The organism is Streptomyces sp. NPDC005722, from assembly GCF_040630935.1.
GTDB lineage: Bacteria > Actinomycetota > Actinomycetes > Streptomycetales > Streptomycetaceae > Actinacidiphila.
The window spans coordinates 1-434,996 of record NZ_JBEXYN010000002.1; the positions used below are offsets into that span (position 1 = coordinate 1).

382 protein-coding genes, 1 tRNA gene, 5 pseudogenes and 2 riboswitches are annotated in these 434,996 nt (G+C 72.8%); of the genes and pseudogenes, 160 read left to right on the top strand and 228 right to left on the bottom strand.

Annotated features, from left to right (window positions below; all coding sequences use genetic code 11):
• Positions 1-157 precede the first annotated feature (157 nt).
• Positions 158-1,462 carry an MFS transporter gene (locus ABZ479_RS02120; protein ID WP_500459728.1) on the top strand — a complete coding sequence of 435 codons (1,305 nt, stop codon included), beginning with the start codon at positions 158-160 and terminating at the stop codon, positions 1,460-1,462.
• Positions 1,463-1,473: 11 nt separating this feature from the next.
• On the opposite strand, the gene ABZ479_RS02125 is transcribed toward ABZ479_RS02120, so the two are convergent.
• From ABZ479_RS02125 to ABZ479_RS02150, 6 genes are all read right to left on the bottom strand, one after another.
• Entirely contained in the window at positions 1,474-2,454 is a 981-nt protein-coding gene (locus ABZ479_RS02125; protein WP_500459408.1) for a TerC family protein, read from the bottom strand.
• 249 nt (positions 2,455-2,703) lie between these two features.
• Positions 2,704-4,476, bottom strand: a complete 1,773-nt coding sequence (locus ABZ479_RS02130) for a TerD family protein (RefSeq protein WP_500459409.1) — start codon at positions 4,474-4,476, stop codon at positions 2,704-2,706.
• A 22-nt stretch (positions 4,477-4,498) separates the two neighbouring features.
• Positions 4,499-5,077, bottom strand: a complete 579-nt coding sequence (locus ABZ479_RS02135; RefSeq protein WP_499606107.1) for a TerD family protein — start codon at positions 5,075-5,077, stop codon at positions 4,499-4,501.
• Positions 5,078-5,186: 109 nt separating this feature from the next.
• Positions 5,187-7,283: an excinuclease ABC subunit UvrB gene (gene uvrB / locus ABZ479_RS02140; RefSeq protein ID WP_500459410.1), complete on the bottom strand. Its 2,097-nt coding sequence runs from the start codon at positions 7,281-7,283 to the stop codon at positions 5,187-5,189.
• An 85-nt stretch (positions 7,284-7,368) separates the two neighbouring features.
• Positions 7,369-9,543, bottom strand: coding sequence for a bifunctional polysaccharide deacetylase/glycosyltransferase family 2 protein (locus tag ABZ479_RS02145; protein ID WP_500459412.1), 2,175 nt, complete (start codon positions 9,541-9,543; stop codon positions 7,369-7,371).
• Between the two features lie 6 nt (positions 9,544-9,549).
• Positions 9,550-10,089, bottom strand: coding sequence for a hypothetical protein (locus ABZ479_RS02150; protein WP_500459413.1), 540 nt, complete (start codon positions 10,087-10,089; stop codon positions 9,550-9,552).
• Between the two features lie 198 nt (positions 10,090-10,287).
• Here ABZ479_RS02150 and ABZ479_RS02155 point away from each other — a divergent pair, with 198 nt between their 5' ends.
• Positions 10,288-11,325, top strand: a complete 1,038-nt coding sequence (locus ABZ479_RS02155) for a chitinase (protein ID WP_500459414.1) — start codon at positions 10,288-10,290, stop codon at positions 11,323-11,325.
• On the opposite strand, the gene ABZ479_RS02160 is transcribed toward ABZ479_RS02155, so the two are convergent.
• Positions 11,290-12,087 carry an MHYT domain-containing protein gene (locus ABZ479_RS02160; RefSeq protein ID WP_500459729.1) on the bottom strand — a complete coding sequence of 266 codons (798 nt, stop codon included), beginning with the start codon at positions 12,085-12,087 and terminating at the stop codon, positions 11,290-11,292. The two genes, ABZ479_RS02155 and ABZ479_RS02160, sit on opposite strands and share 36 nt — an antisense overlap.
• Positions 12,088-12,263: 176 nt before the next feature.
• Positions 12,264-13,202, bottom strand: a complete 939-nt coding sequence (locus tag ABZ479_RS02165) for a hypothetical protein (protein WP_500459416.1) — start codon at positions 13,200-13,202, stop codon at positions 12,264-12,266.
• Positions 13,203-13,403: 201 nt separating this feature from the next.
• On the opposite strand from ABZ479_RS02165, the gene ABZ479_RS02170 reads away from it, so the two are divergent.
• Together ABZ479_RS02170 and ABZ479_RS02175 are read left to right on the top strand one after the other, a co-directional pair.
• Positions 13,404-13,982, top strand: a complete 579-nt coding sequence (locus tag ABZ479_RS02170) for a methylated-DNA--[protein]-cysteine S-methyltransferase (protein WP_500459417.1) — start codon at positions 13,404-13,406, stop codon at positions 13,980-13,982.
• 78 nt (positions 13,983-14,060) lie between these two features.
• Positions 14,061-14,864 carry an N-formylglutamate amidohydrolase gene (locus ABZ479_RS02175; RefSeq protein WP_500459418.1) on the top strand — a complete coding sequence of 268 codons (804 nt, stop codon included), beginning with the start codon at positions 14,061-14,063 and terminating at the stop codon, positions 14,862-14,864.
• A 21-nt stretch (positions 14,865-14,885) separates the two neighbouring features.
• On the opposite strand, the gene ABZ479_RS02180 is transcribed toward ABZ479_RS02175, so the two are convergent.
• The 6 genes from ABZ479_RS02180 to rpsA form a co-directional block, all read right to left on the bottom strand.
• The gene (locus tag ABZ479_RS02180) at positions 14,886-18,017 is read right to left on the bottom strand and encodes an alpha-N-acetylglucosaminidase (protein WP_500459419.1); all 3,132 of its coding nucleotides are present in this window, start codon (positions 18,015-18,017) and stop codon (positions 14,886-14,888) included.
• A gap of 124 nt (positions 18,018-18,141) precedes the next feature.
• Positions 18,142-18,510: a tetratricopeptide repeat protein gene (locus tag ABZ479_RS02185; protein ID WP_499606090.1), complete on the bottom strand. Its 369-nt coding sequence runs from the start codon at positions 18,508-18,510 to the stop codon at positions 18,142-18,144.
• A gap of 93 nt (positions 18,511-18,603) precedes the next feature.
• On the bottom strand, positions 18,604-19,560 hold the full coding sequence (locus ABZ479_RS02190) for a slipin family protein (protein WP_500459420.1): 957 nt from the start codon (positions 19,558-19,560) through the stop codon (positions 18,604-18,606).
• Between the two features lie 70 nt (positions 19,561-19,630).
• Positions 19,631-20,233, bottom strand: a complete 603-nt coding sequence (gene coaE / locus ABZ479_RS02195) for a dephospho-CoA kinase (RefSeq protein ID WP_500459421.1) — start codon at positions 20,231-20,233, stop codon at positions 19,631-19,633.
• A 41-nt stretch (positions 20,234-20,274) separates the two neighbouring features.
• Positions 20,275-21,210, bottom strand: coding sequence for a PAC2 family protein (locus ABZ479_RS02200; RefSeq protein WP_499606084.1), 936 nt, complete (start codon positions 21,208-21,210; stop codon positions 20,275-20,277).
• A gap of 151 nt (positions 21,211-21,361) precedes the next feature.
• Positions 21,362-22,858: a 30S ribosomal protein S1 gene (gene rpsA / locus ABZ479_RS02205; protein ID WP_354795880.1), complete on the bottom strand. Its 1,497-nt coding sequence runs from the start codon at positions 22,856-22,858 to the stop codon at positions 21,362-21,364.
• Positions 22,859-23,162: 304 nt separating this feature from the next.
• Between rpsA and ABZ479_RS02210 the strand changes: the two genes are divergently transcribed.
• Both ABZ479_RS02210 and hrpB read left to right on the top strand, forming a co-directional pair.
• On the top strand, positions 23,163-24,023 hold the full coding sequence (locus ABZ479_RS02210; RefSeq protein ID WP_500459422.1) for a class I SAM-dependent methyltransferase: 861 nt from the start codon (positions 23,163-23,165) through the stop codon (positions 24,021-24,023).
• On the top strand, positions 23,951-26,587 hold the full coding sequence (hrpB, locus tag ABZ479_RS02215) for an ATP-dependent helicase HrpB (RefSeq protein ID WP_500459423.1): 2,637 nt from the start codon (positions 23,951-23,953) through the stop codon (positions 26,585-26,587). Before ABZ479_RS02210 ends, hrpB begins: the two co-directional genes overlap by 73 nt.
• Here the strand turns inward: hrpB and ABZ479_RS02220 are convergent.
• Entirely contained in the window at positions 26,568-27,305 is a 738-nt protein-coding gene (locus tag ABZ479_RS02220) for a helix-turn-helix domain-containing protein (protein ID WP_500459424.1), read from the bottom strand. The genes hrpB and ABZ479_RS02220 overlap by 20 nt on opposite strands.
• A gap of 111 nt (positions 27,306-27,416) precedes the next feature.
• Positions 27,417-27,489: transfer RNA gene (locus ABZ479_RS02225), tRNA-Leu, on the bottom strand.
• Between the two features lie 99 nt (positions 27,490-27,588).
• Between ABZ479_RS02225 and ABZ479_RS02230 the strand changes: the two genes are divergently transcribed.
• Positions 27,589-28,215 (top strand): ANTAR domain-containing response regulator, encoded by a 627-nt coding sequence (locus tag ABZ479_RS02230; RefSeq protein WP_500459425.1) that lies wholly within the window; start codon positions 27,589-27,591, stop codon positions 28,213-28,215.
• Positions 28,216-28,233: 18 nt separating this feature from the next.
• On the opposite strand, the gene ABZ479_RS02235 is transcribed toward ABZ479_RS02230, so the two are convergent.
• A complete protein-coding gene (locus tag ABZ479_RS02235) occupies positions 28,234-28,821 on the bottom strand; it encodes a hypothetical protein (protein ID WP_500459426.1) in 588 nt (195 codons plus the stop codon).
• Positions 28,822-29,074: 253 nt separating this feature from the next.
• On the opposite strand from ABZ479_RS02235, the gene ABZ479_RS02240 reads away from it, so the two are divergent.
• The 5 genes from ABZ479_RS02240 (at position 29,075) to ABZ479_RS02260 (ending at position 34,334) form a co-directional block, all read left to right on the top strand.
• On the top strand, positions 29,075-30,214 hold the full coding sequence (locus tag ABZ479_RS02240) for a branched-chain amino acid ABC transporter substrate-binding protein (RefSeq protein WP_500459427.1): 1,140 nt from the start codon (positions 29,075-29,077) through the stop codon (positions 30,212-30,214).
• A gap of 133 nt (positions 30,215-30,347) precedes the next feature.
• Positions 30,348-31,277, top strand: a complete 930-nt coding sequence (locus tag ABZ479_RS02245) for a branched-chain amino acid ABC transporter permease (RefSeq protein WP_499606072.1) — start codon at positions 30,348-30,350, stop codon at positions 31,275-31,277.
• The gene (locus ABZ479_RS02250) at positions 31,274-32,641 is read left to right on the top strand and encodes a branched-chain amino acid ABC transporter permease (RefSeq protein ID WP_500459428.1); all 1,368 of its coding nucleotides are present in this window, start codon (positions 31,274-31,276) and stop codon (positions 32,639-32,641) included. The genes ABZ479_RS02245 and ABZ479_RS02250 overlap by 4 nt, the downstream gene beginning before the upstream one ends.
• Positions 32,638-33,570: an ABC transporter ATP-binding protein gene (locus ABZ479_RS02255; RefSeq protein ID WP_500459429.1), complete on the top strand. Its 933-nt coding sequence runs from the start codon at positions 32,638-32,640 to the stop codon at positions 33,568-33,570. The genes ABZ479_RS02250 and ABZ479_RS02255 overlap by 4 nt, the downstream gene beginning before the upstream one ends.
• Positions 33,567-34,334 (top strand): ABC transporter ATP-binding protein, encoded by a 768-nt coding sequence (locus ABZ479_RS02260; protein ID WP_500459430.1) that lies wholly within the window; start codon positions 33,567-33,569, stop codon positions 34,332-34,334. The genes ABZ479_RS02255 and ABZ479_RS02260 overlap by 4 nt, the downstream gene beginning before the upstream one ends.
• A 104-nt stretch (positions 34,335-34,438) precedes the next feature.
• Here the strand turns inward: ABZ479_RS02260 and ABZ479_RS02265 are convergent, their stop codons facing one another.
• Together ABZ479_RS02265 and ABZ479_RS02270 are read right to left on the bottom strand one after the other, a co-directional pair.
• Positions 34,439-34,924 (bottom strand): PaaI family thioesterase, encoded by a 486-nt coding sequence (locus ABZ479_RS02265; RefSeq protein ID WP_500459431.1) that lies wholly within the window; start codon positions 34,922-34,924, stop codon positions 34,439-34,441.
• Between the two features lie 56 nt (positions 34,925-34,980).
• Positions 34,981-37,290, bottom strand: a complete 2,310-nt coding sequence (locus ABZ479_RS02270; protein WP_500459432.1) for an FdhF/YdeP family oxidoreductase — start codon at positions 37,288-37,290, stop codon at positions 34,981-34,983.
• 67 nt (positions 37,291-37,357) lie between these two features.
• Here ABZ479_RS02270 and polA point away from each other — a divergent pair, with 67 nt between their 5' ends.
• Positions 37,358-40,093 carry a DNA polymerase I gene (polA, locus tag ABZ479_RS02275; protein WP_500459433.1) on the top strand — a complete coding sequence of 912 codons (2,736 nt, stop codon included), beginning with the start codon at positions 37,358-37,360 and terminating at the stop codon, positions 40,091-40,093.
• Here the strand turns inward: polA and ABZ479_RS02280 are convergent.
• Positions 40,024-40,929: a DUF4184 family protein gene (locus ABZ479_RS02280; protein WP_500459434.1), complete on the bottom strand. Its 906-nt coding sequence runs from the start codon at positions 40,927-40,929 to the stop codon at positions 40,024-40,026. The genes polA and ABZ479_RS02280 overlap by 70 nt on opposite strands.
• Positions 40,930-41,067: 138 nt before the next feature.
• On the opposite strand from ABZ479_RS02280, the gene ABZ479_RS02285 reads away from it, so the two are divergent.
• The 3 genes from ABZ479_RS02285 to pgfA all read left to right on the top strand — a co-directional run bounded on the left by ABZ479_RS02285 (position 41,068) and on the right by pgfA (position 43,606).
• A complete protein-coding gene (locus tag ABZ479_RS02285) occupies positions 41,068-42,303 on the top strand; it encodes a lytic transglycosylase domain-containing protein (protein ID WP_500459435.1) in 1,236 nt (411 codons plus the stop codon).
• A gap of 88 nt (positions 42,304-42,391) precedes the next feature.
• The gene (locus tag ABZ479_RS02290) at positions 42,392-42,526 is read left to right on the top strand and encodes an SPW_0924 family protein (RefSeq protein WP_107418524.1); all 135 of its coding nucleotides are present in this window, start codon (positions 42,392-42,394) and stop codon (positions 42,524-42,526) included.
• 12 nt (positions 42,527-42,538) lie between these two features.
• On the top strand, positions 42,539-43,606 hold the full coding sequence (pgfA, locus tag ABZ479_RS02295; RefSeq protein WP_500459436.1) for a cell envelope lipid trafficking protein PgfA: 1,068 nt from the start codon (positions 42,539-42,541) through the stop codon (positions 43,604-43,606).
• Here pgfA and pyk read toward each other — a convergent pair.
• Positions 43,515-44,954 carry a pyruvate kinase gene (gene pyk, locus ABZ479_RS02300; protein ID WP_500459437.1) on the bottom strand — a complete coding sequence of 480 codons (1,440 nt, stop codon included), beginning with the start codon at positions 44,952-44,954 and terminating at the stop codon, positions 43,515-43,517. The two genes, pgfA and pyk, sit on opposite strands and share 92 nt — an antisense overlap.
• A gap of 139 nt (positions 44,955-45,093) precedes the next feature.
• Complete coding sequence (locus ABZ479_RS02305) at positions 45,094-45,801, bottom strand: SIMPL domain-containing protein (RefSeq protein WP_500459438.1); 708 nt, start codon at positions 45,799-45,801, stop codon at positions 45,094-45,096.
• A 174-nt stretch (positions 45,802-45,975) separates the two neighbouring features.
• On the opposite strand from ABZ479_RS02305, the gene ABZ479_RS02310 reads away from it, so the two are divergent.
• Positions 45,976-47,805, top strand: a complete 1,830-nt coding sequence (locus ABZ479_RS02310) for a bifunctional metallophosphatase/5'-nucleotidase (RefSeq protein ID WP_500459439.1) — start codon at positions 45,976-45,978, stop codon at positions 47,803-47,805.
• A gap of 77 nt (positions 47,806-47,882) precedes the next feature.
• Here ABZ479_RS02310 and ABZ479_RS02315 read toward each other — a convergent pair whose 3' ends face one another.
• Entirely contained in the window at positions 47,883-48,770 is an 888-nt protein-coding gene (locus ABZ479_RS02315; RefSeq protein WP_500459440.1) for a LysR family transcriptional regulator, read from the bottom strand.
• Positions 48,771-48,861: 91 nt separating this feature from the next.
• Here ABZ479_RS02315 and ABZ479_RS02320 point away from each other — a divergent pair, with 91 nt between their 5' ends.
• The 3 genes from ABZ479_RS02320 to ABZ479_RS02330 are packed head-to-tail and all read left to right on the top strand — an operon-like array spanning position 48,862 to position 52,279.
• Positions 48,862-49,587, top strand: a complete 726-nt coding sequence (locus ABZ479_RS02320; protein ID WP_500459441.1) for a succinate dehydrogenase cytochrome b subunit — start codon at positions 48,862-48,864, stop codon at positions 49,585-49,587.
• A 2-nt stretch (positions 49,588-49,589) separates the two neighbouring features.
• Positions 49,590-51,524: a fumarate reductase/succinate dehydrogenase flavoprotein subunit gene (locus ABZ479_RS02325; RefSeq protein ID WP_500459442.1), complete on the top strand. Its 1,935-nt coding sequence runs from the start codon at positions 49,590-49,592 to the stop codon at positions 51,522-51,524.
• Positions 51,521-52,279 (top strand): succinate dehydrogenase/fumarate reductase iron-sulfur subunit, encoded by a 759-nt coding sequence (locus tag ABZ479_RS02330; protein WP_499606046.1) that lies wholly within the window; start codon positions 51,521-51,523, stop codon positions 52,277-52,279. Before ABZ479_RS02325 ends, ABZ479_RS02330 begins: the two co-directional genes overlap by 4 nt.
• Here ABZ479_RS02330 and ABZ479_RS02335 read toward each other — a convergent pair.
• The 5 genes from ABZ479_RS02335 to ABZ479_RS02355 all read right to left on the bottom strand — a co-directional run bounded on the left by ABZ479_RS02335 (position 52,221) and on the right by ABZ479_RS02355 (position 58,783).
• On the bottom strand, positions 52,221-53,654 hold the full coding sequence (locus tag ABZ479_RS02335; RefSeq protein ID WP_500459443.1) for a lysine N(6)-hydroxylase/L-ornithine N(5)-oxygenase family protein: 1,434 nt from the start codon (positions 53,652-53,654) through the stop codon (positions 52,221-52,223). The genes ABZ479_RS02330 and ABZ479_RS02335 overlap by 59 nt on opposite strands.
• Positions 53,651-55,036 carry a pyridoxal phosphate-dependent decarboxylase family protein gene (locus tag ABZ479_RS02340; RefSeq protein WP_500459444.1) on the bottom strand — a complete coding sequence of 462 codons (1,386 nt, stop codon included), beginning with the start codon at positions 55,034-55,036 and terminating at the stop codon, positions 53,651-53,653. The genes ABZ479_RS02335 and ABZ479_RS02340 overlap by 4 nt, the downstream gene beginning before the upstream one ends.
• A 264-nt stretch (positions 55,037-55,300) precedes the next feature.
• Positions 55,301-55,441 carry a hypothetical protein gene (locus ABZ479_RS02345; RefSeq protein ID WP_500459445.1) on the bottom strand — a complete coding sequence of 47 codons (141 nt, stop codon included), beginning with the start codon at positions 55,439-55,441 and terminating at the stop codon, positions 55,301-55,303.
• 117 nt (positions 55,442-55,558) lie between these two features.
• On the bottom strand, positions 55,559-58,069 hold the full coding sequence (gene pepN / locus ABZ479_RS02350) for an aminopeptidase N (RefSeq protein ID WP_500459446.1): 2,511 nt from the start codon (positions 58,067-58,069) through the stop codon (positions 55,559-55,561).
• 111 nt (positions 58,070-58,180) lie between these two features.
• Positions 58,181-58,783, bottom strand: coding sequence for a CGNR zinc finger domain-containing protein (locus tag ABZ479_RS02355; RefSeq protein WP_500459447.1), 603 nt, complete (start codon positions 58,781-58,783; stop codon positions 58,181-58,183).
• Between the two features lie 76 nt (positions 58,784-58,859).
• Here ABZ479_RS02355 and ABZ479_RS02360 point away from each other — a divergent pair, with 76 nt between their 5' ends.
• Together ABZ479_RS02360 and ABZ479_RS02365 are read left to right on the top strand one after the other, a co-directional pair.
• The gene (locus tag ABZ479_RS02360) at positions 58,860-59,651 is read left to right on the top strand and encodes an MBL fold metallo-hydrolase (protein ID WP_500459448.1); all 792 of its coding nucleotides are present in this window, start codon (positions 58,860-58,862) and stop codon (positions 59,649-59,651) included.
• 73 nt (positions 59,652-59,724) lie between these two features.
• Positions 59,725-60,540 (top strand): class I SAM-dependent methyltransferase, encoded by an 816-nt coding sequence (locus tag ABZ479_RS02365; RefSeq protein WP_500459730.1) that lies wholly within the window; start codon positions 59,725-59,727, stop codon positions 60,538-60,540.
• A 37-nt stretch (positions 60,541-60,577) separates the two neighbouring features.
• On the opposite strand, the gene ABZ479_RS02370 is transcribed toward ABZ479_RS02365, so the two are convergent.
• The gene (locus tag ABZ479_RS02370; protein ID WP_500459449.1) at positions 60,578-61,183 is read right to left on the bottom strand and encodes a sortase domain-containing protein; all 606 of its coding nucleotides are present in this window, start codon (positions 61,181-61,183) and stop codon (positions 60,578-60,580) included.
• Between the two features lie 7 nt (positions 61,184-61,190).
• Positions 61,191-61,427 carry a hypothetical protein gene (locus ABZ479_RS02375; protein ID WP_500459451.1) on the bottom strand — a complete coding sequence of 79 codons (237 nt, stop codon included), beginning with the start codon at positions 61,425-61,427 and terminating at the stop codon, positions 61,191-61,193.
• A gap of 205 nt (positions 61,428-61,632) precedes the next feature.
• On the opposite strand from ABZ479_RS02375, the gene ABZ479_RS02380 reads away from it, so the two are divergent.
• From ABZ479_RS02380 to ABZ479_RS02390, 3 genes are read left to right on the top strand one after another with little or no spacing between them, the layout of a single operon-like run.
• Positions 61,633-62,031 carry a VOC family protein gene (locus ABZ479_RS02380; RefSeq protein WP_500459452.1) on the top strand — a complete coding sequence of 133 codons (399 nt, stop codon included), beginning with the start codon at positions 61,633-61,635 and terminating at the stop codon, positions 62,029-62,031.
• 40 nt (positions 62,032-62,071) lie between these two features.
• Complete coding sequence (locus ABZ479_RS02385) at positions 62,072-63,136, top strand: class I SAM-dependent methyltransferase (RefSeq protein ID WP_500459453.1); 1,065 nt, start codon at positions 62,072-62,074, stop codon at positions 63,134-63,136.
• A 33-nt stretch (positions 63,137-63,169) separates the two neighbouring features.
• Positions 63,170-64,072, top strand: a complete 903-nt coding sequence (locus ABZ479_RS02390) for a hypothetical protein (RefSeq protein ID WP_500459454.1) — start codon at positions 63,170-63,172, stop codon at positions 64,070-64,072.
• A gap of 73 nt (positions 64,073-64,145) precedes the next feature.
• Here ABZ479_RS02390 and ABZ479_RS02395 read toward each other — a convergent pair whose 3' ends face one another.
• From ABZ479_RS02395 to ABZ479_RS02405, 3 genes are read right to left on the bottom strand one after another with little or no spacing between them, the layout of a single operon-like run.
• Complete coding sequence (locus tag ABZ479_RS02395; RefSeq protein ID WP_500459455.1) at positions 64,146-65,975, bottom strand: alkyl/aryl-sulfatase; 1,830 nt, start codon at positions 65,973-65,975, stop codon at positions 64,146-64,148.
• Positions 65,976-66,013: 38 nt separating this feature from the next.
• On the bottom strand, positions 66,014-67,078 hold the full coding sequence (locus tag ABZ479_RS02400; RefSeq protein ID WP_500459456.1) for a glycoside hydrolase family 113: 1,065 nt from the start codon (positions 67,076-67,078) through the stop codon (positions 66,014-66,016).
• Positions 67,075-68,946, bottom strand: a complete 1,872-nt coding sequence (locus ABZ479_RS02405; protein ID WP_500459457.1) for a DUF2334 domain-containing protein — start codon at positions 68,944-68,946, stop codon at positions 67,075-67,077. Before ABZ479_RS02405 ends, ABZ479_RS02400 begins: the two co-directional genes overlap by 4 nt.
• Before the next feature lie 527 nt (positions 68,947-69,473).
• On the opposite strand from ABZ479_RS02405, the gene ABZ479_RS02410 reads away from it, so the two are divergent.
• Genes ABZ479_RS02410 through ABZ479_RS02420 form a run of 3 tightly spaced genes read left to right on the top strand, consistent with a single transcriptional unit; the run spans position 69,474 to position 72,684 of the window.
• Positions 69,474-70,718 carry a glycosyltransferase family 2 protein gene (locus tag ABZ479_RS02410; protein ID WP_500459458.1) on the top strand — a complete coding sequence of 415 codons (1,245 nt, stop codon included), beginning with the start codon at positions 69,474-69,476 and terminating at the stop codon, positions 70,716-70,718.
• 56 nt (positions 70,719-70,774) lie between these two features.
• Positions 70,775-71,977, top strand: a complete 1,203-nt coding sequence (wecB, locus tag ABZ479_RS02415; protein WP_500459459.1) for a non-hydrolyzing UDP-N-acetylglucosamine 2-epimerase — start codon at positions 70,775-70,777, stop codon at positions 71,975-71,977.
• Positions 71,974-72,684 (top strand): calcium-binding protein, encoded by a 711-nt coding sequence (locus ABZ479_RS02420; protein ID WP_500459460.1) that lies wholly within the window; start codon positions 71,974-71,976, stop codon positions 72,682-72,684. Before wecB ends, ABZ479_RS02420 begins: the two co-directional genes overlap by 4 nt.
• 62 nt (positions 72,685-72,746) lie before the next feature.
• On the opposite strand, the gene ABZ479_RS02425 is transcribed toward ABZ479_RS02420, so the two are convergent.
• The 14 genes from ABZ479_RS02425 to hisI all read right to left on the bottom strand — a co-directional run bounded on the left by ABZ479_RS02425 (position 72,747) and on the right by hisI (position 88,972).
• Entirely contained in the window at positions 72,747-74,207 is a 1,461-nt protein-coding gene (locus ABZ479_RS02425) for a glutamate synthase subunit beta (RefSeq protein ID WP_500459461.1), read from the bottom strand.
• On the bottom strand, positions 74,200-78,792 hold the full coding sequence (gene gltB / locus ABZ479_RS02430) for a glutamate synthase large subunit (protein WP_500459731.1): 4,593 nt from the start codon (positions 78,790-78,792) through the stop codon (positions 74,200-74,202). The genes ABZ479_RS02425 and gltB overlap by 8 nt, the downstream gene beginning before the upstream one ends.
• 275 nt (positions 78,793-79,067) lie before the next feature.
• Entirely contained in the window at positions 79,068-79,841 is a 774-nt protein-coding gene (locus tag ABZ479_RS02435) for a VIT1/CCC1 transporter family protein (RefSeq protein ID WP_499607996.1), read from the bottom strand.
• A gap of 179 nt (positions 79,842-80,020) precedes the next feature.
• Positions 80,021-81,049 (bottom strand): prolipoprotein diacylglyceryl transferase, encoded by a 1,029-nt coding sequence (gene lgt, locus ABZ479_RS02440; protein WP_500459462.1) that lies wholly within the window; start codon positions 81,047-81,049, stop codon positions 80,021-80,023.
• Between the two features lie 76 nt (positions 81,050-81,125).
• Entirely contained in the window at positions 81,126-82,028 is a 903-nt protein-coding gene (locus ABZ479_RS02445) for a DsbA family protein (RefSeq protein WP_499607947.1), read from the bottom strand.
• 75 nt (positions 82,029-82,103) lie between these two features.
• Positions 82,104-82,913 carry a tryptophan synthase subunit alpha gene (trpA, locus tag ABZ479_RS02450; protein ID WP_500459463.1) on the bottom strand — a complete coding sequence of 270 codons (810 nt, stop codon included), beginning with the start codon at positions 82,911-82,913 and terminating at the stop codon, positions 82,104-82,106.
• Positions 82,910-84,154, bottom strand: a complete 1,245-nt coding sequence (gene trpB, locus ABZ479_RS02455) for a tryptophan synthase subunit beta (RefSeq protein ID WP_500459464.1) — start codon at positions 84,152-84,154, stop codon at positions 82,910-82,912. The genes trpA and trpB overlap by 4 nt, the downstream gene beginning before the upstream one ends.
• Before the next feature lie 201 nt (positions 84,155-84,355).
• A complete protein-coding gene (trpM, locus tag ABZ479_RS02460; RefSeq protein ID WP_375818389.1) occupies positions 84,356-84,493 on the bottom strand; it encodes a tryptophan biosynthesis modulator TrpM in 138 nt (45 codons plus the stop codon).
• A gap of 8 nt (positions 84,494-84,501) precedes the next feature.
• Positions 84,502-85,311, bottom strand: a complete 810-nt coding sequence (trpC, locus tag ABZ479_RS02465; RefSeq protein ID WP_500459465.1) for an indole-3-glycerol phosphate synthase TrpC — start codon at positions 85,309-85,311, stop codon at positions 84,502-84,504.
• Positions 85,312-85,459: 148 nt separating this feature from the next.
• The gene (locus ABZ479_RS02470; protein ID WP_500459466.1) at positions 85,460-85,876 is read right to left on the bottom strand and encodes a DUF2752 domain-containing protein; all 417 of its coding nucleotides are present in this window, start codon (positions 85,874-85,876) and stop codon (positions 85,460-85,462) included.
• A gap of 108 nt (positions 85,877-85,984) precedes the next feature.
• A complete protein-coding gene (locus ABZ479_RS02475) occupies positions 85,985-86,197 on the bottom strand; it encodes an HGxxPAAW family protein (protein WP_500459467.1) in 213 nt (70 codons plus the stop codon).
• A gap of 123 nt (positions 86,198-86,320) precedes the next feature.
• On the bottom strand, positions 86,321-87,013 hold the full coding sequence (locus ABZ479_RS02480) for a TIGR02234 family membrane protein (protein ID WP_500459468.1): 693 nt from the start codon (positions 87,011-87,013) through the stop codon (positions 86,321-86,323).
• A gap of 58 nt (positions 87,014-87,071) precedes the next feature.
• Positions 87,072-88,592 carry an anthranilate synthase component I gene (locus ABZ479_RS02485; RefSeq protein ID WP_500459469.1) on the bottom strand — a complete coding sequence of 507 codons (1,521 nt, stop codon included), beginning with the start codon at positions 88,590-88,592 and terminating at the stop codon, positions 87,072-87,074.
• Between the two features lie 32 nt (positions 88,593-88,624).
• Positions 88,625-88,972, bottom strand: coding sequence for a phosphoribosyl-AMP cyclohydrolase (gene hisI, locus ABZ479_RS02490; protein WP_499607927.1), 348 nt, complete (start codon positions 88,970-88,972; stop codon positions 88,625-88,627).
• Between the two features lie 81 nt (positions 88,973-89,053).
• On the opposite strand from hisI, the gene ABZ479_RS02495 reads away from it, so the two are divergent.
• Both ABZ479_RS02495 and ABZ479_RS02500 read left to right on the top strand, forming a co-directional pair.
• Entirely contained in the window at positions 89,054-89,839 is a 786-nt protein-coding gene (locus ABZ479_RS02495; RefSeq protein WP_500459470.1) for a hypothetical protein, read from the top strand.
• Between the two features lie 39 nt (positions 89,840-89,878).
• Entirely contained in the window at positions 89,879-90,517 is a 639-nt protein-coding gene (locus ABZ479_RS02500; RefSeq protein WP_500459471.1) for a TIGR03085 family metal-binding protein, read from the top strand.
• Positions 90,518-90,523: 6 nt separating this feature from the next.
• On the opposite strand, the gene ABZ479_RS02505 is transcribed toward ABZ479_RS02500, so the two are convergent.
• Both ABZ479_RS02505 and ABZ479_RS02510 read right to left on the bottom strand, forming a co-directional pair.
• Positions 90,524-91,789: an MFS transporter gene (locus ABZ479_RS02505; protein WP_500459472.1), complete on the bottom strand. Its 1,266-nt coding sequence runs from the start codon at positions 91,787-91,789 to the stop codon at positions 90,524-90,526.
• A gap of 22 nt (positions 91,790-91,811) precedes the next feature.
• Positions 91,812-92,423, bottom strand: coding sequence for a winged helix-turn-helix domain-containing protein (locus tag ABZ479_RS02510; RefSeq protein ID WP_500459473.1), 612 nt, complete (start codon positions 92,421-92,423; stop codon positions 91,812-91,814).
• 115 nt (positions 92,424-92,538) lie between these two features.
• Here ABZ479_RS02510 and ABZ479_RS02515 point away from each other — a divergent pair, with 115 nt between their 5' ends.
• Complete coding sequence (locus tag ABZ479_RS02515) at positions 92,539-92,682, top strand: hypothetical protein (protein WP_500459474.1); 144 nt, start codon at positions 92,539-92,541, stop codon at positions 92,680-92,682.
• 3 nt (positions 92,683-92,685) lie between these two features.
• Entirely contained in the window at positions 92,686-93,879 is a 1,194-nt protein-coding gene (locus tag ABZ479_RS02520) for an MFS transporter (protein WP_500459475.1), read from the top strand.
• Positions 93,880-93,927: 48 nt separating this feature from the next.
• On the opposite strand, the gene hisF is transcribed toward ABZ479_RS02520, so the two are convergent.
• The 8 genes from hisF to hisD are packed head-to-tail and all read right to left on the bottom strand — an operon-like array spanning position 93,928 to position 99,662.
• Positions 93,928-94,692, bottom strand: coding sequence for an imidazole glycerol phosphate synthase subunit HisF (gene hisF / locus ABZ479_RS02525; RefSeq protein ID WP_500459476.1), 765 nt, complete (start codon positions 94,690-94,692; stop codon positions 93,928-93,930).
• A 4-nt stretch (positions 94,693-94,696) separates the two neighbouring features.
• Entirely contained in the window at positions 94,697-95,095 is a 399-nt protein-coding gene (locus tag ABZ479_RS02530; protein ID WP_500459477.1) for a RidA family protein, read from the bottom strand.
• Positions 95,092-95,826 (bottom strand): bifunctional 1-(5-phosphoribosyl)-5-((5-phosphoribosylamino)methylideneamino)imidazole-4-carboxamide isomerase/phosphoribosylanthranilate isomerase PriA, encoded by a 735-nt coding sequence (gene priA, locus ABZ479_RS02535; RefSeq protein WP_499607902.1) that lies wholly within the window; start codon positions 95,824-95,826, stop codon positions 95,092-95,094. The genes ABZ479_RS02530 and priA overlap by 4 nt, the downstream gene beginning before the upstream one ends.
• Before the next feature lie 13 nt (positions 95,827-95,839).
• The gene (hisH, locus tag ABZ479_RS02540) at positions 95,840-96,484 is read right to left on the bottom strand and encodes an imidazole glycerol phosphate synthase subunit HisH (RefSeq protein WP_500459478.1); all 645 of its coding nucleotides are present in this window, start codon (positions 96,482-96,484) and stop codon (positions 95,840-95,842) included.
• An 11-nt stretch (positions 96,485-96,495) separates the two neighbouring features.
• The gene (locus tag ABZ479_RS02545; RefSeq protein WP_406263956.1) at positions 96,496-96,648 is read right to left on the bottom strand and encodes a CG2302 family histidine operon protein; all 153 of its coding nucleotides are present in this window, start codon (positions 96,646-96,648) and stop codon (positions 96,496-96,498) included.
• Complete coding sequence (gene hisB / locus ABZ479_RS02550; protein WP_319661088.1) at positions 96,645-97,238, bottom strand: imidazoleglycerol-phosphate dehydratase HisB; 594 nt, start codon at positions 97,236-97,238, stop codon at positions 96,645-96,647. The genes ABZ479_RS02545 and hisB overlap by 4 nt, the downstream gene beginning before the upstream one ends.
• Positions 97,239-97,242: 4 nt before the next feature.
• Positions 97,243-98,343, bottom strand: coding sequence for a histidinol-phosphate transaminase (locus ABZ479_RS02555; protein WP_500459479.1), 1,101 nt, complete (start codon positions 98,341-98,343; stop codon positions 97,243-97,245).
• Positions 98,340-99,662, bottom strand: coding sequence for a histidinol dehydrogenase (hisD, locus tag ABZ479_RS02560; RefSeq protein WP_500459480.1), 1,323 nt, complete (start codon positions 99,660-99,662; stop codon positions 98,340-98,342). Before hisD ends, ABZ479_RS02555 begins: the two co-directional genes overlap by 4 nt.
• A gap of 130 nt (positions 99,663-99,792) precedes the next feature.
• On the opposite strand from hisD, the gene ABZ479_RS02565 reads away from it, so the two are divergent.
• The 4 genes from ABZ479_RS02565 (at position 99,793) to ABZ479_RS02580 (ending at position 103,754) form a co-directional block, all read left to right on the top strand.
• Positions 99,793-101,364, top strand: a complete 1,572-nt coding sequence (locus ABZ479_RS02565) for an oxidoreductase (RefSeq protein ID WP_500459481.1) — start codon at positions 99,793-99,795, stop codon at positions 101,362-101,364.
• A gap of 1,014 nt (positions 101,365-102,378) precedes the next feature.
• Complete coding sequence (locus tag ABZ479_RS02570; RefSeq protein WP_500459482.1) at positions 102,379-103,095, top strand: LON peptidase substrate-binding domain-containing protein; 717 nt, start codon at positions 102,379-102,381, stop codon at positions 103,093-103,095.
• 17 nt (positions 103,096-103,112) lie between these two features.
• Positions 103,113-103,613 (top strand): Cys-tRNA(Pro) deacylase, encoded by a 501-nt coding sequence (gene ybaK, locus ABZ479_RS02575; protein WP_500459483.1) that lies wholly within the window; start codon positions 103,113-103,115, stop codon positions 103,611-103,613.
• A 66-nt stretch (positions 103,614-103,679) separates the two neighbouring features.
• Positions 103,680-103,754: a 50S ribosomal protein bL37 gene (locus ABZ479_RS02580; protein ID WP_488180945.1), complete on the top strand. Its 75-nt coding sequence runs from the start codon at positions 103,680-103,682 to the stop codon at positions 103,752-103,754.
• A 15-nt stretch (positions 103,755-103,769) separates the two neighbouring features.
• Here the strand turns inward: ABZ479_RS02580 and ABZ479_RS02585 are convergent, their stop codons facing one another.
• From ABZ479_RS02585 to ABZ479_RS02600, 4 genes are all read right to left on the bottom strand, one after another.
• Positions 103,770-104,378 carry an ABC transporter permease gene (locus tag ABZ479_RS02585; RefSeq protein ID WP_500459484.1) on the bottom strand — a complete coding sequence of 203 codons (609 nt, stop codon included), beginning with the start codon at positions 104,376-104,378 and terminating at the stop codon, positions 103,770-103,772.
• Positions 104,379-104,445: 67 nt separating this feature from the next.
• Complete coding sequence (locus ABZ479_RS02590; protein WP_500459732.1) at positions 104,446-105,207, bottom strand: ABC transporter permease; 762 nt, start codon at positions 105,205-105,207, stop codon at positions 104,446-104,448.
• A gap of 160 nt (positions 105,208-105,367) precedes the next feature.
• A complete protein-coding gene (locus ABZ479_RS02595) occupies positions 105,368-106,339 on the bottom strand; it encodes an ABC transporter ATP-binding protein (RefSeq protein ID WP_500459733.1) in 972 nt (323 codons plus the stop codon).
• A gap of 103 nt (positions 106,340-106,442) precedes the next feature.
• Complete coding sequence (locus ABZ479_RS02600) at positions 106,443-107,687, bottom strand: NYN domain-containing protein (RefSeq protein ID WP_500459485.1); 1,245 nt, start codon at positions 107,685-107,687, stop codon at positions 106,443-106,445.
• A 204-nt stretch (positions 107,688-107,891) separates the two neighbouring features.
• Between ABZ479_RS02600 and ABZ479_RS02605 the strand changes: the two genes are divergently transcribed.
• On the top strand, positions 107,892-108,065 hold the full coding sequence (locus ABZ479_RS02605; RefSeq protein ID WP_500459486.1) for a hypothetical protein: 174 nt from the start codon (positions 107,892-107,894) through the stop codon (positions 108,063-108,065).
• Positions 108,066-108,156: 91 nt separating this feature from the next.
• Here ABZ479_RS02605 and dnaE read toward each other — a convergent pair whose 3' ends face one another.
• The 6 genes from dnaE to ABZ479_RS02635 all read right to left on the bottom strand — a co-directional run bounded on the left by dnaE (position 108,157) and on the right by ABZ479_RS02635 (position 117,800).
• Positions 108,157-111,735: a DNA polymerase III subunit alpha gene (dnaE, locus tag ABZ479_RS02610; RefSeq protein ID WP_500459487.1), complete on the bottom strand. Its 3,579-nt coding sequence runs from the start codon at positions 111,733-111,735 to the stop codon at positions 108,157-108,159.
• Between the two features lie 125 nt (positions 111,736-111,860).
• The gene (locus tag ABZ479_RS02615) at positions 111,861-112,835 is read right to left on the bottom strand and encodes a zinc metalloprotease (RefSeq protein ID WP_499607871.1); all 975 of its coding nucleotides are present in this window, start codon (positions 112,833-112,835) and stop codon (positions 111,861-111,863) included.
• Positions 112,836-113,124: 289 nt separating this feature from the next.
• Positions 113,125-114,789 carry an alkaline phosphatase D family protein gene (locus ABZ479_RS02620; RefSeq protein ID WP_500459488.1) on the bottom strand — a complete coding sequence of 555 codons (1,665 nt, stop codon included), beginning with the start codon at positions 114,787-114,789 and terminating at the stop codon, positions 113,125-113,127.
• A gap of 128 nt (positions 114,790-114,917) precedes the next feature.
• The gene (locus ABZ479_RS02625) at positions 114,918-115,724 is read right to left on the bottom strand and encodes a DsbA family protein (protein WP_500459490.1); all 807 of its coding nucleotides are present in this window, start codon (positions 115,722-115,724) and stop codon (positions 114,918-114,920) included.
• Between the two features lie 53 nt (positions 115,725-115,777).
• Positions 115,778-116,422, bottom strand: coding sequence for a hypothetical protein (locus ABZ479_RS02630; protein ID WP_500459491.1), 645 nt, complete (start codon positions 116,420-116,422; stop codon positions 115,778-115,780).
• A 61-nt stretch (positions 116,423-116,483) separates the two neighbouring features.
• Complete coding sequence (locus ABZ479_RS02635; RefSeq protein ID WP_500459492.1) at positions 116,484-117,800, bottom strand: DUF2252 domain-containing protein; 1,317 nt, start codon at positions 117,798-117,800, stop codon at positions 116,484-116,486.
• A gap of 158 nt (positions 117,801-117,958) precedes the next feature.
• Here ABZ479_RS02635 and ABZ479_RS02640 point away from each other — a divergent pair, with 158 nt between their 5' ends.
• Positions 117,959-118,495 carry a VldE C-terminal domain-containing protein gene (locus tag ABZ479_RS02640; RefSeq protein WP_500459493.1) on the top strand — a complete coding sequence of 179 codons (537 nt, stop codon included), beginning with the start codon at positions 117,959-117,961 and terminating at the stop codon, positions 118,493-118,495.
• Between the two features lie 302 nt (positions 118,496-118,797).
• On the opposite strand, the gene ABZ479_RS02645 is transcribed toward ABZ479_RS02640, so the two are convergent.
• From ABZ479_RS02645 to ABZ479_RS02665, 5 genes are all read right to left on the bottom strand, one after another.
• Positions 118,798-119,286, bottom strand: coding sequence for a hypothetical protein (locus tag ABZ479_RS02645; protein WP_500459494.1), 489 nt, complete (start codon positions 119,284-119,286; stop codon positions 118,798-118,800).
• A 341-nt stretch (positions 119,287-119,627) separates the two neighbouring features.
• On the bottom strand, positions 119,628-120,704 hold the full coding sequence (locus ABZ479_RS02650; RefSeq protein WP_500459495.1) for an HNH endonuclease: 1,077 nt from the start codon (positions 120,702-120,704) through the stop codon (positions 119,628-119,630).
• Complete coding sequence (locus tag ABZ479_RS02655; RefSeq protein WP_500459496.1) at positions 120,607-121,368, bottom strand: hypothetical protein; 762 nt, start codon at positions 121,366-121,368, stop codon at positions 120,607-120,609. Before ABZ479_RS02655 ends, ABZ479_RS02650 begins: the two co-directional genes overlap by 98 nt.
• Before the next feature lie 1,023 nt (positions 121,369-122,391).
• Complete coding sequence (locus tag ABZ479_RS02660; protein ID WP_500459497.1) at positions 122,392-123,240, bottom strand: toll/interleukin-1 receptor domain-containing protein; 849 nt, start codon at positions 123,238-123,240, stop codon at positions 122,392-122,394.
• A gap of 144 nt (positions 123,241-123,384) precedes the next feature.
• Positions 123,385-123,912, bottom strand: coding sequence for a hypothetical protein (locus ABZ479_RS02665; protein ID WP_500459498.1), 528 nt, complete (start codon positions 123,910-123,912; stop codon positions 123,385-123,387).
• Positions 123,913-124,031: 119 nt separating this feature from the next.
• Here ABZ479_RS02665 and fxsT point away from each other — a divergent pair, with 119 nt between their 5' ends.
• Positions 124,032-126,926 carry an FxSxx-COOH system tetratricopeptide repeat protein gene (gene fxsT, locus ABZ479_RS02670; protein WP_500459499.1) on the top strand — a complete coding sequence of 965 codons (2,895 nt, stop codon included), beginning with the start codon at positions 124,032-124,034 and terminating at the stop codon, positions 126,924-126,926.
• Between the two features lie 399 nt (positions 126,927-127,325).
• Here fxsT and ABZ479_RS02675 read toward each other — a convergent pair.
• Positions 127,326-128,020: pseudogene (locus tag ABZ479_RS02675) on the bottom strand (transposase); the annotation flags it as partial.
• 109 nt (positions 128,021-128,129) lie between these two features.
• On the bottom strand, positions 128,130-128,546 hold the full coding sequence (locus ABZ479_RS02680) for an RDD family protein (RefSeq protein ID WP_018564122.1): 417 nt from the start codon (positions 128,544-128,546) through the stop codon (positions 128,130-128,132).
• A gap of 170 nt (positions 128,547-128,716) precedes the next feature.
• On the opposite strand from ABZ479_RS02680, the pseudogene ABZ479_RS02685 reads away from it, so the two are divergent.
• Positions 128,717-129,124: pseudogene (locus ABZ479_RS02685) on the top strand (tyrosine-type recombinase/integrase); the annotation flags it as partial.
• Positions 129,125-129,525: 401 nt separating this feature from the next.
• On the opposite strand, the gene ABZ479_RS02690 reads toward ABZ479_RS02685, so the two are convergent.
• The 4 genes from ABZ479_RS02690 to ABZ479_RS02705 all read right to left on the bottom strand — a co-directional run bounded on the left by ABZ479_RS02690 (position 129,526) and on the right by ABZ479_RS02705 (position 131,638).
• On the bottom strand, positions 129,526-129,771 hold the full coding sequence (locus tag ABZ479_RS02690; protein ID WP_500459500.1) for a hypothetical protein: 246 nt from the start codon (positions 129,769-129,771) through the stop codon (positions 129,526-129,528).
• A 265-nt stretch (positions 129,772-130,036) separates the two neighbouring features.
• Positions 130,037-130,291, bottom strand: a complete 255-nt coding sequence (locus tag ABZ479_RS02695; RefSeq protein WP_500459501.1) for an Imm51 family immunity protein — start codon at positions 130,289-130,291, stop codon at positions 130,037-130,039.
• 90 nt (positions 130,292-130,381) lie between these two features.
• Positions 130,382-130,789: a hypothetical protein gene (locus ABZ479_RS02700; protein ID WP_500459502.1), complete on the bottom strand. Its 408-nt coding sequence runs from the start codon at positions 130,787-130,789 to the stop codon at positions 130,382-130,384.
• Positions 130,790-131,014: 225 nt separating this feature from the next.
• Positions 131,015-131,638 carry a helix-turn-helix domain-containing protein gene (locus ABZ479_RS02705; RefSeq protein WP_500459503.1) on the bottom strand — a complete coding sequence of 208 codons (624 nt, stop codon included), beginning with the start codon at positions 131,636-131,638 and terminating at the stop codon, positions 131,015-131,017.
• Between the two features lie 141 nt (positions 131,639-131,779).
• Here ABZ479_RS02705 and ABZ479_RS02710 point away from each other — a divergent pair, with 141 nt between their 5' ends.
• Together ABZ479_RS02710 and ABZ479_RS02715 are read left to right on the top strand one after the other, a co-directional pair.
• Positions 131,780-132,397 carry a hypothetical protein gene (locus ABZ479_RS02710; RefSeq protein ID WP_500459504.1) on the top strand — a complete coding sequence of 206 codons (618 nt, stop codon included), beginning with the start codon at positions 131,780-131,782 and terminating at the stop codon, positions 132,395-132,397.
• 65 nt (positions 132,398-132,462) lie between these two features.
• Positions 132,463-132,819, top strand: coding sequence for a hypothetical protein (locus ABZ479_RS02715; RefSeq protein WP_500459505.1), 357 nt, complete (start codon positions 132,463-132,465; stop codon positions 132,817-132,819).
• On the opposite strand, the gene ABZ479_RS02720 is transcribed toward ABZ479_RS02715, so the two are convergent.
• Both ABZ479_RS02720 and ABZ479_RS02725 read right to left on the bottom strand, forming a co-directional pair.
• A complete protein-coding gene (locus tag ABZ479_RS02720) occupies positions 132,798-133,250 on the bottom strand; it encodes a hypothetical protein (protein WP_499607834.1) in 453 nt (150 codons plus the stop codon). The genes ABZ479_RS02715 and ABZ479_RS02720 overlap by 22 nt on opposite strands.
• A gap of 51 nt (positions 133,251-133,301) precedes the next feature.
• On the bottom strand, positions 133,302-133,955 hold the full coding sequence (locus ABZ479_RS02725) for a dienelactone hydrolase family protein (protein WP_500459734.1): 654 nt from the start codon (positions 133,953-133,955) through the stop codon (positions 133,302-133,304).
• Between the two features lie 80 nt (positions 133,956-134,035).
• Here ABZ479_RS02725 and ABZ479_RS02730 point away from each other — a divergent pair, with 80 nt between their 5' ends.
• Positions 134,036-135,139 (top strand): mechanosensitive ion channel family protein, encoded by a 1,104-nt coding sequence (locus ABZ479_RS02730; RefSeq protein WP_499607832.1) that lies wholly within the window; start codon positions 134,036-134,038, stop codon positions 135,137-135,139.
• A 17-nt stretch (positions 135,140-135,156) separates the two neighbouring features.
• Here ABZ479_RS02730 and ABZ479_RS02735 read toward each other — a convergent pair whose 3' ends face one another.
• The 5 genes from ABZ479_RS02735 to ABZ479_RS02755 all read right to left on the bottom strand — a co-directional run bounded on the left by ABZ479_RS02735 (position 135,157) and on the right by ABZ479_RS02755 (position 140,074).
• Positions 135,157-136,752 carry a Na+/H+ antiporter gene (locus ABZ479_RS02735; protein ID WP_499607829.1) on the bottom strand — a complete coding sequence of 532 codons (1,596 nt, stop codon included), beginning with the start codon at positions 136,750-136,752 and terminating at the stop codon, positions 135,157-135,159.
• Between the two features lie 37 nt (positions 136,753-136,789).
• Entirely contained in the window at positions 136,790-137,227 is a 438-nt protein-coding gene (locus ABZ479_RS02740) for a GNAT family N-acetyltransferase (RefSeq protein ID WP_500459506.1), read from the bottom strand.
• On the bottom strand, positions 137,220-138,155 hold the full coding sequence (locus tag ABZ479_RS02745) for an RluA family pseudouridine synthase (protein ID WP_500459735.1): 936 nt from the start codon (positions 138,153-138,155) through the stop codon (positions 137,220-137,222). Before ABZ479_RS02745 ends, ABZ479_RS02740 begins: the two co-directional genes overlap by 8 nt.
• 58 nt (positions 138,156-138,213) lie before the next feature.
• Positions 138,214-138,774: a signal peptidase II gene (gene lspA, locus ABZ479_RS02750; protein ID WP_499607822.1), complete on the bottom strand. Its 561-nt coding sequence runs from the start codon at positions 138,772-138,774 to the stop codon at positions 138,214-138,216.
• A gap of 142 nt (positions 138,775-138,916) precedes the next feature.
• Positions 138,917-140,074 carry a TraR/DksA family transcriptional regulator gene (locus ABZ479_RS02755; protein ID WP_500459507.1) on the bottom strand — a complete coding sequence of 386 codons (1,158 nt, stop codon included), beginning with the start codon at positions 140,072-140,074 and terminating at the stop codon, positions 138,917-138,919.
• A gap of 555 nt (positions 140,075-140,629) precedes the next feature.
• Here ABZ479_RS02755 and ileS point away from each other — a divergent pair.
• The gene (ileS, locus tag ABZ479_RS02760; RefSeq protein WP_500459508.1) at positions 140,630-143,758 is read left to right on the top strand and encodes an isoleucine--tRNA ligase; all 3,129 of its coding nucleotides are present in this window, start codon (positions 140,630-140,632) and stop codon (positions 143,756-143,758) included.
• 968 nt (positions 143,759-144,726) lie between these two features.
• Here the strand turns inward: ileS and ABZ479_RS02765 are convergent.
• From ABZ479_RS02765 to mraZ, 17 genes are all read right to left on the bottom strand, one after another.
• The gene (locus ABZ479_RS02765) at positions 144,727-145,956 is read right to left on the bottom strand and encodes a DivIVA domain-containing protein (protein ID WP_500459509.1); all 1,230 of its coding nucleotides are present in this window, start codon (positions 145,954-145,956) and stop codon (positions 144,727-144,729) included.
• 46 nt (positions 145,957-146,002) lie between these two features.
• Positions 146,003-146,293: a YggT family protein gene (locus ABZ479_RS02770; RefSeq protein ID WP_018557120.1), complete on the bottom strand. Its 291-nt coding sequence runs from the start codon at positions 146,291-146,293 to the stop codon at positions 146,003-146,005.
• Between the two features lie 63 nt (positions 146,294-146,356).
• The gene (locus tag ABZ479_RS02775) at positions 146,357-146,938 is read right to left on the bottom strand and encodes a cell division protein SepF (RefSeq protein WP_499607807.1); all 582 of its coding nucleotides are present in this window, start codon (positions 146,936-146,938) and stop codon (positions 146,357-146,359) included.
• A 63-nt stretch (positions 146,939-147,001) separates the two neighbouring features.
• Entirely contained in the window at positions 147,002-147,742 is a 741-nt protein-coding gene (locus ABZ479_RS02780; RefSeq protein WP_500459510.1) for a YggS family pyridoxal phosphate-dependent enzyme, read from the bottom strand.
• On the bottom strand, positions 147,735-148,475 hold the full coding sequence (gene pgeF, locus ABZ479_RS02785) for a peptidoglycan editing factor PgeF (RefSeq protein ID WP_499607985.1): 741 nt from the start codon (positions 148,473-148,475) through the stop codon (positions 147,735-147,737). The genes ABZ479_RS02780 and pgeF overlap by 8 nt, the downstream gene beginning before the upstream one ends.
• A gap of 15 nt (positions 148,476-148,490) precedes the next feature.
• Positions 148,491-149,717 carry a cell division protein FtsZ gene (gene ftsZ / locus ABZ479_RS02790; protein WP_499607801.1) on the bottom strand — a complete coding sequence of 409 codons (1,227 nt, stop codon included), beginning with the start codon at positions 149,715-149,717 and terminating at the stop codon, positions 148,491-148,493.
• A gap of 246 nt (positions 149,718-149,963) precedes the next feature.
• Positions 149,964-150,737 carry a cell division protein FtsQ/DivIB gene (locus tag ABZ479_RS02795; RefSeq protein ID WP_500459511.1) on the bottom strand — a complete coding sequence of 258 codons (774 nt, stop codon included), beginning with the start codon at positions 150,735-150,737 and terminating at the stop codon, positions 149,964-149,966.
• A gap of 183 nt (positions 150,738-150,920) precedes the next feature.
• Positions 150,921-152,012: an undecaprenyldiphospho-muramoylpentapeptide beta-N-acetylglucosaminyltransferase gene (gene murG / locus ABZ479_RS02800; RefSeq protein WP_500459512.1), complete on the bottom strand. Its 1,092-nt coding sequence runs from the start codon at positions 152,010-152,012 to the stop codon at positions 150,921-150,923.
• 6 nt (positions 152,013-152,018) lie between these two features.
• Positions 152,019-153,419: a putative lipid II flippase FtsW gene (gene ftsW / locus ABZ479_RS02805; RefSeq protein ID WP_500459513.1), complete on the bottom strand. Its 1,401-nt coding sequence runs from the start codon at positions 153,417-153,419 to the stop codon at positions 152,019-152,021.
• Positions 153,420-153,459: 40 nt separating this feature from the next.
• Entirely contained in the window at positions 153,460-154,875 is a 1,416-nt protein-coding gene (gene murD, locus ABZ479_RS02810) for a UDP-N-acetylmuramoyl-L-alanine--D-glutamate ligase (RefSeq protein WP_500459736.1), read from the bottom strand.
• 74 nt (positions 154,876-154,949) lie between these two features.
• Positions 154,950-156,014 carry a phospho-N-acetylmuramoyl-pentapeptide-transferase gene (gene mraY / locus ABZ479_RS02815; RefSeq protein ID WP_018557111.1) on the bottom strand — a complete coding sequence of 355 codons (1,065 nt, stop codon included), beginning with the start codon at positions 156,012-156,014 and terminating at the stop codon, positions 154,950-154,952.
• Positions 156,014-157,438: a UDP-N-acetylmuramoyl-tripeptide--D-alanyl-D-alanine ligase gene (locus tag ABZ479_RS02820; protein ID WP_499607789.1), complete on the bottom strand. Its 1,425-nt coding sequence runs from the start codon at positions 157,436-157,438 to the stop codon at positions 156,014-156,016. The genes mraY and ABZ479_RS02820 overlap by 1 nt, the downstream gene beginning before the upstream one ends.
• On the bottom strand, positions 157,435-159,030 hold the full coding sequence (locus ABZ479_RS02825) for a UDP-N-acetylmuramoyl-L-alanyl-D-glutamate--2,6-diaminopimelate ligase (protein WP_500459514.1): 1,596 nt from the start codon (positions 159,028-159,030) through the stop codon (positions 157,435-157,437). The genes ABZ479_RS02820 and ABZ479_RS02825 overlap by 4 nt, the downstream gene beginning before the upstream one ends.
• Positions 159,031-159,199: 169 nt before the next feature.
• Positions 159,200-161,545, bottom strand: a complete 2,346-nt coding sequence (locus ABZ479_RS02830; protein WP_500459515.1) for a peptidoglycan D,D-transpeptidase FtsI family protein — start codon at positions 161,543-161,545, stop codon at positions 159,200-159,202.
• A gap of 70 nt (positions 161,546-161,615) precedes the next feature.
• Complete coding sequence (gene ftsL, locus ABZ479_RS02835) at positions 161,616-162,047, bottom strand: cell division protein FtsL (RefSeq protein WP_500459516.1); 432 nt, start codon at positions 162,045-162,047, stop codon at positions 161,616-161,618.
• The gene (gene rsmH, locus ABZ479_RS02840) at positions 162,044-163,012 is read right to left on the bottom strand and encodes a 16S rRNA (cytosine(1402)-N(4))-methyltransferase RsmH (protein WP_499607777.1); all 969 of its coding nucleotides are present in this window, start codon (positions 163,010-163,012) and stop codon (positions 162,044-162,046) included. Before rsmH ends, ftsL begins: the two co-directional genes overlap by 4 nt.
• A 156-nt stretch (positions 163,013-163,168) precedes the next feature.
• Positions 163,169-163,600 (bottom strand): division/cell wall cluster transcriptional repressor MraZ, encoded by a 432-nt coding sequence (gene mraZ / locus ABZ479_RS02845; protein WP_499607774.1) that lies wholly within the window; start codon positions 163,598-163,600, stop codon positions 163,169-163,171.
• Between the two features lie 235 nt (positions 163,601-163,835).
• Here mraZ and ABZ479_RS02850 point away from each other — a divergent pair, with 235 nt between their 5' ends.
• From ABZ479_RS02850 to ABZ479_RS02865, 4 genes are all read left to right on the top strand, one after another.
• Positions 163,836-164,378 carry a beta-class carbonic anhydrase gene (locus tag ABZ479_RS02850; protein ID WP_499607771.1) on the top strand — a complete coding sequence of 181 codons (543 nt, stop codon included), beginning with the start codon at positions 163,836-163,838 and terminating at the stop codon, positions 164,376-164,378.
• Positions 164,379-164,486: 108 nt separating this feature from the next.
• Complete coding sequence (locus tag ABZ479_RS02855; protein ID WP_500459517.1) at positions 164,487-165,464, top strand: AAA family ATPase; 978 nt, start codon at positions 164,487-164,489, stop codon at positions 165,462-165,464.
• 34 nt (positions 165,465-165,498) lie between these two features.
• Positions 165,499-166,842 (top strand): DUF58 domain-containing protein, encoded by a 1,344-nt coding sequence (locus ABZ479_RS02860; protein WP_500459518.1) that lies wholly within the window; start codon positions 165,499-165,501, stop codon positions 166,840-166,842.
• Positions 166,842-169,382 (top strand): transglutaminase TgpA family protein, encoded by a 2,541-nt coding sequence (locus ABZ479_RS02865; RefSeq protein ID WP_500459738.1) that lies wholly within the window; start codon positions 166,842-166,844, stop codon positions 169,380-169,382. The genes ABZ479_RS02860 and ABZ479_RS02865 overlap by 1 nt, the downstream gene beginning before the upstream one ends.
• Positions 169,383-169,497: 115 nt before the next feature.
• Here the strand turns inward: ABZ479_RS02865 and ABZ479_RS02870 are convergent, their stop codons facing one another.
• The 3 genes from ABZ479_RS02870 to ABZ479_RS02880 all read right to left on the bottom strand — a co-directional run bounded on the left by ABZ479_RS02870 (position 169,498) and on the right by ABZ479_RS02880 (position 171,492).
• Positions 169,498-169,908 (bottom strand): SCO2097 family morphological protein, encoded by a 411-nt coding sequence (locus ABZ479_RS02870; RefSeq protein ID WP_499607762.1) that lies wholly within the window; start codon positions 169,906-169,908, stop codon positions 169,498-169,500.
• A gap of 234 nt (positions 169,909-170,142) precedes the next feature.
• Positions 170,143-170,913 carry a methyltransferase gene (locus ABZ479_RS02875; RefSeq protein WP_499607759.1) on the bottom strand — a complete coding sequence of 257 codons (771 nt, stop codon included), beginning with the start codon at positions 170,911-170,913 and terminating at the stop codon, positions 170,143-170,145.
• Between the two features lie 87 nt (positions 170,914-171,000).
• The gene (locus tag ABZ479_RS02880; protein WP_500459519.1) at positions 171,001-171,492 is read right to left on the bottom strand and encodes an SAV_6107 family HEPN domain-containing protein; all 492 of its coding nucleotides are present in this window, start codon (positions 171,490-171,492) and stop codon (positions 171,001-171,003) included.
• Positions 171,493-171,690: 198 nt separating this feature from the next.
• Between ABZ479_RS02880 and ABZ479_RS02885 the strand changes: the two genes are divergently transcribed.
• The 5 genes from ABZ479_RS02885 to ABZ479_RS02905 all read left to right on the top strand — a co-directional run bounded on the left by ABZ479_RS02885 (position 171,691) and on the right by ABZ479_RS02905 (position 177,684).
• On the top strand, positions 171,691-172,494 hold the full coding sequence (locus ABZ479_RS02885; protein ID WP_500459520.1) for an ATP-binding cassette domain-containing protein: 804 nt from the start codon (positions 171,691-171,693) through the stop codon (positions 172,492-172,494).
• Positions 172,466-174,580, top strand: coding sequence for a YhgE/Pip family protein (locus tag ABZ479_RS02890; RefSeq protein WP_500459521.1), 2,115 nt, complete (start codon positions 172,466-172,468; stop codon positions 174,578-174,580). Before ABZ479_RS02885 ends, ABZ479_RS02890 begins: the two co-directional genes overlap by 29 nt.
• 43 nt (positions 174,581-174,623) lie before the next feature.
• Positions 174,624-175,235: a TetR/AcrR family transcriptional regulator gene (locus ABZ479_RS02895; RefSeq protein ID WP_499607749.1), complete on the top strand. Its 612-nt coding sequence runs from the start codon at positions 174,624-174,626 to the stop codon at positions 175,233-175,235.
• 294 nt (positions 175,236-175,529) lie between these two features.
• Complete coding sequence (locus tag ABZ479_RS02900; RefSeq protein WP_500459522.1) at positions 175,530-176,144, top strand: DUF4126 domain-containing protein; 615 nt, start codon at positions 175,530-175,532, stop codon at positions 176,142-176,144.
• 10 nt (positions 176,145-176,154) lie between these two features.
• On the top strand, positions 176,155-177,684 hold the full coding sequence (locus ABZ479_RS02905) for a phytoene desaturase family protein (RefSeq protein WP_500459524.1): 1,530 nt from the start codon (positions 176,155-176,157) through the stop codon (positions 177,682-177,684).
• A 301-nt stretch (positions 177,685-177,985) separates the two neighbouring features.
• Here the strand turns inward: ABZ479_RS02905 and ABZ479_RS02910 are convergent, their stop codons facing one another.
• The 5 genes from ABZ479_RS02910 to ABZ479_RS02930 form a co-directional block, all read right to left on the bottom strand.
• A complete protein-coding gene (locus ABZ479_RS02910) occupies positions 177,986-178,963 on the bottom strand; it encodes a hypothetical protein (protein ID WP_500459525.1) in 978 nt (325 codons plus the stop codon).
• A gap of 56 nt (positions 178,964-179,019) precedes the next feature.
• Positions 179,020-179,937: a methylenetetrahydrofolate reductase [NAD(P)H] gene (metF, locus tag ABZ479_RS02915; protein WP_500459526.1), complete on the bottom strand. Its 918-nt coding sequence runs from the start codon at positions 179,935-179,937 to the stop codon at positions 179,020-179,022.
• 135 nt (positions 179,938-180,072) lie between these two features.
• Entirely contained in the window at positions 180,073-180,777 is a 705-nt protein-coding gene (thiE, locus tag ABZ479_RS02920; protein WP_500459527.1) for a thiamine phosphate synthase, read from the bottom strand.
• 65 nt (positions 180,778-180,842) lie between these two features.
• On the bottom strand, positions 180,843-181,208 hold the full coding sequence (locus ABZ479_RS02925) for an Rv2175c family DNA-binding protein (protein ID WP_500459528.1): 366 nt from the start codon (positions 181,206-181,208) through the stop codon (positions 180,843-180,845).
• A 120-nt stretch (positions 181,209-181,328) separates the two neighbouring features.
• Positions 181,329-182,534 (bottom strand): NAD(P)/FAD-dependent oxidoreductase, encoded by a 1,206-nt coding sequence (locus tag ABZ479_RS02930; protein WP_500459529.1) that lies wholly within the window; start codon positions 182,532-182,534, stop codon positions 181,329-181,331.
• A gap of 82 nt (positions 182,535-182,616) precedes the next feature.
• Positions 182,617-182,730, top strand: a riboswitch (TPP riboswitch).
• Here ABZ479_RS02930 and thiO point away from each other — a divergent pair.
• The 6 genes from thiO (at position 182,726) to ABZ479_RS02960 (ending at position 188,457) form a co-directional block, all read left to right on the top strand.
• Positions 182,726-183,874, top strand: coding sequence for a glycine oxidase ThiO (thiO, locus tag ABZ479_RS02935; RefSeq protein ID WP_500459531.1), 1,149 nt, complete (start codon positions 182,726-182,728; stop codon positions 183,872-183,874). Its footprint overlaps the riboswitch before it by 5 nt.
• Entirely contained in the window at positions 183,871-184,089 is a 219-nt protein-coding gene (thiS, locus tag ABZ479_RS02940) for a sulfur carrier protein ThiS (protein ID WP_018557085.1), read from the top strand. Before thiO ends, thiS begins: the two co-directional genes overlap by 4 nt.
• A 4-nt stretch (positions 184,090-184,093) precedes the next feature.
• Positions 184,094-184,897: a thiazole synthase gene (locus ABZ479_RS02945; protein WP_500459532.1), complete on the top strand. Its 804-nt coding sequence runs from the start codon at positions 184,094-184,096 to the stop codon at positions 184,895-184,897.
• A 187-nt stretch (positions 184,898-185,084) separates the two neighbouring features.
• Positions 185,085-186,974, top strand: coding sequence for a Stk1 family PASTA domain-containing Ser/Thr kinase (gene pknB, locus ABZ479_RS02950; protein ID WP_500459533.1), 1,890 nt, complete (start codon positions 185,085-185,087; stop codon positions 186,972-186,974).
• On the top strand, positions 186,962-187,861 hold the full coding sequence (locus ABZ479_RS02955) for a deoxyribonuclease IV (protein WP_500459534.1): 900 nt from the start codon (positions 186,962-186,964) through the stop codon (positions 187,859-187,861). Before pknB ends, ABZ479_RS02955 begins: the two co-directional genes overlap by 13 nt.
• 89 nt (positions 187,862-187,950) lie before the next feature.
• Entirely contained in the window at positions 187,951-188,457 is a 507-nt protein-coding gene (locus ABZ479_RS02960) for a DUF4396 domain-containing protein (protein WP_500459535.1), read from the top strand.
• Between the two features lie 22 nt (positions 188,458-188,479).
• On the opposite strand, the gene ABZ479_RS02965 is transcribed toward ABZ479_RS02960, so the two are convergent.
• Positions 188,480-189,094, bottom strand: coding sequence for a sulfite oxidase-like oxidoreductase (locus ABZ479_RS02965; protein WP_499607715.1), 615 nt, complete (start codon positions 189,092-189,094; stop codon positions 188,480-188,482).
• 161 nt (positions 189,095-189,255) lie between these two features.
• Here ABZ479_RS02965 and bfr point away from each other — a divergent pair, with 161 nt between their 5' ends.
• On the top strand, positions 189,256-189,735 hold the full coding sequence (gene bfr, locus ABZ479_RS02970) for a bacterioferritin (RefSeq protein WP_500459536.1): 480 nt from the start codon (positions 189,256-189,258) through the stop codon (positions 189,733-189,735).
• Positions 189,736-189,782: 47 nt separating this feature from the next.
• Here bfr and ABZ479_RS02975 read toward each other — a convergent pair whose 3' ends face one another.
• Together ABZ479_RS02975 and ABZ479_RS02980 are read right to left on the bottom strand one after the other, a co-directional pair.
• The gene (locus ABZ479_RS02975; protein ID WP_500459537.1) at positions 189,783-190,094 is read right to left on the bottom strand and encodes a (2Fe-2S)-binding protein; all 312 of its coding nucleotides are present in this window, start codon (positions 190,092-190,094) and stop codon (positions 189,783-189,785) included.
• A 149-nt stretch (positions 190,095-190,243) separates the two neighbouring features.
• Entirely contained in the window at positions 190,244-191,593 is a 1,350-nt protein-coding gene (locus ABZ479_RS02980) for a class II 3-deoxy-7-phosphoheptulonate synthase (RefSeq protein WP_500459538.1), read from the bottom strand.
• Positions 191,594-191,888: 295 nt separating this feature from the next.
• Here ABZ479_RS02980 and ABZ479_RS02985 point away from each other — a divergent pair, with 295 nt between their 5' ends.
• Entirely contained in the window at positions 191,889-192,407 is a 519-nt protein-coding gene (locus ABZ479_RS02985; protein ID WP_500459539.1) for a hypothetical protein, read from the top strand.
• On the opposite strand, the gene ABZ479_RS02990 is transcribed toward ABZ479_RS02985, so the two are convergent.
• Positions 192,385-192,882, bottom strand: a complete 498-nt coding sequence (locus ABZ479_RS02990) for an anthrone oxygenase family protein (RefSeq protein WP_500459540.1) — start codon at positions 192,880-192,882, stop codon at positions 192,385-192,387. The genes ABZ479_RS02985 and ABZ479_RS02990 overlap by 23 nt on opposite strands.
• A gap of 254 nt (positions 192,883-193,136) precedes the next feature.
• Between ABZ479_RS02990 and erm the strand changes: the two genes are divergently transcribed.
• Positions 193,137-193,889: a 23S ribosomal RNA methyltransferase Erm gene (gene erm, locus ABZ479_RS02995; RefSeq protein WP_500459541.1), complete on the top strand. Its 753-nt coding sequence runs from the start codon at positions 193,137-193,139 to the stop codon at positions 193,887-193,889.
• Positions 193,890-194,075: 186 nt separating this feature from the next.
• Positions 194,076-194,213, top strand: coding sequence for a hypothetical protein (locus ABZ479_RS03000; protein ID WP_500459542.1), 138 nt, complete (start codon positions 194,076-194,078; stop codon positions 194,211-194,213).
• 254 nt (positions 194,214-194,467) lie between these two features.
• On the opposite strand, the gene ABZ479_RS03005 is transcribed toward ABZ479_RS03000, so the two are convergent.
• Entirely contained in the window at positions 194,468-195,052 is a 585-nt protein-coding gene (locus ABZ479_RS03005; protein WP_500459543.1) for a Uma2 family endonuclease, read from the bottom strand.
• 126 nt (positions 195,053-195,178) lie between these two features.
• On the opposite strand from ABZ479_RS03005, the gene ABZ479_RS03010 reads away from it, so the two are divergent.
• The 3 genes from ABZ479_RS03010 (at position 195,179) to ABZ479_RS03020 (ending at position 197,878) form a co-directional block, all read left to right on the top strand.
• The gene (locus ABZ479_RS03010; RefSeq protein ID WP_494400582.1) at positions 195,179-195,238 is read left to right on the top strand and encodes a trp operon leader peptide; all 60 of its coding nucleotides are present in this window, start codon (positions 195,179-195,181) and stop codon (positions 195,236-195,238) included.
• A gap of 99 nt (positions 195,239-195,337) precedes the next feature.
• Positions 195,338-197,281: an anthranilate synthase family protein gene (locus tag ABZ479_RS03015; protein WP_500459544.1), complete on the top strand. Its 1,944-nt coding sequence runs from the start codon at positions 195,338-195,340 to the stop codon at positions 197,279-197,281.
• 135 nt (positions 197,282-197,416) lie between these two features.
• Complete coding sequence (locus tag ABZ479_RS03020) at positions 197,417-197,878, top strand: hypothetical protein (protein ID WP_500459545.1); 462 nt, start codon at positions 197,417-197,419, stop codon at positions 197,876-197,878.
• Between the two features lie 45 nt (positions 197,879-197,923).
• On the opposite strand, the gene ABZ479_RS03025 is transcribed toward ABZ479_RS03020, so the two are convergent.
• The 5 genes from ABZ479_RS03025 to ABZ479_RS03045 all read right to left on the bottom strand — a co-directional run bounded on the left by ABZ479_RS03025 (position 197,924) and on the right by ABZ479_RS03045 (position 202,582).
• Positions 197,924-198,586, bottom strand: a complete 663-nt coding sequence (locus ABZ479_RS03025; RefSeq protein WP_500459546.1) for a uridine kinase family protein — start codon at positions 198,584-198,586, stop codon at positions 197,924-197,926.
• Between the two features lie 131 nt (positions 198,587-198,717).
• On the bottom strand, positions 198,718-199,746 hold the full coding sequence (locus ABZ479_RS03030; RefSeq protein ID WP_500459547.1) for a 6-phosphofructokinase: 1,029 nt from the start codon (positions 199,744-199,746) through the stop codon (positions 198,718-198,720).
• A 179-nt stretch (positions 199,747-199,925) separates the two neighbouring features.
• Entirely contained in the window at positions 199,926-200,585 is a 660-nt protein-coding gene (locus tag ABZ479_RS03035; protein WP_500459548.1) for a response regulator, read from the bottom strand.
• A gap of 17 nt (positions 200,586-200,602) precedes the next feature.
• On the bottom strand, positions 200,603-201,757 hold the full coding sequence (gene macS, locus ABZ479_RS03040; protein ID WP_500459549.1) for a MacS family sensor histidine kinase: 1,155 nt from the start codon (positions 201,755-201,757) through the stop codon (positions 200,603-200,605).
• A gap of 111 nt (positions 201,758-201,868) precedes the next feature.
• Positions 201,869-202,582 carry a lysophospholipid acyltransferase family protein gene (locus ABZ479_RS03045; RefSeq protein WP_499607979.1) on the bottom strand — a complete coding sequence of 238 codons (714 nt, stop codon included), beginning with the start codon at positions 202,580-202,582 and terminating at the stop codon, positions 201,869-201,871.
• A 130-nt stretch (positions 202,583-202,712) separates the two neighbouring features.
• On the opposite strand from ABZ479_RS03045, the gene ABZ479_RS03050 reads away from it, so the two are divergent.
• Entirely contained in the window at positions 202,713-203,498 is a 786-nt protein-coding gene (locus tag ABZ479_RS03050; RefSeq protein ID WP_500459550.1) for an alpha/beta hydrolase, read from the top strand.
• Entirely contained in the window at positions 203,491-204,078 is a 588-nt protein-coding gene (locus tag ABZ479_RS03055; protein ID WP_500459551.1) for a hypothetical protein, read from the top strand. Before ABZ479_RS03050 ends, ABZ479_RS03055 begins: the two co-directional genes overlap by 8 nt.
• A gap of 66 nt (positions 204,079-204,144) precedes the next feature.
• On the opposite strand, the gene ABZ479_RS03060 is transcribed toward ABZ479_RS03055, so the two are convergent.
• The 6 genes from ABZ479_RS03060 to ABZ479_RS03085 form a co-directional block, all read right to left on the bottom strand.
• Positions 204,145-204,909, bottom strand: coding sequence for an endonuclease/exonuclease/phosphatase family protein (locus ABZ479_RS03060; RefSeq protein ID WP_500459552.1), 765 nt, complete (start codon positions 204,907-204,909; stop codon positions 204,145-204,147).
• 359 nt (positions 204,910-205,268) lie between these two features.
• Complete coding sequence (locus tag ABZ479_RS03065; RefSeq protein ID WP_500459553.1) at positions 205,269-206,210, bottom strand: ROK family glucokinase; 942 nt, start codon at positions 206,208-206,210, stop codon at positions 205,269-205,271.
• A 105-nt stretch (positions 206,211-206,315) separates the two neighbouring features.
• Positions 206,316-206,717 carry a DUF5304 family protein gene (locus ABZ479_RS03070; protein WP_499607671.1) on the bottom strand — a complete coding sequence of 134 codons (402 nt, stop codon included), beginning with the start codon at positions 206,715-206,717 and terminating at the stop codon, positions 206,316-206,318.
• A 67-nt stretch (positions 206,718-206,784) separates the two neighbouring features.
• Complete coding sequence (locus tag ABZ479_RS03075) at positions 206,785-208,014, bottom strand: ArsA family ATPase (protein ID WP_500459554.1); 1,230 nt, start codon at positions 208,012-208,014, stop codon at positions 206,785-206,787.
• Between the two features lie 10 nt (positions 208,015-208,024).
• Complete coding sequence (locus ABZ479_RS03080; RefSeq protein ID WP_499607665.1) at positions 208,025-208,468, bottom strand: SRPBCC family protein; 444 nt, start codon at positions 208,466-208,468, stop codon at positions 208,025-208,027.
• Between the two features lie 96 nt (positions 208,469-208,564).
• Positions 208,565-209,332, bottom strand: a complete 768-nt coding sequence (locus tag ABZ479_RS03085; protein WP_500459555.1) for a metallophosphoesterase family protein — start codon at positions 209,330-209,332, stop codon at positions 208,565-208,567.
• Between the two features lie 284 nt (positions 209,333-209,616).
• On the opposite strand from ABZ479_RS03085, the gene ABZ479_RS03090 reads away from it, so the two are divergent.
• The gene (locus ABZ479_RS03090; protein ID WP_500459556.1) at positions 209,617-211,413 is read left to right on the top strand and encodes an AMP-dependent synthetase/ligase; all 1,797 of its coding nucleotides are present in this window, start codon (positions 209,617-209,619) and stop codon (positions 211,411-211,413) included.
• Positions 211,414-211,494: 81 nt separating this feature from the next.
• Here ABZ479_RS03090 and ABZ479_RS03095 read toward each other — a convergent pair whose 3' ends face one another.
• Complete coding sequence (locus ABZ479_RS03095; protein ID WP_500459557.1) at positions 211,495-213,117, bottom strand: GMC oxidoreductase; 1,623 nt, start codon at positions 213,115-213,117, stop codon at positions 211,495-211,497.
• A gap of 76 nt (positions 213,118-213,193) precedes the next feature.
• Positions 213,194-214,324: a glycosyltransferase family 4 protein gene (locus ABZ479_RS03100; protein WP_500459558.1), complete on the bottom strand. Its 1,131-nt coding sequence runs from the start codon at positions 214,322-214,324 to the stop codon at positions 213,194-213,196.
• 134 nt (positions 214,325-214,458) lie between these two features.
• Here ABZ479_RS03100 and ABZ479_RS03105 point away from each other — a divergent pair, with 134 nt between their 5' ends.
• Positions 214,459-215,709 (top strand): glycosyltransferase 87 family protein, encoded by a 1,251-nt coding sequence (locus tag ABZ479_RS03105; RefSeq protein WP_500459559.1) that lies wholly within the window; start codon positions 214,459-214,461, stop codon positions 215,707-215,709.
• Here the strand turns inward: ABZ479_RS03105 and ABZ479_RS03110 are convergent.
• A complete protein-coding gene (locus ABZ479_RS03110) occupies positions 215,591-216,013 on the bottom strand; it encodes an MATE family efflux transporter (protein ID WP_500459740.1) in 423 nt (140 codons plus the stop codon). The two genes, ABZ479_RS03105 and ABZ479_RS03110, sit on opposite strands and share 119 nt — an antisense overlap.
• 149 nt (positions 216,014-216,162) lie before the next feature.
• Between ABZ479_RS03110 and ABZ479_RS03115 the strand changes: the two genes are divergently transcribed.
• Positions 216,163-216,687: a PadR family transcriptional regulator gene (locus ABZ479_RS03115; protein ID WP_500459561.1), complete on the top strand. Its 525-nt coding sequence runs from the start codon at positions 216,163-216,165 to the stop codon at positions 216,685-216,687.
• A gap of 265 nt (positions 216,688-216,952) precedes the next feature.
• Here the strand turns inward: ABZ479_RS03115 and ABZ479_RS03120 are convergent, their stop codons facing one another.
• The 6 genes from ABZ479_RS03120 to ABZ479_RS03145 all read right to left on the bottom strand — a co-directional run bounded on the left by ABZ479_RS03120 (position 216,953) and on the right by ABZ479_RS03145 (position 223,546).
• Positions 216,953-218,041 (bottom strand): M48 family metallopeptidase, encoded by a 1,089-nt coding sequence (locus tag ABZ479_RS03120; protein WP_500459562.1) that lies wholly within the window; start codon positions 218,039-218,041, stop codon positions 216,953-216,955.
• On the bottom strand, positions 218,038-219,213 hold the full coding sequence (locus ABZ479_RS03125) for a hypothetical protein (RefSeq protein ID WP_500459563.1): 1,176 nt from the start codon (positions 219,211-219,213) through the stop codon (positions 218,038-218,040). The genes ABZ479_RS03120 and ABZ479_RS03125 overlap by 4 nt, the downstream gene beginning before the upstream one ends.
• Positions 219,214-219,244: 31 nt before the next feature.
• On the bottom strand, positions 219,245-220,300 hold the full coding sequence (locus tag ABZ479_RS03130; protein ID WP_500459564.1) for a C40 family peptidase: 1,056 nt from the start codon (positions 220,298-220,300) through the stop codon (positions 219,245-219,247).
• Between the two features lie 154 nt (positions 220,301-220,454).
• Positions 220,455-221,480: a C40 family peptidase gene (locus ABZ479_RS03135; protein WP_500459565.1), complete on the bottom strand. Its 1,026-nt coding sequence runs from the start codon at positions 221,478-221,480 to the stop codon at positions 220,455-220,457.
• 315 nt (positions 221,481-221,795) lie between these two features.
• Positions 221,796-223,205: an NYN domain-containing protein gene (locus ABZ479_RS03140; RefSeq protein WP_500459566.1), complete on the bottom strand. Its 1,410-nt coding sequence runs from the start codon at positions 223,203-223,205 to the stop codon at positions 221,796-221,798.
• Between the two features lie 89 nt (positions 223,206-223,294).
• On the bottom strand, positions 223,295-223,546 hold the full coding sequence (locus ABZ479_RS03145) for a hypothetical protein (protein WP_499598022.1): 252 nt from the start codon (positions 223,544-223,546) through the stop codon (positions 223,295-223,297).
• 115 nt (positions 223,547-223,661) lie between these two features.
• Here ABZ479_RS03145 and ABZ479_RS03150 point away from each other — a divergent pair, with 115 nt between their 5' ends.
• Together ABZ479_RS03150 and ABZ479_RS03155 are read left to right on the top strand one after the other, a co-directional pair.
• The gene (locus tag ABZ479_RS03150) at positions 223,662-224,441 is read left to right on the top strand and encodes a rhomboid family intramembrane serine protease (RefSeq protein WP_500459567.1); all 780 of its coding nucleotides are present in this window, start codon (positions 223,662-223,664) and stop codon (positions 224,439-224,441) included.
• Positions 224,438-224,719 carry an Lrp/AsnC family transcriptional regulator gene (locus ABZ479_RS03155; protein WP_499598028.1) on the top strand — a complete coding sequence of 94 codons (282 nt, stop codon included), beginning with the start codon at positions 224,438-224,440 and terminating at the stop codon, positions 224,717-224,719. Before ABZ479_RS03150 ends, ABZ479_RS03155 begins: the two co-directional genes overlap by 4 nt.
• Positions 224,720-224,746: 27 nt before the next feature.
• Here ABZ479_RS03155 and ABZ479_RS03160 read toward each other — a convergent pair whose 3' ends face one another.
• From ABZ479_RS03160 to ctaE, 6 genes are all read right to left on the bottom strand, one after another.
• A complete protein-coding gene (locus ABZ479_RS03160; protein WP_500459569.1) occupies positions 224,747-226,120 on the bottom strand; it encodes an aminotransferase class V-fold PLP-dependent enzyme in 1,374 nt (457 codons plus the stop codon).
• Positions 226,121-226,272: 152 nt separating this feature from the next.
• A riboswitch (SAM riboswitch) is annotated at positions 226,273-226,389 on the bottom strand.
• Between the two features lie 160 nt (positions 226,390-226,549).
• Positions 226,550-227,614 (bottom strand): anthranilate phosphoribosyltransferase, encoded by a 1,065-nt coding sequence (gene trpD, locus ABZ479_RS03165; RefSeq protein ID WP_500459570.1) that lies wholly within the window; start codon positions 227,612-227,614, stop codon positions 226,550-226,552.
• A 127-nt stretch (positions 227,615-227,741) separates the two neighbouring features.
• Positions 227,742-229,379 carry a cytochrome bc1 complex cytochrome b subunit gene (gene qcrB, locus ABZ479_RS03170; protein WP_499598035.1) on the bottom strand — a complete coding sequence of 546 codons (1,638 nt, stop codon included), beginning with the start codon at positions 229,377-229,379 and terminating at the stop codon, positions 227,742-227,744.
• Positions 229,376-230,416, bottom strand: a complete 1,041-nt coding sequence (qcrA, locus tag ABZ479_RS03175) for a cytochrome bc1 complex Rieske iron-sulfur subunit (protein WP_500459571.1) — start codon at positions 230,414-230,416, stop codon at positions 229,376-229,378. The genes qcrB and qcrA overlap by 4 nt, the downstream gene beginning before the upstream one ends.
• Positions 230,417-230,424: 8 nt before the next feature.
• Positions 230,425-231,234: a cytochrome bc1 complex diheme cytochrome c subunit gene (gene qcrC, locus ABZ479_RS03180; RefSeq protein ID WP_500459572.1), complete on the bottom strand. Its 810-nt coding sequence runs from the start codon at positions 231,232-231,234 to the stop codon at positions 230,425-230,427.
• An 81-nt stretch (positions 231,235-231,315) separates the two neighbouring features.
• A complete protein-coding gene (ctaE, locus tag ABZ479_RS03185; protein WP_319163544.1) occupies positions 231,316-231,936 on the bottom strand; it encodes an aa3-type cytochrome oxidase subunit III in 621 nt (206 codons plus the stop codon).
• 169 nt (positions 231,937-232,105) lie between these two features.
• Here ctaE and ABZ479_RS03190 point away from each other — a divergent pair, with 169 nt between their 5' ends.
• The gene (locus tag ABZ479_RS03190; protein ID WP_499598043.1) at positions 232,106-232,507 is read left to right on the top strand and encodes a hypothetical protein; all 402 of its coding nucleotides are present in this window, start codon (positions 232,106-232,108) and stop codon (positions 232,505-232,507) included.
• A gap of 2 nt (positions 232,508-232,509) precedes the next feature.
• On the opposite strand, the gene ABZ479_RS03195 is transcribed toward ABZ479_RS03190, so the two are convergent.
• From ABZ479_RS03195 to ctaC, 4 genes are all read right to left on the bottom strand, one after another.
• Positions 232,510-233,775 carry a L,D-transpeptidase gene (locus tag ABZ479_RS03195; RefSeq protein WP_500459573.1) on the bottom strand — a complete coding sequence of 422 codons (1,266 nt, stop codon included), beginning with the start codon at positions 233,773-233,775 and terminating at the stop codon, positions 232,510-232,512.
• Between the two features lie 123 nt (positions 233,776-233,898).
• A complete protein-coding gene (locus ABZ479_RS03200) occupies positions 233,899-234,297 on the bottom strand; it encodes a cytochrome c oxidase subunit 4 (RefSeq protein WP_018557033.1) in 399 nt (132 codons plus the stop codon).
• A complete protein-coding gene (ctaD, locus tag ABZ479_RS03205; protein WP_500459574.1) occupies positions 234,294-236,036 on the bottom strand; it encodes an aa3-type cytochrome oxidase subunit I in 1,743 nt (580 codons plus the stop codon). Before ctaD ends, ABZ479_RS03200 begins: the two co-directional genes overlap by 4 nt.
• Positions 236,033-236,998: an aa3-type cytochrome oxidase subunit II gene (gene ctaC, locus ABZ479_RS03210; protein ID WP_500459575.1), complete on the bottom strand. Its 966-nt coding sequence runs from the start codon at positions 236,996-236,998 to the stop codon at positions 236,033-236,035. Before ctaC ends, ctaD begins: the two co-directional genes overlap by 4 nt.
• A gap of 268 nt (positions 236,999-237,266) precedes the next feature.
• On the opposite strand from ctaC, the gene ABZ479_RS03215 reads away from it, so the two are divergent.
• Positions 237,267-238,688: a cysteine desulfurase/sulfurtransferase TusA family protein gene (locus ABZ479_RS03215; RefSeq protein ID WP_500459576.1), complete on the top strand. Its 1,422-nt coding sequence runs from the start codon at positions 237,267-237,269 to the stop codon at positions 238,686-238,688.
• A gap of 507 nt (positions 238,689-239,195) precedes the next feature.
• On the opposite strand, the gene ABZ479_RS03220 is transcribed toward ABZ479_RS03215, so the two are convergent.
• On the bottom strand, positions 239,196-240,170 hold the full coding sequence (locus ABZ479_RS03220; RefSeq protein WP_500459577.1) for a carbohydrate kinase family protein: 975 nt from the start codon (positions 240,168-240,170) through the stop codon (positions 239,196-239,198).
• 137 nt (positions 240,171-240,307) lie between these two features.
• Between ABZ479_RS03220 and ABZ479_RS03225 the strand changes: the two genes are divergently transcribed.
• A complete protein-coding gene (locus tag ABZ479_RS03225) occupies positions 240,308-240,511 on the top strand; it encodes a hypothetical protein (protein WP_499598061.1) in 204 nt (67 codons plus the stop codon).
• 102 nt (positions 240,512-240,613) lie between these two features.
• Entirely contained in the window at positions 240,614-241,966 is a 1,353-nt protein-coding gene (locus tag ABZ479_RS03230) for a hypothetical protein (RefSeq protein ID WP_500459579.1), read from the top strand.
• Positions 241,967-242,046: 80 nt separating this feature from the next.
• Here ABZ479_RS03230 and ABZ479_RS03235 read toward each other — a convergent pair whose 3' ends face one another.
• Positions 242,047-242,400, bottom strand: coding sequence for an iron-sulfur cluster assembly accessory protein (locus ABZ479_RS03235; RefSeq protein ID WP_319134051.1), 354 nt, complete (start codon positions 242,398-242,400; stop codon positions 242,047-242,049).
• 242 nt (positions 242,401-242,642) lie between these two features.
• Between ABZ479_RS03235 and nadA the strand changes: the two genes are divergently transcribed.
• Together nadA and ABZ479_RS03245 are read left to right on the top strand one after the other, a co-directional pair.
• Complete coding sequence (gene nadA, locus ABZ479_RS03240; protein ID WP_500459580.1) at positions 242,643-243,818, top strand: quinolinate synthase NadA; 1,176 nt, start codon at positions 242,643-242,645, stop codon at positions 243,816-243,818.
• A gap of 15 nt (positions 243,819-243,833) precedes the next feature.
• The gene (locus tag ABZ479_RS03245; protein ID WP_500459581.1) at positions 243,834-244,718 is read left to right on the top strand and encodes a GNAT family N-acetyltransferase; all 885 of its coding nucleotides are present in this window, start codon (positions 243,834-243,836) and stop codon (positions 244,716-244,718) included.
• Positions 244,719-244,800: 82 nt separating this feature from the next.
• On the opposite strand, the gene ABZ479_RS03250 is transcribed toward ABZ479_RS03245, so the two are convergent.
• From ABZ479_RS03250 to ABZ479_RS03270, 5 genes are all read right to left on the bottom strand, one after another.
• The gene (locus ABZ479_RS03250) at positions 244,801-247,941 is read right to left on the bottom strand and encodes an efflux RND transporter permease subunit (RefSeq protein ID WP_500459582.1); all 3,141 of its coding nucleotides are present in this window, start codon (positions 247,939-247,941) and stop codon (positions 244,801-244,803) included.
• 164 nt (positions 247,942-248,105) lie between these two features.
• On the bottom strand, positions 248,106-248,792 hold the full coding sequence (locus ABZ479_RS03255; protein WP_500459584.1) for a response regulator transcription factor: 687 nt from the start codon (positions 248,790-248,792) through the stop codon (positions 248,106-248,108).
• Complete coding sequence (locus ABZ479_RS03260) at positions 248,789-250,006, bottom strand: sensor histidine kinase (RefSeq protein ID WP_500459585.1); 1,218 nt, start codon at positions 250,004-250,006, stop codon at positions 248,789-248,791. Before ABZ479_RS03260 ends, ABZ479_RS03255 begins: the two co-directional genes overlap by 4 nt.
• A 108-nt stretch (positions 250,007-250,114) precedes the next feature.
• The gene (gene pspAA / locus ABZ479_RS03265) at positions 250,115-250,393 is read right to left on the bottom strand and encodes a PspA-associated protein PspAA (protein WP_500459586.1); all 279 of its coding nucleotides are present in this window, start codon (positions 250,391-250,393) and stop codon (positions 250,115-250,117) included.
• Between the two features lie 20 nt (positions 250,394-250,413).
• Positions 250,414-251,205, bottom strand: a complete 792-nt coding sequence (locus ABZ479_RS03270; protein WP_018557019.1) for a PspA/IM30 family protein — start codon at positions 251,203-251,205, stop codon at positions 250,414-250,416.
• Positions 251,206-251,400: 195 nt separating this feature from the next.
• Here ABZ479_RS03270 and ABZ479_RS03275 point away from each other — a divergent pair, with 195 nt between their 5' ends.
• From ABZ479_RS03275 to ABZ479_RS03285, 3 genes are all read left to right on the top strand, one after another.
• Positions 251,401-251,991 (top strand): DUF3043 domain-containing protein, encoded by a 591-nt coding sequence (locus tag ABZ479_RS03275; RefSeq protein ID WP_500459587.1) that lies wholly within the window; start codon positions 251,401-251,403, stop codon positions 251,989-251,991.
• Positions 251,992-252,059: 68 nt separating this feature from the next.
• Complete coding sequence (locus tag ABZ479_RS03280) at positions 252,060-252,770, top strand: class I SAM-dependent methyltransferase (protein WP_500459588.1); 711 nt, start codon at positions 252,060-252,062, stop codon at positions 252,768-252,770.
• A 49-nt stretch (positions 252,771-252,819) separates the two neighbouring features.
• Positions 252,820-253,923 carry a S1C family serine protease gene (locus ABZ479_RS03285; protein ID WP_500459589.1) on the top strand — a complete coding sequence of 368 codons (1,104 nt, stop codon included), beginning with the start codon at positions 252,820-252,822 and terminating at the stop codon, positions 253,921-253,923.
• A 118-nt stretch (positions 253,924-254,041) separates the two neighbouring features.
• Here ABZ479_RS03285 and ABZ479_RS03290 read toward each other — a convergent pair whose 3' ends face one another.
• Positions 254,042-254,248, bottom strand: coding sequence for a hypothetical protein (locus ABZ479_RS03290; RefSeq protein ID WP_499598089.1), 207 nt, complete (start codon positions 254,246-254,248; stop codon positions 254,042-254,044).
• 69 nt (positions 254,249-254,317) lie between these two features.
• On the opposite strand from ABZ479_RS03290, the gene ABZ479_RS03295 reads away from it, so the two are divergent.
• Positions 254,318-255,520, top strand: a complete 1,203-nt coding sequence (locus ABZ479_RS03295) for a bifunctional adenosylcobinamide kinase/adenosylcobinamide-phosphate guanylyltransferase (RefSeq protein WP_500459590.1) — start codon at positions 254,318-254,320, stop codon at positions 255,518-255,520.
• 40 nt (positions 255,521-255,560) lie between these two features.
• Positions 255,561-256,604: a nicotinate-nucleotide--dimethylbenzimidazole phosphoribosyltransferase gene (gene cobT / locus ABZ479_RS03300; protein ID WP_500459591.1), complete on the top strand. Its 1,044-nt coding sequence runs from the start codon at positions 255,561-255,563 to the stop codon at positions 256,602-256,604.
• A 152-nt stretch (positions 256,605-256,756) separates the two neighbouring features.
• On the opposite strand, the gene ABZ479_RS03305 is transcribed toward cobT, so the two are convergent.
• Positions 256,757-257,494, bottom strand: a complete 738-nt coding sequence (locus ABZ479_RS03305) for a hypothetical protein (protein WP_500459592.1) — start codon at positions 257,492-257,494, stop codon at positions 256,757-256,759.
• Positions 257,495-257,563: 69 nt separating this feature from the next.
• Between ABZ479_RS03305 and ABZ479_RS03310 the strand changes: the two genes are divergently transcribed.
• From ABZ479_RS03310 to ABZ479_RS03335, 6 genes are all read left to right on the top strand, one after another.
• Positions 257,564-258,424, top strand: a complete 861-nt coding sequence (locus ABZ479_RS03310) for an adenosylcobinamide-GDP ribazoletransferase (protein WP_500459593.1) — start codon at positions 257,564-257,566, stop codon at positions 258,422-258,424.
• A 288-nt stretch (positions 258,425-258,712) separates the two neighbouring features.
• Positions 258,713-260,224, top strand: coding sequence for a leucyl aminopeptidase (locus tag ABZ479_RS03315; protein WP_500459594.1), 1,512 nt, complete (start codon positions 258,713-258,715; stop codon positions 260,222-260,224).
• A 303-nt stretch (positions 260,225-260,527) separates the two neighbouring features.
• On the top strand, positions 260,528-261,916 hold the full coding sequence (gene lpdA / locus ABZ479_RS03320; protein WP_500459595.1) for a dihydrolipoyl dehydrogenase: 1,389 nt from the start codon (positions 260,528-260,530) through the stop codon (positions 261,914-261,916).
• A 51-nt stretch (positions 261,917-261,967) separates the two neighbouring features.
• Positions 261,968-263,752 carry a 2-oxoglutarate dehydrogenase, E2 component, dihydrolipoamide succinyltransferase gene (sucB, locus tag ABZ479_RS03325; protein WP_500459596.1) on the top strand — a complete coding sequence of 595 codons (1,785 nt, stop codon included), beginning with the start codon at positions 261,968-261,970 and terminating at the stop codon, positions 263,750-263,752.
• A 432-nt stretch (positions 263,753-264,184) separates the two neighbouring features.
• On the top strand, positions 264,185-265,150 hold the full coding sequence (locus ABZ479_RS03330) for a helix-turn-helix transcriptional regulator (RefSeq protein ID WP_500459597.1): 966 nt from the start codon (positions 264,185-264,187) through the stop codon (positions 265,148-265,150).
• Positions 265,151-265,211: 61 nt separating this feature from the next.
• Positions 265,212-265,727, top strand: coding sequence for a DUF4240 domain-containing protein (locus ABZ479_RS03335; protein WP_499598110.1), 516 nt, complete (start codon positions 265,212-265,214; stop codon positions 265,725-265,727).
• Positions 265,728-265,822: 95 nt separating this feature from the next.
• Here the strand turns inward: ABZ479_RS03335 and ABZ479_RS03340 are convergent, their stop codons facing one another.
• On the bottom strand, positions 265,823-266,308 hold the full coding sequence (locus ABZ479_RS03340; protein ID WP_499598113.1) for a GNAT family N-acetyltransferase: 486 nt from the start codon (positions 266,306-266,308) through the stop codon (positions 265,823-265,825).
• Positions 266,309-266,358: 50 nt separating this feature from the next.
• Here ABZ479_RS03340 and ABZ479_RS03345 point away from each other — a divergent pair, with 50 nt between their 5' ends.
• Complete coding sequence (locus tag ABZ479_RS03345; RefSeq protein ID WP_500459598.1) at positions 266,359-267,261, top strand: TIGR01777 family oxidoreductase; 903 nt, start codon at positions 266,359-266,361, stop codon at positions 267,259-267,261.
• Positions 267,262-267,415: 154 nt separating this feature from the next.
• The gene (locus ABZ479_RS03350; protein ID WP_500459599.1) at positions 267,416-268,657 is read left to right on the top strand and encodes an NAD(P)/FAD-dependent oxidoreductase; all 1,242 of its coding nucleotides are present in this window, start codon (positions 267,416-267,418) and stop codon (positions 268,655-268,657) included.
• 70 nt (positions 268,658-268,727) lie between these two features.
• Here the strand turns inward: ABZ479_RS03350 and ABZ479_RS03355 are convergent, their stop codons facing one another.
• On the bottom strand, positions 268,728-270,254 hold the full coding sequence (locus ABZ479_RS03355; RefSeq protein WP_500459600.1) for an NsdA family TPR-like regulatory protein: 1,527 nt from the start codon (positions 270,252-270,254) through the stop codon (positions 268,728-268,730).
• Positions 270,255-270,608: 354 nt separating this feature from the next.
• Here ABZ479_RS03355 and lipB point away from each other — a divergent pair, with 354 nt between their 5' ends.
• The 4 genes from lipB (at position 270,609) to ABZ479_RS03375 (ending at position 273,669) form a co-directional block, all read left to right on the top strand.
• Positions 270,609-271,415, top strand: a complete 807-nt coding sequence (lipB, locus tag ABZ479_RS03360) for a lipoyl(octanoyl) transferase LipB (protein WP_500459601.1) — start codon at positions 270,609-270,611, stop codon at positions 271,413-271,415.
• 39 nt (positions 271,416-271,454) lie between these two features.
• On the top strand, positions 271,455-272,429 hold the full coding sequence (gene lipA, locus ABZ479_RS03365) for a lipoyl synthase (protein WP_500459602.1): 975 nt from the start codon (positions 271,455-271,457) through the stop codon (positions 272,427-272,429).
• 237 nt (positions 272,430-272,666) lie between these two features.
• The gene (locus ABZ479_RS03370) at positions 272,667-272,891 is read left to right on the top strand and encodes an SCO2195 family GlnR-regulated protein (RefSeq protein ID WP_499598125.1); all 225 of its coding nucleotides are present in this window, start codon (positions 272,667-272,669) and stop codon (positions 272,889-272,891) included.
• Positions 272,892-272,988: 97 nt separating this feature from the next.
• Positions 272,989-273,669, top strand: coding sequence for a DUF4191 domain-containing protein (locus tag ABZ479_RS03375; protein WP_500459603.1), 681 nt, complete (start codon positions 272,989-272,991; stop codon positions 273,667-273,669).
• Positions 273,670-273,745: 76 nt separating this feature from the next.
• Here the strand turns inward: ABZ479_RS03375 and ABZ479_RS03380 are convergent, their stop codons facing one another.
• Positions 273,746-274,213 carry an RDD family protein gene (locus ABZ479_RS03380; RefSeq protein WP_499598129.1) on the bottom strand — a complete coding sequence of 156 codons (468 nt, stop codon included), beginning with the start codon at positions 274,211-274,213 and terminating at the stop codon, positions 273,746-273,748.
• A 199-nt stretch (positions 274,214-274,412) separates the two neighbouring features.
• Between ABZ479_RS03380 and glnA the strand changes: the two genes are divergently transcribed.
• A complete protein-coding gene (gene glnA / locus ABZ479_RS03385) occupies positions 274,413-275,825 on the top strand; it encodes a type I glutamate--ammonia ligase (RefSeq protein ID WP_500459604.1) in 1,413 nt (470 codons plus the stop codon).
• Positions 275,826-276,001: 176 nt separating this feature from the next.
• The gene (locus ABZ479_RS03390; RefSeq protein ID WP_500459605.1) at positions 276,002-276,460 is read left to right on the top strand and encodes an SRPBCC family protein; all 459 of its coding nucleotides are present in this window, start codon (positions 276,002-276,004) and stop codon (positions 276,458-276,460) included.
• 18 nt (positions 276,461-276,478) lie between these two features.
• On the opposite strand, the gene ABZ479_RS03395 is transcribed toward ABZ479_RS03390, so the two are convergent.
• The 9 genes from ABZ479_RS03395 to ABZ479_RS03435 form a co-directional block, all read right to left on the bottom strand.
• Entirely contained in the window at positions 276,479-277,270 is a 792-nt protein-coding gene (locus tag ABZ479_RS03395; RefSeq protein ID WP_499599307.1) for an SAM-dependent methyltransferase, read from the bottom strand.
• 144 nt (positions 277,271-277,414) lie between these two features.
• The gene (locus ABZ479_RS03400; protein WP_500459606.1) at positions 277,415-278,071 is read right to left on the bottom strand and encodes a (2Fe-2S)-binding protein; all 657 of its coding nucleotides are present in this window, start codon (positions 278,069-278,071) and stop codon (positions 277,415-277,417) included.
• Between the two features lie 32 nt (positions 278,072-278,103).
• Positions 278,104-278,775, bottom strand: a complete 672-nt coding sequence (locus tag ABZ479_RS03405) for a GntR family transcriptional regulator (protein ID WP_499598149.1) — start codon at positions 278,773-278,775, stop codon at positions 278,104-278,106.
• Between the two features lie 58 nt (positions 278,776-278,833).
• Positions 278,834-279,835: a proline racemase family protein gene (locus tag ABZ479_RS03410; RefSeq protein WP_499598151.1), complete on the bottom strand. Its 1,002-nt coding sequence runs from the start codon at positions 279,833-279,835 to the stop codon at positions 278,834-278,836.
• A gap of 302 nt (positions 279,836-280,137) precedes the next feature.
• Positions 280,138-281,037, bottom strand: coding sequence for a dihydrodipicolinate synthase family protein (locus tag ABZ479_RS03415; RefSeq protein WP_499598154.1), 900 nt, complete (start codon positions 281,035-281,037; stop codon positions 280,138-280,140).
• Positions 281,034-282,368: an FAD-dependent oxidoreductase gene (locus tag ABZ479_RS03420; RefSeq protein WP_500459607.1), complete on the bottom strand. Its 1,335-nt coding sequence runs from the start codon at positions 282,366-282,368 to the stop codon at positions 281,034-281,036. The genes ABZ479_RS03415 and ABZ479_RS03420 overlap by 4 nt, the downstream gene beginning before the upstream one ends.
• A gap of 352 nt (positions 282,369-282,720) precedes the next feature.
• Positions 282,721-283,029 carry a (2Fe-2S)-binding protein gene (locus ABZ479_RS03425; RefSeq protein ID WP_500459609.1) on the bottom strand — a complete coding sequence of 103 codons (309 nt, stop codon included), beginning with the start codon at positions 283,027-283,029 and terminating at the stop codon, positions 282,721-282,723.
• On the bottom strand, positions 283,026-284,201 hold the full coding sequence (locus ABZ479_RS03430) for an NAD(P)/FAD-dependent oxidoreductase (RefSeq protein WP_500459610.1): 1,176 nt from the start codon (positions 284,199-284,201) through the stop codon (positions 283,026-283,028). Before ABZ479_RS03430 ends, ABZ479_RS03425 begins: the two co-directional genes overlap by 4 nt.
• Positions 284,202-284,227: 26 nt before the next feature.
• Complete coding sequence (locus ABZ479_RS03435) at positions 284,228-285,322, bottom strand: magnesium and cobalt transport protein CorA (RefSeq protein ID WP_500459611.1); 1,095 nt, start codon at positions 285,320-285,322, stop codon at positions 284,228-284,230.
• Between the two features lie 426 nt (positions 285,323-285,748).
• Here ABZ479_RS03435 and ABZ479_RS03440 point away from each other — a divergent pair, with 426 nt between their 5' ends.
• Positions 285,749-286,585, top strand: a complete 837-nt coding sequence (locus ABZ479_RS03440; RefSeq protein ID WP_500459612.1) for an undecaprenyl-diphosphate phosphatase — start codon at positions 285,749-285,751, stop codon at positions 286,583-286,585.
• 43 nt (positions 286,586-286,628) lie between these two features.
• Here ABZ479_RS03440 and ABZ479_RS03445 read toward each other — a convergent pair whose 3' ends face one another.
• Both ABZ479_RS03445 and ABZ479_RS03450 read right to left on the bottom strand, forming a co-directional pair.
• Positions 286,629-287,231, bottom strand: a complete 603-nt coding sequence (locus tag ABZ479_RS03445) for a TIGR03086 family metal-binding protein (RefSeq protein WP_500459613.1) — start codon at positions 287,229-287,231, stop codon at positions 286,629-286,631.
• 77 nt (positions 287,232-287,308) lie between these two features.
• Positions 287,309-288,331, bottom strand: a complete 1,023-nt coding sequence (locus ABZ479_RS03450; RefSeq protein ID WP_500459614.1) for an NADPH:quinone reductase — start codon at positions 288,329-288,331, stop codon at positions 287,309-287,311.
• Between the two features lie 72 nt (positions 288,332-288,403).
• On the opposite strand from ABZ479_RS03450, the gene ABZ479_RS03455 reads away from it, so the two are divergent.
• On the top strand, positions 288,404-289,021 hold the full coding sequence (locus tag ABZ479_RS03455) for a hypothetical protein (protein ID WP_500459615.1): 618 nt from the start codon (positions 288,404-288,406) through the stop codon (positions 289,019-289,021).
• A gap of 5 nt (positions 289,022-289,026) precedes the next feature.
• Here the strand turns inward: ABZ479_RS03455 and ABZ479_RS03460 are convergent, their stop codons facing one another.
• The 3 genes from ABZ479_RS03460 to ABZ479_RS03470 are packed head-to-tail and all read right to left on the bottom strand — an operon-like array spanning position 289,027 to position 290,733.
• On the bottom strand, positions 289,027-289,428 hold the full coding sequence (locus ABZ479_RS03460) for a hypothetical protein (RefSeq protein WP_500459616.1): 402 nt from the start codon (positions 289,426-289,428) through the stop codon (positions 289,027-289,029).
• Between the two features lie 58 nt (positions 289,429-289,486).
• Positions 289,487-290,356, bottom strand: coding sequence for a Gfo/Idh/MocA family protein (locus ABZ479_RS03465; protein ID WP_500459617.1), 870 nt, complete (start codon positions 290,354-290,356; stop codon positions 289,487-289,489).
• Between the two features lie 2 nt (positions 290,357-290,358).
• Positions 290,359-290,733: a 5-carboxymethyl-2-hydroxymuconate Delta-isomerase gene (locus ABZ479_RS03470; RefSeq protein ID WP_500459618.1), complete on the bottom strand. Its 375-nt coding sequence runs from the start codon at positions 290,731-290,733 to the stop codon at positions 290,359-290,361.
• Between the two features lie 299 nt (positions 290,734-291,032).
• On the opposite strand from ABZ479_RS03470, the gene glnII reads away from it, so the two are divergent.
• Complete coding sequence (glnII, locus tag ABZ479_RS03475) at positions 291,033-292,052, top strand: glutamine synthetase (protein WP_500459619.1); 1,020 nt, start codon at positions 291,033-291,035, stop codon at positions 292,050-292,052.
• A gap of 65 nt (positions 292,053-292,117) precedes the next feature.
• Here glnII and ABZ479_RS03480 read toward each other — a convergent pair whose 3' ends face one another.
• Positions 292,118-292,642: a DUF1203 domain-containing protein gene (locus ABZ479_RS03480; protein WP_500459620.1), complete on the bottom strand. Its 525-nt coding sequence runs from the start codon at positions 292,640-292,642 to the stop codon at positions 292,118-292,120.
• A gap of 23 nt (positions 292,643-292,665) precedes the next feature.
• On the bottom strand, positions 292,666-293,829 hold the full coding sequence (locus ABZ479_RS03485; protein ID WP_500459622.1) for a hypothetical protein: 1,164 nt from the start codon (positions 293,827-293,829) through the stop codon (positions 292,666-292,668).
• A gap of 288 nt (positions 293,830-294,117) precedes the next feature.
• Here ABZ479_RS03485 and ABZ479_RS03490 point away from each other — a divergent pair, with 288 nt between their 5' ends.
• Together ABZ479_RS03490 and ABZ479_RS03495 are read left to right on the top strand one after the other, a co-directional pair.
• Positions 294,118-296,085, top strand: a complete 1,968-nt coding sequence (locus tag ABZ479_RS03490) for a hypothetical protein (protein ID WP_500459623.1) — start codon at positions 294,118-294,120, stop codon at positions 296,083-296,085.
• 491 nt (positions 296,086-296,576) lie between these two features.
• Positions 296,577-297,083 carry a GNAT family N-acetyltransferase gene (locus ABZ479_RS03495; protein ID WP_500459624.1) on the top strand — a complete coding sequence of 169 codons (507 nt, stop codon included), beginning with the start codon at positions 296,577-296,579 and terminating at the stop codon, positions 297,081-297,083.
• A gap of 82 nt (positions 297,084-297,165) precedes the next feature.
• Here the strand turns inward: ABZ479_RS03495 and ABZ479_RS03500 are convergent, their stop codons facing one another.
• The 3 genes from ABZ479_RS03500 to pulA form a co-directional block, all read right to left on the bottom strand.
• On the bottom strand, positions 297,166-297,516 hold the full coding sequence (locus tag ABZ479_RS03500; RefSeq protein WP_499598199.1) for a hypothetical protein: 351 nt from the start codon (positions 297,514-297,516) through the stop codon (positions 297,166-297,168).
• An 11-nt stretch (positions 297,517-297,527) separates the two neighbouring features.
• Positions 297,528-298,268 (bottom strand): TNT domain-containing protein, encoded by a 741-nt coding sequence (locus tag ABZ479_RS03505; protein ID WP_500459625.1) that lies wholly within the window; start codon positions 298,266-298,268, stop codon positions 297,528-297,530.
• 215 nt (positions 298,269-298,483) lie between these two features.
• Positions 298,484-303,913 (bottom strand): pullulanase-type alpha-1,6-glucosidase, encoded by a 5,430-nt coding sequence (pulA, locus tag ABZ479_RS03510; RefSeq protein WP_500459626.1) that lies wholly within the window; start codon positions 303,911-303,913, stop codon positions 298,484-298,486.
• A gap of 327 nt (positions 303,914-304,240) precedes the next feature.
• Here pulA and ABZ479_RS03515 point away from each other — a divergent pair, with 327 nt between their 5' ends.
• The gene (locus tag ABZ479_RS03515) at positions 304,241-305,701 is read left to right on the top strand and encodes an alpha/beta fold hydrolase (protein WP_500459627.1); all 1,461 of its coding nucleotides are present in this window, start codon (positions 304,241-304,243) and stop codon (positions 305,699-305,701) included.
• Positions 305,702-306,042: 341 nt separating this feature from the next.
• Here the strand turns inward: ABZ479_RS03515 and ABZ479_RS03520 are convergent, their stop codons facing one another.
• From ABZ479_RS03520 to ABZ479_RS03540, 5 genes are all read right to left on the bottom strand, one after another.
• Positions 306,043-307,080 carry a LacI family DNA-binding transcriptional regulator gene (locus tag ABZ479_RS03520; protein WP_500459628.1) on the bottom strand — a complete coding sequence of 346 codons (1,038 nt, stop codon included), beginning with the start codon at positions 307,078-307,080 and terminating at the stop codon, positions 306,043-306,045.
• Between the two features lie 31 nt (positions 307,081-307,111).
• On the bottom strand, positions 307,112-308,743 hold the full coding sequence (locus tag ABZ479_RS03525; protein ID WP_500459629.1) for a glycoside hydrolase family 13 protein: 1,632 nt from the start codon (positions 308,741-308,743) through the stop codon (positions 307,112-307,114).
• An 89-nt stretch (positions 308,744-308,832) separates the two neighbouring features.
• The gene (locus tag ABZ479_RS03530) at positions 308,833-309,759 is read right to left on the bottom strand and encodes a sugar ABC transporter permease (RefSeq protein WP_500459630.1); all 927 of its coding nucleotides are present in this window, start codon (positions 309,757-309,759) and stop codon (positions 308,833-308,835) included.
• A 53-nt stretch (positions 309,760-309,812) separates the two neighbouring features.
• On the bottom strand, positions 309,813-310,814 hold the full coding sequence (locus tag ABZ479_RS03535) for a carbohydrate ABC transporter permease (protein WP_500459631.1): 1,002 nt from the start codon (positions 310,812-310,814) through the stop codon (positions 309,813-309,815).
• Between the two features lie 136 nt (positions 310,815-310,950).
• Positions 310,951-312,225: an extracellular solute-binding protein gene (locus ABZ479_RS03540; protein ID WP_500459632.1), complete on the bottom strand. Its 1,275-nt coding sequence runs from the start codon at positions 312,223-312,225 to the stop codon at positions 310,951-310,953.
• 325 nt (positions 312,226-312,550) lie between these two features.
• Between ABZ479_RS03540 and ABZ479_RS03545 the strand changes: the two genes are divergently transcribed.
• Genes ABZ479_RS03545 through ABZ479_RS03555 form a run of 3 tightly spaced genes read left to right on the top strand, consistent with a single transcriptional unit; the run spans position 312,551 to position 316,212 of the window.
• Positions 312,551-314,218: a glycoside hydrolase family 13 protein gene (locus ABZ479_RS03545; protein WP_500459633.1), complete on the top strand. Its 1,668-nt coding sequence runs from the start codon at positions 312,551-312,553 to the stop codon at positions 314,216-314,218.
• Between the two features lie 25 nt (positions 314,219-314,243).
• On the top strand, positions 314,244-315,332 hold the full coding sequence (locus ABZ479_RS03550) for a LacI family DNA-binding transcriptional regulator (protein ID WP_499598221.1): 1,089 nt from the start codon (positions 314,244-314,246) through the stop codon (positions 315,330-315,332).
• A gap of 37 nt (positions 315,333-315,369) precedes the next feature.
• Positions 315,370-316,212 carry a phosphatase PAP2 family protein gene (locus tag ABZ479_RS03555; protein WP_500459634.1) on the top strand — a complete coding sequence of 281 codons (843 nt, stop codon included), beginning with the start codon at positions 315,370-315,372 and terminating at the stop codon, positions 316,210-316,212.
• Positions 316,213-316,234: 22 nt separating this feature from the next.
• On the opposite strand, the gene ABZ479_RS03560 is transcribed toward ABZ479_RS03555, so the two are convergent.
• Positions 316,235-319,195 (bottom strand): bifunctional [glutamine synthetase] adenylyltransferase/[glutamine synthetase]-adenylyl-L-tyrosine phosphorylase, encoded by a 2,961-nt coding sequence (locus ABZ479_RS03560; protein WP_500459635.1) that lies wholly within the window; start codon positions 319,193-319,195, stop codon positions 316,235-316,237.
• A gap of 227 nt (positions 319,196-319,422) precedes the next feature.
• Between ABZ479_RS03560 and ABZ479_RS03565 the strand changes: the two genes are divergently transcribed.
• From ABZ479_RS03565 to ABZ479_RS03580, 4 genes are all read left to right on the top strand, one after another.
• Positions 319,423-321,690 (top strand): N-acetylmuramoyl-L-alanine amidase, encoded by a 2,268-nt coding sequence (locus ABZ479_RS03565; protein WP_500459636.1) that lies wholly within the window; start codon positions 319,423-319,425, stop codon positions 321,688-321,690.
• A 192-nt stretch (positions 321,691-321,882) separates the two neighbouring features.
• Positions 321,883-322,782, top strand: a complete 900-nt coding sequence (locus ABZ479_RS03570) for an alkaline phosphatase family protein (protein WP_500459637.1) — start codon at positions 321,883-321,885, stop codon at positions 322,780-322,782.
• Positions 322,783-322,787: 5 nt separating this feature from the next.
• A complete protein-coding gene (locus tag ABZ479_RS03575) occupies positions 322,788-324,047 on the top strand; it encodes an MFS transporter (RefSeq protein WP_500459638.1) in 1,260 nt (419 codons plus the stop codon).
• Positions 324,048-324,069: 22 nt separating this feature from the next.
• On the top strand, positions 324,070-325,089 hold the full coding sequence (locus tag ABZ479_RS03580; RefSeq protein ID WP_500459639.1) for a TolB family protein: 1,020 nt from the start codon (positions 324,070-324,072) through the stop codon (positions 325,087-325,089).
• 38 nt (positions 325,090-325,127) lie between these two features.
• On the opposite strand, the gene ABZ479_RS03585 is transcribed toward ABZ479_RS03580, so the two are convergent.
• The gene (locus tag ABZ479_RS03585) at positions 325,128-325,550 is read right to left on the bottom strand and encodes a TOBE domain-containing protein (protein ID WP_500459640.1); all 423 of its coding nucleotides are present in this window, start codon (positions 325,548-325,550) and stop codon (positions 325,128-325,130) included.
• Between the two features lie 94 nt (positions 325,551-325,644).
• Positions 325,645-326,070 (bottom strand): ATP-binding protein, encoded by a 426-nt coding sequence (locus ABZ479_RS03590; RefSeq protein ID WP_500459641.1) that lies wholly within the window; start codon positions 326,068-326,070, stop codon positions 325,645-325,647.
• Positions 326,071-326,252: 182 nt separating this feature from the next.
• Between ABZ479_RS03590 and ABZ479_RS03595 the strand changes: the two genes are divergently transcribed.
• The gene (locus ABZ479_RS03595; RefSeq protein ID WP_500459642.1) at positions 326,253-327,020 is read left to right on the top strand and encodes an IclR family transcriptional regulator; all 768 of its coding nucleotides are present in this window, start codon (positions 326,253-326,255) and stop codon (positions 327,018-327,020) included.
• Positions 327,021-327,112: 92 nt separating this feature from the next.
• Positions 327,113-328,627: a glycerol kinase GlpK gene (glpK, locus tag ABZ479_RS03600; protein WP_500459643.1), complete on the top strand. Its 1,515-nt coding sequence runs from the start codon at positions 327,113-327,115 to the stop codon at positions 328,625-328,627.
• On the opposite strand, the pseudogene ABZ479_RS03605 reads toward glpK, so the two are convergent.
• Positions 328,605-329,515: pseudogene (locus ABZ479_RS03605) on the bottom strand (PhzF family phenazine biosynthesis isomerase). The gene glpK and the pseudogene ABZ479_RS03605 sit on opposite strands and share 23 nt — an antisense overlap.
• Positions 329,516-329,610: 95 nt before the next feature.
• Between ABZ479_RS03605 and ABZ479_RS03610 the strand changes: the two are divergent.
• From ABZ479_RS03610 to ABZ479_RS03620, 3 genes are all read left to right on the top strand, one after another.
• Positions 329,611-330,510, top strand: coding sequence for a LysR family transcriptional regulator (locus ABZ479_RS03610; protein ID WP_500459644.1), 900 nt, complete (start codon positions 329,611-329,613; stop codon positions 330,508-330,510).
• 111 nt (positions 330,511-330,621) lie between these two features.
• Positions 330,622-331,401 carry a hypothetical protein gene (locus ABZ479_RS03615; protein ID WP_500459645.1) on the top strand — a complete coding sequence of 260 codons (780 nt, stop codon included), beginning with the start codon at positions 330,622-330,624 and terminating at the stop codon, positions 331,399-331,401.
• Between the two features lie 16 nt (positions 331,402-331,417).
• Positions 331,418-331,666 (top strand): hypothetical protein, encoded by a 249-nt coding sequence (locus ABZ479_RS03620; RefSeq protein ID WP_500459646.1) that lies wholly within the window; start codon positions 331,418-331,420, stop codon positions 331,664-331,666.
• A 115-nt stretch (positions 331,667-331,781) separates the two neighbouring features.
• On the opposite strand, the gene ABZ479_RS03625 is transcribed toward ABZ479_RS03620, so the two are convergent.
• Positions 331,782-331,931 carry a hypothetical protein gene (locus tag ABZ479_RS03625; protein WP_500459647.1) on the bottom strand — a complete coding sequence of 50 codons (150 nt, stop codon included), beginning with the start codon at positions 331,929-331,931 and terminating at the stop codon, positions 331,782-331,784.
• 775 nt (positions 331,932-332,706) lie between these two features.
• Between ABZ479_RS03625 and ABZ479_RS03630 the strand changes: the two genes are divergently transcribed.
• Complete coding sequence (locus ABZ479_RS03630) at positions 332,707-333,297, top strand: DUF4240 domain-containing protein (protein WP_500459648.1); 591 nt, start codon at positions 332,707-332,709, stop codon at positions 333,295-333,297.
• Between the two features lie 192 nt (positions 333,298-333,489).
• Here ABZ479_RS03630 and ABZ479_RS03635 read toward each other — a convergent pair whose 3' ends face one another.
• Together ABZ479_RS03635 and ABZ479_RS03640 are read right to left on the bottom strand one after the other, a co-directional pair.
• On the bottom strand, positions 333,490-333,702 hold the full coding sequence (locus tag ABZ479_RS03635) for a hypothetical protein (protein WP_500459649.1): 213 nt from the start codon (positions 333,700-333,702) through the stop codon (positions 333,490-333,492).
• A gap of 295 nt (positions 333,703-333,997) precedes the next feature.
• Positions 333,998-334,084: pseudogene (locus tag ABZ479_RS03640) on the bottom strand (glutamine synthetase); the annotation flags it as partial.
• A 305-nt stretch (positions 334,085-334,389) separates the two neighbouring features.
• Here ABZ479_RS03640 and ABZ479_RS03645 point away from each other — a divergent pair.
• The 3 genes from ABZ479_RS03645 to ABZ479_RS03655 all read left to right on the top strand — a co-directional run bounded on the left by ABZ479_RS03645 (position 334,390) and on the right by ABZ479_RS03655 (position 336,767).
• Positions 334,390-334,689 (top strand): hypothetical protein, encoded by a 300-nt coding sequence (locus ABZ479_RS03645; protein WP_500459650.1) that lies wholly within the window; start codon positions 334,390-334,392, stop codon positions 334,687-334,689.
• Between the two features lie 767 nt (positions 334,690-335,456).
• Positions 335,457-336,326, top strand: a complete 870-nt coding sequence (locus ABZ479_RS03650) for a hypothetical protein (RefSeq protein ID WP_500459651.1) — start codon at positions 335,457-335,459, stop codon at positions 336,324-336,326.
• Between the two features lie 18 nt (positions 336,327-336,344).
• Positions 336,345-336,767 (top strand): hypothetical protein, encoded by a 423-nt coding sequence (locus tag ABZ479_RS03655; RefSeq protein WP_500459652.1) that lies wholly within the window; start codon positions 336,345-336,347, stop codon positions 336,765-336,767.
• Positions 336,768-336,873: 106 nt separating this feature from the next.
• Here ABZ479_RS03655 and ABZ479_RS03660 read toward each other — a convergent pair whose 3' ends face one another.
• The 3 genes from ABZ479_RS03660 to glnA2 all read right to left on the bottom strand — a co-directional run bounded on the left by ABZ479_RS03660 (position 336,874) and on the right by glnA2 (position 339,356).
• The gene (locus ABZ479_RS03660; protein ID WP_500459653.1) at positions 336,874-337,233 is read right to left on the bottom strand and encodes a MafI family immunity protein; all 360 of its coding nucleotides are present in this window, start codon (positions 337,231-337,233) and stop codon (positions 336,874-336,876) included.
• A gap of 56 nt (positions 337,234-337,289) precedes the next feature.
• Complete coding sequence (locus ABZ479_RS03665; protein ID WP_500459654.1) at positions 337,290-337,895, bottom strand: DUF6228 family protein; 606 nt, start codon at positions 337,893-337,895, stop codon at positions 337,290-337,292.
• Positions 337,896-337,994: 99 nt separating this feature from the next.
• Positions 337,995-339,356, bottom strand: a complete 1,362-nt coding sequence (gene glnA2, locus ABZ479_RS03670) for a glutamine synthetase family protein (protein WP_499598257.1) — start codon at positions 339,354-339,356, stop codon at positions 337,995-337,997.
• A gap of 270 nt (positions 339,357-339,626) precedes the next feature.
• On the opposite strand from glnA2, the gene ABZ479_RS03675 reads away from it, so the two are divergent.
• Complete coding sequence (locus ABZ479_RS03675) at positions 339,627-341,384, top strand: NAD+ synthase (protein WP_500459655.1); 1,758 nt, start codon at positions 339,627-339,629, stop codon at positions 341,382-341,384.
• Positions 341,385-342,106: 722 nt separating this feature from the next.
• Here ABZ479_RS03675 and ABZ479_RS03680 read toward each other — a convergent pair.
• The 4 genes from ABZ479_RS03680 to ABZ479_RS03695 form a co-directional block, all read right to left on the bottom strand.
• Positions 342,107-343,336, bottom strand: coding sequence for an MFS transporter (locus tag ABZ479_RS03680; protein ID WP_499598260.1), 1,230 nt, complete (start codon positions 343,334-343,336; stop codon positions 342,107-342,109).
• A 94-nt stretch (positions 343,337-343,430) separates the two neighbouring features.
• Positions 343,431-344,351 carry an endonuclease/exonuclease/phosphatase family protein gene (locus ABZ479_RS03685; protein WP_499599310.1) on the bottom strand — a complete coding sequence of 307 codons (921 nt, stop codon included), beginning with the start codon at positions 344,349-344,351 and terminating at the stop codon, positions 343,431-343,433.
• Positions 344,352-344,619: 268 nt separating this feature from the next.
• Positions 344,620-345,264, bottom strand: a complete 645-nt coding sequence (locus ABZ479_RS03690) for a TetR/AcrR family transcriptional regulator (RefSeq protein WP_500459656.1) — start codon at positions 345,262-345,264, stop codon at positions 344,620-344,622.
• Positions 345,261-346,865 carry a DHA2 family efflux MFS transporter permease subunit gene (locus ABZ479_RS03695; protein WP_500459657.1) on the bottom strand — a complete coding sequence of 535 codons (1,605 nt, stop codon included), beginning with the start codon at positions 346,863-346,865 and terminating at the stop codon, positions 345,261-345,263. Before ABZ479_RS03695 ends, ABZ479_RS03690 begins: the two co-directional genes overlap by 4 nt.
• Positions 346,866-347,034: 169 nt before the next feature.
• Here ABZ479_RS03695 and panB point away from each other — a divergent pair, with 169 nt between their 5' ends.
• The 7 genes from panB (at position 347,035) to ABZ479_RS03730 (ending at position 353,068) form a co-directional block, all read left to right on the top strand.
• The gene (panB, locus tag ABZ479_RS03700; RefSeq protein ID WP_500459658.1) at positions 347,035-347,925 is read left to right on the top strand and encodes a 3-methyl-2-oxobutanoate hydroxymethyltransferase; all 891 of its coding nucleotides are present in this window, start codon (positions 347,035-347,037) and stop codon (positions 347,923-347,925) included.
• A gap of 200 nt (positions 347,926-348,125) precedes the next feature.
• A complete protein-coding gene (locus ABZ479_RS03705; protein ID WP_500459659.1) occupies positions 348,126-348,671 on the top strand; it encodes a hypothetical protein in 546 nt (181 codons plus the stop codon).
• Positions 348,671-349,264, top strand: coding sequence for a sigma-70 family RNA polymerase sigma factor (locus ABZ479_RS03710; protein WP_384290942.1), 594 nt, complete (start codon positions 348,671-348,673; stop codon positions 349,262-349,264). Before ABZ479_RS03705 ends, ABZ479_RS03710 begins: the two co-directional genes overlap by 1 nt.
• The gene (locus ABZ479_RS03715; RefSeq protein ID WP_499598271.1) at positions 349,261-349,971 is read left to right on the top strand and encodes an anti-sigma factor family protein; all 711 of its coding nucleotides are present in this window, start codon (positions 349,261-349,263) and stop codon (positions 349,969-349,971) included. Before ABZ479_RS03710 ends, ABZ479_RS03715 begins: the two co-directional genes overlap by 4 nt.
• A gap of 235 nt (positions 349,972-350,206) precedes the next feature.
• Entirely contained in the window at positions 350,207-351,187 is a 981-nt protein-coding gene (locus ABZ479_RS03720) for an ATP-binding cassette domain-containing protein (RefSeq protein WP_499598274.1), read from the top strand.
• Positions 351,184-352,005: an ABC transporter permease gene (locus ABZ479_RS03725; RefSeq protein ID WP_499598277.1), complete on the top strand. Its 822-nt coding sequence runs from the start codon at positions 351,184-351,186 to the stop codon at positions 352,003-352,005. The genes ABZ479_RS03720 and ABZ479_RS03725 overlap by 4 nt, the downstream gene beginning before the upstream one ends.
• A gap of 10 nt (positions 352,006-352,015) precedes the next feature.
• On the top strand, positions 352,016-353,068 hold the full coding sequence (locus ABZ479_RS03730) for a PHP domain-containing protein (RefSeq protein ID WP_500459660.1): 1,053 nt from the start codon (positions 352,016-352,018) through the stop codon (positions 353,066-353,068).
• On the opposite strand, the gene ABZ479_RS03735 is transcribed toward ABZ479_RS03730, so the two are convergent.
• The 3 genes from ABZ479_RS03735 to ligD all read right to left on the bottom strand — a co-directional run bounded on the left by ABZ479_RS03735 (position 353,059) and on the right by ligD (position 356,535).
• Positions 353,059-354,621: a M48 family metallopeptidase gene (locus tag ABZ479_RS03735; RefSeq protein ID WP_500459661.1), complete on the bottom strand. Its 1,563-nt coding sequence runs from the start codon at positions 354,619-354,621 to the stop codon at positions 353,059-353,061. The genes ABZ479_RS03730 and ABZ479_RS03735 overlap by 10 nt on opposite strands.
• 128 nt (positions 354,622-354,749) lie before the next feature.
• Positions 354,750-355,622: an ATP-dependent DNA ligase gene (locus ABZ479_RS03740; protein ID WP_500459662.1), complete on the bottom strand. Its 873-nt coding sequence runs from the start codon at positions 355,620-355,622 to the stop codon at positions 354,750-354,752.
• A gap of 13 nt (positions 355,623-355,635) precedes the next feature.
• Positions 355,636-356,535 (bottom strand): non-homologous end-joining DNA ligase, encoded by a 900-nt coding sequence (gene ligD, locus ABZ479_RS03745; protein ID WP_500459663.1) that lies wholly within the window; start codon positions 356,533-356,535, stop codon positions 355,636-355,638.
• Between the two features lie 41 nt (positions 356,536-356,576).
• On the opposite strand from ligD, the gene ku reads away from it, so the two are divergent.
• On the top strand, positions 356,577-357,476 hold the full coding sequence (ku, locus tag ABZ479_RS03750) for a non-homologous end joining protein Ku (RefSeq protein WP_500459665.1): 900 nt from the start codon (positions 356,577-356,579) through the stop codon (positions 357,474-357,476).
• Between the two features lie 14 nt (positions 357,477-357,490).
• Here ku and ABZ479_RS03755 read toward each other — a convergent pair whose 3' ends face one another.
• The gene (locus ABZ479_RS03755; protein ID WP_500459666.1) at positions 357,491-360,826 is read right to left on the bottom strand and encodes an ATP-binding protein; all 3,336 of its coding nucleotides are present in this window, start codon (positions 360,824-360,826) and stop codon (positions 357,491-357,493) included.
• Positions 360,827-361,953: 1,127 nt separating this feature from the next.
• Positions 361,954-362,511, bottom strand: a complete 558-nt coding sequence (locus ABZ479_RS03760; RefSeq protein ID WP_500459667.1) for a hypothetical protein — start codon at positions 362,509-362,511, stop codon at positions 361,954-361,956.
• A gap of 264 nt (positions 362,512-362,775) precedes the next feature.
• Between ABZ479_RS03760 and ABZ479_RS03765 the strand changes: the two genes are divergently transcribed.
• A complete protein-coding gene (locus ABZ479_RS03765; RefSeq protein ID WP_500459669.1) occupies positions 362,776-363,552 on the top strand; it encodes a site-2 protease family protein in 777 nt (258 codons plus the stop codon).
• A 6-nt stretch (positions 363,553-363,558) separates the two neighbouring features.
• Here the strand turns inward: ABZ479_RS03765 and ABZ479_RS03770 are convergent, their stop codons facing one another.
• Together ABZ479_RS03770 and npdG are read right to left on the bottom strand one after the other, a co-directional pair.
• A complete protein-coding gene (locus tag ABZ479_RS03770) occupies positions 363,559-363,753 on the bottom strand; it encodes a hypothetical protein (protein WP_500459670.1) in 195 nt (64 codons plus the stop codon).
• A 62-nt stretch (positions 363,754-363,815) separates the two neighbouring features.
• Positions 363,816-364,532 (bottom strand): NADPH-dependent F420 reductase, encoded by a 717-nt coding sequence (gene npdG / locus ABZ479_RS03775; protein WP_499598296.1) that lies wholly within the window; start codon positions 364,530-364,532, stop codon positions 363,816-363,818.
• Between the two features lie 266 nt (positions 364,533-364,798).
• Here npdG and ABZ479_RS03780 point away from each other — a divergent pair, with 266 nt between their 5' ends.
• From ABZ479_RS03780 to ABZ479_RS03795, 4 genes are all read left to right on the top strand, one after another.
• On the top strand, positions 364,799-365,482 hold the full coding sequence (locus ABZ479_RS03780; RefSeq protein WP_500459671.1) for a FadR/GntR family transcriptional regulator: 684 nt from the start codon (positions 364,799-364,801) through the stop codon (positions 365,480-365,482).
• A gap of 64 nt (positions 365,483-365,546) precedes the next feature.
• Complete coding sequence (locus ABZ479_RS03785; protein WP_500459673.1) at positions 365,547-366,140, top strand: hypothetical protein; 594 nt, start codon at positions 365,547-365,549, stop codon at positions 366,138-366,140.
• 9 nt (positions 366,141-366,149) lie between these two features.
• Positions 366,150-367,109 carry a dihydrodipicolinate synthase family protein gene (locus tag ABZ479_RS03790; RefSeq protein ID WP_500459674.1) on the top strand — a complete coding sequence of 320 codons (960 nt, stop codon included), beginning with the start codon at positions 366,150-366,152 and terminating at the stop codon, positions 367,107-367,109.
• 144 nt (positions 367,110-367,253) lie between these two features.
• Positions 367,254-368,528 (top strand): MFS transporter, encoded by a 1,275-nt coding sequence (locus ABZ479_RS03795; RefSeq protein WP_500459675.1) that lies wholly within the window; start codon positions 367,254-367,256, stop codon positions 368,526-368,528.
• 22 nt (positions 368,529-368,550) lie between these two features.
• Here the strand turns inward: ABZ479_RS03795 and ABZ479_RS03800 are convergent, their stop codons facing one another.
• The 4 genes from ABZ479_RS03800 to ABZ479_RS03815 all read right to left on the bottom strand — a co-directional run bounded on the left by ABZ479_RS03800 (position 368,551) and on the right by ABZ479_RS03815 (position 372,460).
• A complete protein-coding gene (locus ABZ479_RS03800; protein WP_500459677.1) occupies positions 368,551-370,248 on the bottom strand; it encodes a carbohydrate binding domain-containing protein in 1,698 nt (565 codons plus the stop codon).
• 166 nt (positions 370,249-370,414) lie between these two features.
• On the bottom strand, positions 370,415-371,083 hold the full coding sequence (locus ABZ479_RS03805; protein ID WP_500459678.1) for an SCO2207 family protein: 669 nt from the start codon (positions 371,081-371,083) through the stop codon (positions 370,415-370,417).
• A 120-nt stretch (positions 371,084-371,203) separates the two neighbouring features.
• Entirely contained in the window at positions 371,204-372,193 is a 990-nt protein-coding gene (locus ABZ479_RS03810) for a CapA family protein (protein ID WP_500459679.1), read from the bottom strand.
• 33 nt (positions 372,194-372,226) lie between these two features.
• Positions 372,227-372,460, bottom strand: coding sequence for a hypothetical protein (locus ABZ479_RS03815; RefSeq protein WP_500459680.1), 234 nt, complete (start codon positions 372,458-372,460; stop codon positions 372,227-372,229).
• A gap of 64 nt (positions 372,461-372,524) precedes the next feature.
• On the opposite strand from ABZ479_RS03815, the gene map reads away from it, so the two are divergent.
• The 5 genes from map (at position 372,525) to ABZ479_RS03840 (ending at position 377,771) form a co-directional block, all read left to right on the top strand.
• The gene (map, locus tag ABZ479_RS03820) at positions 372,525-373,373 is read left to right on the top strand and encodes a type I methionyl aminopeptidase (protein ID WP_500459681.1); all 849 of its coding nucleotides are present in this window, start codon (positions 372,525-372,527) and stop codon (positions 373,371-373,373) included.
• Positions 373,374-373,496: 123 nt separating this feature from the next.
• A complete protein-coding gene (gene efeO, locus ABZ479_RS03825; protein WP_500459682.1) occupies positions 373,497-374,633 on the top strand; it encodes an iron uptake system protein EfeO in 1,137 nt (378 codons plus the stop codon).
• A 19-nt stretch (positions 374,634-374,652) separates the two neighbouring features.
• The gene (gene efeB, locus ABZ479_RS03830) at positions 374,653-375,906 is read left to right on the top strand and encodes an iron uptake transporter deferrochelatase/peroxidase subunit (protein WP_500459683.1); all 1,254 of its coding nucleotides are present in this window, start codon (positions 374,653-374,655) and stop codon (positions 375,904-375,906) included.
• Positions 375,907-375,922: 16 nt separating this feature from the next.
• Positions 375,923-376,894 carry an iron uptake transporter permease EfeU gene (efeU, locus tag ABZ479_RS03835; protein WP_500459685.1) on the top strand — a complete coding sequence of 324 codons (972 nt, stop codon included), beginning with the start codon at positions 375,923-375,925 and terminating at the stop codon, positions 376,892-376,894.
• Positions 376,818-377,771 (top strand): SCO2278 family lipoprotein, encoded by a 954-nt coding sequence (locus tag ABZ479_RS03840; RefSeq protein WP_500459742.1) that lies wholly within the window; start codon positions 376,818-376,820, stop codon positions 377,769-377,771. The genes efeU and ABZ479_RS03840 overlap by 77 nt, the downstream gene beginning before the upstream one ends.
• A gap of 25 nt (positions 377,772-377,796) precedes the next feature.
• Here the strand turns inward: ABZ479_RS03840 and ABZ479_RS03845 are convergent, their stop codons facing one another.
• Positions 377,797-378,543 carry a bifunctional DNA primase/polymerase gene (locus ABZ479_RS03845; protein WP_500459686.1) on the bottom strand — a complete coding sequence of 249 codons (747 nt, stop codon included), beginning with the start codon at positions 378,541-378,543 and terminating at the stop codon, positions 377,797-377,799.
• Between the two features lie 428 nt (positions 378,544-378,971).
• Between ABZ479_RS03845 and ABZ479_RS03850 the strand changes: the two genes are divergently transcribed.
• Positions 378,972-379,643: a biliverdin-producing heme oxygenase gene (locus tag ABZ479_RS03850; RefSeq protein WP_500459687.1), complete on the top strand. Its 672-nt coding sequence runs from the start codon at positions 378,972-378,974 to the stop codon at positions 379,641-379,643.
• Positions 379,644-379,645: 2 nt separating this feature from the next.
• Here ABZ479_RS03850 and ABZ479_RS03855 read toward each other — a convergent pair whose 3' ends face one another.
• The 4 genes from ABZ479_RS03855 to ABZ479_RS03870 form a co-directional block, all read right to left on the bottom strand.
• The gene (locus tag ABZ479_RS03855) at positions 379,646-381,028 is read right to left on the bottom strand and encodes a serine hydrolase domain-containing protein (RefSeq protein ID WP_500459688.1); all 1,383 of its coding nucleotides are present in this window, start codon (positions 381,026-381,028) and stop codon (positions 379,646-379,648) included.
• 76 nt (positions 381,029-381,104) lie between these two features.
• A complete protein-coding gene (locus ABZ479_RS03860) occupies positions 381,105-382,253 on the bottom strand; it encodes a YeiH family protein (protein ID WP_500459690.1) in 1,149 nt (382 codons plus the stop codon).
• Entirely contained in the window at positions 382,250-382,813 is a 564-nt protein-coding gene (locus ABZ479_RS03865) for a cysteine dioxygenase family protein (RefSeq protein WP_500459691.1), read from the bottom strand. The genes ABZ479_RS03860 and ABZ479_RS03865 overlap by 4 nt, the downstream gene beginning before the upstream one ends.
• A 108-nt stretch (positions 382,814-382,921) precedes the next feature.
• Positions 382,922-383,827 (bottom strand): LysR family transcriptional regulator, encoded by a 906-nt coding sequence (locus tag ABZ479_RS03870; protein ID WP_499598334.1) that lies wholly within the window; start codon positions 383,825-383,827, stop codon positions 382,922-382,924.
• A gap of 171 nt (positions 383,828-383,998) precedes the next feature.
• Here ABZ479_RS03870 and ddaH point away from each other — a divergent pair, with 171 nt between their 5' ends.
• Together ddaH and ABZ479_RS03880 are read left to right on the top strand one after the other, a co-directional pair.
• On the top strand, positions 383,999-384,814 hold the full coding sequence (gene ddaH / locus ABZ479_RS03875) for a dimethylargininase (RefSeq protein WP_500459693.1): 816 nt from the start codon (positions 383,999-384,001) through the stop codon (positions 384,812-384,814).
• Positions 384,815-384,833: 19 nt separating this feature from the next.
• Positions 384,834-386,375, top strand: coding sequence for a phytoene desaturase family protein (locus ABZ479_RS03880; protein WP_500459694.1), 1,542 nt, complete (start codon positions 384,834-384,836; stop codon positions 386,373-386,375).
• A gap of 16 nt (positions 386,376-386,391) precedes the next feature.
• Here ABZ479_RS03880 and ABZ479_RS03885 read toward each other — a convergent pair whose 3' ends face one another.
• Positions 386,392-387,387, bottom strand: a complete 996-nt coding sequence (locus ABZ479_RS03885) for a small ribosomal subunit Rsm22 family protein (protein ID WP_500459696.1) — start codon at positions 387,385-387,387, stop codon at positions 386,392-386,394.
• 706 nt (positions 387,388-388,093) lie between these two features.
• Here ABZ479_RS03885 and ABZ479_RS03890 point away from each other — a divergent pair.
• Complete coding sequence (locus ABZ479_RS03890; protein ID WP_500459697.1) at positions 388,094-389,380, top strand: MFS transporter; 1,287 nt, start codon at positions 388,094-388,096, stop codon at positions 389,378-389,380.
• Positions 389,381-389,410: 30 nt separating this feature from the next.
• On the opposite strand, the gene ABZ479_RS03895 is transcribed toward ABZ479_RS03890, so the two are convergent.
• Positions 389,411-390,286, bottom strand: coding sequence for an aminoglycoside phosphotransferase family protein (locus tag ABZ479_RS03895; RefSeq protein ID WP_500459743.1), 876 nt, complete (start codon positions 390,284-390,286; stop codon positions 389,411-389,413).
• 185 nt (positions 390,287-390,471) lie between these two features.
• Here ABZ479_RS03895 and ABZ479_RS03900 point away from each other — a divergent pair, with 185 nt between their 5' ends.
• A complete protein-coding gene (locus ABZ479_RS03900) occupies positions 390,472-391,401 on the top strand; it encodes a DUF6891 domain-containing protein (protein WP_500459698.1) in 930 nt (309 codons plus the stop codon).
• Between the two features lie 15 nt (positions 391,402-391,416).
• On the opposite strand, the gene ABZ479_RS03905 is transcribed toward ABZ479_RS03900, so the two are convergent.
• A complete protein-coding gene (locus ABZ479_RS03905; RefSeq protein WP_500459699.1) occupies positions 391,417-392,370 on the bottom strand; it encodes an SDR family oxidoreductase in 954 nt (317 codons plus the stop codon).
• A 207-nt stretch (positions 392,371-392,577) separates the two neighbouring features.
• Between ABZ479_RS03905 and ABZ479_RS03910 the strand changes: the two genes are divergently transcribed.
• Positions 392,578-393,420 (top strand): helix-turn-helix transcriptional regulator, encoded by an 843-nt coding sequence (locus ABZ479_RS03910; protein ID WP_500459700.1) that lies wholly within the window; start codon positions 392,578-392,580, stop codon positions 393,418-393,420.
• 6 nt (positions 393,421-393,426) lie between these two features.
• On the opposite strand, the gene ABZ479_RS03915 is transcribed toward ABZ479_RS03910, so the two are convergent.
• The gene (locus ABZ479_RS03915; RefSeq protein WP_500459701.1) at positions 393,427-395,253 is read right to left on the bottom strand and encodes an ABC transporter ATP-binding protein; all 1,827 of its coding nucleotides are present in this window, start codon (positions 395,251-395,253) and stop codon (positions 393,427-393,429) included.
• Entirely contained in the window at positions 395,253-396,968 is a 1,716-nt protein-coding gene (locus tag ABZ479_RS03920) for an ABC transporter transmembrane domain-containing protein (RefSeq protein ID WP_500459702.1), read from the bottom strand. Before ABZ479_RS03920 ends, ABZ479_RS03915 begins: the two co-directional genes overlap by 1 nt.
• Before the next feature lie 401 nt (positions 396,969-397,369).
• Between ABZ479_RS03920 and ABZ479_RS03925 the strand changes: the two genes are divergently transcribed.
• Entirely contained in the window at positions 397,370-398,851 is a 1,482-nt protein-coding gene (locus ABZ479_RS03925) for a sugar transferase (RefSeq protein ID WP_500459703.1), read from the top strand.
• A gap of 3 nt (positions 398,852-398,854) precedes the next feature.
• Here ABZ479_RS03925 and ABZ479_RS03930 read toward each other — a convergent pair whose 3' ends face one another.
• Entirely contained in the window at positions 398,855-399,805 is a 951-nt protein-coding gene (locus ABZ479_RS03930; protein ID WP_500459704.1) for a GDP-L-fucose synthase family protein, read from the bottom strand.
• A gap of 95 nt (positions 399,806-399,900) precedes the next feature.
• Between ABZ479_RS03930 and gmd the strand changes: the two genes are divergently transcribed.
• The 6 genes from gmd to ABZ479_RS03960 all read left to right on the top strand — a co-directional run bounded on the left by gmd (position 399,901) and on the right by ABZ479_RS03960 (position 410,587).
• Positions 399,901-400,914, top strand: coding sequence for a GDP-mannose 4,6-dehydratase (gene gmd / locus ABZ479_RS03935; RefSeq protein ID WP_500459705.1), 1,014 nt, complete (start codon positions 399,901-399,903; stop codon positions 400,912-400,914).
• A gap of 183 nt (positions 400,915-401,097) precedes the next feature.
• Positions 401,098-403,806, top strand: coding sequence for a CBM96 family carbohydrate-binding protein (locus ABZ479_RS03940; protein ID WP_500459706.1), 2,709 nt, complete (start codon positions 401,098-401,100; stop codon positions 403,804-403,806).
• Between the two features lie 194 nt (positions 403,807-404,000).
• Entirely contained in the window at positions 404,001-406,736 is a 2,736-nt protein-coding gene (locus ABZ479_RS03945; RefSeq protein WP_500459707.1) for a CBM96 family carbohydrate-binding protein, read from the top strand.
• Positions 406,737-406,845: 109 nt separating this feature from the next.
• Positions 406,846-409,074: a LamG domain-containing protein gene (locus ABZ479_RS03950; RefSeq protein ID WP_500459708.1), complete on the top strand. Its 2,229-nt coding sequence runs from the start codon at positions 406,846-406,848 to the stop codon at positions 409,072-409,074.
• Positions 409,071-409,751: a hypothetical protein gene (locus ABZ479_RS03955; RefSeq protein ID WP_500459709.1), complete on the top strand. Its 681-nt coding sequence runs from the start codon at positions 409,071-409,073 to the stop codon at positions 409,749-409,751. Before ABZ479_RS03950 ends, ABZ479_RS03955 begins: the two co-directional genes overlap by 4 nt.
• The gene (locus tag ABZ479_RS03960) at positions 409,748-410,587 is read left to right on the top strand and encodes a glycosyltransferase family 2 protein (RefSeq protein ID WP_500459710.1); all 840 of its coding nucleotides are present in this window, start codon (positions 409,748-409,750) and stop codon (positions 410,585-410,587) included. The genes ABZ479_RS03955 and ABZ479_RS03960 overlap by 4 nt, the downstream gene beginning before the upstream one ends.
• On the opposite strand, the gene ABZ479_RS03965 is transcribed toward ABZ479_RS03960, so the two are convergent.
• Both ABZ479_RS03965 and ABZ479_RS03970 read right to left on the bottom strand, forming a co-directional pair.
• Entirely contained in the window at positions 410,532-411,695 is a 1,164-nt protein-coding gene (locus tag ABZ479_RS03965; RefSeq protein ID WP_500459711.1) for a glycosyltransferase, read from the bottom strand. The two genes, ABZ479_RS03960 and ABZ479_RS03965, sit on opposite strands and share 56 nt — an antisense overlap.
• A 112-nt stretch (positions 411,696-411,807) precedes the next feature.
• Positions 411,808-412,353 carry a WcaF family extracellular polysaccharide biosynthesis acetyltransferase gene (locus ABZ479_RS03970; protein WP_500459712.1) on the bottom strand — a complete coding sequence of 182 codons (546 nt, stop codon included), beginning with the start codon at positions 412,351-412,353 and terminating at the stop codon, positions 411,808-411,810.
• A 129-nt stretch (positions 412,354-412,482) separates the two neighbouring features.
• Here ABZ479_RS03970 and ABZ479_RS03975 point away from each other — a divergent pair, with 129 nt between their 5' ends.
• A complete protein-coding gene (locus ABZ479_RS03975) occupies positions 412,483-414,039 on the top strand; it encodes a hypothetical protein (protein WP_500459714.1) in 1,557 nt (518 codons plus the stop codon).
• Between the two features lie 28 nt (positions 414,040-414,067).
• Here the strand turns inward: ABZ479_RS03975 and ABZ479_RS03980 are convergent, their stop codons facing one another.
• Positions 414,068-414,511: an FAD synthase family protein gene (locus ABZ479_RS03980; RefSeq protein WP_499598384.1), complete on the bottom strand. Its 444-nt coding sequence runs from the start codon at positions 414,509-414,511 to the stop codon at positions 414,068-414,070.
• A gap of 135 nt (positions 414,512-414,646) precedes the next feature.
• Here ABZ479_RS03980 and ABZ479_RS03985 point away from each other — a divergent pair, with 135 nt between their 5' ends.
• The 3 genes from ABZ479_RS03985 to ABZ479_RS03995 are packed head-to-tail and all read left to right on the top strand — an operon-like array spanning position 414,647 to position 418,949.
• Complete coding sequence (locus ABZ479_RS03985) at positions 414,647-415,933, top strand: glycosyltransferase family 4 protein (protein ID WP_500459715.1); 1,287 nt, start codon at positions 414,647-414,649, stop codon at positions 415,931-415,933.
• Between the two features lie 23 nt (positions 415,934-415,956).
• On the top strand, positions 415,957-417,693 hold the full coding sequence (locus ABZ479_RS03990; protein WP_500459716.1) for a tyrosine-protein kinase domain-containing protein: 1,737 nt from the start codon (positions 415,957-415,959) through the stop codon (positions 417,691-417,693).
• Positions 417,690-418,949: an MATE family efflux transporter gene (locus ABZ479_RS03995; RefSeq protein WP_500459717.1), complete on the top strand. Its 1,260-nt coding sequence runs from the start codon at positions 417,690-417,692 to the stop codon at positions 418,947-418,949. The genes ABZ479_RS03990 and ABZ479_RS03995 overlap by 4 nt, the downstream gene beginning before the upstream one ends.
• A gap of 604 nt (positions 418,950-419,553) precedes the next feature.
• Here ABZ479_RS03995 and ABZ479_RS04000 read toward each other — a convergent pair.
• The 6 genes and pseudogenes from ABZ479_RS04000 to ABZ479_RS04025 all read right to left on the bottom strand — a co-directional run bounded on the left by ABZ479_RS04000 (position 419,554) and on the right by ABZ479_RS04025 (position 427,085).
• Entirely contained in the window at positions 419,554-421,125 is a 1,572-nt protein-coding gene (locus ABZ479_RS04000) for a methionine--tRNA ligase (RefSeq protein WP_500459718.1), read from the bottom strand.
• Positions 421,126-421,267: 142 nt separating this feature from the next.
• On the bottom strand, positions 421,268-422,038 hold the full coding sequence (locus ABZ479_RS04005; RefSeq protein WP_500459719.1) for a CDP-alcohol phosphatidyltransferase family protein: 771 nt from the start codon (positions 422,036-422,038) through the stop codon (positions 421,268-421,270).
• A gap of 70 nt (positions 422,039-422,108) precedes the next feature.
• Positions 422,109-424,256 carry a SpoIIE family protein phosphatase gene (locus ABZ479_RS04010; protein ID WP_500459720.1) on the bottom strand — a complete coding sequence of 716 codons (2,148 nt, stop codon included), beginning with the start codon at positions 424,254-424,256 and terminating at the stop codon, positions 422,109-422,111.
• A gap of 252 nt (positions 424,257-424,508) precedes the next feature.
• Positions 424,509-425,591, bottom strand: a pseudogene (locus ABZ479_RS04015) (serine hydrolase domain-containing protein); the annotation flags it as partial.
• Entirely contained in the window at positions 425,557-425,754 is a 198-nt protein-coding gene (locus tag ABZ479_RS04020; protein WP_499598406.1) for a hypothetical protein, read from the bottom strand. The gene ABZ479_RS04020 and the pseudogene ABZ479_RS04015, both read right to left, overlap by 35 nt.
• A gap of 38 nt (positions 425,755-425,792) precedes the next feature.
• Positions 425,793-427,085: a multidrug effflux MFS transporter gene (locus ABZ479_RS04025; protein ID WP_500459721.1), complete on the bottom strand. Its 1,293-nt coding sequence runs from the start codon at positions 427,083-427,085 to the stop codon at positions 425,793-425,795.
• 81 nt (positions 427,086-427,166) lie between these two features.
• Here ABZ479_RS04025 and ABZ479_RS04030 point away from each other — a divergent pair, with 81 nt between their 5' ends.
• Positions 427,167-428,177, top strand: coding sequence for a Gfo/Idh/MocA family protein (locus ABZ479_RS04030; protein ID WP_500459722.1), 1,011 nt, complete (start codon positions 427,167-427,169; stop codon positions 428,175-428,177).
• Between the two features lie 5 nt (positions 428,178-428,182).
• Here the strand turns inward: ABZ479_RS04030 and ABZ479_RS04035 are convergent, their stop codons facing one another.
• Positions 428,183-429,829 carry an alkaline phosphatase D family protein gene (locus ABZ479_RS04035; protein ID WP_500459723.1) on the bottom strand — a complete coding sequence of 549 codons (1,647 nt, stop codon included), beginning with the start codon at positions 429,827-429,829 and terminating at the stop codon, positions 428,183-428,185.
• 981 nt (positions 429,830-430,810) lie between these two features.
• On the bottom strand, positions 430,811-431,125 hold the full coding sequence (locus tag ABZ479_RS04040) for a 4a-hydroxytetrahydrobiopterin dehydratase (protein ID WP_500459724.1): 315 nt from the start codon (positions 431,123-431,125) through the stop codon (positions 430,811-430,813).
• A 34-nt stretch (positions 431,126-431,159) separates the two neighbouring features.
• Between ABZ479_RS04040 and ABZ479_RS04045 the strand changes: the two genes are divergently transcribed.
• From ABZ479_RS04045 to ABZ479_RS04055, 3 genes are all read left to right on the top strand, one after another.
• Entirely contained in the window at positions 431,160-431,936 is a 777-nt protein-coding gene (locus ABZ479_RS04045; protein ID WP_500459725.1) for an SDR family oxidoreductase, read from the top strand.
• Positions 431,937-432,106: 170 nt separating this feature from the next.
• A complete protein-coding gene (locus ABZ479_RS04050) occupies positions 432,107-432,751 on the top strand; it encodes a hypothetical protein (RefSeq protein ID WP_500459726.1) in 645 nt (214 codons plus the stop codon).
• Positions 432,748-434,865 (top strand): bifunctional polysaccharide deacetylase/glycosyltransferase family 2 protein, encoded by a 2,118-nt coding sequence (locus ABZ479_RS04055; RefSeq protein ID WP_500459727.1) that lies wholly within the window; start codon positions 432,748-432,750, stop codon positions 434,863-434,865. The genes ABZ479_RS04050 and ABZ479_RS04055 overlap by 4 nt, the downstream gene beginning before the upstream one ends.
• Positions 434,866-434,996: the final 131 nt, after the last annotated feature.

Below are 434,996 nucleotides of genomic sequence, written 5' to 3' on the forward strand. Positions count from 1 at the left end.
TAAGTTTTTGTTTGTTTTTGTTTTTTTTTTCAATTGGTGTCTTGTGCGTTGCGGGGGGGCCGGGGGGGGGCGGGGGGGGGGGGGGGCGCCCCCCCGGGGGCCCCCCCCCACCCCCGCGCACCGGGGTCGTTGGACCCATGTGCGCACCTCACCCTCCATGGCCCGGATCGCCGCCGCGTCGGCGGCCGGGACCGCGATCGAGTTCTACGACTTCTTCGCCTACGGCACCGCGGCCGCCCTCGTCCTCGGACCGCTGTTCTTCCCCGACGCCTCGGCGCTCGCCGGCACCCTTGCCGCGTTCGGCACCTTCGCGGTGGGCTTCGTCGCCCGGCCGCTCGGCTCGGTCCTCTTCGGCCACATCGGCGACCGCGTCGGGCGCCGCCCGGTGCTGGTCGGCTCCCTGCTGCTGACCGGGCTGGCGACCACCGCCGTCGGCTGCGTCCCCGGGTACGCCGCGATCGGCCCGGCCGCGCCCGTCCTGCTGGTGGCGCTGCGCTTCCTGCAGGGGCTGGGGCTCGGCGGCGAGTGGGGCGGGGCGGTGCTGCTCGTCGCGGAGCACGCGCCGCAGCGGCGGCGCGGACTGTGGGCGAGCCTGCCGCAGACCGGTCCCGCCGTGGGCTTCCTGCTGGCGAACGGGATCGTCCTCGCGCTCTCCGCGGGGCTGAGCGACGACGCCTTCCGTTCCTGGGGCTGGCGGGTGCCGTTCTGGGTGGCGGGCGTGCTCGCGCTGGCGGGCCTGGCCCTGCGCGCCGCGCTGCCGGAGACCCCCGCGTTCGCCGCGGCCGCGCGGCGCGGGGAGCTGTCGCGGGTGCCCGTCTCGGAGCTGCTGCGCGGGCACGGGCGCTTGGTGCTGCTCACGGCGGGCGCCATGGCGTGCGGCTACGCCGTCTTCTACACGGTGACGACCTGGTCGCTGGCGTACACCACGGAGCACCTCGGCATGGACCGTACGGTCGTGCTGGGCTGCGTCCTGGTGGCCGTCCTGCTCAAGGGGGCGCTGACGCCGGTGGTGGGCCTGCTGGGCGACCGCTTCGGGCGCCGGCGGATGGCGCTGGCGGGTACGGCGGCGATGGGCGTGGTGGTCTTTCCTTACGCCGCCCTGCTCGCGAGCGCCTCGCCCGTGGCGATCGCCGTGGGGTCCGCCGCGGAGCTGCTGGCCTTCATCTCGGTCTTCGCCGTGGTGAGCGCCTATCTGCCGGAGCTGTACCCGCCCCGCGTGCGCTGCACCGGCGCCGCCCTCGGCTACAACCTCGGCGGCGTCCTGGGCGGCGCCCTGACACCCATCGTGGCGACCCGGCTGGCGGCGGGCTCCGGCACGCCGTGGCCCGTGGCGGTGTACGTCGCGGCGGTGGCGCTGCTCAGCCTGGGGTGCTTCGCGGCGCTGCCGGAGACCCGGGGCGCCGCCGCGCCGGACGTGACGACGGGGCGCGCGGCGGACCGCCGCGCACCCCGTCCGGGCTGAGGGGCCCCGGGTCAGACGTCCACGTGCTCCTCGTCGCGCTTCTCCTCGGCCGCCTGCTTCTTCGACGCCATGAGGCTGGTGACCGTGGTGACGGCGAGGACCACGACGATGAAGCCGAGGGAGAACGGGATGCTGATCTCGGGGACGTGGACCCCCGCCTCGTGCAGGGCGTGGAGCACGAGCTTCACGCCGATGAAGCCGAGGATGATCGACAGCCCGTAGGAGAGGTGGACCAGCTTCTTCAGCAGACCGCCGATGAGGAAGTACAGCTGCCGCAGGCCCATCAGCGCGAAGGCGTTGGCGGTGAAGACGATGTACGGGTCCTGGGTCAGGCCGAAGATCGCCGGGATGGAGTCCAGCGCGAACAGGACGTCGGTGGTGCCGATCGCCAGCATGACCACCAGCATCGGGGTCATGATCCGCTTGCCGTTCTGCTGGATGAAGAGCTTGGTGCCGTGGTAGCGGTCGGCGACGCCGAAGCGGCGTTCGGCGGCCTTGAGCAGCCGGTTCTCCTCGAACTCCTCGTCGTGCTCCTCGGCCCGGGCCTCCTGGACCAGCTTCCACGCGGTCCAGATGAGGAAGGCGCCGAAGATGAAGAAGACCCAGGAGAAGCTGGCGATGATGGCGGCGCCGGCGGCGATGAAGGCCGCTCGCAGGACGAGCGCGATGAGCACGCCGAAGAGCAGCACGCGCTGCTGGTACTGGGACGGCACCGCGAACTTCGCCATGATCAGGACGAAGACGAAGAGGTTGTCGACGCTGAGCGACTTCTCGGTGATGTAGCCGGCGAAGAACTCGCCCGCGGGCTGCCCGCCGGCGAAGAACAGCAGTCCGAGCCCGAAGATGGCGGCCAGGACGATCCAGACGACGGTCCAGGCGCCGGCTTCCTTGACCGACACGTCATGGGGCTTGCGCCCGATGAAGAAGTCGGCGGCGATCAGGGCGCACAGACCGGCGATGGTCAGCACCCAGAGGGTCAGGGATACATCCACGCGATGCCTCCGGCAGATGGGCTGGCAATTGTCAGCGTTGTCGCTGCCGGAGGTCTCTTCCACCCGGGCCCGTGGGCCGGGGCCGGTGTCCCGGGGCCGTTCCGGCCCGTGATGACGGGTGCACCGCACTGCAGGGAGTACTCCCCTCCGCGTAAAGAAGAGTACATGAAATCCCAAGGAAAGGTAAAGAGAGTAAAGTGATGGTCAATCAGGACGGTGCACCGGTCCCCGGAGGGCCGGTCGGCGGGGTCAGTGGCGGCCCGGGTCGTAGGTCCGGCGCGCGGCGGCCACCTGACGCAGCACCTGGAACAGCACCGCGCTGCCGGCCGGGGCGAGCAGCGGTTCGTACGTCCAGGCGTGGCCGACCCAGGGGTCGGCGAGGTGGTCGTCCGGCTGCGGGGTCAGCCGCATCATCGAGCGCCACAGCGGGTCGAGGAGCGGGCCGTACTCGCGGGCGTCCTCCCGGTCGGCGACCAGCACCAGGTGGACACCGACCTGCGGGCCCTCGTCGGCGAGGTAGCGCAGCTGGTGGATCGTCCGGTCGTCGAAGCCGTACGGGAAGTCGTTGACGACCAGCACCTGGCGGGCCGGGTCGACGCCCGGGGGCACGTCGAAGGGCACGTCGGCGCGCAGCGCCATCTGCACCAGGTCGACCCGCTGGGTGAGCCGGGCCAGCAGGGCCGCCACCCCCGCGGCACCCGTGGCGGGCGGCTCGCGCAGCGCGCCGGAGTCCGTGAACGGGGCCAGCGCGGTCGCGGCGGAACCCGCCGGGTCGACGACGTGGACGGCGCACTCCCCCGCCGGGTGGGCGGCCAGCAGACGGGCGGCGAGCGCCACGGCCACGTCCACGGCGCGGCGGCGGTCCTGGGCGCTGTCCACCCACAGCCCGCGCTCCAGCGGCAGCCGTACCAGCAGGGGGACGCGCAGCTCCGGGCGCTCGGGCAGGTGGAGGTCGCCGAGCCGGACGGCCATGGGCGGCTCGGTGGGGACGCGGTAGCCGTGCCATACCGGGCTCTCCCAGCCCGCGTAGGGCGGCGGCAGGGCGGGCTCGACCACCTCGGCCTCGGCGGTCAGCTGGGCGAGGTCGCGGTCGAGCACGATGCGGGCCCGGTCCACCAGCTCGGCCTGGCGCGCCCTGGCCTGGTCGCGGGCGGCCTCGGCGGCGGGGCCGACGCGCAGGCGCGGGTCGGCGAGGACCGTGTCGAGTTCCTGGTCGAGCCGGGACTCGGCGAACTCGACGGCGCTGCGGTAGGCCGCGATGGTGCGGGCCAGGTCCTCGAAGACGCCCCAGACCTGGTTGTAGAGCCGTTCCTCCATGCTCCAGCCCGCGGCGTCGCCGGCGACGGGTGAGGACGCGGCGGCCACCGTGTGCGGGACGGAGTCGGCGGGGGCCCCCGCCGGGGGCGCGGCAGGCGGGGTGGGTGGCGGTGCGGAGGCGGCCGGCGGCGGCGCGGTGGGCGCCGGGGGCGCGGGACGTACGGCGTCCGCCACGCGGGCGGCCACGGCGTCCGCGTCGGGACGGGCCAGCCCCTGGTCGCGCAGCAGCTCGGCGAGCCCGCCCGGGTAGCCCTGGCCCAGCGCCCGCACCTTCCAGGCGCCCTGGCGGCGGTAGAGCTCCAGGGCGACGATCGCCGCCTCGGTGCTCAGCCCGGTCACGGTGAAGCTCACGACCGGCGCCCCGTCGGGCCCGGCCACGGTCAGGTGGGGCGCGGGGCAGGCCCCGAAGCGGGTCGGCGCCCCCGCGACCGGCGGCAGCGCCAGCAGGACGTGGACGCGGTCCACGTCCGCCGGGACGGCCGCCAGGTCGGCGGTGAGGCGCTGCTCGGCGGCGAGGCGCACGGGCACCTCGATGCCGGGCAGCCGCGACGCCCCGGGGTGGGCGACGGAACCGGGGCCGCTGACGCGCCCCTGCCCGTCGCCCAGCGAGACGCCGGCCACCACCGGGGTACCGGCCGACACCCGGACCTCCAGGGAGGTGCCGGGAAGCGGATGGTTCTGCCCGTGGACCAGCTCGATGGTCATGCCCGCGCCCCCCTGTGCCCGGTCAGAGCGCCGGCAGGATCGCCGGCATGAGGTCCTGGAAGGTACGGCCGTTGGCCGCGGAGCCGATCGCGGTCATCGACCAGCCGTCACCGCTGCGCTGCACCTTCGCCATGATCTGGGCGGTGTAGCCGCCGCCCCCGGTGAGGGTGTAGCGGGCCAGCTCCTGCCCGTTGGTCTCGTCGACCAGCCGGCAGAAGGCGTTCTGCACCTCCTGGAAGGTCTGGCCCGTGAAGGAGTTGACGGTGAAGACGATCTGGTCGATGTGCACCGGCACCCGCTGCAGGTCGACCAGGATCGACTCGTCGTCGCCGCCCTGCCCGGCACCGCCGACCAGGTTGTCGCCGGTGTGCCGGACCGAGCCGTCGTCGCTGACGAGGTGCCGGAAGAACACCACGTCCACGGGCTGCTTGTCGGCGAAGAGGACCGCGGAGGCGTCGAGGTCGATCTCCCGGGTGCGGGAACCGAAGAGACCGCGACGCGGGGCGGCCTGCCAGCCGAGCCCCATCCGGACCGCCGTGAGGGTCCCCCCGTCCGACTTCTGCAGGCTGATCTTCTGACCCTTGGTCATGTTGACCGTCACGCGCTGTCCCCTCTCAACCGTTTTGCCGTCGTGCGGTTGCTCCGCACCCTATGGGGAGACGCACGGGTAGGGCACCGTGGTTCGGCAAGAGATTCGACAGCGGGTGCGGTCAGGCCACCCCAGCCTCACGCATCTGCCGCAGTTCCTTCTTGAGTTCGCCCACCTCGTCGCGCAGCCGGGCCGCCACCTCGAACTGCAGGTCCGCGGCGGCCGTGTGCATCTGGTCGGTCAGCTCGCCGATGAGGTCGGCCAGTTCGGCCGCGGGCAGGCTCTTGGCGGCGCGCTTCTCCCCGGCCTTGGCGGACAGCCCCGGCACGGGCGCCTTGCCGCGCGAGCGCTGCCGGCCCGTGCCCAGCAGTTCCTCGGTGTCGGCGTCCTCGCGGGCGAAGGAGTCCAGGATGCCGGCGATCTTCTTCCGCAGCGGCTGCGGGTCGATGCCCCGTTCCTCGTTGTAGGCGATCTGCTTGGCCCGGCGCCGGTTGGTCTCGTCGATGGCCTTCTCCATCGCCGGGGTGATCTTGTCGGCGTACATGTGGACCTCGCCGGAGACGTTGCGCGCCGCGCGGCCGATGGTCTGGATCAGGGAGGTGCCGGAGCGCAGGAAGCCCTCCTTGTCGGCGTCGAGGATGGCGACCAGCGACACCTCGGGCAGGTCCAGGCCCTCGCGGAGCAGGTTGATGCCGACCAGCACGTCGAACTCGCCGGCCCGCAGCTCGCGCAGCAGCTCCACCCGGCGCAGGGTGTCGATGTCGCTGTGCAGGTACCGCACCTGGATGCCGAGCTCCAGCATGTAGTCGGTGAGGTCCTCGGACATCTTCTTGGTGAGCGTGGTGACCAGGACCCGCTCGTCGCGCTCGGCGCGCACCCGGATCTCGTGGACGAGGTCGTCGATCTGCCCCTTGGTGGGCTTGACGATCACCTCGGGGTCGACCAGGCCGGTCGGGCGGATGATCTGCTCGACGACGCCGTCGCCGCGGGAGAGCTCGTACTTGCCCGGGGTGGCCGACAGGTAGACCGTCTGGCCGACCCGCTCCAGGAACTCCTCCCACTTCAGCGGGCGGTTGTCGAGGGCGGAGGGCAGCCGGAAGCCGTGGTCGACAAGGGTCCGCTTGCGGGAGGCGTCGCCTTCGTACATGGCGCCGATCTGGGGCACCGTGACGTGCGACTCGTCGATGACGAGGACGAAGTCCTCCGGGAAGTAGTCGATCAGGGTGGAGGGCGCGGAGCCCGCCTCGCGGCCGTCGATGTGCCGCGAGTAGTTCTCGATGCCGGAGCAGGTGCCGATCTGCCGCATCATCTCGATGTCGTACGTGGTGCGCATCCGCAGCCGCTGCGCCTCCAGCAGCTTGCCCTGCTTCTCCATGACGGCGAGCTGCTCGCCGAGCTCCTTCTCGATGCCCGCGATGGCCCGCTCCATGCGCTCGGGGCCGGCGACGTAGTGGGTGGCGGGGAAGACGTACAGCTGCTGGTCGTCGGTGATGATCTCGCCGGTGAGCGGGTGCAGCGTGTACAGGGCCTCGATCTCGTCGCCGAACATCTCGATGCGGACGGCGAGCTCCTCGTAGACCGGGAAGATCTCGATGGTGTCGCCGCGCACCCGGAAGGTGCCGCGGGAGAACGCCACGTCGTTGCGCGCGTACTGGATGTCGACGAACTTGCGCAGCAGGGCGTCCCGGTCGATCTCGTCGCCGACCCGGAGCCGGACCATGCGGTCGACGTACTCCTGGGGCGTGCCGAGGCCGTAGATGCAGGACACCGAGGCGACGACGACCACGTCGCGGCGGGTGAGCAGCGAGTTGGTGGTGGAGTGGCGCAGCCGCTCGACCTCCTCGTTGATCGAGGAGTCCTTCTCGATGTAGGTGTCCGTCTGCGGGACGTACGCCTCGGGCTGGTAGTAGTCGTAGTACGACACGAAGTACTCGACCGCGTTGTTCGGCAGCAGCTCGCGGAACTCGTTCGCGAGCTGGGCGGCCAGGGTCTTGTTGGGCGCCATGACCAGGGTCGGGCGCTGCAGCCGTTCGATCATCCAGGCGGTGGTCGCCGACTTGCCGGTACCCGTGGCGCCGAGCAGGACGACGTCGTTCTCGCCCGCGCGGACGCGGCGCTCGAGGTCGGCGATGGCGGTCGGCTGGTCGCCGCTGGGCTGGTAGGGGCTGACGACCTCGAAGGGCGCCACACTGCGTTCGATGTCTGATACGGGCCGCATGGGTCAACGGTACGACCCTCCACCGACAACCGGCTCCGACCTGCCCTGATCGGGGCAGGGGCGGGGGAGGGAGGCCCGGATGCGGTCACCGGGCGGCTCCCGCGGGGGCCTGCGGGGAGCCGACCTCGCCGGTGCGCTCGAGCTTCTGCCAGCGCAGCCGGCCCCCGGTCATGGCCGTGACGCAGGAGTGGATCAGCACGAGGTACATCAGCTGCCGGTAGACGATCTGCTGCAGCGGCAGCATCAGCAGGTGGCGGTAGCGCTCGCGGTCGAGGCGGAAGGCGTACGCGGCGCAGAGCACCTGGACGGACATCAGGCCGGCCCAGGCGAGGAGCGACCTGGCCGGGTCGACGAAGACGGCGCCGTAGACGGTCAGGAGGTCGATGAGCGGCGCGAACAGGGGCGTGACGATCTGGAAGAGCACGACCAGCGGCATGCCGACGCGCCCGAAGCGTCCCGAGGGCCCCCGGTCCACCAGGGAGCGCCGGTGCTTCCACAGCGCCTGCATGGTGCCGTAGCTCCAGCGGTAGCGCTGCCGCCACAGCTGGCCGATCGTGCCCGGGGCCTCGGTCCAGGCACGGGCGTGCTCGGCGTACACCACCCGCCAGCCGGCGCGGAGCAGCGCGATGGTGACGTCGGTGTCCTCGGCGAGGGTGTCGCCGCTCATGCCGCCTGCCTCGAGCAGCGCGGAGCGGCGGAAGCCTCCGGCGGCGCCCGGCACCGTGGGCATGCAGCCGAGCAGGTCGTACATGCGGCGGTCGAGGTTGAAGCCCATCACGTACTCGATGTGCTGCCAGGCGCCGATCACCGTGGCGCGGTTGCCGACCTTGGCGTTGCCGGCGACGGCGCCGACCCGGGGGTCGGCGAAGGGCTGGACGAGCCGGTGCACGGTGCCGGGCTCGAAGACGGTGTCGCCGTCCATCATCACGACGAGGCCGTGACGGGCGTGCTCCAGGCCGCGGTTGAGCGCCGCGGGCTTGCCCGCGTTCTCCTGGCGCACGACGCGCACCTGGGGCAGGCCCATGGCCTCGACGATGCCCGCGGTGCCGTCGGTCGAGCCGTCGTCCACGACGATGATCTCCACCGGGTGGGTGCTCGCGGCGAGTGAGCCGACGGTGTTGGCGATGCACTCCTTCTCGTTGTACGCGGGCACGATGACGCTGACCGGTTCCGTGACCGGCGGCCCCCATCTGAAGCGGCGGCGGCCGCGGATCCTGGCGTGCCGGCGGGCGAGGACCAGCATGAGGGCGAAGCGGGCCAGGACGGCGGCGCCGACGACGACGAGCAGCCAGAACAGGACGGGCATGGTGAACTCGGCCAGGGCCACGACGCCGATGAGGGCGCGGCCCTGCCACAGCTCCGCGCCGCCGGAGGGGTGGTTGGCGGTCGTGGCCCCCAGGCTCGCGGTCAGCGTGGTGAAGGTGTAGCCCTTCGCCTTCATGGTGTCGATGTACGTGCCGAGCGCCTCGACGGTCTGGGAGCGATCGCCCCCGGCGTCGTGGAAGAGCACCGAGGCGCCCTTGCCGTTCCGCGGGGTGGCGTCGCGGACGATGCGGGCGACACCAGGGCGCCGCCAGTCCTCGCTGTCGGTGTCGACGAAGGCGCTGATGTACCCCTTGGTGCCGAGGTAGCGGTAGACGGGCCAGGTGGTGTCGTCGACGGCGTCGGGCTCGGACGAGTACGGGGCGCGGAAGAGCGAGGTCGTGATGCCCGCGGCGCCGGCGAGGGCCAGCTGCGTCTGGGCGAGTTCGCGGTCGATCCTGGCCCTGCTCCGGTACGCCAGGTCGACGTGGGAGAAGGTGTGGACGCCGATCTCGCCGCCGGAGTCGACGATGTCGCGGATGAGCCCCGGGTACCGGGCGGCCATCTGGCCCACGACGAAGAAGGTGCCGGGGACGCGGTGTTCGCGCAGTACCGCGAGCACCTTCGGGGTCCACCGGGGGTCGGGGCCGTCGTCGAAGGTGAGCGCGACCGTCTTGGGCGGCAGGGTGTGGCTGACGGGCTCGCCGTCGGCGCCGAAGGTCAGGACGGGGCCGCCCTCGAGGACGGAGGCGGGCACCCGGTCCGCGCTCCCGGACTCGTGGACGCGGCGGTCGTTGCCGATCTCCGAGTGGAGGTACCCGTCCAGCAGCATCACGCACACCAGCGCGCACAGGCCCAGCACCGCCATGACGAGGCGGGGCCGGGGCACGGCCTGCCGGCCGGCGGACGCCACCTTGGTGATCGCACCGGGTGCCGCGTGCCGGGCCGTCCGCGCCATGCCCGCTCAGTCGTCCCAGCCGTCACCGGGCACCGGGTCGCCGCCCGCGTCACCCGGGGGGAAGGCGGGGGTGTCCGGCCCGGGCGTCGCGGGGACGGAGGCGGACGGGGAGGCGCCGGCCGTGGGGGTGCGCGGCAGCGTGGGGCGCGGGGATGCGCTCGGCGTCGCAATGGTGCCCGTCCTGCCAGGAGCGGCTGAGGGGGTCGACGATGCCGTGGGGCGGCCCCTGGTGGCGGAGGGGGTGACTCCGGCGGCCGCGGACACCGTGGGCGCGGCCGCGGCGCGGGCCACGGGCGCGGGGGCGTGGGGGGCGTCCGGGGCGCGCGGGGCGCGTTCCCGTACGGCCTCGTCCCTTCCACCCGCCTCGGCCTGCACCGAAGCGCCCCCGGGAACCTCCGCGCCGGGAATCAGGGTCTCGGGCGCGAAAGGAGTGCCTCCCGCCAAAGCCACGCCGAGCAGCACGGCATATCCCGCGCAGGCGGCCCCGACGGCCGTTCCGGCGCGCCGGATGATGCGCGCCCGGCGGCCCGACGCGTCGACGAACACGGGCCCTTCCTCCGTGGACCGTCCACGGGGACACGCCCGCCGGGAGGGGGAATGCATGGCCGGAATGCTAGCAGCAAATTCCCTCCATGAATTCCCGAGATTCACCTCCGAATTAATCTCACGAATGAGCCGTGGACCTTTTCTCCAATTCCTGGGAATGCGGGGTCCTGAATTCCCGGGGCGGATAGTCTCTCCGTCATGAAGAGCCGCACGGCACAGCTGATCACCGGACTCGTGGCGGTCGCCGTCGCCGCCACGACCGCCTCCCTCCTCACCGGCCGGGAACCCGCCGGCGCACCGGCTCCCCGCGCGCACCAGGGGCGGGAGCCGGCGGCCGAGGTGGCCTTCACCCCGTACGTGGACGCCTCGCGCTCGACCGCCTACGACCTGGCGGGCGCGGCCCGCAGGACCGAGGCCGACGGCTTCACCCTCGGCTTCGTCACCGCCGGCGAGGGCTGCGCCGCGACCTGGGACGGGCGCGACGGCATCGCCCACGACGACCTGGCGGACCGGATCGCCGCCCTGCGGGCCACCGGGCGCGACGTGCGCGTCTCGTTCGGCGGAGCCGACGGCACGGAACTCGCCGGGGCCTGCGACGACGTGACCCGACTCGGCGCCGTCTACGCCGAGGTGATCGCCCGTTACCGGCTGACCGGGGTCGACTTCGACGTCGAGGGGGACGACCTCGCGGACACCGCCGCCAACACCCGGCGGGCGCGGGCCGTCGCCCGCCTCCAGGCGCAGGCGCGGCGCGAGGGACGGACCTTGTCGGTCTCCTTCACGCTGCCCGTGATGCCGTCCGGGCTGACCGCCGAGGCCTCGGCGCTGCTCGCGGACGCACGGCGCCAGGGGGTGCGGGTCGACGGCGTCAACATCATGGCGATGGACTACGGGGAGGCGTACACGGGCGACATGGGCCGGTACGCGATCCAGGCGGCCACCGCGGCGCAACGGCAGCTCAAGACGCTGCTGGGCCGCCAGGAAGCGGCGGCCTGGCGGACCCTCACCGTGACGCCGATGATCGGGGTGAACGACATCGAGGGCGAGGTCTTCACCCTGCGGGACGCGGCACGTCTGGCGGCGTTCGCCCGCGACAAGGGGCTGGGCGGCCTGTCCATGTGGTCGGCCGACCGGGACCGGCCCTGCGAGGACGGCACCATGGAGACGGCTCCGACCCGGTGCAGCGGGGTCGACCAGCCGTCACTGGCGTTCGCGCGGGCGCTCGCGGACGCGTGAGGGACGGGCCGCGGACGAGGAGCGGGCGGCGGAAGAGGGGCGTGCCGCACGCGAGGAGCGCCGGCCGCGCGCGGGGGCGGGCTCGGGGACGACGTCGCCGTCGGGCGGGTCGAGCGCCACGACGACCCCGGCGAGGAAGAGGAAGACGACCGGGCCGATCAGCACCGGGGCCAGGAACGCCACGGGCCCCGCCCCGCTCGCCCCCTGCCGGGCGTCGCTGTGCAGGTGGACCGTCAGCGCGGCCATGCCGGTGTAGTGCATCACGGTGACGGCGAGGCCCAGGACGAGGGCGGCGACGACACCGGCGAACACGCGCCGGGCGAAGAGCGCCACCCACAGGGCGACGGTGGCGGCCAGTACGGCGACGCCGACCGACAGCGCCACCGTGGACTGCGTGTACTCCAGGTCACCGCGCAGCCGCAGGGCCCGCATGCCCGTGTAGTGCATGGCGGCGATGCCGAGCCCGGTGAGGCATCCGCCGCCCAGTACGGCGAGCGGCGTGCGGCCCGCGAAGCCGACGAGGAACACCCCGAGCCCGACGACCACGACGGCGACCAGCAGGCTCTCGAAGGTGACGGGCGTGTCATAGGTGATCCGCACCTGGCCGACGCTGAAGCCCATCATGGCGACGAAGTGCATGGTCCAGATGCCGGAGCCGATGGCCGCGGAACCCAGCGCGAGCCAGCCGGCCCGTCGCGAAGGCTGCATGGCCAGGGCCCGGGTGATGCAGCGCAGCCCGAGGGCGGCGCCTAAGCAGGCCATCAGGAACCCCACCAGTGGGGTCGCCCATCCGTAGGTGAATCCGTTGACCGTTCCGTATGTGCCGTTCACGGCACCCTCCCCTGGCCGCGCCGGTCCCCGCACTGTCAGAAACTAGGCTCGCCGCCGCGCCCCGCGCCGCCGCCTCACGACGACTTCATCGCGCGTGCACCCGTACGTCACCTCGCCCCGGGCAGCGCCGTGATCCGTTCCAGCGGCCCGTACGGTCCCTCCGCCAGGGCGGTGCGCAGGGCGGCGACGACCTCGGCGGGGCTGCGGGTGAGCGCGGCGGGCGCGACCCGCAGCACACGAAGTCCCAGCGACTCCAGGCGACCGCGCCCGGCCCCCGGGCCGAGGTCCAGCACGAGGCCGTCGCGCACCCAGTAGGCGTCGGGCGAGCCCAGGAAGGCGCCGTCGAGCTGGAGCACGGGACGCCACAGCGGTTGCCGCAGCCCGGACCGGGCCACCAGGGCGCGGGCCATCGGCTCGGCGGGGGCGGCAGGCGCGCCGGGGTCCATGGCCTCCAGCAGCGCCGCCACGGCGGGGCGCCGCGCCAGCACCGCGCCGCCCAGTTCCGCGGCGAGCGCGGGAGCGGGCACGCCGAGCCCGGTGACCAGTTCGCGGACCACCTCCAGGGCCCACTCGGGGTCGATCGACTCCCGTACGCCGTCGGCCGCCGCCCGGACCACCGGCGCCACGGGCACACCGTCCACGCTGTCGGGCAGGGGGAGCCCGCGGCCGTGGTGGACCCGTACCCAGGTGTGGGTGCGGATGCGGCGCTCGCTCGGGACGAGGACGTCCACCACCGGGAGCCCGCAAGGCGGCGCGGCCACGCCGACGCCGTGCAGGGCGAGCCCCGCCACACCGGTGATCATCGCCGGAACCTGCGGGTACCCGGCGAACGCCAGTGCGGCTCTGGACCGCTGCGCGGCGGTGAGCGGACCGGTCTGGAGGACGACCACCCGGGGCAGCGGCCGCTGCCACCGGCCGCCGGGCCGGCACCACTCGCGCAGCCTGCTCTGCGGCACGCCCACCGCGGCGAGCTGGGCGACGGTGGCCACCCGGTCCTGTTCGCGGGCGAGCCGGCGGACGGCGGGGATGAAGTCGTTTCGCGTCATGCGCGCCCCATCCCCCTCGTAACCGATCAACTACCGCTTGTGACACACCTGTCGAGAACGGCCACCCTCCCGGGTGGCCGGGCGTGCGGCCGGTTGCCGCCACTGCCCCGGGGCTGCCCGGACCGGGCCGCGCCCCCGGTCGTGCCCCTCCGTGCCCCCGTCCGGGACCCGTTGTCGGTGCCCCGTCCTAGGCTGGGGACCGTGACGCAACCGCAGACCCCCACCGCCGAGGTCGCCTGGACGGTGCTGGAGGCACCGATCGGGCCCCTGCTGCTCGCCGCGACCGGGCAGGGCCTGGTCCACGTCGCCTTCCGGACCGGGGAGAAGGAGGCGCCCGCCGTGCTGGAGCGGATCTGCTCCCGGCTGGGCGCCGTGCCCGCGCGCAGGCCCGGGCCCACGACCCCCGCCAGGGCCCGGCTCGACGAGGCGATACCCCAGGTGGAGGCGTACTTCGCCGGGACGCGGCACACCTTCGACCTCGCCCTGGACTGGTCGCTGACGACGGGCTTCAACCGCCGTGTGCTGCGCGAGCTGTCGGGCAACGTCGCGTTCGGCAGCGTCGTCGGCTACCAGGACCTGGCGAACCGGGTCGGCGAACCGGGCGCGGCCCGCGCCGTGGGCACGGCCATGGGCTCCAACCCGCTGCCCGTCGTCGTGCCGTGCCACCGGGTCCTGGAGAGCGACGGGGGCATCGGCGGCTTCGGCGGGGGCGCGCGCATGCTCGACATCAAGCGCTCGCTGCTGGCCCTGGAGGGGGTCCTGCCGGAGCCGCTGTTCTGACGGGCCGCCGGCCGCCGCTGCGGCCACCGGCCGTCGCTGCGGCGGAAGGGCCCGCAACGGGCCGGGAGGGGTGGAGACATGGACGGACCGGCTTTCCGCATCACCGAGGGCGCACCGGACTCACCGGTGCTCCTCCACGTACCGCACAGCGCCCGCGCCGTGCCACGGCACGTCCGCGAGCGCATCCTCCTGGACGACGCCGCGCTGACGGCTGAACTCGACCGCATGACGGACGCCCACACCGACCTCGTCGCCGGGCGCGCCGCCGCGCGGACGGGGGCCTGGCAGTTCACCAACCTCCTGTCACGGCTGGTCGTCGACCCCGAGCGGTTCCCCGACGAGCGGGAGGAGATGCGCGCCGTCGGCATGGGCGCCGTCTACACCCGCACCTCGCACGGCGCGCCGCTGCGCGCGGACGACCCCCGGCACGAACGGGCCCTGCTGGACGCCTACTTCGAGCCGTACGCGGCCGCCATGACCGCCGCCGTCCAGGACCGGCTGGCGGCCACCGGGCGGGCGGTCGTCATCGACGTGCACTCCTACCCGGGCACGCCGCTCCCCTATGAGCTGCACGGCGACGGCCCCCGCCCCGCCGTCTGCCTGGGCACCGACGCCTTCCACACGCCGTCCTGGCTGCTGGACGCCGCCCGCGAGGCCTTCGCGCCGTGCGGCGACGTCGGTCTCGACTCTCCGTTCGCCGGCACCTATGTGCCGTTGACGTTCTACGGCCGGACCCGCGAAGTGTCGGCGCTGATGGTCGAGATACGCCGGGACGGGTACATGACCGAGCCCGCGGGTGACCCCGGCGCGGGCCTCGACCGGCTCGGTGACGCCCTGGCCGCACTCGTCTCCGCCGTGGCCGCGGGCGGCCGCACCGGCTGACGCCGAGGGGGCCCGCCGGCCTCAGCCGAGGCGGAAGCCGGTGAACTCCACCAGTCCGCGGTCCCCCGTGCCGCCGTTGCCCGCGGTCATGAAGAGCCCCACGTCCTGCTGCGGCGCCGCCGAGGGGACGGTCACGGTCGCCACCTTCCGCCACGTCGTCCCGTCGTCGGTGCTGCACTCCCCCGTGTACGCGCGGCCCCGGCGGCGCAGCCTCAGCAGCACGGGGGCCCGCACACCGGCGAGCCGCCGGTAGCGGTTCACCTGCCCGCCGCCGTCGGAGTCGTACGACAGCGTCACCCCGTGGCCTGGGCTCACCGCCAGGTTCAGGAAGCCCGGCGCGGCCGGGTCCTCGAGGTCGTCGCGGACGACGATGCCCGCCCGCGCCCACGCGGCCGTCTCGGCCTGGCTGTCGACGCGGGTGGTGACCGTCCCGCCGTCCCGCAGCGCGCCGCGCCGCAGGAGCGCCGCGAACTCGGCGGTGCCCTTCCACAGGTCGCGCCCGGCGCCGTCGATGGCGAAGCGGTCGCCGAGCTGCCCGAAGACGGCACCGGCGCCGTCCACGGTGCGGAACGCGCGGTCCAGCGGGCCCGCGACGTACAGGTCCCCGGTGGCGACCGCGGGCACCCGCGCCCCGCCCGGCACCGGCTCGTACGCGGCGCGCGCCTCGTACCGCAGCGGCGACAGCGGCCGCTGCGGATGCGCCTCGGGCGCGGTGACGTGCCACGTCGCGCGGCCGGTGCCGCCGGCCGCCACGCGCGGCAGCGACAGCGACCCCCGCGCGGCGGCCCGCACTCCGTCCGTGGTCAGGGAGAAGCCCACCGTGCCCGTGGGGGCGAGCCCGTTGGTGTTGGTGAACTCCGCGGTGACCAGGGTCCGGCCGCCCGGCCGCAGCGTCGCCGGCTGCGCCGTCACCGTCAGGGTGCCCTGGTAGGGGGCGGCGGCGAGCACCTCGTAGGCCCGCCGGGCGAGCGTGTGCGCGTCGCCGGTGGGGCGGGTGGGATAGCTCCCGGCGCGCTTCGTCCAGGGCTCCTCGGTCCGGTACCAGTCGACGTCCCGCGGTGTGCGGCGGGTGGTGAGGGCCGTCGCGCACTCGTCCAGGAAGGTCCGCCAGCGCGGCAGGTAGAAGTCCGCGACGAGGCCGTTCCAGTCCCGGTTGGCGTACTCGTGCAGCGACGCCGAGGTCGCCCGGCCGCCCCAGGTGGTGGCCAGCACGCGCGCGGTGCGCTCGAGTCCGGCGCGCTGCGCGTCCGCCCCGCCCCAGGCCCGGGCCTCCGCGAGCCAGGGGCCCAGCAGGAAGGCCCGGTGGCCGCCGGCGACCTCGTCGGCCAGCCGCATCAGCCGCAGCCACAGTTCGGACAGCTGGCGGAAGACCGCCGCGTCACCGCGCACGAACGCGGCGCGCAGCTGCGGCAGGAGCTGCCGGCTGCGGTTGGCGACGGCCTGCCGGGCGACGTCGACCAGGTCGTAGCGGTAGGCGTCCCTGGCGCGCACCCCGGCGGACACCCCCAGGAGCGCGGCGAGCGCCGTGTCGAAGGCGGCGGGATCGTAGGTGAGGGCGTTCGGCGCGTACACGCTGCCCGAGTCGGCGGTCAGCGAGGGGCGGGCGGTGAACAGGCTGTCGTGGGCGTCGGCGCGCTCCAGTGCCTCGTGCCGGTAGGCGGTGCGGCGCAGTGCCTGCCAGGCGACGCGGGCCTGCCCGTCGGCGGTGCCGTAGCGGGTCCGCGCGTAGGTGTCGAACCAGGTCGGCAGGTCCACCCGCCGCTCGTGCCAGGGCAGTTCGCAGAAGAGCTCGAAGGCGGCCGGGTCGCGCTCGGCGGCCTCCGGCAGGTAGCAGGTGCCGGCCAGGGCGCTGCCGGGCCTGTCCCGCCAGGTGAAGAAGCGGTCCGCCCACACGTGGGTCTTGGCGCCGATCGTCGTGCGGCCGCCGAAGTTGGGGATGGAACCGAAGGCGTACGGGGTGCCCGCCCAGTCCCGCTCGCGGTCGGTGACCGACGTGTACCGGTCGGAGACGCCGTCCACGACGAGCATCCGCTCCTTGTCGACGGCCCCCAGCAGGTCGGCCCGGGGGTTCTTCTCCCAGCCGAGGATCACCCAGGTCGCACGGGGGTGCGCCGCGAGCAGCGCCGCCTGGACACCCCGGGCGGCCGCGGGCACGGGCACGCCGCCGGCGGTGCCGCCCTCGTGGAGCAGGTCCATCTTGAAGTGGTCGGCCTTGCCGAACAGCTCCTTCTGGTGGCGGTAGTAGGAGGCGGCCACGGCGGCGAAGGCGCCGGTGCGCGGGTCGAGCCAGTCCGGGCGGGCGAAGCCGTGCCAGGTGCCCTGGGGGACGACGCGCGCCCCCGCGTTGCGCCCGGCGAACCCGTCCGGGACCGTGCCGAAGTAGCCCGGCAGCACCGGGGCCATGCCCAGTTCCCTCAGCCGCGCGGTGATCCTGCGGCCCAGCGTGGCACGGGCGTCGACGATGCCGGACGTCAGCGGGCCGCCGTAGCCGGAGAGGTTCTGCAGCAGCCACCACGGCTGGTGGGACGGCGCGGGCAGCCAGGCCAGGGCCTCCCGGTCGGAGTAGCCGAACTCGCGCAGCACACGCCGGTACACGGCCTCGGCGCCCGCCACCACCAGCACCTCGTTGCAGCCGTGCAGGGCCAGGACGTCGATGAAGCGCTCCCAGCGCGACCAGTCGGCGTAGGGGGCGGTGTAACCGTCGTTGGTGTCGTTGAGGACGAAGCGGTGCGGCACGGTCGCGCGCCGGGCGATGCCGCCCGGGGGCGGGGCGGGGAGCGTGGCGGGCAGGGCGTCCAGACTGTCGCCCGTCCAGGAGACGCCCACGCCGCACACGTGCTTGAGGTACCAGCGCACGCCGCACAGCAGTGTGGCCGGGGACGTACCCGCCACCTCGACCCGCCCGCGAGTGCCCGCGATCCGGAAGCGGTCGGACCGTTCGCCGTCCTTGCCCCCGTGCCCCCGGTCCAGGGCGAGCAGCCGGAACTGGCCCGCGTGCCGCGGCAGCAGCCGCCACAGGGCGGCCTGCGCGGGAGCGGTGTCGAAGGAGGTGTCGAGGGGGGAGGCGGCGGCCGCGGCCCCCACCGGGAGGACCGCACCCGCCGCGGTCGCGGCGGCGGAACCCAGCAGCGTCCGCCTGGTCACTCGAGTCACGGCCGGCTCCCCACAATTGAGGCTGCGTCAGAACGCGTGCCGGAACCGTAACGGGAGTGACGATGCGGATCAATGTGACGCGAGGGGCGTTCGCCGTAAAACCGGGCGAACTACCCAGCCTGGCTCACGTCGGGTCGGGGAAGCGGGCCGCCTGCAGGTAGTCGGGCTTGGGGTCGAGCGCCGCCGCCAGCCGGAAGTGCCGCAGCGCCTCGCCGGAACGCCCCGAGCGCTCCAGGGTGCGGCCCAGCGCGAAGTGCGCGTACGCGTTGTCCGGCTCGCGCTCCAGGACGACCTGGAACTCCAGCTCGGCCGGGCGCAGCTGCGCGGCCAGGAAGAAGGCCCGGGCGCGCAGCAGCCGTGCGGCGGTGTTCTCCGGGTGGGCGGCGATGACCGAGTCCAGCAGCTTCACCGCCCCGCGGGCGTCGCGGGCCGCGAGCAGCTGCTCCGCCGCACGGAAGTCGATCACGTGGTTCTCGGGGCTCTGCTCGGGCACAGCCGCCTCCTTCCCCGGGCACTCAACAGCTCACAACTACCCAACATCACCGTCCGCATATGCATTCCCCGGAGGAACACCGCGCCGGACGGCTCACGCCTCCTCGTCCGCCGGACGCGGTTCCGCCGGCACCGCGGGCTCCGTACGGCCCTTCGGCGCCTCCAGCGCCACCGCAGGCGTGCCGTCGACCTCGGCGACGGGCCGCGGCGATTCCTCGAGCGGGGCCGGCGCCGCAGCAGGATCCGGGGCAGAGGCAGGAACGGGAGCGGAGGCAGGAGCGGGGCGTTCGCCCCCGGACGCGCGCTCGAAGAAGCGCAGCATCTCCACCGGGAACGGCATGACCAGCGTCGAGTTCTTCTCCGCGGCCACCTCCACCACGGTCTGCAGCAGACGCAGCTGCATCGCCGCCGGAGTGCCGTCCATCGCCGACGCGGCCTGCGCGAGCTTCTGCGAGGCCTGCAGCTCGCCGTCGGCGGTGATGATGCGCGCCCGGCGCTCACGGTCCGCCTCGGCCTGCCGCGCCATCGACCGCTTCATCGACTCCGGCAGGGCCACGTCCTTGATCTCCACCCGGTCGATGTGGATGCCCCACTCGACGGCCGGCGTGGCGAGCATCAGCTCCAGGCCCTCGTTCATGGCCTCGCGCCCCGACAGCAGGTCGTCCAGCTCGCTCTTGCCGATCACCGACCGCAGCGAGGTCTGAGCCACCTGCACCATGGCGAACTGGTAGTTCTGCACGTCCACGGTGGCCTTGATCGGGTCGATGACCCGGAAGTACAGCACGGCGTCCACCCGCACCGAGACGTTGTCCCGGGTGATGCCCTCCTGTGAGGGCACCGGCATGGTCACCACCTGCATGTTGACCTTGGTCATCCGGTCCACGAACGGCACCAGCAGACGCGGCCCGGGCTGCTTGGCCTGCGGCCGCACCCGTCCGAGGCGGTAGACCACACCCCGCTCGTACTGCCTGATCACCCGGAAACTGCTCTTGAGACCACCGAGGCCCAGCACCACGACGGCGATCCCGATCACGGCCGACACGGCTTCCATCCCCATCCCCCTCCTGTCCGCGAGGCAGCGACGCTACTGCCCCCAGGACGTCCCCGGAGAGGGTTCCGGATCAGCTCTTGACGATCTTTTGACGCAACTGCTCCCAGACCTGCCGGACCCGGGGCTCCAGCGCCTCCAGCGGCCCGTCGTTGTCGATCACGACGTCGGCGACCGCCAGCCGCTGCTCCCGGGTCGCCTGGGCCGCCATCCGGGCACGGGCGTCCTCCTCGGTCATGCCGCGCAGCCGCACCAGCCGGTCGAGCTGGGTCTCCGGGGCGGCGTCCACCACCACGACCACGTCGTAGAGCGGCGCCAAGGCGTTCTCCGTCAGCAGCGGCACGTCGTGCACGACCACGGCGTCCGGGGCCGCGGCCTGCTCCAGCGCGGCCGAACGGTCCCGGACCAGGGGGTGGACGATCGCGTTCAGCGCCCGCAGCCGCCCGGGGTCGGAGAAGACGATCGCACCCAGCTTCGGCCGGTCCAGGGAACCGTCGGCCGCCAGCACCCCCTCGCCGAACTCGGCGACCACGGCCGCCAGCCCGGGTGTGCCCGGCTCCACCACCTCACGGGCGATCCGGTCGGCGTCGACCAGCACCGCCCCGTAGGAGGCCAGCAGCCGCGACACCTCGCTCTTGCCCGCCCCGATCCCGCCCGTCAGCCCCACTTTGACCATGGCGTGAGACTACCGGGGCCCCCGTACCCCCACGAGCCCGGTCAGGAGCCGTCGTCCTCGCGGTCGGCCAGGAAGCGCTCGAACTCCGCCGCCAGGTCGTCCGCCGACGGCAGTTCGACCGGCTCGGCGATCAGGTTCTGCCGGCTGCTGCCGCCCGCCAGCGCGTCGTACTGGTTCTCCAGGCCCTGCACCACCGCGACCAGTTCCGCGTCGCCGTCGGCGACCTGCCGGTCGATCTCGGCGCGCACCGTGTGCGACTCCATCCGCAGCGCGTGCGCCACCTGCGGCAGCACCAGGCCGGTGGCGGCCGTCAGCGTCTCCACCACGGCCAGCGCCGAGTCCGGGTAGCCCGAACGCGCCAGGTAGTGCGGTACGTGGGCGGCGACCCCCAGCACGTCACGGCCGGCCTCCGCCAGCCGGTACTCGATCAGTGACTCCGCGCTGCCCGGCACCTGCGCCTCGTCGAACCACGTGCGGTGGGCCGGCACCAGGTCCAGCCGGTTGCCGTGCGGCGTCAGCCCCACCGGGCGGGTGTGCGGCACGCCCATGGGGATGCCGTGGAAGTTGAACGCCAGCCGCACGCCCAGCCGCTCCACGACCTGCACGACCGCGGCGGCGAAACGCTCCCACTCGATGTCCGGCTCCTGGCCCGACAGCAGCAGGAACGGCGAGCCCGTGCTGTCACGCACCAGCCGCAGCGCGATCTCCGGCGCCTCGTACCCCGTCCAGCTGTCCCGCTTGAAGGTCATCAGCGGTCGGCGCGCCCGGTAGTCCACCAGGCGGTCCGCGTCGAAACGCGCCACGACCCGGTGCTCCTGCCGTTCCAGCAGCTCCTCGACGACCTGCGCGCCGGTCTCCCCGGCGTCGATGTACCCGTCGAAGTGGTACAGCAGTACGGGTCCGGTCTCGCCGAACGCCTCGTCGACCGCCTCTGCCCCGCCCGGCTCGTATGCGTACAGCCCCTGCGGATCCAGCACTGCGCACCCTTCCCTCGGTCTTCGTCAACTCTCGGTGCAACGGACCGTACAGCCCGCGCATTCCCACCCGGACCCGGCGAACGCGGAAGGACCCGCCCTCCAGGGGAGAGCGGGTCCTTCCGTGCTGCTGCGGTGGGCGCGAGCCCTGCGATCAGCTCTGGCCGCCGGCCAGCTTCTCGCGGAGCGCGGCCAGCGCCTCGTCCGACGCCAGGGCGCCGGACTGGTCACCGGACTCCGAGGAGTACGAGCCACCGGTCGGGCCGGCCGGAGCCGCCTCGCCGGCCGCGGCCGCCGCCTCGGCGTCCGCCTCGCGGGACTTGATGACCTGCGCCTGGTGCTGCTCGAAGCGGGTCTGCGCCTCGGCGTACTGGTGCTCCCACGCCTCCCGCTGGGTCTCGTAGCCCTCGAGCCAGTCGTTGGCCTCGGGGTCGAAGCCCTCGGGGTAGATGTAGTTGCCCTGGTCGTCGTAGGACGCGGCCATGCCGTACAGGGTCGGGTCGAACTCGACCGAGGCCGGGTCGGCACCGAAGGACTCGTTGGCCTGCTTCAGCGAGAGGCTGATGCGACGGCGCTCGAGGTCGATGTCGATGACCTTGACGAAGATCTCGTCGTTGACCTGGACGACCTGCTCCGGGATCTCCACGTGGCGCTCGGCCAGCTCGGAGATGTGGACCAGACCCTCGATGCCCTCGTCCACGCGGACGAACGCACCGAACGGAACCAGCTTGGTGACCTTGCCGGGGACGACCTGGCCGATCTGGTGCGTACGGGCGAACTGCTGCCACGGGTCTTCCTGGGTCGCCTTCAGCGACAGGGAGACACGCTCGCGGTCCATGTCGACGTCCAGGACCTCGACCGTGACCTCCTGGCCGACCTCGACGACCTCGGAGGGGTGGTCGATGTGCTTCCAGGACAGCTCGGACACGTGCACGAGGCCGTCCACGCCACCCAGGTCCACGAAGGCACCGAAGTTGACGATGGAGGAGACGACGCCGGAGCGCACCTGACCCTTCTGGAGGGTGGTGAGGAAGGTCTGGCGGACCTCGCTCTGGGTCTGCTCCAGCCACGCGCGACGGGACAGGACCACGTTGTTGCGGTTCTTGTCCAGCTCGATGATCTTGGCCTCGAGCTCCTTGCCGACGTACGGCTGGAGGTCGCGGACACGGCGCATCTCGACCAGGGAGGCGGGGAGGAAGCCGCGGAGGCCGATGTCGAGGATGAGACCACCCTTGACGACCTCGATGACGGTACCGGTGACGATGCCGTCCTCTTCCTTGATCTTCTCGATCGTGCCCCAGGCGCGCTCGTACTGGGCGCGCTTCTTGGACAGGATCAGACGACCCTCCTTGTCCTCCTTCTGGAGGACCAGGGCCTCGATCTCGTCACCCACGGCGACGACCTCGTTGGGGTCGACGTCGTGCTTGATCGAAAGCTCGCGCGAGGGGATGACACCCTCGGTCTTGTAACCGATGTCGAGCAGGACCTCGTCCCGGTCGACCTTCACGATGACGCCGTCGACGATGTCGCCGTCGTTGAAGTACTTGATCGTCTCGTCGATCGCGGCGAGGAAGGCTTCCTCGGAACCGATGTCGTTGACCGCCACCTGCGGGGTGGTACGAGGGGCCTGGGCCTCGGTGCTGCTCGTCATTAGGAAAAGGGCTCCGGTACGGACATGAAGTCGTAGGTACTGCTACGCCGTAAGCCCGTTTCGCTCCTGCCGATTCCGGACAGCCCACAAGGCCGAGAGGTTTACAACAGATGTGAGCGCAGCCTGCTCCGTCCGAGGCGCGCAGGCTCGCAGCGCAACTTGTAGCATACGGGGGCAGCCGGGCACGGTCAATGCACGAAGAGCACACCACGGGCGTAACACCCCGTACCGGGCACTGGTACATGGACGTGCAGCGGCGGCTCCGCAGCCACAGGTCACCACAGAGGGTACGACGACCAGCGCAATGATCCAAGCACCGGCCCCCCGGCCCGTCCCCGAAGAACCCGAGGCCACGCGACGTGTCGCAGGCGCCACGGAGAGCAGCCGAGCCAACCGCGGATGGTGGGACCGCAACGCAGACGAGTACCAGAGCGACCACGGGGAGTTCCTCGGCGACGCGGACTTCGTCTGGGGCCCGGAAGGAGCAACCGAGGACGAGCTCCACCTCCTCGGACCCACCGCCGCCCTGAAGGACGCGGCCGTCCTGGAGATCGGCGCCGGCGCCGCCCAGTGCTCCCGCTGGCTCGCCGCGCACGGCGCCCGGCCCGTCGCACTCGACCTCTCCCACCGCCAACTCCAGCACGCCCGCCGCATCGACGACGCACGCGCCGCCGGCTCAACCGGGAGCGGCGCCCCCGCGTTCCCGCTCGTCCAGGCCGACGCCGGCGCACTCCCCTTCGCCGACGCCTCCTTCGACCACGCCTGCTCCGCCTACGGCGCCCTCCCCTTCATCGCCGACACCGCCCACGTCATGCGCGAGGTCCGGCGCGTGCTGCGCCCCGGCGGCCGCTGGGTCTTCTCCGTCACCCACCCCCTCCGCTGGGCCTTCCCCGACGAACCCGGCCCCGAAGGACTCACCGCCACCGCCTCCTACTTCGACCGCACCCCCTACGTCGAACAGGACGAGACCGGGCACGCCGTCTACGTCGAGCACCACCGCACCCTCGGCGACCGCGTCCGCGAACTCAGCACCGCCGGCTTCCGCCTCGTCGACCTCGTCGAACCCGAGTGGCCCGCCTGGAACACCGCGGAATGGGGCGGCTGGTCCCCGCTGCGCGGCCGGCTCCTCCCCGGCACCGCGGTCTTCGTCTGCGTCGCCGCGTGACCCCCCGCCCCGCACGACTGCGGGAGGACGCCCTCGCCGCCCTCCCGGTGCGCACCGCCGTGCCCGCCCTCCACGACGCCCTCGACGGGCACGGCTGCGCCGTGCTCGCCGCCCCTCCCGGCACCGGGAAGACCACCCTCGTCCCGCTCGCCCTCGCCGGGCTCCTCGACGACCGGCCCACCCGGACCGTCATCGTCGCCGAACCCCGCCGCATGGCCGCCAAGGCCGCCGCCCGCCGCATGGCCTGGCTCCTCGGCGAGGAACCGGGCGGCCGCGTCGGCCACACCGTGCGCGGCGACCGCAAGGTCTCCCCGCGCACCGTCGTCGAGGTCGTCACCACCGGCGTCCTCCTCCAGCGGCTCCAGCGCGACCAGGAACTCCCCGGCACCACCACCGTCCTGCTCGACGAGTGCCACGAACGCCACCTCGACGCCGACACGGCCATGGCCTTCCTGCTCGACGTACGCGCCGCGCTCCGCCCCGACCTGCGCGTCGTCGCCGCCTCCGCCACCACCGACGCCGACGCCTGGTCCCGGCTGCTGGGCGGCGCACCCGTCGTCCGGGCCCAGGGACACATGCACCCCGTGGCCGTCACCCACGCGCCCCCGCCCCACGGCATCCGCCCGCCGCACGGCACGCGCGTCGACCCCGCGTTCCTCGACCACGTCGCCGCCACCGTCCGCGCCGCGCTGCGCACCGCGGACGGCGACGTCCTGTGCTTCCTCCCCGGCACCGGCGAGATCGCCCGCGTCGCCCGCCTCCTCGACGGCACCGGCGCCGAGGTCCTCCAACTCCACGGCCAGGCACCCGCCGCCGTCCAGGACGCCGTGCTCCGCGGCGGCGACGGCACCCGCCGCCGCGTCGTCCTGTCCACCTCCGTCGCCGAATCCAGCCTCACCGTCCCCGGCGTACGCGTCGTCGTCGACTCCGGGCTCGCCCGCGAGCCCCGCACCGACCACGCCCGCGGACTCGGCTCCCTGACCACCGTCCGGGCCTCCCTCGCCACCGCCGCCCAGCGCGCGGGACGCGCCGGACGCGAGGCACCCGGCACCGCCTACCGCTGCTGGAACGAGGCCGAGGACACCGGCCGGCCCCGCTTCCCCTCCCCCGAGATCGCCGTCGCCGACCTCACCCCCTTCGCCCTCCAGGCAGCCGCCTGGGGCGACCCCGACGCCACCGGACTCGCCCTCCTCGACCCGCCGCCGCCCGGCGCCCTCGCCGCCGCACACGACGTCCTCACCGCCATCGGCGCCCTCCGCCCCGACGGCCGCACCACCGACCGCGGCAACCGCATGGCCCGCATCGGCCTCCACCCCCGGCTCGCCCGCGCCCTCCTCGACGGCGCCCCCCGCACCGGCACCCGCCGCGCCGCCGACATCGTCGCCCTGCTGTCCGAGCAACCCCCGCGCGACCACGGCGACGACCTCGCCGCCGCCTGGCGCACCGCCCGCCGCGCCCACGACGCCCACGCCGACCGCTGGCGCCGCGAAGCCCGCCGCCTGGCCGCGGCGGCCCCCGAGCACCCCGACACGGCCCTCACCGACGACAGCGCCGCCGGGCTCCTCACCGCACTCGCCTTCCCCGAACGCGTCGCCCGCCGCCGGACCGGCACAGGGACTGGGGCGGGGGCGGGGGCCGGCTCGGGCTCCGGCTACCTGATGGCCTCCGGCACCGCCGCCGACCTCGCCGACGGCACACGCCTGGGCACCCCCCAATGGCTCGCCGTCGCCGTCGCCGACCGCCCCGCCGGCTCCCCCTCCGCCCGCGTACGCCTCGCCGCCGTCATCGACGAGGACACCGCACGCACCGCCGCCGCGCCCCTGCTCACCGAAGCCGACGAGGTCACCTGGACCGACGGCGACGTCACCGCCCACCACGCCGCCCGCCTCGGCGCGATCACCCTCACCACCCGCCCCCTCCCCCGCCCCGACCCGGAACACCTGCGCACCGCGCTCCTCGACGGACTCCGCCGCGAAGGACCCCGCCTGCTCAAGTGGACCCGCGACGCCGACACCCTGCGCCGGCGCCTCGCCTTCCTCCACCGCGAGATCGGCGCCCCCTGGCCCGACGTCTCCGACGAGGCCCTGCTCTCCCGCGCGGAGGAGTGGCTGGCCCCCGAACTCGCCACCGCCCGCCGCCGCGCCGACCTCGCCCGCGTCGACGCCGCCACCACCCTGGGCCGCCTCCTGCCCTGGGCCACCGGCGACGCCGCCCGCCTCGACGAACTCGCCCCGGAACGCCTGGAGATCCCCTCCGGCTCCAAGGTCCGCGTCTCCTACGACGACGACCGCCCCGTCCTCGCCGCCAAGCTCCAGGAGCTCTTCGGCTGGACCACCACCCCCCGCCTCGCCGGCGGCCGCGTCCCCCTCCTCGTCCACCTGCTCTCCCCCGCGGGCCGCCCCGCCGCCGTCACCGCCGACCTCGCCTCCTTCTGGCGCGACGGCTACCGGGCGGTGCGCGCAGAACTCCGCGGCCGCTACCCCAAGCACCCCTGGCCCGAGGACCCCACGACGGCGGTCGCCACCCGGCACACCAAGGCGCGGCTCAATGCTTCGGACCGATGAAGCGGTCCATCAGCGCGACGGCCTCCCGGCGGGCGACGGAGACGTTGCAGGCGCCGGCCTGCCGCCAGGCGACGCCGAGGGCGTCGAGGGTGTCGGTGCACAGCCGCCGGATGTCCTCGGACCGGTTGGTGAAGAAGTAGCGTGGGTACTCGTAGCGCCTGGTCACACCGGCCACGGTCCGCGTGGTCCGGTTCACGACCCGACTCCCGTCGGAATGGATCAGCCCGCGCAGGAAGTCCCAGGGGCACTCGTCCACGACGTCCTGCTGCCAGGGCTCGAGAGCGATCCGGCGCTCGTGTTTCCTGCCGGGTCCGTGCTGGGGGAAGAGGCAGGGCCAGTGGTCGCTGTACGACGTCACCATGGTGCAACCCTGGGAGTGGACGCGGCACACGGAGTTCCCGGGCCGGACGGCCCGGACGGCCTCCTCGCAGGCGTCGATCAGGCCCGGCCAGGCGTCCGCGCAGGCGATGCGCAGGGCGTGACCGCCGCGCGGCTGGGGGCTGATGCAGCCGTCGCCGAGGTAGAGGCCGAGCAGATAGGCGTAGGCGGGCCCCGACGCGCGACCGGTGCACTCGGTGCCGCTCCGTCTGGGTTCGACGCGGGTGCGCCACTCCCGGATGGCCGAACGGGATATTCCGGTCGCCCGGCTCACGGAGTTGAGGCTCCGGCCCTCGGCGAGGAGCGCGAGGGCACGACGGCGGGTTTTCATGTCGTACACGTGCACGACTTTGGCGGGATTCCGGCCACGCGTGGCCGGGAATCCACCGTCTCTCACTCGACCCAGTGAAGATCACCCTGAGTGATAAACGCCTTTAAATTGAAGGCGGAGTACCCCGGGTGGGATTCGAACCCACGCTATATGGTGTTTGAGACCATTGCCTCTACCGCTGGGCTACCGGGGCTTCCTTTGAAGCGAAGGTTAGCGTATACCCTCCGTGTCCTAAACATACCGGAGATAGGTAGGCTCTTGGGGCAGCACCTGCCCTGGAACGAGGAGTCCCGTGAGCGCCGCCGAGCCCGTTGACGAGCAGTCGCACGTACCGCCGCTGACCACCCGCGTGGTGATCGCCGAGGACGAGGCTCTGATCAGGCTGGACCTGAAAGAGATGCTCGAGGAGGAGGGCTACTCCGTGGTCGGCGAGGCGGGGGACGGCGAGACGGCCGTCAAGCTCGCCGAGGAGCTGCGGCCGGACCTGGTCATCCTGGACGTGAAGATGCCGGTGCTGGACGGAATCTCGGCCGCGGAGCGGATCGCCAAGGAGAAGATCGCGCCGGTGCTGATGCTGACCGCCTTCTCGCAGCGCGAGCTGGTGGAGCGGGCCCGGGACGCGGGTGCCATGGCCTACCTGGTGAAGCCGTTCAGCAAGAGCGACGTCGTGCCGGCCATCGAGATGGCGGTGTCGCGGTTCACGGAGCTGCGGGCGCTGGAGGCGGAGGTCGCGGACCTGAGCCTGCGGCTGGAGACGCGGAAGCTGGTGGACCGGGCGAAGAGCGTCCTGCAGTCGAAGTACGGGCTGTCGGAGCCGGCCGCGTTCCGGTGGATCCAGAAGACCTCGATGGACCGCCGCATGACGATGCAGGCGGTGGCGCAGGCCGTGCTGGACGAGGTGGACGGCGCCGCCAAGTAGCGTCGGCCGGGGGCTGGTTCAGGCCGAGTGGTCGGGCCAGTCGCGCCGCGGCAGGGGGATGTCCGCTGAGGGCATCCCTTTGTCGTTGGTGACGGCGAGGTGGTCGACGGCGGCGCCGCGGGGGATGTCGAACCACAGGTCGTACTCGGCGCGGTCGTGGGCGCCGATGTCGATGGTGAGGGGCTGGCGCTTGATCTGCATGGCCTCCCAGTCCATGGCGTGCCGGCTGCCGTCGGCGAGGACGAGCCGGTGGAGGTCGTTGTCGAGGCGGGCGCTGACGGAGTCGTCGACGGTGACGCCGACGCGGATGCGGCAGAGTCGGCCTTTCGCGGGGTGTTCGGCGTGGGTGCCGACGATGACGGCGATGCCGCAGCGCAGGGCGAGGGCGCGGAATTCCAGGTTCCCCGCTGTGACGGCGGATGCGTCGAGGGGGATTTCGAGCTGACGCAGGGGTTGGCCGGTCGTGGGCGGGGAAGGGTGGGGCCATACCGCCGCGGCGGTGAGGGCCGCTACCGTGGCCCCGGCGAGCGCTCCGGCCAGGGCTGTCAGCGCGGGCCTGCGGGCCGCCCTTCGCACAAGGCCGCCAAATCGGATGTTTTTCTGCATCTCTCCCCCGTTGGTCGTCCGGTTACCGGTAAGGACCGTTCTGTTTCCGGCACATGACCGAGGTCACCGTCCGATCACATCTCTTCCTGTGGCCTATCTGAGTGCCTGATCAGCGGATTACATTCCCGCCAACCCGCGTGTTGTTCACGCGGTCGCAATCCGGAGGGCCTACGGCCCGCCGACTCGTAATCTCAATGGGCGGCTCCAGGGGGTCGTAGTGTTCAACAACAAGTTCGTCAAGTTTGCTATCCCGGTGGCAGTTGGCGCTCTCGCGCTCACCGCATGCGGTGGCGGCAAGGACGACAGCGGCAACGGCGGCGGCGGCAAGCCGACGTTCTCCATCGGCTTCCAGGGTCCGCTGTCCGGCGACAACAGCGCGCTGGGCATCAACGAGAACAACGGTCTGAAGCTGGCCGTCGAGGAGGCCAACGCGAAGGGCGACCTGCCCTTCACGCTGAAGGTCGTGGACGGTGACGACCAGGGTCTGCCGGACCAGGCGCCCGCTGCCGCCCAGAAGCTGATCGGTGACACCAGTGTCGTCGCCGTCGTCGGCCCGGCGTTCTCCGGCCCGACGAAGGCCTCGGGTGGCCTGTACGCCCAGGCGCAGCTCGCCGCGGTGTCGCCGTCGGCGACCAACCCGGACCTGACGAGCCAGGGCTTCGCCTCGTTCCTGCGCGGTGCGCCGAACGACAACGAGCAGGGTGCCGGCATGGCCGAGTACCTGTCGAAGAAGGAGAAGGCCAAGAAGGTCTTCGTCATCGACGACAAGAGCGAGTACGGCGTCGGCCTGGCCAAGGTCGCGATCGACAACCTGAAGGCCGCGGGCGTCACCGTGGAGACGGACTCCGTCCCCGCGAAGACCCCGGACTACACCGCCGCCGCCACGAAGGTCGTCAACTCGAAGGCCGACGCGCTGATCTACGCGGGTTACTACGCGGACCTGGCGCCGTTCGCCAAGAAGCTGGCCGACGGCGGCTTCAAGGGCATCGGCATCTCGGGTGACGGCTCGAACGACGCGAAGTTCGTGGAGCTGGCCGGTGCCGCGGCCAACAACTGGTTCCTGACCTGCCCGTGCACCGACGCCACGAAGAACGAGAGCACCAAGGCGTTCACCGACGCGTACACCAAGAAGTTCAACACTCCTCCGGGCACCTACTCGGCCGAGTCGTACGACATCGCGAACCTGGTCATCTCCGAGATGAAGAAGCTCGGCAAGGACGTCACGCGCGACAAGCTCCTGGCGGCCCTGAAGGCCGTCAACTACAAGGGCCTGACCAAGGAGTTCGCCTTCGACGACAAGGGTGAGCTGAAGATCAAGAACGTGTACCTGTACCAGGTCGCCGACGGCAAGATCGGCTACCTGGGTGACGTGGCCACCCTCAGCGCCAGCTGACCCGGCAACCGACACCTGAGGTGGGGGGCGTGGGGCGCGGCGCCGGTTCCGGCCGCCGCCCCGCGCTCCCCATCGCTGTGTCGGACGCGTTTTCGCCGCCCTTCACCGGCTTCAGCAAGGATTCCCACGCACGATGAATCTCTTCCACAACTTCTGGGACTACTTCATCCCAGGCTTGACGACGGGGTCCATGTACGCCGTCATCGCGATCGGGTACACCCTGGTCTACGGCGTGCTCCAGCTCATCAACTTCGCGCACAGCGAGGTCTTCATGATGGGCGGCTTCGGTTCGCTCGTCGTGCTGTCGGAGCTCGCCCCGCAGTCCCCGCACGGGTTCAACTCCGTCGTGTGGGTGATCGTCGGCATGATCGCCGGCGCCCTGGTCGGAGCGCTGACCGCGTTCGGGCTGGAGAAGGCGGCGTACAAGCCGCTGCGCAAGCGGAACGCCCCCAAGCTGGTCTTCCTGATCAGCGCCATCGGCGCGTCGTTCTTCCTGTACAACCTGGCGGGCAAGCTGTGGGGCCGCAACCCCGTGCCGATGCCGGAGCTGTACACCAACGGTGAGGTCTTCAGCGTCTTCGGCACCCCGGTGAAGATCACTCAGCTGATCATCATCGGTTCCGCGGTCGCGATGATGATCGGTCTGGACATGGTGGTCAACCGCACCAAGATGGGTGCGGGCATCCGGGCCGTGGCGCAGGACGCCGAGACCGCGGGTCTGATGGGTGTCGACATCGACAAGATCATCTCCCGTACGTTCATCATCGGCGGTCTGCTGGGTGGCGCGGCCGGCTTCCTCTACGGCTTCGGCATCTCCGGCCAGGTCTGGTTCACGGTGGGCTTCCTGCCGGGCATCAAGGCCTTCGCGGCGGCGGTGCTGGGCGGTATCGGCAACATCCGTGGTGCGATGCTGGGCGGTCTGCTGCTGGGCATCGTCGAGAACCTGAGCTCCCCGCTCTTCGGCACACAGTGGATCGACGTGACCGCGTTCGTGATCCTGATCCTGGTGCTGATGTTCCGTCCGACGGGCATCATGGGTGAGCGTCTGGGGAGGTCGGCATGAGCGACGCGACCGCTTCCGAGTCCTTCTCGGTGGACGTGGCGAAGCTGCGCCGCAAGGCGTGGTACCAGGAGCCCCGTTGGGCCCGCCTGATCGGCATGGTGGTCCTGGGCTTCATCCTCGCGCTGATGACCGGCGAGGACGGCAATCCGGCGGAGAGGCTGTCGGCGTTCACCGGCGCCTTCGAGTCGGCGCGGCTGTGGATCTGCATCGCCATCATGGTGGGCGTGTGGGCGCTGGTGGAGTTCGGTGCCCCGGTGCGCGACGCGGCCCGGCAAGGTGCGCAGGGCGTCGGCAAGTCGCTGGAGCCGACGCGGGCGATGTTCCGCTCCAACGGCTGGCTGCGGCTGGGCGGACTGGTGGTCGTCCTGGTGCTGGCGATCGTCATCCCGGCCAACACCAGCCTGTTCTGGCAGGAGGTCCTCGTCACGCAGATGGGGATCTTCATGATCATCGCGGTCGGCCTGAACGTGGTGGTCGGCTGGGCGGGTCTGCTGGACCTGGGCTTCATCGCCTTCTACGCGATCGGCGCGTACTCCTGCGCCTTCTGGACCGGTCACATGCCGGTGAAGCCGCCGTTCACGGTGGGCGCGCTGGAGTCGATCCCGTTCGCCATCGTCACGTGCCTGATCGCCGGTGTGCTGCTGGGCGCCCCGACGCTGCGGCTGCGCGGTGACTACCTGGCGATCGTGACGCTGGGCTTCCACGAGATCGTGTACCTGGTCGCGAAGAACTCGGACGGCTTCACGAACGGTTCGCGCGGTGTCATCGGCATCCCGCACCCGTCGATCCACATCGGTCCGATCAACTACGACTGGACGCTGGACCCGCTGCCGTACTGGTACCTGCTGCTGTTCTTCCTGGTGGTGCTGATCTTCCTGTACAACCGCCTGGAGCACTCGCGGATCGGCCGCACCTGGACGGCGATCCGGGAGGACGAGGTGGCCGCCTCCGCGACGGGCATCAACACCGTCCGGTACAAGCTGCTGGCGTTCGCGATCGGCGCGTCGACCTCGGGTCTGGCGGGCGTGGTGTACTCCAGCAAGGTCGGCTTCATCAACCCGGAGAACTTCACCATCGTGCTGTCGGTGCTCGCGCTGGCGTACGTGGTGTTCGGCGGCATGGGCTCCATCGCGGGCGTGCTGTTCGGTGCCGCGCTGCTGGTGTGGCTGCCGAACGCGCTGCGTGACCTGGTGCCCGAGCAGGACCGCTTCATCTACCTCGGTGCGCTGCTCGTCATCATGATGATCTTCCGTCCGCAGGGTGTGATCCCCTCCCGCCGCAGGCAGCGCGAGCTGCACATGGCGGAGGCGGGCATCGGTGACGCCGATGCGATGACCGAGCCGACGGGAGGCGTGAAGTCGTGAACGCGGTGGAGGAAGCGGGCGTACAGCCCGCGCAGACCGGCGGGACGGTGCTGCAGGCCCGTGGCGTGACGCTGCGGTTCGGCGGCCTCACCAGCCTCTCGGACGTCAACCTGACCATGCGGCGGGGCGAGATCCTCGCGGTGATCGGCCCGAACGGCGCGGGCAAGACCTCGCTGTTCAACTCCCTGACGGGCGTGTACGTCCCGCAGGAGGGCACGATCACCTTCCACGCGGAGGGTGGTTCCGAGCACAAGCTGCTCGGCGCCAAGCCGTACCTGGTGAACCGTTACGGTGTGGCCCGGACGTACCAGAACATCCGGCTCTTCGCGGCCCTGACGGCGCTGGAGAACGTCAAGATCGCGGCGGAGTCGCGGCAGAAGTCGGGCGCGATCTCGATCATGCTGGGCCTGCCGTGGGCGCGCCGGGACGAGAAGGCCAGCGACGAGCGGGCGCAGGAGCTGCTGTCGTACGTGGGTCTGGCGGGCAAGCACAACGAGCTCGCCGCCGGCCTGTCCTACGGCGACCAGCGGCGTCTGGAGATCGCCCGGGCGCTGGCGACCGACCCGAAGGTGCTGCTGCTCGACGAGCCGGCGGCCGGTACGAACCCGACGGAGAAGCTGGAGCTGGAGCAGCTGATCCGCCGGATCAACCAGGACCTGGGCGTCAGCGTGCTGCTGATCGAGCACGACATGAAGCTCGTGATGTCGGTCGCCGACCGCGTCATGGTGCTGAACTTCGGCAAGGTGATCGCCGAGGGGCTGCCCGAGGAGGTGCAGCGCGATCCCGCGGTGATCGAGGCGTACCTGGGTTCGGCCGACGAGGAGGCCGTGGAGGCCGTCGCGGAGATGGTGGAGATCGTCGAGTCGCACCACGCGGACAATGTTCCCGAAGTCCCCGCGCCGCGTGAGTCCGAGGAGGAGGGCCGATGACCGAGGCCGCCAACTTCGAGAAGGCGACGGCTGGTTCCGCCGCCCAGGCCCCGGCGATGCTGGAGCTGGTCGACCTGCAGGTGTTCTACGGCGCGATCCAGGCGCTGAAGGGCATCAACGTGACGGTCGGGCAGGGCGAGGTCGTGGCCCTGCTGGGCGCGAACGGCGCCGGCAAGACCACCACCCTGCGCACGATCTCCGGTCTGCTGCAGCCCCGCCACGGCGAGGTGCGGCTGGGCGGCCAGCGGATCGACGGCGTTCCCTCGCACAAGGTCGTGGAGCTCGGCATCGGCCAGTCCCCGGAGGGCCGCCGGGTCTTCCCGGTGATGACGGTGCTGGAGAACCTGGAGATGGGCGCGTACCGGTTCAAGGGCGTCTCCAAGGACGACCTGGACCGGGTGCTGACCCTCTTCCCGCGCCTGGCGGAGCGGCGTACGCAGCTGGCGGGCACCCTGTCCGGCGGTGAGCAGCAGATGCTGGCCATCGGCCGGGCACTGATGGGCCGTCCGAACCTGCTGCTGCTCGACGAGCCGTCGATGGGTCTGGCGCCGCTGATCGTCCAGCAGATCTTCGAGATCATCAAGGAGATCAACGACCAGGGCACCACGGTGCTGCTGGTGGAGCAGAACGCCTCCCAGGCGCTGCAGTTGGCCGACCGCGGCTATGTGCTGGAGACGGGTGCGATCGTCATGGAGGACGACGCCTCGGCCCTGCTGTCCGACCCGCGCGTGCGTGCCGCCTACCTCGGTGAGGGCGCGGCGTAACGTCCGGCATCCCGCGGCGCGTCATACGGCAAGGCGAACGGCCCCCGGAGCATTCCGGGGGCCGTTCGCCTTGTGCGTGCCGTCCGTGCCGTCCGTGCCGGACGTCAGGAGGAGACGGCGCCGGGTGTGGCCGGGGTGGCCGGGCGCAGCATGCAGGTGAGGCGGGCGGAGCAGACGCGGCGTTCCTGCTCGTCGCTGATGACGATCTCGTACGTCGCGGAGGAGCGGCCGCGGTGGACGGGGGTGGCGACCCCGGTCACCCGGCCGGAGCGCAGGCCGCGGTGGTGGGTGCAGTTGAGGTCGACCCCGACGGCGATCTTGCCGGGGCCGCCGTGCAGCATGGCGCCGATGGACCCGATGGTCTCCGCCAGGACGGCGGAGGCGCCGCCATGGAGGAGCCCGTAGGGCTGGGTGTTCCCCTCGACGGGCATGATGCCCACGACACGCTCCGCGGTCGCCTCGACGATCTCGATGCCCATGCGGGAGCCGAGGTCGCCGGCGGAGAAGAGCGCCACCAGGTCGACGCCGAGTCCGGCGTACTGCTCGATGACCTCCGGGGAGAAAAGGCTGGTGGTGGTCTGCTCGCCCATGGACGGTGGCTCCGATCGTCGTCGTTCGGTGTACTGGCCCGTTTTCTACCGGACGGTCAGTGGGGACCGCCGACCGGGGTCGTCGGTTCCAGCCGTACGACGACGGACTTGGACGCGGGGGTGTTGCTGGTGTCGGCGGTGTGGTCGAGGGGGACCAGCACGTTCGTCTCCGGGTAGTAGGCGGCGGCGCAGCCGCGGGCCGTCGGGTAGTGGACCACCCGGAAGCCCGCGGCGCGGCGTTCCGTGCCGTCCGTCCACTCGCTGACGAGGTCGGTGTAGGCGCCGTCGGCGAAGCCGAGGGCGGCGGCGTCCTCGGGGTGGACCAGGACGACGCGGCGGCCGCCCTTGATGCCGCGGTAGCGGTCGTCGAGGCCGTAGATGGTGGTGTTGTACTGGTCGTGCGAGCGCAGCGTCTGCAGCAGCAGCCGGCCCTCGGGCACGTGCGGGTACTCCAGGGGCTCGGCGGTGAAGTTGGCCAGCCCCGTGGCGGTGGGGAAGCTGCGGGAGTCGCGCGGGGCGTGCGGGAGGGTGAAGCCGCCGGGGCGGCGCACCTTGGCGTTGAAGTCGTCGAAGCCGGGGACCACGCGGGATATGCGGTCGCGGATCCGGTCGTAGTCGGCCTCGAGCTCCTCCCACGGCACACGGCTGTCCGGGCCGAGGACGGCGCGGGCGAGGCGGCAGACGATGGCCGGCTCCGACAGCAGCAGGGGGCTCGCGGGCTCCAGGCCGCCGCGGGAGGCGTGCACCATGCCCATGGAGTCCTCGACGGTGACGAACTGCTCGCCGGCCGTCTGGACGTCCTTCTCGGTGCGGCCCAGGGTGGGCAGGATCAGGGCGCGGGCGCCGGTGACCACGTGGGAGCGGTTGAGCTTGGTGGACACGTGCACGGTGAGGCGGGCGCGGCGCATGGCGGCCTCGGTGACGTCCGTGTCGGGTGAGGCGGCGACGAAGTTGCCGCCCATGGCGAAGAAGACCTTGGCGTCGCCGTCGCGCAGGGCGCGTATGGCGGCGACGGTGTCCAGGCCGTGCTCGCGGGGCGGGGCGAAGCCGAACTCCTTCTCCAGGGCGTCGAGGAAGGCGGGTGCGGGCTTCTCGTAGATGCCCATGGTGCGGTCGCCCTGGACGTTGCTGTGGCCGCGCACGGGGCACACGCCGGCGCCGGGGCGGCCGATGTTGCCGCGCAGGAGGAGGAAGTTGACGACCTCCTTGATGGTGGGCACGGAGTGCTTGTGCTGGGTGAGGCCCATGGCCCAGCAGACGATGACGCTCCGGGCGTCGAGCACCATGGCGAGCAGCCGGTCGATGTCGGACTGCGGCAGCCCGGTGGCGCGCAGCACCTCGTCGGGGTCGGTGGCGCGGGCGGCGGCGGCGCACGCCTCGAAGCCGTGGGTGTGGCCAGCGATGAAGGCCTGGTCGAGCACGGTTCCGGGCGCCCGGTCCTCGGCCTCCAGGAGGGCCTTGTTGAGGGCTCGGAAGAGGGCCTGGTCGCCGCCGAGCCGGATCTGCAGGAAGAGGTCGGCGAGCGGGGTGCCGCCGCCGGCCAGGCCCTTGGGGGTCTGCGGGTTCTTGAAGCGCTGCAGGCCGGCCTCGGGGAGCGGGTTGACGGTGACGATCTTCGCGCCGCCCGCCTTCGCCTTCTCCAGGGCGGAGAGCATGCGGGGGTGGTTGGTGCCGGGGTTCTGCCCGGCGACGATGATCAGGTCGGCGCGGTGGAGGTCGTCCAGCAGGACGCTGCCCTTGCCGACGCCTATGGTCTCGGCGAGCGCGGAGCCGGACGACTCGTGGCACATGTTGGAGCAGTCGGGCAGGTTGTTGGTGCCGAACTCGCGGGCGAAGAGCTGGTAGAGGAAGGCGGCCTCGTTGCTGGTGCGGCCCGAGGTGTAGAAGAGGGCCTCGTCGGGGCCGGTCAGCCGGTGCAGCTCGTCGGCGACGATCTCGAAGGCGCGCTCCCAGGGGACGGGCTCGTAGTGGTCGGCGCCGTCGGGCAGGTACATGGGCTGGGTGAGGCGGCCCTGCTGGCCCAGCCAGTAGCCGCTGCGCCGGGCGAGGTCGGCGACGGGGTGCGCGGCGAAGAAGTCCGGGGTGACCCGGCGCAGGGTGGCCTCCTCGGCGACGGCCTTGGCCCCGTTCTCGCAGAACTCGGCGGTGTGCCGGTGCTCCGGCTCGGGCCAGGCGCAGCCGGGGCAGTCGAAGCCGTCCTTCTGGTTGACCCTGAGGAGGGTGAGCGCGGTCCGCCGCACTCCCATCTGCTGCTGCGCGATGCGGAGCGTGTGCCCGACCGCCGGGAGCCCGGCAGCGGCGTGCTGCGGGGCGCTGACCTCGGGTGCGTCCTGGACGGGGTCGCCTACGGGTGCTTTGCCTGCCATGCCTTCGATCCTGCCACGACGAGGCCGCGGACCGGCAGTGTCAGTCGGGCGTGGGAGGATCGGGAACGTGGCAGCAAAGGCAGAGAAGACGAGCGCAGCGACCGGCACCGCACCCCAGGGGGGTGAGCGGCCCCGGTTGCTCCTGCTGGACGGGCACTCGCTGGCGTACCGGGCGTTCTACGCGCTGCCGGTGGAGAACTTCAACACCACCACCGGCCAGCCGACGAACGCGGTGTACGGCTTCGCTTCCATGCTGGCGAACACCCTGCGTGACGAGCAGCCGACGCATCTGGCGGTCGCGTTCGACGTCTCGCGGCGCACGTGGCGTCTGGAGGAGTTCCCCGAGTACAAGGCGACCCGCTCCACGACGCCGGACGAGTTCCGCAGCCAGGTCGGGCTGATCGGCGAGCTGCTGGACACGATGAACGTGCAACGCTTCGCCACGGAGGGCTACGAGGCGGACGACGTGATCGCCACGCTGGCCACGCAGGCGGAGGCCCTCGGGTACGAGGTGCTGATCGTCACCGGCGACCGCGACTCCTTCCAGCTCGTCTCGGACCACGTCACGGTGCTGTACCCGACCAAGGGTGTCTCGGAGCTGACCCGGTTCACCCCGGGCAAGGTCGAGGAGAAGTACGGGCTGACCCCCACGCAGTACCCGGACTTCGCGGCGCTGCGCGGCGACCCGTCCGACAACCTGCCGGGCATCCCGGGCGTCGGCGAGAAGACCGCCGCCAAGTGGATCAACCAGTTCGGCTCGTTCGCGGAACTCGCGGAGCGCGCCGACGAGGTGAAGGGCAAGGCCGGCGAGAACCTGCGCGCCCACCTGGAGTCGGTGAAGCTGAACCGCCGGCTGACGGAGCTGGTGCGGGACGTGGAGCTGCCCTGCGGGCCGGAGCAGTTGGCGCGGCAGCCGTACGACCGGGACGCGCTCGACGTGGTGCTGGACACCCTGGAGTTCCATCACCCCAACTTCCGGGAGCGGCTGTACGCGGCCGACCCGGGCGCCGCGCAGGAGGACGCGCCGGAGGTCGCCGGCGGCGTCGCCGTCGAGGGCCGGGTGCTGGCCGCGGGCGAGCTGGCCGGCTGGCTGGCGGAGCACGCGGGCGGGCCGCTGGGCGTGGCGACGGTCGACGCGTGGGCACTGGGCGCGGGCAGTGTGTCGGAGGTGGCGCTGGCGACGGCCGAGGGGCCGGCGGCGTGGTTCGACCCGGCGGCGCTGGACGAGAAGGACGACCGGGCCTTCGCGGCGTGGCTGGCCGACGCGGCCCGGCCGAAGGTGCTGCACAACGTCAAGAACATGATGCGGGTCCTCGCCGAGCACGGCTGGTCCGTGGACGGCGTCACGATGTGCACGGCGCTGGCCGCGTACCTGGTGAAGCCCGGCCGCCGCTCGTTCGCGCTGGACGACCTGTCGGTGGAGTACCTGGGGCGTGAACTGGCCCCCGCGGGCGGCGAGGACGGCCAGTTGGCCTTCGGCGCGGACGACGAGGCGGAGACCGAGGCCCTGATGGTGCAGGCGCGCACCGTGCTGGACCTGGGCGAGGCGTTCGCCGCGCGGCTGGAGCAGGACGGCGCGCGGCGGCTGCTGGAGGAGGTGGAGCTGCCGACCTCGGCGCTGCTGGCGCGGATGGAGCGGGCGGGCATCGCCGCGGACCGCGAGCATCTGGAGCGCCTGGAGCAGCGGTTCGCGGGCGAGGTGCAGCTCGCCGTGAAGGAGGCGCACGCCGCGGTCGGGCACGAGTTCAACCTGGGCTCCCCCAAGCAGCTGCAGGAGGTGCTCTTCGGCGAGCTGGGGCTGCCCAAGACCAAGAAGACCAAGACGGGTTACACCACCGACGCGGACGCGCTGGCGTGGCTGGCGGCGCAGACCGAGCACGAGCTGCCGGTGATCATGCTGCGGCACCGGGAGCAGGCGAAGCTGCGGGTGACGGTCGAGGGGCTGGTCAAGACGATCGCTCCCGACGGGCGGATCCACACCACGTTCAGCCAGATCGTGGCGGCCACGGGCCGGCTGTCGTCGACCGACCCCAACCTGCAGAACGTGCCGGTGCGCACCGACGAGGGCCGGGCGATCCGCCGCGGTTTCGTGGTCGGCGAGGGCTACGAGTCGCTGCTGACCGCCGACTACAGCCAGATCGAACTGCGGGTGATGGCCCACCTGTCGGAGGACGAGGGGCTGATCGCGGCCTTCGACTCCGGCGAGGACCTGCACACCACCGTCGGCAGCTACGTCTTCTCGGTGCCGCCGGAGCAGGTGGACGCCGAGATGCGCCGCAAGATCAAGGCGATGTCGTACGGCCTGGCGTACGGGCTGTCGGCCTTCGGCCTGTCGCAGCAGCTGGGCATCGAGGCGGCGGAGGCGCGCGGCCTGATGGAGACGTACTTCCAGCGCTTCGGCGGCGTGCGGGACTATCTGCAGCGCGTGGTGGAGGAGGCCCGGGTCACCGGCTACACCGAGACCCTGATGGGCCGCCGCCGTTACCTTCCGGACCTCACCAGCGACAACCGGCAGCGACGCGAGATGGCCGAGCGGATGGCGCTCAACGCGCCGATCCAGGGCTCGGCCGCCGACATCGTCAAGATCGCGATGCTGAAGGTGGACGCGGCGCTGGCCCAGGAGGGGCTGCGGTCCCGCCTGCTGCTCCAGGTGCACGACGAAATCGTGGTCGAGGTCGCGCCCGGCGAGCGCGCCGCGGTGGAGGAATTGGTCCGCCGCGAGATGGCGGCCGCCTACCCGTTGCGGGCGCCGCTGGACGTCTCCGTGGGCGTCGGCGCGGACTGGGAGTCGGCGGCCCACTGACCGGGCGTCCCCCGGCCGTCGCGGCGGTCGGCGCGGTGCGTGAGGTGCACCGCGCCGGCGCAGGCCGCGGCGGCCAGGGCGAGTCCCGCGCCGGCGCCGAAGAGCCCGGCCGGGATCATCCCGGCGGCGTCGCCGGTGGCCCCGTACCACTGCTCCGCGCGCACGGCGGCTCCGGCGGCCGTGGTGGCGCCGAGGACGGTCAGAGCGAGCCGGCGGGCCCGGCGGGAGAGCCGGGGCACCGGTGAGGGGCGCTTTTCGGCCGGTTCACCGGGCACGGCCCTCAGGGCGCGCAGCCCGTACCAGCCCAGCACCACCAGCGCCACGGCCGAGCTGCCGTACTGGACGTACTTGTGCAGGGCCGTGCCGTGCACCTCGTGGTCGAGCACGGGCAGCAGGCGCACGCCCCACCGTCCGGGGTGGGTGAAGGCGTCCCAGACCACGTGGGTGGTCGCCCCCGCCACCGCCGACAGCCAGAAGGCCGCGGCCGAGCGCACCGAGGGGCGCGGGCGGTCGCCGGCGCCCACCAGTGCGGCGATCCCCGCCTGCCGGCGCTCGGGCAGCAGCGCCACCAGCGGGCCGCGCAGCACCGCCCAGCCGCCCACCAGCCCGGCGGCGACGACCGGGTCCACGAGGACGACGCCCAGCGGGGCGTGGGTGAGCTGTCCGTAGCCGAAGAGGCCCCGCACCAGCGAATCGGCGAAGTAGGGCACGTCGGGGGCGAAGGAGCCGGCGACGAGGGCGGCGGCCACCAGCGGGCCGCGTCCCCGTACGGTGCCGGCGCGGTCCTGCCGCAGAACCGGCAGGACGGCCAGCGCATGACTCATCGTGAACGGCATGCAACCTCTTCCGGAACACATCGGTCCGATCAGTATGCGACGTCCGGGACGGTGGCTCCGTTCAGGAAGTTGCCGTAGGGTCACCAGGGTTGCCACGCAGGGAGACGGGCGACACGGCTACCGGGAGGGGCTTCGGGTATGCGAGCGCGGTACGGACGGCGGATCCGCAGGGGAGTCGCGGGCACCGCGGTGGCCGCCGCGGCCATGGCGGCGCTGACGGGTTCCCAGGCCCCCGGACTCCTGCCGGGCGTCCTCAACACCAGTGCCGGTGCCCCGATCGTGCCCCCGCCGGGCGACCCCATCGACGGCAACTCGTCGGAGTACCTGACCGAGCTCCCGCCGCTCAACACGCCCCCTCCGGGCAGCTCCACCACCCCCGACGCCGGAACCGGCACCGTGACCACCGGCGGCACCGGCCTGCCGGCGTCCGTGCTGGAGGCCTACCGCAGGGCCGAGACGGCCCTCGCCGCCAGCGACCCGGGCTGCAACATGCGCTGGGAGCTGCTCGCCGCGATCGGCCAGGTCGAGTCCAACCAGGCGCGCGGCGGCAACGTCGACTCGGCGGGCACCACGCTCTCCCCCATCCTGGGCCCGGTCCTCAACGGCGACGGCTTCGCGAACATCACGGACACCGACGGCGGCAAGTGGGACGGGGACACCGTCCACGACCGTGCGATAGGCCCGATGCAGTTCATCCCGTCGACCTGGGACACCTGGGGCGCCGACGGCAACGACGACGGGGTCAGCGACCCGAACAACATATTCGACGCGGCGCTCGCCGCCGGCCGCTACCTCTGCGCGGGCAACCGCGACCTGTCGATCGAGAGCCACCTGCACCAGGCGATCCTGGGCTACAACAACTCGACGGCGTACCTGAACACGGTCCTGTCCTGGTACGACCACTTCCGCGACGGTGACGTCGTCTCCCTCCCCGACATCGGCGACGCGGGCAGCGACACGCCCCACAACCCGCCGGTCTCCACAACGCCCTCCGCCTCGCCGTCGCCGACGTGGTCGCCGAGCATGAGCGCCTCGCCGACGAAGAAGCCCACCCCGACCGCGTCCTCGAGCGGCACGATCGGCACCCCGTCGGGCCACCCCTCGCCCACCGACTCCCCGACGACGGGCCCCAGCACGGATCCGACGGATCCGACCACGGACCCGACGGATCCGACCACGGACCCGACCGACCCGTCCGGACCGACGGACCCGCCGACCTGCCCGACGGACTCGGGCTCGCCCACGGCGACCCCCACCGACACGACGTCCCCGTCGCAGACCGGTACGCCCGACCCGTGCGCGACGGCCTCCCCCGGGGACAGCCCGTCACCGACGGAGACCGAGGGCGGCACCGCGACCGGCCCGGTCAACTGACGCCGTAGAACCTGTTCTCATTTCACCTCCCGGTTGCTACGGTGCACCGGCCCAGCCGACGTAGCCGTACGACCGGGAGGTTACGGCCATGCGCGCAGTCATCGCCGCGGCCATCGGACTCGTCGCCGCGTTCGCGATCGTCCTCCTCGTGACCGCGGTCGGTCCGCCGGACGGCAGCACCTCCCCCGAGCCGCTGCTCACCACCGTCCCCGCGCACCCGTAGGAGGGCGGTCCCATGCGCCGCAGGTCAAGCCTGGTCCTGCTGTCCCTCGCGGTGTTCTTCACCGCGCTGTCGCCCCTCGTCCGCTGGTACGCGTTCCCGCGGCTGGCGAAGATCCCGGCGGGCCAGTACCAGGCGGTCGTCCTGGAGGCGCGGGACGCCACGCTGCTCGACTACGGCACGATGCGGCCGAAGAAGGTCTCCAAGGTCAGCATCGTGCAGACCCTCAAGGGCGACGTGGAGGAGGCCCGCAGGATCGACCGGGCCACCGGACGTGACGTGGTCGTGTGGGACGGACTGGCCTACGTGGTGGGCCCGGACGGCGCGATGGTCTCCCAGGTGCCGGAACGGTACGTCTTCGACGCCCACACGCAGGAGCCCGTCCACGCGGGGGGCGAGAGCGTGGACGGCGACGCCGTCCGACGGCGCGGCGTCGAGTTCAAGTTCCCCTTCCTGACCGAGAAGCGGGACTACTACTACTTCGACGCGCAGGCGCGGACCTCCGCGCCCATCCACTACCGGGGCACGCAGGAGTTCCGCGGGCTGGAGGTCTACTACTTCGAGCAGACCGTGCCGTGGACCGAGGTGCCGCTGCCGAAGAAGATGCCGGTCGAGGGCGTCACCCCGCAGACCGTCGCGGCGATGGGCATGGAGCGCTGGTACACCACCAAGCGCATGTTCTGGGTGGACCCCGTCACCGGGGCGCCGGTCAACGGCGAGGAGGTCCACCGCGAGGAGATGCGCTTCACCGACGGGAAGCAGCGGCCGATCACCGCGTTCGCCGGGCACGTGAGGATGCGCGAGGACTACGTCCGGCACACCGTGGCCCTGGTGAGGTCCCAGCGGCAGGCGGTACTGCTGCTGACCTCCTACCTGCCGTGGGGCTCCCTCGCGCTCGGCGTCGCGCTGCTGTCGCTCGCGCTCGTCCTGGAGGCGCGCGGCCGCCGCCCGGCGGCGGGCGGCGCCGGCGGCGTCAGCGGTCTCAGCGGTCTCAGCGGCGCGAAGGGGAGTCGTCCTCCCCGATGTGGTGCACGCGCACGAGGTTGGTGGTCCCGGGGACACCGGGCGGCGAGCCCGCCGTGATGACGACGACGTCGCCCTCCTGGCAGCGGCCGATGCGCAGCAGCTGCTCGTCGACCTGGTCGACCATCTCGTCGGTCGTCTGCACCATCGGCCCGAGGAAGGTCTCCACGCCCCAGGTCAGGCTGAGCTGGGAGCGGGTGGCCGGCTCGGGGCTGAAGGCGAGCACGGGGATCGGCGAGCGGTAGCGGGACAGCCGCCGGGCGGTGTCGCCGGACTGCGTGAAGGCCACCAGGTACTTGGCGTCGAGGAAGTCGCCCATCTCCGCGGCCGCGCGCGCGACGGCGCCGCCCTGGGTGCGGGGCTTGTTCTGCTCGGTCAGCGGCGGCAGGCCGGCCGCGAGCATGTCCTCCTCGGCGGCGGCGACGATCCGGCCCATGGTCCTGACCGTCTCGACGGGGTGCTTGCCGACGCTGGTCTCGCCGGAGAGCATGACCGCGTCGGCGCCGTCCACGACGGCGTTGGCGACGTCGGAGGCCTCCGCGCGGGTGGGCCGCGAGGAGTCGATCATCGACTCCAGCATCTGCGTCGCGACGATCACCGGCTTGGCGTTGCGCCGGGCGAGGGCGACGGCGCGCTTCTGCACCATCGGCACGGCCTCCAGCGGCATCTCGACGCCGAGGTCGCCGCGGGCAACCATGATCCCGTCGAACGCGGCGACGATCTCCTCGAGGTTGTCGACCGCCTGCGGCTTCTCGACCTTGGCGATGACGGGGACCCGGCGGTCCTCCTCGCGCATGATGCGCAGCACGTCCTCGACGTCCCGGCCGCTGCGGACGAAGGACAGCGCGATGATGTCGGCACCGATGCGCAGCGCCCAGCGCAGGTCCTCGACGTCCTTCTCGGACAGGGCGGGCACGGAGACCGCGACACCGGGGAGGTTGAGCCCCTTGTTGTCGGAGATCAGGCCGCCCTCGATGCACAGGGTGCGGACCCGGGGGCCCTCGACGCCGGTGACCTCCAGGGTGACGCGGCCGTCGTCGACGAGGATCCGCTCACCGCGCGTGACGTCGGCGGCGAGGCCCTTGTAGGTGGTGCCGCAGACCAGGCGGTCGCCCTCGACCTCCTCGGTGGTGATCGTGAACTCGTCACCGCGTTCAAGGAGTACGGGGCCCTCGGCGAAGCGTCCCAGCCGGATCTTCGGGCCTTGAAGGTCCGCGAGGACACCGACGCTGCGGCCGGTCTCGTCGGCGGCCTTGCGCACGCGCTGGTACCGGTCCTCGTGATCGGCGTGGCAACCGTGGCTCATGTTCAGGCGGGCGACGTCCATGCCGGCCTCGACCAGGGCCTTGATCTGGTCGTAGGAGTCGGTGGCGGGCCCGAGGGTACAGACGATTTTTGCTCGGCGCATGGGGTGAGCCTATGACCTACTTCACAGTAGGTACCTCGTGGAAGGCGACTGTCCAACGTCAGCCTGATTAACGGTTGTTGACAAGTGGTGAAGTGAGCCGGGGTGCGCTCTGATGAGCACACCGCTGGTGTGCCGGGCCTCAGCCCGACAGGTCGGGGGCGGTCATCGTGAAGTGCGCGGTGACCTGCGCGTACACGCTCTGTCGCTCCGGTTCCATGTCAAGGGCGCGGGCCGTCTCCTCGGCGCCGCCGGGCGCCGCGAAGGCGGCGGTCCGCATCGCCGGACGGGCGGCGCGGAAGGGCGCCGACTGCTGCACGCCCTCGTCGGCCAGCTCGACCAGCGCGACCAGGCGGGCACCGAGCGCCTCCGCGTACCCGCGGGCGCGCTGCACCGCGTCGCGCACGGCCTGCCGGCGTGCCTCGGCGTAGGCCGGGGAGTCGGGGCGCAGCGACCACCACGGGCCGTCGACACGGGTGAGCTCCAGATCGGCCAGCCGGGTGGTGAGCTCCCCCAGGGCGGTGAAGTCGGTGAGGGTGGCACCGACGCGCACGCTGCCGTGGTACGCCCGTACGCGCTCGCCGCGGCCCCGCTCCCGCAGCTCGGGGGTGATCACGAAGGCGCCGGTCTCCAGCTTCTCGACGGCGTCGGTGCAGCCCTTGACGAGGTCGAGCACCTGCGCGTTGCGCCGGCTGAGGTCGTCCAGGGTGGCGCGGCGGTCGGCGCCCCGGGCGCTGACGGTGACGGCGATCCGGGCGAGCTCGGGCTCGACCTCGAGGGTCGCCTCACCGCGTACCCCCACGTGCGGGGTCTCGGGCGTCGGGTACGTCCTGGCCGGTTCTGTGGTCATGCGTCCCACCCTGCCAGGCCGGTGCCGCCGTGACGAGTCATCTGTTCGCAGCCCGGCGGGGGTGTTGCCCGGAGCACCCTTGCGCCAGAATCTACGCGCGTTAACCGCATGAACGGACGATCATCCCGCCCCCGGCGACCGCCCGGGGCGCCCCCGGACACCAGGAGCCGACGCATGCCGCTGAACCGCAGGGACTTCCTCAACCGCTCCGCCGCCACCGGCGCGGGACTCGCGCTCGCCGGCACGGCCGGCACCGTGGCCGGCGCGGCTCCGGCCCAGGCCACGGGCCGCCACGGGCACGGGCACGGCCACGGGCACGCTCCGAAGAGGTACTCCTTCAGCGTCCTCGGCACCACCGACCTGCACGGCAACGTCTTGAACTGGGACTACTTCACCGACGCCGAGTACGACGACGCGGCGCACAACGACGTCGGCCTGGCCAAGATCTCCACCCTGGTCTCCCGGCTGCGCGCGGCCAAGGGCCGCGAGAACACCCTGCTCATCGACGCCGGCGACACCATCCAGGGCACCCAGCTGTCGTACTACTACGCCAAGATCGACCCGATCACCGCCGAGCACGGCCCGGTGCACCCGATGGCACAGGCCATGAACGCCATCGGCTACGACGCGGCGGCGCTGGGCAACCACGAGTTCAACTACGGCATCCCGGTGCTGCGCAAGTTCGAGGAGCAGTGCGACTTCCCACTGCTCGGCGCCAACGCCCTCGACGCGCGCACGGGCCGGCCGGCCTTCCCGCCGTACTCCTTCCACCGGCTGCGGGTGAAGGGCGCGCCCGACGTGAAGGTGGCGGTCCTGGGTCTGACCAACCCCGGCATCGCGATCTGGGACAAGGCCAACGTGCAGGGCAGGATGACCTTCCCGGGCCTGGAGGAGCAGGCCGCGAAGTACGTGCCGCGGCTGCGCGCGATGGGGGCCGACGTGGTCGTCGTCTCGGCCCACAGCGGCTCCTCCGGCACCTCCTCCTACGGTGACCAGTTGCCGTACGTCGAGAACGCGGCGGCGCTCGTCGCCGAGCAGGTGCCGGGCATCGACGCGATCCTGGTCGGCCACGCCCACTCCGAGATCCCCGAGTACGTGGTGGCCAACAAGCGGACCGGCCAGGGCGTGGTGCTGTCCGAGCCGCTGAAGTGGGGCCAGCGCCTGACCGTCTTCGACTTCGGCCTGGAGCTGGTCCGCGGCAGGTGGGAGGTCGTCACGGTCGGCGCGTCCGTCCTCAACTCCAACACGGTCGAGGAGGACCCGCGGATCGTCCGGCTGCTCGCGGACGAGCACAAGGAGGTCGTGGCCTACGTCAACCAGGTGATCGGCACCTCGGCCGCCGCGATGTCGGCCCAGGAGTCCCCCTACAAGGACACGCCGATCATCGACTTCATCAACTTCGTCCAGGCCGAGACCGTCAAGGCCGCGCTCGCCGGGACGGAGCACGCCGCCCTGCCGGTGCTGTCGCAGGCGGCGTGCTTCTCGCGCACCGCCGCCATCCCGGCGGGTCAGGTCACCATCCGCGACGTGGCCGGGCTGTACGTCTTCGAGAACACCCTGGAGGCCCGGGTCCTGACCGGCGCCCAGGTCAAGGCGTACATCGAGTTCTCCGCGAACTACTTCGTGCAGACGGCGCCCGGCGCGCCCGTCGACGTCGCGAAGCTGACGAACGCGAACGGCACGCCCGACTACAACTACGACGTGGTCAGCGGCGTCACCTATGACGTCGACATCTCCCGCCCGGCCGGTTCCCGGGTGTCGAACGTGCTCTTCCAGGGCGCGCCGATCGACGAGTCGGCCCGTTTCGTGCTGGCCGTCAACAACTACCGGGCCAACGGCGGCGGCAACTTCCCCGGCGTCGCCACCGCCCAGCAGGTGTGGGCGAACTCCGAGGAGATCCGGAACACCATCATCGCCTGGGTGCGGGCCAACGGCTCCATCGACCCGGCCCGGTTCGCCTCGCAGGACTGGCGGCTGACCCGCGCCGGCGTGCCGGTGTTCTAGGCCGTCCGCGGGCCGGCCCGGAGGGCGTGTGCGCGGCGCGCACGCCCTCCGGGCGGTGACGCCGGCACCGCCGGCCCTCAGCCCGGTACGTGTTCCAGGAGCACGCGGCGCAGTTCGCGGGCGGCGCGCGGGGGCTCGGCGTCCTTGCGGTGCGCCAGGGCGACCGTGCGCTGGAGCCCGGGGGCCTCGAAGGGCGTGGTGCGCAGCCTGGGGCGGCGTCCGGCCACCATGCTGGGCACGACGGCGGGGCCCAGTCCCGCTTCCACGAAGCCCAGCACCGCGTCCATCTCGCCGCCCTCGATCGCGAAGCGCGGCTCGAAGCCGGCCGCCCGGCACGCGGTGACGGTGAGCTCCCGCAGGTCGTAGCCGTTGCGGAACATGACCAGCGGCTTGTCCCTGAGGTCGGCGACGCGGATGGCGGGACCGGCGCAGGGCGGCGGCGCGTCGGCGGCGGTCACCACCACCAGGTCCTCGTGGAGCAGCGGCGTGGCGTCCAGGGCGGGGTCGTGGCTCTGCAGCGGCAGCACGATCAGCGCGAGGTCGAGGCTGCCGGAGGCCAGCTCGCGCACCAGGTCGCGCGAGCCGCCCTCCTCGACGACCAGCCGGATGCCGGGGTAGCGGTCGTGGAAGTCGCGCAGCACGTCCGGCAGCAGGCCGGTGGCGAGGCTGGGGGTGGCGCCGAGGCGGACCCGGCCGCGGCGCAGGTGCACCAGCTCCTGGACCTCCTGGGTGGCCGTCTCGGTGTCGGCGATGATGCGGCGGGCCAGCGGCAGCAGGGCCTCCCCGGCGTCGGTCAGCGCGATGTTGCCGCGGGCACGGCTGAACAGGTCCGCGCCCAGTTCCCGCTCCAGGGCCTTGATCTGCTGCGACAGCGAAGGCTGCGCCACGTGGACGCGCTCGGCGGCACGGGTGAAGTGCAGGGTCTCGGCGACCGCCAGGAAGTACACGAGCTGCTGCAGCTGCATGTCCGCACGATAACGCGATAGGCGAGGCCTATCGAAACGAGCCGGAACATGTCTTGGACCTGTCGTAGCAGGCAGACCTAGCGTCGAGCGCATGGCTTTGGCGACGACGAGGACGAGGGCGACGACGGGTACGGACCGCCGCCCGTCGCTCCTACGGGCACTGTGGGGCTCGACCGTGGGCAAGAAGGCGGTCATGGCCGGGACCGGCGTGATCATGCTGCTGTTCCTGGTCGCGCACATGCTGGGCAACCTGAAGATCTTCTTCGGCCCGGAGGAGTTCAACGGCTACGCGGCGTGGCTGCGCACCATCGGGGAGCCCGCCCTGCACAACAGCTGGTACCTGTACATCCAGCGCACCGGCCTGGTCGTCGCGGTGGTGCTGCACGGCGTCGCCGCCTACCAGCTCAGCAAGCGCGACATCAAGGCGCGCCCCGCGAAGTACGAGCACAAGCGGCAGCGGGCCAGCTACGCGACCCGGACGATGCGCTGGGGCGGGGTGATCCTGGGCCTGTACATCGTCTGGCACATCCTGGACCTGACCACGCTCACCGTGAACCCGCTGGGCAAGGAGCACCACCCCTACGAGAACATCGTGGCCGACTTCCGGATCTGGTGGGTCGACCTCGTCTACATCGTCGCGATGCTCGCCCTCGGCCTGCACATCAGGCACGGCTTCTGGAGCGCCGCGCAGACCCTGGGAGCGGTGAACAAGCGCCGCGACCGCGCGCTGAAGATCACGGCGAACGTGCTGGCGGCCGCGCTGACCGCCGGCTTCCTCGTCGTACCCGTCTCCGTGATGACCGGATTGGTGGACTGACCGTGGATTACCGACTGGGCGAGCCGATCGCCGACACCAAGGCGCCGGACGTGCCGATCGCGGAGCGCTGGGACCGCCGCAGGTTCGAGGCGAAGCTGGTCAACCCGGCCAACCGCCGCAAGCACACGGTGATCGTGGTCGGCACGGGCCTGGCCGGCGGCTCCGCGGGCGCCACGCTGGCCGAACAGGGCTACCACGTCGTGCAGTTCTGCTACCAGGACTCGCCGCGCCGGGCGCACTCCATCGCCGCCCAGGGCGGCATCAACGCCGCGAAGAACTACCGCAACGACGGCGACAGCGTGCACCGCCTGTTCTACGACACCGTCAAGGGCGGCGACTTCCGCGCCCGCGAGTCCAACGTGCACCGCCTCGCCGAGGTGTCGGTGCAGATCATCGACCAGTGCGTGGCGCAGGGCGTGCCCTTCGCCCGCGAGTACGGCGGCCTGCTGGACACCCGCTCCTTCGGCGGCGTCCAGGTCTCCCGCACCTTCTACGCGCGTGGCCAGACGGGCCAGCAGCTGCTGCTCGGCGCCTACCAGGCGCTCTCCCGGCAGATCGACGCGGGCAACGTGGAACTGCACCCGCGCACCGAGATGCTCGACCTGATCGTGGTGGACGGCAGGGCCCGCGGCATCGTCGCCCGCGACCTGGTGACGGGCGAGGTGTCGGTGCACATGGGCGACGCCGTGGTGCTGGCGAGCGGCGGCTACGGCAACGTCTTCTACCTGTCGACCAACGCCAAGGGCTCCAACGCGACCGCCATCTGGCGGGCGCACCGCCGGGGCGCGTACTTCGCCAACCCCTGCTTCACGCAGATCCACCCCACCTGCATCCCGCGCTCCGGCGACCACCAGTCGAAGCTGACGCTGATGAGCGAGTCGCTGCGCAACGACGGCCGCATCTGGGTGCCGAAGGCCCAGGGCGACACCCGCCCGCCGCACGAGATCCCCGAGGACGAGCGCGACTACTACCTGGAGCGGATCTACCCCTCCTTCGGCAACCTGGTGCCGCGCGACATCGCTTCGCGCGCCGCGAAGAACGTCTGCGACGAGGGCCGCGGCGTCGGCCCCGGCGGCCAGGGCGTCTACCTGGACTTCGCCGACGCGATCGCCCGCATGGGCCGCGCCAAGGTGGAGGAGAAGTACGGCAACCTCTTCGAGATGTACGAGCGGATCACCGCGGAGGACCCGTACACCCGGCCGATGCGGATCTACCCCGCCGTGCACTACACGATGGGCGGCCTGTGGGTGGACTACGACCTGCAGACCACCGTCCCGGGCCTGTTCGCCATCGGCGAGGCCAACTTCTCCGACCACGGGGCCAACCGCCTCGGCGCCAGCGCCCTGATGCAGGGCCTGGCCGACGGCTACTTCGTGCTCCCGGCCACGATCAACGACTACCTGGCGCGCGGCCCGCACGACACCGTGACGGCGGACCACCCCGCGGTCGCCGAGGCGGTCGCCGACGTCGAGGACCGGCTGAACCTGCTGCTCGCCGTGGACGGCGACCGCACCCCCGACTCCTTCCACCGCGAGCTCGGGGAGCTGCTGTGGGACGAGTGCGGCATGGCCCGCAACGAGGCGGGGCTGCGCAAGGCGCTGGAGCGGATCCCGGAGCTGCGCGAGGAGTTCTGGCGCCGGGTGAAGGTGCCCGGCAGCGGCGACGAGCTGAACCAGGCGCTGGAGAAGGCCAACCGGATCGCCGACTTCCTGGAGCTGGCCGAGCTGATGTGCCTGGACGCCCTGCACCGCGCCGAGTCCTGCGGCGGCCACTTCCGCGAGGAGAGCCAGACCCCGGACGGCGAGGCGATGCGCGACGACGAGGCCTTCTCGTACGCCGCGGCCTGGGAGTTCACCGGCGCCGGCGAGGACCCGGTGCTCCACAAGGAGGCCCTCGACTTCGAGTACGTACACCCCACCCAGCGGAGCTACGCGTGAACCTCACCCTGCGCATCTGGCGTCAGCCGTCCTCCGAGGACGACGGCACCATGGTCACCTACCGCGTCGAGGACATCAGTCCCGACATGTCGTTCCTGGAGATGCTGGACGTCCTCAACGAGGAGCTGATCCTCGCGGGCGACGAGCCGGTGGCCTTCGACCACGACTGCCGCGAGGGCATCTGCGGCGCCTGCGGCATGGTGATCAACGGGCAGGCGCACGGCCCGGAGCGGACCACCACCTGCCAGCTGCACATGCGGCACTTCGAGGACGGCGACACCATCGACGTCGAGCCGTGGCGGGCCGCCGCCTTCCCGGTGGTCAAGGACCTGGTCGTCGACCGGTCGGCCTTCGACCGGGTGATCCAGGCGGGCGGCTACATCAGCGTGCCGACCGGCAGCGCGCCCGAGGCGCACGCCACGCCCGTCCCGAAGGAGGCGGCCGACTTCGCCTTCGAGCACGCGGAGTGCATCGGCTGCGGCGCGTGCGTGGCGGCCTGCCCCAACGGCTCGGCGATGCTGTTCACCTCGGCCAAGGTCAACCACCTCAACGTGCTGCCCCAGGGGCAGCCCGAGCGCGAGACCCGGGTGCTGGACATGGTCGCCGCCATGGACGACCAGGGCTTCGGCGGCTGCACCAACACCGGGGAGTGCGCGACGGCCTGCCCCAAGGGCATCCCGCTGCCGTCGATCGCCGCTATGAACCGCGAGTACCTGCGGGCCTTGCGCAAGGAGAAGTCGCGGTCCAAGGGCTGACCGGCTCGGCGGGCGCGCCGAGCCCGAAGGTCGTGAAGGCCGTGCGGGAGGGCAGCGGGTAGGGCTCCTTGCCGGTCACCGCGTTGAGCACGACCGCCGAGCGCCACGCGGCGAGCCCCAGGTCGGGGGCCCCGACACCATGGGTGTGGCGCTCGGCGTTCTGCACGTGGACGGCCGCGCCGGTGCCGGCGACGACCGGGTCCAGCTCGAGGCGGTGGCACTCGTCGATCCGGGGCCGGCCGGAGGCGTCACGGCGGACGTACGGGTCGATCGGGGCGAGCAGCGCGTCGAGGGAGCGCTCCCGGTAACCGGTGGCCAGGACGACCGCGTTGGTGACCAGCCGGCTGCGGGTGCCCTGCTGCTCGTGTTCCAGGTGGAGTTCGACGGCTCCCATGCCCATCCGGCCGGCGGTGCGGACCGTCACGCCCGGGGTGAGGACGGCGTCCGGCCAGCCGCCGCCGAGGGTGCGGCGGTACAGCTCGTCGTGGACGGCGCCGATCGTGCCGTGGTCGATGGCCCGGTGCAGCTGCCACTGGCGGGGCAGGAGGTTGTCGCGGACCGGTTCGGACAGCCCGTGGAAGAAGCGCGTGTAGTCGGGGGTGAACTGCTCCAGGCCGAGCTTGCTGTACTCCATGGGGGCGAACGAGGGGCTGCGGGCGATCCACGTCAGCCGTTCGCGCCCGGCGGGCCGGGCCCGCAGCAGGTCCAGGAAGACCTCGGCGCCCGACTGACCGGAGCCGACGACGGTGACGTGCTCGGCGGCCAGCAGGCGGTCCCGGTGCTCCAGGTAGTGCGCGGAGTGCACGACGGGGACGGCGGGCGACTCGGCCAGCGGCCGCAGCGGCTCCGGCACGTAGGGCGCGCTGCCGACGCCGAGCACCAGGTTGCGGGCGTAGGTGCGGCCGAGGGACTCGGCCTGGCCGTCGGCGTCGAGCCGGGTGTGGTCGACCTCGAAGACGGCCCGCCCGGGGTTCCAGCGGACGGTGTCGACCTGGTGGCCGAAGCAGATGCCGGGCAGCGACTCGGCGACCCAGCGGCAGTAGGCGTCGTACTCGGCGCGGTGCGTGTGGAAGCGCTCGGCGAAGTAGAAGGGGAAGAGCCGCTCACGGGTCCTGAGGTAGTTCAGGTAGCTCCACCGGCTCGTGGGGTCAACCAGGCTCACCAGGTCGGCGAGGAACGGCACCTGGAGGGTGGCGTCGTCGAGCAGCAGCCCCGGGTGCCAGCGGAAGGAGCGCTCCTGCTCGTAGAAGGCGGCGCTGAGGTACGGGACGCCGTCGGCGAGGGCGGCCAGGGACAGGTTGCACGGGCCGACGCCGATGCCGAGCAGGTCGAAGGGCTGGTCCCGGTGGGGGTCGTGGTCGTCGTTCGCGGTCATCGGGGGGTGCTGCCTTCCTGGTGGGTCGCGCACACGAGCGTGAGCAGTGCCTCGAGGTCGGTGGGTGTGGTCGTCGGGTTGAGCAGGGTGGCCTTGAGCCAGAGCCGCCCGTCGGCGCGGGCCCGGCCGAGGACGGCCCGGCCGTCGAGCATCAGCCGGCGGCGGATCGCGGCGACCTCCTCGTCACCGGCGCCGGTGGGACGGAAGAGCACGGTGCTGACGGCGGGGCGGGCGCGCAGGGTCAGCGCGGGGTGCCGGTCCACCAGGTCCGCGAGGTGCCGGGCCCGGTCGACGACCGCCTCGACGAGTCCGCCCAGGCCGCGGCGGCCCAGGGCGCGCAGCGTGACGGCGATCTTCAGCACGTCGGGGCGGCGGGAGGTGCGCAGGGAGCGGCCGAGCAGGTCGGGGAAGCCGGCCTCGGTGTCGTCGGCGGCGTTCAGGTAGTCCGCGCGGTGGTCCAGGGGGCGCAGCAGCGCGGCCTCGCGCACCGCGAGCACCCCGGCCGCCACGGGCTGCCAGCCGAGCTTGTGCAGGTCGAGGGTGACGGTGTCGGCCTCCCGCAGCCCGGAGAGCCTGGCCGCCTCGCGGTCGCTGAACAGCAGTGACCCGCCGTACGCGGCGTCGACGTGCAGGCGCGCGCCGTACTCCCGGGCGGCGCGGGCGAGTTCGGGGAGCGGGTCGATGTCACCGGAGTCCGTGGTGCCCGCGGTCGCGACCAGCAGGGCCGGGCCGACGCCCGCGGCGAGCGCCTCCCGTACCCGCTCCGGGTCGAGCACCCCGCCGGGGGTCTCCACGACGACGGGGGCCGGCATCCCGAGCAGCCAGGCGGCGCGGGGCACGCTGTGGTGCCCGTTGGCCCCGGCGACGACCCGCACGCCCGGGGCGCCCTCCCGGGCCAGCAGCAGCGCGAGCTGGTTGGACTCCGTGCCGCCGGTCGTGATGAGCGCGTCCGGCGCGGCCGCGGCCGGGTGGACGAGCCGGGCCAGCGCGCGGGTGACCTCCGCCTCCAGCGCGGTCGCCGCGGGGGCCTGGTCCCAGGAGTCCATCGAGGGGTTGAGGGCGCTCGCGGCGAGGTCCGCCGCCACGGCCGCGCCCAGGGGCGGGCAGTGCAGATGGGCGGCGCACAACGGGTCCGCCGGATCGGCCGCGCCCTCGGCGACGGCCCCGACCAGCGCGCGCAGCGCCTCCGCCGCCCCGGTGCCGTCCTCCGGGAGGGCCTGACCCAGCACCTCCCGCACGCGGCGGGCGACCGCCCCCGGGCCGCCCGCGGGAAGCGGCCCCTTGCGGACCGCCGCCCCCGTGGCGAGGGCGTCGAGCACGACCTCCAGCAACGGGCGCAGCCGGTCCGGCCCTTCACTTCCGCCGGCGAGAGGGGGTGGCATGGGTCGGCGCCTCCGTTGTCGCGGATCACCGGCGCGTACGCGCTGGGCGACCTGCGTAACGACGCTCCCCCGCCCCGGGTGTTGCCCCCGCGCCCCCAACGGTCGCCGCCCCGGCGCACCCGCGCGCGGCCCCCGAGCGACGGCGCCGCCGCCCCGGCGTCACGGGCGAGCCCTGCCCCGGGGCGATGGCGAAGCCCCGCTGCTCCCCCGATGGTGCCGGGCAGCAGCGGGGCTTTTCGGTGCATCAGTCCCCGAGCGGGGCGGTCAGCGCTGCCTATCCCCCCACGCCGCCGCGTCGGGGCGGGGCTGCCGCTTGCGCAGGACGGCGAACACGACGCCGAAGACGACGGCGGCCAGTACGACCAGGATCAGGAGCAGCTCGGGTACACCGATTCTGCCGAACATGCCTACCTCCAGGTTGGTTTCTGCTTGAGCGCCGCTCACCGCGCTCCGGGATGCTTCCCTCGGCTGCCGGGCGCACACACCGTGAACGTCTGCGCCGCCAGCCCCCGGAGCGGTCCGTCAGGCGGTCCGGACGCGGAGGGCGCGGCGCAGGTCGTCCAGCTGGTCGGCGAGGCGGCGGCGCAGTGCGGGGGTGGGGGCGGGGTCGCCGGTGCGGAGGCACTCCTCCCCGAGGTCGAGCACGGCGGTGTCGACGACGGGGACGGGGAAGGCCCAGCGGCCCGCGGCCTCCGCGAGCGCGGGGCCGCGGCGGGCGGCGACCGCCACGGCGGCGGGGAAGAAGCGGGGCACGTACTCCCGGACCAGGTCGAGCTGTTCGGGCTGCCAGAAGCCCTGGGCGGTCGCCGTGAAGAGGTAGTTGGACAGCGTGTCGCCGTCGAACATCCGGGCCCAGGCCTCCCGCTTCGCCTCCGGGTCGGGCAGCGCGGCCCGGCAGCGGGCGGCGCCCTCCTGGCCCGTGGCGCTGGGGTCGGCGTCCAGTTCGGCCGCGATGTCCTGCGCGGAGGCCGCGCCCAGCACGCTGAGCCGGGTGAGGATCTGCCAGCGCAGTTCGGGGTCGAGCGCGGGCCCGCCGGGCAGGGCGCCGTCGGTGAGCCAGCCGCGCAGGGCGCCGGGGTCGGCGGTGGCGGCGATGAGCTCGCGGGTCGCCGCCAGCCGCAGCCCGGGGTCGTCGCGGGTGAGCAGGTCGCGGGTGAGCGCCTCCAGCGTGGCGAGCGCGGCGGGGCGTTCGGCGGCGGGGAGGTAGCGGTCGGCGATCTGCCCGCGGGCGAAGCCGAGCACGCCCTGGACGACGGCGATGTCGGTCTCGTACGGCAGGTGGGCACGGGCCACGTCGAGGTAGGCGGCGGGCGGGAGTTCGCCGTCCCGCACGAGGTCGCGGGCGGCGTTCCAGACCAGGGCGCGGCTGAGCGGGTCCGGCAGGCCGCGCAGCGCGGCGACCAGGGTGTCCCAGGACCGCGCGTCGAAGCGGATCTTGGCGTACGTCAGGTCCTGGTCGTTGAGGAGCACCAGGTCGGGGCGGGGGCCGGGACGCGTGCCGGGCGTCTCGCCGTCCGCGGGGACGTCGGTCTCGAAGCGCTCGCGCAGCACCAGCCGCTCCGGGTCGGCTTCGGTGCCGGTGCCGGCGCGGTCGTACGCGGCGACGGAGATGCGGTGCGGGCGGCCGCCCTGGTGCGTGACGTCCAGCCGCCAGCCGCCGTCGACGCCCTCGGGGACGGGGGTGAGCGTGTCGACGCCGGTGGTGCGCAGCCAGCGGTCGGCCCAGGCGTGGACGTCGCGGTCGGTGGCGCCGGCGAGGGAGTCGATGAAGTCGGCGAGGGCGGCGTTGCCGAAGCGGTGCCGCGCGAAGTGCTCGTTGATGCCGGCGAGGAAGTCCTTGCGGCCGAGCCAGGTGACGAGCTGGCGCAGCGCGGAGGCGCCCTTGGCGTAGGAGATGCCGTCGAAGTTGAGCAGGGCCGAGGCGGTGTCGGGGACGGCCTCCGGGGCGGGGGCGACGGGGTGGGTGGAGGGGCGCTGGTCGGCGTCGTAGCCCCAGCCCTTGCGGGCGACGGCGAAGTCCGTCCAGGTGCCGGTGAACCGGGTGGCCTCGGAGAGCACCTGGTAGCCCATGTACTCGGCGAAGGACTCGTTGAGCCAGATGTCGTCCCACCAGCGCAGCGTGACAAGGTCGCCGAACCACATGTGGGCCATCTCGTGGGCGACGACCATGCCGCGGGTCTGCCGCTCGGTGTCGGTGACGGCGGAGCGGAAGACCATCTCGTCGCGGAAGGTGACCAGGCCGGGGTTCTCCATGGCGCCCGCGTTGAACTCGGGGACGAAGGCCTGGTCGTAGGAGTCGAAGGGGTACGGCTCCTCGAACAGCTCGTGGTAGCGGTCGAAGCAGCGCCGGGTGATGTCGAAGAGCTCCTCGACGTCGGCGTCCAGGTACGGGGCGAGGGAGCGGCGGCAGTGCAGTCCGAAGGGCAGACCCGCGTGCTCGGTGCGCACCGAGTGCCAGGGCCCGGCGGCGACGGCGAGCAGGTAGGTGCTGATCGGCGGGGTCGCCGCGACGCGCCAGCGGCCCTCGGCCTCCCCGGTGCGCTCGGCGACCCCGTTGCCGAGGACGGTCCACGCGGGCGGCGCGGTCACGGTGACGTCGAAGACGGCCTTCAGGTCGGGCTGGTCGAAGGCGGCGATGACGCGCTGCACGTCGTCCAGGAAGAGCTGGGTGTAGAGGTAGGTCTCGCCGTCGGCGGGGTCGGTGAAGCGGTGCATGCCCTCACCGGTGCGGGAGTACCGCATGTCCGCCTCGACCCGCAGTTCGTGCGGTCCGGCCGTGAGGCCGGTGAGCGGCAGCCGGTCGTCGCCCAGGGTCGCGGCGTCCAGCGGCCGTCCGTCCAGGACGGCGCCGTGCAGCGCGGCGGGCTTCAGCTCGACGAAGGTGTCGACGCCGTCGGCGAGGGCGGTGAAGCGGATGACGGTGGTCGATCCGAACACCTCGTCGCCGCGGGTGAGGTCCAGGTCGACGGCGTAGTGCTGGACGGCGATCTGCCGGGCGCGGGTCTCGGCCTCGGCACGCGTGAGAGCAGGCATGCCGTCATGCTGCCCCATGCCCGGCCCGCGGCGCACGGGGGTCCCCCGCGGCCCGTGGGCCGGGACGGCGGGCGCGCCTTCGGCGGGGGCCGTCGCCGGGGGGCGCGGGCGTCACAGCGAGGCGGTGCGGCGGGCGTAGGCGCGGGCGGCGCGGGCGCGGTCGCCGCAGCGGGTGGAACACCACTGGCGGCGGCCGTGGCGGAGCAGGTAGCGGTTGCAGGGAGGGGAGCCGCAGGCGGTGAGACGGGCCGCTTCGGGGCCGGTGAGCAGGTCCGAGGCGTCGGCGGCGAGGACGGCCAGGGCGTGGTCCACGACGGCGGTGGTGGGGTGCGGGGTGGCGCGGTAGGGACCGGTCTCGTCGTCCCACTGCAGCAACGGGGCGGTGGGGATGCGGGTCATGGCGTCGTTGACGGCCCTGACCGCGGCGGGGAGGGCCGGCAGGCCTTCGGCCCGGGCGGCGAACAGCGACCTGATCTGTTCGCGCAGCGAGCGCAGTTGCGCCGCGCACATCTCCCGCATGCCGGCTTCGACCGGTGCGAGGCCGCGTTCCGCGAGCCAGTGGTTCGCCTGCGCGGGAGAGCCCAGGAGGTCGACCGTGTGGCCGCCCGTCAGCGCGATCGCGCTGTTGGCGAGGGCGAGGGCCAGGTGCTCCTCCTCGCCCTGTGCGGGCGGCAGGCCGAGTTGTCCGATCAAGGGCTCCTTCACGGTCCTCATGGTACGGCTTGCTTGATCCGTGAGAGGCGACTACCGTCTTGTCACGGTTAGAAACCGCCTATCCGTGAGGTACACCATGTCTTCCCTTCCCGCGGCGACCGGCTCGTTCCCCGTGCGCGTCCTCGGCGGTCCGACCGCCCTCTTCGAGTACGGCGGCCTGCGCTTCCTCACCGACCCGACCTTCGACTCCCCGGGCGACTACCCCCGTGGCGGCGGCCGGTTCCTGACCAAGACCGCCGCCTCCAGCGGGGCCGCCGCCGACCTCGGCCCGGTCGACGTGGTCCTGCTCTCGCACGACGAGCACCCCGACAACCTCGACGCCTCGGGCCGGGCCCTGCTCGCCGAGGTCCCGCTCACCCTCACCACCCCCGGTGGCGGGCAGCGCCTGAAGGAGCGGGCCGAGGGCCTGGCCGACTGGGAGTCCGTCGAGCTGGACCGCCCCGGCGGCGGCACGGTCACCGTGACGGCCGTCCCCGCCGTCCACGGCCCCGGCCCGCGCGAGAAGGTCGAGCCGGTCACCGGCCAGGTCGTCGGCTTCGTGCTGACCGGAGAAGGCCTGCCGACCGTCTACGTCAGCGGCGACAACGCCTCCCTCGACGCGGTCAAGGAGATCGCCGAGCGCTACGCCCCCGTCGACACCGCCCTGCTCTTCGCCGGCGCCCCCCGCTTCCCCGAACTCTTCGACAACCAGCTGATCGTCCTGGACAGCGCCCAGGCCGCCCAGGCCGCCGGACTCCTCGCCGCCCGCCGCGTGGTCCCCGTCCACTACGACAGCTGGGCCCACTTCACCGAGGGCCGCGACGAACTGGCCGCCGCCTTCACCGCCGCCGGTCTGGCCGACCGCCTCGACTGGGGCCGCCGGGACTGACCCCGGCGCCCGGGTCGTGCCGTCCTAGGCTGGCACGGTGACTGATGGGCAACGGCCGTTGCGGCCGTCGGGAGTGTGGGCCACGGCGGTGGGCGTGGCCAGGGTGCGGGCGCTGGAGACCGAGCGGGAGAACGCGCTGTTCCGCGACCCACTGGCACGGGCCTTCGCCGCCGCCGGCGGCCTGTGGCCCTCCTCGCCGCCGCTGCCCGACGACGAGGCCGCGCGACGCCGCCGGCTGGCCGTGTCGTTCTCCATCGTCATCAGGACGAAGTTCCTCGACGACCTGTTGCGGGAGGCCTCCGCCTCCGGGGTCCGGCAGGTCGTGCTGCTCGGCGCCGGCATGGACAGCCGCGCCTTCCGGATGGACTGGCCGGAGGGCACCCGGCTGTTCGAGGTCGACACCGCCGACCCACTGGACTTCAAGGCCTCGGTGCTGCGCCGGGAGCGGGCCGTCGCGCGCTGCGAGCGGATCACCGTCCCGGTGGATCTGCGTGACGACTGGCCGAGCGCGCTGGTCGCCGCGGGGCACGACCCGTCCGCGCCGACCGTGTGGATCGCCGAGGGACTGCTGATCTATCTGCCCGAGGACGCGGTGGAGTTGCTGCTCGCCCGGATCGGCGCGCTGTCGGCGCCGGGCAGCCGGATGGGGCTGACCTTGGGCTCGCGCGGCGTGATCGAGCGCTTCGGCGCGGACGCCGCGCCGGGATCGGCGGCGTCCCTGTGGGTCTCGGAGATGCCCGACGACCCGGTCGGCTGGCTGGCCCGGCACGGCTGGGAGGCCGCCGGGCACACGCTGCGCGAGCGCGCCGCCGCCTACGGCCGCCCGGTCACCACCCCGCCGCAACACGAGGAACGGCCCGGCGGACTGATCTCGGCGGTCCGCCGCTAGGACCTCTCCCGGTCGTGGGGTGCGGCGCGGACGGGGGTCAGGAGGTGCGGACCGCGATCGCGTGGACGACGAGGGTTCCGGGGGGCCGGCCGTCGTCGTGCCGGTCGCTCGCGCAGGTGACGAGACGCAGGGCGGCCGTGCCGTCGTCGCGGAGCAGGGCCTGTGCGGGCAGGGAGCGCCGGGGGACGTGCTCGACCCGGGTGACGGTGAAGCGGGCACGGCTGCCGTCCCCGCGGGTGACGACGACGGTGTCGGTGGGGCGCACGTCGTGGAGGTCGTGGAACACCGCGCGTCCGCGTCCGCCGTCGTCGTGGCCGACGATCACGGAGGTGCCGTGGTCGCCGGGGGCGGCGCTGCGGTCGTACCAGCCGGCGTAGCGGCCCTGCTCGGTGGCGGGGGTCTGGAGGGTGCCGTCGTCGGTCACCCCGAGGTCGACGACGCGGGCGTGCACGCCGGCGCTCGGGATGTCGATGCGTACCGGCGTGTGCCCGCCGGGGTCGGAGGCGCGGACCGGCGTGCTGCCGTGGACCACGGCGACCGCGTCGCCCCGTCCCCCGTGGGCGACCGCCCAGCCGGTCGTGGCGGCGGCGATGGCGAGGAGGGCGAGGGCGAGGACGTTGATGCGACGGTGCGTCATCCGCATCGGCCGCTCACCTCGGGCGGACGGCGTACAGGACGCCGCGGACGCCCACCGCCAGCAGCAGCACGCCGGCCAGCGCGGGTCCGGCCAGGTCCGGGACGCCGGGGACGCCCGCCGTCCTGACCGCGCACACCGCGCACACCGCGAGGACCGCGAGCACGGCGAACGCCGCGCGCCTGGCGACGGCGGCGGTCCGGGCCGGGGCGGTCCGGACGGTGGTGGCGGAGGCGGCACAGGCGGCGGACATGGGTCGGGGTCCTTCGGTCCTTCGGGCGACGGCGGTACGGACGTCGTGGCCGGCCGCCGGGCGACGGACGGCCGGCCACGGTCCCCACCGTACGGAGTCCGGGGGTGCCGGGGCCTCCCCCGCCGGACCGGTTCCGTATCCGCCGAAAGTATGGTCCCGGGGGCGGGCCTTGCGCCCGCAGGAGGACGCCGGGCAGGCTCGGCGGATGATCGCCACCTTGCAGTGCACCGTGATCGACTGCCCGGACCCGGCCGCGCTGGGCGGCTTCTACCAGGGCGTCCTGGGCTGGTCCCTGGACACCGCGGACCCCTCGTGGGTGACCCTGACGTCCCCTGACGGTGCCCGGATCGCCTTCCAGGAGGTGCCCTTCCACCGGCCGCCGCGCTGGCCGGACCCGGAGCACCCGCAGCAGTTCCACCTGGACTTCGACGTCCCCACCCGCGCCGACGTGGAGCGCGCCCACGAGGAGGTCGTGGCGCTGGGCGCCACCTTCCTGCACGACAGCGGCGGCGAGCGCAGCGGCTTCCGGGTCTTCGCCGACCCCGCCGGGCACCCGTTCTGCCTCTGCTACGGGCAGGCTCCGGGGCCGGCCGTCACGGGATGAGCGGCGGCCGGGTGTCGGTGGCCGCTTGTACGGTGTCACCGTGACCGCCGCCAGGGGCGGGCCCGGCCGAGGGGGGGACGGCATGGACGCGGGGAGCACGACGTACGAGCCGGTCGAGCGGGACCCGGACCCCGCGTCGGTGCGCCGGGTCACCTTCGTGCCGTTCCTGCCGGGCGGCCTGGTGGGCGCGGTACGCGGCGCGGACGGGGTGGTGCGCCTGCCGTCCGGCGAGGTGCTGCCCGGTGAGGACTGGATCCTCGACACCGCCGCACGGGTGCCGCTGGAGACCGCCGGGTACTACCGCCAGCGGGTGCACCCCTTCGCCTGGGACGCGGGGCAACAACGGCTCTACGCCTGGCTGGACGGGGACCGCTACCGGGGCCGGCGGCCGCACGCCGCCGACGCGGACCTCGTCGTGGCCGAGGCCGCCGCGATCGCGGACCTGCTGCCCGCCGGGGCCGAGCGGCGTGCCGTGCTGGACGCGGCGCGTTCCTTCCGGGAGCAGGACGACACCTCGTACTTCGCCGACAACCTGCGCCTGCTGGAGCCCGCCTACCTGCGGGCGACCACGCCCGAGGGCGGATCCGGCTTCGGACGGGAGCCGGATCAGTGGCGGGCGCGGCGCTCGATGGTGGTGGAGGCGCTCCACAAGGACGGCACGTTCCTCGACCTCGGCTGCGCCAACGGGCTGCTGATGGAGTCGGTGCGGCGGTGGGCGGCGGAGCGGGGCCGGGTGGTCGAGCCCTACGGCGTGGACCTCGCCCCGCGCCTGGTGGAGCTGGCCCGGCGCCGGCTGCCGCGGTGGGCCGGGCGGATATCGGTGGGCAACGCGCTGGACTGGCGGCCGCCCGACGGCGGGCGGTTCACCTTCGTGCACGCCCTCGCCGACTGCGTGCCCGAACGCCGGCTGGGCGACATGGTGCGCCGGCTGACGGCGGAGCTCGTGGAACCCGGCGGGCGGCTCCTGCTCAGCGTCTACCAGGCGGAGGGCGGCACCGCACCGACCGCCGCCGAACGGCTGACCGCACTCGGCGTGCCGGTGGCCGGCTCCGCGACCGGCACGGGGCCGGAACGCACGGCGACAACGGCCTGGGTCGACGCGTAGGCTCGAAGGGTCGTACCCGCTTGGGGAGGCGCCGTGACCGAGCCGTCGTCCAGCCCTGTCGAGCACGGCTTCCCGCACCTGGAACAGGTGCGGGAAGCGCTGACCGCGCTCTACCGGCGGCTGTCGTACGACACGGTGAGCCGCTTCCCGGCGAGCGTGCGCCCGGAGGCGGTGGCGTTCCCCGCGGACGAGAACCTCCACCTGGGCGCGCAGCGGGTCGCGCGGGCCATCGTGCAGCACTTCCGGCTTCCGGAGGCCCGCATGGTGGTCGCCTTCCGGGACATGGTGCACGCGGGCAACGTGGAACTGGCCGCCGGACCCGAGTACTTCGTGGAGCTGCACGACCGCTTCCGGGACGACCGGCGCGACGTGGGGGCGGTGCTGGCGCACGAGGTGATGCACGTCTACCTGCACCGGCTCGGACTGAGGTTCCCCGGGTCGTGGGAGAACGAGATCCTGACCGACACCGCCACGACCTACCTGGGCGCGGGCTGGCTGCTGCTGGACTCCTACCGCGAGGAGCCGGTGCTGTTCGGGGGCCGGGCGACCACGGCCGTGTCCAAACTGGGCTACCTCACCCCGGAGGAGTTCGGCTACGTCCTGGCCAAGCGGGCGCAGGCCTTCGGCGACGACGTCGAGCCGTGGCTCACCAGCCCGCGGGCCCGGGACGCCTACCGGGCCGGGCAGGAGGTCGCCGAGGCGGACCTGCGTCATCCGCCGATGGTCGCCTGCGGCTGGGTGGGCCGCCGCCGGTACGCCCGCGACCGGCGGCGCGGCGGCGCGTACCCGGCCGCCGGCTACGCCTTCGAGGGTGCCGGCCCCCAGCGGGTCTCCTTCCCCTGCCCCGTGTGCCACCAGCGGATCCGGGTCCCGGTGCGGGGCCGGATGAAGGCGCGGTGCCGGCTGTGCCGCACCGTGCTGGAGTGCGACACCTGACCGACCACGCCGGACGGGCCGCGTTCTTCACGCACGTCGGTCACGCACGTTGGTCACGCACGTCCGGGAGTCCTCACGGGGTGACGATCGGGAAGTCCTGGTCGGCGGCGTCCAGCAGTCCGACGAGGGTCGCCACCACCTTGAGGTCCCCCTCGTGGTCGACGCCCTCGAAGCGGCCGCCCGCGAGGAGCCGGTGCAGCTCGGGCCGGGTGAGGGTGAGCGTCAGGTCGGCGTGCCGGACGGCGGGGCGCCCGTCCTGGGTGGAGAAGTAGGTGAGGGCGCCGTTGGAGAGGGTCAGGTGCCAGGTGCGGTGCTCGTCGGTCAGGCGCCAGTCGATGGTCAGGTGGACGTCCCATGCCTTGGGGCCGTTGACGCGGATGGCGAGGGAGTCGATGAGCTGGTCGACGGTAAGGGCGGCCATCACGTCCGGGTTGGCGATGACGACCGGGGTCGGGGAGACGCCCTCCCGCAGTTCCTGGGCGCCCATCAGGTAGAAGTTGCGCCAGGGGCCGTTCTCGCAGCCGTGCCCCAGGCGCTCGTAGAGCAGAGCCAGTTCCTCCGTCGCGACGGCGTGCCCGGGGTCGGCGAAGACGGCGTGGCCCAGCAGGGTGACGGCGAAGCGCAGGTCGCCCGCGTCGGCGTACTCCCTCGCCTTGGCGACGGTGGCGTCGGTTCCGCCGAGGCAGTCCACGTAGCGGCGCGCCTCCGCCGCCGGGGGGTGCTGCCACAGGTGGGCCGGGTTCCCGTCGAACCAGCCCATGTAACGCTGGTAGACGGCCTTCACGTTGTGGCTGAGGGAGCCGTAGTAGCCGCGGTTGGCGTCGAGCCGTTCCAGGGCGGGCGGCAGGGTCAGTTCCTCGGCGATCTCGCTGCCGGTCAGGCCCCGGTTGACCAGCCGCAGGGTCTGGTCGTGCAGGTAGGCGTACAGGTCGCGCTGGTGGGAGAGCAGCCGGTGGATGCCCTCGCGGCTCCAGGTCGGCCAGTGGTGGGAGGCGATGGCGACGTCGGAGGCGTTGCCGAAGAGGACGAGGGCCTCGTTCAGGTAGTGCGCCCACAGACGTGCGTCGCGGACCTGCGCGCCGCGCAGGGTCAGGACGTTGTGCATGGTGTGGGTGGCGTTCTCCGCCATGCACAGCACCCGCTTGGCGGGGAAGTGGAAGTTCATCTCGGCGGGCGCCTCGGCCCCGGGGGTGAGCTGGAAGATGATCCGGACCCCGTCGATCGTCTCGTCCTGGCCGGTGCGGGTGACGTGCACGGTGGGCGGGATCAGGGTGACGGTGCCGGTGGAGGCGGTCTGGCCGAGCCCGCATCCGATCTGCCCGGCCGGCCCCTTGGGCAGTTCGGAGCCGTACATGTAGACGGCGCGGCGGGTCATGGCGACCCCGGCGTCGACGCTCTCGCCCGCCGCGTGCTCCAGGAAGCCGGCCGGGGCGAGAACGGGCACCGGGTCGTGGCCGTGCGGCAGGACACCGCGGGCGCCGCCGAAGTGGTCGACGTGCGAGTGGCTGTAGATGAGGGCGGTGACGGGCCGGTCCCCTCGGTGCTCGCGGTAGAGGGCGAGGGCGGCGGCCGCGCACTCGGTGGAGCGGAGGGGGTCGATGACGACGACCCCGCGGTCCCCCTCCACGAGGGTCATGTTCGACAGGTCGAGGCCGCGTACCTGGTAGATGCCCTCGACGACCTCGAACAGGCCCTGCTTGGAGGCGAGCCGGCTCTGCCGCCACAGGCCCGGGTGCGCCGTGTCGGGGCACGGGCCCTGCAGGAAGGAGTACGCGTCGCCGTCCCAGACCACCCGGCCGTCGCCGTCGGTGACGCGGCCGGGGGTCAGGGCACCGAGGAATCCCCGGTCGGCGTCGGCGAAGTCCGTCGAGTCCTCGGTTGCGCCGGGTGCGAGAGCCGTCATGACGACACAATGTCAGCGTTTCGCCCGGATTGTCACGCTCATGTGCGCCACCAGCGGCGCAGTACCTCCTCCGCGGCTTTTCCGTGCGGGCTGTACGCGAGGCGGGCCGGGGTCTCCCCGCTGTCCGGCCAGTCGTCCCACATCCACCAGCACACCCCCGCCCACCAGCGCTCGCCGTCCAGCGCCGAGAGCAGCGCCTGGTAGGCGGCGGCCTGTTCGGCCTCCCCCGGCTGCCGGCTGACGGTCCACGAGTACGGCGCCGTGGTCGTCCCGCGCTGGCTGACGTAGCCCGCCTCGGTGAACAGCACGCGGCGGTGGTGCCGGGCGGAGTAGGCGGAGAGCTCGCCGATGACGGGCCGCCAGGCGGCGCGCAGCCGGCCGGCGTCGGTGGTGGGGCGGTCGGCCAGCGGCCAGTAGGCGTCGACGCCGATCAGGTCGAGGGCGCCCCAGAAGGGGACGTGTGCGTACTCGTCGTAGTTGGCGGCGTAGACCAGCGGGCCGTCGTAGCGCTCCCGTACGGCACGGATCACCGCCCGCCAGCGCGCGCCGTCCCGTGAGGTGCCTGCCAGTTCGGTGCCGACGGCGAACTGCTCGACGCCGAGTGCGCCCGCCAGTTCCGCGTAGTGGCCGATGAAGCGGGTGTAGGCGGCGAACCAGGCGTCGGGGTCGGCCGGGGTGATGCCCGCGCGGTCGCCGCCGCCGGTGAGGTCGACGTGCGGCTTGAGCAGCACCTTCAACCCGGCGGCGTGGGCCTGCCGGACGATCCGCCGCAGGCTCGTGTCGCTCGCGGTCTCCCCGGTGGTGCGCATCGCGGAGTCGTGGACCCCGGACTGGTACCAGGTGGGGGTGAAGGACACCCACCGCGCGCCGGTGTCGGCGATGCCGCGCAGGTAGCGCCCGGCGGCGGGGCTGTCGTAGTCCTCCGCCGCCCAGGAGGGCAGCGCGATGCCGCGGACCCGGTCGCCCGCGCCGGTCCCGGGGCCCTGGTGCGGCCGGTCGTCGGGGCGGTCCGCGGGCCGGGCGCCGACGGTGGTGCAGCCGGCGGTCAGGGCGAGGACCGCCGCCGCGACGGTCGCGGCGGCGGTCCTCCCGAGCAGGGTCATCCGGCGGTCGCGGGGCTGACGAAGGTGTAGCCCAGGGCGCGGATGCCCTCGACCGTCTCCTTGAGCGGCTGGACCGGGTAGTAGGGGTGGTAGAAGAAGCTGGCGAAGCCGTCGCGGACGGCGAGGTTCGCCTTGGCCGAGGCGATCAGGTCGGCCGGCAGTCGTGCCGGGTGGTTGTTGTAGGCCTCGGGCTCGTAGTTGCCGATGTTCTCGGGCAGCACCTTGGTGCCGTACACGTCCTTGACGACGTACGGGAAGAACTGCCCGATGAAGCGGTTGGGGTCCGTCGTGCCGCCGCCGAGGGTGCCGGCGAAGTACAGCGAACGCTCCAGGCGCGCGGTGTAGTTCTGGGCGAAGACCTTGTAGTCGGTGGCGGAGGCCGCGTAGTGCGGGGTGGTCCACAGTCTGGGCACCGGCAGGCCGGCGAGGGCGAACTGGGCCAGGCCCAGGGTGACCCGGGTCTGCGCCCACAGCGCGGAGTCGCCGGTGACGGGGCCGTCGTAGACCACGTTGTCGGAGGCGTCGACGTGGGCCCGGTAGAACTCGAAGTCGTCGCCGGTGACGCCGTTGTAGGGGTTCGCGGTGTTCCCGTGCTGGTGGGTGTAGCCGTGGTTCATCAGGACGGCGCCGTGCTGGAGCATGTACTTCAGGGTGGAGACCAGCTGCGGGCGCTGCGCCAGGGTGACGGTCTCCGGCTGCCCGTTGTTGTAGGTGCCGTTGGGGTCGGTGTAGACGGGGATGACGTTGATGCCGTACGGGATCTGCTCCGCGGCGAGGTAGTCGGCGATGGCCCGCAGTTCGGCGGGGTCGGAGTTGGGGCTGATGTCCTCCAGCCGCATCATGGCCCGGTGCCGCTCGGCGGTGCCGGGGGCGAGGGAGTCGAAGAGCAGGTCCTCGAAGGCGATGACGCGGTCGCTCTCGGAGACGTAGGCGAAGGGGATCTCACCGACGTAGGTGAGGTTGCCCGACCGCACCGCCCACGGGAAGTCGGTGCCGGTGCTGGTGTCGCGGGCGGTGGCCAGCTGCGTCACCGCCGGGTAGCCGGGCCCCGACATGACGGCGGGCCGCAGCACGCCGCCGTCCTGGCCGGCCGGGACCTTCCGGGTGAGGGTCTGGTCCTTGTACGTCACCTGTGTGACGGTGCCGACGCTGCCGTTCGCCTCGAAGTACGACGCGGTGGGGTCCCAGCCGTACTTGTCCTGGAACTGGGTGACGCCCGTCGCGTTGGCCAGCGACCAGATGTTGTCGGCGAGCCAGGTCACCGGGCGCGTGGTGGTGACCACGTCCTGGTAGAAGGCGGCGGGGACGGCGTCGGGGACGCTCCCGCCGTAGTAGGTGGAGCCGATGTAGAAGGTGGCCGTGTACTGGTCGACCATGCCCGCGGTGTACTGCGCGACGGGCTTGGCGGTCACGGTCCCGAAGTGGCCGGCGAGGTTGGCGGTGGCCATGGCGTAGAGCTCGCCGAGGTGCCCGTAGGGGCCGGCGGTGTCGTACAGGACGAGTGCGGTGGTGCCCGCGTCGGCTGCCGCCGCGGTCCGCGAGGGCCTGGCGGCCAGCGGGGCGCGCGCGCCGGTCAGGTCGCGGTCGGCACGTGGCGGCCGGATGCCGCCGCGGAGCGGGCCCTTGGCGCGCCGGTCGCGGTCGGCGGCGCGCTGGGCCTTGGCCCAGCCGGTGAAGTCCACCTTCCCCAGGCCGGCGCGGCCGCCCGGGAGTCCGCCGTGGTGGCGGTGGTCCCCCTTGCCGGCCGGGCCGCGCCCCGCGGCGCCGCCCGCCGGGGCGGACAGGAATGCGGCCCCGAGCAGGGCCGCGATGAGCATGACGATGACGGAGACCCGGGACTTCCCGGACCTCCCGATGCGGGATTGCATGTTTCCCCCCATTGCACCTACGGAACAGGCCGCCGATTGTTCAGAGCGGCAATGCCCGCTGTCAACCCGATCATCGGATTCGCTTCTCGTTCGATTATCCATTCAGTCGCGGAAACCAAAGCCCTCGGAAGGGTGAATTTCTCTTTCGGCGCACGCCCGGGAGCTGGGGCGATGCACCACGCGCCCGGCCTGCCACCTCAGGCTTCACCTGGAGGCCAATGATCATCAAAAAGTATCTGCTAACTTCCTGCCCTGGAGTTCCGGGCCGCCTTTCGCACCGGAACACATTGGGGGGACTCACTCATGTACGGAAGGCCCGCACTGGGCACAATGCTGCCGCTGGCCGGTATGGCCACGGCTTCGAGGTCTGTTCCTGGCATTCCGTTCGCCAGGGGTTTACAAATAGCGGCAGGAATGGGCTTCCTGCTGTATTGCTTGATCGCATTCGGTCTGATAGCGGCGAGACTCTGGCTCCGCCGGCCCTCGGCCCGCGCGGCGGCGGCCGGCCGCCCCTCCGGGGGCGGGTCATGACCGGCCAGTTCGCGTTGTGGGCCGCGACCGCGCTGATCGTGCTGGCCGGGACCTACAACACCACGCTGTTCCTGCTCTCCCGGCGGCACATCCGCCGGGTCCGCCGGCCGGGGCGGCAGCGCTTCTACGTCTTCCTGCTCGCCTGCCTCAACGAGGAGAAGGTCCTCGCCGAGAGCCTGGCCCGGATCACCTCGCTGCCCGCGGACAGCTTCGTGGCGCTGGTCGTCGACGACGGCTCCGACGACCGTACGGCCGAGGTCGCCAGGGCCGCCGACAGCTCCCGGGTCCGGCTCTACCAGCGCCGCCTCCCCGACGCCCGGCGCGGCAAGGGCGCGGCGCTCAACGCGGGCGTGCGCCACCTGCGGGCCGCCGGGCTGCTCGGCCACCGCTCCCCCGAGGACGTCGTCATCTGCGTCGTCGACGCCGACGGCCGGCTCGACCCGCACACCCTCCAGGCCGTCGACCCGTACTTCGACGACCCGGCCACCGGCGCCGTCCAGATCGGCGTCCGCATGTACAACCGGCACCTGGGCCTGCTGGCCCGGCTGCAGGACATGGAGTTCGTCGTCTACGGCGACGTCTTCCAGAGCGCCCGGCGCTTCCTGGGCAGCGTCGGCATGGGCGGCAACGGGCAGTTCATGCGGCTGTCCGCGCTCGACACCCTCGGCGGCGAGGGCCCCTGGAGCGACAGCCTGACCGAGGACCTCGACCTCGGGGTCCGGCTGATCGCCCGCGGCTGGCGCAACCAGTACTGCACCACCGCCGCCGTCTCCCAGCAGGCCGTCCTCGACGTACGGCGGCTGGTGCGGCAGCGCTCCCGCTGGTTCCAGGGCCACCTCCAGTCCGCGAACCTGGTGCCGCTGATCCTGCGCGAGGTGGCCACCCGCCCGGCCCTGGACCTGCTCTACCACCTGTCCAGCCCGGTGCTGATCCTGCTGACCTCGCTGCTGCCGCTCTCCTTCCTGATCGCCGTGGCCGGCACCGTCGCCGCCTCGTTCCAGGAGGGCCGGCCGCTGGTCTCGCCGACGTGGCTGCTCGGCCCGTACCTGCTCTCCTTCACCGCGGCCTACGTCTACGGCTTCGTCTACGCCAAGCGCGAGCGCACGCTCGGGCTGGTGCGCTCCGTCCTGGTGGCGCACGCCTTCATCCTCTACGGCTACATCTGGTTCGCCGCCGGCTGGTGGGGCCTGTGGCGGATGCTCACCGGCAAGCGCACCTGGCTGAAGACCGCGCGCACCTGACGGCCCCGTACTCCTGCTCCAGCCGATCATCTGCACCACCGTCCCAGGGGGGAACCATGTCCGCTTACCCAGTCGAACTGCCCGAAGTGCCGGGAACCATCCGGGCGATGCTCGTCCTCGGCACCCGGCCCGAGGTGATCAAACTGGCCCCGGTGGCCCGCGCCATGGCGGCCTCGCGGCATTTCGAGCCGATCGTGGTCACCACCGGGCAGCACCGCGAGATGCTCCACCAGATGCTGGACCTGCTGCAGGTGCCGGCCAAGGCCGGACTCGACGTGATGCGCGAGCGCCAGCAGCTCTCGGAGCTGACGGCCCGTCTCGTCGAGGGGCTCGGCGAGGTCATCAGGAACGACCGTCCGGACCTGGTGATCGTCCAGGGCGACACCACCACCGCGCTGGCCGGTGCGCTGGCCGCCTTCTACGAGCGGGTCCCGGTCGCCCACGTCGAGGCGGGGCTGCGCACCGGGATCCTCGACAACCCCTTCCCCGAGGAGCTCAACCGCCGGCTGATCGGCCGGATGGCCCGCTGGCACTTCGCCCCGACCCCGCGGGCCGCCGCCCACCTGCTCGCCGAAGGCACCCCCGACACGCAGGTGTTCACCACCGGCAACACGGTCATCGACAACCTGCTGTGGGTGCTCGGCGAGGGCGTCGGCCGCAGCGCCTTCCCCGGCACCGGCCGCCGCCGGGTGCTGCTCACCCTGCACCGCCGGGAGAACCAGGGCGAGCGGATGCGCGCCATGGGCCGCGCGCTGCGCCGGCTCGGCCAGCGCGGGGACGTGGAGATCCTGCTGCCGCTGCACAAGAGCCCGGCCGTACGGGACGCGCTGCTGCCCGAGCTGACCGGCCACCACGCCGTCCACGTCGTCGAGCCGCTGGGCTACCCCGACTTCGCGGCCACCCTCGCCGACTGCGAGCTCGTCCTCACCGACTCCGGCGGCATCCAGGAGGAGGCCCCGAGCCTGGGCAAGCCCGCGTTGGTGCTGCGTACGACGACCGAGCGGCCGGAGGCCGTGGAGGCGGGCGCGGCCCGGCTGATCGGCACCGACCCCGAGGCGATCCTGACGGCCGCGGGCCGGCTGCTGGACGACCCCGCCGAGTACCACCGGATGGCGACCGCGGGCAATCCCTTCGGCGACGGACGGGCGGCCGAACGCGTCCTCGCCCAGCTGGCCGAGGACTTCGGGGAGGACGTGCCGACCGCGCTCTCCTCCGCGGTCCCGCCGCCCCGCGCCCCGGAGCCCTCCCCCGCGGCATGACCACCGCCCTGAGGTCCTCCGCCTCCGGGCCCCTCCGTCCCCCGCGGCGGAGGGGCCCGCGGTCCGCCGGACTGGTGCTCGCGCTGCTGCTGGTGGTGGGCGTCGCGGTGTACGCCTGCCAGGGGCGCGGGAGCGCCGGGCCGGGCTGGAGCGACGGCACGGTGCACGGGCCCTGGCTGTCGGTGTACGACGGCTACGGCGACAACCGCGGGGACGCCACGTCGCTGCTGCTCACCCCGGGCCCGGCGGACCGGCCGGACGTCACCCACGCGGGTCTGGTGGTCTCCACCGCGGAGTACGGGGACCTGGTGTACGCGGCACGCACCCGGACACTCCGTCAGCTGCGGACCCCGCGCCCCAACCCGTGGGAGGTGCCGTGGCTGGTCTGGGCGTACCGCGATCCGGAGCACTTCTACTACGTCGCCCTCAAGCCCAACGGCTGGGAGCTGGGCAAGCGCGACCCGGCGTACGGGGGCGGCCAGCGCTTCCTGGCCACCGGCCCGACGCCGTTCCCCACCGGGCACGGGTACCGGATCGAGGTGGAGCAGCGCGGTCCCGCGCTCACGATCACGGTCGACGGGCGCTTCCTGACCTCGTTCACGGACGCCGAACGCCCCTACACCCGCGGCGCCGTGGGCGCCTACACCGAGGACGCCCGGGTGGAGTTCCGCGACATGGCAGTGCGGCGCCTGCCCCCGGTCGGGTGAGGGCAGGCGCCGCGTTCCGTTCCGTACGCCCTTGTACGGGACGTCTCAGGCGTGACGGGGGGTCAGACCGTCAGCGGGCGATCCGTGGGACGGATCGGGGCCGGCAGGGTGCTCGCGCCGGTGAGGTAGTGGTCCACCGCGCGGGCCGCGGAACGGCCCTCGGCGATGGCCCACACGATCAGCGACTGGCCGCGGCCGCTGTCACCGGCGACGAAGACCCCGTCCACGTTGGTGGCGAAGTCCTTGTCGCGGGCGATGTTGCCGCGGGCGTCGAGCTCCAGACCGAGCTGCCCGACCAGGCCGTTGCCCTGGTCGGTGCCGGTGAAGCCCATGGCGAGGGTGACCAGTTCGGCCGGGATGACCTTCTCGGTGCCGGGCTGCGGCACGAACTTCCCGTCCTGGAATGCGACCTCGACCAGGTGCAGCGCCTTGACGTTGCCGTCCTCGTCGCCCTCGAACCGCATGGTGTTGACGGCGTAGACCCGCTCGCCGCCCTCCTCGTGGGCGGAGGTGACCTTGTACGTCATCGGCATGGTCGGCCAGGGCTGGTGCGCCGGGCGGTCGTCCGTCGGCCGCGGCATGATCTCCAGCTGGGTGACCGAGCGGGCGCCCTGGCGGTGCGCGGTGCCGACGCAGTCGGCGCCGGTGTCGCCACCGCCGATGACGACGACGTGCTTGCCCTCGGCGGACACCGGCGGGGTGACGTAGTCGCCCTCCTGCACCTTGTTGGCGAGCGGCAGGTACTCCATGGCCTGGTGGACGCCGCCGAGTTCACGTCCCTCGACGGGCAGGTCGCGCCACTGGGTGGCACCGGCGGCGATGACCACGGCGTCGTAGCGCTTGCGCAGCTTGGCCCCGTCCATGTCGCGGCCGATCTCCACACCGGTGCGGAACTTGGTGCCCTCCGCGCGCATCTGCTCGATGCGGCGGTTGATGTGCCGCTTCTCCATCTTGAACTCGGGGATGCCGTAGCGCAGCAGACCGCCGATGCGGTCGGCCCGCTCGTACACCGCGACCGTGTGGCCGGCCCGGGTCAGCTGCTGCGCGGCGGCGAGGCCCGCCGGGCCGGAGCCGATGACGGCGACGGTCTTGCCGGAGAGCCGGTCCGGGGGCTGCGGGGTGACGTCCCCGCTGTCCCACGCCCTGTCGATGATGGTGACCTCGACGTTCTTGATGGTCACCGCCGGCTGGTTGATGCCGAGCACGCAGGCGGACTCGCAGGGGGCCGGGCAGAGGCGGCCGGTGAACTCCGGGAAGTTGTTGGTCGCGTGCAGGCGCTCGCTGGCGGCCTTCCAGTCCTCGCGGTAGGCGTAGTCGTTCCACTCGGGGATCAGGTTCCCCAGCGGACAGCCGTTGTGGCAGAAGGGGATGCCGCAGTCCATGCAGCGTCCGGCCTGCTTGGAGATGATCGGCAGCAGGCCGCCGGGAACGTAGACCTCGTTCCAGTCCTGCTTGCGCTGCTCGACCGGGCGGGTCGGAGCGGTCTCGCGGGGCGTGGTGAGGAAGCCCTTCGGGTCAGCCATTTGCCGCCTCCATCATCTTCGCGACGGTCTCGGACTCGGAGAGCCCGGCTTGCTCGGCGGCGTTCTTGGCGGCGAGCACTGCCTTGTAGTCCCGCGGCATGACCTTGCCGAAGCGGGTGAGGGTGCGGCCCCAGTCGCCGAGCAGCCGCTCGGCGACGGTGGAGCCGGTCTCCTCCTGGTGGCGGCGCACCACGTCGTGCAGCCACTTGATGTCGTCGGCGTCCAGTTCCTCGACGTCGACCATGCCGGTGTTGACGTTGTCCGGGTCGAGGTCGAGGACGTACGCGATGCCGCCGGACATGCCGGCCGCGAAGTTGCGTCCCGTCGGGCCGAGCACGAGCGCCCGGCCGCCGGTCATGTACTCGCAGCCGTGGTCGCCCACGCCCTCGGACACCACCGTGGCGCCGGAGTTGCGGACGCAGAAGCGCTCGCCGGTGGTGCCGCGCAGGAAGAGCTCGCCGCCGGTGGCGCCGTAGGCGATGGTGTTGCCGGCGATGGTCGAGTACTCGGCCAGGTGGTCGGCGCCCCGGTCCGGACGGATGATCACCCGGCCGCCGGACAGGCCCTTGCCGACGTAGTCGTTGGCGTCGCCCTCCAGGCGGAGCGTGATGCCCTTGGGGAGGAAGGCACCGAAGGACTGGCCCGCGGAACCGGTGAGGGTGATGTCGACGGTGTCGTCGGGCAGGCCCGCGCCGCCGTACTTCTTCGTCACCTCGTGGCCGAGCATGGTGCCGACCGTGCGGTTGACGTTGCGGACGGCGATCTGGGCGCGGACCGGGTCGCCGTTGTCGAGGGCGTCCTTGGCGAGCGCGATCAGCTCGTTGTCGAGCGCCTTCGCCAGGCCGTGGTCCTGGTCGGTGGTGCGGTGCATGGCCGCGCCCTCGGGCAGCTCGGGCACGTGGAAGAGCGGGGCCAGGTCCAGGCCCTGCGCCTTCCAGTGGTCGACCGCCGCGGTGGTGTCGATCAGCTCGGCGTGCCCGACGGCCTCCTCCAGCGAGCGGAAGCCCAGTTCGGCGAGGAGCTCGCGGACCTCCTGCGCGATGAACTCGAAGAAGTTCACCACGTACTCGGCCTTGCCGGAGAAGCGGTCGCGCAGCACCGGGTTCTGGGTGGCGATGCCGACCGGACAGGTGTCCAGGTGGCACACCCGCATCATCACGCAGCCGGAGACCACCAGCGGCGCGGTCGCGAAGCCGAACTCCTCGGCGCCCAGCAGGGCGGCGATGACGACGTCGCGGCCGGTCTTGAGCTGGCCGTCGGTCTGCACCACGATGCGGTCGCGCAGGCCGTTGAGCAGCAGCGTCTGCTGGGTCTCGGCCAGGCCCAGCTCCCAGGGGCCGCCCGCGTGCTTGAGCGAGGTCAGCGGGGAGGCGCCGGTGCCGCCGTCGTGGCCGGAGATCAGCACGACGTCCGCGTGGGCCTTGGAGACACCCGCCGCGACCGTGCCGACGCCGACCTCGGAGACCAGCTTCACGTGGATGCGGGCGGCCGGGTTGGCGTTCTTCAGGTCGTGGATGAGCTGCGCCAGGTCCTCGATGGAGTAGATGTCGTGGTGCGGCGGGGGCGAGATCAGACCGACGCCGGGGGTGCTGTGCCGGGTCCTGGCCACCCACGGGTAGACCTTGTGGCCGGGCAGCTGACCGCCCTCGCCGGGCTTGGCGCCCTGGGCCATCTTGATCTGGATGTCGTCCGCGTTGACCAGGTACTCCGAGGTCACGCCGAAGCGGCCGGAGGCCACCTGCTTGATCGCGGAACGGCGCGCCGGGTCGTACAGGCGGTCCGGGTCCTCGCCGCCCTCGCCGGTGTTGGACTTGCCGCCCAGCTGGTTCATGGCGATGGCCAGCGTCTCGTGCGCCTCGCGCGAGATGGAGCCGTAGGACATGGCCCCGGTGGAGAAGCGCTTGACGATCTCGGAGACCGGCTCGACCTCGTCGACCGCGATGGGCGCGCGCTCACCGTCCCTGAGCCGGAACAGGCCGCGCAACGTCATCAGGCGCTCGGACTGCTCGTTCACCCGGTCCGTGTACTGCTTGAAGATGTCGTAGCGGCGCGAGCGGGTGGCGTGCTGCAGCCGGAAGACCGTCTCCGGGTCGAACAGGTGCGGCTCGCCCTCGCGGCGCCACTGGTACTCGCCGCCGATCTCCAGTCGGCGGTGCGCCGGGGCGATCCCGGAGGCGGGGTAGGCCTTGGCGTGCCGGGCGGCGACCTCCTTGGCGACCACGTCGAGACCGGCGCCGCCGATCTTGGTGGTGGTGCCGTGGAAGTAGGTGTCGACGAAGTCGGTGTCCAGGCCGATCGCCTCGAAGACCTGGGCGCCGCGGTAGGAGGCGACGGTGGAGATGCCCATCTTGGACATCACCTTCAGCACGCCCTTGCCCAGCGCCTTGATCAGGTTCCTGATGGCCGCCTCGGGCTCGACGCCCGAGATGAAGGTGCCCGCGCGCAGCAGGTCCTCGACCGACTCCATCGCCAGGTACGGGTTGACCGCTGCGGCGCCGTAGCCGATGAGCAGCGCGACGTGGTGCACCTCGCGGACGTCGCCGGCCTCGACCAGCAGCCCCACCTGGGTGCGCTGCTTGGTGCGGATCAGGTGGTGGTGGACGGCCGAGGTGAGCAGCAGCGACGGGATCGGCGCGTGCTCGGCGTCCGAGTGCCGGTCGGAGAGCACGATCAGCCGGGCGCCGTCCTCGATGGCGGCGTCCGCCTCGGCGCAGATCTCGGTGAGCCGCGCGGCCAGCGCCTCCCCGCCGCCGGAGACCCGGTACAGACCCGACAGGGTCGCGGCCTTGAGGCCCGGCAGGTCGCCGTCGGCGTTGATGTGGATGAGCTTGGCCAGCTCGTCGTTGTCGATCACCGGGAACGGCAGGGTGATGGTGCGGCAGGAGGCCGGGGAGGGCTCCAGCAGGTTGCCGGACGGGCCGACGGCGCTGATCAGCGAGGTGACCAGCTCCTCGCGGATGGCGTCCAGCGGCGGGTTGGTGACCTGCGCGAACAGCTGCGTGAAGTAGTCGAAGAGCAGCCGGGGCCGCTCGGAGAGCGCCGCGATCGGGGAGTCGGTGCCCATGGAGCCCAGCGGCTCGCCGCCGGTCTTGGCCATCGGCGCCAGGATGATCCGCAGCTCCTCCTCGGTGTAGCCGAAGGTCTGCTGGCGGCGGGTGACCGAGGCGTGGGTGTGCACGATGTGCTCGCGCTCGGGCAGGTCGTTGAGGTGGATCAGGCCGGCGTCCAGCCACTCCGCGTAGGGGTGCTCCGCGGCGAGCTGCGCCTTGATCTCGTCGTCCTCGATGATCCGGTGCCCGACCGTGTCGACCAGGAACATCTTCCCGGGCTGCAGCCGGCCCTTGCGGACCACCCGGTCCGGGGCGATGTCGTGCAGCACGCCGGACTCGGAGGCGAGTACGACCAGGCCGTCGTCGGTGACCCAGTAGCGGCCGGGGCGCAGGCCGTTGCGGTCGAGGACGGCGCCGACGACCGAACCGTCGGTGAAGGTGACGCAGGCCGGGCCGTCCCAGGGCTCCATCAGCGTGGAGTGGTACTGGTAGAAGGCCCGCCGGGCCGGGTCCATGGAGTCGTGGTTCTCCCACGCCTCGGGGATCATCATCAGCACGCTGTGCGGCAGCGAGCGGCCGCCGAGGTGGAGCAGCTCCAGCACCTCGTCGAAGGTCGCCGTGTCGGAGGCGTCCGGGGTGCAGACCGGGAAGATCCGCTCCAGGTCCCCGTCGAAGAGGCCCGAGGCGAGCTGCGACTCGCGGGCGCGCATCCAGTTGCGGTTGCCCTTGACGGTGTTGATCTCACCGTTGTGGGCGACGAAGCGGTACGGGTGCGCCAGCGGCCAGCTGGGGAAGGTGTTGGTGGAGAAACGCGAGTGCACCAGGGCGATCGCGGTGGCGATGCGCTCGTCGGACAGGTCCGGGAAGAAGGGCTCCAGCTGGCCGGTGGTCAGCATGCCCTTGTAGACCAGCGTGCGGGCCGACAGCGACGGGAAGTAGACGTCCGCCTCGCGCTCGGCGCGCTTGCGGAGCACGAAGGCCGGGCGGTCGAGGGCGGTCCCGGCCCTCCCGGCGCCCTGGGCATCCGCCACGAAGAGCTGGGCGAAGTGCGGCATCGTCGAGCGGGCGGTGGCGCCCAGGCTCGCGGGGTCGGTCGGCACCTCGCGCCAGCCGAGGACGGCGAGGCCCTCCTCGGCGGCCAGCCGCTCGATGGACTCGACGGCCTTGCGGCGGTCCTCGTCCTCGACGGGCAGGAAGGCCGTGCCGACCGCATAGTGGCCGGCGGCGGGCAGCTCGAATCCGGCTACCGCCCTCAGGAACGCGTCCGGGACCTGCATCAGGATGCCGGCGCCGTCGCCGGAGTCCGGCTCGGAGCCGGTGGCCCCGCGGTGCTCCAGGTTGCGCAGCACGGTCAGGGCCTGCTCCACGAGCGCGTGGTCAGCCTCACCGGTGAGGGTGGCCACGAAGCCGACGCCACAGGCGTCGTGCTCGTTGCGGGGGTCGTACATCCCCTGGGCGGCGGGACGGCCGTCCATGTGGGACCGGCCGGAACCGGAGCCGCCGGCGGCCTGGGGGTGCGTGGACGCGGAACGCATCGGCTCTCCCGTCGTCGTCATCTGGCATATGACATGCGCACTAGGGACGACGTTGGCCCTCTGCGATTTCGTGCAGGTTACATGATGGCCGGATGGCCGAAAAGTGGATAGCCAGTTCCATCATGTGGACTAAGCAGCGCTACGAGCAGGCAGTTTTGGGCCAGCATCGCTCACGTGAGACGCAGGCGACTCTGCCCACGGCGCCACAGACTGATGCCCTGTGCCGGTCGCGCTGAAACGAGCGGGTAACACGTGGCTTGTGGCCGTCACCCGGCTCAGCCGACGGCGGTGCCGAACAGCGCGCCCAGAACGAAGGTAACCCCGGCGGCGGCTCCGCCCAAGACGAGCTGCCGAAGTCCGCTGAACCACCAGCTGCGCGCCGTCACACGCGCCACAGCCGCCCCGCACAGGAAGAGACCGACCAGCGCGACGATCACGGCGGGCCAGACCACCGTTGCGCCGAACAGGTAGGGGAGCACCGGCAGCAGGGCGCCGATGCCGAAGGACAGGAACGAGGAACCGGCCGCGACCAGCGGCGACGGCAGGTCGGTGGGGTCGACGCCCAGCTCCTCGCGGGCGTGGATCTCCAGGGCCTGCTCAGGGTCCCTGGACATCTGCCGGGCCACCTCCTCGGCCAGCTCCGGCTCGACGCCCCGGGCGACGTACAGCGCGGCCAGTTCGCGCATCTCGTCCTTGGGGTTGCGGCGCAGTTCCAGCCGCTCGACGTCCAGCTCCGCCTGGACCAGCTCCCGCTGGGAGGCGACCGAGGTGTACTCGCCCGCGGCCATCGAGAAGGCGCCCGCGGCGAGACCCGCCAATCCGGTGATCACGACGGTGGAGGGGGCCACGTTGCCGCCGGCGACACCCGTCATCAGCGCCAGGTTCGACACCAGACCGTCCATCGCGCCGAACACGGCCGGGCGCAGCCAGCCGCCGCTCACGTCGCGGTGGGTGTGGTGCGCCACGTGGTAGGGCGTGGCCTGCTCGTCCTGCCCCGGTGCCCGCTCGGGGGCCGTGCCCGTTGCGCTGCGTTCCGCGGCTGACGGCATGGTGGTCACGGTGCTCCTTCCCCCGGGGCGCTGGTCCCCGCGTCCCTCCCTCGAACACCTCGACCGTACGCGCGAATTCCCTGCGTTTCCAGCAAGGAAAGCCTGCCCTACCTGCGAAAACGCGCCGCGGCCGCCGTCACCGGATGGTGGACGGCGGCCGCGGGCGCGCGACGTAGGCGTCAGAGGTTCTTGGCGGGCTTGGCCTCGGCGTCCACGGGGACGGCGGCGCCGTCCTCCTCGTCCCCCCGGTCCGCGCCGGGCTCCGTGGCACCGGCGTCCGCGTCTTCGGTCTCGGGGTCCTTGGTACCGGCGGCCTCGGCACCGGCGGCCTCGGCACCGGCGTCCTTGTCCTCGCCGGAGGTCTCGGCCACGGCGGCGGCGGCCGCCGGCTCGACGATCTCCTCACGGCCCGGCCGCAGCCTCGCCGAGACCACGAAGTAGGCCACCGCGGCGAGGAAGACCAGGATCGACGTCCAGTCGTTGAGCCGCAGGCCCAGGACGTGGTGGGCGTCGTCGACGCGCAGGTACTCGATCCAGAAGCGCCCGACGGTGTACGCCGCGACGTAGAGCGCGAAGGCGCGGCCGTGGCCGAGCTTGAAGCGCCGGTCGGCCCAGATGACCAGCAGCGCCACACCGACGCACCACAGCGACTCGTAGAGGAAGGTCGGGTGGTACGTCGCGACGTCCAGGGTGTCCGCCGGCCGGTGCGCGCTGTCGATCTTCAGCGCCCAGGGCACGTCGGTGGGCCGCCCGTACAGCTCCTGGTTGAACCAGTTGCCCCAGCGGCCGATGGCCTGGGCGAAGGCGATGCCGGGCGCCACGGCGTCGGCGTACGCGGGCAGCGAGATGCCCCGGCGCCGGCAGGCGATCCAGGCGCCGAGGGCACCCAGGGCGATCGCGCCCCAGATGCCGAGGCCGCCCTCCCAGATCTTGAACGCGTCGACCCAGTTCTTGCCCTCGCCGAAGTAGAGCTCGTAACTGGTGATCACGTGGTAGAGGCGACCGCCGACCAGGCCGAACGGCACCGCCCAGACGGCGATGTCCGCGACCGTGGTCTTCAGTCCGCCGCGGGCGGCCCATCGCCTGCCGCCGAGCCACACGGCCACGAAGACACCGATGATGATGCAGAAGGCATAGCCGCGCAGAGGGATGGGGCCGAGGTGGATGACCCCGCGCGACGGGCTGGGGATGAATGCGATGAGTTCCATGGCACTGCCGACGCTACCGTGCCGGGCGGGTGCGGCGGGCACCCGCCCGGCAACGGCTGGATAACGGGCGGCAGCCTCAGCCGCTCTGCGCGGCCGTGGGAGAGCCCTCCGCGGGCGTCGAAGCGCCCCGCGGACCTGACGCACCCGGGGTCGCGGACGCGCCGGGCGGAGTGGCCCCCTGGGTCTCGGTGCCGGGCTTCTTGCCCTTGTTGGCCTCGGTGACCAGCTGCTTGAGCCGGTCCGCGGTCAGGTTGGGCTGGCCCTTCGCGAGCAGGTTCTCGCCGCCGTTGAGCAGGATGGTGGGCGTGGAGTTGAACCCGGCGGTGCTGAAGGCCGCGTTGTTGGCGTTCACCCAGTCGTCGTAGGTGCCGTCCTTCACGCAGGTGGTGAAGGCGGAGTTCTTCAGCCCCGGCACCTTGCCCGCCAGCTCCAGCAGGTGGTTCTTGTCGGCGAAGCGGTCGTCGTTCTCCTGCGGCTGGTTCTGGTACAGGACGTCGTGGTAGGCGCGGAACTTGCCCTCGTCCTGGGCGCAGGCCGCGGCGTTGGCGGCGTTGAGCGAGCCGCTGCCGCCCAGGTTCCCGTCGATCAGGCGGACGAGGTGGTACTCGACCTTGAGCTGGCCCTGGTCCTGGAGGCCGTGGATGGTGTCGCGGAGCTCGTTCTCGTACGCCGCGCAGGCCGGACAGCGGAAGTCCTCGTACACGGTGAGGGTGGACGGCGCGTCGCTCGCGCCGTTGGGCAGGGCCAGCCTGTCCTTGCCGGTCGCCCCCACCGGGGTGACGGCCGGGGCGGCGGAACCACCGCCGCCGCCGCTGTTGGACACCACGACCCCGATGACCGCGCCGACGGCCAGGACCCCGATCACGGAGCCCGCGACGACCAGCGTCCTCTTGCGCTTCTGCCGGCGCTCGTCCTGTGCGCGCTGCTCCTGCATCCGGTCCCGGGCGCTGCGCTTTCCTTCACGGTTCTTCTCGCTCACACCCAGGCACAACGAACCGGGGGCACGCTCGCGCGTACCCCCGGCCCGTGTTTCGCCCTTACGAGTGAGCCGGCGTCACCTGCGGACGCCCCTGGCGAGGTCCGCCGCGAGCTCGCGGACGCCGGCGAGGCCCTGCTCCAGGTCCGGGGCGTCCAGCAGCCGCTTGACGAACGCCGAGCCGACGATCACCCCGTCCGCGAAGCCCGCCACCTCGGCCGCCTGCGTGGCGTCGGAGACGCCCAGCCCCACGCAGACCGGCAGTTCGGTGGTGGCCCGGGTGCGGCGCACCAGGTCCGCCGCCTCCGCGCCGACGCTCTCGCGGGTACCGGTGACGCCCATCAGCGAGGCCGCGTAGACGAACCCGGAGCCCGCCGCCGTGATCTTCGCCAGCCGCTCGTCCCGGCTGCTGGGGGCGACCACGAACACGGTGGCCAGGCCGTGCTGCTCGGCGGCCTTCCGCCACACCTCGGACTCCTCCACCGGCAGGTCCGGCAGGATGCAGCCCGCGCCGCCGGCCTCGGCCAGCTCGGCCGCGAAGCGCTCGGCGCCGTAGCGGTCGACGGGGTTCCAGTAGGTCATGACCAGGATCGGCTTCCCGGTCACGGCGTGCGCCTCGCGCACCGTGCGCAGCACGTCCTTGATCCGTACGCCGCCGCGCAGCGCGATGTCGTCCGCGGTCTGGATGACCGGGCCGTCCAGCACGGGGTCGCTGTGCGGCAGGCCGATCTCGACGACGTCGGCGCCGCCCTCCAGGGCGGCCTTCGCCGCCTCGATGCCGCCCTCGACGGTGGGGAAGCCCGCCGGGAGGTAGGCGACCAGGGCCGCGCGCCCCTCGGCCCTGGCGTCGGCCAGGGTCCGGTCCAGCAGCTCGATCCGCCCGCTCACCGCTGTGCTCCTTCAGCCTCGTCGTACAGCCCGAAGTAGCGGGCGGCCGTGTCCATGTCCTTGTCGCCGCGGCCGGAGAGGTTGACCAGGACCAGGCCCTCCTCGCCGATCTCCCGGCCCACCCGCAGCGCTCCCGCGAGGGCGTGCGCGCTCTCGATGGCCGGGATGATGCCCTCGGTGCGGGACAGCAGGCGCAGCGCCTGCATCGCCTCGTCGTCGGTGACCGGACGGTACTCGGCGCGACCGGTCTCCTTGAGGTAGGCGTGCTCGGGGCCGATGCCGGGGTAGTCCAGGCCGGCCGAGATCGAGTACGGCTCGGTGATCTGGCCCTCGTCGTCCTGCAGGACGTAGCTGCGCGAGCCGTGCAGGATGCCGGGTTCGCCGACGGTCAGGGTCGCCGCGTGCTCGCCGGAGTCCACGCCGTGACCGGCCGCCTCCAGGCCCAGCAGGCGCACCCCCTCGTCCGGGATGAAGGCGTGGAACAGGCCGATCGCGTTGGACCCGCCGCCCACGCACGCGGCGACCACGTCCGGCAGCCGGCCCGCGCGCTCCAGGACCTGGCGGCGCGCCTCGACGCCGATGACGCGGTGGAAGTCGCGCACCATCGCCGGGAAGGGGTGCGGGCCGGCGACCGTGCCGAACAGGTAGTGGGTGCGGTCCACGTTGGCGACCCAGTCGCGGAACGCCTCGTTGATGGCGTCCTTCAGGGTCCGGCTGCCCGACTTCACGGGGATGACCTCGGCGCCGAGCATGCGCATGCGGGCCACGTTGAGCGCCTGGCGCTCGGTGTCGACCTCGCCCATGTAGACGGTGCACTCCAGGCCGAACATGGCGCAGGCGGTGGCCGTCGCCACGCCGTGCTGGCCGGCTCCGGTCTCGGCGATGACCCGGGTCTTGCCCATGCGCTTGGTGAGCAGCGCCTGGCCCAGCACGTTGTTGATCTTGTGCGAGCCGGTGTGGTTGAGGTCCTCCCGCTTGAGGAAGACCCGTGCCCCGCCGGCGTGTTCCGCGAAGCGCGGCACCTCGGTGAGCGGGCTGGGGCGGCCGGTGTAGTGCACCAGCAGGTCGTTCAGCTCCGCGGCGAAGGCGGGGTCGGACTTCGCCTTGTCGTACTCGACGGCGACCTCGTCCACGGCGGCGACCAGCGCCTCCGGGATGAACTTGCCGCCGAACCGGCCGAAGTAGCCCTCGGCGCTGGGCACCCGGCCCTCGGGGTCGGGGATGAAGAAGTCTTCGGACATGACGTTCTCGGCTCCTTCGGGGGCGCGTCGGCAGCCCCCAGGGGTTCGCGTACCAATGGTCACGTTACGGCGCCGGCGGCACGTGGGCGCCGCCGGCGGCATGGGCGCGCGTCCACGGCCGGGGAGCACGACGGGGCGCTCGCCGGCGGGACGCCGGTGGGCACACCCCGTGCCCCGGTCTTCAGGAGGACGGCGCCGCCGTCAGCGCCATCGGCGCCCGTTGATCTGACCCGGCTCGCAGCCGATGTGGTAGCGCACGCGGCGACCGAGGACGCGCCGCGCGGGCGCGCGGCAGCCACGGGGACGGCAGCCCCGGGCCAGTCGCGCGTACGAGGTCATGGTGCCGGTCAGCCGCGTCCGTGGCGCAGCGCGGGGTGCGCGCCGGCGGCGACGAGGTCGGCGACGGCCGCCTTGGGGTCGCGGCCGGTGACCAGGGACTCGCCCACCAGGACGGCGTCGGCGCCGTCGTTGGCGTAGGCGATCAGGTCGTGCGGGCCGCGGACACCGGACTCGGCCACCTTGACGATGTGGTCCGGGATCTCCGGGGCGACGCGGGCGAAGGTGCCGCGGTCGACCTCGAGGGTCTTGAGGTTGCGCGCGTTGACGCCGATGATGCGGGCGCCCGCGTCGACGGCCCGCTCGACCTCCTCCTCGTCGTGCACCTCGACCAGCGGGGTCAGCCCGATGGACTCGGCCCGCTCGATGAGGGAGACGAGGGCGTCCTGCTCCAGCGCCGCGACGATCAGCAGCGCCAGGTCGGCGCCGTAGGCGCGGGCCTCCCAGAGCTGGTAGGCGGTGACGATGAAGTCCTTGCGGAGCACGGGGATGTCGACCTTGCCCCGGACGGCCTCGAGGTCGGCCAGCGAGCCGCCGAAGCGGCGCTGCTCGGTGAGGACGGAGATGACCGCGGCGCCGCCCGCCTCGTAGTCCGCGGCGAGGCCCGCGGGGTCGGCGATGGCGGCGAGGGCTCCCTTGGAGGGGCTGGACCGCTTGACCTCGCAGATGACCTTGACGCTGTCCCCCCGCAGGGCCGCCACGCCGTCCTTGGCGTCGCGCGCCTTCGCGGCCCGCTCCTTGAGCTCGTCGAGGGAGACCCGGGCCTGCCGCTCGGCGAGGTCCTCGCGGACTCCGTCGATGATCTCGTCGAGCACACTCACGCGAGAGGACCCCTTCCGAAAGCGAAACGATCAAGCCAGTGAGATGTTCCACCGGCACTGCGATGGTAACCGCCGGGGGACGGTGGACCTGCATCCGGCGGATCGGGGGCCCACGCCGGAGACCGGCCGGACACCCCGTCGACGCAGGTCAGGGCGCCAGGGCCGCCCCGAACGGAAGGTTCCTGACGACGGTGAAGAGCGCCACCACGCCCGCGATCGCCCACCAGTGCACGGCCCGCGGCGCGAGCGTGAAGGGCCTGCCGCGCAGCGTCCGGGTGAACCAGACCGTCCAGATCACGGCGAAGGCCACGTAGCCCGCCACGGCCAGGGCGTTGAGGCCGATCGCCGCGCCGAAGTCACCGTGCACGACCGCGTACGCGCTGCGCAGACCGCCGCAGCCGGGGCAGTACTCGCCCGTGTACTGCAGCAGGGGGCAGACCGGGTAGTGGCCGGTCACGTTCGGGTCGAAGGTGCCGACGTACGCGAAGGCGGCGGCGACTCCGCCGAGGACGCCCAGCGGGGCGGCGAGGGCACTCGGCTTCGGCCTGGCAGCAGTCTCGGTCACCCGGTGATTGTCCCGCGCCGGGCCCGCCCGGAACAGCCGGGGTGGCCGGAAAGCACGGAGCCGCCGCCGGCGGAGGTGCCGGCGGCGGCCCGGGGGCCGTTGCGCGGGTCAGCCGCGCTGCTTCTCCGGCATCGCCTTGCCGAGGCCCGCGGCGCGCATGCCGAGACCGACCACACCGCCCAGGGCGGCGACCGCCAGGCCGGCGAACATGCCGATCGGCTCCGCCAGGACGACGAAGGCAGCCGCGACGCAGAAGCCGATGAAGGCGATGGTCACGCCGGTCCAGGCGGCAGGGGTGTGTCCGTGGCTGTTGCCCGCCATGAGTGCTCCCAAGTCGTTCTTCGAGAAAGGGTCGTCAGTTCGTCCGCCCGCGCGACGGCGCGGGTCACGCGCCATTGTCCCCCGTTGCGCTCACGCTCCGCGCGCGGGGGGTGGCCCGGCGCGTCAGGACGCGTCGGTGGGGTCCTCGCCGCGGTCCAGCGCCTTCCACAGGTCCTCGGGGCGCTCCTCGCCGGCGGCCGGTGCGGAGGGGCGGGCGGGACGCGCCGCCTTCGGGGTGTCGCGGTCGTACCGGTTCGACATGCCGGGCCAGGTCCGCGCGCGGAGCAGGGCGACGGTGCCGGCGAGCAGCAGGAGCACGCCGCCCGCCGCGGACACCCCGGGCCACGCGCTGGTGGAGGAGCCGGAGACGGCGGTGCGGGACAGGCCGCTGGCGGTCGCCGCGGCCGCGTCGAGGGCCGTGGTGTCGCCGAGCGCGAGCAGCGCCGCCGCGACGGCCCCGGCCCCGCACAGCGCCAGCAGCCCGGCGACGAGCAGCCGGGCCGCTCCGCGTACGGCGAAGACCGCCACGAGGGCGGCGAGGCCCACCAGCGCGAGCGCCCCCGGCACCCCGGTGACCTGGTGACCGGAGACCGTGACCGGCACCCCGCCGTCGGCGAACGGGGCATTGCCCTCCTGCCACGTCTTGCCCGAGGCCAGCAGCACGACGGCGGCGCCGAGCACACCGCTCGCGAGGGCCAGGACGAGGCTGCCGCGGCCCCCGGACCGGCGGGCGGCCGGTCCGGCGGCGCTCTCGGGGGCCGGTTCTGCGACGGTGCCGGACGCGGCGGTGCCGGGCTGCGGTACGGAGCTGCTCACCCGACCACTATCCCCCGTCGCCGCACCGCCCCGGCACGCGGGGCCCGGCCGGCGGCGGTCACGCCCCGGAGCGCATCCGGTTGGCCGTGCCGACGGCGCGGAGCACCGCGGCGGCCTTGTTCCGGCACTCGGTGTCCTCGCCGACCGGGTCGGAGTCGGCGACGACGCCCGCGCCGGCCTGCACGTACGCGGTCCCGTCGCGCAGCACCGCGGTACGGATGGCGATGGCGGTGTCGGAGTCCCCGGCGAAGTCCAGGTAGCCCACGGCGCCCCCGTACAGGCCGCGCCGGGTGGGCTCCAGTTCGTCGATGATCTGCATCGCGCGCGGCTTGGGCGCCCCCGACAGGGTGCCCGCGGGGAAGCAGGCGGTGAGGACGTCGAAGGCCGTGCGGCCGGCGCCGAGGCTGCCGGTGACGGTGGAGACGATGTGCATGACGTGGCTGTACCGCTCGATCGACATGAAGTCGACGACCTCGACGCTGCCCGGCTCGCAGACCCTTCCGAGGTCGTTGCGGCCCAGGTCGACCAGCATCAGGTGCTCGGCGCGCTCCTTGGGGTCGGCGAGCAGTTCGTCGGCGAGCGCCTGGTCCTCCTGGGGCGTCGCGCCGCGCGGCCGGGTGCCGGCGATGGGGTGCACCATGGCGCGGCCGTCCTCGACCTTCACCAGCGCCTCGGGGCTGGAGCCGACGACGTCGAAGCCGTCGAAGCGCAGCAGGTACATGTAGGGCGAGGGGTTGGTCGCCCGCAGCACGCGGTAAACGTCGAGGGCGCTCGCCGGGCACGGCGTCTCGAACCGCTGCGAGGGCACGACCTGGAAGGCGTCGCCGGCCCGGATGTACTCCTTGGCGGTCTCCACCGCGGCCTGGTAGGCGGCGCCGCCGAAGCGCGAGGTGACCTCCTCCGGGAGCCGGGAGGGCGGCAGTTCGGCGGGCGCGGAGTCCACCGGGCGGGCCAGGTCGGCGGTCATCGCGTCGATCCGCCGCACGGCCTCGGCGTACGCCTCGTCGACACCGGTGTCGAGGTCGTTGTGGTTGATCGCGTTGGCGATCAGCAGCACCGAGCCGTCCCAGTGGTCGAGCACCGCCAGGTCGGAGGTGAGCAGCATGGTGAGTTCGGGCAGCCCCAGGTCGTCGCGGGCGTGGTCGCCGATGCGCTCCAGGCGGCGTACGACGTCGTAGCCGAGGTAGCCGACCATGCCCCCGGTGAACGGCGGCAGACCGGCGTCGTCGTGCAGGTCGCGCGGGGTGTGCAGGGCCTCGATCGTGGCCCGCAGCGCCTCCAGCGGGTCGCCGCCGGCCGGCACGCCGACCGGCGGCGTGCCCACCCAGTGGGCCTGGCCGTCGCGCTCGGTCAGGGTGGCGGCGCTGCGGACGCCGACGAAGGAGTAGCGGGACCACGAGCGGCCGTTCTCCGCGGACTCCAGCAGGAAGGTGCCGGGGCGCTCGGCGGCGAGCTTCCGGTACAGGCCGACCGGGGTGTCCCCGTCGGCCAGCAGCTTCCTGCTGACCGGGATGACACGGCGGTCCTGCGCCAGCTTGCGGAAGGTGTCGAGGTCGGGGGTGACGGTGCCCGTGGTCATGGTCCGCAGCCTAGTGCCCGGGCGCGGGCGGTTCAGGTCAGCGGCAGTTCACCGGCGTCGAAGCAGGTGCGGTCGCCGGTGTGGCAGGCCGCGCCGACCTGGTCGACCTTGACCAGGATCGTGTCGCCGTCGCAGTCCAGGGCCACGGACTTCACGTGCTGGACGTGCCCGGAGGTGTCGCCCTTGACCCAGTACTCCCGGCGGCTGCGGCTCCAGTAGGTGCAGCGGCCGGTGGTGAGGGTGCGGTGCAGCGCCTCGTCGTCCATCCATCCGAGCATGAGGACCTCGCCCGTGTCGTACTGCTGCGCGACGGCGGGCACGAGGCCGTCGGCGGTGCGCTTGAGACGGGCGGCGACGGCTGGGTCGAGCGGGGATTCCATACCCCCATTCTGCCCGCTCCGGGCGGTGCGACTTCGGCTCCTGGCCTCACCCCGCTCACCCGTATGGGGCATGCTTCGTCCATGAGTTTTCCTCCGCCGTCGCCGCCCGACGACCCGCGCTCAGGACAGGGCGGCGGTTTCGGGCCGCCCCCGGGGGGTTTCGGCCCGCCGCAGTACCAGCCCCAGCAGCAGCCGCAGTACCAGCCGCAGCCGTTGCCGCCCTACCAGAACCAGCCGCAGTTCCCCGGCCCCGCGCAGCCGGGCGGCGGTTACGGCTACCCGCCCCCGCCGCAGCCCCCGCGCAGCGGTGGCGGCGCGAAGGTGGCGGCGATAGCCATCGGCGCGGTCGTCCTGGTGGCGGTCGTGATCGGCGGCCTGGCGATCGCGCTCAGCGGCGGCGAGGACGACAAGGGCGCCACCGGGTCCACCAGCAGCAGCCCCACGGCCTCGACGCCCACCACCCAGGACACGGCGACCACGTCCACGGAGCCCGACCCGTCGGAGACCTTCCGCAAGTACGTCGTGCTCAGCCCCGGCCAGTGCTTCGACGACCCGGGCCTGGACAGCGGCGTCACCGAGGTCACCACGGTCTCCTGCAACGGCCCGCACGACGCCGAGGTCATCGCCAACGAGACCATCACGGGCACCTTCGCCACCGAGGCCGCGCTCAAGGCCAAGGTGCTGAAGCTGTGCGAGGCGGACGCCGCCAAGCGCCTGAAGGACGTCAAGGACAACCCCGGGTACTTCTACTACGCGCTGTACCCGAAGCTCACGGGCTACCAGTTGCAGGGCAAGGACACCATCTCCTGCTCACTGACCCTCAGCAACAAGCCGGACGGCAAGAAGCTGACCAAACCGCTGCCGTAGCTGCTGCCCACCGGCGGGGGCCGGACGTAGGCTGACGGCATGTCGACTCATGCCCAGCGTGAACGTCTGCTCCTCGCCGACCTGCTGGAGAGTGCCGGACCCGAGGCGCCAACCCTCTGCGAGGGCTGGACCACCCGCGACCTCGCCGCCCACGTCGTGGTGCGGGAGCGCCGCGGTGACGCCTCGGCCGGCCTGGTCATCCCCTTCCTCGCGGACCGGTCGGAACGGGTGCGCAAGGAGTTCGCCGAACGGCCCTTCCAGGAACTGATCCGCCTGATCCGCACCGGGCCGCCGCGGCTGTCGCCGTTCGGCCTCAAGCAGATCGACGAGGCGGCCAACACCGTCGAGTTCTACGTCCACGCCGAGGACGTGCGCCGGGCCCAGCCGGACTGGTCGCCGCGCGAACTGGACCCGGTCTTCGCCGACCTGCTCTGGTCCCGGCTGGAGCGCTCCGCCCGTCTGCTGGGCCGCAAGTCCCCGGTCGGTGTGGTGCTGCGCCGCCCGGACGGCCAGACGGCGGTGGCGCACCGCGGCGCACCGGTGGTCACCGTCACCGGCGAGCCCGGCGAACTGCTGCTGTTCGCCTTCGGCCGCCAGGACTCCGCCCGGGTGGAGACGGAGGGCGACAAGGACGCGGTGGCCCGGCTGTACGACGCCAGGCTCGGCATCACCGCCTGAGTCCGGCTACCCGGGGCGGCGGGCGAGTTCCGCCCGCCGCAGCGCCGGTGCGGCGAACCCCACGACGGCCCCCGCGGCCGCGACCGCCGCGCTCCCGGCGAACACCGGCTGCACGCCCCAGGCGCCGATGGCAGCACCGGTGAGCGGATAGCTCATCGGTGCGACGCCGAGCGAGAACAGGGCCGCCACCGAGCTGACCCGGCCGAGGTAGGCGGGGTCGGTCAGGGTCTGCAGCAGGGCTCCGCACAGTGCGCCGCTCAGCCCTGCCACGAGGCCGGCCACGACCGCCGCGGCCACCGCCCCCGGCAGCGCGGGGACGAAGGCGAAGGCGGCCACCGCGACCGCCGCGAGCCCCAGGCAGCAGGCCTGCGCCAGGCCGGCGCGCGGCAGCCGGCCGCGTACCGTCAGCAGCAGGGAGGCGGCGCCCGCTCCGGCGCCGAAGCCGCTGACGATCCAGCCCAGCCCGGCCGCTCCCCAGCCCCGGTCGGCGGCGACCAGCGCGAGGCCGATGTTGAACGGCCCGGCGAAGCCCAGCTCGCCCACCGCGATGACGGCCATGAGGGCGGTGAGCACGCGCCGTCCGCGTATGTAGCGCAGGCCCTCCACCAGGTCCCGCCACGCGGAGCCGTCGGCCGGGGCGGCCCGGTCGCCGGGTGGCAGCGGGTCGACGCGGACGGCCAGCAGCAGCACGAGCGAGACCGCGAACAGCACGCCCGCCGCGGCGAACGCGGCCGCGGCGCCACCGGTCGCGACCACCGTGCCGCCCAGCGAGGCACCGGCCACGTTGCCGACGCGCATCGCGATCCCCTTCATGCCGTGCAGCCGCCCCAGTTGGTCCGTGCCGGTGATCCGGGGCGGCAGGGCGCCGACCGCGGGCAGGAACACCGCGTCCACCGCGCCGAAGAGCAGCGCGATCACGGCCAGCGCCCACAGCCCGGGGGTGGTGAGGACGAGCAGCGCGGCCGCCGCGAACATCACCGCGCACCGCGTCAGGTCGCTGCCGATGACGATGCGGCGCGGCCCGAACCGGTCGGCCAGCACTCCCCCGCCGAGCATCAGCACCGCGCGCGGCACGGCGCCGGCCGCGAGCACCAGACCCGCCCGCCCGGGGTCCCCGGCGCGGGTGGCCGCCCAGGACAGGGCGAGGAACCACACGGCGTCACCGACGATCGAGGAGGTGAACGCGGCCAGCCAGCGCAGGACGTTGGCGTCCCGGTGGGCGGGGGCACGGGAGGGGGACAGGGGCGGTGCGGCGGTGGCGGGCGCCGTCATGGGGTCGCGCCTCCTTCGGTGTTCACGGCCGGTAGGGGAATCCGTACAGGTGCACCGCGACGTGCTCGCGGCCCTCGGTGTCGCCCGCCTCCTCGGCGGCGCGCCCGCGGTCGGTCCAGCGCTTCATCAGCTCGTCCAGCTCCTCGGCGAACCGCCGCGTCTCGTCGGCGGTGAGCCGGGGCAGGTACTCGGAGCTGAAGGAGGCGTCGGTCCACTCCTTGCCCCAGGCGAGCTGCTGGTCGAGGTAGGCGGCGTAGCGCGCGTACCGGGTGGCGAGGAGCTGCCGGGTCACCTCGCCCATGACGGCGGCGCCCTCGGGGCGGTCGGCGAAGTCCGAGGCGCGGAAGGTGAATCCGCGCTCGGAGCCGACCTTCCACCACCGCTCGCGGCCGTCGGAGCTATGCCCGGCGGCCTCGGTGATGAACCCGTGCGCGGCGAGCTTGCGCAGGTGGTAACTGACCAGCGAGACCGCCTCGTCGACCTGGTCGGCCAGCTGGGAGGCGGTTGCGGTACGGGCGGTGAACAGGGCGCGGTAGAGCTCGATGCGCAGCGGGTGGGTGAAGACCTTGAGCGCGTCGAGGTCCGTGATCCTGCGGGGGTCCGCGCCGGTCTCTTCCGGCTCTTCCTCGGTCATATCCGGGAGGCTAGACAGGAAAGGGAATTTGCGCAATGGAAATTGCGCAATTGATCGTGCGCATCGGGGCGGTGGTCGCCCAACGCCGCTCCAGGTCGACGTCGGCAGGGACCGCGTGCGTCCGCGCCCGGAACCGGGCAAGCGCACCGAGTACGGCTGGTCCGGCCGGGAAGATCTCGAACGGCTGGAGGAGAACCGGGCGTCCGGTGAGACCCTGGTGCACGACGTGATCGCCGCAGCGCTCGACCTCCGTGGGTGACGTGTGCCGTACCTGAAGCTGCTCCGCCGGCCCCATGTGGGCCGTCTGCTGTCCGGTTCGCTCGTCGGACGGCTGCCGACCGCCATGGCGGCCCTGGCCATCGCCCTGGCGCTGCGCGCGGCCGGTGCCGACTACCGGCTGGTCGGCGCCGCCGGGGGTGTCTACGCGGTGTCCGGGGCGATCGGCGGGCCGCTCCTGGGACGGTGGGTGGACCGGCTGGGGCAGCCGCGCGTGCTCGTCGTCTCGTCGCTGGTCTCGGCCGCCGGCTTCGCCGCGCTGGCCGCCGCTCCGGGCAGCACGGCGGTGGCGGTGCTGGGCCCGGCCGTCGCCGGGGCCGCGTCGCCTCCGCTGGAGCCGTGCCTGCGGGCGCTGTGGCCCGACCTGGTGGAGCCGGACGAACTGGAGTCGGCGTACGCCGTGGACGCGGGCGCGCAGGAACTGGTCTTCATCGGCGGCCCGCTGCTGGTCGGCGGTCTCGCCGTGGCCGGACCGCCCCGGCTGGCGCTGCTGGCCGCGGCCGTACTCGGGGTGGTGGGCGCGCTCTCCGTCGCGACCTCCGCGCCGTCCCGGGCGTGGGCCTCGGCCGCCCGTTCCGTCCACTGGCTGGGGCCGCTGCGGAGCCGGGCCCTGGTGGTGCTGCTGTGCGCGCTCACCGGCTGCGGCTGGGCGCTGGGCACGTTCAACGTCTTCGCCGTCGCCTACGCGGAACGGCACCCGCTGCCCGGCGGCGCGGGCACGCTGCTGGCGCTGAACTCCACCGGGGCCCTGATCGGCGCCCTGCTGATCGCCGCGCTGCCCTGGCGGGCGGACGCGGCCACCAAGGCGGCCGTCACCGGCGCCGGGATGGCCCTCACGTTCTGGCCGTTCACCCTCGTCCCCGGCCCGCCGGCGATGGCGCTGGTCGCCCTGCTCAGCGGGGTGTTCTTCGCGCCTCTGCTCACCGTGGTGTTCCGGCTCACCGGCGAGCTGGCCCCGGTGGGCACCGTCACCGAGGCCTTCGCCTGGCTGGTCACCCTCGTCACCACGGGCATCGCGGGCGGCTCCGCCGTCAGCGGCCTCATCCTCGCCGACGGCTCCCTCCCCGCGGCGGCCGTCAGCGCCGCGAGCGGCGTCACCCTCTCCGCCCTCACCCTCACCGCCACGCGCCCCCTGCTCGCCCGCGACACCGCCGCCGTCCAGCCCGCCGGCGGGGCGTGAACCGAACGGACGGCCGCCCGCGCGGGCCGCGTGCGCGACGCCGTCGCGCTAGCGCACCGGGTGCCCGGCGTCGCGCAGGGTCTGCTTGACCTCGCCGATGCGCAGGTCGCCGAAGTGGAAGACCGAGGCCGCCAGGACGGCGTCGGCGCCGGCGGCGACGGCCGGGGGGAAGTCGGTCAGGCGGCCCGCGCCGCCGGAGGCGATGACGGGGACGGTGACGTGCTTGCGGACGGCGGCGATCATCTCCGTGTCGTAGCCGTCCTTGGTGCCGTCGGCGTCCATCGAGTTGAGCAGGATCTCGCCGGCGCCCAGTTCGGCGGCGCGGTGCGCCCACTCCACCGCGTCGATGCCGGTGCCCCGGCGGCCGCCGTGCGTGGTCACCTCGTACCCCGACGGGGTCCCGGCGTCGGTGCGGCGCGCGTCCACGGACAGCACGAGCACCTGCCGGCCGAACCGCTCGGCGATCTCGCGCAGCAGGTCGGGCCGGGCGATCGCGGCGGTGTTGACGCCGACCTTGTCCGCGCCGGCGCGCAGCAGCCTGTCGACGTCGTCGGCCGAGCGCACGCCGCCACCGACGGTGAGCGGGATGAAGACCTGCTCGGCGGTGCGCCGCACCACGTCGTAGGTCGTCTCCCGGTTGCCCGAGGACGCGGTGATGTCGAGGAAGGTCAGCTCGTCGGCGCCCTCGGCGTCGTAGAGCTTGGCCATCTCGACGGGGTCGCCCGCGTCCCGCAGGTTCCGGAAGTTGACGCCCTTGACGACCCGGCCGCCGTCCACGTCCAGGCAGGGGATGACTCGGACCGCCAGGGTCATGTGCTCAAGCTCCTCGGAATGCTTCCAGTTCGACTTCGACCAGGACCCGGGAGTCCACGAAGCCGGAGACGACGACCACCGTCGCGGCGGGACGCACGGCGTCGAAGAACTCCTTGTGGGCCCGGGCCACCGCGTCCACGTCGCGGGTGTGGGTGAGGTACATGCGGGTGCGCACCACCGATCCGGCACCGAGGCCGAACTCCTCCAGCGCGGCCAGCGCGTTGGAGAAGGCGGTCTTCGCCTGCTCGTACGGGTCGCCCTCGCCGTACAGCGTGGTGCCGACGAACGGCATCGTGCCGCCGACGAGGACCCGGTCCCCCGCCTCGACGCCACGTGCGAAACCGAACTGCTCCTCCCAGGGGCTGTCGCTCTGCACACGCCGTACGGCAGGGGTTTGGGTCATCGCGACACAGCCTCCAGAGCCTCTTCCAACGTGAACGCCTTGGCGTACAGGGCCTTACCCACGATGGCGCCTTCGACGCCCTCCGGCACCAGGCCCGCGAGGACGCGCAGGTCGTCGAGGGAGGAGACCCCGCCCGAGGCGACCACCGGCCGGTCGGTGGCGGCGCAGACGTTCCTCAGGAGCTCGACGTTGGGGCCCTGGAGGGTGCCGTCCTTGTTGATGTCGGTGACGACGTAGCGGGCGCAGCCCTCGGAGTCGAGGCGGGCCAGCGTCTCGTAGAGGTCCCCGCCGTCGCGGGTCCAGCCGCGGCCGCGCAGCGTGGTGCCGCGGACGTCCAGGCCGACCGCGATCCTGTCGCCGTGCTCGGCGATGACCTTGGCGACCCACTCGGGGGTCTCCAGCGCGGCGGTGCCGAGGTTGACCCGGGTGCAGCCGGTGGCGAGGGCCGCGGCGAGGGTGTCGTCGTCGCGGATGCCGCCGGACAGCTCGACCTTGATGTCCATGGAGCGGGCGACCTCGGCGATCTGCGCGCGGTTGTCGCCGGTGCCGAAGGCGGCGTCCAGGTCGACCAGGTGCAGCCACTCGGCACCCGCCTGCTGCCAGGCCAGGGCGGCGGCCATCGGGTCGCCGTAGGACGTCTCGGAACCGGACTCGCCGTGGACGAGGCGGACGGCCTGGCCGTCGCGGACGTCGACGGCGGGGAGGAGTTCGAGGCGGTGCGTCGTGCTCATGGCGGCGTACGTCCTAGTCCTTGAAGGTGTCGAGCCAGTTGGTCAGGAGCTGGGCGCCGGCGTCGCCGGACTTCTCGGGGTGGAACTGGGTGGCCCACAGCGGGCCGTTCTCCACCGCGGCGACGAAGGGCTCGCCGTGCGTGGCCCAGGTGACCTTCGGGGACCGCATCGTGGGGTTGGCGGTCTCCAGCTCCCAGGCGCGCACCGCGTACGAGTGCACGAAGTAGAACCGGGCGTCGGCGTCCAGGCCGGCGAAGAGCCGCGAGTCCTCGGGTGCCTCGACGGTGTTCCACCCCATGTGCGGCACGACCGGCGCGCGCAGCGGCTCGACGGTGCCGGGCCACTCGTCGCAGCCCTCGGTGGTCACGCCGTGCTCGACGCCCTTCTCGAAGAGGATCTGCATGCCGACGCAGATGCCCATCACGGGCCTGCCGCCCGACAGCCGGCGCCCGATGATCCACTCACCGCGCACCGCCTTCAGCCCGGCCATGCACGCCGCGAAGGCGCCGACGCCGGGGACGAGCAGCCCGTCGGCGTTCATCGCCTTGTCGAAGTCCGCGGTGATCTCGACGTCCGCGCCGGCCCGCGCGAGGGCGCGCTCGGCGGAGCGGACGTTCCCGAAGCCGTAGTCCAGGACCACGACCTTCCTGTCGCTCATCTGCGGTCCCCCTACAGCCGCAGCAGACCGGCCGCCAGCGACATGGCGGAGCCGATGCCGAGCAGCACGACGACGCCCTTGGGCATCTTCTGCTTCCAGAACGAGTAGACGCCGCCGGCCAGGAAGAGGCCCAGCAGGATGAACAGGATGGCCGGCTTGCTCACAGCGCGCCCTTCGTCGACGGGAGGATGCCCGCGGCGCGCGGGTCGCGCTCGGAGGCGTAGCGCAGGGCCCGGGCCAGCGCCTTGAACTGGCACTCCACGATGTGGTGGGCGTTGCGCCCGTACGGGACGTGGACGTGCAGCGCGATCTGCGCCTGGGCGACGAAGGACTCCAGGATGTGCCGGGTCATCGTCGTGTCGTAGGAGCCGATCATCGGCGCCATGTTCTCGGGCTCGGTGTGCACCAGGTACGGGCGGCCCGAGAGGTCCACGGTGACCTGGGCGAGGGACTCGTCCAGCGGCACGGTGCAGTTGCCGAAGCGGTAGATGCCCACCTTGTCGCCGAGCGCCTGCTTGAAGGCGGCGCCCAGCGCGAGGGCGGTGTCCTCGATGGTGTGGTGGGTGTCGATGTGCAGGTCGCCCTCGGTCTTGACCGTGAGGTCGAAGAGGCCGTGGCGGCCGAGCTGGTCGAGCATGTGGTCGTAGAAGCCGACTCCGGTGGAGATCTCGGTCCTGCCGGTGCCGTCGAGGTCGAGCTCGACGACGACGGACGTCTCCTTGGTCGTGCGCTCCACGCGGCCGACGCGGGTCATGTGGTTACTGCTCCTTCTTCAGCTCGCGTACCGCTTCGAGGAACGCGTCGTTCTCGGCCGGGGTGCCCGCGGTGACCCGCAGCCAGCCCGGTACGCCGTTGTCGCGGACGAGGACGCCGCGGTCGAGGATCGCCTGCCAGGCGCGGTGGCTGTCCTCGAAGCGGCCGAACTGGACGAAGTTGGCGTCGGAGTCCGTGACCTCGCAGCCGATCGCCCTCAGCTCGCCGACCAGGCGGTCCCGCTCGGCCTTCAGCTGCTCGACGTACCCCAGCAGCGTATCGGTGTGCTCCAGGGCGGCCAGCGCGGTGGCCTGGGTGACGGCCGACAGGTGGTACGGCAGGCGCACCAGCTGGACGGCGTCGACGACCGCCGGGTCGGCGGCGAGGTAGCCCAGCCGCAGGCCGGCGGCGCCGAAGGCCTTCGACATGGTGCGGCTGACCACCATGTTGGGGCGGCCCTCGATCAGCGGGAGCAGGGACGGACCGTGGCTGAACTCGCCGTACGCCTCGTCGACCACGACCAGCGAGGGCCGGGCGGCCTGGGCCGCCTCGTACAGCGCCACGACGGTGTCGGCGGCCACGGCCGTGCCGGTGGGGTTGTTGGGCGAGGTCACGAAGACCACGTTCGGCCGGTGCTCGGCGATGGCCCGCCCGGCGGCGGCCGCGTCGATGGTGAAGTCCTCGCGGCGCGGGCCGGTGATCCAGCCGGTGCCGGTGCCACGCGCGATCAGGCTGTGCATCGAGTACGAGGGCTCGAAGCCGATCGCGGTGCGCCCGGGGCCCCCGAAGGTCTGCAGCAGCTGCTGGATGACCTCGTTGGAGCCGTTGGCGGCCCACACGTTGGCCGGGCCCACCTCGTGCCCGGCGGTCCGGGTCAGGTACCCGGCGAGTTCGGTGCGCAGCTCCACCGCGTCCCGGTCGGGGTAGCGGTTGAGGTCGCGGGCGACCTCGCGGACCCGCTCGGCGATCCGCTCGACCAGCGGCTCGGGCAGCGGGTACGGGTTCTCGTTGGTGTTCAGGCGTACGGGCACGTCGAGTTGCGGGGCGCCGTAGGGGGACTTGCCGCGCAGTTCGTCCCGGATGGGAAGGTCGTCGATGCCGGTCACGAACCCGGTACCGTCCAATCGAATCGGGCGCGGACCGCGGCGCCGTGCGCGGGCAGGTCCTCGGCGTCGGCCAGGGTCACCACGTGCGGCGCGACCTCCGCCAGCGCCTCGCGGGTGTAGTCCACGACGTGGATGCCGCGCAGGAAGGACTGCACCGACAGGCCCGAGGAGTGGCAGGCGCAGCCGCCGGTGGGCAGGACGTGGTTGGAGCCGGCGGCGTAGTCGCCGAGCGAGACCGGGGCGTACGCGCCGACGAAGACCGCGCCCGCGTTGCGCACCCGGGCGGCGACGGCGGCGGCGTCCGCGGTCTGGATCTCCAGGTGCTCCGCCGCGTAGGCGTCCACCACCTGCAGGCCCTGCTCGATCCCGTCGACCAGGACGATGCCGGACTGGCGCCCGGCCAGCGCGGGGGCGATCCGGTCCTCGACGTGCTTGGTGGCGGCGACCTGCCGCTCCAGCTCCTTCTCCACCGCCTCGGCGAGGTCCACGGAGTCGGTCACCAGGACGGCGGCGGCCAGCGGGTCGTGCTCGGCCTGGCTGATGAGGTCGGCGGCGACGTGCACCGGGTCGGCGGTGGCGTCGGCGAGGACGGCGATCTCGGTCGGGCCTGCCTCCGCGTCGATGCCGATGCGGCCCTTGAGCAGGCGCTTGGCGGCGGCGACATAGATGTTGCCGGGGCCGGTGACCATGGTCGCCGGGCGGCACTCCTCGGTGCCGTACGCGAACATGGCGACGGCCTGGGCGCCGCCCGCCGCGTACACCTCGTCCACGCCGAGCAGCGCGCACGCGGCGAGGATCGTCGGGTGCGGGAGCCCGCCGAACTCCTTCTGCGGGGGCGAGGCGACGGCCATGGAGCCGACCTTGGCCTCCTGGGCGGGCACCACGTTCATCACCACGGAGGACGGGTAGACCGAGCGGCCGCCGGGCACGTACAGGCCCACCCGGTCGACCGGCACCCAGCGCTCGGTGACCGTGCCGCCCGGCACGACCTGCGTGGTGTGGTCGGTGCGGCGCTGCTCGCCGTGGACGAGCCGGGCGCGCCGGATGGACTCCTCCAGCGCGGCCCGCACCTTCGGGTCCAGCTCCGCCAGGGCCCGGGTCAGCGCCTCGGCGGGGACGCGTACCCGGTCGATGGTGACGCCGTCGAACCTCTGCGCGTAGTCGATCAGTGCCGCGGTGCCACGATGCTTGACGTCCTCGCAGATCGGGCGCACCTTCTCCAGTGCGGCCTCGACGTCGAGCTCGGCACGGGGCAGCAGGTCGCGGTCGATGCCGTCCGACGGGAAGGCGTCGCCGCGCAGATCGATTCGGGAGATCACCCTCCCAAGTGTAGAGAACCGCCCTCGTCGCCTCCGTCGAGTATCAGTCCGTGATACGCGTACCGGCCCCGCCCGGTGATCTCCCCGGCTAGCGTTTCGGTCGTCGTCGCCAGCCACGGGAGGGAAACCGGTGACCGAGCCGTCGGACGTCGCGCCGCCGCACGACTGGACCGCTGTGGAGCAGGGCCTGTGGGAGGCCTTCCGCCGGGGGGAGCTGTACGACCTGCGCACCGGCATCCCGGAGCGGGACGACCCGGCCGCCGACCGCTTCTGGGGCCCGGACCGCACGGTACGGGCGGAGGTGATCGCCAAGCTGCTCCTGGACGGGCCGCAGGCCGCCTCGGGGCGCGTGTCGTGCGTGAAGCTGTCCGGGGCCCAGATCAGCGGGCAGCTCAACCTCTCGGGCGGCACGGTGGTGCCGTACGTGGAACTGCACGACTGCCGCTTCGAGCAGCAGGTGCTGCTCGCGGAGTGCAACTTCACGACCCTGCGCATGGTGCGCTGCGCCATACCCCGGCTGGAGGCGGCCCGACTGCACACCTCCGGCGACCTGCACCTGCCGCAGTGCACGATCGAGGGAGGGATACGGCTCACGGACGCCCACATCGGTACGGACCTGCTGCTCAACCAGATCACCCTGCGCAAGGACCGGCACGGCCGGGCGCTGGCGGCCGACGGGCTCAGCGTCGCCCAGGACGTCGAGGCCGAGCTGATCGAGGCGACCGGCGAGGTCAGCCTGCGCAGCGCCCGCATCGGCGGCCGCCTCAGCCTGCGCGGCAGCCGGCTGCACAACCCGTACGGGCGCTACGCGCTCAACGCGGCCCGGGTCACCGTCGAGCACACCCTGTACCTCAGCGCGGGCTACGTCGGCACGGGCGGCTCCGGCGGCGGCACCCCTCCGCTGGGCGTGCGCACCCGGCGCTTCAGCTCCGACGGCGGGGTGCGGCTGGACGACGGCCGCTTCGGCAACGCGGTGATCATCCACCAGGCGCGGTTCCGGCTCACCGGCGGGCAGCAGCTGTCGCTGCGCCGCGTCCAGACGCCCGAGCTGCGGCTCACCCTCGACCAGCCGCCGACCGGGACGATCTCGCTGGCCGGCGCGCGCGTGGGCAACCTCACGGACAGCCGCACCTGCTGGCCCGATGCCGGCGGTCTCGACCTGACCGGCTTCGCCTACGGCTCCCTCAGCCCCGAGGGCGCCTTCCCGCTGCGCGCCCGGATCGGCTGGCTGGCCGCGGCCACCCCGGAGTACAGCCCCGAGCCGTACGAGCACCTGGCGGCCGCCCTGCGCGCGAGCGGCGAGGACGCCGACGCCCGCGAGGTGCTGCTCGCCAAGCACCGGCGGCGCCGCGAGACCCTCCCGCTCGCGGGCAAACTCTGGGGCTACCTCCAGGACGTGACCGTCGGCTACGGCTACCGGCCCGGTCGCGCGGCGATCTGGATGGCCTTGCTCTGGGCGTTCGGGGCCGTCTTCTTCGCCGTCCACGGCGAGCCCGAGCCGGTGGACGGCGGCGCCTTCCCGAACTGGAACGCGCCCCTCTTCGCCCTCGACCTCCTCCTCCCGGTCATCAACCTCGGCCAGGACAACGCCTGGCGCCTCAACGGCGACGCCCAATGGGCCGCCGCGGTCCTCACCATGCTCGGCTGGATCCTCGCCACGACCGTCGCCGCCGGCGCCTCCCGCCTCCTCCGCCGCGGTTGACGCCGCATGTCCGTCCGGGCCACCCGGGAGGCCCCTGACAGCCCCGCTTATCCGGCCGCCCCCGGCCGCGCACCGCGGGGAGACACCCGGGGGCGGTACGGCACGAAGCCGACGAGGGGTGGGAGCCGCACCGACGCCACACCTCGGGCGGCAGCCCTCACCGTCCCCGGGTGCCACCGCGAACACGGCCCTGGCCCACCCACCGCGAACCGCGCGGGACACACCCGGGGGCGGTGCAGCACGAGGGGCCGACGACGGTGCGCGCCGCACCGGCCGCCAGGCCACGGGCCGCGGGACCTCCCGGGCCCCCACCACCCACGCGCCCGCGACAACGCCACCGCGTCGCGCACCTAGCGTCATCACGGCGGGGCCCCAGGTATCCCCGAGTCCAGGACGCGGACCGCCACAAGGCCGCGCCAAGCGAAGGTGGAAGGCAGGGTGGCACGGCACGAGGTCGGCGATGAGACGCACCCGCACCGGCCACCAGCCACGAGCGACGAGCCCCCACGCGCCCGCAACAACGCCCACCGCGACGCGTACCCGGCATCGTCACGGCGGCCCCGACCGGCACCACGCCACGGGCGGCAGCCCTCACCGCCCCGAGTGCGGCAGCGAACACGGCCCCAGCCCACACGCGCCCGGCGTCCCCACGGCGGCCCCGCACACCCCCGAACCCCGGACGCGGACCGCCGCAAAGCCGCGCCAAGCAAAGGCGAAAACCGAGCGGCACGGCACGAGCCGGCGAGGGAACGCACCCGCACCGGCGCCACGCCAGCGGCGGCGGGCTCTCCCGGGCCCCCACCGACGCGCCCGCGGCAACGCCCACCGCGTCGCGCACCCGGCGTCGTCACGGCGACCCCGAGCGGCGCCAAGCCACGGGCGGCAGCCGTCACCGGCCCCGAGGTGCCGCAGCGAACACGGCCCTGGCACACACGCGCGCGGCGTCGTCGCGGCGGAGAAAACGGGGCGGTACGGGACGAGGCCGACGAGGGGTGGGCGCCGCAGGCCCTAGGCTTGCTGACCGTGACCGCTCGTCTTCCGCTCTTCCCGCTCGGCTCCGTCCTCTTCCCGGGCCTCGTGTTGCCGCTCAACGTCTTCGAGGAGCGCTACCGCGCGCTCTTCCGCGATCTGCTGGCCCTGCCGGAGGACGCCCCGCGCCGCTTCGGTGTCGTGGCGATCCGCGACGGCCACGAGGTCGCCCCCGCGGGGGCGGAGGAGGCGGCGGCCAGGTACGCGCCGGACCTCTCCGGGGCGCTGTACGCGCTGGGCTGCACCGCGGACGCCGCGACGATCGGGGAGCGCGAGGACGGCGGCTTCGACGTCGTGGCGACCGGCACGACACGCTTCCGGCTGCTGTCGGTGGACGCCTCGGGGCCGTACCTGGTCGGCGAGGTCGAGGAGGTCGCGGAGGTGCCCGGCACCGGCTCGGGGGCGCTGGCGGCCAGCGTGGCCCGGGCGTTCCGCACCTACCAGAAGCGGCTGGCCGGGGCCCGGGAGCGGAGCCTGGCGGGGAGCCAGGAGCTGCCGGACGACCCGACCGTGCTGTCGTACCTGGTGGCGGCCGCGACCGTCGCCGCGGTCCCGGCGAAGCAGGCGCTGCTGGAGGCCCCGGACACCGCGGCCCGGCTGGAGCAGGAGCTCGCGATGCTGCGCCGCGAGGCGGCGGTCATCGACAAACTGCGCACCCTGCCCGCCGTGGACCTGACCCGGCAGGTCCCGAGCCCGAACTGACGTATCCTCGCAGCGCCATGGCCAAGAAGAAGCAGTCATCCTCCGGCGGCACGCCCGCCACCGTCGCGCTGGAGAAGGCGGACGCCGTCTTCACGGTGCACGCGTACGCCCACGACCCCGCCTCGGAGCTCGGCTACGGGGAGGAGGCCGCGCAGGCGCTGGGCACCTCCCCCGACCGGGTGTTCAAGACGCTCGTCGCCGACGTGGACGGGGCGCTGACCGTCGCCGTGGTCCCCGTCGCGGGGTCGCTGGACCTCAAGGCGCTGGCCTCCGCGGCCGGCGGCAAGCGCGCCGGCATGGCGGACCCGGCCGCCGCCGAGCGGACCACGGGGTACGTCCGGGGCGGGATCTCCCCGCTGGGGCAGCGCAAGCGGCTGCGCACCGTCGTGGACGCCTCCGCGCTGGAGCACCCCACCGTCTTCGTCTCGGCAGGCAAACGCGGCCTGGAGGTCGAGCTGGCCCCGCAGGACCTGGTGCGGCTCACGGACGCGGTCGTCGCGCCGATCGGACGTGCCTGACCCCTGGACGGCGGGGCCGTACGGGCGCACGCTGCCCGGAAGCGCACCCGGCTCAGGGGAGGCCCGATGTCCAAGCGCACCCGCAAGCGCAAGTGGCGGATCAAGAAGCGCAACGCCAACCACGGCAGGCGCCCGGCGTGACCTCCCGCCCCCGGGTCAGACGCCCGGGGGCGGTTTCCAGTGCACGGCGGGGTGCTGCTGCTCCTCGCGCGGGCCGAAGCCCGTGGTGAGCACCAGATGGGTGAGGACGGCCCCTATGGGCCAGGCCAGGAACGCGCCCTTGGCCTGCAGTTCCAGGGGGCCGTCGAACACCTTCTTCGCGCCGACCGCCCGGGCGTGCGCGATCAGGTCGCTGGTGGGGCCGAGCCAGGTGCCCAGCCGCCAGGCCAGCACGGAGCCCAGGACAGCGCCCACGGCCATGCCGAGGACGACACCGACGCCCCCGCGCCGGCTGCGCCAGAAGACGAGCGCCCCGGTCAGCACCCCGATGCCCAGTCCGAGCAGCACGAAGGTGCCGTCGGCGCCGATCGCCTGCTCCCCCTCGGTGTCCTTGAGGTAGACCGCCTTGCCGTCCGAGACCAGCGGGATCCGCGGCGCCAGCCACAGCCACAGCAGGCCGAGGACCACGCCCGCCACGGCCACGAGCACCGCGGTCAGGGCACCGCTCTTGAGCTCCCGGACGGGGTCCATGCGGCTCTCCTGCTCCGGGAACGGCGGCAGCGGCGCGGGCGGCCAGTGGTCGTGGGGGGTCAGGGGTGCGGTCACCCTGCCATCGTGCCAGGTCCGTCCGTGGCCCGCGTCACCGGCACCTCACCGGCACCACACCCGCGGGTCACCGGCAGGCCGCGCGGCGGTAGGCCCAGGTGGCCACCGCCAGCGACACCAGGCCCACGGCCGCGCACACCGACAGGTCGGTGGTGATCGCCACCCAGTCGGGGTGGTCGTCGAAGCCGCGGATGAGGGCCTCCACGCCGTAGGTGGAGGGCAGCAGGTCCCGTACGTAGCGGATCGGCTCGGGGAGGTTGCCGGCCGGCAGCACGCCCAGCAGCAGCGCCGCCGACATGCCGAGCTGGCCGGCCAGGGTGGCCAGCTCCTGGCGCGGCGCGAGCAGCCCGAGGGCCGCGCCCAGCCCGGACAGCGCCGCCCCCGCCAGCGGGATCACCGCGGCGAGGATCCACAGGTTGGCGAAGGGCAGCTGGAACAGCGCGCAGCCGATGCCCGCCGTCACCAGCGTCCCGGGCACGGTGAAGGAGGCGTACGCGCCCGCCGCGCCCAGCACCACGGCGGCCGGGGGCACCGGCAGGGTGGCGTAGTGGTCGAGGCCGCCGGAGGCGCGCAGCTGGCCGAAGTACTGGGCGAGCAGGTTGAGCGCCACGAAGGCGACGACCAGCACGCTCGACCCGGCGACCACCGCGCGCGCGGCCGGGCCGCCGTCGACGACGCCGCGCATCATGATCATGATGCCGACCGACTGGAAGGTCGCCACGAACAGCAGGGGGATCCGGGCGACCTTCGCCCGGGACAGCTGCGCCCGGTACACCGCGGCCATCGCGGGCAGCAGCCGGGCGCGCGGCGCGAGCGCCGCGGCCGCCATCCCGAGGGGGGCGGTGGGTGCCGCCAGTGCCGCCGTACGGGTGTCCGCTCCCGCGGAGATGATCGTCACTGCGCGCCGCCCCGCTGCGCGGTGCCGCGCGCCACGTCCAGGTTCACGTTCCGGTCCACGTCCAGGCTCACGTCCCCGCCGTTGCCGCCGTTCACGCCTTGACCAGCCCCTTCCGCCGGCCGCCGAGTGCCAGGTAGACATCCTCCAGGCTCGGCGCCGTCAGGGTGAAATCGTCGAGCGCGGTGAAGGCCGGTCCGCCGGTCAGCTCGGCGACCACGGCGCGGGCGCGCTGCTGCGGCAGCCGCAGGGTCCAGCGGCGTCCGGTGACGTGGGCGGCCTCCCGCAGGGCCGCGACCTCGGGCACGGCCAGCGGGGGCTGGTCCCGCCACACCAGGTCCAGCCGTACCTCGTCGGCGACGAGCGCCTTGAGCCCGGCCGGGGTGTCGCAGGCGATGACCCGGCCCTCGTCGATGACCGCGACCCGGTCGAGGACGGTCTCCGCCTCGATCACGTTGTGGGTGACCAGCAGCACCGTGGTGCCGTGCTCGGCGCGCCGGCGGTCGACCGCCGCCCACACCGCGCGCCGGGCGACCGGGTCCATGGCGGTGGTCGGCTCGTCCAGCACGAGCACCGGCCGCTCGCCCACGAGGGCGGCGGCGAAGCAGGCGAGCCGGCGCTCGCCGCCCGACAGCCGCTTCACCGGCCGCGAGGCGAGGGCGGTCAGCTCCAGTTCCTCCAGGACGGCGTCCCGCTCGGCGCGGGCGGCCCTGGCGTCGAGGCCGCGCAGCCGTCCGGTGGTCTCGGCGGCGAGGGCGACGGTCAGCTCGTCGAGCGCGCTCGACTCCTGGCCGAGGTAGCCGATCAGCCGCGCCGCGCGCTCCGGGTGCCGTACGAGGTCGTGCCCGAGCAGTTGGACGCTGCCCGCGTCGGGGCGCAGCAACCCCGTCAACTGACGTACGAGGGTGGTCTTCCCGGCGCCGTTGGGGCCGAGCAGCCCGAAGATCTCACCGCCCCGGACGTCCAGGTAGATGCCGTCGTTGGCGCGTACCGGGGGGCTCGCGGCGCCGCGCCGACCGCGACCGGCCGGGTAGCTCTTCACCAGCCCGCGCACGGTCACCACCATCGCCGTCCGCGCGGTGTCGCCCTGTTCCGTGCCGGTACTCACGAGCACCGAGCCTACGCTGCGTCCCGGCCGCGACGTGCCGCAGGGTGGGGTCCGGGCGCGCTCACTCCCCCGCCGAGGCCCCCGCGACGACCGCGCGGGCGTCGACCTCGCGCCAGAAGCCCGCCCGGATGGCGTAGCGGTCGTGCTCGTCGATCTGGTCGTCCTTGTGGGCGAGCAGCCCGAAGCGGGCGGCGTAGCGCAGCAGCTCGCCGTCGATCCGGTGCGGGACGCGCGGGTACTCGGCGGAGAGCACCTGGAGGTGGGACGAGTCGGCGATCCGGCCGATCCAGCGGCGGGCGAAGACCTGGCCGACCTCGTACGGGTCGCCGCTGACGTCGGTGATGTCCTCCTCGCGGTCCGCCCAGCGCTGTTCGGCGCTGGTGAGCTGGGCCAGCGTGGGCAGGCCGGCGTCGGCGGCCTCGGCGCCGCCGACCAGCCCGCGGTCGGAGGACCAGCGCAGGGTGGCACCGGCGGCGGCCGGGGAGGCCGGGTGCGGGGAGGAGTGGCCGCGGTGGACGATGCCGGCGACGTCCTTGGGGGTGGGCATCCCCTTGCCGGCCGCTGCGGCCGGCGCCCCGGTGCCGGGGCGGGTGCCGTTGCGCTCGGCGGTGACGACCTGGGGGGCGGCGGCGGCCGGCTCGGCGGGCTGCTCGGCCGCGGGCTGTGGTTCGGTCCCCCGGCCGGTCTCGGGCAGCGGCGCAGACAGGATGGCGGCGATCTCGGGGCGCGGGGTGAGCGGTGCGCAGACCCCGGCGGGCTCGCGCACGTGGATGGCCCGGGTGATCCACTCCCGGTCCAGGACGCGGCGTTCGTCGGCCTCGGCGACCAGGTCCTCGGACTGGTTGAAGTCGCCGTCCGCGGCCTGCACGGCCCACAGGTGGACGGCGACGCCGTGCTCCTTCGCCGACATCATGCCCGGCAGGAGGTCGCCGTCCCCGGTGACCAGCACGACGTCGGAACAGGCGCGGTTGCGGGCCAGCTCGGACAGCTCGGCGTGCATGGCCGCGTCGACGCCCTTCTGCGCCCAGCGTCCGTCGGTGCGGGTCAGTGCGCCGAGGCGGACCGTGACCCTGGGCATCACGCGCAGCCTCCGGTGCTCCGGCTGCGGGACGCGGTCGGGCGCGCCGTCGAACCAGTAGATCCGCAGCAGGGGCTGGCCGGTCTCCTTCTCGGCGCGCTCCCGCAGTCCCGCGACGATCTCGGAGTGGTCGACGGTGATCCGGGACCGGGAGGGCTCTCCGGCGAGGAGGCTCGCGGCGGCCCCGAGCAGGTACCCGGCGTCCACGAGGACGACGCAGCGGTCCATCGGTCTCACCCTCTTCTCCGAAAGTCCTGCCGTCCGTCCCCCCGGTAACGCTGTTGCCCCGAGTCTGCCCGAACACGGGGGCGTTGTGACCGGTTACGCGATCACCGGCGCGCCTCACCCTGCAACTGCCCGAAATGCGACCTTCGTACTCCCGTGCAAGCCTGAGTGCGGCCCATCATCCGAGATTTCCCCCGAGGAGGAATCGTGGGCAAGAACAAGAACCGGGGCGAACGTACCGGCCAGCAGCACGACCGCGGCGCCGCGACCACCGAAGAGCACGCGAAGAGCGCAGGCGGACGCGAGCAGATGGCGATGACGGTCCCGGGCGCCGAACCGCACGTGTCGCAGAAGCGGCAGAAGAAGTTCGGCCACAACTAGCGCGCGCACGCAGGACGCTCATGACCGAGGGTGGCACCCCGTCCGGAAGGGGTGCCGCCCTCGGCGCGTTCCGCCGCCCGCGCGGCGGTGATCAGCCCGCCTGCTGCTGGGCGGTGGCGAGGCAGGAGGGGCCCAGGAGGGCCTTGAGGTCGCCGAAGAGCGCAGGGTCGGGAGTGACGCGGTGGCGGTCGAGCCTCAGCACCGTCGTCTTGCGGGCGCCCTGCAGCCGCACCCGTACCTCGGTGCTCCCCTTGTGGCTGGCGAGGACCTCGCCGAGGCGGGCGACCAACGGCGGAGTCACCTTCACCGTCGGGATGGAGATGGTCACCGGGGCGTTGGTCCCGGCGTCCGTGAGGTCGGGCACCATCAGCTCCATGGCCACCAGGCGCGGCACGTCCTCGCGCTTGTCTAGCCGTCCCTTGACGAAGACGACGGCGTCCTCGACGAGCTGGGTCGAGATCAACTGGTAGGTGGCCGGGAAGAACATGCAGTCGATGGAGCCGCCGAGGTCCTCGACGGTGGCGATGGCCCAGGCGTTGCCCTGCTTGGTCATCTTGCGCTGCAGACCGGAGATGATGCCGCCGATGGTGACGATGGAACCGTCGGCGTAGTCGCCGGCCAGCGCCGAGACGGAGGCGTCGGCCTTGTCGTTGAGCACGTGCTCGATGCCGAAGAGCGGGTGGTCGGAGACGTAGAGGCCGAGCATCTCGCGCTCCTGCGCGAGCAGGTACGTCTTGTCCCACTCGACGTCGGAGAAGGTGACGTCGAGGCCGAAGCCCGGCTCGTCGCCACCGGTGTCGTCGCCCATGCCGCCGAAGAGGTCGAACTGGCCCTCGGCCTCCTTGCGCTTCACCGCGACCACGTTGTCGATCATCGGCTCGTAGTGCTCGGTGAGGCCCTTGCGGGTGTGGCCCATCTCGTCGTAGGCGCCGGCCTTGATCAGCGATTCCACTGTGCGCTTGTTGCAGACCACGGCCTCGACCTTGTCGAGGAAGTCGGGGAAGGAGGTGTACTTCCCCTTGGACTTGCGGCAGCGGATGACCGAGTCCACCACGTTCTGGCCGACGTTGCGGACGGCGGTGAGGCCGAACAGGATGACGTCGTCGCCCTGGGCGGTGAAGTTGGCGTCCGACTCGTTCACGTTCGGCGGGAGCACCTTGATGCCCATGCGGCGGCACTCGTTGAGGTAGACCGCCGACTTGTCCTTGTCGTCGCGCACCGAGGTGAGCAGCGCCGCCATGTACTCGGCCGGGTAGTTGGCCTTGAGGTAGGCCGTCCAGTAGGAGACCAGGCCGTACGCGGCGGAGTGCGCCTTGTTGAAGGCGTAGCCGGCGAACGGCACCAGGACGTCCCACAGCGCCTGGATCGACGCGTCGCTGTAGCCGTTCTTCCGGGCGCCCTCCTGGAAGATGGTGAAGTTCTTCGCCAGCTCCTCGGGCTTCTTCTTGCCCATGACGCGGCGGAGGATGTCGGCCTCGCCCAGCGAGTAGCCCGCGATGATCTGGGCGGCCTTCTGCACCTGCTCCTGGTAGACGATCAGGCCGTAGGTGACGTCGAGGACCTCCTTGAGGGGGGCCTCGAGTTCCGGGTGGATCGGGGTGATGTCCTGCTGCTTGTTCTTGCGCAGGGCGTAGTTGATGTGCGAGTTCATGCCCATCGGGCCCGGCCGGTAGAGGGCCGAGACGGCGGAGATGTCCTCGAAGTTGTCGGGCTTCATCATGCGCAGCAGGGAGCGCATGGGGCCGCCGTCGAACTGGAAGACGCCGAGGGTGTCGCCGCGGGCGAGCAGGTCGAAGGTCTTCGGGTCGTCGAAGGGCAGGGCCAGCAGCTCGATGTCGACGCCCTTGTTGCCCTTCACGAGCTTGACGGCGTCGTCCATGATCGTGAGGTTGCGCAGGCCGAGGAAGTCCATCTTCAGCAGGCCGAGCGACTCGCAGCTCGGGTAGTCCCACTGCGTGATGGTGACGCCGTCGGAGTGCCGCACCCAGACCGGGGCGTGGTCGACGATCGGCTCGCTGGACATGATCACGCCGGCGGCGTGCACGCCCATCTGCCGCACCAGGCCCTCCACGCCGCGCGCGAGGTCGATGACCTTCTTGGCGTCGGGCTCGTTCTCGTACATCGAGCGGATCTCGCCGGCCTCGCTGTAGCGCGGGTGCGAGGAGTCGGTGATGCCGGAGAGCGGGATGCCCTTGCCGAGGACGTCGGCGGGCATCGCCTTGGTGAGGCGGTCGCCGACGGCGTACGGGTAGCCCAGCACGCGGGCCGAGTCCTTGATCGCGTTCTTGGCCTTGATGGTGCCGTAGGTGCCGATCATGGCGACCTTGTCGGCGCCGTACTTCTCGGTGACGTACCGGATCACCTCGGCGCGCCTGCGCTCGTCGAAGTCGATGTCGACGTCGGGCATGGAGATGCGCTCGGGGTTGAGGAAGCGCTCGAAGATCAGGCCGTGGTCGATCGGGTCGAGGTCGGTGATGCCCATGGCGTACGCGACGATCGAGCCGGCCGCCGAGCCGCGGCCGGGGCCGACGGCGATGCCGTTGTTCTTGGCCCACATGATGAAGTCGGCGACGACCAGGAAGTAGCCCGGGAACCCCATCTGGATGATGGTGTCCATCTCGTACTCGACCTGCTTCATCCGGTCGTCCGGGATGCCTCCGGGGTAGCGGCGCTGCATGCCGCGCATGGTCTCCTCGCGGAACCAGGTGACCTCGCTGAAGCCCTCGGGGACCTCGAAGCGGGGCATCAGGTTCCGCGCCTGGAACATGCCCTCGGTGTCGACCTGCTGCGCCACGAGCAGCGTGGTGTTGCGGCAGCCCTCCTGCCAGGCGTCGGAGGAGTCGATGGCGAACATCTCGTCCGTCGTCTTCAGGTAGTAGCCCGTGCCGTCGAAGCGGAAGCGGTCCGGGTCGGAGACGTTCTTGCCGGTCTGGATGCACAGCAGGGCGTCGTGGGCGTCGGCCTCGCTGGCGTACGTGTAGTGCGAGTCGTTGGTGACGACCGGCGGGATGCCGAGCTTCTTGCCGATCTCCAGCAGCCCGTCGCGGACCCGGCGCTCGATCTCGATGCCGTGGTCCATCAGCTCCAGGAAGTACCGCTCCTTGCCGAAGATGTCCTGGTACTCGGCGGCGGCCTTCACCGCCTCGTCGAACTGGCCGAGGCGGAGCCTGGTCTGCACCTCGCCCGAGGGGCAGCCGGTGGAGGCCATCAGGCCCTCCGACCACTGGGCGATGGTCTCCTTGTCCATGCGCGGGTACTTGGTCAGCCAGCCCTCGGCGTAGGCGTCGGAGGAGAGCCGGAAGAGGTTGTGCAGTCCCGTCGCGTTCGCCGCCCAGATCGTCTTGTGCAGGTAGGAACCGGAGGCCGAGACGTCGTCGCGCTTCTGGTGCGGCTGGCCCCAGGTGACCTTGCGCTTGTTGCGCCGGGACTCCGGCGCCACGTACGCCTCGATGCCGATGATCGGCGTGATCCCGGCGCCCTTGGCCTGGTGGAAGAAGTCGTACGCCCCGTGCAGGTTGCCGTGGTCGGTCATGGCGATGTGCGTCATGCCCATCTCACCGCAGGCCTTGAACATGTCCTTGAGCCGTGCCGCTCCGTCCAGCAGCGAGTACTGGGTGTGGACATGAAGGTGGGTGAACGGCGTGGTCACGGGAAGCGACACCTCCGGCATCGGTCGTCATCTGGCGGCGTTGGAATCCTACGCCGGGGGTCCGACAGCCGGTGCCACTCCCGCCCTGCCCGCCCTCCCCGCCGCGGCCGGCCGGCCCCGTGTCCGGCCGGTCGCGGACGGTGGCGTCAGCTCGCCCGGTAGGCGGTCCACGAGCTCTTCATGCGGCTCACCTGGCCCGCGGTGAACTGGTACATGCAGGAGTCGTAGGTGTAGTCCATGAAGTTGTGGATCGGGTCGGTGCCGGCGGCCGTGCAGGTGTCGCGGCCGGTGGGGCAGGCGTTGGCGGCGGTCTTCTCGGCGGGCGTGTCGGAGACGTAGTCGCCACTGGCGCCGCAGCCGCCCTGGAAGGTGTGGTAGAGGCCCATCCAGTGGCCGACCTCGTGGGTGGCCGTGTCGCCCTGGTTGTAGTTCGTGGCGGAACCGCCCGGCACGGACGCGTCGAGGATCACGACGCCGTCGTCCTTGGGGTCGCCGGCGTACCAGCTCGGGAAGGTGGCCCAGCCGAGCAGGTCCTCCTGGAGGTTGGCCGAGTAGATGTTGAGCGCGCTCGCGCCGCCCTTGCGGAGGCTGGTCTTCATCGCCGTCTCCGCCGAGGAGCCCTCGGTCAGGTTGTACCAGGCGGCCCGGTCGGTGTAGTCCGTGGCGACCAGCGAGAACCGGAAGCCCGAGTCGACGTTGCCGGTGCCCTGGCCGGCGTAGGCGGCGTTGAGCACCGCCATCTGGCCGGCGATGGCCGAGGCGCTGAGCTTGCCGGTGCTGCCGCTGTGGACGACGTGCCAGTAGACCGGGATCGTCGTGGTCGCGGCGGCCGCGGCCCGGGAGCCCTTGGCCTCCGCCTTGACCATGGCGACGCGCTTCCTGAGGTCCGCGTCCATCGCCTGGGCGGCGGCGTCACTGAGGGCGTTGGGCTCGTGGGCCGTGGAGCCCTTCATCGTGCGGGCCGCGGCGTCGCCGCTGTCCGCGCACTGCTCGGCGGGGGTTCTCGTGTGCGCGGAGGCGCTGCTCACGGTCGCCGTGGCGCCGGTGAGGGGGAGCAGGGCCAGGGTTCCGACCACGGCGGCGAGACCGACGAGACGGCGGGAACGGGGGGTGCGTGACATGTGGGGGCACTCCTCGTGGGACGTACGGGAGGAATTTCCTCCTCGCCGCCCGGAGATTATGTGTCCATGTCAGAACCATGGCAGTCCTCTTCCGGCCCAATGGCGGACAGAGGGTAATCCCTGGACAACGAGCGCCCCTTGAGGGTCCGCGCCGGCCGACGCGAGGTCCCCGTGACGCGGGGCGGGCGATGTGTCCGGATACGGACCCGGGGGATCCCCACCGCCCGCCCCGCGCCGGCCCTTTCCCGCGCGGCGCGCGGGCGTGGCCGGAAATCGACGTACGGGAGGCTCAGCGTACCGGCGAGTAGACCCGCTCGGCCTTCTGCGTGCCCGACCGGGTGCGGTACGAACGCTCCCAGGTGGATGAGGCGTTCGGGTCGGTGCGGTCGGAGAGCGCGTAGTAGTCCATCTGCGCCCGCTCGCCGGTGATGTCCAGCACGCCGTAGCCGTGGGAGTCCATGTCCAGCCACTTCACGTGGCGGTTGGCGGCCTTCACCGCCGTCTCCGCGATCGTGGAGACGGTGTCCGGGGCGACCTTGAGGATGTCGTCCAGGTTGTCGGAGGTGACCGAGGTGACCACGAACTCGGTCGCGGCCGAGGCCGACAGCGGGTAGGTGGCCGCCTTCACGGGGACGTCGTTCGCCCACGCCATGTGGATGTCGCCGGTCAGGAAGACCGTGTTGCGGATGCCGTTGTCCCGCAGGTGGGCCAGGAGTTCGCGGCGGTCGTCGGTGTAGCCGTCCCACTGGTCGACGTTGACCGCCAGCCCCTCGGCGGGCAGGCCGAGCAGCTTCGCCAGCGGCGCCAGCAGGTAGTCGGGCAGCGCCCCGAAGGCGACCGGCGAGATCATCACCGAGTTGCCGATCAGCCGCCAGGTGGTGTCGGAGGCCTTGAGGCCGGCTTTCAGCCAGTCCAGCTGGGCCCGGCCGGTGATCGTCCGGTCCGGGTCGTCCACCGCGCCGCTGCCGATCGAGGCCTGCTGGGAGCGGAAGGAGCGCAGGTCGAGCAGGGACAGGTCGGCGAGCCTGCCGAAGCGCAGCCGCCGGTAGGTGGTGCCGGCGACCGAGGTGCGCACCGGCATCCACTCGAAGTAGGCCTGCTTCGCGGCCGCCACCCGGGCCGTCCAGACGCCCTCGGCGCCCTCGGTGTGGTTCTCGGCGCCGCCGGACCAGGCGTCGTTGGCGAACTCGTGGTCGTCCCAGATCGCCACCACCGGGGCCGCGGCGTGCAGCGCCTGCAGGTCGGGGTCGGTCTTGTAGCGGCCGTGCCGGGTGCGGTAGTCGGCCAGGGTGACGATCTCGTGGGCGGGCGCGTGCGGACGGACGACGGTGCCGCGGGCGGCGTAGCCCCCGGTGCCGTACTCGTAGAGGTAGTCGCCCAGGTGCAGCCACGCGTCCAGGTCGCCGCGTGCGGCCAGGTGCCGGTACGCGGAGAAGTAACCGGCCTCCCAGTTGGCGCAGGAGACCACGCCGAAGCGCAGCCGGTCGGCGGTGGCGTTCTCGGCAGGCGCCGTGCGCGCGCGGCCGGCCGCGGAGGTCACGCCGCCGGCGGTGAAGCGGTACCAGTAGTCCGTGCCGGGCTGCAGGCCGCGCACGTCGGCCTTGACGGTGTGGTCGGCGGCCGCGGTCGTGGTCGCCGTGCCGGTCGCCACGACGGAGGTGAACGCCTTGTCCCGGGCGACGGTCCAGGCCACCTCGGTCGCCGGGCCGAGCCCGGAGCCGGGGACGGCCTCGGGCACGGGCGTCACCCGCGTCCACAGCAGCACACCGTCGGGCAGGGGGTCACCGCAGGCCACGCCGTGCAGGAAGGCGGGCGACGCGGCGGCGGAGGCGGGGGCGGTGCCGGCCGTCAGCGGTATCAGCGCGGCGCCGGTCACGGCGGCGCCGGCCTTGACGACCGAACGGCGGGTGGGTGTTCTCGATGAAGTCCGTGAGGGTACAGAGGTCTCGGTCACGGCCGGTCAGATTACGCGTCAGTAACCCCTTTCCGGGACCCGACGCACAAGAGTTCGGGAGGACTTCGCCCTCCGGTCCCCGGCACGACGCCGGGGACCGGAGGGCGGAAGCGGCCCGCGGGCCGGTGCTAGCCCTTGCCGATGATCTGGTCGACGGCGGCCGTGTACTGCTCGGGGGTCATCGCCTGCACGCTCTCGATGGGCTTGTCGTCGAGCTTGACGGTCGGCGTCGCGCTGATGCCGTCGGCGGTGAACTGCTTGTCCATGGTCAGCGCCCACTTGTCGTAGGTGCCGTTGCGGACCGCGTCCTCGAAGGTCTTGTTGCCCTTGAGCGCGTCGACCTTCTGCGCCAGCTCGATCAGCTTGTCCGCGCTGCCGAAGTCGTCCTTGGTCTCCTCGGGGTGGACGTCCTTGGAGTACAGCAGCGTGTGGTAGTCGACGAACGCCTCCTTGCTGACGTTCAGCGCGGCGCCCAGCGCGCTCAGGGCCTTCTTCGAGCCCTGGCCCTGGCCGAGGCTGTTGTCGAGGAAGGCGCCCATGGTGTACGAGATCTTGTACTTGCCGTCCTTGGCGTCCTTCTGGACGGTCTCGCCCGAGGTCTGCTCGAACTGCGCGCAGACCGGGCAGCGCAGGTCCTCGTACACCTTCAGCGTGTGCTTGGCGCTCTCGTCGCCGATGACGATCGTCGTGCCGTCCTTGCCGGAGGAGTTGGCCGGCTTGACCAACGGCTTCTCCGCGGCCTTCTCCCAGTAGTCCGGCGCGTTCATCTTGACGACGGCCACGGCTATGCCGGCGCCGAGCGCCAGCACGCCCAGCACGCCGCCGACGACGAAGAACTGCCGCCGCAGCTTCTCCCGCTTCGCCTGCCGCTCGCGCTCCACGCGCAGCCGCTCGCGGGCGGCACTCTTGGCGGCCTGGGTGTTCCGCTTGCTCATGATGGTGTGATCTCCGACTCGTACGTGGGGTGGGTGAGGGGTGTGGGCCGTGCTCAGCGGAAGCCGAGGCGGGCGGGCGGCCCTCGCCGTACGACGGAGTGCAGGAGCAGGGGCAGCGCCGGGGCGGCGGCCACGGGGCCGGTCGCGCCGGGGCGGGTCACGGCGCGCGGACCGGCCGTCCGGAAGACGGCCACCGCGACGAACAGCGGCCGGACGGCGGCACGCAGCAGGCGGTGCAGGGCGTCCTCACCGCTGCGCAGCCACCCGGCGGCGACCAGGCCGACGCAGACGTGCGCCAGCAGCAGCAGCCACGGCGAGGTGGTGGGGCCGGACATCCCCGGTGCCGAGGCGAGCGAACCGCCGGCCTCGCCGTGGCAGACCAGCGCCTCGTTGATCGAGCGCCAGGAGCCGGTGACGGGACCGCCGCCGGGGCCGTAGCAGGTGTTCTGGCCCGCCGTGAACAGCGTGTCGACGGCCAGTTCGAGCGGGACGAGCAGGCCGGCGATCGGCCAGTAGCCGCGCTCGCGGCCGCCGAGCGCGTACGCGACCGCGAAGACGGCCACGAAGGCCCCCGCCGTGGTCGTCATCGGCAGGGGCTCCCGCGAGAGCATGATGTGGGCGGTCGCGGACAGCGTCACGCACAGCGCGGCGAAGCATCCCGCGCGCAGTGCCCTCAGCCGGGGTCCGGTCCCTTCCATGGCGCCGAGTGTGCCATGCCGCTGTGTAAGCAATGCCTAAACCCCGGAACAAGGCCCCGGCTCAGAGACCCGGGATGCGGCCGTTGCGGAACAGGTCCACGAAGATCTGGTGGTCGGCACGGGCCCGGGCCCCGTAGGAGTGGGCGAACTCCACCAGCGACTCGGCGAAGCCCTCCTCGTCCCGCGCTATGGCCGCGTCGATGGCGTCCTCCGTGGAGAACGGCACCAGGGAGTGCCCGCTCTCGTCGTCCGCCGCCGCGTGCATGCCGGCGGTGGCCCGGCCGAGGTCCGCGACGACGGCCTCGATCTGCTCCGGGTCGTCGATGTCCGACCAGTCCAGGTCCACCGCGTACGGCGACACCTCGGCGACCAGCTGCCCGACGCCGTCCAGCTCCGTCCAGCCCAGGTACGGGTCGGCGTGCGCCTGCAGCGCGCGCTGCGAGATCACGGTGCGGTGGCCCTCGTGCCGGAAGTACTCGCGCACCGCGGCGTCGGCGATGTGCCGCGAGACCGCCGGCGTCTGCCCCTGCTTCATGTAGATGACGACGTCGTTCTCCAGGGCGTCGGTGTGGCCCTCGAGCAGGATGTTGTACGAGGGCAGGCCCGCGCTGCCGATGCCCACGCCGCGACGGCCCACGACGTCCTTGACCCGGTGGCTCTCCGGGTTGATCCGGCTGGTCTCCGGCAGCGTGTCCAGGTACGCCTCGAAGGCCCGCAGCACCTTCTCGCGGGTACCGCCGTCCAGTTCCACCGCGCCGCCGCCCGCGGTGAAGCGGCGGTCCCAGGCGCGGATCTCGGTCATGGAGTCCAGCAGCCCGAACCGGGTCTGCGAGCGGGCGTGGCGCAGCGCGTCCAGCAGCGGGCCCTCGGCGGAGTCCAGCGTCAGCGCGGGCACCCCCTCGCCCTGGGCGAGGGCGCGGACGCGCTCGCGGTAGGCGGTGGCGTAGCTGCGCACCAGGCCGGAGATCACGTCGTCGGCCAGGGCCTTGCTGTAGCCGATCAGCGCTATGGAGGCGGCGAAGCGCTGCACGTCCCAGGTGAAGGGGCCGACGTAGGCCTCGTCGAAGTCGTTGACGTTGAAGATCAGCCGGCCGTTGGCGTCCAGGTACGTGCCGAAGTTCTCGGCGTGCAGGTCGCCGTGGATCCACACCCGGGAGGTGCGCTCGTCCAGGAAGGGGCTGCCGTCCCCGGCGTCGGCCAGGTCGGCGTAGTAGAGGCAGGCGGTACCCCGGTAGAAGGCGAACGCGGACGCCGCCATCTTGCGGAACTTGACCCGGAACGCCGCGGGGTCGGCCGCCAGCAGCTCCCCGAACGCGGTGCCGAAGACCTCGAGGATCCGCTCGCCGCGCTCTTCGTCCGTCGTCATGCCTGTGGCCATCGGTGCGGTGCCTCCTGGGCTGGTCCGTGTCTGCCGGGTCAACGCAGCAGCGTACGCCCGCGTGCCCGGCGACGGCCCCGGGCGGGGCGTTGTTCGCGTCACGGCCGCCGGGCGTTCAACCGGGCACTTCCGGCCACGGTCGCGCGTTCTGGCTTGCGATGAACACCACCAGGGGGCGGGACACCGCGCGCCGCGGCCGGCGGCGCACCATATTCGGGCTGCTGCTGATCGGCGGCCTCGTACTGGCCGCAGTGGCGTGGCCCACACTCTCCGCACAGGTCCGCGCGGCCAACTGGCCGAAGGAGCAACCCCGCGGGCCCCAGCACATCACCGCCCGCATGGAGACGGTCCGCGACGCCGTCGTCAAGGAGTTCGGCCCCCGCGGCCTCGAGGGCGCCCCCGGCTGCTACCGCGAGGAGGGCGGCATCGCCGGCGGCGGCGAACACCCCCTCGGCCGCGCCTGCGACTTCATGCTCATGCCCGCCGGCGAGAAGGCCACCGGCAAACCCGACGCCCTGGGCGAGGACATCGTGGCCTGGGTCCGGGAGCACGCGGACGAGTACGGCATCTGGTACGTCATCTACGAGCAGCACATCTGGTCCAGCCGCCTCCCGCAGCAGGGCTGGAAACTGATGGAGGACCGCGGGTCCATCACCCAGAACCACTTCGACCACGTGCACATATCGGTCTACTGAGCCGCCGCCTGGCTGAGCTGCAGCTCCGGACGGAACGGCCCGCTGACCAGCGTCGATGCCGTCACTGGTTGTCAACGTTGGTCAGCGCTGGTCCACCTTCCACGGCCCAGGGACGGCCCCGCGACGGTGTTCAACTTGCAGGACGACACCCGCTTTGGGAGTTCGTTCACAGCTACGCGCGCACTGCCGCACTCCAACTACGAGGGCACGAGACAGGCTCCCTGCAACCGTCAAGGTTCACGCGCGTACGGCTCTGTTGCCGTCCTCTTCTGCCGTCAGAGGTGCTCTCCCGTGTCGAGCGCTCAGCCCGGGACCCCTTCCAGCGGAAGGTGGTTGCGGTAGTACTCCGACTCCAGCCACTCCTCCTTCACGAAGAGCGGGCGAGTGAGGAGTGCTTCCCCGACCCTCTGCTCACGCAAGAGAACTCCGAGATCCGTCAACGAGAGCGACGCGTCAGGGGTGTAAAGCACCCAGTTCCCATGCTCGTCAGCGTAATCCAGGAGGAACTCGTGGCCCTGCGCTGGATCGCTGCCTGCCAGCGGAAAGCCTGCCAAAAAGACCTGAGGGCCGGCGACTGCGTCCAGCGCGACGCATGCCAGCTTGCCCACGTCGTAAAACGCCTTCACCCCGCCCGGGAACTCTTCCTGTCCGTACGGACCACCAACCCGCGCCTCCGGCTCGGAGACCAGCAGCGCCTCGGCGACCTCTGCCGGCGACATCCCGAACCACAGCGGCCCCACGCCGCCCTCGGCCCGCAACTTCCAGCGCTCGCGTTCTACATCCGCGCTCATCTGCCCCGCCCTCACGATCGCCTGGAGCTACCGGCGGCTCCGGGGCCTCGGAGGGACGCTATCGGACAGGGTCTGTACGGTACCGAGGCGCCCGTTCCCGACTAGGAACCGCGCTCTGAGCTTGGGAATCACCGCTCGTTGAAGTCCCCGTGTCGTTGCGAGCTGGGCGGATAGGCCACTGCTGTCCGTGCCTTCATGCCGCGTGGCGCCCGTCGTTGACCGTGGTGCACCGCTTGATCTGGCAAGCATCTGGCACGGTGTTGACCGCGGAGCGTCCTGCGGATCTGGGCGACGGAGTACGGTCCGCGCAATGGTTTCGGGAGGGAAGGCTCGTTCTGCTGTCAGTGACTGTCTCGCCCACAGAGTGCGCGATGGTAGCGCAGGTGCTCTTCGTTGATCTCATGAGCGGGATGCAGACGGAGATTGCCGATGGGACTGTTATCGGCGCTCAACCGGGCTGTTCCGTCGGCGTCGATGTAGATGGCGAGTGTGTCGAACTGGACGTGGTGGTTCGGGCACAGGACGAGCAGGTTGGACAGCTCGTCCGGGCCGTGGTGAGGGCGGCCCAGCCCCCGTATGTGGGCGGCCTCGCTATATGTGCTGAACCTGGCTTGCAGTTGCAGGTCGCAGATCTGGCAGCGGTTGGCGTGCAGCGTCTTCACCCTGACGGTCAGTTCGGTGTCGCGGACGATCCGGGAGATGGTCGTAGTGTTCCGCGGAGCGGCCCCGGACGCGGGCTCATGGTCCGGCTCGTCGTCCTGCACACCGCTCGCGCTCTCGTAGCCTTCCAGCCCCAGGCGTTCCATCAGCGCATGGTGGTCGACGTCCGCGAGGTAGGTCTCCCGCAGGACGGCGACCGCCTGGGAGCGCACGAAGGGATCTCCCAGTAGCTGTGCTGCCGGCTTGGTCAGCCCGCCAGCGGGGTTGAGCCTGTCGAACGTCGACGCGTGGGGTTTGGAGGTGTTCAGGGAACGGGCCCCGGAGACCTCCCACAGGTCGCTCGTCTGCAGGTGCCAGAACGGGTACTCGGGGGTGACGGAGGAGTCGGGGAGCCCGAACTCGGCCAGTAGCCCGCCGACCTCCTCACGGAACTGGCGCCACGGCACGAGGCGAGACCCTTTCGCGGCGACTCCGGAGATCGCCCACAGCAGAGTCAGGGGCTTGTGTCTGCTCGGTCGACCGTTTCTTCTGTGGACGCTCAGGTTCCGCAGCCTGCCCAAGAGCAGGTCCGCGGTCAGTTCCGCGGCTCCGGCTGCCGCGGCTCGGTCCTGAGCAGCAGCGTCAGGCTGGCGGGGCGCCGGGAACAGGCCCGGAGTCTCGTTAGCGTCCTCTGTCGGGCGCCGGCCCGGGAGAAGGACCGACCCGGTTCGGGCCGTCTGTCGCCGAACGTCGGGAAGCACCGCATGCCCGTGCTCCACCCACTGCTGCCAGGAACGGGGGGGCGTACTCGAGCGCCTCGACGGCCAGCATCGAAGGGGTGCCCCGGGGGTCGATCCAGGCCCAGTCGACCCGATCGTCCTCCGTGCTCAGGTCCAGGACGGCCAGGTCGTAGACGTAGTTGGTAAAGGTGCTCCGGTCGGCTTCGGCCTCCTGCACCACCTGTTCGGCGTGCTCGATGACCGCGGCTCCGCAGAACTCGACGTACCCCTTGGGGCTCTTGTTGCGGGAGACGGCCTTGAACAGCAGCAGGGGGACGGCCTGCGCACGTTCCTCCACGGTGGATGCACGGTGCTCCGCGAACGCTTCCAGCAGTGCCGCGTTCCCCCGGGTGCTTCCCGTCGGTACAGCAAGGCCAGCCTTGTGGTCCCCGAAGTAGCGCACGCGTCCGTTGTCCAATTCGAACACATCGTGCCAGGGGGTCTCCCTGGTGCCGGCCTTCCATGGGCTGGATCGGATCAGGAGTGCCGGCCGGCGAAGCCCATCCGATCCCCGCGTCTTGGCGATGACATTGATGCCGGACTCCAGCAAAACCCGTGGACGCCCCGGCAAAGCGGTGGCGTGGTGGAAGTTCCGGTAGCCATCGATGATCGGTACCGATGGGTTCTTCTCCCGGGTGTACCGAAATACCTCGCCAATCCGCAACAGACCCCCAATGATGACCCCTGACGTGACCTCACTCGAACACTCCGCAGATCTTGCCAGGTCCAGTGACTGACCGGTCCTCACCGCCAGCCCACGGTGGGGTACGGCGGGTGAGTACTGCCTTGTAAGTTTGATCGGGATACCGGGGCACCAGCCGGAACTACGAGGTCGCTGGTGGAGTCTGGTTTCCAGCGGCCGAGCTGATCCGGGGCCGTTCGTGGCCATTGATGTCATCGTTGGATGTCAGCCGAACACCTGCGGCACTGGGCAAAACTCCAATGGCTCGTCCGTCCGGTCGCCCCACCCCCCACCAGAAGTGCTGCTTGGCGCACTTCCATAGCGACCGGCAGACCCGCTGGCCACCGTCCTCGCGCCGGGAGAGCACCAGGCCACCAGACTTCATGGGCTGGCCGCACTCGGGGCAGGTGGGAGAGTAGCTGGTCGCGTCGAGCATCATAACGGAGCGACCTCTTCGTCCTGAGGCAAAGTGGGAGGCCGCCCAACCTGAGGCTACGCAGCTCGCGACCGACAAGGGCCATTCGCTAGCGTTCGTACTTGTACGCGTTGCAGCGCAGTTAAGAAACGCAGTCGCCTGGACGGTGCCACAGTGGATCCATGGAGTGGTTGACGTTGATCAGCACAGTAGTTGGAGCCGCCATCGCAACTGGTACTGACACGTTTCTAGACCTTCGGCGTTGGCATAGGGAGCGTTCTGATAGGGACCTGCAGATGCGCAGATCCTTTATGGCGGATCCCGGGCTTGGGGCGAGGCGCGCCTGCTCAGCCCCATTCTGGCAGCGCAGCCTCTTGGTGCTGCCGTCGGATCGCCAGAGAGTAGTGGCTCTATGGCCTGGCGCATCAGGCTGGGAAAAAAGGGAATTCCATGCCGGCGGTTAGCCGCGACTCGCCAACTTATTCACCGTTGCTGACTAATCCATTTAATGCGACTTAGACGCGAGCTGCTCGTTGAAAGATTGCAGCGAACGAGTCCCAGATCACCGTACCGATCCGGCGTACCTATGCTCACTCTCGCGCATTCTTGAGCCTGGTGCCAAATTCTTGATACGCAGCGTGGAGCCATTTCGGGGAGTCGACTGCGGGGAGCTTATTACCCTCCAGTGAGGCTGTAAGCAGGTGGCCGAAGAGGTGTTTACATTGCTCCGAGGAAAGGTGGAATTGACGCCTAATGCTCAAGTATGTGCCAGCAATATTCTCCCAAATTGTAATTTCCTTTTCGCGTGCTGCCGGAATGTCGCGTTGGAAGTTTTCGGAGATCTGCTCCCAGGTGCACCGGAAGACGTCAATGAGGGCTTCGTGAATAAGTCGAATGCGCCTTAGCTGGGCTTGGCTAAGCGGTTCGCGGAGCGGTCCTAGGGCTAGGTCTTCAATGGCAATTTTAATGCTATCCTCTTCCCTCGAACGTTGAGATTCGGCTCTCCGTAGGAGGGTGGAAAACTTCTCTGGGGCTGCCACTCGAATGATCTCTAGTGCCACCTCTAGCGGTTCTGCTTTAGTGGCAATGTAGGCAAATTTGTCAGCAAGATTCGGACTGTACTGGAGTACATCTTCTCGCGTAACGTTGTACCAGATGGGAAGAATTCTCTTGTCTCGTCCAGTTTCTAGAGCTACGAGGCTTCTGAATTCATACTCCGGCCAGGGTTTTTTGAGAAAATTCGGGCTGAGGATTACAGCGCCGAACTTAGAGTCGCGCAGCCCCATGTCGATGGATGCGGAAAGGCTATCTCCGATAGAGAGGGAATATTCGTCATACCAAACATCGATATCAAGTTGCCGAAGCTCGGCGACAAGTGGTCGCACAAAAGCATCTTTGTCCTCCGAGGCGTGAGAGATGAATAGGTCATGCTTTGTCAATTTTGCCTCCGTGCCGTGCTCTGCTGCGATTAATCCTGGCATGCCAGGCGCCGTCCCGGCAGGGGATTCATCGGTTTAGGCGGGCGATGTTGACGGCTAAAGACGGGTCGCATGGGTATCAGGGCTTGAACTCAGCATGGGCTGTCAGTGTTCCGGGACGGCTTCGAGGAGATTGGGGACGCCGCAGGCGGTAGCGAGGAGGTCGGCGTACGCGGTGAGGGTCGTGCGGGTGTCGCGCAAGGCAGCGCGGAGTTCTCCGGCCTTTTGCCAAGCTTGTTCGTGGTCCCGGCGGGAAACCTCGCCGGGGCGGCGGTTCTCCCAGTCCCCCAGGGCGGGGTGCCAGGAGGCGAGGAGGGGGCGGAGGCCGTAGTTGAGCATGGCTACGGCAAGGTAGCCGAAGTTGTACTGGCCGTTCTTCTTCGGCTCGGCCACATCGGGGCCGTACTTGCGCAGTACCTCGCGGGTGGTGTTGAACAGCGAGTACAGGCTGCTCAGCGCCTCCCGCAGAAGTCCCTCATCCTCACGGAGCGGCACGACCGAGACGCGCGTGACGAGCTCGACGTACAGCTCCCAGGCTGCGCGTCGTTCGGTGTCGTTGGGTTCCCAGGTGCCGGTGATTTCCAGCACGCGAAGGTTGAGTTTGACCTCTACGCTCTTCGGCGCCCGCGCCATCGTCCGCTCCTTCTTCCGGCTTCCGCGATCTGGAGGATTCTGCCTTCACGCTCACCGTATCGGCAGGATCATGGATCTGGTGCCGCAGCGTCGCGGCCTTGTGGGACCAGGGGGCTGGAATGGGTGATGTTTCGGAGGCGGTGTTCGTCAGCTACGCCGGGCCGGACCGGGCCTGGGCAGAGTGGGCGGCCTGGCATCTGCGCGAGGCCGGCCATCGGGTGGAGCTGGACGTCTGGGACTGGCGTACCGGTGACGACTTCGTCGAGCGGATGAACGATGCGCTGGCTCGCGCGACCGCGGTGGTGGCCTTGTTCTCAACCCACTACTTCGACCGTGAGCGGTGGACCACAGAGGAGTGGCGGTCTGTCGTCGCGCGCCGTGAGCGACTGGTCCCGGTCACCATCGAGCCTCTCCCCGGTGCCGATGTCCCCGCCATCCTGGCGGGGATCATCCGCAAAGACCTCCACGGCCTGGACGAGCCAGCCGCGAGAGCGGCGTTGCTGGATGCCGTCACCGGCCCCACCGGTCCTCTGGCAGAGCCAGCCTTTCCCGGCGAATCCCCACGGGCCGATGGCGGTGCTCCGGCTTCTGACAGTCGGCGCCCTCGGTTGCCCAGTAGCGCAGGCATGCCCCGGGTGTGGAACGTGCGCGGCCGCAACCCTCACTTCACCGGACGCGAGGACCTTCTCACCCAGGTCCGCGAGGGGCTGCTGGGCGGCCGACAGGCAGTGGTCCAAGCCCTGCACGGACTGGGCGGCATCGGCAAGACCCAGATCGCCCTGGAGTACGCACACCGCTTTGCCAGCCAGTACGACACCGTGTGGTGGATCGACGCCGAACAGGCCGACCAGATTCCCGTCCACTACACCGAACTGGCCGCCCGCCTAGGTATCGCCAAATCCGACGCCGGCGCTGACCACAACACCCGCATGCTCTTGGACGACCTGCGCACCCGGGAACGCTGGCTGCTTATTCTCGACAATGCCAGGGACCCTGCCGACTTCGACGGCCTCCTCCCCGCCGGTCCCGGTCACGTCCTGATCACCTCGCGCGACCCCGACTGGAACAACATCGTCCACAGCCTGGACCTGGGGGTCTTCAGCCGGGCCGACTCGCTGGCCTACCTCTCGGCCCGCATGCCCGGCCTCACCCGCCAGCAGGCCGACACCCTCGCGGACGATCTCGGGGATCTCCCCCTGGCCCTCGCCCAAGCCGCTGGCGTCATCACCAGCGGCATGACGGTCGATCGCTACCGCCAGCTCCTCATCGACAAGACCGCCGCACTCCTGACCAACGGCCTCCCACCCGGCTACACCGCCTCCCTGGCAGCCGCCGTGGATATCGCCACCATGCGACTGGCCGCCGATCGCCCCGACGCCGCCGCCCTGCTGCGCCTGGGCGCCTTCCTCGGCCCCGACCCCGTTCCCACCGCGTGGCTGGAAAACGCCCGAGACCAACTGACCACCATCGCTGTTGCCCCGGACGACTTCATGTGGCCCTGGGCCGCCCTACAACACCTAGCCCGATACGGGCTTGCCCGAGTCGACCACGAAACCTTCCAGATCCACCGACTCACCCAGGCCATCCTCCGCGACCACACCACCGAAGCAGACACCGCCCCGGCTGAGGAGGACGTCATGGCGGTCCTCTCCACCGTTGTGCCCGGCGACCCCAGAACCCCAGCCTCCTGGCCCCAATGGGCGTCCCTTGCCTCCCACCTCACCGCCCGCCAGCACACTGCAACTCGCGTCCCCCACTTGCGCAGAACGCTTATTCAAGCTGCCCATTACCTCAATCAAAGCGGCCAATCACGTGCCGCCCACGACCTGGCCACCTCCCTCCACCGCAGTTGGGCCACCGCCTTGGGCGAGGATCACCCCGACACTCTCGCCAGCGCATTCCAGCTCGCCACCTCTTTGGCCCATCGTGCTCAGTACGTTGAGGCCCGCCGCAGGCACGAGGATGCGCTGGAGCGGCGCCGCCGGGTCCTGGGTGAGGATCATCCCGACACCCTCCAGTCCGCCAACAACTTCTCCTCGACCCTGTTCAGCATTGGGGAGTACGCCGAGGCGCGCCGTCGGCATGAGGACACGCTGGAGCGGCGCCGCCGGGTCCTGGGTGAGGATCATCCCGACACCCTCCAGTCCGCCAACAACTTCTCCTCGACCCTGTCCCGCCTCGGGGAGTACGCCGAGGCGCGCCGTCGGCATGAGGATGCGCTGGAGCGGCGCCGCCGGGTCCTGGGTGAGGATCATCCCGACACGCTTAGTTCCGCCCAGAACCTCGCCATCGCCCTGGGCAATCTCGGGGAACACGCCGAGGCGCGCCGCAGGTGCGAGGATGTTCTGGAGCGGCGCCGCCGGATCCTGGGTGAGGATCATCCCGACACGCTTAGTTCCGCCCAGAACCTCGCCATCGCCCTGGGCAATCTCGGGGAACACGCCGAGGCGCGCCGTCGGCATGAGGATGCGCTGGAGCGGCGCCGCCGGATCCTGGGTGAGGATCATCCCGACACCCTCCAGTCCGCCCAGAACTTCGCCATCGCCCTGGGCAATCTCGGGGAACACGCCGAGGCGCGCCGCAGGTGCGAGGATGTTCTGGAGCGGTGCCGCCGGGTCCTGGGTGAGGATCATCCCGACACCCTCCAGTCCGCCCAGAACTTCGCCATTGCCCTGGGCAATCTCGGGGAACACGCCGAGGCGCGCCGTCGGCATGAGGATGCGCTGGAGCGGCGCCGCCGGGTCCTGGGTGAGGATCATCCCGACACCCTCCAGTCCGCCCAGAACTTCGCCATCGCCCTGGGCGATCTCGGGGAACACGTGAAGTCAGCTCGACTACTCAAAGACACTCGTGCGCGTTGCCGCCGCACGTATGGCAACGATCACCCCTTCACGGAACAGGTCACCCGTAATCTTGCACAGGCATTGACTGCTTCTGGCAGACCGTTCGAGGCCGCAAAGCTTCTTGGCGCTGGTAAACCGAAACGACAACGAACCAGGCAGAAGCGGCTATAGTTATCCATCTCTGACAAGCTGCCTGATTTGCTAGGGTTCTCGACATTGGGCTTGGCGCCACCGCGCGGGTTGGCGCGATACCCGGAATTGCCAAGCGGAGCACGTGCAAGAGGTCGGTGCAGCGGGTTTGGCCGGTGGCCTGCCTGGGCTGGGGCCGAGCATGATCAGGGGGCCGTACGCTGGCTGGCAACTCGGGCGGGCTTGCCCCTGCCCGCAATGTGTCCGAGTGGCCCCCTGGTCTTGGTCGGCGCGGGTCCCTGACCGGGAAGGTGGCTAAAGCCGCGGAGCCGACCGTCCCAGCCACAGCGGGTTTTCCCCAGCGATCTCATTGCCGTCTGGCGGGCGGCCGGCGGCCGGGCCGGAGCGGGGCGCAGACAGACATCCGATGCGGTTGATCAGTCAAGCCGTGGTGGGGAAGGCGATCTTCTCGTCGTAGGCGATTTGTTGGGTGAGGCAGTGGTGGAGGCAGCCGAGCATGCGGTTGAAGAGGTTGCGTTGGGCGGCGGTGTGGCGTTCTTCTGCGTCGCGGCGGCGGTCGTAGTGGGCTCGGGCGCCGGGTGAGGCAGTGAGTGCGGCGAAGGCCCAGAGGTAGCCGACGGCGGCCAGGCGCTGGTTCTTGATGTGCCTGGCCAGCACCACTGTTTTCTTCCCTGAGGCGCGGGTGATGGGGGCGGCGCCGGCGTAGGCCTTGAGTGCGCGGGCGTCGGCGAATCGGGTGTGGTCGTCGCCGAGTTCGGCGAGGATGCGGGCGCCGGTGAGGGCTCCGAGGCCGGGGAAGCTGGTGATGATCTCGGCGTCCGGGTGTGTTGCGAACGCGGTGACGGTGGCGGCTTCGAGTTCGTCTGCACTGGTGCAGGCCGCGGTGAACTGCCGGAGCAGTGCTTGGGTTTTGACTCCCATGGCCTGTTCGACCAGGGGTGGTTGCTGCATCTGTGGTTCGCGCAGCAGCTGGTGGAGGCGCTCGACTTCGGGGGTGATCTCGCGTTGACGGCCGGCCTTGATGAGCAGGGCCCGGAGCTGGGTGCGGGACAGTCGCGCGGCTTCGGTGGGGGTGGGGCGGCGGCCAGCAGGGTGCGGGTCACCTTCGAGGTGAGCGTCGGCCCGAGGTGCCGGGCCGCGCGCCGCCGCGCTCTGCGCGGCGGGAGCGCCTTGATGAGGTAGAGAAACCTGTAACAGCTCGCTTCACAGGGGCTGTGGCATGGTTCAACGAGTGCGCACAACCGTGCTGCGGGCGAGCCGGTCGTGCATCCCCTGCCGCTGCGCGTCCGTGCCGATTGAGGTGACGTTCTTGATGAGGATCACCGGGACAAGTCCTATCCCTACATTGGCGAGGTGACGTATCAGCGCATGCCCGTAACTGATCGGGTTGTCGCTGCCGAGTCTGACCACCTTCAGTCCCATGATCCGCTTCCCAGGCGTACGGCCCCAACGGCAGGTGCTCAGGGGCGAGTACGTCAGCAAGAAGGCCACAACCCACAGGGCCGCGACGAGTTGCCAGACGATGTCGCCCTCATCTCCGACCCCGGCAAGGACAATCCTGTCGAAAGCCAGCAGCGGCACAAGGATGACAAGCCAGGCAATCAAAAGATCGATGCCAGCGGCCCATAGACGCTGCCACACACTTGCAAGGGTCCCAGGACCCGAAGCGGGAGTAGGCGGGACTAGATCCATACCGCCCCCGAGCTGTCCGAACATGCTCCTATCGGCCCTCTTGATCGCGCGGAAAGTTCCGCGACTGAAAGTGCAAACGAAGGGTAACCCTCCTGCGACCCGACGGAGGAAGGTACACGGGGAAGCGGTTCATCGTCCTGCCGCCGTTCATGCGCAGGGACCTGGAACGGCGTCTCAAGTGGTTCGCCGAGAAGGAGCCGAACGGCCTGCTGTTCGTGGGCGAACGCGGCGCACCCTTCCGCCGCTCCTCTTTCGGCCGTAAGTGGCGGCAGGCCCGCACCAAGGTCGGGCTCCCGGAGAACTTCCGCTTCTACGATCTGCGACATACCGGCCACACCCTCGCCACTCAATCGGGCGCAACGCTCAAGGACACGATGGTCCGCGCGGGCCAGTCCTCCGAGCGGGCCGCGCTGATCTACCAGCACTCCACGTTGGAGCGGCAGCGGGAGGTCGCCACGGCTCTCGACGCGCGGGTGCGTGCGGAGCGCGCGAGAGCATCTGGTGCGGATCTGGTGCGCGACGCCTAGAGGGGTCTGGACAACAAAGAAGCCCCGGGCTGCTCGCCTGGGGCTTTCTGCTGGAGCGGGTGACGGGAATCGAACCCGCGCTCTGAGCTTGGGAATCACCGCGCTTCGGGGCCTGATCCGTCTCCTGACCAGCGGCGACGAGTGCCCGGACGAATCCTCGGAGGCACCCGGGCATCCGCTGTTGACCGCGGTTTACCGACCTGTCGGGCACGTATCGGGCACGAGTGCGCCAGGAGTTCAGGCGTCCTCACCGTGGTCGGCCTGCTTCGCTGCCGCGTTCTGAGCGTGTGCCTCGCGTCGCAAACGACGTTCGTAGTCGGCGATCTGTTCCCGCAAGGATCGGCCGGTAGTTGTCCGGATTAGCCGCGTTCTTGGTCGATGTGGTTGCGGCCTCCGGCCTCCTACCAGCCCATATCCTTGGCTACCTCTTCCTGAGCCGCGGCAATCTCTTCTTCCGTGGACTCACTAACGTCCACCTCCTCCAGGCGCGCCAACAGGTCGGCGAGAGCCTGCTTCTGAGCGGGATGCGTGATCGGTACGGCATTCAGGTCGGTGCTCATCAGCCAGTCGAACAACACAATGGCATCAGATCGCCACACGCGGAGATCGACGGTTGGCATGGACCCCCATGGGAAACCAGTTTCCATGCGGGCATCATGCCAGGTCAGCGGCATGTCGGGCGTCGCAGTTCAGGTGGTGCACGCCTCCATCCTCACCGGGTGAGATAGCCAAACCTTGATTACTACTCAGGACACGTCCTAACGCCCCAGTTTGGAAGACTGAGGCTGTGGCTTGCGGCTGAGCTGGGCGGGCGCCGGCCGCGATGTACGACATCGGGATCCTGCGGTTCCCCGTGGTTCCCCGCTACTTCCCGTCCCGTCTGGCACAGCCGTGGCACGACCGTGGCCTTGGTCAGTCGTCGAACTCGAATCCGTTCGTTTGCGCCAACATGATCAACTGCCTCACTCGGCCAGCATCCGCAGCTACGGCGGTCATCCGGACAGCCAACTCTTCAAGCGCCTCCCGATCCGCGCCGTAGGCGCAGAACGTGTCTCCCTCGGGATCGAAGGAGAAGCGCCCTTCTAGCGTTGGCGCCTCGGTGCTTACGAGCAGCTGAGCGATGCCTTCCCAGAAGTAGCCGTTGGGTTCGTGACCGAGTTCTTCCACTACGTCGTCGACGTCCAGTCCGTGCCCCGGGCTGATTGTGCCCTACGGCGGATTGCGCGCTGTACGGTCAGTGAGGGTTGGTGAGGCAGATCAGTCGCAGCAGCCGTGACCGACAGCTCGACGTTCGGCTGAGGCCGGCGTCAAGGCGCTCGCGGCCCCGTGGTCGGCGGTGGCGACCGCGTACGCCCGCTCGACCTCGCCCAGGTACTGCTCGAGGCGGAAGCGCACCTCCTCGACGGGTCCGTCGTCGTCGCCGGGGTACGTCAGGCCGGACCAGATGACCGTCCCGCCCCGCTGACGGACGCGGATGAACAGCATGTCCGGCCCCGGGCCTGGCTGTTCCGCCGCCACCTCCACCGAGCGCGGCGTGTCCGCCGGATACAGGGGCCCGCCCGGCCGGAGCAGCCCCCTCGGGTCGAGGCCGGCCATTCTGCTGTCGCTCCAGGTGACCACGTCGAGACCGTCGACGAAGAGGTACGTGTGAACGCCGGCGCACACGGGCTCCCCAGGACACGTGCCGACCAGCAATGAACTGACCGCGCCATCGACTCGTCCCCGGGACGTAGCGGCCCTCACCGCGCGCGGCGACCTACGCGGCATCTCCCTGATGTGACGTCATGGGGCGATCGTAGCGGCGGCGTCTGACAGGCCGCCCCCGCGGCGGCTGATCCCCCGCTCAGGCCAGGGGCCCCCGCCGCCCCCCTTCCGGACGGGAAGGTGCGATCAACGCGTCCCCGCGCCGCCGTCACCGCCGCCGTCCACGCTCCCCCGGCCGGGCCTCGTGCGGACGTACATGCGCTCGCCCTGGCGCCCGAAGAGGCTGAGGATCTCGACGGGCCGGCCGTCGGCGCTGCCGAACCAGTGGGGCAGCCGGGTGTCGAACTCGGCCGCCTCCCCCACGCCGAGGACGGCCTCGCCGTCGCCCAGCAGGAGGCGGAGCCGTCCGGAGAGCACGTACAGCCACTCGTGGCCCTCGTGGACGCGGAGGTCGGGCTCGCACTGGGCTACGGGGATGACGACCTTCCATGCCTGGGGGGAGCCGGGCTGGCGGGTGAGCGGCACGACGGTACGGCCGTTCACGCGGCGGGGTCTGAGGCGTACCCGGGGGTCGCCCACCTCGGGGGCGCCGACCAGTTCGTCCAGCGGCACACGGTGCGCCTGGGCGATCGGGAGGAGGAGTTCGAGGCTGGGGCGGCGCCGGCCGGTCTCCAGGCGCGACAGAGTGCTCGTGGAGATGCCCGTGGTCTGCGAGAGCGCGGCCAGGGTGACGCCCCGCCGCGTGCGCAGGCGTTTGAGGCGGGGGCCGACCTCCGCCAGGGCGGCGGCGATCGAGGACAGGTCTTCCATCCGCCCATTCCACCCCGGCCGCCCCGGGGACGGCAACGCGCGTCGCCCGCGGGACGTCATGGCGGTCGAGCGAGGCGGCGCCCCCGTCGCCCCCGCCGCACCCAGGGGATACGGTCGGGGTCGAGCCGGGAGGTGGGGGCCGTGAGTGTGACGGGCGTCTGGGTGGTGGGGGCCGTCCCCGATGACGTGGTGCGGGCACACGCGCGTACGTCCCGGCCCGCGGCCCGGGACGAGGAGCTGCCGCCGGAGCTCGCGCGGGCGCTCGCCTGGTGGGCCGAGGGCGCTGACAAAACGTGTCCCGTAAAAGACGATCCGGCCGCGCTGCGGTTCGCCGAACTCGTCGACTCCGCGAGCGCCGCCGAGGACGACGAGCCGACGCTGACGCTGCAGGAGGAACTCATGCACCTCATGCCGCAGATCGAGGGCGAGGGCCCGTTCGCCGCCGCCGCCTGCAGTGCCGGCCCGGTCGCGGCGCTCGTCTACGCCCTCGGCCCCGCGGCCTCGGCCCAGCTGCCCGGCCGGTTCGGCGAGTTCCTGCTCACCCACGACGAGCTGGCGGCGGCGCTCCCCGGGGCGGAACGGGCCCTGGACCTCTCCGGAGCCCGCCGGGAGCACGTCCTCGCCCGCGCGGCCGACTGGATGGGCGCCCTGGGCGATCCGGAGTTCGACGCCGCGGAACTGCTCGACACCCCCTTGCGCGTGCTGCGTCACGCCGCCCGGTCCGGCCATGGTGCCGCCGCGTTCAGCCGCTGGTACTGAGCCGGACCGCGATCCGCTAGGTTGAACGCGTTCAAAGCGGTGTACGCCAGGGGGAAGGGGCGGCCATGGGGGCTGGGACGGGGCGGCCGGAGGTACGGACGGGGATCGGGCGCCGGCAGTGGGTGCTCGCGGTGGGGGCGGCGGCGGTGGCGGTGCCCGGGCTGCTCCACGGGCTGGACAGCTACTACGGCGGCTTCTTCGTGATGTCCGTGGTGCCGCTGGCGCTGCCGCCGCTCCTGGCACGGTTCCCCAGGGTCTTCGCCCAGGCCTGCGTCGTCATCGCTCTCGCGCTGATCGTCTGGTCCGTCATCGGCGCGGCGATCGCGATGTACGTGTTCCTGCCCTCGGCCGCGTTCCTCCTACTGGCGGCGGCCGCCGGACCGCGCGGGTCCGGCGTCGCTCAGGGGCGTATCCAGCAGTAGAGGCGCCGTCCGTCCGCCGTGGCGCGGCCGGCCAGCCCGGCGAGCTCCTTGAGGAACAGCCCGAGGACGTCCGGACCGTGGACGCCGTGGAGGCCTTCGGAGGTGCGGGACCACCCCATGGCGACGTCGTCGAGCAGGTCCGCGTCGAAGGCGGCGAGTGCGTCGCGGAAGCTGTCGGTGAGGGAGACGGCGACGACCCTGCCTTCACCGGCCACCCCCACCAGGGCGCCGCGGCGCGGGTCGGAGCGCACGTCCTCGGGGGCGCGGCCGGTGATGAGGACCTCCGCGGGGAGCAACTCCACGACCGGGTCGATGCCCTGGGTCACGTGCTGGTCGCGGCTGCCGGCCTCGGCCCGGCGGAACTCGCGGACCACGGCGCGGGCGGCGTCCTTGTCGTCGGCGGCGGAGTAGTACCCGTAGAGAACACCCATGTATCGGATGATCTCAGCGGGCACTGACAACGGCCCCTGCCCACCGGGCCGTTACCCGTCCTCGCCCGCCTCCGTGGCGTTCCCCTCACCCGCCTCCGTAGGGTCCGCGTCCCCCGCCTGCGCCTCCCCCGCATCCGCCGCGAGGTCCGCCAGGAAGTCCAGCGCCACCGCCCACGTCTGCTCGGCCGCCTCCGCGTCGTAGTCGTCGAGGTCCGGGTCGGTGAAGAGGTGGCCCGCCCCGTGGTAGCGGTGGATCTCCACGTCGGCGCCCGCCTTGCGCATGCGCAGGTACCAGGCGTTCAGCCAGTCGTCGGGCTCGAAGGGGTCGGGCTCGGCGACGTGCAGCTGGACGGGGAGGTCGGTGGTGGCGTCGTCGGCGATGTCGGACGTGCCGTGCAGCAGCAGGAGGCCGCGGGCCTTCTCGTCGGCGAGGGCGAGGTTCTGCGCGATGGAACCGCCCAGCGAGAACCCGGCGTAGACCAGGCCCCGGTCGGAGAGGGGGCCGGAGACGGTGACGGCGCGCATGAGCAGTTCGTCGCGGCCGATCTCGTCCTTGACGGCCATCCCCTCCTCGACGGTGTCCGCGGTGCGGCCCTCGTAGAGGTCGGGCACGTGCACCTCGTGCCCGGCCGCCCGCAGCCGGTCGGCGGCGGCGTGCACGGCGGGACGGAGTCCGTAGGCCGAGTGGAACAGCACGATGGTCATGCCGGAGGTCACAATCTCACGTCCCATGGGTGGTGCACGATCGGGGTACGGGCTCCATCATGCCCGTTACCGTCGAAACCATGGACTCCGTCGTACGGCCGCTGGGCGTGGTGGGCGGCTCCCTCATCGTGACCCTCGCCGTGGGCTGGGCCGTCGACCACGCGCTGCGCCGCGCGGACGCCCGGCACCCGGAGACCCCGCTGTGGAACCTGCTGCGGCGCGCACGGTTGGCGCTCCAGCTGGTGATCTGCAGCTCGCTGCTGCGCGGTTCGTACGAACAGGCGCACCTGGCCCGCGGCCACACCCGGGGGATCGGGCAGGTGCTGACGCTGGTGCTGATCGGTGCCTGCGCCTGGCTGGTGGTCAGGGTCGCGGCGGCCGTGGTGGAGGCCTCGTACTCCCGGTACGCCTCCGCCGCCCAGGACGCGGCGCGGGTGCGGCGGGTGCGGACGCAGGTGACGCTGATCCAGCGGGTGGTCACCGCGGTCGTCGGAGTCGTCGCGGTGGCGGCCATGCTGCTGACCTTCCCCGCGATGCGCGGCTTCGGCGCCTCGATGCTGGCCTCCGCGGGGCTGATCGGCATCGTCGCGGGCATCGCCGCCCAGTCGACGCTGGGCAACCTCTTCGCGGGGCTGCAGATCGCCTTCGGGGACATGGTCCGGATCGGCGACGCGGTGGTCGTGGAGGGCGAGTGGGGGACGGTGGAGGAGATCACCCTCACCTACCTGGTGGTGCGCACCTGGGACGAGCGGCGGATCACCATGCCGGTCTCGTACTTCACCAGCAAGCCCTTCGAGAACTGGTCCCGCGGCAACGCCCGGATGACCGGCACCGTCTACTTCCACCTGGACCACGCCACACCCGTCGACCTGATGCGCGAGCACCTCCACGACGTCCTCAAGGAGTGCGAGCAGTGGGACGGCCGGGCCTGGGGCCTGGTGGTGACGGACACCACCCCGTCCACCATCGAGGTGCGGGCGCTGGCCACGGCCAAGGACGCGGACGACATCTGGACGGTGCGCTGCGTGGTGCGGGAGCACATGATCGACTGGCTGCGCCGCGAGCACCCGTACGCGCTGCCGCGCATCAACACCGCCACCGCTCCCGGTCTGGCCGAGGCCCCGGACCGCGAGCAGGCCACGCCCGGGGCGGGCGACATCGGTCCCGGCCCTGGGGCCCGGTAGGGGCCGAGCGGCGGCGCCTACCGGGACACGCGCAGGCTGCGGACGTCGAGCTGGCGCAGCACCCGGTCGACGATCTCGGGGTCGTATCCGGGCTCGCTGCGCGCGGCGAGGACCTCGTGCCGGGCGGCGGAGAACATGTCGCGCTGGACCCGCTCGACGGTCCTGAGGCGGCGGACACGGGCGGTGTGCCGGTCGCGCTTCTCGTCGTCGACGATGTCGGGGCAGATCCGGGCCCCGACGTCGAAGGCGCGGCGGTGCAGGAGTTCGGAGACCTCCTCGGAGAAGTCCTCGGTCGCCTCGACCTCCTTCAGCCGCTGCTTGGCGGCGGCCATGGCGCGCAGCGCGAGCAGCATCTCCATGTCGTGCTCCACCTGGGTGTCGCTGCTCACCCCGAGGCGTTTGACGACCTTCGGAAGGGTGAGCCCCTGCAGCACGAGGGTGGTGAGGACGACCGAGAAGGCGATGAAGAGGATCTCGTCGCGCGCCGGGAAGGGCGCGCCGGACTCCGTGGTGTGCGGGATGGCCAGCGCCAGGGCGATGGACGCCACTCCGCGCATCCCGGCCCACCACATGACGACGGTCTCGCGCCACGACAGGGGGATGTCCTCGTCGAGGTCGCGCCGTTTGTGCAGTTTCCTGGTGACCGCCGCGGCCGGCATCAGGTAGGCCAGCCGTACGAGGACGACCGCGCCGACGACGATCGCCGCGTGGCTCAGCATGGTGCCCCAGCGGCCGGCGCCGACGCCGAAGACGTTGTGCAGCTCCAGGCCGATCAGGCCGAAGGCGACACCTGTGACGAGCGTGTCGACGACCTCCCAGAAGGTGGCGCCGACCAGCCGCCCGGTCACGTCGTCGGCGTCGCGGGCGTGTTCGGCCAGGAACAGCGCGGTGGTGAGCACGGCGAGGACCCCGGAGCCGTGCGCCTCGTCGGCGATCGCGTAGGAGGCGAACGGGACGAGCAGCGAGAGCCCGATCTGCAGGGTCGGGTCGCCCACGACCCCCATCAGCTTGGAGGCGGTCCAGCCGAGCACGACGCCGACGGCGACCGCGACGACCGCCGACAGCAGCAGTTCGCCGAGCGCCTCCGGCCAGGAGAAGGAGCCCGTCACGGCCGCGGCGACGGCCACGTTGTAGACGACGATCGCGGTGACGTCGTTGAAGAGCCCCTCGCCCTCCAGGGTCGACACCATGCGGCGCGGCAGTCCCAGGCGCCCGGCGACGGCGGTCGCGGCCACCGGGTCGGGCGGGGCGACCAGCGCGCCGAGCGCGAGGGCGGCCGCGATGGAGATGCCGGGGACGACGGCGCTGGCGATGGCGCCCACCGCCGCGGTGGTGATCAGCACCAGAGCGACGGCCAGCAGGAAGATGGCCTTCTTGTTGGCGGCGAACTGCCGCCAGGACGTGCGCTGTACGGAGGCGTAGAGCAGCGGCGGCAGCACGAGCGGAAGGATGAGCTCGGGGTTGATCTGCACGTTCGGCACGAACGGCAGGAGGGCCAGGACGACCCCGAGCAACGTCATCAGAACGGGCGACGGCAGCCCCATCCGGTCGCCCAGCGGCACCATCACGATGGCCGCGAGCATCAGGGCGAAGAACAGCGCGAGTTGATCCACACCCCCTAGCGTGGCATGCCCGCCGCCTCCGGCCCGGTCAGAGCACGCGCCTCATCGACAGGTGCGGAATGCCCGCCTCCTCGTACTCGGCGCCGAAGGAGGTGTAGCCGAGGCGCTCGTAGAAGCCGACGGCGTGGACCTGGGCGTGCAGTTCGACGGCGGCCAGGCCGTGCCGCCGGGCCTCGTCCTCGATGGCGCGCACCAGGGCGACGCCGATGCCCAGCCCCCGGGAGGCGCCGGTCACGGCGAGCCGCCCGAGGATGCCGGTGCCGTCCTCGCCGAGGAGCAGCCGGCCCGCGCCGAGTGCGCCGTGGGGGCCGGTCGCCAGGACGTGCACGGCGTCGGCGTCGTGGGCGTCGTACTCCAGGTCGGCGGGGACCTGCTGCTCGACGACGAAGACCTCGTGCCGGACCGCGTAGTACGCCTTCAGGTCGTCCGGGTCGGCGGCGACCCGGACCTCGTAGTCCTCAGGCACTGTCGGCCCGCACGGTGTCGAGGGCGTACTGCAGGTCGTCCGGGTAGGTGCTCTCGAACTCCACCCAGCGGCCGTCCTCGGGGTGGGAGAAGCCCAGGCGCACGGCGTGCAGCCACTGGCGCGTGAGTTTCAGCCGTTTGGCGAGGGTGGGGTCGGCCCCGTAGGTCAGGTCGCCGACGCAAGGGTGGCGGTGGGCGGCCATGTGGACCCGGATCTGGTGGGTGCGGCCGGTCTCCAGCTTGATGTCGAGCAGGGAGGCCGCGCGGAACGCCTCGACGAGGTCGTAGTGCGTGACGCTGGGCTTGCCCTCCGCGGTCACGGCCCACTTGTAGTCGTGCTGGGGGTGGCGGCCGATCGGGGCGTCGATGGTGCCGCTCAGCGGGTCGGGGTGGCCCTGGACCAGTGCGTGGTAGCGCTTGTCGACGGTGCGCTCCCGGAACTGCTGCTTGAGGTCGCTGTAGGCGATCTCCGACTTGGCGACGGCCATCAGCCCCGAGGTGCCGACGTCGAGCCGGTGGACGATGCCCTGACGCTCGGAGGCCCCGGAGGTGGAGATCCGGTAGCCGGCGGCGGCCAGGCCGCCGATGACCGTGGTGCCGGTCCAGCCGGGGCTGGGGTGGGCGGCCACGCCCACGGGCTTGTCGATCACGACCACGTGGTCGTCGTCGTGCACGATGCGCATGCCCGGCACCGGCTCGGCGACGACCTCCACCGGGCGCGGCGGCGCGGGCATCTCGACCTCGAGCCAGGCGCCGCCCGAGACGCGGTCGGACTTGCCGGCCTCGCTGCCGTCGATCGTCACCTTCCCGGCGGCGGCCAGCTCGGCCGCCTTGGTCCGCGAGAAACCGAACATACGGGCGATGGCGGCGTCGACACGCTCGCCCTCGAGACCTTCGGGGACGGGGAGGGATCGAACTTCGGCAGGCATACTCACCTGATCGAGTATGCCGGATCCCGGGAGCCTCCCCCGCCGCCCCGCTCCCCGGTCAGTCCTTGTGGACGGTTCCGTCCGGGTCCAGACCGCGGAAGGACAGCAGGACGATCAGGATGCCGCCGCAGACGATCGCCGAGTCGGCGAGGTTGAACACGGCGAAGTGGATCGGCGCGATGAAGTCGACGACGTGCCCCTGCAGGAAGCCCGGCGCGCGGAACACCCGGTCGGTCAGGTTGCCGAAGGCGCCCCCCAGCAGCAGCCCGAGGGCGATCGCCCACGGCACGCTGTGCAGCTTGCGGGCGATCCTGGCGATCACCACGACCACCGTGACCGCGATCACCGTGAAGACGATGGTCATGCCCTGGCCGAAACCGAAGGCCGCGCCGGCGTTGCGCACCGCCTCGAAGCGCAGGTAGCGGCCGAGGACCTCGATGGGCTCGTGGCCCTCGAGGCTGGTCACCACCCAGATCTTGGAGAGCAGGTCGAGGACGTACGCGAGCGCCGCGACGCCGAGGAGCACGGCGATGCGCCGCGGTCCCCTGCCGGTGACCTCGTCCGTACCGCCGGTCGGCTCCTCGGCCGTGTCCGCCGCGGTCTCCTGTGCCTTCGCCATGTGAGTCCTTCAGCCCTGATCTGCGCCAGTCCGGATCCTGACGCAGACGAGGTTACGGCACACACGTCCGAACAGCGGGGCCGCGCGGCTCCGGGCCCCGCGATTCCCCGTGTCCGTGTCGTGCCGCGCGGCCGGCCGGCCGTCAGTGTCGTTCCTGGCGCTGCTTGCAGTCCACGCAGAGCGTCGCACGGGGGAAGGCCTGCATCCGTGCCTTGCCGATCGGCTTGCCGCAGGACTCGCAGAGCCCGTACGTGCCGGAGTCCAGCCGCTCCAGCGCGTGCTCGGTCTGCGCGAGCATCTCGCGGGCGTTGGCGGTCAGCGCCATCTCGTGCTCGCGCGTGATGTTCTTGGTGCCGGTGTCGGCCTGGTCGTCGCCGGCCCCGTCGCCCGAGTCCCTCAGCAGCCCGGTGATGGCGTTCTCCGAGGTGGTGATCTCGGACCGCAGCCGGTCCATCTCGGCCAGCAGCTCGGCGCGGGCCGCGTCCACCTCCTCCTCGGACCACGGCTCCTCGTCCGGCCGTACGGCCAGGTCGCCCGCGGCGACGGCGCCCGCCGCCTCGGCGATGCGGGCCGTCGGGACCGCCGAGGCGGACGCCCCTGCCGCGGCCGTACCGGCCGCCGTCTTCTTCGCAACCACCTTCTTGGCTCCCGTCTTCGTGGCCTTCGCGGCCTTCGTGGTCTTCGCCGCCCCCCGGGCGGTCGTGCCGGTCCTTGCGGTGGTGCCGGTGCTCGTGGTCCTCGCGGGTGCGGCGGAGGCGGCGCCGGCCGTCTTCGCGGCCTTCCCGGCGGTCTTCGCGGTGGCCTTCTTCGCCGGCGCGGTCTTCTTCACCGGGGCGGCCTTCTTCGCCGCGGCCGGCGCCTTCGCGGGCTTCTCCGCGGCCGTCACCGTCTTCTTGGCGGGAGGCGCGGTCCTGCTCGCCGTGCGTCCCGTGGTCTTGCGCGTGGACGCCGCCTTGGTCGTCGTCTCCTCCGCCACGGCCGCCTTCTTTCCTGCGGCCTTGGCCGCGGTCTTCCCCGCGGCGGGCGCCGCGGCCTTCTTCGCGGCGGGTGCCGCCTTGCGTACGACAGCCTTCTTCGCGGGTGCCTTCTTCCCGGCCGCGGCCTTCTTCGCGGTGGTGCGCTTCGGCTCGGCCGCTCCCTCACCGGCCGTGGCGGTCCTCCTGCGAGCGGGGGACGCGGCCGGGCGCTCGGCCGCCGCCTTCCGCGCGGTGGGCGCGGCGTTCCTGCGGCTCGCGGAGGCGGCCGCAGGAGCCGTCTTCTTCGCCGTCTTCTTCGTGACGGTGGTCTTCTTCCCCACCATGGCCGAGGCCCCTTCACATATTGTGATCTTGCTCGCGAATCGTGCCGGAACGATAAATCGACTCCGGACCCGCGGCAACGGGGCACGCCGCCTGATCCGCCCGCCGCGCCGGGTCGGGCGGCAGGTCTGCATCCGTTGTGCCCAGCTCTCCGCGAGGTATTCCGGTACCAACGGGTAACAGGGTGCGGACCGGGCCATTCGGGTCACACCGGCCCCCCGCGGAAACCCGGCCGACACCGCACCCCGCGGCCCCTTACACTGGGCGGAGCGAAAGGCGTGGAAGGGGACGAGTAGCGCCGTACGCAGCCCATAGCGACCTGGGGACGGTGGAAGCCCGGGGGCGTGCGCGACGTGAAGATCACCCCGGAGCCGCCGGAAGAAAGCCCGCGAGGGCGAGTAGAGCCGGCAGCGCGACCCCAATGAGGGGGTTGCGGAACGAGCCCGTGAGGGCCCGTCCGCGGCCAAGGAGGGTGGTACCGCGGGAGCAGTCGCAGCAGGCGCTCTCGTCCCTCCGACGGAATACGCACGCGCACGTGTCCGCCGGAGGCAGAACCGATGACGCAGTACCGCCAGGTCCCCGCCCAGGTCGACCTGCCCGCGCTGGAGCACGAGGTGCTCGCGTTCTGGCAGGAGAACAAGGTCTTCGCCCGCTCCCTGGAGCAGACCGAGGGCAGGCCGGAGTGGGTCTTCTACGAGGGCCCGCCGACCGCCAACGGCATGCCCGGTGCGCACCACATCGAGGCCCGCGTCTTCAAGGACGTCTTCCCGCGCTTCAAGACGATGCAGGGCCACCACGTGACCCGCAAGGCCGGCTGGGACTGCCACGGCCTGCCGGTGGAGCTCGCCGTCGAGAAGGAGCTGGGCTTCTCCGGCAAGAAGGACATCGAGGCGTACGGCGTCGCCGAGTTCAACGCCAAGTGCCGCGAGTCCGTGACCCGCCACACCGACGCCTTCGCCGAGCTGACCACCCGCATGGGGTACTGGGTGGACCTCGACGACGCCTACCGGACGATGGACCCGGGGTACATCGAGTCCGTCTGGTGGTCGCTGAAGCAGATCTTCGACAAGGGCCTGCTGGTCCAGGACCACCGCGTCGCGCCCTGGTGCCCGCGCTGCGGCACCGGCCTGTCCGACCACGAACTGGCGCAGGGCTACGAGACCGTGGTCGACCCGTCGGTCTACGTGCGCTTCCCGCTCACCTCCGGCCCGCTCGCGGGCGAGGCCGCGCTCCTGGTGTGGACGACCACCCCCTGGACGCTGGTCTCCAACACCGCGGTCGCCGCCCACCCCGACGTCACCTACGTGGTCGCCACCGACGGCACGGAGAAGCTGGTCGTCGCCGAGCCGCTGCTCGGCAAGGCCCTCGGCGAAGGCTGGGAGGCCACCGGGCAGAGCTTCACCGGCCGCGAGATGGAGCGCTGGACGTACCGGCGCCCCTTCGACCTGGTGGAGATGGAGGGCGCGCACTTCGTCGTCAACGCCGAGTACGTGACGACCGAGGACGGCACCGGCCTGGTCCACCAGGCCCCCGCCTTCGGCGAGGACGACCTCAGGACCTGCCGCGCCTACGGGCTGCCCGTGGTCAACCCGGTGCGCCCCGACGGCACCTTCGAGGAGGAGCTGGAGCTCGTCGGCGGCCAGTTCTTCAAGAAGGCCGACGAAGCCCTCGTCGACGACCTCCAGGAACGCGGGCTGCTCTTCCGGCACCTGCCGTACGAGCACAGCTACCCGCACTGCTGGCGCTGCCACACCGCGCTGCTCTACTACGCGCAGCCGTCCTGGTACATCCGCACGACCGCGGTCAAGGACGCCCTGCTCCGCGAGAACGAGCGCACCAACTGGTACCCGGAGGCGGTCAAGCACGGCCGCTTCGGCGACTGGCTCAACAACAACATCGACTGGGCGCTGTCCCGCAACCGCTACTGGGGCACGCCGCTGCCCATCTGGCGCTGCGAGGAGGGCCACCTCACCTGCGTCGGCTCGCTGGCCGAGCTGTCGGAGCTGACCGGCACCGACCAGACCGGCCTCGACCCGCACCGGCCCTTCATCGACGACGTCACCTTCGCGTGCCCGCAGTGCTCCGCCGAGGCCGTGCGCGTGCCCGAGGTCATCGACGCCTGGTACGACTCGGGCTCCATGCCGTTCGCGCAGTGGGGCTACCCGTACCGGAACAAGGAGCTCTTCGAGGGCACCTACCCGGCGCAGTTCATCTCCGAGGCGATCGACCAGACCCGCGGCTGGTTCTACACGCTGATGGCGGTCGGCACCCTGGTCTTCGACCGGAACGCCTACGAGAACGTGGTCTGCCTGGGCCACATCCTCGCCGAGGACGGCCGGAAGATGTCCAAGCACCTGGGCAACATCCTCCAGCCCATCCCGCTCATGGACCAGCACGGCGCCGACGCCGTGCGCTGGTTCATGGCGGCCGGCGGCTCGCCCTGGGCGGCCCGCCGGGTCGGCCACGGCACGATCCAGGAGGTCGTCCGCAAGACCCTCCTGACGTACTGGAACACGGTCGCCTTCCAGGCCCTGTACGCCCGCACCTCCGGCTGGGCCCCCGGCGACGCCGACCCGGCCCCGGCCGACCGCCCGCTGCTGGACCGCTGGCTGCTGGGCGAGTTGGGCGCGCTGGTCCGGGACGTCACCGACGCGCTGGAGTCGTACGACACCCAGCGCGCGGGGAAGCTGCTCTCGTCCTTCGTCGACGACCTGTCCAACTGGTACGTGCGCCGCTCGCGGCGCCGCTTCTGGCAGGGCGACAAGGCGGCGCTGCGCACCCTGCACGACGTCGTCGAGACGGTGACCCGGCTGATGGCGCCGCTGGTGCCGTTCATCACCGAGCGCGTCTGGCAGGACCTGGTCGTCCCGGTCACCCCGGGCGCCCCCGGGTCGGTGCACCTGGCGAGCTGGCCCACGGTGGACGAGGCGCTGGTCGACCCCGTCCTGTCCGACCAGATGGCCCTCGTGCGCCGCCTGGTGGAGCTGGGCCGCGCCACGCGTGCCGAGTCCGGGGTCAAGACCCGCCAGCCGCTCTCGCGGGCCCTGGTGGCCGCCTCGGGCTTCGAGGCGCTGGGCGAGGAACTGCGCGCGCAGATCGCCGAGGAGCTCAACGTCGCCTCCCTGGCGTCCCTGAGCGAGGTCGGCGGCTCCCTGGTCGACACCACGGCCAAGGCCAACTTCCGCGCCCTCGGCAAGCGCTTCGGCAAGGGCGTCCAGGCCGTCGCCAAGGCCGTCGCCGAGTGCGACGCGGCGGCGCTGTCCCTCGCCCTGCGCGAGGGCAACGCCTCCGTGGTCGTGGACGGCGAACCGGTCGCCCTGACCGCGGAGGAAGTGATCATCACGGAGACCCCGCGGGAGGGCTGGTCCGTCGCGTCCGACTCCGGCGCGACCGTGGCGCTCGACCTCGAGATCACCCCGGAGCTGCGGCGTGCGGGCCTCGCCCGCGACGTCATCCGGCTCGTCCAGGAGGCCCGCAAGAACAGCGGCCTCGACGTCGCCGACCGCATCGCGCTGCGCTGGGCCGCGGCCGACGCGGAACTGGCGGAGGCGCTCGCGGAGCACGCGCGGCTCGTCGCGGACGAGGTCCTCGCGACGGACTTCGCGTCCGGCGGACCCGAGGACGGGTACGGTCCCGCCTTCACGGACGAGGCCCTCGGCCTCACCTTCCACCTCCGCAAGCGGTAACCCTCCGGGGGCCCGCACATGACGGCTGCGCCGTCGTCCGCCCCAGCGGACGACGGCGCAGCCGTCCTTCGTGTGCGGGTGCGTCGTGGTTTCTGTTGGGGGTTTCCCCCACCCGCCCTCCCTCCCCCAGCCTTCGGCCGGGGGGACCCCCATCCGGCACGGTTGGTGCGGGCCTGCGCACTGTGCATGGGTGGGCCGGGGGCGGGGCCTCCGGGGTGGGCATTCTGTACCGCATATTTATGTGCATGGCGGGCAGCACTCGTCGGTGCCGTCTGTGCCGCACATCAAATACACGTCAGCGTCCAGAACGCCCACCCTCCCCCAGCCTTCGGCCGGGGGTGCCCCCAACTCCCCCACCCCCTCCCTATCCGTGGCGACCAACGGCCGGTGGGAGGTCACAAGGCAGCCCGGGGGCACCGCACCTGTCCAACACACCCCCAACGGGACACCCTGCACCCGCACAAGGGGAAGGGGCCGTGGCGGGGGTGCTCCCCTGGCTGAAGGCCGGGGGGAAACGAGCGGCGGATCCGGTGCCGAACGATGCGGGGCTGGACCTGTGGGGCCGTGGGGGTCAGAGAGCGGTTCCGGGTACCCCCGCACGCCTATCTGACCCCCCCACCGGCCGTTGTGCGCCCATACGACGGGAGGGGGTGTGGCGGGGTGCGCCCGGAAACGACGAGCGGCGGACCCGGCGCCCAAGGATGTGGGGGTAAACCGCGAGCGTTGAGGACGTGCGCCGGCGCGGCCCCGACCCCACAACGACGTGCGAGACCCGCACCAACCGCGCCGGGCAATCGGGCGGGAGGGCGGGAGACAGCCCGCCGCAGGCGGAAACAACCCGCACACAACAACCGGGCAGCCCGGCGCAGCCGCGCGGACGGGAAAGGGCCGGGCCCCCGAGGGAAGTGATTCCCTGGGGGCCCGGCCCTGTGGTGCCTACCGCAGTCGCACCGGCGTCGCGCCGGCGACTAGTTGTCGTCCTCGTCGATGAGGAACCCACGCATCGGCGTCGGCGCCTGCTGCAACGGCGCCGGCCCCTGCGGCCGCACCGGGGCCATGGGCTGCGTCATGGCCGGAGACATCTGCTGCTGGCCGCCGTACGTCGGGTTCTGCCCGCCGACGCCGCCCATGCCCTGGCCGCCGCCGTAGCCCTGACCGCCACCCATGGTGCCGGCGCCGGCCGTGGCCATGCCGCCCATCGTGCCGCCACCCATGGTGCCGCCGCCCATCGTGCCGCCCATGCCTCCGGAACCGGAGGAGAGGGACGCGGCCGCGGGGGTGCGCGGCGGGGCGAGCGAGTCGTCGGCCTGGTTCTCCAGCTGACGCAGCTGGCTCTCCAGGTACGACTTCAGGCGGGTGCGGTACTCGCGCTCGAAGCCGCGCAGGTCCTCGACCTTGCGCTCCAGCGTGGCGCGCGCGGACTCCAGGGAGCCCATGGCCACGCGGTGCTTCTCCTGCGCGTCCCGCTCAAGGGCGTCGGCCTTGGCACGGGCGTCGCGCTCCAGACCCTCGGCGCGGCTGCGGGCCTCGCCGACGATCTTGTTCGCCTCGGCGCGCGCCTCGGCGATCGCCTGGTCGGCCGTCTGCTGGGCGAGCGAGAGCACACGGGCGGCGCTGTCGCCACCGGGGCCCTGCTGCTGCATGGGGTGACCGCCCTGCATGGGGTGCTGCTGACCCATCGGGCCACCCTGCATCGGCTGGCCCATGGGGCCGCCCTGCATGGGGTGCTGCTGACCCATGGGACCGCCCTGCATCGGCTGGCCCATGGGGCCGCCCTGCATGGGGTGCTGCTGACCCATGGGACCGCCCTGCATCGGACCCTGGCCCATCGGACCGGGGCCCTGCTGTGCGCTGGGCCCGGCGGGCAGGGCGAGGCCACTGCCGGGTCCCTGGGGACCGGGGCCGCCCATCTGCTGCGGCGGCACCGGCTGCGGTCCGGATATGGCGGCGGGCACGGGAGCCCCGGGACCGCGGCCGTCCTGCGGCTCGGGCTTGCGCATGCCCTGCTGCTGGTTCTGGGCGGCGGCACGGGTCGCCGCGGCCAGCTTGGCGCGCAGGTCCTCGTTCTCGCGGAGCAGTCGCGTCAGTTCCGACTCGACCTCGTCAAGGAAGGCGTCGACCTCGTCCTCGTCATAGCCTTCTCGGAGGCGGACGGTCGTGAACTGCTTGTTCCGCACGTCCTCGGGGGTCAGTGGCATCTCTTCACCTCAACGTGATCGTCGACATATCGGGAGCCCGCATCGGTCATCCTCGCAAGCCCCCTACGACGGTGAGCAGGATGTACACGATGATCATCAATACGAAGAAGGACAGGTCGAGCGCCACGCCCCCGAGACGCAGCGGCGGGATGAACCGCCGCAGAAGCTTGAGTGGCGGATCGGTGACAGTGTAGGTGGCCTCCAGGACGACCACCATGGGCTTCCCAGGCTGCCACGATCGGGCGAACTGGAAAACATAGTCCATCACCAACCGGAAGATCAGAACGAGCAGGAAGCACATCAGCGCGATCCACAGCACCTGGAGTGCGATGTCCATCGCGCTTCCCCTCTCCCCTGCTCGTTCATGGGCCTCACGGCCGGTTTCGTACGGTTGCGTATATCAGCTCTGATTGAAGAACCCGCCTTCGGCGATGCGGGCCTTGTCCTCCGCCGTGACATCGACGTTAGCAGGCGACAGCAGAAACACCTTCTGCGTCACCCGCTCGATGCTGCCGTGCAGGCCGAAGACCAGCCCGGCGGCAAAGTCGACAAGTCGCTTCGCGTCGGTGTCGTCCATCTCCGTGAGATTCATGATCACCGGCGTGCCCTCACGGAAGTGTTCCCCGATCGTACGGGCTTCGTTGTACGTCCGGGGGTGGAGTGTCGTGATCCGGTACGGCTCTCGTTCCGACACGACCTTAGGCATGATCACCGGTGCGTTCTTCTCCAGGCTATGGCGTTCTTGTGTGATGGATGCCACTGGGGCGATCCGGGGTTCACGGGGGACCGGGGCGTGCACGATACGTGCCGGTTCCTCCGGTTGTGTCTGATGTGGTGGCTGGTGGGACTGGTGCGGTCGGCGGGAGCGCTCCGGCTCGGGTTCGGGTTCGAACTCGTCGTCGGGGTCGAAGCCCGGGCCGTCGTACCCGTCGTCCTCCACGAGGCCGAGGTAGACCGCCATCTTGCGCATCGCGCCGGCCATGCTCTGCGTCCTCTCAGCGGGGAAAGACCATATTTTTTGTGTGGTCCGACTTGTTTGGTGACGTTACCCGAGCCCGGACCTGACGCCGAGTACCGCGCTACCGATGCGTACGTGTGTCGCACCGGCGGCGATGGCCTCCTCGAGGTCCGCGCTCATCCCTGCCGAGACCATGTTCGCAGCCGGATGCGCCGCGCGCAGGCAGGATGCGATTTCCGCCAGCCGATCGAAGGCGGCGCGGGGTTGACCCGCGTACGGCCCCGCCAGCGGCGCGACCGTCATCAGCCCGTCGAGCCGGAGCCCGGGGGCGGCCGCGACGGCTTCGGCGATGCCTTCGACGACATCGGGTGCGATTCCGCCGCGGGCGCCCTGCGTCCCGGACTCGGCGTCCAGCGCGACCTGCACCAGGCAGCCGAGCTCGCGGTCGGCCCGCTCGGACTTCAGGACGGCGGCGGAGAGCGCGTCGACCAGCCGGAGGCGGTCGACCGAGTGCACGACGTCCGCGTAGCGCACCACCGAGCGCACCTTGTTGGTCTGCAGCTGCCCCACGAAGTGCCAGGTCAGCGGCAGGTCGGCACAGGCCTCGGCCTTGGGGGCGGCGTCCTGGTCGCGGTTCTCCGCCACCTCGCGGACGCCGAGCCCGGACAGGATCCGCACGTCGCTCGCCGGGTAGGTCTTGGTGACCACGACCAGGGTCACCTCGTCCCGGGCCCGGCCGGCCGCGACGCAGGCCGCCGCGATGCGCTCCTCGACCGCGGCGAGGTTGCCCGCCAGTTCGGCGCTTCGCTCTTGCGTACGGTCAGTCACTCGGTCCGTCCAGCCAGACGTATCCCGCGAGCCGTCCGGTGGTCCGCTCGCGGCGGTAGGAGAAGTGGTCCCCGGACTCCATCGTACAAATATGGGATTTCTCACCCATCGGCACACCCAGCCGGGCGAGTTGGGCGTGCACTCCGGTGGCGATGTCCAGGGAGGGGGTGCCCCAGCTGGTGGTGGCGCGGGCCTCGGGGACGGCGGCGGCGACCTCGTCGCGCATGGCCTCGGGCACCTCGTAGCAGGAGCCGCAGACCGAGGGGCCGGTCATCGCGGTGATCCGCTCGGCGCGGGCACCGAGTCCGACCATGGCCTCGACCGCCGCGGGGACGACCCCGGCCAGCAGGCCCGGGCGGCCGGCGTGGGCCGCGGCCACCACGCCGGCGTGCGCGTCGGCCATCAGGACCGGGACGCAGTCGGCGGTCAGCACCGCGAGGGCGAGACCGGGCCGGGTGGTGACGACGGCGTCCACCTCCGGGACCCGGCCGCCGGCCCAGGGGGCGGCGACGACGGCGACGTCGTTGCCGTGCACCTGGTTCATCCAGACCACACGGGCGGGATCGAGGCCCAGCCCGCGTGCGGCGGCGTCGCGGTTGGCGAGGACGGCGGCCGGGTCGTCACCGACCGCGCCGCCGAGGTTGAGGCTGTCGTACGGAGCGGCGCTCACCCCTCCCCACCTGTCGGTGAAGGCGAAGTGGGCGCCGCCCGGACGTGCGTGGTTGAGCGTTATCACGTGTGGCAGTGCTTACTTGAGGAAGTCGGGTACGTCGAGTTCCTCGGCGGCGGTGTCCTGGTACGGACGCGCCGGGGGAACCTGGGGGGCGATCGGCTGGGCCGGCACCTCGGCGACCGGCTCCGGCTTGGGCTCCTCCTCACGCTGGGTGACGCTGCCCAGGCCGCTGAAGGCCGGGCGGGCCGGCTCGGCGGACTGGGCGGCCGGACGGGCCGGCGCCGGGGAGGAGTTCTCCTCGCGGGAGGAGGACGCGTACGAGCCGAGCACCTTGTCGCGGTTGCGGGTCGGCGGCTGGCCGCCGTCGAAGCCGGCCGCGATGACGGTGACGCGGACCTCGTCGCCCAGGGCGTCGTCGATGACCGCGCCGAAGATGATGTTGGCCTCGGGGTGGGCCGCCTCGCTCACCAGCTGGGCGGACTCGTTGATCTCGAAGAGGCCGAGGTCCGAGCCGCCGGAGATGGAGAGCAGTACGCCCCGGGCGCCGTCGATGGACGCCTCCAGCAGCGGCGAGGAGATCGCCATCTCCGCCGCGGCGACCGCGCGGTCGTCCCCGCGGGCCGAGCCGATGCCCATGAGGGCCGAACCCGCCTCGGACATCACCGACTTCACGTCGGCGAAGTCGAGGTTGATCAGACCCGGGGTGGTGATCAGGTCGGTGATGCCCTGGACACCGGAGAGCAGCACCTGGTCCGCGGAGCGGAAGGCGTCCAGCACGCTCACCTGGCGGTCCGAGATGGACAGCAGCCGGTCGTTGGGGATCACGATGAGGGTGTCGACCTCGTCGCGCAGTCCTGCGATGCCGTCCTCGGCCTGGTTGGCGCGGCGGCGTCCCTCGAAGGTGAACGGGCGGGTCACCACACCGATGGTCAGCGCGCCCAGCGAGCGGGCGATGTTGGCCACGACGGGCGCGCCGCCGGTGCCGGTGCCGCCGCCCTCGCCCGCGGTGACGAAGACCATGTCGGCGCCCTTGAGCACCTCTTCGATCTCCTCGCGGTGGTCCTCGGCGGCCTTGCGGCCGACGTCGGGGTTGGCGCCGGCGCCGAGTCCGCGAGTGAGCTCCCGGCCGACGTCCAGCTTGACGTCGGCGTCGCTCATGAGCAGGGCCTGCGCATCGGTGTTGATCGCGATGAACTCGACGCCCTTGAGACCGACCTCGATCATCCTGTTGATGGCGTTCACGCCACCGCCGCCGATGCCGACGACCTTGATGACTGCGAGGTAGTTCTGCGGTGCTGCCACGTCGAAGGCCTCTCGCCTCGAGTTACGTATACCTGTGGGGACGGTCGGGAAGGCCCGCCGATCCGAACCCTAACCCTGAGGTTTAGGGTTACCAGTATGTCTGTCCCGCACTGTCGTTGGGACAGGACACTAAATCGACAAGCGGTTCGCGTTCAACGAACACGCCGAACCTCCCGTTTTTCTTTTGACCCTATGTGATCACGCCAGAGCCGGACCAACCAGGGTGTCGAACAGAAGGCTGGGACGTCAACCGTCCGATGCGGCAGGGGATGTTGGGGCACTCACGTCGAAGAACTCGGCATCGTGCTCGACTTTCATCAGGGCCGCGAGAGCAACCGCTTTCTCCGCCCCTTGATCCGCGCTCCCCCACATCACCGCACGCCCCCGCGTCAGTTCGACCGTAATGTCGTCATATGAGCGCACCTCGATGAGCTGTGCGTCCCGGTATGCGACCTTCGGCAGGTCCGCCGCGACCCGAACCGCCGCCGCCAATAGCCGCTTTGTCCCGAAAAGTCGATAGCTCGCGGAGTCGCGGTCGGGCCGCAATTCGATGATCGGTACACCCTTCAGGGGAGTGTCCCGCTCGTCGAACCGGAAGCCGTCCGCGTCGACTTCGATGAAGTACCCGTCACCTTTCACCAGGGCGGCGGGAGTTCGCTCCGTCACTTTCAGCGTGATCGTGTGCGGCCACGAACGCTCCACTTCCACCGCGGAGATGCGCGGCAGCCGCGCCTTCAACCGACGGGCGATCACGTCGGTGTCCACGGAAACCAGCGGCCCGTTGAGCGGGACCTGCGCGGCGTCGCGGACCTCGTCGGGGTGGAGCACCTCGGTGCCCGTCACGCGGACGTGCGTCGCACGCAGCCAGGCGGAGCCGTACAGCAGCCAGGTGCCGGTGCCGCCCAGCACGGTGGCCGCGGCGAGCGCCGTGAGGACGATGAGACGCCGGCTCCGCCGCGGCGGGGGCTCGGCCCCGCCGTCCTGGTCGCCGGCCGCCTCGACGGTCGTCGGTACGGCCACTTTCGCCTCCGGGGTCGTCGGAACTGCCTTCCGCTTCCGGGCAGGCTAGTCGTCGTGCTGGGTGCCGGGGCGGCCGCGCGCCGCCGGGTGGGCCGGGCCCCCTCCCCCGTGACCCCAACGGAGCACGGGGCGCCCCCGGCGCCGTCCGCGGGGGCGCCGGAGGGGCCCGGCCGGCACCGTGCTTCAGCGGCGGCGCGCGGCGATCGCCTCGTGGACCATGCCGACGAGCAGCTCGTCCGCGTGCGGGCGGCCGAACTCGGCGGCGGCGCGCGACATTTCGTACAGCCGGTGCGGATCGGTCAGGACCGGCAGCACGTTGCCGAGCACCCACTCCGCGGTGAGGTCCGCGTCGTCGACGATGACGCCGCCGCCGGCCTTGACGACCGGCTGCGCGTTCAGCCGCTGCTCGCCGTTGCCGATCGGCAGCGGGACGTACGCGGCCGGCAGGCCCACCGCGGACAGCTCGGCCACCGTCATGGCGCCGGCCCGGCAGAGCATCATGTCGGCGGCGGCGTAGGCGAGGTCCATCCGGTCCAGGTAGGGGACCGGGACGTACTGCGGCATGCCGGGCATGTTGTCGGCGTGCGGGAGCTCGTTCTTCGGGCCGACCGCGTGCAGGATCTGGACGCCGGACTGCTGCAGGCGCGGGGCGACGGAGGCGATCACCTCGTTGAGCCGCCGGGCGCCCTGGGAGCCGCCGGAGACCAGCAGGGTCGGCAGGGTCTGGTCGAGGCCGAAGGCGGCACGCGCCTCCGCGCGGACCGCGGCGCGGTCGAGGGTCGCGATGGACCGGCGCAGCGGGATGCCGACGTAGCGGGAGTGCCGGAGCTTGCTGTCCGGGGTGCTCACGGCCACGTGGGTGGTGTAGCGGGAGCCGATCTTGTTGGCGAGGCCCGGACGCGCGTTGGCCTCGTGCACCACGATCGGCACGCCGAGCCGCTTGGCGGCCAGGTAGCCGGGCAGGGCGACGTAGCCGCCGAAGCCGACGAGGGCGTCGGCCTTGGTGCGCTCCAGGATCTGCTCGGCGGCCTTGATGGTGCCGCGCAGCCGCCCCGGGACGGTGATCAGCTCGGGGGTGGGCTTGCGTGGCAGCGGGACGGCGGGGATGAGCGCCAGCTCGTAGCCGCGTTCCGGCACCAGCCGGGTCTCCAGACCCCGCTCGGTGCCGAGTGCCGTGATCCCCACGGTCGGGTCCTGCCTGCGCAGGGCGTCGGCGAGCGCGAGCGCGGGCTCGATGTGGCCGGCGGTCCCCCCACCGGCGAGTACGACATGCACCGAAATTCACCGCTCTCCGGACGGCCGCCGTCTGACGAACCGCCTCATCGTCCGTGTCATTGCCCCCGGCCAGTAGCCGGGCCCCCGCGCGTTGAGCGCCGCTCGCGCGCCGGGCTCGCTCCTCGCGAACGAGATGAGCAGCCCGATCGCGAACATGGTCGGCAGGAGGGCCGAGCCCCCGTAGGAGAACAGCGGGAGCGGGACACCGGCGATCGGCAGCAGGCCGAGCACCGCACCGATGTTGACCACGAACTGGGCCGTGATCCACGTCGTCACGCCTCCCGCGGCAAACCTGACGAAGGAGTCCTCCGTTCGACCGGCCACGCGGATACCCGCATAGCCTAGAGCCGCGAAGAGGGCGAGCACCGACAGCGTGCCCGTCAGCCCCAGTTCCTCCCCGGTCACGGCGAAGATGAAGTCGGTGTGCGGTTCGGGCAGTTGGCCCCATTTCTCCACGCTCGCACCGAGCCCGGAACCGAACCATCCGCCCGAGGCGAGGGCGTAGATCCCGTGCACGGCCTGCCAGCAGCCGCCACCGGGAGTGACGTCGGTGGCGCCGATGCAGGCCAGCCGCTCCATGCGGTTGCCGCTGGTCTTGATCAGCAGGAAGCCGATCACCCCCGCGACGCCCAGCACGCCGGCGAACAGCCGGGTGGGGGCTCCGGCGATCCACAGCAGCCCGAACAGGATCGCGGTGAGGATGATCGCGGTGCCCATGTCACCGCCGAGCATGATCAGGCCGAGCAGCAGGAAGGCCACCGGCACCAGCGGGATCAGCAGGTGCTTCCACTGGACGAGGAGCTTCAGGTCCTCCTTGCGGGCCAGCAGGTCCGCGCCCCACAGGACGAGCGCGAGCTTGCCGAACTCACTGGGCTGCAGCTGGAACGGGCCGCCGAGGTAGAGCCAGTTCTGGTTGCCGTTGACCGACTGCCCTATCCCCGGCACCTGGACCAGGGCCATGAGGAACACCGAGCCGACGAGCAGCGGGTACGACAGCGTGCGGTGCAGCCGTACCGGCACCCGGGAGGCCGCGACGAGCAGGCCGGTGCCGAGCACGGCCGCGAACAGTTGCTTGCGGAAGTAGTACGTCGACGGCAGCCCGTACTCCAGCGCCTTGATCTGCGAGGCCGAGAAGACCATCACCAGACCGAGCACGGTGATCAGCAGGCTGCTGCCGAGGATGACGTAGTACGCGGTGAGCGGGCGGTCCCAGGCGCGCATGGCGCGGTCCAGGACGACCCTGGCGCCGCGCAGCGCGCTGCCCCGCGGCGCCTTCCCGCCGGGCGTACGCGCCCCGGGGGCGGCCGCCCCGGGGCGCGGCGGCGCCGACCGCGCGGGGCGGGCGGGCGCCTTGAGGGCGTTGCGGGAACGAGAACCGGAGGCGTCGCCGTGGTCGGCTGCCGTCATGTCCCCTCCTAGGTCGCGGTACGGGCCGGAGCGGCTCCGGCTACTGCCCGGCGCCGGGCGCCCGCAGATCCCGTACGGCCTCCGCGAAGGCGTTTCCGCGAGCCTTGTAGTTCGCGAACATGTCCATCGAGGCGCAGGCCGGTGCCAGGAGCACCGTGTCCCCCGGCTGGGCGAGGTCCCGCGCGGCGTGGACGGCCGCCGCCATCGCCCCAGTGTCGGTGCGGTCGAGGTCGACGACCGGGACCTCGGGGGCGTGTCGCGCGAGCGCTTCACGGATGAGGGCACGGTCCGCCCCCATCAGCACGGCGCCGCGCAGCCGCTTGGCCGCGGTCGTGACCAGTTCGTCGAACGTCGCCCCCTTGGCGAGGCCGCCGCCGATCCAGACGATGTGCTCGTACGCGGCGAGGGAGGCCTCGGCGGCGTGGGTGTTGGTGGCCTTGGAGTCGTCGACGTAGTCCACGTCGTCGATCCGGTCCACGTGGGCGATGCGGTGGGCGTCCGGCCGGAAGGCGCGCAGGCCGTCCCGGACGGCGGCCGGCGCGACGCCGAACGCGCGGGCGAGGGCGGCCGCCGCCAGGGCGTTGGCGATGTTGTGCGGCGCCGGCGGGTGCACGTCGGAGACCTCGGCGAGCTCCTGCGCGTTCTTGTGCCGCTCGGGCGCGAAGGCCCGGTCGACCAGGATGCCGTCGACGACCCCCAGCTCCGAGGGCCGCGGGCTGCCGAGGCCGAAGCCGATCGCGCGGCAGCCCTCCTCGACGTCGGCCTCGCGCACCAGCGCCTCGGTGGCCGGGTCCGCGAGGTTGTAGACGCAGGCGACGACGTTGCCCTCGTAGATCCGGCCCTTGTCGGCCGCGTAGGCGGCCATGGAGCCGTGCCAGTCGAGGTGGTCCGGGGCGAGGTTGAGCACCGCGGCCGAGTGCGGGCGGACCGAGGGGGCCCAGTGCAGTTGGTAGCTGGACAGCTCCACGGCGAGGACGTCGTACTCCTCACCGGACAGCACGACGTCCAGCACGGGCGTGCCGATGTTGCCGACCGCCGCGGTGCGCAGGCCCGCGGCGGTCAGGATCGAGGCGAGCATCTGCACGGTCGTGGTCTTGCCGTTGGTGCCGGTGACCGCCAGCCAGGGCGCCGCCGAGGGGCCGCGCAGCCGCCACGCCAGCTCCACGTCGCCCCACACGGGCACGCCCGCGGCCTCGGCGGCCGCGAAGAGCGGGGCGGCGGGCGGCCAGCCGGGCGAGGTGACGATCAGTTCGGTGCCCTCGGGCAGGGTGCGGCCGTCCCCGAGCCGGACGGTGACGCCCAGCGCCTCCAGTTCGACGGCCTGCGCCCGGGCCGGCTCGTCGTCGCCGTCGTTGACGACGGTCACGAGGGCGCCGAGGGCGTGCAGCGCCTTGGCGGCGGGCACCCCCGAGACGCCCAGGCCGGCGACGGTCACCCGGCGGCCCGGCAGGCCCAGCCGCCCGGCCGCCTCGACGGCGGCCGGCGGGGGACCGTCCTTGAGGGGGCCGGGTTCCTGCCCGGGGGCCGACGTCACTGCGCGGCCACCCAGCCCGCGTAGAAGAGGCCGAGGCCGACGGCCATGCACATGCCCTGGATGATCCAGAAGCGGACCACGACCAGGACCTCGCTCCAGCCCTTGAGCTCGAAGTGGTGCTGCAGTGGCGCCATGCGGAAGACGCGCTTGCCGGTCAGGCGGAAGGAGCCGACCTGGATGACCACGGAGAGGGTGATCAGGACGAAGAGGCCGCCCAGGATCGCCAGCAGCATCTCGGTGCGGGAGCAGATGGCCAGACCGGCCAGGGCGCCGCCGAGCGCGAGCGATCCGGTGTCGCCCATGAAGATCTTGGCCGGCGAGGTGTTCCACCACAGGAAGCCGAAGCAGGCGCCCATGAGCGCGGCGGCCACGACCGCGAGGTCGAGCGGATGCGGTACGTCGTAACAGCCGGGCCCCGCGGTGATGACGTTGGAGCAGGACTGGCCGTACTGCCACACGCCGATGACGGTGTACGAGGCGAAGACCATCACCGAGGCGCCGGTGGCCAGGCCGTCGAGGCCGTCGGTGAGGTTCACGCCGTTCGACATCGCGAGGATCATGAACAGCGCCCAGATCACGAAGATCACCGGGCCGAGGGACCACCCGAAGTCCTGCGTGAAGGACAGCCGGGTGGAGGCCGGGGTGACGCCCCGTGAGTCGGCGAACTGCAGCGACAGCACCGCGAAGGTGATGCCGACGATCAGCTGGCCCGCCATCTTGGCCTTGGCCCGCAGACCGAGGCTGCGCTGCTTCACGATCTTGATGTAGTCGTCGAGGAAGCCGACCACGCCCAGACCGGTGAAGAGGAAGAGCACCAGCACGCCGGAGATCGTCGGGCGCTCCGAGGTGATGACCTTGGTGAGCGCGTACGCGACGAGCGTGGCCAGGATGAACGCGATGCCGCCCATGGTGGGCGTACCGCGCTTGCTGTGGTGCTCCTTCGGGCCGTCGTCCCGGATGAACTGCCCGTAGCCCTTGCGGGCCAGCAGCTTGATCAGCATCGGGGTGCCGATGAGGGACAGGAACAGCCCGAGCACGCCCGAGACCAGGATCTGGTTCATTACTGAGCGCCCCCGCCCTCGACGCCGTCGAGCAGCGCGAGTGCGACCCGCTCCAGGCCGACCGCCCTCGATGCCTTCACCAGCACGACGTCCCCCGGACGCAGTTCACTGCGCAGCAGGTCGATCGCCGCCTCAGCGTCGGACACGTGCACCGACTCCTCACCCCACGAACCCTCGTTGTAGGCGCCCATTTGCACCCAGGCGGCCGCCTGGCCGCCGACTGCCACGAGCTTGCTGACGTTGAGCCGGACGGCGAGCCGTCCGACAGCGTCGTGCTCCGCGAGGGCCTCCCCGCCGAGCTCCGCCATCTCGCCCAGCACCGCCCACGTGCGTCCCCCGCGTGCCTCTGCGGCACGCCCCATGGCCGCGAGCGCGCGCAGGGCGGCTCGCATGGATTCGGGGTTCGCGTTGTAGGCGTCGTTCACGACCGTCACGCCGTCCGGCCGTTCGACGACCTCCATGCGCCAGCGGGACAGCGTGCCCGCCTCGGAGAGCGCGGTGGCGATCTCGTCGACGGGCATGCCGAGTTCACGGGCTACGGCGGCCGCGGCAAGCGCGTTCGACACGTGGTGCTCACCGTACAGGCGCAAGGTCACTTCGCTGCACCCGGTAGGTGTTGTGAGCGTGAAGACGGCCTGACCTCGGTCGTTGAGGCGGACGTTCTCGGCGCGGACGTCGGCGTCGGCGGACTCGCCGAACAGCACGATGCGCGCCTTGGTGCGGGATGACATGGCGCGTACGAGGGGATCGTCCGCATTCAGCACCGCGACGCCGCCGTCGGCGGCGTCCGGCAGCGCCTCGACCAGTTCGCCCTTGGCCCGGGCGATCTGCTCGCGGCCGCCGAACTCGCCGATGTGGGCGGTTCCGACGTTGAGGACGACGCCGATGCGCGGCGGGGTCAGTTCGGTGAGGTAGGCGATGTGGCCGATGCCGCGGGCGCCCATCTCCAGCACCAGGTGCCGGGTGGAGGCGTCGGCGCGCAGTGCGGTCAGCGGCAGGCCGATCTCGTTGTTGAGGGAGCCGGGTGTCCAGACGGTCGGGGCGAGCCGCTTGAGCACCTGTGCGGTGAGGTCCTTGGTGCTGGTCTTGCCCGCCGAACCGGTCAGCGCCACAAGGGTGGCGCCGAGGCGGTCGATGACGTGCGCGGCCAGGGCGCCGAGGGCGAGCTGGACGTCGTCCACGACGATCGCGGGCACGCCGACCGGCCGGGCGGCCAGCACGGCCGCCGCTCCGGCCGCGACGGCCTGCTCCGCGTAGTCGTGGCCGTCCACGCGCTCGCCCTGGAAGGCGACGAAGAGGCCGCCCGGCGTCACCTTGCGGGAGTCGATCTCCACGGACCCGGTGACGGGCACCGTCGGGTCCGGTATGTCGTGCGTGCTCCCGCCGACCGCGTGTGCGACCTCGGCGAGGGTGAGTGGGATCACAGCTGGTCCTGGTCCTTCTCCTGTGCTGGTGTGGCGGCGGCCCGTTCGATGGCCGCGCGCAGCACTTCTCGGTCGTCGAAGGGGCGTACCACTCCGGCGATGTCCTGGCCCTGCTCATGGCCCTTGCCGGCCACCAGTACGGTGTCGTCCGGCCGGGCCAGGGCGACGGCGGTCGCGATGGCCGCCGCCCGGTCGGGTTCGACGACGACATGACCCCGCTCGTGCGCGGGCACCCCGGCCGCTCCGGACAGCATCGCGGTGAGGATCGCGAGCGGGTCCTCGGAGCGGGGGTTGTCGGAGGTCAGCACGGCCGTGTCGGCCAGCCGTGCCGCGGCGGCGCCCATGGGGCCGCGTTTGGTCTCGTCGCGGTCCCCGCCGCAGCCGAGGACGATGTGCAGGCTGCCCTTGGTGACCTTGCGCAGGGCCCGCAGCACCGATTCCACGGCGTCGGTCTTGTGGGCGTAGTCGACGACCGCGAGGTACGGCTGCCCGGCGTCGACGCGCTCCAGCCGGCCCGGGACGCCCGGGACGGCGGCGACGCCCTGGGCGGCCGCCTGCGGGTCGATCCCGGCCACCGCGAGGGCGGTGATCGCGGCGAGCGCGTTGGCGACGTTGAAGGGCCCGGGAAGGGGCGAGGCGGCCTCGATCCGCACGCCGCCCGGGCCCACCACGGTGAAGGTGGAGCGCAGCGGCCCGGTCACCACGTGCTCGGCGCGCCACTCGGCGTCCGGGTGGCCTTCGGCGGAGAAGGTGGTCACCGGGACCTGGGACTCGCGCACCAGGCGGCGGCCGTACTCGTCGTCGAGGTTGACCACCCCGGCCTTGCTGCGGCGCGGCGTGAAGAGCTGCGCCTTGGCCTGGAAGTAGTCCTCCATGCCCGAGTGGAACTCCATGTGCTCGGGGCTGAGGTTGTTGAAGACGGCGACGTCGAAGACCGCGCCGTCGACCCGGCCCAGCACCAGGGCGTGGCTGGAGACCTCCATGACCAGGGCCTCGATGGCGCGCTCGCGCATCACCGCGAAGAGCGCCTGCAGGTCCGTGGCCTCGGGGGTGGTGCGCTCGCTCTTGAGCCGCTCGTCGCCGATCCGCGACTCGACGGTGCCGATCAGCCCCGTCCGGTCGCCGTGGACGGCCCGCAGGCCGCCCTCGATGAGGTAGGCCGTGGTGGTCTTGCCGGAGGTGCCGGTGATGCCGATCTGCAGCAGGGCGTCACCCGGGCGGCCGTAGATCTCGGCGGCCAGGTCCCCCATCCGGGACCGGGGGTCCTCGACGGCCAGCACCGGCAGGCCGGTCGCGCGGGCGCGGTCGGCGCCCGCCGGGTCGGTGAGGATCGCGGCGGCCCCCAGTTCGGCCGCCTGCGGGGCGAAGTCGGCGCCGTGGAAGCGGGCGCCGGGCAGGGCGGCGTAGAGGTCTCCGGGGCGGACGGCGCGCGAGTCGTGCGTGATCCCGGTGACCGGGGCGGCACCGGGCGCGGGCGGCTCCACGCCCAGCCGCGCGGCCAGTTCCGCGGGGGGTACGGGGCGGACCTGGGCGGGGCGGGGTGCGCCCGGCTGCTTGTGTTCGGGGCCGGGGGGCTGATCAGCTTGTGACACGGCCGTGAGAGTACCCGGCGGGCCGGGCTCCGGGCCAAAAGCCCTTCGCCGGGCTTCCGGCCTGCCGCTTCCTCCGGTACGGTCCGCGTGCGCGGGGCTACCGCCCGTGCCCGGGGCTGTGGGGTCGTGTCCGTTCACGGCCGCCGTTCCTTCCTCCCCTGCTCGCCGGTCACGGCTTCGCGGGGTCCCACTCGACCGGCAGGTTCGGGGTCTTGGCTCCGCTGGGCGCCACCTGTAGGGACTTCAGGGCGAACTCCATGACCCGCTTGAACACCGGGCCGCAGATCTGACCACCGAAATAACTGCCGCGGGTCGGGTTCTGGATCACGCACGACACGGTCAGCCGGGGGTCGTCGGCCGGGGCGAACCCCATGAAGGAGGCCGTGTAGCCACTGTAGGTGCCCGTTTCCGGGTCCACCCGGTTGGCCGTGCCGGTCTTGCCCGCGACGCGGTACCCCGCGATCCGGGCCTTGATGCCGGTGCCCTGCTCGTCGCCGACCACCGACTCCAGCATGGTGGACAGCGTCCTGGCGGTCTTCGTGCTGACCACCCGGTTCTTCGCCGGCACCGGGGACGGGACGAAGCGGCCGTCCGGGCCGGTCGTACCGCGTACCAGGCTGGGTTCGACCCGGACCCCGCCGTTGGCGATCGTCGAGTAGACCGAGGTGGCCTGCAGCGCGTTGAGCGAGAGGCCCTGCCCGAAGGGGATGGTGTACTGCTGGGACGCGTTCCACTTGTCCGGCCTCGCCAGGATGCCGGGCGTCTCCCCGGGGAACCCGACCCCCGTGGGCCGCCCGATGCCGAATTTCCTCAGATATGAGTAGAGGACGCGGTTCGCCTGCTTCTGGTTCTTGCCGAGTTGTTCGGCCGCCAGGATCGTGCCGATGTTGCTGGACTTGGCGAGCACGCCGTTCAGCGTCAGGTGCCAGGTGCCGTGGTCCACGTCGTCGTGGAAGACCCGGTCGGCGCGCGGCAGGGTGCCGGGCACCGTGACGTGGGTGTCGGGGGCGGCCACGCCCTCGTCGAGGACCGCCGCCATGGACATCAGCTTGCTGACACTGCCCGGCTCGTACGCGTCCTGCAGGGCGGCGTTGCCGAGGGCGGTGGGGTCGGCCCGGGTCAGGTCGTTGGGGTCAAAGCCGGGTGCGTTGGCCATGGCAAGCACCTGCCCGGTGCGGGTGTCCTGGACGATGACGTAACCGCGGTCGGCGTCGGACGCGCGCACCTGCTGGGTGATCGCCCGCTGGGCGGCCCACTGGATGTCCCGGTCCAGCGTCAGCTCCACGTCGGTGCCGGGCTCGGCGGCGCGCTCCTGCACGCTGGCCGTCGGCACGCGGCGGCCGCCGGACTGGGCGTAGGTGACGGTGCCGTCCTTGCCCGCGAGCGCCTTGTCCAGGCGGCTCTCCAGGCCGCCGCCGCCCGTGCCGGAGGCGCTCACCCAGCCGATCACGCCCGCCGCGAGGTCGTTCGCCGGGTAGACGCGCTTGGCGTGCCGGAGCCGGAAGACCCCGGCGAGGTAGTTGACGCCGTCGCCCTTCTCCGCCCGGTCGGCGAGCGCGCTCTGCAGGTCCTTGATCTGGTTCCAGACCTGCGGCGACTGCTGCCGGGCGATGATCTCGTTGCGCGACCCCGGGTAGTTGGCGAGCTGCTTCGCGATCTTCTTCTCGTCCCCGTCGACGATCGGCGCCAGCAGTGCGGCGGCGCGCGCCGGGGCGTCGTCGGCCTCCGCGTACTCGGGGGCGAAGAGCATCGGGTCGGCCGTGATGTCGTACGCGTCGACGGTGGTGGCCAGGTCGACGCCGTTGCGGTCGGTGATCGTCCCGCGCTCGGCGGCGAGGGTCACCTTCACGTTCCGGTTGACCTCGGCCTTGGCGGCGTACGTCGCGGCGTCCACGGCCTGCACCTGGAAGAGCCGGATGACGAAGGTCAGCATCACCAGGGTCAGCGCGATGCTGACCAGCCGCAGGCGGGGGCGGGGCCGGCCCAGCCGCAGCAGCGGGGCGCCGGCCGGGGTGACCGGGCGCGGTGGCCTGCGCCGCGGCGGTACGGTCGCGCGGCCGGAGCGGGCACGGGCGGCCCCGGCGTCGCGTTCGCGCGCGCCGGCCGGCCTGCGGGCGCCGGGGGTACGGCCGTGCGCCACGGCGGAGGTGCCGGGTTTCCCCTGGCCGGGGGCGGGCCTGCGGGCGCGCGGGTCGCGTCCGGTGCCGCGGGCGGCCCGGGCGGCCTCCTCGCGCGGCCTGGCGCCGCGTGCCCCGGCGGGCCCGCGCGCCCCGGCCTGCTGCCCCGGGGGCGTCCTGCGGCGGGGCTCCCCGCCCTCGCCGTCGCGTGCGGGGGTTCCGGCGTCGCCCTCGCGTCCGCGCGGCACCGGGCGGCGCCGAGGGGTGGTCCCACCGCCCTCACCGCGGTCGGCGCGGCCCTGGGCGCCTGGCCCCGGACGGCCCGCGCCCTTGTCGCGGTCGGCGCGTTCACGCCGCTCGCCCCGGTCGCGCGGTGGCTCCCCGTCACGGGTCACCACGCCCCGGCACCTTCCCGGCCGGCCGGGCGGGCGGATCGGGGCGGGAGGGCACGGGGCCCCGGAGCTGCGGTCACGGGGTCTCCTTCGGGCTCGTGCTGGGCTTGGCGGAGGGCGTCGGGCCCAGGGAGGCGGCCGCGGAGCCGCTGGGCGCGACGGTGGCCGGCGCCGTGCTCGGGCTGGGCGCCGGCACGAAGGGCGCGGCACCGGGCTTGCCGAGGACGGTGCCGTCGGGGGCGAGGAAGGCCGGGTTGCCGCCGGGGACCATGCCCAGTTCGCGGGCCTGCCCGTCCAGCGCGTCCGGCGCCGAGTACCGGTCGACCTCCTGCTGCAGCGCCTGCTCCTCGTCGGTGTACTGGGTGGTCTTCTTCTGCAGCTCGCTGAGCTTGAAGGAGTCCCGGTTCACCGCCGAGTTGAGCAGCAGCAGGGTGATCAGGCCGCCGCCGAGCAGCAGCACGATCAGCAGCACGAAGGGCGAACGCGCCGCCGAGCTGCGCCGCCTCACGCCAGGGCCTCCCGGATCCGCTGGGCGCCGCGCAGCCGGGCCGGTGCGGCCCGGCGGTTGGCGGCGATCTCGTCCTCCGTGGGCAGTTCGGCGCCGCGGGTGAGGAGCTTGAGCCGCGGCTGGTACTGCTCGGGCACCACGGGCAGCCCGGGCGGCGCGGTGGTGGCCGCGCCGGCCGCGAGGACGCCCTTGACGAGGCGGTCCTCCAGGGAGTGGTACGAGAGCACGGCGATCCGGCCGCCCACGGCGAGCGCGGCGACGGCCGCCGGGATGGCCCGCTCCAGCACCGTCAGCTCCCCGTTGACCTCGATGCGCAGCGCCTGGAAGGTGCGCTTGGCCGGGTTGCCCCCGGTCCGCTTGGCGGCCTGGGGCAGCGCCTCCCGGATCAGCTCGACCAGCCGGGCGCTGGTGGTGAAGGGCTCGCGTGCGCGCTCGCGGACGACCGCCTCCACGATCTTGCGGGCGAACTTCTCCTCGCCGTATTCGCGCAGCACCCGCACCAGCTCGCCCGGGGGGTAGGTGTTGAGGACCTCGGCGGCGCTGATGCCCGCGGTCTGGTTCATGCGCATGTCCAGCGGCGCGTCCTGGGCGTAGGCGAAGCCGCGGTCCGCCTCGTCCAGCTGCATGGAGGAGACGCCGAGGTCGAACAGGACGCCCTGCACCTTGGGGACGCCGAGCCCCGCCAGCACCTCGGGGATCTCGTCGTAGACCGCGTGCACCAGGGTGGCCCGGTCCCCGTACGGCGCGAGCCGCTCGCCGGCGAGCTTGAGCGCGGCCGGGTCGCGGTCGACGGCGACCAGCCGGACCTCGGGGAACCGCCGCAGCAGCGCCTCGCTGTGCCCGCCGAGGCCGAGGGTGGCGTCCACGACCACGGCGCCCGGCGTGCCGAGGGCGGGGGCCAGCATGTCCAGGCAGCGGTCCAGCATCACCGGGACGTGGCGTGGCTCGGACGGGGTGGTGCTCATGAAGCCCTTCTCATCTGCTCTCGGGGACGTACCACTGGGTCCCCGCCCGCTCGTGGGCGGCCATCTGGCACCGGGGAAGGAGTGCCAGCGGACCGGGGAGCGGGAGGAGGCCGAGCGTCACGTACTCGTACGTGAGTCATCAGGCTACGGGCGAGGTCACGGTAAGCCGGGAGGCACCTCCTGGGACAACGCCGAAAAGGCGTCCTCCTGACCCGCCAGATAGTCCTCCCAGGCCGCCGCGTCCCACACCTCGACCCGGGTGTTGGCGCCGATCACCGCGCAGTCGCGGCGCAGTCCCGCGTAGTCGCGCAGGGGCTGCGGGAGGGTGACCCGGCCCTGCTTGTCGGGGACCTCGTCGTGGGCGCCGGCGAAGAGCACGCGCATGTAGTCGCGTGCCGCCTTGGAGGTGAGGGGGGCCCGGCGGAGCTCCTCGGTGAGGGCGCGGAAGCCCTCGACCGGCCATACGTACAGGCAGCGCTCCTGGCCCTTGGTGATGACCAGGCCGTCCGCGAGCTGTTCGCGGAACTTCGCGGGGAGGACCAGCCGGCTCTTGTCGTCCAGCCGTGGCGCGTACGTCCCGAGGAACATCCGCACCTCCCGCACTAGGCTGGCGACCCACTTCGCGCCACTTTACTCCACCGGTCCCCACGGTCAACGAGAAGCCTGCCCTGGCGCGGGCGCCCGCGTGGGCCCCGCCGCCCGAATCACCCGCACGGGCGAGCGCGCGCGACGCCTGTGGGTTACCTCACAGTGGACCGGTTTGACCGAGATTTGCCGGACGCCACAGCAGGTCGGAACGGACCGCGCCCTCTACGGTCGTCTCATGTCGATAAACGCGCATCAGTCCGCGGTTCCCGCAGGCACCGGCACGGCCTCCGTCACCGACCGGCTGGTCGAGGCGAACCGGCGCTACGCCGAGCAGTTCCGCGACCCCGGCATGGACGCCCGCCCCGTCCTGAAGGTGGCCGTGGTCGCCTGCATGGACGCCCGGCTCGACCTGCACAAGGCGCTGGGCCTGGAACTCGGCGACTGCCACACCATCCGCAACGCCGGCGGCGTGGTCACCGACGACACCATCCGCTCGCTGACCATCAGCCAGCGCGCCCTCGGCACCAGCTCGGTCGTGCTGATCCACCACACCGGCTGCGGCCTGGAGTCGCTGACCGAGGAGTTCCGCACGGAGCTGGAGGAGGAGGTGGGCCAGCGTCCGACCTGGGCGGTGGAGTCCTTCCGCGACGTCGACCAGGACGTGCGGCAGTCCATCCAGCGGGTCCGGACCTCGCCCTTCCTGACCCACACGGACGATGTGCGGGGGTTCGTGTTCGACGTGCACACCGGCCTGCTGCGCGAAATCACAAACGAGTAACGGAAGCGGAGTGACGCGGAGCATAGTTGAAGGAGAGAATGCTTCGTGTAACGGGGAGGGCCGGTCCAGGGATGACCGCGACCCTAGGAACGGGCCGAGGAGAACCGGGTGACGACCTATGACGCGCGAGCGAGCCTCAGCGATCTGACTGCCACGGCGGACCGCGTACGCCGGTCGGTGGAGAACGTGATCGAGGGCAAGCCCGAGGTCGTACGGACTGCGCTGACGGTGTTGCTGGCCGAGGGGCATCTGCTGATCGAGGATGTGCCCGGCGTCGGCAAGACCATGCTTTCCAAAGCGCTCGCACGGTCGATCGACTGCTCCGTGCGGCGCATCCAGTTCACGCCGGACCTGCTGCCGTCGGACATCACCGGGGTCAGCGTCTTCGACCAGCAGCGGCGGGACTTCGAGTTCAAGCCGGGCGCGATCTTCGCGCAGATCGTCGTGGGCGACGAGATCAACCGCGCGTCGCCCAAGACGCAGTCGGCGCTGCTGGAGTCGATGGAGGAGCGGCAGGTCACCATCGACGGCAGCACGTATCCACTGCCGAGCCCCTTCATGGTCATCGCCACCCAGAACCCGGTGGAGATGGAGGGGACGTACCCGCTGCCCGAGGCGCAGCGGGACCGCTTCATGGCCAGGGTCTCCATCGGCTACCCCAGCATGGAGGCCGAGCTGGAGATGCTGGACGTGCACGCGGGCGCCAGCCCGCTGGACGACCTGCAGCCGGTCGCCCACGCGCACGAGATCGTCAAACTGGTCGACGCGGTACGGACGGTGCACGTGTCCGCGGCCGTACGGCACTACGCGGTGAGCCTGGTCTCGGCCACCCGGGACCATGCGGACCTGAGGCTCGGCGCCTCCCCGCGCGCCACGCTGCACCTGGTGCGCGCGGCCCGTGCGGCGGCGGCCCTGGACGGCCGGGACTACGTCCTGCCCGACGACGTCCAGTCGCTGGCCTCGGCCGTGCTGGCGCACCGTCTGCTGCCCACCGCACAGGCCCAGTTGAACCGGCGCACACCGGAGCAGGTCGTCGCGGAGATCGTGCAGCGCACGCCGGTCCCGGACCCGTACGGCAGCCGGTGACCCGGACGACGGGCGGGGGCGCTGGAGGTGTCGCGTGACCGAGCGTGAAAGCGGCTTCCGGGCCGCCCTGGGGGGCCTCACCACGCGGGGCCGCTCCTTCCTGGCCGCGGGGATCGCGGCGGCCGTCTGCGCCTACGTCCTGGGGCAGCCGGACCTGCTGCGGGTCGGCCTGCTGCTGGCCGTGCTGCCGCTGGCCTGCGTGGCGGTCCTGTACCGCACGCGGTACCGCGTCGCGGGCAGCCGCCGGCTGTCGCCCTCACGGGTGCCGGCGATGTCCGAGGCGCGGGTGCACCTGCGGGTGGACAACGTGTCGCGGCTGCCCACCGGGCTGCTGATGCTCCAGGACCGGGTGCCCTACGTGCTGGGGCCCCGGCCCCGCTTCATCCTGGACCGGGTGGAGCCCGGCGGGCACCGCGAGGTGTCCTACCGGGTCCGCTCCGACCTGCGCGGGCGCTATCCGCTGGGGCCGCTGCAGCTGCGGCTGACCGACCCCTTCGGCATGTGCGAGCTCACCCGCTCCTTCAGCGCGTACGACACCCTGACCGTGGTGCCCCGCGTGGAGCCGCTGCCGCCGGTCAAGCTCAAGGGCGACTCCTCCGGCTACGGGGAGAGCCGCACCCGGGCGCTGGCGCTGGCGGGCGAGGACGACGTGATCCCGCGCGGCTACCGCCACGGCGACGACCTGCGCCGGGTGCACTGGCGCTCGACCGCCAAGTACGGCGAGCTCATGGTGCGGCGCGAGGAGCAGCCGCACCGCGCGCGCTGCACGGTGCTGCTGGACACCCGGGCCGTGGCGTACTTCGGCGCCGGGCCCGACTCGGCCTTCGAGTGGGCGGTGTCCGGGGCGGCGTCGGTGGCGATGCACATGCTGGAGCGCGGCTACTCCGTACGGCTGCTCACCGACACCGGCAGCACCGTGCCCGGGTCCGAGGGCTTCGGCAGCACCGAGTCCTCGGACGCGGCGGGCGCCATGCTGGACACCCTGGCGGTGGTCGACCACTCGGACGGCGCCGGGCTCTCCCGTGCGCTCGACGTGCTGCGTACGGGCAGTGAGGGCCTGCTGGTGGCCTTCTTCGGGGACCTCGACGAGGAGCAGGCCGCGATGGCGGGGCGGATGCGGCAGCGGGCGGGGGCGGCCGTCGCCTTCGTCCTGGACAGCGCGGCCTGGGGGGCCCTGGACGAGGACGGGACGCCCCGGCCCCAGGCCGAGCGGCCGAGCGCCGGCGCGGACGCGTCCGAGGGGGCCTCGGCACGGGCCGTGCGGATGCTGCGCGAGACGGGCTGGACGGTGCTCCCGGCCGCCGCCGGCGACGGGCTGCCCGACCTGTGGCAGCGCGCCGACCGGCACCGGTCGCGCGAGGAGGCGGGGACGCGATGATGAGCGGACGGGGACGGCTCGCGGTCTGCGCGGCGGCGGCGACACTGATGACCGCCTGCTCGCTGCTGCCGCTGGCGACGCCGAGCTCGTGGATCCTGCAGGCCGCCTTCCTGGTGGCGCTGCAGTCCGGGGTGGGCGCGGCGACCCGGCGGGTGCCGCTGGCACGGCCGCTGACCGTGCTGGCGCAGGCGGTGGTCTCGCTGCTGGTGCTGACCCTGATGTTCGCGAGCGACCAGGCCCTGTTCGGGGTCCTGCCCGGGCCCGCGGCGTACACCCAGTTCGGGAACCTGCTGACGGCCGCGATGCAGGACGTGACCCAGTTCGCCATCCCGGCGCCGGTCACCCCGGGCATCCGGCTGCTGCTGCTCGGCGGGGTGCTGCTGATCGGGCTGGCCGTGGACGCGCTGGCGGTGACCTACGGCAGCGCGGCCCCCGCCGGGCTGCCCCTGCTGGCCCTGTACTCGATCGCGGCGGGGCTGGCCGGCGGCGACGGCACCCGCTGGCCGTACTTCCTGCTGGCCGCCGTCGGCTACCTGCTGCTCCTGCTGGCCGAGGGCCGGGACCGGATCTCCCGCTGGGGCCGGGTCTTCGGCGGCGTCGGATCCGGCGCGCGGGCCGGGTACGGGGGGCCGACCGGGGCGGTGGCCCCGGTGCGCACCGGGCGCCGCATCGGGGCGATGTCGCTCGGCGTCGCCCTGGTGGCGTCGTGGGCGCTGCCCTCGACGGGCGTGGGGCTGCTGCCGACCGGTGGCTCGGGCTCGGGCAACGGGCGCGGCGGCGGCACGATCTCCGCGGTCAATCCCGTGGTCGCGCTCCAGGACAACCTGAACCAGTCCGACGACCGGGTGGTGCTCCGCTACCGGACGAACGCCGTCTCCAACGCGGACATGTACCTGCGGATCGTGGCGCTCGACCGCTTCACCGGCGACAAGTGGGAGCCCGCCCAGCGCTCCCTCACCGGCGTGCCCAAGGTACTGCCCGGCCCCCAGGGGCTGGGATCCGGCGTGAAGGCCACGGAGGTCGCCACGTCGATCGCGGCGGACAAGAGCTACGTCCAGATGTGGCTGCCGCTGCCGTACCCGGCCACCCAGGTGCAGGTCGGCGGACGCTGGCGCTTCGAGCAGACCGGCCGCACCATCATCGGCGACCGGGGCCAGACCACCTCCGGCACCCAGTACCAGGTCAGCAGCCTGGAGCTGGAGCCGACCGCCGAGCAGCTGGCGAGCGCGCCGCCGGCGGACGCCCGGCTGCGGGCCGAGTACACGAAGGTGCCGGGCTCGCTGCCCGAGGTGGTGGCGCAGACGGCCCGGGACGTCACCAAGGACGCCGGTAACGACTACGAGCGGGCCCTGGCCCTGCAGCGCTGGTTCACCTCGGGCGCCTTCTCGTACGACACCTCGGTGCGCTCCGGAACCGGCGTCCAGGCGATCACCCGCTTCCTGAACAACAAGGAAGGGTTCTGCATCCACTTCGCCTTCACCATGGCGGCGATGGCGCGGACCCTGGGCATCCCGGCCCGGGTGGCGGTCGGCTTCACGCCCGGCACCGCGGAGTCGGACGGCGCGTACGCGGTGGGGCTGAAGGACGCGCACGCCTGGCCCGAGCTGTACTTCGAGGGTGTCGGCTGGACGCGCTTCGAGCCCACGCCCACCCGGGGCACCCTGCCGGGCTACACCCAGGAGACGGCCACCTCCGACACCGGGCCGTCGGCACCGGACACCCCGGAGCAGTCCGCGGGCGCCGGGGCGAGCACCGGCCCGACCGTCGCGCCGGCCTGCGTGGGCAAGGAAGCCCAGCTCGGCAACTGCGACCCCCTGGGGCAGGCTTCCGGCGCCGGCGCCGAGGACGAGCGGCTGTGGCCGAAGATCCTCGCCTGGGCCGTGCTCGTCCTCCTCTGGGCCGCGGTACCGCTGCTGGTGCTCGTCCTGCTGCTGCCGTTGCTCTGGCGGCGCAGGCAGCGTTCCCTGCGCCTGGGCGGCGGCCAGGACCCCGCCGCCCTGGCGGCGTGGCTGGAGCTGACCGGGCGCGCCCGGGGCGCATCGGCCGAGGACGGCGACGGGCGCGGCGCCGCGGCGAATCCGACGCCCGGCGAGCTGGACGCCATGGGCGCCCGGGACGGCGCCCGCACCCTGGCGGCGTGGCTGGAGCTGATCGACACCGCCTGGGACTTCGGGCTGCGGCCCGACGAGTCCGAGACCCCGCGCCGGGTGGCGGGCCGCCTGATCAGTGACGGCGGACTCGAGGGGCATGCGGCGGAGGCCGCACGGCGTCTGGCGACCGCCGTCGAGCAGGCCCTGTTCTCGCCGCGGCCGCCGATCGCCTCGGGCTCGGCGAAGGACGTCCGGCTGGTACGGGAGGGGCTGCGCGAAAACGCGGACACCGTGACGCGGATCCGCGCCCTGCTGCTGCCGCGTTCGACGGTCCGGGTCGTGTGGCGGTCCGCGGAGCGCTGGTCGACGGGGTCGGCCCGCTTGTCGGCCCGGCTGCGAGGTGCGGGCGACGCCGTGATGCGGCCGCTGCGGCAGCGCCGGACCTCCTGAGGGCCGCGGGAGGGAGGGCGGCCGGGTGGCCGCCCTCCCTCCCCCGGCGCGACGACGACATGGCGAAGGGGCGGGGTTCCCACCGGAACCCCGCCCCTTCGTTCTCAAGCCTGTGTCATTGGCCCTGTTCGTCGCGGCGCCGCTGCCAGCGCTCCTCGATGCGGTCCATCATCTTGCGCCGCGGCTGGTTGCGACGGCCACGGCCCGCGGCACCCTGCTGGGGCTGCCCCGCGGGAGCGGCGGCCGCACCCGGTTTGGCGGCACGACGCCAGCCGGTGACGGCGAGAACGGCACAACCGAGCATCACGAGGAAGCCGACGACGCTGATCCAGGGCTGCTGGGCGATCATGCCGCCCATCAGCAGCCCGATGCCCACCAGGAAGCCCGCCACAGCCAGGTAGACGCGCCGCCTGGTGTAGGTGCGCAGCCCGCTTCCCTCAAGCGCCGACGCGAACTTGGGATCTTCGGCGTACAGCGCTCGCTCCATTTGCTCGAGCATGCGCTGCTCGTGCTCCGAGAGCGGCACGGAGTCCTCCTCCTCGTCGGTCGCGGGGGGAGCGACCAGTACGACCCTTCCAGGATAGGCAGGGAATCGCCCCCGTGAAACCCGCCCCACTACGCCAATCCGACGGGGGGTGTTTTCCCCGTCGAACGCCACGTCATGCCAGCATACGGCCCTGAACCGGGAATCGGGGGTCGTGTGACGGACTCCTCCCGCTGGGTGACCGGAAGAGGCAACGGGAACGACCCCCGCGCGGGCTCAGCCGCGCTCGGCCAGCACGTGCAACTGGGTCGCCACGGCGTGGAAGGCCGGCTGCTCGGCGGCGGCCAGTTCCAGCCTCAGCAGGGCGTCCATCGCGCCGGGTTCGGTGTCCACCAGGACACCGGGGACCAGGTCGGCGAAGATGCGGACGCCGTGCACCGAACCGATCCGCAGCCCGGCGTCGGTGACCAGGGCGGTCAGCTCGTCGGCGGTGAAGCGGCGGGGCGTCGGATCGCCCTCGCCCCAGCGGCCGTCGGGGTCGTCCAGGGTGTGCCGGGCCTCGCCGAAGTGGCCGGCGAGCGCCCGGGCGAGCACCGCTCCGTGGCGGCTGGCGGCGAGCAGGCTGAGGGCGCCGGAGGCACGCAGGGTGCCCGCGGCGTTGCGCACGCCCTCGGCCGGGTCGTCCACGTACTCCAGGACGCCGTGGCAGAGGACCACGTCGTGGCTGCCGGGCGGCACGACGTCGAGCAGCCCGTGGGCGTCGCCCTGCACCCCGCGGACACGGTCGGTGACTCCCGCTTCCGCCGCGCGGCGTTCTAGGGCGAAGAGCGCGTCGGGGCTGGGGTCGACCACGGTCACCCGGTGGCCCAGACTGGCCACGGGCACCGCGAAGTTGCCGGTGCCGCCACCGGTGTCGAGCACGTCGAGGACGTCCCGGCCGGCGGCCTTGGCCTGCCGGTCCAGCGCGTCGCGCAGGACCTCCCAGACCACGGCGGTACGCAGGGCTGCGCGGGGCCGCAGCGGTTCGGCCCCTCCAGGACGGGACATGCGGACGGCTCCTCGCGGACGGACGGGGCTGGGGACCGGTCGGCCCAGCCTGGAACCCACTCTAGTGGGCCGCCGCCCTGCGGCCGATCAAGCGGGACGGCCGGTCTGCGGGCGTTCCAGCACGGGTTGCAGCGCCAGCATGCGCTCGACGAGCCGCAGGAACATCTCCGTGGCGCGGATCAGGTCGTCGGCCTCGCGGGCGCCGACCGCGTTCTGGATGCCTGCCTCGGCGCGGGCCCGCTGAGCGGCCCCCGCCTCGAACAGGGCGCTCCACTCGGCCAGTTCGGGCGCGACCTCGGGCAGCACCTCCCAGGCGCTGCGTATCCGCTGCCGGCGCCGCCTGGTGGGTTCGGGACGGCCGCGCACGGCGAGGACGGCGGCCGCGGTGCGCAGGGCGGCCAAGTGGGCGGTGGCGAAGCGGTCGTTGGGGATCTCCAGGACGGCGGCCTCGTCGAGCCCCCGCCGGGCCTGGACGAGCAGGTCGAGGGCGGCCGCGGGGGCGTTGGCCCGGCGCAGCACGGGGTGGACGTCGGCGGCGCCGCCGCCACCGACGGCACCGCTGCGGACTGACGCGGTCATCACATACCTCCTGTCTTCGCATGACGTGTCCGACACTTCCCTGCCTTCACCACTCATCGTGAAGCACACCTCTGACAATCACGTTGACCTGCACAGATGGCCGCCGTGGCCGGACAACGCCGCCGGGTTCGCGGGCCGATGACCCCATGGGGTAGAGTTTTTGTACTGACTGGTCAGTGCAAAGAAAGGGGCGGCCGCGTGATCACCGCGGAGGGGTTCGGACTCAAGGGCCCCCGGGGCTGGGTGTTCCGGGACGTCGCCTTCACCGCGCCGGCGGGCGGTCTGATCGCCGTCGAGGGGGCCTCGGGCTCGGGCCGCACCTGCCTGCTGCTGTCGCTGACCGGGCGCATGCGCGCCACCGAGGGACGGGCCGAGGTGGCCGGGTTCCGGCTGCCCCGGCAACTCGCCGCGGTCCGCCGCGTGACCGCGCTCGGACCCGTCGCCGGGGTGTCGGAACTCGACCCCGCCCTCACCGCGGGCGAGCACCTGCGGGAACGCGTGCTGCTGCGGCGGCGGTTCGGCGGCTCGCTGCGCGAACTGCTGCGGCGGCCCGGCACAAGCGACGGGGCACGGATCGACGAGGCGCTGGCGGCGGCCGGGCTGGACCTGTCGACGCTGCCCAAGGGCGAACGCACCGCCGCCCGGGACCTGGAGCGGCTCGAGGCGCTGCGCCTGGGCACCGCCCTCGCGCTGCTGGCCCGTCCGAAGGTGCTGGCGGTGGACGACGCCGACCACAAACTGTCCCCGGCCGAACGCGAACAGGCCTGGCGGATGCTGCGCGGCATCGCCGCGAACGGCACGACCGTCCTGGCGGTCTGCACCGAGGCGCCGCCGGACGCCGTGGTGGTCCGCACCCGGGCCTGCGCCGCGGGCGGCGACGCGGACGGCGCCGCGACCGCGGACGCCGTCGCGGAGACCGCCGCCGGACACGACGCCGGACACGAGGACACCATCGACGAGGAGGGGGCGGCCGATGCGCACGCCGCGACTGGCAGCGCTTGAGCTGAGGAAGTTCGGCAGGGGGCGGCTGCCCCGCGCGGCCATGGTGTCGCTGCTGCTCCTGCCGCTGCTCTACGGCGCCCTGTACCTGTGGTCGTTCTGGGACCCCTACGGGCGGCTGGACAAGATACCCGTCGCCCTGGTGAACGCCGACGAGGGCACCACCGTGGACGGGCGGCGGCTCACGGCGGGCGACTCCATCGTGGACGGACTGCGCGAGAGCGACACCTTCGCCTGGCACGAGACGGGCGCCGCCGAGGCCGCCGAGGGCGTCGAGGACGGCACCTACTACCTGTCGCTCACCATCCCGCGCGACTTCAGCGCACGCGTGGCGTCGAGCTCCGGCGACCACCCGCGCACCGGAGCGCTCCAGGTGCGCACCAACGACGCCAACAACTACATCGTGGGGCAGATCTCCCGCACGGTCTTCTCCGAGGTGCGCTCCGCCGCCTCCACCAAGGCGTCGCGGGACTTCTACGACCGGATCTTCGTCGCCTTCTCCGGTCTTCACGACAAGACCGTCGAGGCCGCGGACGGCGCCGACGACGTCACCAAGGGCGCGGGCACGGCCCGTAGCGGCTCCCGGGAACTCGGCGACGGCATTTCCACCGCCGAGGACGGCGCACGGGAACTGGCCGGCGGCCTGCGCACGGCGAAGAAGGGCAGCGGTTCGCTGGCCGGAGGGCTGGGAGCCCTCGACACCGGCGCGGTGCAGGTCGCCGCGGGGACCCAGACCCTGGCCGACGAGGTCAACGGCGCATCGGACGAACTGACCTTCGTCAAGGGGCACGTCAAGGAGATCAACGCGGTCGCGCGGGTCGTCGCCCGCTCCACGCGGACGGCCCGCGACGGCATCGGGGACCTGCCACGGAAGTCGGCACAGGCGGCCGCGGACGCCGGAACCGCCGCCGCGCAGATCCACGGCTCCTATGACGAGCAGTGCCCCCTGGGCGCGGTCACCCCGCAGTGCGGGACGCTGAAGGAGGGCGTCGACGCCGCCGACGACGTCGCGGACGTCGCCCGCCGTCTCGACACCTATGTGCACGCGCACTCCGCGGCCCTCGACGGGCTCCGGGACGACCTGGACACCCTGCACACGGTGGCCGTCGAACTGTCCGACCCGGCGCTCGCCACGAAGCTGCAGGACGCCGTCGACGGCGTCAACCGTCTCAACGACGGCGCGCACAAGGTGTCCAAGGGCCTGCGGACCGCCTCGGCCGGCGCGGGCGCCCTGGACGCCGGGCTCCGGGAGCTGTCCTCGGGGGCCGACACCCTGGCGGGCGGGATGTACCGGCTGTCGGACGGCAGCAGCCGCCTGACGACCGGCCTGACCCGGCTCACCGACGGCAGCGGGCAGCTCGCCGACGGCCTGCACGACGGAGCGTCCCGGATCCCCGACTACGACGGCCCGGAGCGCGCCGGCCGCACCGGGGTGATGGCCGACCCGGTGCGGCTCGCCGCGCGGTCGCTGCACAAGGCGCCCAACTACGGCACGGGCTTCGCCCCCTACTTCATCCCGCTTTCCCTGTGGGTCGGCGCGATGGTGGCCTACATGCCGCTGCAGCCGCTCAGCAGGCGCGCCATGGCCGCCGGAGCCGCGGCCTGGCGGATCGCGGTGGCCGGCTGGCTGCCGGTGCTCGCCATAGGCGTGCTGCAGACCCTGGCCCTGATGGCGGTGCTGCACTGGGCGATCGGCCTGCAGATGGTGCGGGCCGCCGGGACGATCGGCTTCCTCGTGCTGGTGACCGCCTGCTTCGCCGCGATCGTGCAGTGGCTCAACGCCCGCTTCGGGCCGGCCGGACGCGTCCTGGTGCTGGCGCTGCTCATGCTGCAGCTGACCTCGGCGGGCGGCACCTACCCGGTGCAGACCAGCCCGGACTTCTTCAACGCGATCCACCCCTTCCTGCCGATGACCTACGTCGTCGAGGGGCTGCGCCACCTCATCACGGGCGGCGGGCTCGGGCCGGTGTGGCGGGCGGTCCTGGTGCTGCTCGCCTTCACCGCGGGCGCGCTGGCGCTCACCGCGGTGTCGGCCCGTCGCAAGCAGGTGTGGACGGTGGACCGGCTGCATCCGGAGCTGTCCCTGTGAGGCCGCGCCGAAAGCGCCTGCCGGACCGTAGAGAATCGTGGTCATGAACAGTGCACGACGGCAGGCCACCCGGCAGAGGCTCTTCCAGGCCGCGGTCACGCTCATCGCCGAGCAGGGTTTCTCCGCCACCACGGTCGACGAGATCGCCGAGCGCGCCGGTGTGGCCAAGGGCACCGTCTACTACAACTTCGCCAGCAAGAACGAGCTCTTCGAGGAGCTGCTGCGGCACGGGGTCGGCCTGCTGACGGCCTCCCTGCGGGACGCGGGCGCCGGCGTCACCGCGCGCGGCGGCAGCCACGTTGACGCCATCGACGCGATGATCCGGGCGGGGCTCGCCTTCATCGCCGAGTACCCGTCCTTCACGCAGCTGTACGTGGCCGAGCTGTGGCGCACCAACCGCGCCTGGCAGGACACGCTCATGGTGCTGCGCAAGGAGGCGGTCGCGGTCGTGGAGCAGACGCTGCGCGACGCGGTGGCGGCGGGCGAGCTCTCCGAGGAGATCGACGTGCCGCTCACGGCGGCCGCGCTCTTCGGGATGGTGCTCGTCGCGGCGCTGGACTGGCTGTCCTTCCAGCCCGAGCGGTCGATCGACGACGTGCACGCGGCCCTGTCACGGCTCCTGCAGGGACGGGTCGCCGGGCACGCCCGCGCCTGACCCCTTACGACGGTGCGCCGCCCCGGCGCGGCCCGATCCCCCGTCGGGCCGTTCCGGGACGGCGCTCCCCGTGCACCCCCGTGCACCCCCGTACGGCCGGGCATGGCGCCGTTCCGCCGCCCCGTGTCGGCGGTTCCGGTGCGTGCCCTTCCGTCACCTCCACCTTGGCGTCCGGACCCGGCCGCGCTCATCCGTGCGGATACTCAAGTGGGGATCTGAGTACGGGTACTCACCACCGGGTCGTACGCTCAGAGGCGGCGGGCGCCGGCCGGGGGTTCGGTAGCATCACGGCCCATGTCGGTACTTCCGCTCGTGTTCACCAGCGGCTGGGCGAGCGGGATCAACGCCTACGCCGTGGTCTTCCTGCTGGGCCTGATGGGCGTCACCGGCGTCAGCGACGAGGTGCCGCCGGCGCTGGAGCGCACCGACGTGCTGGTCGCCGCGGGGATCCTGTTCCTCTGCGAGGCGGTCGCGGACAAGATCCCGTACGTGGACACCACGTGGGACGCCGTGCACACGGCGATCCGGCCGGTCGCCGGAGCCGTGGTGGCGGCCCTGCTGGCCGGTCAGGACGGCTCGCTGCCGCAACTGGCGGCGGGCGCGGTCGGCGGGACGACGGCGCTGGTGAGCCATCTGGTGAAGGCCGGGCTGCGGTTGGGCGTCAACACCTCGCCGGAACCCGCGAGCAACATCGTGATCAGCCTGGCGGAGGACGTCGGCGTCGCCTCGATCATCGTCTTCGCGCTCTTCCACCCGGTGGCGGCGGCCTGCGTCGCGGCGGTGCTGCTGGTGCTGGGCATCGTCCTGGTGTTCTTCATACTGTCCCGGATCCGCCGTGCCTGGCAGCGCTGGAAGACCCGCAGGGAGCGCCGCAAGGCCGGTCGCGGCGTTGTCGGTGGCTGGGGTTAGAGTCCCCTCCATGGCACGGATTGCGGTGATCGGCGCGGGGATGGGCGCCATGGCTGCCGCCGCCCGGCTCGCGACCGGCGGGCACCGGGTGGCGGTGTACGAGCGCGCCGCCACGCACGGGGGCGCGGTGCGGCGCCTGGAGCGCGCGGGCTTCGGTTTCGACACCGGCCCCGGCCTGCTGCACCTGCCGGCGGTCTACCGCGACCTGTTCCTCAAGACCGGCAGGGAGAGCCTGGAGGAGAGCGTCGCCCTCGCTCAGGTCGACCCGGCGAGCTGCCACGTCTTCCCCGACGGCACCGCGCTGTCGCTGCCCAACGCGTCCCGCGGCGGGGTCCTCGCCGCCCTGGACGCGGCGCTCGGCAACGGCACGGGCGAGCGCTGGAGCGAACTGCTGGTGCGGGCCCGGGAGGTCTGGGACGCCACGCGCCGCCCCCTGCTGGAGGACGCGCTCGCCGCCGACCCGTCCGCGCTCGGCCGCGATCCGTATCCGGCGCCCCCCGTGCGCCGGGGGCTGTTCCGGCGCGGCGCGCCGACCCTGGCCGACGTCGCCCGGCGCGAACTGGACGATCCGCGGCTCGCCGCGCTGCTCGGCTCCTACGCCCTGGCGTACGGCTTCGACCCGAGCACCGCGCCCGCCAGCGCCGCCGTCCTGCCGTACATGGAGCAGACCTTCGGCAGTTGGTACGTACGCGGTGGCATGCGGGCACTGGCCGACGCCGTGCACGCGCGGTGCGTGGCACGGAGGGTGGAGTTCCACTTCGGTACGGGGGTGGCGGGGATCGTGGAGGAGGACGGCCGTGCGGCCGGCCTCGAACTCGCCGACGGCACAAGGGTGGAGGCCGACACCGTGGTCGCCGGTGTCGCCCCGTGGCTGCTCCCCCCGCTCCTCTCGCACGGCGCCGGGAGCGTCCGGCCCGTGGACCGGGTGTGGGAGGGCGCCGGACCCGGTCCCCGCTGCGAGGGCCCCGGGCGCCTGACGGTCTGCCTGGCGCTGCGCGGTGCCCGGCCCTCGGACGCGGCGCACCGCACGGTCGTCCACACCCCGGACCCGGAGGCCGAGGCGGCCGCCCTGGCGCGCGGCGAGCTGTACGACCGCCCGACGGTCACGGTGCTGCGCCCCGACGACGACACCCTGCGCCCCGACGACACCTCGGAGTCGGTCACGCTCGGCGTCACGGTGCCGCCCCACGGACCGTCGGGCGTGGACTGGCGGGCGCCGGGCCTGGTCGAGCGCGTCGCGGACGCCGTGCAGACGGCCGCCGCCGCGGCCCTGCCCGACCTGGCCGAACGCCTGCTGTGGCGCGCCGTGCACACCCCCGCCGACACCGAGGAGGAGACCGGCACCCCGGGCGGCCGGCTCCCCCGCCCCGCCCTCGCCGGCGCGGAAGGGGCGCACCTGCACCCCGGCAACCGGTTGCCCGTCCCCGGTCTGTACCTGGTGGGCGGCTGGTCCCACCCCGGTGGCGGCCTCGCCCACACCGGGATGTCCGGTGCCATCGCCGCCGACCTCATAGCGGGCGGTCCGGGCGGCAGCCGCTGAGCGGTGCGTCCGGATCCGCGGACGGCTGACGCGGACCGAGCGCACCCGGGCCCGAGCCCGTGCCCGATGGGGAGTTCCGCGACCTTCGTCGCTCACCGAGGGTGCCATCCGCCTGGCGGACGCCCTGCGCGACGCCGGTCCCGGACGCCACGGCGGCGTTGGACGCGCGGCCGGTTCGCGCACGAGACGGTGCTCCAGCGCCGTGACGCCTTCCTGGCATCCTCCACGCCGCTGCGCGGCCCGCCGCCGAGGACGCGGAGGTCTTCGGCAACGGGCCCCGCGCCGGGCCCCGCGCCGGGCGCTAGTTGTAGCGGTAGGGGTCGTACTGGTCGTACTGGCCCTGCTGCTGCCCCTGCTGCTGGCCCTGCTGGTCGTAGCCGTTCTGCTGCTGCGGGACGTACGGTTGCTGCTCCCCGCCCTGCTGCGGCACCCAGACGCCGCCGGCCGGGGTGTCGTAGCCGTACTGCTGCTGCGGGGCGCCCTGGCCCTGTGCCTGACCCTGGTACGGGTCCTGGTAGCCGCCCGCGTACGTGCCGTAGCCCGCCTGCTGCTGCTCCCAGCCACCGGTCTGCTGCTGTCCGTACGCGTCGTAAGAGGCGGCGGCGGGCTGCTGCTGTTGCTGCTGGCCGCCGTTCCAGTCGCCGTAGCCGGTGGTGGCCTCGTAGTTCTGGTAGCCGGTGCCCGCACCGGCGCCGGCGCCGGCGTAGGGGTCCTGCGCGTAGTTCGGCTGCCCGTTGTACATCGGGTACTCGCCGCTCTCCTCGTGCAGCGGCATCGGCTGGTAGACCTGCGTGGAGTCCATCCCGGGGGGCGCCGCGGCGGCCGGGCCGGCGGCGGCGTAGCTGTCGTAGGACTGCCCCACGCCCGCGGCCGCGGGGGCCTCTTCGGGAACGGGCTCCTCGTACGGCGACGACAGGCCTTCGGCCGGCGCCTCGTCGCGCTGCGCGCCCCGGCCGCGGCGGCCGCCGGCACGGCGCGGCAGCGGCGGCGCCTCCTCGTCGTCCTCGCCGTCGGCGCCCTCCTTGGGCGACCGCAGCGCCCATCCCTCCACGAAGCCGCGGCGGTAGGAGAGCGTGACGAAGGTCTGGCCGGCCCCGAAGGCGAGCGCGCCCACCACGATGACGAGGACCGAGGGCAGGTAGACGCCCAGGACGACCCCGAGGAACCCCGTGAAGGCCAGCAGCCGCCACCTCAGCCGCGCCTTGTACTGCAGGAGTACTTCACCGAGCAGCCACAGCGCGACCACCCCGAAGGCGATGTAGAGCACTGTGTAGGCCATGAGCGCACTTCCTCACCGTTCACCGTCGTCGGCCCCCAGGGGCGGCTGGTCCGCCCTCACGACCTCTGGTGCAGTCCCAGATTCTCGTAGATTTCCAACGACGCCGTGGAGTGATTAAGGGTAATGAAGTGCAGCCCCGGGATGTCCTCGGCCATCAGCCGCCGGCACATCTCCGTCGCGTACTCGACCCCGATCGCCCGCACCGCGGCCGGATCGTCCTTGACCGCGAGGATACGGTCCGCGAGCTCCTGCGGGAAAGGCGCGTTGCCGAGCTGGGCGAAGCGCTCGATCTGCCGCACGTTCGTGACCGGCATGATCTCGGGGATGATCGGGGTCTCGCAGCCCGCCTTCCCGACCCGGTCACGCAGGCGCAGGTAGTCCTCGGCGTTGAAGAACATCTGGGTGATGGCGTAGTCGGCGCCCGCCCGGCACTTCTCGACGAAGTGACGCGTATCACTTTCCCAGTCGGTCGAGCGCGGGTGCATCTCCGTGAAGGCGGCGACGCCCACGCAGAAGTCGCCCGACTCCTTGATGAGCCGCACCAGTTCGTGGGCGTGGTCGACGCCCTCCGGGTGCCGGAGCCACTCCCCCATGGGGTCGCCGGGCGGGTCGCCGCGCAGCGCGAGCATGTTGCGGATGCCCGCGTCCGCGTACTGGCCGATGACGTTGCGCAGCTCGGCGATGGAGTGGTTGACCGCGGTCAGGTGGGCCACCGGCGTCAGGGTGGTGTCGGACGCGATGCGCTCGGTCGCCCGGACCGTGCCCTCGCGGGACTGACCGCCCGCCCCGTAGGTGACGGAGACGAACGTCGGGCCCACCGCCTCGATGCGGCGGATGGCGTTCCACAGGGTCCGCTCGCCCTTCTCGGTCCTCGGCGCCATGAACTCGAAGGAGTACGAGCGCTCGCCGGAGGCCAGCAGCTCACGAATGGTGACCGCGTGATCGGTCCTGGTGGAGGCGGTTCCGAGGGCCATGCGCCTCAGGCTAACGGCGCGGGCAGGACCGTCCCAACAGGCGACGCCCAAATGTTCACCCCTTGGACAGCCGGCGCTCGCGGCACGAGACAGCCCCGTGGCCCCCGGTCCCGGCCGAACGGCCTGAGCCGCAGGTCAGTCCTGGTACGAACGCACCCGCTTGGCCAGCTCGGCCGCCGCGGCGCCCGGGTCGGCCGCCTCGGTCACGGCCCGTACCACCACGATCCGCCGGGCCCCGGCGTCGAGCACCTGCTCCACGTTGGACAGGTCGATCCCGCCGATCGCGAACCACGGCCGGTCCGTGCCCAGGCCCGCCGCGTAGCGGACCAGGCCCAGGCCGTGGGCCGGCCGGCCGGGCTTGGTCGGGGTGGGCCACACCGGCCCGGTGCAGAAGTAGTCCGCACCGGGCTCCACGGCGGCCGCGGCCGCCTCGGCCTCGGAGTGGCAGGACCGCCCCACGACCACCTCGTCGCCGAGGATCGCGCGGGCGGCCGGCACGGGCAGGTCGCCCTGGCCCAGGTGCAGGACGTCCGCCCCGGCGGCGTGCGCCACGTCGGCCCGGTCGTTCACCGCGAGCAGCCTGCCGTGCCGTCCGCACTCCTCCGAGAGGACCGCGAGGTACTCCAGCTCCTCGCGGGCCTCCAGGCCCTTGTCGCGCAGCTGGATGACGTCCACGCCGGAGGCCAGCACGGCGTCCGCGAACTCCGCGAACTCCGCCAGGCCTCCGTGGCGCTTGCGCGCGTCGGTGCAGAGGTAGACCCGGGCGTCGGCGAGCTGCGCCCTCGCGCCGGCGCCCGTGCCGGCGCTCGTGCTCCTGCTCGTGCTCGTACGCGTGCTCATGCGGACGGGTCCCCCTCGGATGGCTGCGGCGGTGGCTGTGGGTGTGGCGGTGGCGGGTCGTGCGGTCAGACGGCGAGCGCCTGGGCGCGGCGCTTCACCTCGGTGCCGCGGTTCTCGCGCAGCGCCTGGACGGGGGTGCCGGGCAGGCTCTCGTCCGGGGTGAACAGCCACTCCAGGGCCTCCGCGTCGCTGAACCCGTCGTCCTTGAGGACGGTGAGGGTGCCCGCGAGGCCCTTGACGATCTTCTCGTCGCCGATGAAGTCGGCGGGGATCATCAGCACCCGGTTGTCCCCGCGGCGCACTGCGATGAGCTGGCCTTCCTTGATGAACTGGCGGACCCGGGTCACCTCGACGCCGAGGCGCTCGGCGACGTCGGGGACGTACAGCCAGGAGGGGACGAGGGAGTCAATCTTTGCGTCGATCTCGGTCACAGGACAAGCGTGCCATCCCGGACCGACACCATGGAACCGCTCACGCCACTCGTTGCTCCGTCCTGACGGGTCCGCTACGCCCCGCCGACGCCGGCGGCCGCAGCCGGCGGCCCCCCGGGGTCAGACCACCGCGGCCCGGAGCTGGACCGCCGGGTCGGCCGCCAGGGCCTCGTCGAGGTGCGCGCCGCGGGCGATGAGCTTGCGGGCCTGCGCCAGGTCGCGGGGCCGCCCGACGGCGAACAGCGCGACCAGCTGTCCCTCGCGCAGCCACAGCACCGACCAGGCGGGGCCGTCCGGGTCGCCGCGCAGCAGTACGGGGTCGGAGTCGACGTGGTGCCCGGCGTACTGCACGAAGCGCCCGAACTGCTCCGACCAGAAGTAGGGGACGGGGTCGTAGGGCTCGTCACCGCCCAGGATGTTCGCGGCGGCCGTGCGGGGCCCCTGCACCGCGTTGTCCCAGTGGTGGATCAGCAGCCGCTCCCCGTACCGCGCCGACGGGAAGGAGGCGCAGTCACCGACGGCGTACACGTCCGGCACCGAGGTGCGCAGCCGGTCGTCGGCGAGGACCGAGCGGTCCGGCCCCAGGTCGACGCCGGAGCCGGCCAGCCAGCCGGTCGCGGGCCGGGCACCGATCCCGACGACGACGGCCTCGGCGGCGAGCACGCTGCCGTCGGCGAGCCGTACGCTTCCGGGCTCGACGGCCGAGACGACCGCGCCGGTGCGCAGCTCGACGCCCTCCTCCGCGTACCAGCCGCGCATCCGCTCGGCGATGTCGACGGGCAGCACCCCGGCGAGCGGCCGGTCGGCGGCCTCGACGACGGTCACCTCGCACCCGGCGTGGCGTGCCGCGGTGGCGAACTCGGCGCCGATCCAGCCCGCGCCGACCACCACGACCCGGTGCCGGTTCTCCAGTACCGGGCGCAGCGCGGTGGCGTCGTCCAGGGTGCGCAGCACGTACACGCCCGGCGTGCCCTCGCTGCCGGGGAGCATGACGGGCTCGGCGCCGCTGGCGAGGACGAGCTTGTCGTACGCGACCGGGCCCGCGTCGGTGAGGACCTGCCGCTCGTCGGGGCGCAGGCCGCTCGCGTGCCGCCCGAGCAGCAGTTCGACGCCGATGCCGGCGAAGTCGACGTCCAGGGCCGGGCCCTCCTCGGCGCCGAAGAGCACGCCCTTGGACAGCGGCGGCCGGTCGTAGGGGGCGTGCGGCTCCGCGCCGATCAGCGTGATGGTCCCGCCCCACCCCTGTTCGCGCAGGGACACGGCGGTCTGCACTCCGGCCATCCCGGCCCCGACGACGACGGCGCGCTGCTCGCTGCTGCTGGTCACGCGATCACCGTAACGCCGCGAGGGCGCCGCCCGCCGGTACCGGTGCCCTACTCGCCGCTGACGGCGCGTACTAAGGTGGGGCGGGAGAACTCGCGGGAGCCCGGCGCACCGGGCTGAGAGGGCGGCTGGAGCGGCCGCCGACCGTAAGAACCTGATCCGGGTCATGCCGGCGAAGGGAGGAGCGGGACATCATGCACCGTCATGACGTCGTCGTGGTCGGCGGCGGGATCATCGGACTGGTCACCGCGTGGCGGGCCCGTCAGCGCGGCCTGCGCACGGCGGTCGCGGACCCCGAACCGGGCGGCGGGGCCGCCCAGGTGGCCGCGGGGATGCTGGCCCCGGTCACCGAGGTGCAGTACGGGGAGCAGGCGCTGCTGGAGCTCAACCTCGCCGCGGCGCGCCGCTATCCGTCCTTCGTGGCCGAGCTGGAGGAGACCACGGGGCTCGACCTCGGGTACCGCACGTGCGGCACCCTCGCCGTCGCCCTCGACGCCGACGACCGCGCGCAGCTGCGCGAACTCCACGCCTTCCAGCAGTCCTTGGGCCTCACCTCGGAGTGGCTGGGCGGCCGTGAGTGCCGCCGCCTGGAGCCGATGCTCGCCCCCGCCGTGCACGGCGGGCTGCGGGTCGACGGCGACCACCAGGTCGACCCGCGGCGGCTGGCCGCGGCGCTGGTGCGCGCCTGCGAGCTGTCCGGGGTGGCGTTCCACCGGGCGCGGGTGGCGCGGGTGGAGGTCACCGGCGACCGCGCGCACGGGGTCGTCCTGGAGGACGGCACGAGGGTCGCCGCGGGGCAGGTGGTGCTGGCCGCCGGGAGCCTCAGCGGCCGCGTCGAGGGGCTGCCCGCGCGGGTGCTGCCGCCCGTACGGCCGGTGAAGGGGCAGGTCCTGCGCCTGCACGTACCGCCGGCGTACGCGCCGTTCCTGTCGCGGACGGTACGGGCCGTGGTGCGCGGCGGCCACGTCTACCTGGTGCCGCGCGAGAACGGCGAGCTGGTCGTCGGCGCCACCAGCGAGGAGATGGGCTGGGACACCACGGTCACCGCCGGGGGGGTGTACGAACTGCTCCGCGACGCGCACGAGTTGCTGCCCGGCATCACCGAACTCCCGCTGACCGGGACGCAGGCGGGGCTGCGCCCCGGCACGCCCGACAACGCCCCGCTGCTCGGCCGCGGCGCGCTGGACGGGCTGGTGCTCGCCACGGGCCACCACCGCAACGGCGTGCTGCTGACCCCGCTGACCGGCGACGTGATGGCCGAGGTCCTCACCGGCTCGGAGGTCCCCGCGCAGGCCCGGCCCTTCTCCCCCGACCGTTTCGCCCTCCAGGAGCAGCACGCATGACCGCGCCCGTCCTTCTGTCCGTCTCCGTCAACGGCGAGGCGCGCGAGGTCGCCGAGGGCGTCACCCTCGGCGGCCTCGTCGCGACCCTGACCGCGGCCCCGTCCGGGGTGGCGGCCGCACTCAACGAGACCGTCGTCCCCCGCGCGCAGTGGCCGGCGACCCCGCTCCGCGACGGTGACCGCGTCGAGGTCCTCACCGCAGTCCAGGGAGGCTGAACCCATGGCCGACGACCCGCTGACCATCGGCGGCACCACCTTCGACTCCCGGCTGATCATGGGCACGGGCGGTGCGCCCAGCCTGGAGGTCATGGAGCAGGCGCTGCTCGCCTCCGGCACCGAGCTGACCACCGTCGCCATGCGGCGGCTCGACCCCACGGTCAAGGGCTCGGTGCTGTCCGTGCTCGCCCGGCACGGCATCCGCGTGCTGCCGAACACCGCCGGGTGCTACACGGCGGGCGAGGCGGTGCTCACCGCCCGCCTGGCACGGGAGGCACTGGGCACGGACTGGGTGAAGCTGGAGGTGATCGCCGACGAGCGCACCCTGCTGCCGGACCCGGTGGAGCTGCTGGACGCGGCGGAGACCCTCGTGGACGACGGCTTCACCGTGCTGCCCTACACCAACGACGACCCGGTGCTCGCCCGGAAGCTGGAGGACGTGGGCTGCGCGGCGATCATGCCGCTGGGCTCGCCCATCGGATCGGGTCTCGGCATCCGCAACCCGCACAACTTCGAGCTGATCGTCGAGCGGGCGACCGTGCCGGTCGTCCTGGACGCGGGGGCCGGGACGGCCTCGGACGCGGCCCTGGCGATGGAGCTGGGGTGCGCGGCCGTCATGCTGGCCTCCGCCGTCACCCGGGCGAGGGAACCTGTGCTCATGGCGGAGGCCATGCGGCACGCCGTCGAGGCCGGGCGCCTGGCGTACCGGGCGGGGCGCATCCCCCGCCGTCACCACGCGACCGCGTCCTCCCCGGGTGTGGGACTCGCCACGTTCGACCCGGAACGTCCCGCCTTCGGCGCCTCCTGACCGGCGGCCCCGCACACGGCCGCCACCTGCGCGGAACCCGCGCCGGGCCCCGCGGAACCGGGGCCGCGGCCGGCTTCGGTCCCGGCGCCGACCCGGGTCACGGGGCGGTTGCGGTACCGCACGGGTGGGGTACAACCTGGGCGCGTTAGCCCAGAAGGGTCATGTCGGCACCGTAAACTCCACCTTCGTGGACAGGACGCTTCATGACCCGCTGATCGGGCAGACGCTCGACGGCCGCTACCGGGTGGAGTCCCGGATCGCGGTCGGCGGCATGGCGACGGTGTACCGGGCGCTGGACACGCGCCTGGACCGGCTGCTGGCCCTGAAGGTCATGCACCCCGCCCTCTCCGCCGAGCCCGGCTTCGTGGAGCGCTTCATCCGCGAGGCCAAGACCGTCGCCCGCCTCGACCACCCCAACGTGGTGCAGGTCTACGACCAGGGTGCCGACGGCACCTACGTCTACCTGGCGATGGAGTACATCGCCGGCTGCACCCTGCGCGACGTGCTGCGCGACCGCGGCGCGCTGCCGCCGCGGGCCGCCCTCGACATCCTGGAGCCCGTGCTGGCCGCGCTCGGCGCGGCGCACCGGGCGGGGCTGGTGCACCGGGACATGAAGCCGGAGAACGTCCTCATCGGGGACGACGGTCGCGTCAAGGTGGCGGACTTCGGCCTGGTCAGGATCGCCGGCACGCACACCAACACCTCCACCAGCGGTGTCCTGGGCACCGTCTCGTACATGGCGCCGGAGCAGGTCGAGAGCTTCACGACCGACGAGCGCACCGATGTGTACGCCTGCGGGGTGCTGCTCTACGAGATGCTCACCGGCGGCAAGCCGCACCGCGGCGAGACACCGGTGCAGGTCATCTACCAGCTCGTCAACGAGGACGTGCCCGCCCCGTCGGCCCTCTCGCCGGGGCTGCCCCCGCAGCTGGACGCGCTGGTCGCCGAGGCGACCGCGCGGGTCGCCGCCCGCCGCCCGGCCGACGCCGCGGAGCTGCTGCGGCGGCTGCACGCGGTACGTCAGGCCATGACGCCCGAGCAGCTGGACCTGGTGCCGCCCGCCGCACGCGCCCCCGCGCCGGTGCCCGGCGCCGTGCCCGCGGGTTCCGAGGAGCCGACGGCGATGGTGCACCGCACCGCGCGCCTGGAGCTGTCCCCCGAGCCGACCCGGCAGCAGCCCCGGACGGCCGTACGGTCCCGTAGGCGTCCCGGGGTGATCGCGGTCGTGGCGACCCTGCTGCTGATCCTGGGGGTCGGGGCGGGCGTCTGGTACATCAACGACGGCCAGTTCACGAGGACCCCGGCCGTCCTCGGGCTGCCGCAGGCGCAGGCGGAGCGCCAGCTGCGCGACGCCGGGCTGCGGGTCGAGGTCGTCGAGGCGTTCGACCCGACGATGACCAAGGGCAAGGTGGCGGCCACCGACCCGGGCACCGGCGAGCGCATCCGTGACAACGGCACGGTGACGATCACCGTGTCCAAGGGTCCGGAGCGGGTGAAGGTCCCCGGCGTCGTGGGCGAGGAACTGGCCGAGGCCAAGCGGCGGCTGAAGGCGGCGGGCCTGAGCCCGGGGACCGTGTCCCGGGAGTTCAGCGACGAGGTGCCGCAGGGCCGGGTGATCTCGACCGACCCCGGCTCGGGCGCCAGCCGGCGGCCGGACTCGGCCGTGTCGCTGGTGGTGAGCAAGGGCGCGCCGGTCGACGCCCCCGACCTGGTCGGGCAGCCGCTGGAGGACGCCCGCCGGCAGTTGGAGGACGCCGGGCTGCGGGTGGAGGTGGACCCGCGGCAGGTCTTCTCCGACCAGGCGGACGAGGGCGCGGTCGCCGGGCAGTCCCCCGGCGCGAACACCCGCCTGGCGGCCGGGGACACGGTCACCCTCACGGTCTCCAAGGGCCAGGAGATGGTCGAGGTGCCGGACGTGGAAGGCTTGGCCGTCGACGAGGCGAAGGAGGAACTGGAGGCCGCGGGCTTCGACGTCCGCGTGATCCAGTTCTTCTTCACCGGTCAGGTCAACAACCAGTCGCCGGCCGGCGGCACCGACGCTCCGAAGGGCAGCACGATCACACTGTGGGTGCGATAGCCACGTCCGAGGGCGCCGCCGCGCGCCGCAACCCCGTCGGCGGTCATGTGGCGGTGGCCGGCGGCCTGGCCCGCACCGGGCTGGCGGAGGCCGCACGGATGGGCGCCGAGACCGTGCAGGTCTTCGTCGCCAACCCCCGCGGGTGGGCGACCCCGCCCGGCAGCCCGCGGCAGGACGAGGAGTTCCGCGAGCGCTGCGCGGCGCAGGGCGTCCCCGCCTACGTCCACGCGCCCTACCTGATCAACTTCGGCTCCCACACCGGGGCGACGGTCGACCACTCGGTCGACTCCCTGCGCCACTCGCTGCGCCGCGGGCGGGAGATCGGCGCGCTGGGCACGGTCGTCCACACCGGGTCGGCGACCGGTGGACGCTCCCGCGCCGTGGCGCTGGCGCAGGTACGGGAACGGATGCTGCCCCTGCTGGAGGAGCTGACGCACGAGGACGACCCGTGGCTGCTGCTGGAGCCGACCGCGGGGCAGGGCTCCTCGCTCTGCTCGCTGGTGGAGGACCTCGGTCCGTACTTCGACGCGCTGGACCACCACCCACGGCTGGGCGTCTGCCTGGACACCTGCCACGTGTTCGCGGCCGGGCACGACCTCGCGGCCGCCGGCGGGGTCAAGGCCACGCTGGACGAACTGGTGGCGACGGTCGGCGAGGGGCGGCTGCGGCTGATCCACGCCAACGACTCCAAGGACGTCACCGGCGCCCACAAGGACCGCCACGAGAACATCGGCGCAGGTCACATCGGCGCGGCGGCCTTCGGGGAACTGTTCCGGCACCCCGCCACGGAGGGCGCGCCGCTGATCGTGGAGACGCCGAACGGCGGCCCCGGGGGCACCGGGATGGCCACGGACGTGGCCGTGCTGAAGTCGCTGCGCCCGGCCTGAGCGCCCGCCCGGGAATACCCCGGGGGGGTATACCGTTGTGAGTCGAGGCACCGCACGACGACACCGCACTCACCCCTGGGGGACGCAGGATGCAGCACGTCGAGCACTCGCACCACGAACACCACGGCGCCGCCCACCACACCGGCGGACACCCCGCCGGCCCGGCCTCCTGGGGCACCGCCGTCCAGGCCACACTGCACTGCCTCACCGGCTGTGCGATCGGCGAGGTCCTCGGCATGGCGATCGGCACGGCCCTCGGCTGGCACAACGTCCCGACGATGGTCCTGGCGATCGTGCTGGCCTTCGCCTTCGGCTACGCGCTCACCATGCGCGGCGTGCTGCGCGCCGGCCTGGACCTGCGCGGCGCGGTACGGGTGGCGCTCGCCGCCGACACCGTCTCGATCGTCTTCATGGAGATCGCGGACAACGGGACGATCCTGCTGTTCCCGGGCGCCATGGACGCCACGCTGTCGGACGCGCTGTTCTGGCTCAGCCTCGCGCTGGCCTTCGTGGTCGCCTTCCTGGTGACCACGCCCGTCAACAAGTGGATGATCGGCCGTGGCAAGGGCCACGCGGTCGTCCACGGGTACCACTGATCCGGCGGCGGGGGCCCGGCGGCTACAACTCCGGCCCGTCGCCGGGCTCCTCCTGGTACGAGTAGCGCTGCTCGCTCCAGGGGTCGCCGAGATTGTGGTAGCCGCGCTCCTCCCAGAACCCGCGGCGGTCCGACGTCATGTACTCCACGCCGCGGACCCACTTGGGCCCCTTCCAGGCGTAGAGGTGGGGCACGACCAGCCGGACCGGGAAGCCGTGCTCCGCGGTCAGCGGCTCACCGCCGCGGTGGGTCGCGAACATCGTCTTGGGGTCGGCGAAGTCCGCCAGGCGCAGGTTGGAGCTGAAGCCGTACTCGGCCCACACCATGACGTGCGTGACGTCCGGTGCGGGCGGCGCGAGCCGCAGGATCTCGGCGGCGGAGACGCCGCCCCACTCGACCCCGAGCATGCTGAACTTGGTCACGCAGTGGAAGTCGCCGACGACCGTCGAGTACGGCAGCGCGGCGAACTCCTCGTGGCCCCAGGCGCGCTTGCCGCCGTCCGCGGTGGCGCCGAAGACCTGGAACTCCCACCGGTCGGGCTTGAACCTGGGCACCGGACCGTAGTGGGTGACCGGCCAGCCCCGCTGGAGCCGCTGCCCGGGAGGGAGCTCCCCTTCACGGCGTTCGGACTGACCCATGCGTCCATGGTGACAGACCGGATGTAGTGCTACCGACCAGCACCCGGGCAAAGTATGACAAGCCGGGTCAGTGGAGTAAGTGTGAACTTACTGGATCGCTTCCACCCTCGGTGCGAAGATGCGCCCATCGTGTGGATTCCTCCGGAAAGGACGGGCTTGCCATGCAGGGCGACCCCGAGGTCATCGAGTTCCTGAACGAGCAGCTGACGGGCGAGCTGACGGCGATCAACCAGTACTTCCTGCACGCCAAGATGCAGGAGAACCTCGGCTGGACGAAGCTCGCCAAGTACACGCGGCACGAGTCCTTCGACGAGATGAAGCACGCCGAGGTGCTGACCGACCGCATCCTCTTCCTCGAGGGACTGCCGAACTACCAGCGGCTCTTCCACGTCCGGGTGGGGCAGACCCTCACCGAGATGTTCCAGGCCGACCGCCAGGTCGAGGTCGAGGCGATCGACCGCCTCCGGCGCGGCATCGAGGTCATGCGGGCGAAGGGCGACATCACCTCGGCCAACATCTTCGAGGACATCCTCGCCGACGAGGAGCACCACATCGACTACCTCGACACCCAGCTCGAGCTCATCGAGAAGCTCGGGGAGCCGCTGTACATCGCGCAGCTCATCGAGCAGCCCGACAGCTGAGGGGCCCGGGAGCGACGGGCGGGGGCCCGCGTCCGGGCAGTGGTCCGTCAGGCGGCGGTGGCGGCCGCGGGCAGCGGAGCCGTGACCGGCACCGGCAGCGCGGGCGGGACCGGCAGCGAGGCCGGGGGCGCGGGGGCGGCGGGGGGCGCGGCGGGCGTCCCGGACGTCGCCGTGTCGAGCTTCGTACGGGTGGTACAGCCCTCGCCGCGGCCGAGAAGCGCCTGTATCCGGCGCACGCAGGAACCGCAGTCGGTGCCCGCCTTGCAGGCGGAGGCGATCTGGCGAGGGGTGCAGCGACCTGCGTCCGCATGCTGCTTGACCTGCTCTTCGGTGATGCCGAAGCATGAGCAGACGTACACGCGGTTCACCCCTCTCTCGAATCCCGGCCTGAGGTTAACCTAACCTTACCCGCCGGGCGAGTGGCTGGAAACCGACGAGGGGCGCGGATCGATGTGATCCGCGCCCCTCTCAGGTTCCGTGCCGGGGCGGCCGCCCCGCCGTCGCCGGGCTACTGGCCGCGGTACATCTCGGCCACCAGGAAGGCCAGGTCCAGGGACTGGCTGCGGTTGAGCCGGGGGTCGCAGGCCGTCTCGTAGCGCTGGTGCAGGTCGTCGACGAAGATCTCGTCGCCGCCGCCCACGCACTCGGTGACGTCGTCACCGGTGAGCTCCACGTGGATGCCGCCGGGGTGGGTGCCGAGGCCGTGGTGCACCTCGAAGAAGCCCTTGACCTCGTCGAGCACGTCGTCGAAGCGGCGGGTCTTGTGGCCCGAGGCCGCCTCGAAGGTGTTGCCGTGCATCGGGTCGCAGACCCAGGCGACCTGCGCGCCCGAGGCCGTGACCTTCTCCACCAGGTTCGGCAGCAGCTCGCGCACCTTGCCCGCGCCCATGCGCGTGATGAAGGTCAGCCGGCCGGGCTCGCGGTCCGGGTCCAGCCGGTCGATCAGCGCCAGCGCCTCCTCGGGCGTGGTCGTCGGGCCGAGCTTGACGCCGAGCGGGTTGCGGATCTTCGAGGCGAACTCGATGTGCGCGTGGTCGAGCTGACGGGTGCGCTCACCGATCCAGACCATGTGGCCGGACACGTCGTAGAGCCGGCCGGTGCGCGAGTCCACGCGGGTCAGCGCCGACTCGTAGTCGAGCAGCAGCGCCTCGTGGGAGGCGTAGAACTCGACGGTCTTGAACTCCTCCGGGTCCGCGCCGCAGGCGTGCATGAAGTTCAGCGCGCCGTCGATCTCCCGGGCGAGGGCCTCGTAACGCTGCCCGGACGGCGAGGAGCGCACGAAGTCCTGGTTCCAGGCGTGCACCTGCCGCAGGTCGGCGTAGCCGCCGGTGGTGAAGGCCCGTACGAGGTTCAGCGTCGCGGCGGACGCGTGGTACATCCGCTTCAGCCGCTCCGGGTTCGGCACGCGGGCCGTCTCGGTGAAGTCGAAGCCGTTCACCGAGTCGCCGCGGTAGGTGGGGAGGGTGACCCCGCCCCGGGTCTCGGTCGGCTTCGAACGCGGCTTGCTGTACTGGCCGGCGATCCGGCCCACCTTCACGACCGGCACGGACGCGGCGTAGGTGAGGACGGCGCCCATCTGCAGCAGCGTCTTCAGCTTGCTGCGGATCTGGTCGGCGCCGATCTGGTCGAAGGCCTCGGCGCAGTCCCCGCCCTGCAGCAGGAACGCCTCACCACGGGCCACGGCCCCCAGGCGGTCGCGCAGCTGGTCGCACTCGCCTGCGAAGACGAGCGGCGGATACGACTCGAGGTCCGCGATCACTTCGCGCAGAGCCTCGGGGTCGGGGTACTCAGGCTGCTGCGCCGCGGGCAGTGAGCGCCAGGTCTGGCGCCCGGCGTGGGTTTCAGCGTTCACGGTCACGCAGCCCACATTACGTGGTCGTGTCCCTTCCTTTGCGCACCGGACCAGAGGATGAGACGACCGGGTGACCCTCCGGAAGCCCCCTCCGGGCGGCCGCGAGCGGGCTTCCGGAGGGCGGACGGCGCGCCCTTCCGGCGCCCCGCCAGGACCCGCGCGCCCGGCGCCTCACGGCGCGCGGCGGCGGCGCGTCCGGCTCGTCCGCCCGCCGTGGGGTCCACCCAGTGAGACGGCGCCCGGTCGGGGACGCGTACGCTCGGCCCCGACTCCGCAGCCGGTGCCGAAGGAGGCCGCCGCCATGCCGACGCCGCCCGAGGCGTTCACCTACGTGGGACCGGACGACATCCGCGCCGCCGTGGTCCGGCCGGGCGCGGCGGGCCGGGCGGTGCGGTCGCCGCAGGACGTCCGGGAGTGGCTGGAGGGCGCCGGCCCGGCCGAGCGCGAGGAGCCCTTCACCTACGTCGTCGACCCCGGCGGCACGCTCCTGCTGGCACCGCGCCGCAGCGAGCACGTGGCGTGTGCCGGGGGCGGGCCCGTGCTGGCCGCCGGGGAGATCGCGTTCGCCGCACGGCGGGAGGGCGGCTGGGAGGTGACCGAGGTCAGCAACCAGTCGACCGGCTACTGCCCGGACCCCGACGCCTCCTGGCCGGCCCTGGCGGCCGCCCTCGACCGCGCCGGCCTCGCCCGTCCGGCGTGGTTCACGCAGGCCGTCGTCTTCCGGCACTGCCCCCGGTGCGGCGAGCGCAACCTCGTCAAGGACGGCGACTTCACCTGTGCCCTGTGCGAGGCGCCGCTCACGCGGCGGCCCGGCCGCTGAGGACGAGCGCCGGGCCCAGGCAGCCGAGCGCGCCCGTGCACAGCAGGGTGCGCACCAGGTTCCAGCGGACCCAGGCCGCCTCGAACCGTTCGCGCACGGCGGCGACGTCGGCGAGGTGCGCTGGGTCACCCGCCGCGTCCAGCCGGTCGTTCAGCGGGATGCTGACGCCGAAGGTGACGACGAGTACCGCCAGGTAGAGCACGGTCGCGGCGATCACCCACGGGAGCGGGCCGCGCTCGCCGTCGCGCAGGCAGAGCGCCACCGCGGCGGCGCACAGCAGCAGCGAGCCGCCGAACACCAGCAGGAACCAGCCGTTCTGGATGGCGACGTTGATGCGCTGCATCGCGTCGACCAGCGTGCGGTCGGCCGACCTGGCCAGACCCGGCATGACGGCGACGGAGAAGGCGAAGAACAGCCCGGCCATGAGGCCGACGGCGACGGTGGCCGCGACGAGGACGGCGTCTCGGGAAGTCATGCGCCCAGTGAAGCCGCGCCCGGCTGAGACGGAACATGGCCCGGACGCTCCGCCCCATGCGCGAGCGTCCACGCGGTCCCACCGGAAAACCAGGTGCGGCGCCGCAGGGGGGCGGGATAGCGTGCCGCACATGGGTTGCACCTACTTCATCAGGCTGCGCCGGGCATAGCCGCGGCGCTCTTCGCCGCGGCATCGGGTCCATCGTCGGAACCTCTTATGTCGCGGAGTGCACACCCATGCCTCACCACCGGTCCATGGTGGGTGGCCGACACGAGCTCGGCCAGAACTTCCTCACCGACCGCACCGTCATCGCCTCCATCGAGGCCCTCGTCGCCGCCACCAGCGGGCCCATCGTCGAGATCGGCCCCGGTGACGGGGCGCTGACCCTCCCCCTCAGCCGCACCGGCCGTCCCCTCACGGCCGTCGAGATCGACCCCCGGCGCGCACAGCGCCTGCAGCGGCGGCTCCCGCGCGGCGCGCACGTCGTCAACACCGACGTCCTGCGCTACCGCTTCCCGCGCGAGCCGCACATCATCGTCGGCAACCTGCCCTTCCACCTGACGACCACCATCATGCGGCGCGTCCTGGCCGCCGACCGGTGGGAGTCCGCGGTGCTGCTCGTCCAGTGGGAGGTCGCCCGCCGCCGGGCGGGCGTCGGCGGCGCCACCATGCTCACCGCCTCCTGGTGGCCCTGGTACGACTTCGCCCTCCACTCCCGCGTACCCGCGCGCGCCTTCCGCCCGGCGCCCTCGGTCGACGGCGGCCTGCTCACCATGGGCCGGCGGCCGGAGCCCCTCGTCCCGGGCGACCGGCGGGCCTACCAGGCCTTCGTCCAGCGGGTGTTCACCGGCCCGGGCCGCGGTCTGCGCGAAGTCCTCACCCGTACCGGGCACTTCGACCGCACGGCACTGCGCGACTGGCTCCGCGCCGAGGGCGTGCCCCCGTACGCCCTCCCCAAGGACCTCACGGCCGAGCAGTGGGCGTCCCTGTGGCGGCTGGTCCGGTGAGGTGAGCCGGCCGGGGAGCGGCCATGCTGTGCCCGTGCTGCTTCCCGTCGCCGCCGTGCCGATCGAGTTCGTCGAGGCCGTGCGCGTCACCGCCGATCTGTTCCCCCGGCCGCGCACCGTGCCGGGGGACACGATCGACGTCTGGGTCGAGGACGAGGCGCAGCACGTCCTCGACCTGCTCGCGAAGTGCCGGAGGGCGAGCGTGCCCGGTGCTTCGTGCCGGGCTACGCGGTCCGCGCCCACAGCGCCCACGAGGTCCTCTTCGAGGTCGCCCTCTGCTTCGGCTGCGACGGCGCGCTGCTGCTAGGGCGTGTCGTCAAATGAGCGCCGGCCGCCCGGAGGGCGGGCCCGGCGGCGTCTGGTGCGGTGCATCGCAAGGCGGAGAGTCGTCCTCGTAGTGGGCTACTCGGACGATTCGACAACGCAGCGAGGTGCCGTGCCAGGCGTCGCCGGGCAGGCGGGCATTTGACGACACACCCTAGGCCCGCTCGTGCCCGCGCAGTTGCGCGGCATCCAGGGCTTCGACGCCGGCAGCGCACCCGGCCGGGAACTCCTGCGGCGCTTCCAGGAAGCGGCGGCTACAGCCGGTCGATCCCGCTGAGGTCGATGTCAACGGCGAACGGCACGGACACCTTGAGGCGTTCGTGGTGGATGCCGGTGGCGACGTAGGTGCCGGTGGCCGGCTCCAGTTCGAAGACGTAGACGACGGGGAGCCGGCCCCCGCCCTTCTCGACGCGCCAGAAGTGCGGGATGCCCGCCTCGGCGTACAACTGCGGCTTGCGCTTGCGGTCCCGCTCCTCGGAGTCGGGCGAGACGACATCGACGACGAGCACGGCGTCCGCCGCCTGGTACCCGGTCTCGTCGGCCGCGTCGCCCGCGGCCTCCGCGCGCACCAGGACGAGGTCCGGCTCGGGCCGGTTGCGCGTGTTCAGCACGACGCTCATCTCCCGGCGCACCCGCAGGGTCTCCGGGGCTGTCGCCCGCAGACCTTGCTCCAGCAGGTACATGGCCAGCGAGTGGAAGCTCTTCTGCGGGCTCACGAACACCAGGCTCCCGTCGATCAACTCCGTGTGCGGCGGGAGGTCGGGAATGCGGTCCAGGTCGTCCGAGGTGAAGCCGCCACGCGGCGGAATCGCCCAGGCCGGCAGCGGCTCTGCGGTCATGGTTCCTCCCATGGACGGGATTCTGGACGCATCCCCGATGCGTACCGGGGACGTATGCCCCTGTGATGCCCCGAAAGCGTGAGACGCGACCGCCGCGTCGTGAGCGCATGCGTTAGGGTGCGGAACATGTACGCGCAGCAGACGCACCTGCAGTGGTGGTGGACCGCGGATCCGGCGGCCCACTAGCAGCGCGTACGCACAGGCAGACGCTCAGGCCGCCCGAAGGGCGGCCTTCGGTGTTCCTGCGGCCGTCCCTTCCCTCGCCGAAGACCGGAAGGAACCGCCGTGGAGAACCACGACCCCAGCACCACGCCCTCCGCCGCCGCGCTCGTCGAACGGCTGCTGGACCCCGCGTGCCCACCGTTCGCGCTGCTGCGGCGCAGAGCGCCGGGATGCGCCGCGGACAGCGTCGAGGTGCTGCTCGGCCCGGTCGGGACGGCCGAGCGGCTGACCGACATCGCGCTGCCCACCGGCGCCCCCGAGGGAGCCCGGCCCGCGGTGGACGCGCTGGCGCTGGTGCCGTACCGGCAGATCAGGGAGCGCGGCTTCGACGTGCGCGACGACGGGACGCCGCTGGTCGTGCTCCGCCCCCTGGAGACGTACGAGCTGCCGCTGTCCGAACTCACTGCGGCCCTGCCCGCGCACGCGGTGCGCGTCGAGGGCGGGGCCTTCGACGTCGACGACGACACCTACGCCGGGATCGTTGAGCGCGTCATCGAGGACGAGATCGGCCGCGGCGAGGGCGCGAACTTCGTCATCCGGCGCACCTTCCGCGGCGAGATCCCGGGGTTCGCGGCAGCGGACGCGCTCGCGCTGTTCCGCAGGCTGCTCGACGGCGAGCGCGGCGCCTACTGGACGTTCGTGGTGCGCACGCCCGAGCGCACCCTGGTCGGCGCGAGCCCCGAGGTGCACGTCCGGATGACCGGCGGCACGGTCGTCATGAACCCCATCAGCGGCACCTACCGCTACCCCGCGCAGGGGCCGGACGCGGAGGGCCTGCTCGCCTTCCTCGGCGACGCCAAGGAGGTGGAGGAGCTGACGATGGTGGTCGACGAGGAGCTGAAGATGATGTGCACCGTCGGCGACCTCGGCGGGGTGGTCGTCGGCCCGCGCCTGAAGGAGATGGCGCACCTGGCGCACACCGAGTACGAGTTGCGCGGCCGCAGCACCATGGACGTACGGGACGTCCTGCGCGAGACGATGTTCGCCGCGACGGTCACCGGCTCGCCGGTGCAGAACGCGTGCCGGGTGATCGAGCGCCACGAGCCGGGCGGCCGCGGCTACTACGCGGGCGCCCTCGCGCTGATCGGGCGGGACGCGGGCGGCGCGCAGACCCTCGACTCCCCCATCCTGATCCGCACGGCGGACGTCGACGCCGCGGGCGGGCTGAAGGTGCCGGTGGGCGCGACGCTGGTCCGCAGGTCCGACCCGTACGGGGAGGTCGCCGAGACACACGCCAAGGCGGCGGCCGTGCTGGCCGCGCTGGGGGTGCGGCCCGGACCGTCCCGGGGCCCGGCGGCGGACCGGCCACGGCTCGGCGACGACATCCGGGTCCGGAGCGCGCTGGACGGACGCCGCAGGAACCTGGCGCCGTTCTGGCTGCGGATGCAGACCGCCGAGCAGCCCCGCACGCCGTCCGGGCACGCCCTCGTGGTGGACGCCGAGGACACCTTCACCGCGATGCTCGCGCACGTACTGCGGTCGTCCGGACTGGAGGTCACCGTGCGCCGCTTCGACGAGCCGGGGCTGCGCGGGGCCGCCCTCGCCCACCGCGGCCCGGTCGTCCTCGGCCCGGGCCCGGGCGACCCTTCCGACACCGGCGATCCCAAGATGGCGCTGCTGCGCGGGCTCACCGCCGAACTCGTCCGCGGCCACCGGCACGGCCTGCTCGGGGTCTGCCTCGGCCACGAGCTGATCGCCGCCGAGCTCGGCCTCGACATCGTCCGCAAGGACGTCCCCTTCCAGGGCGCGCAGACACCGATCGACCTGTTCGGGCGGGCGGAGACCGTGGGGTTCTACAACTCCTTCACCGCCCGCTGCGACGACGCGACGGCGGAGGAGCTGGCCATGCACCGCGTCGACCTGAGCCGCGACCGGGCCACCGGCGACGTCCACGCCCTGCGCGGCCCGGGCTTCGCGGGCGTCCAGTTCCACCCGGAGTCGGTGCTCAGCCTGAACGGCACGGCGATCGTGGCGGAGCTTTTGGCGGGGGTGACGGTGGCGGGGTAGCAGCCGACCCTGGCAACCGGGGGCGCCTGGGCGGCGCCCCCTCACCGCCACGCCTGTTGAACACGTTCAAGAATGTTGGCACACTACCCACCGACCGATCTTGGCAAGCACCGAACCATAGGGTGGGTACGGCAGTTGACCAGTACTTGGAGCCCCCGCAAGCCCGTCGGGTCCCGCACCGACTGGGTGTCGGTCGCGGCGGCGACACCCCTGCTCCTGCTCTTCTCGGTCGCCGTCACCTACCTCCAGTTCATCGGCTTGATCTGGTACGCCGCGGGGCCGCTTCACGAGGACTGCGCGCGGGTCGAGCGGTACTCCGGCGGGACCATCCCCGCCGGGGCCACCGACGTCGCCTGCACCGCCACCGGCAGCTTCAGCGACCAGGACCACGAGATCGACTTCCGCATTCCACGCGAAGGCGCCGAGGAACGTCTGCTCGACGCCTTCCCCCGGCTGCAACGGGAGAGCGGGTGCGCCGCCGACGCCTGCTTCCGCGTCCGTCCGGACGCGCCCGCGAGCAGGCGGCTGTGGGGCCACCTGGAGGCAACGGTGCAGTACGAGGACGACCGGGCGCACGTCCACGTCCTCGCCACCTGAGGGCGCACCGAGCGATGGACCGCACCATCGTGGCACCTGGGGCCGTCAGACCGCCGCCGCGGGGAAGGGGTGCGTCCGCGGGGTGACCGCGCGGGCACGGCGGGGGCGGGTGGCGGGGAGCGGATCGGGCAGGGGCTCGGGGACGGCCGACAGGAGCGGACCGACGAGGCCCAGCACCGCGGCCAGCATCTCGGGGCCCTCGTGCGTGCCGTCCACCACCAGGTCGGCCGCCGCCCGGGAGGGCGCGACGTGGGCGACGTGCCGGTCCCGGCCGCTCTGCAGGTAGTTCAGCAGGGACAGCCTCGGGTCCTGCCGCTGCACCTCGATCTTGCGCAGGATCTTGCGGGCCAGCCGGACGTCGTCGGGGGCGTCCACGTACACCCGCCAGTCGGCACGTTCCCGTACCGACGGCAGGGTCAGGGCGAAGAGTCCCTCGACCACCACCAGGCGGACGCCGGGCCGCGCCAGCGCCATGTCGATCGCGGCGCTGACGGCGGCCTCGTCGATGGAGCCGGGATGGTTCCAGTCGAGGATGGCGTGCCCGCCGGCGCTGACCGTCCACACGCCCCGCAGGGGGTCGTGCGCGGGCACGTAGTAGTCGTCCAGATGGACCAGTGCGATGCTCTCGGGACACTGCAGCGACAGGGCCTCGGCAAGGGTGGACTTGCCGGATGCGGTGCCGCCTGCGACCGCCAGTACACCCGTCATGCCGGGCGCTCCTCATGTGCTCAAGGGGGATAGACGAAGCGGCCGGACAAGCCGGGTGGAGGGAATGTACGGCCGCGTGATCGCCCATGGCAAGCGGGAGAAGCGCAGAGGTCGCCGAGGTGGCGCAGGGGCTACCCGAAGAAGACGCCGGCCTCGGTGTAGAGCCGCGGATCGACCGTCTTGAGCTGGGTCGTCGCGTCGCGGAGCGGGACGCGGACGATGTCCGTGCCGCGCAGGGCGACCATCTTGCCCCAGTCCTGGTCGCGGACCGCGTCGATGGCGTGCAGGCCGAAGCGGGTGGCGAGCCAGCGGTCGAAGGCGCTGGGGGTGCCGCCGCGCTGGACGTGGCCGAGCACGGTGGTGCGGGCCTCCTTGCCGGTGCGCCGCTCGATCTCCTTGGCGAGCCATTCGCCGACGCCGGAGAGCCTCACGTGGCCGAAGGAGTCGAGGGTCTGGTCCTTGAGCACCATGTCCCCGTCCTTCGGCATGGCGCCCTCGGCGACCACGACGATGGGCGCGTAGCGGATCTTGAAGCGGCTCTCCACCCAGGCGCAGACCTGGTCGAGGTCGAAGCGCTGCTCGGGGATGAGGATGGCGTTGGCACCGCCGGCGAGGCCGGAGTGCAGGGCGATCCAGCCGGCGTGGCGGCCCATCACCTCGACGACGAGGACGCGCATGTGCGACTCGGCGGTGGTGTGGAGGCGGTCGATCGCCTCGGTGGCGATGTTGACGGCGGTGTCGAAACCGAAGGTGTAGTCGGTGGCCGCCAGGTCGTTGTCGATGGTCTTGGGCACGCCGACGCAGGGGACGCCGTACTCGTCCGACAGGGCGGTGGCGACGCCGAGGGTGTCCTCGCCGCCGATCGCGACGAGGGCGTCGACCTCGTACTTGGCGAGGTTGTCCTTGACGCGACGCACGCCGTTCTCCACCTTGAGCGGGTTCGTGCGGGACGAGCCGAGGATCGTGCCGCCGCGCGGGAGGATGCCGCGCACTGCGGGGATGTCCAGCGGCACGGTGTCGCCCTCGAGGGGGCCGTGCCACCCGTCCCTGAAACCGGTGAACTCGTATCCGTACTCCTGGACACCCTTGCGCACGATGGCACGGATGACCGCGTTGAGCCCGGGGCAGTCTCCGCCGCCGGTCAGCACGCCAACTCGCATGATCCATCCCTTCCCGTTCGCACCTTTTGCCTGCGCCCACGACGCTAGCGTGACCGGCGTCACAGGTGGGATGGGCCGTTCGATGAAATCCTTTGCGCCACGGGGATGTTGGCCCGCCGATTTCACCCTTCCGGGCGGCGTGCGGCGTGGGTGCGAGCGCCCCCGAGCAGGTGGCGGGGCTACTCCTCGTCCAGTCCGCGTTCGATGGCGTAGCGGACGAGTTCGACGCGGTTGTGGAGCTGGAGCTTGCCCAGGGTGTTCTGGACGTGGTTCTGGACCGTGCGGTGGGAGATGACCAGCCGCTCGGCGATCTGCTTGTAGCTGAGCCCCTTGGCGACGAGCCGCAGGACCTCGGTCTCGCGGTCGGTGAGGCGGGGTGCCTCGGGGGTGTCGGCCGCGGCGGGGGCGGGGTCGGAGGCGAGGCGGCGGTACTCCCCGAGGACGAGGCCGGCGAGGCCGGGGGTGAAGACGGGGTCGCCGACGGCGGTGCGGCGGACGGCGTCGAGGAGTTCCTGGCGGCCGGCGGACTTCAGCAGGTAGCCGGTGGCGCCGGACTTCACGGCCTCCAGGACGTCCGCGTGCTCGCCGCTCGCGGAGAGCACCAGCACCCGCAGGGCGGGGTTGTCGGCGATCACGTCCTTGCAGACCTGGACGCCGGACAGTCCGGGCAGGTTGAGGTCGAGGACGAGTACCTCGGGCATGGCCGCCTTGGCGCGCCGCACCGCCTCCGGACCGTCGCCGGCGGTGGCGACCACCACGTACCCGGCCTCGGTGAGGTCGCGGGCGACCGCGTCCCGCCACATGGGGTGGTCGTCGACCACCATCACCTTCACGGCCATGACCCCAATCTCCTCCCTCACTTCGCGAGCCTCAACTCGACTTCTGTCCCCTGCCCGGGCACCGACACCAGTTCCGCCGTGCCGCCGAGGTCCCGGAGCCTGCCGCGGATGGACTGGGCGACCCCGAGCCTGCCCTCGGACTCGGCGGCGGCGAGCCGGCCCTCGGGGATGCCGGGGCCGTCGTCGCGGACGCTGACCAGCACGGCCCCGGGTTCGTCCTCGACCAGGATCCAGGCGTGGGCGTCCTCCCCCGCGTGCCGGCGGACGTTCTCCAGGGCGGCCCCCACGGCGGCGGCGAGTTCGCGGGCGGCGCGCGCCGGGACGAGCACGGGGGTACCGGGGGCGGAGACGGTGACCCGGGCGCTGCCGTACGGGGCGAGCAGCACGCGCAGGTCGCGGGGCGCGTCCGGGTCCTGTTCCGGGTCGCCCCCGGGGCCGGCGCCGGTGCCGTCGCGGGGGGACGGCAGCGCGGCGGCGCCGTCGGTGACCAGGGTGCGCAGGGCGGCCTCCTGCTCCCCCGCCATCCGCCCCAGGGCCTCGGCCTCGCCGCCGATCTCGGCACCGCGGCGCTGCACCATGGCGAGCACCTGCAGCACGTTGTCGTGGATGTCCCGGGCCAGCCGCTCCCGCTCGCGGGTGGCGGCCTCGATCTGCAGGGCGCGGGCGAGGGTGCGCTCGCTGGCGCGGGCGACCTCGACGACGTAGCCGATGGCGATGCTGGCGATGGCGACCAGCAGCACGTTGTGGAGGGTGTCGCGGGCCGGGGCGCCGCGCTCGACGATGTTGGCGCCGCCGACGAGGCAGGAGGCGGCGGCGGCCCAGCGCCAGCCGCCCTTGATGGCGAAGGCGAGCACGGAGCCCGCGGTCCAGATCGACGGCAGGGTGGGGCCGCCGTCGAGGATGCGCTGGTGCGACTCGACGAGCGGGGTGACGAGGATGCCGGTGAGCGCGACGCCGAGGTCGGCGACGAGGAAGGGCCGGGTGCAGCGCCGGGGCGAGCTCACCTTGCCGACGGTGACCAGCGTCCACACGGCGAGCACCGCCATGTAGGCGGCGCCCGCCAGGGGGTGCTCGTGCTCGTCGTAGGCGGCGGCGTAGAGCCCGACGGCGTACGCGGCGGTCAGCAGCCGGTAGCCGGAGAGGGCGCGCCACAGCGGCTGCTCGACGGACATGCGGGTGACGCGTGCGGGGCGTGCGGCGGCCGGCCCGCCGGTTCTCCGCCCGCTCGCGCCGGTCCTGTCCCCGGCCATCGGCCGTCCCCCCGTTCCCCCGGGCGCGTCCGGCTAGGACCCGCCGTGCTGTTGCTGCTTCTTCGCCGCCTCGGCGATCTGCCGCTTGGCGGCGGTGGCGTAGATGTCCACGTACTCCTGGCCGGAGAGCTTCATGATCTCGTACATCACCTCGTCGGTGACCGAGCGCAGGATGAAGCGGTCGTGCTCCATGCCCGTGTAGCGGCTGAAGTCCAGCGGCTTGCCGATCCGGATGCCGGGGCGCATCAGCTTGGGCATGACCTGACCGGGCGGCTGGATCTTCTCCGTGTCGATCATGGCGACCGGGATCACGGGCGCGCCGGTGGCGAGCGCGATGCGGGCCAGACCGCCGGGCTTGCCGCGGTAGAGGCGGCCGTCCGGCGAGCGGGTGCCCTCGGGGTAGATGCCGAAGAGCTCGCCCGCCTCGATGACCTTTATCCCGCTGTTGATCGCGGCCTCGCCGGCGCCGCGCCCGCCGGAGCGGTCCACGGGGAGCTGGCCGACGCCCTTGAAGAAGGCGGCCGTCAGCTTGCCCTTGATGCCGGGCGTGGTGAAGTACTCGGCCTTGGCGATGAAGGTGACCTTGCGGTCGAGCACGGCGGGCAGGAAGAAGGAGTCCGAGAAGGACAGGTGGTTGCTCGCCAGGATCGCCGGTCCCTGCTTGGGGATGTGCTCGAGGCCCTCCACCCACGGCCGGAACGCGGCTCGCAGGGGATGGCCGATGGCGATCTTCATCACGCCGTACAACAACCGATGACCTCCTGTGTCTGACGGGAAGACCTTAACGCCAGATCCGCCGGTGCTCTCCCCCGGTGTCGGCCGTCCGCGTACTGTGAGATATCGCTTTTCGCGCATTCCACCGAACAGGAGACGTACGGTGCCGCTGATGCCCGGAGCCGAGCCCTACCGCCACGACGGCGGTGAGGTCGGTGTCCTGTTGTGCCACGGTTTCACCGGCACGCCGCAGTCCATGCGGCCGTGGGCCGAGTACCTCGCGGAGCGGGGCCTGACCGTGTCCGTACCGCTGCTGCCGGGACACGGCACGCGCTGGCAGGACATGCAGCTGACCGGCTGGGAGGACTGGTACGCGGAGGTGGACCGGGAATTCCGCGCGCTGTCCGAGCGCTGTGACCGCGTGTTTGTCTTCGGAATGTCGATGGGCGGGGCCCTGACCCTGCGGCTGGCCGCGCAGCACGGCGCCGCGGTCAGCGGTGTCGCCCTGGTCAACCCCTCGGTCAAGGCCGACAGCCACCAGCTGAAGGTCGTCCCCCTGCTGCGCCACTTCGTCCCCTCCGTGCCGGGCATCGCCAGCGACATCGCCAAGGAGGGCTCGAAGGAGGTCGGCTACGACCGCACCCCACTGCGGGCGGTGCACTCGCTGAGCCGCTTCTGGACGCTGGTGCGGCACGAACTGCCGCAGGTGACGCAGCCGCTCCTGCTGCTGCACAGCCGCGTCGACCACGTGGTGCACCCGTCGAACTCGGCGGTCGTGCTGGGCCGGGTGTCGTCGACGGACGTCACGGAGACGGTCCTGGAGCGCAGTTACCACGTCGCGACGCTGGACCACGACGCGGAGACGGTCTTCGAGCAGTCGTACGCCTTCGTGGAGCGGCTCTCGGGTGCGGGAGAGCAGGCGCAGAAGGAGGACGCGGCCAGTGGCTGAGCCCGAGGAGGAGCGTCGGCACGTGCCGGAGGGCGAGGAGCCGGAGCGCGCGCCGCTGGAAGGGGAGTCCGAGCGGGCGCCGCTGGACGAGGAGTCGGCGTGGGCCGAGCTCGTCGCGGCGTACGGCAAGGACCCCGAGCCCGGGACGGGTTCCTGGCCCGCGGCCGAGGACGTCCCGGCGACCGAGCGGGACGGCGACGGCGAGCGGGACGCGAGCGAGGCCGCGACGGACCCGTCCGCGCTGCCCCCGAAGCCGGAGGCGACGCGGATCGTCCTGCACCCCGTGCTGTCCGGCCCCCGTGACTACGAACTCGACGAGGAACCGGACGAGGGCCACTACGAGCCGCCGGAGCCCCCGCCGCTCCCCGAGGCGGACGTGACGACGAAGTTCGCGTGGCTGGCCGCCGTCGGCGGGCCGCTGCTGATCTTCGGCTTCGTCCTCTTCCAGGAGCCGATGCCGTGGTGGGCGCTCACCGTCGGCGTCGGCGGCTTCCTCGGCGGCTTCGCCACCCTGGTGACGCGCATGCGCCCGGGCGGCGACGAGGACGACGACCTGCCGGGAGGCGGCGCCGTCGTCTGACGGAGGGCTCCCCGGGGTGTGGAACCCGGCGCGATACGGCGAGGATCGAACGGTCCGTCGCGTCGGTCAGGCGGACGCGGGCACCCTGAGGGCGGCCAGGACCGGGAGGTGGTCCGTGGCCGTCCTCAGGTCGTGCGGGGTGACGCCGGGCAGGCCGTGCGGGACGCCGCAGCCGAGGACCTCGATGCCCGGGGTCGTGAGGATCGCGTCGATCCGCTGGTGCGGGTCCTCGGGGGTGGAGGTGTACTCGCCGCCCCAGGGCCGGACCGCCCAGGCGTCCTGCAGGTCGTCGGCGAGCCGGCGGAAGGTCCGGCCGTGGGGGTGGTCGTTGAGGTCGCCGCCGACGACCGCGTACGGCTCACCCATCGCGGCGAGCCGGTCCAGCAGCATGCCGCCCTGGTCGTAGCGTTCGCGGGCCTGGAGCGAGAGGTGGCAGCTGACGACGGACAGCCGGACGCCGCCGACGCGCACGACGGCGGTGGCGAAGCCGCGCCGGTGCAGGCCGGGGGTGCGGGGCAGCAGGACGTCCTCGGCGCGTTCCACGTGCACCCGCAGCGAGGACAGCACGAGGGGGCCGGTGGCGGTGGCCCCGCCGGTGACGGGGACCAGGCCCGAGGCGCGGGCGAGGCGGGCGACGGCCTTGCGCCAGCGGAAGAAGCGCGGGGCCTCCTGGATCAGCGCCAGGTCGGGGTCGCAGGCGCGGATCACCCGGGCGAGCGCGGCGGGGTCGTCCCGCATCGAGCGGATGTTGTAGCTCAGCACGCGGACGACGGCGGAGCCGTCCGGCTCCGTACGGGACGCCGGCAACTCCGGCAGCGGGCCCTCGCTCACGGGCTCACTGTAGCGGCGCCCCGGTCGCCCGCGACGGCCGGACGGCCGGACGGGCACGGGCTGCGCGTGCGCCCGGTCCCGGCGACGGAACCGGCGTGCGTGTGGTGGGCGCTGACGTCGTGCACCGCTGCCACGACGGCCGCGACGGCGCCGTCGGAGGTCCGCGGGATCGCCACCTCGGCCTCGGCGCAGGAGGAGTTCGGCGGAGACCGAGACCCCCGCAGAGCGAGGCCGCCGCGGGCACCGCGCGGCGGCGCACGCGCGGCGGCGCACCCCGCGCCGCCCGGAAAGGCGGGTGCCCCCGTTGCTCCCGGGTGGGAGCGACGGGGGCACCGGATGCCGTGCGGTGACCGCCGGGGCTAGCCCTGGCGGGCGAGGTCGGCCGCACCGACGAGGCCGGCCTTGCCGCCGAGCTGCGCGGCGAGGACCTGGGCGTGCGGCCGGTACTGACCGCCCACCAGCCAGCGGCGGAAGGACTTCCGGATGGGCTCCAGGACGAGTTCGCCCTCGTCCGAGACGCCGCCGCCGACGATGAAGGCGGAGGGGTCGAAGAGCGAGGCCAGGTCGGCCAGACCGGCGCCGGCCCAGCGGGCCAGCTCGCGGAAGGAGTCGACGGCGACCTTGTCCCCGTCGCGCGCGGCCCGGCTGATGTGCTGGCCCTGGATGCCCTCGGGCGTCCCGTCGCCGAGCGCCAGCAGCAGCGCGGCGTTCTCCGGCTGGGCGACGGCCCGCTGCTTGGCGTAGCGCACCAGCGCCCGGCCGGAGGCGTACTGCTCCCAGCAGCCCTGGCTGCCGCAGCCGCACAGCAGACCGTCCGGCACCATGCGGATGTGGCCGAACTCGCCTGCCACGCCGAAGCGGCCGCGGCGCAGCTTGTTGCCGATGATGATGCCGCCGCCGAGCCCGGTGCCCAGGGTGATGCAGATGACGTCGTCGTGGCCCTGGCCCGCGCCGAAGCGGTACTCGCCCCAGGCAGCGGCGTTGGCGTCGTTCTCGACGACGACGGGCAGGCCGACGCGTTGCTCGACCTTGTCCTTCAGCGGCTCGTGGCGCCACCGGATGTTGGGCGCGAAGAGCACGGTGGCGCGCTTGTCGTCGACGTAGCCGGCGGCACCGATGCCGACGGCCTCGACCGTGTGGTTGGCGCTGACGTCGTGCACCGCTGTCGCGATGGCGTCGACGACGCCCTCGGAGGTCTGCGGGGTCGGCACCTTGACGATCTCGAGAATCGCGCCTTCCTCGTCGACCACGCCGGCCGCGATCTTCGTGCCGCCGATGTCGACGCCGATGGTGAGTCCCATGTATCCCTCAGTATTCGGTCGAGCCCCGCTGCGTCCAACCGTACCGGAGGGCGACCTGCGCCCTGTTCGGGCCCGATGTTCCGTGCCGGGTCCGTGTCGCGCCGTTCAGTCGAGGTCGATGCGTTCGCTCGGCGGGGTGTCCCCGCCGGAGGTCCAGCGGCGTTCCTGCCCGCTCACCGCGGCGCGGTAGGCGGCCAGGAGTTCGGCGCCTGCGGCGGCGAGGTGGTCGAAGACCTCCGGGTTGCGCTCGACGATGGGTTCGACGGCCTGCTTGACCTGGGAGATCAGTCCCTGGGCGGCCATCTCCGCGGCGGGGCCGCGGAGCATGGACAACCGGTCGGTGACGGCTTCCGCGAGGCGCCGCAGCTCCTCGCCGGCGCTGCCGGGGGTCTGGCCGCTCTGCTGCCGCCGACGGGCGTTCTCGGCGGCGATGTCTTCCGCGCTCGCCTTGGCCCAGGCGTCGGAATCGGTCTCGGGGCGGCCCGCGCGGTCCGTGGATTCGCTCATGGTGGCTCCGTAAGGCTCCGGCTTCGTACCCACGACGTTACCCGAACGGAGGCGGCGCTTTCAGCGCTCAGCGGGGCCAAAGACCGGGATCCGGTGCGAACCGGACCTGCAGCGCGCCGTCGCGGAGCGCCGCACCGGCCACGCTGCAGCGGCGCAGCGCGGAGGGCAGCGGGAGGATACGGCGGTATCCCTCGGCGTCGACGACGAGTTCGTCGCCGCGCCGTACGAGGTCGACGGTGTCGCGTGTCGCGCCGGGCAGCGGCAGCCGCCACAGGAAGTGGCCCTCGGAGGCGAGGCGGTCCTCGGTGGTCCACGGCGGCGCGGCGGGCCCCTCGGGCGCGTCGGCGGGCGGCTCGGCGGCGAGCCGGGCGAGGTCCTCGGGGCCGCGGGGTTCGCGTCCGAGGTGGGGCAGTTCGTGCAGCGCGGTGGGGGTGCCGGCGAGTTCCGCGCGCAGGGCCCGCACTTCCTTGCGGCGGTGGCCCGCCAGTTCGGCCAGCCAGGGGTCGGGGGAACCGTCGGGCAGCAGCCGGTTGGCGACCACGGCCTCGAGGCGGTGACCGTACAGGGCCAGTCCGGCGCGGGCCCGGCGCACGGCGTCGGCGGCGTACGTGCCGGGGGCCACGACCAGCCGGACGGTCGTGGCGGCGTCCTCGATCACGGCCTGGGCGGTGGCCAGTTCCCGGTCGGCGCGGGCGGCGGCCTCGTAGGCCCAGGCACCGGGCGCGGGCACGCCGGCGAGCTGGGCGAGGACGGGGCGCAGGGCGCGGGCGGCCTGCCGTTCCCGGGGGATCAGCCGGGCGATGTAGCGGCGCAGTTGCTCGGGCAGCGCGAGCGCGGCGAGGGCGTCGTGGACCGGCGGGAGGTCGACGACGACGAGGTCCCAGCCGCCGGCGGTGTCCCGCAGGGCGCGCAGCAGCGCGAAGGCGTCGGCGCCGGGGAGTTCGGTGAGTTCCTCGGGGTCCAGCGGGGCCGCGCCGAGCAGGTCGAGCAGGGAGCCCAGGCGTTGCTGTACGGCGTCGGCGTCGGCCCGGAAGGCGGCGGCCGCGTCGACGCGGGCGGCCCACAGGCCCGGTACGGACGGGACCGGGGCGATGGGCGGGGAGGCCGCACCGTCCGGCCGCGCACCGCCGTCCCGGGCCGGGGCGGGCGCCGGGCCCAGCACCCTGTCCAGGGAGGCGTCGCGGTCGGCGGAGAGCAGCAGCACGCGCCGCCCGGGCGAGCTCGCGGCCACGGCCGTGGCGGCGGCGACCGTCGTGCGCCCGGCGCCGCCCGTGCCGGTGACCAGCAGCGTCCGCACGTCAGCCCCGTCAGCCCTGGGACTCGACGCGCTTCTTCAGGCCGGCGAGGGCGCGGTCGATGATGACCTTCTCGGCCTTGCGCTTGATCATGCCGAGCATCGGGATCTTGACGTCGACGGTCAGCTGGTAGGTGACCTCGGTGCGCTTGCCGTCCTCCAGCGGGACCAGGACGTAGGCACCGTCGAGGGTGCGCAGCATCTGGGACTTGACCAGGGTCCAGCGGACCTCGCTGTCGCCGGCCCAGGTGTAGGCGAGGGTGTGGTCGTCCTTGATCGCGCCCGCGTCCAGGAGGAGCCTGACCTGCTCGGCACGGCCGTCGCCGCCGGCGGAGAGGATCTCGGCCTCCTTCACCTCGCCGGTCCACTCCGGGTACCGGGCGAAGTCCGCGATGACGCCCATGACATCGGCCGGGGCCGCGTCGATCGTGATGCTCGACCTGGTGTGTTCCGCCATCGCCGTGGCCCCTCCGGGACGTCGCGTCGTACTGCTGTCGTATGTCTGCTGGTGAAGGCTACCGCTTGGTCGCGCGCCCGGAGACCGCCGGGGCGCTCACCACCGCAGCGCCCACGGCGTTCGGGTGGAGTTGAAGTGGCCGACGTTGACGCATTCGGTCGTCCCCAGGCGCATCCGCCGCACGAGCGGCTGGTGGACGTGGCCGAAGAGCGCGTACTTCGGCCGCGTCCGGCGGATCGCGTCGAGCAGCGCCTCGCTGCCGCGTTCGAGGCGGCGGGCGACGGTGTCGTAGCAGAGCTCGGGGACGGCGGGCGGGATGTGCGAGCACAGCACGTCGACCTGGCCGAGGGCCTCCACCTTGGCGGCGTACGTCTCGTCGTCGATCTCGTACGGGGTGCGGTAGGGGGTGCGCAGCCCGCCGCCGACGAAGCCGAAGACCAGGCCGCCGATCTCGGTGGTGGTGCCGTCGAGCACCGTGGTGCCGGGCCCGGCGTACTCCGGCCAGAGCGCGGGGATGTCGACGTTGCCGTAGGTGGCGTACGTGGGGGTGGGGAAGGCGGCGAACAGTTCGGCGTACTGCCGGCGTACGGCGGACTCGATGGCGGTGCGCCGGTCGGTGCCGAGCCCGGCCCACAGTTCGCGGTCGAGGGCGCGGGCCTCGTCCCAGCGCAGCGCGGTGCGCAGCCCCACCATCCGGGAGGCGTTCTCGACTCCGAAGAGGTCGGGGAAGATGCCCCGGGAGTGGTCGGCGTAGTCGAGGAAGAGGATCAGGTCGCCCAGGCAGATCAGCGCGTCGGCGCCGTCGCCGGCCTTGGCGAGGGCCTCGGAGGCACCGTGGACGTCACTGACGACATGGACCCGCATGACGATCACTCTAGGACGCCCCGGGCGGGCGTGGGGAGGGCGCACCGGGGCCTCGGTTACCTGCGGGTCACAGGGGGGCTCGACTAGGCTTCCGACCAGTGGATCCGCACTGTGCCGCGGTGGGAATCCGGCGTGTGACGACGATGTGACACACAAAACATCTACACGGCACCCCCTACCGCAGAAGCTTTACCGGTGGGTAACGTCCAGGCCGTCCGTTCCACGCTCAACCATGCAGTGGACGCAGCCAGCACCGCCGCCGGCGCCGATGAGGAGCAGCAGTTTTGCGCGAGTTCAGCCTTCCGGCTCTCTACGAGGTCCCGGCCGACGGGAACCTGACGGATCTCATCCGCCGCAACGCCGCTCAGCACCCCGAGGTCGCCGTCATCGCCCGGAAGACCGCGGCGGGCGACTGGGCGGACGTCACCGCCACCGCCTTCCTCGCCGAGGTCCGTGCCGCCGCCAAGGGCCTGATCGCCTCGGGCGTCCAGCCCGGCGACCGGGTGGCCCTGATCTCCCGCACCCGGTACGAGTGGACGCTCTTCGACTTCGCCGTCTGGAGCGCGGGCGCGGTCACCGTCCCGGTCTACGAGACCTCCTCCGCCGAGCAGATCGAGTGGATCCTCGGTGACTCCGGCGCCGTCGCGGCCGTCGTGGAGACCGAGGGCCACGAGAAGGCCGTGGAGTCGGTGCGCGACCGGCTTCCGCAGCTGAAGCACGTGTGGCGGATCGAGGCGGGCGCGGTCGAGACCCTCGGCGCGGCGGGCACGGACGTCGCGGACGCGACGGCGGACGAGCGCGGCGCCTGGGCCAAGGCGGACTCCCCGGCCACCATCGTCTACACCTCGGGCACCACCGGGCGCCCCAAGGGCTGTGTGCTCACGCACCGCGCGTTCTTCGCCGAGTGCGGCAACGTCGTGGAGCGCCTGAAGCCGCTCTTCCGCACCGGTGACTCCTCGATCCTGCTCTTCCTGCCGCTCGCGCACGTCTTCGGCCGGCTGGTCGAGGTCGCCGCCGTCATGGCGCCGATCAAGCTCGGGCACGTCGGCGACGTCAAGAACCTCACCGGCGAACTGGCCGCCTTCCGGCCGACGCTGCTGCTGGGCGTGCCGCGGGTCTTCGAGAAGGTCTACAACGCCGCCCGCGCCCAGGCGCAGGCCGGCGGCAAGGGGAAGATCTTCGACAGGGCCACCGACGTGGCGATCGCGTACAGCCGCGCGGTGGACTCGGCGAGCGGTCCCTCGCTGGGCCTGAAGTTCCAGCACAAGGTCTTCGACCGGCTGGTCTACAGCAAGCTGCGCGCCGTGCTCGGCGGCCGCGCCGAGTACTCGATCTCCGGCGGGGCGCCGCTGGGCGAACGGCTGGGCCACTTCTACCGCGGCATCGGCTTCACGGTGCTGGAGGGCTACGGCCTGACCGAGTCCTGCGCGGCCACCGCCTTCAACCCCTGGGACCGCACCAAGATCGGGACGGTCGGCCAGCCGCTGCCGGGCTCCACGGTCCGCATCGCCGACGACGGCGAGGTCCTGCTCCACGGCGAGCACCTGTTCTCCGGCTACTGGAACAACGAGGCGGCCACCGCCGAGGCCGTCACCGACGGCTGGTTCCACACCGGCGACATCGGGACGCTCGACGAGGACGGCTACATCTCCATCACCGGCCGCAAGAAGGAGATCATCGTCACCGCGGGCGGCAAGAACGTCGCCCCGGCGGTGATCGAGGACCGGATCCGCGCCCACGCGCTGGTCGCGGAGTGCATGGTGGTCGGCGACGGCAAGCCCTTCATCGGCGCGCTCGTCACCCTGGACGAGGAGTTCCTGCCCCGGTGGGCCGAGCAGCACGGCAAGTCCGGCCGCGGCGTCGGGGAGTTGCGCGAGGACCCGGAGCTGCTGGCCGAGGTGCAGTCGGCGATCGACGACGGCAACGCAGCGGTTTCCAAGGCGGAGGCGGTGAAGAAGTTCCGCGTCCTGGCGGCGCAGTTCACGGAGGAGTCCGGCCACGTGACGCCCTCGCTGAAGCTCAAGCGCAACGTGGTGCTGCGCGACTTCGCGGACGAGATCGCCGCGATCTACGGCGGGTGAGCCCCCGCCGGCGACCCCGCTCCTGCTGACGGTGGCCGTCGTACGCCTCGCGCGTACGGCGGCCACCGGCGTTCCCGGACCCTAGGTGATGCCGTCCTGGGCCAGGACCCGGGCCATGGTGCGCTCGGCCAGGGCGGTGATGGTGACGAACGGGTTGACCCCGATGGAGCCGGGGACGAGCGAGCCGTCGACGACGTACAGGCGGTCGTAGCCGTTCGCGCGGCCGTAGGCGTCGGTGGCGCTGCCGAGGACGCAGCCGCCGAGCGGGTGGTAGCAGAAGTCGTCGGCGAAGACGCGGTTGCCGCCGAACAGGTCGTACCGGTAGATGGTGGCGTTGGCCCGGTTGACGCGGTCGAAGAGGTTCTTCGCGGCGGCGACCGAGGGCTGGTTCTGGGAGCGCGTCCAGTCGAGCACGGCGGCGTCGGTGGCCGGGTCGTAGACGAAGCTGCCGCGCTCGGGGTTCCTGGTGATCGCGAGGTAGAGGCTGATCCACGTCTCCAGGCCGATGGGGAGCGGGGCGATCTCGGCGAACACCGGGTTGGCGGCGTTGGCCCGGTCGTCGATGCCCATCACGGGGATGGTCGACTGGTGGGCGCCGGTGGGGTTCCACACGTGGTTGGCGCGGCCGAGCATGATGTTGCCGTTGCCCGCCCAGCCCTTGCCGACGGCGGGGCTGAGGTCGGGCAGGGCGCCCGTGTCCCGGGCGCGCAGCAGCAGTTCGGTGGTGCCGAGGCTGCCGGCCGCGAGGAAGAGGGCCCCGCAGCCGACCTCACGGGTGGCGACGACGGCGCCGGTGAGGTCGCTCTGCGCGACCGTGAGCACGTAACCGCCGTCGGGGTCGCGGCGGATCGCCCTGACGCGGCTGAGCGTCTCGATGGTGACCCTGCCGGTGCCGAGGGCGGCGGCGAGGTACGTCCGGTCGAGGCTGCGCTTGCCGAAGTTGTTGCCGTAGATGACCTCCTGGGCCAGGGCGGACTTCGTGGCGGTGCCCGCGGCCTCGCGCCGCATGTACGCGAAGTCGTAGACGTTGGGCACGAAGGTGGTGGCGAGCCCGGCCCTGGCGGCCTGGGCGCGCGCGACGCGGGTGAACCGGTACCACTCGGTGCCCTCGAACCAGTCGGGCGCGACGGTGTTGACGCCGAGCATGCGGTTGGCCAGCGGGAACCACGTTCCGTACATGGCGTCGGCGTCGACCTGCGGGAACACCTCGCGGAAGTAGCCGCGGTCCGGCGTGACGGCCATGCCGCCGTTGACGAGGGAGCCGCCGCCGACCCCGCGGCCGACGTAGACGGACATGCCGGGGTGGTCGACGCGGTCCAGGACGCCGGGGTACGGGGTGATGTCCTTGTTGACCACGTCGAGCCAGAGGAAGGTGGCGAGGGGGGCCGCGGTGCGGGTGCGGAACCACATGGAGCGCCGGTCCGGCGAGGCGGTGTCGCAGAAGACCTTGCCGTCGGTGGGGGACGGCGTGTCCCACGCCCGCCCCATCTCCAGTACGAGGGTGTCCACGCCCGCCTCGGCCAGGCGTAACGCCGCGACCGCGCCTCCGTAGCCGGAGCCGACGACGACGGCCGGTACGTGTCCGGCCGGTTCCCGGTCCGCCGCGGCGGCCGGGGAGAGCCCGATGCGGGTGAGTCCCATCACGGATGCCGTCTGCAGGGCTGCCATGCCCAACATCTGACGGCGCGTCAGGTTTGCTGTCATGGGCGCATCATGGGCGGAACGGCCGGTTCCGCCCATACCGCGCGCTCATGGTCTTCTACGGCTCGCGGTCCTCCAGCTAGAGGAGGGCCTTGAGCCGGTCGGCGAGCAGATCCCACCGCCAGGCGTCCTCGACCCACTTGCGCCCGCGCTCGCCCATCCGGCGCCGCAGCTCCGCGTCGCCCAGCAGCGCCAGGATCCGCTCGGCGGCCTCCGCCGGCTCCCCGCCGCGCACCACCCAGCCGGTCTCGCCGTCCAGCACCGCGTCCGGCGCCCCGCCGGAGTCGCCCGCGACGACCGGCAGCCCGGTGGCCGAGGCCTCCAGGTAGACGATGCCGAGCCCCTCGACGTCCAGCCCGCCGCGGCGCGTGCGGCACGGCATGGCGAAGACGTCGCCGGCGCCGAAGTGCGCGGGCAGCTCCGCCCACGGCACGGCCCCGGTGAAGCGCACCGAATCCGCCACCCCGGTCCGCCCGGCGAGCCGCTTCAGGTCGTCCGCGTACGGGCCGCCGCCCACGACCAGCAGGACGGCGTCCGGCTGCGCGGCCAGGATCAGCGGCATCGCCTCGATCAGGGTGTCCTGGCCCTTGCGCGGCACCAGGCGGGAGACGCAGACGACGACCGGCCGGTCGGTGAGCCCCAGCCGGGCCCGTACGGCCGCGCCGCCGGACGCCGGGTGGAAGGTCTTCTCGTCCACGCCCGGCGGCAGCTGCACCATGCGCCCGGCGGCCTCGGGTGTCAGCGCCCGGGCGATCCGCGACCGGGTGTACTCGCCCAGGTAGGTGAGGGTGTCGGTGCCCTCGCCGATCCGCCGCAGCAGCGTGCGGCTGGCCGGCAGCTGCGCCCACCCCGCCTCGTGCCCGTGGGTGGTCGCCACCAGCCGGCGCGCCCCCGCCCTGCGCAGCGCGGGCGCCATCAGCCCGAGCGGGGCCGCCGCCCCGAACCACACCGACGTGCACCCGTGCTCGCGAAGGAGCCCGGCGGCCCGCCGGGTCACCCTCGGGGTCGGCAGCAACATCGTCGTACGATCACGTACGACCGGGAAGGGCTGCTCGGCGTCGAACGCGGCGACCTCGGAGCCGTCCCGCCAGGTCGACGCGTACACCACCACCCGGCCGGGATCGAGGCGCAGCGCCATGCTGTGCACGAACGCCTGGATGCCACCGGGGCGTGGCGGGAAGTCGTTGGTGACGATCAGGGTCTTGTCCATACGTCGCCGAGGGTATCCGGTGGGGTCCGCGGCAACCGACCGCGGTCCCCCGCGCGTCTAAGCTCCACACGCCTGTCCACGGGTGCGACCGGCATCGTGCATCATCACAGCAGAACCGATTCGACGAGGTGGACATGGCAGGCGACAGCGGCAAGCGGCTCCCGGTCGGGCCGGTCCTCGCCTGGGTGGCCACCAGGGTCCTCCTGCTGCTCTACGTCTTCAAGGTGCTGAGCCTGTCCCCGCTGGACGTGACGACCGACGTCTCGGTGATCTACCACGGCTGGTACGAGGTCCTGCGGACCGGGTCCTTCCCCCAGCACGACGTGACCTGGCAGTACCCGCCGGCCGCCGCGCTCGCGGTGCTCTCCCCCGCGGTGCTGCCCTTCCTCGACTACGCGACCGCCTTCTTCTGGCTCGCCTGCGCCGCCGACCTGGTCGCCTTCGCGCTGCTGCTGCGCGGTTCGCGCGGCGAGGGGCGGCGGGTGGCCGGGGCGTACGTGTGGGTGCTGGGCGTGCCGCTGCTGGGGCCCACCGCGTACGCGCGCTACGACGTCATGGTCACCGCGGTGGCCGTGGCCGCGCTGCTGGCGACGGTGCGCCGGCCCCGGGTCGCGGGCGCGCTGATCGCGTTCGGCGCGATGCTCAAGGTCTGGCCGGTGCTGCTGCTGGCCGGGGTCCGCGACCGCCGGATCTGGGCGGCCGCGGTGGCCGGGGCGGGCGTCCTCGCCCTGGGCTTCTGGCTGTGGACGCCGGGGGCCTTCGCCTTCCTGCGCTTCCAGGGCGAGCGGGGCACCGAGGTGGAGTCCCTGGGCTCGCTGGTCTTCCACATCGCCCGGCACCACGGCTGGCAGGGGCAGGTGCTGCTCAACTACGGCTCCATGGAGTTCCTCGGGCCCCACGTGGGCCTGGTCAGCGACATCGCGCTGGGGCTGACCGTGACCGCCTTCGCCTGGCTGCTGCTGTGGCGGCTGCGGGCGCGTACGTTCGACGCGCACACGCCCTTCGACGCGGCGTTCACCGCGGTGCTGCTCTTCACCACGACCAGCCGGGTGATCAGCCCCCAGTACATGATCTGGCTGATCGGGCTGGCGGCCGTCTGCCTCACGCTGCGGGCCAGCGTGATGGCGGTGCCCGCGGCCCTGGTGCTGGTGGCGACGGTGTTCACCCTGTACGAGTTCCCGGTGCGCTTCGGCGACGTCGTCGGCAGCACCGACCTCGGCATCACGCTGCTGCTGCTCCGCAACGGGCTGCTGGTAGCCGCCTCGGTCATCGCCTGCCGCCGGCTGTGGGTGGACTCGGCGCGTCTGCCGCAGAGGCCGCGTACGGCGCCCGGGACGCGTCTGCCGGAGCCCGGCCCGGACGCCGAGAAGCTGCTGACCTGGTGAAGGCCGCCGTCACGGCCAGGCACTGCAGCCCGGCGGCGACGGCCAGCGCCACGCCGACGCCCGTCAGCCCCAGCCCGGCCGGGCCGGCCAGCAGGTAGGCCAGCGGCAGCTGCACCACGGTGCCGGCCAGGGTCACCCGGACGAGCAGCGCGGCTCCGCCGCCGCCCTGGAAGACGCCGCCCAGGGCGATGAAGCAGGCCAGCAGCAGCAGGTACGGGCCCAGGGTGCGCAGGAACACCGTCCCGGCCGCGGCCACCGCGGGTTCGGCGCCGAAGGCGGCCATGACCCAGGGCGCGGCGGGCAGACCGGGCCGGCCGGCGCGGCCGGCCGGGTGCGGTGCGTCATGGGTCCCCTCCCCAAGGGCGTACCTCGTTTCGAGGTACCGCGCTTAGAGGTATCATCATGGGCCCGGACGGACAAGTCGGACCGCATGACCGGGAAAGGTGGCGAACGGTGCTGGAGCTCACGATCCTGGGCTTCCTGTACGAGGAATCCCTGCACGGCTACGAGCTCAAGGAGCGCATCGCCGCACTCAACGGCCACGTCCGGCCGGTCAGCGACGGCGCCCTCTACCCGGCCATCAGCCGCCTCACCGCGGCCGGTCTGGTCAGCCAGCACACCGAGCCCGGCGTCGGCGCCGCGCCCCGCCGCGTGCTCTCGCTGACCGACGCGGGGCGCACACGGCTGCTCGCCCGGCTCCGCGACCCCAAGCCGATCGAGATCACCGACGCCACCCGCTTCTTCGCCGTACTCGCCTTCCTGAGGCACCTCCCCGACGCCGCGGCCCAGGCCGCGGTGCTGCGGCGCCGCCTGGAGTTCCTGGAGACCCCGGCCAGCTTCTTCTACGACCGCGGCAGACCCGTGCGCGCCGAGGAGACCGCCGACCCCTTCCGCCAGGGCATGCTTCGCATCGCCCGCGCGACGGGTCACGCGGAGCGCGAATGGCTCGCGGAGGCCCTGGCGGACCTCGCCGCCTGAGCGCGCGGGCCGCGCGTGTCCGGGTGCGCCCGGGCGGGCCGCACGGCCTGCGCTCGGGCCCACAACGGCCGGACACGCGGGCGCGAACGCCGGGCGCGGACGGGCCGTGAGGGCCCGCGTGGTCGTCATGGCCCCCTACGCGGACCGCCGTGACCCCGGGGACGGACGGGAAGTGGTGTTCCGGGTCCGGCCGGCGCTCCGTGTCGCGGCACGCACCGCCGTCCGCACCCCCGCCCGAGGCCGAACGGCCGCAAGGGCGCGCGGGCTAGCTCGCGGAGGCGAACGCGCGGGCGGCGGCGATGCGCTGGACGGCGGTGGGGTGGGTGCCGAAGAGGACGTGCAGGAGGCGTGGCGGGTCGGGGTCCGCGACGTTGGTGACGGTGAGCCGGCGCTGCATGGCGATGAACCGCTCGGCGTCCCCGGTGAGTTGCAGCGCGTGCGTGTCCGCCCGCCGCTCGACGCGCCGGCTCAGCGCGCAGCCGAGCGGCCCGGCGCACACCGACAGCACCGCGGCCACCGCGGCGAGCAGGAAGAGCCCGCGCGGGTCGCCGGTGCCGTAGGAGGTGGCGGCCATGACGGTGGAGAGCACGCACACCCCCGCGCCCGCGCCGACGGCGCCGAGCAGGGTGCCGCGCGGCACGTCGCGGTGCTTGACGTGGCCGAGTTCGTGGGCGACGACGAGTTCGACCTCCGCCGCCGGGGCCGTGCCGAGCAGCGTGTCGTAGGCGACGATCCGCCGCGTGCGCCCGAAGCCGGAGACGTACGCGTTGAGCGCGGTCGTCCGCCGGGACGCGTCGGCGACGAGCACCGCCCGCACGGGGATGCCGTCCCGCTCGGCCAGGGCCAGCAGGGCGTCGCGCAGGGGCCCGTCCTCCATCGGCCGGAAGCGGTTGAAGAGCGGTTCCAGGACGACCGGGGCGAGCCAGGACAGCACCACGGCGGCGCAGACGGCGCCCAGCGCCGCCCAGGCCCAGCCGAGCCCGTAGTAGCCGTACAGCGCGGCCAGCGCGAGCGGCACGGAGACGAGCAGGCCGCGCAGGACGTCGACGGCCCAGCCGCCCCAGCCCTGTGTGACGAGCCCGTAGCGGCGCCGCAGGACGCGGACCCGGGCGGAGAACGGCAGGGTGACCGCCTGCTGGAGCAGCACCAGCAGCAGGCCGCCGGCCAGCACGCGCAGGGCCCGGTCGTCGCCGAACAGCCCGGTGAGGGCGGCCCCCGCGGGGGTCAGTCCCAGCGCGAGCAGCAGGGCGAGCCCGGCGAGGCGGCCGCCGAGCAGGTAGGGCAGCTGTGCGCGGCGCAGCGCCCTGCCGCGGGCGGTCTCCTCCGGCGTGAAGTCCCCGTCCGTGCCGCTCATGCCAACTCCCCCTTGACGTAGGCCCGCCAGCGCTCGGTGAGGGCGTCCTCGTCGATGCCGAGCGTGCCGCGCAGATCCGCACCGGAACGGTACAGCGCGACCAGCCGGTCGGCGCCCCACGTGGCGGCGATGAGCCGGCAGGCCAGCCAGGCGCCTTCGTACGCCTGGGCCTGCGCGGGCGCGCCGGGCGCGAAGTCGGCGTCCGCGGGGAGGTGCCCGGGCGGGCCCGAGGCCGTGACGTCCCGGCGCAGCTCGGGGGCCAGGCTCTGCGGCGTGCGGCCGGAGTCCCGGTAGGCGACCCAGTCGGCGAAGCCCTCGGAGAGCCACATCGGGGTGCGGGGGGTCGTCGCGGCGCGCGTGGCGACGTGGGTGGTCTCGTGGGTGAGCACGGCCTGGCGGCCGAAGGCCGACAGCCCGGCGAAGGCCTCGGGGTTGACGATGACGCGTCCGGCGGGCGCGGTGCCGCTGCCTCCGGCCTCCCCGGTGGTGACGGCGGCGACGCCCGCGTACGTCTCCGCGGGGGCGTCCAGCAGCTGCGCCATGTGCCGCAGGGAGGAGGGCACTTCGAGCACCACCCGCCCGGTCCAGCCCGCCCCGCCCCAGGCCCGCCACACCTGCGGGACGGCCCGGTCCGCGTCGGCGGCGTAACCGGCCAGCTCGGCCGGGTCGCCGGTGCCGAGGACGAGGCTGTGGCCGCCCCGGACGACGTGCAGCGGGCCCTGTTCCCACAGCAGGCCGCCCGGGTCGCCGTCGCCGGCCACCCGCCAGCGTCCGCCGCCGTCGGTGCGCAGCAGCAGGGAGTCGTCGGCGGTGACCTGGGCGCTGTCGTAGCCCTTGAGGCGGTAGCTCAGCCGGACGCGGGCGGTCACCGGGTCGGCGCCCTGGGTCGACACCAGCCGGTACGACCAGGACGCGAGCGGCAGCTCCCCGAGGTTGCGGAAGACCTGCCGCTCGGCGGCGCGCCGGGCGGGCGTCACATCGGCCAGGTACGCCTTCTCGTCGTGGGCGAGGACCGCGTCGGCCCGGCGTTCCAGCAGGTGCCGGACGACCGGGTCCCCGGGGCCCGCCTGCTCCACCGCGCCGCCGCCCGAGGGCCCGCAGCCCGCGAGGAGCACCGCCGCGCCGCACAGCGCGGCGGCCACGGCGCGGGTCGGTGAACGGAAGAGGGCCACGCCGCCGATCGTACGGTCCCGGCGGCGGCGGTCACGTGGGCCGGGTCACCGCGGAGATCGGCAGCATGGCGACCGGGTCGTAGCGGACCCGGGCACCGGGGTAGGGGGCGTGGATGACCTGGCCGTCGCCGACGTACATGGCGACGTGGCTGGCGTCGCCGCGGTAGAGGACCAGGTCGCCGGGGCGGGCCTGGCTGAGCGGCACGTGCCGTCCGGCGTTCAGCTGGGCCTGGGAGGTGCGGGGCAGGCCGACGCCGGCCTGGCGGTACGCCCAGACCATCAGTCCGGAGCAGTCGAAGGAGCCGGGGCCGGTGGCACCCCACACGTAGGGGGCGCCCACGACGGAGCGGGCGGCGGCGACGGCGCTCGCGGCGCGCAGGGAGAGCGGACCGAGGTCGGGGATGTCGACGCTGCGGCCGGAGCGGGAGGCCCGGGCCTCCAGCCGGTCGGCGAGCCGGTCCCGTTCCTCCGGGGAGAGGGAGTTGACCAGGCGCGCCGCCGCCAGCAGCTTGTGCTGGACGGCCTTCTTACGGGCGGTGAGGCTGGTGCGGGCCCGCTCGAGCTCGCCGAGCCGTTCGGTGGCCCGGGAACGTTCCTGGTCCAGGAAGCGCTGGGCGGACCGGAGTTCGCCGAGGCGCGCGTTGCCGCGGCTGCTGATCCGGTCGAGGGTGGCGGCCCGGTCGAGGTAGGTCGCGGGGTCGGGCGAGAGCAGCAGGGCGAGGGTGGGGTCCACTCCCCCGCCGCGGTACTGGGCCCCGGCGAGCGTGCCGAGGTCGTCGCGGAGCCGGTTGACCCGTTCCTGGCCGCGGGCGGCCCGGTCCTGGAGCACCTCCACCTCGCGCCGGAGCCGCTGGGTGTTCTCGCGGGCGGCGTTGAACTGCTCGGTGGCCCGCTCGGCCTGCGTGTAGAGGTGGTCGATGCGGGCCGCGACATCGACGGAGGTGTCCGCCGGGTCGGCGGCGGCCGTCTGCGCCGTGGCGGCCGCGCCCGCCATCGCGGCGGCGGCTGTGGCCGCCGCCGTCAGGACCGTGGCCCTTGAGGTACGCGGGGCCCGGCCTGGCTGCGGAATGCGTCGATGGGATGGCACGTCGGCTGACAGTAGTCAGCCGGACACGGGGAGTTCAAAGACCGTGTACCGCCGGGCGGCCGGGCGGTGCTCCGCTTGCGCAGGTCACCGCCGGGCCGTCACCGTACGAGATCACCCGATAGGTTCAACCGGTTCCGGTCGTCGCACCCGGATCTCAGATGCGGACGCCGAACTGGAACGGCATGTTGTTGATGGACTCGTACCGCACGACGGTGCCGGTGCGCGGCGCGTGCAGGACCATGCCGTTGCCCGCGTAGAGGGCGACGTGGTGCTGGTCGCCGTAGAAGATCACGAGGTCGCCGGGCGCGAGCTGGCTCATCGACAACCGCGTACCGGCGTTGGCCTGCGCCTGCGAGGTGCGCGGTATGCCCGCGCCGGCCTGGGCGTAGGCCCAGGAGGTGAGGCCGGAGCAGTCGAAGGAGCTCGGGCCGGTGGCGCCGTAGACGTAGGGCGAACCCAGCTTCGTCTTGGCGGCGGACAGGGCCGCGGCGGCCAGCGAGGAAGCGGGCGGGACGTTGCCCAGGTCCACGCGCTCGTTGGAGCGGTTGGCGCGGGCGTCGGCGGCGGCCAGAGAGGCGCGCTGGGCGGCGGTCAGCGAGTTGAGCAGCTTCTGCGCCTCGGCGAGCTTCGCCTGGACTTCCTTCTTCTTCTTGCCCAGTTCGGTGCGGGTCTCGTCGAGCTCGCTGAGCTTGCTCGCGGCCTCCGCCTTCTGCTGGTTGAGGGTGCGCTTCTTCTCCGCGATCTGCTTGAGCGCCTCGGCCTGCTTGGTGCTCAGCTGGTCGAGGGTGGACGCCTTGTCGAGGTAGGTGTCCGGGTCGGAGGAGAGGAAGAGCTGGAGCGACGGGTCGATGCCGCCGCTGCGGTACTGGGCGCTGGCCAGGGTGCCCAGGTCGTCCTGGAGGTCGTTGAGCTCGGCCTGCTGGCGGGCCACCTCGTCCTGGACGTCCTCGACCTGCTTCTGGAGCTTCTCCTGCTTCTCCTTGGCGCCGTTGAACTTCTCGGTCGCCTGCTCCGCCTGATCGTAGAGGCCGTCGACCTTGGCCTTGACGCTCTTGACGGACGGCTTGGCGGGAGCGGCCTGGGCCGCCTGCGCGGACAGGGCGACGGCTGCGGCGGCGGTCGCGGTGAGCACGGTGACACGTGTGCGACTGGCCTGCTTGGGACGACGGTGGGACGCCACTCGGGCGAGCTCCTTCTTCCTCCAGCCGCCTGCCGCATGCATCGGGAACTGCGTTCCCCGGCCCTGAGCGTCGGCGTCCCCCGTCGTACGCACGGCACTTCAGATCGGCGGGACCTCCGCCGCCATCCTGAGTGGATGATCGACTGGGCAGAGGTTCGAAGCACGACCATAGTGACCATCTTGTGATCGGATCAAATCCCTGAAGAAAAAAAGTCGCTCGGCCGCGGTTTCTTTACACATATCGCACGTGCAGTGATGGCGAGTTGACGCTGAGTCCCCGAAAGGTGCCCCACCCGCCTCACGGTGTGCTCCAGGTCACACCCGGGCAAGTCGCTTCAGCAGCAAGGTGGATGCGACCGGGCGGGCGCCGGCACGGGCCACACCGTCAGCAACTTCGCGATCGGAAGAAACCACCACAATCGGACGACCGGGAGGTTCCGCCCGAACCAGACGGCGGATCAACTCGTCGGCCGTCTCACCGGCCTTGCTGAACAGCACCCGCACCCCGCGCGGCGGCGCCAGCAGCACCGGGGCGTCCAGATCGGCCCCGTCGAAGACGCAGGTGACCTCGGAGCCGCTCTGCGCCGCCAGCACCGCCAGGCCCCCCAGCAGCCGCAGCCGCTGCTTCTCCAACGGCAGCGCCGGATAACCGGTCTTGGTCACGTTGTAGCCGTCGATCACCAGATGGGACTGCGGCAGCGCCAGCAACTGGTCCAGCAGCGCCGGGTCGTCCTCGGACAGGGCGCGCCGCGCGATGTCCTTCGGGCTGATCGCCCCCGGCTTCACGGCCTCGACGGTGTCCGCGGGCCGGGCGCCCATGGTGTCGCGCGGGGGCAGCGCCAGCTCCCGGCGCAGCCCCGAGGCGGCGTCCAGCACGGTGTCCAGCAGCAGCCGCAGACGCATGTCCTCGGTGCTGCGGCCCTCCCGGGCCGCCCGGCGGGACGCCTCGACGGCCTGCTCGGCCTCGGCGAGCCGGGCCCGCAGCCGGCGCGCCTCGCCGTCCGCCGACGCCTTCTCCGCGGCGGCGGCCGCCCGCGTCTCCTCCAGTTCGGCCTCGACCTTGCGCAGCGCGGCCTCGGCCCGCTTGACGTCGCTCGCGGCGCTGCGCAGCTTGCGCTGCAGCGACTCGGCCTCCTTGCGGACCGCCTCCAGCTCGGCGCGGACCCGTACGGCCTCGGTGCGGGCCTGGTTGCGGGACTCGTCGAGTTCCGCCTTCAGCTGCCGCAGCTCGCGCTGGACCTCCTCACCCGCCCGTTCGGCGCTGACCCGCTGGGCCTCCTCGCCCGCCGCGGCCACGAGCTTGGCCCAGCCCGCGGGGCGCAGCAGATATGCGGCGGCCGCCACGTCGAGCGGGTCGACCGCGGGGGGCGGGGTGCCGGCGTCGAGCGCCTCGCACAGCTCCGGCTCGGACTCGCGCAGCCGGGCGCCCACCCGCTGCCGGAAGGACGGGTCGCCCTCCAGGGCCGTGGCCAGCGCGGTCGCGGCGAACTTGGCACGACGGCTGGGGGTGAAGCGGGCGTAGGGGCGCAGTACCGCGGGCAGCTCGGCCGGGGTCAGCCCGCCGAACGCCTCCGCAGCCAGGGCGACCACGCGATGCCGCACGCCCTCGGGCAGCGGACGGTCCAGCGACTCGCCGTGGACGGACTCCTCCGGCGCAGCCGTAGCCGCAGCCTCGGGCGCGGCCGCTTCGTCGCCGCGGCCCGGGTTACCGCCGGTCCCGTCCACCCGTCACTCCCGTCCAGTCCGTGGGCGCCTCCCCGGCCTCCTTCAACCTCTCTGGCCGCGCCGCATTCTTCTATTGTCCCCGGCCGCGCTCAGGCCTGCGCCGCCGCCGCCGCGTCCGGCCGGTCGACCAGTTCGACCTGGTCCACGGCGTTGCACCAGCGGCAGCGCACCGACTCCACGGTCTCGCTGACCACCTCGCGCTCCTCGACCGAGGGCTCGCCCGCCAGGTCCAGGTGGACGTACTCGACGACCTTGCTGGAACGGGTGACGTCGAACCGGGTCAGGTTGCCGCACAGCGTGCAACGCCAGCGAGTCGTGGCGGTCGGCAGGGGCACCGTCATCGGTCGTCTCCTCGGTCGCGCGGGATGCGTTCCGGTCACCCTACGGCCTCGGTGGTCCCGCGCGCTGCGGCGAGGCGCCCCACGACCGTTACACCCGTTCCGTCATGATCGGTCCATGGTCATCCCGGTGTACGACAAGAACCCCGTCCGCCGCACACCCGTGGTGACGTACGCCCTGATCGGGCTGTGCGCGGTGCTCTTCGTCATCAGCCCGTCCTCCGGGCTCACCTACGTGTACGGCACGGGCCACGATCAGGTGTGCGCCCAGGCGACGTACTTCGCCCGCTGGGGTGTCTTCCCCACCGAGCTCTGGCAGGGCCGCATCCCCCTGACGCGGGTCCCGATGCCGAGCGGCTGCCCGCCGCTGGGGTCCTTCGCCGCCTCGCCGTCCGTCTCGGTGCTCACCGCGATGTTCGTGCACGGCAGTTGGGTCCACCTGCTCGGCAACATGCTCTTCCTGTGGGTCTTCGGCGACAACGTCGAGTACCGCATGGGCCGCTTCCGCTTCCTGCTCTTCTACCTCGCCTCGGGCTACGTGGCGACGTACGGCTACGCGCTCGGGCACACCTCCTCCACCCAGACCCTGGTCGGCGCGTCCGGGGCGATCTCCGGGGTGCTCGGCGCGTACCTCTACCTCTACCCCAAGGCCCGGGTGACCAGCGTCTTCCCCTTCCTCTTCTTCCTGCCGCTGCGCTTCCCCGCCTGGATGGTGCTGATCTTCTGGTTCGTGCTGCAGTGGCTGGCCGGCGAGGTCCAGCAGACGGGTCCCGGAACGGCCTACCTCGCCCACATCACCGGCTTCGTCTTCGGCTTCCTGTGCGCGTGGGTGTGCTATCGGACAACGCCTAAGCTGGAGCCCGCAGCCAGGGCGACCCAAGGAGACCTACAGCCGTGATCACCGCGATCGTGCTCATCAAGACCAGCGTCGACCGTATCCCCGAGATCGCGGAGTCCATCGCTTCGCTCGACAGCGTCAGCGAGGTCTACTCCGTCACGGGGACGTACGACCTGGTCGCCATGGTGCGGGTGGCCCGGCACGACGAGCTCGCGGACGTCATCCCGGGCCGGATCAGCAAGATCCCCGGCGTCGAGGCCACGGACACGCACGTGGCGTTCCGCACCTACTCCCAGCACGACCTCGAGGCGGCCTTCGCCATCGGCCTGGACGCCTAAGGCGCCTGGGACGCCCGGGACCTGCCGCTACGCCTGGCCGCGGTCCGGCACGCAGCGGCCGTCCTCGGTGCGGTAGCGCCACTTGGCGCCCTCCGCCACGAGCTCCCGCACCGCGTCGACGAAGCGCTCCACGTGCTCGTCCGGGGTGCCCGCGCCGAAGGACACCCGGATCGCGTTGAGCGCGGGGCCACCCCCGTCCGGGGCGGCCTCGGGGGCCCCGCACTCACCCGGCTCCTGCTCGCTGCCCCCGAGCAGGGTGCGCACCAGCGGGTGCGCGCAGAAGAGGCCGTCGCGGACGCCGATCCCGTACTCGGCGGAGAGCGCCGCCGCGAAGTGGGAGCTGTTCCAGCCCTCGACGACGAAGGAGATGACGCCGACCCGGGGGGCGTCGTCGCCGAAGAGCGAGAGCACCCTCACCTCGGGCACCTCCGCCAGTCCGGCCCGCACCCGGGCCACCAGCGCCTGCTCCCGCTCGACCAGCCGGCCGAAGCCCGCCTCCGTCAACGTGCGGCAGGCCGAGGCGATCGCGTAGGCGCCGATGACGTTGGGCGAGCCGGCCTCGTGCCGGGCGGCCGTGGTGTGCCAGTCGACGTCCACCCCGCCGTCCGCGCCGCGGGCCACCCGACGCGAGGCGCCGCCACCGGCCAGGTAGGGCTCGGCAGCGCACAGCCAGTCGGCGCGGCCGGCGAGCACCCCGGAGCCGAACGGCGCGTACAGCTTGTGCCCGGAGAAGGCCACCCAGTCCACGTCGAGTTCCGCGATGTCGACCGGGTGGTGCGGGGCGAGCTGCGCCGCGTCCAGCACGATCCGGGCGCCGTGGGCGTGGGCCGCCGCGGCCAGTTCCCGCACCGGCCACAGCTCGCCGGTCACGTTGGAGGCCCCGGTCACGCAGACCAGCGCCGGTCCGTCCGCCACCCGGGCGGCCAGCGCCCGCTCCAGCGTCGCCACCGCCTCGGCCGGTGTGCGGGGGGCGTCGAGGTAGGTCACGTCGGCGTCCCGCCACGGCAGCAGGGAGGCGTGGTGCTCGGTCTCGAAGACGAGGACGCCGGTGCCGGCGGGCAGGACGGCGGCCAGCAGGTTCAGCGAGTCGGTGGTGGAGCGGGTGAAGACCACCTGGTCGCCGGGGCGACAGCCGAGGAACTCCGCGACCGTGGCCCGGCTCTGCTCGAACAGGTCCGTCGACAGCTGGGAGAGGTAGCCGGCCCCCCGGTGCACGCTGCCGTAGTACGGCGCGTAGGCCGCCACGTCGTCCCAGACCCGCTGCAGCGCGGGCGCGCTGGCCGCGTAGTCGAGGGCGGCGTAGCCGACCTCGCCCCCGGTCACCAGCGGCACGAGGACCTCACGCCCCAGCACGGGCAGCGGGGTGTGGACGGACGAGGGCAGGGCAGGGCGCGGCGACATGGCGAAGTCTCCTGGGAGCAGGCGGGAGTGAAGGAACGTCAGTGATGACGGGAAAGCCCTCGGCACGACGGGCGGACGCCCGGGGAGGGTGGGTACGCGACAGGGGGCCCCGAAGGCCCTAGCGCATTCGCTTGCTCATGGAGGAACTCCTCTGACCGCGCTTGCCGCAGACCTCGCTGCCTACGGCCTGGTCATCACCCGGGGCACCCCGCCACGGAAGGAGGGTTGCCGGACAGCGGGCCGGGGCCGTTTCGCTGTCACTCGTGACCTGCGCAGCATCATGCCACACGGGTGTGACGCCGCAAGCCGCGGTCCGCATCCCGGACGGCCGGCCCCGGGCCCCGTCCCGGGCCGTCCGCCCCGCCGCGAACGCCACGGAGGGCCGGGGCAACCGCCCCGGCCCTCCACGGTCGTTCCCGTACGCCTGCCCTACGCGTGCGTGGCCGCGGCCCAGCGCTCCAGGGTGCGGGCGGCCGCGCCCGAGTCGATCGACTCGGCCGCCCGGGCGATCCCGGCCGCGATCCCGTCGGTCAGCCCACCGCCCGCGCCCTCCAGTGCGACCAGCGCGGCGGCCGAGTTGAGCAGCACCGCGTCGCGGACCGGCCCGGTCTCGCCGGCCAGCAACCGCCGGGCGACGTCGGCGTTGTAGGCGGCGTCCGCGCCCCGCAGCGACTCGATCGGCACCAGCTCGATGCCGACGTCGCGCGGGTCGAAGGACTCCTGCTCGACCTTCCCGTCGCGCACCACCCACACCTGGGAGGTGGCCGTGACCGTCAGCTCGTCCAGCCCGTCGTCGCCCCGGAACACCAGCGCGGAGGAGCCGCGGCGGGCCAGGACGCCCGCGATCAGACCGGCCATCCGGGTGTCGAAGCAGCCCACGGCGGAGGCCCCCACCCGGGCCGGGTTGGTCAGCGGGCCGAGGATGTTGAACGAGGTGGGGACGCCGAGGTCGCGGCGGGCCGGGGCGGCGAACCGCATCGCGGGGTGGAACTTCGCCGCGAAGCAGAAGGTGATCCCGGTCTCCTCGGCGACCGCCGCCACCCGGGCGGCGGGCAGGTCGAGGTTGATGCCCAGCTTCTCCAGGACGTCGGAGGCCCCGCTGGCGCTGCTGGCCGCGCGGTTGCCGTGCTTGACGACCTTGGCGCCCGTGCCCGCGATGACGATGGCGGACATCGTGGAGATGTTCACCGTCCTGGCCCGGTCGCCGCCGGTGCCGACGATGTCCACGGCGGGCCCGGGGATCTCCAGCGGCTCCGCGTGCGCGTACATCGACTCGACGAGGCCGGTGACCTCCTCGACGGTCTCGCCCTTGGCCCGCAGGGCCACCATGAAGCCGGCGACCTGGGCGTCCGAGGCCTCGCCGCTCATGATCCGGTCCATCGCCCAGGCCGCCTCCGCGGCCGTGAGGTCCCTGCCGTTCAGCAGTGCGCCCAGGACGTCGGGCCAGGAGCCGCCCGCCACTGATGCGCCTCCGGCGGGGTTCACAACGCTCATGGTCCACTCCACGGGGTCTGACGTGCGGCGGGAAGTCTTCGGGCCCCAGCCTATCGGCGCGGGGGAACGGGAAAGGGCCCCGTCCATCGGATGGACGGGACCCTGCCCGGTGGCACAGCTTCAGTGATCAGTGGTGACCGTGGCCGCTCGTGATCTCCTCGTACTCCTCGACGGTGGGCTTGTCGATCTGCGTTCCCTCGCCGTAGTAGCCGCGGGACAGCCTGGCGCGCAGCTTCGCGGTGCGGCCGACCTTCTTCTCCACGCCGTTCTCGTCGACCTCGGGGCCGACGTCGAGCGGCTTGGGCTGCTCGTGCGCGGTGAGCTTGAACAGCGAGCCCTGCTCCAGCGGCTCGTGGATCTCGATGAACTCACCGTGCGGGAGCCGCTTGATGATGCCGGTCTCGCGACCGTGCAGCACCTTGTCGCGGTCGCGCCGCTGCAGACCCAGGCAGATCCGCTTGGTGACGAAGAAGACCAGCACCGGCAGCACGAAGAACGAGATCCGGACCACCCAGGTGATCGCGTTGATCGACAGGTGGAAGCGGGTCGCGAAGAGGTCGTTGCCACCACCGACGAGCAGGATCAGGTAGAGGCTGATCCAGGCCGCGCCGATGCCCGTGCGGACCGGCCGGTTGCGCGGGCGGTCGAGCAGGTGGTGCTCGCGCTTGTCACCGGTGACCCAGGACTCCAGGAACGGGTAGACGCCCATGAAGCCCAGGACCAGCGGGAAGATCACCAGCGGGATGAACACGCCCAGGACGAGCGTGTGGCCCGCAAAGTTGATCTCCCAGCCCGGCATGATGCGGATCAGGCCCTCGGAGAAGCCCATGTACCAGTCGGGCTGGGCGTCGGTCGACACCTGGTCCGGCCGGTAGGGACCGTACGCCCACACCGGGTTGACGGAGACCAGCGCGGACATGGCCGCGATGACACCGAAGACGATGAAGAAGAAGCCGCCCGCCTTGGCCGTGTAGACCGGGAAGAACGGCATGCCCACGACGTTCTTCTCGGACTTGCCGGGGCCGGCCCACTGCGTGTGCTTGTGGTAGACGATCAGGATCAGGTGGGCCACCAGCAGGCCCGCCATGATGCCGGGGATCAGCAGCACGTGGATCGTGTAGAACCGCGGCACGATGTCGGCGCCGGGGAACTCACCGCCGAAGAGGAAGAACGAGAGGTACGTGCCGACGATCGGCACGGACAGGACCGCGCCCTCCATGAAGCGGATGCCGGTGCCGGACAGCAGGTCGTCCGGCAGCGAGTAGCCCATGAAGCCGTCGAACATGCCGAGGAACAGCAGCAGGAAGCCGAAGACCCAGTTGATCTCGCGCGGCTTGCGGAACGCACCGGTGAAGAAGATGCGCATCATGTGCACGAGCATCGCGGCCACGAAGACGATGGCCGCCCAGTGGTGGATCTGCCGGACGAGCAGACCGCCGCGCACGTCGAAGCTGATGTGCAGGGTCGACGCGTACGCCTCGGACATCGAGATGCCCTGCAGCGGCGCGTACGAGCCGTCGTAGACGACCTCGTTCATCGCCGGGTGGAAGAACAGCGTCAGGTAGACACCCGTCAGGATGACGATGATGAAGCTGTAGAGGGCGATCTCGCCGAGCATGAAGGACCAGTGGTCCGGGAAGATCTTCCGCAGGTTGGCCTTGCCCAGGCTGTAGATGCCCAGCCGGCCGTCGGCCCAGTCGGCGACGCGTTCGCCGGCCGGGGCCTTTCCGCGCGGCTTCGCGCTCGCGCTCGTGTTGGTGCTCATCCACGCTCCCAAAACGCAGGGCCCACGGGCTCGTCGAAGTCGCCCAGAGCCTCGAGGTAACCCTCGCCGTTCACGCTGATGTGCAGCTGCGGCAGGGCGTGACCGGCGGGGCCGAAGATCACCCGGGCACCGTCGGACAGGTCGAACGTCGACTGGTGGCAGGGGCAGAGCACGTGGTGCGTCTGCTGCTCGTAGAGGCTGATCGGGCAGCCGACGTGGGTGCAGATCTTCGAGAACGCCAGGATGCCCTGGTGCGCCCACTCGCGGGACTTCTTGTCCTTGATGTCGTCCGGCTGGATGCGGACGATCATCAGGGCCGCCTTGGCGAGCTGCTCCTGGTAGTCGTGCTGCTCCTCCTCCAGGCCCTCGGGCACGGCGAAGGTCAGCGAGCCGACGGCGACGTCCTCGGGACGCAGCGGCTTGTTGGTGTTCTGGTTGATCAGCAGCCGGCCCTTGGACCACAGCGTGTGGCGCAGCTTGTCCTCCGGCAGCGGGCCGAGGTCGCGCAGCAGGAACACACCGGAGAGCGGCACCAGGGTCAGCGCGCCCAGCATGGTGTTGCGGATCAGCTTGCGACGGCCGATCTGGCTCTCCCCGGCCCCGGTGGCGAAGTCCGCCAGGACCTTCTCCCGGACCTCGGGGGTCGCCGCGATCGCGTGGCGGTCGTCGGCGACCTCGACGTCCGACATCAGCGTGCGGGCCCAGTGGACCGCGCCGGCGCCGATGGCGAAGAGCGAGACGCCGAGGGTCATGCCCAGCGCGAAGTTCAGCGCGCTGATGTGACCGAGCGGCCAGATGTAGACGATCTTGTCGATCGGGATGACCACGAAGCTGGCGATGAAGCCCAGCGTGGCGACCATCGACACGGTGAACAGGAAGGCCACCGTGCGCTCGGAGGACCGCGCGGCCTTCTCGTCGATGTCCTGGCGGCGCGGCTGATGCGCCGGGAAGCCCGGGTCCGCGAACGGGTTCTCCGTGGTCGCGACCTGGCCGCCGCCCTGGTGTGCCGGCCTGTCCGGCAGGTTCTCTTCTGACATGTCCTGACTCATGACTTCTTCGCCTTGGTGGTGTGGGCCGCGAGCCAAATGGCGCAGGCGATCAGGGCCCCGAGGCCGAAGATCCAGCCGAAGAGACCCTCGGTGACCGGGCCGAGGCTGCCCAGCGACATGCCGCCGGGGCTCGGTGCGCCCTCGCCGTTGACGGCGTCGAGGTACGCGATGATCTCCCGCTTGTTCTCCTCCGGCATCGTCGTGTCGGGGAAGGACGGCATGTTCTGCGGGCCGGTCAGCATGGCCTCGTACAGGTGCTTGTCACTCACGCCCTCGAGCGTGGGAGCGTACTTGCCGTGCGTCAGCGCGCCGCCCTTGCCCTGGTAGTTGTGGCACTGGGCGCAGTTGGTGCGGAACAGCTCCCCGCCGCGCGCGGCGTCGGCGCCGGCCGGGTCGTACTGCTCCTCGGTGGGCGTGACGGGGCCGGGGCCCAGCGAGGCGATGTAGGCCGCGAGCTGGTCGATCTGCTTCTGCGTGTAGATGACCTTCTTGCGCGGCACCTGGGCGCCGGGCTGCTGGGCCGGCATGCGGCCGGTGCCGACCTGGAAGTCCACGGCCGCGGAGCCGACGCCGACGAGGCTCGGGCCGTCACTGCCGCCCTGCCCCGACGTACCGTGGCAGCTGGAGCAGCCGACGGTGAACAGCTTCTTGCCCTCTTCGATGGCGAGGGACTGCGAGCTGTCGTCCGCCTGCGCCTTGGGCGCCGGCACGAACGCGGCGTACAGCCCCCCGATGGCCGTGAGCGCGACAAGTAGGACGACGAGCGCCGCCAGCGGGTGGCGCCGTCGTGCGGAGAGCTTTTTCACGGATTACCCCGGTGTCAGGATCTCTTGCGTCGATGGTTCTGGATGTCGTGACCGTGTGCGCGACCCGCGCGCGGGGCCCGACTACTTGATCAGGTAGATCGTGGCGAAGAGGCCGATCCAGACGACATCGACGAAGTGCCAGTAGTAGGACACGACGATGGCCGCGGTGGCCTGCTCGTGGGTGAACCGCCGTGCCGCGTAGGTCCGTCCCAGGACCAGCAGGAAGGCGATGAGACCACCCGTCACGTGCAGACCGTGGAATCCGGTGGTCAGGTAGAACACCGAACCGTAGGGGTCGGAGGAGAGCGAGAGCCCGTCCTCCTTCACCAGGTTGGTGTACTCGAAGATCTGACCGCCGATGAAGATCGCGCCCATGATGAACGTCACGATGAACCACGCGCGCAGCTTCTTCACATCGCCGCGCTCGGCGGCGAAGACACCCATCTGGCAGGTGAAGGAGGAGAGCACGAGGATCGTGGTGTTCGTCGCCGAGAACGGGATGTCCAGGACGTCGGCGTGCGCCTTCCAGTACTCGGCACCCGTCACCGAGCGAAGGGTGAAGTACATCGCGAAGAGGGCCGCGAAGAACATCAGCTCGGAACTCAGCCAGATGATGGTTCCGACGCTGGTGAGGTTCGGCCGGTTGACCGACGGGTGCGCGTGCCCGGTTTCTACTGCTGTTGCTGTCGCCACGACCGACATTATGTCGGTCGCTTATCTCGCGCTCACTCCGGGGGGTGCCATTCGGTGTGTCAAGGCCCTTGAGGTAGGGAAAGGCGTCGCTCGAAGGAGCTAACCCTCCTCGAAGCGCCGTGCTCGGGAGTAAGGTTCGGCCACAGGCAGGCGACTCCACGAGGGCGAGGAGGCACGGATGCAGACGACCGCGACGGTGCTGGTCTACAGCGACGACAGGAACACCCGGGAACAGGTCCGTCTGGCCGTCGGCCGCCGCCCCGCGAGCGACCTGCCGCCGGTCGAGTACGTGGAGTGCGCGACCCTCCCGGCGGTCCTCAGCGCGCTGGAGAACGGCGGCATCGACGCGTGCGTGTTCGACGGCGAGGCCGTCCCGGCCGGCGGCATGGGCGTGTGCCGCCAGGTGAAGGACGAGATCTTCCGCTGCCCGCCGGTGCTGGTGCTCATCGGCCGCCCCCAGGACGCCTGGCTGGCGAGTTGGAGCCGGGCCGACGCGGCGGTGAGCCACCCGGTCGACCCGGTCGCGCTGAGCGAGGCCCTGACGGGGCTGCTGAGGCAGCGGCTGGCCGTCGACGCGTAGCCTCACATCTCGGGCTGCAGGCGGGCTCCAGGGGCGTCGGTACGGTCTGCCACGGCCGGGTCGGCGCCCTTGCGCGTTCCCGTCGCGCTGCCCTTGCGCCAGTCGCTCCAGGACAGGTTCCAGTCGCCGAAGCCGTTGCCGAAGGCGGGCATCTCGTCGCCGAGGCTGTGGACGACCGAGACGAGGTCTCCGACGCGCACGTTGTCGTAGAACCAGTGGGCGTTCTCGGTGCTCATCCCGACGCAGCCGTGGCTGACGTTGGCGATCCCCTGCGAGCCCACCGACCACGGCGCCGCGTGCACGTACTCCCCGCTCCAGGTCACCCGGGTGGCCCACTGGACGGGCAGGTCGTAGGAGTCGGAGCTGCCCGAGGCGATGCCGACGGTCTCGCTGCGCATCCGTACGTTGGCCTCCTGGCCCAGCACCACCTTGATGCCGTTGCGGGTGGAGAAGCCGGGCTTGCCGGTCGTCACCGGGATGGTGCGGACGAGCTTGCCGTTGCGCTTGAACGTCATGGTGTGCGTGGCCGCGTCGGTGACGGCCTCGATGCGGTCGCCGGTGCGCAGCGTCAGCGGCTTGACGTCGCCGCCGTAGAGCGAGCCCTTGATGTGCACGTCGTCCAGGGTGCTGCGGACGTCGATGCGGGCGTGCGCGGGCCAGTAGGTGCGCGGGCGGTAGTGCAGGGTCTTGTCGTCGACCCAGTACCAGGCGCCCTCCTCCGCCGCCGGTGAGGCGTTGACGTGGAGGTTGCGCTCGACCACGCTCCGCCCGAGGGCGTCCTTGACGGCCGCGCTGAGCTCGGCGGTGATGGGCTGGCCGACACCGTAGGTGCCGCTCTCCGGTCCGAAGGTGACCTTCAGGTGACGCTTGGTTCCCGTGGTGTCGACGGAGAGCGTCTTGCGGCCTTGGCGGCCCTCCTTGTCCTCGGTCGTCACCTTGACGACGTAGTGCGCCGCGGAGGAGAGCTTGGAGGTGCTGCTCCAGCGCTTGCCGTCCGCGGACAGCCGGCCGCTGACGTAGCGTCCAGAACCGTCGGAGGCCGTCACATCGGTGATGCGGTTGCCGTCACCCTTGACGGTGATTTCCAGCGGCTTCTTGGGGTCGGCCTTCTTCGACCCGGCGGTTCCCCCGGTCCACACGACCTGGCCGGCGGCGTCGTAGGGGGCGGTGGCGAGGGGATCGCCGCCGCCCGAACAGGAGGCCAGCGGCGCGGAGAGTGTCACTGCAGCGATCGCGGTCGCCAGGCGACGCGGAGAAAGGTGACCCATGGTCACCACGCTAAGCAGAGATGATCTCCGCCGCCCGTCGAGCGCGTGCGAACGGGCGAAGGCCCGGACCCCCTGCCGGGGATCCGGGCCTTCGCCGTGGTGCGGTGCGTGGGCGCGGGGCGCTCACTGGGTGCGGTTCTCACCCCGGTAGTACTCGAAGACCCAGCCCCACAGGCCGACGAGGATGAAGGGCGACGCGAAGTAGATCAGCCACCAGCCGAAGATGATGCCCAGGAACGCCATGGCACCACCGAAGGCCAGCAGCAGCGGCTGCCAGCTGTGCGGGCTGAAGAAGCCCAGCTCGCCGGAGTCGTCCGCGACGTCCGCGTCCTCGCGGTCCTGCGCACCGGTGTCGGCGCGCCGGGCGGTGAAGGCCAGGTAGAAACCGACCATCACGGCCAGGCCGAAGGAGAGGAAGAGCGCCGTGGTGCCCACCGGCTCCTTGGACCACAGGCCGTAGACGACGGCCATGCCCAGGAAGAAGACGGACAGCCACAGGAACAGCTTGCCCTGGAACTTCACTTGCCGCTCTCCTTCTCGTCGCCGCCGGAGACGGACGGAGCCGCGCCGACGTTCTCCAGCTGGTCCAGAGCGGCCATCTCCGGGTGGTGGAGGTCGAAGGCCGGGGATTCGGACCGGATGCGCGGCAGCGTGAGGAAGTTGTGCCGCGGCGGCGGGCAGGAGGTCGCCCACTCCAGCGAACGGCCGTAACCCCACGGGTCGTCGACCTCGACCGGCTTGCCGTACTTCGCGGTCTTCCACACGTTGTAGATGAACGGCAGCATCGACAGGCCCAGCAGGAACGAGCTGATCGTCGAGATGGTGTTCAGCGTGGTGAAGCCGTCGGCGTTCAGGTAGTCCGCGTAACGGCGGGGCATGCCCTCGGCGCCCAGCCAGTGCTGGACGAGGAAGGTGCCGTGGAAGCCGATGAACAGCGTCCAGAAGGTGATCTTGCCGAGGCGCTCGTCGAGCATCTTGCCGGTGAACTTCGGCCACCAGAAGTGGAAGCCGGAGAACATCGCGAAGACGACCGTGCCGAAGACGACGTAGTGGAAGTGCGCCACCACGAAGTACGAGTCGGAGACGTGGAAGTCCAGCGGCGGCGAGGCCAGGATGACACCGGTCAGACCACCGAAGGTGAAGGTGATCAGGAAGCCGATGGCCCAGAGCATCGGTGTCTCGAAGCTCAGTGAGCCCTTCCACATGGTGCCGATCCAGTTGAAGAACTTCACACCGGTCGGTACCGCGATCAGGAAGGTCATGAAGGAGAAGAACGGCAGCAGCACACCGCCGGTGACGTACATGTGGTGGGCCCACACCGTCGCCGAGAGGCCGGCGATGGAGATCGTCGCCGCGATGAGGCTGACGTAGCCGAACATCGGCTTCCGGGAGAAGACCGGGATGACCTCACTGATGATGCCGAAGAACGGCAAGGCGATGATGTACACCTCTGGGTGCCCGAAGAACCAGAAGAGGTGTTGCCATAGCAACGCGCCGCCGTTGGCGGCGTCGAACACGTGCGCCCCGAACTTCCGGTCGGCCTCCAGGGCCAGCAGCGCGGCGGCCAGCACCGGGAAGGCGAAGAGCACCAGCACACCGGTGAGCAGCACGTTCCAGGTGAAGATCGGCATGCGGAACATCGTCATGCCGGGAGCGCGCATGCAGATGATCGTGGTGATGAAGTTGACCGAGCCGAGGATCGTACCGAAGCCGGAGAACGCCAGACCCATGATCCACAGGTCGCTGCCGATGCCCGGCGAGCGGACCGCGTCGGTCAGCGGGGAGTAGGCGAACCAGCCGAAGTCGGCCGCGCCGTTCGGGGTCAGGAAGCCGGCGACCGCGATCAGCGAGCCGAACAGGTAGAGCCAGTAGGCGAACATGTTCAGCCGCGGGAACGCGACGTCGGGGGCGCCGATCTGCAGCGGCATGATCCAGTTCGCGAAGCCCGCGAAGAGCGGGGTCGCGAACATCAGCAGCATGATCGTGCCGTGCATCGTGAAGAGCTGGTTGAACTGCTCGTTGGACACCACCTGGGTGCCCGGGCGCGCGAGTTCGGCGCGCATGACGAGCGCCATCACGCCACCGATGAGGAAGAAGAAGAACGACGTCGCCAGGTAGAGCGTGCCGATCGTCTTGTGGTCGGTGGTGGTCAGCCACTTGACGATGGCGTTGCCCGGCTGCTTCGTGCGGACCGGCAGCTCGTCCGCGTACGCGTCGTCCTGCGCGGCGGCCGCACCGTGGGGTTCGTTGAGAATGCTCACTGGGTCTTGGTCTCCGCGTTCTTGGCGTTGCCGGTGGTGGCAATGCCTGCCGGGACGTAACCGGTCTGGCCCTTCTTCGCCAGGTCCTGGAGGTGCTGCTGGTAGGCCTCCGGGGAGACGACCTTGACGTTGAAGAGCATCCGGGAGTGGTCCACGCCGCACAGCTCGGCGCACTTGCCCACGAAGGTGCCCTCCTTGGTGGGGGTCACCTGGAAGACATTGGTGTGGCCGGGGATGACGTCCATCTTCATCAGGAAGGGGACCACCCAGAAGGAGTGGATGACGTCACGCGAGGTGAGGACGAAGCGGACCGACTCGCCCTTGGGGAGCACCAGGGTCGGGCCCGGGTTGCCGGTGTCCTGGTCCTTGGAGGCGGGCGTGCCGAAGTCGTAGACGCCGTCGGCGCCCGCGGGCGCGTCCAGCTTCTTCGCGGAGATCGTGGAGAGCTCCGCGGGGACCTTGCCGGCCGCCGGGGTCGACGGGTTGCCGTCGACGTCCTCGACGTAGTTGAAGGCCCAGCTCCACTGGAAGCCGACCACGTTGACGACGTGGTCGGGGCGCGCCGAGGTCTCCAGCAGCTTGGACTCATCGCGGGCGGTGAAGTAGAAGAGCACCGAGATGATGACCAGCGGGACCGTGGTGAAGAGCGCCTCGATCGGCATGTTGTAGCGGACCTGGGGCGGGATCTCCACCTTGGTGCGGCTGCGCCGGTGGAAGATGATGCTCCAGAGGATCAGGCCCCACACGAGCACGCCGACCGCCAGCGCGGCGGCCCAGGAACCCTGCCAGAGCGACAGGATCCGCGGAGCCTGCTCCGTGACGGGGCTGGGCATGCCGAGGCGAGGGAAGTCCTCGTATGTGCAACCGGTGGCGGTCGCAAGGACCAGGCCCGCGGCCAGCGCCTGCGGCAGAATCCGCCGCATCGGGCGCCGCGACGAGCGGTCGGAGCCGTAGGGACTCACGTAGCGCCTTCCCGAGAGTCTCGCCCACGCGTCCGGATGCCCGGCCTGTGCTGGTCGGTCGCCCTGGCGCGGGCAGTGGTGTGGATGTTTATGCGGACCAAACCCTACTGGACTCGATTTTGGGGCGCGCGGGGAGGGGTGCCAACGCGCCGGGGCGGCCCCCGAAGGGGTGTCGGGCACCGCTCCGCACCTGCGGAGGGCCCCGTTTCGCGGGCTTTTGACTGGTCCCCAGACGCCCTGCCGGACGCCGGGGCGTAGCGTGCACCACGTGCCCTACTTCGACGCCGCGTCCGCCGCACCACTGCATCCCGTCGCCCGGCAGGCACTCCTCGCCGCGCTCGACGAGGGGTGGGCCGACCCCTCCCGGCTCTACCGTGAGGGGCGCCGCGCCCGGCTGCTGCTCGACGCCGCACGGGAGGCCGCCGCGGACGCCGTCGGGTGCCGTCCGGACGAACTCGTTTTCACTCCTTCGGGTACGCGCGCCGTGCACGCGGGAGTGGCCGGTGCCCTCGCCGGGCGACGCCGGGTCGGCCGGCACGTGGTCGTCTCGGCCGTCGAGCACTCCTCCGTGCTGCAAGCCGCGGCGGACGCCGTGGACGACGCGGACGTCACGGAGGTGGGGGTCGACCGCACGGGTCTGGTCGACGCCGGCACCTTCGGCGCCGCGCTGCGCGGGGACACCGCGCTGGCCTGCCTGCAGTCCGCCAACCACGAGGTCGGCACGGTGCAGCCGGTCGACGAGGTCGCGGAACTGTGCCGGGCGGCCGGGGTGCCGCTGCTCGTCGACGCCGCCCAGTCACTGGGCTGGGGAGCCGTGGCGGGCGGCTGGTCCCTGCTGGCGGCGAGCGCCCACAAGTGGGGCGGGCCGTCCGGGGTCGGACTGCTGGCCGTCCGCAAGGGCACCCGCTTCGCCGCCCAGGGGCCCGCGGACGAACGGGAGTCGGGACGCGCGCCCGGCTTCGAGGACCTCCCCGCGATCGTCGCCGCGGCGGCCTCGCTGCGGGCGGTGCGCGCCGAGGCCTCCGCGGAGGCGGCACGGCTGTCCGCGCTGGTCGACCGCATCCGCACCGCGGTGCCCGAACTCGTCCCGGACGTCGAGGTGGTGGGCCACCCCGAGCTGCGGCTGCCGAACGTGGTGACCTTCTCCTGCCTCTACGTGGACGGCGAGGCGCTGCTGCACGAACTGGACCGGGAGGGCTTCTCCGTCTCCTCCGGGTCGTCGTGCACGTCCAGCACGCTGACGCCGAGCCACGTGCTCAAGGCGATGGGCGTGCTCTCCGAGGGGAACGTGCGGGTCTCGCTCCCGGCGGGGGCGGAGGCCGGCGACGTGGACCGCTTCCTCGAAGTGCTGCCGGGGGTGGTGCGGACGGTACGCGAGCGGCTCGGCGCGCCGACCCCCGCGTCCGGGCCCGCGGCAACGGCGGGGCGGACGGCCGGGGCGGAGCCGGACGAGGAGGAGGACGGGCCGGACCTCGTCGTGGACTCCCTCGGCAAGCGGTGCCCGATCCCGGTGATCGAATTGGCGAAGGTCATCGGGGACGTACCCGTGGGCGGCGTCGTGTCGGTGCTCTCCGACGACGAGGCCGCCCGGCTCGACATCCCGGCGTGGTGCGACATGCGCGAACAGGAGTACCTCGGCGCACACGCCGCGCCCCGCGGCACGGCGTACTGGGTGCGCCGCGTCTCCTGACACCACGACGGGCGTGACCGACCGGCGCGGGCACGCCGGTGCGTCGACCGGGGCCGGTTGACGACGGCTGCCGCCCCGCCGCCAGGCGCGCCCGAGGGGCCTGCCCCCACACCCGGGGCGGAAAGGAAGCCGTAGGCCGGCGCCGCCACCGGCGGAGGCTCGTCCGGGCAGGCAGGCCGTACGGGTTGAGCGCGCCTGGGGGGTACGGCGGCTGCCTTCGGCCGGGGCTCCGCCATCGGTGGGCACCCGTCCGGGCAGCGGGGCCCGGTGCACGGGCCGAACGTGCCCCCGGGAGGCGTCGGGAGCGTCGGCCGGGGCCGGGCCACCGGCGGACACCGGGGCGGCAACAGCGGTGCGCCTACAGCGAAGAGCGTCCCGCCCCGGCCTCCCGTGAGCGATCCGGCCCGCCGCCCCCGCGCCCGCCGTCCGGGCGGGAGGGCGGATCGGGTGGCACGACGGCGGCGCCGCGCGTGCGGCACCGCCGTCGGGTGGTGAACGGGGAGCGGGTCAGTGCAGGTGGGTGCGGACTTCCTCGGCGGCGTCGTCGCCGTAGGCCTTGGTGAAGCGGTCCATGAAGTGCGCCCGGCGCAGCTGGTACTCCTGCGTGCCGAGGGTCTCGATGACCAGCGTCGCCAGCATGCAGCCGACCTGCGCCGCGCGCTCCGCGTCGACGCCCCAGGCGAGGCCGGAGAGGAAGCCGGCGCGGAAGGCGTCTCCGACGCCGGTGGGGTCGACCTTGGCGTCCTCCTCCGCGCAGCCCACGACGATCGGCTCCTCGCCGGCCCGCTCGATGCGGACGCCGCGCGAGCCCAGCGTGGTGACGCGGGTGCCGACCCGGCCGAGGATCTCCTCGTCCGTCCAGCCGGTCTTGGACTCGATGAGGCCCTTCTCGTACTCGTTGGAGAAGAGGTAGGCCGCGCCGTCCAGCAGTATCCGGATCTCGTCGCCGTTCATGCGGGCGATCTGCTGCGAGAAGTCCGCAGCCCACGGGATGCCGCGGGAGCGGCACTCCTCGGTGTGGCGGAGCATCGCCTCGGGGTCGTCGGCGCCGATGAGCACGAGGTCGAGGCCGCCGACGCGGGCGGCGACCGAGTGCAGCTCGATGAGGCGCGCCTCGCTCATGGCGCCGGTGTAGAAGGAGCCGATCTGGTTGTGGTCGGCGTCCGTGGTGCAGACGAAGCGCGCGGTGTGCAGCACCTCGGAGATGCGGACGGAGGCCGTGTCGACACCGTGCCGGTCGAGCCAGGAGCGGTACTCGTCGAAGTCGGAGCCCGCGGCGCCGACGAGGACGGGCCGGACACCCAGCTGGCCCATCCCGAAACAGATGTTCGCACCGACGCCACCGCGGCGGACGTCGAGCGTGTCGACCAGGAAGGAGAGGGAGACCGTGTGCAGCTGATCCGCGACGAGCTGGTCGGCGAATCGGCCGGGGAAGGTCATCAGGTGGTCGGTGGCGATGGAGCCGGTGACTGCGATACGCACGGCTGGGATGCTCCTGCGGAGGCGGACGGCGGACGGTACCTGTCCACGCTACCGGCTGGACCGGTGGGCGCCGACATGGCGAAACTACCCGATAGTAGGGCTTTCTCCCGTGACGCCGGGTACCTATGGTCGTGTCTATGACCACTCCTCTTCCCACCGCGCCCCTCGACGACCCCGAGTCGCTCGCCGAGCTGATCGGTGACTGCCGCAAGATGGCCGCGCACTGGGAGGTCCCCGCGGAGAGCGAGTCCGCGCGGGTCAGCCCGGCGAGTCTGCACGGGATCACGGTGCCGGCCGCGTCCTCGCACGTCGTCGAGGGCATGGCCGAGTACGGCGACTGATCGGAACCGCGAGGCGCTCCGGCCCGTCCAAGTGGCGTCCCCCGGTCGAAGGACCGGGACGTCGGCAGCTGTGCGCAGCTGCGCGGAGCCGAAGGAGCCATCGTGGAGAGCGAGCCGACGCGACCGCGCCGCAGGCCCAGGTCACCGTGGGTGATGTCGGCGGTCGCCGTCGCGGTGCTGGCCGCCGGAGGCGGCGGCGCCTACTGGGCCTCGTCGGACACCCGGGACGGTGTCCCGCACGCCTCGGGCGCCAACGGGGACGGTTCCCCGGAGCCGCTGCGGCTCGACGGCTCCACCGGCGGTACCGGCGCCGAACTCACCGTCCGGGGCGATCTGCCCCGGGGCCCTTCCTCCGCCGCCGTACAGCGCCCGGGCAGCGTCCCGCGTGCCGCGGTGGAACGGCTGGCGCGCGCCCTGGGCGTGCCCGGCACGGTGAAGTCCGACCACGGCGCCTGGAAGGCGGGCGGCACGCCCGACGGCGGCGGCCCCGTGCTCCGGGTGAACAAGGACGCGCCGGGCACCTGGTCCTACTCGTACTACGGCGGCAAGCCCCGCAAGGGCCGCGCCCCCGCGCGGGACGACCTCGCGGTGCCGGCGGCGGAGGCGCTGCGCAGGGCGGCGCCGGTCCTCGCGGCACTGGGGCTGAAGGACGCGCGGACCGACGCGAGCGAGGTCTCGGGCGTGCTGCGCACGGTCACCGCGGACCCGCGGGTGGCGGGGCTGCCGACGCACGGCTGGCGGACGGCGCTGCAGGTCGCCTCCGACGGGCTGCTGGTCACCGGGTACGGCATGATGGCGCCGCTGACCAGGGGTGACACCTATCCGGTGGGGTCGGCCGAGGAGGCGCTGAAGGCGCTGAAACGTCCCGGCACCGGCGGTGACCTGGGGCTCGGCGACTGCCCGACCGTGGTGCCGAAGCCCTCCCGCGGGCCCGGCGACGACCCGCTGCTGCCGAAGGTGCTCCCCTGCGTGCCGACCGCGGACCGGCAGCTGGAGGTGCGCAAGGCCGAGTTCGGGCTGTCGGCGCAGTTCGTGGCGGGACGGCAGGCGCTGGTGCCGTCCTGGCTCTTCGAGGTGGCGCAGGAGGGCGTGCGGCGGCCGTCGGTGCTGGCCCGGCCCGCGGTGGACCCGGCGTACGTACGGGGCGGGGAGGCGTCCCCCGCGCCCACGGGGACGGCGGCGCCGGCTGCCTCGACGGCGAAGGTGGAGTCCTACCGCGCCGAGGGCACGGAGCTGACGCTGCGCTTCTGGGGCGGGGTGTGCAGCGGCTACACGGCGTCGGCCGACGAGTCGGGTGCGGTGGTGGAGGTGAAGGTCACGGTGGTGCAGAAGGACCCCGGGAAGGCCTGCATCATGATCGCCGAGCGGTTCTCCCGGACCGTCCGGCTCGACACGCCGCTGGGTGACCGGAAGGTCGTCGACCTCTCCGACGGCAGCATGGTGCCGCGCACGTAGCCGGCGGGCCGCCCGCTGGGGGCGTCAGGACATGCCGAAGGCGGCGGGCACCCTGGGTGCCCGCCGCCTTCGCGCGGGGTTCAGTGGAACGAGTCGCCGCAGGCGCAGGAGCCCGTGGCGTTCGGGTTGTCGATCGTGAAGCCCTGCTTCTCGATCGTGTCGACGAAGTCGATGGAGGCGCCGCCCAGGTACGGGGCGCTCATGCGGTCGGTGACCACCTTCACACCGCCGAAGTCCTTCACGACGTCACCGTCGAGCGAACGCTCGTCGAAGAACAGCTGGTAGCGCAGGCCGGAGCAACCGCCCGGCTGGACGGCGACGCGCAGCGCGAGGTCGTCGCGGCCCTCCTGCTCGAGCAGGTTCTTGACCTTGGAGGCCGCCGCGTCGGACAGGATGATGCCCTCGCTCTGGCTGGTCTCGTCCTGAACCGTCATCTGATCCACTCCCGGGTTGTACGGATGCTGCCACAACGGTGAACCGGTGGCTTCCCGGATTCATTCCTCCGGGGTCCGATGCTTATGCGCGCCATCCATGCTCGCACACCGGGCCCCTTACGGGTAATGCGTCACACTGACGCGAGGGCCATCGTCATTCTGACGCGAACGGGTTATGATAGATAGCGTCAAACCGACGAAAAGGTTGAGCCGCAGTTCCGCAGAGAAAGGGCTCCGGGCCCGTGACCACCACATCCGAACCGCTGGACGTCCAGCCGACCCCGCTCGCCCTGCTCCTCCTGGGCCGCGAGTCCGACCCGCGCAGCGAGCGCGGCGTCGACTGTCCCGGCGACCTGCCCGCCGCCTCGGACCCGGACCTGGTGGAGCGCGCCCGCGCCGCGAAGGCCAAGCTCGGCGAGAAGGTCTTCGTCCTCGGGCACCACTACCAGCGCGACGAGGTCATCCAGTTCGCCGACGTCACCGGCGACTCCTTCAAGCTGGCCCGTGACGCCGCCGCCCGCCCCGAGGCCGAGTACATCGTCTTCTGCGGTGTGCACTTCATGGCCGAGTCCGCGGACATCCTGACCTCCGACGCCCAGCAGGTGATCCTCCCCGACCTGGCGGCGGGCTGCTCCATGGCCGACATGGCCACGGCCGAGCAGGTCGCCGAGTGTTGGGACGTGCTCACCGAGGCCGGCGTCGCCGACGTCACCGTGCCCGTCTCCTACATGAACTCCTCCGCCGACATCAAGGCCTTCACGGGCCGGCACGGCGGCACCATCTGCACCTCCAGCAACGCCGAGCGCGCCCTGGAGTGGGCCTTCCAGCAGGGCGAGAAGGTGCTCTTCCTCCCCGACCAGCACCTCGGCCGCAACACCGCGGTGCGGGAGATGGGCTTCTCCCTGGAGGACTGCGTCCTCTACAACCCGCACAAGCCGAACGGCGGGCTCACCCCCGAGCAGCTGCGCGACGCGAAGATGATCCTGTGGCGCGGCCACTGCTCGGTGCACGGCCGCTTCTCGCTGGAGTCGGTGGAGGACGTGCGGGCCCGCATCCCCGGCGTCAACGTCCTGGTGCACCCCGAGTGCAAGCACGAGGTCGTCACCGCGGCCGACCACGTCGGTTCGACCGAGTACATCATCAAGGCCCTGGAGGCGGCCCCGGCCGGTTCCTCCTGGGCCATCGGCACCGAGCTCAACCTGGTGCGCCGGCTGGCCAAGGCGCACCCGGACAAGCAGATCGTCTTCCTCGACAAGACCGTCTGCTTCTGCTCGACCATGAACCGGATCGACCTGCCGCACCTGGTGTGGGCGCTGGAGTCGCTGGCCGACGGCAAGGTCGTCAACCGCATCCAAGTCGACCGGGACACCGAGCACTTCGCGAAGCTGGCGCTTGAGCGGATGCTCGCCCTGCCGTAGGGGCAGGATGGGCGCATGATCCTGCGTCCCCTCCGTGACTCCGACGAGGACGCCGAAGCGGTGGCGGTCGTGGCGGCCGCCGCCTTCGGCGCCTCGGGCGCCCTGCCCGGCGGCGGCCCTCACCAGGAGACGCCCCCGGAGCGGGCCGCCCTGCTGCGGCGGCGCAACCGGTACGTCGCGCGTACCGACCCCGGTGGCTGCTGGCTGGCCCTCGACGAGACGTCCGGCATGCCGCTGGGCGTCTCCATGTCGACGCGCCGCGAGGGGACGTGGGGGCTCTCGCTGTTCGCGGTGCTGCCCTCGGCGCAGCGGCAGGGGGTCGGGCGCGAACTGCTCGCCGCCGCGATGGCGTACGGGCGCGGCTGCCTGCGCGGCATCATCTGCAGCTCCCCCGACCCGCGGGCGGCGGCGACCTACCGCCGGGCGGGCTTCGCGCTGCACCCGGCGATGCGCCTGGAGGGCGCGGTCCGCAAGGGTGATCTGCCGGCGCCGGACGGGGCGGTGCACGAGGGCTCGGCCAAGCACCGCGACCTGATGGACTCCGTGGACCGGCGCACCCGGGGCGGCGCGCACGGCTCCGACCACGACCAACTGCTGACCGAGTGCCCCCTGTTGGTCGTGGACGACCTCGCCGGCAGCGGCTACTGCTACGTCGACCGGGACGGCCACGTACGGCTGCTGGCCGCGACCTCGCGCCGGCTGGCGTCCCGGCTGCTGACCGCCGCGCTGCTGAGCCTGCCGGAGGACACCCCGGCGAAGGTCCCCCACCTGACGGCCGAACAGCAGTGGGCGGTGGACGTCGGCCTGACGGCGGGTCTGGAACTCACCACGTCCGGCTGGGTCTGCCTGCGCGGAATGCGGCCCCCGCAGCCGTACATCCCCTCGGGCTTCTTCCTCTGAGAGCCGTACACGGCCGCGACGGACGAAGGGGCCAGGGGCGTTCGCCCCTGGCCCCTTCGTCGTCAGGCCCTGCTCACAGGTGTCAGACCTTGGTCAGCTCGGGCGTCGGCTCGGCCTCGCCCGCGCCGGAACCGCCCGGCTGTGCGGCCCCCTTGAGCGCCTTGCGCTTGGCCCGCCGCTCCTTGCGGAGCTCGACCATCGTGTAGAGGGTCGGCACGAGCAGCAGCGTGAGCAGCGTCGACGTCAGCAGACCGCCGATGACGACCACGGCGAGCGGCTGGGCGATGAAGCCGCCCTCGCCGGTGACCCCGAGGGCCATCGGCAGCAGCGCGAAGATGGTCGCCAGCGCGGTCATCAGGATCGGCCGCAGACGGTGCCGGCCACCCTCGATGACCGCCTCCACCACGCCGTAACCCTGCGCGCGGTACTGGTTGATGAGGTCCATCAGCACGATCGCGTTGGTCACGACGATGCCGATGAGCATCAGCATGCCGATCAGCGCCGGCACGCCCAGCGGGGTGCCGGTGACGAGCAGCAGGCCGATCGCGCCGGTCGAGGCGAACGGGATGGACACCAGCAGCACCAGCGGCTGGATCAGGCTGCGGAAGGTGCCCACCAGCAGCATGAAGACGATGGCGACGGCGGCGAGCATCGCCAGCGCCAGGCTCGCGTTGGCCTCGTCCTGGTCCGAGGAGACACCGCCGATCTCGACGGTGGCGCCCTTGGGGAGATCGAGGTCGTCGATCTTCTTCGTCAGGGCATCGTTCACCGCACCGGTATTGTCACCGGTCGGTTTCGCCGTGATCGTCGCGGCGCGGGCGCCGTCGATCCGGGTCTTCTGCACCGGACCGGGGGCCTCGACGACCTCGGCGACCTTGCCGAGCTTCACCGGTCCCACCGGGGTGGGGATGGTGAGGGCCGTGAGCTCGGCGACCGTACCGGCCTTCTGACCGGAGACCACCCGCACGTCGCGCTCGGTGTCGTCCAGCACAGCGCTTCCGACGGTCGTACCGCGCACGGCCTGGGTGACGGCGGCACCGATGGCGGCGTCGTTGAGACCGTACTTGGCGGCCTCGGCCTGCTTGGCGTGGACCTCGATCCTGGGCACGCTCTGCGCGAGGTCGCTGGTGACGTCTGTGACGTCGTCCAGATCGGCCACGGCGTCACGCACCTCGGCACTGGCCTTGGCCAGGGTGCCGGCGTCCGCAGCCTTGACGACGACCGACAGGTTCTGGTTGCCGAAGCCGCCGCCGGCGGAGACCGAGGTCGTGCCGACGCCATCGAGCTTCTTCAGGCCCGTCCGGATCTCGTCGAGGACGACATCACTGTCGTCCGCATTCTTCAGCTTCACCTGGAAGCTCGCCTGGTTGGCGCCGGTGCCGCCGCCGAAGGCCGCCAGGAAGCCGGAGGATCCGACCGTGACCTGATAGTCCTGGACCTGGTCGATGCCCTCGAGCAGCTTCTCGACCTTGCGGGCCGCCTCGTCGGAAGCGGACAGGCTGGTACCCGGCGGGAGTTCCTGCTTGAGAGTCAGGGTGTCCTGGGCGCCGGGCTCGAAGAGGTTCGTCTTCAGCAACGGAGCGAGTCCGACGGTGACGAGCAGGACCGCGACGGCGATGAGGACACTGGTCAGCCGGCGGCGGGTGGCGAAGCGCAGCACCGGCACGTACAGCCGCTGCAGGGCGCCGCGGGACTCCTCCTCCTCGGCGCGGCGCCGGATCTCCTCCGGCGTGGTCCGGCCCGCATCGGCCGGCGGCTTGAGGAACCAGTACGACAGGACCGGGACGATCGTCAGCGACACCAGCAGCGAGGACAGCAGCGCCGCCGCCACGGTCAGCGAGAAGGAGCCGAACAGCGCACCGACCAAGCCGCCGACCAGACCGATCGGCAGGAAGACGGCGACCGTGGTGAGGGTGGAGGCGGTGACGGCACCGGCCACCTCGCGCACCGCGGCGATGATCGCGGGTTGCTTCTCCTCGCCGTAGGCGAGGTGCCGCTTGATGTTCTCCAGCACCACGATCGAGTCGTCGACGACCCGGCCGATGGCGATGGTCAGCGCGCCCAGGGTCAGCACGTTCAGCGACAGGCCACGGGTCCACAGCACGATCAGCGTCAGCACGACGGAGAGCGGGATGGAGACCGCGGTCACCAGGGTCGAGCGCAGCGACGCCAGGAAGACCAGGATGACCACGACCGCGAAGAGCAGACCGAGCAGGCCCTCGATGGTCAGTCCGTGGATCGACTTGGAGACCGCGGGGCCCTGGTCGCTGACGACGGTGAGCTTGCCGCCCTCGCCGAGGTCGCGCTCGAGGTCGGCGAGCTTGTCCTTGACGGCCGAGGAGATCGCGACGGCGCTGCCGTCCTGGTCCATGGTGACGGCGACGCCGAGGCTGGGCCTGCCGTCGGTCCGGGTGATGGAGTCGGCGGCGTCGGGGCGCTCCGCGACGGTGGCGACGTCCCCGAGGCGCACGGGCTTGGAGGCCGTGGGGATCCGCAGGTCCTCGATCTCCCGCACCGAGGCGTACTCGCCGCCGACCTGGACGGTGCGGCTCTTGCCGCCGTCGTCGAAGGAGCCGGCCGGGACGGCGTGGCCGCCTGCCTGCAGCGCCTGCACGAGGGCGGTGGCGCCGAGCTTGCGGGCGGCGAGCTTCTTGTCGTCGGGCGTGACGGTGACGATCCGGTCCTGGACGCCGGTGACGGTCACCTGACCGGCGCCGTCGATGTCCTGCAGCACCGGGACGACCGAGCGGTCGAGCGCGTCGGCGAGTGCCTGCTGGTCCAGACCGGTGGAGGTGGCGGCGAGGACGACGGTCGGGATGTCGTCCGTCGAGCCGGCGATGACCTGCGGGTCGGCGTCCTGCGGCAGCCGCGAGGAGACGCGGTTCACGGCCTGCTGGACGTTGGCCACCAGCTTGTCGCTGTCGTTGCCGTAGTCGAACTGGGCCATGATCACGGCGGCGCCCTCGCTGGCCGTGGACGTGATGCCGGTGATGCCGTCGACGCCCTTGACGCCGTTCTCGATCGGCTCGACGACCTGCTTCTCGACGACGTCGGGGGACGCGCCGGGGTAGGTCGTGATCACCGACACCAAGGGCAGGTCGATGGAGGGGAACAACTGCTGCTTGAGGGACGGTATCGCGATGGCGCCGAAGCCGATGGCGACCACCGCCATCAGCGCGACCAGGCTGCGCTGGGCAAGGCTGATTCGGGACAGCCAGGACATCGTGGTGCGGTCTCTTCTCTGTGCTCAGAGTGCTCGGATGGTCTCGGGTTGCGGACTTTTGTCAGCCCACGCCACTTTCTCCTGCCGCGGAGGGTGGTTTCCTCAGCCCGAGGTCGTGATTGCTCACGGGGGCGTACTGCGGATGCGGTACGCGCCGGTCGTACTCAGCGTGGGGCGGCGCGCACCAGACCCGACTCGTACGCGGCGACGACCAGCTGCGCGCGGTCGCGGGCGCCGAGTTTGGCCATGGTGCGGTTCACGTGCGTCTTGACGGTGAGCGGGCTCACCCCGAGGCGCTCGGCGATCTCGTCGTTCGGCAGCCCCATCGCCACCTCGACCAGCACCTCGCGCTCGCGCGCCGTCAGCGCGTCCAGGTCCGGGCCCGCGGATCCGCCCTCCCCCGGCAGCGGGCGCTGCCCGCCGCTCTGCGCCAGGAACTGGGCGATCAGGCTCTTGGTCGCGGACGGGGACAGCAGCGCGTCGCCCCCGGCGACGGTGCGGATCGCCGCGAGCAGCTCGTCGGGCTCGGCGCCCTTGCCGAGGAAGCCGGCGGCGCCGGCGCGGATCGCCTGCGCGACGTACTCGTCGGCCTCGAAGGTGGTCAGGACGAGGACGGCCACGCCGGTCAGGTCCTCGGCGGAGGTGATCTCGCGGGTGGCGGCGAGGCCGTCGGTGCCGGGCATGCGGATGTCCATCAGGACGACGTCCGCCCGGGTGCCGCGGGCCAGCGCGACGGCCTCGGCGCCGTCCGAGGCCTCGCCCACGACCTCCATGTCCGGCTCGGACTCCACGAGGACGCGGAACGCGCCCCGCAGCAGCGCCTGGTCGTCCGCGAGCAGCACCCTGATCATGCCGGGATTCTCCCATCCCCGTGCGGGCCGGCCGGCCGGCCCGGCACCGCGAGCGGCAGCCGGGCGTGGACGCGGAAGCCGCCCTGCGCGCCGGGCCCGGCCTCACAGGTGCCGCCGAGGGCCGCGGCGCGCTCGCGCATGCCGATCAGGCCGTGACCGCCGCCCGCGGCGCCCGGGGCCTGCGGGCGGCCGCCGCGGTCGACGACGGTGACCTCCAGCGTCCCGGTGCCGCGCGCGATGCGGATCTCGGCCCGGGCGCCGGGGCCGGCGTGCTTGTGGACGTTGGTGAGCGACTCCTGGATGACCCGGTACGCGGTGAGGTCCACGCTCGCGGGGAGCGTGCCGGGGTCCTCCTCGACGACCTCCACCGGCAACCCGGCCCGGCGGAAGCCGTCGACGAGCTGGTCCAGCACGCCCAGGCCGGGTGCCGGTTCCATGGGGGCGGCGGGGTCCCCCGACTGCCGCAGCAGGCCCACGGTCGCGCGGAGTTCGTCCAGCGCGGAACGGCTCGCCTCACGGACGTGCGCGAGGGCCTGCTTCGCCTGGTCGGGGCGGCTGTCCATGACGTGGGCGGCGACGCCGGCCTGCACGTTGACCAGGGCGATGTGGTGGGCGACCACGTCGTGCAGCTCCCGGGCGATCCGCATGCGCTCCTCGGCGACGCGGCGCTTGGCCTCCTCCTCCCGGGTGCGCTCGGCCCGCTCCGCGCGCTCCTCGACGGCGGCGACGTAGGCGCGCCGGCTGCGGGTGGCCTCACCGGCCGCCGCGGCCATGCCGCTCCACGCGAACAGGGCGATGTTCTCTGCGGAGTACCAGGGCCGGGCCCCGAAGAGCATGGCGATCGCGGGCAGCAGCAGGCAGGTCGCCAGGCCCAGCCGGAAGGTGGTGGTGCGGTCGGTGTGCGTGGAGGCCGAGAAGAGCGCGACGACGACCGTGGCGGCCACCGGGGCGCGACCCTCGCCGGTCGCGGTGAGCAGGTAGACCACGGTGACCGCGCCGGTGAAGGCGAGGACGCCCAGCGGGCTGCGCCGGCGCAGCAGCAGCGCGGCGGAGGCGACGACGGCCAGCAGGATGTCGGGGACCGAGGCGTCGTACCGCTCGGTGTGCGGCCCGATGAACATGTTGCCGATGATCACCGCCAGGACGGCGAACGCCAGCCCGGCGTCGAGGGCGATGGGGTGGGCCTGGGGCCACAGACGGGCCCGGTCCCTCATGGATCGATGCTGCACGCTCATCAACGGTACGGGTCCCCACGGACGGCCGTGCCCCGGTCCGGTGCGGTACCGGGCCGGGGCACGTGCGCGGTGCGCTGGTCGCTGGTGTCAGCCGGGGATGAGGCCTTCGTCCTTCAGCATCGCCCGGACCTCCTCCAAGGTGGCGTCCGGGGCCGGCAGGATCAGCTCGGACGGTTCCAGGGAGTCGTCCGGCAGGGGCGTGCCCAGCCGACGGACGGCGTCGAGGAGCGCGGTGAGCGTGCGCCGGAACCCGGCCTCGTCACCGCTCTCCATCTCCGCCAGGAGCTCGTCGTCGAGCTTGTCGAGCTCGGCGAGGTGGCCCTCGTCCACCGTCACCTGGCCCTCACCCATGATCCGTACGATCACGACGCCCTCCTCGGGGGTGTCTACTGCTTGTCGAACCGGGGCTGGTCCTGGGGCTGGGACTGGGTCTGGCCCTGCTGCTGTCCGCCCTCGATGGCCTGCTGCGGGGAACCGCCGGCCAGCTCGGCCTTCATGCGCTGCAGCTCCAGCTCGACGTCGCTGCCGCCGGAGAGGCGGTCGAGCTCGGCCTGGATGTCGTCCTTGGCGATCCCGGTCGGGTCGTCGAGGGCGCCGGAGGCCAGCAGCTCGTCCAGGGCACCGGCCCGGGCGCGCAGCTGCTCGGTCTTGTCCTCGGCCCGCTGGATCGCCAGGCCGACGTCGCCCATCTCCTCGGAGATGCCGGAGAAGGCCTCGCCGATCTGCGTCTGGGCCTTGGCCGCGCTGTAGGTGGCCTTGATGGTCTCCTTCTTGGTGCGGAAGGCGTCCACCTTGGCCTGCAGGCGCTGGGCGGCGAGGGTGAGCTTCTCCTCCTCGCCCTGCAGCGTCTGGTGCTGCGTCTCCAGGTCGGTGACCTGCTGCTGGAGGGCGGCCCGGCGCGAGAGCGCCTCGCGGGCCAGGTCCTCCCGGCCCAGGGCGAGCGCCTTGCGGCCCTGGTCCTCGTACTTCGCGGACTGCTGCTGCAGCTGGTTCAGCTGCAGCTCCAGGCGCTTGCGCGAGGTGGCGACGTCCGCGACCCCCCGCCGCACCTTCTGCAGCAGCTCCAGCTGTTTCTGGTACGAGTAGTCGAGGGTCTCGCGCGGATCCTCGGCCCGGTCAAGGGCCTTGTTGGCCTTCGCGCGGAAGATCATCCCCATCCGCTTCATGACACCGCTCATGGGCCTCGCGCGCCCCCTTCATTCAGCTCGCCAGCACACCTCTACAGACCCCACAGTACGGGGCCTGGTTCCATTACCCCACTGTTCCGTTGCGGATGCGCTCATCCTTAGGAACGATCACAGTTCGATGACCTCAGGCCCAGGGAGTAGGTGAGGGGCTGGGGGTCCCGCCGGCGAGCACGTAACCTTGGAGTCGTGTTCCGACGTCGTTCCCAAACCGAGCAGGCCGCGTCCACCACCGTGGTGGAGGACCGGCAATCCCGCGACCCGCAGGCTCCCAAGGGCCGCCCCACCCCCAAGCGCAGCGATGCCCAGACGCAGCGCCGCAAGGCGGTGACCACGCCCACCGACCGCAAGGCCGCCACCAAGCAGGCCCGCGACGCCCGGCGCGCCGACCTCTCCAAGCAGCGCGAGGCGCTGATGAACGGGGACGAGCGCTACCTGCCCGCCCGTGACAAGGGCCCGGTGCGCAAGTTCGCCCGTGACTACGTGGACTCGCGGTTCCGGGTGGCGGAGTTCTTCCTGCCGCTGGCCGTGGTCATCCTCGTGCTCAGCATGCTCAAGAACCCGGCGCTGCAGAACATCTCGCTGCTGCTGTGGCTCGTGGTGATCGTGCTGATCGTCGTGGACTCGGCCGTCAGCGGTCTCCTGCTGCGGCGCGAGCTGGCGAAGCGCTTCCCGGACAAGCCCACCAAGGGCGCCGTGGCCTACGCCCTCATGCGGACCCTCCAGATGCGCCGACTGCGCCTGCCGAAGCCGCAGGTCAAGCGCGGCACCAAGCTCTGAGCGGGAACGACGGGTTCGCCGGCGCCGCCGGAACCTGGCTGGACCGGCTGGGCGGACTCCGGAACACCGTGCGCCAGGAGCTGGTCGGGCGCCAGCTCGACGAGCAGATCACGGCGCGCTTCCCCGTGGGGCGGCGGCTCGGGATCCTCGACGTCGGCCCCGGCCAGGGCACCCAGGCGCTGCGGCTGGCCCGCGCCGGTCACCTGGTCACCGGTCTGGAGGCCGATCCGGGGATGGCGGAGGTGCTGCGCGAGGCGGTGGCCGCCGAGCCCGAGGGCATACGCGAGCGCATCACCCTCGTCGAGGGCGACGGCCGGGAGACCGGCCGGCACTTCGGGCCGGGCAGCTTCGACGTGGTGCTCTGCCACGGCGTGCTGATGTACGTGCCCGAGCCGGACGCCATGGTCGCCGGGCTCGCCCGGGTGCTGGCCCCCGGCGGGCTGCTGTCGCTGCTGGTGCGCAACGCCGACGCCCTGGCGATGCGGCCCGCGCTGCAGGGCGACTGGGCCGGCGCGCTGGCCGCCTTCGGCGGCGACACGTACACCAACCGGCTGGGGCTGCCGGCCCGCGCCGACCGGCGCGCGGACCTGACGACCACGCTCAGCGCCATCGGCGCGCCGCTGCACGCCTGGTACGGGGTGCGGGTCTTCACCGACACGGCGCCGGACGACGCCGTGGACGCGCCGGAGGAGCTGCTGGCCGCCGAGGAGCTGGCCGGACGCACCGACCCCTACCGGGGCGTCGCGGCACTGCTGCATCTGTGCGGCGTACGGAACTGACCGGGGCGGGATACCGGGGACGGGGCACCGCGAACGCGACACTTCGGTCATGCGCGATTCGAAGCCGAACCGATGGCGGCCGCCGGCGGCGGCGCTGCGGGCGGCGGCCCTGCTGCTGGCCGTCGCGTGCTGCGGGAGCCTGACCGCCGGATGCACGGAGGACAACCCCTCCCCCGGCGCGGCGTCCTCGGCGCCCGCGCCCGTCGCCGCCTCCGAGGGGGCCGCCGCCCGTGATCTGGAGCACTCGTACCAGCAGGTCGTCAAGGCGGTGCTGCCGTCCGTCGTCCAGATCAACACGTCCGAGGGACTGGGCTCCGGCATCGTCTACGACACCAAGGGCCACATCGTCACCAACGCCCACGTCGTCGGCAGCTCCGACACCTTCGAGGTCACCCTCGCCAACAGCGACACCCCCCACAAGGGCCGGCTCGTGGCCTCCTACCCCGAGCAGGACCTCGCCGTCATCGAGCTCGACGACCCGCCGGACGGCCTGCGCGCGGCGTCCTTCGGGCGCTCCCACGACGTCCAGGTCGGGCAGATCGTGCTCGCCATGGGCAGCCCGCTCGGCCTGAACAGCAGCGTCACGCAGGGCATCGTCTCCGCGGTCGGCCGTACGGTCAGCGAGACCGGGGCCGAGGGCGGCACCGGCGCCACCCTGGCCGACATGGTGCAGACCTCGGCCCCCATCAACCCCGGCAACAGCGGCGGCGCGCTGGTCAACCTCTCCGGCCAGGTCATCGGCATCCCGACGCTCGCCGCGGTCAACCCCACCATGGGCGACTCCTCCGCTCCCGGCATCGGCTTCGCCATCCCCGCGGCGACCGTCACCCGCATCGCGGACCAGATCGTCAAGCACGGCAAGGTCGTCGACTCCGGCCGCGCGGCACTGGGCATCACCGGGCGGACGGTCCTCGACGAGAACTTCCAGCCCGCCGGGGTCGGCGTCGTCGAGGTCACCCGGGGCGGGGCGGCGGACAAGGCCGGCATCAGGGCCGGGGACGTCATCGTCGGCGTCGGGGGCGACGACATCACCACCCTGCAGTCGCTGTCCGAGGCCCTGGTGCAGCACGCCCCCGGCGACCGGGTGGACGTCACCTTCCAGCGCGGCAGCGGCGAGAGGACCGTCAAGGTCACGCTGGGGCAGCTCGGGTAGCGGACCGCCCCGCGCGCCGGGGGGCGGGGTCGTGGGACGTCCCGCCGGCCCTCCCCCGGCGCGCGGGGCGGTGCGGCGGCCGGCTCTCCCGGCCGCCGCGGCACGGGTCCTGACGGTCCTACTCCTCGGCGTGCAGGCTCATCGGGCCGTAGATCTTCGTGCCGTCGTCGAAGAGGTGGACCTGGTCGGCGCCGCCCTGGAGGAGGTCCTTCCAGACCTCGCCGATCCAGGACTCAGCGTCCCCCTGCGTGGTGAACTCCTCGGGCTCGACCGCGGGGGTGACCTCCGTGCCGTCGGTCTTCTCGAAACGCCACGTCCACGCCATGTCCGTCTCCTCGTCCCTGGGGGTGCCTGTCCGGCAGCGTAGCGTGCGCGGACGCGAGAGGATCTGCACGTGGAACTGACTCTCCTCGGCACCGGGGGCCCGGACGGCCTGCCCCTCCCCGGCTGCCCCTGCGCGGCCTGCGCGACGGCCGTGGGCGACCAGGCGCGGGCGGCGACCTCGCTGCTCGTCGACGGGGTGCTGCTGCTCGACCTGACGCCGGGACTCGCGCTCACGGCGGCGCGCTCCGGCCACTCGCTCGCCGGGGTCCACCAGGTGCTGCTGTCGCACCCGCACGACGGCCCGGCCGTGGAGATCCCGGCGGGACTGCCCGCGCCGGGCCGGCTGGCGCCCGGGCAGGAGATCACGCTGCTGTCCGGGCACCGGGTGCGGGCGGTGCCGGTCGACGCGCCCGGCTCCGGTTACGAGGTGACCGGCCCCGAGGGCGAGCGCCTGCTGTACCTGCCGCCGGAATGCGCCCCCGCGGGCCTGCCGGAGGCCGCGGAGCCGTACCGGCTGGTGCTGCTGGACGCGCTGGGCCGGCCGGACGCGCTGGGCCGGCTGCGGGCGGCGGGCGCGGTCGGGAGCACCACCGACGTCGTCGCGGTCCACCTCGACCACCGCGTCCACCCGGGGCAGGAACTGCGCCGCCGGCTGGCCGCGCTCGGCGTACGGGCGGTGCCGGACGGCACGACGCTGACGGTCGGCGACCTCCGCGACGTGCCCGACGTGCCGCGCCGCACGCTGGTGCTGGGCGGGGCGCGGTCGGGCAAGTCGGTGGAGGCGGAACGGCGGCTGTCGGCCTGCCCCGAGGTGGTGTACGTGGCCACCGGCGGGACCCGGGGCGGTGACCCGGAGTGGGCGGAACGGGTGGCCCTGCACCGGGAGCGGCGCCCGCAGTCCTGGCAGACGCTCGAGACCTGCGACCTGCCGCCGCTGCTGGCCGAGGGGGACGGTCCCGCGCTGCTGATCGACTGCATGTCGCTGTGGCTGACGCACACCATGGACGAGCTCGGCGCGTGGGACGACGGGAAGTGGGCGGAGGGCGGCGAGCGCGAACTGCGCCGCCGTGTCGGGGAATTGACCGCCGCCTGGCGGGCGACCCGCAGGACGGTCGTGGCGGTCAGCAACGAGGTCGGCTCAGGGGTCGTCCCGGCCACGGCCAGCGGGCGCCGGTTCCGGGACGAGCTGGGCCGGCTGAACGTCGCGCTGGCCGAGGAGTCCGAGCACGTGGTGCTGGTGGTCGCGGGGCAGGCGCTGGCACTGCGGGGCTGACCTCGGCGCGCGGCCCCGCGGACCGGTAGTGTTCGACCCCGTGAGCGGCCTGAACCTTGATGACTTCGCGACCCTGGTGGAGCGTCCGGACGCCGGTGTGCGCCGTGACGCACGCGACCGCTGGCAGCGGCTGGTGCGTCCGGCGAGCGCGCTCGGCGGGCTCGCCGAGCTCGCCGACTGGCTGTCGGCGGCCCAGGGCACGGCGACCGTGCGCCCGGTCGAGCACCCCAAGACGGTGCTCTTCGCGGCGGACCACGGGGTGGCGGCCCTGAAGGTGTCGGCCCGCCCCGAGGGCACCGCGGTGGAACTGGTGCGGCGGGTCCTGGACGGCGCCTCGCCGGTCAACGTGCTGGCCCGTCAGTACGGCGCGGCGGTCCGGGTGGTGGACGTGGGCGTGGACGCCCCGGCCGAGGACCTGCCCCCGGACGTGACGGCGCACCGCGTACGGCGCGGTTCCGGCCGGATCGACGTGGAGGACGCGCTGACGGCCGAGGAGGCCGAGGCGGCGTTCCGGGCCGGTATGGCCGTCGCGGACGAGGAGGCGGACTCCGGCACGGACCTGGTGCTCCTCGGCGACCTGAGCGTCGGCGGCACGACGGTGGCCGGCGTGCTGATCGCGGCACTGTGCGGCACGGACGCCTCGGTGGTGACCGGCCGCGGTTCGGGCATCGACGACATCGCGTGGATGCGCAAGTGCGCGGCGATCCGCGACGCGTTGCGGCGGGCCCGGCCCGTGCTCGGCGACCAGCTGGAGCTGCTGGCTGCGGTCGGCGGCGCGGACATGGCGGCGATCACCGGCTTCCTGCTGCAGGCCTCGGTGCGGAAGCTGCCGGTGGTGCTGGACGGCGTGGTGTCGGCGGCGTGCGCGCTGGTCGCGCAGCGGATCGCCTTCCGGGCGCCGGACTGGTGGCTGGCCGGGCAGGCCAACGGGGAGCCGGGCCAGGTCAAGGCGCTGGACCGGCTGTCCATCGAGCCGCTGCTCGACCAGAAGGTGACGGCGGGTGAGGGCACCGGAGCGCTGCTGGCGCTGCCCCTGCTGAAGGCCGCGGCCGCCCTGTCGGCGGAGCTGCCGGAACGTTTCTGACACCTCGGCCCCCGTGGGCGGGGGCGTTCGGGGCCGGGGTGCTTCTCCCGGTGGTGGTGGATCGATGCGCCGTTCCGCGCCGAGGACCAACCGGCCCTGGTCGTGGGGCTGTCCGGTGGCATTCGCCTGCGTCTGCCTCCGGGGCCCGGGCCTCAGCGTTCGGTAAAGCCGCCGATCCAGTCCTGGACACGCCGCAGCGGGCCCGACCAGCGGGCGTCGTGGCGGGCGGCGCGGGCCTCGGCCCGCCGGGCGGTACGGGGACGGCGGGGGTAGAGCCGTTCCGCCCACAGCGAGTCGGGGCGGGCCAGCCGCAGGGCGGCGTACAGGGCGACGAAGGGCACGAAGACGCCGACGACGGCGGAGCGCACCTTGCCCTTGATGAGGGCGGCCAGGACGAACAGGAAGTTGACGGCGATGGTGAGGATCACCGAGACGCGGCTCTGCTGCTCGTCCGGGGTGAGCGAGTCGACGCCGAAGGGGACCAGGCCGCAGAGCATCATCAGGACGACGGAGAAGGTGACGACGACGGCCTCGACGCTCTTGCGGCCGCGATCGCTCCAGTACACGTCGTCGAGGTAGAGCACCAGCGCGAACTCGTCGAGCACCAGGCCCGCTCCGGCGCCGAACAGAACGGCGGACAGGGCGGCGCCGAAGCCCCGTGAGGAGCTGGCGACGCCCCCGAAGCCGCCGATCGTCATGAGGATGATCCCGGGCACCACGTGGTGGATGTGGGTGCCGCCGGAGGAGATGTTGCGGAAGGGGCCCTTGCCCGCCCGGATGAGACGGGTGATCATCCGCGTGACCAGGAAGGTCAGTACGAACGCGGCCAGCGCGAGGAGCAGCGGCAGCTTTCCCGGCTCGACGATGTTGCGGTACCACCAGTCACCCATGCCGATTGCTCCCGGTTCGCCCCGTACGCGGCACTATACGGTCCGGGTCCGGCGGTTACCCTGCACGCCATGACCGCCGACCCCGCGCCCGACCCCGCGCCCGAACCCGCTCCTCCCGCCGCCGCGGCCCCCACGGTCGCCACCGCCGCCACGGCCGCCACGGCCGCCGAGGGACTGCGCTTCGCCTTCGGCACGCTGACGGTGCTGCGGGTCCGGGTCGGCCGCTGGGACCGCCCCGCGGCCCACGCGGGGATGCTCTGGGCGCCACTGGCCGGACTGGTCGTGGGCCTGTGCGCGGCGGCCGCCGGCGGACTGCTGCTGCTCTTCGGCGCGGGTCCGCTGCTCGCCGCGGTCGCGGGCGTCGCCGTTCCGGCCGCCCTGACGCGGGGGCTGCACCTGGACGGGCTGGCCGACACCGCCGACGGACTGGGCAGCGGCAAGCCCGCCGAGGACGCGCTGCGCATCATGCGGCAGTCCGACATCGGGCCCTTCGGCGTGCTCACCCTGGTCCTGGTGCTGCTGGCGCAGGTCGCCGCGCTCGCCGGGCTGTACGGCCAGTCCTGGACCCGGGGCGCGGTGGCCGCCGCCCTGGCCGGGCTCACCTCGCGCGCCGTGATGACGCTGGCCTGCCGCGAGGGTGTGCCCGCGGCCCGGCCCGGCGGGCTCGGCGCGGCCGTGGCGGGCGCCGTCCCCGCCCGTGCCGCCTGGCTGCTCGCCGCGGTGACGGTGGCGGTCTGCGCCGCCGCGGGGGCCGCCCACGGCGTGCCGGACGCGGTGCGCTGCGCGGCGGCCGCGGCGGCGGCCACGGCCGCCGCGGAACTGCTGCTGCGCCGCTGCCGCCGGCGCCTGGGCGGGGTCACCGGTGACGTCCTCGGCGCGTTGTGCGAGACCGCGGCGACGACCGTGCTGCTGGTGCTGACCCTCGGCTGAGCGCCGTACGGCGACCGCGCGGGGCGTCGCGGATCCGCCGACTCCCGCCGTACGGACGGGGGTCGGGGCCGCGCCGGGGGTGCGCGGCGGGCGCGCTCCCATAGGGAAAACCCGCGCCTTGGCCGTCATGGGCGCAGGTCGTGGTCGCAAGTGACAGCAGTGAGCGTAAGGTCGGTCCTGCACCCCCGTCCCGTGCCGCGAAGGACGCCCGGCGTCGGGACACGAGGGGAGCCGGACGGAGTCCGGCGTCAAGTATTGGACCCCCGAAGGAACAGGATCCGCATCACCGTGACTGCACTGACTCTCAGCACCTCCTCCGCGGCAGCGCTGCGCGCTGACGCCGTCGTCGTCGGCGTGACCAAGGGCGCCAAGGGCCCCGAGGTCGCCGCCGGGGCGGAGTCGGTGGACCAGGCCTTCGCCGGCCGGCTCGCCGCGACGCTCGAGACACTGGGCGCCTCGGGCGCTGAGGGTGAGGTGACCAAGCTCCCCGCTCCGGACGGCCTGAAGTCCCCGGTCGTGCTGGCGGTCGGGCTCGGTGAGGCGCCCGCCGACGGCGCCGCCTACGACACCGAGGCGCTGCGCAAGGCCGCGGGCGCCGCCGCCCGCGCGCTCGCCGGCTCGAAGAAGGCCGCCTACGCGCTCCCCGTGCAGGACGCGGACGCCGCGCAGGCCGTCGCCGAGGGCGCGCTGCTCGGTGCCTACGTGTACACCGCGTACCAGTCCTCCAACGGCAAGGCCCCGCTCGCCGAGGTCGCGCTCGTCGGGGCGAAGCCGCGGGACAAGGCGGTCAAGGCCGCCGCCGAGCGGGCCACGGTCGTCGCGGCCGAGGTCAACCGGGCGCGCGACCTGATCAACATGCCGCCGAACGACCTCCACCCGAAGTCCTTCGCCGCGTTCGCCCAGGAGGCCGCCAAGGAGCACGGCCTCAAGATCGAGGTGCTGGACGAGAAGGCCCTGGTCAAGGGCGGCTACGGCGGCATCATGGGCGTCGGCCAGGGCTCGGCGAACCCGCCCCGCCTGGTGAAGATCGCCTACACCGGCGCCAAGGGCCGGGGCGCCAAGCACCTGGCGCTGGTCGGCAAGGGCATCACCTACGACTCGGGCGGCATCTCCCTGAAGCCGGCCGGTCACAACGAGACCATGAAGTGCGACATGAGCGGCGCCGCCGCCGTGCTGTCCACCGTGGTCGCCGCCGCACGCCTGGGCCTGCCCGTCAACGTCACCGGCTGGCTGGCGCTCGCCGAGAACATGCCCTCGGGCAGCGCCGCCCGCCCCGGCGACGTGCTGAAGATGTACAGCGGCAAGACCGTCGAGGTGCTCAACACCGACGCCGAGGGCCGCCTGGTGATGGCCGACGCCCTCACCCGCGCCTCGGAGGAGAAGCCCGACGCGATCATCGACGTGGCGACCCTGACCGGCGCCATGGTGCTGGCCCTCGGCACCCGCATCTTCGGCGTCATGGCCAACGACGACGCCTTCCGCACCGCCGTGCACGAGACCGCGACCGAGGTCGGCGAGCAGTCCTGGCCGATGCCGCTCCCCACGGACCTGCGCAAGGCGATGGACTCCCCCACCGCGGACATCGCGAACATGGGCGAGCGCATGGGCGGCGGCCTGGCGGCCGGCCTGTTCCTGAAGGAGTTCGTCGGCGAGGGCATCACCTGGGCCCACGTCGACATCGCGGGCCCGGCGTTCAACGAGTCCGGCCCCTTCGGCTACACCCCCAAGGGCGGCACCGGCTCGGCGATCCGCACCCTGGTGCGCCTGGCCGAGAAGGCCGGCGAGGGCGAGCTGCTCTGACCGCGGTGTAAGACTCGGCACATTCCGTACGGCCCCGGGTATGGCATCCGGGGCCGTACGCGTTCGCCAAGAGCGAGCAAAGAGCACAACCGCTCCGTATTCCGTAGGGGATACCGGCGAGTAGCACCCGCCCGGGACGTTCCGTACGTCTCAGACAGCGGCCCGGTGCCTCGTCCGCCCCGAACAGGTGCGAAGATGTTGTCTCGGCACGACAGGGCCCCGTTCAACAGAAGCGGCCGAACAAAAGCCGCCGCCCGGTCACGACGGACCGGCTCCGGCGTATCCATGCATGGAGGACGTGACGTGGCGAACGACGCCAGCACCGTTTTCGACCTAGTGATCCTCGGTGGCGGTAGCGGCGGCTACGCCGCAGCGCTGCGCGCGGCGCAGCTCGGTCTGGACGTCGCCCTGATCGAGAAGGACAAGCTCGGCGGCACCTGCCTGCACCGCGGCTGCATCCCCACGAAGGCTCTGCTGCACGCCGGTGAGATCGCGGACCAGGCCCGCGAGGCCGAGCAGTTCGGTGTCAAGGCCACTTTCGAGGGCATCGACATCGCCGGGGTCCACAAGTACAAGGACGACGTGATCTCGGGCCTCTACAAGGGCCTGCAGGGCCTGGTGGCCTCCCGCAAGGTCACCTACGTGACCGGCGAGGGCCGGCTCTCCTCCCCGACCTCCGTGGACGTCAACGGCCAGCGCTACACCGGCCGGCACGTCCTGCTGGCGACCGGCTCCGTGCCGAAGTCGCTGCCGGGCCTCGCCATCGACGGCGACCGCATCATCTCCTCCGACCACGCGCTGGTCCTGGACCGCGTGCCGAAGTCGGCGATCATCCTCGGCGGCGGTGTCATCGGCGTCGAGTTCGCCTCGGCGTGGAAGTCCTTCGGCGCCGACGTCACCATCGTCGAGGGCCTGCCGCACCTCGTGCCGGCCGAGGACGAGAACAGCTCCAAGCTGCTGGAGCGTGCCTTCCGCAAGCGGGGCATCAAGTTCAACCTCGGCACCTTCTTCTCCAAGGCCGAGTACACCGCCGGCGGCGTCAAGGTCACCCTGGCCGACGGCAAGGAGTTCGAGGCCGAGGTCCTGCTCGTGGCCGTCGGCCGCGGCCCGGTCTCCCAGGGCCTGGGCTACGAGGAGGCCGGGGTCGCCATGGACCGCGGCTACGTCCTCGTCGACGAGTACATGCGCACCAACGTGCCCACCATCTCCGCTGTCGGTGACCTCGTCCCGACCCTGCAGCTGGCCCACGTCGGCTTCGCCGAGGGCATCCTCGTCGCGGAGCGGCTGGCCGGTCTGAAGACCGTGCCGATCGACTACGACGGCGTGCCGCGCGTCACGTACTGCCACCCCGAGGTCGCCTCCGTGGGCATCTCCGAGGCCAAGGCCAAGGAGCTGTACGGCGCGGACAAGGTCGTCACCCTCAAGTACAACCTGGCCGGCAACGGCAAGAGCAAGATCCTCAAGACCGCGGGCGAGATCAAGCTCGTCCAGGTCCGCGACGGTGCGGTGGTCGGCGTCCACATGGTCGGTGACCGCATGGGCGAGCAGGTCGGCGAGGCCCAGCTGGTCTACAACTGGGAGGCCCTGCCCGCGGAGGTCGCGCAGCTCATCCACGCGCACCCGACGCAGAGCGAGGCCCTCGGCGAGGCCCACCTCGCGCTGGCCGGCAAGCCGCTGCACTCGCACGACTGACACACGGACACGCAGAACCATCCGCACAGATCGTTAGGAGCAACCGAAACCATGGCGGTTTCCGTAACCCTGCCGGCGCTCGGCGAGAGCGTGTCCGAGGGCACCGTCACCCGCTGGCTCAAGGCCGAGGGTGAGCGCGTCGAGGCCGACGAGCCGCTGCTCGAGGTGTCGACCGACAAGGTCGACACCGAGATCCCGGCGCCCGCCTCCGGCATCCTCTCCTCCATCAAGGTGGCCGAGGACGAGACGGTGGAGGTCGGCGCCGAGCTGGCCGTCATCGACGACGGCACCGGTGCCCCCGCTGCCGCCCCCGCCCCGGCCGCGGCCGAGGCACCTGCGCCGGCTCCGGTGCAGGAGGCTCCCGCCCCCGCCCCGGCCCCCGCCGCGCAGGCTCCGGCCCCGGCCCCCGCCGCGGCTCCGGCCGGCGGTGCCGAGGGCACCCCGGTGCTGCTGCCGGCGCTGGGCGAGTCCGTCACCGAGGGCACCGTCACCCGCTGGCTCAAGGCGGTCGGCGAGAGCGTCGAGGCCGACGAGCCGCTGCTCGAGGTCTCCACCGACAAGGTCGACACCGAGATCCCGTCCCCGGTCGCCGGCACGCTGCTGGAGATCCTCGTCGGTGAGGACGAGACCGCCGAGGTCGGCGCCAAGCTCGCCGTCGTCGGTGCCGCCGGTGCCGCGCCCGCCGCCGCCCCGGCTCCCGCCGCCCCCGCTCCGGCCCCGGCCGCCGCGGCTCCGGCGCCCGCCCCGGCCGCTCCTGCGGCCCCGGCTCCCGCGCCCGCCCCGGCGCCCGCCCCGGCTCCGGCTCCGGCTCCGGTCGTTCCGGCCCCGGCTCCCGCCCCGGCCGCCGCTCCGGCTCCGGTCACCCCGGCCCCGGCCGCCGCTGCCGCCCCCTCGGCGACCGCGCCGACCGACGAGGGCGCGTACGTGACCCCGCTGGTCCGCAAGCTCGCGGCCGAGAACGGCGTGGACCTGGCCTCGGTCAAGGGCACCGGTGTCGGTGGCCGCATCCGCAAGCAGGACGTCCTGGCCGCCGCCGAGGCCGCCAAGGCCGCCGCTGCCGCGCCGACCGCCCCGGCCCCGTCCGCGGGCGTCACGGTGCCGGCCGCCGCCGCCGCGCTGCGCGGGCAGACGGTCAAGATGACCCGCATCCGCAAGGTCATCGCCGAGAACATGATGAAGGCCCTGCACAGCCAGGCGCAGCTGTCGACCGTGGTCGAGGTGGACGTCACCAGGATCATGAAGCTGCGGGCCCGGGCCAAGGAGTCCTTCCTGGCCCGCGAGGGCGTCAAGCTCTCGCCGATGCCGTTCTTCGTCAAGGCCGCCGCCGAGGCGCTGAAGGCCCACCCGGTCATCAACGCCAAGATCAACGAGGACGGCACCGTCACCTACCACGACGTCGAGAACGTCGGCATCGCGGTGGACTCGGAGCAGGGCCTGATGGTCCCGGTCATCAAGGGCGCCGGCGACCTGAGCCTGGCCGGCATCGCCAAGAAGACCGCCGAGCTGGCCGGCAAGGTCCGCAACAAGAAGATCAGCCCGGACGACCTGTCCGGCGGCACGTTCACGATCAGCAACACCGGTTCGCGCGGTGCGCTGTTCGACACGATCATCGTGAACTTCCCGCAGGTGGCCGAGCTGGGCATCGGCGCCACCGTGCGCCGCCCGGTCGTGATCAACCACCCGGACCTGGGTGAGACCATCGCGATCCGCGACGTGGCGTACCTGACCCTGTCGTACGACCACCAGCTGGTCGACGGCGCGGACGCCGCCCGCTACCTCAACGACGTCAAGGCCCGTCTCGAGGCCGGCGAGTTCGAGGGCGACCTCGGTCTGTAACCGACCGGAGTCCTCGCGGGACCGTACGACGGCCGAGGCCCCAGCCCCTTCCCGGGCTGGGGCCTCGGCCGTTCCGCGCCCGTGGTCCCGCCGTCCGCCGCCGGTTCCGGGCCGGGCTGAACGGTCCGGGTCCGACTGAACGGTCCAGGCCCGGCGGACGTACTCCCGGGGGCAGGGCGGGGACCCGCACTCCGGTGAACCCGCCCCGCGGCGACGGCGGATGGCCGGACGGTGACGGGCACGTCACCGCCACCGCCACCTGCTCCCGCCGGGGCGCCACCGCCCCCACCGGCCCGGCCGCCCCGGCGGGTTGCGCGCTGCGGTGTCCTTCCCCCCGCGACGACGCGGCCGCAGCGGGCCCCGGCGGGGCCGGTCCGGACCTCCCGGACCGGCCCCGTCCCGGTGCCGTGGGCGACCGCATAGCCTCGGGGTATGCGTGCGGCACGACTGATCCACCTCGTCCTCCTGCTCCAGTCCCGCGAGTCGATGACGGCGACCGAACTCGCCAGGGCCCTGGAGGTGTCCGAGCGCACCGTCGGCCGGGACGTGCTGGCCCTGTCGGAGGCGGGGGTGCCGGTCTACGCCGAGCGGGGACGCGCCGGCGGCTACCGCCTGGTCGACGGCTACCGCACCCGGCTGACCGGGCTGGCCCGTGCGGAGGCGGAGGCGCTCTTCCTGTCCGGCGTGCCCGCCGCGCTGCGGGCCATGGGCCTGCACGACGCCGGTTCCTCGGCCCGCCTGAAGGTCTCGGCCGCCCTGCTGCCCGAACTGCGCGACGCGCCGCGCTCGGCGGCCCAGCGCTTCCACCTGGACGCGCCGGGCTGGTGGCAGGAACCGGAGACGCCACGGCTGCTGCCGGCGCTCGCCGCGGCGGTGTGGGGGGACCGCCGGCTGCGGGCCCGGTACCTGCGCGGGGCGCAGGAGGTGGAGCGCGAGCTCGATCCGTACGGCCTCGTGCTCAAGGCGGGTGTCTGGTACGCCGTGGCGCGCTGCGGCGCGGACGTACGGGTCTACCGGGTGGACCGGTTCACCGCGGCGGAGCCCACGGAGGATCGTTTCGTCAGGGACCCGGAGTTCGACCTGCCCGCGTTCTGGGAGGCCCGCGCCGCCGAGTTCGCCCGCTCGGTGCTGCGCGACGAGGTCGTCGTGCGCCTGACGCCCGAGGGCGCCCGGCGCCTGCCGTACGTCACCGACCGCACCGCCGCCCGCGAGGCCCTCGCCGCGGCCGGGCCGCCGGACGCAACGAGGCGGGTCACCGTCACGCTCCCCGTCGAGGGCCAGGACGTCGCCTACGAACAACTGCTGTCCCTGGGCCCCGACGCAGAGGTGCTCGGCCCGGAGACCCTGCGCGAGCGGCTGACCGATGCCGTCCGCGCCATGGCGGCCGTCTACTTCTGAGGGCCGCGTCTGCCGTGTTCCGCGTGCGTCGGAGGGCCGCAGCCAGGATGCTGGAGCGGTGATGGACGAGACGGAGTTCTGGGAGATCGTCGACAGCACGCGAGAGGCAGCGGGGGGCGACCCGGAGGAGCACGCCGACCTGCTGGTGGAACGGCTGACCCAGCTCGACCCGGAGTCCGTCGTCGACTTCGCGCGGCACTTCGAGAGCCGTTTCAACCGGGCCTACCGCTGGGACGTGTGGGGCGCCGCCGACCTGATGCTGGGGGGCGCCGGTGACGACGCGTTCGACTTCTTCCGGTGCTGGCTCATCGGCCAGGGCCGGCACGTCTTCGAAGGGGCCGTCCACGACCCCGACAGCCTCGCGGAGATGACCGACTCGTTCGACCCGGAGGTCGACGGTGACGCCGAGGACCTCGGCTACGCGGCGGACGAGGCGTACGAGCAGCTCACCGGCGTCCGGCTGCCGGACCTGGACCTGCCGGCGCAGCCCGCCGAGCCGGAGGGCGTCTACATCGACTTCGAGAACGCGGCCGCGGTCGCGGAACGCTTCCCCCGGCTCTGGGCGCGCTTCGGCTGAGCCGGCCCCGTACGCCCCGTGTCGCCGGCCGCCCCGCATCGCCGGCCGCCCCGTCGGCATCCGGGGAGACGCGAGGACGACGACCCGGCGACGCGTCAGACCCGGCGCCCCATGCACACGTCGTCCACGTAGACGCCGTCCAGCAGGAACTCCCCCGGCAGGACGCCCTCCACGCTGAATCCGGCCGCCTCGTACAGCCGCCGGGCCGGGGTGTTGTGGCCCAGCACCCGCAGCGTGACGCGCACCGCGCCCTGCCGGCGGGCGTCCGACACGGCCGCCAGGACGAGTTCCAGCCCCACCCCGCGGCCCCGCGCCCAGGTGTCCACCGCCAGGCCCTGGATCTGGCGCACATGGGCGTTGGAGGCCAGCGGCGTCGGCGGCACCATCCCGACGAAACCGGCGACACGGCCCTCGGTCTCCGCCACCAGGAACACGTCCGGTCCCGAACGCTCGCCGAAGAAGTCCTCGTTCTCCTCCCGCGGCGGCCGCACCGCGTGCAGGGTCGACCAGGTCGCCCGCTCGAGACGGACGAGGGCGGGGTCGTCGGAGAGCCTTGCCGGGCGCACACGGATGTCGGACATGCGTGTCACCTTCCCACACCGCAAGGGCCGTTCCGCGCGACGATGTCCCCATGCGCATCGCCATCACCGGCTCGTCCGGCCTCATCGGCTCCGCCCTGGTCCGCTCCTTGCTGTCCGACCGGCACGAGGTCGTACGCCTCGTCCGGCGCGAGCCGTCCGGTCCGGACGAGGTGCGCTGGGACCCGCAGGGGGGCACCGTCGACACCGCGGGGCTGGTGGGCGTGGAGGCCGTCGTCCACCTCGCCGGCGCCGGGGTCGGCGACCACCGCTGGACGGAGGGGTACAAGCGGACCATCCACGACAGCCGGGTGCGGGGCACGCGGACCCTCGTACGCGCCCTCGCCTCGCTGGACACCCCGCCGCGGGTGCTCGTCAGCGGCTCCGGCATCACCGCGTACGGCGACACCGGCGACCGCCGGGTCGACGAGGGCGCGCCGCTGGGCACCGGCTTCCTCCCCTCCGTGTGCCGTGACTGGGAGGCCGCCGCCGCGCCGGCCCGTGACGCCGGCATCCGTACCGCGTTCTCCCGCACCGGCCTGGTCGTCTCCGGCAGGGGCGGGGCGTGGGGCCGGCTCTTCCCGCTCTTCAAGGCGGGCCTGGGCGGCCGGCTCGGCGACGGGCGCCAGTACTGGAGCTTCATCTCCCTGCACGACCAGGTCGCGGCGCTGCGCCACATCGTCGACACCGAGTCCGTCTCCGGGCCGGTCAACCTGTGCGCGCCCGAGCCGCTGACCAACACCGAGGTGACCCGGGCGATGGGGCGGGTGCTGGGCCGGCCCACGCTGTTCGCGGTCCCCGCGCCCGTACTGCGCACCGTCGTCGGGGAGTTCGCCTCCGAGATCCTGGGCAGCACCCGCGCGGTGCCGCGGGTGCTGCTGGACTCCGGGTTCACCCACGCGCACCCCGGGATCGAGGAGGCGATCCGCGTCGCGCTGGCCGAAGAGAGGCACTGAATGCCACCCACAGCCGTTTTCCGGCATCAGTTGGCGCGCGAGTGGGCATGACGGTTCCAGCGCCAGCCGACGCGCGCGGGGAAACGTGCCGACCTCGGGGAGGGGCATCGTGCTCTCTACAGCACGCTCTACGGGTTCACAGACGGACGTGTGCGTGATCGGGGCCGGCCTCGCCGGTCTCTCCGCGGCGCGTCACCTCACCGGTGCGGGGCTCACCGTCACCGTGCTGGAGGCCGAGGACCGGGTCGGCGGCCGCATGGCCACCGAGAAGGTCGACGGCTTCCTCCTCGACCGGGGTCCACAACTGCTCAACACCTCCTACCCGGAGCTGGACCGCACCCCGGAACTGCGGGGGCTGCAGCTGCGGCCGCTCTCGCCCGGCGTCCTGGTGCGCTCCGCCGGACGCGGCTACCGCGTCGGCGACCCGCGCGCGGCGCTCGCCGCCGCCCGCGCGCCGATCGGCTCGCCCCTGGACAAGGCCCGGCTGCGGACGGCCCTCAACCGCCTCGCCGGCGCGCCCGTCGAACGCCTCCTGGAACGCCCGGAGACCACGGCCGCCGCGGCCCTCGCCTCACGCGGCTTCGCGCCCCGCACACTCGACGGGTACCTGCGGCCGCTGCTGTCCGCGCTGCTGTGCGACCCGGACCTCACGACGTCCAGCCGGGTCGCCGACCTGGTCCTGCGCGGCTTCGCCCTCGGCCGTACGTGCCTGCCGGCGGGCGGCGCGGCGACGGTGCCGCAGGCGCTGGCGGCCGCGCTGCCGCCCGGCACGGTCCGCACCGGGGTTCGGGCGGTCGCCGCGGCGACCAACGGCGTCCGCACCGCGGGCGGCGACGAGATCCCGTGCCGGGCCGTGGTCGTCGCCACCGGGGCGGCCGCCGCGGCCGGACTGCTGCCCGGGCTGCGGGTGCCCGCCTTCCACGGCGTCACGGTCCTGCACCACGCCGCGCCGGCGGCGCCGCTGAAGCAGCCCGCGCTCGTGCTCGACGCGGACCGGCGCGGTCCCGTCTCCCACACGTTCCCGGCCAGCCTCGTCGACCCCTCCCGCGCCCCCGTGGGCCGCGCCCTGGTCACCTCCGTGCTGCTCGGCCCGGCCGCCGGCCCCGCCCCGGACGACATCGCCGTCCGGGCCCACCTCGCGGAGCTCTACGGCACCTCCACGGGCGGGTGGGAGCTGCTCGCCGTCCACCACGACGCGCAGGCGCTCCCCGCGATGACGGCCCCGCACGACCTGCGCCGCCCGGTGCGGATACTGCAGGGCCTCTACGTCTGCGGCGACCACCGCGACACCAGCACCGTCCAGGGGGCCCTGCTGTCCGGCCGTCGTGCCGCCCAGCGGCTCCTGCGGGACGTCGGCCTCCCCCCGGCGCCCCCGGCCGAACCCCTGGCCGCCTGAGCCCCGCGGGGCCGGGCTCCCAAGGAGACGTCCGGAGCGGCGGCGTCCCCCCTGCCGCCGTTCCGGGTGCCTACCCGACGGGGACGCCCAGGGCCGTCGCGCGGTCGTGGAAGGCGCGGACGGGGGCGGCGTCGCGGTGGGTGTCGAGGCGCCGGCCGAAGTCGCGGACGTACTCGAGCGCGCGGAGCGAGCGCATCTCCACGGCGGCCTGCATGGCCTCCGCGCCGAGGGCGCAGGCGGCGTCGACCTCGCCGAGGCCGAGCCGCGCGGTGGCCAGCACGGTGCGGCAGAAGACGCGGCTGCGGGCGTACCCGTGGGCGCGCAGTTGCAGGGAGCGCTCGGCGTGCTGCGAGGCCGCGCGGTACTGCCCGAGGTCGCGGTGGCAGTGGCCGAACTCGTCCGCGAGCTGGGCCTCGTCGAAGAAGCGCGCCCAGGACGGGACGTCGTCGCCGTTCCTGACCGCCTCCAGGGCGCGTTCGGCCCGCACCAGGGCCGCCGTGCAGGCGCGGACCTCGCCGAGCAGCCCGTGGCCGCGTGCCTCCGCCGAGTGGAAGAGCGCCTGCACGACCGGCGGGGCGCCACTGCCGACGCCCTGCTGGGCGACCCGGGCCAGCTGGACGGCCTCCCGGCCGTGCCCGAGGTAGACCGCCTGGCGGCTCATCGTGACCAGGACGTACCCCCCGTAGACCCGGTCCCCGGCGGCCTGTGCGAGCCGCAGGGCCTGCACGAAGTACCGCTGGGCCAGGCCGTGGGCGCCGACGTCGTACGAGGTCCACCCGGCGAGCCGGGTGAGGTCGGCGACCGCGGCGAACAGGCGGCGGCCCATGGTCTCCCCGTAGGCGCCACGCAGCATGGGCTCGGCCTCGTGCTCCAGGTAGCGCACGAGGGCCTGCCGCGCGTGGCCGCCGCCGTAGGCGTTGTCCAGGGTGCGGAAGAGCTCGCCGACGGAGCGCAGGGCGGCGATGTCCCCCATGCCGACCCGCTGGCCGTTGCCGCCGAACACCGTGGGCGCGGGGACGGCGACCGGTGCGGGCGCCCCGCGTGAGCCGCCGCCGGCCCGCTGCGCCGGCAGCCGTGCGGCCCCCGGGGCGCCGCCGTGGCCGGGACCGGCGACGCCGGACGGGACCGTTCCCGGCTCGGGCCCCCGCCCCACCCGGTCGTCGGCCCGGCCGATCAGCCAGTCTCGGCTGGGGACGACCAGACCCGCGGGGGTGAACGCGATCTTGCGGAGGTCGGCCTGGTTGCCGGTGTCCTTCCGCCACAGCCCGGAGACGATCTCCACCGCCTCCTCGGGCGAGGAGGCGTACTCCAGCCCCGCGTAGACGGGGGCGACGGCGTCGAGGCCGAGGTCGTGGGCGGACAGCCGCCGCCCGAGCCGCCGGGTGAAGACCTCGGCGATGAGTGCGGGCGTCGTGCCCCGGGGCTGCTGGCCGCGCAACCACCGGGTGACGGAGGTCTTGTCGTACCGCAGGTCCAGGCCGTGCTCGATGCCGAGCTGGTCCACCCGCCGGGCGAGCCCGGCGTTGGAGAACCCGGCTTCGGCGATCAGGGTGGCCAATTGACGGTTCGGGGGGCGCTGCGAGGAACGGTCGGACATCAGTGGTGCGGTCCCCTGCCTTCCGGGCGTGCGGGCGTACGAGTTGCGGGTGTTCGGGCGTGCGCGGCGTCGCGGGCGTCCGGGGCGGGCGGCGGTTCACCGTCCGCGGCCCGCCGGGTCATCCGCAGAACGGCGCGAATGTAACGTTCTGTATCGACTCACTCACCACTCGAGCGCCTCGCATTCGCCGTATCGGGTGAATCTGCACCCACATATCGGTAGAACGCTTCCTTTGCCCTTCGACGGGTGGTAATGCCCCCGCCCCGTGCAGGACACCGCCCCACCGGACGTACAGTTGCTGAGGCGCTCCGGACACGTGGTGGGGTGCCGCAAAGGACCACAAAGGGAGCGGCCGTGAGTGACCTGCGCTTCGTCCACCTGGGCTTCGGCGAGGACGCGGTGGAGTACGTGGAGGCGTGGGAGGAACAGCGCCGCGTGCACGCCGCGCGCTTCGCCGACGAGATCCCCGACACGTGCCTGCTGCTGGAGCACCCGCCGGTCTACACCGCGGGCCGCCGCACCGAGGACAGCGAGCGCCCGCTGGACGGCACCCCCGTGGTGGACGTCGACCGCGGCGGCAAGATCACCTGGCACGGGCCGGGCCAGCTGGTCGGCTACCCGATCCTGAAACTGCCGCGCCCGGTGGACGTGGTCGCGCACGTGCGCCGGCTGGAGGAGGCGCTGATCGACGCGTGCGCCGAGTTCGGCCTGGAGACCACCCGGGTGGAGGGCCGCAGCGGCGTGTGGGTGCTGGGCGACCCCATCGAGGACCGGCCGCCGGTGATCCCGGGGCTGACTCTGGACTTCGACCCGCGGCTGCACGACGAGGAGTTCGACCCCCGCCTCTCCGGCCCCGAGTACGCGCCGTCCAACGCCGGCCAGCGCCGCGAGGACCGCAAGCTCGGCGCCATCGGCATCCGCGTCGCCAAGGGCGTGACCATGCACGGCTTCGCGCTGAACTGCAACCCCGACAACACCTGGTTCGACCGGATCGTGCCGTGCGGCATCCGGGACGCCGGTGTGGCCTCGCTCAGCAACGAGCTCGGCCGCGAGGTCACCGTCGCCGAGGTCCTCCCGGTCATCGAGAAGCACCTGCGCCGCGTCCTGGAGTCGGCCGTGCCGCTCCCCCGGGTCGTCCCGGAATCCACAGGCGTACGCTGATGTTCACCAAGGAAACGAAGCCTCGCAAGGGAGTCGGACGTGTCTGCTGTAGCGCCTGAAGGCCGCAAGATGCTGCGTCTGGAGGTCCGCAACAGCCAGACCCCCATCGAGCGCAAGCCCGAGTGGATCAAGACCCGGGCCAAGATGGGTCCCGAGTACACCGAGCTGCACAGCCTGGTGAAGCGCGAGGGCCTGCACACGGTGTGCCAGGAGGCGGGCTGCCCCAACATCTTCGAGTGCTGGGAGGACCGCGAGGCCACCTTCCTCATCGGCGGCGACCAGTGCACCCGGCGCTGCGACTTCTGCCAGATCGACACCGGCAAGCCGCAGGCGCTCGACCGTGACGAGCCGCGCCGCGTCGGCGAGTCCGTGGTCACCATGGACCTCAACTACGCCACGATCACCGGCGTCGCCCGCGACGACCTCGAGGACGGCGGCGCCTGGCTGTACGCCGAGACCGTGCGGCAGATCCACGCCATGACCGCCGGCCGCGCCACCGGCCGCACCAAGGTCGAGCTGCTGATTCCGGACTTCAACGCGGTCCCCGAGCAGCTCGCCGAGGTCTTCGGCGCCCGTCCCGAGGTGCTCGCCCACAACGTGGAGACGGTGCCGCGGATCTTCAAGCGCATCCGTCCGGGCTTCCGTTACGAGCGCTCGCTGGAGGTCATCACCAAGGCGCGCGAGGCGGGTCTGGTGACCAAGTCCAACCTCATCCTCGGCATGGGCGAGGAGCGCGAGGAGGTCAGCCAGGCGTTGCAGGACCTGCACGACGCGGGCTGCGAACTGATCACCATCACCCAGTACCTGCGCCCGAGCCTGCGGCACCACCCGGTCGAGCGCTGGGTGAAGCCCCACGAGTTCGTGGAGCTGAAGGAGGAGGCCGAGGAGATCGGCTTCGCCGGCGTCATGTCGGGCCCGCTCGTGCGGTCCTCGTACCGGGCCGGCCGCCTCTTCCAGCAGGCCGTCGAGCGCCGCGGCGAGCGCGGCGAGGTCGTCGCCGCCCAGGCGGTCTGATCACGCTGCGCTGACCTCCGGGTCACCGCCGCAACGTGCGGTTCGTCACGTCAGGGGCCCCCTCGGGGCCCCTGACGCGTCCCTGACGTGCGGCGCCCTCGCGGAGAACGGCGCGAAGCCACCGCCGGGGCTTCACGACGGTTTGACCGACCGGTCACGGACTGGTAACACAATGTGGTGACTCTGGATAAGCGGAACATCCGACCGCGTCTGAGCCGTCCTGAGGGGGACACCACCATGCAGGCCGCACACCTCCACCGCCAGAGCACGATCCCCGGCGCCGCCGCCGGCGCGCTGCGCGCCGTGGAGCACCTCCTGTTCCGGGGCGCCGAGGCGACGGCCCGCCGCAACGCCTGGACCGCCGTCCTGGAGGACCGCAAGCGCGCCAAGGACCGCCGCGACGCCCAGCACGTGATGGACGCCCTGGTCTCCTCGCGGGCCTCGCACGGCGACGTGCTCTAGCGCTCCGGGGCCCCTGCGGGCCCTCCGTTGCCTCCGGGCGAAGACCGGACCCCCTCCGGTGGGGCCGGGGCGGCGCGGGCCACGTATCCTGTGCGGCATGGCGAGGGATACATCCGAGAGCAACCCTGGGCGCCTCAAGCAGATCGCCCAGACGTACAAGATGACCAGGCGGGTCGACTCCAAGGTCGGTCTCGTCCTTGCGGCTGTGGGAATCGTCACCTTCGGTGTCATCCTCGCCATCGGCTTCTTGATCGGTCACCCCATCTACGCGGGCATCCTGGGCTTCCTGCTCGCCCTGCTGGCGATGGCGATCATCTTCGGACGGCGTGCCGAGAAGGCCGCGTTCGGCCAGCTCGACGGGCAGCCCGGCGCCGCCGCGGCGGTCCTGGACAACGTCGGCCGCGGCTGGTCGGTGACGCCCGCGGTGGCGATGACCCGCAGCCAGGACGTGGTGCACCGCGCGGTCGGCAAGGCCGGCATCGTCCTGGTGGGCGAGGGCAACCCGAACCGGGTGAAGGGCCTGCTGGCCTCCGAGAAGAAGAAGATGGCGCGCATCGTCGTCGACGTCCCGGTGAGCGACTTCATCGTGGGCAACGACGAGGGTCAGGTTCCGCTGAAGAAGATCCGCACCACGCTGCTGAAGCTGCCGCGCGTCCTGCCCGGCCCCAAGGTCACCGAGGTCAACGACCGGCTCCGGGCGCTCGGCGACCTGATGAGCAACATGCCGGTGCCGAAGGGCCCGATGCCGAAGGGCATGCGCATGCCGAAGGGCCGCTGATCGCATACGAAACCGAACGCGAAGTGCCCCGGACGAAGCGATTCGTCCGGGGCACTTCGCGTCGTGTGCGCCTCGGTCACATCCGGACCTGGACCGCCTTCACGGCCCGGTCGTGCATGCCGCGGGTGTCGCGGTCCCAGACCACCGCCGGGACGACCAGCAGGAGCAGCAGCGTCCGCAGCGCGGCGGCGCCGAGGCCGAGCCGCCCGCCGTCCTGCCGCACCACCCGCAGCCCCAGCAGGCGCTTGCCCGGGGTGGTGCCGACGGTGCCGAGCAGCAGCACGCTCATGAGGCCGAAGACCACGGTGGTCCACGGATTGGCCGCGGCCGCGTCCCGGTGCGCGATCAGCCCGTACGCGATCAGCGCGCACAGGCCCCAGTCGATGAAGAGGGCCCCGATGCGCCGCCCGACCGGGGCGATCGAGCCGGGGCCGTGCTCGGGCAGCCCGAGGCGCTGCCCCCGGTAGCCGAAGTCGACGCCCATCCGCTCCGCGGCGGCCTTCGGGCCCTCGATCCACGATCCGATGACATCCCTGTTGTCCACCGCTCCACGGTAACCCGCCGCCTCCGGGCGCCCGCGTCCGACCCGGCACCCGTGCGGCGGCTCGGTTAACCTGCAAGAAACAAATGGGTCACGAGAGGGAAATGCCCGATCTCTATGGTCGGCACCAACGTGCGCCACCGCACTGGTCGCACCCATGAGCTGCAATCCGGCCTCCCGGGCCGGGCCAAGGAGGAGTTGGATGTCGTTCCAAAACGCCGACGAGGTGAAGAAGTTCATCTCGGACAACGACGTCAAGTTCGTGGACGTCCGGTTCTGCGACCTGCCCGGTGTGATGCAGCACTTCACGGTCCCGGTCGAGTCCTTCGACCCGGACGAGCAGCTGATGTTCGACGGCTCCTCGATCCGCGGCTTCCAGGCCATCCACGAGTCCGACATGGCGCTGATCGCGGACCTGTCCACGGCCAAGCTGGACCCGTTCCGCAAGGACTCCACGCTCAACGTCAACTTCTTCATCCACGACCCGATCACCGGCGAGCAGTACAGCCGTGACCCGCGGAACGTGGCGAAGAAGGCCGAGGCCTACCTCGCCTCCTCCGGCATCGCCGACACCGCGTACTTCGGCCCCGAGGCCGAGTTCTACGTCTTCGACAGCGTCCGCTTCGAGACCAGCGCGAACCAGTCCTTCTACCACATCGACTCCGAGGCCGGCGCCTGGAACAGCGGTGCGGAGCAGGACAACCGCGGCTACAAGGTCAAGTACAAGGGCGGCTACTTCCCGGTCCCGCCGGTCGACCACTTCGCCGACCTGCGCGCGGAGATCACCCTGGAGCTGATGAAGTCCGGCCTGCAGGTCGAGCGCCAGCACCACGAGGTGGGCACCGCCGGCCAGGCCGAGATCAACTACAAGTTCAACACGCTGCTCGCCGCGGCCGACGACCTGATGCTCTTCAAGTACATCGTGAAGAACGTCGCCTGGCGGGCCGGCAAGACCGCGACCTTCATGCCCAAGCCGATCTTCGGCGACAACGGCTCCGGCATGCACGTCCACCAGTCGCTGTGGACCAACGGCGCCCCGCTGTTCTACGACGAGCAGGGCTACGCGGGCCTGTCGGACACCGCCCGCTACTACATCGGCGGCATCCTGCGGCACGCCCCGGCGCTGCTGGCCTTCACCAACCCCACGGTGAACTCCTACCACCGCCTGGTGCCCGGCTTCGAGGCCCCGGTCAACCTGGTCTACTCGCAGCGCAACCGCTCCGCGGCCATCCGCATCCCGATCACGGGTGCCAACCCCAAGGCCAAGCGCATCGAGTTCCGCGCCCCGGACTCCTCCGGCAACCCGTACCTGGCCTTCTCGGCGCTGCTGCTCGCCGGCCTCGACGGCATCAAGAACAAGATCGAGCCGGCCGAGCCCGTCGACAAGGACCTGTACGAGCTGGCCCCCGAGGAGCACGCGGGCGTCCCGCAGGTCCCGACCTCGCTGTCGGCGGTCCTGGAGTCCCTCGAGGCCGACCACGAGTTCCTCCTCCAGGGCGGTGTCTTCACCTCCGACCTGATCGAGACCTGGATCGACTACAAGCGGGTCAACGAGATCGCCCCGATCGCGCTGCGGCCGCACCCGCACGAGTTCGAGCTCTACTTCGACATCTGATGCGGCCCCGGGCCGGAGCGGGGAACCGCCGGGCCCGGACCGTGCGCCACCCGTCGGCCGGCCCTCCTCCTCCGGGAGGGCCGGCCGACGGCTTTCCCGTCCCGGAAGCCGGTGTGCGGCGCGCGCCCCGGTGGGAGGATCCCCGTGCCGGGTGCCGTGCCGAGAAGGGGTCCGCGATGCCGTCCACCGAACTGGAGCACACCTTCCGGGTGGCCGCGCCCCCGGAGGAGGTCTACGCGCACCTGGCCGAGCCGACGCACTACATCGGTCTGTCGCCGCTCCTCGTCGACGTGCGCGACGTGCACCGCAGCGGCGGGAGCGTGCACTACACGGCCGTGGAGCGGTTCCGGTTCCTGGGTCTGCTGCGGCACGACAACGTCATCGGCGTGACGCTCGTCGCCGTCCCGGACCGGCTGCCGCACTCCGCCGAGATCTCCGGCGAGGTCCGCAGCCCGGCCCGGATCCGCATGGGCTACCGCTTCGCCATGGAGCGCTGCGGCGCCGGCAGCATCGTCACCGACACCCTGCGCCTGCGCACGCCGCCCGGCCTGCTGCGCTTCGCCGCCTCCCAGGCGCGAACGGTCCAGCAGGCCCGGGCCCGGGTCCTCAAGGCCCGGCTGGACCGGCCCGCCTGAGGAAACGGGCGGGTCCCGCTAGACGCGGCGGCCGACGCCCCCGTAGAAGCCGATCTCGCCGGAGCGCGGCGGGACCGGGGTGCCGGGGCGCCAGAAGGGGACCTGGACGAGGCCCGGCTCCTCGAGTGCGAAGCCGTCGAAGAACCGCGCGACCTCGGCGTGCGGACGCAGGTTGAGGCTCGCGGTGGCGTTGTTGTAGACGGCCTGGGCGTCGCTGCGGTCGGCGAAGTCACCGGTGGCGTGCGAGAGCACCAGGTAGCTGCCGGCCGGGAGCGCGTCGCGCAGGGTGGCGACCACCTCCGCGGGCTTCTCCTCGTCGGTGAGGAAGTGGAGGACGGCGACGAGCAGGAGGGCGACGGGCCGGTCGAAGTCGATGACCCGGCGGACGTCGGGGTGCTCCAGGAGGGCCCGGGGGTCGCGCAGGTCGCCGAGCACGACGCTGGTGGCGCCCGAGCGGCTGAGCAGGGCGTTGGCGTGGGTGTTGACGATCGGGTCGTTGTCGACGTACGCGATGCGGACGTCGGGCGCCGCCTCCTGGGCGATCTCGTGCACGTTGGGCGAGGTGGGGAGGCCGGTGCCGATGTCGAGGATCTGGCGGACGCCGCTCTCCACCACGTGCCGGACGGCGCGGCGCATGAAGGCCCGGTTGGCGCGGACGCCGATCCTCACCTCGGGCGCCGCGGCGGCGAGTGCGTCGGCGGCCTTGCGGTCCACCTCGTAGTTGTCCTTGCCGCCCAGCAGGTAGTCGTAGATCCGCGCGGGGTGCGGCCTGCCGGTGTCGATCTCCTCGGCGCGGAAGCCGTTCTCCATCACGCTGCGCTCCTCTCGGCGGCCGTCCGGGCCCTGACCCGGCACCGCTGACGACAGCTTTTCACATCATCAACTTCTCTGCCCACGTGAAGAGTTCCTGGTCACCGGGAGTTCCACGCGGCGCCCACCGGAGGCCGGCCGCGCTCAGCGCAGCGCGCAGTCCCCGCACAGCCCGCCGCCCGGCACGCGGTAGTACAGGCAGCAGCTGCGGCGGGTGTAGGCGGGCGCGCCAGGCCCGGTGAGGCGGAGTTCACCGGCCTCGCGCAGCAGCGGATCCGCCGTCAGTTCCTCCGCCAGCGCGACGGCGCGGGCGGCCGCGTCAGGCCGTGCACCCTCCCCCAGGCACCAGGAGTGCAGCACCCGCAGGGTGCCGGCGAGGGCCGAGGCGGTGTTGCCCCACAGCAGTGCGGGCGCGACGCCCGACACCGCGTGCACGGCCTCGCAGAGGGGCACCAGGTGCCCCAGGAGCACGTCCTCGCGCAGCCGGCCCGCGGGGACCTGCGGGACGTCGTCCGGCAGCCACAGTTCGTCCGGGGCGGACCGGCCGGGGTGCCACCACAGGCGTCCGCCGGACAGGTCGGGCATGCGGCCGGTGAGCGCCGCCGGGCCGAGCGCGACGGACCACAGCCGCGCGGCCAGCCCCTGGTGGGCCAGCGAGGCGGCGACGCGCCGCTCCCGCGTGCCGAGCCGCCGGCCGACCTCCGCCACCCGCCCGGTGAGCGCGGGCGAGGGCCGCCCGGCGTGGACCTCCGCCAGCGGCACGAAACCCTCGGCCCGCGGCTCCCCCGGCCCGGTGCGCATGGCGAAGAACGGTCCCGGGCCGCCTCCGCCGGTCAACGTGCCCACAGGCCCCTGACATGGCCGAGGTGCCGGGTCATGACGGCCTGCACGGCGGCGCCGTCGCGGGCCAGCAGGGCGTCCAGCAGTTCCAGGTGCTCCTCGGCGGAGGCGCGGAGCAGGCCGCGTTCGGCGAGCGCCGTGAGGCCGTACAGCCGGGAGCGCTTGCGCAGGTCGCCGACCACCTCGACCAGGTGCTCGTTGCCGGCGAGCGCGAGCAGCCCCAGGTGGAAGCGGCGGTCGGCCTCCACGTAGGCGATGAGGTCGCCGGCCGCGGCGGCGTCGACGATCTGCTCGGCGGCCGGGCGCAGCGCCTCCAGCGCCGGGGCGTCGGCGGTGGAGGCGAGGCCGGTGACGGTCGGGATCTCGATGAGGGAGCGGATGTGGGTGTACTCGTCGAGCTGCCGCTCGGAGACCGCGGTCACCCGGAAGCCCTTGTTGGGCACCGGGTCGAGCAGCCCCTCCTTGGCCAGGTCCAGCAGCGCCTCGCGGACGGGCGTGGCGGAGATGCCGAAGCGGCCGGCCAGCGCGGGCACCGAGTGCACCTCGCCGGGCCGCAGTTCCCCCGCCACCAGCGCCGCCCGCAGGGCGTCCGCGACGCGCTCGCGGTAACTGCCGGTGCGCTGACCGCCGAGGGCGGGCAGGGCGGGCCCGTCGTGCGCTGCCATGCGGTGGCTCCTCCTTGGCGGCGTGGCATGTATGCGCCCAGTATCGGTGTCCGGGGCGCTAGAGGACGAATCCGGCGGGGAACGGGTCGGACGGGTCGAGCAGGTACTGGGCCGTGCCGGTGATCCAGGCGCGGCCCGTGACGGACGGCAGCACGGCGGGCACGCCCGCCACCTCGGTGGTGCCGGTGAGCCGGCCGGTGAAGTGCGTGCCGATGAAGGACTCGTTCACGAAGTCCTGGTCCAGGGGCAGTTCGCCGCGGGCGTGCAGCTGCGCCATGCGCGCGCTCGTACCGGTGCCGCAGGGCGAACGGTCGAACCAGCCCGGGTGGATGGCCATGGCGTGCCGCGAGCGGACCGCCGTGGAGCCGGGCGCCAGCAACTGGACGTGCTTGCAGCCGCGGATCGTCGGGTCCTCCGGGTGGACGGGCGGCTCCTCGGCGTTGATCGCGTCCATCAGCGCGAGGCCGGCGGCGAGGATGTCGTCCTTGCGGGACCGGTCGAAGGGCAGGCCGAAGGCGTCCAGGGGCAGGATCGCGTAGAAGTTGCCCCCGTACGCGAGGTCGTAGGTGACCGTGCGGCCGTCGGCGAGGACGGCCTTGCGGTCCAGCGCGACGCTGAACGAGGGGACGTTGCGCAGGGTCACGGCGGTCGCCGCGCCCCCGCTCACGGCGACCTCCGCGACGACCAGCCCGGCCGGGGTGTCGAGGCGGACCGTGGTGACGGGCTCGGTCACCGGGACCATCCCGGTCTCGACGAGGACGGTCGCCACGCCGATCGTGCCGTGCCCGCACATCGGGAGGTAGCCGGAGACCTCGATGTAGATCACGCCGTAGTCGGCGTCCGGGCGGGTCGGCGGCTGCAGGATCGCCCCGCTCATCGCGGCGTGGCCGCGCGGTTCGTCCATCAGCAGGTGCCGGATGTGGTCGAGGTGGTCACGGAAGTGGAGGCGGCGTTCGTTCATGGTGGCGCCGGGGACCGTGCCGATGCCGCCGGTGACGACACGGGTGGGCATGCCCTCGGTGTGGGAGTCCACCGCGTGCAGGACGAGTTTGCTGCGCATGGGGTGTGTCCTCCTCGTGGGCCCTGGGTCGTGGGGCCGGGGGTGGATGGGGGTACCTGAGGTGCTGGCGGACCGGACTCCGTTGCGTGCGGGACGGGTTCGCCGCGCGTGGGGTGTGTCGTCCTCGTGAGGTCGGGGTCGGGGTCGGGGGCGGGGGCGGCGGCGGGGCTGGGGGCTCGGCGCCGCCTCGGGACGGGCCGGACCGGGTGCCCGGTCCGGTGCCGGGGCGACGGGCCTGGCCCGGGCCGGAAGCGGACCGGGGCGGGGCCCGGAACGGCTTCCGGGGCCGCGGGCCGGGGCCGTTACGCGAGGCCCGAGGCGATCGCGGCCTCGGTGGCGGCCCGGACCTCCTTCTCCTGCTCCGGCAGCAGGGGCACGCGCGGCGGGCGGCAGGGGCCCCCGTGGCGTCCGGCGAGGTCCATCGAGAGCTTGATGGCCTGGACGAACTCCGTCCGGGAGTCCCAGCGCAGCAGCGGGTGCAGCGACCGGTACAGCGGCAGCGCGGTGCCGGTGTCCCCGGCGACCGCGGCGCGGAAGAGCTCGCCGCAGGCCCGGGGCAGGGCGTTGGGGTAGCCCGCGACCCAGCCCTTCGCGCCGGCGGCGGCCAGCTCGAGCAGCACGTCGTCGGCACCGATCACGAGGTCGAGTTCCGGGGCGAGTTCGGCCAGCTCCCAGGCGCGGCGCACGTCGCCGCTGAACTCCTTCACGGCCTTGATGTGGCCGGCCTCGTACAGCTCCGTGAGCAGCCGCGGGGTCAGGTCGACCTTGGTGTCGTACGGGTTGTTGTACGCGACGACCGGCAGCCCGGCCCGTGCGACCTCGGCGTAGTGGGCGTGCACCGAACGCTCGTCCGCGCGGTAGGCGTTGGGCGGCAGCAGCATCACGGCCGAGCATCCGGCATCGGCGGCGTGCTCCGCCCAGCGGCGTGCCTCGCCGGAGCCGTACGCGGCGACGCCCGGCACGACGCGCTCGCCGCCGATCGCGGCGACGGCCGTCTCCACGACCCGCGCGCGCTCGGCGGGGGTCAGGACCTGGTACTCGCCGAGGGAGCCGTTGGGCACGACACCGTCGCAGCCGTTCGCCACCAGCCAGGCGCAGTGGGCGGCGTAGGCGTCGTAGTCGACGGACAGGTCCTCGGCGCGCAGCGGCAGGGCGGTGGCGACGAGCACGCCGCGCCACGGGCGGTCGGGGGTGGTGTTCATGGCTGTTCCCTCTCTTCCTCTTCGTCTGCCGCGCCGGCCAGCAGACCGAGCGGCACGGGCCGGGCGAGGGGCCGCCCGGGGTCGGTGAAGGGGCATCCGGCGACGGCGGCGACGCCCGGGCCGCAGACGCGGCCCTGGCACCAGCCCATCCCGGCGCGGGTGAGCAGCTTGACGGTGCGCAGGTCGCCGGCGCCGAGGTCGCGGACGGCCTCGCGGACGGCGGAGGCGGGCACCTCCTCGCAGCGGCACACGAGGGTGTCGTCGGTGACGGCGGACTCCGCCCAGTCGCCGGGGAGGCGGTAGACGGCGTCGAGCACGGCGGCGAACCGCCGCAGCCGCTCGCGGCGGCGGGCGGCGGCCGCCCACGCCGCGGGGTCGGGCTCCGTGCCGCGCAGCCGGGCGGCGGCGGACCGTCCGGCGATCTCCCCCTCGGCGAGGGCGAGTTCCGCGCCGCCGACGCCGGTGACCTCGCCCGCGGCCCAGAGGCCGGGGGTGGGGGTGCGCTGTTCCACGTCCACGTCGAAGGAGCCGGCGAGGTCGGTGTGCGGCAGCAGCCCGTGGCCCACGGCGAGGGCGTCGCAGGCCACGCGGCGCCGTACGCCGCCGGGCCCGGCCAGGGTGACCGCCTCGACGCGGTCCGTGCCGTGTGCGGCGACGACGGTGTGCCGCCAGCGCACGCGGACACCGTGCCGGGCCAGGCGGGCGGCGTAGCCGGCGCCCTCCACGGCCTTGCCGAGGGGTACCGCGGTGGCCTGCCGCAGCAGGGCGCGCGGGTCGGCGGCCTCGGCGAGCGCCGCGACGCGCGCCCCGGCCGCCGCGAGGCCCGCCGCGACGGGGAGCAGCAGCGGGCCCGTACCGGCGACGACGACCGTACGCCCGGGGAGCACCAGGCCGCCCTTGAGCATGGCCTGCGCGCCGCCCGCCGTGACGACCCCGGGCAGCGTCCAGCCGGGGAACGGCAGCACCTTCTCGTAGCCCCCGGTCGCCAGGACCACCGCGTCCGCGCCGATAGCGCCCGATTCGAGGGTGTGGAGGGTGAACCCCGGTTCCAGGGACCAGACCTGACGTCCCGGCAGGTGGGCGATACGGCCCGCCGCGATGTGGGCGTCGAGGCGTTCGCGCAGCCTCCGCCAGGTGCGCCACGCGTGGTGCAGGGCCTGCGGCCTGCGGGCCCGGAGCCCTGGTGCGGGCTGCCGGTAGAACTGTCCGCCCGGCTGGGGCGCGGCGTCCACCAGAGCGACCCGTACGCCCGCGTCCGCAGCCTCCAGCGCCGCCGCGACCCCCGCCGGCCCGGCGCCGACGACGGCCAGCCCGTACCTCTCCCCGGTCACATCCGCCTCCCGCGACGACTCTCCGGCGGGCCCGGTGCGGGGCGCACCCCGCGGACCGGGCCCGGCGACGCGGGCTGCCGGCGGAACCGCCCGCCTGCCTGCGGCACGGCGTCCACCAGCGCGACGCGCACGCCCGCGGCCGCGGCCACCGGCGGCAGCGTGGCCCCCGTCCCCACGCCGGCCGGCCCGTGCCCGTCCCGGCTCGCCTCCCCCGCCGGCCCGATGCGCGACGCCCACCGCGGACCGCACCAGGGGACGCGGCCAAGCCCCCGGGGCGGGCGACTCCCCGCGTCCGTCCCAGCCGCGACGTACGACTGCCCGGCCGCCCGCGCCGGGGCCCCGCCGTCGGCGCTCACGGCAGCTCCCCCGTACCGGCCTGCGGCGTGACGACGTCGCCGGGGTGGGCCTCGGTGACGCAGGCGCGCACGCCGGGGCGGCCGTTGACCGTGACGAGGCAGTCGAAGCAGACGCCGATGCCGCAGAAGACCCCGCGGGGGGCGCCGTCGACGCGGGTGGTGCGCCAGGACAGGACGCCGGCCGACCAGAGGGCGGCGGCGACGGACTGCCCGGGGTGGGCGGGGACCTCGTGCCCGTCGAAGGTGAAGGTGAAGCCCGGGCCCGGTACGGCGCGGGCCAGGCGCAGGGGACTGCGGCGGCTCACGGGGTGGCCTCCTCGGCGGGGAAGCGGTCGGGGCGGAAGGGGGTGAGGTCGAGCTCGGGGCGGGCCCCGGTGAGGCACTGGGCGATCAGGTGGCCGGTCGCCGGGGCGAGTCCGATGCCCGCGCCCTCGTGGCCGCAGGCGTGGTGCAGCCCGGGGACGCGGGGGTCGGGGCCGATCGCGGGGAGGTGGTCCGGCAGGTAGGGGCGGAAGCCGGTGTAGGCGCGCAGCGTCGCGACGTCCCGGAGCACCGGGAAGAGGGCGAGGGCCTGGGCGGCGAGGCGGCGTACGACCGGCAGGGAGAAGGTGCGGTCGAAGCCGACGCGTTCACGGCTGGCGCCGATGAGGACGGGGCCCGCGGCGGTGGCCTCGACGACCGCGGAGGTCTGCAGGTCGGCGGAGTCGCTGGCGACGTCGGCGACGTAGTCCGCCGCGTACACCTTGTGCCGGACGGTGCGTGCCGGGAGGGGTTCGGTGACCAGGACGAAGCCGCGCCGCGGCAGTACGGGCAGCCGTACCCCGGCGAGGGCGGCGACCTCGCCGCCCCAGGTGCCCGCGGCGTTGACGACGGCCGGGGCGTGGATGTCGCCGCGGTCGGTGCGGACCCCGCGCACGGCGCCGTCCGGCCCGCGGAGCACGGCCGTCACCGTGGTGCCGAGCCGCGCCTCGGCGCCCAGGTCGCGTGCGGCGCGGACGAGGCGGGCGGCGGCGAGCGCGGGCTGCACCTGGGCGTCCTGCGGGTAGTGGACGCCTCCGGCGAGGCCGTCCGCCAGGTGGGGTTCGAGGTCGTGCAGCCCGTCCGCCGGGACGGGCACGGCCTGGACGCCCTCGCGCCGCTGGGCGGCGGCGAAGTCCAGGAGCGCGCGCAGTCCGTCCTCGCCGGAGGCCACGACGAGTCCGCCCTTGGCCTCGTACTCGGCGGTCGCGCCAAGGTTGTGACGTTCCGTCAGCTCCTGCCAGAGGCGGGCGGAGAGCAGGGCGAGTCCGAGCTCCGGACCCGGTTCCTTGTCGGACACCAGCAGATTGCCCTCGCCGGCCCCGGTCGTGCCGCCGGCCACCGGTCCGCGGTCCACCAGGACGGTGCGGAGCCCGGCCGCCGCGGCGTGGAGGGCGCAGGCCGCGCCCACCATCCCGGCGCCGACGACCACGACATCGCAGCTCGTCGGCTTGCTCACGCCGGTAATATGTCACACAGCACTGCTCACAACCAGCCGTTGCGCCGGAATCCGCGGTGGATGACGTAGCAGGCGACGACCATCACGCCCACGGCGAGCGGATAGCCGTAGGTCCAGCGCAGCTCCGGCATGTGGTCGAAGTTCATGCCGTACAGGCCGCAGATCATGGTGGGGACGGCGAGGATGGCGACCCAGGCGCTGATCTTGCGCATGTCCTCGTTCTGGGCCATGGTCACCTGCGCGATGTTGGCCTGGAGGATCGAGTTGAGCAGTTCGTCGAAGGAGTTGACCTGCTCTGTGGCGCGGGCGAGGTGGTCTGCGGCGTCGCGGAAGTAGGTCCGCAGGTCCTCCTCGACGCCGGGCAGCGGGTCCTCCGCGAGCCGCTGGAGGGGGCGGCCGAGCGGGACCACGGCCCGCTTGAGCTCCAGCAGTTCGCGCTTGAGCTGGTAGATCCGGCCGGCGTCGGTGCCGCGGCCGTGGTGGTCGGAGAAGACGTCCGTCTCGACCTGCTCGATGTCCTCGTGGACGGCGGCGGTGACGGCGAGGTACTCGTCGACGACGTGGTCGGTTATCGCGTGCAGGACGGCGGCCGGCCCCTTGGCGAGCTGGTCGGGGACGGTCTCCAGGCCCTCCCGGAGCGGGCCCAGGGAGCCGTGGCCGCCGTGGCGCACCGTGATGACGAAGTCGGGACCGGTGAAGACCATGAGGTCGCCGGTCTCCACGACCTCACTGGTGGCGGTGAGCCGGTCGTGCTCGACGTAGCGGGCGGTCTTGAGGACGGTGAAGAGGGTGTCGCCGTACCGTTCCAGCTTGGGCCGCTGCTGGGCGTGGACGGCGTCCTCGACCGCGAGCGGGTGGAGCCCGAACAGCTCGGCGACACCGGCGAACTCCGCCTCCGACGGCTCGTGGAGCCCGATCCACACGAAGCCGCGACCGGACTTGCGGACCCGGGCGATCGCCTCGTACGCGGCGCAGTCGTCCTGCCGCAGTCCGTCCCTGTAGATCACGCAGTTCACCACCGAACTGCCCAGCGGGGAACGCGCCGGGTGGCTCAGGTCCACGCGCCGTTGGCGTATGTGGGTGAGGCGGACGGCTTTGCGGAGATTGCTGATCATCGACATGAAAGGCTCCTACGCAGGCGTGCGGCCGCCAGTATTTCCCACGGCCGGGCCCGTTCGAGCCCTCCGCCCCATCGCCCCTGCCCCGTACGGGCCTTGGGCGATCCCCCGCCCCTCCGCCGCTGTCACGCGCGGCACCCCGGGCACGGCCGTACCGGGACCGCGTCACCATGGGGGCATTTCTCCGGTTCCGCCCGGCTGGCATCCGGTTCGCCACTTTTTCTCCGGCGAAGCCCGGGAATGTGACGTACGTGACAGGCCGCCGTCCCGGGCTGCCGTGCGACCGCGCCGTCCACGAGGTCGCCGCCCGCCGGGGGCGGGCGGCGGGGCGGCCCTGGTTCGCGGGGGGCGCGGGACTTCTCTTACACTCCGTAGGGCTCCGGCCGGTGCAGGCCCGGGCATGCCACGTACTCCGCAGAGATGGGTCCCATGAGCGCCATCAGTATCGGTCAGGCAGCTGTGCTCGGCGTCGTGGAGGGGGTCACCGAGTTCCTCCCGATCTCGTCCACCGGCCACCTGAAGATCACCGAGGGCCTGATGGGCATCCCGGTGGACGACAAGGCCGTCGTCGCCTTCTCCGCGGTCATCCAGTCCGGCGCCATCGCGGCCGTGCTGGTCTACTTCTTCAAGGACATCGTCCGGATCTGCAAGGCGTGGTTCACCGGCATCGCCAACCGCGAGGAGCGGTACCACCACGACTACAAGTTCGGCTGGTGGGTGATCTTCGCGACGATCCCGATCGTCGTCGTCGGCCTGGCGGCCAAGCCGCTCATCGAGGGACCGCTGGCCTCGCTGTGGGTGGTCGCGGGCTCGCTGATCGTCGGCAGCGGCGTGATGTGGGCGGCCGACCAGATGGGCCGCCACAAGCGCGGCGAGGACGACACCACGTTCAAGGACGCGATGCTCGTCGGTTCCTCGCAGATCCTCGCCCTGCTCTTCCCCGGCTTCTCCCGCTCCGGCGCGACGATGTCCACCGCGCTCATCCTCGACCTGGACCGGGTCGCCGCCACCCGTCTCTCCTTCTTCCTGGGCATCCCCGCGCTGACCGGCGCCGGCCTGTACGAGCTGAAGGAAGTGGTCGGCACCGGAGTGGACACGGCGCCGCTCGTCGTCGGGACGGTCGTCTCCTTCGTCGTCGCGTACGCGTCGATCGCCTGGCTGCTGAAGTTCGTGGCCAAGCACTCGTTCAACGCGTTCATCGTCTACCGGCTCGTGATCGGCGCCCTCCTCTTCGGCCTGCTCGCCACGAACGCCATCGGCGCGTAGGCGCCCGTCGGCACGTGGAGACCCATCGGCACGCCGGCCACCGTCAGCGCACGGGCCCCGGCCGGCCTTCCGGCGTACGGCCGGACAGGGCCAGGGCCCGCTCGAAGGCGGTCGCCACGGCGGGGTCCGGGAGCATGACGGGCGGCGCGAACCCCTCGTAGCTGCGGTACACCTCGGCGTACCGGTCGACGACCTCCAGCACGAAGGCGCCGAGCCCCGCGCCGCAGCGGTACTCCTGGCCGGTGGCGCGGGCCACGTCCCAGCCGTGGACGGCCAGCTCCTTGACGATCATCGAGGCGACCTCGGCGGCCGGCACGGCGGCGTACCCCAGGTCGACGTCCCCCTCCCACACCTCCGGCGCCGTCCAGGCCGCGACGGCGCGGTCCAGCTGCTGCGCGTACGCCGCGGCCCAGTCCGGGGCGGCGGTGAAGTCGCGGGCGGTGAGCTCCTCGGGCAGCGGCGTACGCAGCGCCCGGTGCTCCAGGCCGTGCGAGGTGTAGAGGATCCAGTGGTTGAGCAGCGTGCGGGTGTCCCACTCCCCGCACGGCGTCGGCGCGGCGAGGAGGCCGGGGTCCCTGCCCACGCCGCGGGCGACCCGGGCCGCCTCGGCGGCGGCTTCGATCATGAACACATGGGCTTCGGTCATGGGCCCAGCCTGCGGGGACGGGCGGCGGCCGGTCTTGAACAAACGCGACAGCTCCGCCGGCCGCCCGCCCCGCGCGGCTACCCGGCCTGCCGGACGTCGACGAGCACCTTGCCCACGGCGCCCTCCTCCACGGCCGCGTGCGCGTCCGCGGTCCGCTCCAGCGGGAAGCGGTGCAGCGGCAGCCCCGCGTCCTCGCCGACCCCCAGGGCCCCGTCGGCCAGGGCCGCCGTCAGCGCCGCGACGGCCTCCGCCTTGGCCGCGTCCGGCATGGTGTAGACGAGGACGCCCTGCCAGCGCAGGTTGCGCGCGAAGCTCTCCCGTACGGGCAGGGTGAACTCGGCGCCGCCGTTGTCGGCGTAGTAGGCGACCACGCCGCCCGGCGCCAGCACCGCCAGGTCGAGCGCGGCGTTCTGCGCGACGGACACCTCCACGACGACGTCGACGCCCCCGGGCGCGACCCTGCGGATCTCCGCCGCGGCGTCGCTCCCCCGGTAGTCGACGACGTGGTGCGCGCCCGCGGCCCGCGCGAGGTCCCCCTTGTACGGGCCGCTGACCGTGGTCACCACCGAGGCCCCGGCCCAGCGGGCGAGCCGGATCGCGGCGTGGCCGACCGCGCCCGCGCCTCCCGCGACCAGGACCGTCCGGCCGTCGAGGGCGCCCGGCGCGAGCCGCGCCGGGCCGTGCTCGGCCACGGTCAGCGCGCGGTGCGCGGTCATCGCGGGGATGCCGAGGGCGGCGCCGAGGTCGAAGGACGCGGAACCGGGCAACGGCACGGCGTGCGCGGCGGGGAGCGTCACGTACTCCTGGGCGGTGCCGTCCGCCCGCTGCCAGGCGGCCTCCCACAGCCACACCCGCTCACCGGTCCGCCCGGGGTCGACACCCTCTCCGACGGCGTCGACCACACCGGCGCCGTCCTGGTTCGGCACCTGCTCCGCGACCGTGGCGGGCGGACCGCCCCGCCGCGACTTCCAGTCCGTCGGGTTGACCCCCGACACCTCGACCCGCACCCGTACTTCGCCCGGACCCGGCTGCGGCACCGGCCGCTCGGTCAGGCGCAGCACCTCGGGGCCGCCGCCTTCCGTGTACACGATGGCCTTCATGATCCGTACAAGGCCGCAGCGGCGCGCGTTCTTCCCGCCGCGCGGGTGTACTGGTCCGGGTAGGCTCGGCGCGTGTCCGCCGCGCCCGCAGATCCGCCGTCCATGGAGACGGCGTTCCCCGCGGCGCTCGGCCCGGACGTGCGCGCCGTCACCGCCCTGCTCCCGCCCCCGTCCCACGGCCCCCACTGGGAGGCCCACGGCAGCGTGCTGCTCCCGGTGCGCCTTCACCACCCCGAGCCGGCCACCGACGTGACGGCCGCGCTCACCCCCCGGCAGCGCCTCGTCCTGCACTGCCTGTTCGCCGCGCACCACGACGGGTACGTGCGGCAGCGGCACGCGGCGCACGTCGCCGGGGCGGCCGAGTCCTGGGCGGTGCCGTTCGTGGTGCGGCTCACCGGCGAGTACGTGCTGGAGATCGTCGCCGACATCCGCGCACGGCTCACCGAGGCCCTCGTCCCGGGGAGCGAGGCGCGCCGCGTGTACGGGCGCTTCGCCGGGGAGCACCCGGAGTTCCTCTCCCTCACCGAACGCCGCGCGGTGAGCTACTGGAACGAGTACCAGCGGTGGCGCTTCCCCGAGTTCGCCGCCCATCCCGCAGCGGCCGTACTGGAGTTGCTGCGCGCCGCAGCCATGGAGGCGACGGGCCGGGCGTGGCCGCCGCAGACACGCGTCCCGCGCGGCGCGCGCTGAGGGCGTCAGACGGGCGCCGCGCGTTCGCACAGGAGGGCGGCGCCGGCCGGATCCGGCGGGGGTTCGGGAAGGCCCACCGCGGCCGCGCCCGGCGAACGGTGCGGGGCGCGGGGGACGAAGGCCCCACTGGTGCCACCGTGGCCCCGGTGGACCAGGAGGCCGGAGACCGGATCGGGGACGGCGTCGAGCGCCGCGCGAGTGCCGGGCAGGGCGCGCCACGCGAGCCAGTGCTCCTCTTCCCGGAAGCACAACTCGAAGACGACGCCCCATCCGTACGTGTGCCATTCCCACGCCAGTGCACGGTTGGTGACCGCCGATTCCACGAGCGTCGACGCGTACGCGTCACGCCATGCCGCGGCGGGTGTGCTGGCGTTGAGGACTTCGATGGACCACCAGTCCGCTGCCATACCCAAAACGATAGGCACTTCGCAAGTCGCCCGCCAGGGTCCTGCCCCTGACGGCGCGTCACACGGGGTCGGCCGAGGCCAGCAGCTCCGTCACGCGCGCCGCGAAACGGGCGTCGCAGGGGTGGGGGACACCGGTGCGCACGGCCGTGAGCAGGGCGTCGATGGCGTTGCCGAAGGCGGGCACGGGCCCGTCGGCGCGTTCGGGGAGCGTGACCACGCCGGAGGTGCCGCGCAGCTCGACGGTCATGCCGGCCGCCGCCGGAGGGGCGGTGAGGCTCAGCGCCGCAGTGCTGGAGGCGCCGCTGTCGTGCCGCAGCACCAGGTGGACGGTGTCGCCCGGTCCCTGGACGGCGGTGAGCGCGGTGACGTCCCCGAGGACCGGCAGGAGCACGGACAGCGCGTGCGGACCGACGTCCCACAGCGCGCCCTTCTCGCGCCGCCAGGGGGAGGCCGCGAAGGGGCTGTCGCCGGAGGTGAACACCGAACCGAGCCACTGCGCGCGGGCGGTGAACCAGCCGTCCCGGGTGGCCTGCTCGTCGATCCAGGCGGAACTCGTCGCGTCGAAGCGGAGGGTGAAGAACACCACCGACGCCACCCCGGCCGCCTCGGCGGCGTCGGCGACCCGGCGGGCGTCGGTGGCGGTCGTCGCGACCGGCTTGTCCAGCAGCAGGTGCCGGCCGGCCTCGGCGGCACGCACGGCCAGTGGGGCCTGCACGTCCGGGGGCAGGGCGACGGCGACGGCGTCCACGTCGCCGATCAGCTCGTCCACGTCGGCGTAGGCGCGGGTGCCCAGGGTCGCGGCGAGCGCGGCCGCGGCCTCGGGGCGGCGGCCCCAGATCCCGGTGAACTCGACGTCGGGGTGGGCGGCGAGGGCGGGGCCGTGGGCGATCTCCGCCCAGGGGCCGGTGCCCAGGAGTCCGATGCGCATGGTCACCGCTCCCCCGCCGGCTCGAGGTGGCTGCGGTACCAGGTGCGGTCGAGGTCGACGACGTCGACGGCGGTCCGCACGCTCAGCTCCGGGGTCGGCGCGAGGTGCTTGCGCACGAGTTCCAGGACGGCCTCGCTCAGCCGGGTCTTCGCCTCGGGCGTGCGCCCGGACAGGACGGCGGCCCGAACGAGGACGAGCGCGTGCCCGGGGGCGCCGTCGGCGAGGACGTACTCGTCGGACCGGCGGAAGCGGGTCGTGCACGCCTCCACCTTGGTGTCGATGGTCTCGGCGACGAGCGGGTGCAACGCGGTCGCGAAGCCCTGCCGGTCGAAGGCGTCCGCGAGGTTGCCTGTGTAGTCCACGGTGATGTGAGGCATGGCACACACCCTACGTCCCTGGTCACGGCGGTCCGTGGGGGCCCGTCCCCGGGGCGGCCGGACCAGCGGCGCCAATCGTCAACGGCCCGTGCCGCATGGGTTCTTCGGCGTCCGCGCGGCGGCGGCACCGGACGTGCGCGGGGGCCGCCGCGCCCGCCGGGCCGGGTGTCCGGCGGGTGGGGCACGACCTCGTTCACATCGGGTTAACACATGGGCAATGGATGCGAAATCGCAGGTTGTGACGCTGCAGCGGCAACGACACCCGCCCCGCAAGGCCCACGCCAACAAGGATGACGCCCGTGAGCTACAAGGCCGAGTACATCTGGATCGACGGTACCGAGCCGACGGCCAAGCTGCGCTCGAAGACCAAGATCCTCGCCGACGGCGCGGAGCCCGGGGTGTGGGGCTTCGACGGCTCCAGCACCAACCAGGCCCAGGGCCACAGCTCGGACCGCGTGCTCAAGCCCGTCGCCACGTACCCGGACCCGATCCGCGGCGGCGACAACGTGCTCGTGCTGTGCGAGGTCTTCGGCATCGACGGCACGCCGCACTCCTCCAACACCCGCGCCCTGCTGCGGCCGGTCGCCGAGCGCTTCGCCGGCCAGGAGTCGCTGTTCGGCATCGAGCAGGAGTACACCTTCTTCCAGGGCTCGCGCCCGCTGGGCTTCCCCGAGGCCGGCTACCCCGCTCCGCAGGGCGGCTACTACTGCGGCGTCGGCGCCGACGAGATCTTCGGCCGCGAGATCGTCGAGAAGCACCTCGACAACTGCCTCGCCGCGGGCCTGGGCATCTCCGGCATCAACGCCGAGGTCATGCCGGGCCAGTGGGAGTTCCAGGTGGGCCCGCTGAGCCCGCTGGAGGTCGCCGACCAGCTGTGGGTCGCGCGCTGGCTGCTCTACCGCACCGCCGAGGACTTCGGCGTCTCCGCCACCCTCCACCCCAAGCCGGCCCAGGGCGACTGGAACGGCGCGGGCGCGCACACCAACTTCTCCACCAGGGCCATGCGCGAGGGCTACGACGCGATCGTCGAGGCCTGCGAGGCCCTCGGCCGCGACGACAAGCCGATGGAGCACATCAAGAACTACGGCTCCGGCGTCGAGGCCCGCCTGACCGGCGCCCACGAGACCGCCCCGTGGAGCGAGTACAGCTACGGCGTCTCCGACCGCGGCGCCTCGGTCCGCATCCCGTGGCAGGTCGAGGCCGACAAGAAGGGCTACATCGAGGACCGCCGGCCCAACGCCAACGTCGACCCCTACGTCGTCACCCGCCTCATCGTCGACACCTGCTGCTCGGCGCTGGAGAAGGCCGAGCTCGTCTGACGTCCCGCACCACCCCGAGGGCGCCCGTCGTGCGGACGGGCGCCCTCGGCGCGTTCACGGCGCGTTCACGGCACGCGGACGGCCTCGAAGAGGAAGCAGCCGTACTCCACGGCCCGCACGTGCACCAGGACGACCCGCGGATCGGCGAACCGGGCCGCCAGCACCGCGTCGGCGGCGCCCGCGGCGACCTCGTCCGCGGTCAGCTGGACGAGACGGCCGCCGAGGATGCGGCCCCGGGCGTCGTAGCAGCGGAAGACCCGCCGCTCGCCGTGGAGTCCGGCGGGGTAGCCGGGGCCGCCCGGCGGGCCGGGGCAGTCCTCCGCGGCGGCGTGCACGAAGACCGGCCCCGTCTCGCCGTAGGGGCCGGGGTCGGCGCCGGTCGCGGCGGCCCAGCGCCGCAGCGGCGCGTAGGCGGCCAACGCGATCCGCTCCCCCGGCGCGCTGTGCCGCAGGCAGCAGCGGAGCGGGGCGCCACCCTCCGGGTCCGGCTCGGGGCGGGGGACGAGACCGGCGTCATCGAGGCCCCGCAGTTCCTCCGCGACGGCCGGGTCGAGGGCCCGGACCTCGTACGTGGTGCGATGGGTGTCCATGCCCCCAGCGTCGCCGGGAGCGCTCAGGGCGTCCGGCGGGATTCGGACGTCGTGCTCAGGGCCCGCCACGCGGCGCGGTCGTCGGGCAGCCCGAGCGGGACGAAGAGCGCGCCCCGGTTGCCGCCGCGCGGGTTCCACAAGGTGTCGTGCGCCGCCACGGCGGCGGCGTAGGCCCGCTGGGCCGGGGTGGCGGCGTGGGCGTCCGGCCAGCCGTCGGGGAAGAACAGCGGCAGGTAGGGACCGAGGTCCGGGTTGGGGTAGCGCCACTGGAGCAGCGGCAGGACGGCGACCGCCGCGGGCAGCAGGCGCTCGGGGTCGGTGACACGGCGGCACAGCACGGCCGAGACGGTGAAGCGGGGCCGACCCGAGAAGACGGCCGGCAGCCGCCCGAACGCCGCGTCGAGCGCGGCCGGGTCGCGCAGGGCGTCCAGCAGCACCGTGTGCGCGTCCTCGTCGTCCTCGAGGGCGGGGGCCAGCGCGGCGCAGACCCGTACGGCCGGTTCGGGGTCGGCGAGCAGGGCCCGGGGGGCCTCGCCCAGTTCCCCCAGGTGGACGGCGAGGGCGGCGCGCTCGTCCGTCCCGGCCGTGAGGGAGGCCGCGGTGAGGGCCCGGACCACCTCCTGCCGCGGGCCGGCGAGCGCCGGGTGCACGGCGGTGAGCGCCAGACAGGAGGCCGCGGCGGCGCGCACCTCCGGGTCGGGGTCCGTCAGGTGGACGGCGGCGGCCGCGTGGACCGCGGGCAGCGCGTCGTGGATCCCGACGGCCGCGCGGAGGACCGCCAGATCGGCCATCTCCGGGTCCCAGAGGGCCTCCTGCTCCTCCTCGTCCGCCTCCGCCCAGGCCTCCTGCCAGGCGTCGATCGCCGCGCCGTCCGCGGGGAACGCCCGCGCCCGGCACTCCTCGGCCTCCTCCGGGCCGGGCGCCGCCTCCGCCGCGTACCGCAGGAAGCCCAGCAGCGCGGCCCGCACACCGGGCGGGTGCTCCCCGGCGAGCAGTTCCGCGACCTGCCGGACGGCCGGGGGTGTGGCCGGCCAGGGCGTGCCCTGGTGCACGATCGCCCCGTCGAGGTGCTCCAGGGCGGCCGCCACCTCCGCCTCCCGCCCGGTGCGCAGGGCGGCCAGATGCCGCGGGGTGTCCGTGGCGGCGCCGTAGGCGTGGAACAGCCGTGACCAGTCCGTCTCATGCATGCGGCCATCATGGCGGCGGGCACCGACATCGACGCTGAGACCCGGGTGCCGGCGGTCATGCCCCGGGCACCGACTGACGTCCGGTCAGGACGTATCGGCGTGGACCAAGGGAGGTGTTCGGCGGGGCCGACTCCCACGCCGACACCGTCCACGTCGCTGCGATCGGCGACAACGGCGGCCGTCTCGTGATGCGTCAACGCCCGCCCGGAGGACACTCGGTGGGCTCCGCCGCGGTGGCGCCGCGGGGCGGCGGAGTGACCATCCCAGGATTCACTCGTTCAACGGAACGTGAACGCCCAGCACGCGACCGCCACCCGTCCCCGGCACGGCGCACCCGTGATCGTGGACGTCGAGGAGGCGGAGGCCGCACTCGTCGAGAACTACCCGCACCTGGTCCGGCTGGCCTACCTGACGCTGCCGCCGTCCCTCGGCCGGCACCGCAGGGTGCTGACCGCCCACACCCTGACGCAGGGCGCGCTGCCGCGCTCGCCGTGCGAACCGGACCCCGCCGTGGTGGACGTGCCCGGGCCGCGGGGCACCACGGACCCGGCGTACGCCCTGGTGCGGCAGGAAGTGCTGGACACGGCACTCGCGTTCGGGCGCGAGCGGGGCTGGCGGGGCCGGCTGCGCAGGACGCTGGTGGGCGGCCCGGCGCCGTACGTCTGGGGCCTGCGGCTGCACACCAAGGCGACCGGGACCGACGAGGCGGAGCTGGACCGGGCGCTGTCCGGGCTGAACGCGGCCGGGCGCGCGGCGTACGCGCTGCTGGAACTGGAACGGCCCCGGCACGCGGACGGCCGTGAGGTGCGCCGGCTGCTGGTGGCCTCCGGCGTGGCCGATCCGCGGGGCGCGCTGAAGGCGGCCAAGGCGGTGCCCGAGGGGCTGCTGCTGTGCGGCAGCGGGTTCGACCCGTGCACGGTGCAGGCCCGGCCGACGGATCTGCTGCGCAGGCGGCAGCACGTACGGGTGGGCCTCATCGCGGCGGGCGCGGTCGCCGTGACCGCGACCCTGGTCGCGGTGCTGACCGGCGGGCAGGACCCGTACGCGGCGTCCGGTTCACCGAGCGCCTACGGGACCGCGCGGTTGCTGGACCCGGCGAAGCTGACGCGGGTGGACGGCACCGCGTGGACCCGCGCCTCCCGGGTGGACTTCACCGCCTGGCCCACCCGCGGCAGGCGGGCGGGCGACCGGGCCCTGCTGGGCCGGGCGATGGCGGTGTGGGCGCAGCCCTCCGCCCGGATCGGCGTGTCGGCCACCCAGGGAACCGCCGAGGGACTGCCCGCGCAGCAGCCGCAGTTGCTGTACGCCGGCGACGTGGACGGCGCCACCGTGGTGCTGATGTACGACGGGCTGCGGCTGGTGCGCTACGCCGAGCCCCGCGAGGGCGGGGGCGCCGCGGCCCTGGACTTCGCCCGGGTGGACGGCGCGGGCGTGACGACGGCGGCCGTGGTCCTCGGCCGGACGGACGGCAACACCCGTTTCCTGACCGCCCCCTGGGTCACCGAGGCGGCCTCGCGCGACCTGCGGGACCCGGGGCGCGCCCCGGCGAAGCTGGACCGTACGGCGGACGGGGTGACCGAACCGGTGCGGATGCCGGGGGCGGACAGCCGCGCGGGGGTGTGCGGGGACACCTGGCCCGCGCTGCAGTTCCGCGCCGCCGCCGGGCTCGGCCCGGACCGGCCGTTCCTCCTCACCGACCTCGGCGACCTCGTGCCGGCGCACCTGACGTACCAGCCGCCGGGGGACGGCACGCCGCTGGAGGCGACCGGCCCCGCGGCGCTGGCGAACGTCGCCCGGACGGCCTGCAACCTGTCCTCCATGAGCGGCCTGGGCACCCGGTCGGTCAACGTCTGGCGGTACGCCACGCAGCGACTGCCGGAGGACAACGGGCAGGCGTCGTGGGTCTGCGCCCGCGCCGACACCTGGCGCGGCACGGACGGCCGGGCCCTCGCGCTGTTCCTGCCCCCGGTGTCCGATCCGGGCACCCCGGGCGCGCCCGTGGGTCAGAGCGGCCGGGACGGCGGGTCGTGCGGCCGGGCGGTGCCGCGGGTGCTGGCCGGGGCGCTGTGGAAGTCCACGGGCGGGCACTGGTACCTGCTGGCGGCGGGCAGCCGTGACGTGAAGCGGATCAAGGCCACGGGCGGCGTGACCGGCACCTCGAAGGGCCCGACCATGGCGGTACGGGCCGAGCAGGGCGCCCGCGCCCAACTGTCGGCGACGCTCGACTCGGGCACCACCCTCACGACCCTGCGCTGACCCCGCCCCGCGGGCACGACCCCGGCCCGGCGCGCCCGGGCCGCACCACGCGCGCCGGCCGCCGCCGGCGCCCGGAAGCGCCCGACAGGGCGGCCCGAACCGGGCGTCGGCAGCGCCCGACTCGGGCGTCGTACCCACAACCCCGCGCCGAGCCCGCCCTCCCCCGGGAAACGCCGCACCGGGCGCGGGCCCGGGGCTGGCGGGCCGGCCGGCCTCGTGACCGGGGTGCCCCTGGCACGGACGCCCGCCAGTGTGGACGCCCGCCTTCGGCCTCGGCTCCCTGTCGGCGCCCGAGGGCGACCACGCCGCGGCCGGCGCCCTCTCACTGCCGGCGGTCATCACCACCCCGGCGCGACGGACGGGGCCTCGGCCTTCTCCTGGCTCTACGTGCCGGGCGTGCTCGGGCTCACCTGCACAGGCCCCTCGGCCGGTCCGGCCCTCGCGGGACCGGCCGTGGGATGGCCCACGGACGGTTCCCCGACAATGGGGGTATGAACGACCTCTCCTTCCGCCTCGCGCGGCCCGACGACGCCGCCCTCCTCGTCCGCCTCCGGGACGAGGCGGCCCGATGGATGCAGGAGCACGGCATCGACCAGTGGAAGCCCGGCGAGATGGACGAGGAGCACTTCCGCGCGCGCATGACGGCGGGCGAGGTCTGGCTCACCGAGCGCGAGGGGCGCGTGGTCGGCGCCTGGGAGCTGTGGTGGACCGACGAGCACGCCTGGGGGGTACGTCCGCCGGACGCGGGCTACGTCCACCGCCTCATGGTGGACCGGGCGACCGCCCCGCGCGGCACCGGCCGCGCCATGCTCGACCGGGCGGAGCGCCGCATCGCCGAGGAGGGCCGCCCTTACGCACGGCTGGACTGCGTGGCGGGCAACCCGCAACTGCGGGCGTACTACCGGGGCGCGGGCTACACCGTCGTCGGCGAACAGCCCCACAAGCAGGGCGGCAAGGGCAGCCCGTACGCGGTGACGCTGCTGGAGAAGGCGCTGTAGCGGCGCCGCGGACAGGCGGGCGGCCCGTCCCGGAATGCCGGGACGGGCCGCTCCGCGTCGGCGGGCCGCAGGGGCCGCCGCATCACTCGTTCCGGCGCCGCGCCCGTTCATAGGTGTCGTGGGCCGCCCGCCGGATCTCCTCCCGGTCGCGCAGGACCGCCTCCATCTCCTCGTCGGCCCCGGGGCCCGGCCCGGGCCCGGGGTGGGTGAGCCGGTCGTAGAGGTAGCGGCAGGCCGCGTCCTCCGTGTCGAAGTGCCGGAACGGGTCGTGCACCCCGCGTTCGAAGTTGCCGACCACCCACGCCTCGCCCTCCTGCCGGAGGTAGGTGAAGTCCGGCGGCCTCAGGTCGAACTCGTGGAACCCGGGGACCTCGTACAGCCCGCCGGGCACCCCCGCGGAGGCGAGGGCGTCGCACAGCTCGCGCCGGTCCATGGCCGGGCCCGTCAGTTCAGCCGGATGAGGTCGCCGTTGGTGACGTGGTTGAGCACGCTGTCACCGAGCGGCAGCACGTACTGCAGGCCGTTGCCGGGCTGGCCGTAGAAGGGCGCCACGACTCCCGCGGACACCGCGAAGGGCCTGACGACCTTGTACAGGTGGTAGTTGAAGGGGTAGCCCGGGTCGAAGGTGTTGAGGTTCGACGGTGCGATGGAGCGCTGGGAGTACGGCGAACCGGCCGGGGCGAGGAACCGCCCGCCCTCGCCGCCGAAGCGGTCGATGCGCTGCCCCACGGCCAGGTTGATGACCGACACGGGACCGCCGGGCAGGAAGCCGTCGTCGGGCGGGAACTTGTAGCTGTTCGTCGCGAAGTCGAACCAGGTGCGCAGGAAGCCGTTGGCGTTCTGCCCGTCGAGCCGCCGGTAGTCGGTCAGCATCGCCCCGAGCAGGCCCTTGGTGGGCAGTTGCCGCGGTCCGAGCCGGGGGTCGCCGCAGAAGAACTTGGGGTCGGTGAAGGTGGCACCGATGCAGATGCGGGGGTTCTCCGGGCCACCGGGGGCGCGTCCCGGGGCGCCCGCCGTCTGGCCGGGCCCGTGCCCCGCGGCGGGGCGGGCGGGGGGAGCCGCGTGCTGTGCGCCCGGCCCCCAGTCCTCGGCGTGGGCCGAGCCGACCGTGCCCAGCAGGGTGCCGACGAGCAGGACGAGCAGGGCGGGAAGGGTGGAGAGCGATATTCGCTGGCGCCGCTTCAAGGGTCCTCCAGGGGACGACGGGAACGAGGCCGACCGGGACGGCGATCACCGTGCGTCACCGGAGCCGCGCGGATACGTACCCCTGCCGGATCGCCCACCGGAACCGACCCGCCGCCGATTCATCCGGATGGACACGTGCTTCGCCCGTACGCAGCACCACCCGGCCGGGACCCGCGGGAGGCGGGCCGCCGACCGGGCGGTGACGGAACGTGTCGCTACCGCCGGACGAACACCGCCACGGTGCGGCCCGGCACGGTGAAGGTGCCGGACGCGCTGTCGTAGGAGGAGCGCTTCACCACGGCGTCGGAGCCGCCGGCCTGCACCGGGTGGAGGGCGTAGCCCTTCCCGGACAGGGCGGCGACCCGCTGGTCCTGGGCCTTCGGGGTCGCGTTGAGGACCACCACCAGCCGGCCCAGCCGCAGGGTGATCACGCCCGGGGTCTCGTCCTCGCCCGAGAGCGGGAACGACAGGTGCTCCTGGACCTGGGCCGCCGTGGTCAGCCCGAAGACCGGCTCGGTGGAGCGGATCCGCAGCAGGTCCCGGTAGGCGGCCGAGGCCGAGGTGATCTCGGCGCAGCCGACCCGCAGTGTGCCGGCGGTCAGCAGCGGCCTGGCGTAGGGCCACTTGGACTCGTTGTCGGCCTTCGGCGGCAGGCCGCGGCCGAAGCCGTTGCCCGCGGCGCAGTCCCAGTGGACGGCGTTGAACCAGTCGCCGGAGTCGTAGGAGTTGCGGTCCAGGGACTTGGAGCGCAGCAGGTCCGAGCCCGCCTGGTAGAGCGCGGGGCCCTGGGAGAGGGCGGGGACGGCCTCGGCGAGGACCTGCATGCGGGCCCGGTCGGCGGGCGAGGTGTCCTTCGGCAGCTTGAAGGCGAGCGCGTCGAAGAGGGACTCGTTGTCGTGGGCGTCCACGTAGGCGAGCGCGTCGCCGGGGGCGTCCGCGTACCCGGCGGGCGAGCCGTTGTAGTCGACCTCGGCGCCGGTGACCGCCTTGCCGCCGCTGTCGGTGAAGGAGAAGGACTTGAGGTTGCCGGTGAGGCCGACCTTGATGAGGTCCTGGTAGTGCAGCAGGCGGGCCCGCTGCTCGGCCTCGGTGCCGTTGGCGGCGGAGCCGTTGGGCTCGTTGAACAGGCCGGAGGCGAAGCCCTGGACGCCGGGGTCGGCGTCGAAGGGGCCACCGCCGCGGACCGCGTCGCGGGCCCGGTCGGAGAAGGTGGCGACGCCGGTGCCGGCCATGTTCTTCTGGGTGGCCTGCACGAAGCGGGCGTCGTCGGCGACCTCGCCGAAGTTCCAGCCCTCGCCGTAGAGGACGATCTTCCTGCCGTCGACGCCGTCCTTGGCGGGGGTCAGCGCGTCCAGCGCCTTGCGGACGGCGAGGATGTTGGCCCTGGGGTGGTGGCCCATGAGGTCGAAGCGGAAGCCGTCGACCTTGTACTCCCTGGCCCAGGTGACGATCGAGTCGACGACGAGCTTGCCCATCATCGCGTTCTCGGGCGCGGTGTTGGAGCAGCAGGTGGAGTTCGCGACCGTGCCGTCGTCCAGCAGGCGCTGGTAGTAGCCGGGCACGATCCGGTCGAGGACGGATTTGTCGTCCTGGCCGCTCGCGGCGGTGTGGTTGTAGACCACGTCCATGACGACGCGCAGGCCGGAGGTGTTGAGGCTCTGCACCATCCTCCGGAACTCCACCGTGCGCCGGGTGCCGTCCGGGTCCGTGGCGTAGGAGCCCTCGGGGACGGTGTAGTGGAAGGGGTCGTAGCCCCAGTTGTAGGCGTCCCCGGCGGCGACGGCCGCCACGCACTCCTGCTGCTTGTCGGAGTCGGCCGGGTGGGCGGCGAGGTCGCAGTCGACCGTGGCCTGGTCGGCGCTCCGCTCCGCGACGGTGGCGAAGTCGAAGGCGGGCAGCAGGTGGACGTAGGAGACCCCGGACTTCGCCAGTGCCTTCAGGTGCGTCATGCCGGCCGAGCCGGAGTCGGCGAAGGCGGTGTACTTGCCCCGGTCCGCGGCGGGGACGGAGGTGTCCGCGACGGAGAAGTCCCGGATGTGGAGTTCCTGGATCTGGGCGTTGTTCAGGCCGACGGCCGCGGGCTTGGCCAGGTGGGACCAGCCGCCGGGGGCGAGCTTCGGGTCGTCGAGGTCGACGACGAGGCTCTGCTTCGAGTCGGTGGTCAGGGCGACCGAGTAGGGGTCGGTGACCTTGTTGGTGACGACCTTCTGGACGGTGGGCGCCCAGACCGTGACGGCGTAGCGGTACGGCTTGCCGGTCCAGCTCCGCTCACCGGTCACGCTCCACACGCCGGTGGAGGCGTCGCGCCGCATCGGGACGGTGCGCCCGTCCAGGTCCAGGGCGACGGACCGGGCGGTCGGGGCCCACACCGACAGCGTGGGTTCGCCGTGCGAGAAGACCGGGCCGAGCGCGGCCTTGGTCGCCTTCGCCGCGTACAGGTCGTCCAGGACGCCCTGGATCTGGACTCCGGTGGCGGAGAGCAGCGCCCCGTTGGCGAGCCGCTGGGTGGCGACGACCTGGCCGGTGAGGGCCGTGCGGACCCCGTCGCGGTCACGCGGGTCGATCGTGAAGGCCGCGTAGTCCTTCAGGTGCGGGAAGCGGGCCTTCTGGGCGTCGGTGAGGCCGCCCGGGACGCGGTCGAGACGGAGCCAGTGGCCCTCGCCGGTCAGCACGCCGTCCTTGACGGCGAGGCCGCCGCCGGGGGCGTAGACCAGTTGCTGACTGGCCGCGGTGTCGCCGGTCTTCCAGGCGACGGTGTCCGCGTCGATCCACTGGGCCTTGGCCGAGGACAGGTCGAGGTCGGCGGAGGAGCCGGACGTGGTGGGCAGCAGGTACTTCTCGGTGCCGTTCAGGAGCCACACCTCGTGTCCGTAGGTGGCGAGGTCGAGCGACTGGTCGGCGGGCAGGTCCTTGGTGTCGCCCTTGTGCAGGATGTAGCTGAGCGACGTGGCGCCCGCGGCGAGCGGCACCTCGAAGACGGCGCCGAAGGCGTCGGTCCTGACCGGCTGCAACGGGGCCGTCCAGTCGGTGGGATTGGCGGCGCCGGTCCAGGTGTGCAGGCCCCAGCCGCTGTAGTCCCCATCGGCCCGGTGGTAGTGGAGGATCGCTTTGGAACGGTCTTGTCCCGGCTCGGTGCCGGAGGGAGCCTGGGTGGCGGCGGCCTCCTTGCCCTGCTCGACCCAGATCTCACCGTTCTTGGTGACGTCGATGAAGCGGTCGGATCCGACGTCCTTGGTGCCGTCCTTGTCGATGACGAGGTAACCGACACTGGAGGCGCCCGGCTTGAGCTTCACGTAGGCGAAGGCGCCGTAGGCGTCGCGGCCGGTGAAGTCGTGCCCGGCGGGCCACGTGGTGCCCTCGCCGTCGGCGATGTCGCCCCAGGCGTACAGGCGCCAGTCGGCGTAGTTCCCGTCGGCGCGCTTGTAGTGGACGATCGCGTAGTCGCGGCTGCTCGCCACCGGGGGCTGCGGCGGGACCGGGGTGCCGCTGGTGGTGGCGGCGGTGGCGCTCGCGGTACGGCCGGCGGAATCGATCACGACCGCCTTGTACCGCAGCGCGGTGCCGGGCGTCACGTCCTCGCCGACCGTCTGGGTGACCTTGTACGGCGCGTGGTCCGCGGAGCCGAGCACCTTCCACGGCCCGTTGCCGGTCTGCGCGGCGAAGACCACCCGGTTCAGCCGGCCGCCCTGGACGTCGGAGGAGACCTCGACGGTGCCGGTGGCGCCCGCCGCGGGGGCCTTCAGGGTCAGGGACGGCTTGGCGGCGGGGGCGCCGAGCGGCCTCGTCGCCTTCCAGACCACGGCGGACAGGGCCGGGACGGTGACGGCGATCCTGGTGTCGGCACCGCTGCGGACGGAGCCCTCCGTGCCGTAGAGCGCGGTGAAGGCGGTGTTCGCGGAGCCGGTGGGAAGGGACGCGGTCCGCTCCTCCGTCGCGTTGTTGACGGCGACGACGTACTCGGTGCGGGTCCTGGGGTCCGTGCGTGAGAAGGCGTAGATCCCGGCGCCGTCCGCGGCGTAGCGCTCGGTCTGCACACCGTCGGCCAGGGCCGGATGGGCCTTGCGGAGCGCGGCGAGCCTGGCGATCGCCCGGTAGAGCGGGGCGCCGGTGTCGTAGGCGTCGCTCGCGTGGGTGCGGTCGGTGCCGAGCTGGTCGTCGTCGAGGTAGTCGGCGACCTTCGAGGCGAACATCGTCTGGCGGGCGTCCTTGTCGCCGCCCGCGCCGGTGTAGCCCTGCTCGTCGCCGTAGTAGACGACGGGGTTGCCGCGGGAGAGGAACATCAGCTCGTTGGCGAGCCGGTCGCGGCGGACGAGTTCGGCGTCGTCGGCCTTCGGGTTGTCCTGCTTCAGGAACGTGCCGAAGCGGCCCATGTCGTGGTTGCCGAGGAAGGTGACCTGCTCGTACGCGTTGGCCTTGTCGGTCGTGTAGCGGTGGTCGTCGCCGAAGACCGAGGCGAGCCGGGCCGCGGAGCCGCCCTGGGAGGCGTACTGGCGGGCGGCGTCCTGGAAGGGGAAGTCGAGCGTCGCGTCCAGGCGGCCCTGCGTCACGTACGGGGAGGTGATGGCGGGGTCGGCGGAGTAGACCTCGCCGAACATGAAGAAGTCCTCGCGGCCGTGCCGTGCGGCGTACGCGTCGAGGGCCGTGGCCCACTGGGTCCAGAACGGCAGGTCGACGTGCTTGACGGTGTCGATGCGGAAGCCGTCGACGGCGAAGTCGCGGACCCACTTCTCGTAGATCTCCTCCATGCCCTGCACGACCTCGGGACGCTCGGTCCACAGGTCGTCGAGGCCGGAGAAGTCGCCCTGTTCGGAACTCTCGCCGGCGAAGGTGGAGTCGCCCCGGTTGTGGTACATCGTCGGGTCGTTGAGCCAGGCCGGGACCTTGGTGTCCGAGGTGACGACGGGGGTGCGGGGGAAGGAGTCGCGGTCGACGGCGGGGAAGCCCCCGCCGGCCTTCGCGTAGTCGCTGTCGTCGAAGGGCACGCCGTCCTTCGCCAGGTAGGGGAAGGCGCCCTTGGAGAGGTAGCCGTAGGACTTCTCGTCGTAGTCGACGACGTCGGCGGTGTGGTTGGTGATGACGTCGAAGAAGACCTTCATGCCCTTGGCGTGGGCCTTGGATATCAGCGCCTTGAGGTCGGCGTTGGTGCCGAAGTGCGGGTCGACCCGGGTGAAGTCGGTGATCCAGTAGCCGTGGTAGCCGGCCGAGGCCTGCTCCCCCGTGCCCTGCACGGGCCGGTTCTTGAAGATCGGCGCCATCCATATCGCGGTGGTGCCGAGGCCCTTGATGTAGTCGAGGCGCCGGGTCAGCCCCTTGAGGTCGCCGCCCTGGTAGAAGCCCTTGTCGGCGGGGTCGTAGCCGGTGCTGAGCCGGGTGCCGGTCAGGCCGCCCCTGTCGTTGGACCGGTCGCCGTTGGCGAAACGATCCGGCAGTACGAAGTAGAACTGCTCCCGCGTGAGGTCGTGACGTGCCGCCTGGGCGGCGAGCGCGGCGTCGGAGGGCGGAGGGGGCGGGGCGGCCGCCTGGGCGGCGGGCACCGAGGCGGGGACGGCGAGGGCGGCGGCGAGGGCCGCCACCGCGACGGCTGCGGCTCCGCGTCTGCGCGCGCGTGGGCGCGTGGACGCGGGCAGCCCGGTGTGCTGGGCCACGGGGTGTTCTCCTTGCGGAATCCGTGTGCGGACGGTTGTACCTCTGGGAGCCCACGCGCCATGAGCCTTCGCCCGGCAGCGGTGCCGGACCGTGCCGGGACCGTACCTCTTACGACGGCCTTACAGCAAGATGTCGCAAGGATTTCCAACGGACCCGTCTCCACTGCCGCACAACGGGCCTGACGTATCGTCAGAAGGCTGCCCGCGGCCGCGGAACACCGAACACTATGAACGCAATGGCCACGGCTCTGGACCCCCGCCACCCGCGTCCCGAAACATCGGGGCCCCGCGCGACGACGCGCCGGACGACCACGGGAGGACGAGATCATGTTCACCGGGCATTCCCCACGACGCACCGGTTCCGGAACCGTACGACGCCGCATCGCCCTGGCGGCCGGGGGTGTCGCCGCCCTCCTCGCCACCGGGCTCGCGGGCCCGCCGCCCGCCGCGGCCGCAGCGACCGCGCCCGCCCCCGCCGACTGCCCGGCGGAACTGCCGGCGGACGCCGCCTGCTTCCGCGGCCAGGACGCGAACGGCGCCCACTACGCCATGGCGGTCCCGCACGACTGGAACGGCTCCCTGGTCGTCCACGCCCACGGCGGCCCCGACCTCGGCGACACCTCCGACCCGGAGCGCAGCCTCGGGGACCTGGCTCGCTGGTCGGTCATGGTGAAGGAGGGCTACGCCTGGGCGGGTTCCTCCTACCGCCGCGGCGGCTACGGCACGCGCATGGCGGCCGAGGACACCGAGAACGTACGGCGGCTGTTCGTGCGGCAGTTCGGCACGCCGCGCCGGACCTTCGTCCACGGCCAGTCCTGGGGCGGGAACGTGGCGGCCAAGGTCGCCGAGATCTACGCGGCCGGTCACCGATCGCCGTACGACGGCGCCCTGCTGACCAGCGGCGTCCTGGGCGGGGGCTCGCGGGGCTACGACTACCGGGTGGACCTGCGCGTGGTCTACCAGTACTACTGCCGCAACCACCCGAGGCCCACGGAGCCGCAGTACCCGCTGTGGATGGGGCTGCGCGCCGACTCGACGATGACGGCCACCGGACTCCGCGCCCGCCTGCAGGAGTGCACCGGCTACTCCTCGCCGCCGCAGGAGCGCACCGCCCTGCAGCAGCGCAACCTCGACGACATCCTGGCCGTGACGGGACTCCCGGAGCGGACGCTGGAGTCACACCTGCGGTTCGCGACCTTCACCTTCCGCGACATCGTGCACAACCGGCTGGGCGACCGGAACCCCTTCGGCAACACCACCGTCCGCTACACCGGATCGCACGACGACGCCGCGCTCAACGCGGGCGTGGAGCGCTTCGCCGCCGACCCGGCAGCCCGGCGGGACCTGTCCTTCGACAGCGACGTCACCGGCGCGGTGTCGATCCCGGTGCTCACCGTGCACGCCATCGACGACCCGACCGCGTTCGTGGAGCACGAGGCGGCCTACCGGGCCTCGCTGGAGGGCGCCCACCGCGCGGGGCTGCTGGTGCAGAACTTCACGCGGGAGAGCGAGCACAGCGAGCTGAGCTCCGCGGAGTACGCCGCCGCGATGCGCTCCCTGGCCTCGTGGGTGCGGACCGGCCACCGGCCGACACCGGGCTCGGTCGCGGCCTCCTGCCCGGCGTTCGACGCCGTCTACGGCACCGGGTGCTTCTTCGAGCCGCGGTACGTCCCGCGCCCCTACTCCTCCCGCGTGTACCCGCGGCCGGGGGCCCGGCACTGGCCGGCGCTGTCCGCCGCCCAGGAGCGTGCGTGGAGCCGTCTGGACGGCGTGGGCATCGCGCCCTGAGCGGCTCCCGCCCGGCCCCGCATGTGGCCTCCCACCTGCGATCACGCCCTTCCGCAAGGCCTCTGCAGAATCTTGCAGAAACTTTCTGCAGGGGCCTTCCGTCCTGCCCTGAGCGGCTGTTACGTTCCTCTTCGGCCCGGTTCGGCCGGCCGGGGGTCCGCCCCTGACGGCGGGTCCCACGCGCCCGGCCGGCCGGACCGGCCGTCACCAGGACGGGGGCGGGCCCAGGACCGCAGAAGCCACCCCGCTGCGCCCCGCCCGGGGCAGGTCCAGGGCCCGCCCCGACATCACGGGGACCCGCGCCGCCGTCCGCGGAGCCGTCGGAACGCCCCGATAGACCGTCAGGAACGCCGGCCGGCGCCGGGCGCCTGGCCCGTGGAACCGCGCACGACCAGTTCGGTCTGGAAGACGAACTCCGAGCGCTGCACGGGGTTGCCGCCGATCTCCTCCAGCAGCGCGTTCACCGCCGCCGCCCCCATCGCCTCGACCGGCTGCCGGACCGTGGTCAGCGGTGGGTCGGTGAAGGCGATCAGAGGCGAGTCGTCGTAGCCGACGACCGAGACGTCCCCGGGGACGGCCAGCCCGCGCTCCCGCACCGCGCGCACCGCGCCCAGCGCCATCAGGTCGCTGCCGCAGACGATGCCGGTGCAGCCCTTGTCCAGCAGCGCACCGGCGGCCGCGTGACCGCCCTCCACGGAGAACAGGGTGTGCTGGACGTACGCCGCGGCCTCCTCCTCGCCGAGCCCGAGCAGGCTGCCCAGCGCCTCGACGAAGCCCTCGACCTTGCGGTGCACGGGCACGAAGCGGTTGGGCCCGACGGCCAGCCCGATCCGCTGGTGGCCGAGCTCCACCAGGTGCTGGACGGCGATGCGCGCCGAGGCGCGCTCGTCCGGCGAGATGTACGGCCCGGCGATCGCCGGGTTGTAGCCGTTGACCAGCACATAGGGCACGCCCTGACCGAGGAGGCGGGCATAGCGCTCGGGGTCGGCCGTGACGTCGGCGTGCAGCCCGGACAGGAAGACGATGCCGCGCGCCCCGCGCTCCACGAGCGCCTCCACGAGTTCGTCCTCGGTGGAGCCGCCGGGGTGCTGGGTGCACAGCACCGCCGTGTAGCCGTAGCCGGTCAGGTTCTGCTCGATGACCTGGGCGAAGGCGGGGAAGATCGGGTTGTTGAGCTCGGGGGTGATCAGCCCGATCTGGCCGGCGCTGCGCTGGCGCAGCCGCACCGGACGCTCGTAGCCGAGCACGTCCAGTGCGGCCAGCACCTTCTGCCGGGTGGCGGGGGCGACCCCCGCCTTCCCGTTCAGCACGCGGCTGGCGGTGGCCTCGCTGACCCCAGCCTGGGCCGCGATGTCGGCGAGTCGAGCCGTGGTGTTCACACCTACAGACCCTATGCGACCGCGACGCACGTCAAACGGCCCACCAGACGGTCGTGTCGGCCGGGACGACGACCCCGTCCGCCGTGACCTCCACGGGGGAACTGGCCAGCAGCAGCGCGCCCGGCGCGGGCAGCGTCACCGGCGCGGCCGTGGTGTTGACGGTGCACGCGAAACCGGGCCGGCGGAAGGAGAGCACGCCCCGCGGGGCGTCCTGCCACTGGACCGACTCGCCGGCGCCCAGGCCGTCGCGCTCGCGGCGCAGCCGCAGGGCGGAGCGGTACAGCTCCAGGGTGGAGGCCGGGTCCCCGGTCTGCGCGGCGACGCTGAGCTCCGCCCAGCCCTCGGGCTGCGGCAGCCAGCTGCCGCCGCTGCCGAAGCCGTGGCTGGGGCCGTCCGTGGTCCACGGGATCGGGACGCGGCAGCCGTCGCGGAAGCCGTCCTGGCCCGCGGCGCGGAAGAACGCCGGGTCCTGACGGGCCTCGTCGGGCAGGTCGGTGACCTCGGGCAGGCCCAGTTCCTCGCCCTGGTAGACGTACGCGGAGCCGGGCAGCGCCAGCATCAGCAGGGAGGCCGCGCGGGCCCGGCGCAGGTCGTACGTCCGCTGGTCGGCGGACAGCCGGGTGGCGTGGCGGACGACGTCGTGGTTGGACAGCACCCAGGTGGTGGGCGCGGCGACCGGGCGCATGGCGTCCAGGGAGCGGTCGATGACCTCGCGCAGCTCGCCGGCGTCCCACTTGGTGCCCAGGTACTGGAAGTTGAAGGCCTGGTGCAGCTCGTCGTGGCGGACGTAGTTGGCGGTCCGCTCCACGGTGGGGGTCCAGGCCTCGGCCACGGCGATGCGCCGGCCCTGGTACTCGTCGAGGATGCGCCGCCAGGAGCGGTAGATCTCGTGGACGCCGTCCTGGTCGAAGAAGGGCAGGACATCGTTGCCAAGCAGCTTGAGCTGCTCGTGGGCCCCGATGTCGGGCAGGCCGTCGGCCTTCACCAGGCCGTGCGCGACGTCGATGCGGAAGCCGTCGACGCCCATGTCCAGCCAGAAGCGCAGGATCGAGCGGAACTCGTCCTGGACGGCCGGGTGCTCCCAGTTGAAGTCGGGCTGCTCGGGCGCGAACAGGTGGAGGAACCACTCGCCGTCGGCGGCGCGGGTCCAGGCCGGCCCGCCGAAGATGGACTCCCAGTCGTTGGGCGGCAGTTCGCCGTTCCCGCCCTTGCCGGGGCGGAAGTGGTAGCGCTGCCGCAGCGGGGAGCCGGGGCCCTCCCGCAGTGCCTGCTTGAACCACTCGTGCTGGTCGGAGGAGTGGTTGGGGACGAGGTCGACGATGATCCGCAGCCCCAGCCGGTGGGCGTCGCGGATCAGGCCGTCGGCGTCGTGGAGGGTGCCGAACATCGGGTCGATGGCCCGGTAGTCGGCGACGTCGTAGCCTCCGTCGGCCTGCGGGGAGGCGTAGAAGGGGCTCAGCCAGACGGCGTCGACGCCCAGGTCGCGCAGGTACGGGAGCCGCTCGCGGATGCCGGGGATGTCCCCCATGCCGTCGCCGTTCCCGTCGGCGAAGCTGCGGGGGTAGACCTGGTAGATGACCGCCTCTCTCCACCAGTCCGCGGTGGCCGCGCCCTGGTCGCAGGAGTGGGGGTGACGGGTGGAGTCCGCCAGGTACTGGGTCATGGTGATCCCTTGGAAAAGTGGTTGCTCGTGCGGCGAGGGGGCGAGGCCGCGGTGCCCGGCCGGCGGGCCGGGCACCGCGGTTCGTACGGTCAGGACTTGGCCGCGCCGGCGGTCAGGCCGGTGACCAGGTGCCGCTGGACGACGTAGAAGAAGGCCGACGCGGGGACGGCGATGAGCACGGAGGTGGCGGCCATCAGGTCCCACTGGTTGTCGTGCTCGCTGACGAAGGTGGTGAGGCCGACGGCGAGGGTGTACTTGTCCTCGCCGAGCATGAAGACCGAGGCGTAGGCGACCTCGCCCCACGCGGTGAGGAAGGTGTAGAAGGCCGCCACCGCCAGGCCCGGCCGGGCCAGCGGCAGGATCAGCCGGTAGAAGGTGCCGAACGGGGAGAGGCCGTCGACCCGGCCGGCCTCGTCGATCTCCTGCGGGATGGTGTCGAAGTAGCCCTTGAGCAGCCACGCGCAGTACGGCACGGCGGTGGTGCAGTAGACCAGGATGAGCGCCCAGTACGTGTCCAGCAGGCCCAGGTCGGCCAGGATGTTGTAGAGCGGCACCATGAGGATGGCGACCGGGAACATCTGGGTCACCAGGAAGGTCCACATCAGCTGCCGGTGGCCGGGGAAGCGCATCCGGGAGACCGCGTAGCCGGCGCTGGCGGCGATGAACACGCCCAGCACGCAGGTGCCGAGGGCGACGATCATGGAGTTCAGGAACCACTGCAGGAAGTTCGTGTCGCCGAGGACCTTGGTGTAGTTCTCGAAGCTGAACTTGCCCGCGATGTCGGCCGGGTGCAGGAAGTCGGTCTTGTCCGGGCCGAAGGAGACCCAGGCGATCCACAGCACGGGGAACGCCGCGATGAAGCTCGCGGTGATCAGTACGCCGTGGATCAGCACGGAGGCGCCGCGGCCGCGCTCGCCGCGGCCGGTGCGCCGGCGCGTGGCGGCGCGGGCGGTGGCGGGGGCCGGGCCGGCGCCCTCGGTGGCCCCCGCGGCGGGGAGGTCTGCGGTGGTGCTCATGGGGGTGGCTGCCCTCTCTTGCGTCATGACGGATGTCCTGGCCGGGGCGGCCGTCAGGCGGCCGGGTTCTCGGAGCGGGCGAGCCAGCGCCGGTACACGGAGGCGAAGACGATGAGCATGGACAGGATGATCACGCCGTAGGCGGCGGAGCCGGCGTAGTCGCGCGGGTCCTGTCCGAAGCCGAGGCGGTAGGCCCAGGTCACCAGGATCTGGGCGTCCTGCCCGGCGTTCGCGCCGAACAGCAGGAAGATGACGACGAACTGGTTGAAGGTCCAGATGATGCCGAGCAGGATCACCGTGCTGCTCACCGAGCGCAGGCCGGGGAGCGTCACGTAGCGGAACCGCTGCCAGGGGGTGGCGCCGTCCATCTCGGCCGCTTCGTACAGCTCGGAGGGGATCGACTGCAGGCCGCCGAGGAGCGAGACCATCATGAAGGGCACGCCGACCCAGGTGTTGACCATGATGGCGGCGGTCTTCTGCCAGAAGGAGTCGCTCAGCCAGGCGGGCGTCGGCAGGTGCAGCGAGTGCAGGACCGTGTTCAGGATGCCGCCGTCGTCGGCGAGGATCAGCCGCCAGGAGAAGACGGTGACGAAGGTCGGGACGGCCCACGGCAGGATCAGGACCAGCCGGTAGAAGGTGCGGCCGCGGAGCTTGCGGTTGAGCAGCATGGCGAGGCCGAGGCCGAGGCCGTAGTGCAGGGCGACGCAGACGACCGTCCACAGGACGGTCCAGGTGAAGTGCGGCCAGAACTGGTGGTCGCCCCCCGAGAGGATCTCCGTGTAGTTGTCGAGGCCGACCCAGGAGAAGGAGTCCGGGATCTCGTTGACGCCGATCGTCCGGCCGACGTTCTGGCTGTTGGCGTCGGTCAGCGACAGGTAGACGCCGCGGACCAGCGGGTACAGCACCAGCAGGCCGATGACGGCGACCACCGGCGCCACCATGGCCCAGGCATACCAGTTGCGGTTGTACGACTGCCGGATGCGGCTGAACGGACCGGGGCGCGGCGCCTGGCCACGCTGGGTCTTCCCGGTCCCGCCCTGGACGGCGACGGTCATCTTCGGCACCTTTTCGAGAGGTTCGCAGAGGGTGGTACGGCCGCGCCGCGCGGCCGGGGGCCAGCCTTGCGGACGCGGGCGGGCCGTCCGGCCCGCCCCCCGCTCGGGGAGGCGGACCGGACGGCTCACGGCTGCCTTACTGGAAGTCCTTGACGAGCTTCCGGTAGGACTCGGCGGTCTGGTCCAGGCCCTTCTGGGTGTCGGCCTTGCCCTGCAGGATGCTGGTCAGGTTGGTGCCGAAGTCGGCGAAGAGCGAGCTGTACTCCGGCAGCTCCGGACGCGGGCGGGCGACGTTGGACAGGATGTCCTGGAACTCGGCGACGCCCGGGGCGGCCTTGACCTCGGCGGTGTAGGCGGAGGTGCGGGTCGGCAGGGTGCCGTTCTTCAGCGCGATCTGCGCCTGGGTCTTGCCCGAGGTCATCCAGCCGACGAACTTCTGCGCGGCCTCCTGGTGGGCCTTGTCGGAGCCGGCGTAGACGGCCAGGTTGTGGCCGCCGGTCGGGGCGCCCGCCTTGCCGGTCGAGCCGGCCGGGACGGCGGAGATGCCCAGGTTGGCCTTGTCGGAGAAGGCCGCGCCCTTGTAGATGTTGGTCAGCTCCCAGGGCCCCTGGACGATCATGGCGACCTTGCCGTTGATGAACGCGTCCTGCATGTGGGCGTAGGCGTCGGCGGTCACGTCGAGCTTGTGGACGCCCGGGGCGGCGAGCACGGACTTGCTGACGTCGACGGCCTTGACGGCCTCGGGCGAGTTGATCGTGATCTTCTTCGCTGCGGCGTCGACCATGTCGGTGCCCTCGCCGAAGAGGAAGGGCAGCTCGTAGTAGGAGTCGGCGCGGAGCCAGAAGCCGTCGACCTTGTCCTTGGCCTTGACGGCCTTGGCGACCGCCTTCAGCTCGTCCCAGGTGGCGGGGGCCTTGTCGAAGCCGGCCTTCTTCAGCAGCTCCTTGTTCCACATGAGCGCGAGGGTGTCGGTGACGATCGGCGCACCGTAGGTCTTGCCCTCGTACTGCGCCTGCTTCAGCAGGGACGGGTTGATGTCGTCCTGGCCGGCCAGCGCGGGGGTGCCGTCCAGCGGCGCGAGGAACTGGGACTTCGCCCAGGAGGCGGTCCAGCCGACCTCGGCGCGGACCACGTCCGGGGCGCCCTTGCTGCCGGCGGCGGTCTGGAACTTGTTCTGCGCCTGGTCGAAGGGCACGTTGACGTACGTGACCTTGATCTTCGGGTTCGCCTTCTCGAAGTCCGCGATCAGGGCCTTGTAGGTCGGTGCCTCGTTCGTCGCGTTCGAGGTGTCCCACCAGGTGATGGTGACGGGACCGCCGGCCTTGTCACTGCCGCCGTCGTCGCCGCCGCAAGCCGTCGCCGCGAGCCCGAGCGTCGCAACCAGCGCGGTGGCCGCTATGCCACGCCGCATGTGATCTCCTCCAGGATGAAAGCCCGTGATGGTGCGGGGCGCGTCACCGCGTCCCCCCTGCCGACTGCGCCGTTGCGGCCGCCGGGCTGTCGAGGAACGTAACAGGGAAGAAAGCCCGACGAAAGACCTTGCTGCAAAGACTTGCAAGATCTTCCGATCGTTACATCTGCGTGTCCTCACAGTTGCAGACGGGAGACGCGCCATGGGACGCTCACCGTCCTGGAAGCCGTTACGCGATCTTCCGCAAATTTCTGAAAGGCATTGCCGATCACGCGGTGGATCGGAATCATCGGCAGGGACCGGCGCCGACTCCCGAGGGACCGACATGACCCAAGAGCTCGCCCCCGTCGTCCACGACGCGACCGACGCGACCGACGCGGCCCCGGCCGCCCCCGAGGGGCGCGCTCCCGGCTGGTGGCGCAGCGCCGTCATCTACCAGGTGTACGTACGCTCCTTCGCCGACGGCGACGGCGACGGCGTGGGCGACCTGCCCGGCATCCGGGCCCGGCTGCCCTACCTGGCGGAACTCGGCGCCGACGCCGTGTGGCTGACCCCCTTCTACGCCTCCCCCCAGGCGGACGGCGGCTACGACGTGGCGGACTACCGCAGCGTCGACCCCCTCTTCGGCTCCCTCGCGGACGCCGACGCGCTCATCCGCACCGCCCACGAGCTGGGCCTGCGGGTGATCGTCGACATCGTCCCGAACCACACCTCCGACCGGCACGCGTGGTTCCGGGCGGCGCTCGCGGACCGGCGCGGGGGGCCGGCCCGCGAGCGCTACCACTTCCGCCCCGGCCGGGGCGAGCACGGCCAACTGCCGCCCAACGACTGGGAGTCGGTCTTCGGCGGTCCCGCCTGGACCCGGGTCGCGGACGGCGACTGGTACCTCCACCTGTTCGCCCCCGAGCAGCCCGACCTCAACTGGGACCACCCGGAGGTCCGGGAGGAGTTCGACGCGGTCCTGCGCTTCTGGCTCGACCTGGGCGTCGACGGCTTCCGCGTCGACGTCGCCCACGGCATGGTCAAGGCGGCCGGCCTGCCCGACATCGGCCGCAAGGAGCAGGTCAAGATGATCGGCTCCCAGGTGCTGCCCTTCTTCGACCAGGACGGGGTCCACGAGATCCACCGCTCCTGGCGCCGGCTGCTCGACTCCTACTCCCGCGGGACCCGGCCGGAGGGCCTGCCCGCCGAGCGCATCGGCGTCGCCGAGGCCTGGGCGCCGAACGCCGGGCGCATGGCGCTGTACGTCCGCCCCGACGAACTGCACCAGGCCTTCAACTTCCACTTCCTGCAGTGCCCGTGGGAGGCCGGGGCGATGCGCGCGGTGATCGAGGAGTCCCTCGCCGCCACCGTCTCCGTGGGCGCTCCCACCACCTGGGTGCTCTCCAACCACGACGTGGTCCGGCACGTCACCCGCTACGGCGACGGCGCGGCCGGGCTGCGCCGGGCCCGCGCCGCGGCCCTGCTGATGCTGGCGCTGCCCGGTTCGGTCTACGTCTACCAGGGCGAGGAACTGGGCCTGCCCGAGGTCACCGACCTGCCCGACGAGGTCCGCCAGGACCCCTCCTTCTTCCGGGACAACGGCCAGGACGGGCTGCGCGACGGCTGCCGGGTGCCCATCCCGTGGACCACCGACGGCCCCAGCCACGGCTTCGGCCCGGCCGGCAGCTGGCTGCCGCAGCCCGCGGGCTGGGGCGGGCTCAGCGTGCAGGCGCAGACCGGCGACCCCGGCTCCACGCTGGAGCTGTACCGCTCGGCCCTGCGGCTGCGCCGTGAGCTGCCGGGCCTCGGCGACGGGCCGATGCGCTGGCTGGACGCCCCCGAGGGGGTGCTGGCGTTCTCCCGCCCCGGCCTGGTGTGCACCGTCAACGTCACTCCGGAGCCGGTCCAACTGCCCGTTCCGGGGCGGCCGGTGCTCTCCTCCGAGCCCGTGGCGCCCACCGGCGGATCCGTCCGTCTTCCGGCTGATTCGTGCATCTGGTGGGCGATCTGAGATGCGACCGGTACAGTCCAATCCTGTGACCGCAAGGCTTGCCGACATCGCAGCCCAGGCGGGGGTGAGCGAAGCGACGGTCAGCCGTGTCCTCAACGGCAAGCCAGGTGTCTCCGCCGCCACCCGCCAGTCCGTGCTGGCCGCCCTCGACCTGCTCGGGTACGAACGGCCCGTGCGGCTGCGCCAGCGCAGCGCGGGCCTGGTCGGGCTGATCACGCCCGAGCTGGAGAACCCGATCTTCCCGGCCTTCGCGCAGGTCATCGGGCAGGCCCTGACCCGGCAGGGGTACACGCCGGTGCTGGCCACCCAGACGCCGGGCGGCTCGACCGAGGACGAACTCGTCGAGATGCTCGTCGAGCGCGGCGTCGCCGGGATCATCTTCGTATCCGGCCTGCACGCCGACTCCACCGCCGACGTGGCGCGCTACGACCGGCTGCACGGCCAGGGCGTGCCGTTCGTCCTGATCAACGGCTTCTCCGCCAAGATCAAGGCGCCGTTCGTCTCGCCCGACGACCGCGGTGCCATGCGTCTGGCGGTCACCCACCTGGCGGCGCTCGGCCACGAGCGGATCGGCCTCGCGGTCGGGCCCAAGCGGTTCGTCCCCGTGCGGCGCAAGATCGAGGGCTTCCTGCGCAGCATGGAGGAGGTGCTCGGCATACCCGCCGACGAGGCGGCCGAGCGCATCCAGCACTCGCTGTTCACCCTCGAGGGTGGTCAAGCGGCCGCCGCCGGCCTGCTCGAGGCGGGCTGCACGGCCGTGGTGTGCGCCTCCGACATGATGGCGCTGGGCGCCGTCCGCGCGGCACGGCAGCAGGGGCTGTCCGTCCCCGGCGACGTCTCGGTCGTCGGCTTCGACGACTCCCCGCTGATCGCCTTCACCGATCCGCCGCTGACCACCATCCGGCAGCCGGTCACGGCCATGGGCCAGGCCGCGGTGCGCGCGTTGCTGGAGGAGGTCGGCGGTACCCCGGCCCCGCACAGCGAGTTCGTCTTCCTGCCCGAACTGGTCGTACGCGGTTCGACGGCATCAGGTCCCAAGGCGGGGGCAGCCGTACCCGTACAGCAGTCGGCCGGGAGGCGTACGCGGGATGCACAGAATCCCACCGGGGGTTGATCGGGCGGCACCGGACCGCATGGCAGACTATCGCCCCATGGGGGAATCGACCGCGAAGATCATGGCCCACCGCAGTGCCGGCGTACCACCGCGCTCCATCGATTCCCGTGACCCCGATGGAGCGACGACGGGCAACGGACTACTGGCACCACGCCGGCCCCGGCTGTGGTTCGAGATCCTGCTGATCGCCATCAGCTACTGGATCTACTCGCTGGTGCGCAACGCCGTGCCCGAGCAGCAGGACGACGCCATGCGGAACGCGAGCCACGTCTGGGACCTGGAACGCTCCCTCGGGCTCGGCTTCGAGCACGCGCTCAATCATGCCGTGAACTCCGTAACGTGGCTCATCGTCGGGATGAACTATTACTACGCGACCCTCCACTTCGTCGTCACCCTGACCGTGCTCGTCTGGCTCTTCCGCAGGCATCCCGGCCGTTACGCGCCGACCCGGCTCGTCCTGTTCGTGACCACCGGCATCGCGCTGCTCGGCTACTACTTCTTCCCCCTCGCGCCGCCCCGGCTGATGGAGGGCGGCGGCTTCGTCGACACCGTGAAGATCCACCACACCTGGGGGTCGATGGCCTCGGGCGACCTGGCGCACGTCTCCAACCAGTACGCGGCCATGCCGTCGATGCACATCGGCTGGTCGCTGTGGTGCGGCATCACCGTCGCCATGCTCGGGCGGCGGGCGTGGGTGCGGGTGCTGGGGGTGCTCTACCCGGTCGTCACCCTGCTCGTCATCGTCTCCACCGCCAACCACTTCTGGCTGGACGCCGCCGGCGGCACCCTCTGCCTCGGTGTGGGCTTCGCCGCCTCCTGGGCCGTCTACGGCGGTCTCGCCTACCGGTTGCCGCGCCAGGTCCGGGTCGCCACGGCCTAGCCGGGGCCGTGACGTCCTCCGGCTACGTGCCGTAGAAGAGGCGCTCGACCACCGCGCGGGCCCGGCGCGTGGCCCGGCGGTAGTCCTCCACCATGTCGCCCACGTGCCCCGGCTCGTAGCCGAGGTAGCGCCCCACCGCGGCCAGTTCCTTCCCGTCGCCGGGGAAGGTGTCGCCGGCCCGGGCCCGGACGAGCATGACGGCGTTGCGCATCCGGCTGGCCAGGATCCAGGCGGCGTCCAGGACCTCGGCGTCCTCGGCGGGCACCAGTCCCGCCGCCGCGGCCGCGGCCAACGCCGGCCGGGTGCGGGTCGTCCGCAGCCCGGGAACCTGTGCGCCGTGCCGCAGTTGCAGCAGCTGCACCGTCCACTCGACGTCGCTGAGCCCGCCCCGCCCCAGCTTGGCGTGGGTGGTCGGGTCCGCGCCGCGCGGCAGCCGCTCGGACTCCATGCGGGCCTTGAGCCGGCGGATCTCGCGCACCGCCTCCTCCGGCAGTCCCTCGGCCGGGTAGCGCAGCGGGTCGACGAGGGCGATGAAGCGGGCGCCCAGGTCCTCGTCGCCGGCGACCGGTTCGGCGCGGAGCAGGGCGTGGCTCTCCCAGACCAGCGACCAGCGCCGGTAGTAGGCGGCGTACGAGCCCAGCGTGCGCACCAGCGGTCCGCTCTTGCCCTCGGGGCGCAGGTCGGCGTCGATCAGCAGCGGCGGGTCGGTGGTGGGGATCTGCAGCAGCCGGCGCAGCTCGTTGGCGACCTTGAGCGCGGCCTTGGCGGCCCGGTGCTCGTCGGCGCCCTCGTACGGCTCGTGGACGAACAGGACGTCCGCGTCGGATCCGTAGCCCAGTTCGCGCCCGCCGAAGCGGCCCATGCCGATGACGGAGAACCGGGTCGGCAGGGGCTCGCCGTCGGCCGCCTCGACGGCGTTGACCGCGGCCTGCAGGGCACCGGTGACGGCGGCGGCGTTGAGGTCGGTGAGGGCGGCGCCGATCGCGTCGGGGTCGTCGCGGTGGACTCCGACCAGGTCCGCGGCCGCGGTGCGGAACAACTCGCGGCGGCGCACCCCGCGGACCGCGGCCACGGCCTGCTCGGCGGTGTCCGCGCGGTGGACCGCGGCCAGCACCTCCTGGTCCAGGGCACCGCGGGTGCGCGGCTGGAGGCCCTCGTCGTCGGCGAGCAGGGCCACCGCCTCGGGGGCCCGCATGAGCAGGTCCGGGGCGAGCCGCCCGGAGGACAGCACCCGCGCGAGGTTGACGGCGGCGGCGCCCTCGTCCCGCAGCAGCCGCAGGTACCAGGGGGTGCGGCCGAGGGCGTCGCTGACCCTGCGGAAGCCCAGCAGTCCCGCGTCGGGGTCCGCGGAGTCGGCGAACCAGCCGAGCAGCACCGGCAGCAGGGTCCGCTGGATGGCGGCCTTGCGGCTGACCCCCGAGGCCAGCGCCTCCAGGTGGCGCAGGGCGGCGGCGGGATCGGCGTAGCCGAGCGCCTCCAGGCGCTGCTTGGCCGCGTCCGTGGACAGGCCCACCTCGCCGGGGGCGAGCTGGGCGACCGCGTCGAGCAGCGGACGGTAGAAGAGCTTCTCGTGGAGGCGGCGGACCTCGCGGGCGTGCCGCCGCCACTCCCGCTGCAGCTCCGTGACCGGGTCCGCGCGGAAGCCCAGGGAGCGGCCGAGCCGCCGCAGGTCCGCCGCGTCCTCCGGCACCAGGTGGGTGCGGCGCAGCTTGTGGAGCTGGATGCGGTGCTCCATCGTCCGCAGGAAGCGGTACGAGGTGTCGAGCGCCGCCGCGTCCGCGCGCCCCACGTAGCCGCCGGCGGCGAGCTGGGACAGCGCGGTCAGGGTGGTGCCGCTGCGCAGCGACGGGTCGGTGCGGCCGTGCACCAGCTGGAGCAGCTGCACCGCGAACTCCACGTCCCGCAGGCCGCCGGGGCCGAGCTTCAGCTCGCGGTCCAGGTGGGCGACGGGGATGTTCTCCACGACCCGGCGCCGCATCTCCTGGACGTCCTGGACGAAGTGCTCGCGCTCGGCGGCCTGCCACACCATCGGCGACAGCGCCTCGACGTACTCCTGGCCCAGCGCCGGGTCGCCGGCGACCGGGCGGGCCTTGAGCAGCGCCTGGAACTCCCAGGTCTTGGCCCAGCGCTTGTAGTAGGCCAGATGGCTGGAGAGGGTGCGCACCAGCGGGCCGCGCCGGCCCTCGGGACGCAGGTTGGCGTCGACCTGCCAGATGCTGCCCTCGACGGTGGTGTCGGAGCAGATCCGCATCATATGCGAGGCCAGCCGGGTGGCGGCCTGCAGCGCCTTGGCCTCCTCGGCGTCGGGGCGGGCCTCGGCCACGAAGATGACGTCGACGTCGGAGATGTAGTTGAGCTCGTGGCCGCCGCACTTGCCCATGCCGATCACCGCCAGCCGGCACAGTGCGGCGTCGCCCGGCGCCTCCGCCTCGGCCATGGCCAGGGCGGCGCGCAGCGTCGCGGTCGCGAGGTCGGCGAGCTCCGCCGCGGTCTGCACGAGGTCGCTGGTGCCGCACACGTCGCGGGCTGCGATGCCCAGCATGCAGCGCCGGTAGGCCACCCGCAGCGACTGCGGGTCGTCGGCCCCGGCCAGTCCGCGCTCGAACTCCGTGGTGCCCGGGTGCAGGTCGGCGTGCTCGTAGGTGACCAGGGCGTGCCAGTCGAGCGGGTGCCGGGTCAGGTGGTCGGCCAGGGCGACGGAGGCGCCCAGTACCCCGAGCAGCCGGTCGCGCAGCGGCTTGGCGGTGGTGAGCGTGTCGAGGAGGGTGCGCCGTTCCCCGGGGTCGAGGGCCTCGACGAGCCGTACGAGTGAGGCGAGCGCCTGGTCGGGGTCGGCGGTGGCGCCCAGCGCGTCGAGCAGGACCGGGTCGCTGCGGACCTCGGCGAGCTGCTCGCCGCCCAGCAGCGCCTCGGCGGCCACGGCGTCGCTGAAGCCGTGCCGCAGCAGCCTCCCGAACCTGGTGTCCCGTCGCCCTTCCAGCACGCCGCCCGCCTTTCCCGGTGCTCCCGGCCGGCCCGATCCGCCCTAGAGAGAGTATCCGCCCGGCCCCGGCTCTGTTACCTGGCGGTATGCCTGCTTTCAGGGTGATCGTCCGGCGGTGTGAGGGTCCTCAGGTCCTTCTGGTATAAAGCCTTGCTGATTCAGAGGTTTAAACCATCAACCAACGGTGCCCACGGGATCCAGGGGTGGGACGGGGCGGGGAAGAGAACATGCGGCGAATACGTCTGCGCGGGCGTGCCTGGCTCGCGGTGGGGGCGGTCGTACTCGGAGGCGCCGGTGTCATCACCGCCGCGTCCGTGGCGAGCGGCCCGGAAGGGACCGCCTCGTCGGCACCCTCCAAGGGGCCGGTGCACACCAAGGTGGACGCGCTGGCGCTCAAGGGCACCGGCGGCGAGCGGGAACTGCCGCAGCAGCGCACGGCCGCCTTCGGCACGGTCGGCGTGACGTGGGACGACCCCAAGGCGGAGCTGGACGGAACGGTTCAGCTGCGGGTCCGGACCCAGAAGACCGGCACCTGGTCGGACTGGTTCGGGATCGAGACGCACAACGACGACGCACCGGACGCCGGCGCCGAGTCCGCGGGGCGCGGCGGCACGCCCCCGCTGTGGGTGGGCTGGTCCGACGGTGTGCAGGTCCGCGTGCGGTCCGGCAAGGGCGCGGCCGGGATCCCCAAGGGCATGAAGCTCGCCCTGGTCGGCGAGAGCGACAAGAAGAGCAGCGTCGACGTGGCGATGGCACCTGCCGCCTTCGCCGCCGACGCCGAGGACACCGCGTCGCCGAGCGCGGACCCCACGGAGGAGACGTCGGCCCCGTCCGAGACGACCGCACCGGCCACGACGGAGCCGCCGGCCACCGAGCCGAGCACCCCGGTCAGCTCAGCCCCGGCCAGCAGCGCACCGGCGGGCAGCAGCCCGCCCGCGACGAGCTCCCCGACGGCGTCCACGCCTCCGACCTCGACCGTGCCCCAGCCGCCCATCGTCACGCGCGAGGGCTGGAAGGCCGACGAGAGCATCCGCGAGCAGACGGAGCCGGACTACGCGCCCAACGGGGTGCAGGTGGTCTTCGTGCACCACACCGCCACGTACAACGCCACGACGCACAGCGGTGACTACAGCTGCAGCGACTCGCCGAGCATCATCCGGCAGATCTACGCGTACCACGTCAGCAAGACCTGGCGGGACATCGGCTACAACTTCCTCGTCGACAAGTGCGGCACGATCTACGAGGGCCGCTACGGCGGAGTGGACCGTCCCGTCGTGGGCGCCCAGACCGAGGGCTACAACACCGGCACGGCGGGCATCGCGGTCATCGGCTACTTCCAGACCGACAAGACGGTCTCCAAGGCCACGCCGATGACCCCGCAGATGCTGGGTTCGGTCACCGCCCTCGCCACCTGGAAGCTGGGCCTCAAGAAGATCGACCCCAACCCCGGCAGCAAGACCCAGACCGTCAACGGCAAGGCGTTCTACCCGATCTCGGGTCACCGCGACGGGTTCGCCACCGAGTGCCCGGGCACCGACCTGTACGCCAAGGTGCCCACGATCCGCACGTACGCCTCCGCCGTGGCCGCGCCGACGCTGAACGGCTTCACCACCGGCGCCACGCTCTCCGGCTCCTCCTACTACACCAAGGGCATGGCGACGGTGGCCTGGAAGGAGACCACCCCGACCGCCGTCATCAAGCGGTTCGAGGTCCTGGTCGACGGCAAGGTCGCGGCCACCGCCAAGTCCACCGCGCTCTCGGCGCCGATCACGGTCGCCGCGGGCAAGCACACGGTGGCCGTGCGGGCGGTGCACAACAACAACAAGACCGCGACGTCGGCGAGTTCGTACAGCGTGGTCGGTGACACGACCAAGCCGACGTTCACCACCGCCCCCTCGGTGAAGATCCGCAACGCGACGGTGTCCAGCACCTCCGTGCCGGTCTCCGTGAGCTGGAAGGCCACCGACACCGGCGCGCTCAAGAGCGTCGCGGCGACCGCCCCCAGCACGGCGACCTTCGGCCCGACCACCACGTCGTGGAGCACCTCCGGCAAGGCGAACGCCGCGGTCACGTACGGTCTGAAGGCCACCGACGCGGCCGGCAACTACACGACCGCCTCGGTGAGCCGCACCGCGGCGATCGTGCAGGAGACCTCGGCGACGAAGACCGGCACGTGGTCGGCGAAGAGCAGCAGCAGCTACCTCGGCGGCAAGTCGCTCACCTCGTCCTCCAAGAACGCCAGCCTGACCTGGACGTTCACCGGCCGCTCGGTCGGCTGGGTGGTCTCCCGGGCCTCGACCTCGGGCCAGGCGTACGTCTACGTCGACGGGGTCAAGACGGCCACGGTGGACCTCAAGTCCTCCACCACCGCCTACCGTCAGACGATCTGGTCCAAGACGTGGACCACCAGTGCCAAGCACACGCTGAAGATCGTCGTCGTCGGCACCTCCGGCCGCCCGGCGATCACCACGGACGGCATCACGTACGTCAAGTGACGGCCTGACAGCAAGGGCCCGGGGAGCGCGAATCCGCGTTCCCCGGGCCCTTTTACCTGGGCTTGACCTCAAGATCCAAAACGTAGGGACCGTTCCCCGGACCTTCACTTCGACGGTACTTCGGGCGTCCACGGCCCCCTCCTAACCTGGCGCGGCGCCACTCCCCGTCCCCCCCCTTCACGGAGGTCCGCCGTGTCCGGCTGGTCCCTGCCCCGCCCCCGTCGCACCGTCACCGCCCTCACGTCCGTCCTCGGCGTCGCCGCCGCCTCCCTCGGCCTGTGGGCCGGGCTCGGCGGCTCCGAGACCGCCCACGCGGCCGGCAGCGTCCCGAACCCCGACCACGTGGTCGTGGTGATGTTCGAGAACCACGCCTACAACCAGGTCATCGGGAGCTCCAGCGCCCCCTACATCAACAACACCCTGAAGGCCGGCGGCGCCAACCTGACGCAGTCGTACGGCCTCACGCACCCGAGCCAGCCCAACTACCTGCAGATCTTCTCCGGTGGCAACCAGGGCGTCACCGACGACGGCTGCTACACCCCCGGCTTCAGCTCCAAGCCCAACCTGGCCTCCGAGCTGATCGCCGCCGGCAAGAGCTGGGCCAGCTACAACGAGACGCTGCCGAGCCAGGGTTCGACCACCTGCAGCAGCGGCACCTACGCCCGCAAGCACAACCCGTGGTTCGCGTTCAGCAACGTCCCGACCTCGACGGCGAAGACCTTCGCGCAGTTCCCGACCGACTTCACCACCCTGCCCAAGGTCTCCTTCGTCACGCCGAACCTGTGCAGCGACATGCACGACTGCTCGGTCTCCACCGGTGACACCTGGCTGAAGAACAAGCTGGGCGCCTACGCGACCTGGGCGAAGACCCACAACAGCCTGCTCGTCGTCACCTTCGACGAGGACAACCGGCTGAGCGGCAACAAGATCGCGACCGTGCTGTACGGCCAGCCGGTCAAGGCCGGTTCGTCGTCCGCGACGACCTACAACCACTACAACGTGCTCCGCACGCTGGAGGACCTGGCAGGTCTGAGCACGCACGCGGGCAACGCCGCCTCCGCCTCGGACATCACCGGAATCTGGGCGAGCTGAGGCCGGTGTACGTCGCGGACAGTCGCGGCGGATCCGGCACCGAGGTCCGGGACGCGTCGCGTCCCGGGCCCCGGGCCACCGCCGTCGCCCCCACCGTCCTCGTCCTGGGCACCGTCAGCCTGATCACCGACGTGTCGTCGGAGATGGTCACCGCGGTGCTCCCCCTCTACCTCGTCGCCGGACTCGGCCTCTCCCCGCTCGGCTTCGGTCTGCTCGACGGCGTATACAACGGCTTCAGCGCCCTGGTGCGACTGGCCGGCGGCCACCTCGCCGACCGGGGCGGCGGCCGGCACAAGGCGGTCGCGGCCGTCGGCTACGGCCTGTCGGCACTGTGCAAGCCCGCGCTGCTGCTGGTCCACAGCCTGCCCCTGATCGGTGCCGTCCTCGCCGTCGACCGCACCGGCAAGGGCCTGCGCACCGCGCCGCGGGACGCGCTGATCTCGCTGTCCTCCGCGCCGGAGACGCGCGGGCGGGCCTTCGGCGTGCACCGCGCCATGGACACCGCCGGGGCGCTGCTGGGGCCGCTGGTGGCCTTCCTGATCCTGCGGCAGGCCGCCGAGGGCTACGACGCCGTCTTCACGGTGAGTTCCTGCGTGGCCGCCGTGGGCGTGCTGGTGCTGCTGCTGTTCGTGCCGGGCGGCCGCGGCGGGGCCCCCACCGCCGAAGTGCCCGCGTCCGCGGACTCGCCCCGGCCCACGCTGCGTGCCTCCCTGGCACTGCTGCGCCGCCGGGACGTGCGGCGGCTGACGGTCTGCGCGACGCTGCTGGGCCTGTCGACGGTCAGCGACTCCTTCGTCTACCTGCTGCTCCAGCACCGGCTCGGCGTCCCCGACCGCTGGTTCGCGCTGCTCCCCCTGGGCACCGCGGCGGCCTTCCTGCTGCTCGCGATGCCGCTGGGGCGGCTGGCCGACCGGATGGGCCGCTGGCGGATGTTCCTGGCGGGGCACGTGGCCCTGCTCGCCGCGTACGGGCTGCTGCTCGCGCACGGCCCGGTGTACGTCGTCCTGCTGCTGCACGGCGCCTTCTACGCCGCCACGGACGGGGTGCTGATGGCCGCCGCGTCCACCGCTGTACCCGAGGAACTGCACGGCGCCGGGCTCGCCCTCGTCCAGACCGGGCAGGCCACGGCCCGCTTCGCCGCCTCCCTCGCCTTCGGCGCGGCCTGGACCGCCTGGGGCGACCGCACGGCCCTCACCGCCGCCGCGCTGGCACTGACGGTGTGCGCGGTCTGCGCCGTGTACCTGCGTCCGGCGCCCAGTTCGTAAGCCCCCCGAGGAAAGGCCCCCCATGAACACCCGCAGCCGTCTGTTCGTGCTGCTCGCCGTCGTGGCGGCGCTGGCCGCCGTCGCCGCCGTCTCCGTGCTGCGCGCCGCCGACCGCGCGGCGGAGAAGGACCGCCCGCAGGCCGGCGGCCCCGCGGTCACGTCCGGGACGGTGACGCTGGCGCCGGACGCGCCCCGCATGGTGTTCCGCAACATGGCCTGGGGCCCGCACCGGGACGAACTGGCCACCGTCCCGGCCGGCAGCCCGGGGGCCGCGCGCACCGCCTCGGACGTCAAGTGCCTGCGTTTCCACGCGGCCGCCGGCACCGGCATCTGCCTGCAGTCGGTCAAGGGCGCCGTCCAGGACAGCTACCGCGCCGTCGTCCTGGACGCCCGGCTGCACGAGCTGCGCAGCTTCCCCCTCGCGGGCATCCCGACCCGGGCCCGCGTCTCGCCCAGCGGGCGCATGGTCGCCTGGACGGTGTTCGTCGGCGGCGACTCCTACGCGGGCACGAACTTCTCCACCCGCACGTCCGTCCTGGACACCCGAACCTGGGCCCTGGTGACGAACCTCGAGGACTTCCGGATCACCAAGGACGGCCGGCCCTACCACGCCGCCGACGTCAACTTCTGGGGCGTGACCTACTCCGACGACACCCACTTCTACGCCACCCTCGGCACCGCCGGCCGCACCTACCTCGTCCGCGGCGACGTCGCGGACCGCTCGGTGCGGACGCTGCGCGAGAACGTCGAGTGCCCCTCGCTGTCGCCCGACGGCACCCGGCTGGTCTTCAAGAAGCGCGTCGCGGGCCTCTCCCCCGACGCTCCGTGGCGGCTGTACGTCCTGGACCTGGCCACCATGCGCGAGACCCCGCTCGCCGAACGGCGCAGCGTCGACGACCAGGTCGTCTGGCGCGACGACCACACGCTCGTCTACGCCCTCTCCGGGGACTTCGGCGCGGACCTGTGGACGGTGCCCGCCGACGGCACCGGCACGGCCCGCCGCATGATGACGGCGGCACTGGCGCCCGCGTACCTCGGCTAGGCAGGCCACGGGCCCGGGCGGGGGCGGGCGCCGCCCGCTCAGGTCGCCAGGGACACGTCGGTCGCCTTGACCAGCGCCACGACGTCGGCGCCCTCGGCGACCCCCAGCTCGTCCAGCGCCTCCCGGGTGATCACGGACGTCAGCTCCCGGCCGCCCCCGAACGCGACCCGCACCGTCGCCACCGCCCCGCCCGCCGTCACGGCCGTCACCGTCCCCGGGATCCGGTTGCGGATGCTGATCCCGCGCACCGGAGCCGTCGCCAAGGCCACCTCCGTCGCCTTGATCAGTACCGTCACCCCGCCCCCGGGGATGATGCCGAGCTCCCGCACGGCCTCGGCCGTCACGGCCGCCGTGAAGTCCGGTCCCCCGCCGTCGAGGCGGACGGTGACCACGGTCATCACCTCGCCCGGGACCACCGAGGCGACCTTGCCGTCGATCTGGTTGCGAATGCTCAGTGCCATGAGCGGCACCGTAAGCCCGCCCCCGGCGCGGCGCGCGGAACGACCCGCCGCCCGCCCCGGGCCCGGGCGGCGGTACTGCCCCGCCGGCGGCGGCTCAGGCGGTGACCAGGTCCGCCCAGCGGGTGACCCCCGCGCAGTCGGCACGGATGCCGTGCCGTGTCGAGAGGGCTTTGACGATGCCGAGGCCCCGGCCGTGCTCGTCGGGGTCGGTGGAGCCCCCCGGCAGGCACGGACGGGCCGACGGGCCCGCGTCGGTCACCTCGATGTGCAGGGCGCTGTGCCCGTCGACCTCGGTCCAGCAGATGCGCAGGGAGGCGGGGCCGTCGGCGTGGACGATCGCGTTCGTGGTGAGCTCCGAGATCACCAGCAGCGCGTCCTCGGCGACCTCCGGGCACAGCTCCCAGTCCGCCAGCACGCCCCGTACCCGTCGGCGCACGACGGACAGGGCACCCGGGATGTGCGACAGCGCGCAGACGTGCACGTCCTCGCGCTGCGACATCGTCTCGGGCTCTGCCGCCATGGTGTCCTCCTCCCGGGGGAGTCCTGCCGGGTGGACTCCCGGACCTGGACGAAAGCTTCCGAGACGGGGCATCGCGGGTCAATGAATCGGGGTCGCCATTGTCGAACGCCGCCTTCGCAGGCCGAACGACCTGCGGAAACGCGCCTGATGCCCATCGCCGTTGCCGGGGATAGCATCGACGTATGGCCGGCCCGCTCCAGTCCATCGAACGGGCGGCGGCGATCCTCAGGCTCCTGGCCGGCGGTCCCCGCCGGCTCGGGCTGGGCGAGGTGGCCGCCTCCCTCGGGCTGGCGAAGGGCACGGCCCACGGCATCCTGCGCACCCTGCAGCACGTGGACTTCGTCGAGCAGGACCCGGCGACCGGGAAGTACCAGCTCGGGGCGGCCCTGCTGCACCTGGGCACCAGCTACCTGGACGTCAACGAACTGCGGTCGCGGTCGATCAACTGGGCCGACGCCCTGGCCGCCCGCAGCGGCGAGGCGGTGCGCCTGGGCACCCCGCTGGAGGGCCAGGTCCTCGTCGTCCACCACGTCTTCCGGCCCGACGACAGCCTGCAGACCCTCGACGTCGGAGCGCTGCTGCCGCTGCACGCCTCCTCGCTCGGCAAGATCCTGCTGGCCTACGGGGCGGCGCCGATGGAGCCGCTGCTGAAGGAGGAGCTGGAGGCGTACACGCGGCACACCCTGGTGGTCCCGGAGGACCTGTCGCGGGCCCTGGCCGAGGTCCGCGAGCAGGGCTGGGCGGCGGAGGTGCAGGAGATGTCGATGGGCGAGGCCGGGGTCTCGGCGCCGATCCGCGGCTCGGGCGGCCTCGTCGTGGGCGCGATCGGCCTGTCCGGCCCGGTCGAGCGGATCTGCGACACCAAGGGCCGCCCCCTGGCGTCCCTGGTCACGCTGCTCCGCGAGGCCGCGCGGGCGATCTCCAGAGACCTGGGCGCCGCCCGCTGGTGAGGCCCGCCCGCGCCCCGGACACCGCCCCGGACACCAAGGACACGGCGAACACGACGAAAGACACGGAAAGCATCGGAAAGCAGGCCCCGAACATGGTTGAACGGTATGTGTTGTCCATCGACCAGGGCACCACCTCCACCCGATGCATCCTCTTCGACCACCGGGGCCGCCTGGTGTCGGTCGCCCAGCGCGAGCACCAGCAGCACTTCCCGCGGCCCGGCTGGGTCGAGCACGACGCCCTGGAGATCTGGCGCAACCTCGAGCGCATCGTCCCGCAGGCGCTGTCCTCGGCCGAGATCGCGGCGGACGAGGTCGCCGCGATCGGCATCGCCAACCAGCGGGAGACGACGGTGCTGTGGGACCCGAGGACGGGCGTGCCGCTGGGCCGGGCCATCGTCTGGCAGGACACCCGTACCGCGCCGCTCGTCGAGCGGCTGCGCAAGGACCCCGGCGACGGCTTCTTCCTGGACCGCTGCTGCCTGCCGCCCTCCACCTACTTCTCCGCGCCGCGGATCCGCTGGCTCTTCGACGAGGTGCCGGGGCTGGAGCAGCGGGCCCGCGACGGCGAGCTGCTCTTCGGGACCATGGAGACCTGGCTGATCTGGAACCTGACCGGCGGCGTCGACGGCGGCCTGCACATCACCGACGCCACCAACGCCAGCCGCACCATGCTGATGAACATCCGCTCACTGACCTGGGACCAGGACCTGCTGGACTTCTTCGGCGTCCCCCGCGCGATGCTCCCGGAGATCCACGCCTCGGCCGAGAACTACGGCGCGGCCCGCACCGTCCTGCCCGGGGTCCGCATCACCGCCGCCCTGGGCGACCAGCAGGCGGCGCTCTTCGGCCAGACCTGCTTCTCGCCCGGCGAGGCGAAGTGCACCTACGGGACCGGCAGCTTCCTGCTGCTCAACACCGGTTCCAAGATGATCAGGTCGCGGCACGGACTGCTCTCCACCGTCGCGTACAAGATCGACGACCAGCCGGCGGTCTACGCCCTGGAGGGCTCGATCGCCGTCACCGGCTCACTGGTGCAGTGGTTCCGCGACCGCCTCGGGCTGATCAGCAGCGCCCCGGAGATCGAGACCCTCGCCCGCACCGTCGAGGACAACGGCGGCTGCTACATCGTGCCCGCCTTCTCCGGTCTGTTCGCCCCGCACTGGCGCAGCGACGCCCGCGGGGTCATCGTCGGCCTCACCTCGTACATCACCAAGGGGCACCTCGCCCGGGCTGTCCTGGAGGCCACGGGCTGGCAGACCCGCGAGGTCGTGGACGCCATGAACGCCGACTCCGCGATCGGGCTGAAGGAGCTCAAGGTCGACGGCGGCATGACCGCGGACAACCTGCTCATGCAGTTCATCGCCGACGTCCTCGACGTCCCCGTGGTCCGGCCCATGGTCGCCGAGACCGTGTCCCTGGGCGCCGCCTACGCCGCCGGCCTGGCCTCCGGCTACTGGCCGGACCTGAAGGTGCTACGGAACAACTGGCACCGCGCCGGGCAGTGGCTGCCCGACATGGACCCCGGGCGCCGCGAGGCCGAGTACGAGAACTGGCAGCGTGCCGTCGAGCGTTCCATCGGCTGGATCAGACAGCCCGGGGCACCGTGACCGGGAGCGCGGCCTCCGCCGCCCCGGGCGCGGCCAGGGGCACCGCCCGGCCGGTGACCCGTACCCGCGGGTCCCGGGGGTCGACGTCCACGACCAGTTCGCTCGGGCGGCCCATGTCCTCGCCCTGCCGCACCACCACCCGGGCCGCCTCCGGAACCAGCCCGAGCTCCCGCAGGTAACCGCCGAACGCCGCGGCGGCCGCGCCGGTCGCCGGGTCCTCGACGACCCCGCCCACCGGGAAGGGGTCGCGGGCGTGGAAACGGTCCTCGGCCTCCCGCCAGCCAGGTGGACCGTGGTCCACCCGTGGCGGCGCATCACCGCGGCGAGGCCGTCGAAGTCGTACGCGAGGTCGGCCAGCCGGGCCCGTCGGGCGGCGGCCAGCACCAGGTGGTGGACCCCGCCGAACGCCACGTGCGGCGGCAGCGCCGGGTCCAGCTCGTCCCGCGCCCAGCCCAGCGCGGCGAGCGCCGCGTCCACCTCGGCGTCCGTGGCCGGGCGGGACCAGGTGGGCACGCTGGTCAGCGTGGCGCGCGTCCGGCCGTCCCTGTCGACGGCCGTGAGCACCGGGATCTCGCCCGCCCGGGTGTCGAGGATCAGCTCGCCGGGACCGACGCGCTCCGCGAGCGCGACGGCGGTCGCGACCGTCGCGTGGCCGCAGAAGTCGACCTCGGCGAGGGGGCTGAAGTAGCGCACGGCGAACCGGCGGCGGGCGGGGTCCGCGGCCGTGACGAAGGCCGTCTCGGAGTAGCCGACCTCGGCGGCGAGCGCGAGCATGCGCCGCTCGTCGAGGCCCGAGGCGTCGAGGACGACGCCGGCCGGGTTGCCGCCCGCGGGGTCGGAGCTGAAGGCGGTGTAGCGCAGCACGTCGGTACGGGTTCCGGTGGTCATGCCGTCCACGCTGCCACACCGGATGCCATCGAAGGAAACGATGGTTCTCCATCGCTTCGATTGATGGCACCGATCGCAGCCGTTACGGTCGGGTCGTGGACACCCGACTGCTCACCACCTTCCTCACCCTGGCCAGGACGGGGAACTTCACCGGCGCGGCGGCCGAGCTGCACCTGTCGCAGTCCACCGTCACGGCGCAGATCAAGTCCCTGGAGAAGGAGCTGGGCGTACGGCTCTTCGACCGCATGCCGCGCGGCGCCCGGCTCACCGGCGCCGGACGGCGCCTGGTGGCGGAGGCCGAGGACGTCCTCGAGGCGGAGACGCGTCTGCGCGGCACGGCGGCCGGGGACGCCCGCTCCGGAGGGACCGTCGTCCTCGGCGCCGGGGACACGCTCTGCTCGACGCACGTGCCCCGGGTCGTCGCCGACCTGCGCCGCACCCACCCCGGCATCGACGTCCACCTCCACCCGGCGGGCACCGAGGCGGCCGTGGAGGGGCTGCGGGCCGGACGGCTCGACGCCGCCCTGCTCCTGGAGGACCAGGTCGTCCTGCCCGACATGACCGCCCGGCCGCTCGCCGCCGAACCGCTGGTCCTCATCGCCGCCCCGGACCACCCGCTCGCGTCGTCCGGCCGGCCGCTCACCTGGCAGGACCTCGCCGCGGAGACCTTCTTCCTCCACGAGGAGGGCTGCTCCTACAGCGACCGCGTCGCCCGCGAGCTCCTCGCCGTCCACGACGCCGTCCACGACGCCCGGCCGCGGCTGACCCGGTTCGGCAGCAGCGAGGCCGCCCGCAACTGCGTCGCCGCGGGCCTCGGCCTCGGCGTCCTCCCCCGCGCCACCGTGCGCACCGCCCTGCGCGAGGGCACCCTCACCGCCGTCACGGGCCCCCACCTCCCCGACGTGCCCGTCCAACTCGTCCGCCGGCGCGGCCGCTGGACCTCCCCCGCGATCCGGGCCGTCCTCGACGCGCTGACCGCGCACTTTGCCCAGTAGCGCGGCGGCCCGCCGGCGCGCGGGAGCCGCTGCGGGTCGTCCGTGCGTCAGGCGCACAGGCTGTGGAAACCCGGAACGTACGAACTCCCGCAAGCCCGGTTGAACGTGCGGGTGACGAAGTGGGAGCACCAGTACGCCGCCCATCCCCCCGAGCGCGTCCCGGCGCTCCTGGACCGGGTCGAGGCCGGGACGGGGACCGCGGAAACCTGGCGCGAGCTGTGGAACCTGCTGTGCATCGACGGGGAGACCTTCGTACCCGGGAGCCCCGCCGCGCTGCCGCGGCTGGTCGTCCTGGCCCGGAGCGAACCGGCGGCGCCGGCCATCGCCGAGGCGATCGTGTGCAACGCGATGACGGACGACGAGGGCGAGCGCATGTTCGTCGAGAGCGCCGACGCCATCGAGGAACTCCGCGAACTGGTCGACCGGCGTCTGCGGAAGCGCCCGGCCGGCTTCGTCCAGGGCTTCCGCACCCTCCTGGCGATCGCGGGGCAGTTCCACTGGAGCGCCGCCCTGGGCGACTTCAGCGACGACTTCTACGAAATGGCCTGCCCGCACTGCTCCCTGACCGTGACCGTCGCCATCGGCGGTCACGGTCGCTACTCCGCCTACCGGGACTGGGACGCCGGCGACATCGACCGGCGCGACCTGCGGCCGGCGACCGTCGCGGAACTCGACGGCACGGGCCGGTGGATGCACGACCTCGCGGTCCGTCACGGCCAGGACCAGGTGGCCGAAGGCATCACGTACCTCATGGGCCGCGCGGAATGCCCCCGTTGCGCCGGCGTCTTCCGCATCGCGGACGAGTACGCAGCCGCCAACCTCCCCCCGATGCCCTCGCTACGGTGCCTCGGGGACGACGACCCGGTCCGGACCCGGGCCGGCGAGAGCTGATCAGGGGGAAACCACGGTGCCAGGAGACGAAGTGGTCAGGGCCCTGCTGACCGCGGTGGCGACCTTGGAGGACCTCGTCCAGGTGGGGCACGACGCGCACACGGCGTTGAGCACCCTGGAAGGCATCGCCTCCGAGCTCGGCCGGATGGGCCCGGACGAACGCCGCCGGTTCCTCAACGCACTGGAGCGCGTCGCCGCGGACGAGCCGGACCAGGCCACGTGGATCCTGGGGCTCCCGGACGCACTGGGCCTTGACCGTCCCTGACCAACGCGGCGCGGCGTCCCACTTGACCGCAATGCTTGCCCACAATTCCGCCGCCCCCGGCACCGGGCATGCCCGGGCCCCCAGTGGTCAACGAGCACGGGCCTCGCGGGGCCGCTCAGCCCGACCGCTTGGCTCTGCGGGCCTGCCGGCGCTTCCGGGATTTCTCCCCGAGGCTGCCGCTGGCCATCGCCACCAGCGTGAAGCAGACGGAGCCCGTCCACCCCATGGGGTCGTCGTCGATGGCCCTGCTCAGGAGCCAGAACAAGACGGTGGATACGAACCACCCCACTGCGAACGACCCGATCACAGGCCAGGTGGGCCACCACTTACGCACTTTCGGAGCCTATCCGCCCCGCATTCACGCCAGCCGGCCGGTCCCTGCCCAGGCGTGGGAAGATGCCGTCCATGACGTACATCCGAAGGGGCCGTGCCGCGTAGAAGACCGGATTCGCTTCGACCTCGGGATCGCGGGCGGGAAAGCCCCTGGATTCGCTATCGCGATGTCCCCGGTCTGTCCGGAGCGGCGAACGCTGCCATCCGCGTGCTCGAACGGGAGCGTTCGCGTCCGGGCATCGTGTCGGTGGCGCTGAGTGTGTGGTCGGTGCGCGTCCACGGCACCAGACGCCGGTGGAGGCCCTGGGAGGCCGAGTTCACGTGCCCGTGCTGTGGCGAGGGCTGGGCTCGGGACGAGCTGCAACAGGCTCTGCTTCTCCTTCCGCCGCCCGCCGCCGCCGAACTCCGGTTGCGGGTCGAACGCCTGGACGTGGTCCTGCTCCGACGAACGCACCACGAGCCCCTGTCGGACCCGGATCTGGCCTGGTGGCATCGCAGGTGCTGACCACGTAGGCCGGCGAAGGCGCTGGACAGAAGGGGGTGCTCCAAGACACGGGGGCGCCCCTTCTTCGTGCCAGATGACACCGTGCTTCCTTGCGGTTTCCCGTGCCATCGGGCACGCCAGGGGCACGATGCCTGGGAAGGACTGCACGATTCAGGGGCAGGCTGCGACACGTCTTGTCAGAGACGCCTGGCAGAGTGCCCACGTGGACATTGACTCCTTCTGGTCCCTCATCGAGGCGTGCCGACAGCAAGCCCTGAGTCGGGATGATCGGCTTGCGTGGCTGCGCGGTGAGTTGTCGCAGAAGTCACCGGCGGAGATCGTGGAGTTTCAGGTATGCCTGGATCAGGTGACTGCGGATGCGTTCACTTGGGATCTGGTGGCAGCCGCAGAGCGGATCTTCGGTGGTTGGTGTTCGGACGACGGCTTCTGCTCTTTCGGTCTCTGGATGGTGGGGCTGGGGCGCGAGGCTTTCGAGCACGCGGTGGCCGACCCTGACGCCCTGGCCCACACGCCTGAGGTCCGGCGTCTGATGGGGCGTCCTCGGAGTGAGTGGGGCGATGCCTGGCCGGAATGGGAGTCGCTCGATTGCGTTGCGTTGGAAGCCCATGAGCTGGTGGCAGGAGAATCCGACGATTGCGGCGATGCGTTCTACGACGCCGTGAATGCCCGGGCGAGCAGTGGTGCGGGGTCCCGAGGCCCCGCCGGCGAGCGTTGGGACGTCCGCGATGAAGAGGAGGCAAGCCGCAAACTGCCGAGGCTGAGCAGCGTCTTCCCGCTCACCGTCGGGACATGAGGCCCCGGCGCATTGGGGGTGCAGCTTCCCGCCTGTGCCCGGGCCTGGGCAGACGCCGACCCGCAGCAACGTGGTCTTGTCACCGCTGTGCCCCGTGGCTCCCCGTTCGGCACCGCCTCACCTGACACGGCTGTGGCACGCCCGATCTCCTCGATGCGAACCTTGGGCGCGTGGCGCCGTGCACTGCGAGGATCACCGGTCGATCAGGGTGATGACGGTACCCAGCACGAAGAGGCTCCCCCAGGAGATCAAAAAATAGGGGGCAACTTTAGCGATGATCTTGTCAGTCTTCCGGCGGCCATGTCTGTCTGGCCCTCGTACGACGGGAGCCGTTGGAGCCTGCTCGACTTGTCGTCGAAGGTAGATTCCTGCGGCGATCGCGCCCAGCCCAAGCAACAGCATCACGACGTATGAGTAGACCGCTGTTGCTCCTGTCAGTTCACACTGCCCGTTTCGCCAGATCCCGCCGCTTCCGCACTTGGCCATGGGTTCCCTCCCCGAGCGGCCGCCCGTGCGCGCGGTCGGCCAACGAGGGCTGAGGGTACCTGCGAGCGCGGGCATGCAAGCCAATACGGCTGGTGCGCAGAGGCGCGGAGCGTGAGCGACGCTGGGTGCCTTGATGCCGAATGCCGAGCAGCGAGGGACGGACACGCCGGGCCGGCAGCGTCGCGCTACCGGCCCGGATCGCGTCGTACGGGGGCTACAGGTTCGGGAGGTTCTTGCGGAGCTCGAAGGCCGTGACCTCGGAGCGGTACTCCTCCCACTCCTGCTTCTTGTTGCGCAGGAAGTGAATCGGGCTTCCGCCGACCTGCGCTTACCGGGGCGGCCGGGGCTGTCACCTGCGGTCAACCCGTCAATGCTTGTCAGCGTTGGCCGCCCCCGAGCACTCTCGGACGGCCCACAGACGGCCCAGAGACGGCCCCGCGATGCTGCTGGTCTTGCTGGGCGACACGCTTTAGGAGTTCGATCCGCGCCCGCTTCGGCTGGCGCCGCCCACTGGTGCCACGACCGGACAGAAGCGATGGTGTTCGCCCCCGTCCGGCGTCGTTGATATCAGCCGTGGATGTCAGGGCGGACGGGTTCAGTGTGCTCGTGCCACAGCTGGACGAGGCGATCGGCCTGGTGATCGGTGATGACGCCAGCCTGAGCGGCAAGCTTGGCGGCTTCACTCACGTTCGCGCGCTTCAAGCCCAGCACAGCCTCTGCCATTTGGTCCTCGTTCCGCGGGGACCCATGGTGGCCATACTCAAGATCCTCAGGCAAGATCCGCACTTGCCTGCCGTCGTAGTGCTCAAAACTCCCGCGGGTGATCCGTATGAGGACACGCTTCGTCCCGAAGCTCACTACTACGCCGTGGGCCCTGGTGAAGCGGCCCGCTTCGGCATCAAATGAGGCACTAATGGTCACAGGGTCTTCCGGGCCAAGGATCCTGCCGTGTCGATCGCGCATGCTGCTGTTCCTTCCTGGCTGGCCTGAGGTCACGCCATCCGCTAGGTATACGACGTGAGGTCGGTGGAGTGGGCGAGTCAAGACCGTCTTCTTACCCTGGGTCTTGCCCGAGATCTCAATGACCTGCGTTTTCGCTGGTCCGAGCGGTGCCTCGGTGTGCCTGAGTGGGTGTCATTGGTCGTCGTGGCCGCTGTTGAGCAATCTCGTACGACCCCGAGACTGGCCCCACAGATCCGGGCCATCCGACGCGCCGCACTTCTGATCCGTAGCTCTACAGAGATCGGTCAACGACGGTCATAGAGGTCATCCCGCGGCGCCTGAGGGTGTTGCCGGTCATGGTCGGCTGCCATGGTTGCTGTGCTCCGCTGCTGTACGGCTTGCTGTCGGGAAGGCACGATCAGTCGCCGCGGATCATGCCCGAGCAGTAGGGGGTGGTGGCCTCGGGCCAGCGCGGCACGTGCAAGGTCGGACACTTGCAGCAAGTTCTCACGAGCCACTTCGGCATCAAAGCTCTCGCCGTTCTCACGCCGCACCCCTGCCCAGCCCTCGGCGAGGAGTGCCTGGCGGACCTTCCCCAATGTCATCAGGGACCCGATCACCTGCCCCGGACGTAAGGCCGCTCCGCAGCGCAACCCCGGGTAGGCCGTAGCTGTCACACAGGTGCCAGATGTCACACGCGCCTGATGACTTCCTCGCTGTAAGGACCACGCATGAGATTCCGAACGACATCCCGTGGCGCCGTGGCGACTGCCGTCCTGATCCCGGCGGCGCTGCTGTCCGGCGCGACGGCGTCTGCCACCGAGTCCCCGACAGCGACGGCCACGGCGACAGTCACCACCGAGTCCACCCCGGCGGGCACCGCTGAGCCCACGCCGGGCGCCACTGTCACACCGACCACGTTTCGGGACCCCTGCCCCAACGGAGTCCATTCCGAGCGGGTCCCGTACTCCGTCGTGCAGGAGCAGCCAAAGGGGATCAAAGCGGGCGACGGCTGGCACGATTACGTGGTCACTGTTCCCAATAGGGGGTCGACCACCATGAAGGATGTCTCGGTCACCCTCACGAAGGAGGCACGGGACCTCGCGCCCGACATGCCCAACGACTACTCGTCCTACGTCGATTTGCAGATGAGGGCGCCGGAGTGGGGCTCGGCGTGGCCTCAGAGGAGCGGCCGTAAGTCCGGGGAGTGGCGGGACGTACCTTTCATGCCCGACCAACGCACCTCCCGCGTCGTCGTCATGACCGACCTGGCGCCCCTCGTGTCCGTACAGATCCAGGTCCGCTTCCGCGTCGCCGAAAACTTCCCGGTCCATCACCTTTTGGACCCGTCGGACCATCCTTACAAGGCAATCGGAGAGGTGTTGCTCGGCGTTCAGACGATGCGCCCCGACCCTGCCGAGGAGGGAGAGTGCGGGACGTTCAGGGCCAGCAGTGGGCTCTCCGTATACGAACCCGGCTCGAGCATCCGTCGGCAGCGCGAGACCGGCGCTTCCCTGGACCTGGTGCTGCTTGCAGGTGCCGGCGGCGCGGCTCTCGCGGTCGTCGTCGGCGCGGTATACGTCCTACGGCGTCGGCGCTGAGCAGCTACCCTGGCGCCGGTGAGCAGCGAGCACATATACGCAGATCGCTTCCTGGGCGAGTTCAGGGAGTTGAAGCATGGCCGCCCGGACGGGCCTTCCTTGAACGCCTTGCTGCGTAGTAAAGGTGATCCGCACGAAAAGGACCTCGTGCGGTACCTACGTGCCGGCTCGGTGCTCGCCGCGAGCGGATCGGCCGTCTATGACGTGCTCAGTCCGACGAACGAGCTGATAGATAGCTTTTACCTGCTCACGGATGGTGAGTGGTTCTGGCACACGGACCTCGCCCATTACGTCGAGCGATACCACGTGCCGGTGGATGACCGTTTTGTCGAGCACGCACGCCTCCGTGGATGGTCCCCGCCGCAACTGAGTGAGGCCGACCTGATCCAGCTGGCAGACGCCTTCTTGGCCGACATCGAGGAGCCCGGCGTCGAGGAGTGAGAGCAAGGCGATGCGGCTTCTATCTGCCGTTGGCGTCACCACTGTCGGGAACCAGATCCTGGCGGCACGCTGCCCATGAGGTCGGCGTTGTAGCGCAGTTAGACACTCAGCCGGGATCGGCGCTGGGTTTGACCGTGGCGTTTGGCTGCTCGCTTTCGGAGGCTGCGGCAAGATGACGGCGGCAGAGGTCGGCGCCCGTGAGGCGGGGCTCGTGCAGAGCCTGGCTGTACAGCCGCATCTCGTGGGCTGCGCGGTCCATGTGCTGCCAGAAGATGAGCGGGAGGTTCAGGTCGTAGCCGAGATCGACCAGACAGTCGAAAGCGAGTCCGAATTCGTTGTGATCCAGGAACTCGACCGTGGTTGATAGGTCGAGGTTCGGGAGACCCGCCAGTTGGTCCTGGGCCGCAGCGAGGTGGGCGCGTGTCCGGTTCCAGCTGACCTGCAGGCTCTCGCGATCGTCGTTCATTGCGCCAGTGTCGCCGGTACTCGTGGTGTGGTCACGTGGCTTTCAGCGGGCTTCCGTCACTGGATGACCCTCTCGATGCGAACTACGGGCACGACGGTCGCTGAGGTCTGCTGGGCCGGCCGGCCAGTCATTGAGGGTCGATGTCGTTCGACTGCAGTCGTGCCGGTTGCTGTACTTCGCTGCTGTACAGCACCGTTCACCGTAGCTGCTCGCCCCTGTGGATACGGTCGCGGCTCGGATTGCAGGAAGAGGCTCATCTCTGCGGCGAGGTTCCGCATGTCCTCTCCAGGGGCATGGTCGGTAGTCGTTTCGAAGTGCCACTCCTCCGATGGAGGGCGGCCGTGCATGCCCCAGGTCAGACGTACGGAATGCCCGGCATGTCTCGCAGAGAGCGTCAGGTCACGTTCCAGCGATCGCCAGGTTCGGACACCCTTCCACCCGCGGAAGTCTTCCGCCAGCTCGGCCAGGAAGGCGTCAAGGCCGTCGCCGTCCAGCGTTCGGACCGAAACCTCTACGCTCACCCACCGGCCGCGCGCTGTCACCAGGAAGTCCAGCACCGGGTCATCCACCACGTCCGGGAAGGGACGTTCCGGCTTGTGGAAACGCAGCTCAATCTCGCCGCCGACGCGGACATCCCGACTCTCGTCGTCTTCGTCAAGCATGGGCGCAGCCTATTTGCCGCGCGGAAGGGGTTAAGCAGCGGGCGGATCGCGCTGCCGGCCCGGATCGCATCGTCCTCGGGGAACCCCTCCGACCTGCGGCTAGAGGTTCGGGAGGTTCTTGCGGAGCTCGAACGCCGTGACCTCGCTCCGGTACTCCTCCCACTCCTGCTTCTTGTTGCGCAGGAAGAAGTCGAAGACGTGCTCCCCCAGCGTCTCGGCGACCAGCTCGCTGCGCTCCATGAGGGTGATGGCCTCGCCCAGGTTCTGCGGCAGGGGCTGGATGCCGAGGGCGCGGCGCTCGCCGTCGGAGAGGGCCCAGACGTCGTCGTCGGCGCCGGGCGGGAGCTCGTAGCCCTCCTCGATGCCCTTCAGGCCCGCGGCCAGGAGGACGGCGTAGGCGAGGTAGGGGTTGGCGCCGGAGTCGAGGGAGCGGACCTCGACCCGGGTGGAGCCGGTCTTGCCGGGCTTGTACATCGGGACGCGGATGAGCGCGGACCGGTTGTTGTGGCCCCAGCAGATGTAGGAGGGGGCCTCGCCGCCGGCGCCCGCGGTGCGGTTGGCGCCGCCCCAGATGCGCTTGTACGAGTTGACCCACTGGTTGGTGACCGCGGAGATCTCGTCGGCGTGCCGGAGCAGGCCCGCGATGAAGGAGCGGCCGACCTTGGACAGCTGGTACTCGGCGCCGGACTCGTGGAAGGCGTTGCGGTCGCCCTCGAAGAGGGAGAGGTGCGTGTGCATGCCGGAGCCGGGGTGCTGGCTGAAGGGCTTGGGCATGAACGTGGCGTTCACACCCTGCTCCAGCGCGACCTGCTTCATGACCAGCCGGAAGGTCATGACGTTGTCGGCGGTGGACAGCGCGTCCGCGTACCGCAGGTCGATCTCCTGCTGGCCGGGGGCGCCCTCGTGGTGGGAGAACTCCACCGAGATGCCCATCGACTCCAGCATCGTGATCGCCTGGCGCCGGAAGTCCTGGCCCACGTTCTGCGGGGTGTGGTCGAAGTAGCCGGAGTTGTCGGCGGGCACCGGCACGGTGCCGTCCAGCGGCAGGTTCTTCAGCAGGAAGAACTCGATCTCCGGGTGCGTGTAGAAGGTGAACCCGAGGTCGGAGGCCTTGGCCAGGGACCGCTTGAGGACGAAGCGGGGGTCGGCGTACGACGGCGAACCGTCCGGCATGAGGATGTCGCAGAACATCCGGGCGGTCCCGGGGGCCTCGGCGCGCCACGGCAGGATCTGGAAGGTGCCGGGGTCGGGCTTGGCGATCATGTCCGACTCGTACACCCGGGCGAAGCCCTCGATCGCGGACCCGTCGAAGCCGATGCCCTCGTCGAAGGCCTGCTCCAGTTCGGCCGGCGCCACGGCGACCGACTTGAGGTAACCCAGCACGTCGGTGAACCACAGCCGCACGAATCGGATGTCGCGCTCCTCGAGGGTGCGGAGCACGAACTCCTGCTGCTTATCCATAGCTATCCAACCTCACAGGTCATGGGGCCTGTTGTCCGTGCCGACTCGAACGAGGGCCGGACCAGTATCGCGCGACGGGGTTACCGGCCTGTTTCGGCGGCCGCCGGGACCGCCGGACACCCCTCGTCACCATTGTGATGCACCCTTGCGATCTTGACACAGGGGGACGACCCCGGAAAGGCCCGTCCGCCACGGCGTACGGGGCCGAGTGCGCGACTCCACAGGCGCCGCCCACGACATCGCGTCGATTTGACGATTACACTGGGCCGCGTGCCTCAACTTCGCCTCGCCCTGAATCAGATCGACTCCACCGTCGGCGACCTCGCCGGGAACGCGGAGTCGGTAGTGCGCTGGACCCGGCACGCGGCCGAACAGGGAGCCCACCTCGTGGCCTTCCCGGAGATGGCGCTGACCGGGTACCCCGTGGAGGACCTCGCGCTGCGCTCCTCCTTCGTCGAAGCCAGCCGTGCCGCCCTGGAGGCCCTCGCCGAGCGCCTGGCGGCCGAGGGCTTCGGGGAGCTGCCGGTGGTCGTCGGCTACCTCGACCGCAGCGAGAAGGCCCAGCCCCGCTACGGCCAGCCCGCCGGCTCGCCGCGCAACGCCGCCGCCGTGCTGCACGGCGGGAAGGTCGTCCTCAAGTTCGCCAAGCACCACCTGCCGAACTACGGCGTCTTCGACGAGTTCCGCTACTTCGTGCCCGGCGACACCCTCCCGGTGATCCGCGTGCACGGGGTCGACGTCGCCCTCGCCATCTGCGAGGACCTGTGGCAGGACGGCGGCCGCGTGCCCGCCGCCCGCACCGCCGGCGCCGGGCTGCTGCTGTCCGTCAACGCCTCCCCGTACGAGGTCGCCAAGGACGACACCCGCCTCGACCTGGTGCGCAAGCGCGCCCAGGAGGCCGGCTGCACCCTCGCCTACCTGGCCATGATCGGCGGTCAGGACGAGCTCGTCTTCGACGGCGACTCGATCGTCGTCTCCGAGGACGGCGAGGTGATCGCCCGGGCCCCGCAGTTCGAGGAGGGCTGTGTCCTGGTCGACCTGGACCTGCCCGCCGCCGACACCGCCAAGGTGCCGGGCGGCATCGCCGACGACGGCCTGGAGATCGAGCACGTCACCCTCTCCGCCGAGCCGCTCCCGGCGTACGAGCCCGAGGTCCGCGGCGGCGAGGCCCCGCGGCTCGGCGACGACGAGGAGGTCTACACCGCGCTGGTCGTGGGCCTGCGGGCGTACGTCGCCAAGAACGGCTTCCGCTCCGTGCTGATCGGCCTCTCCGGCGGCATCGACTCCGCGCTCGTCGCGGCCATCGCCTGCGACGCGGTCGGCGCGGCCAACGTGTACGGCGTCTCCATGCCGTCGCGGTACTCCTCCGACCACTCCAAGGACGACGCCGCCGAGCTGGCCCGGCGCACCGGGCTGAACTACCGCACCGTCCCGATCGGGCCGATGTTCGACGCCTACATGGCGTCCCTGGGGCTGACCGGGCTGGCGGAGGAGAACCTCCAGTCCCGCCTGCGGGGCACGACGCTCATGGCCATCTCCAACCAGGAGGGGCACATCGTCCTGGCCCCGGGCAACAAGAGCGAGCTGGCGGTCGGCTACTCCACGCTGTACGGCGACTCGGTCGGCGCGTACGGGCCGATCAAGGACGTCTACAAGACGACCGTCTTCCGCCTCGCGCGCTGGCGCAACCAGGCCGCGGCGGAGCGCGGCCAGACCCCGCCGATCCCCGAGAACTCCATCGCCAAGCCGCCGAGCGCGGAGCTGCGGCCCGGCCAGGTCGACACGGACTCCCTGCCGGACTACGACGTCCTGGACCAGGTGCTGGCGATGTACGTCGACCAGGACAAGGGACGCGACGCGATCGTGGCCGCCGGGTTCGACGGGGAGCTGGTGGCGAAGGTGCTGCGGATGGTGGACACCGCGGAGTACAAGCGGAGGCAGTACCCGCCGGGGACGAAGATCTCGGCGAAGGGGTTCGGCAAGGACCGCAGGCTGCCCATCACGAACCGCTGGCGCGAACACGTGTGACGCTGCGCTGACGGTCCGGGGCCGGTGGTTGCGGCCGGGTTGTCCACGCCTACGGCCGGGCGCCTCGATGGTCTGAGGCGCCCGGCCCGGGGCGATGGCGCCCGTGGGCGGGTGCGGGTTCGTCTCGCGCCCTGCGGGCGCACAGCAGCGGGCTGCGGGTGGGAGGGTGCGGGCCGCCCTTGTCGGCAGTCTGCGGCCCGGCGGGCGGCTGGGGTTCAGGCGCCGGAGCGGGGCCGGTTGTTCGTCCGGCTCGGGTCTCGTTGCCGTCCGCGGGTATAGATGGCCGGTGACCACGCCCACTCATGGTGGTGGGCGCGCCCGCCGTAACCGGCGTCTGCGGGTGCTTCCCCGATCCGACGCTGAAAGCGAGCCCGATCTCCGTCCACGCGAAGATCGGGCTCTGTTTCGACGTCCATACCGTCGAAAGCGGGCCCGATCTCCCGCCGACCGTCCGACAGCACCCCGAATCACTCGCAGACGCAGGTTACGGCGGGCGCGCCACCCACCGGCAGTAGGCGTGGAAGCGGCCATCTATACCCGCGGACGGCAACGAGACCGACACCGCCGGAAAGGCAACCCGCTCCGGCGCCTGAACCCCAGGCACCCACGACCCGCACACTGCGAACAGGGCCGGGCCCCCACCCTCCCCTCCGCAGCCGGCGCTGTGCGCCCGCAGGGCGCGAGACGGCGCGGCAGCCGGCGACGGCGCACCGGCGGCGCCGTCAGCCCACCCGCTCCGCGGACCGCACCACCGCGTCGGACGCCACGACGACCCGGGACGAGGACGACCCGGCAGCCGGAACCCTGGCCGCACGCCGCTCCCACAGCCCCGCGACGGCCGCGATGCCCAGTCCCACGACCGCCAGCCCCGCACCCGCCACCGCGGGGGCCGCGTAGCCGAGGCCGCGCGCGAGCACGACCCCGCCGAGCCAGGCGCCTCCCGCGTTGGCCAGGTTGAACGCGGCCTGGTTCGCGGCGGAGGCCAGCGCGGGAGCGTGCCGGGCCTTGTCCATGACGAGCATCATCATGGGCGACCCCGTCGCGAAGGCCGCGATGCCGAGCAGGACGACCGAGAGCGCCGCGCTCCACCGGGCGTGCGCGGTGACCGTGAACAGCAGCAGGACGACCGTGAGGGCGCCGAGCCCGCCGAGGAGGGAGGGCCGCAGGGCGCGGTCGGCGAGGCGGCCGCCGAGCAGGTTGCCGATGGTCGCGCCGACGCCGAAGAGGGCGAGGACGAGCGTGACGCTGCTCTCCCCGAACCCGGCGACCTCCGTGAGCATGGGCGTGACGTAGCTGTAGACCGCGAAGACCGCGGCGAAGCCGAAGATCGTGGTGCCGAGCGCCAGCCAGACCTGGCCGCTGCGGAAGGCCGAGAGTTCCCTGCGCAGGCCGCCGCCCGGGGCGAGGGGGATGCGGGGGACGAGCAGGGCGATGCCGGCGATGGCGGCGAGGCCGATGACGCCGACGGTGAGGAAGGTGGCGCGCCACCCGAGGTGCTGGCCGAGGAGGGTGGCGGCCGGCACGCCCACGATGTTCGCGACGGTGAGCCCGGCGATCATCAGGGAGACGGCGCGGGCCTTGCGCGCGGGGTCGACCATGCTCGCGGCGACGACGGCGCCGACACCGAAGAAGGCGCCGTGCGGGAGCCCGGAGAGCACCCGTCCGGCGAGCAGCCAGCCGAAGCCGGGGGCGAGGGCGGAGAGCGTGTTGCCGACGGTGAAGAGGGCCATGAGGGAGAGGAGCAGGGCCTTGCGCGGCATGCGTGTGGTGACCGCGGCGAGGAGGGGGGCACCTATGACGACGCCGAGGGCGTAGCCGGAGACGAGGTAACCGGCGGTCGGGATGGAGGTGTGCAGGTCGTCCGCGACGTCGGGCAGCAGGCCCATCATCACGAACTCCGTCGTACCGATGCCGAATGCGCTGATCGCCAGTGCGAGCAGGGCGAGAGGCATGACAGGCCTTTCCGGGGCAGGGTCGGGAGCAGTTATAAGTTTAACTGCGGAACAAAGTCTGCCCGGCCCGTTCTTCCCGTGGGCGAAGAACTCGTTACGGGAGTGCTACCTTCGCCGCCACCGGCCGGTGGTCGCTGCCCGTGGCGGGCAGCACCCAGGAGTCGGTCGGCTCCGCTCCCCGGACGAGGATCTGGTCGATGCGGGCGGTGGGGAAGCCGGCCGGCCAGCTGAAGCCGAAGCCGTCGCCCGCGGCACCCTGCGTGGAGCGCATCTGGGAGGTGATGTTGGCGAGCGCGCGGTCGTTCATCGTCCCGTTGAGGTCGCCCATGAGGATCACGTCGGGCATCTTCTCGTCCGCGACGGCCTCACCGAGCGCGTCGGCGCTGCGGTCGCGCTCGCCGGCGGTGAAGCCCGCGTTGAACTTGACCCGTACCGAGGGCAGATGGGCGACGTAGACCGCGACCTTCCCGTGCGGTGTGGCGGCGGTGGCGCGCAGGGCGCGGGTCCAGCCGAGCCGGATGTCCACCGGCCGCACCTGGCTGAGCGGGAACCTGCTCCACAGGCCGACGGTGCCCAGCCTGGCGTGGTACGGGTAGCGGGCCTTCAGCCCCGACTCGTAGACGGAGGCCTTCCCGGCGGGGATCTCCTCCAGCGCCACGAGGTCGGCCCCGGAGCCGACCAGGGCCTGGGCGGTGCGGGCGGGGTCGGCGTTGTCGGCGTTGACGTTGTGCGTCACCACGGTGAGGTCACCGCCGCCGGTGTGCTTGTCCGTGAGGAGCCCGCCGAAGAAGTGCAGCCACACCACGACCGGCAGCAGGACGGCGATCAGCGCGGTCGCCGAGCGCCGCAGCAGGCCCACCACCAGCAGCACCGGCAGGACGAGCCCGAGCCACGGCAGGAAGGTCTCCAGCAGGCTGCCCAGGTTGCCGACCCGGTTGGGCACAGCGCCGTGAAAGGCCATCACCACCGTGACGGCGACGGCCAGTACGGCCGTGACGATCCCCCGCCGCCACATGCCGTCGCCGAACGCCCAGTACCGCCGGAAGCGTCCGAAACGTCCGTTCGCACCCGAACCCTGCGGCTCGTCGCCGCTGTCGGTGGTCACGTCCGCGTCGTACGCCTGTGCCATGGGGGGAGTCCTCACTGTCTTGCCAGGTGCTCTGTCGACCATAGGGGATCGACGCCCGGAGGACAGGGCTCACCGGGCGACAGGTTCCCCACCGCCCGGCGAAAAGGACGTGCTGTGACAGAACCAGGACATTCCCCCTTGCTCCCGTGCCTGTTCAGCGCGTTGCGCGGACGCCCTGCAACACCGAGTCGACGATCAGCTCGGACAGCCCCTCCGGCAGCGTGGCGTCGGGACGCAGCATCGAACGGGACAGCATGGGGCCGATGAAGAGGTCGCCGAGGAGCTCCAGGTCGACGTCGTCGCGGAGTTCGCCGGTGCGGACGCCGCGCTGCAGGACGTCGCGGACCTGTGCGCGGCGGGCCACGATGACGGTGTCGTGGTAGGCGGCCCACAGCTCCGGCTCGGTCTGGGCCTGGGCGATGACGTTGCGCAGCAGGGCGGAGGAGCGCTTGACCAAGGCCCTGCGCCGTATGAACTCCACGCAGGTCACCAGGTCGTCGCGGACCGAGCGGCCGGCCAGCCGCGGGGTCTGCTCGTCGACGGACTTCATGACGTCGAGCATCAGCGCGTTCTTGCCCGCCCAGCGCCGGTAGACCGTGGCCTTGCCGACGCCGGCGGCGCGTGCGATGCGCTCCATCGACAGTTCACCGATGGTGGCGCCCTCCTCCAGCAGGCTGAGGACGGCCTCGATGATCGCGGTGTCGGCGGCGGCGTTGCGCGGACGGCCGCGTGGGACACGCAGTGCGGGGCCGGCGGCCGCCCCTGCGTCCGGTCCCGTCGCCGCGCGGGTGCCGGTCACCGCTCCGCCCCCACCGGGCTGGCCTCGCGTTCCTCGCCGCCCGCGGGGCGGGCCCCGGGGGTCCGGCCGGGCAGGAAGACCAGGACGACGAGCATGCCGAGCAGCGCGACACCGCTGGCGACGTAGGCGGTGACGTGCATGGCGTCGAGGAAGGCGTCCGTGGCGGGGGCGATCAGCGCCTTGCCCGCGGGGCCCATGCCCTCGGCCACGGCGCGCGTGGCCTCGATGGACTCGCCGGCCTGGTGCTGGACCCCGGCGGGGAGGCCCGCGAGGTGGTCGGAGATGCCGTCACGGTAGACCGTCGACATCAGCGAGCCCAGGACCGCAACGCCGAGCGCGCCGCCGACCTGCCGGAAGGTGTTGTTGACGGCGGAGCCGGAGCCGGCCTTCTCGCGCGGCAGGGAGGACATGATGGCGACGGTCGCGGGCGGCATCACGTGGGCCATGGCCGTGCCCATGAGGAAGAACAGCACCTCCAGCTGCCAGATCGGGGAGTCGGCGTCGAGCAGCTGGAAGCCGAGGAAGCTGAGCGCTATCAGCCCGAGCCCGGCGGCGCAGGTGGTGCGGGCGCCGACGCGGTCGACGACCAGCCGGGCGCGGGGGGCGAAGACCAGCTGGGCGATGGCGAGCGGGAGCAGCAGCAGGCCGGACTCCAGGGCGGTGTAGCCGCGCACGCTCTGGGTGTAGAAGACCATGAAGAAGGTCACGCCCATGAGCGCGAAGAAGACCAGGCCGATCGCGGAGACCGAGGCGGAGAAGGTCGGGTTGCGGAAGTAGGAGACGTCGAACGCGGGGTGGCTGCTGCGGGCCTCGTGCCAGACGAAGGCGCCGAGCACGACGATGCCGCCGATGATGGTCGTCAGCGCGGTGGGGGCGGTGAAGTCGGCGAGCTGGCCTCCCTTGATGATGCCGTACACGAGCAGCACCAGGCCGACGATGGAGAGCAGCACGCCGACGGGGTCGAGCCGGCCCGGCCGCGGGTCGCGGGAGTCCGGGACGAGGAGCACCATCGCGACCAGGGCGACGGCGATGATCGGCACGTTCACCAGGAAGACCGAGCCCCACCAGAAGTGGTCGAGGAGCAGTCCGCCGGTGACCGGGCCGATGGCTATCGCGAGGCCCACCGCGCCGGTCCAGATGCCGATCGCCTTGGGCTGCTCCTCGCGCTCGAAGACGTTGATGATGATGGCTAGCGTGGCGGGCATCACGAAGGCGCCGCCGAAGCCCATGACCGCGCGGAAGGTGATGAGTTCGCCCGAGGAGCCGGCGAAGGCGGAGAGCACCGACCCGACGCCGAAGACGGCCATGCCGAAGAGCAGCACCTTCTTGCGGCCGAGGCGGTCGCCGAGCAGGCCCGCGGTGAACAGCAGGCCGGCGAAGACCAGCGTGTAGGAGTTGATCGCCCATTCCAGCTCGCTCTGGGTGGCGCCCAGGCCGGTCGGTGCGGGCTCGGCGATGGTCTTCATCGCGACGTTGAGGATCGAGTTGTCCAGGACCACCACGAGGAGGCTGAACAGCAGGACGGCCAGGATTCCCCAGCGGCGGCGGTGTACGGCCTCGGGAACGGTGGGGCTCGGCGGCTGCGCGGTGTCGGCGGGCATGTCGCCAACGTAGCCCCGAATTCCGATACGGGACCGTTTCGTATTGTAAAACCTCGGCAAAAGGGGAGTGGCGGACGTCCCCTTTTGCGCGGGCGACGGAGCGTGTCAGCATGGAAGCGGTCCGGGGACGCCGTCAGGGCGCCTCGAGATGACACAAGGAGCAGTTGCAATGACGCATGCCGTTCCGGCTGCCCAGACGCCCGCCCCGTCCGCTCCCTCCGCTCCCGACAGCAGCAAGGCGCTGTACGGCGGCAAGGGGACACGGCGGATCACCGTCCGTGACATCGCCGCCGCCAAGGAGCGCGGCGAGAAGTGGCCCATGCTCACCGCCTACGACGCCATGACCGCCTCCGTCTTCGACGAGTCCGGCATCCCCGTGCTGCTGGTCGGGGACTCGATGGGCAACTGTCACCTCGGCTACGAGAGCACCGTCCCGGTCACCCTGGACGAGATGACGATGCTGTCCGCCGCCGTCGTGCGCGGCACCAAGCGCGCGATGGTCATCGGCGACCTGCCGTTCGGCTCCTACCAGGAGGGCCCGACGCAGGCGCTGCGCAGCGCGACCCGGCTGGTCAAGGAGGCCGGGGTGGGCGCCGTGAAGCTGGAGGGCGGGGAGCGCTCCGCCCAGCAGATCGAGCTGCTCGTCCAGGCCGGCATCCCCGTGATGGCCCACATCGGCCTCACCCCGCAGTCGGTCAACGCCTTCGGCGGCTACCCCGTCCAGGGCCGCGGCGAGGAGGCCGCGCAGCAGCTGCTGCGCGACGCCAAGGCGGTGCAGAACGCCGGCGCCTTCGCCGTCGTGCTGGAGCTGGTCCCCGCCGAGCTGGCCGCGGAGGTCACCCGCATCCTGCACATCCCGACGGTCGGCATCGGCGCGGGCGTGGAGTGCGACGCCCAGGTGCTGGTCTGGACGGACTTCGCCGGGATGACCGGCGGCCGGGTGCCGCGCTTCGTCAAGCAGTACGCGGCGCTGCGCGAGACCCTCGGCGGCGCGGCGAAGGCCTTCGCCGAGGACGTCGTGGGCGGCGCCTACCCGGCCCCGGAGCACAGCTTCCACTGACCTCCCCACGACCTGTCGCGGCGCCACGCGCGACCTCCCCCAGGCGGTGCGACCCACCGCCGGCTTCCGCCCCGGGAACCCCCTCCCCGGGGCGGAAGTTTTTTCTGGGGACGTTGAGCACACCGGCCGCCGCCCCCGTATGAGTTGGCAACCGCCCACCAGGGGCGGAGCACCGACGACACAGTGCCGGGGGCCGTGGCATGAACGTTCCGAAGTTGCGCCGATCAGTGGGGGCGGGGGCATTCGCCTCGGCCGCACTGATCGTCGCCACCGCCTGCAACGCGGGCGTCGACGCCGCCAGTCCCCCGGTGGGCGCGATCCAGGCCTCGCAGCCGGCACCGGCCCCCGGCCTCCTGACCGTCGACAACGCCCAGCTCGGCAAGCTGGTCACCGACGAGAAGGGCTGGGTGCTGTACCGCTTCGAGAAGGACAAGCCCAACCCGCCGACGTCCAACTGCGCCGACGAGTGCGCGGCCCGGTGGCAGCCGGCCGCCGCGGTCTCGGACACCCAGGTGCAGGGCGTCGACCAGAACCTGGTCGGCAGCGTCAAGCGCCCGGACGGCACCCTGCAGCTCACGCTCAACGGAATGCCGCTCTACCACTTCACCGGCGACGAGAACCCCGGCGACACCAAGGGCCAGGGCGCCGACAGCTCCTGGTACGCGGCGACCCCGGACGGCGCGAAGGCGGGAACGACCGCGCAGCCGAAGAGCGCCTCCTCCGAGAACGGGTCAGACCAGTACTGATGGGACAGCAGGCATTGAGAGGACTCGACCCCCGTCGATCAGTAGGGCAGGATGCGCTCGTGGCCGACCATCGCTCTGGTGGGGTCCCCGAAGAGGACCTCATGCGAGCGCTCTACCGCGAACACGCGGGCGCGCTCTTCGCATACGTCCTTCGGCTGGTCGGTGGTGACCGCTACCTGGCCGAGGACGTCGTGCAGGAGACCCTCCTGCGCGCGTGGAAGAGCGCGTCCCGCCTCGACCCCGGGGCCCGTTCCCTGCGGCCGTGGTTGGTGACGGTCGCACGGCGGATCGTGATCGACGGCCACCGCAGCCGTCAGGCACGGCCCCCGGAGGCCTCCCCGGCCGCCCTCGACCAGCTCCCGGCCGAGGACGAACTCGAACGCTCCCTGAGGCTGATGACGATCTCCGACGCACTGGAAGATCTCACCGAGGCCCACCGCCAGGTGCTGATCGAAACGTACTTCAAGGGCCGGACGGTCAACGAGGCCGCGGCGGCGCTGGGGGTACCGCCCGGCACCGTGCGCTCCCGCGTCTTCTACGCCCTCCGCTCCCTGAAAATCGCTCTTGAGGAAAGGGGTGTGACCACCTCGTGACGGTCTACGGTTACGGCTCCGGGGCAGGTACCCCCCACGACCCGCACGTCGACGTCGGGGCCTACGTCCTCGGCGTGCTCGACGACGCCGACATGGCGCGCTTCGAGGAGCACCTCGCCGTCTGCCACCAGTGCGGGCAGCAGCTCGACGAGTTGAGCGGCCTCGTGCCGGTGCTCGCCGAACTCGCCCCGGCCGGTGCGGGCGCGCCCCTCCCGCCCAGCGGCGACAAGGTGCTCGGACGCCTCCTCGGCAAGGTGTCCGACGAGCGCAAGACCCGCGCCCGGCGCAGGATGTTCGCGCTCGCGGCCTCGGTGGCGCTGATCGTGGCGGCCCCGACCGCCGCGGTGCTGGCCTCCGGCGGCTCGGACGACGTGCAGGCCAGGGTGTACGCCGAGCAGTTCAAGGGCACCGACAACTCCACCGGCGTCAAGGCGACGGTCGGGGTCAACGAGAAGAAGTGGGGCAGCGAGGTCGGCCTCACCCTCGCCGGGGTCCAGGGCCCGCTGACCTGCCGGCTGGTCGTCGTCGGGAAGGACGGCTCCCAGCAGACGGTCGGCACTTGGAGCGTCCCGACGGCCGGCTACGGCACCTCCGACCAGCCCAACCCGCTCACGCTGGACGGGTCGGCGGGCATGCAGCCGGACGACATCTCCCGCTTCGACGTCGTCACGTCCCAGGGCCAGCGACTGGTGTCGGTCACCACGTAGGCCCTTGCGGGCCCGATGCCGAAGGGGGGACGCGCGATGCGCGTCCCCCCTCGGCTTTCCCCGGCGGAACGCGGTGCGGCGGGCCGGCGTCAGGCGCCGCACCCGGCCGGGCGGCGGCCCCCGCGGGGCCGGAACGGCCCGGTTCCGCGCGGCGCCAGCCCGTGTCGGGGGCGTGTCGGTGGGGCTGTCAGCGATATGTCGGCGCCGTGTCGGTGGGGCGCGCGACCGTGGCGGCATGACACAACGAGATGCCAAGAGCGCGGACGCCGCCGTCAGGGTGCGGGGGCTCGTGAAGCGCTACGGGGAGACGAAGGCCCTCGACGGGGTGGACCTGGACGTGCGGCAGGGGACCGTACTCGGTGTGCTGGGGCCGAACGGCGCCGGCAAGACGACGCTGGTGCGGATCCTGTCCACGCTGATCCGGCCGGACGCCGGCACGGCCACGGTGGCCGGTTACGACGTGGTCGAGCAGCCCCGGCAGCTGCGCCGGGTGATCGGGCTGACCGGGCAGTACGCCTCGGTCGACGAGTCGCTGTCCGGCCGCGAGAACCTCTACATGATCGGCCGGCTGCTGGACCTGTCCCGGCGCGACGCCCGCGGCAGGGCGGACGAGCTGCTGGAGCGGTTCTCGCTGACGGACGCCGCCCGCAAGCCCGCCAAGGAGTACTCCGGCGGCATGCGCCGCCGCCTGGACCTGGCGGCGTCGATGATCGGACGCCCGGCGGTGCTGTACCTGGACGAGCCGACCACCGGCCTGGACCCCCGCACCCGCAACGAGGTGTGGGACGAGGTGCAGAACATGGTCGCGGACGGCACGACCGTGCTGCTGACCACGCAGTACATGGAGGAGGCCGAGAAGCTCGCGCACGAGCTGACGGTCATCGACCGCGGCCGGGTGATCGCCGGGGGCCGGGTCGAGGAGCTGAAGGCGAAGGTCGGCGGCCGGACGCTGCAGGTGCGGCCGGTGGACCCGGGCGTGCTGGACGCGATGGCGGCGGCGCTCGGCGCGGGCGCGCGGGCCGTGGCGGACCACGCGGGCGGCGTGCTCAACGTGCCGATCCTCAGCGACGAGCAGCTGACCGACGTCGTGGCCGCGCTCGGCGCGCACGGCTTCGCCATCGCCGGCATCGACACCCACCTGCCCAGCCTGGACGAGGTGTTCCTGGCCGTCACGCACGGCAGCGGCACCCGGGACCGAGAGGAGCTCGCGGCATGACCGCCGTCACCGTCCCCGCGGGGAACGCCAAGGCCGTGACCGCCGATCCGCGGATCGGGCTGCGCGCCAACCTGCGCCACATCGGCGCCCTCGTGCGGCGCAACGTCCTGCAGATCCGGCAGGACCCGGAGTCGATGTTCGACGCGCTGCTGATGCCCATCGTCTTCACGCTGCTGTTCGTGTACGTCTTCGGCGGCGCGCTCGAGGGCAGCCAGGAGAAGTACGTCAACTACATGGTGCCCGGCCTGATGGCCATGATGGGCATGAACATCGCCATGGCCGTCGGCACGGGCGTCAACTCGGACTTCAAGACCGGGGTGATGGACCGCTTCCGGACGATGCCGATCGCCCGCTCCTCCGTGCTGATCGCGAAGATCGTCGTCGAGATCGGCCGTGCGCTGGTCGCCACGGTGATCCTGCTGATCATGGGCTTCATCCTCGGGCTGCACGTGGACAACGGGGTGTTCGGGCTGCTGGGCGCGGTGGTGCTGTCGCTGGCCTTCGGTGCCTCGCTGATGTGGGTGTTCATCCTCCTGGGTCTGGTCGCCCGGACCCCCCAGTCCGTCCAGGGGCTCGCCATGATCGTCGTCCTGCCGCTGCAGTTCGGGAGCTCGATCTTCGCCAAGCCGACCACCATGCCGGGCTGGCTGGAGGCCTTCACCCGCTACAACCCGCTGTCCAACCTCGCCGACGCCTCCCGCAACCTGATCAACGGCGGTGCCGTCGCGCACTCGGCGATGATGACGGTGATGTGGGCCGTGGGCATCACGGTGATCAGCGCGCCGCTGGCGGTGGCGAGGTTCCGCAACAAGACCTGATCCTGGAGGCATGGACCCCGTCAAGGCGCTGGACCGGATCGCGTTCCTGCTGGAGCGGGACGGCGCCCCGACGTACCGGGTCCGTGCCTTCCGGGGTGCCTCGGCCGGGGTCGCCGCGCTGCCGCCGGAGGAGCTCGGGCGGCGCGCGGACCGGCCGGGCGGGCTGGAGGAGCTCAAGGGGCTCGGTCCGAAGACCGCCGCCGTCGTCCGGGAGGCGCTGGCGGGCCGGCGGCCCGCGTACCTCACCCGGCTGGAGGAGGGCACCACGGACACGCTCCGGCGGCCCGCCGGCGACGCGGGCGGCCGGATGCGGGCCGCGCTGCGCGGCGACTGCCATCTGCACTCCGACTGGTCCGACGGGGGCAGCCCCATCGAGACGATGGCCCGCACCGCGTGGGAGCTGGGGCACGAGTGGGCGGCGCTCACCGACCACTCCCCCCGGCTGACCGTCGCCCGCGGGCTGACCGCCGAGCGGCTGCGGGCCCAGCTGGAGGTGGTGGCCGAGGTCGGGACCCGCCTCCCCGCCCCCTTCCGGCTGCTGACCGGCATCGAGTGCGACATCCTCGCCGACGGCGCCCTCGACCAGAACGCGGAGCTGCTGGACCGGCTGGACGTGGTCGTCGCCTCCGTCCACTCCAAACTGCGCATGGGCCGGGACGAGATGACCCGGCGCATGGTCTCGGCGATCAGCAATCCGCTGGTGGACGTGCTGGGCCACTGCACGGGGCGGCTGGTGTCCGGGAAGCTGCGCCCGGAGTCGGAGTTCGACGCGGACCTGGTCTTCGCCGCCTGCGAGCGCTTCGGGGTGGCCGTGGAGATCAACAGCCGCCCGGACCGCCTCGACCCGCCGCGCCGGCTGCTGCGCAAGGCCGTGGAGGCCGGGGTGCTCTTCAGCATCGACAGCGACGCCCACGCCCCGGGCCAGCTGGACTGGCAGATCTTCGGCTGCGCCCGCGCCGAGGAGTGCGGCGTCCCCCCGGAGCGGGTGGTCAACACCTGGGACGCGGACACCCTGCTGCGCTGGACCCGCACCCGCGAGGTGCCCGCGGCGGCTCAGGCCTGAGCCGTCGCCCGGTCGGCGGGCAGCCCGAGGATGTCGCGCAGACCCGTGGTGTCGGGTCCGGCCCCCTCCCCGGGGGCCACGGCGGCGTCCACGGCCCGGTCGAGCGCGGCGTGGACGCCCTCGTCGAACTCCAGGTGCCTGCCGCGTTCCCAGTCCAGTTCCCAGCGGGCCCGGCCGTCCTGGACCAGGGCCGTCAGCGCCAGGGAGTACAGCCCGTCCGCGGCATCGGCCCGGGCGCGCGCCCGCAGGGAGTCGTCGAGCAGCATGTGGCCCCCGTGGCCGGGGCGCGGCATGCAGTCGACGACCTCCGCCCAGCGTCCGGCGTCGATCGCGTCCAGCAGCATCGCGAGGTCCGCGGGCCTGCGCAGGACGGCACGGGCGGCCCGGAGCACCGGTGTCGTCTCGGTGCCGAGTTCCGCGGCCCCGGCCGCGGCGGCCAGTTCCCGCCACGGCAGTTGCCGCATCTCGGCGGCACCGGGGAGCGCCAGCACGGTGCGGGCGCCGGTCGCCGCGAGGTCCCGTACGAGGCCGGTCGCCGCGGGTGAGGGCCCGGGCGCCGCCGTTCCGGCGGGTGTTCCGTCGGCGTCCGCGGGCAGCGCCTCGATCGCCGCGACCCGTTCGCGCATCGGGGGGTGGGAGTCGTAGGGCGAGGTCTTCTCCCGGGGCGGGTCGGCGATCAGTCCCCGCTCCTCCTCCCGCCAGGTGGCGCTGTCCAGGAACGCCCCGAAGCCGGAGTGCACCTCCTGCGCCGGGGGGAGCAGACCGAGCGCGGTGCCGATGCCGGCGTACTCCCGGAGGTAGCGGGTGTGCGCGGCGTCGAGCAGCGGGATGCGGCGCAGGGCGGCGGCGGTGGTGTCCCGTCCGGCGATCCGTGCGGCGGCGCGGTCCGCGGCGAGTTCGCCGAGGCGGGCCTGGGCCTGCGTCGTCCGCAGGCAGAAGCGGGCGTAGCCGGCGAACATCGAACCCATGGCGTGGCCGATGCCGTTGCCGTCCTCCGAGTAGCGCTCCAGGACCCGCATCAGGCCGGCGCGGTTGCGGGCGGCCAGCCCCGCCAGGAGGGTGTCGCGCCGGGCGAAGTGGCCGAGTTCGTGGGCGATGACCGCGTCGACCTGACGTTCCGTCAGGCCAGTGAGGTACGGGACGCCCAGCACCATCCGCCGGGGCCCGGGAACCAGACCGAGTACCCAGGAACTCTGCCAGACGGCCGCCACGGGCTCCGCCACGAGCCAGAGTTCGACGGGGGCCGCGGTCCCCATGGCCTCGGCGACCCGCAGCACCCGCGCCCACAGCTCCGGTTGCTCCCGCGCACTCACCCGGATCCCGTCGGGCCGGTGGCGGTTGACGCCGCGCACGGAGGCGACCAGGCCCGACACCAGCGGTGAGGCGAAGGCGACGCTGATGCCGAGGAACAGGAACGTCACGTAGCCCTGCCGCAGCGCGACGTCGGTGAGGACGACGTCGGCGGCCACGATCGCGGCGAGCAGGCCGGCCGTCATGACGTAGAAGCCGAGCAGCAGGACGAGCAGCCGGGCGGCCTGGAGGTACGCGCGCATGCCGGAAGGGGTCTCCTCGGAACCGGGGGGTCGCACGCGACCGACCGGTCGGCGACGCGCCATCGTATTCCGGTGCCCTCCGCTGCTCAACGGCCTTTCGGGGGCGGGGCGGTGAACGTCTCGCCGGGTCAGTCGTCGGGGCGCAGGCGGAGCACCGTGGTGAGGGCGTGGCGGCCCTCGCCCTGGAGGATCTCGACGGGGAGCGGGGCGGGCAGCGGGTGGTAGGGGGTGCCGTCGTCGAGGGTCGCGGCGGGCGGGACCGGCGGGGCGAGGAGCGCGGCGAGCCGGCCGCGGAGGGAGGCGTCGAGGGGCGCGGAGGCGTAGGGGCCGTCGCCGAGGTCGAGGACGAGGGCGCGGGGGGCACGGGGGGTGCCCGTGAAACCGATGGCCTCGGCGTCCTGCGGGACGGCGTGCCGCAGCTTGAGCCAGTCGCGGCGGTCGGGGCGGTAGCGCTGGCCGAGGCCCTTGACGACCAGGCCCTCGATGCCGGCCGGGGCGAGCGAGGCGTACCAGTCGACGGCCTCGTCGCGGTCGGTCGTCATGGGTACGGCCTGCAGCGGCGGCCCGAGGGGCGCCAGCAGGGCGACGAGGGCGGCGCGGCGCTCGTGGTACGGCCGGCCGCGCAGGTCGGTGCCACCGGCGGCGAGCAGGTCGAAGGCCGCGTAGTTGGCGGGGAGGACGGGGCCGCGGGGGGAGCCGCGCAGGGCACGGCGCTGCAGGGCGCCGAAGTCGACCCGGCCGTCCCGCCAGATGACGACCTCGCCGTCGAGGACGGTGCCGTCCGGCAGCGCCGCGGCGGCCTCGGCGATCTCGGGGAAGGTGGCGGTCACGAGCCGGCCCGAGCGGGTCTGCAGGCGCACGGGACCGGTGAGGACGACCATCCGGTGGCCGTCGAACTTGGGCTCGTAGGCGCACCCGCCGGGGAGGGCGTCGGCCGCGGGGACGGTGTCGACGCGGCGGGCCAGGGCGACGCGGACCGGGAGCGGGAGGGGGTCGCTCACCGGGGGGCGCCCGTCACGGCAGGGTGCCGCGTCCGGCGGCGTCGTCCAGGGCGGCGAGCAGGTCGCCGTGGTCGGCGACGCGCCGCAGGACCTCCTCGGGGGTGAAGGCGAGGTCCTCCACCGTCCGGCAGGAGGCGACCTCGTCCCAGGTGAGGGGGGCGGCGACGCCGGGCCGGTCGCGCAGCCGCAGGGTGTAGGGGCAGGCGGTGGTCTTCGCGGAGGCGTTCTGGGACCAGTCGATGAAGACCTTCCCGGCGCGCAGGCTGCGGGTCATGGAGAACACGACGAGGCCGGGGTGCTCGTCGCGCATGCGGGCGGCGAGCGCCTTGGCGTAGCCGGTGGCGGCGGCCTCGGTGGTGGGCCGCAGCGGCGCGTAGAGGTGCAGCCCCTTGCTGCCGGAGGTGACGGGGAGGGCGGTGAGCCCGTCGTCCTCCATCATCTGCCGCAGGCGTTCGGCGACCCGGCAGCACAGGACGAGGTCGGCGCCCTCGCCGGGGTCGAGGTCGAGGACGAGCCGGTCGTGGGCGTCGCGGCCGCCCGCCGTGGTCCACTGCGGGACGTGGAGCTCCCAGCCGCCGAGGTTGGCCATGGCGACCAGGGCCGGGACGGAGTCGACGACGACGTGCGGCTCGTCGGCCTCCCCGGCGGTGGTCACCCAGTCGGGCGTGCCGGCGGGCGGGCGTTTGGCGAACCAGCGCTGGGCGTGCGGGCCCTCGGGGGCCCGCACGAAGGAGGCGAGGCGCCCGGCGGCATGCGGCACCAGCACCGGGGCGATGCTCGCGTAGTACTGCAGCAGCTGCGCCTTGGTGTGACCGGTGACCGGGAAGACGACCTTGTCCAGGTGGGTGAGGACGACGCGGCGGCCGTCCACCTCGACCGTCTGCCGGTCGGGCGAGGCTGACGGGGCGGGCATAGTCTGGAAAGTCCCCGGAAAGGGACGAAAGTATGCGATCCATGTGGAAAGGTGCGATCGGCTTCGGGCTGGTCTCCATTCCCGTCAAGCTCTACGCGGCCACCGAGGAGCACGGCGTCTCCCTGCACCAGGTGCACGCCGAGGACGGCGGCCGCATCCGCATGAAGCGGTTCTGCGAGAAGGAGGGCAAGGAGGTCCCCTACGCGGAGATCGCCAAGGGGTACGAGGACGAGACCGGCCGCACGGTGGTGCTCACCGACGAGGACCTGGCCGCCCTGCCCCTGCCCAGCAAGAAGCTGATCGACGTGCTCGCCTTCGTCGACGCCGACGAGATCGACCCGCTGTCCCTGTCCCGGGCCTACTACGTCGGCGCCGAGACCGCCGCGGCCAAGCCGTACGTCCTGCTCCGCGAGGCCCTGAGCAGCAGCGGCAAGGCCGCCGTCACCAAGATCGCGCTGCGCACCCGCGAGTCGCTGGCGCTGCTGCGCGTCCACGAGGACGTGCTGGTCCTGCACACCATGTACTGGCCGGACGAGGTCCGCGCCGCGGAGGGTCTGGCGCCGCCGGAGAAGGTCACCGTGCGGCCGCAGGAGCTGAAGATGGCGCAGAGCCTGATGGAGACCCTTTCCGAGGACTTCGACCTGGAGTCGATGCACGACGAGTACCAGCACGCGCTGGACGAACTGGTCGCCGCCCGGCTGGAGGGCGAGCCCGTCCCCGAGATGGCCGAGGTCACCAGCGCCCCCGACAACGTGGTGGACCTGATGGCGGCGCTCCAGGCCAGCATCGACGCCCGCGGCGGGGAGAAGGCCGGCGCGAAGAAGACCGCCGCCGGCAAGGCCCCGGCGAAGAAGACCGCCGCCAAGAAGGCCCCCGCGAAGAAGACCACGGCGAAGAAGACCACGGCGAAGAAGGCGGCGCCCCGCAAGAAGGCCGGCTGAGGCGGCCGGAGGGGTCAGACGGGCGCGCGCAGCAACTCGACCGCCTCGGCGAAGACGAGCCCCTCGCCCTCGCGGTAGGCCGCCGCGAAGCCCTCCTCGCCCAGGTACCCGCGCAGCCGCACCGCGTCCTCGTCCAGGCTCACCCGCTCCCACGGGGTGCAGGCGGTCTGCCGCAGGGCGTCGTGGGCGCCCAGCACCACCGCGGCGCGCCGCGCCGGACCGTGGACGTCCTCGCCGTCGCGCAGACCGGCGATGCCGGTGAAGAGCGCGACGCCCGGCGGGAACAGGAGCACCCCCAGGCGCGGCCCGATGACGGGACTGAGCGGGTGCCCCTCCATGTAGGCGACGGACTCGGCGAGATGGGGCAGCCCGCCGTACGGGTCGCCGGCCATGCCGGTGAGCCAGCCGCGGACGGCGGCGAGGAGCCCGACGATGAACGAGGGCATCCCGCGCGGCGGGGCGGCCTGCAGGACGTCGAGCAGCGCGAAGGCCTCGTCCAGTTCACCGCGCCGCGAGAGCAGGGCGATCAGCAGCACCTTGCCGTAGTAGCCCGCGTCGTCGCCCACCGGCCGGAAGGCCTCGGCCTCCGCCACCCCCTCGCGGATCAGCCGCTCCCCCTGCTCGAGGTCGCCGGCGTTGGCGAGGGCGTCCCCGAGCCGGACCTTCATGATCGGCACGTGCTGGTACGCGCCGAGCTTGCGGGCGAGTTCGATGGCCTCGCGGCAGCTCTCCGCCGCGCGGGCCCAGTCGCCGGCGTTGGAGCTCGCCTCGGCCTCCGCCGCCAGCGCCTCGGCCATGCCCCAGTCGTCGCCGACCCTGCCGAACAGCTCCCGGGCCTCGCGGATGTCGTCCATGGAGGCCTCCAGCCGGCCCTCCACGTCGTTCATCACCTTGGCGCGGAACTGCAGCGCGAACGCCAGCTCCCACACCCGGCCGTGCAGCCGGCAGCTCGCCACCGCGTCGTCCATGAGCTCGGGCATGCGGTCGAAGCGCCCGGTCAGCATGGCGCCGAGCACACGGAACAGCCCGGGCCGGAGGCTGGACTGCGGCAGTTCCGGCGGGTAGGCCTCGATGATCGCCTCGCCCAGCCCGACCAGCCGCGGGTCGTTCCACACGTCGTGCTCGCCCATGAACGCGGACACCTCGGCGGTACGCACCCAGCGCCGCGCCTCGGTGAGCTGCAGCGGGGTCATCGGCAGCGGGTCCTCCAGCGGCGAGCGGTCCAGCGGCGGCAGCCGCAGCGGCTCGGCGAAGGCGTCCACCGGGCTCATCGCGGCCACCACGGTGGGCCAGTACCCCATCTCGCTGCGGTAGTTGCGCATCTCCCAGAACCAGCCGCAGGCCAGCACGAGGCAGAGCGCCTCCTGCTCGTCCCCGGTGTCCACCGCCCGGCGGATGGCGGCCCGCAGGTTCTCGTGCTCGCGCTCCAGCCGGTCCAGACAGCGCAGTTGGCCCGGGCCGCGCAGCTCGGGATCGGCGGTACGGACGTACTCGCGGAAGTACGCGGTGTGGCGGCGCCCCACGGCGTCGCGCTCACCGGCCTCCGCGAGGCGTTCGGCCGCGTACTCGCCGATGGTCTCCAGCATGCGGTAGCGGGCGGCGTCCTCGGCGAGGTCGACGACGACCAGCGACTTGTCGACGAGCGAGGCCAGGACGGAGGCGACGTCCCGGGCGTCCACGACGCCGCCGTCCTCACCGCACACCGCCTCGGCGGCGGCCAGGTCCCAGCCGCCGGCGAACACCGCGAAGCGGCGCAGCACGACCCGTTCGGCCTCGCTGAGCAGGCCCCAGCTCCAGTCCACCACCGCGCGCAGCGTCTGCTGGCGGGGCAGCACGGTGCGGCTGCCCGCGGTGAGGATGCGGAAGCGGTCGTCGAGCCGGTCCGCGAGCTGACGGGGCGTCATCATCCGTAGCCGGGCCGCGGCCAGCTCGATGGCGAGCGGCAGCCCGTCGAGCCGGCGGCACAACTCGGCGCAGGCCTCCGGGTCCTCGTCCGGCGTGAAGCCGGGGCGGGCCGCCGCACCCCGGTCGGCCAGCAGCCGCAGGGCGGGGGTCCGCGGCAGCGGGTCCAGCGGCCGGATCAGCTCCCCCGGGACACCCAGCGGCTCACGGCTCGTGGCCAGCACCGCCACGCCCGGGCACTGCGCGAGCAGCCGCTCCGCGAGCTCGGCGGCGGCGCCGATCACGTGCTCGCAGTTGTCCAGCACCAGCAGCATCCGTCGCTCCGCGCAGTACTCGGTGAGCTGCAGCAGCGGGTCCTTGGCCGCGGCCCCCTTCGCCTCCGCCGACAGCGCCGCCTCGGTCGCCGAAGCGGGGTGCAGCAGCGTCTCGCGCAGGCCCAGCGCGTTCACCACGGCGACGGCCACGGTGCGGGGGTCCTCGACGGGGGCCAGTTCGGCGAACCACACGCCGTCCGGCCAGTCCCCCGCGACCAGGTCCCCGGCCTCCTGCGACAGCCGGGTCTTCCCGGTCCCGCCGGGGCCGGTGACGGTGACCAGCCGGGCGGCCGACAGGTCCGCCGCGATCGCGGACAGGTCGGCCTCCCGGCCCACGAAGCTGGTCAGGCGGGCCCGCGCGTTGCCGAGACGCGGTGCGGTCGTGGGGGGTGGGGCGGGGGTGTGTGCGGGGGCGGAAGGATTCAGCAGCTCGGCGTGGAGGGCGCGCAACTCCGGGCCGGGATCGGTGCCCAGCGTCTCGGCGAGCTCGCGCCGCACCTCCTCGTACGCCACCAGCGCGTCGGCACCCCGGCCCGCCTCGCGCAGCACGCGCAGGCGCAGCACCTGCACGGCCTCGTTCAGCGGATGGGCCACCGCCAGCTCCACGGCCTCCGGCAGCACCTGCTCGGCGCGGCCGAGCCCCACCTCGGCGGTGATCCGCAACCGCCGGGCGTCCAGCCGCAACGCGTCGTAGCGGGGCGCGACGGCCACCCGGTCCGGCAGGTCGGCCAGCACCGGACCGCGCCACAGCGCCAGCGCGGAGTCCAGGGCCTCGGCCGCCTTGGCGGCGTCGCCGTCGGCGAGCGCCCGGCCGCCGTCCTCGACGAGCCGCTCGAAGCGGTACAGGTCCACGGCGTCCGGCGTGGCGACCAGGCGGTAGCCGCCGTCCGCCGAGCCGACCGCCTCGTGCCCCACCGCCCGGCGCAACCGGGCCACCAGCGCCTGCAGCGCGCCCGTGGCGTCGGCGGGCGGCTCGTCCTCCCACACCTCGCCGATCAGCGCCTCGCTGGTGCGCACCCGGCCGGGGCGCAGCGCCAGCGCGGCGAGCAGCGCCCTCAGGCGCGTGCCGGACAGCGGCACGGCGGTGCCGTCTTCGCGGTGGGCCTGGGTCGTCCCGAGGATGCCGTAACGCACGCCCCCATTCTGTCCGAGGGCGGCTGCGCCGTGCCGCCCGGTCCGTTGTGTGCGGCCCGGTTGTTGTGTAGGGCCCGGTTGTTGTGTGCGGGTGCGCTGTGGTTTCTGTTGGGGGTTCCCCCACCCTCCCTCCCGATTGCCCGGCGCGATTGGTCACCGCCTCGCGCGGTTCGTCGTGGGGTCGGCGCCGCGCCGGCGCACGTCCTCAACGCTCGCGGTTTACGTCCACATCCTTGGGCACCGCGTTCGCCGCTCGTCGTTTCCGGGCGCACCCCGACACACCCCCTCCGAGAGGGTGGGGCGACCAACGGCCGGTGGGGGTGCGAAGGCGGTCCGGGTCACCCCCGTTGCCTGACTAACCGCGCCCCAACACGTGGAAGGGGGGCAGGGTGCTCGCACTAACCGAAGGCTGGGGCAGACGGGCGGCAGACCCGGTGCCGAACGATGCGGGCCTGAACCGCGGGCCGCAGGGTCAGCGAGCGGTTCAGGGCAACCCCGAACTGCCCTCACACCCCCCCACCGGCCGTCCTGCGCCCACACCCGCCAGAGGGGGCGCGTCGGGGTGCTCCCCCTCGCCGAAGGCCGGGACAGACGAGCGGGCGGACCCGGTACCGAATGATGCGGGCTGGACCCCTGGGGCTGCGGGGTCAGCGAGCGGTTCAGGGCAACCCCGGACTACCTCCATACCCCCCACCGGCCGTTGTGCGCCCATACTTCGGGAGGGGGTGTGGCGGGGCGCTCCCCCTGGCCGAAGGCTGGGGGGAGACGAGCGGCGGACCCGGTGCCGAATGATGCGGGGCTGGACCCGTGGGGTTGTGGGGGTCAGAGGGCGGTTCCGGGCACCCCCGCGCGCCTAACTGACCCCCCACCGGCCGTTGCGCGCCCATACCTCGGGAGGGGGTGTGTCGGGGTGCGCCCGGAAACGACGAGCGGTTAAGTGCGGTGCCCAAGGATGTGGGCGTAAACCGCGAGCGTTGAGGACGTGCGCCGGCGCGGCGCCGACCCCAGACGAACTTGCGCAGGCCCGCACCAATCGCGCCGGGCAATCGGGCGGGAGGGCGGGCGGACGCCCGCCGCAGGCGCAACGGACCCGCACACAAACAACAGGCCGCAACCACAGACCCCGGTCAAAAGCCGCCGCAGGCACTCGCACGGAACCCCGCAAGCCGCGCCGTGACGAATCCGTCCCGGTCCGCCCCGGGCGCCCCCTCGCCCCCGTACCAGCGGACCTCCCCCGGCTCCAGGCCCTCGAACTGCTCCGCCGTGAAGTCCACGTGCTGCGTCGACCACGAGTTGTCCCGGGTCCAGCCGTACAGGCTGTACGTGCGGTGCGCCACAAAGGGCAGGGACGCCGGCACCTCGGTGCGCCACCCCCTGCCGCCATCCTCCAGCGACCACACCGTGAACCCCGTCACCGGCCTCCCCCGGCTCCACCTGCCGAGGTGGTCCGACGGCTCGTCCCCGTCCGCGTCCGCGTCGGAGTCGGAGTCGGAATCGGAATCGGAGTCGTAGAGCGTGGCCCCGTCGATGTGGTCGTGGCACACCAGCATCACCCCCAGCGGCCTGCCGTCCTCGTTCACCGCGATGCCGGTGACCCCCGCCGGTGGCACGCCGCACCCGGTCAGTGTGCCGAGCACGGCCGCGATGCCGACCAGTGCCGGCACGACGACCCCCGTCCGCGTCATGGCTCCCCCCGCTCCCCCGGCCCCCGCCGGACAACCCCCAGCGTGCCCCCGGCCCCCGCCGGACACCCCCAGCGTGCCCCCGTACCCCGTACGCGGGGAACCGGTCCGGGCCCGATCGATGGCGGATCGCAACACGGGCGCAGGAACGTACGGCGTTGGCGGAGCGTTGTCCCGCCGTGGGTTTGCCCCGCGGCAGCCGGATGGCATGATCGGGCGGCCAGGACCACGACCGATGACGCACCGCCTCCGCAGGAGCCCCGAACGATGACGACCGCAGCAACCCGCAGTGAACGGCGGATCAGCCCGATCTTCCTGGGCCTGGTCGCGATCATGGCCGTCTCGGGCTGGGCGGTGTGGACGGACTTCTCCACCAGCACCGGCTTCGCCGTGTTCCTCTTCGTCGTGTCCGGCTGGGTCGTGTCCCTGTGCCTGCACGAGTACGCGCACGCCCGCACCGCGCTGCACGGCGGCGACATCTCGATCGGCGCCAAGGGCTACCTGACCCTGAACCCGCTGAAGTACACGCACGCGCTGCTGAGCATCGTGCTGCCGGTGATCTTCGTGATCCTGGGCGGGATCGGCCTTCCCGGCGGCGCCGTCTTCATCGAGCGGGGCAGGATCCGCGGCCGCTGGAAGCACAGCCTGATCTCGGCGGCGGGCCCGCTGACCAACGTGGTGTGCGCGATCGCCCTGCTGCTGCCCTTCACCCTGGATGTGGTCGACTACCGCGACCCGGCGCAGACACCGTTCGCGTCCGCGCTGGCGTTCCTGGCGATGCTGCAGGTCACGGCCTCGATCCTGAACCTGCTGCCGGTGCCGGGCCTGGACGGCTACGGCGTGATCGAGCCCTGGCTGTCGTACCGGACGCGGCGCCAGCTGGAGCCGTTCGGGCAGTTCGGGCTGCTGGCCGTCTTCGGTGTGCTGTGGATCCCCGAGGTCAACGCCGCGTTCTTCGGCTTCATCGACTCCGTGACGGCGGCCTTCGGGGTCCCGGGCGACCTGTCGCGCCTTGGTTACGCCTACTTCCAGTTCTGGAAGTAGCGACGCTCAGTTGGCCGTCCCCGGCTCGCCGGCCTCCCGCTCCGCCTTCGCCTTGCGCAGGTAGTACCAGCACATGTTGCTGGTGAGGCCGGCGATCAGGATCCAGAGGACGCCGAGCCAGCTGCCCTCCACGAAGGAGACGACGGCGGCGGCCACGGCGAGCGCGCACAGGACGAGCGCGTAGAGGGCGAGGCGGGGCATGGGGGGCGGCTCCTGTCGGGTCGGTCGCGAACCAGCCCATTGTCCCCCATGCCCCCGCGGCCCTAGACGTCGGTCAGGCGCAGACCGGCGTGGGCCTTGTAGCGGCGGTTGACCGAGATCAGGTTGGCGACCAGCGCCTCCACCTGGTGCGCGTTGCGCAGCCGGCCGGCGAAGACGCCGCGGATGCCGGGGATGCGCGCGGCCAGGGCCTGGACCAGGTCGGTGTCGGCCCGGCTGTCGCCGAGGACGAGGACGTCGGTGTCGATCGAGTCGACCTCCGGGTCCTCGAGCGTGACCGCGGACAGGTGGTGGAAGGCGGCGGTGACCCGGGACTCCGGGAGCAGCGCGGCGGCCTGCTGGGCGGCGCTGCCCTCCTCCGGCTCGAGGGCGTAGGCGCCCTGCTTGTCGAAGCCCAGCGGGTTGACGCAGTCGACGACGAGCTTGCCGGCGAGCTCCTCGCGCAGGGACTCCAGGGTCTCGCCGTGGCCGTCCCACGGGACGGCGACGATGACCACGTCGCTGCTGCGGGCGGTCTCCGCGTTGTCGGCGCCCCGTACGCCGAGGCCGATCCGGTCGGCCGTGGCCTGGGCGCGTTCCGCGGCGCGCGAGCCGATGATCACCTGCTGGCCGGCCTTGGCGAGCCGGTACGCCAGGCCGCGGCCCTGCGGGCCGGTGCCGCCGAGGACGCCGACGACGAGGCCGGACACGTCGGGCAGCTCCCAGGGGTCCTTCGCCGGCGCCTTGGGGGCGGGGGTCTCATTGCCACTGTCAACAGTCATACCGCGATCCTGCCAGGTGGGGACGGTACCCGGCCCGCGCGGACGCTGTGACGCGCCCCTCGCCGCCCGGTGCCCCGCGGTACGGGAAAGCCCCCGTCCGCACCGGAATTGGCTCGGCGGACGACGGATGTGAGGTATGACATCGGTGTTGCCTCCTGATGCGCGGCCGCGGGGCGGACGCAGGACGTCCCTCGTCCCGCGGGGCCCGGAGGGGGCACTGACGGAACGTCAAAGGTGCGCGACAGCACAGGGAAAGGCGGCCACCCGTGACCAGAACCGCCGGCAAGGGCCGCGGCCCGGGACTCCAGGACCGCATCGTCGAGCTGATCCACGAGCAGCGGCTCGCCCCGGGTGCCACCCTGCCGACCGAACCGCAGTTGATGGACCTGCTCGGTGCGAGCCGCAACAGCGTGCGCGAGGCGGTGCGGGCGCTGCAGGCACTGGGCATCGTGGAGATCCGGCACGGCACGGGCACCTTCGTCGGCGAGGCGCCGCTGCGGGTGCTGATGCCCTCGCTCACCTTCCAGCTGCGGTCCCGGGTACGGGCGCTGGCCGACCTCGTCGCGGTGCGCGAGCTGCTGGAGGTCGGCCTGATAGGCGAGGTCGCCGGGACGATACCGGAGCGGCGGCTGGACGAACTCGACGCGCTCGCCTCCCGGATGGTCGTCGACCCGGAGGCGGACCGGGCCTTCCACGCGCTGCTCTACTCCTCCTGCGGCAACGAACTCGTGCTGCAGCTCCTCGACCTGTTCTGGAGCGCCTACCACGAGGTCGGCGCCGCCCTGGTGCCCGCGGACGACCCGGTCGAGCGGGTCGTCGCCAACCACCGCGCCGTCGTCGGCGCGCTGCGCACCGGGGACGCGGGCGCGGCCAGGGCCGCCATGCGGCGGCACTTCACGGACGTGCGGGAGCGGGTGTCCCGGGTGCTGCCCGCGGACACGACCGGCTGACCCCTTCGGGTGAGCGGGGCGCGAAGCGGGGCCGGGCGGGGGCGCGGTCCGCGAGGATGCGGGGATGGATGCCGTACGGGTCGAGGTCGTCCGTGAACTGCTCGCCGGGAGCGAGTGGCCGGAGCTGACCCGGTCCTTCGCCGGCTCGCTGCGCGGGGCCGTCCGCCGGGGGCCCGCCGGTGGGCTGCTGCTCGTCGGCAGCGGGGGCTACGAGCCCTGGCACATGGCGGCGCATCTGGACGACGAGGCGGCCTGGAACGGGCTGCCGGAGCTGTCCCCGACGCTGGTGCGGCACCGGGTTCCGCCGGGCGCGCCGCCGCATCTGGCGGTCGGCACGGCCCGTCTGGAGGCGGCGCGCAGGGGCGAGACGGTGCTGGTGGTCACGCCCGAACGGGCCGAGGCCGGGCTGCTGGAACGGGTGGACGACGCGCGGCGCTCGGGCGCGACGGTGCTGACGATGGACGCCGGCGACCCGGAGCTGCGCGGGCTGGCGCACGACGCGCTCACCGTGCCGCCGGAGCCCTCCGAGGTCGGCATGGACGTACTGCAGCACCTGGTCAGCGCGGCGGCCGGACGCCGGGTGCGGCTGCGGGACCGGCTGCCACGGCTCTCGCGGCTCGCCGAGCAGTTGGTGTCGCCGCCGCCGGCGAGCTGGTAGAAGCGGTCCATGACGGCAACCGGGACCGATCCGCTCCGCCCGCTGCGCGGGGTCGTACCACCTCTGTGCACCCCGTTCACGGAGACGGGGGACGTCGACACCGCGGGGCTGCGCGCCCTGGTCGGGCACGTGCTCTCGGCGGGGGTGCACGGGGTCTTCGTCCTGGGGTCCAGCGGCGAGACGGCCTTCCTCACGGACGCGCAGCGGCGCACCGCGCTGACGACGGTCGTGGAGGCGGTCGGCGGCCGGGTGCCCGTGCTGGCCGGTGTCGTCGACATGACCACCCCGCGTGTCCTGGAGCACGCGCGCGCCGCGGTTGCGACGGGCGCCGACGCGCTGGTGGCGACCGCGCCCTTCTACGCGGCGACGCATCCGGTGGAGATCGCCGACCACTTCCGCCGGGTGCGGGACGGGGCCGGCGGGGTGCCCTTGTTCGCGTACGACATCCCGTCCGCGGTGCACACCAAGCTGCCCGCGGCGACCGTGCTGGCCCTGGCGGAGGAGGGCACGCTGGCCGGGCTGAAGGACAGCAGCGGCGCGGACGGCCCCATGCGCCGGCTGCTGACGGAGCTGCGCCGCCGCGGCCTGGACTCCTCCTTCGCCGTGCTGACCGGTTCCGAACTGGCCGTGGACGGCGCCCTCCTGGCGGGCGCGCACGGGGTCGTCCCGGGGCTCGGCAACGTGGACCCGCACGGCTACGTACGGCTCCACGCGTACGCCGTCGAGGGACGCTGGCGCGAGGCCGCGGCGGAGCAGGACCGGCTCGCGCAGCTCTACGCCATCGTCGACGCGGGCGCGGACTCCACGCCGATGGGCCCGGTCTCCTCCGCTCTGGGCGGCTTCAAGGCGGCGCTGCGGCTGCGCGGCGTCATCGGCTGCGCGGCGACGGCTCCCCCGCAGGTCCCGCTGGACGACACCGCCGTCGCCGTGGTCCGGCAACGCCTGGCGGCCGCGGGCCTGATGCGCTGACGGCGACGCCCCCGGCCACCGGTGCGCACGTGATCCCGAGGCGGCCGGAGCGGCGCACGGATGTGAACGGGTCGTGCCGTCACCGGCGCACGGGCCGGAAAACCCGGTTGCGCCGGCGGGCCCGCGCGCGGAGCATGCGACCTCGTGTCCAGACTCCTTCCCGACCTCGCACCATGGCGGACCTCGCGCGACTTCCGCCTGATGTGGTGCGCGGGCCTGATCACGACCTTCGGCAGCTTCCTGACCTTCGTGGCCGTCCCGGTCCAGGTCAAGGAGCTGACCGGCTCCACCCTCGCGGTCGGCGCCCTCGGCGCCGTCGAACTGGTGCCGCTGATCGTCTGCGGCCTCTACGGCGGTGCGCTCGCGGACGCCCTGGACCGGCGCAAGCTCATCCTGTGGACGGAGGCGGCCCTCGGGGTGCTGTCGGCCGTGCTGCTGGTCAACGCCCTGCTGCCGCGGCCGGTGCTCTGGCCGCTGTACGTGGTGGCCGCGCTGACCAGCGCGCTGGGCGGGCTGCAGCGGCCGGCCCTGGACGCGATCGTGCAGCGCATCGTCCCGCACGGGCAACTGACCGCGGCCGCCTCGCTGAACGCGCTGCGCTGGCAGATCGGCGCGATCGCGGCGCCCTCCCTGGCGGGCGTGCTGATCGCGTACGCCGGTCTGCGGTGGGCGTACGCGATCGACGCCCTCACCTTCGCCGTCTCCGTCGTCCTGGGCCTCGGGCTGCGGCCCTCGCCGCCCTCCCACGACGCGAAGCGCCCGTCGCTGAGCTCGATCGCGGAGGGCGCGCGCTACGCGTGGAGCCGCAAGGAGCTGCTGGGCACCTATGTGGTGGACATCGCCGCGACCGGACTGGCCTTCCCGATCGCCGTGTTCCCCTTCATGGCGGACGACCTGGGCGCGCCCTGGTCGCTGGGCCTGATGTACGCGGCCCTGCCGGCCGGCGCGCTGCTGATGAGCCTCACCGGCGGCTGGTCGTCGCGGGTGCACCGGCACGGGCGGGCCGTCGTGCTGGCCGCGGCGGCCTTCGGGCTGTGCATGGCGGCGGCCGGCTGGTCCCGCGACGTGTGGGCGGTGCTGGGCTTCCTGGCGCTGGCGGGGGCGTTCGACATGGTCAGCGGGGTGTTCCGGGCCACGATCTGGAACCAGACCATCCCCGACTCGCTGCGCGGCCGGCTGGCCGGCATCGAGCTGCTCTCCTTCACCGCCGGCCCGCAGTTCGGCCAGGTGCGGGCCGGCGGCTCCGCGGCGCTGCTGGGCCTGCGCACCTCGGTGTGGACGGGCGGGCTGGCCTGCGTGGCGGCGGTCGGGGCACTGGCCGCCTGCCTGCCGACGCTGATGGCGTACGACGCCCGGACCAACGAGCACGCCGTGAGCATGCGGAAGGCGGCGGAGGACGCCGTGTCCTCCGCCGCCTGACCCGTGGGGGGCGGGGGTGCGATCAGCCGGTGAAGCCGGCGGTGATCGAGGTGAACTGCCAGGTGCTCTGGTTGATGCCGGAGCAGTTGCTGGTCACGCCGCCACCGGGGCACGGGCGGTCCCGGTTGACGGCCCAGTAGGCGAGCCGGGCGATGTGGTGGGAGTTGGCCCAGTCCCGGATCTGGGTCCAGATGGCCGGGGTGGTGGTCTCCTGCTGGTCGCTCAGCCCGTTCATGCCGGAGATGCCCAGGTGGGCGTAGGCGGTGGCGTCGTCCCAGCCGAAGGTGGACTTCAGCTTGGCCTTCAGGCCCTCGGCGGCGTTCACGGTGTTGCCGTACATGTCGGCGCCGCCGCCGAAGTCGAACGGCATGATCGTGAAGACGTCGATGTCGGCGCCGAGCGCGTTGGCCCGCTCGACGAGACGGTTGCCCCAGTAGCTCGGGCCGGTCGTCGACGTGCCGAAGGTGATGATCGTGCGGATGCCGGGGTTGTTCTGCTTGACGATCTTCAGGGCGTTGAGCACGCGGTCCTGGACGACCTCGCTCTCGAACTCGTCGGTGTTCTCGATGTCGACGTCGATCGCCTTGAGGCCGTAGGCGTCGATCACCTTCTGGTAGGCACCGGCGAGCGCCGCGGGCGTGGAGCAGTTGGGCCCGAGCTTGTTGCCGCTCCAGCCGCCGATGGACGGGACGATGTCGCCGCCCGCGGCGCGGATCGCGTTGATGGTGGACTGGTCGGTGCCGCCGGTCAGCGGCCGGGAGCCGTCCCAGGCGGGGTTGCAGCCGCCGGAGGAGAGGATGAAGGCCATGGTGAACCACTTGACGCCGGTGGCGCTCATCACCGTGGCCGGGCTGGGCGGGTCGCCCCAGCCGAGGTAGAGGTAGGGCGCGGCCTGCTTGAAGCCGGTGCCACCGCCGCCGCCGGCGTTGGTGGTGACGCTCACCGCGTTGGAGGCGGCCGAGGTGTTGCCCGCGGCGTCGCGCGCCTTGACGGTGAAGGTGTAGGCGGTGCTCGCGGCCAGTCCGGTGACGGTGGCGGAGGTGCCGGTCACGGTGGTGGCGAGGGTGCTGCCGCGGTAGACGTCGTAGCTGGTGACGCCGGTGTTGTCGGAGGAGGCGTTCCAGGACAGCGAGACGCTGGAGGCGGTCTTGCCGGTGGAGGTGAGGCCGCTGGGCGCGGTGGGCGCCTGCGTGTCACCGCCGCCCCCGCCGCCGGGGCCGTCGAGGCTGATGTCGTCGGCGTTGTAGGTGCCCTGGGCGTACCAGCCGTGCACGTAGATCTGGACGCTGGTCTGCGCGGCGCCGGTGGTGAAGGGGACGGTCAGCTGGGTGTAGGAGGCGGCGGACGGGGTCCAGGTGGACGCGCCGCCGGTCACGCCGAGGTAGACGTACGCGCCGCGCACCCAACCGGAGAGCGAGTACGCGGTGTTGGGCTGTACGGAGACGGTCTGGGTGCACTGGGCGGTGTCGCTGCTGCTGACGGCGCCGGCGAGTGCCTTGGTGCCGCCGTGCACGGGGCTGCCGACGACCGATCCGCCGGAGCAGGACCAGCCGGAGAGGCTGCCGCTCTCGAAACCGGGGTTGGTGACGAGGTTGGCGGCGTGGGCGGTGCCGGGCAGGGCGATCAGGCTGCCCGCGGCGGCGAGGAAGGCGGCGGTGAGGCCGGCGAGGATGCGGGACCTGCGTGATCCCGGGCGGGGGACATGACGACGGAAGAGCACGTGACCTCCCTGTGGGGGGCGGGGGGCTGCGCTGTGCGAGTGGTCTGGACCGTTGGTCTGGACCTGTCATCGCGGATTGAAGCGAACTGTCGTGCTCCCGTCAAGAGGTCCGGGCCACCGCCGCTTCCTGGTTCGGCGGTGGCCCGGACCGGCCGCGGTGTCCCGGTCAGCCGACGCGTTCGATGCGCGCCTTCCTGATGAGGAACTTCCCGGGCTCCCGGACCTGCTCGAAGGCCGCGTTGTTCAGCAGCGCGCAGCTCCCGGAGGTCGAAGTCACCGACACCGTGGTCGACTTGTTGTTGTCCAGGTTGGTCACCCTGAGCCTGGTGCCCAGCGGGAACTGGTTGCTGGAGGCGGCGGGCGCACCGGCCTCGCCGGAGAGGGTGACCGTCGATCCCGCGCAGACGACCTGGCCGCCGCCGGCCGGCGGCGCGGCCTGGCCCTGGTTCTGACCCTGACCCTGGTTCTGGTTCTGGCCCTGCTGGTTCTGGCCCTGCTGGTTCTGGTTCTTCTGGTTCTGGCCCTGCCCGACGGGGGCGGCCGGCGCCGCGGGCGCCGCCTGCGCGGCTCCGCAGCCGGAGGCCGCCCGCTGCACGTTGATCTGCTGGATCACGGCCTCGCGGTTGGCGATCCGCGCCGCCGACTGGGAGTCGGGGTTGGCGCGTTGCCCCGCGATGAAGTTCTCGTTGTTGCGCAGTGCCTGGTCGAGCCCGTCGCACACCACCGAGGCGTGGCCCATGCTCATCGTCACCACGGCGAAGCCGCCGGCCAGGGTCGCCGCCCCGGTCACGAGCGCGATCTTCTGCTTGGTGCTCATCGTGCGCTTCCTGGACATGGGGCCCCTTTCCTCCGACCGGCCGTCGGTCGGTTCCGGTCCACGTGCCCTGGGAAACGGAGCGCGGCTGGTCTGGACCTCAATCCGTTCGGAATTTCGGACAGGAAGGGGGTGCGTGTGCTACGGGCGGGTAGCCTCGGCGCCCCAGCGGACCACCAGCCGTCCGCCCTCCTCCGTGACCTCGTGCCCGAACGCGGCGCAGGCGCGTCGGAACCGCCGTGCGATCCAGGCCCGTTCACCTCGGTCGGCCAGTCGGGTGAAGCAGAGGTCGAGGGCGATCGGCACCGCCTCCAGCCGGACGGGGCGCCGCCCGGCGGGGTCGAAGGTGACGAGGAAGAGCAGACCTCGGTCGTTGCGCAGCCGCGGGTCGGTCGCGTAGTCGTCGACGAGGTCCCCGAGGTCGTAGAGCACCCCGTCCGTCACGCCGTGGAAGACGTGCGCGGAGGTGCCCGCCACGAGCGTGGCGCCGGCCGTGCGCAGGGCCGCGGCGGCGTCGCGGATGTAGCGGGCCGGACCGGTGGTCATGTTGGGCCCCCAGTGCGGGGTGACGAGTACCGCCGGGGCCCGCGCGCGCAGACCCGCGACGCCGTCGGTGAGCCAGCGCGGAACGCCCCCGGCCAGGTCGGCGTAGGCCACCCCGGGGCGGTCCGGCCCCGCGGCGTACTCCGGTGGATGGTCGGTGACGCCGAGGACGCCGAGGGCCGGGGAGCCCCCGACGCCGCCCAGCACCACCGGTGCGCGCGCCGCGGCCTCGTCCGGCCCGGCCCCGACGGCCGCGATCCCGGCGCCGGCCAGGTGCTCCAGGGTGTCCAGCAGCGCCGTCCGGCCGTAGTCCAGGGCGTGGTTGTTGGCCAGGTTGACGCAGCTGACGCCCAGGTGCGCCAGGGCGCGCACGGCGACCGGCGGGGCGCGGAAGAAGAAGGGCTTGAAGGGGTCGGGCCAGGGCTCGCCGCGGTCGGAGATCGCGCACTCCAGGTTGAGGACGAAGAGGTCCGCCTCCCGCGCGGCGGCCACGACCTCCTCGGAGAACAGCGCCTCCGCGGGGGCCTCGGCCAGCCGCGCGGCGACCGTGCGGCCGAGCATGGTGTCGCCGGCCAGACCCAGCTTCACCCTTCCATCGTGCACCCGGCCCCCGCGGCCCGGTCAGCCCTCCTCGTCCTCCCGCGCACGGTCCTTCCAGCGCGGGTCGTTCTCCCACTGCAGGTTCCGCTCGGCGGCCGTCTCCATCGCCCGCTCCGCGTCCGCGCGGCTCGGGTACGGCCCCATGCGGTCCTTGGCGGGGCACTCCGGCCCCTCCTCGACCTTGTGGTGCTCGATGCAGTAGAACCACTCGCCGGGCTTCCCCGCGGGCTTGCGGACTCGCCTGAACAGCGCCATCGTCCCTCCTCGTACGACGTCCTGCCGCCATGCTGCCCGACCGGCCGCCGATACACTCGCTGACATGTCTGTCCTGGTTCCCGGCAAGCTCTCCCCCATCCGTCCCGTGCCCGCCTCGATCCCGCGTCCGGAGTACGTGGGCCGGCCGGCGCCGCGGCCCTACGACGGCCCCGAGGTGCAGTCCGCGGAGACGATCGAGAAGATGCGGATCGCCTCGCGGATCGCCGCGCGGGCCATGGAGGAGGCGGCGAAGGCGATCGCGCCCGGCGTCGCCACCGACGAGCTGGACCGGATCGCGCACACGTACATGTGCGACCACCAGGCCTACCCCTCGGACCTCGGGTACCGGGGCTTCCCCAAGTCGCTGTGCTCCTCCATCAACGAGGTCATCTGCCACGGCATCCCCGACTCCACCGAGCTGCGCGACGGCGACATCGTCAACCTGGACGTCACGGCCTACATCCACGGGGTGCACGGGGACACCAACGCCACCTACTTCGTCGGTGAAGTCGCCGAGGAATCAAGGCTGTTGGTGGAACGCACGCGGGAATCCCTGAATCGCGCCATCAAAGCGGTGAAGCCGGGACGGCAGATCAATGTGATCGGCAGGGTCATCGAGTCCTATGCCAAACGATTCGATTACGGTGTCGTGCGCGACTTCACGGGCCACGGCATCAACACCGCCTTCCACTCCGGCCTGATCGTCCCGCACTACGACGACCCCCGCGCCACCACCGTCATGAAGCCGGGGATGACCTTCACCATCGAGCCGATGCTGACCCTGGGCACCCACGAGTACGAGATCTGGGACGACGGCTGGACGGTCGTCACCAAGGACCGCAAGCGCACCGCGCAGTTCGAGCACACCCTTGTGGTGACGGACACAGGCGCGGAGGTACTGACACTCCCTTGACCTTCCCATTACCCTTCCTTTGCGAAAAGCAGAAGAAGGCGCAAGGAGCCTCGGATAGGTTAGGCAAGCCTTTCACAGGAAAGGCTTGCCTAACGTGTTTTCCCTGAGCCTCCTGGAGATCGCATGTCCGCCGTCCGCATGTCCGCCGTCGCCGCCGCCGGCATAGTGGTCGCCGTCACCGCCGTCACCGGATGCGCGGAGAAAGCGGACGGGAAGGCCTCCGACGCGATCACGGTGACCGCGACGGACAGCAAGTGCGAGGTCTCCAGGACCAGTTTCCCGGCCGGGCACGTGCAGCTGGCCGTCGAGAACAAGGGCTCCAAGGTCACCGAGGTCTACGTCTACACGCCCAGCGACCAGATCGTGACCGAGCGGGAGAACATCGGCCCCGGCACCAAGGCCACCATCACCGCCGAGATCAAGGCCGGCACGTACGAGATCGCCTGCAAGCCCGGCATGCAGGGCGACGGCATCCGGCAGAAGATCACCGTCACCGGCAAGGGCGCCGCCAAGGGCGACCCGCGGCTGGACGCCGCGGTGGCCGCGTACCGCAAGTACGCGCAGGAGCAGGCCGACCAGACCGTCCCGGTGGTCCAGCAGTTCGCCGACGCCGTCAAGGCGGGCGACGTGGAGAAGGCCAAGTCCCTCTTCGCGCCCTCCCGCGTCGGCTGGGAGCGCACCGAGCCGGTGGCGGAGTCCTTCGGCGACATCGACCCGCTGACCGACACCCGCGAGGACGGCCTGGAGGACGGCCAGAAGTGGACCGGCTGGCACCGGCTGGAGAAGTCCCTGTGGCAGGACAAGAAGGCCGGCGCCGAGGAGGGCGCCCTCGCCAACCAGCTCGTCACCGACCTGAAGGACTGGCAGACCCGCGTCGGCAAGGCCGACATCACCGCCACCAGCATGGCCAACGGCGCCAAGGAACTGCTGGACGAGGTCGCCACCGGCAAGATCACCGGTGAGGAGGACCGCTACTCCCACACCGACCTGTCGGACTTCCAGGCCAACGTCGAGGGCGCGATGAAGGCCTACGAACTGCTGAAGCCGGTCGCCGCCGAGAACGACGCGGCCCTGACCGCCGACCTCGACAAGCAGTTCCCGGCCCTGACGGCGCTGCTCGACAAGTACCGCAAGGACGGCAGCACCACGGAGTTCGTCTCCTACGAGACCGTCGGCAAGGACCAGCGCAAGGAGCTCTCGGACGCCGTCAACGCGCTCGCCGAGCCCCTGTCGAAGCTCGCCGCGGCCGTCGCCAAGTAACCCGAGGGGGCACCGGACCATGTCCGAGGAGACCGTCACGTCGCGTCGCAAGGTGCTCGGCTGGACCGGTGCGGGCGTCGTCGTCGCGGCCGCCGCGGCCGGCGGCGGAGTGGCCGCCGTCCGCGCCGGTGACGACGTACGGCCCGCCGGTGCGGCGGGCAGCGCGATCGCCTTCCACGGCGAGAACCAGGCCGGCATCACGACCCCGGTGCAGGACCGGCTCCACTTCGCTTCCTTCGACGTCAAGACCGAGGACCGCGAGGAACTGGTCGCGCTCCTGAAGGAATGGACCGACGCCGCCCGCAAGCTGACGCAGGGCCGGCCGGTCGGCGAGGGCGCGGTCGGCGGCCTCGCCGAGGCTCCGCCGGACGACACCGGCGAGGCGCTGGGCCTGCAGGCCTCGCGGCTCACCCTCACCGTCGGCTTCGGGCCCTCGCTGTTCACCACGAAGGACGGCGGGGACCGCTTCGGCCTCAAGGCGCACCGCCCCGCGGCGCTGGTGGACCTGCCCAAGTTCCCCGGCGACGCCCTCGACCCGAACCGCAGCGGCGGCGACCTGTGCGTCCAGGCCTGCGCGGACGACCCGCAGGTGGCGGTGCACGCCATCCGCAACCTGGCCCGGATCGGCTTCGGCAAGGTCGCGATGCGCTGGTCGCAGCTCGGCTTCGGCAAGACCTCCTCGACCACGCCCGATGAGCAGACCCCGCGCAACCTGATGGGCTTCAAGGACGGCACGCACAACGTCGCGGGCTCCGACCGGGCCGCGCAGGACGAGCACGTGTGGGTCGCCGCGAAGGACGGCCCCTCCTGGATGGCCGGCGGCTCGTACCTGGTCGCCCGCCGCATCCGCATGCACATCGAGACCTGGGACCGCACCCCGCTGCGCGAGCAGGAGCAGATCTTCGGCCGGACGAAGGGCGAGGGCGCCCCGATCGGCAGGCAGCGCGAGCACGACGCCCCGGACTTCAAGGCGATGCTCCCGGACGCGCACGTCCGGCTGGCGCACCCGGACAACAGCGGTGTGACGATCCTGCGCCGCGGCTACTCCTTCACGGACGGCACCGACGGCCTCGGCCGCCTGGACGCCGGGCTGTTCTTCATCGCCTACCAGCGCGACGTCCGGGACGGCTTCGTGCCGCTGCAGATGCGGCTGGCGAAGCTCGACTCGCTCAACGAGTACATCCAGCACGTGGGTTCGGCCGTCTACGCCGTACCGCCGGGCGTCCGCGACGAGGACGACTGGTGGGGCCGCGAGCTCTTCCAGAACGACTGAGAGGAAGTGACCGGCGGTGTTCGCCAACTACCTGATCGGACTCCGGGAGGGCCTGGAGGCCAGCCTGGTCGTCTGCATCCTGGTCGCGTACCTGGTGAAGACCGGCCGCAAGGAGAAGCTGCCGCCGGTCTGGCTGGGCGTCGGCGCGGCGGTCCTGGTGAGCATGGCCTTCGGCGCCGCCCTGCAGTTCGGTTCCTCCACACTCACCTTCGAGGCGCAGGAGGCGCTGGGCGGTTCACTGTCGGTCGTCGCGGTCGGCCTGGTGACCTGGATGGTCTTCTGGATGCGGCGCACCGCGCGGCACCTGAAGGCCGAACTCCACGGGAAGCTGGACGCCGCGATCGCCATGGGCACCGGCGCGCTGGTCGTCACCTCCTTCCTCGCCGTCGGGCGTGAGGGGCTGGAGACCTCGCTGTTCATCTGGACCGCGGTGCAGGCCACCGACGACGGCGTGCGACCGCTGGTCGGCGCGGTCCTGGGCCTGCTGACCTCGGTGGTGCTGGGGTGGCTGTTCTACCGGGGCGCGCTGCGCATCAACCTCGCCAGGTTCTTCACCTGGACGGGCGCGATGCTGGTCGTCGTCGCGGCGGGCGTGCTCGCCTACGGCTTCCACGACCTGCAGGAGGCGGGCTGGCTGCCGGGGCTGACGGCGAGGGCCTTCGACATCAGCGACGTGGTGCCCCCCGACTCCTGGTACGGGACGCTGCTGAAGGGCGTGTTCAACTTCCAACCGGACCCGACCTGGCTGCAGGTCACGGTCTGGGCGCTGTATCTCGCGCCCACGATGTTCCTCTTCCTGCGCCCCGGTAGGGTTACCGCGCCGGCCGTGAAGCCGTCCGCCGCAGCCCCGAAGGAGCCGACGTCCGATGACCCGCAGGCCGCGATTCCTGCCAGCGCTCGCCCTGTTGACGTTGACGGCGGCACCGCTGAGCGGGTGCGTGACGGTGCACGGGGAACGGGCGCTCATCCCGTCGGTGACGAAGGCTGAGGCCACCGAGGCACTGGACCGCTTCACCGAGGTCAACAACGAGGCGAACCGGAAGCTCGACGCGAAGCTGATCTCCTCCGTCGAGTCCGGTCCCCTCGGCGCCGTCGACGGGGCCGGTCTGCGCGCCCGGCACAGCGTCGACCCGGGCGGCGACGCGGACTTCAAGGCGCTGAGCCTTCGCGACCCGCGCTTCCTGATACCCCGCCAGGTGGGCTGGCCCAAGTGGTTCGTGGCCGACGTCGCGCCGGACTCGGACGGCTCCGGCCCCGGCACCAACCGGTGGCTGATGGTCTTCGAGCGGGGCGGCGCGCGCGAGGCGTGGCGCGTTTCGTACGTCGCCTCCGTCCGGGCCTCCGCCGTACCGGAGTTCGCCCGTGACGGGCAGGGTCACGTGGAGCCGGTGGCGGCCGAGCGCTCAGGACTGGTCGTGGACCCGGGCGAGCTGGGCGGTGCCTACACCGGCTACCTGGCCGAGGGCGACGCGAAGGACGTGTCCGTGTTCGCCCCGGGCTCGTCCACCTCGGAACTGATCACCAGCCGGGCCAAGACCGCCCGTACCGCCCGCTCGGCCACCCAGTTCGCCGACCAGCCCGCCACGGAGGGGGACTTCGCGCCGCTGGGGCTGCGCACCGAGGACGGCGGCGCGCTGGTCTTCTTCGCCACGCACCACACGGCGAAGGTCACCATGCTGCGGGCGGGCGTCACGCCGCAGGTGGACGCGTACACGGAGGCGCTGATGACCGGCACCCCGAAGAAGTCGGTCACGCTGGGCCGGATCGCCCGCCAGGCCGTGCTCGTCCCGGCGGCGAAGGACGGCGGCGGTCAGGTCGTCTTCCTCACCCGCACCGTGGGCCTGGTCGCCGCGCGCGGGGAGTGACCCGCGGAGGGCCGTGCCGCGGGGGTCAGTGCAGCCAGCCGACCGGCTCGGGCTCGGGCTCGACCTGGGCGCAGGCGTCGGTCAGCACCGCGAGCAGCGGCAGCGGGTCGGGCAGCGGTCGGTCCGGACCGTGGCCGGCGACCCAGGCGACCGTGGCACCGGAGGGCAGCCGGGAGGGCGGCAGCAGCACGTAGCTGGCGCGGCAGTGCCAGCGCAGGCCCGGGTGCTCGTCGAGGGTCTCGGGATGGCAGTCCAGCTCGCACGGCCACCACTCGTCCTCGTCGGCCGTGGCGCGGGTGGCGGTGAAGAACAGCATCCGCCCTTCGGAGACCGCTACGGGTCCGGCCGCGGAGCCCTCGGCGGCCAGCCGCTCCAGGGCCATGCGGCCCGCCTCCGCGGGTACGTCCAGGACGTCGTGGGCGATGCCGGTGGCCGTGATGAAGTTGGCCAGCGGGTGCGCGCGCAGCCAGCGCCTGACCTGCTCGGGGTCGGTGGTGGCCTGCGTCTGCCAGGCGAAGGAGACGGGGTGCGTGCCCGGGGTGGGACAGCCGATCCGGTCGCAGGAACAGCGGTAGCCGGAGACCGGCGAGGGATGGGCGGCGGGCGCCAGCGGCAGGCCCGAACCCGCGGCCTCCAGCAGGAGTTCGTCCCGGCGCAGGTCGTCCCCGTTCCGGCCACCGGCGGCCGCGCGGACCGCGGCCCCGTCCATCCCGGCACCACGCTCCCCCGCCTTGCGGCGCAGCCAGTCGGACAACCTGCCCTTGGTGACCATCGAGCCTCTTTCCTCGCCCCGTGAACCCTTGCTCCACCCTACGTAACGAGGGAAAGGCCGTAGGCGGAATCCACGGATGGTGGAAACCATCCTGCTCCCCGTCCGCATTCCGGTGTCACGCGGGGTCCCCCCTGAAGGGGTGATGGCGTACGCCCCGCCGTACCGGGGCGAAGCGCGACGGGGACACCCATGAGGGATTTCACGGACATACGGGAATGATTTCCTCGTCACCGCTGCTCGTGGGGCACGCCGCGACGGCCTGCCAGGGGCGCGGGTCCGTGAGCACCGTCACCCGCGGGCCGACGCGCCGACCGCCCCGGCGGGCGGATCCGCGCTAGCCTGGTTTTCCGACAGCTTGTCGGCAACCCATTGACTTAGGGTCTCCTAAGTTGCGACGATTCCTGCAGGCCCGACGCAGGAGGATTCCCTTGACGCCAGCCCACGGCTCCGTGTCCGCACCGTTCTCGGCCGTCATCCGTTCCGCGAGCCACGACCGGCACAGCGAGGCGGAGAACTCGGCCTTCCTCGGCGACCTGCTCGGCGGACGCCTGGGCGTCGCCGCGTACGCGCGCTACACCGAGCAGCTCTGGTTCGTCTACCGGGCCCTGGAGGACGCCGCGGCGGAACTCGCCGGCGACCCCGTGGCCGGCCCCTTCCTGCGCCCCGAGCTGTCCCGCGTCGCCGCCCTGGAACGCGACCTGGACCACCTGCTCGCGCCCGGCTGGCGCGAGTACGCCGCCGCGCTGCCCGAGACCCTCGCCTACACCGGCCGCATCGCCGGGACCGCCCGCGTGTGGCCGGCGGGCTACGTCGCCCACCACTACACCCGCTACCTCGGCGACCTCTCGGGCGGCCAGGTCATCCGCGGCATCGCGGAGCGGACCTGGGGCTTCGCCCGCAAGGGCGACGGCGTGCGCTTCTACGTCTTCGAGGCGATCGGCAACCCCGCGGCGTTCAAGCGCGAGTACCGGAGCCTGCTGGACGCCCTGCCGGTCGACGAGCTCGAGAAGCAGCGCGTCGTGGACGAGTGCCGGCGGGCCTTCGCCCACAACTCGGCCGTCTTCGCGGCGCTCGGCCGCGAGTTCCCCCTGACGGCCTGACGCTAGTCGACGGGGGCGGTCCAGCCGGCTGGGTCGACGCCGCCCGGGACGGGGGCCGCCGGGTCGTAGGGGGTGCGGGTGAAGACGAAGGAGCCGAGGTCGAGGTGGCTGACGGCCCCGTCGGGGGTGCGCACGACGCGGAGGGTCTCGCCGTCGTAGTAGCCGTCCAGGCCGGTCCAGGTGCCGTCCGGCCGCGCGCGGAAGCGGGCGCCGCGCGCGGTGCCGGAGAGGGCGGCCAGCTCCAGGTCGCGGCCGGCGCGCAGGCGCAGTACGTGCGGGGCGGTGCCCCAGTACCAGGGGCCGGTGAGCGCGAGCAGGTCCGGGTCGGGGTCGGAGACGGGCCGCCAGGGCTCGGGGATGCGGGGCTCGCGTTCGGCGACGAGGCGCAGCAGGTCGGCGGCGATCGATGTGGCCGGGGCGCCGGTGGTGGAGTTGGCGAGGACGACCGCGCCGAGGCCCTCGGCGACGTCGCACCACAGCCCGGCCACGAAACCGGGCATCGAGCCGCCGTGACCGACCAGCACCCGGTCGCCCGGGGCCTTCATCAGCTGTACGCCGAGGCCCTGGTCGCCGCCCGGAGCGGCCGGCCGGCGCATCTCCTCCAGCGTCGCGGGCGCCAGCACCCGCTCGTCGCCCGCCGCGAGGAAGGCGGCCCAGCGGCACAGGTCGTCGGCGGTCGACCACAGTTCGCCCGCGGGGGACATCCGTCCGGTGTCCTGCACCGCCTCGGCCATCATCAGGTCGGCGTACGGGTGGACGGCCCAGCCGCCGGCGTGCGGGGCCCGCGGGCGGCGCGTCGTGCGGGTCATCCCCAGCGGTCCGAGGACGTCGGAGGTGAGCACCTCGTCCCAGGGCGTGCCGTCGTGGAGCGCCTCGACGACGGCGCCGAGGAGGGCGAACCCGGGGTTGGAGTAGTGGTGGCGTTCACCGGCGGGGTGCAGCCGCGGCGTCTCGCCGAGGAGGTCGGCGGTCTCCGGGCGCAGTTCGCCGGGCGTGCGCTCCCACCAGGGGCCGGGGGTCTCCGCGGCCAGCCCCGCGGTGTGCGTGAGGAGTTGGCGCACGGTGACCCCGTCGGCGGGGGTGCCGCCGATGTGCTTCTCGACGGGGTCGTCCAGCCCGAGACGCCCCGCGTCGCGCAGCCGCATCACCAGGACGGCCACGAAGGTCTTCGTGAGGGAGCCGATCCGGTACTGGGTGTCCCCGTCCGGGGCGTGGCCGTCCACGCAGGAGCGGGCCCCGGTCCACACGGCCTCGCCGTCCCGTACGACGGCCGCCACGAGGGAGGGGGTACGGCTGTGGGACTGGGCGACCGCGACGCGGTGCAGCAGCGCCCGGCGGGTGTCGGGGAGCAGGGCGTCGTCGGGCTCGGTCTGCGGTGTCGGCATGAACTCACCCTAGGCGCTGCCGTCAAGCGGGTTCCCGCGGCCACCCCGGGGTGCGGTGCGCGCACCGGCCGGGGCGTCAGCCGGTCAGGAGCACACCCGCGTAGGACACGGTGGCGATGAGCGTCCAGGAGATCAGCCCGACCGCCGCCACCCGCGGCCCCGTACGCGCCAGGACGGGCAGGTTCACCATGCTGCCGAGCCCCACCATGGCCATGGCCAGCAGGAGTTGCTGCACCTGCTGCGCGCCGTCGAGCACGCCGGCCGGCAGCAGCCCGGTGCTGCGGACGCCGATCATGACGAGGAAGCCGACGACGAACAGCGGCAGCAGCGGGGTGCGTCGCGCGGAGGCCGCGGCGTCCGGACCCTCGGCACCGGAGACGGCGCGCCGCCGGCGCAGGCCGTAGGCGACGGCGGCGACCAGCGGCGCCAGGAGCGCGACCCGCATCAGCTTGACGAGCACCGCCTCGCCGAGCGCCGCGGGGCCCGCGGTCTGCGCGGTCGCGACGACCTGGCCCACGTCGTGCACGCCGGCCCCGGTCCAGCGGCCGAACTGGACGTCGTCCAGGCCGAGCGGGTGGTGCAGCAGCGGGAGCACGCCGATGGCGAGGGTGCCGCAGAGCGTGACCAGGGCGACGGAGGCGGCGACGTCCTCCTCGTCGCTGCCGGAGACCTGGCTGACCGCGCCGATGGCGGAGGCACCGCAGATCGAGTAGCCGGTGGCGATCAGCAGCGGCTGGTCGCCGCGCAGCCCCATGCGGCGGCCGAGCCAGAGCGTGCCCCAGAAGGTGGCGGCCACGACGCCGACCACCATGCCGGCCGTGGCCCAGCCGAGGCCGAGCACGTCGTCCAGGCCGAGCTGCAGCCCGAGCACGACGATGCCGACCCGCATCAGCCGTTTCCCGGCGAAGGTCAGCCCGGGGCGGGCGCGGCCGCGCAGGGTCGTGCGCAGGCCGGGCAGGTTGGCGGCGGCGATGCCGAGGACGACGGCGGTGGTGGGCACCGGCACGGCGGGCAGCAGCAGGTGCAGCGCGGTGGCCAGGGCGGCGCCGAGGACGGCGAGCAGCAGGCCGGGCAGCACGGCCATGACGGCCCGGCGGCGGCCCGCGCCGCTTCCGGCGGGGCCCTCGGCGGGACGGGCGGCCGGGTTCGCCCCGGCGGGGGCGGTCGCGGGCGCGGCCGGGCGCGTGTGCGTCAGGGGGCTGCGCGTCGGGGTGCGGAGGTTCACCGTTCGGCGACCGGCAGCCGGTAGACACGCCGCACGCTGGAGCCCAGGCGGGAGATGTCGGCGCCGTAGATGTGCAGCGATATCGCCTTGCCCGTGCCGCCGTTCCACACCTCGTGGATGTCGCCCGGCGGCGCGAAGCCGCAGACCTCGCCCTGGGCGTTGACCACGTCCTGGGTGGGGACGAGGCGGGAGCCGGCGCCGTCGGGCACCAGCCGGTAGCGGCGCTCGTGCTCCCGGCCCAGGTGCACGCCCGTGACGCACCACGACACGTGGTCGTGGATGGAGGTGCGCTGCCCCGGCAGCCAGACCAGGGCGACGATCGAGAAGCTGCCGTCCTCCTCGGCGTGCAGGACGTGCTGGCGGTAGCGGTCCGGGTCGCCCTCGGTGTGCCGCCCGGCCAGCAGGTCGGGGGCGCCGAGGTGCGGGGCGAGCCGTTCGCCCACCAGGTGCGCCGTCGGGCCGGGCGGCAGGCCGCGGCCGACGGTCCCCCGCACCTCGTCGACGAGGCGGGCCAGCCGGGTGGTGGGCGCGGAGAGCGCCGGAACGGTCGCGGAGGTCATGCCCGCAGCGTCCGTGCGCGCGGGCCCGCGCGTCCACTGACAGTTCCTTCACTCCGCTGTGCCCCTCCTTATGGATGGGGGGCGGACGGCGGTCCGGCGCTCCGGCGGTCAGCAGCCGCTGCGCCGCTCGGCGACCGTCCGGAGCGCGTCGAGCACCAGGGCCGCGGCCGGGATCCGCAGGTGGTCCCGCGGCACGTACGCCGCCACCCGGCGGCGGGAGACGGGGTCGAGCGGCCGGCCGGTGACCCGGTCCAGCCGCATGAACGACAGCACCAGTCCCGGCATCATCGCGACCCCCAGGCCCTCGGCGACCAGTGACTGCACCACGAGGTTGTCGTCGGTGGCGAAGGCGATGTCGGGGGCGAAGCCCAGCTCGGCGCACTCGTGGAGGAAGTTGACCCGGCAGCGCATGCAGCCGGCGATCCAGCGCTCGCCGGCCAGGTCGCCGAGCCTGACCGAGCGGGACCCGGCCAGCCGGTGCCCGGCCGGCATCAGGACCATGAGCTGGTCCTCCAGCAGCGGGATCTCGACCAGGTCGTCCGGCACCGCCTCGTGCAGCCCCGGGTAGGTGAAGGCCAGCGTGATGTCGCACTCGCCGCGGGTGACCCGCTCCAGCGAGTCGGGCGGTTCGTCGCCCAGCAGCTCGACCCGTATCCCGGGGTGCTCGGCCGCGAGCAGGGCCAGCGCCTCGGGGATCAGGGTGGCGTTGGCGCTGGGGAAGGCGCACAGCCTCACCCGGCCGGTCTCCAGCCGGGTCACCGCCCCTATCTGCTCCCAGGCCACGGACATGCTGTCGAGGATGGCCTCCGCGTGCCGGGCCAGCGCCTCGCCGGCCTCCGTCAGGCGCATGCGCCGCCCCACGCGGACGAAGAGCGCGGTGCCCACCGAGCGCTCCAGCGCCTTCATCTGCTGGGTCACCGCGGGCTGGGTGTAACCCAGCGCCACGGCCGCGGCCGAGTAGGAGCCGGCCGTGACCACGGTGTGGAACGTCTTGATGTGCCTGGAATCGAACACCCATGAATCATAAGAGGAACTTGGGTCAACCCGGCACGGGGCCTCCCGGTGCTTCTGGGACCGCTGTGCCGGGGGGTGTTTGCGTCCGCAATCCGGTGCGCGGCGTCCGCTGTGGGTCCACCATGTCACTACGGGTCACACGGGCCTCAACCACACCGCGAGGAGCCTTCATTGAGCGCAGCGCGCACCGCCTCGTACCGCCGGTATCTGATGTGTCCTCCCACGTACTTCCGCGTCACGTACTCCATCAACCCCTGGATGGACCCCACGAAGCCGGTCGACCCCGCGCTCGCCCTGCTGCAGTGGGAGGACCTCCGCGACCGCTACCGCTCGCTGGGCCACACCGTCGAGATCCTGCAGCCGCTGACGGGCCTGCCCGACATGGTCTTCGCCGCCAACGGCGCCACCGTGGTCGACGGCCGGGTCTTCGGCGCCCGCTTCGCCAACCCCGAGCGGGCAGCGGAGGCACCCGCGCACCGCGAGTGGTTCCTGAACAGCGGCTACGGCGAGGTGCACGACCCGGACCACGTCAACGAGGGCGAGGGGGACTTCGCCGTCTCCGAGAGCTGGCTGCTGGCCGGGAAGGGCTTCCGCAGCAGCCCCCTGTCGCACGCCGAGCTCCAGGAGTTCTTCGGCCGCCCCGTCATCGGCCTGGAGCTCACCGACCCGCACTTCTACCACCTGGACACCGCGCTGTGCGTGCTGTCCGGCGACGAGATCATGTACTACCCGGACGCCTTCTCCCCCGGCAGCCGGGCGGTGCTGCGCCGGCTCTTCCCCGACGCGCTGACCGCCACCCGCCAGGACGCCACGGCCTTCGGCCTCAACTGCGTCAGCGACGGCCTGAACGTCCTGGTCCCCGCCGGGGCCACCGGGCTGCTGGGGCGGCTGCGGGAGCGCGGCTACGAGCCGGTGCCGGTGGACATGTCCGAACTGCACAAGGCCGGCGGCAGCGTGAAGTGCTGCACCATGGAGCTGCGCGACTGAGCGTGATACGAAGGGGCGCATGTCGCAGCAGCTGCCCCTCCGCACCTCGTACGACGCCGTGATCGTCGGCGGCGGCCACAACGGCCTGGTCGCCGCCGCGTACCTCGCCCGCGCCGGCCGTTCAGTGCTGCTGCTGGAGCGGCTGCCGGGCACCGGCGGGGCCGCGGTCTCCACCCGGGCGTTCACCGGTCTGGACGCACGCCTGTCCCGGTACTCGTACCTGGTGAGCCTGCTGCCCCGGAAGATCGTCGACGACCTGGGGCTGCGCTTCGCGGTGCGGCGCCGGCGCATCTCCTCGTACACCCCGCACGGCGACGGCGGGCTCCTCGTCGACGCCGAGTCGCCGTCCGCGACCCGCGAGAGCTTCGTCCGGCTGACCGGCTCCGACCGCGACTTCGAGGCCTGGCGGCGCTTCTACGGCATGACGCAGCGGGTCGCCGAGCGGGTCTTCCCGACGCTGACCGGGCCGCTGCCCTCCCGGGCCGGTCTGGAACGGACCGTGGCCGACCCGGAGGCCTGGTCGGCGCTGTTCGAACGGCCGCTGGGCGAGACCGTCGAGTCGCTCTTCGAGGACGACGTGGTGCGCGGCGTGGTGCTGACCGACGCCCTGATCGGCACCTTCACCCATGCCCACGACCCCTCCCTGCTGCAGAACCGCTGCTTCCTCTACCACGTCATCGGCGGCGGGACGGGCGACTGGGACGTCCCCGTCGGCGGCATGGGCGCCCTCACCGACGCCCTGGCGGACGCGGCGCGCGCGGCCGGGGCGGAGATCGTCACCGGCACCGAGGTGACGGCGGTCGAGACCGACGGCACCCGGGCCGAGGTGTCCTTCGAGGGCGGCGTCGTCGGCGCCGGCCACGTGCTGGTCAACGCCTCCCCGTACGCGCTGGCCGGGCTGCTGGGCGAGGCCGCCCCGCCGCGGCCGGAGGGCGCCCAGCTCAAGGTCAACATGCTGCTGCGGCGGCTGCCCCGGCTGCGCGACACCTCGGTGGACCCGCGCGACGCCTTCGCCGGCACCTTCCACATCGCCGAGTCGTACACCGGGCTGGAGCGGGCCTACCGCGAGGCGGCCGCGGGCACGGTGCCCACGGCGCCGCCGTCCGAGATCTACTGCCACTCGCTGACGGACCCCTCGATCCTCTCCCCCGAGCTGGCAGCCCAGGGCGTGCACACCCTCACCCTGTTCGGGCTGCACGCCCCGGCGCGGCTGTTCGCCGACGACCCGGCACAGGCGAAGGAGACCCTCCTCAAGGCCACCCTGGCGCAGCTGGACGCGGTGCTCGCGGAGCCGCTGGCGGACTGCCTGGCGGTGGACGCGGACGGGCGGCCGTGCGTCGAGGCGAAGTCCCCGCTCGACCTGGAGCGGGAGGTCGGCCTGCCCGGCGGCCACATCTTCCACCGTGACCTGGCCTTCCCGTACGCGGAGTCGGGCGGCGGCGCCTGGGGCGTGGGGACCGCGCACGCGAACGTGCTGCTGTGCGGGGCGGGCGCGGTGCGCGGCGGCGGGGTCAGCGGAGTTCCGGGGCACAACGCGGCCATGGCGGTGCTGGGCGGCTGACGCCTGACGCCGGGCGCTACTCCTGCTCGTGCTCGGCCGCGGGCGGCCACGCGTCGCCCCAGGCGACGTCGCGGGCCGCGCGGTACAGCTGCCCGTGCCGCTTGGTGACGGTGTCGCGGCGCAGGCCGTCCTCGACCGTGCACAGGTCGATGAGGACCTGCCCCTTGCGGATCTGCGGGTGCCGCACCACGCGGTCCGGTGAGCCGGTCCCGGCGACGGGGAAGCGCGCCGCGGCGACGTAGCTGAACTTCTCGTCCTCGTACGGCAGGGAGCCGCCCTTGACCTGCCGGTGCAGCGAGGTACGGGCGACCCGCGCGGCGAAGTGGCACCAGTCCGGGGCCGTCACCGGGCAGGTGCCGTCGTGCGGGCAGGGGGCGAGGACGTGGAAGCCGTCCGCGACGAGCCTCTCGCGTGCCGCGAGGACCCGCGCGTACCCGTCGGGGGTGCCCGGCTCGACGACGAGCACGGCGCCGCGCGCCGCCCTGGCGGCCTCGGCGACGACCGCGTCGCGGTCGGGGCCCGTCAGTTCGCCGATGACGTACGAGAGCGTGACCAGGTCCGCCTCCGGCAGCCGGGCCCCGCTGCCCAGCGGCGTCTTCTGCCAGCGCGCGTCCCGCACCGCCGGGTGCCCGGACTCCGCGGCCAGCTCACGTCCGAGCGAGAGGGCCGCGTCCGACCAGTCGAGCACGGTGCTGGTGTGCGTCCCGTCCTCCCAGGCGTCGGCCACCGCCCAGGTCGCGGCGCCGGTCCCGCCGCCCACGTCCAGGTGGCTCGCGGGCGCCCACTCCCCCGCCCGGGCCCGGAACTCCGCCAGCGCCGCGCCGACCGCGGCGTGGGTGGCGGGCATGCGGTACGCCGCGTAGGCGGCGACGTCGGAGCGGTCGCGGAGGATCGGGGTGCTGCTGGTGGTGCGCCCCCGGTAGGTGGCGATCAGCCGGTCGACGGCCTGGGTGGCACGGCCGGGCGGGAGCCCGTCGAGGAGACCGGCGAGGGCGGATTGCAGGGAGGACACAAGGATCAAGGGTAAGGCCCGCCGGGACCGCCGCGGGCAGGGTGCACCGGAGGTGCGGGGCCCGGGCGCCTGGTGCGTCGTGCGGGGGGGGTGCGGGTCGTGCGCGGCAAGGACGTGTGTACACGGCCGGCGCCGGCACGGACGGGGACGGGCTCCTGCGACGGCCGGCGGCGTGCCGCCCGGGCCGGGGCCCGCGAGTGACCCGCGGCCCTCACGGGGCCGGGCCCCTCGTCGCAGGTCTCGCCCCCGGCCCGATCCGCGCCGCACCCGTCGAAGCACTCCCCCCAACGTGGTGAAAGCACCCCCCGCGGACGACGGGGCAGTCCAAGCCGCCGGCAGTGCTTGGCAGGGGCTTGTCGCACGCGGCCTCTGCGCACCCTCGACCGGGAAGAGTCGGCACCCCATTCGGGAAGCCCACCCCGCAGGGCGCTGGAGGCACCAGCAACTGCCCCCGGGCGGCGGGGCCTGACCGGGGCCCGTCGCCACACGCCCTCACCCCGCCCCCGATCGACGCGAATTGGCGCGTCGCCCGGCCCACCACGTACGGGCCCGCCGGCACCAGGAGCACCGGCAGCTGACCCCCGGACGGCAGGCCCGGACCGGGGCCCGTCGTGACTCGCCCTCGCCCCACCCCCTCCCCCGCCCGCCCGGGCGGTGGAGGCGCCGACGGGGCGGCTGTCGGCGGGACGGCCTAGGCTCGCGCGTCATGACCTCGTCGGGATGGCAATCGGACGGTGTGCGGCGGGACTTCGGGCGGTTGTGGGGCGCCTACGCGGTGAGCGCGGCGGGGAGCGCGGTCGGCTCCGGGGCCCTGCCGCTGGTGGCCGTCCTCGCGCTGGACGCCACCACCTTCCAGGTGTCCCTCCTCGCGGCGCTGTCGGCGCTCGTGGGCGCCGCGCTCACCCTTCCCCTGGGCGGCCGTGTCGAGCGGCGCCGCAAACGGCCCGTCATGATCACCGCCGATCTGCTCCGTTGCCTCGTGCTGCTCTCCGTCCCGGTCGCGGCGGCCCTCGGTGCCCTCACCTTCGCGCAGTTGTGCCTGGTGGGCATCGTGCAGGCGGCCGCGGCCATCGTGTCCGGCGCGGCGAGCACCGCGCACCTCAAGGGCCTCGTCCCACCGGGTGACCGCCTGCGGGCCGTGTCGCGGCTGGAGACCACCACCTGGCTCAGCCAGAGCGCGGGGCCGCCGATCGGCGGGCTGCTCGTCACGGCCCTCGGGACGACCGTCACCCTGGGCGTGGACGCGTTCTCCTTCCTGCTGTCCGCGCTGGGCGTCCGCCGGATCGGCAGCCCCGAGCCGGAGCCTCCGGCGCGGGCAGGCTCGACCGGCGGCGGCCGGGACCTCCTGGCCGGCTGGGCCTACGTCCTGGGGCACCGCGGACTGCGTCCGCTCTTCTGGAACGCCCTGCTCTTCGGCGGGGCCGTCATGATGAGCAGTCCGCTGATGACCGTCCTGATGCTCCGTGAACTGCACTTCGCCCCCTGGCAGTACGGTCTGGCACTGGGTCTGCCCTGCCTCGGGGGCGTGCTGGGCTCCCGCCTCACCGCGCCGCTGACCGGCCGGCTCGGCCCGCACCGGGTGCTGCTGCTGTCCGGGGTCCTGCGCACGCCCTGGCTCCTGCTGCTCGCCTGGGCACCCCCCGGGCCCCTCGGGACCGTCGTCCTGATCACCGCCGACACCTTCCTGCTGGTGGCCGCCGGGGTCTTCAACCCGTCCTTCGCGACGTACCGCATGGCGGCGACGGACGACGCCGTCATGACCCGGGTGGTCACCGCGTGGTCGGTGGGGTCCAGGACGGCTCAGCCCCTGGCGATGCTGGCCGGCGGTGCCGTCGCCGCCGTGGGGGGTGTCCGGGTGGCGATCGTCGTGGCGGGCCTGCTGTGCCTGGGCAGCGCCCTGCTCCTGCCGTGGCGTGCGCTGCCGCCGGGGGCCGCGGATCCCGGGCCGGCGGAGACGGGGGAGGAGCGTCCCGTCCCGTCGGGGTCCGGCTGACCCCGCTGATGCCCCGTGCCCGGGACGGCGTCAGTCCGTCGACCCCAGAACGCGGTCGAGCGTCCGGCGCCCCATCCTGCTCATCGTCGGATTGCTCTCGACGTAGTACCAGACGACCCCCATCGCCTGCTCGAACGCCCATGCCTTTCCGCGCTCCCACTCCAGGTCGTCACAGCCCAGTGCCCGCCGGAGCACGTTCCGCGGGCCCGGCCGCAACAGGTGCCAGGCACCGACCAGGTCCAGCGCGGGGTCCGCCGGGCCGAAGCCGCCGGTGTCGAGTACGCCGCCGAGCCGGTCCCCCGCGACCAGGACGTTGCCGGGGATCAGGTCACCGTGGCTCATCACGTCGGCACCCCTGCGCGGCAACTCCCTGAAGCGGCTCCACAGTCGGCGCAGCCGGGGCACGTCGAGCAGCCCCCGGCTCTCCTCGAAGCACTTCGCCATCCAGTCGTCGTGGTGGGCGAGGACGCCGCCACGGCCGTCCCCGCCGAACGGCCGCCCTCGCGTCCCGGCGTCCCGCAGGGCCGCGATGAAGGCCGCGAGGTCCTCGGCGAAGGCCACCGAGCCACTCGGGTCGGCGTCGAAGGCGACCGTTCCCGGCAGCCAGGTCTGGACCGACCACGGCATGGGGTAGCCCGCTCCGGGCCTTCCCAGGGCGACGGGTTCCGGAACGGGGAACCGCGACACCCGTGCCAGCTCCGCGCCCGCCCGGGCTTCCCGTTCCAGGACCGCCAGCGCCTCGGCGGCGCCGGCCGGACGCAGCGGGAAGCGCGCCGAGAGGTCGTTCCCGATGCGGAAGACGGCGTTGACCGTCCCGGTCGAGAGGACGCGCCGGATCTCCTCGCCGCTCCACTGCGGGAACTGTTCCCGGATCAGGGCCGCGACGGTTCCGGTGGTCACGTCCATGAGGTCGTCGTGCACGGTCGAGTGCCCTCCACAGGTCCGGTCCGGACGACAGCAAGTATCCGGACGCCGGCGCCCGGGTCAACCGGGATTCGCGGTACGGAAGGTGCTCGCGCGCGGTGCGTACGGTGCGTTCCGTGCGTGCGCGGACCGTGGCCCCGGGCGGCGGTCCGTGCCAGGGTGGCCGCATGCTTCCCATCACCGTGTGCAGGGAGGACGGGCGGCGGCACGTCCGGGTCTCCGCGAGCGAGCTGGCGGAACTGGTGGGCGGGATCGGGGGCGTTGACGGCCTGTTCCTGATCGTCCAGCGGATACCGGACCTGCCGGACCGCTTCCTCCAGGTGTGGCACGTCGCCGGGGACGACCACTACCAGCTGGAGCACTGCGACGGCGGGTACGACCGTCACTACGTGGTGTTCGTGGACACCCCCGACCCCGTGGCGGACGTGGTGGCCGCGATGACCGGCTGGGCCCTCGGCGAGAAGGGCTGGGACGCCGGGCTCGACTGGACCCGTCTGAAGCGGCGGGCCCCCAAACGGGCCCGCCCGCTCAAGCTCGCCGACCACGAGCGCGCGATGCTGGAGGCACGGGTCCGCGAGGTGCTGGTCGGCGGGTACGCCACCCGGGCCGAACTGGCCGAGGTCGCCGAGAAGTTCCCCGTCCCGGGGAGGCGACGGCCGGTCTCCCACGAGCAGGCGCGCGAACTCGCCGACCGGATGTGGCTGGAGCGCCTGGCGGAACAGGCGCACTGGACGGGCGAGACCGACCCGGAACGGCTCACCGCCGCGTTCGCGGCGCTGGAGGCGGCGGGCGTCTCCGCGCGGGAGCACGTCACCGGCCCCCTCCCGTCCGGCGGCGCCGGGACCGGCGCGGCGGGTGCGCCCGGCGTCCGCGGGTTCGTCCACTTCCACCCCGGGTGCACCGACGCCGCGGCCGCCGGACGCGGGCTGCCCCTGTTCTACGGCGGGTTCGACGGCTCGTCCGGGACGACGGCGGCGATCGGCCGGGAGGTCGTCGCGGCGCTCACGGCGGCCGGGCTGCCGTGGGAGTGGGACGGGGAGCCGGACAGCGTCATCACGGTCACCCCGCTGGACTGGCGCAAGCGCCTGATCGGCTAGGGCCTGGAGCGCCCGTCACGCACCGCGTCCTCCCCGGAAGGGGACGTCCACCAGTTCCTCCGAGACGTCCCAGATGCGCCGGGCGTCGTCGGCGCCGCGCAACCGGCCGTACAGCCGCTGCCGTCCGGGAGCGCCGCCCATGTGCGCGAGCCCACGGGGCCCGTAGAACGCGCCCCGCTCGGCGTCGGGGTGGGTGGCGGCGTAGAGCGCGGGAAGCCGTGCGGTCCGTACCGTGCCCACGAGGATGCCGCGCGCGGACAGGGCGCGGATCAGGCGCACGCTCCTGGTGTCCTCGTCGCGGCCGACCTCGGGGCGGGCGGCGAGCAGGCTCGTCGGCGCGACCCCGGGGTGGGACAGGTTGCTCGTGATGCCCCAGCCGCCGGCCTCGCTGCGCCGGTCGAGTTCGAGCCCGAAGAGCCCGAGCGCGATCTTCGACTGGCTGTAGGCGCGCATGCCGTCGTACGACCGTTCCCAGTTCGGGTCGTCCCAGTTGATGCCGTTGCTGTTCGCCGCGACGCTGATCTGCGAGGTCACCCGCGCGCGGCCGGCCCGCAGGAGGGGCAGCAGACGGGCGGCGAGGGCGAAGTGCCCGAGGTGGTTGGTGCCGAACTGCAGCTCGAACCCGTCGGCGGTGGTCTGCCGGTCGGGCGGGGTCATCACCCCGGCGTTGTTGACGAGGATGTGGATGGGCCGGTCCTCGCCCAGCAGGGTCTCGCCCAGCGCCGCGACGGAGGCGAGCGAGGACAGGTCGAGCGCGCGCAGCGACACGTCGGCGCCGGGTACCTGCCGGCGGATGGCGGCGAGGGCCGTCTCGCCCTTGCCCGGGTTGCGGACGGGCATGAGGACCTCCGCGCCGGCGGCGGCGAGGCGCGTCGCGATGCCGAGCCCCAGGCCGTCGCTGGCTCCGGTGACCACGGCCCGCTTCCCGGACAGGTCGGGAACGGTGATGTCGATGGCTGTGCGTGGCATGTGCTCACTCCCTGATGTCGTCGTTGACCCCAACCCTGGAGGGAACGGCGGGAGTTGTTCAGGGACCGTCGATCCGCTGATCCGCGGGGCGGGGCTGCCGCGGTGGGGCGGTGCCACGTGCGGCGCTACCGCAGAGGGGGATCGCCGATCCGTGGCTACGCGCGGGGGCGGCCGGTAGAAAGGAGGCAGCGCCGAGGGAGGAGACGCATGGAGATCGACCGGTCGGGGCTGGCGGCATTTCTGCGCCGGCACCGGGAGCTGCTGCAGCCCGAGGACGTCGGCCTCCCGCGCGGACAACGCCGCAGGACCAGCGGGTTGCGCCGCGAGGAGGTCGCCGTCCTCTGCCACATGTCGACCGACTACTACGCCCGGCTGGAACGGGAGCGCGGCCCCCAGCCGTCCGAGCAGATGGTCGCCTCGATCGCCCAGGGCCTGCACCTGTCGCTCCACGAGCGCGACCACCTGTTCCGCCTCGCCGGACACGTCCCGCCCGACCGGGGCGCGGCCGGTGCGCACATCAGCCCGGGGCTGCTGCGCATCCTCGACCGCCTCGGCGACACCCCCGCGGAGATCGTCACCGAACTCGGCGAGACGCTGCGCCAGACCCCGCTCGGTGTCGCCCTCACCGGCGACACGACCCGCCACACCGGACCGGCACGCAGCATCGTCTACCGCTGGTTCACCGACCCCGCCGGCCGCGCGCTGTACGCGCCCTCGGACCACCCGCTGATCTCCCGGATGTTCGCCTCCGGCCTGCGGGAGATGGCCACGCTGCGCGGTCCCGGGTCGCGCGCCGCGGACTACGTCGACCTGCTCCTCGCGCGGAGCGAGGAGTTCCGGCGCCTGTGGGACGACCACGAGGTCGGCGTCCGCCCCGGCCAGGTGAAACGCTTCGTCCATCCCGAGGTCGGCGAGATGGAGCTGAACTGCCAGACGCTGCTGGACCCGGAGCAGTCGCACCACCTGCTCGTCTACACCGCGGTCCCGGGCTCCGAGAGCCACGACAGGCTGCGGCTCCTGTCCGCGATCGGCACGCAGGCGCTCCGCTGACCCCGGTCACCCCTCGTCGGGCGCGCCCACCGGTGCGGCGTCCCGGGTGCCGGGGGGCGGCATGCCCGGCGACCCCGGTGTGCCCGTCGTGCCGTGCCAGGAGCGCCAGAGGGCCGCGTAGGCGCCGCCGCCGGCCACCAGCTCGTGGTGCGTGCCGAGTTCGGTGACCACGCCGCGGTCCATCACGGCGACGCGGTCCGCGTCGTGGGCGGTCTGCAGCCGGTGGGCGATGGCGATGACCGTGCGGCCGCGCAGGACGGCGGCGAGGGCGCGCTCGGTGTCGCGCGCCGTCGTCGGGTCCAGGAGGGCGGTGGCCTCGTCCAGCACCAGGGTGTGCGGGTCAGCAAGGACGACCCGGGCGAGGGCGAGTTGCTGTGCCTGGGCGCCGCCGAGGTGGTGGGCGCCGCCGCCGAGCTCGGTGTCGAGGCCGTCCGGCAGGTCGCCGGCCCAGCGGGCGTCGACGGCGGCGAGCGCGGCACGCAACGCGTCGTCGGTGGCGGACGGTCCGGCGATGAGCAGGTTGTCGCGGAGCGTGCCCTGGAAGACGTGGTGCTCCTGGGTGACCAGGACGACCTGGCGGCGCAGTTCGTCCGGGGCGAGGTCGGCGAGCGGCACGCCGCCGACGGTGACGGCGCCGGCGCGGGGCCGGTCGACGCCCGCGAGCAGCCGGCCGAGGGTGGACTTCCCGGCCCCGGACGGGCCGACCACGGCGAGCCGCTCGCCGGGCCGTACGTCCAGGTGGACTCCGTGCAGCACGTCGCCGCCGTGGCCGTAGGCGTACCGGACGCCGGTCACCTCGATGCGGCCGTCGGCGGGCACGGCCGCGGTGGGCGGGCCGGCGGCGGGGACCATGGCCAGGCCCTCGACGCGTGCGTACGACGCGGCGCTGCCCTGCAGGTGCTCGACCCACATCAGCAGGTTGTCCAGCGGCCCCACCATCTGCCGCAGGTAGATCGCGGAGGCGATCACGGTGCCGAGGGAGACGGCACCCCGGGCGTGGAGCGCGCCGCCGGCGAGCAGCACGCACACGACCGGCAGCGTGTAGGAGACGTCCACGGCCGGGAAGAGGACGGTGCGCAGCCACAGGGTGCGCAGCCGGGTGCGGCGGGCCTCGGCGACGGCCGCCTCGGCCGTGGCGACGCGGCGCTCCTGCAGTCCGAGGGCCTCGACGGTGCGCGCGCCGCCCGCCGTGGCCGCGAGCTCCTCGGCGAGCGCCGAGTTGGCCTCGCCCTCGGCGAGGTAGGCGGCGCGGGCCCGGCGCAGGTACCAGCGCAGGGCGACCCCCATCACCGTCATGCCCGCCGCCCCGCACAGCCCGAGCAGCGGGTCGAGCAGGACGACGGCGCCGAGGACGAACAGCACCTGGACGCAGGAGATGAGGACCTCGGGCACCGCGTCGCGCAGTGTGACGGCGACGGCGGTGACGTCGCCGGTGCCCCGGGCGGCCAGGTCGCCGGTGGGGACGCGTTCGACGGTGGCGGCGGGGAGTGCGAGCGTACGGTCGAGGAAGCGTTCGCGGATCCGGGCCGCGGCGCGCTCGCCGAAGCGGGCGCCCGCCCTGAGGGCCTGGCGGGACAGCAGGACCTGCAGCACCGTGCAGGCGGCGATGGCGAGGGCCAGCCGGTCCACGGTGGCGAGGGCGGCGCGGCCCGGCGCGTCCTTGACGGTGTCCACGATGCCGCCGAGCAGCCGGGGTCCGGCAAGTCCGGCGGCCGCGGCCAGTGCGTTGAGGCCGAGCACGCCGGCGAACGCGCGCCGGTCGGCGCGGAGTTCGGCGAAGGCGGCGCGGCGTACCCGTGCGCGGTCGGCGACCGGCAGCACCCCCGTCGTCATCACGCCTCCCCGCCGGCGCCGCGCGACACCAGCGCCCGGTAGCCGGCCTCGTCACGCAGCAGGTCGTGGTGCGTTCCGGTGGCGGCCGTCTTGCCGTCGACGAGGAACACGACGACGTCGGCCTGTTCGAGCACGAGCGGGGACGTCGTGGTGACCAGGGTCGTACGGCCCCGCCGCGCGGCGCGCAGCCGCGCGGCCATCGCGGCCTCGGTGTGGGCGTCGACGGCGGAGGTGGGTTCGACGGCGAGCAGGGTGTCCGGGGCGGCGTGCAGGGCGCGGGCGAGTCGCAGGCGCTGACGCTGGCCGCCGGAGAGGTTGCGGCCCTGCGCGGCGACGGCGGACCCGAGGCCGTCGGGGAGCGCGTCGACGACGTCGTCGGCGACGGCGGCGTGGACGGCCGCGCGGACGGCGTCGTCGGCGGGTTCGCGGCGTCCGGCGACGACCTCACGGACGGTGCCCGCGAAGAGGTCGGCCTCGTTGTCCGCGACGAGCACGCGCTCGCGGACCGGCCCGACGGCGACGGCGTCCAGCCGGACGTCGCCCCAGGTCACGTCGGAGGGGGCGAAGCGGCCGAGCCGGTCCACGACGGCGACGGCGTCCTCGGGCCGGGTGGCGGCGAGCGCGGTCAGCAGCCCGGGGCGGACCTCGACGCCGGAGTCGGGGTCGCGCAGGGCGGCGGGCGCGTCGGGGACGGGGGCGGTGGGCCGCCCCGGGTCGTCGGCGTGTTCGGGCCGCAGGGCGAGGAAGCGGATGACCCGCCGGGCGGCGACGAGGGCCCGGGCGAGGTCGGCGCCGCCCTCGATGAAGAACGCCACGGGCACCACCAGCACGGCGACGTAGCCGTAGACGGCCACGAGTTCGCCGACGCTGATCGTGCCCTGCGCGGCCATCCGTGCGGCCAGCCAGGTCACGACCGCCAGGAAGAGCGCGGGGAGCCCGTTGCCGAGCGCGCCGACCCAGCTGGTCACGGCGCCGACCCGGTACCCCTGCTCGCGCAGGTCCGCGGAGTCACGGCGGTAGCGCGCGGCGTACGCCTCCTTGCCGCCGAGGCCGCTCAGCACCCGCAGTCCGGTCACCATGTCCACCAACCGCGCCGTCAGCGCGCCCTGTTGCTCACGGTATCCGGCGCCGACGCCCTGCAGCCGGTGCAGCAGCGGCCCGACGGTCACGGCGAGCAGCGGCACCCCGGCCAGCACCACGGCGGCGAGCAGCGGGGATATGGAGAGCAGGAGCAGCGCGACGACGACGTACGCGACGACGGCGCCGACCCCGGGGCCGGTCACGGTGAGCGACTGGGCGATGGCCTGGACGTCGCTCATGCCGATGGCGACGACCTCGCCCGCGGTGACCCGGCGCCGCAGGGTGGCGCCGAGGCGCGTCGCGTGCGCCACGGTGACCCGGACGGTGCGGAAGGAGGCGTCCATCCGGACCTTGGTCATGGTCCGGTGCCGGGCGATGCCCAGCCACGCCGTGCCCGCACTGCCGGCGAGGAGCGCCCCGGACCAGCCGGCGAGGGCGCCGTGGTCGTGGGCGCGCAGGCCGTCGTCGACGGCGCGCGACAGCAGGTACGGGGAGAGGGCCAGGCTCACCGTCCACGTGCTGCCCAGCAGCGCGCCGAAGGCGACCCGGCGGCGCTGGCTGACGACCAGCCACCACAGGAACCGGACCGGACTGCCGATGTGTCTCGGGGTGGGCGCGATGCGGCTTCCTGGCATGGTCACACCATACTGACCGGGTCCGCCCGCTCCGTCACCCTCCCTCCCGCTCCGGAACGCGCCGTTCCGGCCGGCCGGAACCGTATACGGAACGGCCGTGCGCGGCACACCCCCACCAGGGGCGCACGAACCGCACGCCGGAGCGCGTCACGAGCGCGGACAAGGGGCCCTCGACCCCGTACGGTCAGGAACGGTCCGCGGACGGCGCCTTACCGCACCACAGGGCCCGTCGGCGGACAGATCAAGCCGAATGTGAACTTCAGGACAACTGGCCTCCGAAATTTCGTAAACCGCAGCGAACGCACAACTGTTTGGCATAGCGTTCCGGGTTACTACGGCGCACTGCTGCTTGGGGAAGTAGCGAGTGCGCCCACATTTGTCGCGTTGTGCCAGGGGGGTCCATGCGGCGTGTCGGTATACCCAATTCAGGCCCGACGGATACGTCTCCCGCGCGCGGCCGGACGGCCGCCCCGCGCGGGCTGAGCGACAAGGCGCGCTGGTACCTGCCGGCGGCGCTCGTCACGGACGCGGTGGGGGTCGCGCTCCCGGTCCTGGTCGTCTTCGACGCCACGTTCCAGCCGCACCCGGTGCTGTGCGCCGCGACCGTCGCGGTGGCCTGGCCGGCCGTCCAGACCGCCCGCCGCAGGTACGCCCGGCGCACGCTCGGCGAGTCGCGCAGCGGGCTGTCCGTGCTCTACGACTGGCTGGTCCTGCTCGGCGTGCTCGCGGTGGTCCGCGCGCTGCTCGGCGAGCACTCCGAACCGTCCGTGGCGCTGCTCGCGCTCACCCCGGGCCTGCTGCTGACCACCGCCTGCCGCAAGTTGACGTACCGCCACCTCCTGGCCTCCCGGCGCGAGGCGCAGGCAGTGCGCCGCGTCCTGGTGATCGGCGAGCCGAGCGCGGCCGACTACGTCGTCGACCAGCTGGCCGCGCGCACCGACCACGAGTACGTCGTGGTGGGCACGATCCCGGTCGGCCTGGCCAACCTGGAGTGCGGCGCGCCCGTGGCCGCCCGGCTGGAGTCGCTGGCCCCGGCGCGGCCGGGCGCCGATTCCGGCGCGGTGCTGACCGCGGCGCGGGAACTCGGCGCCGACCTGGTGCTGGTCGCGCCCGGCCCGCGGATGGCGGGCGAGCGGCTGCGGCAGCTGTCGTGGTCCGTGCACGACGCCGGGATCCCGCTGGCCGTGCTGCCGGGCCTGACCGACGTCGCGGTGCGGAGGGTGGAGCTGACCTCCGCCGCCGGGCTCACCCTGCTGCTCATCAGCCCGCCGCTGCGGCGCGGGGTCCAGGTGGGCCTGAAGGAGGTGCTGGACCGCGCCGGCGCCGCCGCCGGACTCCTGCTGCTCTCGCCGCTGTTCGGCCTCATCGCGGCGGCCATCCGGCTCGGTTCCAAGGGGCCGGTGTTCTACCAGCAGATCCGGCACGGGCTGGACTGCGCGCCCTTCACCATGTGGAAGTTCCGCACGATGGTGACGGACGCCGACGACCGCAAGCCCGAGCTCGCCACCGCCAACGAGAACGACGGCCTGATGTTCAAGATGCGCCGCGACCCGCGCGTCACGCGGGTCGGGCGGATCCTGCGCCGCTGCTCGCTGGACGAACTCCCGCAGCTGATCAACGTGTTGCGCGGCGAGATGTCGCTGGTCGGCCCACGTCCCCCGCTGCCGGAGGAGGTCGCCCGCTACGACGAGGTCGCGCTGCGCCGGCTGTCGGTGAAGCCCGGCCTGACCGGCCTGTGGCAGGTCAGCGGGCGCTCGGACCTCTCCTGGGACGAAACGCTTCAGCTGGACCTGCGCTACGTCGACAACTGGACCTTCACCAGCGACGTCGACGTGATGGCCCGCACCTTCCGGGCCGTCGTGGACGGCCGCGGGGCGTACTGAATGTCAGACCGCGAAATCGTCCCTCCACCAGCGGTACGTGGCGGCGATCCCGTCCCGCAGCGGGATCTCCGGCTTCCAGCCGAGGGCGGTGAGGCGGGAGACGTCCAGCAGTTTGCGCGGGGTGCCGTCGGGCTTGGAGGTGTCCCAGGCGACGGCGCCCTCGTAGCCGGTGACCTCCCGTACGGTCTCCGCGAGCTCACGGATCGTCAGGTCGTCGCCGCAGCCGATGTTGACCGGCTCCTCGCCGTCGTACGAGCGCAGCAGCACCGCGCAGGCGGCGGCGAGGTCGTCGACGTGCAGGAACTCCCGGCGCGGGCTGCCCGACCCCCAGAGCACCACCTCAGGGGCGCCGTCGCGTCGCGCCTCGTGGAAGCGGCGGATGAGCGCGGGCAGCACGTGCGAGGTCTCGAGGTCGAAGTTGTCGCCGGGGCCGTACAGGTTGGTGGGCATCGCGGAGACGAACGAGGCGCCGTACTGCCGCCGGTAGGACTGCACCTGGACGATGCCGGCGATCTTGGCGAGCGCGTACGCCTCGTTGGTCGGCTCCAGGGGGCCGGTGAGCAGGGCGTCCTCGGAGATCGGCTGCGGCGCGTGCTTGGGGTAGATGCACGAGGAGCCGAGGAAGAGCAGCCGGCCCACCCCGGCCGCGTGCGCCCCCGCGATCACGCTCAGCTGGATGCGCAGGTTGTCCTCGAGGAACTGCACCGGGTAGGTGCTGTTGGCCATGATGCCGCCGACCTTGGCGGCCGCCAGCACCACCGCGTCGGGACGCCGCTCTTTCAGGAACGCCTCGGTGCGCGCCGCGTCGCGCAGGTCGAGTTCGCCGCGGCCACGGGTGATCACCTCGTGCCCGTCCGCGGTCAGCCGCCGGGTCACCGCCGATCCGACCAGACCACGGTGGCCCGCGACGAAGATCCGGGCGCGGTCGGGCAGGAGTGCGTTCGCTTCGCTCATGGAAGCGGATTCTGCCAGCAGGGTTCACCCCACCGGGGGTGATTCCAAACATCAGTACGCAAAAGAAACATAACCGACCCAAGGGGGGAGATCGCATGGGCAAGAGCGCCCTGATCACCGGTGTGACCGGCCAGGACGGCTCCTACCTCGCGGAGCTGCTGCTGGACAAGGGCTACACCGTGCACGGCCTCGTCAGACGGTCGTCCAGCTTCAACACCGAGCGGATCGACCACATCTACCAGGGGCCGCAGGAGGCGAACCGGTCCTTCGTGCTCCACCACGCCGACCTCGCCGACGGCGTGGCGCTGGTGAACCTCCTGCGCGACCTGCGGCCCGACGAGGTCTACAACCTGGGCGCCCAGTCCCATGTCCGCGTGTCCTTCGACGCCCCGCTCTACACCGGGGACGTCACCGGTCTCGGCTCGATGCGGCTGCTGGAGGCGGTGCGCGCCAGCGGTGTGGAGACCCGGATCTACCAGGCCTCCTCCTCCGAGATGTTCGGCGCCACCCCGCCGCCGCAGAACGAGCGGACGCCCTTCCACCCCCGCAGCCCCTACGGCTGCGCCAAGGTCTACGGCTACTGGGCGACGGTCAACTACCGCGAGGCGTACGACATGTTCGCGGTCAACGGCATCCTCTTCAACCACGAGTCCCCGCGCCGCGGCGAGACCTTCGTGACCCGCAAGATCACCCGCGCCGTCGCCCGCATCAAGGCCGGCCTGCAGGACCGGCTCTACCTGGGCAACCTCGACGCCGTCCGGGACTGGGGCTACGCCCCGGAGTACGTCGACGCGATGTGGCGGATGCTGCAGCGCGACCAGCCGGACGACTACGTGGTCGCCACCGGCGAGGCCGCCACGGTGCGGCAGTTCGTGGAGACCGCGTTCGCGCACGTGGACCTCGACTGGGCGGAGTACGTCCGCTACGACCCCAAGTACGAGCGCCCCAGCGAGGTCGACGCGCTGATCGGCGACGCGAGCAAGGCGGAGGAACTCCTCGGCTGGAAGCCCTCGGTACGGGTCGACGAGCTCGCCCGGATCATGGTCGACGCCGACCGCAAGCAGGTCGAGGACCAGCTCGCCGGAATCACCGTGCGCATCGACCGCTGAACACGGCCCGGGGTACGTCGCGTTAAGCCCTGGCAACGTCCCGCCGAGCCAAGAGTGAACACAATTTCGTCAAACTTTCACGCGAGGAGCTTCACAGACCCCTACGCTGCCGTCCACAGGCGGGCGAATGGGCCGCTTGTGCACGAGTGAGGCCTTGGGGGGCACATGCGAAGACTTGGGGCGATGACCGCCGCCGGGACACTGGTGGCGGGGGCTCTGGCAGGGGTGGGGGTGGCCGCGGCTCCGGCCGCGACCGCGCTCACCCCGCCGGTCGCGATGACCGCGGACGAACTGCCGACCTGGCAGACCAACGGCATCGTCTGGGCGATGGCCCAGTCGGAGGGGGTCGTCTTCGCCGGCGGCACCTTCTCCACCGTCCGTCCGCCCGGCAGCGGCGCGGGCACCAACGAGCAGTCCGCGGTGAACTTCGCGGCGTTCGACGCCGCGACCGGCGCACCGACCGACTGCCGGCTGTCGTTCACGATCGGCCCGGGCAGCACGGCCACCGTGCGCGCCCTGGCCGTCTCGCCGGACGGCGGCACCCTCTACGCGGGTGGATACTTCAGCGCCGTCAACGGCGTCCAGGTCAACAGCCTGGCCGCCATCGACATCGCGACGTGCACGCCGGTCGCCTCCTTCCACCCGGGGATCTCCGCGACCGTACGGGCGCTGGACGTGACCGCGGACACCGTCTACATGGGCGGCGACTTCACCACCGTCGCCGGCCAGTCCCGGCGGTACTTCGCGGCGCTGACCACCGCGGGAGCCCTCAAGCCCTGGGACCCGCAGGGCGACGAGCCGGGGCGGGCCGTCCAGGCCGCCCGGGACGGCTCCCACGTGATGATCGGCGGTGACTTCGACACCATCGGCGGCAGCAACTCGCACGCCCTGGCGGTCGTCGACACCGGCACCGGCGCGCTGACGAAGGCGTACCCGGTGGGCTTCTTCCCGGCCACCTCGGTCGTCAAGGACATCACGGACGACGCGACGGGCCTGTACGTGGCCAACGAGGGCACCGGCGGCGGTGTCTTCGACGGCCGCACCGCCTTCGACCTCAGCGACTTCGACCAGCGCTGGCGCGACACCTGCCTCGGCGCGACGCAGTCGCTCGTGGTCTACCGGACGGTGCTGTACAGCGGTTCGCACGCGCACGACTGCAGCAGCATGGGCGAGTTCCCCAACCAGCGGCGCAAGCACCTGCTGGCGCAGTCGGTGGACGACCCGAAGCTGCTCGGCTGGTTCCCGGACACCAACGACGGCCTCGGGGAGAGCATCGGGCCACGGGTGATGTCCGTGTCGTCCACGGGCGGCAGGGACTACCTCTGGGTGGGCGGCGAGTTCACCACCGTCCAGGGCGCCCCGCAGCAGGGCCTGACCCGCTTCTCCGACGGTCCCGACACCGGCAACCCGACCACGCCGGAGGCGAGCGCGGCGAGCCTGGCGGCCGGGCAGGTCAAGGTGAGCTGGCAGGCGAGCCTGGACGACGACGACAGCGCGCTGTCGTACAAGGTCTACCGGGACGGCTCCGCCACCCCGGTGTACACCACCTCCGGCAACTCGCTGCCCTGGGTGCGGCCGCAGCTCAGCTTCACCGACACCGGGCTGACCGTGGGCTCCACCCACAGCTACCGGGTCAGCGCGAGCGACGGCACCAACACCAGCCCGCTGTCCTCCACCGCCACGGCCACCGTGGCGAGCGGGAGCAACAGCTACGCCGCGGCGGTGCTCTCCGACGGCGCCAACCTGTACTGGCGCTACGACGAGAGCGGCGGCACCTTCGCCGCCGACGCCTCCCCCGCGGACGACAACGGCGACTACGTCGGCGGTCCGTCGTACCGGCAGAGCCCGGGCGCGGTCAGCGGTTCCAGCACGGCGATCGGCTTCAACGGCTCCAGCCAGTGGGTCTACAGCGACCGCAGCCACCCGCGTCCGGCGGCCTTCAGCGTGGAGTCGTGGTTCAGGACCACCACGACCTCGGGCGGCAAGATCGTCGGCTTCGGCAACGCCACCACGGACACCAGCAGCCAGTACGACAAGCACGTCTACATGACCAACAACGGGCGGCTGGTCTTCGGCGTCTACACCGGCGCCACCAACACCATCACGAGCGGCACCGCCTACAACGACGGCGCCTGGCACCACGTGGTGGCCACCCAGGGCGCCGACGGCATGAAGATGTACGTCGACGGCACCCTCGCCGGCAGCAACCCGCAGACCTCCAACGAGAACTACACCGGCTACTGGCGAGCGGGCGGCGACAACCTCAACGGCTGGCCGGACCAGCCCTCCAGCGGCTACTTCAGCGGGCAGATCGACGAGACCGCCGTCTACCCGTCCGTGCTGACGGCCACCCAGGTCGCCCACCACTACGCCCTGGCGAGCGCCCCGGCCGACACCGTCACCACGCTCACCCCGGCCGAGGACACCTACGTCAACGCCGGAGCCCCCTCCGCCAACTACGGCACCTCGGGCTCGCTGGCCGTCCGCGGCAGCTCGGCGTACCTGACGTACCTGCGCTTCAGCCTGCCGCCGGCCCCGGCCGGCCAGACCCTGAAGAGCGCCATGCTGCGGGTCATGACCAGCAGCGACCCGACGGCGGGCACCAACGACACCGTCTCCGTCGTGCCCGTCACGGGCGCGTGGACGGAGACCGGGGTCGCGTACAACAGCCGGCCGGCACTGTCCCCGACCGTGCTGGGCACGCTGAGCGGTGCGACGACGGTGTCGACGTCGTACACGGTGCCGCTGGACGTCTCCCAGCTCGGCGGCTCGCTGGGCGGCTCCTACGCCCTGGCGCTGACCAGTACGGGCACCGACGCCATGTGGCTCTGGTCGCGTCAGGCGGCCTCGCAGGCGAACGGGCCGCGGCTGGTGCTCACCTTCGGCTCGTAACGGCACCCTGCACCACCCGCGGCCCCCGGCGGGGACGGATCACCTCGATCGCGTCTCCCCGGGGGCCGCTCAGTACACCGCCGGAGGCCGAAAGTGGCCGCCGGGGTCTCCTCCGGACCGCCTGTCCCGGCGTACGCTGCCGGGGCAGGCGGTCCGTTCCCGCACCGCCGGGGGCGGCGAGGGCTGGGGGGCTCATGCGCACTTGGGGAAGACTTTCCGCTGCACTCGTTCTGACATCGGCATCGCTGGCGGGCGCCGGGGTGGCGGTGGCACCGACGGCCGGGGCGCTCACACCGCCCGTGGCCATCACCGCCGACCCGCTGCCGACCTGGCAGACCAACGGCGTGGTGTGGGCGATGGCCCACCAGGGGAGCACGGTCTTCGCGGGCGGGACCTTCTCCACCGTCAGGTCCTCCGGCTCCAGCGGCACCACGCAGTCCGCCGTGAACTTCGCGGCGTTCAACGCCGCCACCGGCGCCCCGACCAGCTGCCGGCTCTCCTTCACCATCGGCTCGGGCAGCGCGACCGTGCGCGCCCTCGAGGTCTCGCCGGACGGGCGGACGCTCTACGCGGGCGGCTGGTTCAACGCCGTCAACGGCGTGGCCGTCAGCAGCCTCGCCGCGATCGACATCGCGAGCTGCACGCCGGTCGCCTCCTTCCGGCCCTCCTTCTCGGCGACCGTACGGGCGATCGACGTCAGCGACGACACCGTGTACGTGGGCGGTGACTTCACCTCGGTGGCGGGCCAGTCCCGGCAGCGGTTCGCGGCGCTGTCGACGGCCGGCGCGCTGCGCGCCTGGAACCCGAACGCCGACAAGCCGGGCCGGGCCGTCCAGCTGAGCCCGGACGGCGCGCACGCGGTGCTCGGCGGTGACTTCGACACCGTCGGCGGCACCGGCTCGCACGCCCTGGCCGTGGTCGACACCGACACCGGCGCCCTGACCAGGGCCTACCCGGTGGGCTTCATCCCGGCCACGTCGGTGACCAAGGACCTCACCGCGGACGCCACGGGGGTCTTCACCGCCAACGAGGGCACCGGCGGCGGTGTCTTCGACGGCCGCATCGCCCTGAACACCAGTGACTTCGGGCAGCGCTGGCGGGACAACTGCCTGGGCGCCACACAGTCCGTCGAGGTCTACCGGACCGTGCTGTACAGCGGTTCGCACGCCCACGACTGCAGCAGCATGGGGGCCTTCCCCAACCAGCGGCGCAAGCACCTGCTCGCGCAGTCGGTGGACGACCCGACGCTGCTGCCGTGGTTCCCGGACACCAACGACGGCATCGGCGAGGGCCTCGGCCCGCGGGTGATGACCGTGGCCTCCTCCGGGGGCACCGACTACCTGTGGGTGGGCGGGGAGTTCACCACCGTCGCCGGCGCCGCCCAGCAGGGCCTGACCCGCTTCGCCTCCGGCCCGGACACCGGGGCGCCGAGCGTGCCCGAGGTGAACGTGGCGAGCATCCGGCCGGGCCAGGTCACCGTGCGCTGGCGGACCAGCCTCGACCTGGACGACGGGCCGCTGACCTACCGCGTCTACCGCAACGGCTCCACCACGCCGATCCACACGGCCACCGGTTCCTCCCTGCCGTGGGCCCGCCCGCAGCTGACCTTCACCGACACCTCGGTCACCGCGGGCAGCACCTACTCGTACCGGGTCACCGCGAGCGACGGCACCAACACCAGCGCCCTGTCCCCCGCCCAGTCGGTGACCGCCGCCTCGTCGGCCCAGGCGTACCCGGCCCGGGTGCTCGCCGACGGCGCCACGCTGTACTGGCGCTACGACGAGGCCTCCGGCCAGTTCGGCGCCGACTCCTCCCCCGGAAACGACAACGCGGTCTACCTCAACGGACCGTCGTACCGGCAGACCCCGGGCGCCGTCGCCGGCAGCACCGCCATGGGGTTCAACGGCACGAACGAGTACGCCTACAGCGACGCCCGCCACGGCCGCCCGGCCGCGTACAGCGTCGAGACCTGGTTCCGGACCACGACGACGGCCGGCGGCAAGCTCATCGGCTTCGGCGACCGCAACGTCGACGACAACCTGAGCGGCAGCTACGACAAGCACGTCTACATGACCAACAACGGGCGCCTGGCCTTCGGGGTGTACAACAACGGCGCCCGCACCATCACCACCACCGGCACCTACAACGACGGCGGCTGGCACCACGTCGTCGCCACCCAGGGCAGCGGCGGCATGCGGCTGTACGTGGACGGCGCCCTCGCCGGCACCGATCCGACCACCACCAGCCAGAACTACTCGGGCTTCTGGAGGGTCGGCGGCGACAACCTCAGCAGCTGGCCCAACCGCCCCACCAGCAACTACTTCGCCGGGCAACTGGACGAGACGGCCGTCTACCCGTCGGTGCTGACGGCCGCCCAGGTCGCCGACCACCACGCACTGGGCACCGGGGGCGGCGGCACTCCCCCGGAGTCCGAGGTCACCGTCGAGGCGAACGAGGACTCGTACGTCAACGCGGGCGCCCCGTCGTCCAACTACGGCACCTCGGGCTCGCTGGCGGTGCGCGGCAGCTCGGCGTACCTGACCTACCTGCGCTTCGCCCTGCCCGCCGCACCCGCCGGGACGGTGCTGAAGAGCGCGCGGCTGCGGGTGCACACCAACTCCGACGCGAGCGCGGGGACGGCCGACAGCGCGAGCGTCGTCCCGGTCACCGGGAGCTGGACGGAGACCGGCGTGACGTACACGGGCCGGCCCGCGCTGTCCTCCACGGTGCTCGGCACGCTCACCGGGGCCACCGCGGCCCAGAGCACGTACGAGACGGCACTGGACGCCGGCGCCCTCGCCGGGGCCCTGGGCGGCTCCTACGACCTCGCGGTGACCAGCACGGGCACCGACGCGCTGTGGCTGTGGTCGAGCGAGGCGGCGGGGGCGGCCAACCACCCCGTTCTCGTACTGACATTCGGCGCACCTTAGTGCTCACATTTTCTTCAAACACCGTCCATCAGCCGTATGTCAACCCATACCCTGCGGTGCACGGGCGGCCAAGTGGGACGCTCGGGGGCATTGGGGCCTTGGGGGGCACATGCGCAAGCTCAGATCCATCTCCGCCGCCTTGACCATGGCGGCGGGGTCCCTGGCGGCGGGGGCCGTCGCGCCACAGCCGGCGGTGGCGCTGACGCCGCCGGTGGCGCTGACGGCCGACAGCCTGCCGACCTGGCAGACCAACGGCATCGTCTTCGCCATGGCGCAGGCCAACGGCACCGTCTTCACCGGCGGCACCTTCTCCTCGGTCCGCCCGTCCGGAGAGGCGGCGGGCGGTCCGAACGAGCGGGAGGCCGTCAACTTCGCCGCCTTCAACGCGGCGACCGGCGCGCCCACCGACTGCAGGCTGTCCTTCACCGTCGGCTCCGGCACGGCGACCGTGCGGGCGCTCGCCGTGTCGCCGGACGGGGCCACGCTGTACGCGGGCGGCTTCTTCGGCGCGGTCAACGGCACACCGGTCAGCAGCCTCGCCGCGATCGACATCGCCACCTGCACCGTCAGGACGAACTTCGCGGTCGCGGTCAACGCCACCGTCCGGGCGCTGGCCGCCACCGACGACACCGTCTACCTGGGCGGCGACTTCAGCTCCGTCGACGGCCAGCCGCACGACGACTTCGCCGCCGTCACCACCGCCGGGGACGTCACCTCCTTCACCGCCAACGCCGACGCGCCGGGCCGTGCGCTGGAGATCACCCCGGACGGGGCGAACGTCGTCATCGGCGGCGACTTCGACCGCGTCAACGGCACCTCCTCGCACGCCCTGGCCGTGGTCGACGCGACGACCGGCGCCGTGGTGAAGGGCTACGGGTCCTCCTTCATCCCGTCGACGTCGGTCGTCAAGGACATCACGACCGACGCCACCGGGGTCTACACGGGCAACGAGGGCACCGGCGGCGGCGTCTTCGACGGCCGCATCGCGCTCAACCTCAGCGACTTCAACCAGCGCTGGCGCGACACCTGCCTCGGCGCCACCCAGTCCGTCGAGGTCTACAAGTCCGTGCTGTACAGCGGCTCGCACGCGCACGACTGCAGCACCATGAACGAGTACCCGAACCAGCGCCGCAAGCACCTGCTCGCCGAGTCCGTCGACAACCCCGCGAAGCTGGGCTGGTTCCCCGACACCAACGACGGCCTGGGCGAGGGCATCGGCCCGCGCGCCATGTCCCTCTCCTCGTCCGGCGGCACCGACTACCTGTGGGTCGGCGGCGAGTTCACCACCGTCAACGGCGTGGCCCAGCAGGGCCTGACCCGCTTCTCCTCGGGTCCGGACACCGGCGTGCCGACCACCCCGAACGTCAACGCGTCCAGTGTCACCCCGGGCTCGGTCAAGGTCCGCATCCAGACCAGCCTGGACCTGGACGACAGCTCGCTGACCTACCGCGTGTACAAGAACGGCGCCGCCACGCCCGTGTACACCACGACGGCCTCCTCGCTGCCGTGGGTGCGGCCGCAGCTGACCTGGACCGACACCGACGTGACGGCGGGCGCCACCTACACCTACCGGGTCACCGCGAGCGACGGCACCAACACCACCGTCAAGTCGCCGACCCAGACGGTCACGGCGGCGACCACCCCCGAGGCGTACCCGACCCAGGTGCTCGCCGACGGCGCCACGCTGTACTGGCGCTACAACGAGACCGCCAACACCTTCGTCGCCGACAACTCGCCGGCCGACGACGGCGGCAACCACGTCGGCGGCCCGACCCGGGGCGTCAGCCCCGGCGCGCTCGCCGGCAACACCAGCACCGCCGTGACGTACAACGGCACCACGCAGTGGTCGTACAGCGACGCCAAGCGCAACCGGCCGTCCGCGTACAGCATCGAGACCTGGTTCCGGACGACGACCACCACCGGCGGCAAGATCGTCGGCTTCGGCGACCGGACGACGGAGGCCAGCGCCACCACCGACAAGCACGTCTACATGACCAACGCGGGCCGGCTGGTCTTCGGGGTGCGCAGCGGCAGCAACCGCACCATCACCACCTCCAGGGCCTACAACGACGACGAGTGGCACCACGTCGTCGCCACCCAGGGCTCGAACGGCATGCGGCTGTACGTCGACGGCTCGCTCCAGGCGTCGAACTTCCTGATCACCGGCGGCAACGACTACGTGGGCTACTGGCACGTCGGCGGCGACAACCTCTCGGGCTGGACCAGCCGCCCGACGAGCAACTACTTCGCCGGCTCCATCGACGAGACCGCGATCTACCCGAGCGTGCTGTCGGCGTCGCAGATCGCCCAGCACTACGACCTGGGGAAGAACGGATGACCCACCCGCCCCGCCGGGTCGCCACCGCCGCCGCCGTCCTCGTGACGGCGGCGGCGGTGCTGCTCACCGGCTGCTCCGGCGGTTCGGACGGCAAGGACGCCGCGGCCGCGCCCACCCCCGCGCCGACCGCCGCCGCCTCGGTCTCCGCCGAACCGACCACGCCCACCGACCCCGCCTCCGACGCCGTCCCGAGCGGGCCCAAGCTCCCCCAGGACGAACTGACCCCGGCCACCGGCTCCTTCACCAAGAAGGAGAAGGGCTACCTGTCGGGCCGGGTGCCCAAGGGCACCGACCCCGCGGCCGTGCTGCAGCTGGGCCAGGAGACCTGCGACCGCATCGCCCGCGTCGCCGAGGTCGACGAGGACGCCGCGATCGGCGGCATCATCACCGGGCAGATCGGCGGCGCCAAGGGCGCCGTCACCCACCTGTGCCCGGACCAGGAGGACGTCCTCGCGGCCGCCGAGACCGGCTTCGCCGACGGCTCCTACACCGTGGGCGCCAGGGCGAAGGCGGGCAGCGTCGTCGTGCCCGGCACCTACCGCGCCCTGACGCCCACCAAGGACTGCACGTGGACGGCCGGGACGAAGACCGGCACGACCCACGAGGTCACCATCACCGCGGCCACGAGGACCTTCGACTCGCGCGGCTGCTTCGCCTGGGCACGGGAGGGCCGATGACGGAGCTCGTGAGCAGGCTGCCGGTCGTGGTGGCGATCCCCACCAAGAACGAGGCGGAGAACATCGCCACCACGGTGGGCTCGGTCATCGACCACTTCGAGGCCGTGGTGGTCGTCGACTCCGACAGCACCGACGACACCCGCGCCATCGCCGAGTCGCTGGGCGCCCAGGTCGTCCCCTACACCTGGGACGGCAAGTACCCCAAGAAGAAGCAGTGGTGCCTGGACAACGTCCACCCGGACATCCCCTGGCTGCTGTTCCTCGACGGGGACGAGGTGCCCACGCCGGAGCTGATCGACGAGCTCCGTGAGGTCTTCGCACGGCAGCCCGTCCTGCCGGCGGCCTTCGACATCCCGCTGCTGTACTGGTTCGCCGGGCGGCCGCTGCGGCGCGGCCACACCGTGGTCAAGCGGTCGCTGCTGGACCGCACCCGGGTGGCGTACCCGGAGGTCGACGACCTGGGCGCGCCCGGCATGGGCGAGCAGGAGGGCCACTACCAGCCGCGCGCGGACGGGCCGGTGGGGCAGCTCAGGGGCCGGATCGAGCACCGCGACCTGGACCCCGTGCGCACCTGGTTCGACCGGCACAACCGCTACTCGGACTGGGAGGCCTGGCTGGAGCACCACCCGGGCGCCAAGGAGCAGGTGCGGGGGCTGAAGACGCGGCAGGGACGGATCTTCCAGAAGGTGCCGTTCAAGCCGCTGCTCTTCTTCGGCTACACCTACCTCGCCCGGCGCGGCTTCCTCGACGGCCGCGCCGGCTTCGACTACGCCCTCGCGCTCAGCTTCTACCGCTGGCAGATCGGGGTGAAGACGCGGGAGGACGTTCCTTCGTAGCCGTCCCGTACACCTCCTGGAGGACGTCGAGGACGGCGTCGAGCGAGAGCTCGTCCCGGATGAGGCGCCAGGCGGCCCGCGCGGCCGTCTGGTTCGCCTCCGTCCCGAGCAGTTCCAGGACCGCCTTCCCGATGTCCTCGGGGCGGTGCACGACCCGTCCGGCGCCGGCCCGTTCGATGTCGGGGGCGAGGCCGTTGGACTCCCGTACGACGACGGGCGTGCCCACCGACATCGACTCCAGCAGCGACATCGCGAACGGCTCGTCCACGGACGGCAGGACGTAGACGTCGGCCGCGCGGAAGGCCTCCAGCGCCTCGGCGTGGCTGAGCGGGCCGACGTGCCGCACGGACTTCTCCACGCCCAGCGTGCGCACGGTCTCCAGGGTGCCGGCCAGCTCGCCGGAGTCCGGTCCGGCGAGGACGAAGCGGGCGTCCGGGTACTGCTCCAGCACCTCGGGGATCGCCTCCGCGAAGGCCCGCGGGCGCTTGCGGGTCTGGAAGCGGGCCAGGTAGAGCACGGTCGGCGGGCCGCTGCGGACCCTCGGCTGGTGCAGCGCGGTACCGTTGGGCAGCCGTACGGGACGGGCCAGGTTGCCCGCGCCCACGACCGCCTCCAGGTCGGTGCGCTCCCACTCCGTCAGGTGCAGCACGGCGTCGGCCCGGCGCAGCAGCCGCTTGGTGGCGAGCGCGTCGAGCACCTTGGCCAGCGGCTTGTCGCTGGGGTCGACCATCCCGTGGGTCTGCAGCACCAGCGGCCGCCCGCACTGCAGCGCCGCCACGGCGACCGGCAGGGTGATCAGGTCGCGCATCAGGTGGACGTGGACGACGTCCGCCGAGCGCACCAGCCGCCGCGCGCCGGCGAGCAGGGACGGCGAGGTGATCCCGGAGACCTCGAAGCGGGGCAGCACGTGCCGCGCCCGGTAGATCCGCGCGGGCACCCCCTCCACCTCGTCCGGCAGCGCGCCCTCGGGGAAACCGTCGCCCAGGGTGACGAGTTCGGCGTCGACACCGCGGCCGCGCAGCCCCCGGGCGAGGTTGAGGGCGACCCGGGTGGGGCCGCCGAAGGCGTTGGTGGGCGTGTGCAGGGTGACGACGTGCAGCACCTTCACGGCTGGCGCTCCTTCACGGCTGCGGCTTCTTCACGGCTGGCGCTGCTTCACGGCTGGCGCTGCTTCACGGTTGGCGCTGCTTCACGGCTGCGGCTTCACGGCTGCGGCTGCTTCACGGCTGGGGCTCCTTGAGCGTCCGCGTGCCGTCGGCGGCGTGCAGGGTGAGTTCGGGCAGGTCCTTCGACAGGACGGTGCCGGCGCCGACGACGGCGTGGCGGCCCACGGTCACCCCGGCGAGCACGACGGCGCGGGCGGCGACCCAGGCGCCGTCCTCCACCGTGATCGGCGCGTTGCGGTAGCGGAAGTCGACGGTGCGGTGGTCGTGGCTGCCGGTGCACAGCAGCGCCTCCTGGGAGACGCACACGTCGCTGCCGATCGTGATGGGCTCCAGGTTGAGCAGCCAGGCGCCCTCGCCGATCCACGCACGGTCGCCGATCGTCAGCTTCCAGGGCCACAGCACCCGGACGCGGTGCCGGATCAGCACCCCCTCGCCGATGGTGGCGCCGAAGGTCCGCAGGATGGCCACCCGCAGCCGGGCCGGGCAGAACCAGGCGGAGAACACGGTGTTCATCACCGCGAACCACAGCGCCTGGACGGCCTTGCCCCGTCCCTTGTCGTACCCGGCCAGTGTGAAGGCCGACAGATCACGTGCCGTCACGGACGCACCCCCAAGAACCCCCGTCCCGTGTGCCCTCCCCGGCACCGTTCGCACAGATTATCCGTGGACACGCTTCCGGGGAGGCAGGATCTATAGACTGCGCGAGGGGAATCGTTGGGGGGCTGTTGCATGGCCGTTCAGGCACACGAAATCCAGCCGCGCGGAATCCCGTCGCGCGGGCCCGGCGGTCCGGGGGGTCCGACGGGGCCGGGGGGCCGGGCGGGTACGGGCGCGGCGGCGGGGGGCGTCGAGGTCCCGGCGGTCTCGCCGCGGGCGCTGCTCTCCCGCGCGCTGGCCGTGCCGCTGATCCTGGGGCTTGGCCTGTTCCTGCCCGCGGTGGTCGCCGTGCAGCCGGGTCCGGGCGTGCGCGACGGCGTCTTCTGGCTGCAGATGGTGCTCACCTGCTACTCCGGCATCCGGCTGGCGGTGATGGCGCTGACGGCCCACCGCAAGCTGATCCAGGGCTCGTTCTGGCTCTTCGTGTACGTGGCGATGGGCGTCGCCCCGCTCGTGCAGGACGTCCTCGACCAGACGCCGACGCCGGTCGTCGGCACCCGGGCGGACCTGCTGGTCGCGGTGGCGCTGGTGCTGATCGGCTGCGCGGCCTTCGACGTCGGCGCCCTGCTCTCGCGGCACCGGCCGATCCGCCGGGCCCGGCGCAGGGACCGCTCCGCCTCCTTCCACCGCAGGCGGGTCTTCCTGCTGGTGGCGATCGCCTTCGTCGGCAGTGCGCTGCTGGTGGCCAAACTGGGCGGCCCCGCGGTGTTCTTCAGCAGCCGCCAGGCCATCACCGACACGATCCGGGCGGACGGCGCGGCCTCCGCGGAGTCCAACGTCGGTTCCGCCTTCCTGCGCGGCTTCGGCACCGTCCCCGCGCTGCTGGCGCTGCTGGTCTTCACCCGCTGGCTGGTGACCTCGCGGCGGGCCCGTCGCAGGCCGCTGGTGATCGCCACCTGGGGTGCCCTGCTGCTGCTCAACGGCGTCGTCAACAACCCCATCAGCAACCCGCGTTACTGGTTCCTGACGGTGCTCTTCTCGTTCCTGTTCACGGCCTTCCCCAAGAGCCCCACGATGTACCGGACGGCCCTGGCGCTGGGCGTGCTGGCGGCGCTGGTCGTCTTCCCGTTCGCCGACCGCTTCCGCTACGACGACGACGGCTACAAGCCGGTACAGACCACGTCCGTCTTCGAACCACTGGCGATCAAGGACTACGACCAGATCGGCATGTTCGCCAACACCATCACCTTCTCGGACTCCGGCCCCGGCCACTTCTACGGCCGCCAGCTCGCCGGCTCCGCGTTCTTCTTCGTGCCGCGGTCGGTCTGGCAGGGCAAGCCCCGCGACACCGGCGTCATGATCGGCCAGTGGATGGGGATGAAGAACGTCAACCTCTCCTCCCCCATGTGGGCCGAGGTCTGGATCGACTTCGGGGCCGGTGGCGTGGTCGTGGGCTTCGTCGCCCTCGGCTACCTCGCCGCCCGCGGCGACCGCCGCTACGCCCTGCGCACCTCGGTGGACCCGCGCCCGGGCAATGTGATGGCGATCGTCATCCCGCTCGTCGCGGGCTACTCCTTCATCCTCCTGCGCGGCCCGCTGCTCCAGGCCTCGGGCCGCATCGGGGTCGCCCTGATCTGCTTCGCCCTCGTCACGACCCTGCGCTCGGACGAGCGCAAGCAGCTGCGCTGAGGGGGCCGTTCCGGCCGTGCGCGGCGGGTCAGCGCCCGGCCGCGCCCGCCGCCGGGGTGGTCAGCGCGTCGAGCGCGCGGCGCAGTTGCGTGCTGGAGGTGTGCACCGTGTACGGGAAGTAGACGACCTCGACGCCGACCGTGGCGAAGTCGCGCTCGAGCCTGGCCCCCTTCTCGGTGCCGCGCCAGTCGTCGCCCTTGAAGATGACGTCGAACCGGACCTGCTCCCAGGTCTCCAGCTTGTCCGGGACGGTCTCGACGAACGCCGCGTCCACGAAGCGCACGCTGCGGACGATCTCCAGCCGCTCGACGAGCGGGACGACCGGCGTGCGCCCCTTGGCGAACGCGGCCATCTCGTCGGAGACCACTCCCGCGACGAGGTAGTCGCACTGACTGCGGGCGTGCCGCAGGATGTTCAGGTGGCCGACGTGGAACAGGTCGTAGACACCAGGCGCATACCCCACACGGTGCATGTTGCGAATCCCCCCACAGGAATACAACCGTTCCGCGAGTTGCGGAGTCTCAGACATTAGCGTGAAGCCAGTGTGTTTCTCTGGTGAACGGATAAGGTGAGCATCTGGTCACTTCTGGGGGGAAGGGGTCCTTCCGTGCCCGAGTTCAAGGGCCGCACTCTGCTACTCGTCTCCACCAACTACGCGCCCGAGCACACCGGCATCGGCCCGTACGCCACGCAGATCGCCGAGCACTGGGCGGCCGCGGACGGCGGGGGCGCCGAGGTCCACGTCCTGGCCGGCATGCCGCACTACCCGTCGTGGCGGCTCGACCCGGCGTACAAGGGCGTGTGGCGGATCGAGGAGCGGCGCGCCGGGGTGCGCGTGCACCGCAGGCGGCACACCGTGCCCCCGCGTCAGACGGCCCTCACACGCGCCCTGTTCGAGGCCTCGGTCCTCGCCCACGGGCTCGTCGCGGCACCCCGCGTCCGGCCGGACGCGGTGGTGGCGCAGATGCCGAGCCTGGCCGGGGGTGTGGTCGGCGCGCGCATCGCCGCCCGGCACAAGGTGCCGTACGTGCCGATCGTCCAGGACCTGATGGGCGCCGCCGCCGCGCAGAGCGGCATCCGCGGCGGTGACCGGGCGGCGGCCGCCGCCGGGGCCGTGGAGGCGTACGCGCTGAAGCGGGCCACCCTGGTCGGGGTGATCCACGAGAGCTTCGTGGACAAGGTCGCCGCGATGGGGGTGGACCGCGGGCGCATCCGGCTGGTCCCCAACTGGTCGCACGTGGCACGCCCCTCGCGGCCGCGCGAGGAGACCAGGGCCCGGCTGGGCTGGGGCCGGGAGCAGACGGTCGTGCTGCACTCCGGCAACATGGGGCTCAAGCAGGGCCTGGAGGTGCTGGTCGAGGCGGCCCGTCTCGACCCCTCGGTGCGGATCGTCCTGATGGGCGACGGCAACCAGCGCGAGCACCTGCGGGACCTCGCGGCGGACGTGCCGAACCTGGAGTTCGCGCCGCCCGCCGACGACGCGGACTTCCCCGACGTGCTGGCCGCCGCCGACGTCCTGGCGGTCACCCAGCGCGCCTCGGTGCTGGACATGAGCATCCCGTCCAAGCTCACCTCCTACTTCGCCACCGGGCGGCCGGTGGTCGCCTCCGTCGCCGCGGAGGGCGGCACCGCGCAGGAGGTACTGCGCTCCGAGGCCGGGCTGCTGGTGGAGCCGGAGGACCCGGGGGCGTTCCTGAAGGCCGTGCGCGCCCTCGCCCAGGACCCGGAGGCCGCCGCCGAACTCGGGGCCCGGGGACCCGCGTACGTGACGGCGCACCTGAGTCGTGAGGCCGGACTGTCACGGATCAGCGCGCTCCTCGCGGAGGCACTGGACACGGCCGCAGAAGCTGTCGATCCTGAGGGGTCGGACGTATGGGGGGTTCCACGCACGTGAGTGATCAACCGCACGCATCGCAGATGTCCGAGGCCCACGACGAACCGGACCTCCTGCGCGACCAGTTCCGCCAGCTCGTCCGCTACCGCGCGCTGCTGGTGGCCGGTGTGCTGATCGGGCTGCTCGGCGGCGGATACCTGGCCGTCTCCGGCAAGGACACCTATGTGGCGACCAGCGAGGTCGTGCTGAGGGCCGCCACCGTCGACGAGTTCGCGGCCGGCGGCACGGCGCCCGACAAGGCGATCAACATCGGCACCGAGCGGCAGACGGCGATGAGCAACGAGATCGCCAAGCGCGCCGCCAAGAAGCTGCACCTGCCGCAACGTTCCGTCTCCGCGCTCCAGTCCGACCTCCAGGTCACCAACCCGCCCAACACGCTGGTGCTGCGCTTCGCGTACACCTACAGCGACCCGGACCAGGCGGCCCGCCGCGCCAACGCGCTCACCCAGGCGTTCATGGACGCGCGCCGGGAGGCCACCGAGAACACGATCAAGAACACCGTCCACAACCTGCGCAAGCAGCTCGACCCGGTGGTCAAGCAGCGCAAGGAGCTCGACGAGCAGATCCTGCGGCTGGGCGAGGGCCCCACCCTCGACGCGGCCACCACCGTGCAGGCCACCCTCGTCGGCCGCATCTCCGAACTCAGCACCAACATCACCCGGTTGCAGACCCTCGACACCACGCCCGGCAAGTGGATCCGGGTCGCCTCCCCGCCGGCGGCGGCCTCCGGGCCCGGGCTGCCCATGATGCTCGGCCTCGGCGCGCTCGTCGGTGTCGCCATCGGCCTGCTGGCCGCCTGGGTACGGCTGGTCTTCGACCCCACCGCGCGCTCCGAGGGCGACGTGGTGCGGGCGCTGCGCGCGCCGGTGCTGGGCACCCTGCCGCGCGGCAAGGGCGGTCCGCTGCTCGCCGTCGACAACGCCGACCCCCGGCTCGCCGAGGAGTTCCGCTCGGTCGCCTTCCGGCTCGCGTACGACCAGCGGTTCGCCGAGCACCGCCGGCTGCTGGTGGTCGCCCCGCGCGGCACCGGCGACGCGGCCGCCTCCGTCGCCGTCAACCTGTCCGCGTCCTTCGCCGAGATGGGCATGGAGGTGCTGCTGGTCGAGGCCGACCTGCGCACCCCCGGGCTGTCGGCGCGGCTGCGCTCGTCCGACGGCTCCCGGCCAGGCTGGGCCCGCTCCCCGCACCTGAGCGAGGGCGGCTGGCCGGCCGGCCTCCAAGTGCCCATCGACGCGGGCGAGTCCGGCTCCTTCGACCTCGTGCCGGGACGCCGGGTGCGCAACGTGGCCCGGGCGCTGACCTCGTCGGCGACCAGCCGGCTGTTCGCGGAGGCGGACGCCCCGGGCGCCGCGGTGATCGTGCTGGCCCCGGCCGTCCTCACCTACGCCGACGCGCTCGCGCTGGCCGACCGCATCGACGGTGTCCTGGTCGTCGCCGACCCGCACGCGGTGCACCGCGCCGACCTCGACCGGGTGCGCCAGTTGATCAGCGGCGCGGGCAGCACCGTGCTGGGCGCCGTCCTGCACACCTCGCCCGGCCGCGGCTGGTGGGCCCGGCGGGCGCGGAGGGCGGCGCGCAAGCGGAACGCCGCCGCCGCGCGGTCCGAGGCCACCGCCGTCCCGGCCGCCGGGACCGCGTCCTCCGCGGACAGCGGCGTGACCGTCGCGGCGACCGCCACGGCCAGGACGTCCCTCCCCTCCGCGGGCGACACCCCGGCGCCGACCACCGACACCATCCCGCTGCGCACGGTGACCCGGTGACGGTGCGCCCGGCGCCGGGCGCGAAGACCGCGATCGTCTGCTCCGTACTCGACCAGGGAGTGGCGGCGCTCACGAACATCCTGGTGCTCGTGGTCGCCGCCCGGCTGTCCAGCGCCGCGGGGTTCTCGGTCTTCTCGATGGTCTACACCGTCTTCTCCGTGCTGCTGGGCGTGAGCGTGTCGTACGTCGGCCAGGCCCTGGTCCTGGAGCGGGGCGGGCCTGCTTCGGTGGCCGCCGCCTGCCGCTCGGCGGCGTCCTTCGTCGCGGTGGCGTCCACGGTGGCCGGGGCGGCCATGGCGGCGGTGCTCGCCTTCGTCCCCGGGCAGACGGCGTGGGCGCTGGCGGTGCTCGGCATGGTGCTCCCGCTGGTCCTCACCCAGGACGGGTTGCGCTACTGCTTCTCGGCCCTGCGACTGCCCCACCTCGCCCTCACCAGCGACGTGCTGCGGCTGGCCGTCGCGCTCCCCGCGCTCGCCCTGCAGCCGCACGGTGCCGGGCCCGCCCGGCTGGTGGCGGTGTGGGGGCTGTCCGCGGTGCCCGCGCTGCTCGCCGGCGCGGCCCTGCTGGCCCCCCGGCTGCGCGGCACCCGGGCCGACCTGCGGCGCTTCGTGCGCCGCGGCCACCTCGGGCAGCGCTTCGTCGTCGAGTACGGCGTGGGCAACGCCTCCAGCCAGCTCGCGGTGGTCGGCCTCGGCGTGTTCGCCAGCCCGCTCGCGGTGGGCGCGCTGCGCGGTACGACGACGCTCTTCGGCCCGATGAACGTCCTGTTCAACTCCGCCACCGCCTTCGGGCCCCCGCTGCTGGGCCGGGTCCCGGGCATGCGCGGCCAGGTCCGGGCCACCGCCGTCCTCGCCGGCGTCCTCGCGGGCGTCGCCGCCGGCTGGACGGCCGTCCTCATGGCGCTGCCGGACCGCGCCGGCCGTGAACTCCTCGGCGAGACCTGGTCGGCGGCGTCCCGCCTGCTGCCCGCCACGGGCGCGCAGTACGCCGCCATCGCCGCCGGCACCAGCGCCCTGCTCACCCTCCGCGTCCTGCGCCCGAAGGCCACCCTGCCGATCCAGGTGGTCTTCTCCCTCGCCTCGGTCGCCTTCATGATCGGCGGCTACGCCCTCGGCGGGGTCCTCGGCGCCGCCTGGGGCCTCGCCCTCGGCTCGACCCTCAAGGCCGTGGTCCTCTGGGCCCGCATCGCCGTCGTCCGCCGCGAGGCCGCCCCGGCGGACGACCCCGAAACCCGCCCCGAACCGGCCCCCGCGTAGCGCCCGCCGGGGCTCCGGCCCCGTTCCGTCGCGGGTGACGGGTCTCGTCTCGCTCCCTCCGGTCGCACCGACGCGGGCTGCGGACGGGAGGGTGGGGGCGCCCTCCTCGGCAGCCTGCGGCTCGTCACGTGGCGGGCGTTCAGGCGCCGGAGCGGGTCACCTTTCCGTCGGCCTCGGGTCTCGTCGCCGCCCGCGGGTGCAGATGGCCGGTGACCACGCCTACTCCCCGTGGTGGGCGCGCCCGCCGTTACCTGCGTCTGCGGCTGCTTCGAGGTGCTGCAGGGCAGTCCGGGCGAGATCGGGCCCGCTTCCGCCGGTACGGACAGCGAAACAGAGCCCGGTCTCACTCCCCCAGGCGGCACCGCGAAGCACCCGCGGGCGGCAACGAGACCGGACCGCCGGAGAGGAGACCCGCTCCGGCGCCTGAACGCTGGCCACCCACCCACCCGCACACGCCGACGAGCCCCGCCCCGTCCCTCCCATCCGCAGCCCGCCATCGGTGCGACCGAAGGGAGCGAGACGAAACCCGCCACCCGCCCACCGCCCGCACCACCGCACCACCGCACCACCACGCCGCCACCCGCCCCGCGTGGGCGCGCCCGCCTCACGGCCCCGGCGTCGGGGCGGGGTGCCGGTGGGTGGAGTGGGGGAACAGGGGAGCGGGGGACGGGAGGCGGCCGTCGGAGCCGGGGGCGCAGCGGCGGGCGATCAGGGCCGCGGCGTCCGGGAGGAAGGGTTCGAGCTCGCCGGCGAGGGTGCGGCAGGCGTGCACGAGGGCGGCCAGGACCGCGTCGAGGCGGTGCCCGGCGGAGGCGCTGCGGTGGCGGCGCTCGGCGCGGGCCAGTTCCCAGGGCCGGGTCTCGTCGATGCAGCGGTTGGCCTCGTCGACGATCCGCCACACGGCGGCCGCGGCGCGCCGGAAGTCCACGTCGTGCAGCGCCGCCGCGACCGCCTCCGGCACCTCCTGACATACCGTCACCAAGGCCTCCGTGCCGGGCTCGCCGGGTCCGTCCGCCGTGGGGACGACGCCGTCACGGAACCGGTGGACCATGGTCACCACCCGGTGCACCAGGTTGCCGAGCCCTCCGGCCAGGTCCGCGTCGGCGCGGGCGACCAGTCGTTCGCGGGTGAAGTCGGCGTCGCCGACCCGTGGCACCTCGCGCAGCAGCCACCAGCGCACGGCGTCGGTGCCGTGCTCGGCGGCGAGTTCCTCCGGGTCGACGGCCGGGCCTGCCGACTTGCTGATCTTGCGCCCCTCCACCGTCAGGTAGTCGTGGACGAGGATGTCCGTGGGCAGCGGCAGCCCGGCCGACAGGAGCATCGCGGTCCAGTAGACGGCGTGGAAGCGCAGTACGCCCTTGCCCACCAGGTGCACACGGCGCCCGTCGCCCGCCCACCACCGGTCGTACGCGCCGTCGCCCTCCCCCTCCGGGCCGCCGTAGCCGAGGCTGGTGACGTAGTTGCCGAGCGCGTCCCACCAGACGTAGATCACCTGCCCCGGGTCGCCGGGCACCGGGATGCCCCAGCCGCGGGCCCGGCTCTGGGAGCGGGAGACGGAGAAGTCGCGCAGTCCGCGCGCGAGCAGGGCGAGCACCTCGTTGCGGCGCGCGGCCGGTTCGATGCGCAGCCGGCCGTCCTCGATCAGCGCACGCAGCGCGTCGGTGTGGCGGGAGAGCCGGAAGAACCAGTTCTCCTCAGCGACGGTCTGCGGCTCGGTGCCGTGCTCGGCGCAGCGCCCGGCGACCAGGTCGTCCGGGGTGTAGAACTGCTCGCAGCCCACGCAGTACAGCCCCTCGTAGTGCTCCCGGTAGAGGTCGCCCGCGGCGGCGCAGCGCCGCCACAGGCGCTCCACGCCGGCACGGTGGCGGGGGTCGCGGCTGGTGCGGATGAAGTCGTCCAGGGAGAGCGCGAGCGGTGCGTCCAGCGCGGCGAACGCGGCCGCGTTGCGGTCCACCAGGTCCTGGACGGGGATGCCCTCGGCCTCGGCGGCCAGCACGTTCTTCAGCGAGTTGTCGTCCGTGCCGCTGAGGAAGCGCACCGGTTCGCCGCGCTTGCGGTGGTGCCGGGCGAGCACGTCCGCCTGGACGAGTTCGAGCGCGAAGCCCAGGTGGGGGCGGGCGTTGACGTACGGGATGGTGGTGGTGACGTAGAAGCGGGACGTCTGGGGTGCGGTCATCGGAACCTCCGGGAGGGACGGGGGCGGGGCTCCGAGCACAAAAGGAACGAGGCCCCGCAGGGGGGCCTCGGAAGACGCGGACGCGTCCGGTGTCAGCGGCCCCGGGTGGGGGCCGTCATTCGCCGGTGGTACGGGTTCGCGATCATGCCTCGATGCTAGCAGCGGACGCGCTCAGCTCGCGGAACCATTTCGCGAGGAAGGCGACGAGGAAGAGCGTGTGCACGGCGAACAGCGCGGTGTACGCGGCGAGGAAGACCCGCGGCGCCCCGAGGGTGAGGAACACCAGGCAGAACACCCCGTAGTCGACGGGCAGCAGCGCGACCGCGCGCAGCCGTGACGGCGCGGCGGCCGGGGCCGCCTGCCCCGCCGCGGGGGGCTTCGGCTTGAGCTTGTCCGCCAGCAGGCCGCCGCTGAAGGTCAGTACGGCGACGAACTGGAAGCCGAGCGGCAGCAGCAGCCAGCCCTCGGAGGGCAGGTCGAAGAAGCGGTGGAAGGAGATCAGGACGGCCGCGTGGATCGCGGTGATCTTCCCGGCGTCCACCACGTGGTCCAGCCACTCCCCCGCCGGGCTGCCCCTCCCGAGCAGGCGGGCGAGCTGTCCGTCCGCGGAGTCGAAGGCGAAGCCGACGACGAGCCCGAGGTACACGGCCAGCGCCAGCGGCCAGGAGGGCCGGGCCAGGGCCAGGGCCGCCACGGCGGCCAGGCTGAAGGCGGCACTGACCAGGGTGACCTGGTTGGGCGTCAGCCCGGCGCGGTAGGCGCCGGCGGCGAGCACCCGGCCGGCCGGGCGGTTGACGTGGCGCGAGTACAGCGACACGCCCTTGGCGGACTTCTGGGCCGTGCGCAGCTCGCGCAGCGCGCCACCGATGGTCAGCGTCACGTGGTCCCCCAGCAATGCGACGTTCGTGCGCATCACATCATGGCAGGACACGGCCCCCGTGTGGGGCGGGTCGGCTTCCTGAGGGGCCGTCACACGAAAGGCGTCACTCCGGGGGCCGGGCGGGCCGTCCCGTCACATGGGTGAGGAGCAGGGCGATGTCGTCGTTGCGCGGGCCGGACCGCTGGGCGTGCCCGAGGAGGCTGTCGGCCAGCGCGTCCATCGAGGCGTCCGGGCCGGCCCGGGCGAGCTGTGCGGCGAGGTCAGCGGCGGACACGTCGATGTCGACGCCCGGGGTCTCCACCAGGCCGTCGGTGTACAGCGCGAGCACCGCGCCGGGTGGCAGCGGGATCTCCGTCGTCGGGTAGCTCGCGTCGGGGTCCACGCCCAGCAGCGGGCCGGGCGGCAGCGGCAGCACCTCGGTGGTGCCGTCCGGGTGCCGCAGGACCGGCGGCGGGTGGCCGGCGGTCGCGATGCAGGCGGTGTGCCGTTCCAGGTCGAGCTGGGCGTACAGGCAGCTGGCGAGCAGGCCGGGGTCGAGGTCGACGAGCAGCCGGTTGGAACGGGTCAGCACCTCGCTCGGGGAGGCGCCCGCGGTGGCGCGGACGGCGGTGCGGACCTCCCCCATGAGCGCGGCGGCGTTCACGTTGTGGCCCTGGACGTCGCCGATCGCCACCCCGCAGGTGGTCGTGTCGAGCCGGATCACGTCGTAGAAGTCGCCGCCGATGTCGATGCCGCGGGTGGCCGGCATGTAGCGGGCGGCCACCTCCAGGCCGGGGACCTCCGGCAGGGCCCGGGGCAGCAGCCGCGCCTGCAGGCTGATGGCGAGGCTGTGCTCGACGTCGTAGAGCCGCGCCCGGTCCAGCGCCTGCGCGACCAGGCCGGCGATCGAGATGAGGACGCTGCGCTCGCCCGAGGAGAAGCGGTGCGGCCGGTCGTAGGCGAGGGCCATGGAGCCGACCGGCCGGCCCGAGGTGATCAGGGGCAGGAACGCCCAGGCGGCCTTGCGGTCCCGGACGACCGTGCCCGGGTAGATCCGCAGCAGCTCGTCGACGTTGGCGAAGAAGCTCGGGACGCCGGTCTTGAGGATCCGCACGCCCGGGTTGTCGGCGTCCATCGGCAGGGCGTCGACGGACTCCATGAAGTCCTCGTGGTAGCCGCGGTGCCCGATGACGCGCATGCGTCCCTCCTCGGCGGTCAGCAGCGCCACGGCCTGCACGCCGAAGACCGACAGCATCTGCTCGACGACGAGGTCGATGACGTCCTGCGCGCCGACGGCCTCGGTGAGCGTGGCGGCCATGTGCAGCAGGTGGTAGAGGGCGATGGCCCGGTCCGGCGTGGGGCCCTCGGGAAGCTGCGCCGCGGCGGTCTCCGCGGCCTCGGGCGTCGGGGCGGGGGTGACGCGGACGCTCACGCCGGTGCCGTCCGGGTAGAGCCCGAAGGTGAGCCACCGGTCGGGCGGGCGCAGCGCGGTGGCCGTGCCGGACCGGCGGCTGATCATCGCGCCGCGGAAGCGGTCCTCGAAGACCGGGTCGTCCAGCCAGGGCAGCAACTCCCAGGGCTCGGTGCCCAGGAGGTCGGGCACCTCCGCGCCGAGCAGGTCGGCGGCGGTCTGGGTGACGAAGGTGATCCGGCCCTCCAGGTCCAGCGCGAAGGCGCCCTCCGGGAGCCGTTCGGCGAGGTCGGCCGCGGCCATCGCCTCGTCCGGGCCGTGGCTGCGGGTGCGGAGCGCGGGCAGCACCCGCGGCTCGCCGGGGGGCAGCACCGGCCTGCCGTCCTCGGCCGCCCTGCGCAGCAGCCGCCCCATGCGGTCGCAGGCCCCGCGGTACGCCTCGCGGGCGCGCCGGGTGATCCGCCCGGGGTGGCCGCCCGGCCACACCAGGCACAGCGCGCCCCAGACGGTGGGGCCGCTGGTGATCGGGGCCGCGGCGAGCGGGAAGTCGTACGGCAGGACGAGGGCGAGCCTCGGGTAGGACCGGGCGGTGTCCTCGTGGCCGCCGAGCAGCACCATGCGCCGTTCGCGGACCGCGTCGGCGACCGGGCTGGAGGCGCTGGGCACGACCCGCCCCCAGATGGTGTCGATCTTGCGGGAGACGCCGACGACCACGGTCAGCCGCAGCAGGTCGCGCTCGGGGGTCATCAGGTAGACCAGGCCCATGGAGGCGCCCGTGTCGCGCACCACCTGGCTCAGCGGTGAGTCCAGCAGCGCCGGACCGGGGTCCGCGGCGACGAGACCGGCGAGCTCCGGCGGCATGCCCTCACCGCCCCCCGGCGGATGCCGGGCCCGGTGGCGTCCTGACCTCGGGGACCATCGCCTGCTGCGCCTCCGTTCCAGCCGTGGGGGCCGCCGCGGGCCGACGCGGCTGCCGGGCGGATCCCCACCCCACGTCAGCTGCCAAACTACCCGATGAACCGCATGGGGCACCTTTCGGGCACGCCCCCGCCGTCCTGCCGCCGGCCACCCGCCCCGGCCCGGCGCCCCCCGCGCGTACCGGGGGGCTCACACCACGCCGAGTGCCCTCGCGAACCGGGTGCCCGCCGCCGCCCGGGGCGCGCTCCCGTCGCGCCACGTACGGCAGGGGTGCACGGAGTTGGCGAGCAGCACCAGGAAGCCGTCGGTTTCGGGGTCGATCACCAGGCTGGTGCCGGTGAACCCGGTGTGACCGGCCGCGCCTCGCCCGGCGAGGGCGCCCATGAACCAGGGCCGGTCCACCTCGAAACCGGGGTAGGGGCCGCCGCGGTCCAGCAGCGCGCGGCAGAACAGGGCGAGGTCCCAGGCGGTGGAGAACAGGCCCGCGTGACCGGCGACCCCGCCCATGACGTGGGCGTTCTCGTCGTGGACGGTCCCGCGGAGCGGGCCGCGGTCGAGCCGGGCCCAGGGCCTGCGCTGGTCCTCGGTGGCGGCGATCCGCGGCAGCCAGGAGGCGGGCGGGTTGTAGCGGGTGTCGTACATCCCGAACGGGTCGGTGACGTCCTCCCGCGCGAGGGCGTCGAGGGCCTCCCCGGTGGTCCGCTCCAGGACGTGCTGGAGCGCGATCAGGTTGAGGTCGGAGTAGATCCGCTCGGCGCCCGGCGCCGCGACCGGGGCCTCCCCCCAGAGGAGCTCGGCCCGCGCCTCGGCGTCGGCGTGGTCGTGGAAGGGGAGCTCGGGACGGAGCCCCGAGGTGTGGTCGAGCAGCTGCCGGACGGTGATGCGCTGCTTGCCCGCCGCGGCGAACTCGGGCACGTAGGCCGCGACCTCCCGGCCGAGTTCCAGCCGGCCCACCGCGACGACGGCCGTGCACAGCTTGGTCAGCGAGGCCAGGTCGAAGACGGTGTCCGGCCGCATCGGCACCCACTGCTCGCGGGGCAGTTCCACGCCGCGGTCGGCGTCCTCGTCGTAGGCGGCGTACCGCTGCGCCCATCCCACGGCCTCGTGCAGGGCGACCGTCCCGCCGCGGCCCGCGAGCACCACGGCCCCCGCGCACCAGGGGTGCGCGGAGGGGGGCACGGGCTCCAGATACGGGGTGATCTCCGTGACGAGCCGGCTCAGCTCGTCGCCGCGCAGCTCCGCCTCACGGGAGGTACCTCTCGACAGCTGCGGGGCCATGCTCCTCCAGCAACTTGCGGGCCTTCTCCAGGAGGGCCGGCGTCGGCTCGCGGCCGGAGGCCATGACCAGGTCCTCCGGATCGATCATGTGTTCGGACCCGGTGTGCAGACAACTGTCCGCAGTCTTCCAGGCCCACCTGCTCTCGTCGATCGGCTCGGACATCGCTGCCTCCTGACTCGGCGCGGCAATGACGGCACGGCTCACCGTGCATCCACAGTACGCCGCCACGGTCGGCACAGCCCGGCGAAGCAGACCCAGGCCGCCAGGGCGCTGCCCAGCTGCACCACGGCCATCGGGACCGCCGTGTGCTCGCCCGCGATCCCGACGAGCGGCGAGGCGACGGCACCCACCAGGAAGGAGGTCGTGCCCAGCAGCGCGGAGGCGGAACCGGCGGCGTGCCGGGTGCGCATCAGCGCGAGGGCGTTGGTGTTCGGCAGCACCAGGCTCATCGCCGCCATCAGCACGAAGAGCCCCGCGGCGACCGGCAGCAGCCCCACCGGACCGAACCACCCCGCGGTCAGCGCCAGCAGCACGGCCGCGGCCACGGTGATCACCGCGAGCCCGATCCCCGTCACCCGGTCCATGCTGACCCGCCCGACCAGGAGCTTCCCGTTGACCTGCCCGAGCGCCACCAGGCCCACCGAGTTGAGGCCGAACAGCAGGCTGTAGGTCTGCGGCGAGGCCCCGTAGATCTCCTGGACGACGAAGGAGGACGCCGAGACGTAGGCGAACAGCGCGGCGAAGGTGAAGCCGCCGGTGAGCATGTAGCCGGTGAAGGCGCGGTCCGCGAGCAGCCCGCGCATCGCCCGCATCGTGGAGCCCGACCCGCCGCCGTGCCGGTCGGCGGGGCTCAGCGTCTCGGGCAGGCAGCGCCACACCACGAGGGTGAGGAGCACCCCCACCACGGTCAGCACGACGAAGACCCCGCGCCAGTCCGTGATCCGCAGCACCTGACCGCCGATGAGCGGCGCGACGATCGGCGCGACCCCGGAGATCAGCATCAGGGTGGAGAAGAAGCGGGCCATCGCGACGCCGTCGTAGAGGTCGCGGACGATCGCGCGGGCGATCACGATGCCGGCCGCACCGCTGAGGCCCTGCAGCAGCCGGAAGCCGATCAGCAGTTCCGTGGTGGCGGCGAAGGCGCAGACGGCGGTGGCCAGGACGTAGAGCACCATCCCCGCGAGCAGCGGGCGGCGGCGGCCCCAGCGGTCGCTCATGGGGCCGACGACCAGCTGGCCGAGGGCGAGTCCGAGCAGGCACGCGGTGAGCGTGAGCTGCACCGTGACGGCGGGGCTGCGCAGGTCCTCGGTGACCTGCGGCAGGGCCGGCAGGTACATGTCCATGGAGAGCGCGGGGAGCGCGCTGAGTGCGCCGAGGAGGAACGTCACCATCAGGCTGGTGGCGGCTCCTGGGATCTCTCCGGCGCGTCGTACCGGGGTTGACGGCCCCGGTGTGGATATCTGGTCGGGCGGGGTCGCGCCGGCTTCCGGCATGGGTCTCTCTCCGTGGTGTGTGAATCGTTCTCTATGCTCTCAGCAATCACGAGGTGGTCGAGGCCAGGTGGGGGCAGATTCATGACGGAATCGGTCGGTTCCGGTAGGAAAGTGCGCTGGGGCATCATCGCCACCGGCGGCATCGCCGCGTCCTTCGCGGAGGACCTGCGCGAACTCAAGGACGACGCCGAGATCGTGGCGGTCGGCTCGCGCCGGATCGAATCCGCGCGCGCGTTCGCGGACCGCTTCGGCATCCCGCGCGCGTACGGCAGCTGGACCGAACTCGCCGACGACGACGGCGTGGACGTGGTGTACGTCGCCACCCCGCACTCGGCGCACCGCGTCGCGGCCGGACTGTGCCTGCGGGCCGGACGGTCGGTGCTGTGCGAGAAGCCCTTCACCGTCAACGCGGTCGAGGCGCGCGAGCTGTCCGACCTCGCCCGGGCCCACGGACGCTTCCTGATGGAGGCGATGTGGACCTACTGCAACCCCGTGGTGCGGCGGCTGACCGAGCTGGTCGCGGACGGGGCGGTCGGCGAGGTCCGCAGCGTGCACGCGGACTTCGGGCTCGGCGGCCCCTTCGAGCCCGGCCACCGGCTGCTCGACCCGGCGCTCGGCGGCGGCGCCCTACTGGACCTGGGCGTCTACCCCGTCTCCTTCGCCCACCTGCTGCTCGGCGAGCCCGACGAGGTCCAGGCCTGGGCCCACCTCACCGAGCAGGGCGTGGACGACAACACCGGCATGCTGCTCGGCTACGACAGCGGCGCCATGGCGGTGCTCAGCTGCTCCCTCACCGCGGACACCGCCCAGACCGCGGTGGTCACCGGCTCCAAGGGGCGGATCGAGGTCCCTGCGAGCTTCTTCCACCCGGACCGCTTCGTGTTGCACCGCGAGGGCCGCGAGCCGGAGGAGTTCGGCGCCCCGGACGACGGACTGCGCGGGCTGCAGCACGAGGCGGCCGAGGTCATGCGCTGCCTGCGCGCGGGCGAGCGCGAGTCCCCGCTGGTGCCGCTGGAGGGCAGCCTCGCCGTCATGCGCACGCTCGACACCGTCCGGGACCGGATCGGCGTCCGCTACCCCGGCGAGGACTGAGCGCCTCAGGTCTCCCGCAGACCGGGGTCCCCGGCCTCGGTCACGAAGGACGCGGCGGTGGTCAGGCCGGCGCCCGGGGTGGTCACGGAGTCGACGGTCTTGAAGTCGGCCCGCGCCTCCTCGGCGTCCAGCCGGACGGTCAGGTAGCCCCGGCGGCCGTCGTAGAACCGCAGGTGCGGGTTGGCGGTCATGAGCTCCGACCAGTTGGACGGGCGCGGGGAGCCGTCGCGGCCGCTGCTGATCGAGCTGGTGACCAGCTCCGTGCCGACCGTGCGCGAGGTGGGGTCGTCCCAGTCCGCCTTGATGTCCATCGCGAAGTGGACGTGCACGTCCCCGGTGAGCACCAGCAGGTTCTCGACGCCCGCGGCCGCCGCCCCGGCCAGCACGCGGTCCCGGCAGGCCGGGTAGCCGTCCCAGGTGTCCATGCTGAGCGGCGAGGCGACCGCGGTGGTGCTCTTCCGGCGGGACAGCACGACCTGCTGCGGGACCACGTTCCAGGTGGCCTGCGAGCCGCGGAAGCCGTCCAGCAGCCAGCGCTCCTGGCTCGCCCCCATGATGGTGCGCGCCGGGTCCTGCGACTCGGGCCCGGGGAGGTGCCAGCGGCCCCGGTGCGCCTGGTCGCTGCGGTACTGGCGGGTGTCGAGGATGTCGAACTGCGCGAGCCGTCCGTAGTGGAAGCGCCGGTAGAGCGTCATGTCGGGGCCCTGCGGGAGCTGCGGGAGGCGCAGCGGCTGGTTCTCCCAGTAGGCGCGGTAGGCGGCGGCGCGGCGGACCAGGAACTCCTCGCCCGGGCCGCCCTTCTCGTCGGAACCGCCCGCGTAGTTGTTCTCGGTCTCGTGGTCGTCCCAGGTGACGAACCAGGGGAAGGCGGCGTGCGCGGCCTGGAGGTCGGGGTCGGACTTGTAGAGGGCGTACCGCAGGCGGTAGTCCTCCAGCGTGAGCGTCTCCTTGGCGAACCAGGGCGGCAGGGTCCGGTCGGTGTAGGCGCGGGCGCCGCCGGTGGCGCCGACGGCGTACTCGTAGAGGTAGTCGCCGAGGTGGAAGACGGCGTCGACGTCCTCGTCCGCGAGGTGGCGGAACGCGGTGAAGTAGCCGTCGTGGTACGCCTGGCAGCTCACCGCGGCCAGCCGCATCTCGTACGGGAGCGAGCCCGGCGCGGGGGCGGTGCGGGTCCGGCCCGGGGGGCTGGTCCAGGGGCCGGTGCGGAAGCGGTAGTAGTACACCCGGTCCGGCGCGAGGCCCCGGACGTCGACGTGCACGGTGTGGTTGAACTCCGGGTGCGCCGTGGCGGTGCCGCGGCTGACGACACCGGCGAACCTCTCGTCCCGGGCGATCTCCCACTGGACGGGCACCCGGGCGTCGGGCATCCCGTTGGCCGGTGCCGGCTCGTACGGGCGCGGCGCGAGCCGGGTCCACAGCACGACCCCCGAGGGCGTGGGGTCCCCCGAGGCGACGCCCAGGGTGAACGGGTCCTCGGTGATCGCCCCGGGCACCGCCTCGGCCGCCTGCGCGGCACCGGCGACGGGCAGGTTCGTGCTGAACGCGAGGGCCGCGGCGGCCCCCGTGACGGTCAGGAAGCGGCGACGGTCGAAGAGGGCGGCGGCGGCGCGCAGCGTGCGGTCGTGGCGGCCGTGGGCCTGTGGGTGCGTCACGTGTCCCTCCCCGACGGTGGGTTCGTGGCCCCGGTCGCGTGGCCGGGGGGAGCCTATGTTGACGCGTACACGACACTGCCTCGACGCGCGCACCGGTTCCCGGAACCCCCCGTTCGGCCCACGGCGCCGCCGCCTCGCTATTGACGCCGCGTCACTTCCGCGACCCGGAACGGCCACCCTAACCGCGCCCGCGCACCCCCGCGACGCGAAGCCACCCGTCCGGGGAGCCCCCGCGCACCGCACCGGGCGGGGCGCCCGCCGCCAAGATCACCCTGACCGGTGACACCGGACTCCGCCGGTCACGCCCCAGGGGGACTGACATGACGAGACGTCATATCGGTGGGTACGTGGGCCCGTACGGGTGCGGGGCAGCCGGACGCCCGTCGGTGCGGCGCCGGTGGCGGGGGGTGACGATGCGTCACGACTGCGGGGCGGTGCGGAACATCGGGGCGGCTGCTCCGAACGGGCCCAAGGGCCGGGGGCGGCGAAGGGGAGCCACAAACTCCTTGACCTCGTACCGGCGAGGCACCCCGCGACCCGCGTACGCACGCCTACCGCCCCCGCCCCGCCACGCCGGCGGGCTCGACGGGACGGGCCGGACGGCCGGGCGAAGCCTGCTGCGACGGACCGGGCGGCGGGCGACTCAGCGGCCCGAGACCCCACCGACACCCTCACCGCACCTGCGGAAGGCGGGCGGAGCCGCCGGAACGGCACCCCCACATCACCGGCGTCAGCCGTACCGCTACGCGGCCCCGTGGGCCGGGGCGACGCCCTCGACGAGATGGGCCGGACAACCGGGCGAAGCCTGCTACGGCGGACCCCCAGCGGCCCGCGGCCCCACACCGACAAGACTCACCGCACCCGTGAGCACGGGCGGAATCATCCACAACGGACCCCGCGACACGACGGGCCCTCGCCCCACCGGCGTCAGCCGCACACCAACCGCCGGCCGGCGCACACCCCGCCACATCGGCCGCGGGGCTACGCGGCCCCGTGGGCCGGGGCGATGTCCTCGATGCGGCGGGCCAGGCCGAAGTCCCGTTCCGTGAGCCGGCCGCCCGCCGCGTGCGTGGTGATGGTGACGGCGACCGTCTGGTAACCCAGCGTCAGGTCGCTGTGGTGGTTCAGCTCGTCCTGGATCTGCGCGATGTGCATCACGAGGACCGCCGCGGGGATGTGCGGCAGCCGGTACGTGCGCTGCAGGCTCGCGCCGTCCTCCGAGAGGGCCCAGCCGGGCAGCTCGGCGAGGCGGTCCTCGATCTCCTTGTGCGACAGGGGCTCGGCGTAGGGTGACATGGTTTCATCGTGGCACCGCATACCCTGCGGAGCCATGACTGAGATCGCGGGAAATGGGACGGGTGCGGCGCTCCGGGTCGCGGTGGTCACCGGGGCCGGGTCCGGCATCGGCCGGGCGGTCGCGCGCGAACTGGTGGCCTCGGGATGGGCCGTGGCGCTGGCCGGCCGGCGGGAGGAGGCGCTGCACGCCACCGCCGGCGGGCTGCCGGAGGCGACGGTGGCGGTCATCCCGACGGACGTCACCCGCCCGGACGCGGTGGACGCGCTGTTCGCCGCCGTCGGCGCCCGCTTCGGCCGCGTCGACCTGCTGTTCAACAACGCGGGGACGGGCGCGCCCGCCGTGTCCCTGGACGAGGTGACGTACGAGCAGTGGCGTGCCGTCGTCGACGTCAACCTCACCGGGGCGTTCCTGTGCGCGCAGGCCGCCTTCCGCGCGATGCGGGCGCAGCGGCCGCAGGGCGGGCGGATCATCAACAACGGGTCGATCTCCGCGCACACGCCGCGGCCGCTGAGCGTGCCGTACACGGCGACCAAGCACGCCGTCACCGGGCTGACGAAGTCCCTGTCGCTGGACGGCCGTCCGTACCGGATCGCCTGCGGCCAGATCGACATCGGCAACGCGGCCACGGAGATGACGGAGCGGATGGCCGCCGGGACGCTGCAGGCGGACGGGCGGCTGACGACCGAGCCGCTGATGGACGTCACCGACGTGGCCCGTACCGTCGCGCACATGGCCTCACTGCCGCTGGAGGCGAACGTGCAGTTCGCGACGGTGATGGCGACGACGATGCCGTACATCGGCCGCGGCTGAGGACGCGGCCGAGGACACGCCGGGACGCCGCCGGGAACACCACCGCGGACACCTCGGGCCCGGGGTCCGGGCCACAGCCACCCGCGGCCGGATTCGACCACTTAACCCCCGGAAATGGTCAAGTCCGAAATACGTCCCATAGGACTGCTTGCGTCGCGTTACGTTGCGGCATGCTCTCCAAGCACCACCGCGACGTATGGTCAGAACCGCCCGCAGAAGAAGCCGGGTCCGAGGCCGGGACCCCCGAGCCGGAGACCGAGCTGATAGCGCTGCCCGGCCCCGTGTTCGTCGATTCCAGCGGGAGACGGGCCCGCGCGGTACGCAGGGCCGGCTGGGCCATCGCCGCGGCATGCTCCGTCTACACGGCGGCGCTGGCACTCAGCCTCTCCGGCGCGACGCCGATCGCGCCGAAGACGCTGCTGCCGCTGCCGGGGGTGCCGAGCACAGCGCCGGACGACGCGGGCTCCTCGGGGACGGGGGAAGTCGACGAACCGGCCGACCAGGCCGTACCCCCGGCGACGGCGGGCTTCATCCGGGCGGGGGCGGCCGCCGCGCCGTCCCCGTCCGGTACGGCCCGCCCCGCCTCCTCCCCCACCCCCAGCGCCTCCCCGAGCAAGCGCCCGGCCAAGGGCGGCGGCGCCCCCGGCACCCCGCGGGCGACCGCGGGCAGCCCGGCCGCCACGTCCCCGTCCGTCGGCACGACCCCGTCGGAACCCGCGCCGTCCGGCTCGCCCTCGGGCCTGCCCAGCGGTTCCGCGTCCCCGGCGCCGGGTGCCTCCGACGCCCCCGTCGAGCAGCCGCAGGCCGGTCAGTGACCGCCCTGCGCCCCCGCCTCGTCATACCCCTGCTCGCCCTCGTGGTGCTCGTCTGCGTCCTGCTGCTCGGCGGTTACGTGCGCGGCGACTTCGAGGCCGACCACCGGGTCCACCCGCCGGTCGCGACGGACAAGGTGCCGGAGGCGGTGCTGGAGGGCGGCCCGGTGGTGGACGCCACCGGTGACAGGCCCCGCTCGTACCGCACCCCGGACCGCACCGTCGCCCTGACCTTCGACGACGGACCCGACCCGGTCTGGACGCCGAAGGTGCTCGACGTGCTCGCGCGGCAGCACGTAAGGGCCACCTTCTTCGTGACCGGCGGCATGGCCGCCCGGCACCCGGGGCTGATCCGGCGGATGGTCGCCGAGGGCCACGAGATCGGCGTGCACACCTTCTCCCACCCCGACCTGGTCTACCAGTCGCCGGGGCGGATCGACCGGGAGCTGTCGCAGACCCAGCTGGCGCTCGCGGGGGCCGCCGGCATCCACACCTCCCTGTTCCGGCCGCCCTACTCCTCCACCGCCGACGCGCTGGACGACCTGTCCTGGCCCGTCGTCCAGCGGGTCGGCAGGCAGGGTTACGTGACCGCCTTCATCGACCGCGACGCCGAGGACTGGCGGCGGCCCGGCGTGCAGGCCATCGTGGACGCCTCCGTGCCGGACGAGCCGGGCCGGGGCGCGATCGTGCTCCTGCACGACGCCGGCGGCGACCGTTCGCAGACCGTGGCGGCGCTGGACCGGCTGATCCCGCAGCTCAAGGAGCGCGGCTACCGCTTCGACACGGTGGGCGGGGCGGTCGGCGCCACGTCCACCAACAACAAGGTCGGCGGCTCGGAGCTGTGGAAGGGGCGGATCTTCGTCGCCGCGGTGGAGCTCTCCGAGGCGGCGGTCCCGGCGCTCGCCGTCCTGCTCGCCGGGGTGGGCCTGCTGGTGCTGGCCCGGTTCGCCGCCATGCTGGTGCTGGCCCGCCGGCACTCCCGGCAGCGCCGGGCACCGGGCTTCACCTGGGGACCGCAGGTCACCGAGCCGGTGAGCGTCATCGTGCCCGCGTACAACGAGAAGGAGTGCATCACCCACACCGTGCAGTCCCTCGCCGCGAGCGACCACCCGGTGGAGATCGTGGTCGTCGACGACGGCTCGACCGACGGCACCGCCGACATCGTGGAGGCCCTGGACCTGCCGGGCGTCACCGTCGTTCGGCAGCCCAACAGCGGCAAGCCCGCGGCCCTCAACAACGGTGTGGCGCACGCCCGGAACGACCTGATCGTGATGATGGACGGCGACACCGTCTTCGAGCCCGCCACCGTCCGCGAACTGGTGCAGCCCTTCGGCGACCCGCGGGTCGGCGCGGTCGCCGGCAACGCCAAGGTCGGCAACCGCACCCGGATGATCGGCCGTTGGCAGCACATCGAGTACGTGATGGGCTTCAACCTCGACCGCCGCATGTACGACCTGCTGCGCTGCATGCCCACCATCCCCGGCGCGTGCGGCGCCTTCCGGCGGGACGCGCTGCGCGACGTCGGCGGCATGAGCGACGAGACCCTCGCCGAGGACACCGACGTCACGATGGCGATGCACCGGGCGGGCTGGCACGTGGTGTACGCGGAGCGGGCCCGCGCCTGGACCGAGGCGCCGTCCTCGGTGCGGCAGTTGTGGAAGCAGCGGTACCGCTGGAGCTACGGCACCATGCAGGCGATGTGGAAGCACCGGGGTGCCGTCCTGGACCGCGGGCACTCCGGGCGCTTCGGCCGGGTCGGGCTGCCGCTGGTCGTCCTCTTCCAGGTGCTCGCACCGCTGCTGGCGCCGCTCATCGACGTGTTCGCGATCTACGGGCTGGTGTTCATGGACCCGTTTCGCACCGCGCTCGCGTGGGCGGGCGTGCTCGCTGTGCAGGCCGCGTGCGCGGCGTACGCCTTCCGGCTGGACGGCGAGCCGCTGCGGGACCTGTGGCCGCTGCCGCTCCAGCAGGTGCTGTACCGGCAGTTGATGTACCTGGTGCTGCTGCAGTCCTGCGTGACGGCCGTCAACGGCGGCCGGCTGGGCTGGCACAAGCTGCGCCGCACCGGCGAGGTCGGCGCGCCCACCGTCGGCAGCGGCACCGCCGGCCGCGCCTGAACACCCTTATCCCCGGAGGAGTTGCCCCATGGCCGACGCACGCGAGGCGGAAGCCCCCGCGGCCCCCTTCCGCATGCGCAGCTGCGAGAAGCAGATCGCCAGCCACACGAACAGCGCGATCGCGCCGGAGG

Coding starts and splice junctions, on each gene's coding strand:
- ABZ479_RS02120 (WP_500459728.1), top strand. CDS start 158: ATGGCCCGGATCGCCGCCGCGTCGGCGGCCGGGACCGCGATCGAGTTC.
- ABZ479_RS02130 (WP_500459409.1), bottom strand. CDS start 4,476: ATGACCATCGAGCTGGTCCACGGGCAGAACCATCCGCTTCCCGGCACC.
- uvrB (WP_500459410.1), bottom strand. CDS start 7,283: ATGCGGCCCGTATCAGACATCGAACGCAGTGTGGCGCCCTTCGAGGTC.
- ABZ479_RS02145 (WP_500459412.1), bottom strand. CDS start 9,543: ATGGCGCGGACGGCCCGGCACGCGGCACCCGGTGCGATCACCAAGGTG.
- ABZ479_RS02155 (WP_500459414.1), top strand. CDS start 10,288: ATGAAGAGCCGCACGGCACAGCTGATCACCGGACTCGTGGCGGTCGCC.
- ABZ479_RS02160 (WP_500459729.1), bottom strand. CDS start 12,087: ATGGCCTGCTTAGGCGCCGCCCTCGGGCTGCGCTGCATCACCCGGGCC.
- ABZ479_RS02165 (WP_500459416.1), bottom strand. CDS start 13,202: ATGACGCGAAACGACTTCATCCCCGCCGTCCGCCGGCTCGCCCGCGAA.
- ABZ479_RS02175 (WP_500459418.1), top strand. CDS start 14,061: ATGGACGGACCGGCTTTCCGCATCACCGAGGGCGCACCGGACTCACCG.
- ABZ479_RS02190 (WP_500459420.1), bottom strand. CDS start 19,560: ATGGAAGCCGTGTCGGCCGTGATCGGGATCGCCGTCGTGGTGCTGGGC.
- coaE (WP_500459421.1), bottom strand. CDS start 20,233: ATGGTCAAAGTGGGGCTGACGGGCGGGATCGGGGCGGGCAAGAGCGAG.
- rpsA (WP_354795880.1), bottom strand. CDS start 22,858: ATGACGAGCAGCACCGAGGCCCAGGCCCCTCGTACCACCCCGCAGGTG.
- ABZ479_RS02210 (WP_500459422.1), top strand. CDS start 23,163: ATGATCCAAGCACCGGCCCCCCGGCCCGTCCCCGAAGAACCCGAGGCC.
- hrpB (WP_500459423.1), top strand. CDS start 23,951: ATGGGGCGGCTGGTCCCCGCTGCGCGGCCGGCTCCTCCCCGGCACCGC.
- ABZ479_RS02235 (WP_500459426.1), bottom strand. CDS start 28,821: ATGCAGAAAAACATCCGATTTGGCGGCCTTGTGCGAAGGGCGGCCCGC.
- ABZ479_RS02245 (WP_499606072.1), top strand. CDS start 30,348: ATGAATCTCTTCCACAACTTCTGGGACTACTTCATCCCAGGCTTGACG.
- ABZ479_RS02250 (WP_500459428.1), top strand. CDS start 31,274: ATGAGCGACGCGACCGCTTCCGAGTCCTTCTCGGTGGACGTGGCGAAG.
- ABZ479_RS02260 (WP_500459430.1), top strand. CDS start 33,567: ATGACCGAGGCCGCCAACTTCGAGAAGGCGACGGCTGGTTCCGCCGCC.
- ABZ479_RS02265 (WP_500459431.1), bottom strand. CDS start 34,924: ATGGGCGAGCAGACCACCACCAGCCTTTTCTCCCCGGAGGTCATCGAG.
- ABZ479_RS02270 (WP_500459432.1), bottom strand. CDS start 37,290: ATGGCAGGCAAAGCACCCGTAGGCGACCCCGTCCAGGACGCACCCGAG.
- ABZ479_RS02280 (WP_500459434.1), bottom strand. CDS start 40,929: ATGCCGTTCACGATGAGTCATGCGCTGGCCGTCCTGCCGGTTCTGCGG.
- ABZ479_RS02285 (WP_500459435.1), top strand. CDS start 41,068: ATGCGAGCGCGGTACGGACGGCGGATCCGCAGGGGAGTCGCGGGCACC.
- ABZ479_RS02290 (WP_107418524.1), top strand. CDS start 42,392: ATGCGCGCAGTCATCGCCGCGGCCATCGGACTCGTCGCCGCGTTCGCG.
- pgfA (WP_500459436.1), top strand. CDS start 42,539: ATGCGCCGCAGGTCAAGCCTGGTCCTGCTGTCCCTCGCGGTGTTCTTC.
- pyk (WP_500459437.1), bottom strand. CDS start 44,954: ATGCGCCGAGCAAAAATCGTCTGTACCCTCGGGCCCGCCACCGACTCC.
- ABZ479_RS02305 (WP_500459438.1), bottom strand. CDS start 45,801: ATGACCACAGAACCGGCCAGGACGTACCCGACGCCCGAGACCCCGCAC.
- ABZ479_RS02310 (WP_500459439.1), top strand. CDS start 45,976: ATGCCGCTGAACCGCAGGGACTTCCTCAACCGCTCCGCCGCCACCGGC.
- ABZ479_RS02315 (WP_500459440.1), bottom strand. CDS start 48,770: ATGCAGCTGCAGCAGCTCGTGTACTTCCTGGCGGTCGCCGAGACCCTG.
- ABZ479_RS02320 (WP_500459441.1), top strand. CDS start 48,862: ATGGCTTTGGCGACGACGAGGACGAGGGCGACGACGGGTACGGACCGC.
- ABZ479_RS02335 (WP_500459443.1), bottom strand. CDS start 53,654: ATGACCGCGAACGACGACCACGACCCCCACCGGGACCAGCCCTTCGAC.
- ABZ479_RS02340 (WP_500459444.1), bottom strand. CDS start 55,036: ATGCCACCCCCTCTCGCCGGCGGAAGTGAAGGGCCGGACCGGCTGCGC.
- ABZ479_RS02345 (WP_500459445.1), bottom strand. CDS start 55,441: ATGTTCGGCAGAATCGGTGTACCCGAGCTGCTCCTGATCCTGGTCGTA.
- pepN (WP_500459446.1), bottom strand. CDS start 58,069: ATGCCTGCTCTCACGCGTGCCGAGGCCGAGACCCGCGCCCGGCAGATC.
- ABZ479_RS02355 (WP_500459447.1), bottom strand. CDS start 58,783: ATGAGGACCGTGAAGGAGCCCTTGATCGGACAACTCGGCCTGCCGCCC.
- ABZ479_RS02360 (WP_500459448.1), top strand. CDS start 58,860: ATGTCTTCCCTTCCCGCGGCGACCGGCTCGTTCCCCGTGCGCGTCCTC.
- ABZ479_RS02370 (WP_500459449.1), bottom strand. CDS start 61,183: ATGCGGATGACGCACCGTCGCATCAACGTCCTCGCCCTCGCCCTCCTC.
- ABZ479_RS02375 (WP_500459451.1), bottom strand. CDS start 61,427: ATGTCCGCCGCCTGTGCCGCCTCCGCCACCACCGTCCGGACCGCCCCG.
- ABZ479_RS02380 (WP_500459452.1), top strand. CDS start 61,633: ATGATCGCCACCTTGCAGTGCACCGTGATCGACTGCCCGGACCCGGCC.
- ABZ479_RS02395 (WP_500459455.1), bottom strand. CDS start 65,975: ATGACGGCTCTCGCACCCGGCGCAACCGAGGACTCGACGGACTTCGCC.
- ABZ479_RS02400 (WP_500459456.1), bottom strand. CDS start 67,078: ATGACCCTGCTCGGGAGGACCGCCGCCGCGACCGTCGCGGCGGCGGTC.
- ABZ479_RS02405 (WP_500459457.1), bottom strand. CDS start 68,946: ATGCAATCCCGCATCGGGAGGTCCGGGAAGTCCCGGGTCTCCGTCATC.
- ABZ479_RS02410 (WP_500459458.1), top strand. CDS start 69,474: ATGACCGGCCAGTTCGCGTTGTGGGCCGCGACCGCGCTGATCGTGCTG.
- wecB (WP_500459459.1), top strand. CDS start 70,775: ATGTCCGCTTACCCAGTCGAACTGCCCGAAGTGCCGGGAACCATCCGG.
- ABZ479_RS02420 (WP_500459460.1), top strand. CDS start 71,974: ATGACCACCGCCCTGAGGTCCTCCGCCTCCGGGCCCCTCCGTCCCCCG.
- ABZ479_RS02425 (WP_500459461.1), bottom strand. CDS start 74,207: ATGGCTGACCCGAAGGGCTTCCTCACCACGCCCCGCGAGACCGCTCCG.
- gltB (WP_500459731.1), bottom strand. CDS start 78,792: ATGCGTTCCGCGTCCACGCACCCCCAGGCCGCCGGCGGCTCCGGTTCC.
- ABZ479_RS02435 (WP_499607996.1), bottom strand. CDS start 79,841: ATGCCGTCAGCCGCGGAACGCAGCGCAACGGGCACGGCCCCCGAGCGG.
- lgt (WP_500459462.1), bottom strand. CDS start 81,049: ATGGAACTCATCGCATTCATCCCCAGCCCGTCGCGCGGGGTCATCCAC.
- trpB (WP_500459464.1), bottom strand. CDS start 84,154: ATGTCCGAAGACTTCTTCATCCCCGACCCCGAGGGCCGGGTGCCCAGC.
- trpM (WP_375818389.1), bottom strand. CDS start 84,493: ATGACCTCGTACGCGCGACTGGCCCGGGGCTGCCGTCCCCGTGGCTGC.
- ABZ479_RS02475 (WP_500459467.1), bottom strand. CDS start 86,197: ATGGCGGGCAACAGCCACGGACACACCCCTGCCGCCTGGACCGGCGTG.
- ABZ479_RS02485 (WP_500459469.1), bottom strand. CDS start 88,592: ATGACCACGGGCACCGTCACCCCCGACCTCGACACCTTCCGCAAGCTG.
- hisI (WP_499607927.1), bottom strand. CDS start 88,972: ATGGAATCCCCGCTCGACCCAGCCGTCGCCGCCCGTCTCAAGCGCACC.
- ABZ479_RS02495 (WP_500459470.1), top strand. CDS start 89,054: ATGAGTTTTCCTCCGCCGTCGCCGCCCGACGACCCGCGCTCAGGACAG.
- ABZ479_RS02500 (WP_500459471.1), top strand. CDS start 89,879: ATGTCGACTCATGCCCAGCGTGAACGTCTGCTCCTCGCCGACCTGCTG.
- ABZ479_RS02505 (WP_500459472.1), bottom strand. CDS start 91,789: ATGACGGCGCCCGCCACCGCCGCACCGCCCCTGTCCCCCTCCCGTGCC.
- ABZ479_RS02510 (WP_500459473.1), bottom strand. CDS start 92,423: ATGACCGAGGAAGAGCCGGAAGAGACCGGCGCGGACCCCCGCAGGATC.
- hisF (WP_500459476.1), bottom strand. CDS start 94,692: ATGACCCTGGCGGTCCGAGTCATCCCCTGCCTGGACGTGGACGGCGGC.
- ABZ479_RS02530 (WP_500459477.1), bottom strand. CDS start 95,095: ATGACCCAAACCCCTGCCGTACGGCGTGTGCAGAGCGACAGCCCCTGG.
- priA (WP_499607902.1), bottom strand. CDS start 95,826: ATGAGCACGACGCACCGCCTCGAACTCCTCCCCGCCGTCGACGTCCGC.
- hisH (WP_500459478.1), bottom strand. CDS start 96,484: ATGAGCGACAGGAAGGTCGTGGTCCTGGACTACGGCTTCGGGAACGTC.
- hisB (WP_319661088.1), bottom strand. CDS start 97,238: ATGACCCGCGTCGGCCGCGTGGAGCGCACGACCAAGGAGACGTCCGTC.
- ybaK (WP_500459483.1), top strand. CDS start 103,113: ATGGCCAAGAAGAAGCAGTCATCCTCCGGCGGCACGCCCGCCACCGTC.
- ABZ479_RS02590 (WP_500459732.1), bottom strand. CDS start 105,207: ATGGCGGCCGCGGCGCTCGCGCCGCGCGCCCGGCTGCTGCCCGCGATG.
- ABZ479_RS02595 (WP_500459733.1), bottom strand. CDS start 106,339: ATGGTGGTGACCGTGCGCGGGCTGGTGAAGAGCTACCCGGCCGGTCGC.
- ABZ479_RS02600 (WP_500459485.1), bottom strand. CDS start 107,687: ATGGACCGCTGCGTCGTCCTCGTGGACGCCGGGTACCTGCTCGGGGCC.
- dnaE (WP_500459487.1), bottom strand. CDS start 111,735: ATGCCGGAGGTGTCGCTTCCCGTGACCACGCCGTTCACCCACCTTCAT.
- ABZ479_RS02615 (WP_499607871.1), bottom strand. CDS start 112,835: ATGTCACGCACCCCCCGTTCCCGCCGTCTCGTCGGTCTCGCCGCCGTG.
- ABZ479_RS02625 (WP_500459490.1), bottom strand. CDS start 115,724: ATGAGCAAGCGGAACACCCAGGCCGCCAAGAGTGCCGCCCGCGAGCGG.
- ABZ479_RS02630 (WP_500459491.1), bottom strand. CDS start 116,422: ATGGAAGGGACCGGACCCCGGCTGAGGGCACTGCGCGCGGGATGCTTC.
- ABZ479_RS02635 (WP_500459492.1), bottom strand. CDS start 117,800: ATGGCCACAGGCATGACGACGGACGAAGAGCGCGGCGAGCGGATCCTC.
- ABZ479_RS02640 (WP_500459493.1), top strand. CDS start 117,959: ATGAACACCACCAGGGGGCGGGACACCGCGCGCCGCGGCCGGCGGCGC.
- ABZ479_RS02645 (WP_500459494.1), bottom strand. CDS start 119,286: ATGAGCGCGGATGTAGAACGCGAGCGCTGGAAGTTGCGGGCCGAGGGC.
- ABZ479_RS02665 (WP_500459498.1), bottom strand. CDS start 123,912: ATGGCGCGGGCGCCGAAGAGCGTAGAGGTCAAACTCAACCTTCGCGTG.
- fxsT (WP_500459499.1), top strand. CDS start 124,032: ATGGGTGATGTTTCGGAGGCGGTGTTCGTCAGCTACGCCGGGCCGGAC.
- ABZ479_RS02690 (WP_500459500.1), bottom strand. CDS start 129,771: ATGGAAACTGGTTTCCCATGGGGGTCCATGCCAACCGTCGATCTCCGC.
- ABZ479_RS02705 (WP_500459503.1), bottom strand. CDS start 131,638: ATGGAAGACCTGTCCTCGATCGCCGCCGCCCTGGCGGAGGTCGGCCCC.
- ABZ479_RS02715 (WP_500459505.1), top strand. CDS start 132,463: ATGGGGGCTGGGACGGGGCGGCCGGAGGTACGGACGGGGATCGGGCGC.
- ABZ479_RS02720 (WP_499607834.1), bottom strand. CDS start 133,250: ATGGGTGTTCTCTACGGGTACTACTCCGCCGCCGACGACAAGGACGCC.
- ABZ479_RS02725 (WP_500459734.1), bottom strand. CDS start 133,955: ATGACCATCGTGCTGTTCCACTCGGCCTACGGACTCCGTCCCGCCGTG.
- ABZ479_RS02730 (WP_499607832.1), top strand. CDS start 134,036: ATGGACTCCGTCGTACGGCCGCTGGGCGTGGTGGGCGGCTCCCTCATC.
- ABZ479_RS02745 (WP_500459735.1), bottom strand. CDS start 138,155: ATGCCTGCCGAAGTTCGATCCCTCCCCGTCCCCGAAGGTCTCGAGGGC.
- lspA (WP_499607822.1), bottom strand. CDS start 138,774: ATGGCGAAGGCACAGGAGACCGCGGCGGACACGGCCGAGGAGCCGACC.
- ABZ479_RS02755 (WP_500459507.1), bottom strand. CDS start 140,074: ATGGTGGGGAAGAAGACCACCGTCACGAAGAAGACGGCGAAGAAGACG.
- ileS (WP_500459508.1), top strand. CDS start 140,630: ATGACGCAGTACCGCCAGGTCCCCGCCCAGGTCGACCTGCCCGCGCTG.
- ABZ479_RS02765 (WP_500459509.1), bottom strand. CDS start 145,956: ATGCCACTGACCCCCGAGGACGTGCGGAACAAGCAGTTCACGACCGTC.
- ABZ479_RS02770 (WP_018557120.1), bottom strand. CDS start 146,293: ATGGACATCGCACTCCAGGTGCTGTGGATCGCGCTGATGTGCTTCCTG.
- ABZ479_RS02775 (WP_499607807.1), bottom strand. CDS start 146,938: ATGGCCGGCGCGATGCGCAAGATGGCGGTCTACCTCGGCCTCGTGGAG.
- ftsW (WP_500459513.1), bottom strand. CDS start 153,419: ATGACGGCAGCCGACCACGGCGACGCCTCCGGTTCTCGTTCCCGCAAC.
- mraY (WP_018557111.1), bottom strand. CDS start 156,014: ATGAACCAGATCCTGGTCTCGGGCGTGCTCGGGCTGTTCCTGTCCCTC.
- rsmH (WP_499607777.1), bottom strand. CDS start 163,012: ATGAGCACCACCCCGTCCGAGCCACGCCACGTCCCGGTGATGCTGGAC.
- mraZ (WP_499607774.1), bottom strand. CDS start 163,600: ATGTTCCTCGGGACGTACGCGCCACGGCTGGACGACAAGAGCCGGCTG.
- ABZ479_RS02850 (WP_499607771.1), top strand. CDS start 163,836: ATGTCGATAAACGCGCATCAGTCCGCGGTTCCCGCAGGCACCGGCACG.
- ABZ479_RS02865 (WP_500459738.1), top strand. CDS start 166,842: ATGAGCGGACGGGGACGGCTCGCGGTCTGCGCGGCGGCGGCGACACTG.
- ABZ479_RS02875 (WP_499607759.1), bottom strand. CDS start 170,913: ATGTCCCGTCCTGGAGGGGCCGAACCGCTGCGGCCCCGCGCAGCCCTG.
- ABZ479_RS02880 (WP_500459519.1), bottom strand. CDS start 171,492: ATGACCGCGTCAGTCCGCAGCGGTGCCGTCGGTGGCGGCGGCGCCGCC.
- ABZ479_RS02890 (WP_500459521.1), top strand. CDS start 172,466: ATGCGCACGCCGCGACTGGCAGCGCTTGAGCTGAGGAAGTTCGGCAGG.
- ABZ479_RS02895 (WP_499607749.1), top strand. CDS start 174,624: ATGAACAGTGCACGACGGCAGGCCACCCGGCAGAGGCTCTTCCAGGCC.
- ABZ479_RS02900 (WP_500459522.1), top strand. CDS start 175,530: ATGTCGGTACTTCCGCTCGTGTTCACCAGCGGCTGGGCGAGCGGGATC.
- ABZ479_RS02905 (WP_500459524.1), top strand. CDS start 176,155: ATGGCACGGATTGCGGTGATCGGCGCGGGGATGGGCGCCATGGCTGCC.
- ABZ479_RS02910 (WP_500459525.1), bottom strand. CDS start 178,963: ATGGCCTACACAGTGCTCTACATCGCCTTCGGGGTGGTCGCGCTGTGG.
- metF (WP_500459526.1), bottom strand. CDS start 179,937: ATGGCCCTCGGAACCGCCTCCACCAGGACCGATCACGCGGTCACCATT.
- thiE (WP_500459527.1), bottom strand. CDS start 180,777: ATGAGCACGCGTACGAGCACGAGCAGGAGCACGAGCGCCGGCACGGGC.
- thiO (WP_500459531.1), top strand. CDS start 182,726: ATGCACCGTCATGACGTCGTCGTGGTCGGCGGCGGGATCATCGGACTG.
- thiS (WP_018557085.1), top strand. CDS start 183,871: ATGACCGCGCCCGTCCTTCTGTCCGTCTCCGTCAACGGCGAGGCGCGC.
- ABZ479_RS02945 (WP_500459532.1), top strand. CDS start 184,094: ATGGCCGACGACCCGCTGACCATCGGCGGCACCACCTTCGACTCCCGG.
- ABZ479_RS02960 (WP_500459535.1), top strand. CDS start 187,951: ATGCAGCACGTCGAGCACTCGCACCACGAACACCACGGCGCCGCCCAC.
- ABZ479_RS02965 (WP_499607715.1), bottom strand. CDS start 189,094: ATGGGTCAGTCCGAACGCCGTGAAGGGGAGCTCCCTCCCGGGCAGCGG.
- bfr (WP_500459536.1), top strand. CDS start 189,256: ATGCAGGGCGACCCCGAGGTCATCGAGTTCCTGAACGAGCAGCTGACG.
- ABZ479_RS02985 (WP_500459539.1), top strand. CDS start 191,889: ATGCCGACGCCGCCCGAGGCGTTCACCTACGTGGGACCGGACGACATC.
- ABZ479_RS02990 (WP_500459540.1), bottom strand. CDS start 192,882: ATGACTTCCCGAGACGCCGTCCTCGTCGCGGCCACCGTCGCCGTCGGC.
- erm (WP_500459541.1), top strand. CDS start 193,137: ATGGTGGGTGGCCGACACGAGCTCGGCCAGAACTTCCTCACCGACCGC.
- ABZ479_RS03005 (WP_500459543.1), bottom strand. CDS start 195,052: ATGACCGCAGAGCCGCTGCCGGCCTGGGCGATTCCGCCGCGTGGCGGC.
- ABZ479_RS03025 (WP_500459546.1), bottom strand. CDS start 198,586: ATGACGGGTGTACTGGCGGTCGCAGGCGGCACCGCATCCGGCAAGTCC.
- ABZ479_RS03030 (WP_500459547.1), bottom strand. CDS start 199,746: ATGCGAGTTGGCGTGCTGACCGGCGGCGGAGACTGCCCCGGGCTCAAC.
- ABZ479_RS03035 (WP_500459548.1), bottom strand. CDS start 200,585: ATGGCCGTGAAGGTGATGGTGGTCGACGACCACCCCATGTGGCGGGAC.
- macS (WP_500459549.1), bottom strand. CDS start 201,757: ATGTCCGTCGAGCAGCCGCTGTGGCGCGCCCTCTCCGGCTACCGGCTG.
- ABZ479_RS03065 (WP_500459553.1), bottom strand. CDS start 206,210: ATGGGACTCACCATCGGCGTCGACATCGGCGGCACGAAGATCGCGGCC.
- ABZ479_RS03070 (WP_499607671.1), bottom strand. CDS start 206,717: ATGAGCGAATCCACGGACCGCGCGGGCCGCCCCGAGACCGATTCCGAC.
- ABZ479_RS03080 (WP_499607665.1), bottom strand. CDS start 208,468: ATGGCGGAACACACCAGGTCGAGCATCACGATCGACGCGGCCCCGGCC.
- ABZ479_RS03085 (WP_500459555.1), bottom strand. CDS start 209,332: ATGCGGGTCCATGTCGTCAGTGACGTCCACGGTGCCTCCGAGGCCCTC.
- ABZ479_RS03095 (WP_500459557.1), bottom strand. CDS start 213,117: ATGACAGCAAACCTGACGCGCCGTCAGATGTTGGGCATGGCAGCCCTG.
- ABZ479_RS03100 (WP_500459558.1), bottom strand. CDS start 214,324: ATGGACAAGACCCTGATCGTCACCAACGACTTCCCGCCACGCCCCGGT.
- ABZ479_RS03105 (WP_500459559.1), top strand. CDS start 214,459: ATGGCAGGCGACAGCGGCAAGCGGCTCCCGGTCGGGCCGGTCCTCGCC.
- ABZ479_RS03120 (WP_500459562.1), bottom strand. CDS start 218,041: ATGAGCGGCACGGACGGGGACTTCACGCCGGAGGAGACCGCCCGCGGC.
- ABZ479_RS03145 (WP_499598022.1), bottom strand. CDS start 223,546: ATGACGGTGCCCCTGCCGACCGCCACGACTCGCTGGCGTTGCACGCTG.
- ABZ479_RS03150 (WP_500459567.1), top strand. CDS start 223,662: ATGGTCATCCCGGTGTACGACAAGAACCCCGTCCGCCGCACACCCGTG.
- ABZ479_RS03160 (WP_500459569.1), bottom strand. CDS start 226,120: ATGTCGCCGCGCCCTGCCCTGCCCTCGTCCGTCCACACCCCGCTGCCC.
- trpD (WP_500459570.1), bottom strand. CDS start 227,614: ATGAGCGTTGTGAACCCCGCCGGAGGCGCATCAGTGGCGGGCGGCTCC.
- qcrB (WP_499598035.1), bottom strand. CDS start 229,379: ATGAGCACCAACACGAGCGCGAGCGCGAAGCCGCGCGGAAAGGCCCCG.
- qcrA (WP_500459571.1), bottom strand. CDS start 230,416: ATGTCAGAAGAGAACCTGCCGGACAGGCCGGCACACCAGGGCGGCGGC.
- ctaE (WP_319163544.1), bottom strand. CDS start 231,936: ATGTCGGTCGTGGCGACAGCAACAGCAGTAGAAACCGGGCACGCGCAC.
- ABZ479_RS03190 (WP_499598043.1), top strand. CDS start 232,106: ATGCAGACGACCGCGACGGTGCTGGTCTACAGCGACGACAGGAACACC.
- ABZ479_RS03195 (WP_500459573.1), bottom strand. CDS start 233,775: ATGGGTCACCTTTCTCCGCGTCGCCTGGCGACCGCGATCGCTGCAGTG.
- ABZ479_RS03225 (WP_499598061.1), top strand. CDS start 240,308: ATGACCACTCCTCTTCCCACCGCGCCCCTCGACGACCCCGAGTCGCTC.
- ABZ479_RS03235 (WP_319134051.1), bottom strand. CDS start 242,400: ATGACGGTTCAGGACGAGACCAGCCAGAGCGAGGGCATCATCCTGTCC.
- ABZ479_RS03245 (WP_500459581.1), top strand. CDS start 243,834: ATGATCCTGCGTCCCCTCCGTGACTCCGACGAGGACGCCGAAGCGGTG.
- ABZ479_RS03250 (WP_500459582.1), bottom strand. CDS start 247,941: ATGTCCTGGCTGTCCCGAATCAGCCTTGCCCAGCGCAGCCTGGTCGCG.
- ABZ479_RS03255 (WP_500459584.1), bottom strand. CDS start 248,792: ATGATCAGGGTGCTGCTCGCGGACGACCAGGCGCTGCTGCGGGGCGCG.
- ABZ479_RS03260 (WP_500459585.1), bottom strand. CDS start 250,006: ATGAGGGACCGGGCCCGTCTGTGGCCCCAGGCCCACCCCATCGCCCTC.
- ABZ479_RS03270 (WP_018557019.1), bottom strand. CDS start 251,205: ATGAGCGGTGTCATGAAGCGGATGGGGATGATCTTCCGCGCGAAGGCC.
- ABZ479_RS03285 (WP_500459589.1), top strand. CDS start 252,820: ATGCGCGATTCGAAGCCGAACCGATGGCGGCCGCCGGCGGCGGCGCTG.
- ABZ479_RS03290 (WP_499598089.1), bottom strand. CDS start 254,248: ATGGCGTGGACGTGGCGTTTCGAGAAGACCGACGGCACGGAGGTCACC.
- ABZ479_RS03305 (WP_500459592.1), bottom strand. CDS start 257,494: ATGGGTGACTGGTGGTACCGCAACATCGTCGAGCCGGGAAAGCTGCCG.
- ABZ479_RS03310 (WP_500459593.1), top strand. CDS start 257,564: ATGACCGCCGACCCCGCGCCCGACCCCGCGCCCGAACCCGCTCCTCCC.
- sucB (WP_500459596.1), top strand. CDS start 261,968: ATGGCGGTTTCCGTAACCCTGCCGGCGCTCGGCGAGAGCGTGTCCGAG.
- ABZ479_RS03330 (WP_500459597.1), top strand. CDS start 264,185: ATGCGTGCGGCACGACTGATCCACCTCGTCCTCCTGCTCCAGTCCCGC.
- ABZ479_RS03335 (WP_499598110.1), top strand. CDS start 265,212: ATGGACGAGACGGAGTTCTGGGAGATCGTCGACAGCACGCGAGAGGCA.
- ABZ479_RS03340 (WP_499598113.1), bottom strand. CDS start 266,308: ATGTCCGACATCCGTGTGCGCCCGGCAAGGCTCTCCGACGACCCCGCC.
- ABZ479_RS03345 (WP_500459598.1), top strand. CDS start 266,359: ATGCGCATCGCCATCACCGGCTCGTCCGGCCTCATCGGCTCCGCCCTG.
- ABZ479_RS03355 (WP_500459600.1), bottom strand. CDS start 270,254: ATGTCCGACCGTTCCTCGCAGCGCCCCCCGAACCGTCAATTGGCCACC.
- ABZ479_RS03370 (WP_499598125.1), top strand. CDS start 272,667: ATGCAGGCCGCACACCTCCACCGCCAGAGCACGATCCCCGGCGCCGCC.
- ABZ479_RS03375 (WP_500459603.1), top strand. CDS start 272,989: ATGGCGAGGGATACATCCGAGAGCAACCCTGGGCGCCTCAAGCAGATC.
- glnA (WP_500459604.1), top strand. CDS start 274,413: ATGTCGTTCCAAAACGCCGACGAGGTGAAGAAGTTCATCTCGGACAAC.
- ABZ479_RS03390 (WP_500459605.1), top strand. CDS start 276,002: ATGCCGTCCACCGAACTGGAGCACACCTTCCGGGTGGCCGCGCCCCCG.
- ABZ479_RS03395 (WP_499599307.1), bottom strand. CDS start 277,270: ATGGAGAACGGCTTCCGCGCCGAGGAGATCGACACCGGCAGGCCGCAC.
- ABZ479_RS03400 (WP_500459606.1), bottom strand. CDS start 278,071: ATGCGCACCGGGCCGGGGGAGCCGCGGGCCGAGGGTTTCGTGCCGCTG.
- ABZ479_RS03405 (WP_499598149.1), bottom strand. CDS start 278,775: ATGGCAGCGCACGACGGGCCCGCCCTGCCCGCCCTCGGCGGTCAGCGC.
- ABZ479_RS03410 (WP_499598151.1), bottom strand. CDS start 279,835: ATGCGCAGCAAACTCGTCCTGCACGCGGTGGACTCCCACACCGAGGGC.
- ABZ479_RS03415 (WP_499598154.1), bottom strand. CDS start 281,037: ATGAACACCACCCCCGACCGCCCGTGGCGCGGCGTGCTCGTCGCCACC.
- ABZ479_RS03435 (WP_500459611.1), bottom strand. CDS start 285,322: ATGTCGATGATCAGCAATCTCCGCAAAGCCGTCCGCCTCACCCACATA.
- ABZ479_RS03440 (WP_500459612.1), top strand. CDS start 285,749: ATGAGCGCCATCAGTATCGGTCAGGCAGCTGTGCTCGGCGTCGTGGAG.
- ABZ479_RS03445 (WP_500459613.1), bottom strand. CDS start 287,231: ATGACCGAAGCCCATGTGTTCATGATCGAAGCCGCCGCCGAGGCGGCC.
- ABZ479_RS03450 (WP_500459614.1), bottom strand. CDS start 288,331: ATGAAGGCCATCGTGTACACGGAAGGCGGCGGCCCCGAGGTGCTGCGC.
- ABZ479_RS03460 (WP_500459616.1), bottom strand. CDS start 289,428: ATGGCAGCGGACTGGTGGTCCATCGAAGTCCTCAACGCCAGCACACCC.
- ABZ479_RS03465 (WP_500459617.1), bottom strand. CDS start 290,356: ATGCGCATCGGACTCCTGGGCACCGGCCCCTGGGCGGAGATCGCCCAC.
- ABZ479_RS03470 (WP_500459618.1), bottom strand. CDS start 290,733: ATGCCTCACATCACCGTGGACTACACAGGCAACCTCGCGGACGCCTTC.
- ABZ479_RS03480 (WP_500459620.1), bottom strand. CDS start 292,642: ATGGACACCCATCGCACCACGTACGAGGTCCGGGCCCTCGACCCGGCC.
- ABZ479_RS03485 (WP_500459622.1), bottom strand. CDS start 293,829: ATGCATGAGACGGACTGGTCACGGCTGTTCCACGCCTACGGCGCCGCC.
- ABZ479_RS03495 (WP_500459624.1), top strand. CDS start 296,577: ATGAACGACCTCTCCTTCCGCCTCGCGCGGCCCGACGACGCCGCCCTC.
- ABZ479_RS03500 (WP_499598199.1), bottom strand. CDS start 297,516: ATGGACCGGCGCGAGCTGTGCGACGCCCTCGCCTCCGCGGGGGTGCCC.
- ABZ479_RS03515 (WP_500459627.1), top strand. CDS start 304,241: ATGTTCACCGGGCATTCCCCACGACGCACCGGTTCCGGAACCGTACGA.
- ABZ479_RS03525 (WP_500459629.1), bottom strand. CDS start 308,743: ATGACCCAGTACCTGGCGGACTCCACCCGTCACCCCCACTCCTGCGAC.
- ABZ479_RS03530 (WP_500459630.1), bottom strand. CDS start 309,759: ATGAGCACCACCGCAGACCTCCCCGCCGCGGGGGCCACCGAGGGCGCC.
- ABZ479_RS03535 (WP_500459631.1), bottom strand. CDS start 310,814: ATGACCGTCGCCGTCCAGGGCGGGACCGGGAAGACCCAGCGTGGCCAG.
- ABZ479_RS03540 (WP_500459632.1), bottom strand. CDS start 312,225: ATGCGGCGTGGCATAGCGGCCACCGCGCTGGTTGCGACGCTCGGGCTC.
- ABZ479_RS03545 (WP_500459633.1), top strand. CDS start 312,551: ATGACCCAAGAGCTCGCCCCCGTCGTCCACGACGCGACCGACGCGACC.
- ABZ479_RS03555 (WP_500459634.1), top strand. CDS start 315,370: ATGGGGGAATCGACCGCGAAGATCATGGCCCACCGCAGTGCCGGCGTA.
- ABZ479_RS03565 (WP_500459636.1), top strand. CDS start 319,423: ATGCGGCGAATACGTCTGCGCGGGCGTGCCTGGCTCGCGGTGGGGGCG.
- ABZ479_RS03580 (WP_500459639.1), top strand. CDS start 324,070: ATGAACACCCGCAGCCGTCTGTTCGTGCTGCTCGCCGTCGTGGCGGCG.
- ABZ479_RS03585 (WP_500459640.1), bottom strand. CDS start 325,550: ATGGCACTGAGCATTCGCAACCAGATCGACGGCAAGGTCGCCTCGGTG.
- ABZ479_RS03590 (WP_500459641.1), bottom strand. CDS start 326,070: ATGGCGGCAGAGCCCGAGACGATGTCGCAGCGCGAGGACGTGCACGTC.
- ABZ479_RS03595 (WP_500459642.1), top strand. CDS start 326,253: ATGGCCGGCCCGCTCCAGTCCATCGAACGGGCGGCGGCGATCCTCAGG.
- glpK (WP_500459643.1), top strand. CDS start 327,113: ATGGTTGAACGGTATGTGTTGTCCATCGACCAGGGCACCACCTCCACC.
- ABZ479_RS03650 (WP_500459651.1), top strand. CDS start 335,457: ATGAGATTCCGAACGACATCCCGTGGCGCCGTGGCGACTGCCGTCCTG.
- ABZ479_RS03660 (WP_500459653.1), bottom strand. CDS start 337,233: ATGAACGACGATCGCGAGAGCCTGCAGGTCAGCTGGAACCGGACACGC.
- ABZ479_RS03665 (WP_500459654.1), bottom strand. CDS start 337,895: ATGCTTGACGAAGACGACGAGAGTCGGGATGTCCGCGTCGGCGGCGAG.
- glnA2 (WP_499598257.1), bottom strand. CDS start 339,356: ATGGATAAGCAGCAGGAGTTCGTGCTCCGCACCCTCGAGGAGCGCGAC.
- ABZ479_RS03680 (WP_499598260.1), bottom strand. CDS start 343,336: ATGCCTCTCGCCCTGCTCGCACTGGCGATCAGCGCATTCGGCATCGGT.
- ABZ479_RS03685 (WP_499599310.1), bottom strand. CDS start 344,351: ATGTGGCGGCGGGGGATCGTCACGGCCGTACTGGCCGTCGCCGTCACG.
- ABZ479_RS03695 (WP_500459657.1), bottom strand. CDS start 346,865: ATGCCCGCCGACACCGCGCAGCCGCCGAGCCCCACCGTTCCCGAGGCC.
- panB (WP_500459658.1), top strand. CDS start 347,035: ATGACGCATGCCGTTCCGGCTGCCCAGACGCCCGCCCCGTCCGCTCCC.
- ABZ479_RS03705 (WP_500459659.1), top strand. CDS start 348,126: ATGAACGTTCCGAAGTTGCGCCGATCAGTGGGGGCGGGGGCATTCGCC.
- ABZ479_RS03710 (WP_384290942.1), top strand. CDS start 348,671: ATGGGACAGCAGGCATTGAGAGGACTCGACCCCCGTCGATCAGTAGGG.
- ABZ479_RS03720 (WP_499598274.1), top strand. CDS start 350,207: ATGACACAACGAGATGCCAAGAGCGCGGACGCCGCCGTCAGGGTGCGG.
- ABZ479_RS03725 (WP_499598277.1), top strand. CDS start 351,184: ATGACCGCCGTCACCGTCCCCGCGGGGAACGCCAAGGCCGTGACCGCC.
- ABZ479_RS03730 (WP_500459660.1), top strand. CDS start 352,016: ATGGACCCCGTCAAGGCGCTGGACCGGATCGCGTTCCTGCTGGAGCGG.
- ABZ479_RS03735 (WP_500459661.1), bottom strand. CDS start 354,621: ATGCGCGCGTACCTCCAGGCCGCCCGGCTGCTCGTCCTGCTGCTCGGC.
- ligD (WP_500459663.1), bottom strand. CDS start 356,535: ATGCCCGCCCCGTCAGCCTCGCCCGACCGGCAGACGGTCGAGGTGGAC.
- ku (WP_500459665.1), top strand. CDS start 356,577: ATGTGGAAAGGTGCGATCGGCTTCGGGCTGGTCTCCATTCCCGTCAAG.
- ABZ479_RS03760 (WP_500459667.1), bottom strand. CDS start 362,511: ATGACGCGGACGGGGGTCGTCGTGCCGGCACTGGTCGGCATCGCGGCC.
- ABZ479_RS03765 (WP_500459669.1), top strand. CDS start 362,776: ATGACGACCGCAGCAACCCGCAGTGAACGGCGGATCAGCCCGATCTTC.
- ABZ479_RS03770 (WP_500459670.1), bottom strand. CDS start 363,753: ATGCCCCGCCTCGCCCTCTACGCGCTCGTCCTGTGCGCGCTCGCCGTG.
- npdG (WP_499598296.1), bottom strand. CDS start 364,532: ATGACTGTTGACAGTGGCAATGAGACCCCCGCCCCCAAGGCGCCGGCG.
- ABZ479_RS03785 (WP_500459673.1), top strand. CDS start 365,547: ATGGATGCCGTACGGGTCGAGGTCGTCCGTGAACTGCTCGCCGGGAGC.
- ABZ479_RS03790 (WP_500459674.1), top strand. CDS start 366,150: ATGACGGCAACCGGGACCGATCCGCTCCGCCCGCTGCGCGGGGTCGTA.
- ABZ479_RS03805 (WP_500459678.1), bottom strand. CDS start 371,083: ATGTCCAGGAAGCGCACGATGAGCACCAAGCAGAAGATCGCGCTCGTG.
- ABZ479_RS03815 (WP_500459680.1), bottom strand. CDS start 372,460: ATGGCGCTGTTCAGGCGAGTCCGCAAGCCCGCGGGGAAGCCCGGCGAG.
- map (WP_500459681.1), top strand. CDS start 372,525: ATGTCTGTCCTGGTTCCCGGCAAGCTCTCCCCCATCCGTCCCGTGCCC.
- efeO (WP_500459682.1), top strand. CDS start 373,497: ATGTCCGCCGTCCGCATGTCCGCCGTCGCCGCCGCCGGCATAGTGGTC.
- efeB (WP_500459683.1), top strand. CDS start 374,653: ATGTCCGAGGAGACCGTCACGTCGCGTCGCAAGGTGCTCGGCTGGACC.
- ABZ479_RS03845 (WP_500459686.1), bottom strand. CDS start 378,543: ATGGTCACCAAGGGCAGGTTGTCCGACTGGCTGCGCCGCAAGGCGGGG.
- ABZ479_RS03855 (WP_500459688.1), bottom strand. CDS start 381,028: ATGCCGACACCGCAGACCGAGCCCGACGACGCCCTGCTCCCCGACACC.
- ABZ479_RS03865 (WP_500459691.1), bottom strand. CDS start 382,813: ATGACCTCCGCGACCGTTCCGGCGCTCTCCGCGCCCACCACCCGGCTG.
- ABZ479_RS03880 (WP_500459694.1), top strand. CDS start 384,834: ATGTCGCAGCAGCTGCCCCTCCGCACCTCGTACGACGCCGTGATCGTC.
- ABZ479_RS03890 (WP_500459697.1), top strand. CDS start 388,094: ATGACCTCGTCGGGATGGCAATCGGACGGTGTGCGGCGGGACTTCGGG.
- ABZ479_RS03895 (WP_500459743.1), bottom strand. CDS start 390,286: ATGGACGTGACCACCGGAACCGTCGCGGCCCTGATCCGGGAACAGTTC.
- ABZ479_RS03900 (WP_500459698.1), top strand. CDS start 390,472: ATGCTTCCCATCACCGTGTGCAGGGAGGACGGGCGGCGGCACGTCCGG.
- ABZ479_RS03905 (WP_500459699.1), bottom strand. CDS start 392,370: ATGCCACGCACAGCCATCGACATCACCGTTCCCGACCTGTCCGGGAAG.
- ABZ479_RS03910 (WP_500459700.1), top strand. CDS start 392,578: ATGGAGATCGACCGGTCGGGGCTGGCGGCATTTCTGCGCCGGCACCGG.
- ABZ479_RS03915 (WP_500459701.1), bottom strand. CDS start 395,253: ATGACGACGGGGGTGCTGCCGGTCGCCGACCGCGCACGGGTACGCCGC.
- ABZ479_RS03920 (WP_500459702.1), bottom strand. CDS start 396,968: ATGCCAGGAAGCCGCATCGCGCCCACCCCGAGACACATCGGCAGTCCG.
- ABZ479_RS03925 (WP_500459703.1), top strand. CDS start 397,370: ATGCGGCGTGTCGGTATACCCAATTCAGGCCCGACGGATACGTCTCCC.
- ABZ479_RS03930 (WP_500459704.1), bottom strand. CDS start 399,805: ATGAGCGAAGCGAACGCACTCCTGCCCGACCGCGCCCGGATCTTCGTC.
- gmd (WP_500459705.1), top strand. CDS start 399,901: ATGGGCAAGAGCGCCCTGATCACCGGTGTGACCGGCCAGGACGGCTCC.
- ABZ479_RS03940 (WP_500459706.1), top strand. CDS start 401,098: ATGACCGCCGCCGGGACACTGGTGGCGGGGGCTCTGGCAGGGGTGGGG.
- ABZ479_RS03945 (WP_500459707.1), top strand. CDS start 404,001: ATGCGCACTTGGGGAAGACTTTCCGCTGCACTCGTTCTGACATCGGCA.
- ABZ479_RS03950 (WP_500459708.1), top strand. CDS start 406,846: ATGCGCAAGCTCAGATCCATCTCCGCCGCCTTGACCATGGCGGCGGGG.
- ABZ479_RS03955 (WP_500459709.1), top strand. CDS start 409,071: ATGACCCACCCGCCCCGCCGGGTCGCCACCGCCGCCGCCGTCCTCGTG.
- ABZ479_RS03960 (WP_500459710.1), top strand. CDS start 409,748: ATGACGGAGCTCGTGAGCAGGCTGCCGGTCGTGGTGGCGATCCCCACC.
- ABZ479_RS03975 (WP_500459714.1), top strand. CDS start 412,483: ATGGCCGTTCAGGCACACGAAATCCAGCCGCGCGGAATCCCGTCGCGC.
- ABZ479_RS03980 (WP_499598384.1), bottom strand. CDS start 414,511: ATGCACCGTGTGGGGTATGCGCCTGGTGTCTACGACCTGTTCCACGTC.
- ABZ479_RS03990 (WP_500459716.1), top strand. CDS start 415,957: ATGTCCGAGGCCCACGACGAACCGGACCTCCTGCGCGACCAGTTCCGC.
- ABZ479_RS04000 (WP_500459718.1), bottom strand. CDS start 421,125: ATGACCGCACCCCAGACGTCCCGCTTCTACGTCACCACCACCATCCCG.
- ABZ479_RS04005 (WP_500459719.1), bottom strand. CDS start 422,038: ATGCGCACGAACGTCGCATTGCTGGGGGACCACGTGACGCTGACCATC.
- ABZ479_RS04010 (WP_500459720.1), bottom strand. CDS start 424,256: ATGCCGCCGGAGCTCGCCGGTCTCGTCGCCGCGGACCCCGGTCCGGCG.
- ABZ479_RS04020 (WP_499598406.1), bottom strand. CDS start 425,754: ATGTCCGAGCCGATCGACGAGAGCAGGTGGGCCTGGAAGACTGCGGAC.
- ABZ479_RS04025 (WP_500459721.1), bottom strand. CDS start 427,085: ATGCCGGAAGCCGGCGCGACCCCGCCCGACCAGATATCCACACCGGGG.
- ABZ479_RS04030 (WP_500459722.1), top strand. CDS start 427,167: ATGACGGAATCGGTCGGTTCCGGTAGGAAAGTGCGCTGGGGCATCATC.
- ABZ479_RS04040 (WP_500459724.1), bottom strand. CDS start 431,125: ATGTCACCCTACGCCGAGCCCCTGTCGCACAAGGAGATCGAGGACCGC.
- ABZ479_RS04045 (WP_500459725.1), top strand. CDS start 431,160: ATGACTGAGATCGCGGGAAATGGGACGGGTGCGGCGCTCCGGGTCGCG.
- ABZ479_RS04050 (WP_500459726.1), top strand. CDS start 432,107: ATGCTCTCCAAGCACCACCGCGACGTATGGTCAGAACCGCCCGCAGAA.